This is a genomic window from Armatimonas rosea (assembly GCF_014202505.1).
In the GTDB taxonomy this organism is placed as follows: Bacteria; Armatimonadota; Armatimonadia; order Armatimonadales; family Armatimonadaceae; genus Armatimonas; species Armatimonas rosea.
In genome coordinates, this window is sequence record NZ_JACHGW010000002.1 from 1005413 (window position 1) to 1455535 (window position 450123).

421 protein-coding genes, 4 tRNA genes, 1 pseudogene and 1 riboswitch (2 of these 427 only partly in view) are annotated in these 450123 nt (G+C 62.3%); of the genes and pseudogenes, 241 read left to right on the forward strand and 185 right to left on the reverse strand.

What is annotated here, in order from left to right; all coding sequences use genetic code 11:
- The 10 genes from HNQ39_RS12575 to HNQ39_RS12620 form a co-directional block, all read left to right on the forward strand.
- Positions 1–1509 carry the end of a hypothetical protein gene (locus HNQ39_RS12575; RefSeq protein WP_184196253.1) on the forward strand. The gene continues 1857 nt to the left of window position 1, outside the view, so the window shows 1509 of its 3366 coding nt (coding positions 1858–3366); its start codon lies off the left edge, out of view; the stop codon is at positions 1507–1509.
- The gene (locus tag HNQ39_RS12580) at positions 1510–2148 is read left to right on the forward strand and encodes a hypothetical protein (protein WP_184196256.1); all 639 of its coding nucleotides are present in this window, start codon (positions 1510–1512) and stop codon (positions 2146–2148) included.
- 1051 nt (positions 2149–3199) lie between these two features.
- Complete coding sequence (locus tag HNQ39_RS12585) at positions 3200–3592, forward strand: hypothetical protein (protein WP_184196258.1); 393 nt, start codon at positions 3200–3202, stop codon at positions 3590–3592.
- Between the two features lie 209 nt (positions 3593–3801).
- Positions 3802–4845, forward strand: coding sequence for a DUF932 domain-containing protein (locus tag HNQ39_RS12590; protein ID WP_184196261.1), 1044 nt, complete (start codon positions 3802–3804; stop codon positions 4843–4845).
- Positions 4842–5228: a hypothetical protein gene (locus HNQ39_RS12595; RefSeq protein ID WP_184196264.1), complete on the forward strand. Its 387-nt coding sequence runs from the start codon at positions 4842–4844 to the stop codon at positions 5226–5228. The genes HNQ39_RS12590 and HNQ39_RS12595 overlap by 4 nt, the downstream gene beginning before the upstream one ends.
- Positions 5229–5322: 94 nt before the next feature.
- Entirely contained in the window at positions 5323–5691 is a 369-nt protein-coding gene (locus HNQ39_RS12600) for a hypothetical protein (RefSeq protein ID WP_184196267.1), read from the forward strand.
- A gap of 187 nt (positions 5692–5878) precedes the next feature.
- A complete protein-coding gene (locus tag HNQ39_RS12605; protein WP_184196270.1) occupies positions 5879–6172 on the forward strand; it encodes a type I restriction endonuclease subunit M in 294 nt (97 codons plus the stop codon).
- 1 nt (position 6173) lies between these two features.
- Positions 6174–6632, forward strand: coding sequence for a hypothetical protein (locus tag HNQ39_RS12610; protein ID WP_184196273.1), 459 nt, complete (start codon positions 6174–6176; stop codon positions 6630–6632).
- Positions 6629–7090 carry a hypothetical protein gene (locus HNQ39_RS12615; RefSeq protein ID WP_184196276.1) on the forward strand — a complete coding sequence of 154 codons (462 nt, stop codon included), beginning with the start codon at positions 6629–6631 and terminating at the stop codon, positions 7088–7090. Before HNQ39_RS12610 ends, HNQ39_RS12615 begins: the two co-directional genes overlap by 4 nt.
- Positions 7087–7644, forward strand: a complete 558-nt coding sequence (locus tag HNQ39_RS12620) for a hypothetical protein (protein WP_184196279.1) — start codon at positions 7087–7089, stop codon at positions 7642–7644. The genes HNQ39_RS12615 and HNQ39_RS12620 overlap by 4 nt, the downstream gene beginning before the upstream one ends.
- Before the next feature lie 193 nt (positions 7645–7837).
- Here HNQ39_RS12620 and HNQ39_RS12625 read toward each other — a convergent pair whose 3' ends face one another.
- The 7 genes from HNQ39_RS12625 to HNQ39_RS12655 form a co-directional block, all read right to left on the reverse strand.
- On the reverse strand, positions 7838–8230 hold the full coding sequence (locus HNQ39_RS12625) for a hypothetical protein (protein WP_184196282.1): 393 nt from the start codon (positions 8228–8230) through the stop codon (positions 7838–7840).
- Positions 8227–9120: a replication-relaxation family protein gene (locus tag HNQ39_RS12630; RefSeq protein WP_184196285.1), complete on the reverse strand. Its 894-nt coding sequence runs from the start codon at positions 9118–9120 to the stop codon at positions 8227–8229. Before HNQ39_RS12630 ends, HNQ39_RS12625 begins: the two co-directional genes overlap by 4 nt.
- A gap of 61 nt (positions 9121–9181) precedes the next feature.
- Positions 9182–10969 carry a type IV secretory system conjugative DNA transfer family protein gene (locus HNQ39_RS12635; protein ID WP_184196287.1) on the reverse strand — a complete coding sequence of 596 codons (1788 nt, stop codon included), beginning with the start codon at positions 10967–10969 and terminating at the stop codon, positions 9182–9184.
- A 629-nt stretch (positions 10970–11598) separates the two neighbouring features.
- A complete protein-coding gene (locus HNQ39_RS12640) occupies positions 11599–12369 on the reverse strand; it encodes a hypothetical protein (RefSeq protein WP_184196290.1) in 771 nt (256 codons plus the stop codon).
- Between the two features lie 37 nt (positions 12370–12406).
- Positions 12407–13744 (reverse strand): AAA family ATPase, encoded by a 1338-nt coding sequence (locus tag HNQ39_RS12645; RefSeq protein WP_184196293.1) that lies wholly within the window; start codon positions 13742–13744, stop codon positions 12407–12409.
- Positions 13745–13764: 20 nt separating this feature from the next.
- On the reverse strand, positions 13765–14175 hold the full coding sequence (locus HNQ39_RS12650) for a hypothetical protein (protein ID WP_184196296.1): 411 nt from the start codon (positions 14173–14175) through the stop codon (positions 13765–13767).
- Between the two features lie 12 nt (positions 14176–14187).
- A complete protein-coding gene (locus HNQ39_RS12655; RefSeq protein ID WP_184196299.1) occupies positions 14188–14661 on the reverse strand; it encodes a hypothetical protein in 474 nt (157 codons plus the stop codon).
- Between the two features lie 569 nt (positions 14662–15230).
- Between HNQ39_RS12655 and HNQ39_RS12660 the strand changes: the two genes are divergently transcribed.
- From HNQ39_RS12660 to HNQ39_RS12700, 9 genes are all read left to right on the forward strand, one after another.
- A complete protein-coding gene (locus tag HNQ39_RS12660) occupies positions 15231–17849 on the forward strand; it encodes an ATP-binding protein (RefSeq protein ID WP_184196302.1) in 2619 nt (872 codons plus the stop codon).
- Positions 17842–18777 carry a DUF4007 family protein gene (locus HNQ39_RS12665; protein ID WP_184196305.1) on the forward strand — a complete coding sequence of 312 codons (936 nt, stop codon included), beginning with the start codon at positions 17842–17844 and terminating at the stop codon, positions 18775–18777. Before HNQ39_RS12660 ends, HNQ39_RS12665 begins: the two co-directional genes overlap by 8 nt.
- Complete coding sequence (locus HNQ39_RS12670; RefSeq protein WP_184196307.1) at positions 18758–22081, forward strand: hypothetical protein; 3324 nt, start codon at positions 18758–18760, stop codon at positions 22079–22081. Before HNQ39_RS12665 ends, HNQ39_RS12670 begins: the two co-directional genes overlap by 20 nt.
- Complete coding sequence (locus tag HNQ39_RS12675) at positions 22078–22959, forward strand: phosphoadenosine phosphosulfate reductase domain-containing protein (RefSeq protein WP_184196309.1); 882 nt, start codon at positions 22078–22080, stop codon at positions 22957–22959. Before HNQ39_RS12670 ends, HNQ39_RS12675 begins: the two co-directional genes overlap by 4 nt.
- Before the next feature lie 10 nt (positions 22960–22969).
- A complete protein-coding gene (locus HNQ39_RS12680; protein ID WP_184196313.1) occupies positions 22970–23584 on the forward strand; it encodes a GIY-YIG nuclease family protein in 615 nt (204 codons plus the stop codon).
- Positions 23585–23594: 10 nt separating this feature from the next.
- On the forward strand, positions 23595–24884 hold the full coding sequence (locus tag HNQ39_RS12685) for a DNA sulfur modification protein DndB (protein ID WP_184196316.1): 1290 nt from the start codon (positions 23595–23597) through the stop codon (positions 24882–24884).
- A 14-nt stretch (positions 24885–24898) separates the two neighbouring features.
- Positions 24899–25735, forward strand: a complete 837-nt coding sequence (locus HNQ39_RS12690) for a hypothetical protein (RefSeq protein WP_184196320.1) — start codon at positions 24899–24901, stop codon at positions 25733–25735.
- Positions 25736–25743: 8 nt separating this feature from the next.
- Positions 25744–26751, forward strand: coding sequence for a hypothetical protein (locus tag HNQ39_RS12695; protein ID WP_184196323.1), 1008 nt, complete (start codon positions 25744–25746; stop codon positions 26749–26751).
- A 101-nt stretch (positions 26752–26852) separates the two neighbouring features.
- A complete protein-coding gene (locus tag HNQ39_RS12700) occupies positions 26853–28817 on the forward strand; it encodes a tetratricopeptide repeat protein (protein ID WP_281380243.1) in 1965 nt (654 codons plus the stop codon).
- An 82-nt stretch (positions 28818–28899) separates the two neighbouring features.
- Here the strand turns inward: HNQ39_RS12700 and HNQ39_RS12705 are convergent, their stop codons facing one another.
- From HNQ39_RS12705 to HNQ39_RS12715, 4 genes are all read right to left on the reverse strand, one after another.
- Positions 28900–29316, reverse strand: coding sequence for a hypothetical protein (locus HNQ39_RS12705; protein ID WP_184196328.1), 417 nt, complete (start codon positions 29314–29316; stop codon positions 28900–28902).
- Positions 29317–29565: 249 nt separating this feature from the next.
- Positions 29566–30804: a DNA sulfur modification protein DndB gene (locus HNQ39_RS12710; protein WP_184196331.1), complete on the reverse strand. Its 1239-nt coding sequence runs from the start codon at positions 30802–30804 to the stop codon at positions 29566–29568.
- Between the two features lie 1007 nt (positions 30805–31811).
- Positions 31812–31937: a hypothetical protein gene (locus tag HNQ39_RS30280; RefSeq protein WP_281380244.1), complete on the reverse strand. Its 126-nt coding sequence runs from the start codon at positions 31935–31937 to the stop codon at positions 31812–31814.
- Between the two features lie 28 nt (positions 31938–31965).
- Positions 31966–33144 (reverse strand): sialidase family protein, encoded by a 1179-nt coding sequence (locus HNQ39_RS12715; protein WP_184196334.1) that lies wholly within the window; start codon positions 33142–33144, stop codon positions 31966–31968.
- Between the two features lie 274 nt (positions 33145–33418).
- Between HNQ39_RS12715 and HNQ39_RS12720 the strand changes: the two genes are divergently transcribed.
- Genes HNQ39_RS12720 through HNQ39_RS12780 form a run of 13 tightly spaced genes read left to right on the forward strand, consistent with a single transcriptional unit; the run spans position 33419 to position 52139 of the window.
- Positions 33419–34456 (forward strand): LacI family DNA-binding transcriptional regulator, encoded by a 1038-nt coding sequence (locus tag HNQ39_RS12720; protein WP_184196338.1) that lies wholly within the window; start codon positions 33419–33421, stop codon positions 34454–34456.
- A 35-nt stretch (positions 34457–34491) separates the two neighbouring features.
- Complete coding sequence (locus HNQ39_RS29620; RefSeq protein ID WP_221289975.1) at positions 34492–35274, forward strand: prepilin-type N-terminal cleavage/methylation domain-containing protein; 783 nt, start codon at positions 34492–34494, stop codon at positions 35272–35274.
- A gap of 5 nt (positions 35275–35279) precedes the next feature.
- Positions 35280–36710 (forward strand): MGH1-like glycoside hydrolase domain-containing protein, encoded by a 1431-nt coding sequence (locus tag HNQ39_RS12730; protein ID WP_184196342.1) that lies wholly within the window; start codon positions 35280–35282, stop codon positions 36708–36710.
- Between the two features lie 46 nt (positions 36711–36756).
- On the forward strand, positions 36757–37596 hold the full coding sequence (locus HNQ39_RS12735) for a dihydrodipicolinate synthase family protein (RefSeq protein ID WP_184196345.1): 840 nt from the start codon (positions 36757–36759) through the stop codon (positions 37594–37596).
- A complete protein-coding gene (locus HNQ39_RS12740; RefSeq protein WP_184196348.1) occupies positions 37593–38555 on the forward strand; it encodes an exo-alpha-sialidase in 963 nt (320 codons plus the stop codon). The genes HNQ39_RS12735 and HNQ39_RS12740 overlap by 4 nt, the downstream gene beginning before the upstream one ends.
- Complete coding sequence (locus HNQ39_RS12745) at positions 38540–40435, forward strand: glycoside hydrolase family 127 protein (protein ID WP_184196351.1); 1896 nt, start codon at positions 38540–38542, stop codon at positions 40433–40435. Before HNQ39_RS12740 ends, HNQ39_RS12745 begins: the two co-directional genes overlap by 16 nt.
- 12 nt (positions 40436–40447) lie before the next feature.
- Entirely contained in the window at positions 40448–41863 is a 1416-nt protein-coding gene (locus HNQ39_RS12750) for a pectate lyase family protein (RefSeq protein WP_184196354.1), read from the forward strand.
- Positions 41832–42854 (forward strand): sialidase family protein, encoded by a 1023-nt coding sequence (locus HNQ39_RS12755; protein WP_184196357.1) that lies wholly within the window; start codon positions 41832–41834, stop codon positions 42852–42854. The genes HNQ39_RS12750 and HNQ39_RS12755 overlap by 32 nt, the downstream gene beginning before the upstream one ends.
- Positions 42851–45364: a family 78 glycoside hydrolase catalytic domain gene (locus tag HNQ39_RS12760; protein ID WP_184196360.1), complete on the forward strand. Its 2514-nt coding sequence runs from the start codon at positions 42851–42853 to the stop codon at positions 45362–45364. Before HNQ39_RS12755 ends, HNQ39_RS12760 begins: the two co-directional genes overlap by 4 nt.
- Entirely contained in the window at positions 45357–47870 is a 2514-nt protein-coding gene (locus HNQ39_RS12765) for a DUF6298 domain-containing protein (RefSeq protein ID WP_184196363.1), read from the forward strand. The genes HNQ39_RS12760 and HNQ39_RS12765 overlap by 8 nt, the downstream gene beginning before the upstream one ends.
- Positions 47871–47890: 20 nt before the next feature.
- Positions 47891–48652 carry a sugar phosphate isomerase/epimerase family protein gene (locus tag HNQ39_RS12770; RefSeq protein WP_184197743.1) on the forward strand — a complete coding sequence of 254 codons (762 nt, stop codon included), beginning with the start codon at positions 47891–47893 and terminating at the stop codon, positions 48650–48652.
- Positions 48652–50097 carry an apiosidase-like domain-containing protein gene (locus HNQ39_RS12775; RefSeq protein WP_184196366.1) on the forward strand — a complete coding sequence of 482 codons (1446 nt, stop codon included), beginning with the start codon at positions 48652–48654 and terminating at the stop codon, positions 50095–50097. Before HNQ39_RS12770 ends, HNQ39_RS12775 begins: the two co-directional genes overlap by 1 nt.
- On the forward strand, positions 50094–52139 hold the full coding sequence (locus HNQ39_RS12780) for a pectate lyase family protein (protein ID WP_184196369.1): 2046 nt from the start codon (positions 50094–50096) through the stop codon (positions 52137–52139). The genes HNQ39_RS12775 and HNQ39_RS12780 overlap by 4 nt, the downstream gene beginning before the upstream one ends.
- Here the strand turns inward: HNQ39_RS12780 and HNQ39_RS12785 are convergent.
- The 3 genes from HNQ39_RS12785 to HNQ39_RS12795 all read right to left on the reverse strand — a co-directional run bounded on the left by HNQ39_RS12785 (position 52122) and on the right by HNQ39_RS12795 (position 54505).
- A complete protein-coding gene (locus HNQ39_RS12785) occupies positions 52122–53585 on the reverse strand; it encodes a glycoside hydrolase family 130 protein (protein WP_184196372.1) in 1464 nt (487 codons plus the stop codon). The genes HNQ39_RS12780 and HNQ39_RS12785 overlap by 18 nt on opposite strands.
- Before the next feature lie 9 nt (positions 53586–53594).
- Entirely contained in the window at positions 53595–54122 is a 528-nt protein-coding gene (locus HNQ39_RS12790) for a hypothetical protein (RefSeq protein ID WP_184196375.1), read from the reverse strand.
- 128 nt (positions 54123–54250) lie between these two features.
- Entirely contained in the window at positions 54251–54505 is a 255-nt protein-coding gene (locus tag HNQ39_RS12795) for a hypothetical protein (protein ID WP_184196378.1), read from the reverse strand.
- 83 nt (positions 54506–54588) lie between these two features.
- On the opposite strand from HNQ39_RS12795, the gene HNQ39_RS12800 reads away from it, so the two are divergent.
- Positions 54589–55179: an ANTAR domain-containing response regulator gene (locus tag HNQ39_RS12800; RefSeq protein WP_184196381.1), complete on the forward strand. Its 591-nt coding sequence runs from the start codon at positions 54589–54591 to the stop codon at positions 55177–55179.
- 224 nt (positions 55180–55403) lie between these two features.
- Entirely contained in the window at positions 55404–56012 is a 609-nt protein-coding gene (locus HNQ39_RS12805) for an RNA polymerase sigma factor (protein ID WP_184196385.1), read from the forward strand.
- On the opposite strand, the gene HNQ39_RS12810 is transcribed toward HNQ39_RS12805, so the two are convergent.
- The 17 genes from HNQ39_RS12810 to HNQ39_RS12890 all read right to left on the reverse strand — a co-directional run bounded on the left by HNQ39_RS12810 (position 55999) and on the right by HNQ39_RS12890 (position 72128).
- Entirely contained in the window at positions 55999–56766 is a 768-nt protein-coding gene (locus tag HNQ39_RS12810; protein ID WP_184196389.1) for a YihY/virulence factor BrkB family protein, read from the reverse strand. The genes HNQ39_RS12805 and HNQ39_RS12810 overlap by 14 nt on opposite strands.
- A 31-nt stretch (positions 56767–56797) precedes the next feature.
- A complete protein-coding gene (locus HNQ39_RS12815) occupies positions 56798–57802 on the reverse strand; it encodes an NADP-dependent oxidoreductase (protein WP_184196391.1) in 1005 nt (334 codons plus the stop codon).
- 23 nt (positions 57803–57825) lie between these two features.
- Positions 57826–58482 carry a BON domain-containing protein gene (locus HNQ39_RS12820; protein WP_184196394.1) on the reverse strand — a complete coding sequence of 219 codons (657 nt, stop codon included), beginning with the start codon at positions 58480–58482 and terminating at the stop codon, positions 57826–57828.
- A 4-nt stretch (positions 58483–58486) separates the two neighbouring features.
- Positions 58487–59158, reverse strand: a complete 672-nt coding sequence (locus tag HNQ39_RS12825; RefSeq protein WP_184196397.1) for a hypothetical protein — start codon at positions 59156–59158, stop codon at positions 58487–58489.
- A gap of 13 nt (positions 59159–59171) precedes the next feature.
- Complete coding sequence (locus HNQ39_RS12830) at positions 59172–59924, reverse strand: DUF6920 family protein (protein ID WP_221289980.1); 753 nt, start codon at positions 59922–59924, stop codon at positions 59172–59174.
- A gap of 12 nt (positions 59925–59936) precedes the next feature.
- Complete coding sequence (locus HNQ39_RS12835) at positions 59937–60362, reverse strand: hypothetical protein (RefSeq protein ID WP_184196400.1); 426 nt, start codon at positions 60360–60362, stop codon at positions 59937–59939.
- A gap of 70 nt (positions 60363–60432) precedes the next feature.
- Positions 60433–62202 carry a PAS domain S-box protein gene (locus tag HNQ39_RS12840; RefSeq protein ID WP_184196403.1) on the reverse strand — a complete coding sequence of 590 codons (1770 nt, stop codon included), beginning with the start codon at positions 62200–62202 and terminating at the stop codon, positions 60433–60435.
- A gap of 72 nt (positions 62203–62274) precedes the next feature.
- Entirely contained in the window at positions 62275–64581 is a 2307-nt protein-coding gene (locus HNQ39_RS12845) for a glycosyltransferase (protein WP_184196406.1), read from the reverse strand.
- Complete coding sequence (locus HNQ39_RS12850; RefSeq protein ID WP_184196409.1) at positions 64578–65327, reverse strand: PEP-CTERM sorting domain-containing protein; 750 nt, start codon at positions 65325–65327, stop codon at positions 64578–64580. Before HNQ39_RS12850 ends, HNQ39_RS12845 begins: the two co-directional genes overlap by 4 nt.
- Before the next feature lie 23 nt (positions 65328–65350).
- Positions 65351–65731 (reverse strand): hypothetical protein, encoded by a 381-nt coding sequence (locus HNQ39_RS12855; RefSeq protein ID WP_184196413.1) that lies wholly within the window; start codon positions 65729–65731, stop codon positions 65351–65353.
- 61 nt (positions 65732–65792) lie between these two features.
- Positions 65793–66377, reverse strand: coding sequence for a PEP-CTERM sorting domain-containing protein (locus HNQ39_RS12860; RefSeq protein ID WP_184196416.1), 585 nt, complete (start codon positions 66375–66377; stop codon positions 65793–65795).
- 256 nt (positions 66378–66633) lie between these two features.
- On the reverse strand, positions 66634–67362 hold the full coding sequence (locus tag HNQ39_RS12865) for a fasciclin domain-containing protein (protein WP_184196419.1): 729 nt from the start codon (positions 67360–67362) through the stop codon (positions 66634–66636).
- Between the two features lie 5 nt (positions 67363–67367).
- Positions 67368–67613, reverse strand: coding sequence for a hypothetical protein (locus tag HNQ39_RS12870; RefSeq protein ID WP_184196422.1), 246 nt, complete (start codon positions 67611–67613; stop codon positions 67368–67370).
- The gene (locus HNQ39_RS29625) at positions 67604–68800 is read right to left on the reverse strand and encodes a PRC-barrel domain-containing protein (RefSeq protein WP_221289983.1); all 1197 of its coding nucleotides are present in this window, start codon (positions 68798–68800) and stop codon (positions 67604–67606) included. The genes HNQ39_RS12870 and HNQ39_RS29625 overlap by 10 nt, the downstream gene beginning before the upstream one ends.
- Before the next feature lie 112 nt (positions 68801–68912).
- On the reverse strand, positions 68913–70454 hold the full coding sequence (locus tag HNQ39_RS12880) for a hypothetical protein (RefSeq protein WP_184196425.1): 1542 nt from the start codon (positions 70452–70454) through the stop codon (positions 68913–68915).
- Positions 70451–71647: a FixH family protein gene (locus tag HNQ39_RS12885; RefSeq protein ID WP_184196428.1), complete on the reverse strand. Its 1197-nt coding sequence runs from the start codon at positions 71645–71647 to the stop codon at positions 70451–70453. The genes HNQ39_RS12880 and HNQ39_RS12885 overlap by 4 nt, the downstream gene beginning before the upstream one ends.
- Positions 71648–71711: 64 nt before the next feature.
- Complete coding sequence (locus HNQ39_RS12890) at positions 71712–72128, reverse strand: hypothetical protein (protein ID WP_184196431.1); 417 nt, start codon at positions 72126–72128, stop codon at positions 71712–71714.
- 78 nt (positions 72129–72206) lie between these two features.
- Between HNQ39_RS12890 and HNQ39_RS12895 the strand changes: the two genes are divergently transcribed.
- The 15 genes from HNQ39_RS12895 (at position 72207) to HNQ39_RS12965 (ending at position 92531) form a co-directional block, all read left to right on the forward strand.
- Complete coding sequence (locus HNQ39_RS12895; RefSeq protein WP_184196434.1) at positions 72207–72503, forward strand: metal-sensitive transcriptional regulator; 297 nt, start codon at positions 72207–72209, stop codon at positions 72501–72503.
- A gap of 18 nt (positions 72504–72521) precedes the next feature.
- Positions 72522–72731 carry a heavy-metal-associated domain-containing protein gene (locus HNQ39_RS12900; RefSeq protein WP_184196437.1) on the forward strand — a complete coding sequence of 70 codons (210 nt, stop codon included), beginning with the start codon at positions 72522–72524 and terminating at the stop codon, positions 72729–72731.
- A gap of 191 nt (positions 72732–72922) precedes the next feature.
- Positions 72923–75169 carry a heavy metal translocating P-type ATPase gene (locus HNQ39_RS12905; RefSeq protein WP_184196439.1) on the forward strand — a complete coding sequence of 749 codons (2247 nt, stop codon included), beginning with the start codon at positions 72923–72925 and terminating at the stop codon, positions 75167–75169.
- A gap of 30 nt (positions 75170–75199) precedes the next feature.
- Positions 75200–76504, forward strand: coding sequence for a four-carbon acid sugar kinase family protein (locus tag HNQ39_RS12910; protein ID WP_184196441.1), 1305 nt, complete (start codon positions 75200–75202; stop codon positions 76502–76504).
- Positions 76501–77934 (forward strand): alpha-L-fucosidase, encoded by a 1434-nt coding sequence (locus tag HNQ39_RS12915; protein ID WP_184196443.1) that lies wholly within the window; start codon positions 76501–76503, stop codon positions 77932–77934. The genes HNQ39_RS12910 and HNQ39_RS12915 overlap by 4 nt, the downstream gene beginning before the upstream one ends.
- Positions 77931–79244, forward strand: coding sequence for a sulfatase family protein (locus HNQ39_RS12920; RefSeq protein WP_184196445.1), 1314 nt, complete (start codon positions 77931–77933; stop codon positions 79242–79244). The genes HNQ39_RS12915 and HNQ39_RS12920 overlap by 4 nt, the downstream gene beginning before the upstream one ends.
- Before the next feature lie 17 nt (positions 79245–79261).
- Complete coding sequence (locus HNQ39_RS12925) at positions 79262–81577, forward strand: heparinase II/III domain-containing protein (RefSeq protein WP_184196447.1); 2316 nt, start codon at positions 79262–79264, stop codon at positions 81575–81577.
- A gap of 9 nt (positions 81578–81586) precedes the next feature.
- Positions 81587–83137, forward strand: a complete 1551-nt coding sequence (locus tag HNQ39_RS12930; protein ID WP_184196450.1) for an FAD-dependent oxidoreductase — start codon at positions 81587–81589, stop codon at positions 83135–83137.
- Positions 83134–84690, forward strand: coding sequence for an FAD-dependent oxidoreductase (locus HNQ39_RS12935; protein ID WP_184196452.1), 1557 nt, complete (start codon positions 83134–83136; stop codon positions 84688–84690). The genes HNQ39_RS12930 and HNQ39_RS12935 overlap by 4 nt, the downstream gene beginning before the upstream one ends.
- Entirely contained in the window at positions 84687–86222 is a 1536-nt protein-coding gene (locus HNQ39_RS12940; RefSeq protein WP_184196455.1) for a sulfatase family protein, read from the forward strand. Before HNQ39_RS12935 ends, HNQ39_RS12940 begins: the two co-directional genes overlap by 4 nt.
- A 197-nt stretch (positions 86223–86419) precedes the next feature.
- Positions 86420–87421 carry a sialate O-acetylesterase gene (locus HNQ39_RS12945; RefSeq protein ID WP_221289986.1) on the forward strand — a complete coding sequence of 334 codons (1002 nt, stop codon included), beginning with the start codon at positions 86420–86422 and terminating at the stop codon, positions 87419–87421.
- A complete protein-coding gene (locus tag HNQ39_RS12950; RefSeq protein ID WP_184196458.1) occupies positions 87418–88722 on the forward strand; it encodes a sulfatase-like hydrolase/transferase in 1305 nt (434 codons plus the stop codon). Before HNQ39_RS12945 ends, HNQ39_RS12950 begins: the two co-directional genes overlap by 4 nt.
- A 200-nt stretch (positions 88723–88922) precedes the next feature.
- Entirely contained in the window at positions 88923–89816 is an 894-nt protein-coding gene (locus HNQ39_RS12955; protein ID WP_184196461.1) for a dienelactone hydrolase family protein, read from the forward strand.
- Between the two features lie 15 nt (positions 89817–89831).
- Positions 89832–90539 carry a hypothetical protein gene (locus tag HNQ39_RS12960; RefSeq protein WP_184196463.1) on the forward strand — a complete coding sequence of 236 codons (708 nt, stop codon included), beginning with the start codon at positions 89832–89834 and terminating at the stop codon, positions 90537–90539.
- A gap of 48 nt (positions 90540–90587) precedes the next feature.
- Positions 90588–92531: a sulfatase-like hydrolase/transferase gene (locus HNQ39_RS12965; RefSeq protein WP_184196466.1), complete on the forward strand. Its 1944-nt coding sequence runs from the start codon at positions 90588–90590 to the stop codon at positions 92529–92531.
- On the opposite strand, the gene HNQ39_RS12970 is transcribed toward HNQ39_RS12965, so the two are convergent.
- The 4 genes from HNQ39_RS12970 to HNQ39_RS12985 form a co-directional block, all read right to left on the reverse strand.
- Positions 92515–95256 carry a bifunctional YncE family protein/alkaline phosphatase family protein gene (locus tag HNQ39_RS12970; protein WP_184196469.1) on the reverse strand — a complete coding sequence of 914 codons (2742 nt, stop codon included), beginning with the start codon at positions 95254–95256 and terminating at the stop codon, positions 92515–92517. The genes HNQ39_RS12965 and HNQ39_RS12970 overlap by 17 nt on opposite strands.
- Positions 95257–95305: 49 nt before the next feature.
- Complete coding sequence (locus HNQ39_RS12975; protein ID WP_184196472.1) at positions 95306–96619, reverse strand: DUF1552 domain-containing protein; 1314 nt, start codon at positions 96617–96619, stop codon at positions 95306–95308.
- Positions 96620–96801: 182 nt separating this feature from the next.
- Positions 96802–99372 carry a DUF1592 domain-containing protein gene (locus tag HNQ39_RS12980; RefSeq protein WP_184196475.1) on the reverse strand — a complete coding sequence of 857 codons (2571 nt, stop codon included), beginning with the start codon at positions 99370–99372 and terminating at the stop codon, positions 96802–96804.
- Positions 99373–99387: 15 nt separating this feature from the next.
- Positions 99388–99966, reverse strand: coding sequence for an ankyrin repeat domain-containing protein (locus HNQ39_RS12985; RefSeq protein WP_184196477.1), 579 nt, complete (start codon positions 99964–99966; stop codon positions 99388–99390).
- Positions 99967–100056: 90 nt separating this feature from the next.
- Here HNQ39_RS12985 and HNQ39_RS12990 point away from each other — a divergent pair, with 90 nt between their 5' ends.
- Positions 100057–100674 (forward strand): Uma2 family endonuclease, encoded by a 618-nt coding sequence (locus HNQ39_RS12990; RefSeq protein WP_184196479.1) that lies wholly within the window; start codon positions 100057–100059, stop codon positions 100672–100674.
- Here the strand turns inward: HNQ39_RS12990 and HNQ39_RS12995 are convergent.
- Entirely contained in the window at positions 100671–101108 is a 438-nt protein-coding gene (locus HNQ39_RS12995) for a type II toxin-antitoxin system VapC family toxin (RefSeq protein WP_184196481.1), read from the reverse strand. The two genes, HNQ39_RS12990 and HNQ39_RS12995, sit on opposite strands and share 4 nt — an antisense overlap.
- Positions 101105–101332 (reverse strand): hypothetical protein, encoded by a 228-nt coding sequence (locus HNQ39_RS13000; RefSeq protein WP_184196483.1) that lies wholly within the window; start codon positions 101330–101332, stop codon positions 101105–101107. The genes HNQ39_RS12995 and HNQ39_RS13000 overlap by 4 nt, the downstream gene beginning before the upstream one ends.
- A 149-nt stretch (positions 101333–101481) precedes the next feature.
- Between HNQ39_RS13000 and HNQ39_RS13005 the strand changes: the two genes are divergently transcribed.
- The 10 genes from HNQ39_RS13005 to HNQ39_RS13050 all read left to right on the forward strand — a co-directional run bounded on the left by HNQ39_RS13005 (position 101482) and on the right by HNQ39_RS13050 (position 114545).
- Entirely contained in the window at positions 101482–102180 is a 699-nt protein-coding gene (locus HNQ39_RS13005) for a DNA methyltransferase (RefSeq protein ID WP_184196485.1), read from the forward strand.
- Positions 102177–103805 (forward strand): Eco57I restriction-modification methylase domain-containing protein, encoded by a 1629-nt coding sequence (locus HNQ39_RS13010; RefSeq protein ID WP_184196487.1) that lies wholly within the window; start codon positions 102177–102179, stop codon positions 103803–103805. Before HNQ39_RS13005 ends, HNQ39_RS13010 begins: the two co-directional genes overlap by 4 nt.
- Positions 103798–106359, forward strand: coding sequence for a DEAD/DEAH box helicase family protein (locus HNQ39_RS13015; protein ID WP_184197754.1), 2562 nt, complete (start codon positions 103798–103800; stop codon positions 106357–106359). The genes HNQ39_RS13010 and HNQ39_RS13015 overlap by 8 nt, the downstream gene beginning before the upstream one ends.
- 313 nt (positions 106360–106672) lie before the next feature.
- Positions 106673–107380: a PQLLE family protein gene (locus HNQ39_RS13020; RefSeq protein WP_184196491.1), complete on the forward strand. Its 708-nt coding sequence runs from the start codon at positions 106673–106675 to the stop codon at positions 107378–107380.
- A 131-nt stretch (positions 107381–107511) separates the two neighbouring features.
- A complete protein-coding gene (gene ilvD, locus HNQ39_RS13025; RefSeq protein WP_184196494.1) occupies positions 107512–109185 on the forward strand; it encodes a dihydroxy-acid dehydratase in 1674 nt (557 codons plus the stop codon).
- A 40-nt stretch (positions 109186–109225) separates the two neighbouring features.
- Entirely contained in the window at positions 109226–109960 is a 735-nt protein-coding gene (locus HNQ39_RS13030; RefSeq protein WP_184196497.1) for a DUF4241 domain-containing protein, read from the forward strand.
- A complete protein-coding gene (locus tag HNQ39_RS13035) occupies positions 109944–110318 on the forward strand; it encodes a hypothetical protein (protein ID WP_184196500.1) in 375 nt (124 codons plus the stop codon). Before HNQ39_RS13030 ends, HNQ39_RS13035 begins: the two co-directional genes overlap by 17 nt.
- A 114-nt stretch (positions 110319–110432) precedes the next feature.
- Complete coding sequence (locus HNQ39_RS13040; RefSeq protein WP_184196503.1) at positions 110433–110999, forward strand: hypothetical protein; 567 nt, start codon at positions 110433–110435, stop codon at positions 110997–110999.
- Between the two features lie 31 nt (positions 111000–111030).
- Positions 111031–112863: a hypothetical protein gene (locus HNQ39_RS13045; RefSeq protein WP_184196506.1), complete on the forward strand. Its 1833-nt coding sequence runs from the start codon at positions 111031–111033 to the stop codon at positions 112861–112863.
- Complete coding sequence (locus tag HNQ39_RS13050) at positions 112860–114545, forward strand: hypothetical protein (RefSeq protein WP_184196509.1); 1686 nt, start codon at positions 112860–112862, stop codon at positions 114543–114545. Before HNQ39_RS13045 ends, HNQ39_RS13050 begins: the two co-directional genes overlap by 4 nt.
- Here the strand turns inward: HNQ39_RS13050 and HNQ39_RS13055 are convergent.
- On the reverse strand, positions 114542–115567 hold the full coding sequence (locus HNQ39_RS13055; protein WP_184196512.1) for a serine hydrolase domain-containing protein: 1026 nt from the start codon (positions 115565–115567) through the stop codon (positions 114542–114544). The two genes, HNQ39_RS13050 and HNQ39_RS13055, sit on opposite strands and share 4 nt — an antisense overlap.
- Positions 115568–115598: 31 nt before the next feature.
- Between HNQ39_RS13055 and HNQ39_RS13060 the strand changes: the two genes are divergently transcribed.
- Entirely contained in the window at positions 115599–116126 is a 528-nt protein-coding gene (locus HNQ39_RS13060) for a hypothetical protein (protein WP_184196515.1), read from the forward strand.
- Between the two features lie 83 nt (positions 116127–116209).
- Complete coding sequence (locus tag HNQ39_RS13065; protein ID WP_184196518.1) at positions 116210–117490, forward strand: GspE/PulE family protein; 1281 nt, start codon at positions 116210–116212, stop codon at positions 117488–117490.
- Positions 117491–117794: 304 nt separating this feature from the next.
- Here the strand turns inward: HNQ39_RS13065 and HNQ39_RS13070 are convergent, their stop codons facing one another.
- Together HNQ39_RS13070 and HNQ39_RS13075 are read right to left on the reverse strand one after the other, a co-directional pair.
- Positions 117795–120146, reverse strand: coding sequence for an ATPase, T2SS/T4P/T4SS family (locus HNQ39_RS13070; protein ID WP_184196521.1), 2352 nt, complete (start codon positions 120144–120146; stop codon positions 117795–117797).
- A gap of 82 nt (positions 120147–120228) precedes the next feature.
- Positions 120229–121497 (reverse strand): Gfo/Idh/MocA family protein, encoded by a 1269-nt coding sequence (locus HNQ39_RS13075; RefSeq protein WP_184196524.1) that lies wholly within the window; start codon positions 121495–121497, stop codon positions 120229–120231.
- Between the two features lie 226 nt (positions 121498–121723).
- Between HNQ39_RS13075 and HNQ39_RS13080 the strand changes: the two genes are divergently transcribed.
- From HNQ39_RS13080 to HNQ39_RS13095, 4 genes are all read left to right on the forward strand, one after another.
- A complete protein-coding gene (locus HNQ39_RS13080) occupies positions 121724–122218 on the forward strand; it encodes a nucleotidyl transferase AbiEii/AbiGii toxin family protein (RefSeq protein ID WP_184196527.1) in 495 nt (164 codons plus the stop codon).
- Positions 122219–122229: 11 nt separating this feature from the next.
- Complete coding sequence (locus tag HNQ39_RS13085) at positions 122230–122784, forward strand: DUF7822 domain-containing protein (protein WP_184196530.1); 555 nt, start codon at positions 122230–122232, stop codon at positions 122782–122784.
- A 112-nt stretch (positions 122785–122896) separates the two neighbouring features.
- The gene (rhaI, locus tag HNQ39_RS13090) at positions 122897–124081 is read left to right on the forward strand and encodes an L-rhamnose isomerase (RefSeq protein ID WP_184196534.1); all 1185 of its coding nucleotides are present in this window, start codon (positions 122897–122899) and stop codon (positions 124079–124081) included.
- 277 nt (positions 124082–124358) lie between these two features.
- The gene (locus HNQ39_RS13095) at positions 124359–124910 is read left to right on the forward strand and encodes a DUF2087 domain-containing protein (RefSeq protein WP_184196537.1); all 552 of its coding nucleotides are present in this window, start codon (positions 124359–124361) and stop codon (positions 124908–124910) included.
- On the opposite strand, the gene HNQ39_RS13100 is transcribed toward HNQ39_RS13095, so the two are convergent.
- From HNQ39_RS13100 to HNQ39_RS13130, 7 genes are all read right to left on the reverse strand, one after another.
- On the reverse strand, positions 124895–126748 hold the full coding sequence (locus HNQ39_RS13100) for an NHL repeat-containing protein (RefSeq protein ID WP_184196540.1): 1854 nt from the start codon (positions 126746–126748) through the stop codon (positions 124895–124897). The genes HNQ39_RS13095 and HNQ39_RS13100 overlap by 16 nt on opposite strands.
- A gap of 54 nt (positions 126749–126802) precedes the next feature.
- Complete coding sequence (locus tag HNQ39_RS13105; protein WP_184196543.1) at positions 126803–127750, reverse strand: hypothetical protein; 948 nt, start codon at positions 127748–127750, stop codon at positions 126803–126805.
- A gap of 89 nt (positions 127751–127839) precedes the next feature.
- The gene (locus tag HNQ39_RS13110; RefSeq protein WP_184196546.1) at positions 127840–129072 is read right to left on the reverse strand and encodes a DegT/DnrJ/EryC1/StrS family aminotransferase; all 1233 of its coding nucleotides are present in this window, start codon (positions 129070–129072) and stop codon (positions 127840–127842) included.
- A 92-nt stretch (positions 129073–129164) separates the two neighbouring features.
- A complete protein-coding gene (locus HNQ39_RS13115) occupies positions 129165–129947 on the reverse strand; it encodes a hypothetical protein (protein WP_184196549.1) in 783 nt (260 codons plus the stop codon).
- 2 nt (positions 129948–129949) lie between these two features.
- Positions 129950–131686: a polysaccharide deacetylase family protein gene (locus HNQ39_RS13120; protein ID WP_184196552.1), complete on the reverse strand. Its 1737-nt coding sequence runs from the start codon at positions 131684–131686 to the stop codon at positions 129950–129952.
- Positions 131687–131699: 13 nt separating this feature from the next.
- Positions 131700–132833, reverse strand: a complete 1134-nt coding sequence (locus HNQ39_RS13125) for a hypothetical protein (RefSeq protein WP_184196555.1) — start codon at positions 132831–132833, stop codon at positions 131700–131702.
- A 90-nt stretch (positions 132834–132923) separates the two neighbouring features.
- Complete coding sequence (locus HNQ39_RS13130; protein WP_184196557.1) at positions 132924–133910, reverse strand: hypothetical protein; 987 nt, start codon at positions 133908–133910, stop codon at positions 132924–132926.
- Positions 133911–133985: 75 nt separating this feature from the next.
- Here HNQ39_RS13130 and HNQ39_RS13135 point away from each other — a divergent pair, with 75 nt between their 5' ends.
- Positions 133986–136190 (forward strand): DUF4838 domain-containing protein, encoded by a 2205-nt coding sequence (locus HNQ39_RS13135; protein ID WP_184196560.1) that lies wholly within the window; start codon positions 133986–133988, stop codon positions 136188–136190.
- On the opposite strand, the gene HNQ39_RS13140 is transcribed toward HNQ39_RS13135, so the two are convergent.
- Positions 136180–137238, reverse strand: coding sequence for an FAD-binding protein (locus tag HNQ39_RS13140; RefSeq protein WP_184196563.1), 1059 nt, complete (start codon positions 137236–137238; stop codon positions 136180–136182). The two genes, HNQ39_RS13135 and HNQ39_RS13140, sit on opposite strands and share 11 nt — an antisense overlap.
- A 42-nt stretch (positions 137239–137280) precedes the next feature.
- On the opposite strand from HNQ39_RS13140, the gene HNQ39_RS13145 reads away from it, so the two are divergent.
- The 9 genes from HNQ39_RS13145 to HNQ39_RS13185 all read left to right on the forward strand — a co-directional run bounded on the left by HNQ39_RS13145 (position 137281) and on the right by HNQ39_RS13185 (position 146915).
- On the forward strand, positions 137281–138423 hold the full coding sequence (locus tag HNQ39_RS13145) for a hypothetical protein (RefSeq protein ID WP_184196566.1): 1143 nt from the start codon (positions 137281–137283) through the stop codon (positions 138421–138423).
- Positions 138420–139364 carry a 4-(cytidine 5'-diphospho)-2-C-methyl-D-erythritol kinase gene (locus HNQ39_RS13150; RefSeq protein WP_184196569.1) on the forward strand — a complete coding sequence of 315 codons (945 nt, stop codon included), beginning with the start codon at positions 138420–138422 and terminating at the stop codon, positions 139362–139364. The genes HNQ39_RS13145 and HNQ39_RS13150 overlap by 4 nt, the downstream gene beginning before the upstream one ends.
- A complete protein-coding gene (locus HNQ39_RS13155; protein WP_184196573.1) occupies positions 139361–140146 on the forward strand; it encodes an NTP transferase domain-containing protein in 786 nt (261 codons plus the stop codon). The genes HNQ39_RS13150 and HNQ39_RS13155 overlap by 4 nt, the downstream gene beginning before the upstream one ends.
- 178 nt (positions 140147–140324) lie before the next feature.
- Positions 140325–140825: an RNA polymerase sigma factor gene (locus tag HNQ39_RS13160; RefSeq protein WP_184196576.1), complete on the forward strand. Its 501-nt coding sequence runs from the start codon at positions 140325–140327 to the stop codon at positions 140823–140825.
- A gap of 22 nt (positions 140826–140847) precedes the next feature.
- Entirely contained in the window at positions 140848–142290 is a 1443-nt protein-coding gene (locus HNQ39_RS13165; RefSeq protein WP_184196579.1) for a hypothetical protein, read from the forward strand.
- 49 nt (positions 142291–142339) lie between these two features.
- Positions 142340–142861, forward strand: a complete 522-nt coding sequence (locus HNQ39_RS13170) for an RNA polymerase sigma factor (protein ID WP_184196582.1) — start codon at positions 142340–142342, stop codon at positions 142859–142861.
- The gene (locus HNQ39_RS13175; RefSeq protein ID WP_184196585.1) at positions 142858–144330 is read left to right on the forward strand and encodes an anti-sigma factor; all 1473 of its coding nucleotides are present in this window, start codon (positions 142858–142860) and stop codon (positions 144328–144330) included. Before HNQ39_RS13170 ends, HNQ39_RS13175 begins: the two co-directional genes overlap by 4 nt.
- Positions 144331–144371: 41 nt before the next feature.
- Positions 144372–145064, forward strand: a complete 693-nt coding sequence (locus HNQ39_RS13180) for a hypothetical protein (protein ID WP_184196587.1) — start codon at positions 144372–144374, stop codon at positions 145062–145064.
- Between the two features lie 168 nt (positions 145065–145232).
- Positions 145233–146915 carry a ribonuclease J gene (locus HNQ39_RS13185; RefSeq protein ID WP_184196590.1) on the forward strand — a complete coding sequence of 561 codons (1683 nt, stop codon included), beginning with the start codon at positions 145233–145235 and terminating at the stop codon, positions 146913–146915.
- A gap of 155 nt (positions 146916–147070) precedes the next feature.
- On the opposite strand, the gene HNQ39_RS13190 is transcribed toward HNQ39_RS13185, so the two are convergent.
- Complete coding sequence (locus HNQ39_RS13190; RefSeq protein ID WP_184196593.1) at positions 147071–147832, reverse strand: ribonuclease H-like domain-containing protein; 762 nt, start codon at positions 147830–147832, stop codon at positions 147071–147073.
- A gap of 91 nt (positions 147833–147923) precedes the next feature.
- Here HNQ39_RS13190 and HNQ39_RS13195 point away from each other — a divergent pair, with 91 nt between their 5' ends.
- The 3 genes from HNQ39_RS13195 (at position 147924) to HNQ39_RS13205 (ending at position 151300) form a co-directional block, all read left to right on the forward strand.
- Positions 147924–148970: a collagen-binding domain-containing protein gene (locus HNQ39_RS13195; RefSeq protein ID WP_184197757.1), complete on the forward strand. Its 1047-nt coding sequence runs from the start codon at positions 147924–147926 to the stop codon at positions 148968–148970.
- A gap of 169 nt (positions 148971–149139) precedes the next feature.
- Complete coding sequence (locus HNQ39_RS13200; RefSeq protein ID WP_184196596.1) at positions 149140–150051, forward strand: 1-phosphofructokinase family hexose kinase; 912 nt, start codon at positions 149140–149142, stop codon at positions 150049–150051.
- Between the two features lie 13 nt (positions 150052–150064).
- Complete coding sequence (locus HNQ39_RS13205) at positions 150065–151300, forward strand: adenylate/guanylate cyclase domain-containing protein (protein ID WP_184196600.1); 1236 nt, start codon at positions 150065–150067, stop codon at positions 151298–151300.
- A gap of 15 nt (positions 151301–151315) precedes the next feature.
- Here HNQ39_RS13205 and HNQ39_RS13210 read toward each other — a convergent pair whose 3' ends face one another.
- The 5 genes from HNQ39_RS13210 to HNQ39_RS13230 all read right to left on the reverse strand — a co-directional run bounded on the left by HNQ39_RS13210 (position 151316) and on the right by HNQ39_RS13230 (position 155600).
- A complete protein-coding gene (locus tag HNQ39_RS13210) occupies positions 151316–152431 on the reverse strand; it encodes a Gfo/Idh/MocA family protein (protein ID WP_184196603.1) in 1116 nt (371 codons plus the stop codon).
- A gap of 158 nt (positions 152432–152589) precedes the next feature.
- Positions 152590–154329, reverse strand: a complete 1740-nt coding sequence (locus HNQ39_RS13215) for an ABC transporter ATP-binding protein (RefSeq protein ID WP_184196606.1) — start codon at positions 154327–154329, stop codon at positions 152590–152592.
- Between the two features lie 154 nt (positions 154330–154483).
- Entirely contained in the window at positions 154484–154909 is a 426-nt protein-coding gene (locus HNQ39_RS13220) for a hypothetical protein (RefSeq protein ID WP_184196609.1), read from the reverse strand.
- Positions 154893–155384 carry a hypothetical protein gene (locus HNQ39_RS13225; RefSeq protein ID WP_184196612.1) on the reverse strand — a complete coding sequence of 164 codons (492 nt, stop codon included), beginning with the start codon at positions 155382–155384 and terminating at the stop codon, positions 154893–154895. The genes HNQ39_RS13220 and HNQ39_RS13225 overlap by 17 nt, the downstream gene beginning before the upstream one ends.
- A 54-nt stretch (positions 155385–155438) precedes the next feature.
- The gene (locus tag HNQ39_RS13230) at positions 155439–155600 is read right to left on the reverse strand and encodes a hypothetical protein (RefSeq protein ID WP_184196615.1); all 162 of its coding nucleotides are present in this window, start codon (positions 155598–155600) and stop codon (positions 155439–155441) included.
- Between the two features lie 279 nt (positions 155601–155879).
- Between HNQ39_RS13230 and HNQ39_RS13235 the strand changes: the two genes are divergently transcribed.
- Positions 155880–157148 carry a 1-acyl-sn-glycerol-3-phosphate acyltransferase gene (locus HNQ39_RS13235; RefSeq protein WP_184196618.1) on the forward strand — a complete coding sequence of 423 codons (1269 nt, stop codon included), beginning with the start codon at positions 155880–155882 and terminating at the stop codon, positions 157146–157148.
- Positions 157149–157526: 378 nt separating this feature from the next.
- Positions 157527–157904, forward strand: coding sequence for a hypothetical protein (locus HNQ39_RS13240; protein ID WP_184196621.1), 378 nt, complete (start codon positions 157527–157529; stop codon positions 157902–157904).
- A 113-nt stretch (positions 157905–158017) separates the two neighbouring features.
- On the opposite strand, the gene HNQ39_RS13245 is transcribed toward HNQ39_RS13240, so the two are convergent.
- On the reverse strand, positions 158018–158602 hold the full coding sequence (locus tag HNQ39_RS13245) for a Uma2 family endonuclease (protein WP_184196624.1): 585 nt from the start codon (positions 158600–158602) through the stop codon (positions 158018–158020).
- 218 nt (positions 158603–158820) lie between these two features.
- Between HNQ39_RS13245 and HNQ39_RS13250 the strand changes: the two genes are divergently transcribed.
- Genes HNQ39_RS13250 through HNQ39_RS13265 form a run of 4 tightly spaced genes read left to right on the forward strand, consistent with a single transcriptional unit; the run spans position 158821 to position 162617 of the window.
- Entirely contained in the window at positions 158821–159825 is a 1005-nt protein-coding gene (locus tag HNQ39_RS13250) for a thiamine pyrophosphate-dependent enzyme (protein WP_184196627.1), read from the forward strand.
- Entirely contained in the window at positions 159825–160841 is a 1017-nt protein-coding gene (locus HNQ39_RS13255; RefSeq protein WP_184196630.1) for an alpha-ketoacid dehydrogenase subunit beta, read from the forward strand. The genes HNQ39_RS13250 and HNQ39_RS13255 overlap by 1 nt, the downstream gene beginning before the upstream one ends.
- 1 nt (position 160842) lies before the next feature.
- A complete protein-coding gene (locus HNQ39_RS13260) occupies positions 160843–162222 on the forward strand; it encodes a dihydrolipoamide acetyltransferase family protein (RefSeq protein ID WP_184196633.1) in 1380 nt (459 codons plus the stop codon).
- Positions 162222–162617, forward strand: coding sequence for a hypothetical protein (locus tag HNQ39_RS13265; RefSeq protein ID WP_184196636.1), 396 nt, complete (start codon positions 162222–162224; stop codon positions 162615–162617). Before HNQ39_RS13260 ends, HNQ39_RS13265 begins: the two co-directional genes overlap by 1 nt.
- A gap of 167 nt (positions 162618–162784) precedes the next feature.
- On the opposite strand, the gene groL is transcribed toward HNQ39_RS13265, so the two are convergent.
- Both groL and HNQ39_RS13275 read right to left on the reverse strand, forming a co-directional pair.
- Positions 162785–164401 (reverse strand): chaperonin GroEL, encoded by a 1617-nt coding sequence (gene groL / locus HNQ39_RS13270; protein WP_184196639.1) that lies wholly within the window; start codon positions 164399–164401, stop codon positions 162785–162787.
- An 18-nt stretch (positions 164402–164419) separates the two neighbouring features.
- Positions 164420–164704, reverse strand: coding sequence for a co-chaperone GroES (locus tag HNQ39_RS13275; RefSeq protein WP_184196642.1), 285 nt, complete (start codon positions 164702–164704; stop codon positions 164420–164422).
- 240 nt (positions 164705–164944) lie between these two features.
- Here HNQ39_RS13275 and HNQ39_RS13280 point away from each other — a divergent pair, with 240 nt between their 5' ends.
- From HNQ39_RS13280 to HNQ39_RS13290, 3 genes are all read left to right on the forward strand, one after another.
- Positions 164945–167440 carry a zinc-dependent metalloprotease gene (locus HNQ39_RS13280; protein WP_184196645.1) on the forward strand — a complete coding sequence of 832 codons (2496 nt, stop codon included), beginning with the start codon at positions 164945–164947 and terminating at the stop codon, positions 167438–167440.
- Positions 167441–167636: 196 nt separating this feature from the next.
- A complete protein-coding gene (gene rdgB, locus HNQ39_RS13285) occupies positions 167637–168212 on the forward strand; it encodes an RdgB/HAM1 family non-canonical purine NTP pyrophosphatase (protein ID WP_184196648.1) in 576 nt (191 codons plus the stop codon).
- On the forward strand, positions 168196–168798 hold the full coding sequence (locus HNQ39_RS13290) for an N-acetylmuramoyl-L-alanine amidase (RefSeq protein WP_184196651.1): 603 nt from the start codon (positions 168196–168198) through the stop codon (positions 168796–168798). The genes rdgB and HNQ39_RS13290 overlap by 17 nt, the downstream gene beginning before the upstream one ends.
- 95 nt (positions 168799–168893) lie before the next feature.
- Here the strand turns inward: HNQ39_RS13290 and HNQ39_RS13295 are convergent, their stop codons facing one another.
- From HNQ39_RS13295 to HNQ39_RS13315, 5 genes are all read right to left on the reverse strand, one after another.
- A complete protein-coding gene (locus HNQ39_RS13295; RefSeq protein WP_184196654.1) occupies positions 168894–169751 on the reverse strand; it encodes a PEP-CTERM sorting domain-containing protein in 858 nt (285 codons plus the stop codon).
- Positions 169752–170098: 347 nt separating this feature from the next.
- On the reverse strand, positions 170099–171607 hold the full coding sequence (locus tag HNQ39_RS13300; protein ID WP_184196657.1) for a DUF4097 family beta strand repeat-containing protein: 1509 nt from the start codon (positions 171605–171607) through the stop codon (positions 170099–170101).
- A 19-nt stretch (positions 171608–171626) separates the two neighbouring features.
- Positions 171627–171998: a DUF2089 domain-containing protein gene (locus HNQ39_RS13305; RefSeq protein ID WP_184196660.1), complete on the reverse strand. Its 372-nt coding sequence runs from the start codon at positions 171996–171998 to the stop codon at positions 171627–171629.
- Between the two features lie 230 nt (positions 171999–172228).
- Positions 172229–173560, reverse strand: a complete 1332-nt coding sequence (locus HNQ39_RS13310; protein ID WP_184196663.1) for a M14 family zinc carboxypeptidase — start codon at positions 173558–173560, stop codon at positions 172229–172231.
- Positions 173561–173747: 187 nt separating this feature from the next.
- Positions 173748–174590 (reverse strand): DUF1559 family PulG-like putative transporter, encoded by an 843-nt coding sequence (locus HNQ39_RS13315; protein WP_184196666.1) that lies wholly within the window; start codon positions 174588–174590, stop codon positions 173748–173750.
- A 26-nt stretch (positions 174591–174616) separates the two neighbouring features.
- Positions 174617–174738: riboswitch (ZMP/ZTP riboswitch) on the reverse strand.
- A 396-nt stretch (positions 174739–175134) separates the two neighbouring features.
- On the opposite strand from HNQ39_RS13315, the gene HNQ39_RS13320 reads away from it, so the two are divergent.
- Positions 175135–175710 (forward strand): hypothetical protein, encoded by a 576-nt coding sequence (locus tag HNQ39_RS13320; protein WP_184196669.1) that lies wholly within the window; start codon positions 175135–175137, stop codon positions 175708–175710.
- A 62-nt stretch (positions 175711–175772) separates the two neighbouring features.
- On the opposite strand, the gene HNQ39_RS13325 is transcribed toward HNQ39_RS13320, so the two are convergent.
- From HNQ39_RS13325 to HNQ39_RS13345, 5 genes are all read right to left on the reverse strand, one after another.
- On the reverse strand, positions 175773–178214 hold the full coding sequence (locus tag HNQ39_RS13325) for a cytochrome c-type biogenesis CcmF C-terminal domain-containing protein (RefSeq protein WP_184196684.1): 2442 nt from the start codon (positions 178212–178214) through the stop codon (positions 175773–175775).
- A gap of 146 nt (positions 178215–178360) precedes the next feature.
- Positions 178361–178741, reverse strand: a complete 381-nt coding sequence (locus HNQ39_RS13330; protein ID WP_184196687.1) for a cytochrome c maturation protein CcmE domain-containing protein — start codon at positions 178739–178741, stop codon at positions 178361–178363.
- The gene (locus tag HNQ39_RS13335) at positions 178738–178869 is read right to left on the reverse strand and encodes a CcmD family protein (RefSeq protein WP_184196690.1); all 132 of its coding nucleotides are present in this window, start codon (positions 178867–178869) and stop codon (positions 178738–178740) included. The genes HNQ39_RS13330 and HNQ39_RS13335 overlap by 4 nt, the downstream gene beginning before the upstream one ends.
- 7 nt (positions 178870–178876) lie before the next feature.
- Positions 178877–179527 carry a cytochrome c biogenesis protein CcsA gene (gene ccsA, locus HNQ39_RS13340; protein WP_184196693.1) on the reverse strand — a complete coding sequence of 217 codons (651 nt, stop codon included), beginning with the start codon at positions 179525–179527 and terminating at the stop codon, positions 178877–178879.
- Positions 179528–179536: 9 nt separating this feature from the next.
- On the reverse strand, positions 179537–180223 hold the full coding sequence (locus tag HNQ39_RS13345) for a heme exporter protein CcmB (RefSeq protein ID WP_184196696.1): 687 nt from the start codon (positions 180221–180223) through the stop codon (positions 179537–179539).
- A 99-nt stretch (positions 180224–180322) separates the two neighbouring features.
- On the opposite strand from HNQ39_RS13345, the gene HNQ39_RS13350 reads away from it, so the two are divergent.
- Positions 180323–181159, forward strand: a complete 837-nt coding sequence (locus tag HNQ39_RS13350; protein ID WP_184196699.1) for an ABC transporter permease subunit — start codon at positions 180323–180325, stop codon at positions 181157–181159.
- Positions 181160–181169: 10 nt separating this feature from the next.
- Positions 181170–181655, forward strand: coding sequence for a hypothetical protein (locus HNQ39_RS13355; protein ID WP_184196702.1), 486 nt, complete (start codon positions 181170–181172; stop codon positions 181653–181655).
- Here the strand turns inward: HNQ39_RS13355 and HNQ39_RS13360 are convergent.
- The gene (locus HNQ39_RS13360) at positions 181652–182320 is read right to left on the reverse strand and encodes an ABC transporter ATP-binding protein (protein WP_184196705.1); all 669 of its coding nucleotides are present in this window, start codon (positions 182318–182320) and stop codon (positions 181652–181654) included. The genes HNQ39_RS13355 and HNQ39_RS13360 overlap by 4 nt on opposite strands.
- 3 nt (positions 182321–182323) lie before the next feature.
- Complete coding sequence (locus HNQ39_RS13365) at positions 182324–183487, reverse strand: ABC transporter permease (protein WP_184196708.1); 1164 nt, start codon at positions 183485–183487, stop codon at positions 182324–182326.
- 91 nt (positions 183488–183578) lie between these two features.
- Here HNQ39_RS13365 and HNQ39_RS13370 point away from each other — a divergent pair, with 91 nt between their 5' ends.
- Both HNQ39_RS13370 and HNQ39_RS13375 read left to right on the forward strand, forming a co-directional pair.
- The gene (locus tag HNQ39_RS13370) at positions 183579–184484 is read left to right on the forward strand and encodes a LolA family protein (protein ID WP_184196711.1); all 906 of its coding nucleotides are present in this window, start codon (positions 183579–183581) and stop codon (positions 184482–184484) included.
- A gap of 19 nt (positions 184485–184503) precedes the next feature.
- Positions 184504–185472, forward strand: coding sequence for a hypothetical protein (locus tag HNQ39_RS13375; RefSeq protein WP_184196715.1), 969 nt, complete (start codon positions 184504–184506; stop codon positions 185470–185472).
- A 14-nt stretch (positions 185473–185486) separates the two neighbouring features.
- Here the strand turns inward: HNQ39_RS13375 and HNQ39_RS13380 are convergent, their stop codons facing one another.
- Together HNQ39_RS13380 and HNQ39_RS13385 are read right to left on the reverse strand one after the other, a co-directional pair.
- Entirely contained in the window at positions 185487–187289 is a 1803-nt protein-coding gene (locus HNQ39_RS13380; protein ID WP_184196720.1) for a PQQ-binding-like beta-propeller repeat protein, read from the reverse strand.
- 9 nt (positions 187290–187298) lie between these two features.
- Positions 187299–188003: an Ig-like domain-containing protein gene (locus HNQ39_RS13385; RefSeq protein ID WP_184196725.1), complete on the reverse strand. Its 705-nt coding sequence runs from the start codon at positions 188001–188003 to the stop codon at positions 187299–187301.
- Between the two features lie 81 nt (positions 188004–188084).
- Between HNQ39_RS13385 and HNQ39_RS13390 the strand changes: the two genes are divergently transcribed.
- The 6 genes from HNQ39_RS13390 to HNQ39_RS13415 all read left to right on the forward strand — a co-directional run bounded on the left by HNQ39_RS13390 (position 188085) and on the right by HNQ39_RS13415 (position 194457).
- Positions 188085–189230: an exo-beta-N-acetylmuramidase NamZ family protein gene (locus HNQ39_RS13390; protein WP_221289991.1), complete on the forward strand. Its 1146-nt coding sequence runs from the start codon at positions 188085–188087 to the stop codon at positions 189228–189230.
- Positions 189231–189242: 12 nt separating this feature from the next.
- The gene (locus HNQ39_RS13395; RefSeq protein WP_184196728.1) at positions 189243–190499 is read left to right on the forward strand and encodes a hypothetical protein; all 1257 of its coding nucleotides are present in this window, start codon (positions 189243–189245) and stop codon (positions 190497–190499) included.
- 36 nt (positions 190500–190535) lie between these two features.
- Positions 190536–191498, forward strand: coding sequence for an NHL repeat-containing protein (locus HNQ39_RS13400; protein ID WP_184196731.1), 963 nt, complete (start codon positions 190536–190538; stop codon positions 191496–191498).
- 27 nt (positions 191499–191525) lie between these two features.
- Complete coding sequence (locus HNQ39_RS13405; RefSeq protein WP_184196734.1) at positions 191526–192119, forward strand: Uma2 family endonuclease; 594 nt, start codon at positions 191526–191528, stop codon at positions 192117–192119.
- A 610-nt stretch (positions 192120–192729) separates the two neighbouring features.
- Positions 192730–193323 (forward strand): alpha/beta fold hydrolase, encoded by a 594-nt coding sequence (locus HNQ39_RS13410; RefSeq protein WP_184196737.1) that lies wholly within the window; start codon positions 192730–192732, stop codon positions 193321–193323.
- A 48-nt stretch (positions 193324–193371) separates the two neighbouring features.
- Positions 193372–194457: a phosphotransferase enzyme family protein gene (locus HNQ39_RS13415; RefSeq protein WP_221289993.1), complete on the forward strand. Its 1086-nt coding sequence runs from the start codon at positions 193372–193374 to the stop codon at positions 194455–194457.
- A gap of 20 nt (positions 194458–194477) precedes the next feature.
- On the opposite strand, the gene HNQ39_RS13420 is transcribed toward HNQ39_RS13415, so the two are convergent.
- Positions 194478–197465, reverse strand: coding sequence for a VIT domain-containing protein (locus tag HNQ39_RS13420; RefSeq protein ID WP_184196740.1), 2988 nt, complete (start codon positions 197463–197465; stop codon positions 194478–194480).
- 72 nt (positions 197466–197537) lie between these two features.
- On the opposite strand from HNQ39_RS13420, the gene HNQ39_RS13425 reads away from it, so the two are divergent.
- Complete coding sequence (locus HNQ39_RS13425) at positions 197538–198065, forward strand: NUDIX hydrolase (RefSeq protein ID WP_184196743.1); 528 nt, start codon at positions 197538–197540, stop codon at positions 198063–198065.
- Positions 198066–198251 (forward strand): annotated as a pseudogene (locus tag HNQ39_RS29915) (RNA-binding S4 domain-containing protein); the annotation flags it as partial.
- A gap of 12 nt (positions 198252–198263) precedes the next feature.
- Here HNQ39_RS29915 and HNQ39_RS29920 read toward each other — a convergent pair.
- From HNQ39_RS29920 to HNQ39_RS13460, 7 genes are all read right to left on the reverse strand, one after another.
- On the reverse strand, positions 198264–198605 hold the full coding sequence (locus tag HNQ39_RS29920) for a hypothetical protein (protein ID WP_246385615.1): 342 nt from the start codon (positions 198603–198605) through the stop codon (positions 198264–198266).
- Positions 198606–198618: 13 nt separating this feature from the next.
- Positions 198619–199203 carry an HAD family hydrolase gene (locus HNQ39_RS13435; protein WP_184196749.1) on the reverse strand — a complete coding sequence of 195 codons (585 nt, stop codon included), beginning with the start codon at positions 199201–199203 and terminating at the stop codon, positions 198619–198621.
- 58 nt (positions 199204–199261) lie between these two features.
- On the reverse strand, positions 199262–199666 hold the full coding sequence (locus tag HNQ39_RS13440; protein WP_184196752.1) for a ComEA family DNA-binding protein: 405 nt from the start codon (positions 199664–199666) through the stop codon (positions 199262–199264).
- Positions 199667–199768: 102 nt separating this feature from the next.
- Entirely contained in the window at positions 199769–200950 is a 1182-nt protein-coding gene (locus HNQ39_RS13445; protein WP_184196755.1) for a protein kinase domain-containing protein, read from the reverse strand.
- Between the two features lie 25 nt (positions 200951–200975).
- A complete protein-coding gene (locus HNQ39_RS13450; RefSeq protein WP_343075968.1) occupies positions 200976–202643 on the reverse strand; it encodes an outer membrane protein assembly factor BamB family protein in 1668 nt (555 codons plus the stop codon).
- Positions 202644–202689: 46 nt separating this feature from the next.
- The gene (locus HNQ39_RS13455) at positions 202690–204936 is read right to left on the reverse strand and encodes a putative bifunctional diguanylate cyclase/phosphodiesterase (RefSeq protein ID WP_184196761.1); all 2247 of its coding nucleotides are present in this window, start codon (positions 204934–204936) and stop codon (positions 202690–202692) included.
- A gap of 49 nt (positions 204937–204985) precedes the next feature.
- The gene (locus tag HNQ39_RS13460; protein WP_184196764.1) at positions 204986–205651 is read right to left on the reverse strand and encodes a CE1 family esterase; all 666 of its coding nucleotides are present in this window, start codon (positions 205649–205651) and stop codon (positions 204986–204988) included.
- Between the two features lie 125 nt (positions 205652–205776).
- On the opposite strand from HNQ39_RS13460, the gene HNQ39_RS13465 reads away from it, so the two are divergent.
- Both HNQ39_RS13465 and HNQ39_RS13470 read left to right on the forward strand, forming a co-directional pair.
- Positions 205777–206244, forward strand: coding sequence for a hypothetical protein (locus HNQ39_RS13465; RefSeq protein ID WP_184196767.1), 468 nt, complete (start codon positions 205777–205779; stop codon positions 206242–206244).
- Positions 206241–206585 carry an ArsR/SmtB family transcription factor gene (locus HNQ39_RS13470; protein WP_184196770.1) on the forward strand — a complete coding sequence of 115 codons (345 nt, stop codon included), beginning with the start codon at positions 206241–206243 and terminating at the stop codon, positions 206583–206585. Before HNQ39_RS13465 ends, HNQ39_RS13470 begins: the two co-directional genes overlap by 4 nt.
- 9 nt (positions 206586–206594) lie before the next feature.
- Here HNQ39_RS13470 and HNQ39_RS13475 read toward each other — a convergent pair whose 3' ends face one another.
- Positions 206595–208736 (reverse strand): putative bifunctional diguanylate cyclase/phosphodiesterase, encoded by a 2142-nt coding sequence (locus HNQ39_RS13475; protein WP_184196772.1) that lies wholly within the window; start codon positions 208734–208736, stop codon positions 206595–206597.
- 36 nt (positions 208737–208772) lie between these two features.
- A complete protein-coding gene (locus tag HNQ39_RS13480) occupies positions 208773–210170 on the reverse strand; it encodes an arylsulfatase (RefSeq protein ID WP_184196775.1) in 1398 nt (465 codons plus the stop codon).
- A gap of 48 nt (positions 210171–210218) precedes the next feature.
- On the opposite strand from HNQ39_RS13480, the gene HNQ39_RS13485 reads away from it, so the two are divergent.
- Complete coding sequence (locus tag HNQ39_RS13485; protein ID WP_184196779.1) at positions 210219–210629, forward strand: hypothetical protein; 411 nt, start codon at positions 210219–210221, stop codon at positions 210627–210629.
- Between the two features lies 1 nt (position 210630).
- On the opposite strand, the gene HNQ39_RS13490 is transcribed toward HNQ39_RS13485, so the two are convergent.
- A complete protein-coding gene (locus tag HNQ39_RS13490; protein WP_184196782.1) occupies positions 210631–211341 on the reverse strand; it encodes a hypothetical protein in 711 nt (236 codons plus the stop codon).
- A complete protein-coding gene (locus HNQ39_RS13495; RefSeq protein ID WP_184196785.1) occupies positions 211342–212199 on the reverse strand; it encodes a hypothetical protein in 858 nt (285 codons plus the stop codon).
- 58 nt (positions 212200–212257) lie between these two features.
- On the opposite strand from HNQ39_RS13495, the gene HNQ39_RS13500 reads away from it, so the two are divergent.
- Positions 212258–213277 (forward strand): hypothetical protein, encoded by a 1020-nt coding sequence (locus HNQ39_RS13500; protein ID WP_184196788.1) that lies wholly within the window; start codon positions 212258–212260, stop codon positions 213275–213277.
- A 4-nt stretch (positions 213278–213281) separates the two neighbouring features.
- On the opposite strand, the gene HNQ39_RS13505 is transcribed toward HNQ39_RS13500, so the two are convergent.
- The 3 genes from HNQ39_RS13505 to HNQ39_RS13515 are packed head-to-tail and all read right to left on the reverse strand — an operon-like array spanning position 213282 to position 216479.
- The gene (locus tag HNQ39_RS13505) at positions 213282–213929 is read right to left on the reverse strand and encodes a DUF1294 domain-containing protein (protein WP_184196792.1); all 648 of its coding nucleotides are present in this window, start codon (positions 213927–213929) and stop codon (positions 213282–213284) included.
- Between the two features lie 2 nt (positions 213930–213931).
- Positions 213932–215164 (reverse strand): diguanylate cyclase, encoded by a 1233-nt coding sequence (locus HNQ39_RS13510; RefSeq protein ID WP_184196795.1) that lies wholly within the window; start codon positions 215162–215164, stop codon positions 213932–213934.
- Between the two features lie 40 nt (positions 215165–215204).
- Positions 215205–216479 carry a CNNM domain-containing protein gene (locus tag HNQ39_RS13515; protein WP_184196798.1) on the reverse strand — a complete coding sequence of 425 codons (1275 nt, stop codon included), beginning with the start codon at positions 216477–216479 and terminating at the stop codon, positions 215205–215207.
- A 98-nt stretch (positions 216480–216577) separates the two neighbouring features.
- Here HNQ39_RS13515 and HNQ39_RS13520 point away from each other — a divergent pair, with 98 nt between their 5' ends.
- From HNQ39_RS13520 to HNQ39_RS13545, 6 genes are all read left to right on the forward strand, one after another.
- Positions 216578–217570, forward strand: a complete 993-nt coding sequence (locus tag HNQ39_RS13520) for an ABC transporter substrate-binding protein (RefSeq protein WP_184196801.1) — start codon at positions 216578–216580, stop codon at positions 217568–217570.
- A gap of 2 nt (positions 217571–217572) precedes the next feature.
- Positions 217573–217866, forward strand: a complete 294-nt coding sequence (locus HNQ39_RS13525; RefSeq protein WP_184196804.1) for a carboxymuconolactone decarboxylase family protein — start codon at positions 217573–217575, stop codon at positions 217864–217866.
- Positions 217867–218187: a carboxymuconolactone decarboxylase family protein gene (locus HNQ39_RS13530; RefSeq protein ID WP_221289995.1), complete on the forward strand. Its 321-nt coding sequence runs from the start codon at positions 217867–217869 to the stop codon at positions 218185–218187.
- The gene (lacZ, locus tag HNQ39_RS13535; protein ID WP_184196807.1) at positions 218184–222023 is read left to right on the forward strand and encodes a beta-galactosidase, LacZ type; all 3840 of its coding nucleotides are present in this window, start codon (positions 218184–218186) and stop codon (positions 222021–222023) included. The genes HNQ39_RS13530 and lacZ overlap by 4 nt, the downstream gene beginning before the upstream one ends.
- A 71-nt stretch (positions 222024–222094) precedes the next feature.
- The gene (locus HNQ39_RS13540; RefSeq protein ID WP_184196810.1) at positions 222095–222883 is read left to right on the forward strand and encodes an SDR family NAD(P)-dependent oxidoreductase; all 789 of its coding nucleotides are present in this window, start codon (positions 222095–222097) and stop codon (positions 222881–222883) included.
- A gap of 2 nt (positions 222884–222885) precedes the next feature.
- A complete protein-coding gene (locus tag HNQ39_RS13545) occupies positions 222886–223812 on the forward strand; it encodes a hypothetical protein (protein WP_184196813.1) in 927 nt (308 codons plus the stop codon).
- A gap of 114 nt (positions 223813–223926) precedes the next feature.
- Here the strand turns inward: HNQ39_RS13545 and HNQ39_RS13550 are convergent.
- Positions 223927–223999 (reverse strand) — tRNA-Arg (locus HNQ39_RS13550).
- A gap of 180 nt (positions 224000–224179) precedes the next feature.
- On the opposite strand from HNQ39_RS13550, the gene greA reads away from it, so the two are divergent.
- On the forward strand, positions 224180–224671 hold the full coding sequence (greA, locus tag HNQ39_RS13555) for a transcription elongation factor GreA (RefSeq protein ID WP_184196816.1): 492 nt from the start codon (positions 224180–224182) through the stop codon (positions 224669–224671).
- 15 nt (positions 224672–224686) lie between these two features.
- On the opposite strand, the gene HNQ39_RS13560 is transcribed toward greA, so the two are convergent.
- The 5 genes from HNQ39_RS13560 to HNQ39_RS13580 all read right to left on the reverse strand — a co-directional run bounded on the left by HNQ39_RS13560 (position 224687) and on the right by HNQ39_RS13580 (position 229981).
- The gene (locus HNQ39_RS13560; protein ID WP_184196819.1) at positions 224687–226426 is read right to left on the reverse strand and encodes a M61 family metallopeptidase; all 1740 of its coding nucleotides are present in this window, start codon (positions 226424–226426) and stop codon (positions 224687–224689) included.
- Positions 226423–227283 carry a SigB/SigF/SigG family RNA polymerase sigma factor gene (locus HNQ39_RS13565; protein WP_184196821.1) on the reverse strand — a complete coding sequence of 287 codons (861 nt, stop codon included), beginning with the start codon at positions 227281–227283 and terminating at the stop codon, positions 226423–226425. The genes HNQ39_RS13560 and HNQ39_RS13565 overlap by 4 nt, the downstream gene beginning before the upstream one ends.
- An 88-nt stretch (positions 227284–227371) precedes the next feature.
- Positions 227372–228370 (reverse strand): NAD(P)/FAD-dependent oxidoreductase, encoded by a 999-nt coding sequence (locus HNQ39_RS13570; RefSeq protein ID WP_184196824.1) that lies wholly within the window; start codon positions 228368–228370, stop codon positions 227372–227374.
- 85 nt (positions 228371–228455) lie between these two features.
- Positions 228456–228830: a PEP-CTERM sorting domain-containing protein gene (locus HNQ39_RS13575; protein ID WP_184196827.1), complete on the reverse strand. Its 375-nt coding sequence runs from the start codon at positions 228828–228830 to the stop codon at positions 228456–228458.
- Between the two features lie 74 nt (positions 228831–228904).
- Entirely contained in the window at positions 228905–229981 is a 1077-nt protein-coding gene (locus tag HNQ39_RS13580; protein ID WP_184196830.1) for a peptidoglycan DD-metalloendopeptidase family protein, read from the reverse strand.
- Positions 229982–230021: 40 nt separating this feature from the next.
- Between HNQ39_RS13580 and HNQ39_RS13585 the strand changes: the two genes are divergently transcribed.
- Positions 230022–230516 (forward strand): hypothetical protein, encoded by a 495-nt coding sequence (locus tag HNQ39_RS13585; protein WP_184196833.1) that lies wholly within the window; start codon positions 230022–230024, stop codon positions 230514–230516.
- 97 nt (positions 230517–230613) lie between these two features.
- Here HNQ39_RS13585 and HNQ39_RS13590 read toward each other — a convergent pair whose 3' ends face one another.
- From HNQ39_RS13590 to ispF, 11 genes are all read right to left on the reverse strand, one after another.
- The gene (locus HNQ39_RS13590; RefSeq protein WP_184196836.1) at positions 230614–231381 is read right to left on the reverse strand and encodes a TatD family hydrolase; all 768 of its coding nucleotides are present in this window, start codon (positions 231379–231381) and stop codon (positions 230614–230616) included.
- 66 nt (positions 231382–231447) lie between these two features.
- Positions 231448–232449, reverse strand: coding sequence for a type 2 periplasmic-binding domain-containing protein (locus HNQ39_RS13595; protein WP_184196839.1), 1002 nt, complete (start codon positions 232447–232449; stop codon positions 231448–231450).
- Positions 232446–232958, reverse strand: coding sequence for a hypothetical protein (locus HNQ39_RS13600; RefSeq protein WP_184196842.1), 513 nt, complete (start codon positions 232956–232958; stop codon positions 232446–232448). Before HNQ39_RS13600 ends, HNQ39_RS13595 begins: the two co-directional genes overlap by 4 nt.
- Entirely contained in the window at positions 232951–234492 is a 1542-nt protein-coding gene (locus HNQ39_RS13605) for a VWA domain-containing protein (protein WP_184196844.1), read from the reverse strand. The genes HNQ39_RS13600 and HNQ39_RS13605 overlap by 8 nt, the downstream gene beginning before the upstream one ends.
- A 192-nt stretch (positions 234493–234684) precedes the next feature.
- Complete coding sequence (locus HNQ39_RS13610; RefSeq protein ID WP_184196847.1) at positions 234685–236142, reverse strand: M61 family metallopeptidase; 1458 nt, start codon at positions 236140–236142, stop codon at positions 234685–234687.
- Positions 236139–237155: a low-specificity L-threonine aldolase gene (gene ltaE / locus HNQ39_RS13615; protein WP_184196850.1), complete on the reverse strand. Its 1017-nt coding sequence runs from the start codon at positions 237153–237155 to the stop codon at positions 236139–236141. The genes HNQ39_RS13610 and ltaE overlap by 4 nt, the downstream gene beginning before the upstream one ends.
- Before the next feature lie 74 nt (positions 237156–237229).
- Positions 237230–237829, reverse strand: coding sequence for a hypothetical protein (locus tag HNQ39_RS13620; RefSeq protein ID WP_184196853.1), 600 nt, complete (start codon positions 237827–237829; stop codon positions 237230–237232).
- Positions 237830–239560, reverse strand: a complete 1731-nt coding sequence (locus tag HNQ39_RS13625; RefSeq protein WP_184196856.1) for an FAD-dependent oxidoreductase — start codon at positions 239558–239560, stop codon at positions 237830–237832. It lies immediately after the preceding gene.
- Between the two features lie 223 nt (positions 239561–239783).
- Entirely contained in the window at positions 239784–240818 is a 1035-nt protein-coding gene (locus HNQ39_RS13630; RefSeq protein WP_184196859.1) for an ATP-dependent 6-phosphofructokinase, read from the reverse strand.
- A gap of 55 nt (positions 240819–240873) precedes the next feature.
- Positions 240874–241422 carry a ribosome hibernation-promoting factor, HPF/YfiA family gene (hpf, locus tag HNQ39_RS13635; RefSeq protein WP_184196862.1) on the reverse strand — a complete coding sequence of 183 codons (549 nt, stop codon included), beginning with the start codon at positions 241420–241422 and terminating at the stop codon, positions 240874–240876.
- A 58-nt stretch (positions 241423–241480) separates the two neighbouring features.
- Complete coding sequence (gene ispF, locus HNQ39_RS13640; RefSeq protein WP_184196865.1) at positions 241481–241975, reverse strand: 2-C-methyl-D-erythritol 2,4-cyclodiphosphate synthase; 495 nt, start codon at positions 241973–241975, stop codon at positions 241481–241483.
- Between the two features lie 141 nt (positions 241976–242116).
- Here ispF and HNQ39_RS13645 point away from each other — a divergent pair, with 141 nt between their 5' ends.
- Genes HNQ39_RS13645 through HNQ39_RS13655 form a run of 3 tightly spaced genes read left to right on the forward strand, consistent with a single transcriptional unit; the run spans position 242117 to position 244201 of the window.
- Positions 242117–243139, forward strand: coding sequence for a LacI family DNA-binding transcriptional regulator (locus tag HNQ39_RS13645; RefSeq protein WP_184196868.1), 1023 nt, complete (start codon positions 242117–242119; stop codon positions 243137–243139).
- 26 nt (positions 243140–243165) lie between these two features.
- Positions 243166–243969: a DUF1559 family PulG-like putative transporter gene (locus HNQ39_RS13650; protein ID WP_184196871.1), complete on the forward strand. Its 804-nt coding sequence runs from the start codon at positions 243166–243168 to the stop codon at positions 243967–243969.
- Between the two features lies 1 nt (position 243970).
- A complete protein-coding gene (locus HNQ39_RS13655) occupies positions 243971–244201 on the forward strand; it encodes a hypothetical protein (RefSeq protein WP_184196874.1) in 231 nt (76 codons plus the stop codon).
- Between the two features lie 47 nt (positions 244202–244248).
- On the opposite strand, the gene HNQ39_RS13660 is transcribed toward HNQ39_RS13655, so the two are convergent.
- Complete coding sequence (locus HNQ39_RS13660; RefSeq protein WP_184196877.1) at positions 244249–245286, reverse strand: aldo/keto reductase; 1038 nt, start codon at positions 245284–245286, stop codon at positions 244249–244251.
- A 66-nt stretch (positions 245287–245352) separates the two neighbouring features.
- On the opposite strand from HNQ39_RS13660, the gene HNQ39_RS13665 reads away from it, so the two are divergent.
- Positions 245353–245712, forward strand: coding sequence for a hypothetical protein (locus HNQ39_RS13665; RefSeq protein ID WP_184196880.1), 360 nt, complete (start codon positions 245353–245355; stop codon positions 245710–245712).
- A gap of 7 nt (positions 245713–245719) precedes the next feature.
- Here HNQ39_RS13665 and HNQ39_RS13670 read toward each other — a convergent pair whose 3' ends face one another.
- The 5 genes from HNQ39_RS13670 to HNQ39_RS13690 all read right to left on the reverse strand — a co-directional run bounded on the left by HNQ39_RS13670 (position 245720) and on the right by HNQ39_RS13690 (position 249690).
- Entirely contained in the window at positions 245720–246460 is a 741-nt protein-coding gene (locus HNQ39_RS13670; RefSeq protein WP_184196883.1) for a ComEA family DNA-binding protein, read from the reverse strand.
- A gap of 69 nt (positions 246461–246529) precedes the next feature.
- Complete coding sequence (locus HNQ39_RS13675; RefSeq protein ID WP_184196886.1) at positions 246530–247432, reverse strand: aldose epimerase family protein; 903 nt, start codon at positions 247430–247432, stop codon at positions 246530–246532.
- On the reverse strand, positions 247429–248556 hold the full coding sequence (locus HNQ39_RS13680; RefSeq protein ID WP_184196889.1) for a mandelate racemase/muconate lactonizing enzyme family protein: 1128 nt from the start codon (positions 248554–248556) through the stop codon (positions 247429–247431). Before HNQ39_RS13680 ends, HNQ39_RS13675 begins: the two co-directional genes overlap by 4 nt.
- A 2-nt stretch (positions 248557–248558) precedes the next feature.
- Positions 248559–249203 (reverse strand): bifunctional 4-hydroxy-2-oxoglutarate aldolase/2-dehydro-3-deoxy-phosphogluconate aldolase, encoded by a 645-nt coding sequence (locus HNQ39_RS13685; RefSeq protein ID WP_184196892.1) that lies wholly within the window; start codon positions 249201–249203, stop codon positions 248559–248561.
- 34 nt (positions 249204–249237) lie between these two features.
- Complete coding sequence (locus HNQ39_RS13690) at positions 249238–249690, reverse strand: hypothetical protein (protein ID WP_184196895.1); 453 nt, start codon at positions 249688–249690, stop codon at positions 249238–249240.
- A 57-nt stretch (positions 249691–249747) separates the two neighbouring features.
- Here HNQ39_RS13690 and HNQ39_RS13695 point away from each other — a divergent pair, with 57 nt between their 5' ends.
- Positions 249748–250770: an SIS domain-containing protein gene (locus HNQ39_RS13695; RefSeq protein ID WP_184196898.1), complete on the forward strand. Its 1023-nt coding sequence runs from the start codon at positions 249748–249750 to the stop codon at positions 250768–250770.
- On the opposite strand, the gene HNQ39_RS13700 is transcribed toward HNQ39_RS13695, so the two are convergent.
- Positions 250760–251350: an HD domain-containing protein gene (locus HNQ39_RS13700; RefSeq protein WP_184196901.1), complete on the reverse strand. Its 591-nt coding sequence runs from the start codon at positions 251348–251350 to the stop codon at positions 250760–250762. The two genes, HNQ39_RS13695 and HNQ39_RS13700, sit on opposite strands and share 11 nt — an antisense overlap.
- A 226-nt stretch (positions 251351–251576) precedes the next feature.
- Here HNQ39_RS13700 and HNQ39_RS13705 point away from each other — a divergent pair, with 226 nt between their 5' ends.
- A complete protein-coding gene (locus HNQ39_RS13705) occupies positions 251577–252317 on the forward strand; it encodes a hypothetical protein (RefSeq protein ID WP_184196904.1) in 741 nt (246 codons plus the stop codon).
- Between the two features lie 30 nt (positions 252318–252347).
- The gene (locus HNQ39_RS13710; protein ID WP_184196907.1) at positions 252348–253169 is read left to right on the forward strand and encodes a hypothetical protein; all 822 of its coding nucleotides are present in this window, start codon (positions 252348–252350) and stop codon (positions 253167–253169) included.
- A 1-nt stretch (position 253170) separates the two neighbouring features.
- On the opposite strand, the gene HNQ39_RS13715 is transcribed toward HNQ39_RS13710, so the two are convergent.
- A complete protein-coding gene (locus HNQ39_RS13715; protein WP_184196910.1) occupies positions 253171–253794 on the reverse strand; it encodes a MarC family protein in 624 nt (207 codons plus the stop codon).
- A 205-nt stretch (positions 253795–253999) separates the two neighbouring features.
- Between HNQ39_RS13715 and HNQ39_RS13720 the strand changes: the two genes are divergently transcribed.
- Positions 254000–254404: a hypothetical protein gene (locus HNQ39_RS13720; RefSeq protein ID WP_184196913.1), complete on the forward strand. Its 405-nt coding sequence runs from the start codon at positions 254000–254002 to the stop codon at positions 254402–254404.
- 46 nt (positions 254405–254450) lie between these two features.
- The gene (locus HNQ39_RS13725) at positions 254451–255254 is read left to right on the forward strand and encodes a type II secretion system protein (RefSeq protein WP_184196916.1); all 804 of its coding nucleotides are present in this window, start codon (positions 254451–254453) and stop codon (positions 255252–255254) included.
- A gap of 61 nt (positions 255255–255315) precedes the next feature.
- On the opposite strand, the gene HNQ39_RS13730 is transcribed toward HNQ39_RS13725, so the two are convergent.
- The 4 genes from HNQ39_RS13730 to HNQ39_RS13745 all read right to left on the reverse strand — a co-directional run bounded on the left by HNQ39_RS13730 (position 255316) and on the right by HNQ39_RS13745 (position 259539).
- A complete protein-coding gene (locus tag HNQ39_RS13730; protein WP_184196919.1) occupies positions 255316–257064 on the reverse strand; it encodes a VanW family protein in 1749 nt (582 codons plus the stop codon).
- 8 nt (positions 257065–257072) lie between these two features.
- On the reverse strand, positions 257073–258050 hold the full coding sequence (locus tag HNQ39_RS29925; protein ID WP_184196922.1) for an FAD-dependent oxidoreductase: 978 nt from the start codon (positions 258048–258050) through the stop codon (positions 257073–257075).
- Positions 258051–258080: 30 nt separating this feature from the next.
- Positions 258081–258482, reverse strand: a complete 402-nt coding sequence (locus tag HNQ39_RS13740) for a hypothetical protein (RefSeq protein WP_184196925.1) — start codon at positions 258480–258482, stop codon at positions 258081–258083.
- A 109-nt stretch (positions 258483–258591) separates the two neighbouring features.
- On the reverse strand, positions 258592–259539 hold the full coding sequence (locus HNQ39_RS13745; RefSeq protein ID WP_184196928.1) for a TolB-like translocation protein: 948 nt from the start codon (positions 259537–259539) through the stop codon (positions 258592–258594).
- 78 nt (positions 259540–259617) lie between these two features.
- On the opposite strand from HNQ39_RS13745, the gene HNQ39_RS13750 reads away from it, so the two are divergent.
- Together HNQ39_RS13750 and HNQ39_RS13755 are read left to right on the forward strand one after the other, a co-directional pair.
- Positions 259618–259992 carry a hypothetical protein gene (locus HNQ39_RS13750; protein WP_184196931.1) on the forward strand — a complete coding sequence of 125 codons (375 nt, stop codon included), beginning with the start codon at positions 259618–259620 and terminating at the stop codon, positions 259990–259992.
- Positions 259989–261218, forward strand: coding sequence for a M20/M25/M40 family metallo-hydrolase (locus HNQ39_RS13755; RefSeq protein ID WP_184196934.1), 1230 nt, complete (start codon positions 259989–259991; stop codon positions 261216–261218). The genes HNQ39_RS13750 and HNQ39_RS13755 overlap by 4 nt, the downstream gene beginning before the upstream one ends.
- A 3-nt stretch (positions 261219–261221) precedes the next feature.
- Here HNQ39_RS13755 and HNQ39_RS13760 read toward each other — a convergent pair whose 3' ends face one another.
- The 3 genes from HNQ39_RS13760 to HNQ39_RS13770 are packed head-to-tail and all read right to left on the reverse strand — an operon-like array spanning position 261222 to position 263208.
- Positions 261222–261959, reverse strand: coding sequence for an SDR family NAD(P)-dependent oxidoreductase (locus HNQ39_RS13760; protein ID WP_184196937.1), 738 nt, complete (start codon positions 261957–261959; stop codon positions 261222–261224).
- Between the two features lie 3 nt (positions 261960–261962).
- Entirely contained in the window at positions 261963–262541 is a 579-nt protein-coding gene (locus HNQ39_RS13765; protein WP_184196940.1) for a sigma-70 family RNA polymerase sigma factor, read from the reverse strand.
- Between the two features lie 55 nt (positions 262542–262596).
- A complete protein-coding gene (locus HNQ39_RS13770; RefSeq protein WP_184196943.1) occupies positions 262597–263208 on the reverse strand; it encodes a TetR/AcrR family transcriptional regulator in 612 nt (203 codons plus the stop codon).
- Positions 263209–263402: 194 nt separating this feature from the next.
- On the opposite strand from HNQ39_RS13770, the gene HNQ39_RS13775 reads away from it, so the two are divergent.
- The 18 genes from HNQ39_RS13775 to HNQ39_RS13860 all read left to right on the forward strand — a co-directional run bounded on the left by HNQ39_RS13775 (position 263403) and on the right by HNQ39_RS13860 (position 278665).
- A complete protein-coding gene (locus HNQ39_RS13775) occupies positions 263403–263867 on the forward strand; it encodes a hypothetical protein (protein WP_184196946.1) in 465 nt (154 codons plus the stop codon).
- On the forward strand, positions 263864–264148 hold the full coding sequence (locus HNQ39_RS13780) for a hypothetical protein (protein ID WP_184196949.1): 285 nt from the start codon (positions 263864–263866) through the stop codon (positions 264146–264148). The genes HNQ39_RS13775 and HNQ39_RS13780 overlap by 4 nt, the downstream gene beginning before the upstream one ends.
- A complete protein-coding gene (locus HNQ39_RS13785; protein WP_184196952.1) occupies positions 264145–264966 on the forward strand; it encodes a DUF6754 domain-containing protein in 822 nt (273 codons plus the stop codon). The genes HNQ39_RS13780 and HNQ39_RS13785 overlap by 4 nt, the downstream gene beginning before the upstream one ends.
- Before the next feature lie 2 nt (positions 264967–264968).
- The gene (locus HNQ39_RS13790) at positions 264969–265949 is read left to right on the forward strand and encodes a hypothetical protein (RefSeq protein WP_184196955.1); all 981 of its coding nucleotides are present in this window, start codon (positions 264969–264971) and stop codon (positions 265947–265949) included.
- 1 nt (position 265950) lies between these two features.
- On the forward strand, positions 265951–266844 hold the full coding sequence (locus HNQ39_RS13795; protein ID WP_184196959.1) for a hypothetical protein: 894 nt from the start codon (positions 265951–265953) through the stop codon (positions 266842–266844).
- A gap of 3 nt (positions 266845–266847) precedes the next feature.
- Positions 266848–267525 (forward strand): hypothetical protein, encoded by a 678-nt coding sequence (locus tag HNQ39_RS13800; RefSeq protein WP_184196962.1) that lies wholly within the window; start codon positions 266848–266850, stop codon positions 267523–267525.
- Positions 267526–267672: 147 nt separating this feature from the next.
- The gene (locus HNQ39_RS13805; protein WP_184196965.1) at positions 267673–269139 is read left to right on the forward strand and encodes a family 10 glycosylhydrolase; all 1467 of its coding nucleotides are present in this window, start codon (positions 267673–267675) and stop codon (positions 269137–269139) included.
- 99 nt (positions 269140–269238) lie between these two features.
- On the forward strand, positions 269239–269865 hold the full coding sequence (locus HNQ39_RS13810) for a hypothetical protein (protein WP_184196968.1): 627 nt from the start codon (positions 269239–269241) through the stop codon (positions 269863–269865).
- Between the two features lie 4 nt (positions 269866–269869).
- Entirely contained in the window at positions 269870–270382 is a 513-nt protein-coding gene (gene ruvC / locus HNQ39_RS13815) for a crossover junction endodeoxyribonuclease RuvC (protein WP_184196971.1), read from the forward strand.
- Between the two features lie 26 nt (positions 270383–270408).
- Positions 270409–271143 (forward strand): hypothetical protein, encoded by a 735-nt coding sequence (locus tag HNQ39_RS13820; RefSeq protein WP_184196973.1) that lies wholly within the window; start codon positions 270409–270411, stop codon positions 271141–271143.
- A 63-nt stretch (positions 271144–271206) separates the two neighbouring features.
- Positions 271207–271710 (forward strand): protein-disulfide reductase DsbD N-terminal domain-containing protein, encoded by a 504-nt coding sequence (locus HNQ39_RS13825; RefSeq protein ID WP_184196976.1) that lies wholly within the window; start codon positions 271207–271209, stop codon positions 271708–271710.
- A 2-nt stretch (positions 271711–271712) separates the two neighbouring features.
- Positions 271713–273641, forward strand: a complete 1929-nt coding sequence (locus HNQ39_RS13830) for a protein-disulfide reductase DsbD family protein (RefSeq protein WP_184196979.1) — start codon at positions 271713–271715, stop codon at positions 273639–273641.
- 161 nt (positions 273642–273802) lie between these two features.
- Positions 273803–275644, forward strand: a complete 1842-nt coding sequence (locus tag HNQ39_RS13835; protein WP_221289997.1) for a prolyl oligopeptidase family serine peptidase — start codon at positions 273803–273805, stop codon at positions 275642–275644.
- A 45-nt stretch (positions 275645–275689) separates the two neighbouring features.
- Entirely contained in the window at positions 275690–276493 is an 804-nt protein-coding gene (locus HNQ39_RS13840; protein ID WP_184196982.1) for an NlpC/P60 family protein, read from the forward strand.
- A complete protein-coding gene (gene ygfZ / locus HNQ39_RS13845) occupies positions 276490–277392 on the forward strand; it encodes a CAF17-like 4Fe-4S cluster assembly/insertion protein YgfZ (protein WP_184196985.1) in 903 nt (300 codons plus the stop codon). Before HNQ39_RS13840 ends, ygfZ begins: the two co-directional genes overlap by 4 nt.
- Positions 277389–277871: a hypothetical protein gene (locus HNQ39_RS13850; protein WP_184196989.1), complete on the forward strand. Its 483-nt coding sequence runs from the start codon at positions 277389–277391 to the stop codon at positions 277869–277871. Before ygfZ ends, HNQ39_RS13850 begins: the two co-directional genes overlap by 4 nt.
- A 12-nt stretch (positions 277872–277883) precedes the next feature.
- On the forward strand, positions 277884–278297 hold the full coding sequence (locus tag HNQ39_RS13855; RefSeq protein ID WP_184196992.1) for a VOC family protein: 414 nt from the start codon (positions 277884–277886) through the stop codon (positions 278295–278297).
- A 170-nt stretch (positions 278298–278467) separates the two neighbouring features.
- Positions 278468–278665 carry a hypothetical protein gene (locus HNQ39_RS13860; RefSeq protein ID WP_184196995.1) on the forward strand — a complete coding sequence of 66 codons (198 nt, stop codon included), beginning with the start codon at positions 278468–278470 and terminating at the stop codon, positions 278663–278665.
- Positions 278666–278740: 75 nt separating this feature from the next.
- Here HNQ39_RS13860 and HNQ39_RS13865 read toward each other — a convergent pair whose 3' ends face one another.
- From HNQ39_RS13865 to HNQ39_RS13900, 8 genes are all read right to left on the reverse strand, one after another.
- Positions 278741–278962: a hypothetical protein gene (locus HNQ39_RS13865; RefSeq protein ID WP_184196998.1), complete on the reverse strand. Its 222-nt coding sequence runs from the start codon at positions 278960–278962 to the stop codon at positions 278741–278743.
- 53 nt (positions 278963–279015) lie between these two features.
- A complete protein-coding gene (locus HNQ39_RS13870; RefSeq protein ID WP_184197001.1) occupies positions 279016–279252 on the reverse strand; it encodes a hypothetical protein in 237 nt (78 codons plus the stop codon).
- 71 nt (positions 279253–279323) lie between these two features.
- The gene (locus HNQ39_RS13875; RefSeq protein WP_221289999.1) at positions 279324–280049 is read right to left on the reverse strand and encodes a VIT1/CCC1 transporter family protein; all 726 of its coding nucleotides are present in this window, start codon (positions 280047–280049) and stop codon (positions 279324–279326) included.
- Positions 280050–280054: 5 nt separating this feature from the next.
- Entirely contained in the window at positions 280055–282220 is a 2166-nt protein-coding gene (locus HNQ39_RS13880; protein ID WP_184197004.1) for a c-type cytochrome, read from the reverse strand.
- Entirely contained in the window at positions 282217–283191 is a 975-nt protein-coding gene (locus HNQ39_RS13885) for a WD40 repeat domain-containing protein (RefSeq protein WP_184197007.1), read from the reverse strand. Before HNQ39_RS13885 ends, HNQ39_RS13880 begins: the two co-directional genes overlap by 4 nt.
- Before the next feature lie 124 nt (positions 283192–283315).
- Entirely contained in the window at positions 283316–283723 is a 408-nt protein-coding gene (locus HNQ39_RS13890; protein ID WP_184197010.1) for an MOSC domain-containing protein, read from the reverse strand.
- Positions 283720–284169 (reverse strand): MOSC domain-containing protein, encoded by a 450-nt coding sequence (locus HNQ39_RS13895; RefSeq protein ID WP_184197013.1) that lies wholly within the window; start codon positions 284167–284169, stop codon positions 283720–283722. The genes HNQ39_RS13890 and HNQ39_RS13895 overlap by 4 nt, the downstream gene beginning before the upstream one ends.
- On the reverse strand, positions 284169–285494 hold the full coding sequence (locus HNQ39_RS13900) for a DUF1501 domain-containing protein (RefSeq protein WP_184197016.1): 1326 nt from the start codon (positions 285492–285494) through the stop codon (positions 284169–284171). Before HNQ39_RS13900 ends, HNQ39_RS13895 begins: the two co-directional genes overlap by 1 nt.
- A 69-nt stretch (positions 285495–285563) precedes the next feature.
- Here HNQ39_RS13900 and cysM point away from each other — a divergent pair, with 69 nt between their 5' ends.
- Positions 285564–286502 carry a cysteine synthase CysM gene (cysM, locus tag HNQ39_RS13905; RefSeq protein WP_184197019.1) on the forward strand — a complete coding sequence of 313 codons (939 nt, stop codon included), beginning with the start codon at positions 285564–285566 and terminating at the stop codon, positions 286500–286502.
- Positions 286499–286984: an OsmC family protein gene (locus HNQ39_RS13910; RefSeq protein ID WP_184197022.1), complete on the forward strand. Its 486-nt coding sequence runs from the start codon at positions 286499–286501 to the stop codon at positions 286982–286984. Before cysM ends, HNQ39_RS13910 begins: the two co-directional genes overlap by 4 nt.
- Here HNQ39_RS13910 and HNQ39_RS13915 read toward each other — a convergent pair.
- Complete coding sequence (locus tag HNQ39_RS13915; RefSeq protein ID WP_184197025.1) at positions 286966–288648, reverse strand: sensor domain-containing diguanylate cyclase; 1683 nt, start codon at positions 288646–288648, stop codon at positions 286966–286968. The two genes, HNQ39_RS13910 and HNQ39_RS13915, sit on opposite strands and share 19 nt — an antisense overlap.
- A gap of 90 nt (positions 288649–288738) precedes the next feature.
- Here HNQ39_RS13915 and HNQ39_RS13920 point away from each other — a divergent pair, with 90 nt between their 5' ends.
- Positions 288739–290307, forward strand: a complete 1569-nt coding sequence (locus HNQ39_RS13920; RefSeq protein WP_184197028.1) for a carboxyl transferase domain-containing protein — start codon at positions 288739–288741, stop codon at positions 290305–290307.
- On the opposite strand, the gene HNQ39_RS13925 is transcribed toward HNQ39_RS13920, so the two are convergent.
- On the reverse strand, positions 290297–291556 hold the full coding sequence (locus HNQ39_RS13925; protein WP_184197031.1) for an MFS transporter: 1260 nt from the start codon (positions 291554–291556) through the stop codon (positions 290297–290299). The genes HNQ39_RS13920 and HNQ39_RS13925 overlap by 11 nt on opposite strands.
- Positions 291557–291668: 112 nt before the next feature.
- Between HNQ39_RS13925 and hppD the strand changes: the two genes are divergently transcribed.
- A complete protein-coding gene (gene hppD, locus HNQ39_RS13930; protein WP_184197034.1) occupies positions 291669–292769 on the forward strand; it encodes a 4-hydroxyphenylpyruvate dioxygenase in 1101 nt (366 codons plus the stop codon).
- Here the strand turns inward: hppD and HNQ39_RS13935 are convergent.
- From HNQ39_RS13935 to recN, 3 genes are all read right to left on the reverse strand, one after another.
- Positions 292732–293127 carry a hypothetical protein gene (locus tag HNQ39_RS13935; RefSeq protein WP_184197037.1) on the reverse strand — a complete coding sequence of 132 codons (396 nt, stop codon included), beginning with the start codon at positions 293125–293127 and terminating at the stop codon, positions 292732–292734. The two genes, hppD and HNQ39_RS13935, sit on opposite strands and share 38 nt — an antisense overlap.
- Before the next feature lie 2 nt (positions 293128–293129).
- The gene (locus HNQ39_RS13940; protein ID WP_184197040.1) at positions 293130–293759 is read right to left on the reverse strand and encodes a type II secretion system protein GspG; all 630 of its coding nucleotides are present in this window, start codon (positions 293757–293759) and stop codon (positions 293130–293132) included.
- A 99-nt stretch (positions 293760–293858) separates the two neighbouring features.
- A complete protein-coding gene (gene recN, locus HNQ39_RS13945) occupies positions 293859–295517 on the reverse strand; it encodes a DNA repair protein RecN (RefSeq protein WP_184197043.1) in 1659 nt (552 codons plus the stop codon).
- A 74-nt stretch (positions 295518–295591) separates the two neighbouring features.
- Between recN and HNQ39_RS13950 the strand changes: the two genes are divergently transcribed.
- The 4 genes from HNQ39_RS13950 (at position 295592) to HNQ39_RS13965 (ending at position 301100) form a co-directional block, all read left to right on the forward strand.
- Positions 295592–296587, forward strand: coding sequence for a hypothetical protein (locus HNQ39_RS13950; protein WP_184197045.1), 996 nt, complete (start codon positions 295592–295594; stop codon positions 296585–296587).
- Positions 296588–296618: 31 nt separating this feature from the next.
- Positions 296619–298115 carry a hypothetical protein gene (locus tag HNQ39_RS13955; RefSeq protein WP_184197047.1) on the forward strand — a complete coding sequence of 499 codons (1497 nt, stop codon included), beginning with the start codon at positions 296619–296621 and terminating at the stop codon, positions 298113–298115.
- A gap of 76 nt (positions 298116–298191) precedes the next feature.
- Positions 298192–298545 (forward strand): 2Fe-2S iron-sulfur cluster-binding protein, encoded by a 354-nt coding sequence (locus HNQ39_RS13960; RefSeq protein ID WP_184197050.1) that lies wholly within the window; start codon positions 298192–298194, stop codon positions 298543–298545.
- A gap of 215 nt (positions 298546–298760) precedes the next feature.
- A complete protein-coding gene (locus HNQ39_RS13965) occupies positions 298761–301100 on the forward strand; it encodes an MFS transporter (protein ID WP_184197053.1) in 2340 nt (779 codons plus the stop codon).
- On the opposite strand, the gene HNQ39_RS13970 is transcribed toward HNQ39_RS13965, so the two are convergent.
- Positions 301081–301560 carry a glutathione peroxidase gene (locus HNQ39_RS13970; RefSeq protein WP_184197056.1) on the reverse strand — a complete coding sequence of 160 codons (480 nt, stop codon included), beginning with the start codon at positions 301558–301560 and terminating at the stop codon, positions 301081–301083. The two genes, HNQ39_RS13965 and HNQ39_RS13970, sit on opposite strands and share 20 nt — an antisense overlap.
- Positions 301561–301617: 57 nt before the next feature.
- Here HNQ39_RS13970 and HNQ39_RS13975 point away from each other — a divergent pair, with 57 nt between their 5' ends.
- Both HNQ39_RS13975 and HNQ39_RS13980 read left to right on the forward strand, forming a co-directional pair.
- A complete protein-coding gene (locus tag HNQ39_RS13975; protein WP_221290002.1) occupies positions 301618–302091 on the forward strand; it encodes a methylated-DNA--[protein]-cysteine S-methyltransferase in 474 nt (157 codons plus the stop codon).
- 6 nt (positions 302092–302097) lie between these two features.
- Entirely contained in the window at positions 302098–302475 is a 378-nt protein-coding gene (locus tag HNQ39_RS13980) for a hypothetical protein (protein WP_184197059.1), read from the forward strand.
- 190 nt (positions 302476–302665) lie between these two features.
- Here HNQ39_RS13980 and HNQ39_RS13985 read toward each other — a convergent pair whose 3' ends face one another.
- From HNQ39_RS13985 to HNQ39_RS13995, 3 genes are all read right to left on the reverse strand, one after another.
- A complete protein-coding gene (locus HNQ39_RS13985; protein ID WP_343075969.1) occupies positions 302666–304717 on the reverse strand; it encodes a sodium-translocating pyrophosphatase in 2052 nt (683 codons plus the stop codon).
- A 159-nt stretch (positions 304718–304876) separates the two neighbouring features.
- Positions 304877–305206, reverse strand: a complete 330-nt coding sequence (locus HNQ39_RS13990; protein WP_184197065.1) for a hypothetical protein — start codon at positions 305204–305206, stop codon at positions 304877–304879.
- Entirely contained in the window at positions 305203–305640 is a 438-nt protein-coding gene (locus HNQ39_RS13995) for a DUF1844 domain-containing protein (protein WP_184197068.1), read from the reverse strand. The genes HNQ39_RS13990 and HNQ39_RS13995 overlap by 4 nt, the downstream gene beginning before the upstream one ends.
- A 56-nt stretch (positions 305641–305696) precedes the next feature.
- Between HNQ39_RS13995 and HNQ39_RS14000 the strand changes: the two genes are divergently transcribed.
- From HNQ39_RS14000 to rplE, 22 genes are all read left to right on the forward strand, one after another.
- Complete coding sequence (locus tag HNQ39_RS14000) at positions 305697–306521, forward strand: MlaE family ABC transporter permease (protein WP_184197071.1); 825 nt, start codon at positions 305697–305699, stop codon at positions 306519–306521.
- 1 nt (position 306522) lies between these two features.
- Positions 306523–307311 carry an ABC transporter ATP-binding protein gene (locus tag HNQ39_RS14005; RefSeq protein WP_184197074.1) on the forward strand — a complete coding sequence of 263 codons (789 nt, stop codon included), beginning with the start codon at positions 306523–306525 and terminating at the stop codon, positions 307309–307311.
- A gap of 3 nt (positions 307312–307314) precedes the next feature.
- Entirely contained in the window at positions 307315–307719 is a 405-nt protein-coding gene (locus tag HNQ39_RS14010; protein ID WP_184197077.1) for an MlaD family protein, read from the forward strand.
- Positions 307712–309307: an MlaD family protein gene (locus HNQ39_RS14015; RefSeq protein ID WP_184197080.1), complete on the forward strand. Its 1596-nt coding sequence runs from the start codon at positions 307712–307714 to the stop codon at positions 309305–309307. Before HNQ39_RS14010 ends, HNQ39_RS14015 begins: the two co-directional genes overlap by 8 nt.
- Before the next feature lie 4 nt (positions 309308–309311).
- Entirely contained in the window at positions 309312–309758 is a 447-nt protein-coding gene (gene rplI, locus HNQ39_RS14020) for a 50S ribosomal protein L9 (RefSeq protein ID WP_184197083.1), read from the forward strand.
- A gap of 253 nt (positions 309759–310011) precedes the next feature.
- Positions 310012–312648, forward strand: coding sequence for a replicative DNA helicase (gene dnaB, locus HNQ39_RS14025; RefSeq protein ID WP_184197086.1), 2637 nt, complete (start codon positions 310012–310014; stop codon positions 312646–312648).
- 11 nt (positions 312649–312659) lie between these two features.
- The gene (gene purD / locus HNQ39_RS14030) at positions 312660–313925 is read left to right on the forward strand and encodes a phosphoribosylamine--glycine ligase (RefSeq protein ID WP_184197089.1); all 1266 of its coding nucleotides are present in this window, start codon (positions 312660–312662) and stop codon (positions 313923–313925) included.
- A 210-nt stretch (positions 313926–314135) separates the two neighbouring features.
- A complete protein-coding gene (gene tuf, locus HNQ39_RS14035) occupies positions 314136–315326 on the forward strand; it encodes an elongation factor Tu (protein ID WP_184197092.1) in 1191 nt (396 codons plus the stop codon).
- Positions 315327–315388: 62 nt separating this feature from the next.
- A complete protein-coding gene (rpsJ, locus tag HNQ39_RS14040) occupies positions 315389–315697 on the forward strand; it encodes a 30S ribosomal protein S10 (RefSeq protein WP_184197095.1) in 309 nt (102 codons plus the stop codon).
- A gap of 81 nt (positions 315698–315778) precedes the next feature.
- On the forward strand, positions 315779–316459 hold the full coding sequence (gene rplC, locus HNQ39_RS14045; RefSeq protein WP_184197099.1) for a 50S ribosomal protein L3: 681 nt from the start codon (positions 315779–315781) through the stop codon (positions 316457–316459).
- Positions 316460–316471: 12 nt separating this feature from the next.
- Positions 316472–317113, forward strand: coding sequence for a 50S ribosomal protein L4 (gene rplD / locus HNQ39_RS14050; protein ID WP_184197102.1), 642 nt, complete (start codon positions 316472–316474; stop codon positions 317111–317113).
- A 1-nt stretch (position 317114) separates the two neighbouring features.
- Positions 317115–317435, forward strand: coding sequence for a 50S ribosomal protein L23 (gene rplW, locus HNQ39_RS14055; protein WP_184197105.1), 321 nt, complete (start codon positions 317115–317117; stop codon positions 317433–317435).
- A gap of 3 nt (positions 317436–317438) precedes the next feature.
- Entirely contained in the window at positions 317439–318269 is an 831-nt protein-coding gene (gene rplB / locus HNQ39_RS14060; RefSeq protein ID WP_184197108.1) for a 50S ribosomal protein L2, read from the forward strand.
- 105 nt (positions 318270–318374) lie between these two features.
- Entirely contained in the window at positions 318375–318662 is a 288-nt protein-coding gene (rpsS, locus tag HNQ39_RS14065; protein WP_184197111.1) for a 30S ribosomal protein S19, read from the forward strand.
- A gap of 13 nt (positions 318663–318675) precedes the next feature.
- Positions 318676–319158 carry a 50S ribosomal protein L22 gene (rplV, locus tag HNQ39_RS14070; protein WP_184197114.1) on the forward strand — a complete coding sequence of 161 codons (483 nt, stop codon included), beginning with the start codon at positions 318676–318678 and terminating at the stop codon, positions 319156–319158.
- Positions 319159–319161: 3 nt separating this feature from the next.
- Positions 319162–320034, forward strand: a complete 873-nt coding sequence (gene rpsC / locus HNQ39_RS14075) for a 30S ribosomal protein S3 (RefSeq protein ID WP_184197117.1) — start codon at positions 319162–319164, stop codon at positions 320032–320034.
- 8 nt (positions 320035–320042) lie between these two features.
- Positions 320043–320504: a 50S ribosomal protein L16 gene (rplP, locus tag HNQ39_RS14080; RefSeq protein ID WP_184197120.1), complete on the forward strand. Its 462-nt coding sequence runs from the start codon at positions 320043–320045 to the stop codon at positions 320502–320504.
- The gene (gene rpmC / locus HNQ39_RS14085; RefSeq protein WP_184197123.1) at positions 320494–320709 is read left to right on the forward strand and encodes a 50S ribosomal protein L29; all 216 of its coding nucleotides are present in this window, start codon (positions 320494–320496) and stop codon (positions 320707–320709) included. The genes rplP and rpmC overlap by 11 nt, the downstream gene beginning before the upstream one ends.
- Positions 320709–320990 carry a 30S ribosomal protein S17 gene (rpsQ, locus tag HNQ39_RS14090; protein ID WP_184197128.1) on the forward strand — a complete coding sequence of 94 codons (282 nt, stop codon included), beginning with the start codon at positions 320709–320711 and terminating at the stop codon, positions 320988–320990. The genes rpmC and rpsQ overlap by 1 nt, the downstream gene beginning before the upstream one ends.
- A gap of 92 nt (positions 320991–321082) precedes the next feature.
- A complete protein-coding gene (gene rplN, locus HNQ39_RS14095) occupies positions 321083–321460 on the forward strand; it encodes a 50S ribosomal protein L14 (RefSeq protein WP_184197131.1) in 378 nt (125 codons plus the stop codon).
- Entirely contained in the window at positions 321460–321807 is a 348-nt protein-coding gene (gene rplX / locus HNQ39_RS14100; protein ID WP_184197133.1) for a 50S ribosomal protein L24, read from the forward strand. Before rplN ends, rplX begins: the two co-directional genes overlap by 1 nt.
- A gap of 84 nt (positions 321808–321891) precedes the next feature.
- Complete coding sequence (gene rplE, locus HNQ39_RS14105) at positions 321892–322494, forward strand: 50S ribosomal protein L5 (RefSeq protein WP_184197136.1); 603 nt, start codon at positions 321892–321894, stop codon at positions 322492–322494.
- Positions 322495–322562: 68 nt separating this feature from the next.
- Here the strand turns inward: rplE and HNQ39_RS14110 are convergent, their stop codons facing one another.
- Positions 322563–322919: a hypothetical protein gene (locus HNQ39_RS14110; RefSeq protein WP_184197139.1), complete on the reverse strand. Its 357-nt coding sequence runs from the start codon at positions 322917–322919 to the stop codon at positions 322563–322565.
- 22 nt (positions 322920–322941) lie between these two features.
- Positions 322942–323283 carry a hypothetical protein gene (locus HNQ39_RS14115; protein WP_184197142.1) on the reverse strand — a complete coding sequence of 114 codons (342 nt, stop codon included), beginning with the start codon at positions 323281–323283 and terminating at the stop codon, positions 322942–322944.
- A 698-nt stretch (positions 323284–323981) separates the two neighbouring features.
- Between HNQ39_RS14115 and HNQ39_RS14120 the strand changes: the two genes are divergently transcribed.
- Positions 323982–324848: a hypothetical protein gene (locus HNQ39_RS14120; RefSeq protein ID WP_184197145.1), complete on the forward strand. Its 867-nt coding sequence runs from the start codon at positions 323982–323984 to the stop codon at positions 324846–324848.
- A gap of 64 nt (positions 324849–324912) precedes the next feature.
- On the opposite strand, the gene HNQ39_RS14125 is transcribed toward HNQ39_RS14120, so the two are convergent.
- From HNQ39_RS14125 to HNQ39_RS14135, 3 genes are all read right to left on the reverse strand, one after another.
- The gene (locus HNQ39_RS14125) at positions 324913–326163 is read right to left on the reverse strand and encodes a Glu/Leu/Phe/Val family dehydrogenase (RefSeq protein ID WP_184197147.1); all 1251 of its coding nucleotides are present in this window, start codon (positions 326161–326163) and stop codon (positions 324913–324915) included.
- Between the two features lie 68 nt (positions 326164–326231).
- Positions 326232–327050, reverse strand: coding sequence for a prepilin-type N-terminal cleavage/methylation domain-containing protein (locus HNQ39_RS14130; protein ID WP_184197150.1), 819 nt, complete (start codon positions 327048–327050; stop codon positions 326232–326234).
- Positions 327051–327058: 8 nt separating this feature from the next.
- Positions 327059–328123 carry a GntR family transcriptional regulator gene (locus HNQ39_RS14135; protein ID WP_184197153.1) on the reverse strand — a complete coding sequence of 355 codons (1065 nt, stop codon included), beginning with the start codon at positions 328121–328123 and terminating at the stop codon, positions 327059–327061.
- Between the two features lie 93 nt (positions 328124–328216).
- Here HNQ39_RS14135 and pcrA point away from each other — a divergent pair, with 93 nt between their 5' ends.
- Complete coding sequence (gene pcrA, locus HNQ39_RS14140) at positions 328217–330466, forward strand: DNA helicase PcrA (protein ID WP_221290004.1); 2250 nt, start codon at positions 328217–328219, stop codon at positions 330464–330466.
- Positions 330467–330488: 22 nt separating this feature from the next.
- Here the strand turns inward: pcrA and HNQ39_RS29630 are convergent, their stop codons facing one another.
- Positions 330489–332144, reverse strand: coding sequence for a M20/M25/M40 family metallo-hydrolase (locus HNQ39_RS29630; protein ID WP_221290006.1), 1656 nt, complete (start codon positions 332142–332144; stop codon positions 330489–330491).
- A gap of 72 nt (positions 332145–332216) precedes the next feature.
- Between HNQ39_RS29630 and HNQ39_RS14150 the strand changes: the two genes are divergently transcribed.
- The 5 genes from HNQ39_RS14150 to HNQ39_RS14170 all read left to right on the forward strand — a co-directional run bounded on the left by HNQ39_RS14150 (position 332217) and on the right by HNQ39_RS14170 (position 337369).
- Entirely contained in the window at positions 332217–333002 is a 786-nt protein-coding gene (locus HNQ39_RS14150) for a phosphoglycolate/pyridoxal phosphate family phosphatase (RefSeq protein WP_184197159.1), read from the forward strand.
- A 205-nt stretch (positions 333003–333207) separates the two neighbouring features.
- Positions 333208–334716: a SulP family inorganic anion transporter gene (locus tag HNQ39_RS14155; RefSeq protein ID WP_184197162.1), complete on the forward strand. Its 1509-nt coding sequence runs from the start codon at positions 333208–333210 to the stop codon at positions 334714–334716.
- A 28-nt stretch (positions 334717–334744) separates the two neighbouring features.
- Complete coding sequence (locus tag HNQ39_RS14160; RefSeq protein ID WP_184197166.1) at positions 334745–335383, forward strand: carbonic anhydrase; 639 nt, start codon at positions 334745–334747, stop codon at positions 335381–335383.
- Between the two features lie 4 nt (positions 335384–335387).
- On the forward strand, positions 335388–336623 hold the full coding sequence (locus HNQ39_RS30580) for a histidine kinase (RefSeq protein ID WP_184197169.1): 1236 nt from the start codon (positions 335388–335390) through the stop codon (positions 336621–336623).
- Positions 336620–337369, forward strand: a complete 750-nt coding sequence (locus tag HNQ39_RS14170) for a LytR/AlgR family response regulator transcription factor (RefSeq protein WP_184197172.1) — start codon at positions 336620–336622, stop codon at positions 337367–337369. Before HNQ39_RS30580 ends, HNQ39_RS14170 begins: the two co-directional genes overlap by 4 nt.
- Here the strand turns inward: HNQ39_RS14170 and HNQ39_RS14175 are convergent.
- On the reverse strand, positions 337356–340118 hold the full coding sequence (locus HNQ39_RS14175; RefSeq protein ID WP_184197175.1) for an AfsR/SARP family transcriptional regulator: 2763 nt from the start codon (positions 340116–340118) through the stop codon (positions 337356–337358). The genes HNQ39_RS14170 and HNQ39_RS14175 overlap by 14 nt on opposite strands.
- Positions 340119–340157: 39 nt before the next feature.
- Between HNQ39_RS14175 and HNQ39_RS14180 the strand changes: the two genes are divergently transcribed.
- Positions 340158–341609, forward strand: coding sequence for a hypothetical protein (locus HNQ39_RS14180; protein ID WP_184197178.1), 1452 nt, complete (start codon positions 340158–340160; stop codon positions 341607–341609).
- Here the strand turns inward: HNQ39_RS14180 and HNQ39_RS14185 are convergent.
- Positions 341579–342658, reverse strand: coding sequence for an acyltransferase family protein (locus HNQ39_RS14185; protein ID WP_184197181.1), 1080 nt, complete (start codon positions 342656–342658; stop codon positions 341579–341581). The genes HNQ39_RS14180 and HNQ39_RS14185 overlap by 31 nt on opposite strands.
- Positions 342659–342750: 92 nt before the next feature.
- Between HNQ39_RS14185 and HNQ39_RS14190 the strand changes: the two genes are divergently transcribed.
- From HNQ39_RS14190 to HNQ39_RS14275, 18 genes are all read left to right on the forward strand, one after another.
- Positions 342751–342822 (forward strand) — tRNA-Thr (locus tag HNQ39_RS14190).
- 22 nt (positions 342823–342844) lie between these two features.
- A tRNA-Tyr gene (locus HNQ39_RS14195) sits at positions 342845–342925 on the forward strand.
- A gap of 76 nt (positions 342926–343001) precedes the next feature.
- Positions 343002–343811 carry a prephenate dehydrogenase gene (locus HNQ39_RS14200; protein WP_184197184.1) on the forward strand — a complete coding sequence of 270 codons (810 nt, stop codon included), beginning with the start codon at positions 343002–343004 and terminating at the stop codon, positions 343809–343811.
- Between the two features lie 119 nt (positions 343812–343930).
- A complete protein-coding gene (locus HNQ39_RS14205; protein ID WP_184197187.1) occupies positions 343931–345805 on the forward strand; it encodes a heme o synthase in 1875 nt (624 codons plus the stop codon).
- Between the two features lie 128 nt (positions 345806–345933).
- Positions 345934–346689: a cytochrome c3 family protein gene (locus HNQ39_RS14210; RefSeq protein WP_184197190.1), complete on the forward strand. Its 756-nt coding sequence runs from the start codon at positions 345934–345936 to the stop codon at positions 346687–346689.
- 8 nt (positions 346690–346697) lie between these two features.
- Complete coding sequence (locus tag HNQ39_RS14215; protein ID WP_184197193.1) at positions 346698–349910, forward strand: TAT-variant-translocated molybdopterin oxidoreductase; 3213 nt, start codon at positions 346698–346700, stop codon at positions 349908–349910.
- Entirely contained in the window at positions 349911–351338 is a 1428-nt protein-coding gene (gene nrfD, locus HNQ39_RS14220; protein ID WP_221290008.1) for an NrfD/PsrC family molybdoenzyme membrane anchor subunit, read from the forward strand.
- Positions 351338–351913, forward strand: a complete 576-nt coding sequence (locus HNQ39_RS14225) for a DUF3341 domain-containing protein (protein ID WP_184197196.1) — start codon at positions 351338–351340, stop codon at positions 351911–351913. Before nrfD ends, HNQ39_RS14225 begins: the two co-directional genes overlap by 1 nt.
- 8 nt (positions 351914–351921) lie before the next feature.
- Positions 351922–352944, forward strand: coding sequence for an OmpA family protein (locus tag HNQ39_RS14230; protein WP_184197199.1), 1023 nt, complete (start codon positions 351922–351924; stop codon positions 352942–352944).
- Positions 352944–354158 carry a hypothetical protein gene (locus tag HNQ39_RS14235; RefSeq protein WP_184197201.1) on the forward strand — a complete coding sequence of 405 codons (1215 nt, stop codon included), beginning with the start codon at positions 352944–352946 and terminating at the stop codon, positions 354156–354158. Before HNQ39_RS14230 ends, HNQ39_RS14235 begins: the two co-directional genes overlap by 1 nt.
- 2 nt (positions 354159–354160) lie before the next feature.
- Positions 354161–354640: a hypothetical protein gene (locus tag HNQ39_RS14240; RefSeq protein ID WP_184197205.1), complete on the forward strand. Its 480-nt coding sequence runs from the start codon at positions 354161–354163 to the stop codon at positions 354638–354640.
- Complete coding sequence (locus HNQ39_RS14245; RefSeq protein WP_184197208.1) at positions 354640–355542, forward strand: SCO family protein; 903 nt, start codon at positions 354640–354642, stop codon at positions 355540–355542. The genes HNQ39_RS14240 and HNQ39_RS14245 overlap by 1 nt, the downstream gene beginning before the upstream one ends.
- 21 nt (positions 355543–355563) lie before the next feature.
- On the forward strand, positions 355564–356622 hold the full coding sequence (gene coxB / locus HNQ39_RS14250) for a cytochrome c oxidase subunit II (protein WP_184197211.1): 1059 nt from the start codon (positions 355564–355566) through the stop codon (positions 356620–356622).
- A 101-nt stretch (positions 356623–356723) separates the two neighbouring features.
- Positions 356724–358370: a cytochrome c oxidase subunit I gene (locus tag HNQ39_RS14255; protein ID WP_425503566.1), complete on the forward strand. Its 1647-nt coding sequence runs from the start codon at positions 356724–356726 to the stop codon at positions 358368–358370.
- Positions 358367–359326 (forward strand): cytochrome c oxidase subunit 3, encoded by a 960-nt coding sequence (locus HNQ39_RS14260; RefSeq protein ID WP_184197218.1) that lies wholly within the window; start codon positions 358367–358369, stop codon positions 359324–359326. The genes HNQ39_RS14255 and HNQ39_RS14260 overlap by 4 nt, the downstream gene beginning before the upstream one ends.
- A 10-nt stretch (positions 359327–359336) precedes the next feature.
- Positions 359337–359732: a cytochrome C oxidase subunit IV family protein gene (locus HNQ39_RS14265; protein ID WP_184197221.1), complete on the forward strand. Its 396-nt coding sequence runs from the start codon at positions 359337–359339 to the stop codon at positions 359730–359732.
- 57 nt (positions 359733–359789) lie between these two features.
- On the forward strand, positions 359790–360542 hold the full coding sequence (locus HNQ39_RS14270) for a ThuA domain-containing protein (RefSeq protein WP_184197224.1): 753 nt from the start codon (positions 359790–359792) through the stop codon (positions 360540–360542).
- Positions 360539–361546, forward strand: coding sequence for a Gfo/Idh/MocA family oxidoreductase (locus tag HNQ39_RS14275; protein ID WP_184197227.1), 1008 nt, complete (start codon positions 360539–360541; stop codon positions 361544–361546). Before HNQ39_RS14270 ends, HNQ39_RS14275 begins: the two co-directional genes overlap by 4 nt.
- 74 nt (positions 361547–361620) lie before the next feature.
- Here HNQ39_RS14275 and HNQ39_RS14280 read toward each other — a convergent pair whose 3' ends face one another.
- Positions 361621–362148: a DUF1648 domain-containing protein gene (locus tag HNQ39_RS14280; protein WP_184197230.1), complete on the reverse strand. Its 528-nt coding sequence runs from the start codon at positions 362146–362148 to the stop codon at positions 361621–361623.
- Between the two features lie 74 nt (positions 362149–362222).
- Here HNQ39_RS14280 and smc point away from each other — a divergent pair, with 74 nt between their 5' ends.
- Together smc and HNQ39_RS14290 are read left to right on the forward strand one after the other, a co-directional pair.
- Entirely contained in the window at positions 362223–365828 is a 3606-nt protein-coding gene (gene smc / locus HNQ39_RS14285; protein ID WP_184197234.1) for a chromosome segregation protein SMC, read from the forward strand.
- Between the two features lie 4 nt (positions 365829–365832).
- The gene (locus HNQ39_RS14290; protein WP_184197237.1) at positions 365833–366288 is read left to right on the forward strand and encodes an NUDIX hydrolase; all 456 of its coding nucleotides are present in this window, start codon (positions 365833–365835) and stop codon (positions 366286–366288) included.
- A gap of 2 nt (positions 366289–366290) precedes the next feature.
- Here the strand turns inward: HNQ39_RS14290 and HNQ39_RS14295 are convergent, their stop codons facing one another.
- The gene (locus HNQ39_RS14295) at positions 366291–366659 is read right to left on the reverse strand and encodes a clan AA aspartic protease (RefSeq protein WP_281380252.1); all 369 of its coding nucleotides are present in this window, start codon (positions 366657–366659) and stop codon (positions 366291–366293) included.
- Positions 366656–366916 carry a hypothetical protein gene (locus HNQ39_RS14300; RefSeq protein ID WP_184197242.1) on the reverse strand — a complete coding sequence of 87 codons (261 nt, stop codon included), beginning with the start codon at positions 366914–366916 and terminating at the stop codon, positions 366656–366658. Before HNQ39_RS14300 ends, HNQ39_RS14295 begins: the two co-directional genes overlap by 4 nt.
- 42 nt (positions 366917–366958) lie before the next feature.
- Here HNQ39_RS14300 and HNQ39_RS14305 point away from each other — a divergent pair, with 42 nt between their 5' ends.
- Both HNQ39_RS14305 and HNQ39_RS14310 read left to right on the forward strand, forming a co-directional pair.
- On the forward strand, positions 366959–368278 hold the full coding sequence (locus tag HNQ39_RS14305; RefSeq protein ID WP_184197245.1) for a PQQ-binding-like beta-propeller repeat protein: 1320 nt from the start codon (positions 366959–366961) through the stop codon (positions 368276–368278).
- Between the two features lie 2 nt (positions 368279–368280).
- Positions 368281–369069 (forward strand): YaaA family protein, encoded by a 789-nt coding sequence (locus HNQ39_RS14310; protein WP_184197248.1) that lies wholly within the window; start codon positions 368281–368283, stop codon positions 369067–369069.
- A 26-nt stretch (positions 369070–369095) separates the two neighbouring features.
- Here the strand turns inward: HNQ39_RS14310 and HNQ39_RS14315 are convergent, their stop codons facing one another.
- The 5 genes from HNQ39_RS14315 to HNQ39_RS14335 all read right to left on the reverse strand — a co-directional run bounded on the left by HNQ39_RS14315 (position 369096) and on the right by HNQ39_RS14335 (position 372218).
- A complete protein-coding gene (locus HNQ39_RS14315) occupies positions 369096–369947 on the reverse strand; it encodes an SDR family oxidoreductase (protein WP_184197251.1) in 852 nt (283 codons plus the stop codon).
- 84 nt (positions 369948–370031) lie between these two features.
- Positions 370032–370472: an Rrf2 family transcriptional regulator gene (locus HNQ39_RS14320; protein WP_184197253.1), complete on the reverse strand. Its 441-nt coding sequence runs from the start codon at positions 370470–370472 to the stop codon at positions 370032–370034.
- 146 nt (positions 370473–370618) lie between these two features.
- Positions 370619–370692: transfer RNA gene (locus tag HNQ39_RS14325), tRNA-His, on the reverse strand.
- 33 nt (positions 370693–370725) lie between these two features.
- Positions 370726–371178, reverse strand: coding sequence for a VOC family protein (locus HNQ39_RS14330; RefSeq protein ID WP_184197256.1), 453 nt, complete (start codon positions 371176–371178; stop codon positions 370726–370728).
- Positions 371175–372218, reverse strand: coding sequence for an SGNH/GDSL hydrolase family protein (locus HNQ39_RS14335; protein ID WP_184197259.1), 1044 nt, complete (start codon positions 372216–372218; stop codon positions 371175–371177). The genes HNQ39_RS14330 and HNQ39_RS14335 overlap by 4 nt, the downstream gene beginning before the upstream one ends.
- Positions 372219–372281: 63 nt before the next feature.
- On the opposite strand from HNQ39_RS14335, the gene HNQ39_RS14340 reads away from it, so the two are divergent.
- From HNQ39_RS14340 to HNQ39_RS14350, 3 genes are all read left to right on the forward strand, one after another.
- Positions 372282–372545: a hypothetical protein gene (locus HNQ39_RS14340; protein ID WP_184197262.1), complete on the forward strand. Its 264-nt coding sequence runs from the start codon at positions 372282–372284 to the stop codon at positions 372543–372545.
- 161 nt (positions 372546–372706) lie between these two features.
- The gene (locus HNQ39_RS14345; RefSeq protein WP_184197265.1) at positions 372707–373099 is read left to right on the forward strand and encodes a YcxB family protein; all 393 of its coding nucleotides are present in this window, start codon (positions 372707–372709) and stop codon (positions 373097–373099) included.
- The gene (locus HNQ39_RS14350) at positions 373096–373704 is read left to right on the forward strand and encodes a YcxB family protein (protein WP_184197268.1); all 609 of its coding nucleotides are present in this window, start codon (positions 373096–373098) and stop codon (positions 373702–373704) included. The genes HNQ39_RS14345 and HNQ39_RS14350 overlap by 4 nt, the downstream gene beginning before the upstream one ends.
- Here the strand turns inward: HNQ39_RS14350 and HNQ39_RS30585 are convergent.
- On the reverse strand, positions 373643–375139 hold the full coding sequence (locus tag HNQ39_RS30585; RefSeq protein WP_184197271.1) for a PcfJ domain-containing protein: 1497 nt from the start codon (positions 375137–375139) through the stop codon (positions 373643–373645). The two genes, HNQ39_RS14350 and HNQ39_RS30585, sit on opposite strands and share 62 nt — an antisense overlap.
- A gap of 92 nt (positions 375140–375231) precedes the next feature.
- Here HNQ39_RS30585 and HNQ39_RS14360 point away from each other — a divergent pair, with 92 nt between their 5' ends.
- From HNQ39_RS14360 to HNQ39_RS14385, 6 genes are all read left to right on the forward strand, one after another.
- Positions 375232–377805: an ATP-binding protein gene (locus tag HNQ39_RS14360; RefSeq protein ID WP_184197274.1), complete on the forward strand. Its 2574-nt coding sequence runs from the start codon at positions 375232–375234 to the stop codon at positions 377803–377805.
- 81 nt (positions 377806–377886) lie between these two features.
- Positions 377887–378429 carry a hypothetical protein gene (locus HNQ39_RS14365; protein WP_184197277.1) on the forward strand — a complete coding sequence of 181 codons (543 nt, stop codon included), beginning with the start codon at positions 377887–377889 and terminating at the stop codon, positions 378427–378429.
- The gene (locus tag HNQ39_RS14370) at positions 378426–379118 is read left to right on the forward strand and encodes a hypothetical protein (protein WP_184197280.1); all 693 of its coding nucleotides are present in this window, start codon (positions 378426–378428) and stop codon (positions 379116–379118) included. The genes HNQ39_RS14365 and HNQ39_RS14370 overlap by 4 nt, the downstream gene beginning before the upstream one ends.
- A gap of 3 nt (positions 379119–379121) precedes the next feature.
- Positions 379122–380249, forward strand: a complete 1128-nt coding sequence (locus tag HNQ39_RS14375; RefSeq protein ID WP_184197283.1) for a hypothetical protein — start codon at positions 379122–379124, stop codon at positions 380247–380249.
- Between the two features lie 14 nt (positions 380250–380263).
- Complete coding sequence (locus HNQ39_RS14380; protein ID WP_184197286.1) at positions 380264–380935, forward strand: PEP-CTERM sorting domain-containing protein; 672 nt, start codon at positions 380264–380266, stop codon at positions 380933–380935.
- Position 380936: 1 nt separating this feature from the next.
- Positions 380937–381788, forward strand: a complete 852-nt coding sequence (locus tag HNQ39_RS14385; RefSeq protein WP_184197289.1) for a hypothetical protein — start codon at positions 380937–380939, stop codon at positions 381786–381788.
- Here the strand turns inward: HNQ39_RS14385 and HNQ39_RS14390 are convergent.
- Positions 381776–382354, reverse strand: coding sequence for a biotin transporter BioY (locus HNQ39_RS14390; protein ID WP_184197292.1), 579 nt, complete (start codon positions 382352–382354; stop codon positions 381776–381778). The two genes, HNQ39_RS14385 and HNQ39_RS14390, sit on opposite strands and share 13 nt — an antisense overlap.
- A gap of 235 nt (positions 382355–382589) precedes the next feature.
- Here HNQ39_RS14390 and HNQ39_RS14395 point away from each other — a divergent pair, with 235 nt between their 5' ends.
- From HNQ39_RS14395 to HNQ39_RS30815, 6 genes are all read left to right on the forward strand, one after another.
- Positions 382590–384314 (forward strand): YncE family protein, encoded by a 1725-nt coding sequence (locus tag HNQ39_RS14395; RefSeq protein WP_184197295.1) that lies wholly within the window; start codon positions 382590–382592, stop codon positions 384312–384314.
- A gap of 23 nt (positions 384315–384337) precedes the next feature.
- The gene (locus HNQ39_RS14400) at positions 384338–386041 is read left to right on the forward strand and encodes an NHL repeat-containing protein (protein WP_184197298.1); all 1704 of its coding nucleotides are present in this window, start codon (positions 384338–384340) and stop codon (positions 386039–386041) included.
- A gap of 94 nt (positions 386042–386135) precedes the next feature.
- Entirely contained in the window at positions 386136–387098 is a 963-nt protein-coding gene (gene nadA / locus HNQ39_RS14405) for a quinolinate synthase NadA (protein ID WP_425503567.1), read from the forward strand.
- A gap of 31 nt (positions 387099–387129) precedes the next feature.
- Complete coding sequence (locus HNQ39_RS14410; protein WP_184197301.1) at positions 387130–387882, forward strand: hypothetical protein; 753 nt, start codon at positions 387130–387132, stop codon at positions 387880–387882.
- A gap of 25 nt (positions 387883–387907) precedes the next feature.
- Positions 387908–388516 (forward strand): hypothetical protein, encoded by a 609-nt coding sequence (locus HNQ39_RS14415; RefSeq protein ID WP_184197304.1) that lies wholly within the window; start codon positions 387908–387910, stop codon positions 388514–388516.
- 157 nt (positions 388517–388673) lie between these two features.
- Positions 388674–389039 (forward strand): ankyrin repeat domain-containing protein, encoded by a 366-nt coding sequence (locus tag HNQ39_RS30815; protein ID WP_425503568.1) that lies wholly within the window; start codon positions 388674–388676, stop codon positions 389037–389039.
- Between the two features lie 16 nt (positions 389040–389055).
- Here the strand turns inward: HNQ39_RS30815 and HNQ39_RS14425 are convergent, their stop codons facing one another.
- A complete protein-coding gene (locus tag HNQ39_RS14425) occupies positions 389056–389724 on the reverse strand; it encodes a DUF1559 family PulG-like putative transporter (RefSeq protein ID WP_184197310.1) in 669 nt (222 codons plus the stop codon).
- A gap of 37 nt (positions 389725–389761) precedes the next feature.
- On the opposite strand from HNQ39_RS14425, the gene HNQ39_RS14430 reads away from it, so the two are divergent.
- From HNQ39_RS14430 to trpS, 4 genes are all read left to right on the forward strand, one after another.
- Positions 389762–391069 carry an alpha/beta fold hydrolase gene (locus HNQ39_RS14430; RefSeq protein WP_184197313.1) on the forward strand — a complete coding sequence of 436 codons (1308 nt, stop codon included), beginning with the start codon at positions 389762–389764 and terminating at the stop codon, positions 391067–391069.
- Between the two features lie 92 nt (positions 391070–391161).
- Entirely contained in the window at positions 391162–392487 is a 1326-nt protein-coding gene (gene lysA, locus HNQ39_RS14435; RefSeq protein WP_184197316.1) for a diaminopimelate decarboxylase, read from the forward strand.
- A 3-nt stretch (positions 392488–392490) separates the two neighbouring features.
- A complete protein-coding gene (locus HNQ39_RS14440; RefSeq protein WP_184197319.1) occupies positions 392491–393198 on the forward strand; it encodes a site-2 protease family protein in 708 nt (235 codons plus the stop codon).
- Between the two features lie 11 nt (positions 393199–393209).
- Positions 393210–394229: a tryptophan--tRNA ligase gene (gene trpS / locus HNQ39_RS14445; protein WP_184197322.1), complete on the forward strand. Its 1020-nt coding sequence runs from the start codon at positions 393210–393212 to the stop codon at positions 394227–394229.
- Here trpS and HNQ39_RS14450 read toward each other — a convergent pair.
- Positions 394226–396091, reverse strand: coding sequence for a hypothetical protein (locus tag HNQ39_RS14450; protein WP_184197325.1), 1866 nt, complete (start codon positions 396089–396091; stop codon positions 394226–394228). The two genes, trpS and HNQ39_RS14450, sit on opposite strands and share 4 nt — an antisense overlap.
- Before the next feature lie 25 nt (positions 396092–396116).
- On the opposite strand from HNQ39_RS14450, the gene HNQ39_RS14455 reads away from it, so the two are divergent.
- Positions 396117–397064, forward strand: a complete 948-nt coding sequence (locus HNQ39_RS14455) for an alpha/beta hydrolase family protein (protein ID WP_184197328.1) — start codon at positions 396117–396119, stop codon at positions 397062–397064.
- Between the two features lie 39 nt (positions 397065–397103).
- On the opposite strand, the gene HNQ39_RS14460 is transcribed toward HNQ39_RS14455, so the two are convergent.
- Positions 397104–397853, reverse strand: a complete 750-nt coding sequence (locus HNQ39_RS14460) for a peptidase associated/transthyretin-like domain-containing protein (RefSeq protein ID WP_184197331.1) — start codon at positions 397851–397853, stop codon at positions 397104–397106.
- Positions 397854–397956: 103 nt separating this feature from the next.
- Between HNQ39_RS14460 and HNQ39_RS14465 the strand changes: the two genes are divergently transcribed.
- Together HNQ39_RS14465 and HNQ39_RS14470 are read left to right on the forward strand one after the other, a co-directional pair.
- Positions 397957–398334, forward strand: a complete 378-nt coding sequence (locus HNQ39_RS14465; protein ID WP_184197334.1) for a DUF7009 family protein — start codon at positions 397957–397959, stop codon at positions 398332–398334.
- 109 nt (positions 398335–398443) lie between these two features.
- Positions 398444–400294, forward strand: a complete 1851-nt coding sequence (locus tag HNQ39_RS14470; protein ID WP_184197337.1) for a hypothetical protein — start codon at positions 398444–398446, stop codon at positions 400292–400294.
- Between the two features lie 15 nt (positions 400295–400309).
- Here HNQ39_RS14470 and HNQ39_RS14475 read toward each other — a convergent pair whose 3' ends face one another.
- From HNQ39_RS14475 to HNQ39_RS14495, 5 genes are all read right to left on the reverse strand, one after another.
- A complete protein-coding gene (locus HNQ39_RS14475) occupies positions 400310–401383 on the reverse strand; it encodes a WD40 repeat domain-containing protein (RefSeq protein WP_184197339.1) in 1074 nt (357 codons plus the stop codon).
- A complete protein-coding gene (locus tag HNQ39_RS14480) occupies positions 401380–402717 on the reverse strand; it encodes a DUF1501 domain-containing protein (protein ID WP_184197342.1) in 1338 nt (445 codons plus the stop codon). The genes HNQ39_RS14475 and HNQ39_RS14480 overlap by 4 nt, the downstream gene beginning before the upstream one ends.
- Positions 402718–402808: 91 nt before the next feature.
- A complete protein-coding gene (locus HNQ39_RS14485; protein WP_184197345.1) occupies positions 402809–404791 on the reverse strand; it encodes a DUF1553 domain-containing protein in 1983 nt (660 codons plus the stop codon).
- A gap of 23 nt (positions 404792–404814) precedes the next feature.
- Positions 404815–406638: a S9 family peptidase gene (locus HNQ39_RS14490; RefSeq protein ID WP_184197348.1), complete on the reverse strand. Its 1824-nt coding sequence runs from the start codon at positions 406636–406638 to the stop codon at positions 404815–404817.
- A 118-nt stretch (positions 406639–406756) separates the two neighbouring features.
- Complete coding sequence (locus HNQ39_RS14495; RefSeq protein ID WP_184197351.1) at positions 406757–407851, reverse strand: Gfo/Idh/MocA family protein; 1095 nt, start codon at positions 407849–407851, stop codon at positions 406757–406759.
- A 189-nt stretch (positions 407852–408040) separates the two neighbouring features.
- Here HNQ39_RS14495 and HNQ39_RS14500 point away from each other — a divergent pair, with 189 nt between their 5' ends.
- Positions 408041–408568 carry a TrmH family RNA methyltransferase gene (locus HNQ39_RS14500; protein ID WP_184197354.1) on the forward strand — a complete coding sequence of 176 codons (528 nt, stop codon included), beginning with the start codon at positions 408041–408043 and terminating at the stop codon, positions 408566–408568.
- On the opposite strand, the gene HNQ39_RS14505 is transcribed toward HNQ39_RS14500, so the two are convergent.
- The 4 genes from HNQ39_RS14505 to HNQ39_RS14520 all read right to left on the reverse strand — a co-directional run bounded on the left by HNQ39_RS14505 (position 408569) and on the right by HNQ39_RS14520 (position 413269).
- A complete protein-coding gene (locus tag HNQ39_RS14505; protein WP_184197356.1) occupies positions 408569–410434 on the reverse strand; it encodes an ankyrin repeat domain-containing protein in 1866 nt (621 codons plus the stop codon).
- Between the two features lie 280 nt (positions 410435–410714).
- Entirely contained in the window at positions 410715–411533 is an 819-nt protein-coding gene (locus HNQ39_RS14510) for a M55 family metallopeptidase (protein WP_184197359.1), read from the reverse strand.
- Positions 411534–411568: 35 nt separating this feature from the next.
- Positions 411569–411964 (reverse strand): ATP-binding protein, encoded by a 396-nt coding sequence (locus HNQ39_RS14515; protein WP_184197362.1) that lies wholly within the window; start codon positions 411962–411964, stop codon positions 411569–411571.
- Between the two features lie 6 nt (positions 411965–411970).
- The gene (locus HNQ39_RS14520) at positions 411971–413269 is read right to left on the reverse strand and encodes a dicarboxylate/amino acid:cation symporter (protein ID WP_184197365.1); all 1299 of its coding nucleotides are present in this window, start codon (positions 413267–413269) and stop codon (positions 411971–411973) included.
- Between the two features lie 74 nt (positions 413270–413343).
- Between HNQ39_RS14520 and uxaC the strand changes: the two genes are divergently transcribed.
- Complete coding sequence (gene uxaC, locus HNQ39_RS14525) at positions 413344–414750, forward strand: glucuronate isomerase (protein ID WP_184197368.1); 1407 nt, start codon at positions 413344–413346, stop codon at positions 414748–414750.
- Here uxaC and HNQ39_RS14530 read toward each other — a convergent pair.
- On the reverse strand, positions 414747–415988 hold the full coding sequence (locus HNQ39_RS14530; RefSeq protein WP_184197371.1) for an endonuclease/exonuclease/phosphatase family protein: 1242 nt from the start codon (positions 415986–415988) through the stop codon (positions 414747–414749). The two genes, uxaC and HNQ39_RS14530, sit on opposite strands and share 4 nt — an antisense overlap.
- Before the next feature lie 185 nt (positions 415989–416173).
- On the opposite strand from HNQ39_RS14530, the gene HNQ39_RS14535 reads away from it, so the two are divergent.
- Positions 416174–417004 (forward strand): PEP-CTERM sorting domain-containing protein, encoded by an 831-nt coding sequence (locus tag HNQ39_RS14535; protein WP_184197375.1) that lies wholly within the window; start codon positions 416174–416176, stop codon positions 417002–417004.
- Positions 417005–417061: 57 nt separating this feature from the next.
- On the opposite strand, the gene HNQ39_RS14540 is transcribed toward HNQ39_RS14535, so the two are convergent.
- A complete protein-coding gene (locus HNQ39_RS14540) occupies positions 417062–417769 on the reverse strand; it encodes a hypothetical protein (RefSeq protein ID WP_184197378.1) in 708 nt (235 codons plus the stop codon).
- 65 nt (positions 417770–417834) lie between these two features.
- On the opposite strand from HNQ39_RS14540, the gene hrcA reads away from it, so the two are divergent.
- Positions 417835–418884: a heat-inducible transcriptional repressor HrcA gene (gene hrcA, locus HNQ39_RS14545; protein ID WP_184197381.1), complete on the forward strand. Its 1050-nt coding sequence runs from the start codon at positions 417835–417837 to the stop codon at positions 418882–418884.
- Positions 418885–418892: 8 nt separating this feature from the next.
- Here hrcA and HNQ39_RS14550 read toward each other — a convergent pair whose 3' ends face one another.
- Genes HNQ39_RS14550 through HNQ39_RS14565 form a run of 4 tightly spaced genes read right to left on the reverse strand, consistent with a single transcriptional unit; the run spans position 418893 to position 421174 of the window.
- Complete coding sequence (locus HNQ39_RS14550) at positions 418893–419591, reverse strand: hypothetical protein (RefSeq protein WP_184197384.1); 699 nt, start codon at positions 419589–419591, stop codon at positions 418893–418895.
- A 2-nt stretch (positions 419592–419593) separates the two neighbouring features.
- Positions 419594–420391, reverse strand: coding sequence for a DUF2189 domain-containing protein (locus HNQ39_RS14555; protein WP_184197387.1), 798 nt, complete (start codon positions 420389–420391; stop codon positions 419594–419596).
- Positions 420392–420445: 54 nt separating this feature from the next.
- Positions 420446–420901 (reverse strand): universal stress protein, encoded by a 456-nt coding sequence (locus HNQ39_RS14560; protein WP_184197390.1) that lies wholly within the window; start codon positions 420899–420901, stop codon positions 420446–420448.
- Positions 420902–420937: 36 nt separating this feature from the next.
- Positions 420938–421174 (reverse strand): hypothetical protein, encoded by a 237-nt coding sequence (locus tag HNQ39_RS14565; RefSeq protein WP_184197393.1) that lies wholly within the window; start codon positions 421172–421174, stop codon positions 420938–420940.
- Between the two features lie 209 nt (positions 421175–421383).
- Here HNQ39_RS14565 and HNQ39_RS14570 point away from each other — a divergent pair, with 209 nt between their 5' ends.
- From HNQ39_RS14570 to HNQ39_RS14585, 4 genes are all read left to right on the forward strand, one after another.
- On the forward strand, positions 421384–422292 hold the full coding sequence (locus tag HNQ39_RS14570; protein ID WP_184197396.1) for a ribokinase: 909 nt from the start codon (positions 421384–421386) through the stop codon (positions 422290–422292).
- Positions 422285–423478 carry a GAF domain-containing sensor histidine kinase gene (locus tag HNQ39_RS14575; protein ID WP_184197399.1) on the forward strand — a complete coding sequence of 398 codons (1194 nt, stop codon included), beginning with the start codon at positions 422285–422287 and terminating at the stop codon, positions 423476–423478. Before HNQ39_RS14570 ends, HNQ39_RS14575 begins: the two co-directional genes overlap by 8 nt.
- Before the next feature lie 2 nt (positions 423479–423480).
- The gene (locus HNQ39_RS14580; protein ID WP_184197402.1) at positions 423481–424161 is read left to right on the forward strand and encodes a response regulator; all 681 of its coding nucleotides are present in this window, start codon (positions 423481–423483) and stop codon (positions 424159–424161) included.
- Between the two features lie 153 nt (positions 424162–424314).
- Positions 424315–425493 (forward strand): hypothetical protein, encoded by a 1179-nt coding sequence (locus tag HNQ39_RS14585; protein WP_184197405.1) that lies wholly within the window; start codon positions 424315–424317, stop codon positions 425491–425493.
- A 291-nt stretch (positions 425494–425784) separates the two neighbouring features.
- On the opposite strand, the gene HNQ39_RS14590 is transcribed toward HNQ39_RS14585, so the two are convergent.
- Positions 425785–427419: a formate--tetrahydrofolate ligase gene (locus tag HNQ39_RS14590; protein ID WP_184197408.1), complete on the reverse strand. Its 1635-nt coding sequence runs from the start codon at positions 427417–427419 to the stop codon at positions 425785–425787.
- 52 nt (positions 427420–427471) lie between these two features.
- On the opposite strand from HNQ39_RS14590, the gene HNQ39_RS14595 reads away from it, so the two are divergent.
- A complete protein-coding gene (locus tag HNQ39_RS14595) occupies positions 427472–428185 on the forward strand; it encodes a hypothetical protein (RefSeq protein WP_184197411.1) in 714 nt (237 codons plus the stop codon).
- Between the two features lie 21 nt (positions 428186–428206).
- The gene (locus HNQ39_RS14600; protein ID WP_184197413.1) at positions 428207–429634 is read left to right on the forward strand and encodes a serine hydrolase; all 1428 of its coding nucleotides are present in this window, start codon (positions 428207–428209) and stop codon (positions 429632–429634) included.
- Here the strand turns inward: HNQ39_RS14600 and HNQ39_RS14605 are convergent.
- The 4 genes from HNQ39_RS14605 to HNQ39_RS14620 form a co-directional block, all read right to left on the reverse strand.
- Positions 429607–430458 carry a hypothetical protein gene (locus HNQ39_RS14605; RefSeq protein WP_184197416.1) on the reverse strand — a complete coding sequence of 284 codons (852 nt, stop codon included), beginning with the start codon at positions 430456–430458 and terminating at the stop codon, positions 429607–429609. The genes HNQ39_RS14600 and HNQ39_RS14605 overlap by 28 nt on opposite strands.
- A gap of 174 nt (positions 430459–430632) precedes the next feature.
- Positions 430633–430872, reverse strand: a complete 240-nt coding sequence (locus HNQ39_RS14610; RefSeq protein ID WP_184197419.1) for a hypothetical protein — start codon at positions 430870–430872, stop codon at positions 430633–430635.
- A gap of 88 nt (positions 430873–430960) precedes the next feature.
- Positions 430961–432421: a DUF1501 domain-containing protein gene (locus HNQ39_RS14615; protein WP_184197422.1), complete on the reverse strand. Its 1461-nt coding sequence runs from the start codon at positions 432419–432421 to the stop codon at positions 430961–430963.
- Between the two features lie 190 nt (positions 432422–432611).
- Positions 432612–435524, reverse strand: a complete 2913-nt coding sequence (locus HNQ39_RS14620; RefSeq protein ID WP_184197425.1) for a DUF1549 domain-containing protein — start codon at positions 435522–435524, stop codon at positions 432612–432614.
- A gap of 57 nt (positions 435525–435581) precedes the next feature.
- On the opposite strand from HNQ39_RS14620, the gene HNQ39_RS14625 reads away from it, so the two are divergent.
- Complete coding sequence (locus HNQ39_RS14625) at positions 435582–436430, forward strand: helix-turn-helix domain-containing protein (protein WP_184197428.1); 849 nt, start codon at positions 435582–435584, stop codon at positions 436428–436430.
- Here HNQ39_RS14625 and HNQ39_RS14630 read toward each other — a convergent pair.
- Positions 436355–437221: an AraC family transcriptional regulator gene (locus HNQ39_RS14630; protein WP_184197430.1), complete on the reverse strand. Its 867-nt coding sequence runs from the start codon at positions 437219–437221 to the stop codon at positions 436355–436357. The genes HNQ39_RS14625 and HNQ39_RS14630 overlap by 76 nt on opposite strands.
- A gap of 51 nt (positions 437222–437272) precedes the next feature.
- Between HNQ39_RS14630 and HNQ39_RS14635 the strand changes: the two genes are divergently transcribed.
- On the forward strand, positions 437273–437953 hold the full coding sequence (locus HNQ39_RS14635) for a phytanoyl-CoA dioxygenase family protein (RefSeq protein WP_184197433.1): 681 nt from the start codon (positions 437273–437275) through the stop codon (positions 437951–437953).
- Between the two features lie 121 nt (positions 437954–438074).
- Here the strand turns inward: HNQ39_RS14635 and HNQ39_RS14640 are convergent, their stop codons facing one another.
- The 6 genes from HNQ39_RS14640 to HNQ39_RS14660 are packed head-to-tail and all read right to left on the reverse strand — an operon-like array spanning position 438075 to position 444860.
- Positions 438075–440819: a M14 family zinc carboxypeptidase gene (locus HNQ39_RS14640; RefSeq protein ID WP_184197435.1), complete on the reverse strand. Its 2745-nt coding sequence runs from the start codon at positions 440817–440819 to the stop codon at positions 438075–438077.
- 50 nt (positions 440820–440869) lie between these two features.
- Positions 440870–441997: a dienelactone hydrolase family protein gene (locus HNQ39_RS14645; protein WP_184197438.1), complete on the reverse strand. Its 1128-nt coding sequence runs from the start codon at positions 441995–441997 to the stop codon at positions 440870–440872.
- A gap of 18 nt (positions 441998–442015) precedes the next feature.
- Positions 442016–443341 carry an Ig-like domain-containing protein gene (locus HNQ39_RS14650; RefSeq protein WP_221290012.1) on the reverse strand — a complete coding sequence of 442 codons (1326 nt, stop codon included), beginning with the start codon at positions 443339–443341 and terminating at the stop codon, positions 442016–442018.
- A 28-nt stretch (positions 443342–443369) separates the two neighbouring features.
- Positions 443370–443504, reverse strand: a complete 135-nt coding sequence (locus HNQ39_RS30285) for a hypothetical protein (protein WP_281380256.1) — start codon at positions 443502–443504, stop codon at positions 443370–443372.
- Positions 443505–443518: 14 nt separating this feature from the next.
- Entirely contained in the window at positions 443519–444463 is a 945-nt protein-coding gene (locus HNQ39_RS14655) for an Ig-like domain-containing protein (RefSeq protein WP_184197441.1), read from the reverse strand.
- Between the two features lie 16 nt (positions 444464–444479).
- Entirely contained in the window at positions 444480–444860 is a 381-nt protein-coding gene (locus HNQ39_RS14660; protein ID WP_184197444.1) for an immunoglobulin domain-containing protein, read from the reverse strand.
- 132 nt (positions 444861–444992) lie between these two features.
- Between HNQ39_RS14660 and HNQ39_RS14665 the strand changes: the two genes are divergently transcribed.
- On the forward strand, positions 444993–445676 hold the full coding sequence (locus HNQ39_RS14665; protein WP_184197448.1) for a response regulator transcription factor: 684 nt from the start codon (positions 444993–444995) through the stop codon (positions 445674–445676).
- Positions 445673–447136: a sensor histidine kinase gene (locus HNQ39_RS14670; protein WP_184197451.1), complete on the forward strand. Its 1464-nt coding sequence runs from the start codon at positions 445673–445675 to the stop codon at positions 447134–447136. The genes HNQ39_RS14665 and HNQ39_RS14670 overlap by 4 nt, the downstream gene beginning before the upstream one ends.
- Here HNQ39_RS14670 and HNQ39_RS14675 read toward each other — a convergent pair.
- Entirely contained in the window at positions 447133–448197 is a 1065-nt protein-coding gene (locus tag HNQ39_RS14675) for a hypothetical protein (protein ID WP_184197454.1), read from the reverse strand. The two genes, HNQ39_RS14670 and HNQ39_RS14675, sit on opposite strands and share 4 nt — an antisense overlap.
- 431 nt (positions 448198–448628) lie before the next feature.
- Positions 448629–449525, reverse strand: coding sequence for a Spy/CpxP family protein refolding chaperone (locus HNQ39_RS14680; protein ID WP_184197457.1), 897 nt, complete (start codon positions 449523–449525; stop codon positions 448629–448631).
- 100 nt (positions 449526–449625) lie between these two features.
- On the opposite strand from HNQ39_RS14680, the gene HNQ39_RS14685 reads away from it, so the two are divergent.
- Positions 449626–450123 carry the 5' portion of a response regulator transcription factor gene (locus tag HNQ39_RS14685; protein ID WP_184197460.1) on the forward strand. Its footprint extends 198 nt past the window's final position, so 498 of the gene's 696 nt are visible here — the first part of the coding sequence; the start codon lies at positions 449626–449628; its stop codon lies beyond the right edge, outside the window.

Below are 450123 nucleotides of genomic sequence, written 5' to 3' on the forward strand. Positions count from 1 at the left end.
TCACGATCTTGGTACAAGTTAAATTTTGAAAAAACTGAGGAGTCACATGTCACAGATTATGATTCCCAAAAAGATATTCGGAAATTCATTACGATTGCAAGTATGTGGCGTGGAGTTCCTCTCTGCAATTATTCTAATGAAGCAAGATCAACAGTTTTTCAGCAGATAAATTTCGGTAATGCACCATTTCTCTTTAATAATAATTTTGATGGGATAATAAATAGAGGTATACCGTGGCTAGGCGAATTTACTAATATATTTTTGGATAAATATTCAATAGAAGTAATGGCTGTTGATAGTCCATGGATGCGATACTTGATTTATGGGACGAGTAATTCGGTTAAAGATACAAGTACTCCATTTATTCAAGATGTGGCTTATGGTGCAATAGCTGGTGATAATAATGATTATTTAGCACTAAGAGATTCATATGAATTATTTAACTCGATTCAATCACCGACTTGGTTTCCATATTTGGAAATGGAATACTTTAAAAGTGAGAAAAATGAGAAATATAATCTTAACGACGGGATTGTCCCATTATGGAGTGCTATAATCCCGGGTAAAACTTTTGTGGTTAATGAAAATCACAATAGTATTGTGAAAAATAAGATTGTTGCAACTAAAGCCCTGATCTGGTTGTCAGCTAATCCTGATGTTTCAGGTGTTAATTCAGATGACAAATTAAGTATGGGTAATATACTCAATGATGTTTGGAATAGGACTAGTAATCTGATGTCACGAAGTTCGACACTGTTCTCATGGGACTTTGATAAATTAGGTATGGCGCCTTCACGGCAAAATGATATTTATAAACAGATCAATGGTGTTGGGAGAATAAATCCTGTTGCTGTTCGAGAAATCAGGAGTGTTTCGGCGACTAACTTGAAACCTCGCAGTGCAGACATTGATTTTATTACGGCGACAAGAGCTGATTCGATAATTGAATTAAAATATATCGACAATATTTCTGGGGAACAAAAAAATCATCCTACGATCAAAATATATAAGGATGCAAAAGCCCATAAAACTACATTTGACGACTTGAAACCGAATACTCAGTATTTTGTGCGAGTCAAAGGGCAGATTTATAATGTTTCTAATGGTTCAATTATTCTGAAGAACTACTCAGATAATGATCCGTTCTTTTCAAATTATGGTTTCATGACCCCAAGAGAATCAGATTCGCAATTATCAATCTCTTGGGTTAGAGGATCAACAACTATAGTGAACTCAGATATTGCTTTCAAACTGCGATTTTTATGTTCTCTTGGAGAGATACGAGATTTAAACATTACAAACATTGAATATACGAATTCTAGTGTCGGTACAAAAGACATATCACCATCATCTAATATTGATATTAGCAATGGAAATTCTCAGTTCGTAAATGTCTCCGCGAGTACATTGTCATCATTTTCAAACTTATCGTGTAAAGTAAGATATCGTTATAGAAATGCAAACGGTGATCTCATAAATGCTTCGACTGCATGGTTAAAGGTGAAATAAATGAAACATAAGAACATTTTGCTTGCGATAATTATCATTATGTTTACTATAAAACAAGCTGGGGCTCAAAATTGGATATTGAACTTTGCAGATTCAGACACTGGATTGCCTATTGATACACTAAATGTTAGTGTCGGGAATTCTGTATCATTGTACGGAATTATTTATAATACCACTGGAACGAATACGTCAACTAATGGTATGGGAGATATTGCACTTCCTACAAGTCTAGAATTTGGCGGTTTTGGTTGGATACTAAATCCAGGCCAGTCAGATCTTGAGGCTGTTTTTTCACCTAACCCGCTGATCCCCGGTTTTCCTGTAGTTGAGGGCAGCTTGGACGGTATTACACCAGGAACATCAAATCTAATAAATTTCGGGACTTTCCAGGTTGCCAATTTCGAACCAGGCACTTATAGTCAATCTTTTGTTGCTAGTGCATATCCATATAATATTGAAGATTTTGTTGAATTTGGAGATATATTCGGCACATTGAAAATAAATATAACTCCTTACAGTACATCAAGTGCGCCAGAACCAAGCTGCATTATTTTATATATTATTGGTTTTATTTTATTAAATATTAAAATTTTAAAAACCAACCAATATTCTCGTCTTTCATCAGAAAATAATGAATAGAGAAACAAGCAATGATTACCAATGTTGACAATATGAAATCTGAAATAGGTGAATCGAGTCTTGATTTATATGCTTTTATGATTCTTACAAGCGATTTTGCAATTAAATAGATCGGGCCGGAGTAAACTAATAAATAAATGATGATTTTTACTATGCCTGCATTTGTAAAGGCGAAAAACGCTAACAAAGGGATGGTGTCATTCATAGTGGCAATGATGCTTTTATGATTATTATCATAAATCATTGTGATTTAATTGCAAATTTTAAAGATATTGAATCAGGTAGGTGATCGATCAGAGTTGTATGGCCTTAATAAATCATTTGGTAACAAGAAAAAGGTAAATGCCATTATAATGACAAGACTGAATTGGCTGCGGGTATATACTCCGGAGTTTGTTACGGTCGGATAATTATTTATTTTTGCGAATATGGAGTAATTCTCTGATAAGTTCTGAAAGACCTCCTGGTTGCTCTTTTCCCCACTCTATCAAGTCCTCATCTATCAACACAGTCACAGGCCGGACGTTTTGCAACCTTTTACTGGGGCCTGGTTTACGTTTAGTCGGTGGGGATGGTGGGGTCTGAGTCAGGGAGTTGAGCATTATTGGTGTACTTCTTCTTACACTACTAGAATGACAGATATTTCATCATTGTCAATTATATATTTAATACATGATAAATACTTGACAGTCATGTATGAATTGTGTAGGTTATGGTTGTTGGAGGGAAAGAAATCAACTCCAACAGCCAGATCATTAACAATTCGCCTATGACAGAATAGTCAAAACCGACCTACTTTATCAGCATAAGATCATTCTAATGGTCATTACAGCCTTCATTGCAGCATTCATTGCTTGGAGCATCACAAATGCGATGCCAGTACGCCGGAGGTTGGTCGCTGACATCACAGCGCCTAACAAAAAACGGAGACCCCGCCGCTAAGCTAGGGACACTCCGCTAATTGGACGGTAGCAGGTTCGCCTGCTGCCGTCTAGCCCTTCTGCAACTTCAACGCAGTCTCTCATTAATTTAGCTTCTTATTATGAAATCCATGCAATCAAGAGAGTCCGAAGAACTTACCCTTATCGAATTACCAGATCCTGTCTTTTTGGAAACAATAGATGAAAAAATGCTTCATTATGTACCAGATATGAACTCGTTTCCAGATGCTTGCTTCTCTCCTGGTGAGGTATATGTATCAGAACATCTTGTTCAATGTCTGAATAGCTGTAACCTTCCACTGCATTTTCTATTCGAACAGCATCTGTCCTGTATAGGAACCTTGATTAATGGTGATGCTCTTTTCGATCCAAACCAATATAAGCCCGAGCGTCATGATGGCAAGAGTATCTTGACACGACGATTCGTCATGTTGGACGAATTAGTAGATGTCTGGATGGTGACGAGTGCAGATCGCCAACGAACCAAGATGTTCATTCTCTAATCCTCCAAGCCAGCGTTTCTAAGTCCCAACCTAGCGTCCCTCCTGCACGTCCCGCAGGAGGGACGCTTTTTGCAGGCTCGTCTGCGGCCATCTATGCTACCCTTGCGCGGCGAGGTAATGGCCTGCCACATCACCAAACGGGCCGGACGCCGCGCACCCTGACCACTCCGGTCAGTACCTTAACAACCCCCTGAAAGGAACTCGTTTCCATGACTCTCACCCTAGATGGAGTCTGTGATCGCGTGAGCGCAGACGACACAGGAAAGCACGACCACCTCGTGTCAGTGCACGAACTCTCCCTGCAAAACGGCAGGCTTTACTTCCCAGGAGCAGACGACGACGGTTTCGGCTTCGCTCTCTCCCCTTGGGCGATGGGACAAGCCTGCACTCGCCTCGGCATGCCCGCCGCCTACTTTGCCAAGTGCCCTCCCGAGCTCCAAGATCGTCAGTTCAACTACTGGCGCTCCCTGGACGAAGAGGCGCGCAAGAAAGCAGGGGGCGATGGCGGAGACACTTGGACGATACGCGCCAAGAACGCCACCGTCCGCGGGGTGCTCTCGGCGCGCTACGAGAAGCTCGACAACCGCCAGCTCGTAAACGCCTTACAGCCCGCTCTGGCGGGCACGGAGTATCAGGTAAAGCTCTTCGATCTCTGTGACGAAGGCTTCCACCTGCGCGTCATCGACCCAAGGATGTCCAGACTGGCTTTACCCGGCGATCCCCTGGTTGTGGCGATCCATATCGCCAACAGCGAAGTAGGGCTTCGGGCGGTTACGATAGATGCCTGCATCTTCAGGCAAGTCTGTTCAAATGGGCTTCTCAGGAAGATGGCGGGAAAGAGCCTCTTGCGCCAGCGGCATATCCATGTCGCGCAGGAAGCGTTCGTCCCTTCGCTCCAGGAAGCCATTGGCCAAGCACGGCTCGTGGCGGCGGCGTTCATCGAGCAGATGATCCTCTCCACCAAGACGGTCGTACCAGACCCGGCAAGAGCCATTGAGATACTGGCCGATGCTTGGAAGCTCTCCAAGCAGACAGCCGAGTACATCAAGTTCGGTTTGCTGGGCGAGGCGCACCAGGAGAGCATGTATGGGCTACTGAATGCGGTGACCAACGCCGCGCAGAGGCTCCCTGTCGAGGGTCGTGTCGAGCTGGAGACACTGGCAAGCATCCTGATCGACACCAACGACACCCGGCGAGAAAGTGCCTCGCTACGGCAGCGCATTCTCACGCCACGGGCACTGGTGGGCGCATGAGTGGCAAGAAACAGCCTATCGTTCCGACGATGGACAAACGCATCTTGACGCTCTACCTACGCCTGCTGGCTCTCGCTGGTGAGCTGAGAAATCGTGCCTCGTTTGGCTGTGTGCACCTCTTTACGGAGGAGTACGTTGTCCAAGCACACGCTTCGTGGAGATTGGAGCTGAAGGTTCCCGAGTTGGACGACTACCATCGCCAGCCCGAGGGAGCCGACTACCTCCCGATCCCACCGAGCGCAGAAGAGGCACTGGAGCTCTTGGAGCGAATCGTCACGACTTGTCGCGGCGTTCGTGGCCTGGAGTCTCCAACCGTTCCAGCTGTGGCCGATCTCCTAGAGGCGGAACAGCTTCTACAGCGGCGACCACCCCAGCGGCGATAACTCCGCTCTCGTTTCCCCAAATCCCCGGGCCATGCTGCCCGGTGACGGGAAGTTCATGGCTCGGACCTTTTTCGTATTGAAAGGAACCAAACCCATGAACTTGGACGAGGCGAGGCAACTCGCCAACGTCAACGAGCGGGCGCAGCGACTCTTCGAGGACGGATACCGAATCCGCTCCCTCGACGGGAACCTGCACCTGATCCGTAAGCAGCACGGAGCCACGTACACCCTGGATCGAGCCGAAAAGAGCTGCACCTGTCCGTTCTTCACCAAGAACAGTGGGCGCTACTCCTGCAAGCATTTTCTGGGATTCAAGAAGCTCGTCCTGTCTCAGCGCTTCCACTTAGCAACTCTCAGCGCACGCTGGGAGGCTGAGGAGCAAGCGGCCACCATCGAGCAGGTGTTCCTGAGCGCTTCTCGCGTCCTGTCTGCCCGTCTGGAGGTACCACTTTGTCTCTCCTAACGATCTCCCGCTACAAAGGCGGGAGGCATTGGGCAGTCCGAGAAGCTGACACGGGCACCATCGTTGTCGTGGCGGTCTACCGAAAGGGCGCTGCCGAAGTCGTGCGACGGCTTACGGGACAAGTCCCAGAGCCAACCAAGCGCAAACGGCGCGAGACCTTCGTCTATGAAGCAAAGGGAGAAACCACATGAGCGTCTATCAGCGGCCCATCAAGTTCTCTCTGGGCAAGGTCTATGTCACCACTGCCGCAGTCGAGGCCCTGATCCGTAACGATGAGGAGCTGATGCACCTACTCAAGCGGCATCGAGAAGGCGACTACGGCGCGGAGATGTGCTACGACGACCGAGTCGTAAACGAGGAGTCTATCAAGCGCGGTGGACGTGTTCTCTCAAACTATACGCTCAAGGATAAGACAGTCATCTGGATCATCACAAGCGCAGGCTGGCAAGAGACGGTCGCAATGGTCAGGGAGGAGTACTGAGATGAACCTGGCCGACCCCACGGATGAGGCGGGAGTCATCTTCCTGAGCCTCACCGATCAGGTCTTCACCTTCACTGACGCGACCGGCACACAGTGGCACTGGAACGCGAGCGCAGGAATGCGGCTTGTGGAGCAGACCCCCCGGTCTCCACGAGAGTTCTGGCCGAGCGAGCACGGGATAGACCTGGCGCACCTTCGGGAGCGCTACGCCGATCTCGATGAAGAGCATGCAAAGACAGTCGATCTGTCCAAACCCATTCTCTTCATTCCCTTTAAGGGTGGCACTTCGGTGCTGATCGACGGATGGCACCGCCTGTACCGAGCGGTCTCTGAGGGAGTGGACTGGTTGCCTTGCTACGAGCTCACCCCACAAGAAGCCGAGCAGGTGCTCGTCATGAAGATTCCGCCACGCCCCAAGCTGGCACCGATGGAAACCAAGAAAGGACCGCGAAAGCCTTGAAACCAGTTACTTTGACTCCTCCTGGAGTCACTGACCGGGAGGCGCTTATCGCCTCCAAGATAGAGGAGTACGGAGCCTTTGGCGACGTGATCCTCAGGGAGGATCTCTTCGGCCATACCTACCTGTGGAACGTTGGGCACGCCGCCCATATCGTCACCACAAGCAAGAGGCCAGAGAGCCCACTCACTCTAGCGGACTACGGCATTACGGAGGAGCTTTGTCGGCAGTGGCGACCTGACATGGACGAGGAGCGGGCTATGAGCCTTGACCTCTCCGTACCGCAGATCATCGCAATGCTGGAAGATCGCACGGTGATCCTGTGCTGCTGGATGCGGCTTTTCAGAGCAGTCAGGGAGGGAGTCCTAGAGCTTCCCGCCTACTGGCTCAGTGCCGAGGATGCGGAAGGCTGTCTGGTCTTTCACCTTGCACCCGAACAATCGGAAGGAGAGGAACCGTGAAGAAGACACTGGATCAGCGCTTCGAGCTGGAAGACAGCAAGCAGCGTAAGGCCGACTGTCGGGTGCGGGTCTTCGTGCCTGTCCCTGACGAAGAAATGTCCGATGCGGTCGTTCTGGTGAGTTGGTCTCCCTCAGAGCCCGATTTCCCTACCGGCCCCTGGCTGGAGACCATCGTATCCGGTTTCCGTGGTGGCCTAGCCGACGTGCAGAGTGAGCTGGACTTCCTGCTCATAGAGCACTACGTAGGTCGCAAGTACCAGATGGGCAATGTCCTGATGGACTTCGATGAGGAGCTGGGACTGGTACTCTTCAAGAACACCGTTCCCAACTGCAACAGCCCCGCCACCAACTTACGGGTTGGCAAGAGGAAACCCAAGGCGGCAGACAATGCCCCTGCGGTACGCGAGCGTCGCCTGCTCCACTGGACTCCCCTTTGCCGCGAGGCAGTCGAGGACGTGGTGGGCGAGTCGTTGGATGCTCCAGAACCTCCAGCAATGCTCACCGATAGCTCGGGGGTCATCTACACAGTTCAGGAGAGGTTAGTAGCAGTATGACCAGAAAACGAAGCTAAAAAATAATCGAGAATCACGAGGTCACATAATCGAGGATCACAATGTCACAAACCCCGCAGGCAAACGCACTGCGGGGCTTTTTTGAGGAGGTTCGCTTGTAAGTGCTTGCAATCACCCGAGCCGCAGCCCCCATGACCACCCGAGCAAACACTAAGAACTGTGGTGTCTCTTTAGGCTACTTAGTTCCGCTGGGCTTATGAGCAGGGAGCTTCCACGGCTGCCTTGAGAGGCGCCATCCGTTTTGCTGCATTTCTTCAATCATTTTCCGCATAGACTCTTGCCCACGTTTCTGATCCTCTTTGCCCTGCTTGGAGTTGAGGTACCACTGATACTGTGGGGAGGCAAAATATGCTTTCGCAGCTCTCTCCTTACGTTCCACTTCCTGCTCCAGGTGCCTGATGCCGAAGAAGATAAACAGACAGAAAATCACAAATAGCCATCCCGCCACTTGCCAGCAGCCACAACCCGAAGAGGGCGCTGATCGTGGGGAGGTAGTACGTGGCGTGGGGGCAGCAGGTGGAAGAAAGCCGCTTGGCATATAGAACTCGTCATCATTTTGTTTGCTCATGGGAGAGATCCTTTCGTTATTGCGGGAGGTAGGAGTGGTACAAGTGCCGCCTGATTGGGCTGTTGCCAAAGAGGGGCACTCCAGACGCTGGGAGATAAATCGGAGGCAACCACGAGATAGAAGTGCTGGGCGATACCGCTCTCGCCGGTAATGTCCCCTATCTGCGCGGCTAGGGAGTCGCGGCGCACGGCATCAGGAACCGTCACAATGACACGGGTGCGAGTGGTACCCAGCACCGCCGGAATCAGGGAGGGGGTGGCAAAGAGGCCGTAGTAGCCCAATACCTTCTCCCGCCAGCGAGTCACCCCCCGCTCTGTTCCCCGATCCACTTCGACAAAGGCACTCAGCTTTCTCCCAGGGGCAAGGCTCCCCAACCCCACCTGAAACCAGGCGTCGGGATGTAGCTCACAGGCAGAGGTGCTCTGTGTCGCAGGGAGGGTCAGATATGCTTCTTTGGCCTCGTGCCACTGAGCAGGCTCGCTTTCCCAGATGCGGCGGCTCTGCTCCAGCCACACAAATACATCACGAATCGCCAGCTCATGGGCCAGATAGAACGAGTTGCGCGGACCGTACTTAGGCGACTGCCTCTCACGTTGCTCCTTGGAGATCAGCCCCCCTTCGAAAAGGAGATTGCGCCCATCCCGAGTGAGAACATAGAGATTTGGAGCCGAGCCAAAGAGCAAGGAGGAATCATTTATCGCCTCGCTGCCTGTCAGGGCAAGTCGTGAGACAGCGATCACGTCCAGTAGACCAGCGTCATAAAGGGCACGGGTGTGTCCACGAATCGCCTTCTCAGGGGCCGGAAGCAGGAGTGCCAGCTGCTTGGCGGTGAGAACCCTCTGCTCGGCCAGGTAGCGTAAGATCGCGAGTCGGCGCGGTGTGACCTGCACTCGCTGCCCCTGCTCCTGACACCGTTCAAAACGCTTTCGCCGTGGGCGCGGCGCTTCCTGTTTAGATGCTTCCATCATCGTCCTCCTGTGGTGTAGGAATAGGCTTCAGAACCGGCGTATCGCCTGGAGGGACGACTTCTGGTGGTGACGATTTTCGCCTCTGGCGCGCTGCTGGTCTCTCGTCGGTAGTGGGGGCATTTTCCGGCACGGGCACTTGCTCCTCCATGAGCTGTTTCCTGCGCTCTTCACGCTCCCGGTGATCTTGGGCGATTCGCTCCGGTGGCTGTCCGCCCGACTGGAGCACCGCGCGAAGATAGGCTTGAAATGGCTCGGAGTCGGTATCAGGCAAATCCGTGTCGAGGGTGCGGAGTAAATGGACATCCCCATCGAGGTAGGCCGCGATGCTTTGCTTGCCCATCCTTTGGAGCCGCCCCATCCAGAACTCATTTAAATCGCTGATGCTGCGCTGCTGAACCCGAGGAGTGCCCGGTTGGGGAAACTGAATCACAAGCCGCACCACATCCGATCCGCTGAAGTGAAAGTCTTTCCAAGGAGCGAGACCCTTGAGGTAGGTTCGGAGCGCGACATTTTGACCCGTGAGGGGGTCACGTGTGTAGAGTCGCAGTATCCCGTGTGCACCGACAATCCTCTCCAGCGCCAGCAAGAGTACATTGTCGTCCTGCCCACTAGTGCTGGTCTCGTAAAGATCGGCAAGGGCTACGCGGCGCTGAAAGTCTTCCCAGTCCTCGGAAGAGATTCTGAGCGGCTCACCCTCGTCATCCAAAACCTCTTGTGTCCAGCTAACTGGCTCTAGTTCGGCTTCGCCACGCCCCCGGCCTGTTGCGCAGTTCACTGTGATAGAGGCAGCACTGGGGGCACTTCCTGCTGAGAATGTTGAGGTCACCAGTCGTGCATCTTGAGGCCCGAGCCGGAAGAAAACTCGTGTGGATGCACTGCTCATCAAGCGGGTCTGAAGCTCGCTGGAGAGCTGGCTGAAGTTCTGGGTGGCGACCTGGAGCCGAAGCCGCTTGGAGCGAGCCAAGGTAACGATGGACTCCAGCACCGAGGTCGATAGAAAGGGGATCAGTTGACCCAATTCATCTATCGCGAGCACCACAGCACGAGCACCACCATCGGGTTTCTGGAGCATCGCCTGGTAGAGACTATTGACCAGCAGGCCGCCCAGGAAATGTGCCTCTTTGACCCCAAGCAGAACCTCATCCATGTGGACAACAACGATGCGTTGCTCCTGCCAGAGTAACGGCAACGAGAGCGAGTTGGACTGTGCACACAGCAGCGCCCGGAAGTAGCTGGAGTACGATAGGGTCTGGAGCTTGTTCTGAAGCGCGGCGAGGGTCAGGGTCTGGTCACTCTGAGAGAGCTGTCCAAAGCGGGCAAAGAACTCCCGAATCTGGCTGATAATGAAAGGGTCCGCTGCTTCCACGGGGGCGTGAACCAGTACGTCACGATAGCGCGAGTCCCCCAGGCAGTGCATCAGCTCTAGGAGCGACATGTTCCCATGTAAGAAGAGCAACAGGAGCAGGTTCTCAAGGAAGGGCCGCATTCGCGCTCCCAGTTCCCCAACCAGTCCTTCAAAGAGCGAACTGAACTGCTTGGCCGCCTGAATCGGATTGCGCCCAGGTTCAGCCAGGAACAGATTCCAGCCCGGTACACCGATGGACTCGAACTGTGGGGCAAGATAGGCAATCTTCTCGGGGGGTATCCCAAGTTCCAAGGCAAGTGCCATGACCTGATGGATCGTATCGGGCTTGGGGTCGAGCATCACCACAGAATCGCCTTGTTCCAGTTGCTGGCGCAGGAGCGAGAGGTACAGGCGAGACTTGCCCATACCCGACCCTCCCAGGATCAGAAGATGCCTGTCAGCTACACCCTCTCTGCCGCTGGTTATTCCGATCTTCTCATCCCCTTGCTGCTGCGCCACTAATGCTTCAGGGGGCAATAACTCGGGGTACTGCTGTCCAAGCCAGGCCCGAAAATAGGGAGTGCTCTTGTGGCGCACTAGTTTGTGGCTAGTAGTACGGATCACTGGGAGTTGCTCGGTCAGCCCTGTGAGTCGCGTTCCCAGATAGATTCTGGGAGGCATCGAATTATCTTTCATCAGTTGTCTCCTAAAGTGAACCGCGCCGTAGTGTGGAACTGGATCGCGCCGTCGTATGGAATCGCGCCACGCAACGCACCCCGCGCCCCTCGGCGCTAGCCGATAGGGTGAGTTCTTCTCTTTGTCGAGGAGAGGGGATCGAGGATGAGCAAGGTTTTCTTTCGGCAGAAAAAGAAACCAAGCTTGTCAGAGTGAGACGAACAGAGACTGAAAGAGAAGAACTGTCTCATGGGCTGCTCGTCCCCGCTCCATCGTCAAATGGGGCGATTTCTGGGCATAGACCCGGTCAGCCGATAAACCGGGTTCCTGCCCTGCTCGCAACCCTGGTTATTGTCGCTCCGTGCGTTTACAAAACTAGGCTACGTGCGTTTACGCATCGCCACGGCTTCGGTGAGAATCTCCTCGACCACCAACTTTGGGAAGCGCTCTTTGAGGCCCTCTTCCCAGTCTCGCCATGCCTGCTTCTGGCGCTCTTTGGGTAGAGTGTCAAACCGATCCACCGCCTTCTTTGCCAGCTTTTGAATCTGCTCCTCCGTGAGCGCATTGCTCATAGTGTTCTCAGGATGAGACTGTCCTTTGCTGGGAAAGCTCTGAGCAGATACGGGTGTGAAAGTATCTTCATCTGCCCATCCATTGGGTGCAGGCGTGGGAGCCGAAGCGGGAGGTGAACCCTGAATCTGCCGGGGAGCAGTACCCTCCAGCGGTCGTTTCAGCCGGGTCTGACGGATTCTTTCATGCTCCAGCAATCCCCGCTCAACCTCGCGCATCTGCTCGATGTAAGCCACCGCCTGGTCAGGAGGGAGACTGTAGACGGTCTGGCGGACCTGGGTTTCGTGCTGCCAGTCCAAGAACTCACAGCCCGCAATCAGGAGTTGCTTTTGCCCCTCGATCTTAACCAGCATCCTCTTCCACTCGTTTCGCTGGCACTCAATGGCGTGATTCATCTCGTCCAACTCTTGACGACGGAGTGCCATAAGCCGCTGATGCTCCGCTGCTTCTTTTCTTTGGTGCGCCTCGACCACCCGCTGATTTGCCTTGATCTGGCGCACCTCAAACTCAGACTGCTTCTCAACGCGCTTTGTCTCAAAGCCCATAAAGAACGTTTCCCAGAACCCCATATCCTCTGCCATAGCCTCTCTCCTCTCAGACTTCCGACCTATCCAACTTTCAGACTTCTTGCGTTCGAACGGCTTGCTGAAGTCGCTCGCGTGCCAGCTCGCTCGTCACCGGGACTCCCTTTTGTATAGCCGTGACAAAGGCCGCTTGGAGCCCACGTTCGATGTCGCGTGGGGTCATGCCCTCCGAGGCTTTCACCAAGGCTGGGATCGCTTTGCTTTCCGAGATCCATGCCCCGATGAGTGCGGCGCGGGCTTCAGGACCGGGACGCTGGAAGCTGTAGATTCGGGTGCAACGGCGCTGAACGGCAGGGTCAATCGCGTCGAGTCTATTAGTCGTCAGGATAATCAGGAAGCGGCCTTTGTCCTGTGTGGGAAGGGCATCCAGGCACTGAAGAATGGTGCTGGTTGCTGCTCGGTCTTCCTGATGGCTGGCGGACTCGCTTCGGCGCATGACGATGGCATCTGCTTCTTCCAGAATGAGTACCTTCAGACCATCGTCAGGGAGAGCAAGTAGTCCCTCAAAAGCGCGGCGCACTTCCTGAGAGAACGCCCCCACCAGACCGTTTCCTCGTGTCTCAGTTCCCACTGTCAGTACCGCCCCCGTAATCCCTCGCAGTCGGCAGTAGCTGTCCGCGATCACCCGTGAGAGAGCGGATTTACCTGTGCCTGGATCACCATTGAAGAGAAAGAGCGGAACGGTACTGGTGAAGGTGGCTTGCATCCCCGGTGGAAGACTCTGCTGGGTGCGCTCCGCCCACTGCTCCAGTTGCTGGTCGTAGAAGCAGGTCAAGTACCAGAGGACTTCCTGATGGATCGCCTCCATCCCGACCAGCCGACTGCCCAGGCTCGCCATTTCCTCAGAAGGTAGTGACTGAACCAGGGCATTGCTCGTGGAGTTCTTCTTCCCTCCATCCCCAAAAACTTTCCCACCGCCCGTGACCATTCGGGTTGAATGGGTCGTTAAGCGCGAGACCGTCGAGCGAGTAGGGGGTGGTTCCTGTCGCTTGGGGAGAAATCCTGAGTGCTCAAAGTGCGCAAGTCGAATTGGGAGTGTCCCCCGCTCCGATGGCATGGGAGGTTCTCCTGCCAACTCTACGGTGACTGCATAGAGTGGCGGGATACGGAAGGTAAACTGGGTTGCTTCAGGCTGCTCGGCGAGTAGCTTTGGCAGTCGCGCTATGATGGTTTCCTTGAGCTTCTCCTGCCAGGCCGCGTCTGCTTGGGCATCCTCAGTGAGAGTAACTTGTACCTGCCAGTGCGGTGGTAAGGGGACTGTCGCGGGTGGCTCCACACGAAGGCGCGAAGGCACCAGCATAGGTGTGGGTAATGTCGCTTTCTGCGGTTCGTCTCCAAACAGCAAGCTCTTAACAATTCGTTTTAAACTCATGATCAGGTGTCCTTTCTGTGCTAGACATCATTGATATTGAAGAGATCGTCGCTCACGTCCGGGGAGATTGGCGGTCTGTAGGGAGGCTGAGGCACTGCCACTTGTGGTGCTGTGTTGGCGGCGAGCGGGCGTACTGCCACAGGAATCTGGATATCACCACTATGCGTTCCCATGAGGGCTCGGGAGATGCTAATTTGCAAATCGAGCGCATCCTGGATGGGAGCCAGCCCTTCCTGTGCGAGTACCTGAAGTGTGGTCTGCGTCAGCTCTGCCATCTGTCCGGTCAGGTCTTCGCGGACACTGAACCCCTCGCTCTGTCCAGCAGGCACCGAGTAGAACTCCTCTAGGGTAATATGCCCCATCTGGGTCTTGCCATCTGCCTCCAAGACAATCAGGACAATGGACTGTTGCGATACAGAATCATTTGACATGATATTTTCTCCTTATCGATAGCGGGTGGCATAGTCAGAATCGTAGTCATCGTCGGCCAAAAGAATCCGATCCATCCCATAGCCCCCGCTACCGTAGCTTCCATAGGTGCTCCTCCTCAAGTTGGCTGGAACGGTCAAGGCAGAAGCACTGCCCCATTTCAGACGGCGGAACCACTCGTCACAGGTGCTCTTGGGAAGATTGGGGTTGCGCTTAATTACCAGCCTGAGCTGGACATCGGAGGGGAGACTGCTTGGCAACGGAGGACTGTCGGGGGAGGGGCCGCTGGAGCCGCGCCCCTCCTGGAGAATGACATAGGCGTACTCACGCACCAGAGTGTTTCCCCGGTAGAACTGGAGGTGGATCGAGGAGATGATGTCATTGAGTGCTAGAAGGGATAGGTCTACAATCGTGTCGTCTAGGTTGAACGACGGGTTGATGCTTCTCCCCCGAGCAAACTGAGCTATGGTCGCTATCTCCCGCCCCATGTTCGCTATGACTGAGCGGACGTCTGAGGCAGTAATATTGCGCACCGTGACCTGTGTAGCAGAAGGCATGCTGATGTTTCCTTTCAACAGTTACCGGAGCGGTTTCCCCGCTCCTTACCGGGGCCATTACCCCGGTGATTGTCCGTAGGATAGGGGGAGGGGTTTCAACGCTACCAGCAACCCGAGGAGGAAAAATTCAACGCTCACTCAAAATGGAGAGAACGATGCCGCAGAAAATTCGCCCAACTGAGTCAGAGAATGTTGACTCCTTCTCCTACGCCTTCTTGGGACAGCTGGAGTTCAAGCGTGGCGGTCAGGTGGTAGTGCCAAAACAGGCTAGGCCCCTCGATCTTGCCCGACTGGGTTACCTTGCCTGGATGGGGGGAAGGTGCTCCGTCAGCACCTTTGCCACAACATGCTTCCCTCTGGGATCGGGCGGAGCGCGGGATGTCAGTCCGTCTGGTCTGGTCAGCCGCTGGAAGAACCGTGTTTGCTCAGATCTCGGGCCGGTGGTGGCTCGTGAGGGGCAAGATTTGGTGTTTCCTGTCTCGCCGTCCAACTGTGACCTTATGGCACTGCGCTACATCAGCCTAAAAGAGCGCCCAACACGCCTGGAATTGGAGGCAGCACTCTCCCCGGTGAATGGGTCGCTGTTTGGCAAACTCGGCGATGGGCGCAACGACGACTCACCTTTTGTTGTCGAGCTAAGGACGAAGGTTGGTGAGTGGTATACCGACCTACTCGCCCGGCTTCTGACCGAATTTCTCCCTGTCGATCCTGAGGCAGTACGCCAGTTTCTCCTGCGTCGCCGGGACGAAGTGCAGGAGCCACAACCCGAGCTGAGTGCGGCACTGGCAGTGGCTCTGCTCTTTGTACAAGAGCGCCAGACAGCAGAAAACCTGCTGGTTGAGCGCCACCCAGCACAGATGAAAGCTCATGGGATAGAGGACTTCATCAAGGAGCAGCTCCCTAAACTGGAGCAGAACTGGATCGAGTCGCTGACACGGGCAGTCCAAACTAACCTTGCCACCCATGCCTATCTGAGAGCTCATAAGTCCCGCCAGCAACAGCGGCTCATTGGGCGTCAGGTTCCCCCAGTGGCTCGCCGTGTCTTGCAGGAGCGCGTGTTATGTCTGGTCGGGGCGGCAGGAGTGGGAAAAACTGCCCTGAGTCTCGAAGTCGCCTACGAGCTGCTCTCACACTTTAAAGGGGCCTTTTTCGCAACCCTCCGCACGCTTCATCAGATCGCAGAAATCTGGCAGGAGCTGGGAGAACAGCTCAAGCTCACCTGTCGAGACGATGGTAACTGGGAGGGAACAGTACGCACCTACTTGCGTGGCTCTACTACTCTCCTGGTTCTTGATAACTGTGAACAGATTCCTGGGATAGCAGCGATCATCCTCTCCCTCCAAGAGGAGTGCCCGCAACTCTCCCTGCTGGCGACTTCGCGGATTCCACTGGATGGAATTCAAGCACTTGTTGTCGAGCCACTCAGTGACACCGATACTGAAGCACTTCTCAAGCGCACTCTGCGGCGGCTCGTAGATCGGGGCGAGCTTCCTGAGAACTGGCAGGCACTGAAAGAACTCCACGGTGGGATTCCCCTGCTGATTGAAGCCGTCGCAGGTGCGCTCCAATACGCCAGCGTGGATCAGCTCTTGGACATTGGCCCTTGTCCTTTTGCAGCCATTGACGATGACACGGAAGCTCGTCGGCTTTGGTGGATGTATAGCTGCCTCAGCAAGCAGGAAAAGCAACTCTTTCGTTTTTTGGGCTTACCCGTTCTGAGCTTTGATGGGGAGCTGGTTCAAGTGCTACTTGGCGACGAGTATGATGGGTATCAGTCCATGCGGGTTCTGAAGCGGCTGTTAACTCGTCAGCTTGTACATTCGGAGCCTGAAGAACCGGATGGGGCGCGTTGGTACTACCTCCTCCCCCCGGTTCAGCGGCTGGCACAAGCCCTGCTCAAACAGGCCCCAGCAGAGATGGCACTTGGTGAGAAGCGCTGTGCTCACTACTACGAACGGCTAGCATATTCCCTTGAAGATCCCGAAGAAGGCACGGATTTTAAGCGTGAACAGCATCTCCGAACCCTGCGTCGGCTTGATCGCCTGTGGGACGACACCCGTCTGGCACTTGCCTGGTGGCAGAACTCTGGCCGGGAAGACAAGGACATAGCGGCTCAGGGAGTGGAGTTTGCTATAAATCTCACCACCTTCTGGGAGCAGCGCCAGCTCTGGCGCGAGGGGGAGTTGTGGCTGCGGAGAATGCGCAATGGTTTACAGGCACTACCGCCTGACGTCGAAGCTCGTCGCCTGACTGGACTGGGCAATATGCTCCTGCGCCTCGGTCAGCGCAAGGAATCGCGTGAGTGTAAAGAGCAAAGTCTTACCCTCTACCGAGAGCTGGAAGACCATGTTCAGATAGGGGTTTTGCTCTCAGACCTGGGCGCGGTCGCCTTTGAAGGAAGTGAGCTAGAGACGGCGCACCTCCATCTGACCGAGGCCGTCGAAGTGCTCCGCCGACACCGCTACGTAAGCATCCGTGCCGAGGTGGGCTATGCAAAGGCAATCAACAACTTGGGGATGACTTGGGGGCTGCTTCAGGGAGACTTTGATAAAGCCTGTGAGTACCTGCGCGAGAGCCTCCAGCTTAAGCACGATAGGCTGGCAACTGCCGGAAGCCTTGGGGAAACCCTGCTGAACCTGGCAGTGATGACTGGCCGTTTGGGTGAATTTGCAGAAGCGATGAGCTATCTGGATCAGGCAGAAACGCTCTTCATTGAGTCTGGGATGCAGTGGGCAGTAGCCTACGTGGTCTGTGGACGCGGCGATATCTGGTGTCGGACAGGAGCACTCGATCAGGCAGAGGCGGCCTTCCACCAAGCAGCGAAGAGCTTGTGGGAACTTAGGGACAAGAAATCGATTGCCTCGTGCGTCGAGGGCCTTGTACAAGTTGCGGCACATAAGAACGATTGGAGGTATGTTACTCGACTCTGGGCCGTGGCTGAGTGGCTACGGCAAAGGTACAAGTCTCCCCGTTTTCCGGTGGATCAGGTGGAATTCGAGCAGCTCTTAAGGCAGGCAGAGGATGCTTTTCAAGGAACCTTTTCCACAGACATGTCCTCAGACTCACTATCGGAAGTGGTGTTTGCTGGGTTGCCGGGTATACTTTTGGCTGATGTCTGATTTTCCCACCCCGGCAACCTTCTCAGGACACGAGACGTTTACTTTCCGTTACCCTTGGCTCAAAAAAGGCGTAGATGGTGTTAGGGCGGACTCGGCGATTTTTCAGCGTGATGAGGCAATTGTCAAGCTGGGAGTCGGGAAGAATATGGTGACCTCGATCCGGCACTGGTGCCTGGCGACGGGAATGATCCAGGAGAAAAAGCCTGACAAGGAGCGGCGGCGTATGCTGGAGCGTTCGGAGCTGGGAACCCGCCTTCTTTCTGATAATGGCTGGGATGCTTATCTAGAGCGTGAGGCTACCCTCTGGCTACTTCACTGGCAACTTGTGACGAATCCGAACCGAGCTACTACGTGGCATGGGGCATTTCATCTGTTTAACGAGCCGGAATTTACCCGTAAGAGTTTGGCGAATTTTCTGATGCGTTTGGCTGAGGAGAAGAACTGGGGGCGGGTGTCGCCGGGAACAGTGGAGAGCGATGTGGCGTGTTTCATCCGAACCTACGTGCCAGTGAAACGGGGCGTGACCTCGACCCAAGAAGACACGCTAGACTGCCCGCTGACAGAGCTGGCGCTGCTCCAGATGATTCCTGGCGACAAAGACGAAGACCATCGTTATCGGTTTCAGACACGCCCCAAGCGCGGCTTGTCGCCTGCGATCTTTGCCTACGCGCTGGCGAGCTTCTGGGAGCAGCACTACCCGAACCAGGGCACGTTGAGCCTGCGGGAGATTTTGCACGGCGCGGGAAGTCCTGGCCGGGCGTTCCGGCTCGACGAGCAGAGCGTCTTGAACTATCTTGATGCGCTATCTGAGGCGACGGGTGGGGCACTGGGATTTGAAGACACGGCGCTGATTCGTCAGGCGGTGCGAGTGCGGACGGTTCATCCGTTGGAGATTTTGGAGAGGTTCTATGTCAAAGCCGCTGTCTGAGTTAGTTGTTTTACGACGGCGGTTCTTGCGGTCAGTGAGTTTGGAGCGGGATGCACGAAGCCGCACGGGGCTAGATGGCTACATTCCAACCGCCACCGCGCTGACGGCTCGCGCTCGCATCGAGGCCGGGCTGGCCGACCCGTCGTCACGTGCCGTGAGTATCACAGGAGCCTACGGCACCGGAAAATCGGCGTTCGCGCTCTACCTAGTGCATCAGCTTTGTCTTGCGCCGCACGGAGAAAAGTCTGAAGGGTTATTACCGGTTCTGGTGACGGGCGGACGGGAACCGCTGATTCCGGCACTCTATCGTGCCTTGGAAGCCGCTGTGTCCGGTCAGCCTTCGCTGGAGGCCCCATCACTCACTGCGCGGGAACTGGCCGAGCAGTTTGGTAGTAAGGCAAAGGAAGCAAAAAAGCGAATTCCGGGTTGTCAGGGGCTTCTGGTGGTCGTGGACGAGCTCGGGAAGTTTCTGGAGTTCGCAGCAGATCACCCGAATGAGAGTGACCCATTGGCTTTGCAGGAGCTTGCCGAGCTTGCCACCCGCTCCGAAGTGCCGATTCTCGTTGTCACAGTTCTACATCAAGCGTTCGATGAGTACGCCCAGTCGCTCGGCACGGTTCGACGGGCAGAGTGGCAGAAGGTGCAGGGGCGCTTCCTTGATATTCCGTTCGGGGATGGTGCTGAAGAGACTGTCCGACTTATCGGGGAAGCCTTTGAAGGCGAGGTTCCGAAAGCCAAGCCTCGTGCGAAGCGCCAGGTGAAAGCGGCTCGTGCGCTCAATATCGTACCGCGCTCATTGGACACTGACGACGAGGCTACAGCCGTTTTCCTTGGGGCGAGTGCGCTTCACCCGCTTACCCTGCTGGCGCTCCCTCATGTCTTTAAGCGGTTTGGTCAGAGCGAGCGGACGCTCTTTTCTTTTCTCAACTCCGACGAGCCACAGGGGTTCGGCGCGTTTCTGCGAAATCATGGCCCCGAAGCGCAGTTCCGGCTCGATGCGGTCTACGACTACGTTTTCGCGACGCTGGCTTCTACTATTTACTCGATGCCAGGTTACAGTAAGCTCTGGAGTCAGATTCAGGAAGCTGTCTCTCGTTGCGAAGGACGCGGCGATCTCCTTGAAGCGCGAATCGTCAAGACAGTCGGGGTTCTGCATCTTCTGGGCGATTCAGCTAGGCTCCCCGCCTCTGCTGGTGTGATTGCTTTTGCCCTTGAGGAGATCGCTTCTGTTGACGAAGTGACGGCGGCGCTTGAGCGGCTGACTCGTGCCACCATCCTGACTTTCCGGGTGTTCAAGAATGCCTACCTGCCCTACGAAGGGAGCGATATTGATGTAGACGAGCGCTTGGGGGTCGCACGAGCGGCGCTCGGCAACATCGCTTCTCCCGCATCGGTCGTCGCCAAACGGATCGCGCTCTCTCCGGTGATCGCGCGGCGGCATTCCTATGTGTACGGAGTCCTTCGCTTCTTCGAGATGCAGCTCTGCACGCCCGAGGAGCTGTCGAAAGCAATTACGAAGGAACCTGCTCACGCTGACGGCAAGCTCGTGCTTTGCTTGGCGACTGAGAAAGCCCAGCAAGAGACTAGTGTTGCGCTGGCACAGTCTCTGACCACCGAGCGTCCGCATGTGGTCGTGGCGGCGTGCCTGGTCGGCGAGACGCTGAACGAGGCGGCCCTAGCGGTCGAGGCGCTGGCTTGGGTTCAGGACAATACACCGGAGCTGAGTCAGGATTCCATCGCGAAACGCGAAGTCGCCGAGCGCCACCGTGAGGCTATGCAGGCGCTTGAAGCGCACTGGGAAGGGCTGCTCACGCCTGAGTCGTCCACCGTTTTTGTGTGGGTGGGCGAGCCACGTACAGGCGACCTTCAGCCGCTGCTCTCGAATGCTTTTGATGCTGCGTTCCACCTCTCGCCGATCATTCGCAACGAGCTGCTCAACCGTCGTAATCTTTCGTCCACAGCAGCGGCGGCGCGGCGCAATCTGATCGAGGCAATGATTGTGCGGAGCGATCAGGAGAACCTTGGGATTACAGGCTTTCCTGCGGAGCGGATGATGTACGATACGCTCCTGAAAGCTACTGGGCTTCACGGCTTACACAGAGCGAGCGGTGAGTACGACTTTCTGACGACCAAGCCAACAGACCTAACTATCCGTCCGACGTTGAAGGCCATCGAAGACTATTTGCTCGGTGGTGATCTGACTCCGAAACCGGTGATAGGGCTTTACTCTCTTCTCCAGAAACGGCCTTACGGATTGACGGAGGGAGTTGCCCCGCTCCTTATGATTCTGGCGTTGCTTCGCTGGGAAGATGAGATCCTGCTCTACCGAGCGAGCGAGTTGATTCCTCAGTTTGATGCCCCCACAGCAGAATGGCTTCTACGTCGCCCTCAGGACTACACCGTTTTGGGAATTCGGATGAGCGGTGAACGTCAGGCAGTAGTCCAGCGCTTCGCCAGAACGCTTCTTCGGCCCAAAGAAGGTCATACCCTGGTGAACATCACCCGCCGTCTGTACGGGTGGTATCGTCGCCTGCCCCACTACACACGGGTGACATTGCGACTGAGTGCGAGAGCAAAAGCTTTGCGTGAGAACTTCAAGGAGGCGAAAAACCCCGAACAGCTCTTCTTTGTCGAGATGCCTCGAAGTCTCGGAGTACGACCTTTCACGGCGAGTTCCGATGATGAGAACGTCGAGACGTTTTTTGCAGCCTGGGGCGAGGTTAATACTGAAATCACGGGAGCCTATGATGCGTTGCTGAAGCGACTGGAAAAAAACCTTCTGGATGCGTTTGAGGAGTCCGAGGTAGACGATGTTCGTCAGCGGGCACGGGCACTGGAGGGGCGTGTTCTGGAGCGCCGACTGATTGGGTTCGTTACAAGGTTGTCGGAGCCGTCTTTGGAGGGAAACGCTTGGATTGAGTCGGTGGCTTCGGCGGTTGTGGAGCGCGACCCTGAACTTTGGGGAGACGATGAGGAGACGATCTTCTATCAGAATTTGCCGCAGCTTCTCTCCGGTTTCCATGATGCCGAGGACATGGCCTACTCGATGGATCAGGCACAGCGTGATGGTGACGATGAAGAGCGCGTCGCCTTACGAATCTCTGTGGCTGAAATGGGTAAAGTGGAGACTCCCGCCCGTGTGCTTTTGTTGACGCGCCACAAGTCTGGTGAGGCGGAACAAGCCGTCGCGCAGATTCGTGAGCAAGCAAAGGATGTTCTGAGTAAACTCCAGCCGAAGGTACGCGCCGCTGCGGTGGCGTATCTTATGCGTGAGCTACTACAGGAGACAGAGGTAAGCAAATGACGGAGGATGAGAATACAGTACACCTGCTTGGTATTTCCGGGGGCAAGGATAGCGCCGCTCTCGCGGTCTACATGCGGGATCGTGTGCCGCAGATGCAGTATTTCTTCTGCGATACAGGCGAGGAACTTCCAGAGACCTATGAATATCTGGCGATGCTCGAAACCTATCTTGGCAAGCCTATCAAGCGTCTGAACCCAGATAGACAGTTCAAACACTATTTGGCAATCTACTCTCCTGGTGGTGATCTTGATCCTGATACGGGACTTCCACCTGCACCTTATTTACCCTCACAGCGAATGCGTTGGTGTACTGCCCAACTCAAACTCAAGCCTTTTGAAAAATGGGTGGATGAGGAGTTTTCAGGGAAGCGTATCATGTCCTATGTAGCGATTCGTGCCGACGAGGACCGAGATGGCTATATCTCCCACAAAACCAATATCCAGGCGATCTACCCTTTCAAGGAAGCAGGGTTGGGTAAGGCCGATGTATACCAGATTCTTGAAGAGCGCGGTGTGGGCGTTCCACGTTACTATGAATGGCGGACACGAAGCGGGTGCTACTTCTGCTTTTTCCAGCGTAAGGCAGAGTGGATAGGTCTGAAAGAGCGTCACCCCGACCTTTTTGAGCGGGCCAAGCAATATGAGAAGGTGATTCGCGATCCCGAGACGGGCGAAGTAATCAAGCGTTACTCCTGGGCTCAGGGGGAGACCCTTGAAGAGATGGAGCAGCCTGAACGTATTATTGAGATCAAACAGAGGCATGAGAAGTATCTGGAAGAGGAAAAGCGCCGTAACAAATCTACGCGCCTTCTGGACATTTTTGAAGATGCCCTTGATGACGAAGACGATACACTGCCCTGCCAAATCTGCAACTTGTGACCTTCCATAAATGGCGATTACTTCCGACGAATTCAAACGAATCCTGATTAAGTTCCGGGACGAGGAGCCGCATTCTTTTTACTTTGAGCCGCGTTTGGATCGGTTGATGGATTCTGAGGAGTGTCAGGGGTTTTCTGCGGTGCTTCATGAGTCAGGGAGGCGGTGGGAAAGACGACCCGCCACAGCAACACTGGCGACTATGTTGCCCGACGAGCGCGGCATCTACATGTTTGTTTGGTGCCCTGCTCTTTCGCTTTTGTGTGATGAAGCCTCCGATTCCAAGACTCCCCGTGCCGAGCGCTTTCGCTATGTTCTCTACGTCGGAAAGGCTGGAGTCGAGGAAGGTAAAACTGACACGTTAAAAGAACGCTTCAAGAGCGGCTACGCAAGATACATAGGCAACGATCCAAGCCCACTTTGGACGGAGAAGGTTCCCGATGACCCGAAGCGTGATCAACTTCTCTCTCGTTATCTCTCACTTCGTCCGTTGGAATTTTGGTACATAATCTTGAAAGATATGAAGGAAATCCACACATTCGAGAAGAAACTGATCAAAACGCTGAACCCGCCACTCAACAAGCAGCATGGTCGGCGACTGAGAATCGGGAAACCCGAACCGGCATGACAAACGTAGAATGAGTAACAAGACCTTCATACCAGCTTTTCAGTGTAACGTCGGGGACTGGAAATACTACATCTGCACGATGAAATATGGCGAGGTCGCCCGCCAGGTCCAGTTTGCCTTCGAGCTGGGCAAGAATGATGAGCTCGGGCAGCTCATTCAGCGGGGCATCACCAGCCGAACCAAAGAGATCACGGACTACATTCTTACCTCAGAGCATCGCTTTCTGGGTGGCTTGGTCATTGCGGCCTGGGGCGGAGAACCGACCTATACACCACTCTCAATTGATGATCCAGACGGTTTTCTCAAAGGTCTCGACCGAGGTTTCGGCGTACTGACCTTCGACGGAACCCAGGCGTACTTTGTGCTCGACGGTCAACACCGCCTGAAAGCCATCAAGGACGCTTGCCGCAAGAACCCAGACATCGGGAAAGAGGACATCTGTGTTCTGATCGTCACGCACTACGACACGACGGATGGTCGGGTTCGGACGCGCCGCCTCTTCTCCAACATCAACCGTAACGCCAAGCAAACCGCTATCGCCGAGAACATCGCGCTTGACGAAGACGATGCGCTTGCGATCCTGACACGTCGCCTGCTGGAAGAGCATCTCTTTCTCAGCGAGCCCCGCCGCGTCCGGGTGATTCTCTCTACCACCGACGACGGGGAGGTCAAGCTCGCACCGGGTAGCGTACCTCAGTCCGACCCCAAGGCGCTCACTACCTTTACCGTGCTCTATGATCTGCTCAAGTCCCTGGCCTACGACCAGCCCAAAGAGATTCAGGATCGAGCACACCGCCCCGACGACGATCTTCTGGAAGCCGCCTACTCCGTTTTCGTACAGCGCTTGGACGATCTCTTCAAGCACTGCGGCGACATCCAGACGAAGCTAGAAGCAGCGACGAACGCGAAAGACATCCGCGCTCCACGCAACCAGGAAGCCAACGGCCACCCTTTCATGCGCCCTGTGGTACAGAAAGCCGTCGCTCGTGCCGTCTCAGAGATCGTCACCGAGGAGCTGCTCACTTGGCCCGAGGTCATGACGCGCTTAGAGGCTCTGGAATGGAGTATGGGTGCTGCTCCGTGGATCGCCGTCTTCAGTCCTGATAGCGGCAAGATGCTGACGGGCAAAGACAACACTGAACTGCTCGTGCGCCTGCTTAGGGTTCATCTCGCCCCCGAGTCCAAGAGCGACATTCAGCGTGCCCGAAAGAGCTACAAAGATATTCGCGGGGGTATGTACCCCATTTCTGAAGAAGACTTGACTAAGAACTTAGTTACGGGCGGCAAGCCCGAAATGTAATAGGAGAAGAGAAAATGAAGCAACCAAGTAAACCAATGCAATGGGCTAGAAGTGCTATCGAGAATAACCTTACTATTCTTACAATACTTGCAGTCATTATTGGTGTTGGGCTTCGTTACATTGCTGACCCTCATACATTCTCTAATAATAAAGAAATCATTAAAGAGATTGGTAATTTTATTTTAATTACTTTTGTTGTCGGGTTCATTTATGAAAATTTTGTAAACTATCGATACAAACACGAATTTATTCATGAAATAGAAAATATACTTAGTAACAAGTTCAATCTGCCGATCTCTAAGGTATATTTGCAACGGCCTGAGCTAAATGAAAAGGCCGAGCTGATGAAGCAGGCCACCAAAGAGATTATCGAATTTGGAACGGCACTTCGGACTTTTACAAGCTACATGAAATCAAACCTCAGCTTTCATACCTCCGACGGGCAGGCAGGGAGATACCGTGACTTGATCGAACAGCGTCTGTCCGAAGGGATAGTCATTCGATGCATGGTACTCTCCCCGGAGGTAGCAGCGGTGCTAGAGCCATATGAACCAGGGCTGAAGGCCAAGATAGAAGAGTCACTTACCTATCTCCTGGAGTTCCAAAAGAGTGTGGAAGGAAAAGGTACTTTTGAGGTGATCCAGTATCGTACTATTCCAAGATATGCAGCGATCTGTATTGATGGTGAGCAGAAAGGTAGCAAGATGTTGTTAAGTCCATATGTGCCTAACGTGGAGAATGCTAAGGTTCCAGCATACTTGATCGAAAAAACTAAAGAGGAAACATTGTTTCAAGTATATTGGATTAGTATTAAAAATATTATTAAAGATCAAAAAAAGGAAGTCTTATAATCATGGCGATGCTTGAAGGGCCTGAACATTCCTCTGTATCTGAGGGTGATGAGGTTTTTAAATGGATAACTGAGAATATTAACTTCTTGATAGTTACTGCTGCCGATGCCGAAGCAGAAGCATTGTGGCATCCATGGCCGAGTGCTGCTATAGAAGAGCTTCCAGGTTTTTCAAAGAATTTTTTTTCGGCAGAGCATGGGGTTTTACAACCGTCACTATCTGTTTTGGGTGATGAGAGTCCTAAAATTATATTATTAGATATCTCTGGACCTGATTTTTATGTTGGCAGTATAGGCAATGAATGTATGGTCGCACATACACATTTGACATCACAAGGTTCACAAGCACTAGGAGATACCCTGTCATCAGCAGTGGAGTTGTTTAAGAATTTAAAAATAGTTTATATGTCGGGTATGCTTGGAGGATTCCATTCTATTGAAGGTACTTGCATAGGTTCCACAATATTATCAGACAATATTTCGGGGAAATATGGACAAAAAATGGGAGATATTGTTATATGTGATTCAGTTTTTGTTCCAGAAAGCAAAAAACCTATAAAATTTACAAGTAACATTGGGAATAGAATTTTTCAGAAATATTCAACAAATTTTAAAAATGCAGTAAAAACTATAAATATTCATTGTGGCCCAATACTTTGTGTTCCTGAAGTTATAAGGGAGCATGAAGAGAGAGAACGGTTAAGAGAAAGATATGGGATCAATAAAGATAAGACACCATTGTCTTTAGGTTTTGAAATGGAAAGTAAAGCATTGCTTGATATTGAAAAGAATTACGCAGAACAACCACATTTGCCGCAAATATATACAATTTTAGCAAAAAGTATTAGTGATTGGGGAGTAGGAAAACCTGAAGAAGGAAATGAAGGCAGAAAAGAACATGAGAAAGAAAGAGCTTTTGCTTCTAGATCATCGATACTTTTTTTGATTTATCTTCTAAGTCAAAAAAATGCATTTAATTTCGTAAAAGATTTTAAAAAAAAAGTAACGATTTTGTAGCATCTAAATTCAGAGTTAATCATAGACAAAAATGGTCGTTTATAAATCGAGATAATTTCCTAGGAGAATTAGAAATAGCTCTAAAGCAAAATGATGTTGCATTGGTTGGTATGGGGGGTATTGGAAAGACGCAGATGGCTCTCAAACTTTGTGAGGCATCTGCATTGAACTATCCTTTGGGGATAATCTGGCTTCGTGCTGATACTGAAGATAATCTCATTATTGACTTAAATAAAGCTGCCCATATGGAAGCTGCACGTCCTTTTATTTCAGCATCTATCGTTGAAACAAAAGCATCAGCCCTAAGCTTCTGCGAAGCATTGTCGAAACGTGACGGATTTCTTATAGTTTTTGACAATGTTGATTCGTGGGAAACAATTGTCGAGTTCTACAATGTTCTTACTAGAGATAGGACAGACAATAAAGGGGGACGTTTTCTTATTACAACACGCCTACGCGACATGAATCCTGTAGGTTCGCGCGATCTGAAAAATATAAAAATCAAATATTTAGCAACGTTTAGTACAACATTGGGGGCTGAACTGATTTTCTTGCGCCGAGGACGGCCTGCTGAGAGTGAGGAGGAGCGTAGAGAAGCTGAGGAATTATCAAGACGATTGGGTGGTTTGCCTCTTGCGCTAGACCAGGCAGGGGCGTATCTGGCACTTCCGGACACTACGATAGATGAGTATCTAAACGAATATGAGAAGTCAGGTACCAACGGGGGAGCTAATTTACGGGATGAGCGGGCACCGGGGCATAATCCGCAGACCGACAATGAGAAATATCTAGAGCATGAGTCGGTTCGTCGGACGTATAAAATTGCTCTGGACTGGCTGAGGTTGGAGTCCGCGGACTCCGTGACACTACTCAATCTTTGTGCATTTCTTGCACCCGATAACATTCCTGAATTCCTATTTACGGATGATCGTAACAAGGAGTATTTTGGAAAGACTTATTTTAAGAGTGTCCGACATGCAGCGGTTCGTCTGTCTTTATTAGAACACGACGCAACTGAGAAAACACTTTCGATGCACCGCGTAGTGCAGGATGTAGCACGGGATTTGATTGGAGAAAAAGAAGAAAGCATGTGGATAGAACGCGTAGTAGATATTATTCGCGTGGCTTCTGACGATGAATGGCATGAAAATTGGTGGGAAAAACAGTTGCTTATTCCACACTGGGATTTTTGTACAAGGCATTCGATTCGAAATAATATATTTACATTATCTTCAATATGGATCATGTCTAATTTTTCATTAATGGAAGCATATTTAGAAAATGTAAATGATTCGAAGAATATTGCGAGGATTATAATGAATAAATATAAGCATGAAGATATTCATTCCATAGAATTATGGAACGTTTTGGGGATGATTTTTAGAATTAATGCAGATTTAGAGGAAAAGGAAGCATGTTTTAGGGAAGCTGAAGCATGTTTTAGGGAAGCTTTGAGAATCATGAATAAAAATCAATATGATAATAATTCTCTAAAAATCTCAATATATAATAATTTGGCTGGAATTCTGCGGAATAGACCGGATGTTTTAAAAAACGGCATCGTCTTGAAGCCTGAAGTTATAAAAGAATCAGCAGAATTATTTAATAGTGCTATCGAAATAGCAAGAATAGAGCATGGAGATGACAGCCCAAATTTAGCTGCACCATATAATAACATGGCAGGATTATACCGGATTCTAAAATCTTATGACGAATCAGAAAAATATTTTAAAAAATCAATACAAATATCCATCGAGAAAAATAAAAATCATATATTTGATTTCAATCTAGCTAGTTATTTTAAAAACATTGGATTTTTAATGAAAGAAATAAATAATATTAATGAATCTGAAGAATATTACGGAATTAGCTTATGGATATATCTTAATATTGATTCCATAAATCCAAATAATGCAAAAATTGCAAATAATCTTGAGGATTGGATTGAAATTCGTAAAAAATCTAAATTTAATATAAATTATATTTACGAATATCATCCTTATCGTGTAAAGATTGAGGATTTAATAAATTTAATCAAAAAGAGATATCCAAATATCAAAATATAATTCACCCAGCCAGATACCTGGCTGGGTGGAGATCGCCGTAATCCAATTAATGGGTTTTAAACCATTATAGATAATCTTATTGTTACCGTGGTATTGGAATTGGATAATTATCCTGACTCCACTGCCCACCAGAATTAGCTTTTCCATCACGCACCATTGTTTGTACTAACATTTGCGTCGCAGTTCTATCAGTTGTTACATCAAAATCTGCCCTCAGCGCTTTCATGCCTGCATCATATCTTCCTGAAAGAGGTTGAACCCCATCATATTTTTTAGAATCTTTATTACTATGATAGTAGCAGTGGCAGACGTGCGTTGGGTATTTTGTTGCATATTTCGAAGTTATATCAACACCATTTTCATATGTTCGGTAGTACACAGAATCAACCTGTCCGTATGTCCCAGCCTTATATCCCACGATTTGAATTCCTGTCCATGGAGTTTGAGCTTTAGCCACCGGACGATGAAGAAGTATGGTCGGCGCAGCAATCAAAGCCACGAGACCAAGAACACCTATTCCCACCCTGTGAGGTTGGGACAGGCGAGTTTGCAGAGATGTACGAGACAAGTTCATTTTGATTATCCTCCATGTAGAAGGACACTGAATTGAACTAAAAAGTTGCATGCGAAAAGAAATATTTTATGCTGATTTGTTTATTGATTGTTCTTTAATATCAATAAAATATTTTTAATATTAAAATATAATAATGAAATCTAACTAAAATTTTCAATTGGAAATATATTATAATTAAGGTTGATAACTGGCAAGTTCTCGTTCCAGCCAAACCTCTCCGCGCCGCATTGTGGCGAGTTGCCCTCCTGCTTGCTTGAGCATCAGCGCCGTGGCGACGGTCTTGTTTGGAGAGTTCACCATCCGGTTCAGCGACGGACTCCAGAGAATCTGGTACCATAACTCATCAGAGAGATTCATCGGAGCTTGAAAGACAGCAGCGACGGCGCCCTCAGTGGACAGCCCTTCGTTCTTCCGATAGCGGATCGTGCGGAAGATAATATCCAGACCCACGGGACGGAAGAGAAGATGCCCACCGTCCTTATTTCGATAGGGAGCCGACGCGATCTCGACTTCCTGAGCCTCAGCGAACGTGCGAAGCTCGGGACAATGCGCCTTGATCGCTTCCCATAGTTCTACCGCCCGCTCATAGAAAGAATCCAACTCCTCATCGTTCGGGCGTTGTCTCAGATACGCTGCCCAGCCGCGCGCACTCGTGGGCTTCAGATAGAAATCCAGCGCGTTGTAGAGGGTCTCAACAGTCGTCAAACTCCTGGTGTCAGACGTGGACAACGAGCGGGTTTTGGCGAGTGAAAGACGGTCTTTGAGAAGCGGGTACTCCTCCATCAACCGTCGAACCGTGACCGCAATCGCATCGTCTTCATCGAGCGCGATCTTCTCCATCGGGCTGACCGCTTTGGCATACTTGTTCAGGGTCGTGAACAGCCGCCTGGTGCGTTGTAGCCCCTCCTGTGTTGTCTTGTGGCCGACAAACAGCACTGATACTTCATCTGTTGTGAGGTCAGGTCGCTTTTCCAGAGCCTTCTTGATACCTGCCATGCGATGCTGGCCATCAATAGCAAAGAGTTTCTCCGTTCCCTCCAGGCGCAGATAGCCAACAATACCCTCGGTGTTCTCCCCAGGCCCCTCGGGAAATTCACGGTTGCCGCGCACATCGAGTTCGTACCACTCGGGCGAACCGCCGTACACCCCGATCACAAGTCCATTGAAAAACCGTTCATCGTTGTCTGGCTGGAGCAAATAGGCCGCGATTTTCGTAGCATGCCCTTCTTCAATTTCCCGCTGGATCAATTTAGAGAGTGTCTTGCTTTGGTGAGCTCCTGGAATCTCACTTACTCGGCTCACCCTGTCGCGCAGGTCTCCCAGACGCATACAGGCGATGTAGTACACTCGATCACCCATCTTAGCACGGAGCGCAGGCAGGGTAAGCGCGGACAATTTTTTTTCTTCAGGCATGTCTCAAAAGGCTCCTACGACTGGGCGGAGGGAGGCGGGAAACCGACTCGGACTATTACAAGGCGGAAGGAACGCTTCCATCAAGTCATCTTCCAGAGTGGTGATGTCGGCTTGCGGCGCTTCTGTGTAGCAGAACCACAGATGCGAGTTGTAAAGGTTCAGCAACCGGAAAATCCTGGGCCGTCCACTTTCGCGTCGTTCTGTACTTAGATACTCCCCGAAACGCCGCCGAAGATCGGATGCCTGCCCAACGTACATCAAGTAGCTACTAAACGGATGCCCAGCTACCCCAGAAACTAGAATCAGTGTGTAGACCCCGGAACGATCTGGGATACTTACCTGGTTCCCTGCCTCCAGGCGATATTCTTGCCATCGGCAAGGCACCCGATTCCGGTACGCCATCCATTGGCGGGGCCACATACGCATATCGTGAGTATGCTTCTTCAGCTCGTCCTGCTCTTCAATGACATCCTCTACAGCCATATCGTCACCATAGAATTCGCTAAAAGGAGGCGATCTCCTTCTCTCGCGACAAACGCATCCGTTACCCTAGCCCCGAGTCCGAACGTTATGCACTCGTCCCAACTTCGGGACGACCAAGCGCAGACTGGCTCCCTAGCCCCTGGTGCGACCAACAACACCAAAACCGCTGCCAACCAACCTTGAAAAATCGAAAAAATTAAGTACATCAATACACAGGTAGTAATTTTTGCATGATTATCGTGGTACCATCTGTTAGCATTTGTTATCCATGGCGGTTGCGACTCTTAATCAGCGGGTCATAGGTTCGAGTCCTATACAACCCATCCAAGAGCGGTTCTTATCAGTAACTGGTAAGAACCGCTCTTCGTTTTGGGGCCTGACACTATTGACAATTGTTGCCTAAGTGACGGTGACAGTAAATACACTGGCTCAGATTTCCGCCACGACACCGTTCCGCTCCGCTCGCTCTTGGCTTCATTGGTTCCCATAATGCCTCCAAGACGAGTTTGGCTTTGAGGGGGCGCTTACTCATGAGGTAGCTCGCGGCCGCCGACATAGCCTTTCCGTGCCTCCCTAAATCTAGAGACTGTCTCCTTTGCCGTATCGGGCAGGGGCTTCTGCCAGCCGAGCTTGAGCTCGATGACAGGCACGCGTCTGGCTTCCCAGTCACCACAACCTCTAGGATAAGGATCGTCTCTCAGACAGGGGCATGAGGAGGTTCTTGTCCACTTGTAGCCACTGGTCGATCTCGGTGAGGGTGAAGCGGGCCTGAAGGAGGTAGGGGGGCTTGCCCCGACCTCCGGGATGGTTGGGGTGCTTCGAGCCGGGCTGTACCTCCCAGTGACCATAGCTGATGGCGACAATACAGCCATTGGGGAGCACTTCGAGGCCGGTATAGCCGCAGTCGCCGATATTGGCGTTGGTGGAGTTGCCGAAGTTACGGTGGAGGCGGATGCGGCAGTAACCCTCCCGGCTCTGCACAAGATCGTCCCAGGTACCCACCCAGGCGACCCAGTCACCATGGCTGGGATTGGTGGGGTTGAGAGGGCTATAGTCGCGGAAACAGATGACAAGGCGGCCATCGGGGGCGTATCGCGCTGTATGTCGCTCACCGGTCAGGGAGCCGGGGAGCTCGACCGGGTCGGACCACGTCGAGCCACGATCACGGGAGAAGCTAATCATCGCGTTGGTCTTTTTGTTTTGCGGGCGGAAGAGAAGGGCCATGGACGCCCCATCGGGGGAGACCACGGCACCCGCCTCGCAGAGGCCAGCGGCACGTGCACGCAGGCGCCCTCCCTCACTAGCGAAGGGGATCGGTGTGAGCTGAGAGAAACGGCAGTCGAAGCCCCCTGGTGCTGTAGGATCGGCGACAAGCTCTAGCTCAACGGTAAAGTTGTCGAAGTTGAAGTCGTGGAAGATGCCGCGGAAGCGATCTCGCTGAGCGAGAGGCCAGAGCGAGGCGAGGGCGACAATCGCACCACGAGTGCCTTCCAGCCTCCATTGTTTGCGGGGCGACCAGCTATTCCCTTGGTCGTCACTCCACATCCACTCCAGAATCCCTTTCGCTACCTGGCAGGTGACGAGAAGAACGCGCTCACGGCCACCGGGCAGGGGGAGCTTGTAGAGCGTAGGAACCTCAGGGACGGTCGCTACGTCCACTTCGACGGGGCACCACGTGTTGCCTCCGTTGTGGCTACGGCTAAGAAGCAGCTTTCCCTGGCCGTGCCCATCCGGGTACGCGGTGAGGAGGGTCTTGCCATCTTGGAAAAGCACGGTGGTCGGCTGTCCGAGATACTGCCCCTCGCGTCGGGCGACGACGGAGAGCGTCCAAGGAGCGGCAACAGCGAGGTCGAGCATTGGAAGGGAGTAGTCGCGGCGTACGCGGCGCTCCGTTTGTTCTGTAGAGGACTGTCTGGCTCTCTTCATGGAATTAGGGACTTGATGGAGAGAGCGCACTCTCACATCTCCATCGCAACAGGCGTTATACCACCTCTCCCGGCGAGACGCAGAGCTTGGCGATGTCTTCGCTCACGACCGAACCAATCACCGCTAACTTGACAGCTACTTACGAGGGAGGTATATTCCAAGTCACGTTTGCATAAACGGTTTAGCAAGCCGTTCAGGGACAAAGATGCCTGTTTCACTACGCGAAGTTGCAGATCGTGCGGGGGTGGCCCGTGCGACGGTCTCCAGTGTCCTCAATGGCCGGGGCGATAAGGTTCGGATCTCCTCCGAGGCGCAGGCACGCATCCGACGTGCCGCCTCAGAGCTGGGTTACCGACCCAACCGGCTGGCGCAGGGGCTCGGGAAAGGCCGCACGAATATAGTCGGGCTGATGATCGCCGGGCTGCGCAATCCGTTTTTTCTGAGCCTGATGGAGGCCGCCGAGGAGCGGGCTTTCCGCACGGGCTTTGATGTCCTGCCCGACTCCGCCTTCAAGCTGCGCGCCTCCTACGAAGCCGAGGGCAAGCTCGGGGGCTGGCCGATGGATGGCATCCTGATCTGGGTCTCGCCCAACGAGCAGCTCTCGGACTTTTTAGGCACCCAGCGCGAGGAGCTTCCCGTGGTCTATCTAGGCTACCGACGGAGCGATGCGACTGACTTTGTGGCTATCGACCGCGAGGGCGGTGCCCGTCAGCTCATGGAGCACCTCTGGGAGCGTGGCTACCGGCGTGTCGCTTACTTAGCCCCCGGAGCCCACCTGCCCTCCAGCGACCCGCGCTTCTTGGCCTATCTCGATTTCTGCCAGCGTGCCCAGCAGGAGCCCGAGCGCCTTGGCAGCGAGCCCACCGATCCCATGTCGATCGTGACCCAGGCGTGGATGCGGGAGATGGGGCTCGACGCGGGGCTGGAGCTGGCGGCGCGCCGCCCCGAAGACCGCCCGGATGCCGTGGTCTGCCTCAATGACCTGGTGGCGATCGGTCTCTACAACGGCCTGCGGCGCGGTGGGCTGCGTGTGCCTGAGGACATTGCCGTGGCAGGCTTTGACGGCATCGACGAGGGGAGGTTCCTGGAGCGCCCACTGACCACGGTGGTGAGCCCCAGTGTGGCGCTCGTGGAGAGAGCCTTCGATGTCTTGACGGCCCGCCTCAGTGAAAAAGACAAGACCGTACTCCCGCCGCAACAGGTGACGCTGCCCAGTGAGCTGCGTCTTGGGGAGACCACATGACAGTGTTAGTTACTCGCTCTTAAGGAGGAGCTTTTATGAAGAAATCATCTCTATCCCAAGGGTTTACCCTTATCGAACTCTTAGTTGTGATCGCGATTATCGCCATCCTTGCGGCCATTCTCTTTCCCGTTTTTGCCCAGGCCCGTGAGAAAGCGCGACAGACGGCCTGCCTCTCGAACCAGAAGCAGCTCGGAGTCTCGTTCATGATGTATGTGCAGGACTACGACGAGACCTTTCCTCCGGCGGACTACAATGGCCCGGGGCGAGTGAACTGGTACTCCATGATCGAGCCGTATATTGTCGCGGGCATCAAGACGGGGAGTCCTAGTCCGGGTCAGAAGCTCTCCATCTACTTCTGTCCCAGTATCGATGCTTTTGGAAAAGAAGACCCGACCTGGTTCACCCGCTCCGGCAACGCCCGGCCGATCCCGCTACGTAGCTATGGACCCAACTCGAACCTGATGCCCGCTGGCCGTAGTGCGACAGCCGCCAACCCCGTCGTGGTCAATAGCCTCGCCTCGGTAGGCTCTCCAGGGAGCCTGATCATGCTCGCCCCCTGTGGAGGGAGCATCCCCGAGGTCAGTGGCCGCGATGAAGTCGCGTACGCGTCGCGCAGTATCCACGAGCAGGGCTACATGCTGGCACGGCGGCGGCACATGGGAGGCGAGGTCTACACCATGGCCGATGGACATGCCAAGTACTTCAAGGCCCCGGATGACTACACCAAAGAGAGCCTGACGGGCGCCTGCTGGAAGTCTCCGACGCAAGATCCTAAGTACGCACGTTGCACAGCTTGGTTCAACGCACTCGGCGACTAAATAAAATGGTTCTAGAGAGTGGGGCGTTTGCCCACCACATCGAGCGCTTTAATGCGATGGAGGACGAGTCCCTTGTGCAGCTTATCCCCAATGCAAGAGCCTGGGAGTGGCTGGTGGCAAGTGCCCCGCTCTTTGAGTGCCCGGATACCCAGCTCACCGAGACCTACTACTTCCGCTGGTGGAGCTTTCGCAAGCACCTCAAGCAGACCCCTCAAGGCCGAATCCTCACCGAGTTTCTCGCTCCGGTGCGCCATGCGGGCGCGTTCAACTCGATCTCCTGCGCTCTGGGGCACCATATCGCCGAGGGACGCTGGCTCCGCGAGACGGCACTCCTGGATGAGTATGTCGCGTTCTGGTTTCGGGGCAACGAGGGCAAGCCGCAGCCGCACTTTCATAAGTTCAGTGGCTGGGTCCCCGCCGCGCTGGAGGCCCGTGGGAATGTCACGGGGAGCCACGCGCTCTTTACCACCCTTCTGGAGGACATGATCGCGGACTTTCACGCCTGGGAGAAAGAGCGGCTCGCTCCCGAGGGGCTCTTCTGGCAACATGATGTCAAGGATGGCATGGAGGAGTCGATCAGCGGCTCACGCACGGTCCAGAACCTGCGCCCGACCATCAACGCCTACATGGTCGCCAGCGCCGCCGCTCTCGGACGAGTGGGCAAGCGCCCGGAGTTTATAGCAAGATCTCGCGAGCTTATTGCCAAGACCCAGGCACTCCTCTGGGACGAGAAGGCGCAGTTCTTTAAGGTCCGTCGCCCCGATGGCTCCCTCTCCGATGCACGCGAGGCAATTGGCTTCGTGCCCTGGCAGTTTGGGATCGCGGAGAGAAAGCACAGCGCCGCCTGGGCACAGCTCACCGACCCACAGGGCTTTGCCGCCCCGTTTGGCCTCACCACCGCGGAGCGCCGCCACCCCAAGTTCCGCACGCACGGCACGGGAAAGTGCGAGTGGGACGGTGCCCTCTGGCCCTTTGCGACCTCGCAGACCCTCACGGGGCTGGCAAGTGCCCTGCGTCGCTTCAACAACCTGCCGATTCCCCGCCGCGCTTGGTTCGATGCCTTCCTCACCTACGCACGCAGTCACCAGCGCGAGGGCAAGCCCTATATCGGGGAGTACCAGGACGAGACAACGGGAGTCTGGATCAAGGGCGAGGAGCGGAGCCGCTACTACAACCACTCGACCTTCGCCGATCTCCTCATCACCGGCTTGGTGGGGCTCACCCCCCGCGCCGACCAGAAAATCGAGGTCGATCCGCTCCTGCCCGAAGGCACCTGGCCCTGGTTCTGCCTGGATGGCGTGGGCTACCACGGACGCCTGCTCACCATTCTCTGGGACGCCACCGGGAGGCGCTACGGACGGGGGGCGGGCCTGCAAGTCCTCGCCGATGGCAAGAAACTCGGCCAGAGCAACCGGCTCAGAAAGCTAATCGTATGACTGCCACCGCATCGTATGACGGTCACCGCGCGGAGGTGTTTCCCGGATGAGTAAGTTTCTTACCGGTGTTGTTGTCCCCATGGTCACGCCCGTGACAGCGGAGGGGGCTGTGGATGTGCCCGCGGTCGGGCGGCTGGTGGAGCACCTGGTCACCGGCGGGGTCGATGGCATCTTTGTCCTCGGCACCACCGGCGAGGCACTCTCTGTCCCGCAGGCGGAGCGGGAGCGGCTGGTCGAGGCGACGGTGGCTGCCGCGCAGGGGCGTGTTCCCGTTGTCGCAGGGATCGCGTCCAACTGCTTTGCGGAGTCTTGCCAGGCCGCCCAGACCTACACTGCACTGGGAGTGGCCGCCGTGGTCGCGCACCTCCCGTTCTACTACCCCCTCACCGACGAGCAGAGCGAGCACTGGTTCCTCACCCTCGCCGACACCCTCACGGTCCCGCTGCTGCTCTACAATATCCCCCAGACCACGCACCAGAGTATTGCCTTAGCGAGCATCGAGCGGCTGCGCCAGCACCCAAGGATCATCGGTATCAAGGACTCGTCCCCCGACGAAGCACGGATCGCGGCGCTCTTGGAGGCAGTCGGCGGGCTCCCGGACTTCACCGTGCTGATCGGGGCGGGGCTACGCTATGCCCAGGGGCTACGGCTCGGTGCCGATGGGATCGTCCCCAGCACCGGCAACCTCGCCCCCGCGCTCTGCCATGCGCTCTGCACCGCCCCCGACACGGAGATCGAGCTCCTCCACCAAGAGCTCATGGCCTTGACGGCAACCTACCAGGCGGGAAAGACTCTCGGGGAGTCGCTGGCGGCGCTCAAGGCGCTTCTCACCCTGCGCGGGCTCTGTGGTCCTGAGCTGCTCTTGCCTCTGCGGAGGGCGAGATGATCGAGGTCGAGGTTCCTCCGCTGGACTTTACCCAGACCACCGGCGGCCTGCCCCTCTGGCCAGGCGCCACCTCCGCGACCGTGGTCTCGGCACCGGATTCGCTTGGCTGGACCTACCACCACCACCCGGATATTGCTTGCTGGAAGGGGCGGCTCTACGTGGCCTGGAACGCGTGCGAGCGCGACGAGGACACGTGGCCGTCGCGCGAGCTCTACAGCATGTCGCAGGATGGCAAGCGCTGGAGCGCGCCACAAGAGCTCTTCCCGCAGGGGATTTCGACACCGCTCCGCATGTACTTCTACCACTCTCCCGAGGGACGCTTCTTTGCCCTCGCGGGAAAGCGCGTGAGCCAGGAGCCAACCCGTGAGGCGACCAAAGGCCCGCTTGTCGCCCGCGAGCTCCACGCCGACCATACCCTCGGGCCGGTCTTCGACGGCGCGGAGCTTCAGGCAGACCCGCTGTTTCTCGCCCAGCAGGACTACGGTCGGCTGCTTCCCGAGGCGGGGGTCTTTGCAACCAGCAAGGCGCTGAGCTTTTTTCGGCGCGGCGACGGTGCCTGGGTCGCGGTGGGGAAGAAGCGCTGGGTTGCAATCTCGCACGACGATGGCGCGACATGGACGGAGCCTGCCTGCCCACCGACCCTGATCACCAACATGGGAAAGGTCTGGGGCCAGCGCCTGCCCGGTGGCCGCTTCCTGCTTGCCTACAACCCGCACGAGCACTATCGCTTTCCGCTCGCCCTGGTCACCAGCGACGATGGCGTCCACTTTGGGAAGATGCAGGTCGCACACACCGAGCTCCCCGCCCGCCGGTTTGAGGGGCTCCATAAGAGTATCGGGGCGAGCTACGCCCGTGGGCTCAGCCCCTGGTCCAGCGACGGCTCCCGGAGCGAGTCCTGCGCCTGGCTGGTCTATAGTATGCACAAAGAGGAGATCGTGGTGACATGCCTGCCTCTCTGAGCCATGCCACGCGCTGGACCGACGGCTTCTGGGCGGAGCGGGTCGCGACCTGCCGCCAGAGGACGATCCCTGCGCTCTGGAAGCGGATGGAGGGCACCGAGCCGACCCACTACCTCCAGAACTTTCGGATCGCCGCCGGGCTGGTGACGGGCGGTCCTGAGGTGCGCCACCGGGGCGCGCCCTTCAACGACGGCGACTTCTACAAGTTGCTGGAAGCATCGTGCGCGAGCCTCGCCCAGCACCCCGATCCCGCGCTTGAAGCCAAGGTCGAGGAGGCTGTCGTGCTGATCGGGAAGGCGCAGCGCCCCGATGGCTATATCCACACTCGCTCGCAGATCAAGCAGCAAGCCCCGTTCTTAGAGCCCACCGACTTTGAGCTCTACAACATGGGGCACCTGCTGAGCGCCGCCTGCACGCACCACACGGTCACGGGCCGCGAGAGCTTTCTCACAATTGCCCGCAAGACCGCCGATTTTCTGGAGCGTGCCTTCGCCGCCCCAACCCCACAGCTCGCCCGGTTTGGCATCTGCCCATCGCACTATCTCGGGCTCCTCCATCTCTACGACACCACCAAGGAGCCGCGCTACCTCGCCCTGGCCAAGCGCTTTGTGGACATGAAGGATATTGTGCCTGAGGTGGGGGCGGGCGACGACAACCAGGACCGCGTGCCCTTTCGCCAGCAGACCGAGGCGGTGGGGCATGCCGTCCGGGCGAACTACCTCTACGCCGGAGCCGCCGCGCTCTTTGCTCAGACGGGAGACCGGACGCTCTGGGCGGTGCTGGAGCGTGTCTGGGAGAGTGTCACCACTAAGAAGCTCTCGCTGACGGGCGGCTGTGGAGCGCTCTACGATGGGGCATCGCCGGATGGCTCGGAGGAGCAGAAGACCATCACACGGACGCACCAGGCCTACGGGCGCAGCTACCAGCTTCCCCACCAGACCGCCCACAACGAGACCTGCGCCAGTGTCGGCCTCGTGCTCTGGGCCTGGGAGATGTTCCAGTGCCAGCCCGAGGTGCGCTACATCGACACGCTGGAGCAGGCGCTCTACAACACCGTTCTGGCGGGCGTGAGCCTCGGCGGCGATGCGTTTTTCTACAACAACCCCCTCCGCGCCCTGAAGCAACAGCCCGCCCCGCTCCGCTGGCCCCGCACCCGCGCGGCGTTCTTTAGCTCGTTTTGCTGCCCGCCCAATGTCGCCCGGACGGTTGCGCAGGTGAGCCGCTTTGCCTACAGCCAAGCCGAAAATGCGCTCTGGGTGAACCTCTATGGGAGCAATACGCTGGAGGCGGAGGGCATCAAACTTGTCCAGGAGACGCGCTACCCTTGGGACGGCACGGTGACCCTGACAATCACCCAGTGCCCGGAGACGCTCAAGCTGCGGATTCCTGCCTGGGCGGACGGCGCGAGCTTGGCCGTCAATGGCAAGCGCGTGCGTGAGAAGTGCCTCCCGGGCACCTACGCCACGCTCACCCGCGCCTGGAAAACCGGCGACCGAGTGACCTTGACGCTCCCCCTGCCCGTGCAGCTCATCGAAGCCCATCCCCTGGTCGAGGAGGCGCGCAACCAGCTTGCCGTCCAGCGTGGCCCGCTCATCTACTGCCTGGAGTCCGCAGACCTGCCGCCTCGCTCGTCGCTGCTGGATATCGCACTGCCCGGCACCGTACAGCTCACCCCGCGCTTCGATCCCGCGCTCCTTGGGGGCGTTGTCGTGCTGGAGGGCCGCGCCTTGGTGCGGGTGTCCTCGCCCAAAAACACCGAGGCGCTCTACCGGGTCTATAAGCCCACACCTCCCCGCTCGATTGACCTACGACTGGTTCCCTACTTTGCCTGGGGAAACCGGGGAAACTCGGAGATGTCGGTCTGGCTTCCCCATGCGTGAAAGAGAAACCCTATGAAAAGACCTACCCCCCCCGCCCCCGTCCAACGGGGGAGCCTGCTCGTCACTGTCTTGGCGCTGGCCCTCTCGGCGCCCGCCCAGTCCCCGAAGCCCACGCTTGCCTTTCCGGGAGCCGAGGGAGCCGGCGCTCTCACCCCAGGTGGGCGGGGCGGGCGGGTGATCGAGGTCACGACCCTGGCCGACTCCGGGCCGGGGAGCCTGCGGGAGGCGCTTGCCGCGAGTGGGCGTCGCACCGTGGTCTTTCGTGTGGGAGGCACGATCGAGCTGAAGTCGCGTTTGTCCATCGACGAGCCCTATATCACGGTCGCGGGGCAGAGCGCCCCCGGCGATGGCATCTGCATCAAGGGCGAGACCACGGAGATTAATACCCACGATGTGATTATCCGCTACCTGCGGTTCCGCCGCGGCGAGCTCAAGCGCCGCGACGATGCCCTGGGCGGCTACCCGCAGGGCAATATCATCCTGGACCACCTCTCGACAAGCTGGGGGCTGGATGAGAATATCTCCCTCTACCGCTGGATCGAGAAGGGCCCGGACGGCAAAGACATCAAGCGCCCCACGACCAATGCGACCATCCAGTGGTGCATCTCCAGCGAGGCACTCGACCTCCACAACCACGCCTTTGGCGGGACACAGGGCGGCAAGAATGTCTCGATCCACCACAATCTCTTCGCGAGCAACACGGGGCGCAACCCGAGTATCGGCTACGGCGACCACGTGGACTTTCGCAACAATGTCCTCTTCAACTGGCAGCACCGCACGATCGACGGCGGCGATGCGACGTCGCACTTGAATATCGTCAACAACTACTTCAAGCCCGGCCCGGCCTGCGGCGACGGTGATATTCAGTTCCGTGTCTGCCGCCCCCAGCACCTGAACATGTTCGCCGAGGGGACGACCCTGGGCAAGTGGTATGTCGCGGGCAATGTGATGGAGGGCAACGACAAGGTGACGAAGAACAACTGGGATGGTGGCGTCCAGTTCGATGAGCCTGATATCAAGCGTCTTGGGAGCCTGGAGAAGGTGATCGAGCAGGTGCGCGGGAGTGCGCCCTGGGACTCCCCCAAGCTCACGGAGCAGAGCGCCGCAGAGGCGTACAAGCTCGTGCTGGAGGGAGTGGGGGCGACCCTCCCGAGGCGCGACTCCGTGGACAAGCGCATCATCGAGTCGGTGCGCACCGGAAAGACGACTGTGGGCAAGAACGGAATTCTCATCACGCCCGCCGATGCCGGCGGCTGGCCGAGCTACAAGGGCGGGAGCGCCCCCAAGGACAGCGACCACAACGGCCTCCCTGACACCTGGGAGAAGCGCTACAAGCTCAGCGACCCCAATGGCGATCCCGACGGCGACGGCTACACGAATCTCGAAGAGTATCTCAATGGAACCAACCCCCATCAAACAACCCCCTAGCCCCCGCCAGCCCCCTAGCCCCCGCCAGGCGGGGGAATTTATTAACGAGAACGCACCCTACCCGTCGTGCCATGCCTCGACAATCGCCGAGGTGGCTCCCGGCAAGCTCGTGGCGGCGTGGTTTGGTGGCACCAAGGAGCGCGACCCCGATGTCGGAATCTGGGTGGCGCGGCAAGAGAGCGGCGTCTGGCTTCCGGCCATCGAGGTCGCCAACGGGGTGCAGGCCGATGGCTCCCCACGCCTGCCCACCTGGAACCCCGTGCTTTTTGTCGCAGATCAGACACTCTGGCTCTTCTATAAAATCGGGCCGTCGCCGAGCACGTGGTGGGGAATGGTGACCCGGTCCCGCGATGGGGGCAAGCACTGGAGCAAGCCCGAGCGCCTCCCTGAGGGAATCTTAGGGCCGATCAAGAACAAGCCGGTCGTCCTCAAAGACGGGAGCTGGCTCGCTCCAAGTAGCACGGAGCCCGACGGCTGGAAGGTCCACTTTGAGCGCTCGACCGACAAGGGCAAGACCTGGACAAAGACGGAGCCGGTGGTGGGAAATGGCCTGGAGGCGATCCAGCCCAGTGTTCTGTCGCACAAAGACGGGCGGCTGCAAGCGGTCTGTCGGACGCGCAATGGTGTCCTGGCGAGCACCTGGTCCAAGGACCTGGGCAAGAGCTGGAGCCCGCTAGAGCGGCTCTCCCTACCCAACCCCAACTCCGGGACCGATGCCGTGACCCTCAAAGACGGACGCCACGTGCTGGTCTACAACCACTCCGCGCCGCCGCCGGAGCGCCCGACCAAGGGGGTGCGCTACCCGCTGGATGTGGCGGTCTCCACCGATGGCCTAAGCTGGAAGCGGGCTCTCACCCTGGAAACCGAGCCTTGTGACGCGGGCTACGCCTACCCCGCAGTGATCCAGACGCGTGATGGCAAGATCCACATCACCTACACCTGGGACCGTAAGAAGATCAAGCACGTGGTCTTGGAGCCACGCGAGCTATGATGCGCCCGATCGAGCTCCGCTGCGACGACTGGCCTGAGCCGCAGGCCCTCGGGATCGATAGCCCGCAGCCACGTCTCTCCTGGAAGCTGGAGGGCGCGGGCACGCAGAGCGCCTACCAAGTGCTAGTGGGCACCTCCCCGGAGCTCGCGGAGCTCTGGGACAGTGGCCGGGTGGCGTCTGCGGAGACTGTCTCAATCGACTACGCCGGCAAGCCCTTGGTATCGTCGCAGCGGGTCTTCTGGCGGGTGCGGGTCTGGGAGGGCACGGGGCAACCCGGTCCCTGGAGCCAGACCGCCGCGTTCACCATGGGGCTGCTGAGCCCGGCGGATCTTAAAGCGAGCTGGATTGTCGCGCCCGCCGCCACCGAGACACTGCTGCTACGCAAGGCATTCACGCTCCCCGGAGGGCTGAAGCGGGCGACGGTCCATGTGACAGGGCTGGGGCAGTTTGAGCTCCTGGTCAATGGGCAGAAGGTCGGCGAGAATCTTCTCTCGCCGGGCTGGACCAACTACAACAAGACGATTCTTTATGAGACCTTCGACCTGACGGAGAGGCTCAAAGCGGGCGAGAATGTCTTGGGAATGCGCCTAGGCAACGGCATGTACAATGTCGTGCGGCGCAACCGCTTTGTCAAGTTCACCGGGACCTTTGGGCCGCTCCGTGCGCTGCTCCACCTGCGCCTGGAGCACGTCGATGGCCGCGTGGAGTTTATCGGCACCGACCCAAGCTGGAGCTGGCATCCGGGCGGGACGACCTTCTCCAATATCTACGGGGGCGAGGACTTCGACTCCCGCAAGGAGCCCACAGGCTGGAGCGCACCCGGCTTTTCGGAGCGCGATTGGACACCGGCGGTCGTGCTGATTCGCCCGCCGGGAACCCTCCGCGGCCTGAGTGTCTCCGCACCCCCGCTTCAGGTGATCGAGACTCGCAAGCCCCTTACTAAGATACATCCCCCCGATGGCTCCACGGTCTACGATCTGGGGCAGAACGCATCGTGGGTGCCCAGGATTCGGGTGAGTGGCCCCGCCGGAAGCACGCTACGCCTCACGCCGTCGGAGGTTCTCGGCGACGATGGCAAGCCCAACCAGCGGACAATGGGCGGCGGCGACCGGGGCGGCACCTGGTGGCAGTACACAAAATCCACCGATGCGCCCGAGGAGTGGTGCCCACGATTTCACTATGTGGGGAGCCGATTTTTTCAGGCGGCGGGCACGGCGCAGCTGGAGAGCCTGGAGGGGCAGCTTGTCCATGCCAGCGCCGCGCCGGTGGGGCACTTTGCCTGCTCCAACCCGCTTCTCAACCGGATTCGCGAGCTCGTCCGCTGGGCGCAGCGCTCCAACATGGTCTCGGTTCTGACAGACTGCCCCCACCGCGAGAAGCTGGGCTGGCTGGAGCAGTACCACCTCAATGGCCCCGCGATCCGCTACGAGTTTGATGTCAGCCGACACTTTGTCAAGGGCATGAACGACATGGCCGATGCCCAGGATGCCAGCGGCCTGATCCCCAATATCGCCCCCGAGTTCACCAAGTTCGAGGGGACATTCCGTGCCGCCGCCGAGTGGGGGGCGGCCCTCTTGCTCGTCCCGCTCCAGCACTACCACTTCACCGGTGACCTGTCGCTGATCCGCAAGCACTACCCCGCGATGCAACGCTACCTTGCGTACCTGACAAGCCGTGCCAAGGACGATATCCTCGCCGAGGGGCTGGGGGACTGGTACGACCAGGGGCCAAAGAAGCCTGGTGTCGCGCAGAACACGCCGCCGCCCATAACGGCAACGGCGTTTTATAGCTACCTCTCGCGCACACTGAGCCAGTTTGCCCAGCTCCTCGACAAGCGCGAGGATGCCACGCTCTACGCCACCCAAGCCGAGCGGGTGCGCCTCGCCTGGGTCAAGAGCTTTGGGACGCACGCATCGCAGTGTGCCTACGCGCTGGGGTTCGCCCTGGAGCTTGCGGTGCGTTCGGAGCGGGAGAGGCTTCTTGCCGCACTGATCGCGGATCTAGAGCGCAACGGCTGGGCGACCACAGCGGGCGATGTGGGCTTTCGCTTTGTGCTTCGTGCGCTGGCCGATGCGGGGCGGAGCGATGTGGTCTACAAGCTACTCACCCAAGAGAGCAAGCCGGGCTATGCCTACCAGCTCCAGAAGGGCGCGACCGCGCTCACCGAGGCGTGGGACGCCAACACGGGGGCATCGCACAACCACTTCATGCTGGGCCAGGTGACCGAGTGGCTCTATCACGACCTCGCCGGAATCCAGCCCGACCCGGCCCGACCTGGCTTCCGCCACACCCTCCTCAAGCCCGCATCTCTCCTCGAGCTGGACTGGGTCGAGGCACGCTACGACTCCATTCGTGGCACTGTCGGCCTGCGCTGGGAGCGGAGCGGCCAGCGGCTTCGAGTGCGCGCGACGGTTCCCGCCAACACGACCGCGACTCTACTGCTGCCAGGCCGAGCCGCCGAGCCGCTTACCCCTGGCACCCACCAACGCGAGGTGATGCTCCATGCCTGAGCGCTTTGTTGACCTTGGCCCCGATGGCAAGCTGGTCTACGAGACCGACTCGCGGGGCAACCGGGTGCCGGATTTTTCGTATGCCGGCTACCAGGGCGGTGGGATCGCTCTGCCCAACCCGAAACCGACACAGACGCTTAAACCTGCTCCCGGCGACAGCACCGCACGAATCCAGGCCGCGCTCGACCGGGGTGGGGTGATCCTGCTCCTGCCAGGGCGCTACAAGATCAAGGGCCAGCTCCTCATCTGGCGCTCGGGGACGATCCTGCGCGGCACGGGGGCTCAGACAACTCTTGTCGCTACGGGAACTGGGCGGCGGACACTGATCGAGGTGCGAGGACACCCCCCCCTGGACTCCTCGTGGCCAATACACACGGTCACCGATGCCTATGTGCCCGTCAATGCCACGAAACTCACGCTCGATACCACCGTCGGCCTCTCAGTGGACAGCCAAATCAAGATCCGGCGGCCGAGCCCGAAAGCCTGGCTGGAGCGGATCGGGATGGCCTCGGTTCCCGGACGCCCCGCGCCGGGCTGGGCCGCCGACAAGATGAACGTGGTCTGGGAGCGGAGCATCGTCGCGATTGGCGGCAATACGCTTACCCTCGATGCCCCGCTCACCTGTGCCCTCGAACGGGAGCTTGGTGGCGCGGTAGTGCAGTTCACTCTGCCGCGGCGGGTCTCGGAGTGCGGGGTCGAGCACCTAATCTTGGAGTCGGAGTGGGATAAGGATAACCCGCACGACGAAGAGCACTCCTGGCAGGCAATCGCCCTAGAGTACGCCGAGGACTGCTGGGTAAAAAATAGTGTCGCGCGACATTTTGTCAGCTCCGCCGTGCGGGTGGGCGAGGAAAGCCGCCGGATCACGGTGCAGGACTGCGCCTGCCTTGCCCCTGTCTCGGAGGTCGCGGGCTACCGTCGCCATGCGTTCTACACCGCCGGTCAGCAGACGCTCTTTCTGCGCTGCCGGTCGGAAGACGCCCGGCATGATTTCTGTGTTGGCTGGCTTGCAGCAGGGCCGAATGCGTTTGTCCGTTGCCAGACAAAAAACTCCCACTCGTTCAGTGGCCCGATCGAGAGCTGGGCGACGGGAGTGCTCTTCGACAACCTTGAGATGGACGGTGGCGGGCTTGCCTTCGACAACCGCGAGCTCTGGGACAACGGGGTTGGGTGGGCGGCAGCGAACTGTCTCGCATGGCAGTGCACCGTCCCCCTCCTCACCGCTCGAACGCCGCCCGGAGCGCAGAACTGGGTGATCGGCTGCTGGGCACAGTTCGTCGGCGACGGTCTCTGGCGCGCTCCCAATGAGTTTGTCAAGCCCGAGAGTTTATACGAAGCCCAGCTCAAGGAGCGCCAACCCATTCCCGCCCCCCCTGACCCTCGCCCGCTATCCTCGGGCTGGGGGAGACCTTCTCCCCCGCAAGGTGGGGTTCGGGGCGAGCGACTCACCCTCGCCCACGGGCAGCTCTTGGTCGGGGGCAAGCCCCTTCAAGGCAAGCAGCGCGCGCTGACCTTCTGGCGGGGGCACCTCCAGCTGGGCCGCGCCGACGATGTCGGGCTGCACCTGACACGCTTCTCTCCCGGAAAGACCGAGCCGGTCGAGGCGCTGATCGAGGACATGCTGGCGAAAGACCAAGTGGCGCTGCGGCACAACTACGGCCTCTGGTACGACCGCCGCCGCGACGACCACGAGATGATCCGCCGGGTCGATGCCGAGGCCTTTGCACCCTTTCTGGAGCAGCCCTTTGCGCGAAGTGGCAAGGGAACAAGCTGGAATGGCCTCTCCCGCTACGACCTTGAAAAATACAACCCGTGGTACTTTGGGCGGCTCAAGGAGTTCGCCCGGCTCGCCGAGCAGAGCGGCCTGGTGCTGATCGCCAGCATGTACTTCCAGCACAATATCCTAGAGGCGGGGGCGCACTGGGCGGACTGCCCGTGGCGGCCCGTGAACAATATCAACAACACGGGCTTCCCCGAGCCGCCGCCCTACGCCGGCAAGAAGCGCATCTTCATGGCGAAGGCCTTCTACGACGAGACCCACCCGGTGCGTCGCCGGCTGCACCAGCGCTTCATCCGCCACCACCTGGACGTCTTGGCGGACTGTCCCAATGTCATCTTTCTGCTCTCCGAGGAGTTCTCCGGGCCGCTCCACTTCACGCAGTTCTGGCTGGAGACGATCGCGCAGTGGCGGCGGGAGACCAAGAAGCGCGTCTTGATTGGCCTGAGCGCCCCCAAAGATGTCCAGGATGCGATTCTGGCGAGCCCGAAGTACGCGGCGCAGGTGGATGTTATCGACTTCAAGTACTGGTGGCGTGCGGGCAGCAATCTCTTTGCCCCCAAAGGAGATCAGGACCTCGCCCCTCGCCAACACGAGCGCGAGTACAAGGGCAAGCGCCCCGACTCTGTCGATCTGGCGGCGATGGCGGCGGAGTACAAGAAGCGCTTCCCCGAGAAAGCGATTCTCTCCGACTTCGGCAATATCCAACTCCTTGGAGGCTCACATTGAGAATCGCGGTCTGTGACTGGATGATCCTCAAGCGCCAGAAGCTCGGGGCGTTTGGGCTCGCGCAAGAGCTCGGTGCCGATGGTGTCGAGGTGGACATGGGGCCGCTGGGGGATCGCCCGACTTTTGAGAACGCGCTCGCCCAGCCTGAGGTCCGTGAGCGGTTTCTGGCCGAGGCCAAGGCCCGCAAGCTGGAGATCTGCTCGCTGGCGATGAGCGGCTTCTATGCCCAGTCGTTTGCCGAGCGCCCCGGCGTGGTCGAGAAGATGGTGCCGGACTGCCTCGCCACCATGACCGCTCTGGGTGTCAAAGTAGCGTTCCTGCCCCTTGGGAAGCCCTGCGATCTGGTCGCACACCCCGAGCTGCGCCCCTTGGTGGTGGAGCGCTTGCGGATGGTCGGGAAGCTGGCGGAGAAGGCGGGCGTGGTGGTGGGAATCGAGACTGAGCTCGATGCCACTGGTGAGAAAAAGCTCCTCGATGAGCTCGGCTCACGCGCCATCCAGAGCTACTTCAACTTCTCCAACCCGCTCAAGAAAGGCCGAGATTTGCACCAAGAGCTGCGCCTACTGGGCCGCGAGCGCATCTGCCAGATCCACGCCACCGACGACGACGGCTACCTGCTGAGCGAGAACCCGCGCCTCGATATGCGGGCTGTCAAGGAGACGCTTGCCGAAATGCGCTGGGACGGCTGGCTGGTGGTCGAGCGCTCCCGGAGCGCACGCGATCCGCGCAATGTGAAGGCGAACTTCGGTGCCAACGTAAAGTATCTGAAAGGGATTTTTTGATGACAGAGCAGTGGGGGATTTCCGAGCTGGTTTTTACCAATCCAACAACGGTAGAGTTCAGCCAGGGCACGCAGAGATTGACGATCTGGAGCTTCTGGGACGGCGATGGGCGCGAGATCGTGCGTTTCATGCCACCCACTCAGGGCGTCTGGAGCTGGGTTGCCGACAATAACAATGAGTTTGGTGAGCTGATAGTCGGGCCACCGTCGCCGGGCAACCACGGGCCGGTGCGGGTTCACAACACCTTCCACTTCGCCTACGCCGATGGCACGCCGTATCGCCAAATGGGGACGACCTGCTATGTCTGGAACCACCAGAGTGCCGCGCTCCAGGCCCAGACGCTGGAGACCCTGGCAAACGCGCCCTTCAACAAGATCCGCTTCTGTGTCTTTCCCAAGCACTACATCTACAATGAAAACGAGCCCGAGCTCTACCCGTTTGAGAAATTAGGGGAGGCAAAATGGGACTTCACACGCTTCAACCCTGCGTTCTTTGCCAAGCTGGAGGAGCAGATTGTCGCGCTGGGCAAGCTAGGGATCGAGGCGGATGTGATCCTGCTGCACCCCTACGACGATGGCCGGTGGGGCTTTGATTGCATGCCTGCCGAGGCCGATGACCGGTACCTAAAGTACGTCACCACCCGGCTCGCGGCGTTTCGCAATGTCTGGTTCTCCCTCGCCAATGAGTACGATTTCATGAAGGAGAAGACCGAGGCGGACTGGGACCGGTTTATCGGCATCGTCAAGAAAAACGACCCCTACGACCACCTGACATCGATTCACAATGGCACCGTCCTCTGGAACCACACCGACCCGCGCCTTAGCCACGCCAGTATCCAGAACGGCTCAGCGGTCGAGGATGCCGGGCGTGCCGTGCTCTACCGCGATGTCTACCGCAAGCCGATTGTCTTCGATGAGGTGATCTACGAAGGCGATATCGAGCGCCGCTGGGGCCGCTTGACGGGAGAGGAGATGGTCAATCGCTTCTGGGAAGGAGCCGTGGCCGGCACGTATGTGGGGCACGGCGAGACGTTCTTGCACCACGATGACGTTCTCTGGTGGTCCAAGGGCGGTGTCCTGCACGGCAAGAGCCCCGCGCGGCTCGCGTTCCTGCGAGACGTCCTCCAGCACGCCCCCGAGCTAGAGCCGATCGACAAGTGGCACAACCAGCGCACCGGCGGCCAGCCCGGCCAGTTCTACCTGGTCTACCTCAGCAGCGCGGCCCCAAGCGAGTGGACCTTCGCACTCCCCAAACCGGGCTTAGAGGAGGGAGTAACCTTTACCGCCGAGGTGCTCGACACCTGGAACAGGACCATCACACCGGTTGCGGGGACATTCATGACCAAGAAGCTCGATAACTACACGTTTGTCGATGCCACCGACCGGAAAATCCCGCTCCCCGGCCTCCCCTGGCAAGCCATCCGTCTGCGGAGGGTAGCCGCATGATCCCGGACATGACCCCGCCCCCTGCGCTTCGGGTAGACCTGAACTCCGACGGTGCCCGCGGCGATGTTCGCACGCCGGGCTGGGAGAACTGGGCACCCAAAGCGGGCACCAGTGCCACCCAGACCTTTGGCAAGCTGACCGTTACCCTCCGCGCACAGGATGGATTTTCGGTCGGCTGGTGGAAGGCGGGCTACGACACGGGGGCGACACTCACCAGCGACGGGGTGATGGTCAAGGGAGCGGGAAAGCTGGAGCTGGCATTTTCCGGCCTGACTCCGGGCAAGCACACACTGGTGACCTACCACAACCGCCTGGAAAGCGAGCCCGCGGGCCAGCTTCGGCTCGGAGACCTGGCCGTGATCCCGACCGTTCGTACACTCGACGACCAGGACGCGGCGACGGGCTTTGTGACGCTTGTGGCGGATCGCGACGGTAAGGCGACGGTGACGCTCGAAGGGACAAACCTGATCCTCAATGGCTTCGCTCTCGATGCCGAGAACCCCCAGCGCCAGCCCAAGAAGCCGTTCCCCGTCAACGGCGACGAGCACGCCCCGGAGAACCCCACCCTGCGCTGGACACCCGCCGAGGGCGCGGTAAAGCAAACGCTCTTAGTAGGCACCAGCCCCACCAACCTCAAACCCGTCCGTGAGGACGCTCGGCAGCTTGCTGCCTCCAGCGAGCGGTTTTCAACCACTCGCTTCTGGCGCGTGGACACGACCTTTGCCGACGGGAAGACGGTCAAGGGACAGGTCTGGTCGTACAAAACCCGGCACCTGGCGTTCCCTGGTGCGGAGGGCTACGGGCGCTTTGCGATCGGGGGGCGCGGGGGAAGGGTCTACGAAGTTACCAACCTCGACGACTCGGGGCCGGGGAGCCTGCGTGAGGCGGTGGAGGCGAGCGGGCCGCGCACCGTGGTCTTCCGCACCGGAGGGACGATCACCCTCAAGAGCCGCCTGATTATCCGCAACCCGTACCTGACCGTCGCAGGGGAGACCGCGCCCGGCGATGGGATCTGCATCCGGGGCGCGAGCTTTGGCAACCTGGGAACCCACGACACGATCATCCGCTATGTCCGGGTGCGGGTCGGGGATGAGTCTGGGAAGACCTACGATGGCATGGGCTTTGCGGGCTCGGACCACTGCATCATCGACCACTGCTCGATTAGCTGGACCATCGACGAGTCCGTGAGCTCGCGGGGGGCACAGAATGTCACGCTCCAGCGCTGCCTGATCTCGGAGGCATTAAATATGTCTGTCCACGATCACTATGTCGGTACGGGGAAGGGCCACTCGTTTGCCGCCAGTATCTCGGGCAAGATCGGCAGCTTCCACCACAATCTCCTCACCCACTGTGCGGGGCGAAACTTTAGCCTCGCGGGTGGCCTGACACAAGGGGGGAAGTTCGCCGGCTATCTGGACATCCGCAACAACGTGGTCTACAACTGGCAGCACCGCACCAATGACGGGGGAGTGAAGGCGCTGAACCTCGTGAACAACTACTACTTGCCCGGCCCCGCGACCAAGGTCTTTCACCTGCTCAAGCCCGACAGCGGCAGCCCCACCGACCCGCAGCAGTACTTTGTCGCCGGCAACACCCTCGTGGGCTACCCTGATGCCAACACGGTCGCCATGCCCCCCGAGTGCCGCCTCTCCGCGCCCTTCTGCGACTCGTTTGTAACCACCCAGAGCGCCGAAGACGCCTTTGCCAATGTCTTGGCCGATGTGGGGTGTCGCCTCCCCCGCTACGACTCCGTCGATACCCGGGCCCTCAACGATGTCAAGAGCCGCAGCACGAGCTACAAAGGCAGCAAGACAGGCTTTCCGGGCATTATCGACTCCCAGAGCGATGTCGGTGGCTGGCCCACTCTTGCCGCCGGTGAGCCCCCCCAAGATACCGACCACGATGGCATCCCCGATAGATGGGAGCAAGCGCACAAGCTCAATCCGAGGCGTGCCAGTGATGCGTCCCAAGAGAGCGGGGACGGTTACTCCTGGCTGGAAAAGTACCTACACTCTTTGACAAAACTACTCCAGGGCACCTAGGATATCGTCTAAGGGCACGACTGCGAAGCTGCTAGCATAGTCCGACAGGGCGTAGGGCAGGATCAGGGTGTTGTTGTGGATCTGTCCGCCACAGCTGTAGACCACATTGGGGACATAGCCCTCACGCTCGTCGGGCTGGGGAGTGAGGAGCGGCTTGCGGAGCCGTCCTAGCACCTTGGAGGGATCGGCTCTGTCGAGCAAGATCGCACCGATGGCGTACTGGCGCATCGCGCCGACTCCGTGGGTAAGCACGAGCCAGCCCGCGTCGGTCTCCAAGGGCGAGCCGCAGTTGCCGAGCTGGACATACTCCCAGGGATAGGTTGGCTTCAGCAGGATCTCACGGGTGTACCAGAAGTGCAGGTTGTCGGAGTACATGAGGTAGATATTCTCATTGTCTTGGCGCGAGAGCATGGCATAGTGCCCACGGATCCGCCGAGGAAAGAGTGCCATTCCCTTGTTCTGGACCTCGGGGCCGTTGAGCGTGCTCATCTCAAAGGTTAGGAAGTCCTGGGTCTGGAGTAGCTGGGGCATCGCGACCTTGCCATCGTAGGCGGTGTAGGTGGCGTAGTAGCTTCTCTTGCCGCTCTCCTCGCAAAACTCCACAAAGCGTGCGTCTTCGATCCCGTTGATCTCGGTGGGGGAGGTTGGGAAGAGCACCCGCTCGGAGAGGGGTTGGTCGGGGGAGAAGGCGACCGTGTAGTTGGCGCGTGCCAGGGTGAGGAGGTAGCTGAGGGGGAGCCCGCTGCGCTGGCTGCGGTTCTGGCGCTCCACCAGCTGGACACTGGCCTTGAGCTCGTCTAGGGTAAAGTTCTCGTTGAGGGTCGCCATCAGTGCCGCCACGGCATCGTCGCGGTGGTCGAGCTCGTGGAGTTTTTGGGAGAAGAGCGCCCGGTCGTAGGGGGGGTAAGCGACCTGTACCGGGCTACTCACAAAGCGTGTGGGCTCATCGAGGGTGAGCGTGTTCTGGGCATCGACTACGCCGCTTCGGAAGGCGATTGAGGAGATATGCCCCTCTCCGGTAGCCCGCAGGCTCAGGACAAAGCGCCGTGAGCCCGCCGCGAGCCCGGTTTGGTCGGGGTGCCACACCAGCGACGGGTTGAAGAGGGCGGCACCTTCGAGCGCGTACTCCTGGGTGAAGTAGGCCCCGATCACCAGCTTTCGGGCCTGGCTGGTGGGCGTGTCGGTTAGGAGCAGCGCCTTGACCTGGTCGAAGCGCCGGAGCCAGAAGGCTTGGAGCTGGTGGTGTCGGTCTCCAAACCGAGTGAGGAGCTCCTGCAGCTCCGCCGCGATGTGCTCCTCGGAGAGGACACTGATTCGGGCGATGATCTGCAGGCTCCTCTGCTCCGTGGTGGGGCTGAAGCTGCGGAGTAAGACCCGCGCCGGGTCGGGCCTGATCACAGGCCCGGTGTGCCGCACACGGAGCGGGTGCTTCTCTGGTTCCGTCATCAGAGGCTCTTAGAAACGTCGGCCAATCGAGATCGCCGCCGCACTGGGATCGTCGCCGTGGACCTTGTTGATGATGTGGTAGGCCACCTCGGCGTAGAAGCCGTCGTTGAGCTCGTAGCCGCCAAAGAGCTTGCCGCCCACCTTGCTGTTCGAGTCGCCAATCTTGATGTTGTAGGAGCCGATCCCTGCCCCCACAAACGAGCGTGCCTTGCTGACAGGAGCGCGGCTCAGGTAGCGTGCGGAGAAGCCCAGCGCGGTCACGGAGTTATTGGTGCCCGCGTGGCGGTTCTGGGCGAAGTCGAAGTAGACTCCATAGATCATGGGCTTCTCCGCGGTGGACTTCCCGGCATCGTAGGAGAGGCTGAGCATCGGAAGGGTTGCGCCCATCGCCTGGCGGATGGTCGAGCCCATGGGATTATAGGTGCCAATCGCGATTCGGAAGGGCTTCTCGGCGGAGAGCATTACCTCTTGTGCTTGTGAGGTGGCAATTACCGAGGTTAAAGCCAGAAGAGTCATGGTGAAGTTCTTAATTTTCATAGTGAATCCTATGACACGCTCTCTGTTCAGGTTCCCTATTATTCTTGTCGAAAAAAAATACCCTCAGTGAGATGCTATTTCACCGAGGGGCAGTTTAGTTAGAAAGTATTTGCTGTGAGCTCCTTATCCTATATAGCCTTTTTTGGTTTTTCTGCAGAACCTTGTGCTCTCTCTCTTGTAGCATCAGAGGCGTAGTGAGACTTCTCGCGCGCCGCATTGGTGACATTGTACAGAAGGGATTTGGCATGCTCCGTAAAGATTTCTTCTTCTTGCTTTCGCGCGTCCTCGTGCTCATTGGCAAGACCATAGGCCGCAAGCTCAGGGTTGTCGGGCGTCTCACTTGCTTGTTTTGTGTTTGGCTTCTTGTGGGTGGTCTCGTTCATGTCCCTCGTATGTAGTGGCAGCTCGCGCGGTTCCCTGAAAGAGGGGGAACCCTCTCTCTATTCTGGGGATACTAGAGACACACATGAATGAGCCCGTGAAACTAAGAGCCCTCATCGTCGAGGATGAAGGCATGACTATCCTGCTGCTCCAGCGTGCGCTGAGTGCGGCGGGCTATGAGGTGGTCAAGGCTGTGGCGGATGGGGAGCAAGCGGTTCGTGCTGCCCACGAGCTCCAGCCGGACTTCCTGATGATGGACATCAACATGCCCCGGATGAACGGGATCGAGGCGGCGCGGCTCATCACCGACGAGCGTCCGGTGCCGATCATCATGCTGACGGCCTACAGCGATGAGACCCTGGTCAAAGAGGCCATTAGTGCAGGTGCCTGCGCCTACCTGGTCAAGCCCGTGGTGATCGAGCAGATCGCCCCCGCGGTCCGCACGGCCCTAGCCCGCTTTGAGGTTCTGGAGGAAGTCCAGCGTGAGAACACGGACCTACGTGACTCCCTGGAGACACGAAAATTAGTAGAGCGGGCCAAAGGTATTCTGAGCGAGCGTCTCGCCCTAAGCGAATCGGATGCTTTTCGCCGACTTCAGAAGATGTCGCGCGATAAATCCCAGACTTTAAAAAACACAGCACTTGAAATTGTGCGTGCTAACGAAATTTTTACTTGAAAAAATGATTCGAAACTATCCTTGACAAAGCACAAGAGGTGAGTGATACTGAGTTTACACGCACTTCGATCTGGAAAATCCAAATCAAAGTCAGATAGTTTCTAATAATTTGTGTGGCCATGATTGTCATGCAAGAGTTGAGGTCAAGATTGCCTCGTCTCGGGATGGTTTTCCGTCCTGACGATGCTGTCTTGATTTTTTCTTTTGTGCGGTGGAGAACAACCATGCAAGCAACACTAACCTCGCTGTCTACCCAATCGGTGGACGCGCTTCTTCTTCAGAGTCAGAACGGGTGCCTCTCGGCGCGCCATGAGCTGGTGGGGCGCTACCGCTCCGTGATCCAAGCGACCGCCTCTCGGATGTCGTCGAGCCGCGCCGATGCGGAGGATCTTGCTGCCGATATCTACCTGCATGTCTTTGGGGTGATCAACTCCTGTAGCAACACCCAGACCCTGCCGGGGTGGATCAAGCGTGTCGCCATCAACGAGGTCTACCAGAGCTGGCGTCGCAAGAAGCGCCAGCCGCAGCAGCTCTCGCTGGATAGTGTCCTGGAGAGCTGTGGGGAGGGGATTCTCCGTGGCGACGAGAGCGAGAACCCGGCGACTATCTTGATCGAGCGCACGGAAAAAATCGCGCTGAGTGAGCGTCTCGCCCGGGCGCTCCAGTCCCTGCCGGCCCACCAGCGCCTCCTGTGTGAGCTCTACTACGATCAGTCGCGCTCCTTTGAACAGATCTCCCACGAGACCGGCCTCGCCATGGGGACGATCAAGTCCCGCCTCTTCCGGGCACGGGCCAGCATGCACCGCAAGATGGGCGACCTTAGCCTGGCGTAGACGCCTCCTCGGGGGCTTGCCCGGCAGCGCTCAGGCAGGCCCCAACGAGGAGAACCGTCCCCGCAAAGTAGATCCAGAGCAGGAGCGCCATCACTGTCCCAATCGCCCCGTAGACCACGTTCAGCCGGACGACATTGTCCAGATAGAGCATGAAAAAGCGGTTCAAGAGCACCAAGAGCACGGTCGCGCTCAGGGCGGCTAGCCAGGCGGGAGCGAGCGCCACTCGATGGTTGGGGGCATGGCGATAGAACAGACCCAGGCTCAGAAATACCGCGGTACCGGGCAGCAGGCCGCGTCCCACCTGGGTGAGCACCGGCACCGCCACGCCCAGCAAGACGGCCGCGACCATTCCCCCCAGAAACAGCAGGCTCTTGAGCAGGAGCTTCCAGAGCGGGTAGGCCGGGGCTTCCCAGGCCCGGTTCGTGGCGGTGACCAGGGTCGTGAAGAACTGGAGCGCCCCCCAGATTAGCAGCGCGGTCGCCCAGAGACTTGCCTGTCCCCGCGCCTCGATCACGCCCGTCAGTGTCGCAAAGAGCGAGCGCTGGAGCTCACCGGTGATGGGGATGTAGTCCCTGAGATAGCCCAGCACCGCGGCTCCCGCCTGCTCCCGGTCGATAAACGCCGCCGCGACCGTCACAAACAGAACAATCAGCGGAAACAGCGAGAAAAACGCGTAGTACGTGAAGGCCGCCGCCGCCTGGGCACCGTCGATGCGAGAGAAGATCCCCAAAGCGCGGCGTATCGTCGCCGTCATGGCGCAAGCTGGGTGTCGTCGAAGGGAGCTGTCACGAGAGCGCGACAATCATCTTGCCGAGATTCTCTCCCGAGAAGAGCCCGATAAACGCCCCGACCGCCTTGTCAATTCCCTGCACGACCGTCTCTTTGTTCAGGAGCTTGCCCGAGCGCAGGTAGCTGCCGACCTCTTCCTCAAAGACGCCTTGCTTGCCGAGCCAGTCGCTGACAATCAGGCCCCGCATGGTGAGGCGCTTGGTGGTCATGAGAAAGAGATTGCTGGGGCCAGGGGCCGGGGCGGTGTTGTTGTAGCTGGAGATGCCTCCGCAGGCAACAATGCGCCCCCCAACCCGTAGCGCCGAGAGCGCCGCCTCCAGAGTTGTCCCGCCGATATTATCGAAGTAGACATCGATTCCGCTGGGGGCCTCCCGCTGGAGCTGATCGAGCACGGGCGCATCGTGGTAGTTGAAGGCGCTGGCAAAGCCGCACTCGGTCTTGAGGAACGCGACTTTCTCCGCCGAGCCTGCCGAGCCGATCACGCGAGCGCCCCGGAGCTGGGCGAGCTGCCCCGCGACACTGCCGACCGCCCCTGCCGCGCCGGAGATATAGACCACATCGCCCGCCTTGACCTCGACCAGGCTCAGCCCGGCCCAGGCGGTCATGCCGGTCATGCCCAGCGCACCGAGGTACACGGAGAGCGGCTGCACCGGATTCTCGACCTTGTGGAGCTCGTGGGCGACCGCCAGGAAGTACTCTCGCCAGCCGTAGCCCGAGGTGACGATATCGCCGGGGACGAGCGCGGCATCGCGGGACTCGATCACCTCACCGATCGCGCCACCACTGAGGGGCTTGTCGAGCTCGAAGGCGGGGACATAGGACTGCCCCTCGTTCATCCGGCCCCGCATGTAGGGATCGACCGACATAAAGAGGTTGCGGACAAGCACTTCACCGTCTTGGAGAGAGCCAAGCTCGGTCTGCTCCAAGGAGAAGTTGTCCGGAGTGGGGAGCCCCTGCGGGCGGGAGCGCAGGCGAATCTCGCGGCTGATAATGGGTTGCATGATCTCTCTTTTCCGAGCCTTCTCTAGTACGCGACAGCGATATTATCGACGACATTGTGGACACCGGCGGTGCCCCACGCAGAGCTGAGCGCCAGCTCATGGGCGGCCCAGCTCTGCACCGTGCCACGCAGGGTCACCTTGGCCCCGCTGACCTCCACGAAGATCTTGCTGGCATCGGAGACCGCACGACGCTTGAGCGCCGCCTCGATATCGGTCTTCACGGAGTCCACGGAGACGCTCTGCTTGATGCTGAGCTGGTCGCTGACCCCGGTGACTCCCATGAGGGAGCGCACGGCAGAGAGGGCGGCCTTACCCTGGTACTCCCACTCCAGCTCGCCGGTGAGGGTGATCCAGCCATTCTCAACCATGACCTTGACACTGTCCTTGGGGAGGTAGGTGGTCCACTCTAAGACATTGCCGGCGGAGCGGGCGATCTCGGTATCGCTGCGCTTGCTGGAGCCCGCGAGCTTGACATCCATCTCCACGGCGAGGGCCTTTACCCCAGAGACACGCTGGGCGGCGCGCTCGGCGTCCCACTTCTCCGTGTAGCTCCCGACATGGCCCGCGAGGGTCACGACGCCACCGGCAACCTCAACCCCGATGTGGGTCGCGTTCACCGACGGCTCCCAGTTGAGCTCCGCCATCACGTCCTGCTGTACCTGTAGATCTGTTTTCGTCATTGTTCTATCCAACCTCAACGCCCTGATGATCGCGTGTGCTTAGCGGTTCCCTGTTCCGGTAGAACTCCCGTGCTTCCTTGAGGAGTTGCCCCTCGGTGAGCGCCTCCAGGTCCACTGTCAAGGCACCGACGAGATGGGTAGCGGTCTCTTTGTGGTGGGTCTCTAGGTAGTCCATGAAGTGCCCCATCGCGCTACTGTGTCCCGTGCCACTGCCCAGCAGCAGGATCTCCTTTGCCCCCACCAGGAGCGGCGCAATCGTGGCGTAGAAAGCCGTGCTCTCGCGGGCCTCGGGGTGGGGAGGGTGGAGGCGCTGGGGGACACTTCCCTTTTCATCCGAGTGGAAGATACGCGCCTCGTGCTGGCTGATGACCACGAGGAGGCGCGAGGTGTTTTGACTCGCCAGGGCGCTGTTCTGCCCGATACCGACACTCTCCAGAAAGTGGCGCAGAGCTAGTGTCTGGGGGGGATCGGCGCAGTCTTTGTCCAGAGCGCGGTGGAAGATGCGGGGGACACCATTTACCGTGAAGGTAAGCTGGCCGTTGTTCTTGAACTTCACCGTGCCAATTGCCTCGACCAGCCCGATAATATCGTGCCACTTGAGGTCGCTAGGGACGGGGTTCTGGAAGATGCTCTCCAGCGTGTGTGAGTGCTTGTTGTCAAAAGGGGGTGTTTCCATGGTTTTCCAATCTCTACCGAAACCGTGCGCTCTCGATCGTCGCGCGAAAAAACTCGCCGTCGGTCTTGAAGCGAGGGGTGCCAAAGTGCCAGCCGACACGCACTTGGGTGGGGAGGGTGTAGCCGTCGAAGCTCTTTTCTTCTTCAAAGAGCCCGCCAAAGTTCTCGTAGGGGAACGCCATTCCATCGGGGTTGCCCCAGCGCAGGAGGGAGGCGCTCTGCGGGCGCCCGCTCTCGTCGACGGCCAGCCGGAGTGTCGAGGTCTCGTCGTGAAGTGTCCGACGGGCGTTGGGGTGGAGCTCATCGCTCTGGGACCAGATGACATCGGGCTGGCAGAGCACCGACGGTAGCCAGACCGACTCGACTTGTGCACGCCCGATAGCGGAGCGCGTGGTGTCGGGGCCGGTTGCCTGCATCACGGGGACCAGCCCCAGGAGCTTCCAGGACATCGCGCCTTGGCCGTTGATCAAGCTATCTGTGCCCCGAATCGGGAGGCCGTACTTGAAGACCGTCGCCCGCCAGATAAAGCCTTGGTGCCAGCGGATGACCTGCTCGGCACGGAACGAGAGCCAGCTCTGTAGCTTGATCGTCCCGTGCATCTTCAGGCGCACCGCCGAGGCCAGCGGGGTCTCGGGCGCAATGGCATGGCTCAGGTAGCGCTGCGCCGAGAGGGGGAGAGGAGCTAGCTGCTCTGGCTTGAAGACTCCCACAGGCAGCGAGGGGTCGGAGGAAGTGTCCCAGAGCTCCTCAAGCGAGAGTTTCTTCACGGCGCCTTGCCTTTAGTTGTCCCAGGTCAGCGTGAACTTGTACTGGTCGCCGCCGGAGCGGCGGTCGGCGATGCGAACCACACACGTGTAGCCATTGCTCCGGCTCGGTTGCTCCTCAATGGAGACCTTCCCCCGACCGAGCGACTGGTTGACCGTCATGTGGACACTCTTGCGGGGGATCGACGTGGAGAAGACCGCCTCGCCGCTGCCTTTTCGGCCATTGATCCGCTTGGTCCAGGTGCGGCCTTGCTGAAACGAGACATCCATGACCTGGTCGACGTGGCCGGACCAGGAGATCGAGCCTCGGTTCCGGTTGCGAAGGGAATCGGGCTGGCGCTGGTGCGCTGTCTCACGCTGGGCGAAGGCGGCGGGAGGTGCCATAAAGCTGGGCATGATACTGACGCCAAGCAGACAGAGAACGGTGGTAAGAGTTTTCATCGGTTTGTTTATCCTTGGTTTTCCAGATGAACAAAGCGCCGCAAGGTTCCCTGAAAGACAGGGGAACGGCCTACGAGAGCGCTTCCTCTTGGTCCGGTAGCGGAAACGTCAGGGTGATCTGGGCCCCGTTGTCGGGCTGGTTCTCGTAGGAGACCTCCCCGCGCAGGTCCCAGCGCCCCATGCTCTCGATCAGCTCTAGGCCCGTGTTGGCCGCGGCCCGAGGGTCGAAGCCGGCAGGGAACCCGGGGCCTTGGTCGCGGACAGTAAGCTGGGCCATGGGGCCGGGAAGCCGTGTGAGCGCCAGTGTGATCGCTCCCTGTCCGTGCTTGAGGGCATTGGAGACCAGCTCATTGACCAGGAGCGTAAACGAGCTCCCCTGCTTCAGGGAGGTCGTCATCTCCTCCGCAAACACATGGATGATCCGTCCCCCGGAGGTCGCCTGGAGCATAGGAACCAGGGTCTCTAGCGCTGCCTTGAGCGAGACCATGTCCCGCCCGGACCTGATCGGGGAATCGACACTCATCAGGTCATGGAGGGCGGCGAGGGTGCGGATGTGGTGCCCGATGCGCTTCAGCTCGCTGATGGGGACGGTCTCACCCGTGGCAGGAAGCTGGAGCTCCACCAGGGCGGAGAGCATCTGCAGGTTGTTCTTGATCCGGTGCTGCGCCTCGGCGACCGCGCGCTGGAGCCGGAGGTTGAGGTTCTCGATCTGCTCCTGCGCCACCTTACGCTCGGTGATGTCACGGATATTGCACTGGATCACCGGGTGCCCACTCTCCTCATAAAGATTGGCCACCACCTCGACCTCTTGCCGGCGGCCTCCCTGGCTGCGGAGCGGCAGGTCTTCGTAGCGCACCAGGTGGGTCTCCTTGAGCCTTCGCACCATCTCCTGGCTGGCTTCTTCGTCGCTGAGGAGCCCGATCTCAAAGAGCTCTTTTCCCACAAGCTGCTCGTGGGAATAGCCCAGTAGTGTCGTCATGTACGGGTTGGCATCCGTGATCTTGCGCGTCTCCGGGTCGAGCAGGAGGACCCCATCGTGGGCGGTCTCAAACAGGCGACGGTAGCGGATCTCGGAGATACGCAGGGCGGTGTCTGCCAGTCTCTCCTCGGTGATATCGCGCAGGGCTCCCATCACCCGGACCAGCCGGTCTCCCTCGAACTCGACCGCGGCACGGGTGCGAATCCAGCGCTCGGCACCGTCGCTGGTCCGCCGGATTCGGTACTCAAGGTCGTAGGTATGGCTCCCACGGGGATCGATGGCTCGCGCCCACTCCTGCTCGTAGCGCGGCAGATCGTCGGGGTGGAGCAAAGAGCGGAAGAGTGGTCTCGTGACCTCCACCTCGGGAGGCAGGCCAAAGATCGCCTTGGTTTGTGCTGTCCAGAGCTTTGCCTGCGAGACCTCATCCCAGCCCCAGGCCGCCAGGTTCGCCACATCGAGCGCGGCTTGCAGGGAGTGGCGACTGAGGCGCAGCTCGGTCTCGCGTTGTTTTTGCTCCGTGATATCGCGGATCGAGCTGAAGACAAGGGGGCCGAGCTCGGTAGCGAGAGAGCTGAGGCTGATCTCGACAGGGAACTCCGTGCCGTCTTTGCGCTGTCCCCAGAGCTCCTTCTCGCTACCCATCTGCCACTTGTGGAAGCGGGGGGGCATGAGTACCTCTTCGGGCTGACCTCGGAGCTCCTCGTGTGCGTAGCCGAATAGTGTCTCCGCTTGCGCGTTCGCCAAGACGATCTTACCGGAGGGATCGACCACTAACATGGCGTCGGGCGCTGCTTCCAGTAGGGCTTGAATAATCCCGTCGCTCTGCCGGAGTGTCTCTTCCGCTTTTCTGATTGTGCTCATGTTGCACGTCCTTGTTATCGAGGTCTTTGCACCCCTCGTCTACGATGCAACGAGTCTCCATTAGACCACGGATTAGTGACTTCTTCGGCTTGGTGTGCCATCGTGGGCAGGAAGGACATGGGGAATACAGTAGAGGAGCCGTGGCTCCGGTTGTGGGAGGAGGGTCTGTAACTCGACGAGAGCCTGGAGAAACGAGAGGGTGGACTCGGCGCCCTGGTTCTTGTTGTGTCGGTCGGGGTGCAGGCCATCGGCGCAGCCGCCCGTCGCCGGGTCGTAGAGGGCTTGCTGGAGCGTGTTGAGGCCGAGAAACCAGGCAAAGGCCCGACGGGCCTCCGGGAGCCAGCGTGGGTCGCCGGTGGCCTCAAAGGCGGTGCGGCAGGCGGAGATCATCCCACAGGCCTCGATGGGCTGCTGGTCGAAGAGAGCGGGGGTCTGGCCGCGCGGGTAGAAGCCCTCGGAGCCAATCGGGGAGAACCAGCCCTCGGGGGCACGCTGGACGGTCGTGAGCCACTCTAGGGCGGCGAGGCCGATCTGCACCATCTCGGGGTGCTGCATCCGGCGGCCCGAGACGATCAGCGCCTGCGGGAGGCGGGCATTGGCGTAGGTCAGGCTCTGCTCCAACCACGGCCACTCCGGCGAGCCGTTGTGCTGAAACTGCGCCAGGAGCCGCCGGGCGAGCGTGTCGCGGAGCCGCTGAGTCTCCGCACAAGGTCCCCGCTCTAGGGCTTCGTCCATCCCGAGCAGCGTGTAGGCCCAGGCGCGGGGGCTGGTGAAGACCTCGACCACGGGCAGGGCCGCATGAAAGAGATCGTGGGAGAGGGCTTGCCAGCCCGCGTTACGTGTCCGCCCGAGCATCGTCCCCAGCGCCCAGAGCGAGCGCCCGTGGCTGTCCTCCGAGCCCTGCGCCTCCAGCCAGTGCCGGTTGTAGGAGAGAAAGTTACGAAACCGCCCCGTCTCCGGGTTGAAGGCATGGTGGATAAAGGCGAGGTAGCGGGTCGTCAGCAAGGCATCGCTCTGCTCGCTCGCCTCCAGGTGCGCCATGAGCAATAGCGCCCGGACATTATCATCGACGCAGTAGCCCTCATCGGCGTTGGGGACATTGTAGCTGGCGTGCTGGATCAGCCCGGTATCGTCGCTCATGAGGCGCAGGTGGCTCAGGTTGAGCTCCGGGAGGAGAGGGGCAAGCGGGGAGGGGATCGGTCTTCTCTCGCTTCTCTCGACACGGGCACGCTCAAACGACACACGGTAGCGCTCGGCGACTGCGGGCCAGGTCATCTCCTCGCCCAGCTGGGCGGCGCGCTGCTGGAGTGCGGCAAGGCGCTCGGGCTCCCCAAGGAGCGCACAGACCTCGGTGGCAATGGCCGCCGGGTCGCGCCAGGGCACGAGGACACCGCGGCCGTCGGCGAGGAGCTCCTCGGCGTAGTAGTAGGGAGTCGAGATCACCGCCTTCCCGGAGCCCACGGCGTAGGCGAGGGTCCCCGACGTGATCTGCTCGGGCTTGAGGTAGGGGGTGATGTAGATATCGGCGGCGCGTAGGAGCTGGGTCAGGGTCTCCTGCGGCACGAAGTGGTTGTGGAACTGGACACTCTCCCGAACCCCGAGCCGCTCGGCTAGCGCCTCCAGGCTCTCGCGGTAGACCTCGCCGTGTTGCTTGAGGATATGCGGGTGGGTCGCCCCAAGGACCACATAGACCGTCTCCGGGAAGCGCTTGAGGATCTCGGGGAGCGCGGCGATCACGTTCTCAATCCCTTTGTCGGGGGAGAGCAGGCCGAAGGTGAGCAGAGCGTGCTTCCCGGTCAGGCCGAACTGTGCCTTGTAGTGCTCGGAGGAGACCGTGGGAACGGAGGGGATTCCGTGGTGGATGATGTCGATCTTGTCCGGGCTGACCCCATGGACTTCTTGGAGAAACTGTGCTCCCCGCTGGCTCATGACAACCAGGCGATCGGAGAGGCGCGTGAGCTCGGCCATGACGGTGCACTGCTCGGGGGTGGGGGTGCGTAGGATGGTATGGAGGGTGGTGACGATCGGGAGGCGGAGCGCGCGCAGGAGGGTGAGGATATGGCTGCCCGCCGAGCCGCCAAAGATGCCGTACTCGTGCTGGAGGCAGACAATATCCACGCTGCTGTTGTTCAGAAAGGCCGCCGCCCGGTGGTACGACTCCAGGGAGTCTGCCTGGACCTGCCAGCGCACCGAGGGAGGATAGTGGTAGCCCTCGCTCCGGTCGTTCATCGCGACCGTGAAGCAGTCGAGGGCGGGGTAGCGCTGGGCAATGGCCGCGGTGAGGTCGCCGGTGAAGGTCGCGATCCCACACTGGCGTGGCGTGTGGTTGCCGATAACCGCGACACGCTCCAGAGGCGCAAGAGGCAGCGGGAGCTTCACGGTCTTCGCCTTCCGACACCGAGCGCAAGAGCTCCCAAGGCAATCAGGGCAAGTGTCCCCGGCTCGGGAGCGGAGGCGGCGAGGGGGACAAGCGCTCCCTGGGCCGGTGTGAACGCGGAGATTCCCCCGCCCTGCACCGATGCACTGCCGCCGATGGAGAAGCCGGTTGCCTGGGTTCGGACCAGGAAGGTGTAGCTTGTCTCACCGCCCGTCACTCCCGTAAGAAAGGTCGCGTTGATGCCGTCCCCATTGACATTGGAGCGGCTGGCCGACGAGTACGAGCCGGTTGCCGTTGCGGGCGCGAAGAAGTCCTGGAGCGCTCCCCCTGCGGCTTCAGCCGGGAGCCCCGCCGCCCCGTCGATATCGTCGCTGGTCTGTGCGATCAGCAGTCCCGCAATATTCTTGAAGCTGGAGAGCGAGATCGCATCCAGCGCGACATTGGTGGTAGGGTCAAAGCGGAACTGGTAGGCGAAGTCCAGAAAGCCCGCCGGGCTCCGAAAGACCGCCGAGGTGACCGTCCCGGAGATCGTGTTGACGATATTTGTCCCAAAGATGGGAGAGCTGAGCTCCTGGATCAGAGAGCCGCCAAAAGGGGGAGCTCCCGCGCTGATAATCGGAACGGGGATTCCGGTGGTGGTTCCCGGGGGGAGGGCCACTTGTGCCTGTGCGCGCCGTGCGCTGGAGAGACCCAGTACCAGCGCGCTTGTGAGGAGAAGGGAGAAGCCAAGTGCTCGTTTCGCGATCATAGTTGTTTTTCATTTTCCTTGCACTAGGTGCAGGTCTGGCCCCAGGAGACAATGCGTATCTCGGGGGAGTTGAGACAGGCCTGCCGAATCTGGTGCAGGCACTCTGGGGCACCCGCAGTGCCGGTCAGGGTTAGGTCTTGCCCAAGACAAGGGGGATTGAGGACGACATGCTGGACAGGGAGCCCGACTAAAAAGCACCACAGCCGGATCAGGTAGGGGCTCTGGTTCCCGGAGCTATAGAGAGTGAGGACATTGCCGGTGCGAGCCAGGTCCCGTAGCAGGTGTCGCATTCCCAGGCGGAGCCGGGCGGGAAGGATCCAGTGTGCGACGGGTGAGGTGGGATCACAGGCCCGCTCGGTGAGGGGGGCGATGAGGATCTCTTCGAGGTGAATCAGAATGTTCATAGGTTGGTGCCTCACTGGGCCAGCCCTTGAGCTGGCCCAGAGTGGTTTGGGTTTTATGGTCTCACTGCTTGCGGCGGCGGAGCATCACGAAGGTTCCTCCCAGCATCAAGAAGGCTAGGGTGGCGGGCTCCGGTGCGGCGGTCGAGGTCAGGTTGGTGATCGAGCCCGTGATCGTGCTATTGCTCAGCGAGGTGGGCGTCCCCTGGCTGGAGGCTTGTGTCGCGTTCAGGTCAACCCGGTAGATCGAGCCGCCAAAGGAGAAGGTCGGGGCTCCGGTGGGGTTATACGTCACACGCGTGCCATCCTGTCCTAGGATCGTGATATCGGCATCGTAGCTGTACTCCGTTGAGAAGTTCAGGGGGCCGATGGCGACCGCTCCCGGGCTCACGGTGAAGTTCACGATGGTATTTAGCCCCGTGACGATGCCATTGCCCGATGCAGGTAGGTTATTGAACTGGAAGATATCTCCTGCTGTCGTAAACTGGATCGTCTTGGGCGTCCCAAAGACCGGGAGGGCAAAGGGAGCCGCTTGGAGGATTCCTTGGCCCGCTCCGCTTCCCACAACGGTCACGCCTGCTCCAAAGGCAGCAGCAATAGGGGTGGTCAGGTTGCCTGCGATTACTTGTGCGTGTGCAGACGTCGCCATTAAGAGGCTAGATACTGCAAAGGTACTCAGGAATGCGCGGCTCAGGTTTAAAGTACGGAAAAACATAGTTAAGGTGCTTTCAATGGATGACATTTCTGTCTTTGTTTTGATTTCTGGATTGCAGTTCGAGCTACAGTTCCCAAGTGAAAGTCCTATGCTGGTTTTGGTAGTATGGTTCCCTTTTAAAATAAATAAAGATGCATCACAGAAAAGTGATGCATCTTGTCGTCGTGAAATTCTGAAAGATTCTGCGGATTTATCTCTCCATGAACTTTTCTATAGGGTGAATCCAGCCGTTACTTGCAAAGATATCTGTCTGGACGATAGCGACGCCATCTATTTGAAGGATCCCCTCGGTATTTCTTAGGGTCAGTGTCTCCCCCGAGAGAGTCTCTAGCGCGGTGCCATCGGGGAGCGCACGGAGAGCGCTGATGGTAAATCGCCCCACGACGATGTGCTTCTTGAGGAGCTGCACCAGAGTGGCTTTGCTCGCGGGATCTCGTAGCTGGTTCTGTGCTGCCTCGCTGAGAGCACGAAGGGCCACGTCCGAGGGAGCGAAGAAGGTGTAGGCACCCTCCGCCCGGAGCGTACTCACCAGCTCCGCGCTGTCGATCAGCTTGACGATCTCACTGAAGTCTGCGGGGAGGTCTTTGAGCACATCGTAGATCGGCTTGGTGAGGGCCTGTGCGGCTCCCGAGGGAGGGGCCTTGGGATGGGGGGTGCGGATACTCTCGTAGAGCCCCAGCCCAAGAAGCCCGAGGGCGACCCCGGAGATCACATTGCGATTGGTGATGCCGTTGAAGCCTAGGAAGCCGCCACTGCTGTCGGTCGCGCCGCTCAGGTAGCCATCGGCGGGCTGGGACGCAGGGTAGAACGAGCCCGCCGAGCCAAGGGCGACCTGGCCACGCATCGGAATCTGGCTAGAGACAAGTGTGACAATCACCAAGGCCACACTCAGGCGGAGCCCGCGCTCTTTGTATTTCATTATGTTTAGTAGACTTTCCCGTTTTCGATATAGGCAATCACGCTAAAGTTAAGGGAGATTAAGATGGGCTTTTCCGCTTCGCTGACGGTGTAGGTTCCCCCAAGCACACTACCTCCCTTAAGATAGGTCTCCCAGTCCGCGTAGAACCGGCTGCCCTCTGCGGCGGTGAGGTGGTAGTTGTCGGCGGCGGCGCTTCCGGCAAAGCGGATACGCAGCGCGACGAGCGCCTCCTGCTGGTAGGTTATTTCCATTGCGTGCGCTCTATGGCCTCGGCGATTCGCGTGGTGTCTTGGGAGCCCTGGACATCGTGGGCGACCAGCAGGAGCTTGCCCGCCTTCAGGTGGGTTTCGTAGGCGATCACCCGATCGTGGGGGATGCCGATACTAAAGAGGGCTCCTCCCAGGGCACTGAGTCCCCCGGTCACCGCCACGCTCTCCAGCGCCCCGACAATCCACACCACAACAGGGCCCGCCGCGAGAATCGGGCCGACTCCAGGGAGCCGAAAGAACGCCGAGCCAGACAGCACGCTCCAGATGCCGCTCCAGAACGCTCCGGTCTTGCCCCTGGCCTTCGTGTGGTCCCCCGCGGTGTAGTAGCCAACCGTCTCGTCCTCGGTGTGCGGGTCTTGGCCAATCAGGGAGAGCTTGGTCATGTCGAAGCCCTGCCTCTGAAGATCATGGATCGCCGCGTCTGCCTCGGCGTGGGTGGCGTAGAGCGCGATAAACGAGCTCTTTGCGGTCTTCTCATTGGGTGCCTGGATCGGGCTTTTGTAGGCGTAGTAGGCCTGGAGCAGCTCCTCAAAGCTCGCCGTGATTGTCTGGCCGGTCTCCCACTCGGGGGCGTGTTTGAGGTGCTCACGGCTTGCCCCGACGCTCACGCTTCGGTCTGCCCAGCGGACGCTCTCGATCCACTGCGGGGGAACCAGGACCTTCTTACCGGGCCACCAGTCCTTGGTTGCCACGGCAAGGTAGGCCACCTTCCAGCTCACATCGTCTACCAGAAAGTCATCGACATGGCCCAGGCTCCCATCGGTGGCCAAGAGGCTGTAGCCGATTACCTCTCGGCTGCTGCGTAGGTGGGCAGCGGCATGATCCCGTGCGATATCGTCGCCCAGCGAGTGAGCGGGGGTGTTCTCTACCCAGTAATAGGGCAAGGCGTAGTAGTCGGAGTAGTTTGCCTCCCACTGGCGTGAGATCGGCGGGTCTGTTGCGACATCGGGGCTGTTCTTGACCTTATCCTGGGTCAGGTTGACCTTTAGAGTCTTTTCTTGCGCATCAATCGACAGGAAGAGAAGCGGGGAGATCAGTACCTTGCGCTTTGCAAGCCAGCTCCCCGTTTCTACGACCAGATAACGCGCGGACCACTGCTCATCGTCGAAGAGTAGCTCGTCTATCCTGCCGATCACCCCATCGAGGGCATGGACTGTCCATCCTTGCATCCTCTTTACTTCTCGTAACATTGTGTTATCTCCTGAGGAGTCCTATGCTCAGGCCTCGCTCAGGTTCCTCGTTTCACACGATGCGACGATTTTGTAAGGGGGAGGAGAGCGGCTACATCTTGCCGAAGCGCCAGCGGTAGAAGAGATTCACCGAGACTGGCGCACTGCCGTAGGCGGGCTTCAGGGCCGTGGGGTAGGCGTAGAGATCCACCGAGGCCCCGATCCCCTGCTGTCCTTGCTCGTCCTGCTTCAGGTTATGGACACCCCCCAGCGAGAGCTTCTGCACACGGTAGACCCCTGAGGGGACCCCCACGAGCTCGTCTTTTTGGGCGCTGTCTACCCGGGCAAAGTAGGTCTGTCGCCCGTGGGTGTAGGCGGCCTCGGCCAGGAGTGCGGTGGTCCTGTCGCCGTGCTTGAGGTTCTGCCCCAGCGCGAGCAGCGTGGCGAGGTTGTCGCCGTTTTCGAGAGCTCTATTGTGCATCAGCGAGACCGTCAGGCGGTGAACATCGACACCGGGCTCTAGCGCCTCGGGGGACTTCAGAAAGCCATACGATGCCTGGATGCTGATGTCCTTGGTGGGATTGTGCGTGAGGCGCCCGGAGTAGGAGTTGAGGCGGATCGGGTCGAGGTTGTAGCGATTCTCGCCCGGCTCACGGCCATTGAAGACCGAGCCTTCGAGCTTCCACTTGTCCGCAAGGGTCACGCCCGCGGTGGCCACGCCGAAGGTGATGTGGCTCCCATCGAGCCAGTGGTGGGAGATGGGGGCGACAGGGTTGTCCCAGGCCGAGGGGCGGTGCTGAAACGCGGCGGGTCCGAGGGCGGGCTCACCGACGGGAGCGAGGTAGAGGAAGCCGCGTGCACCTCCCCCAAGCGGCGCACTGTAGCTGGCACCGAGCTCCATGAATAGGTCGTGAGGGTGCTGGCGGTCTTGGAGCGGCTGGCCGTGCGCGGTCTCCCCAGTCTGGAAGAGATTCGGGTAGCCTCGCTGGCCGTTGGTGAGCGCATCGAGGGAGAACATTCCCCGCAGCCCAAGCACGCGGCCCGCTTCGTCGCGCTTCTGCCCCATGAGCATGTACTGGCTCGCGCCGTAGGTCTGCGACTCGCCTCGCGTGCCGCCCGCCGCGCTGAAGGCCCCGACCGCAAGCCCCATCTGCATCAAGCGCCAGCTCCCGCGCTCGCTCATCCGGCCGTACATCGGGCTGGACTCGGGGAGCCAGCTCGTGCCGGAGCCCTCGCGGCTCATGCTCCAGGGGCCGAGAGTGCCCGGCATCTCCAGCTCCATGAGCTGCTCAAAGAGCATGTCGGGTGTCAGGTTGTCATAGCGCCCGTTGCCCGCCTTGATGCCCTCCAGGCAGGTCTTGCAGACGCCTTTTTTCTCAAAGAGATTCGCCGCGCAGCCGCAGTTGCCTTCGAGAGCGCACTCCGCGCAGCCGCCCTTGATGCAGCAGGCAAAGCGCCCCTCCTCGGCGAGGATGCGCTTAGCGGCGAGGAGCCCCGCTTCGTAGCCCTTGAGGTCGCCTTTTTTCTTGGCATCCAGCGCCTGCTTCAAGATCGGAGTGGCCTTGCTGGGGCCCTTCTTTGCGCCCTTGGGCGGGTGCGCGAGGGCGGGTGCGACAAGGGCGAGGGCGAGGAGTAGGGTAAAGAGCGGTCTCACTTGGCACCGCCGATCTTCAGGACAAAGGGAATCGTGACGACCTTACCTGCGCGCTGGAACTGCCCCCAGGCCTTGTAGAGCCCCGGCTTGGGGAAGCGGGCGTTGAAGAGAACATTGCCCTTGCGCGACTGCGCAAGGCCGGCCTCGTCCTCGGCGGGGTGGCTATGGACCACGGTCTGGCCGTCCTGGTGGATGATCATCAGGTGCCCAAAGGCCCCCAGATACGGCTCCAGATCGGTGACGGGCTGACCCGAGCTGGCATCGGTGAGCAGGAAGGCAAGGCTGGTGCTGCGGCCCACGGGAATGGGGTTTGTCGCGCTGAAGCTTGCGGTGATGCCGTCCACGGTGTTTTTTGTCGCCGAGGGGACCAGCGCGACCGGCTTAGGAGCCGCACCGCTGACCTTGAGGCTCGTCCCCAGGATCTGCGAGCCCGCACCGCGCGGGGCCACATCGGCGTAGACTCGGTACTCGCCGCCGCTGGGAAAGACCTGGGAGATCGTGAAGGTGCCGTCGGGCTGGGCCTCGGGGTGCTCGTGGGCGAACCAGGAGAGGTCGCGGCTTGCCAGGAGCAGGTGGAAGACCTTGGTGTGGGCGATATCGAAGTCTTTTACCACCGCCTTGGTCTTGGTGTCTCGGATCGTGAAGCGCAGCTCCACCGGCTTGCCTGCCTCGGCGCTGCCGACACTCTTGAGCTCCACAAAGTACGGCTTGGGAGCGGGCTTCTTTCCCTGGCGCGCCTCGGCGTCCTGGACATCGACCAGGAAGCGCGCCGTGAGGGGCTTGCTCTCGCCGGGGATCGTGAGGCTCAGCGCGATCTGGTACTGCCCGCCGTGGGGGAAGTAGCACTCCAGGCCGTAGTCGCCGGGGACCCCTTCGGTGTGGATCTTGGGGCTCTGGGCGGGCATGCCGGCCATCTCGGGCATGGTGACGATGGCCTTGGCCTGTACCCGCGTGACCCCGGTGGCACCGGAGACGGGGTCGAGCTTGCTTGTATCTAGCAGGCGGAACTCGATATCGAGCTGCTCCCCGGCAAAGATTCCCTCTGCGGGGACACGCAGGGTAAGGCTGTACTTCCCCAGGGTTTTCTGGAGGCCAGCCGGTGCCGGGGCTACCTGCGCGAGAGTGGGGCGTGGCGCGCTGAGAAGGGCGACCAGAGCAAGGGTACCAAGGGCTAGACGGTGTGTGGTTAACATGATTTTCTCTTCCTAAACGAGTCAGCACGGGGGGGGGCGTGCAAGCGACGAAACGTGGCAAGGCTTAGGAAAAGACGGGAGGGGCGCGTAGGGCCGCAAAGGGCAGCGGCGGGCCGCGGGGAGCCGAGCGCTCCAGGGCGAGAGAGGCGCGGCAAATCGTCACCTGAGCGGGCGCGGAGAGTGACGGGGGCATGGTGCCCAGTACAAAAACGGGGCTCTGTGTCGCGGTCGTTGCCTCAGGCAGGTGCGGGGGGGCGGGGGCAGGCTGCAGCTTGCAGCAGCAGGGGGCGGAGATTGCCGCGCCCGGGGCTGTTGCCTTTTGGGCACAACAAGCGCGGCCCTCTGCCTTCTGGCGCGCCGCCCGCATGGGGCAAGCGCTCGTCTGCGACGAAACCTGGCAAGCGAGCACGAGCCGGGCCGGAGCCAGGAAGGTCGTCATCAAGGCGAAGACGAGAAGGAGTATCGTGTGCTTGCGAGACATGGTTCTCTCTTGGAGTATACCCCTGCTGGGTATTTTTTGCACTTGATTTTTATACCCGGTGGGGGTATATTGCCCTTTATGGAACCCCAGGGAGACGCTCGTCGTAAGCTTAAGCAGCGCCTAAACCGCATCGCCGGACAGGTGGCGGGGATTCAGCGCATGGTGGACGAGGACCGCTACTGCGTGGATATCCTCACCCAGATCGCTGCCGTCCGCTCCGCCCTGGATAGTGTCGGGGTTGAGCTCCTCACCGAGCATGTCAGCTCCTGTGTGATCGGGCACGGCACCGAGAGCGAGCACGAGTGCGCCAAGCCCATGACCCAAGAGCAGCTGGTCGAGGAAGTGAAGACAGTCCTTGGCCGGTTCCTGAAATAGAGAAAGAGAGAACAGAACATGAAGATAACGACCTTTACCGCCCCGGAGATCGAGTGCCAGGGCTGCGCCAGTGCCATCAAGAAGTCCGTGGGGGCTATCGCGGGAGTCAGCGAGGTCCAGGTGGACGTGGATGCCAAGCGTGTCACGATCCAGCACGAGGACGCCACTCCGGTGAGCGCGATCACCGCTGCCGTGGAAAAAGCCGGCTTCTCCGCCTTGGAGGCCTGAGAGCCGGGATAACGCTGAGGCCCGGACAACGAGTGTCCGGGCTTGAGAGGGCGACGGCTGCCTTCGCAGCCAACAAATACGAAACGCAGCCAACCACACTTACTGCTCGCGAAGGCGAGCGTCGCCCTCTTAAGCCCGAGGACTTGTTCCTCGGGCAAAACGTTCTACGAGCCCTCTGAGAAAGAAAGACAATGACTGCCAGCGCGGAAGAAACGGTAGACCTCGCCATCCAGGGGATGTCGTGCGCGGCCTGCGCTCGGCGGATCGAGCGGCAGCTCACGCGGGCGGAGGGGGTGCAGGAGGCACAGGTCAACTACGCCACGCACCGGGCGCGGGTGAGCTTCGATCCCACGGCGTCCTCGCTCCCGGCCCTGATCGGTATTGTCGTGGACACCGGCTATGGGGCGTCCCTGCTCCAGCGCCCCGAGGCTGCCCTTGAGGCGGAAGAGAAGGCGCGTGCCGAGGAGCTCAAAGACCTCACCCGCCGCTTTGCTGTCTCCGTGAGCCTCACGGTTCCGCTCCTGACCCTGGCGATGGCACATGGCAGGATCGCGTTTGCCGGGATGAATCTCGTGCAGCTACTCTTGGCGGCACCGGTGCTTGCCTACGGCGGAGCGCACTTTTTCCGTGGGGCCTGGAAGGCGCTCCGAAGCCGCAGCTCGGACATGAACTCGCTCGTCGCGCTGGGCTCGGGGGCGGCCTTTGGCTACTCCGTGCTGGCGACCCTCTTCCCCGCCGCGTTTCAGCCGTCGGGCCACGCCCACCATGCCGCCATGCCCGCGGTCTACTTTGAGGCGGCGGCGGCGATCATCACCTTCCTCCTCCTGGGCAGGCTCTTAGAGGCGCGCGCCAAGGGCAAGACCGGTGAGGCGATCAAGAAGCTACTGGGCCTCCAGCCCAAGACCGCCCGCGTGCTTCGTGAGGGCAACGAGCTGGAGATTCCCATCGAGGCCGTGGCCAAGGGAGAGCTCGTGCTCGTGCGACCCGGCGAGAAGATCCCTGTCGATGGCGTTGTCGAGGGAGGCGCGTCCTCGGTGGACGAGTCGATGCTAACGGGCGAGAGCCTGCCGGTTGCCAAAGCGCGAGGCGATGAGGTCTTTGGGGCGACCCTGAACACGACTGGCTCTCTCCAGGTGAGAGCGACCCATGTCGGGCTGGACACGGCCATCGCCCAGATCGTCAAGCTGGTGCAGGATGCCCAGGGCTCCCGTGCGCCTATCGCCCGCCTCGCCGATACTGTGAGTGGGTACTTCACCCCGGTTGTCTTGACGATCGCTGTGCTGACCTTTGTGCTCTGGTTCTGGCTCGCCCCCGCGGAGACGCGCCTCACCCTGGCCTTTGTCAATGCGGTCTCCGTCCTGGTGATCGCCTGCCCCTGCGCGCTTGGGCTCGCCACTCCCACCGCGATCCTGGTGGGCACGGGCAAGGGAGCGCAGCTAGGCATCTTGATCAAGGGCGGCGCGGCGCTGGAGCAGGCCCACAAGCTGACCACGGTTGTCTTGGACAAGACCGGCACGGTGACGGAGGGGAAGCCCGCTCTGACCAACCTGACTGCCTTTGCGCTGCCCGAAGACGATATCCTGCGGCTTATTGCGGCGGTCGAGGCCCTGAGCGAGCACCCGCTCGCGGCTGCAATCGTGGGTGCCGCTAAGGCGCGAGGCCTGACGATTCCCCCCGCGGAGGCATTTGAGGCCGTTCCAGGGCGGGGTGTCCGGGCGCAGGTCGAGGGCCAGGTGGTGCTGATCGGGAACCAGGCGTTTCTTGCGGAGCAGGGGATCGCCACGGATGCCACCCACACCGAGGCAGAGCGCCTCGCCACGGAGGGCAAGACCCCGATCTTTGTCGCTGTCTCGGGGACGCTCGCCGCGGTCTTGGCGGTTGCGGACCCGATCAAGCCGACCTCCCAGGACGCGATCGCCCGGCTGAAGCGGCTTGGGCTTGAGGTGGTCTTGCTGACCGGGGACAACAAAAAGACCGCGGAGGCGGTCGCCGCGCAGGTTGGGATCACCCGGGTGGTCGCCGAGGTGCTCCCCGAGGGGAAAGTGGCGGAGCTCAAGCGACTCCAAGGGATGGGACAGATCGTGGGAATGGTCGGGGATGGGATCAACGATGCCCCCGCGCTCGCCCAGGCCGATATCGGGATCGCTATCGGGACGGGGACAGATGTGGCGATCGAGGCGTCGGACATTACCCTGATCAAGGGAGACCTCCAGGGGGTGGTAAACGCGATCGCTCTGAGTAAGGCGACGATGACCACGATTAAGCAGAACCTCTTCTGGGCGTTTATCTACAACATGATCGGAATCCCGCTCGCCGCCGGGCTGCTCTACCCGTTCAACGGCTGGTTGCTCTCGCCGATCTTTGCCAGCGCCGCCATGAGCCTCTCGTCGGTCTCGGTGGTGGTCAATAGCCTGCGGCTGAAGAGCTTTAAAGCCTGAGTTTCGTGTACACTGTGTAGCCAAGAAGCCATGCGCCAGACGATCCTTCTCGACGATGACCCGACCGGCACGCAGACTGTCGCGGGGGTGACGGTGCTGACGGAGTGGTCGGTGGAAACCCTGGCACGGGAGCTAGAGCGGGGGAGTGCGGGCTTCTTTGTCCTGACCAACTCCCGCGCCCTGCCCACCGCCGCTGCCTACGCGCTCTACGAAGAGCTCGGGCACAATCTCAAAGCCGCGTCCGCACAGACCCAGACGCCCGTCCGCGTGCTCGCCCGCGGCGACTCGACACTGCGCGGCCACTTCCCCGCCGAGACCGATGCGCTTGACCAAGCGCTCGGGCCGCACGAGCTCACCCTGATTGTCCCCTATTTCGAGGAGGGGGAGCGGCGCACGCGCGATGATGTCCACTACGTGGGAGACACCCCCGCCGCCCAGACCCCCTTTGCTCAGGATGCGGTCTTTGGCTTTCGTAGCTCCAATCTACGCGAGTGGGTGGCAGAGAAGACCGCGGGCCGTGTCCCGGCAGGCTCGGTGGCCTCGCTCTCCCAGGCGACCCTGGAGATCGGAGCCACGGCCACGGCGGAGTTTCTTGCCGCCCTCTTGCCGCGCTCCTACTGCATCGTCAATGCAAACCAGCCCGCGCACGTCCACACGCTCGCCGAGGCGGTGGGCCTGCTGGAAGCCCGTGGCAAGCGTGTCCTCGCCCGCACCGCCGCCTCGTTTGGTGCCGCGTGCCTGGGCCAAGCGAGCGCACCGCTGGCCACGCTCTCAGAGCGCGACACCGGCCCCGGCGGGCTGATAATAGTCGGCTCCCACGTCCCTAAGACCACCGAGCAGCTTGCGTATCTGCAAGCGCATGCGAATTTCGAGGAGTATCACCTCTCCTCCCCTAAAGGCAAGGAGGGGGAGCCCGAGGACGGGGGAGAGAGAGTCGGTGACGAAGTGATGCGCCTGAGCGCCGCCCTTGCTGCGGGGCGTGATGTGCTGATCTACACTCCGCGCACCGTGGTCTCGGGCGATCTGGCGACCAGCGCGGCGTTCTCCCGGCGGCTTGTCGAGCTCGTGAAGAGCCTGACGGTGCGGCCGCGCTGGGTGCTGGCAAAGGGCGGGATCACCAGCTCGGATATCGCCACGCGGGCCCTGGGAGTGAAGCGCGCAGAGGTGGTCGGCCCGATTCTCCCTGGCGTCCCGCTCTGGCGCTTGGGCGACGAGAGCCGCTGGCCGGGGCTGCTCTACGTGGTCTTTCCCGGCAATGTCGGCGGCCCCGATGCCCTCTTCGCGGCGTATGAGCGCCTGCAGGGAGCCCCCCGCAAAGAAAGTCGAGAAACATGAGTACCCTACCGACGAAGACCTTTCAGCCGACCTTTGAGTCGCTCACCACGTTTCAGTGCCCCGAGTGGTTTCGGGACGCAAAGTTTGGAATCTGGGCACACTGGGGCCCCCAAGCGGTTCCGATGTTCGGCGACTGGTACGCCCGGCACCTGTACCACCAAGGTCATAAGCAGTACGAGCACCACCTAAAAACCTATGGTCACCCGTCGGTGTTTGGCTTCAAGGACATTATTCCCCTCTGGAGAGCCGAGCGCTTCGATCCCGAGCGGCTGATGGCACTCTACAAGGCCGCGGGGGCGCGCTACTTTGTGAGCATGGGAGTCCACCACGACAACTTCGATCTCTGGCGCTCGACCCACCAGCCCTGGAACGCAACCGCACAGGGGCCAAAGCGGGATATTGTCGGGGAGTGGCAGGCTGCGGCAAGGCGCCACGGGCTCAAGTTCGGGGTCTCCGAGCACCTTGGGGCGAGCTTTACGTGGTGGCAGGGGAGCCATGGGAGCGACAAGACCGGGCCGCTTGCCGGTGTCCCCTACGACGGAGCAGACCCGCAGTGGCAGGGGCTCTACCACCTTCCCGCGCAGCCGGGCGACACGACCTGGTACAGCACCGACCCACGCTGGGCCCGGCACTGGCTCGCCCGGATCACGGACCTGGTGGACCAGTACAAGCCCGACCTGCTCTACTCCGACGGCGCCCTGCCCTTTGGCGAGGTCGGTCGTACCCTGCTCGCGCATTTTTACAACACCGTCCCCGATGCCGTCTACAACCTCAAGGACTGGACCCACAACCCCGGCCACGGCGAGTACGTGGAGGGAATCGGGGTGCAGGATGTCGAGCGTGGAGGGCTCGCCGCCATCAAGCCTGCTCCCTGGCAGACCGACACATCGATTGGGGACTGGTTCTACAATACGGACTGGAAGGCCAACGACACGGGAACCATGTACCGCTCCGCCAAGTGGGTTCTCCACACCTTGATCGATGTGGTCAGTAAGAACGGCAACCTCCTCCTCAATGTCATCCAGCGCCCCGATGGCTCGCTCGATCCCGAGGTAGAGGCGCTTCTGGCCGAGCTGGCCGCCTGGATGGAGGTCAATGGCCAAGCGATCCATGAGACACGTCCCTGGAGAGTCTACGGCGAGGGCCAGACCCAGACCGAGCCGGGCCACTTTAAGGAGGACTTCGCCTTCACGGCCTCGGACATTCGCTTTACCCAGGCAAAAGACGGCTCCGTGCTCTACGCCCTGGCCTTGGGCTGGCCGGAGAGCAACACGCTTACCCTCAAATCCCTCAGCGGGCATCCTGTAGAGTACGTCGAGCTGCTGGGTTATCCCGGCTCGCTGGCGTTCCAGCAGACCGACCACGGCCTGCAAGTGACGCTTCCCAACGTCCCTCCAAGCCCGATTGCCTGTGTCTTGAAACTACGATGAACACCAAACCTAACTTCGTCTTCTTTCTCACCGACGACCAGCCCTACAATGGCCTGAGCTGCACTGGCAACACGGTCCTCAAGACCCCCCATATCGATCAGCTCGCGGCGGAGGGGGTGCTCTTTGAGAAGGCCTTTGTCACCACCGCGATCTGCTGCTGTAGCCGCGCGAGCCTCTACACCGGCCAGCACATGCGCCGCCATGGGGTGGAGGACTTCAAGACCCCGCTCACGGCCGCGCAGTGGCAGCAGACCTTCCCCGCGCTCCTGCGCCAAGCGGGCTACCGCACGGGCTTTCTAGGCAAGTTCGCCATTGGGGCACCGCAGCCCAATAGCGCCTTGGCTCTGCCCGCCGATCAGTTCGACCTCTGGTATGGCTTCCCTCAGATGATCGCTTTTAAACAAATGGTCGAGGGCAAGCCACGCTACTTGACCACCATCATGACTGAGAAAGCGGTCGCGTTTCTGAAAGAGACAAAATCAAAGCCCGAGCAGCCGTTCTGCCTGATTGTCGCGCTGAAGGAGCCGCACGGGCCGCTGGACTACTTCGACCCAGAGTACAAAGACCCCTACACCAACGCGACTATTCCGCCGCCAAAGAACCTGAGCAGGGAGTCGTTTGAGGCCCTCCCCGAGAAGGTCAAGAGCAGCCTGGGAGCAACTCCGGAGTGGTTTGAGAAGCCCGCGACCTTCCAGGCGGCGCTGCGCAAGACCTACGCCTACACCAGCCGCGCCGATGCCGCCGTGGGGGCGATCTGCCGGGCGCTCAAAGAGCAGGGGCTGGATCAGAACACGGTCGTGATCCACCTGTCAGACAATGGCACGATGGACGGTGCCCATGGCCTCGACGGCAAGTGGCTGATGTACGAGGAGTCGATCCATGTTCCGCTCATCATCCGCGACCCGCGCCTGCCACGGTCCACCCAAGGGCGGCGCTCGCAGATGGCCCTCAATATCGACCTGGCCCCGACAATTCTCGCGATGGCGGGCGTCCCGATCCCGAAAAGTATGCAGGGCCGCGACCTCCAGCCGATCCTACGCAACGCCAAGGCCAAGGGGCGCGACGACTGGTACTACGAGCATACCTACAACACCGACCCGCCGCGCAAGCCGATCCCCAAGAGCGAGGGAGTCCGCACCGAGCGCTGGAAGTACATCCGCTACACCGAGGAGCAACCCCCGCTGGAGCAGCTCTTCGATCTGCAGACCGACCCGCAGGAGGAACACGATCTTGCAAACGTCCCCGCGCATGCAAAAACGCTCAGCACCCTCCGCGCCCGCTGCGATAGCTACCGAAAGACCCTGCGATAATGAGTCATACTCCACCAATGCGTCCCCTGATCTGGGTAACGCCGGCAGACCGCGCTCCGATCCTGGACAAGATCGCGACCCAGCCCTGGGCCAAGGCGCTCTTTACCGCCCTACAAGCCGGGGTCAAGGACGATCTCGCCCAGCACCAGAGCGACCGAGATGCCTACCTGCGCGGCTTCCCGCTGGTGCCCAGCCCCGCCGGTCCTACCGCCCACCCGACCTTTGCCTACCAGGGAGCCAACGGTGCGCGCCCCAACCAGGCCACCCGACAGAAGCTGATGCACTTTGTGCAGGTGGGAATCGACTGTGGCGTGCTGTACTTCCTGACCGAGGACAAGTCCTACGCCGCCTGCGCCGCCGATATCCTGAATGTCTTCACCGAGGCCATGGTCCAGCTCAAGCCGTCGGAGGCCGTGGGCAATGGGGGCTATCTCTATCCCAGCGATCACTTGCTTGAGGCACGCATTCTTGGGGCGCAGATTCCGCTGGTCTACGACTTTGTGGCGAGCTACCTGCAAGCTGGGGCGACGGTCTACGACCTGGCGACCCGCCAGCCGCAGCGCTTCGACTTCGAGCACGCACAGACGGTCTTCCGGCGCTATGCACGGCTCGCTCTCGACCACGGGCTGATCGACTGCAACTGGCCGGTACTGGAGATGCCCAGCCTGGCGCACAATGTCCTCGCCCTCGATGACCCCGCCGAGCGGGCGCGCCTGCTTGCCTTTGTGACCCAGGAGAGCACGCGCCACCAAGACGCGCTCAAGAAGGTTGTGGGGCAGTTTGCGACGCCGGGGACGATCTGGCCGGAGTCGTTTCAGTACTCGGGCGGGGTCTCGACACTCGCGACCTACCTCGTGGCCCTGATGGAGCGCCAGGGACAGGCGGCGGTGCTCACGGCGAGCTACGCCAACATTCCGCTCTCGCTGGCGCGGATGCAAGAGCTGCGCTTTCCCAACGGGGAGTACATTCGCTTCGGGGACGGCCCCCGCAAGAGCGGTGCCCCCTACGACTCGTTTGAGATCGCCTATGCCCTCGGGCAGCGTGTGGGGGATGCCAAGCTCCAAGCACTCTTTGGGGGACTCCTCAACCTCGGTATCGAGAGCAAGGCCTACGACCGATCCAAGCCCGATGGCCACAGTGGGAGCGCCAATCCCTACTTCGCGCCCCTCCCGCTCCTCTGGTACGCCCCGACCATCACGGGCAAGCGCGAGGCTCTAACCCCCAAGACGACCGATACCCTTCCCTTTGTAGGAGCAGTTCTCCAGCGGAGTCTCTCGCCCGATAAGAGTCCCAAAAACGCCCTGATGGCCGTGGTGAGTGGGGGCTCCCATGTGCACGGGCACGCCTCGGGGATGGCGCTGGAGCTCTACGGCAAGGGGTATGTACTTGGGGCGAACGCGGGCAAGGGCGAGTACACCACCGACGAGCACGAGAACTACCGCCGCCTCTTTGCTGCCTACAACACGGTGATCGTCAATGGTGCCAGCCAGGGCTCCGGCGGCTGGGTGGGGCTGGGAACCCAGACCGTGCAGAGTGTCGGGCTGGAGTCCGTCCCCGGAGATACCCCGCTCTCGCCCTCGTACTCCTACTCCCTGACACGCTTCAGCGACGACAAGAGCCCCGGGGCGAAGGCGACCCAGGAGCGCCTCGTCGCGCTAGTGCGAACGTCGCCGACCACCGGCTACTACGTCGATATCTTCCGCTCCCGCGCCCTCCCCGATACCCCGGAGCAGTTCCACGACTATCTCTACCACAACCTAGGGGACGGGGTGGAGCTGACGGCGGAGCAGCCGGGGCTGGTGCTCTCCGATACCCCGGAGCGGTTCCGCCCGATTCCCGGCGCTGTCTGGAAGCAGAACGGGCGCTATCTCTGGCCGGGCTGGCATGTCTTTCAAAAGACCCAGGCATCGGGGACCTTTGCGGGCAGTGTCCAGGCACACTTCCACGCCAAGACACTCCCCGGGATGCGCCTCTTCCTCCCCGGCGCGCCCGGCCGTGAGTACGCCCGTGCCCTCGCTCCGTCTACCCACGAGGCACCTGCACCCTACGACAGTGCACCCACTCCCGTGCTCGTGGTCCGCCAGCGCGGCGAGGCATGGAGCCGCCCCTTCGCCGTGGTCTACGAGCCGGTCGAGGGACCAGAGGGCAAGGGAAGTATCGTCTCCGTGACGCCCCTCACCGACGAAAAAGGGCTGGCGGGGCTGATCGTGGTGAGCCAGCTCGCGGGCAAAACACTCACCCAGCATGTCCTGGTTCGCCCGTGCCGGATTCCCGCACTCGGGCTGGAGCAGAAGGGGCTGTTTGGCATTGTCACACGGCAAGAAGGGAAATAGGGTCAAGCGATGGTCTACGATGTGGTGGTCTACGGGGACTCTTGTGGCGCGGTGACAGCGGCGGTTGCCGCCAAGCGCGACGGTCGCTCGGTGGTCTTGGTCAATCCGACGGGCTTTCTCGGCGGTATGAGCGCCAGCGGCCTGGGAGCCACCGACTTTCTGGGCAAGCGTGCCACGTTTGGCGGGATCGCCTCGGAGTTCTACGACCTGGTGGCCGCGGCCTACGGGACGAGCTATGTCCGCAGCTTCGAGCCCCATGTCGGGCGGCAGGCCTTTGAGAAGCTGATTGCCGCTGCTGGGGTCGACGTGGTCTACAACGAGAGGCTGGATCGGCGGCCGGGCAAGGGGGTGAGGAAAAAAGGGCGGCGTATCGAGGCCATCACCACCCTGAGCGGCAAGACCTACCAAGGCAGGATGTTTATCGACGCAACCTATGTCGGCGACTTAATGGCCTCGGCAGGCGTGCGCTACACCGTCGGGCGTGAGCCCGAGAGCCAGTACGGCGAGGACATGGCGGGTGTCCGGCGCGGCGACACCAAGCCCCGAGTCCACTACACCCAGGGCGATAAGGACCACTTCACCCACGATGTCGATCCCTATGTCAAGCCCGGCGAGCCGAGCAGCGGACTCCTGCCCTATATCTCCGCAATCAAGGGGCTGGCTAACGGCCAAGGCGATAGGAAAATCCAGGCCTACAACTACCGAGTCTGCCTGACCACCGATCCCAAGCTCCATATTCCCATCGAGAGGCCCGCCGGCTACCGAGCCCTAGACCATGAGCTCCTGCTGCGTAACTTCGAGGCGGGGGACAGCCGCCTGCCTGCGCTGGTCGAAAAGCTCTCGGGGAGCGGCTCTAAGGTGGACTGGAACAATATGCACGCGGTCGGCTCCGACCTCCCCGGCGCGAACTGGGACTATCCTGAGGCGAGCTACGAGCGCCGCCAAGAGATCGAGCAAGAGCACCAGACCTACATCCGGGGCCTCCTCTGGACACTCGCGAACAGCCCACGCGTCCCCGAGGCGATCCGCAAGCAAGTTGCGGCCTATGGCCTCGCCAAAGACGAGTTCCCAGACAACGGGGGCTGGCCCTACATGATCTATATCCGCGAGGCACGGCGCATGGTCACGGACTACGTGATGACGCAGCACGACTGCGAAGGCAAGCGCACGGTCCCCGATCCGGTCGGGCTGGGCTCGTTTGGTATGGACTCCCATGTCGTGCAGCACTTTGTCACCGAGCGCGGGTTTGTGGTCAGCGATGGCGTGATCTGGCATGTCCCGCCGCGCCCCTATGGCATCTCGTACCGCTCGATCATCCCACGCAAGGGCGAGTGTGAGAACCTCTTCGCCCCGATCTGTGTCTCTGCATCCCATGTGGCACACGGTTCGATCCGCATGGAACCCGTCTTCATGACCCTCTCGCAGAGCGCCGCGATTGCCGCAGGGTTCGCCATCGACAGCAAGACCAGCGTCCAAGAGGTCGCCTATCCCGCGCTCCGTGTGCGTCTGGATGCCGCCCTGCAGATCGTGGACAATGCACAGGTACCAAAAGTAAAATGAAAACGGATACAGCAGACGTCGTTGTCTACGGCTCCACTCCCGGCGGGTTCTGCGCTGCCATTGCGGCCGCGCGCGAAGGAGCGTCGGTGATCTTGCTGGAGCCGACCCAGCATGTCGGGGGACTGAGCACCGGTGGGCTAAGTCACTGCGACTCCAACCAGATGCGGCGCGAGACCCTGCTGGGGCTTTTCGAGGAGTGGCACCGGCGCGTGGTCAAAGACTACACCGACCGTGGGCTGCCCGCGCCCTACAATCCGACGCTCAAAGATGCGGCCAAATGGACATTTGAGCCGCACGTGGCGCTGCGCGTGACGATGGCGATGCTCAAGGAGGCGGGCGTCACCGTGCTGACGGGGCGCTCTCTCAAGTCGGTGAAAAAAGACGGCACGCGTATCACGTCGCTGATCACCAAGAACGGCACTTTCTCAGCCAAGGTCTTTGTGGATGGCTCCTACGAAGGCGACCTCATGGCGGCGGTGGGCGTGGACTGGACCATCGGGCGGGAGGGCCGCGCGGAGTTTGGTGAGTCCTACGCGGGCAAGCAGTACCCCAAGGCGAAGATGAAGATCAGCGGCTTCGACGCTGCGGGAAAGCTCCTCCCCCTCGTCACGGCCAGCGACGCCGGCCCCGACGACGCGGGCGATAAGAACGTGATGACCTATAGTTTCCGGCTCTGCCTCACCCGCGATCCCGCCAATAAAGTGCCCCTGCCTGCGCCGACGCGCTACGACCCGGCGCGCTTCGAGCTCGCCCGCCGTGCTTTCCAAGCCGACGTTCGTCGCATTGGCCTGGATCTCTACCCCCTGCCCGGGGGGAAGCTCGACGGCAACAACTCGATCCACGGTCAGATTTCGCTCGGGCTCGTCGGTGGCTGCAACACCTGGCACAGCGCCGATGAGGCGGGCCGCGCGAAGATTTGGGAGGCGCATAAGCAATACACGCTTGAGCTCCTTCACTTTCTCCGCACTGACCCTGCTGTGCCAAAGAAAGTTCGCGATGACCTAGGTAGCCTTGGTCTTTGCAAAGATGAGTTTGCGGCGACCGACCACTTCCCACCGGCGCTCTACGTGCGGGAGTCGCGGCGAATGCGAGGGATGTACCTGCTTACCCAAAACGACATTCTTAGCTCCCCACAGAAAGACGACCCCATCGCCATCTCCTCATTCCCCATTGATTCGCACGACTGCCAGCGGATCGCCTTAAAAGACGGCAGCGTCGTCAATGAGGGCACGATCCTCCCCGTGCGTGTCCCCGGCACGGGGCTTGGCTATGCCTATCACGTGCCCTACCGTGCCGTGCTACCGCGGGCCGCTCAGTGCACCAACCTCCTCGTGCCAATCGCGCTCTCCAGCACGCATGTCGCCCTATCGTCGCTGCGGATTGAGGGGGCGTGGATGGCCATCGGTCAGGGCGCGGGTGTCGCGGCGGCGCTGTCGGCGAAACGAAACGTCGCCGTGCAGAACCTGCCGTATCCCGTCCTGAGAGAGCGCCTTCTCGCCCAAGGCCAAGTCCTCAAGCTGCCACCTCCTCCGCCAAAAACGACCACACCATGAAATACACTGCCTTTCTTTTGCTGGCTCTGCTGGCCGCACTGCCCGTCGCCGCGCAGCCGACAACAAAGCCCAATATCGTCTTTATCCTCGCCGATGACCTGGGCTACGGTGATGTGGGCTGCTACAACGCGGAGGCCAAAGTGGCGACACCGAACGTGGATCGGCTGGCACGCGAGGGGATGCGCTTCACCGATGCGCACGCGCCCTCGACGGTCTGCACGCCCAGCCGCTACAGCCTGCTCACGGGGCGGCTGGCCTTTCGCATTCCGTACCGAAGTGTCTTTGAGGGAGTGGGCGGGCCGTGTCTGATCAAAGAGGATCAGCTCACCCTGCCGCAGCTGCTCCGCAACCAGGGCTACACGACCGCGATGACCGGCAAGTGGCATGTCGGGCTGACGTTCTTCGACAAGGATGGCAAGCACATCACCAAGGGCGGGATCGACGGTGTCCGGCAGATCGACTACTCCCGCGCCATCCCGGACTCCCCGATCCACCGGGGCTTTGATAGCTTCTTTGGGACCGCCTGCTGCCCCGCCACCGACTACCTCTACGCCTTTATCGACGGCGACCGAATCCCGGTGCCACCGACGGGGATGCTCGATAAGTCCAAGCTCCCCAAGCACCCCTACGCCGATGACAACCGCATGGGGATGATCGCGCCGGGCTACGACCTGGAAGAAGTGGACACGGTCTTCCTCCAGAAGAGCCAGGCGTTTCTAGAGCAGCACCAGAAGAACAACCCGAAGAAGCCCTTCTTTCTCTTCCACTCCATGAACGCCGTCCACCTGCCGTCGTTTGCCGCCAAGCGCTTCCAAGGGAGCACGAAAGCCGGGCCACACGGGGACTTTATCCACGAAATGGACGAGGTGGTGGGGGAGCTGATGAAGACTCTGAAGCGGCTGGGGCTCGATAAGAACACCGTGGTGATGTTCTCCAGCGACAATGGCCCCGAGACCACCAGTGTTGCCCACATGCGCGCCGACTACGGCCACGACGGCGCACGGCCCTGGCGGGGGGTGAAGCGGGACCAGTGGGAGGGCGGCCACCGTGTCCCGTTTATCGTCCGCTGGCCCGGCAAGATCGCCCCAGGGAGCAAGAGCGAGCAGACCGTCTGTCTCACCGATGTGATGGCCACCTGCGCCGCGATCGTCGGCACGCCCCTCCCGGATAACTCGGCCCAAGACAGCTTCGACCTCCTGCCGCTCCTGCGCGGCGACAAGAGCGGGGGAGTGGTGCGTCCCTACACGCTGCACCAGACCATCAGCCTCGCGCTCGCCATACGCAAAGGTCCCTGGAAGTACCTGGATCACAAGGGCTCCGGCGGCAATAACTACGACAACCCGCAGCTAAAGCCCTACGCCCTCCCCGACACCGCCCCCGAGGCACCCGGCCAGCTCTACAACCTGGAGACCGATCCCGGCGAGACCACCAACCTCTACTACAAGTACCCGGAGCTCGTCAAGGAGCTGAAGGCCCTGCTGGAGAGTAGCAAGGCCCAGGGGCGCAGCACTGCAAAGAGAGCAAATCCATGAAAAATTGTCTTACGGTTGGCAATCATGTGAGCCCTGCACGGAAATCGTGCGGCTTTGGGGCACTTCGTGCCGCCTCCTCGTTCCTCGTCGGTACTCCCTATGGCTGTAGGGCTGGTCGCTGCAGGCGCGGCCGAAGGCCCCAAAGCCCCGAGGTTTACCATCGAGGGCATGGGGGCCTTGCGCTACTAGTAGTCCTGGTGCTCGCTCTGTGCCGGGTATGTGCCGCACAGCAAGCCGTCCCCGCGCTCCAAAAGCCCGTCAAGGTGTTTCTTCTGCTGGGGCAGTCCAACATGCTGGGCATGGGCGATGTCGGTCCGGAGACCACAAAGGGAACCCTAGAGTACGTGGTCAAGACAGAGAAAAAGTACCCGTACTTGCTGGATACCAAGGGGCAGTGGGCGGTACGCGACGATGTCCGCTACACGTTTGTGATGCAGAACCGAGGGAGCATGCAGCTCGTGCAAAACGACTGGCTCTCGGTGCGCGGGAGGGCAATCGGGCCGGAGCTAACACTGGGGCATGTCTTGGGGCAGGCACTCGACGAGCCCGTGCTGATCCTCAAGGCCTGTATCGGCAACCGAAGCCTGGGCTGGGACCTGCTCCCGCCCGGTAGCGAGCGCTTCACCTTCGAGGGCAAGACCTACGCCGGCTACAAAGACGACACGCCGTCGTGGGTAGAGGGACAGGAGAAAAAGCCGGTCGCCTGGTACGCCGGGAAGCAGTACGACGACGACACGGCCAATGCGAAGAAGGTCTTGAGTGAGCTAGGGAAGTACTACCCCGGTGCCCAAAAGTACGAGCTCGCAGGCTTTGTCTGGTGGCAGGGGCACAAGGACCAGAACGCCGCCCACGCCAGCCGCTACGAGCAAAACCTGGTGAACCTGATCAAGAGCCTGCGCAAGGACTTCAATGCCCCCAACGCTCCCTTCGTGCTGGCCGTGGGCTGCGGAAACCCTGGGCGCTCCGGCTTTGGACTCCAGATCGCGGAGGCCCAGCTGGCGATGAACGACCCCAAGAAACACCCCGAGTTTGCGGGGAACGTGTTCTGCGTGGAGTCTCGGGATTTCTGGAAGAGCAAGGAAGCCTCCCCGAACCCGAAACAGGACTACCACTACTTCCGCAACGCCGAGACCTACCTGGAAGTGGGTAATGCCCTCGGCGTAGCCATGGTCAAGCTCCTGCAAAGGACAAGTAAATGATCCCAGCTCCCCCGCCCACCACCCCCCCCAATATCGTCTTTGTCCTGATCGACGATATGGGCTATGCCGATCTTTCTTGCTACGGCAACCGGCTGGCCCGGACAGAGAACATCGACCGGCTTGCCCGCGAGGGGGTGCGCTTTACCCAGTTCTATGTCAGCGCCCCGATCTGCTCGCCCTCGCGCACGGGCCTCCTCACGGGGCAGTATCCGCAGCGCTGGCGCATCCACTCGTTTTTGGAGACACGCGCCGCCAACACAAAGCGCGGGATGGCGCAGTGGCTCGACACCAAAGCGCCTAGTGTCGCACGGGAGCTCCAAAAAGTGGGCTACGCGACCGGGCACTTCGGTAAGTGGCACATGGGCGGCCAGCGCGATGTGGGGGAGGCGCCGCTTATCACCGAGTACGGCTTTGACACCTCGCTGACCCAGTTCGAGGGCTTGGGCGACCGGATCTTGCCCCTGCTGGATGCCGACGATGGCACGCCGCCCAAGAGATACGCCCTGGGCAGTGACACGCTCGGGCGCGGGAGTATCACCTGGCTGGATCGCTCGAAGGTGACGGGCGCGTTTGCGAGCCGGGCACAGGCGTTTATGACGGAGGCACGGGCTAAGAACAAGCCGTTTTTTGTGAATCTCTGGCTCGACGATGTGCACTCGCCGTTCTTTCCACCCAAAGCGGTGCGCGGCGATGGGAGCAAGAAGGTGCTCTACAACGCGGTGGTGCAGGAGATGGACAGCCAGCTGGGCCCGCTCCTGGAGTATGTCCGCACGATCCCCAACACAATCGTGATTGTCGCCAGCGACAACGGCCCCGAGCCCGGGGCAGGCTCGGCGGGAGCGTTCCGTGGGCAAAAGGGCAACCTCTACGAAGGCGGAATCCGAGAGCCGCTGATTGTCTGGGGGCCGGGGCTGGTCCAGCCAGGAGTGGTCAATGAGAAGACCGTTGTCACATCGGTAGACATGTTTCCCTCGCTCTTAAAGCTGGCTGGCGTTGCCCAAGCCCACGATGGTGAGGAGCTGAGTGAGGCGCTTCTGGGCAAGAAACAGCCGCTTCGCCGCCGCCCGATCTTTTGGAAACGTCCCCCCGATCGGCCCGGCCCTAGTGCCCGCGAGCGCTTCCCCGATCTGGCGGTGCGCGAGGGCGACTGGAAGCTTTTGTGCATGGCCGATGGCTCCGCACCCCAGCTCTACGACCTCAAGACCGACCCTGGTGAGGCGAAGAATCTCGCGCGTGAGCAACCGGAGCGGGTGCGCCAGCTCACCGAGCTGCTCCTCGCCTGGAACAAAACCTTGCCGTAAAATCGCCTCGACGGTAAACGTCGGGCTTTGGGGCGTTCCGCCGCGCCTGCGGCGGAATTCCCCCCCACGGCCCCATTGTACCGACGAGGCACGAGGAGGCGGCCAAAGGCCCCAAAGCCTGGAGGTTTACCGTCCAAGGCACGGTTTGCGACAGGAAGAAAATTGGTATACTGGCCCCAAGAACGGAGCTGTCTGTCATTATGGAACGAAAAAACGCATCGGATTTTCCGCAAGAGCTGCTTGATCTCTTCGACCACTATGTCCACGGCGGAATCGACCGCCGGACCTTTCTCGAGCGAGCGCAGAAGTTCGCCACGGGCGCGGTCACCGCGACCATGCTCTGGGAGAGCCTGCGGCCCAACTACGCCTGGGCACAGCAGGTCCCCAAGGACGACAAGCGCATCAAGACGGAGACCGTCACCGTGCCCTCGCCCAAGGGCAACACCACTATCAAGGGCTACCTCGCCAAGCCCGCTAAGATCAAGGGGAAGCTGCCCGTGGTCCTGGTGATCCACGAGAACCGAGGGCTCAATCCCTATATCGAGGATGTCGCGCGGCGGCTGGCGACCGAGAACTTTATCGCCCTCGCCCCCGATGGCCTCACGTCGGTGGGGGGCTATCCCGGCGACGATGAAAAGGGCGGGGCGCTGTTTCGGACGGTAGACCGGGCCAAGATGGGCGAGGACTTTATCGCGGCGGCACGCTGGCTGAAGGCACTCCCCGAGAGCAACGGCAAGCTCGGCGCGGTGGGCTTCTGCTTCGGCGGTGGCGTCGTCAATATGCTGGCGGTGAAGCTGGGGACGGAGCTAGCCGCAGGTGTTCCGTTCTACGGCTCGCAGCCCAATGCCGAAGACGCGGCAAAGATAAAGTCGCCCCTCCTGATCCAAAACGGTGGGCTCGACAAGCGCATTGTCGATGGCTCGCCCGCCTTTGAGGCGATCCTCAAGGCGAATATGGTTCCCTTCACCGCGCATGTCTACGAGGGGGCCAACCACGGCTTCCACAACGACACGACGCCGCGCTACGACGAAGCCGCCGCTAAGCTCGCGTGGAAGCGCACCCTGGAGTTCTTCAACAAGTACACACGCGGCTAGTAAAGGAAATATATCTTGACCCGTCTGACTTCGCTTGGCATTACTGCCGCCCTCGTCACCTTGGTTGCTCTTCCGAACCACGCAAGCGCACAGACCGCCTACGACAACGGCTCCTATATCGGAGGAACAAACGCAGTCTCTATCTCTGGCCTCGCCACTGCGGATGACTTCACGGTAACTTCCACGATCACCTTCAACGCCATCCAATTCTATGCAGTGGATCTCAGCCCAGGGTTACTTCCGAGCTTCAGCGGGCAGCTCACCTGGTTTCTCTACTCCGGCAGTGCAGGCTCTCCCAGCCCCAATGCCATTCCCAGTACCAACATTATCGCACAGGGAACCGCCAGCAACTTCACCATTACCGATACGGGAGACATTGCTGCAGGTGACCCCAACCGAGAGATCGCCCAAGTCTACTTTAGAGTTCCCAAACAGATACTTAGCCCCGGAACCTATTGGCTCAGACTCAAGGAAGGAACCGCAGACTCAGTCTTCGATGGTACTCCAATATACTGGCGACAAACCGGCGGTGCGATCAAGGGGAACGGATTTCGGTCCGATGGTAATGAGGTCAACCCAACAACGTGGGATAGTGCTGGCACCAATACCACCAATGATCTCTCGTTTACACTCGGTATGGCACCGGAGCCAGGAACGCTGGCACTAGGCGCACTTGGCTTGCCCCTCGCACTGCTCGCCCTGCAACGGCGACGAAATGCATAAGGCCAAGATGTCTGTTGCAAGGCGTGGCAATAACGGAGGCAATGGCGCGTGAAGCCCAATGTCTTGCTGATCCTCGCCGACGATCTCGGCTGGTCCGATCTGGGCTGCTACGGGAGTGAGATCAAGACGCCAAACTTGGACTCGCTCGCGAAAGAGGGGCTACGGTTTACCCAGTTCTACAACTCGGCGCGCTGTAGCCCTAGCCGCGCGGCGATTCTCACGGGGCTTCACCCCCACCAGGCGGGCTTTCCCAATCTCAGCGGCGTGCTCGTGGAGCGCTGCGCCACTCTCCCCGAGGTACTCAAGCCCGCGGGCTACCAGAGCTACATGGTGGGCAAGTGGCACCTCAGCGAGAAGAGCAAGCCCACCGACCGGGGCTTCGACGAGTTCTACGGGATGCTGGGTGGCTACAACTCCTGCTGGCAAGAGGAGCCCTTCTTCACCCGCTGGCCCGCCGGACGAGCCAAGCGCCGCTACGCACCCGACCAGTTCTACGCCACCGATGTCTTTGGGGACTACGCGCTCGACTTCATCCAGCAGGGGCAAAAAAGCGGCAAGCCGTGGTTTCTCTACCTGGCCTTCAACGCGCCGCACTTTCCCCTCCACGCCCCGGAGAGCGAGATCGCCAAGTACGAGAAGCTCTACTTTGAGAAGGGCTGGGACCGCATTAGGGAGGAGCGGCTGGCGCGCCAGAAGACGCTCGGGCTGGTGCCGGGCAACCTCGCGCTGACCCCACGGAGTGTCGTGCCCGAGAACCGCTTCAACACGCAAACCGGCTGGGCGGATAGAGAGAACCCCGCCTGGGCGAGCCTGCCGGAGGACCGGCGGCGGGATCTGGCGCGGCGCATGGCGGTCTTTGCGGCGATGGTGGATCGGATGGACCAGAATATCGGGCGGGTGACTGCCGAGCTCAAGCGAAGTGGCCAGCTCGACAACACTGTGATCTTCTTTCTCTCGGACAACGGCGGCTGCGCGGAGTGGGACCCGTGGGGCTTCGACGAGAGCTCGGGGCCGAAGAATACGCTGCATTCGGGGGCTGATCTTAAGACCGTGGGAGGGCCAAAGAGCTACATCAGCTACGGGAGCGGCTGGGCCAATGTGAGCAACACGCCCTGGCGCCTCTACAAGCACTACAACCACGAGGGCGGGATTCGCACGCCGCTGATTGTCCACTGGCCGGCGGGAGTCAAGACCAAGCCCGGGGCGCTGACCACGCAGCCCGGCTACATCGCGGACTTTATGCCTACCCTCTTGGAGCTCTGTGGGGCGGCGTATCCGAGCGGAAAGCTCGCGCTGGAGGGCACTAGCCTCACTCCGGCCCTCTCGGGTAAGGCCCTGACACCGCGCACGATCTTTATCGAGCACGAGGGCAATAGGTCCGTGCGCGACGGTGACTGGAAGCTGGTGGGGCTGGCGGGGAAGCCCTGGGAGCTCTACAACCTCACGCTCGATCCAACCGAGAGGACGGACTTGGCGAGTCGGGAGCCCGCGCGGGTGGCGGCGCTCTCGCGCGCATGGGACGCCTGGGCGGAGCGCTGCAGGGTGGTCGAGAAGAAGCCTGCGGGGGACGCACTGCCGACGCCTCAGATCGCCAACCGGCCGCTGACGATCCAGTGCGACGTGCAGACCCAGAGCCGCAGTGGGGTGATTCTTGCCCAAGGCGGTCAGCAGTACGGCTACGCCCTCCACCTCCACGAGGGCAAGCTGGTCTTTAGCGTGCGGATCGCGCAGAAGCTAACAGCGATCGAGACGCGGGAAGCGCTCCCCGCAGGGAAGTGGGCTCTGGAGGCACGGCTGGCACCCGAGGGCACGATGACCCTCCTGGTCAATACCAAGGTGGTCGCGACCGGGAAGGCACCTGGGCTGATTCCTGTGCAGCCACAAGACGGGCTCAGTATCGGCCGCGACGATAAAACGGCGGTGGGGGACTACACGCCCCCGCACCCCCTGGACGGCACGGTCACTCAGGTTAAGATCAGCGCGCCTGGATAAGCGCATCGCGGCGGATCGACGGCTGGAGCCGGGCGGCTTTGTAGTTCGGGTCCTTGGGATCGATGGCTTTCTTGGGGTCGAAGAGGCGCTTGTCCACGGGAGTGTGGGTGTAGGGCGTGAAGTCTGGCGTGGTCGTGAAGCAGTCCGAGAAGTCGTTGGCGAGGGCATCGTGGAGGTTGAGCGGCGGGAGCCCATGGAGCTGGTAGAGCGTCCGGTGCATGCTCAGAATCGTCGTGTGCCGGTGCGAGACATAGCCGCGCTTGATCCACGGGCTGATCGCCAGGAGCACGCTGCGCTGGGCATCCACGTGATCGGGCTCGCCCCCGGAGTCGTCCTGGGTCACAAAGATCGCCATGTTCTTCCAGTAGGGCGTGTGCGAGAGGAACTCGACAATGCGGCCCAGCGCCAGGTCGTTGTCGGCCATCCACGATGCGCGGTAGGGGTAGCCCTTCTTCGGCTTGGGATCGTCGCCGTGGTCGTTGCAGATCGCGATATTGATAAAGCCGGGCATCGTTTTTTTCTTCTTGCCCGTGAGAAACAGCTTGGTGAAGTCTTTCTCGAACCAGTCCGCGCGGTACTGGTCCGGGATGTTCATGTTGAAGATCGGAAAGTCGAAGCAGGTGTTGTCAAAGAGCACCTTGGACATGGGGATATTGACCACTTCGCGCGCGCCCGTCGGCTCCTCGTCTTCGTCCTCGCCCACGCCGGCGAACTCAAAGCCCTCGCCGTAGTTGCGGAAGGGGACCTTAAAGCGCGCCAGGTGCTCCCACATCGAGCCCGCCTCGGGGTAGTCCTCGGGGGTGAGGGAGCCATTGGAGTCGAACGAGGCGTGTCGGCCTAGCGCGGGGGTAGCGAGCTTGGGCTCCCAGCCGAGGGTGTAGAGCATCTGGCAGAAGTTATTGGGCTCGACCCCCACCAGCCAGCGGTGCCCGACCCCCGAGCCCTCGGGCATCATGTAGAAGTTGTCGCTGACCGCAAACTGCCGCGCCAGCGCATTGTGGTTGGTCATCACCGCGACATCGTCGAGGGTAGGCTGCCCCGGCGCGCTGACTTTCTGGTGGTAGCCCCACTGCACCAGGCTCGGGTCGTGTTTTGCGCCCGGCACCCGGTCAAAGACCGCATCGTAGCTGTGGTTCTCCTTAGTAATAAAGACCACGTACTTAATCTGCTCGGACTTCTTCCCCGGCTGCGTGGGAAGCACGGGCGAGGCGAGCGTGGCGCGGTCGGCGCTAGAATCCACCATGCCGTTGTTGGCTAGAACGGACTGGGTCTGCGCGGCGAGCTGGCTATTGCTAGGCGTGGGGAGGGTCGTGAAGACGCCACGTAGCCCACGGTAGGGGCTCTTCGGGACGTTCGCCCCCGCGCTGGGGCCATTGCCAAAGCCACGGAAGCAGATGACGCAGAGCTGCTTGCCATCGGCGGAGACCCCGACACGGTACGGGTACCAGGCCGTAGGAATATGCCCGATGACCTTGCCGGACTTCGTGTCGAGCACCCCGATCGCATTGATCCCGCTCTCGGCGATATAGAGCCGGCTGCCATCGGGGGAGAGCGTCAGCCCCGACGGCTGCACGCCCCGGAGCTTGGCGGTCAGGGGCGAGGGCTGAATTTTGGTCCGTCGTGTGAGCTTGCCGGTTGCTAGGTCCAGCGTCTCGATGGAGTCGTTGTTGTCGTTGGAGATGTAGAGGATCTTGCCCCGCACCTCCAAGAAGTTCGGGGCGCTCCCCCCGATCGCCTTGCCATTGTCTGAGGTAGCTCCCACGACGAGGCCGGTCTTGACCTTGCGGATCACCTTGGGCCGCTCCGGGTTCTGGAGCTCGACCCCCCAGACCGAGAACGCCTCCAGCGCCTTGGGATCGCCCAGACCGGGGACACGCCGTCCCTCAAACTCGACCCCGTCGCGGGCCTCCTTGCTCGGGTAGGCAAAGGCGGGGCGGGTCAGGCCGAGCTTGTCGAACGCCTTGGTCTTGGGGGCGGGAATGGCTTGGTAGGCAAACTGCCCGATATTGGCGACATAGACCTGGCTCCCCGCCACCGCGAGCGCGTAGGGGTACCGCCCGACCGCAATCGAGCTGACCACTTTCCCGGTCTGGGTGGAGAGGGTCGCGAGCCGGAAGTTGGCCACATCGGCGCAGTAGAGCCACTTGCCATCGGCACTGAGCTTCAGGTCCATGACATAGCTATCCCGAAATGCCTTGCCCTTCACCGGCACGTTGAGCGAGAGATGCCGCAGAAACGCCCCGGTCGCGACCTCAAAGACCTGGACCCCGCTGGAGTCGCCGCCGCCCCAGTAGAGCTGCTTGCCATCTGGGGAGAACGCGACCGCTCCGGTGTTGTTGCGCCGCTTCTTCTCCTGGGGGTTCCCCGGCCGTGCCTTCAGCTCCGTGACGGTCGGTGTGCCGCTCTGCCAGCCCGCGAGCAGCTGTCCCACACCATCGCTCGCGACAAAGGCAGTCTGCCGATCCGGGCTCAGCACCAGCCCATGAGGCCAGGTCGCAACCGGTGTGTGCGTTCCCACAGGCTCCAGAAAGCGCCCGGTGGTCATGATCGTCCGCCCCTCCGGGTTGAACGTGGCGTAGCTCTCCACCGACGGTGCGTGCAGGTAGGGGCGGGGCGTGGCCTTGTTCTGCGACGGTGCCGGGGCGCTGGCAAGGAGCACGGCGCTGAGCAGGCCACCCGTGCGCGCAAGCGAGGGAAGTGAGGAAAGGAGGGGAAGGTAGGGCATAGAGACGATTATAGCGAGATTCTTGCCCTACCGTATTAAGTCTGTAGTTTTAGGTCAGCTCCAGCCCCCGGAAGGTGCCGGTGCTCGTGGCAAAGCGGTCCGTCTCCATGCCAAAGCGCTGGAGGGCGCTCACAAAGAGGTTGGGCAGGGGGTAGTTGCGCTCGCGGTCGAAGGCGAGGTGCTGGCCGTGCTTGAAGCCCCCGCCGGCAAAGAGCACGGGCAGGTTGGTGGTGACATGGGTGTTGGCATTTCCCAGGTTGCTGCCGTAGAGCACCATGGTCCGGTCGAGCAGGGTCTCGCTGCCTTCTTTACGCGCCTTGAGGTCGCCAAAGAGCTGGTGCAGGAGCTTCATGTGCTCCCGGTCGATCCGCTCTAGCTGGGTGAGCTTGGCCGCGCTCCTGCCGTGGTGCGAGAGGTTGTGGTAGCCGTCGCTGGTCGCCTCGCCCTCGACTTGGATCGCGGGGGAGTTGACACTGTCCAGGAGCAGGGTGATGGAGCGGGTGGAGTCGGTCTCAAAGGCGAGGCGTGCCATGTCGTACATCAGGCGCACCTTCTCCATGTACTCCCGCGAGTCCGTGGGGTCGAGAGGGGGCTTCTCGGCGACGACGGGCTTGGGCTTGGTCTCCCACTCCGCCGCAAGCAGGAGGCGCTTTTCCAGCTCGCGGACACCGGTGAGGTACTGGTCGAGCCGCTCCCGATCCCGCGCCCCGATCTCTTTCTGGAGGCCTTGGGTCTGCTCGGCGATACTGTCCATGATGCTCTGGCCGCGCGCCAGCCGCCGCTGCTGCTCGCGTAGCTCCTCGGGCGTGCCGCGCAGAAAGAGCCGCTTAAACACCACCGACGGTTTCTCTTCACAGGGAATCAGGACGCCGCCGCCGGTCCACGAGAGGCTACGGGAGCCCTGCGCGACATTGACACCGAGGGTCAGCGACGGAAACCTTGTCAGGTGCCCGATGCGCTCGGCGATGTACTGGTCGAGCGAGATGGTGTTGCGAAAGCCGCCGCTCCCCGGGTGCGGTGCCGCGGTGAGGAAGCAGTTGTCCGCTGGGTGGCCGCCATCCACATCCGGGTGCCAGACCCCCGAGAGCACGGTGAAGTCGTCGCGGAAGTCCCGCAGGTGCTCCAGATACGGCGAGAGGGTGTAGCCCCGCCCGGTCTGGCTGTGCTCCGGGAAGAACTTCTCGGGGAGGAGCCCGAGGTTGTTGCAGATGCCCAGAAACCGCCGCGGCGTGGCAGGGGCGGCGGCACGGGCAAAGGCAGGCTGCATTGCCTCCAGCAAGGGCAGGCCAAGCAAGATGCCGGTCCCGCGCAAGAGATGGCGCCGCGAGAGGGGGCGCTGGGTGGAGAAATGGACATTTTTCATGGCGTTATTTGTTTCCAGGACGGTGAACGTCCGGCATTCCTCGACGGTAAACGTCGGGCTCACCCAGAGGGTACCCGGGCCTTCGGCCGCCTCCTCGTTCCTCGTCGGTACAAGATTTATCCGAGCGGAGCGAGGCGGCGACTTGCTCGCCCCATAGCCCCACGTTCACCGTGCGGGCTCTTTTATTTATTTCGGAAAAGCTCACTTTCGACGATAGCGTAGATCAGGGATTTGACACCGTAGCCGGTGGGGGCGGCGCGGTCTAGGATCGCCTCGATCTTGGGACGGTCTCCGAAGCGCACGGGGGCTCCGGTGGCGTAGGTGACAAGCTGGCGCGCCAGGTTCCGGGCGAGCTGGCGCTCGTCCTTGAGGAGAAGCTTTTTCAGCTCGCGGACATCCTGGAAGCGGCGGCCATCGGGGAGGGCACCGGTGGCATCGACCGGCAGGGCGGCGTGAAACGTAAAGGGCTGGCCGTTCTTGCCGTAGCCCGGCAGCCGCTGGCCGTCCCCAAGGGCGCGGTAGCGCTCCCGCCACGCCCCACAGACATCGAAGCTCTCCAGCGCAAAGCCCGCCGGGTCGATCTTGGCGTGGCAGCCCTTGCAGGTGAGGTCGGTACGGTGCTTGTCGAGCTGCTGGCGGATGGTGGCCGCGCCGCGGATATCGGGCTCCACGGCGGGGACCGCCGCGGGCGGTGGGGGCACGGGCTGGCCGAGAATCCGCTCCATGATCCAGGCACCGCGCAGCACGGGCGAGGTGGTGGTGCCATTGGCGGTCACTTTAAGGACACTCGCCTGGGTGAGAAGGCCCCCGCGCACCGAGTCTGCTGGGAGCGGGACCTTCCGAAACGCGACTCCCTGGACGCCGGGGAGACCGTAGTGGCTCGCCAGCCGCGCGTTGACCGTCACAAAGTCCGAGGCGACCAGGTTGCGCGCGGGCAGGTTGCTCTGGAGCAGCTCGGTGAAGAAGCTCTGGGTCTCGTCGCGCGCCGACTCCACCAAGTAGTCGTCGAGGTAGTAGTCCGGGTAGAGGGTCTCATCCGGCGAGACAACCGCGACCTTGCGCAGGTCCAACCAGTAGTCTAGAAAGGCCTCGACAAAGCGCTGGGACTTGGGATCGGCTAGCAGGCGCGTGGCCTGGGCGCGGAGCACGGCGGGGTTCTTGAGCGCTCCCTGGTCGGCGAGGGCGCGGAGGGCCGGATCGGGGGCGCTATTGCCCAGGAAGTAGGCCAGGCGCGACGCGAGCGCGTGGCTATCGAGGGGGCCGGGGCGCTCCTCCAGGGTCACAAACGCGGGGGAGCAGAGGATCGCGGAGTAGGCCGTGAGCAGCGCCTCCGTGAAGCTCTCGTTGTCGTCGAGGGCGCGCAGAGCGAGCTTGAGGAACGGCTGGACATCGCTGTCGCGCACCGGGCGGCGGTAGGCCCGTGTCAGAAAACTGCGGATCAGGCGCGCGGCATCGGTGGTGGGATCGCGCGGGGTGACCGTAAACTTGCCTTTCCCGTCGCTCTGTGCGGGCAGGTCACCAAAGAGCCGCGGGTACCCTGGCTCCGCCTCCGGGAGGGGGCCTTCGACCTCTAGCCACTGGAACGCCACCCCCGGCTGGCCGTCTTTCTGGGCGAGCGGGTTGTGCCAGCCCGGCGGGCGTGAGCGGAAGAGGCGCACGGCATCGGGGCGGATGGTCTCGCCCTTGAGCAGGTAGACATCGAGCTCCCCCACGGTCGGCTCGATCCCCGCCTCGACCGTCCCCAGCTTGCGCAAGAGGCGCGGGGGCACCTCGGCGTAGAGGCTGATCGGCTCTCGGGTGCGCCCCCCGGAGAGATTGGTCCGGCTGGGCTCCCACCAGCGCTTCTCACTGGCCGGAGCGGCCCAGAACGTGTGGGCCGCGATCCGGAGCTTGTAGCGCCCGGCGGCGGGGGCGCGGAAGCGGTTGAAGGTGATCTCCAGCGGCTCGTAGGTGCTGGCGACCACGCCCATCGACTCCTGCTCGCGGCGCACGGGGTCTTTTTCTCCGACCGTCATGGGGGCCTTTGTCTCCAGAACGGGGAGGTCGGCCTGGTTGCCCATCAGAGGGAACGTGGCGCGCTCGGGGCTCCCATTGAACTGCGTGAAGAGGACATGCCCAGTAAAGCCCGACTGCTCCCGGGCGTAGTAGCGCTTGCGGGTGGGGGGCGGGGCAACCTGGTGGGCGAGCACCTCACGGAGGGCGTAGTCCGCAGCGGTGAGGTAGCGGCTCATCTGCACGTGCGAGACATCCAGACCTTCCCCCACTTTATTAAAGCGTGCCACCTCACCGTCCTCGGGGAGCATCTCCTTGATCTGAAGCCAGGGCGCACCGAGTAGATCCCGCAGGGTGTTCTCGTACTCGTAGCGGTTCATGCGCCGCCAGACCGCCCGCCCTTGCTGCCTCACGCGCCGGTCCTCCGCGGCAAGCATCGGTGCGGTGAGCTCCTTGAGAAACGCCGCCCGTGCGCTCGCGGTGGGCTGGGGCATTTCTTTGGGCGGCATCTCGCCGTCGCGCACCCGGTCATGGACCTTGACCCAGAGCCCAAACGCCTTGGGATCGTCGAAGTTTCTAGAGAGCGCGGTGAGATCGAGCTTGCCCGACGCGTTTTGGGCGTTGTGACACGCGAGACAGTTTGCCTTCAGAAAGTCCTCTCGCAGGGGAGGAGCCTTCGTCGGCCTTGGTTTCGTCTGTGGCTCCGCCGCCAGCGCCCCCAGCGCCAGGGTGAGCGTCGCGGCAATGACTACGCGTCTCATGGGCATTCCTCTTTGCTATTTTTTGAGAAAGGGAATGGGCTTAAGTTCCAGCTTTTTGATGGATTGTAGGTAGTCTAGCACCGCCTCGGAGTTCTTCCCGCCGACCTGGGCGTGCCAGTGGAGCGTGAAGCCGTGGGGGCCTTTGGTGTCGATCATCTTGGGCTGGAGCGTTAAGAACGCCTTGACGGTCTCTAGTTGCCCGAGCATGGTGGCGCAGAAGAGATCGGGGCGGGCGCCGCGCTCTAGCAAGAACTCGACAATGTCCCGGCGGCCCATGTGCGACGCTCCCCCGAGGCCGGTCTCCCAGTCCCCGCCGCCCCAGTCGATCGTGGCATTGAGGAGCGCGGGCTCTTTCTCAAGGAGCTTCTTGACCATATCGAGGTCCGAGTGGGCGTAGATGATGAAGTCCTGCGCGAGCTGGCGGTTGAGCTGCGGCTTCTTCCAGCCCGGCTTGAACTTGGGAGGGTCGTAGTCGCGCGTGAACGGGGCCTCAACGGGGCCGCCCTCCGGTGTGGTCTGGGCGGAGGCGTGGGAGGCAACAAAGAGCCCGGAGGCGAGGGTCGCCAGTTTTCGGCGTGAGATCGGCTGTGACATAGCCAATTATAGCGGATATGGCAGAGAGCTGCCCACCCTGCTCGTGGGCTCCGAGAGCGGCGCGGTAGAATAAAAACCGGAGCTTTCACTATGTCAACTACGATCTCACCACTCGAAGCCCCCCTTCCCCCGCTCCCTGTCGAGCAGGAGAGCCGCCGCGCGATCTGGACACGGGAGTCCGTTCGCCGCGCCGCCAGCCTGGGCTTCTTCGACCCAGAGCGCTACGAGCTGTTCGAGGGAGAGCTTATCGAAAAAATGAAGAACCTACCCCATACCCTTGTTCTGACCGCCCTCCTGGAATGGGTTGCCCAGTACTTTCCACGCCACTGGCAGAGCGAAGCGCCAATCGATGTTGCCGAGGGCGAAAACGAGACCAACGCACCGGAGCCCGACCTGACCATTGTCACTCGTCCGCTGAGAGGGCTTGGTCGCTTCCCAACTCCTGTGGATATTGCGCTGGTGATCGAGGTCGCCGACTCCACGCTGCGTCGCGATCTGGGCAGCAAGGCTCTGCGCTACGCCCGCGCGGGGATTCGGGAGTACTGGGTGGTGGATATCGAGGGGCGCAAGCTCCATGTCCACCGTGAGCCTAGCGGCGACACGTGGGGTAGTGTCGTGGTGCTAGAGGAGACACAGACCCTAGCTCCGCTTACCAACCCCGAAGCCATCCTCGCCTTGGGTGAGCTTTTTCCAACTCAGGCGGCTTAGTTACTAGCCTCTCTGCTCCAGTCTTCCACCGTGAGGCCAGGCACTTTCTCGAAATCCGAGAGATTGCACGTCAGGAGTGTTGCACCGTTCGCAAGAGCAATGGACGCAATCCGTAAATCCTGGGTGCCTATGCGAACTCCTGCCTGTCGTAAACGGGTGAATATCGATGCAGCATTCTCGGTGAATCCCCAGATGGCAAAGGCGGTGCAGAAGCGAAGGCTTTGTTGCATCTGACCGAATGCCCTGACTTCTGCTTCAGGCGATTTGGCGCGTGAAACAGCAGCCAGCCAGCCTTGAGCCTGCTCGGCATACGTGACGACGGTGATTCCATAGTCATCGGGAGCAAGCTGGCGAATGCGATTGCGTACTCGGATGCCTTCCTCACCTCCTCGTTGCCAGAGGCTCAGATGGTCGGTGTCTAGTAGGTAGATCATGCTGCTTTGTCACGGTACTCGCGGCGTTCACGCTCACGCTCCGCTGCGATGGTGTCTAGGACTTCTCGCGCATGGGGGCTATCGGCGAAGACTCCGAACATCTCTTCCAAAACCTCCGGGTTCGTTCTGCCCGTCACCCCGAGGCGTCTTTCGCTCGCCTCAGACAGCGCTGCGAGTTTCTTTTCCAGCGCCGTCACCCGCTCTTCTAAACTTCCGATTGCCATTGGTATCTTTGCTCCTCTTACGATTTTACCGCGCCCTACTTGCCGCTCTGAATGTGACGGTGTGATTCCTGCATTCCGAGTCGTTCACGCCGCACAACAAGAGGGTATAACAACTCGTACAGGGAATCCCTTCCTTTGTGCATCACCCTATGAGTCTTATCAAGTCTAAACAACGCGTCGCTGACCACGGGGAGGTCTTCACCCCAGAGTGGATGGTCGAGGCAATGCTTGATCTCGTCAAGCACCAAACGGAGATTATTAGCTCCACCTTTTTAGAGCCCGCCTGTGGAAGTGGTAATTTTCTCGTTCCTATCCTGAAGCGCAAGCTCGCCGCCGTTGATCGCGACTATAGGAAGTACCCCTTTAAGAGACAAAGGTTCGCTCTCGTTGCCGTTATGAGCATCTATGGGATCGAGATACAAGAAGATAACATCAGTGAGTGTCGGGCAAATTTGCTTTCCGTTTTGGCAGAACACCTTGACCTCAAGCCGTCGGATGATCTCTATCGGGCTGCCTCCTCTGTCCTCTCATTGAATATCGTCCACGGCGATGCGATGGAGATGCTCACCTGCGATAAGCGGCCTTTGACCTTCGCCGAGTGGGGCTATCTGGAAAAAGCAGCAAAGTATCAGCGCCAAGATTTTCTCCTCAAGGGACTGACCAAAAGGGCAGAAGTTCCTACCTCCAAAGAGGCTTTGGAGGCCAACACGGGGAATCTCTTCTCCGAAGAACCCGCGTTTGAAGACCGAGGCAAGAGCGAACCTTTTACACCGATCCGGCGCTATAAAAAGGCGTCCATGGAAGAAATCGCAGAGTGGATCAACAGTCCCCCGGAGCCAATTGAATGAACGATCAAGTCCCTTTCTCTTTTCGTGGTCGTAACCCGGATGTCCTGACCTGTATTGCAAACCTCTCTAATGATGAGGTCTTCACACCACCCGAGCTGGCGAGCCGGATGTTAGACACGCTCACCGACGCGTGGGCGGCTAATCACAACGGTGCGAATCTCTGGGCGGATAGCTCGGTGACGTTTCTAGACCCGTGTACGAAGTCGGGGGTGTTTCTACGAGAGATCGCGAGTCGGCTCACCAAGGGCTTGGCCGAGGAGATTCCCAACCTGGAAAAGCGGGTCGATCATATCCTCACCAAGCAGGTCTTCGGTATCGGTATCACCCAGCTCACGGCTCTGCTTGCCCGCCGAAGTCTGTACTGCTCCAAGTACGCGAAGAGCAAGCACTCCATCGTAAGGTCGTTCAAAGGCGATGATGGGAATATCTGGTTCGAGCGTACCGACCACACTTGGGTGGAAGGAAAGTGTAAATACTGCGGTGCAAGCCAGAAGACTCTGGACAGAGACGAAAGCCTGGAGACGCATGCCTACGCACTGATTCACACAGACGATATAAAGGCTCAAGTAGCCAAGATTTTCGGGGGGAAAATGCAATTCGATGTGGTTATCGGCAATCCGCCGTACCAGTTAGACGACGGAGGTTACGGCACTAGCGCCGCGCCCATCTATCAGCACTTTGTCGAGCAAGCAAAAGCGTTAGAGCCGAAGTACCTGTCGATGATTATTCCCGCTCGTTGGTTTGCCGGTGGTAAGGGGCTAGATGAGTTCCGCGAGGCAATGCTCTCCGATAATCGCATACGCTCCATCGACGACTATCTCAGTGCATCGGATGTTTTCCCCGGTGTGGGCCTGAAGGGCGGTGTTTGTTTCTTTCTTTGGGATAGGGAAAATCCAGGGGCGTGCCGTGTAGCCACTCATTTCAAAGACTGGCCGGTTTCAACCTCCACCCGCGCGCTTCTTGAAGAAGGTGCAGATATTTTTATCCGCTTCAATGAAGGTTTATCGATTCTAAAAAAGGTTATTGAGACGGAGGGTGGGCAAGTTCAATCGGTCTCTTTGCCTGAGGATAAACGCTTCGATCAACTCGTTAGCTCGCGAAAGCCTTTCGGATTAGATACAGTGTTTAAGGGCAAAGCTACCAAGCGTGCCGGTGATGTTCTTATTTATCAAAATGGTGGCACTGGCTATGTATCTAGGAGTTCTCTGTCTACAGGGACTCATTTGATAGATGTCTGGAAAATCTATATTGGACGTGCAGCGCCTGGAACTGGTAACAAAGATACTTATCCTCATAAAATTTTAAGTACTCCATTCATTGGCGAGCCAGGGACTATCTCTTCGGAAACCTATCTTTGCATTGGTCCATTTGATTCAAAGAATCATGCCGAAAGTGCTTTGTCCTATTTATCTTGTAGGTTAACACGACTTCTTATTCTTCTGCACAAGCCTTCTCAGGATGCTACGCGCAAGGTTTATACTTTTGTGCCAAGTCAGGATTGGACGAAGTCATGGACGGATGAAGATCTCTATGCGAAGTATGGTATCTCCGCTGAGGAAATTGAGTTCATTGAGAAGGTAGTGCGCCCGATGGATTTGAGCGGAGCTTCGGACGATGATGAGTAAGCATACTATCGAGGAAATCCTTGCTCCGAAGCCGGAGGTGAAGCCGCGTATCTATGCATACTCTATCAACGATGTGGCACACAAGGGGCTCCTTAAGGTTGGGCAGACGACACGCGATGTAAAGCAGCGGGTTGCAGAGCAGGTCAAGACTGCTGCGATCAAAAACGTCAAGATTGAGCTCGACGAGCTGGCGGTACGCGATGATGGCACGGTTTTTTCCGACCACCAGGTTCGGGTGGCGCTGGTCGCAAAAGGGTTTGAGAATACCGAGCTGGAGTGGATGCGCTGTACTGTCGCCGATGTGCAGACTGTTCTCACCGAGCTGCGAACAGGGAAGCAGCTCTCTGGGACACACCACGAAACCTTTCCTCTGCGGTGGGAGCAAGCCGAGGCGGTAAATAAGACACACGCTTACTTTCACTCCCTCTGGCGGGAAGACATGCACGCTGTCCCACGCTTCCTCTGGAACGCGAAGATGCGCTTTGGTAAGACCTTCACCACCTACCAGCTCGCCAAGAAGCTGGGCGCAAAGCGGGTACTCGTGGTCACGTTCAAGCCCGCCGTCGAAGATGCGTGGCAGACCGATCTGGAAAACCACACCGACTTTGAGGGCTGGCAGTACCTCTCCCGCTCATCAGGGAAAAATCCGACACAGATCGACAAGAAGAAGCCCGTTGTCTATTTTGGCTCTTTCCAGGACTTGCTTGGGCGCGACCTCTTCGGGAATATCAAAGCGAACAACGAGTGGCTACATGCGGTGAACTGGGACTTGGTGGTCTTTGACGAGTACCACTTCGGTGCATGGCGTCAGGGGGCCAAGGAGCTTTTCGAGGGAGAAGAGGAGGGGATCATTCGGGTGGAGACTCTCCTTGACGATACCAAGAAATTCCGGGAGCGTGTCGCCGATCTCCAAGAACCTCTAGAGAAAGAGTCCAACTTCCTGCCCATCACTAGCAAGGCATACCTCTACCTCTCTGGCACACCGTTTCGTGCACTGGCGAGTGGGGAGTTTATCGAGGAGCAAATCTTCAACTGGACCTACACCGATGAGCAACGCGCCAAGGAGCAGTTCGCACAAAATCATCCTGGCGACCGTAACCCCTACGGTGCCCTGCCACAGCTACGCCTGCTCACCTACCAGATGCCCGATGAGCTACTAGCGGTTGCCAGTGCCGGGGAGTTTGATGAGTTCGACCTAAACGCCTTCTTTGCCGCCACGGGTACGGGGACAAGTGCAGAGTTCAAGAACAAGGACGATGTGCAAAAGTGGCTCGACATCATCCGGGGGGCCTACGCGCCACAGATGCTCGAAAACCTCAAGACAGGGACACGCCCGCCGTTTCCCTACTCCGATATCCGCTTGCGTCCCTACCTTCAGCACTCGTTCTGGTTCCTCCCCAATGTTGCCTCCTGCCATGCGATGGCAAATCTCTTGGCCGAGAAACACAATACCTTCTGGCATGAGTATCGGGTGGTGGTCGCAGCGGGAACGTCCGCCGGTATGGGGCTGGACGCACTGATCCCTGTACGCAAGGCCATTGGCAACGGCTTTGATACCAAGACCATCACGCTTTCTTGTGGCAAGCTAACAACGGGTGTAACTGTGTCGCAATGGTCGTCGATTCTGATGCTCCGCAACCTCAAGTCGCCTGAGACCTATTTTCAAGCAGCCTTCCGTGTCCAGTCCCCCTGGTCGATCAAGAACCCCAACGGCGACAATCCCAATGAGGAAGAGATTCTCAAGCCTATCTGCTTTGTCTTTGACTTCGCGCCCACACGCGCTCTCCGCCAGCTCTCCGAGTACGGAATCAGCCTCTCTCCCAGTGAGCCCAACCCTGAGAACGCCGTCCGAGACTTGGTCTCGTTCCTGCCTGTGCTCGCCTACGATGGCGCGAACATGACCCAGATAGACGCAGGCGGTATCCTCGATATTGCCATGGCGGGAACCTCTGCAACACTCTTGGCGCGCAAGTGGCAGTCTGCTTTGCTAGTGAATGTAGACAACGACACACTTCGCCGTATCCTGGAGAACCCCGAGGCACTGGCTGCCGTGGAGAGCATAGAGGGCTGGCGCGCACTTGGCGACAATATCATCGAGACCATTATCAATAAGAGCGAGAAGGTCAAAGAACTAAAAGGCAAAGCGAAAGCTGGAAGCCTGACAGCCACCGAGAAGAAAGAGCTCACAGAAGAAGAAAAAGAGTACAAATCCAAGCGCAAGCTACTACAGGAAAAGTTGATAAAATTCGCCACCCGTATCCCTGCCTTCATGTACCTCACTGACTTTCGAGAGAATAACCTCCAAGACGTGATCACCAAGATCGAGCCCGAGCTCTTTCGTATCGTCACCGGTTTAACCGTCAAAGACTTTAATCTCCTCGTCAGTCTTCGCGTCTTCAATACCGAGCAGATGAACCAAGCCGTCTTCGCCTTCCGCCGTTACGAAGACGCCTCTTTGCGCTATACGGGAATCGAGAGCCATGAGGGGCTAACACACTACGGTCTATGGAACACTGTCATCGCCAGAGAATCCCCTGAAGACTACACTCCCTAATTCCCCTCGGACTCCCCCTTTCCCAGTGAGGAACGAACGTCCGCACCCAGAGGGTACCCGGGGGTTGGGGGAGAGGTTAAAAAGCAGCCGGGGGAGGCAAAAAATTCCCCCGAAACCTTTCCTCTTTCTTATCTATCCAAGATAACGCAGAGGCTTTGAGGGATCGTGCAAGGAGTTCCAAAGAGCGTGCAAAGTCGTTCCACGAGTGTGCACCGTCGCTCAACGAGGGTAACAAAACCATTCCAAGAGTGTGCAGAACCTTCCCAAGAGTATGCCCTGAGCCTCCGTAACAACGCAGTAGGAGAAAGAGAGTATGCCAGAGACGACAGAGAGTACGCCCAGTGCTCTAGCGACCACCCCCAAGCCGCGGAAGCTGACCCCGCGCACCATTGCAAGCAAGCTACGCCGTGCGGAGCTCCTGCTAGACGGCACCGAGAGCCACCCCGAGATCATCACCTTGGTAGAGCCCTTCGGCTACACCGCCACCAAGCGCGCCGAAGGGCGGGCGCTGCTCCAAGCCGCACAGACCCAGCTCGGGCTCAGTCAGCTCAGCCGTGCCGTGCAGAAGCAAAAGACGGAGGTGCTTGTCGAGACCGAGAAAGTGGCGCGTCGCGCCTACGCCGACCTGGCCGCAGCCGGGCGGGCGCTCTTTCCCGCAGGCTCGCACGGGCGCACCGCGCTGGGGCTGAGTGGTAACACCCCGCAGGGGCTCACTGCCTTTCTCCGCGCCGCCGATGCCCTCTTCGACGGTGCCACCAACGGCCCTGCGGATGTCAAAGCCGCCCTCGCGGCGCACGGCTACACCGAGGCCAAGCTCACCACCGAGCACGCCAAGATCACCGCGCTCAAGGCGGCCGATAGCGCACAAGAGGGGGCAAAAGGTGGAGCACAAGAGCTCACCCCCCAGCAGAACGATGCTCTCGCCGCGCTGGACAAGTGGGCCGCGACCTACCTCAAGTTCGCCCGAATCGCCCTACGCGACCGCCCCCAGCTCCTCGAAAAGCTCGACGTAAAAGCATAGCCCCAAAAAGCACCCCCTTCGCGAAGCCGGAGGGGGTAGCGAGCGGTGCGAGCTGGGGGAGGCAAGATGGCGGGGGCTAGGGGGCTGGCTGGCGCCACGCGATAGAATGAGCCCGGAGGATTTTTTACACCGTGCCTTTGAACTCGCGTAGTCGCATTATCACTGAGGGGGTGCAGCGCGCTCCCAACCGCTCCATGCTCCGTGCCGTCGGCTTTGGCGATGGGGACTTTCAGAAGCCCATTGTCGGGATCGCCAGCGCCCACTCGACCATCACGCCCTGCAACATGGGGATTCGCCCGCTCGCCGAGCGTGCCGAGGCGGCGATTCGTGAGGCGGGGGGAATGCCGCAGACCTTTGGGACAATCACGGTCAGCGACGGTATCTCGATGGGGACGGAGGGCATGAAGTACAGCCTTGTCAGCCGCGAGGTGATCGCCGATAGCATCGAGACCGCCGTGATGGCGCAGTCGATGGACGCGGTGCTGACCATCGGTGGCTGCGACAAGAACATGCCCGGTGCGATGATCGGGATTGCGCGGATGAATGTCCCGGCGATCTTTGTCTACGGCGGGACCATCAAGGCCGGGAAGTACCGGGGCCGCGATCTGAATATCGTCAGCGTCTTCGAGGCCGTAGGGTCGCACTCTGCCAGCAAGATGGACGATGAAGAGCTGCGGGGGATCGAGTGCAACGCGATCCCCGGTGCGGGCTCGTGCGGGGGGATGTACACCGCCAACACCATGAGTAGCGCGATTGAGGCGATGGGCATGAGCCTGCCGCACAGCTCGACCATGGCCGCGGTGGACCCCGAGAAGGCCGAGAGCGCCGCTGAGAGCGGTCGCGTCTTGGTGGAGGCCGTGAAGCAGCAGCTCCTCCCCCGCCAGATCATGACCCGCAAGGCGTTTGAGAACGCGATCGCGGTGGTCATGGCCACGGGCGGCTCGACCAACGCCGTCCTGCACCTGCTCGCCATCGCCCACGCCGCCGAGGTGCCACTGAGTATCGATGACTTTGAAGAGATTCGCAAGCGCGTCCCCGTGCTCTGCGACCTCAAGCCATCGGGCAAGTACCTGGCCAACGACTTCCACCATGTCGGCGGTGTCCCGCAGGTGATGAAGCTCCTCCTCAACGCGGGGCTCCTCCACGGCGACTGCCTCACGATCACCGGCCAGACCATCGCCGAGACCCTCGCCCATATCCCCGATGCCCCGCCCGCCGATCAAGATATTATTCATCCCATCGACAAGCCCATCTACGCCCAGGGGCACCTGGCGATCCTACGCGGGAACCTGGCCACCGAGGGCGCGGTCGCCAAGATCACGGGCGTGAAGTCCCCCAAGATCACCGGTCCGGCGCGAGTCTTTGAGAGCGAGGAGGAGACCCAGGCGGCGATCCTCGGCGGCAAGATCAACCCCGGCGATGTGCTGGTGATCCGCTACGAAGGCCCCAAGGGCGGCCCGGGCATGCGCGAGATGCTGGCCCCCACCGCCGCGATTATCGGTGCGGGCCTCGGGGACTCTGTCGGGCTCATCACCGACGGCCGCTTCTCCGGCGGCACCTACGGCCTGGTGGTCGGCCATGTCGCCCCGGAAGCCGCAGTCGGGGGGACGATTGCGCTGGTCGAGGAGGGCGATAGCATCACCATCGACGCCACCACGCTCACGCTCACGCTAAACGTCGACGACGCCACGCTCGAAACGCGCCGCGCCGCCTGGCAGCCGCCCGCCCCGCGCTACACCAGAGGCGTGCTGGCAAAATACGCCAAGCTCGTCTCCACCGCCAGCGTCGGCGCCGTCACGGACTAAGCGCCGACGGGTTAGCCGCCGATTGAAATCGGCGTCTGCAATGGCGTCGTCCCTCCGCCGCAAAGCCCGTGCCGGGCTGGGAGTTCTTGCTGAGTTGTACATTCCGGAACACCTTAAAACCTACCAACCGACGCGGCGATTTACGGTCGCCGTGTCGGAGGGAGGGGGCATCGAAACGTGGGAAGCCCAGATTCACGAAGAGAAGATCGGCGATCTCACTCTAGCTACAGGAAAGCTGATCGCTACTGATCCGGCGTATGGGAGGTTTCCGGAAGACATTACCCCGTTCACTCGCACGGTGCCACCTGGAACCTACTCTGTTGTGTTGGGGATGGTAGATGAGTACACATCGCGACATTATGCATCTAATGTCTATGCTCTGATCTGTTTCTCGGATAACCCAATCATCCACTGGGAGCTCGCTCTCTGCCCTGAGCAAAATGCTGATGAGTTGGAGGGGATGCAGTATTTTGGGTTTGGTGTGGACTCAGGTACAGGGTGCTTTCTGGATGAGGGGCTCAAATACTACCTGGCTCAAGAGGAAGTACAACGACTAATGGGCGACGTGATGACGGGAAACGGTGATATTACTCTGACAATGGAGAGGGGCGCTCGAATGGTTGTTTTTATTGCTGGGATGGGCGATGGATGCTATCCCTGCTACTGGGGGCTGGATACCCAAGACCAGCCCGTGTGCCTGCTTGCCGATTTTCAAATCCTACGCTCGCTGGAGGAGCTTCTTTCCATGGGGCAGGTTAGTGAGCCTCGCGTTTGAGCTCCACGATGCACGTCTCGCCTCGGTTCTGCTAGAGCCGGGGCGAGCCTGTCTCTGCTTCGATGCGCTCTACATTCATGGGGAGACCCACGGCTGGTACCAGAAAGCGGTTCTGGAACTGGGGCAGGGGAGCATCGCGGGAGCCCTCCCCGAAGAGATGGAAGACAGCTACTTGGTGACGGGAGAGCTAATCGTAGGCGCAGAGACATATCGCAATGTCGTTCCCTTGCCGCTGGAAACGGCGGAACGCGTCGAACTCACGCTGGAGTTTGCCCTTGGTGAGCGGCTGGTTCTGTCGTGCCGAGGGGCTAGCTTGCGCTTGCTTGGGGAACCAGGGGCACAGGAGCCGTTGCCTTAGAAGGTAGGCATTCTTGCTACTACTCTGAGGAATACCTCATACCCGGGGCAATGCCCGTAGTTTCACGCGGGAGAAATAACACACTTACTCCGACTATCTCTTGTGGTGATACCCATGAGAAAACTCGGAATCGGGCTGGCGGTGAGTACCTTGCTGGTGCTCTTTTGCTTGCCACACACGGGCTGGCTCCTGCGCGGCCTCTTCCGAGCGATTATCGCGGCGGCGCTCTGGCAGCCCATGCCGGCGGTGCGCATCGAGGGAGATATCGCCTCGTGGCCGCTCCTCGTGGTGGCGACCTGGGCGCTGGTGGCGCTTTTGGCGACGCTGCTCTGTGGGGGAGTGGCGGGGCTGGTGCTAGGAAATCCCGCGTACTGGAGCGACGGCAAGCCCCGCGCGCGGGTGCAGCTGAGCCTGCTGAGTATCCTGATCGGGGGGGCAGCTTGGTGGGGCGCGGGAGCGGCGCATCTGGTGGGGGCGCAGCGCCTGACCGGGGCGCTCTGTGGGATTGTCCTGCTCTTTCCCCTGGGAATCGCGATGCTGACCCTGGCCTTCCAAGGACGCCAGCGCGGCAAGGCAGCACCCGTGAGCATCCTCACCGGGCTGGCGACTCTCTCGCTTCCCACCGCCTTTGGCCTGTCGCTGCTCTGCGCGATCTTTCTGCTCCTGACCGCACGCCCGTAACCAACCCATGCCACTCTGCGTTTAGAGCGGCATGAGTGGTCTTGCCAAGAAGAGCCTGCTGGTGGTTGCCTTTGTCTTGACAGGGCTCCACTTCCATCCCCAGACTGCCTGGCTGATACGGACACAGTGGCGTGTCGTGTTTGCGGGTGCCGGAGAACGAGTCGGCACTGCGGCACTCGGAAACCTAGGGGCAAGCCTGGAGGAGCGGGACCAGACGGTCCTCACGCTCGCCCAGCAGCACCCGGAGAGCGTCCCCGTGGTTCTCGCAGCGGCGTTTATCCAAGACGATCCCAAAGTCGCGCAGAGGCTCTGTGCGGACCTGGCAAGGCGCTTCCCCCAAGAGCCCGCCGTCGCCGCAGGTGTCCTCCGCGCCTGGCTGACGCGAAACAACAGCGCGTTTCTGCCCCACCGCCCCCAAGACGAAGCCGTGCTCCAGCGCCGCTCTCCGCCGAGTGCCTGGCAGCGCCGACTTATTTCGTCGCCGCCACAGCCCCCAGCGGGCATGGTGACACCGTTTCTGGAGCAGGCCCGGCACGGCGAGGCAATCGACCCCGACAATGCGTTCTTTCCCGCCATGCGCGCCGTGGCCCTCTTTACCGCGCACCGGGACCAAGAGGCGCTTCAGGCCCTGCACCTCGCCGCGACAAAGCGACGCTGGGACGACTACCACACGGCGATGGTCCAGGGACGCCACGAGCTTCTGACCCTCCACTACGGCTCCCACCCCGCTCTTGGGGATTACTCGACAGAGCTGCTCTTCAACTTCCCTGACCTCGGTGCCCTCCGCCGTGCAAGCCGGCTGGCTCTGGTGCATGCGGTCCGCCGCGAGCTGCTGGGCGACTTGGAAGGAGGCTTCCAGATACGCCGGACGCTCCGCACGCTGGTGACCCGGCTTCGGGAGAGTGGGTGCCTCTTGCTTTCTCCCCGAACGTTCATGGAGCGGCCGGGAGGGCTCCCAGTGGCGGCCCTCGACGATGTGAAGGAAAGAGTCCGTGGGGCGGCACTCCGCTGTGTGTACCTGGACTACCTGCGCCACATCGGTCATCCTGAGGAGGCAACGGCGGTGGAGGGCGAGCAGACGGCGTTTCGCTTGGCACGACAGCAAGCGAACGAAGACGCGAGGAATCTCTACCTGCCTCTGGTAGGTCCCTTGCTCACCTGGGGCTGGAGCCTTGTGTTTTTAGTGGGGGCCTGTCACGTTCTGATCCTGGGGGCGATCGCCGCGCTCCTGCAGCGCACTGGGCGGATTCGCGCGAGCCTGCCCGCCCATCCGGGGGTGCGTGCCGCGCTCTGGCTGGTGCTCGGAGTGCTCCCGCTGGTCGCGATTGCCCTGGTGAGCGGCGCGCTCTTCCGCTCTTGGGCACTCTATCCCGCGGCTGGCCTGGGAATCTTTGCGCTCGCTCAGCTTGTCCGTACGACGCCACGTGGTCGGCGCTGGCGCAGTGCGGGCTGGCTCCTCGCCGCGCTGGCGGGGCTTGCTGCTCTGGCCACGCTGCTCTACCTGCCGCTATCGGGGGCGCTGGCACTGCGCTCGGCCGTGCTGGGCTCCGGGGAGGGCTGTGGCTGTGGCGAACCCGACGACGAGGTGGCGACAGACACAGTCTCTGAGCCGGAGGCATGGGTGGCAGGGAACAGTACGGCAATGACCGGGACGCTCTGCCTCCCTCTGGCGCTGGTGGCTGTTCTCCTGGTGGTGAGCCGCGTGCGGCGTGTGCCCGTCACGGTCGGGGTTGTGCGCGGCGTCGCACGGGGGAGCCTGCCTCTCTTTGTCGCCTTACTGATCCATCACGCACTGGCAACGGTGCTCTTGGTGTCGCAGGAAGCAACCCTCCGCGCGACCGCTCTGGAGTCCTCTCGTCGATGAAAAAGAACCCTCTCTCTCTGCTCTGTCTTACCCTGAGTGTCGCGATCCTGCTGACCCTCTCGCTCCATCCCAAGACCGGCTGGCTGGTGCGCCAGCAGGCACAGGCCGCTTTTGGCGGAAAAGGCCCCGCGCTGGTCAAGGCGCTGGACGGCCCCGCGGTCCCGCCAAAGCTCAGCCCCGCGGGGGAGCTAGCCCGGACGCTACGCGAGCTCTGCCGGGAAAAACTCACCCTGGAGCGCAAGGCGGAGGAGGTGTTCTATCAGGGGCACTCCGAGGCGGGTTTTCCGAAGACCTATCCCAAGGACCTCTCGCTCTACGATATTCTGGCACTCACGGAGGCCGGCGAGCAGTGCGATCCGGGCAATGCCTTCTTCCCGACGCTCCGTGCCGTGGCCTTGCTCGCTTTTCATAGCGACAGCCAGGCACTCGCCGCGCTCCACCAAGCTGCACAGTGCCCCCGCTGGGACGACTACACCAATGAGGAGGTTCTGGCGCGGCTGGCGCAGCTCGATCACGTGCAGGGCAGGCACTCCGCCCTCGCCGAGATGCAGGTTGAGCAGAGCCTGATTGCTCCACACTTTGGTCGCCTGAGGGCACTGGCACGGGTAGTCACGGTGTTGGCGGCGAAGAGAGAGCAAGCGGGCGCACTTACCGAGGGGCTCGCGCTACGGCATGACCTCAGAGCGCTGGGCGTCCTTCTTCGAGAGCAGCCGGGCTTGCCGCTGACAGCACACACCGGGATCACGCTAACCGCGATTGCGACGGCCCGCCCCGGCGGCGAGCTACCACGAAAGTACACCGGCTCGTCGGAAGAGACCAAGCAAGCCCGACGACGGGATACTCTGGCGGCACATACCAAGTACTGGGGAGCGGCGGAGGCGAGTGCGGTGGCACAGCTCTGGAAGCGCAATGAGGAAGCCAAGGCGCTTCATGGCACTTTCACCCTTGCCAGCGATAGCTTCTACGGCCTCGCCGCCGAGTGGCAAGTGGGGCTACGCGGGCTGGCGACCCTCTTGGCGACCTTGCTGATCGGGGCGTTTTGTGCCCTGGTCGCGCGTCTTCACCGTCAGAGAGCAGCCTGTCTCGGTATTCGTCTCGGGCTCTGGCTGATGCTGGGAATTGTCCCGCTGGCCGTCTGGCGCTCGGGGCTTTCCGAATCCGAGGTCTGGCTCTCGCTAGGGCTACTGCTCGCTCAAGGCGGCATTGGGCTCTTTACGCTCTGGCAGGCGTGGCGGACGATGGAGCGAGGACGGTACTTACTAGAGGTGGTCGTGATGGCGGCGACCGTGCTCGCGCTGGGCCAGCTGGTGTTGCTTGCGAGCGTCGCGATGTGGGGAGCGGAGGACACAATCAACACGTTCTACGACACCTACCTGCGCTGCTTCTCCGCGAGTGCGGCAGACCCACAGCCCTGGTGGCAGGCACTTGGGGACGAAGCATGCTCCCGTGCGTTCTTTGCCTTCCCCGCTCTCTACCCCCTTCTCTGCCTGGTTCCCGTCTTGGCGATTGTGAGCCGGGTCAAGCGTGTTCCGGTGGTCTTTGGCGTCCTGCGTGGCCTTGGGCGGTGCACCTTGCCGCTGGTGCTGGCGCTGACCCTGGCCTATGCCTGGCAGGTGGAGAGAACAGCGCATCGCGAGGCGCGGCTCACAGCGGAGCTTCGGGCATTCTATACGCGGCCTTAGAGCGTCCCGGCGAGAGCGTTCATAAACCGGCGGCGCAGGGGCAGGAACTCGGTCTTGCTGTTGTCGACATAGACCGCGTTGGTGAGCAGGACGATCACGCACCCGGACTCGGGATCGAGAACGAGTGCGGTGCCCGTGAAGCCCGAGTGCCCAACGGCGCGGTCAGACAGTAGGTCGCCGGTGGGGGTGAGGCCATTGGGCTTGCAGAAAAACGCGAGCGTGTGTCCGGGCGGTGTCGACTGGGGCAGCAGCCAGCGCTGGCGGGTGGGGGAGCCAAAGAGCCCGCCGTGGAGGATCGCCTCGCCGAAGCGCGCCACGGCCTCCGCGGTCCCAAAGAGCCCCGCGTTCCCCGAGACCGAGCGGCCCTCGGCGCAGATCGCGCGCGCATTGCCATCGTGGACAACGCCTGCCAGTGTCTCCCCGGAGCGTGGCCCCTCCTGGGAGATGGTCGGGGCGGAGCGGGCGGGGTCAGGGTGGTAGGTGAGCTGCTCACTGAGGCCCAGCGGCGCGAAGACGTGCTCGGCGGCGAAGCGATCTACGGTGGTGCCGGTGACAGTCTCCAATACTTGCGCCAGCAGGATGTAGTTGAGGCAGGAGTATTCGTAGTGGGTGCCGGGTGCGCCCCGGAGCGGGAGCTGGCTAATCGCACGCACGGCAGCGTCCAGCCCGAAGCCTTCGTCCTGGTAGCACGCGATCCAGGCAGGCAGGCCCGACGTGTGCGTGAGCAGGTGCCGGAGGGTGGCGTCCTTGAGGTGGCTCGCTGCGGGGATAAAGTCTGTGAGAGGTGTCGTGAGGGTGAGCTCGCCGTGCTCCACGAGGGTGCAGATGCTGGAGGCCATGGCGACCGGCTTGGTGATACTGGCGAGGTCGTAGAGGGTGGCGAGGGCGGTGGGCGCGCTACCGTCGGTCGTGCCGAGGGCCTCGTGCCAGAGGGTCTCGCCTCGCTGCCGCACGCAGACCACGGCTCCGGGCATCGCCTCCCGCTGGATTCCCCGCAATAGGACTGTACGCACTCTTTCCATGGTTCCTATTGTACGATACGATACCACTATTATGAGATTCAATAAGACCCAGTGGATCATCCTTGTCTCGGGGACCCTCTTTATCCTGGCCATGACCTACGGCAGTGGGATGCGGTCGCAGGTGAAGAAGCTCCAGAAGCTGACTGAGGAGTACAAGATCACCCGGCGGAACCTGCGCTCGTCGGAGCTGGCACGCAAGGCCGATATCGCGCTCCTCCACCAGCTAGAGGCCCGGCGCGAGCTGGACCTGGTGCTTCAGGCAATCGCCCAGCGCAACTTTGGGATCGCCAACGAGCTCCTCAAAAGTATCGTCGCCCACCTGAATACCGCCAAGCAGGCCGAGGCCGCCAACACCGCTGCCCTCGATGCCCTCATCCCCGTGCTCTCGTCGCTGGGCGAGACCCCCGATCCCACCAAGCTCACCGAGCTGGCCCACAGCATGGATGTCGAGCTGGAGAAGGTCTCCCCCAAGACCGACTACAAGAGCGAGGTGACCGTCCCGCCGCCCACCGGCAACGACGAAGTCGATCCCGCCTACGAGTTCGGCCAGCGCGGCTAGGCCTGTCCTGCCCAGAGGAACCTGGGCAGGAATTTTCTCCCCCCCCGGCGAACCTACTCACAGGAGAGTAGTGAAACATGAGTATGCCAGGATCTGGTCCGGGGGGCACCTCGCCCGCCATTCAAGGCCCCGCCGTTCAGATGGTCAATGCGATGGTCAACGATGCCGTTCGCCTCGGGGCCAGTGATATCCATATCGAGCCGCGCGCCAACTGTCTCGAGGTCCGCCTTCGTGTCGATGGCGTCCTGCAGACCTGGAAAGAGCTGCCCAAGGACCTCCAGGACCCGGTCGCCGTGCGTATCAAGGTTCTGGCCGATCTTGATATCAACGAGAAGCGATTGCCCCAAGACGGCCGTATCGCCATCACGATGCCGGGCAAGTCGTTCGACCTTCGTATCTCCAGCCTGCCGGTGCTCTACGGTGAGAAGATCGTGATGCGACTTCTGGACCGCTCGATGTCGGTGCGCCCGCTCCAGGGGCTGGACTTCTCGCCCCACAACCAGGAGACCTTTGAGGAGCTGATCCGCCAGCCGCTCGGGCTGGTGCTGGTAACCGGCCCAACGGGGTCGGGCAAGACCACTACCCTCTACTCCGCCCTCAATGTGCTGCGGAGCAAGGCGACCAATATCGTCACCTGCGAGGACCCGGTCGAGGTCAATATGGAGGGGATCAACCAGAGCGCGGTCAATGAGAAGGTGGGCCTGACCTTCGCCCGCCAGCTCCGCGCCATCCTGCGCCAGGACCCCGATATCATCCTGGTGGGGGAGATGCGCGACCAGGAGACCGCCGAGATCGCCTTCCGCGCCGCGATGACGGGCCACCTCGTGCTCTCGACCCTGCACTCCAACGATGCCCCGACCTCGGTGACTCGTCTGATCGATATGGGGGTCCCCCCGTTTCTGATCGCCTCCGGCTTGGTGGGCATGGCTGCCCAGCGCCTCGTGCGCCGGCTCTGTGTCCGCTGCCGCCGCCAAGCGCCGCCGACCCCGCGCCAGGCCGCACTCCTAGGAATCTCCGATGCCGACCCGATCTGGCAGCCCGCAGGTTGCTCCGAGTGCGAGGGCACGGGCTACAAGGGACGAATCGGGGTGCATGAGGTCGTGACGGTCGATGAGAAGTTCTCGCGCCTGATTATCGACAAGGCACCCAGCTCGATCCTACGCCGCGCCTCGATTGATGCGGGGATGGTGCCGATCCGTGAGGACGCGCTCAACAAGATCCGGGCGGGGCTGACCAGCGCGGAGGATGTGATGCGCCAGGTCTATCTCAAGGCCGACGACGACGAGGACAAGAACTGGCAGCCGCCGGGCCAGCCGGCACAGATCGCCGCCAGCCCGGTCGCGGCGCTCCCTGCCGCTAGTTAGCCATCTCCCCGCGCCTTAGAGCGCTTCCCCTCTTCCCCTAACCGCTCGTGCCTCGCGGGGAAGAGGGGTTTTGTGTTTATAATGGGGCATGAGCAAAAGGTCAGCTCCTCCGCGCTGAGATTCCGACCTGATTCTGCCTGGACGGTAAACGTCCGGCTGTAGGGCCTTCGGCCGCCTCCCCGTGCCTCGTCGGTACAAGTAGGCTTGTCGGTACAAGAGATTCCGAGCGAAGCGAGGCGGCGCGAAGCGCCCCATAGCCGGATGATTTCCATCCGGGCTTGCCCGACGTTTACCGTCCACGCGGCTACCCCGCAAAGACCTTCTTCTGGATATCGTCGAGGAGCGCCATCCCCGCGATCACTTTCCCGAGGCCGTCGCCGATCATGGGGATCATGCCGTTGCGGAGTGCCTCGTTCTGGATGATGGTGGTGGTGGCGCGCTTCATCACGAGGGTCTGGATGGGCTCGGACATGACCATGAGCTCGTGGATACCGATACGGCCCGACGTGCCACCGTTGCAGCGGGCGCAGCCCACGGCCTGACCGATTGCCTTCACGGGAAGGGGAGCGCCGTACATCAGGTTCAGGAGGTTCTGCTGCTCCGGGGTGGGCGGGGCCATCGTCCGGCAGTTGGGACAGAGGCGGCGCGCGAGGCGCTGGGCCTGCGCCCCGATCAGGCCCGAGGCGATCAGAAACGGCTCGACTCCCATGTCCATCAGGCGGGTGGGGGCACCGGCGGCCTGGTTACAGTGGAGCGTGGAGAGCACCAAGTGCCCGGTCATCGCGGCCTTGAAGGCGATCTCGGCCGTCTCGCCGTCGCGAATCTCCCCGACCAGCACCACATCGGGGTCCTGGCGCAGGATGGCGCGGAGCTGCGAGGCGAAGGTCAGGCCGGCCTTGGGGTTGACCATGCTCTGGCTGATCCGGTCCATCTCGTACTCCACCGGGTCCTCACAGGTCATGATATTGGTGGCGGAGTCCTTGACCGCATTGAGCGCCGCGTAGAGGGTCGTCGTCTTACCGGAGCCCGTTGGGCCGGTCACGAGAATGATGCCGTAGGGGCGCTTGATGAGATTATTGAACGCCTCCAGGTTGGGGCGGGAGAACTCCAGCTGCTCGATGGTCTTCTGGGTCGCGCCGCCGTCGAGCACACGAAGCACGACACGCTCGCCGTAGAGGTTGGGCAGGGTAGAGACACGGAACTGCACCGTGCGACCGTCGATGCTCAGGTTGATACGGCCGTCTTGGGGCAAGCGGCGCTCCGCGATATCGAGGTCACTGAGGATCTTGATGCGCGAGACCAGGGCGGCAAAGGAGTTCTTGGGCAGCACGTGCATCACGTGCAGGTGACCATCGATTCGGTACCGAACCTGGAAGTCCTTCTTGTAGGGCTCGATATGGACATCGGAGGCGCGCTTGCGGACCGCCTCGATCAGGATGGTGTTGACAAACTTGATGATCGGGGCATCGTTGGGATCATCCATTGTCGCGACATTGTCGTTGTCCTCCGCGAGGCGGCGCGCCTCCTCCGGCGAGAGCGTGGCATCGTCGCTGAGGACCGTCAGGGTCTCTTCCAGGGAGCGGGCGAGCTGGTTCTTCTCGTAGGAGCGGTTGCTGGTCTGGTAGGCCAGCTCGATGGCGCGCTTGAGGGCGGTGCTCTCCGCAAGGACAGCCTTGACGCGGCGCTTGGTGCGTGCCTGTACGAGATCAATGGCGGGCGTGTTCCAGGGGTTGGCGACCGCGGCGCGGATCGGGGGATCGGAGAGGTAGGAGTCCTCCTCCGACGGCTCCAAGGGGAGCACCAGGAGCGCGAGGGCCTGCTCGCGTGGGATATGGGCGATCCCGTCCTCGTAGATCGTCTCGCTCTCGACATTGACAAAGGTCATGTCGATCTGGCGGCTGTGGGCGGCGGTGATGTCCTGCTCATTGACCCAGCCCTTGCTCACCAGGATCGAGCCCAGGCGCTCCCGCGTGAGGCTCTGGATCTCCAGGGCCTGCGCGAGCTGGGAGGCCGTGAGGAGGCCACGGGCGATCAGGATCTCTCCCAGGCGCTCCTTGGCACCCAGGGTTCCGGTGGACGGCAGGGTCGCGGGGAGACCCGCACCGGACGCGGGGATGGAGCCATTACCGTGGCCGTTGCCATTGCTGGTGCGGGCAACCTCCGTGGCACCCATACGGGCCACGGCCAGCGACTCGGCGGGGGCGGTGGCGAAGTTGGGGGTCTTGTCGAGGATGGCCGGGGCGGGTGCGGGTGCAGGTTTGGGGTTTAGGATCTCTTGGAGAGCGTTGCGGATCTCCTCCGGCTCCAGCGGGTAGCGCACACAGACCAGCGCACCGGCCTCCGTGGCGCGGCTGCGGTTCTCGGGCGTGTCGCTGTCCATGGCCATGAGCACGGGCAGGCTCTCGATCCCGATATCGGGGTGACGGATACGGCGGCAGATATCGAGGCCATTGACCTTGGGCGCGTTCCAGCGGGTGATCAGGGCATCGTAGGGAGACTGGGTGCGGGTCTCGCTACGGGGATTGCTTCCCTGAGTAAGCTGCTCCCAGGCGGCCTCGCCATCACGGACAATGGTTGCCTGGTGGCCCTGGCGCTCCAGCGCCTCATGGAGGAGGAGGGCCGAGAGCGCGTCTTCTTCAACAGCTAGAATTTTCATGGAATACCCTCTCTATAGTCGGTGGGATATTCGCGATTCTTAACCTGTGAATTAGACTATTTCACCCAGTGCTATTGCGGGATTACGGATGGACCCAGGGTTTCCGGTAGGGACGGCTCAAGAGCTTGTTGGCGGCCTCGTCCCCGATAATACGCCCCTTGGTCGCGTCCCAGGTCAGTGTCCGCCCGGTCTGCTGTGCCAGGTTCGCCAGGATGCAGCTCGCGGTGGAGAGATGGCCTTCCTCGATATCGGCGACGGGATGCCCCCGGCTCTGGACCGCGCGTAGCCAGTCGGCCATGTGGTAGCGAATCGCGGGGGCGACATGCTTCTCGAGGTCCCGCTCGGTGGCGTCTTCGGGGAACTTGTCCAGCTCTAGCGTGACATCTTTGTGAATCGCCGGCCCACGGCTGGGGAGAAAGTCGTAGCCATTGACACTGGCCTTGAGCACGCCCTTCTCGCCGTAGAAAGTCGCCGACCACGGGTACTTGGGATCGGGCGCATCGCCCCAGCTCCTATGTTGCCAGAGCACTTGGGTCTCGCCAAAGTCGAAGCTCGCGGTCTGGGTGTCGGTGATATTGGCGACACTGGCCTTGTCCATGAAGATTCCGCCGCTCGACGACACGCTCCTCGGCCAGCCGAGCCCGAGCATCCAGCGGGTCATGTCCAGCATGTGGACGCACATATCCCCGACAATGCCGTTGCCGTACTCCATAAACGCACGCCAGCCGCGGGGATGCGCCACGGGATTGTAGGGCCGCAGCGGCGCGGGGCCGGTCCACATCTCCCAGTCGAGCGTCTCCGGCGGTGCCGTATTGGCCACGCGGCTAGAGCTGCGCATGTGGTAGTAGCAGCACGTCTCCACCAGCCCGATCTTGCCCAGCTTGCCCTCTCTTAAGATCTCCCGCGCCTCGACCAAGTGCGGCGTGCTGCGCCGCTGCGTCCCGATCTGTACGACACGCTTGTGCTTGCGTGCCGCCGCCAGCATCGCCTGCCCCTCCGCAATATCCACCGAGATCGGCTTCTGACAGTAGACATCCGCCCCCGCCTCCATCGCCGCAATCGCCTGGAGCGCGTGCCAGTGGTCGGGCGTGCCAATAATCACCAGCTCCGGCTTTGTCTCTTTAAGCAGCTCTCGATAGTCCGCAAAGGTCGCCGGGCGCTTCTTGGACACTTGCCGCGCCGCCACCAGCTCCGCTGCCTCTGCCAGCATCTTCTTATCGACATCGCACAGCGCCACGACCTCTGCGTTTGGGGCGACTTGAAGCAGGCGAAACAAATCACACTTGCCATACCACCCCGACCCAATCAGCGCGACACGCGGCTTGACATCCTGAAACTCTCGAAAACTCATGCAGGGATTCTACCCGCCCGGCACCCCGTGAGATACAATTTGTCCATGTTGCCCACGAAATCCGACTCCCAGGAGCAAGTGCTAGCCTGGCTTGCGGCGCACCCGTATGGCGAGCAGGACGAAAACGGGGTGGATCTTTCCCTGCTCCGGGAGAACCTGAAGCTCACGCCGGAGCAACGCTGGCTCAAGCATCAGCGTGCTCTACGAACCATTTTGGAGGTAAGACGTGCCGGAGAAAGAACCCGACTTCGCCGCACTGCTTCAGCGTCTTCATGAGGCAGGAGCGCGATTTGTTCTGATTGGCGGACTGGCGATGATGTCACACGGAAGCGCCCATGTTACCGTGGATATCGACGTAGCCTATGCGCGTGACTCGGAGAACTTTGTGGCTCTGGCCAATGTCATCCAGTCCATTCATGCCCGCCTGCGCGGTTTGCCCCCAGACATACCGTTCCCTCTGGATGCCCAAACCTTTCGAAATGCAATGAACCTGACCCTCGAAACCGACTTTGGCGATCTGGATTTACTCGCCATCCCAGAGGGGCTGGATTCTTATGAGGGGCTAGTCTCTCGTGCTGTGGAAATGGAAGTTTTTGGAGTTTCTGTTCATGTGGCATCGGTGGATGATCTGATTGCGATGAAGCGTGCGGCGAATCGTCCAAAAGATCAGGCGCATCTTTATGAGCTTCTTGCGCTCAAGGAACTTCTAGAGGAAGGATAGGGGAACTTTGAATGGCTAATCGTTGCTCGCTCTATGCTGTTGATTTTGCCCCCAGTGAAGGTACGAAAGCAAAGCCTCTACTTCTTGCGGAGCACGCCTACGATATTCCGCTTGCCTTCAAGCTACTGGTCTCAGCATCGCCACAAATCTCCCCTTCGCTTGATTGGCCCGATGAAGGTGAAGTTGCGATCTTAGGAGAACTAGCACAAGGGCGTGAGAGGCTTTTTGCGTTTCTTGACCAACTCACGAATCCGCTTGCTCAACCTCTGGTCGAAGAGACGAAGGCGTTTCTCACACACCCAGAGCGTCAGCTATCTCACATTCTGCTGGAGCCATTCGACATTTTTCAGATGACAGGGCCAGATTCTGTTACTGCTATCACCTGGCTTTTGGAGGAGATACAGCACTTGGACGAGCGGCTTCCCCACCAAATCGAAACCACGTTGGTGGCTTTGCAGATCCCAGCACCGAACTCCTCAAAGCGTCTCTGGCCCTGGCAAAAGCCGCCCAAGCCCCGCGATCCGCTTCAGCCGCTCTACGACCTTGGTCTCGGAAGCTGGGGATAAATTCGGGAGCCCGCACCCATAGGGTACCCGGGCTTTATGGCGGAACGCCATTGCGGACGCCGATTTCCAATCGGCGGCAGGAAAACGCTCCGCCGGCCACGAATCAACGGGCATGAGCCAAGAGCAAATCCGCGCCGCGCTGCGCGCCCTTCCTATCGAGCTGCCCTCCTGGGGCTTCGCCAATGCGGGCACCCGCTTCGGAGCCTTCCCGGAACCGGGAGTGGCCCGCGATATCTACGAGAAGATCGAGGACGCCGCGACCGTGCACCGCCTCACCGGGGTCTGCCCGACGGTTGCGGTGCACATTCCTTGGGACCTGCCTCCCGCCGGTAAGACCTGGGCCGATATCGCGGAGTTCGCCAAGAGCGAGGGAGTCGCGATTGGGGCGATCAACCCGAATCTCTTTCAAGATCACGACTACAAGCTCGGCTCGGTCTGTAACCCCGACCCGGCGATTCGCAAGAAAGCGGTCGCGCACCTGAAAGAGTGCGCGGAGATCATGAAGGTGACGGGGAGCAAGCTGCTGAGCATCTGGCTGGCCGATGGGACGAACTATCCGGGCCAGGACGATATCAAGTCCCGCCGCCAGCGCCTGATCGACTGCCTCGCCGAGGGCTACGCCGCGATGCCCGACGACGGCGAGATGCTGGTGGAGTACAAGCTCTTCGAGCCCGCGTTCTACCACACCGACCTTGCCGACTGGGGCACGAGCTTCACGGTCTGCCAGAAGCTGGGCGAGCGCGCAAAAGTGCTCGTGGACACGGGGCACCACGGCCACTACACCAATATCGAGTTCATTGTCGCCACGCTCATCGCCGAGGGGCGCCTCGGGGGCTTCCACTTCAACGACCGCCGCTACGCCGACGATGACCTGATTGTTGGGAGCGCCAACCCCTACGCGCTGTTCTGCATCTTCCATGAGCTGATCAACGGCAACGACGGCAAGACGGCGTTCCAGACGGCCTACATGCTGGACCAGAGCCATGTGGTGGAGAAGAAGATCGAGGCCATGGTGCTCTCGGTGCTCAATGTCCAGACCGCCTACGCCAAGGCGCTGCTTGTGGACCGCGCCGCCCTCGCCGAGATGCAGGTGGCCGGGGATGTCATGGGGGCCCACGCGATCCTGCGCGATGCCTACGAGACCGATGTCCGCCCGATCCTGGCCGCCACCCGCGAAGAAATAGGCCGCCCCGCCGACCCGCTCAAGGCCCTCGCCACCGACGCACTGGTTGCAGAGCGCCGCGCCCGCCGCCAAGTCGAGCCCGCACGGGCAAGCGGCGCTGGCCTCGGCGCGTAGCTAAACCACTCGTAACCTCTCCCCAACCCCTCTCCCGGCCGCTCATTCTTCGCTGGGAGAGGGGCTTTTTTATGTCTGCCTGATGGTTCGCGTGGACGGTGAACGTGGGGCAATCCTCGACGGTAAACGTCGGGCTATGGGGCCTTCGGCCGCCTCCTCGTTCCTCGTCGGTACAAGGTTATTCCGAGCGAAGCGAGGCGGCGACTTGCTCGCCCCATAGCCCCATGATTTCCATGAGGGATTATTTGATTTGACATATATCTAATTAAATGATTAGATGAGTGTCATTATGATCGAGACCATTGGAACACTAGCAGGGCAGCTGAAGCCGCTGGGGGAGCCGACCCGGCTGCGGCTCATGGGCTTGCTCCTGCGCGAGCCGCAGACGGGCGAGGAGCTGGCGGCGGTGCTGGGGCTGTCTGAGCCGACCATCACGCACCATATCGGCAAGCTCCGTGAGGCGGGGCTGGTGGAGACGCTAAATCGGGTGCACCAAGCCCGGCCCGAGGCGGTGGACGCGCTGGGCACCGGACTGGGGGAGCGGCTGAAGGCGCTGATGGAGGCGGAGGAGCCTGCGGATAAGTTCGCCAAGAAAGTGCTGGATGCGTTCTTTGAGAACGGGCGGCTCACGACGATCCCCGCGCGGCAGAAGAAGCAGCGGATCGTGCTGGAGCGGCTCGTGGCGGAGTTTGAGCCGGGTGTGCGCTACACCGAGGTAGAGCTCAGCGCCAAGCTCCGCCCCTTCCACGACGATGTCGCGACGCTCCGCCGCCTCTTTGTGGCGGAGCGACTCATGGCGCGGGAGAGCGGGGTCTACTGGAGGCTGTAGACATCGACACCGCAGGCGACAAAGACTCTCTTCTCCGGGCCGCCGTAGGCGATCGAGCCGACCTTGGCGGGGAGCTTGGCGAGCTCCCGGCTCTCTTTGGTGGTGAGCGAGTAGGAGAAGAGCGTGTTGCCGTCGGCGTAGAGGACCGTCCCCGGCTCGCCAAGAATGGGACGGCTGCTGAGCTTCTCAATCGCGGGGGCACCGAGCTCGCCCTTTTGGGGGTCGAAGACATAGAGCTTGTTGCGGTAGGCGCAGGCAGCGAGCTTGGTGTGGGAGTCGTAGAGGAGGCCGTAGACCGACGCCACATCGGGGAACTCGTGGGTCCAGAGTGCCTTCCCCTGTGCCAGGTCCCAGAGCCCGACCTTCACGGGGACGCCTTTCTGGGCGGAGAGCCCATTGGCCTCGGTGCTGGTGCCGATCAGCGCCTGCCCCACTCCGACGGGCGCAACCCCGCTGATCCCCTGCGGCCCCAGCGGGTTTTTCAGCACCTCGGACTTGCCGGTCTTGGGATCGGTGATACTGACAGCCCCGCCGTACTCGCCGTACTTGGCCAGCCAGCCCGCGTAGAGCCTGCCATCATCGCCGACCGTCACCCCGGCACTGGGGCGGATGTAGTCCGGCCCGACCCGGAAGATGGTCTTGGGGTTGACATGTTCTACCTGGTTCCACTTGGCATCGGGGTCGAAGCGGATCACCTCGCCGCCGACATAGGCCACGGCGTAGCAGATCCCATCGACGATGGCCGCATCGTAGACCTCCCCGCCCTGGTCGGAGATCGTGCGGGTATTGGTGAGCTTGCCGGTCTTGGTGTCGAGGTAGAAGAGGGTCTGGCCAAAGGTCGGGCCGCCCCAGAGCCGCCCGCGGTCATCGACCCGCAGAAAGTGTGTCGGGCGCGGCGCGGCGGGGCCGGGGATACGCTTCAACTCCAGCGTGCGCTTGCGCCCCCCGAGGGTGAAGTAGTCTTGGCCGCGCACCCCAAAGAACGTCCCCTTGTCGTTGCGCGCCAGCAGCCCGCCGGAGTTCTCGGTGAGGGTCAGGGCGAGCGTGGGCTTCTTCTCGCCCGCCACAAACCGCCAGACCTTCTGCCCTTGCCGCAGGATCAGGGTCTTGCTGTCGGTGAGGCGCGTGTCGACGTTCCAGGCACCGTCTTTGGGATCGGGCTCCGGGAACGGCAGCGGCGTCACCTCTGCCAAGTCCGGCATCCGAAACGCCTTCGCCCCGACCAAAAAGTACCCGTTCCATGCCACCCCGATACTCGCGCCTTGGAGCGCATCGGGGGCTTTGGTGAACGCCTTGGTCGCCGGGTCGAAGACTTGTGTCTCGGGCTTGCCAAAGCCAAACTGGCAGAAGAGCCGCCCATCGGGGAGCGCGGAGACATACCGCAGATAGAGGTTGCCGCTTGCCTTGGTCGGGGCCCCGAGGTCCTCCACCGCGCCGGTCTCGACAGTCAGCGCTCCCAGCTTGCCGCCCGGGTAGGTCCCGCCGTAGAGCCGCCCGTCTTTGCCGATTCCAAAGTTCCAGATATAGTCCTCACCGGGGAACTTGGCGGTCTTGACCCACTGCCGCTTGCTGACATCGAAGAGCATGAACATGCCGTCAAAATAGGTCCCGACCGCCAGCAGTGTCTCCGAGAGCTTCTCCAGCGCCCACGCCCCCGAGCCCGCCGGTGCCCGGTGTACCTCGGCCACATCGCGCTGGGCGTCGATCATAATAAGCTCCATGTTCGACGCCTCGTTCATGTTGGTGATGACAAACCACTCGCGGCCCTTGTCGTTGACAATCACCCCGGCGTGTACATTGCGTGCCTGGCACGGCTGTCCTAAAAGTATTGGTTTCATGGTTATTTGCCCCCTGACCCCCGCCCAGCGGGGGGACAATAAGGAAAGGGAATCCTAGAGAATTTGTGGTTGTGTGGGCGGTGCATCGGGCACCACCCAGAGTGCGTTGTCGTATCGAAAGCTGAGCTTCTTGCCACTTGGGAGCCAGTCGAGCTCCTCAAGCGGATAGGGTGAGGTGACGGTTCCCAGGCAGACGCGCTGGCTCCCGTCGAGGCGCATCGTATAGAGTGATTTCTGGCTTCGGTCTGTCGAAGAGGCCGTGAGAAGTGCTAGGCGCTGGTTCTGGGGAGTGTAGGTCACTACCTCCACTTCCTCCTCTTTCGGAAAAGGAATCTTGAACTCCCGCCGGGAGCGCTGGCCCTGCGTGAGCCGGAATTCGTAGCGCCACAGATCAATTTTGGAGTAGACACGCGACTCCCGAACTCCGACGATCAGATCGTCTTTTGGGTTCGCAATGAGGTGGCTTGCTCCAATGACTTGAATTTGCGAACCCCAGCCGCCCGTTGCCTCGCTTGGTTCGCCTAAGGGAATGACTTTTACTTTTGTCGAGCTTGCCAGCTTTCCCGTGACCGCATAGATTTGATTGTCGTCAAAGGCAAGAAATACCCAGGTTTTACTATCCGATAGCCACAGACGTTTTGAGCAAGGAATCAGAGTTTTGTTATTCGATTTGGGAACGAGCCAGAGACAGGGCGAGAAATCGTTCATGGAAAAAGCCCAGACATCGCGTGGGCTATTATCTGTACTATGCTCAAGCACCCATGTCTTATCAGGGGAGAGTGTTCCGCGATAGCGCTGGTTTGTAATGGCACGAGTCGTAATTTTCTCGGAGGGAAGCTCAATAGAAACAGTACGAAAGAGCGGACTTTTTCCAGTGCTTCCTCCGATAAATCTCCACTCTTGTGCCAGGAATTTTCGATCCGTGACCCATCCCAAGAGCACATAACGATCAAGCAGTTTCTGAGAGAGGGCACGAGTTGCATTCTTGAGCAAGCTATCCATAGTATTACTCCTGCACCATTCTACAGTTCCTCAGTTCCTCTTTAGCGGGCTCGGCCCGCTTCGCCGAAGGCGGTCCGAGGCGGGGACTTTCAGGCCCCGCCCTTCCCGTACCACGCCACGATCTTCTTAATCGCAAACGCCACCTCGTCGGCGTCGGTCTCGGTGTTGGCTTCGTTGACGGGGATCATGACACCGGTTTCGAGAATCTGCTCCGCGACCGGGCAGCGCTGCGCTTCCCAATCTACCGTGTCGCAGGCGTGGGGGGCGTGGGCGAAGGCGCTCTTGCCGGTGAAGATGGGGTAGCGGTAGATCGGGTCGCCGATATAGTGGGCTCCGGCGCGGACGCCCTCCGCCGCGAGCGCCTTGGTCAGACCATCGGCATCGGTGCCCAGCGCCTCGGGGACGACACGCAGGAGATAGAACCACCACGAGGGATCGACGCCGTGGGTGGCCTCCGGGAGCGTGATGCCGGGCGTGCCGATTAGCTTGGCGGTCAGTCGGTTGCACCACGCGCGGCGCTTCTCCACAATCCCATCCAGCTTGCGTAGCTGCGCCCGTGCGACCGCGCCCTGGAGCTCGGTCATGCGGTAGTTATTGGCGAGGAAGGTCGGCTGGCGCACGAGGGCATCGGGGCGGCGGTTGTAGCCCTTGTCGGTGGCGAGGCGGAGTTTTTCTGCCAGCGCGTCGTCGTCGGTGAGGACCAGGCCACCGTCGCCGCAGGAGATATGCTTGAACTCATTGAAGGAGAAGCACCCGACTGCCCCACGCGTCCCGACCGGGCAGCCCTTGTAGGTTGCGCCAAACGCCTGGGCGGCGTCCTCGATCAGCGCGAGCCCGTGTCGGTCGCAGAGGGCTTGGAGCGCATCAAGATCGCAGGTGTTGCCCCAGAGATGCACCGCGATAATCGCGCGGGTCTTGGGCGTGATACGCTCCGCCACCGAGTCGGGGTCGAGCGTGTAGCCATGGGGCGTCAGGTCGGCAAAGACCGGGATCGCGCCCTGAAACAGCACCGGGCTGATCGTCCCCATGTCCGTGATGGGCGAGACGATTACTTCGTCGCCGGGGGAGATGCCCAGCGCCATGAGCGCCGTGTGGATCGCCGCCGTGCCGCTGGTGCAGGTGACCGCGTGCTTGACGCCGTACTTTTCCGCGAACTCCGCCTCCAGCAGCTTGACCTTCTTGCCCTGCGCATAAAAGAGCGTGTTCTGTGCCAGCGCCTCCTGAAGCTCACGTAGCTCGTCGTCGCCGTAGCGCGGCTCGCCCACGCCATAGGGTGTCTGTTTGGCTCTCTCGCCACCGAAAAGTGCGGGTGTGTTGTTCATTTTAACCTCGTAACCTCTCCCCAACCCCTCTCCCGGTCGCTCGTTCCTCGCTGGGAAAGGGGCTTTTAAGAGGGAAAGTGAGTGCCCTCAGATTAGCCATGGGAAGCTTCCCGTTCGCGAACTAATTTTTGAAGGCGCTGTTGCCCGATTGGAGAGTCTGGCAAAAGGATCTTGATCAGTTCGTCTGCCAGCTCTGTGAGGTAGCTCGGCCAGGACTTCCAACGTCTTATGTAGCCCCCCACATATAGATCAAGAATGAAGTGATCTAGTGCTTCGGATTCACGAAGGAACTCGGGAAGCGAAAGGCCGTCGAGTATTTTAGTGAAGGGGTGGTTGTAAAGGATATAGAACGATGCGGCAAGGAGCTGGAGGGCTGGCTCACAAAGACCCCATTTCTTGATCGGTCGTTGAATATCCTCGAGTTCGATACAGCTATGCCCATTGTCTATGAACCAGATAAACTCGGCATAGTCGGCCATGTACTCTGGCTTTTTCATGACGAGCATCTCTATCGCGAATCGTCCTGCTTCATGCTCCTCATCGTGGTAGGGGTTCTCAGCAATATTAAATACCTCATTGGTTTGGTTGAATTGCGTGATGTTACGGACATACTCTGCCGTTTTCTCCCAGAGCTCGGGATGGTTTCCCACGGATGCAAAGAACTCAGGCTCGTCTAACTCTCCCCCCTCAGAATCAAGGGCCGTCAGGCGAAAGCCGTAGGCATCTTCATGCCGATCCGCGAGAACAACAATATCTTGAGTAATCTCGACAAGAGCATCAAGAACTTCACTCAGGCCATCGCGTGTTGTGAGTGGCTGTGATGCTGTGAGACGAATCTCGATAATGTCATCAAGCTGATAGTCAATGATTGCCACCGTTAGCTTTCCCCTTTCCCAGCGAGGAACGAGCGCCCGGGAGAGGGGGCAGGGGGAGAGGTTGAAAGGCGGAATTTAAATCCCCAGCGCTCCACGTCGCCGCTGGGGTCGAGCGTCAGAACCGTTGCGCCGGGCAAGGGCTCGGGGAGCTCTAGCTCCGTTGCGCTTACCCAAACGGCCTTGCGGCGGGCGCGCTCCCACTGGACTAGCTCTCTGCCGGTGCGCCAGACCATGCCGCGGCGCTTGCCCTCGGCGACCACGGCTTTTAGGGCATCCGCCACCCCCGGCTTGCGCATGTGGGCGGGGTGAAAGAGAAAGTGTGCGATCCCGTAGAAGCGCTCGGCGGCGTCTAAGAGGGGCGTTGCTGCCTCGGGGGGGGCGAAGATACAGAGGTCTTGGGTGGGCGTCGGGAGCTCCCAGACCGGGAGCACCGTGCCATCGGGGGCGACCGGGCGGTAGAGGTGGCAGGTGCCGAAGTTAAAGCCTACCTCACCGGTCTTGGACGTCCCCTTGGACTGGTCGAGCTGGATGCCGACCCGCTCTAGCCAGCCGTAGAACTCGGTATCGCCTTGCCAGCGCAGGTAGTGATTTTTATTAGTGACAGGGACTGCGCCAAACAGCGCCACGAGCCGCTCGTGCTGGCTACGGAACTCCTCCTCGCTCCAGGGGTGATCCAGGGCATCGTAGTGCGTGGCGAGCTCGTGCTCCTGGTCGGCGTCCTTGATCTTCTGCAGCAGCGCGTCGTCGTAGCCGGGCAGGATGACGCACCAGGTGCCAGGCGCGTCGGCCTCTTCCAATGCCGCCAAGAGTGCCTCAGCATCGAGCGGGTTGTTGCCGTCGGTGTCGTGCGAGAGATGTCCCTGGGCAATCGCGCCACAGGGGTGGTACCAGAGCAGGGAGAGCGCGACCTCTTGGAGGCTGGCGAGCGCGAATATATTCTGAAGCAGCAGCTCCACCCAGGCATCGGCGACCGGTGTGAGAAAGCCGCTCAGGCCAGGGACACCAGGAACGGGCTGCCGGTCAAAGTGCCAGTCGAGCACCTGGCCGTCGTCGGACTTGAGCACACCGTCGTGGGTGGGGCCGGTGCCATCGCTGCTGGGGATACCATCGCGGGTGATGGCGCGGCCCTGCTGGATATGGACCACCGAGCCCACCAGATCGGGCGCGATCAGGCGGCACTTGCCCCTGGCGAGAACTCCGGGGAGCTCGCTGGGCCGCCCGTGGGAGTCGGTGCAGGTGGCGAGGACAGTTGCATCGGTTGGGGAGACGGCGAGGCCGCCGAAGAAGTGCAGGCCTCCGCCTAACCTCTCCCCCAACCCCTCTCCCGCACCCAGAGGGTACCCGGGGGGCAGGGGGGAGAGGTTTTCCGAGAGGTTCTCTAGGTACCCCTCACCCAGGGAGCGCAGGCCGCTGGCCCAGAGGCTGTAGGTGGCGGGGAGGGGCTCGGCGCCGAGCAGGTCGCCGAGGCCGCAGAGACCCGCGAGCGAGAGCCACGCGCCGCCGTCCTCTACCCAGGCACGGACTGCCTCCGGGAGCTTTCCCTCCCCGACCGTGACGAGGATTCTTAGCTCGGGGAGACGGCTTTCTAGCTCCGTGTAGGGAATGGCGGCGTAGCAGAGGCCGACGTGACCAAGAATCTCGTGGACGTACTCCGGGTAGCGCACGGCGCGGGCGGCGTTGGGGTGAGGGGCAGGCAGGACACAGACCCCCAGCGGGATGGGAAGGGCAGGCGTTGGCATTCTGCCCTTAGATTCACCCTGACACCCCGCGTTCCTTCTCGCGCTTGCTGGCCTCCTCGCGGCGCTGGCGCTGGAGCTTGGCCTCGTACTGGGTCTGCTCAACAATGCTGCTCAAGGGAGGACCTTGCCGGGCGACCAGGTAGTTGGGCAGGTGCCGCACCGTCCCCAGAAACGATCCCGACGGCTTGCCGTACCAGGTGTCTTCCAGGGTACGGAGTCGGGTGAGCAGGGCCGTGGAGCTGGTGCGGTGGCTACGCAGGGTCTTGTAGGTCTCTTGCCAGAACCGCAGGAGCTGTGCCTCCCAGAGAGGGAGGAGGACCACACTGCTGGCTGGGGCCAGCCCGGAGCCTAGCGAGAGCTTCCCTTCCCGGAGTCTCTGGGCAACGGCGAGGGAGTGGACGATCTCACCGCGCAGGAAGAAGTCAGGCTTGGGGAGAGCGGCAAAGGACGTTAGGGTCTTGGTGGCCTCGGGGCTGGGACCGAAGCGCTCGACCAGCGCGAGGTAGCCCTCACTGGCGATGCTATGCGACTCGTGCGCCATAGTCGCGGCAAAGACACACGGGGTCTGTGCGACAAGGTTGCCGAGCTGGGCTGCACGCCGGATGTCGGCGAAGGCAGCGGCCGGGTCCGAGGCGAGGAGTGCTCGCGCGGTCAAGAGAGTGGCACCGGAGCGGAAGACCGTGAGGGTCTCTTGGTCCAGGCTGGTATTGGGGGCAAAGGTAAGCTCTAGCTCACAGTAGGGACGCTGGGTGGCGGTCTCTAGGTCGGCAAGGAGCCGCTGGTGCTTTACGAGGCCCTCCTGAAAGGTGGCTTTGTAGCGCTCTGCCTGGGGGGTATCTAGGTTCTTGGCGCTCTTCACAAGGCGCGTGGCCGCCTCCACCCAGTGGGGCGTGAAGACATTCTGGTGAACCATGAGGTTGCGCAGGATCGGTCCCGCGTTTTGGTCGGGGGCAGGGACCGGGGCGTGGGGGAGCTCCGCTTGGTTGAGGGGGAGCCCCTTCTGGCGGGCGAGCTGGTAGCTGGTGTGCCGGCGGTAGAGCCCGACCAGAAGGGTGAGGCTGCTGACGATAAAGGGAAGTGCCGCCAGTGCGCTCAGCGCGGCGATGCACCTCTTGCGGCCCGTAGGCGACGAAAAGAAAGGGAGCATGGTAGTAGTTGTCTTTCCTCCGTCGTGTATATACGCTACAGATCAAATAGACGTTCCCTATTTTATGAATTAGTTTTCGTGCATTAAATTTCAGTTAATAGGCGTGAGCAGGTAGGCCCCACTGGCGAGAATCTGCCCCTTGTCGTTGAGGGCAGTCGCATCGTATAGGGGGAGCTTGGTGCCGGTGGGGAGGCGGCTCTCCAGAACAACCAACTGTCCGTCTTGCCAGAGGCAGGCCCACCCGCGACCGTCTCGCCGTGTGTAGCCCACAATCGCACCATGGACGTTGATGGCACGTGCCACGCCCTCTTGCTCACCGAGGGGGTGCGGAGCCGTCTCGCGCCAGAGCATGGGGAGGCGCTTGGAGTTTGCACCCATGGGAGCCACCCAGCCCACGAGCTCATTGCGGTCGTTGAGCCCGAGCGCCGCACTGTTCTTCGCCTCGGGGGCGAGCCTCTTCCAGCGCCCCCGAAGGCATATCCAGGCTTGATGCTCCGTCTCACCCGACATCGGGTTCTGTGCAGGCCGACACGAAAAGCCGACGATTGTGCCCTCGCTATTAATTCCCGTGGGCTTGAAGCGGTGGCCTTTGGGCAGGGGAGGAGGCGCGAGGCGCTGGTGTTTCATGGAGTTGCCGGAAACTCTCCAGCGCGAGTCGGGTGTGCCGAGAACCTCGCGCCGGTTATTCAGCGCCAAGGCACTGCCGCTAGCCTTTTCCGCGAGGCGAAAGGGAACGGTGCAGGGAATCCTCCGCCGATCCCCGACCCACAGCACCGGAACCGAGTAGTTCTCCTCGTCGTCGGCTCCCAGACCCGTCCGCCGCTGCTCCTCCGCCCAGCCGACCACATCGCCGAGGTCGTTGATCGCCAGAGCGCGGCTATTGTCTCCAAAGCTCCGAAGCTCTTCCGGCTCCGTGCCGCTTGACCAGAAAAAGGCACGCCCACTGCCCAAGGCATCGGTATAGGAGGTGTAGCTGTCTCCCACGACGTGGCCTTGGTTATTGAGGCCATACCCCTGCACACGGTCGAACTCGGGCAGGGGAACAATCTTCTCAATCGTGTACCCAACGTCGCGCATAGCCAATTCTACCAGGCCCATTTATGCGCCCGTTCGATGAATGCCACCCCCCGATGATTCCGGTATCATAACCCCATGCAAAAGGCGATGACGCTGGCCCGGGGCGGTCGGGCTGAGTATGTGATCTTTCGTGAGGCGCAGGCCGCGCCCACCGAGCTCTACGCGGTCGAGGAACTGGTGCGCTGGCTCACGGCGGCGAGTGGCGCGACCTTTCGTGTACAGGTCGGGGGGAAGGTGCCGAGCAAGGCGCTAGTCGTGGCGAGCGATCCGCACTACGCCGACGAAGAGTTCGTGCACCAGCGCAAGGGCGAGCAGCTCTGGCTGACCGGCGGGCAGGGGCGGGGTGTGCTCTACGCGGTCTACAAGTTTCTTCAGGACGAGGTCGGGGTGCGCTGGTGGACGCCGTGGGCAACCGATGTCCCCAAGACGCCGACCCTCACCGTGGTGGGAAAGAGCAGGCGCGAGAAGCCCGCCTTTGAGAGCCGCAACCCGTTCTGGTACCCCGCCTTCAACCCCGACTGGGCCGCGCGAAATTTCTCGAATGCCCAGGACGCCCACCTCGACACCAGGCACGGCGGCGCGGTGACCTACTCAGGGCCGTCGTTTGTGCACACGTTCTACCCCTTTGTCTCCCCCGAGCAGCACTTTGCCACGCACCCCGAGTGGTTCAGCGAGGTGAACGGCAAGCGCACGGTGGACCGGGCGCAGCTCTGTACCACCAACCCAGAGCTGCGAGAGTTCCTGGTCGCCCAAGTCCGAGCGCAGCTCAAGCGGCAGCCTGAGGCGCGGATTCTCTCGATCTCCCAGAACGACTGGTATAAGCCCTGCACCTGCCCAAGCTGCAAGGCAATCGACGATGCCGAGGGCTCGTACGCGGGGACCATGCTGGCGCTGGTGAACTTTATCGCGGAGCGGCTGGAGAAGGAGTTTCCGCAGGTGGCCTTCGACACGCTGGCCTACCAGTACACCCGAAAAGCGCCCAAGACCCTCACGCCACGCCCCAATGTGATCGTTCGGCTCTGCTCGATTGAGTGCAACTTTCGCCAGCCACTGGAGAGCCCCGCCAACAAGTCCTTCGCCGACGATATCCGGGCGTGGAGCCAGAAGAGCCAGCGGCTCTATATCTGGGACTACACCACCAACTTCGGGCACTACGGTCTGCCGCACCCAAACTGGTACACGCTCGGTCCCAACGTGCGCTTTTTCCACCAGCACGGGGTTCGGGGGCTGTTCGAGCAGGGGGCCTACCAGAGCAACGGCGGCGAGCTGGCCGAGCTGCGGGCCTGGGTGCTGGCGCAGCTCCTGTGGAACCCGTACCAGGACGACAAAAAGCTGATCGCGGAGTTTGTGGAGGGCTACTACGGCAAGGCCGCTGCGCCGTCGATCCTGGCCTACCTAACCGAAATGTACGCTGAGGCGAGTGGCGTCAACCTGACCTGCTTCTCCGCGCCCAACGGCTCGCACCTGAGCTTGAAAAACCTGAGGCGCTGGGAGCAGCTCTGGCGCAACGCCGAGAACGACACGGCCCGCTCAGAGCCAGCGAAGCTCTGGCGGGTGAGGCAGGGCGGCAACGCCGTCCGCTACGCGATTCTTGTCTCCTGGGCACGGCTCAAGAAAGAGCACGCCCCAATGCGCAGCGGCTGGCCCTTCGGCGAGCGGGCGGAGCTCGCGCAGAAGTGGCTCGATGTGGCGACGAGCACCAAAGACGCCCCCCAGGGCTGGAGGCCGATGACCCATGTGAACGAGGGCGGCCTCACTCCCCAAGCCTTCGCCGAGCGTTTTCTCGCCACCGAGCGCCCCGACCCGACCCCGCTCCCCGCCGATCTGCCCAAGTTCGGCGAGACGATCAGCCTGCAAGAGGGGCTAGTCTCGCTGTTTGAGCGCGGCAATCTCTCGGACATCAAGCCCGATCCCTTGGCCTCCAATGGCAAGGCGGTCTGGATGCCCGGAATCCACCACGAGTGGGCCTACCAGCTCCGCCTCGAAGCCGCCTCAGAGCGCCTGTTTTCCGGGAAGTGGACCGCCTGGATTGTCGTGCGCGTGGAGACCGGCCCGAGCACGCTTCTCGATGAGGTCGCGGTCACCGCTGGGGTCTACGATGCGGGCGAGAGAGCCAGCAAGGCGGAGGTGCGGATCAAGGCCAGCCAGATAAAAAAGGGCTATGTAACCGTCAAGCTGGGCACGATCTCCCCCAACGCCGAGCAGTATGTCTGGGCCGCTCCTGCGGTCGAGGCACACATCGGTTCCGTCTGGATCGACCGCGTGCTCTTTACGCGCTGAGGATTGCCCCAGACAGCTCCCGGTAGCGGCGCTCGTCGCCGTGGACCGTGAAGGCGAGCTCGATAGCTGCACCGTGCGGGGTCGGGTGCGCGACTTCGAGGCTCAGGCTTGCGGTGCGGCCTTCGAGGGTGCTTTGGAGGCGCTCGTAGGTCGCGGTGAGGGTGGACCAGGAGCACTTGATTCGGACAAAATCCGCAAAGGTCTCGGGGTGCGCGTTGGCGCTCCACAGGTCGCTCTTCTGGCGGCTCTCCAGCCAGCGCTCACCGTCGTCGGGATCGCCCGCGACCCCGCCCAGCTGCTGGCACACCGCATAGGCGAGCTGAAAGTGCCCGGTCTGTACTAGCTCATCGCCCTCAAAGGCAAGCACCACGCGCATTCCCCCTTTCCCAGCGAGGGACGAGCGTCCGGGAGAGGGGGCAGGGGGAGAGGTTATCCGCCCTAGCGCCGGGCGGGCATCGCAGCGGTGGATCAGGCGCAGGGCATCGCAGGCATCGGTGAGGTCATCGAAGTCGAAGACCGCCCAGGCACGCGCCTCGGGCTGCGGGTGCATCTTGAGGGTCGCCGCGAGCGTGATTCCCCCGATGGTTTCCTGCGCCAGGACGCATTCTCGAAAGCTGCCGTAGCGTCCGGAGAAGAGCCCGTAGGCATCCGTGGCGATACACCCCCCGACAGTCGCCAGGTTCGCGCTCCCCAGCACTTGACCAAGCGTGTAGCCATGGCGCGCGAGCTGCTCCTCCATGCTACCGATCGTCACCCCCGCGCCTACGGTCACGGTCAGGTCGGCCTCGCTCCAGGTCAGCTCGGTCAGGCCCGCCGTGTCGAGAGCGATATCGACCGGGAGCTGCTCCTGTGTCCCGCTCCCACCCCCCACAGCACGAATCGTCTTGCCCTGGGCCTGCGCCCACGCCACCAAGGCCGCGGCTTCGTCCGTGCTGGCCGGCAACGCGACCGCATCGCAGAGAACTGGGCGGGTCTTGAGGTGTGGCGGGAACCAGGAGCGCGAGGCGCTCTGGCGGGAGTCGAGGTCGGTGAGAAGCTCAGGAGTCACACCCTGCGTTGTACCCGATTTCGGGGCGGTACAATAATCGACATGAAGCTCACACTCGCCGCTCTGGTGCTCGCCCTCACGGTTTCGCTGCCTGCTCTTGCTCAGGAGCTCCCCCTCAATCCTGCCAACAAAGACGCTATCAGTGAGCTCTCGACGGGGATGGAGCTGGAGACGCTGCCCGGTGGCTACCTGGTCGTGGCACCGTCGAAGACCATGCTGGGAGAGACCAAGACCGACCCCAGCTTTGGCCTGAAGCTCTCACGGCAGATCGCGGTCTATGCCCCTAGCCCCAGCGGAGGCTTGCAGCAGGTGGTGGCCGTCCGCCACGATGTGCCCGACCGTGAGTTCGCTCTCAAGGTCGCACGCTTGACGGCCCGTCTGCTCCGGCTCCATAAAGACCGCACGGGCAAGGACGTGTCCTATCCGGCGGGGGAGGAGGTCGCGCAGGTCTGGCTGACACGGACAAAGGCTCCCCATAATGCGACCGCCGCCGCCGAGACACGGGTCAACCATGTCTATCTATTTGAGATCAACGAGCCCCGGCCTGAGGTCGAGTGGGCACGGACGATCGCGCACGAGTGGGGGCACCTGACCCTCCTCACCGCACGCGGCTTCAAGGAGCCCGAGGGCGACTCCGCGGGCTACTTCGGCGAGCGGCTCTTTCTGAAGTGGCTCCGCGAGGACCTGCTCGCCCTCCCGCGCAAGTTCAATGACTTCTGTGAGCGCGACGGTCTCCAGCTCTACTACACCCGCCAGATCGCCCCGCTCATGGCTCGCTACAACGCCAGCGGCCCCGCCGACAAGCGCCTTGGGCAGCTCGATACCGCGGGGATGGACTACTACATCGGGATGGCACTGGACACCGACGAGGTCTTTGGCTCCAAGGTCTTTAGCTTCGCACTCTACCACTTAGAGGACATCACCCCGCAGGCGCTGGTCAATGCGGTCCGCAATGCGATCTTCCTGGAGACCGAGCTCAAGATAAAGCTCCCCGCCTGGGTGCCGCTCGCCCCGGATACGTACTCCGTGAGCGGCCCGGCAGGGAAGGTGCTGCTGGACGTGCGCCCGCTCGATCCCAGCAAGCCGACTCCCTTCAAGGTCCTCGCGCCCGGCTTTAAGCGCCTCAAGGCGGTCTCCGGGAACATTCCCAGTGTGGTCCTGCGCCGAGGGGCGCCCAAGAAATGAGCCTGCCCTACAAAGCGACTCTGGCCTCGCCGTGTAAGCTAAACCTGACCCTCGATGTTGGCCTGCCGCGCCCGGATGGCTTTCATGAGCTGGACTCGCTGGTGGTGCTCCTCTCGGCGGCCGACGAAGTGACGGTGACGGTAAAGCCCGGCCCACGCACGGTCAAGCTGATCGTCAAGGACCGCCGCCCAGACTCCGTGGCGAGCGAGCCCATGCCTAAGGGTGCGGAGAACCTGGCGCACAAGGCCGCGCAGCTCGCGCTGGACACGCTCGCGCCGGGCCAGGAGCTCCAGGTCTGGATCACGCTCGCCAAGCGTCTGCCTGCCCAAGCCGGCCTCGGGGCGGGCAGTAGCAACGCTGCCACGGTCCTCCAGGCAGTCGGGGCGGCGCTGGAAGCGTCGGCAGACGCGCTTCTCCCCCTCGCCGCGCAGCTCGGCTCCGATGTGGCGCTGTTTCTGGCCCCCCCCGCTCCCTCTGCCCCCCCCGCCCCCACAAGTGGGGGAGCCTATGTGGTGCGGATGCGAGGGCGTGGGGAGCGTGTTGAGCCCGTGGCGCTGGAGCTTCCCAAGCTCTACGGCGTGCTGACTCGCCCGGCAGTCGGTGTCCCGACCGGCCCCGCCTACGCCCTCCTCGATGCCCTCCCGAATCGCCTCCCCGGCACCGCCACCGAGGCACTTCTCACCAATACTGGCCTGGCTCCCCCACTTGTGGGGGCGGGGGGGGCGGCGCTGTCCAACGACTTCGAGGCCGCCGTGCTCCCCGCCTTCCCCGAGGTGGCCGCGCTCCATGCTGCCCTCACTGAGGCGGGAGCCGTGCGTGCGCTGCTCTGTGGCTCGGGCTCGTCGGTGTTTGGGCTGGCGCGGGACCGGGCGCACGCGCTGGAGCTGGTGAAGAAACTCGCCGGCCGCGTCGCGTGGCTGAAGCTGGTGGAGAGCCTATGAGCACCAAGAATATCGCCGCCCTCGTGCTGGCAGGGGGCGTGGTCAAAGAGAAGCACGCCGCGTCTTGGGAGCCGCAGCTTCCGCCAGGGATACGCAACCGGGCACTGCTGGAGCTGAACGGAAAGCCCATGTACCAGCACGTGGTCGAGACCCTGCAGGCCACGCCGGGGATCAGCCGAATCCTCCTCGCCGGCGACGTGCCGCTCCTTCCGGGCTGTGCTCCCGTCCCAGGGGGGGAGTCGATGGTGGACACGCTCCTGAATGGGGTCGCGGCCCTCAACGACACGGAGACGCGCTTCCTGGTCGCTACCGCCGATATTCCCTTTCTCACCCCGCAAGCCGTCGCGGACCTACTCGCCGATGCCCCCGAGAGCGCGGACTTTGTCTACTCGATCATCCCCGCCCAGGTCTGCTACGCCGCCTTCCCCGAGATGCGCCGCACGACCCTCAAATTGGCGGAGGGAGAGTTCACGGGCGGCAACCTCGTTATCCTCAACCCCGAGTTTTTGCGTACCAAAGAGGCGGTCGTGCGCCACGCCTACGCGCTCCGCAAGAATGTCCCCGGCCTGGCCGCGCTGCTGGGGCCCAGCACGATCCTGCGCCTGCTCGCCTCACGGGTTGCACCGTCGCTACTCACGCTTCCCCAGCTCGAAGCCGCGGTCAGCCGCCTGCTCGGTGGCGCGACGGCCCGAGCGATTGTCTCCCAGCACGCCGGGGTCGGGGCCGATGTGGATCACCCGGAAGATGTCCCCCTGGCGCGGAAATATCTGTCTGGGCAGTAGCCGGGGATGTGCCGGGGATTGGAAATCCCCGGCAGCAGGGCAAGAGCGTCCCGAGGACGCGGGAAAGGCTCGGCCTCTGCGCGTCCTCGGGACGCTCTCCAACTCGGAGACGGGTATTTTAATGCCCGTCTCCCCGGCTACGGAATAAAACGCGCTTGCTTCTGCACTAACACTTGCAATGAACACTCTACTGGCAGCCGCGGAATCTAAGCCTGATCCTGCGTTTGAGCGTGCGTGGGATCGTCACCGGGAGCGTGTCTTTCGCTTGGTGGTGCGCCTCGCAGGGAGCCGAGAGGTCGCCGACGATCTTACCCAAGAAGTAGCGGTGCAAGCGGCGCAGGCCTTCCCTAAATTTCGGGGGCAAGCGCAGGCCTTCACCCTCTTCTACAAGATCGCCGTGCGCTGCGTCCTCCGCTGGCGCCAGCAACGGCCCCTCGGAAACGACACGCTCCTTGAGACCGTCCCCGCCCCAAGCTGTGACCCGACCACGGCGCTCACGGTGCAGGCGGCTCTCCACGCCCTCCCCGACGACCAGCGCGCCGTGCTGGTACTGGCGGTCTACGAGCAGCTCTCCTACAAAGAGATCGCCGCTGTCTTAGAGATACCCCTGGGAACCGTCATGTCCCGCCTCGCACGGGCGCGCCAGCAGCTACGAAAGGAGCTCTCCGATGTCTTGTAAACAAACTAATTTTGAGACTCTCATGCGCCTCGCTGATGGTGAGCTGCGCGGTCTGAAAGCCCTCACCCTGCGCCGCCACGTCAAGCAGTGCCCAGAGTGCACCCAAACCCTTACCGAGCTAGGCCGCGTGGACACGCTCCTCAAGAGCACCGACCACTTTCCCCCAGAAACTCGGCAAAATGCACTCCCACTTCGTCCGATTGGGCTGGTGGGTAGTGCTGCACTGCTCGCTGGAGCCGCGCTCCTCTTCGCCATCCCCGGTGGCCCGCTCCGGCCCACCTCCTCGTTTGCCCAAGTCGAGGCTGCGATGGGCAGGATTCACACGGCCCACTGGACAAGCTCCATCACCTCCGTGACCTACCTAAATGGGAAAAAACAAGGCTACCATAGCGTCATGGACTGCTGGGTGGACTTGGACACGCACCGGCTTTCTTATCGCAAGATAAAGTCCGATCCCATCAACCCAAGCGATGGAATCCGAATGGACCAAGCCGATTTTTATGTCGATGAAAAGGCTCAATGGTCGGTAGATCATGGCTCTGTCGACACGTATGTGAGGATGGATCCTGTTTGGGCTCAAAGCAATAAAAGCCTGGTTGAGTACCTGCGTGAGTCGATTGTTCTTCCTCAAAGTGATCCGCAGCATGTGGAGGTCCTGACAGTTCAGGGGCAGAAACAGCAGTACACTTTTTCTGCTTGGAAACAGTCCGATGCACAGTGGCAGGGCCAGCGTGCGCTCAAGTACACACGGACAGTTACCTTTGGCGATGGAGCACAGACACGTCCGCAGCTCGTGACGATCTGGGTGGACCCTAAGACCATGCGGCTCCTGAGGCGGGATACGCGCCAGGAGCGGGACTCCAACCCACAGCTCGCGTATTCCTACAACACGACCTCGGAGAACTTCCGTTACAACGAGACGCCGCCGCCGGGGACCTTTGACCTGCCCATTCCCAAAGTCGGGCAGCGCTTTAGCTTGGGGAAGGCGATGGAAAACCCGCAGCTCCAGAGAGACAACGACCCTGCGGTTGCGGCACTGGCACGGCAGGTGATGGAGTGCTTTAGTCAGCGGGACGCCGACCGGCTGTTCGCGCTCTGGGACACGGAGGGCGTCCCCGAGGCAGAGTGGAGAGCCCGTCAAGACAACTGGCGCCGCAAGCTCGCCTCGCCCGCATTTGGTAAGAGCCTAGCCTACGAGTCCTCGGAGGCCTATGCCGTTCCGCTGCGCGAGTTTGTGCGCAAGAGCGAGGCCGAGCCCTTTCCGCCACAGCCTCTGCCCTGCAGGGATGTGACCATCAAGGGCTGGCTCACGATGGAGAAGGCTCCACACCCCTACCTGGTGTTTGCTTGGGCACGCTTTATCCAGCGTGAGGGGCAGTGGCGCATCCAAGACCTCCATGAGCTGGAGGAGACTTCAACCATCAAGAACGGAACGATTGTGATGCAGCGCCGCTACAAAAAATAGTTGGGTTGCGCCCGTCCAGAGGGGCCGTTTCTGCCACACACTAGGTGAGATGAACCTGTGGCGTGAGAAGCGGCTCCTTTTGGCGTTTCGGCGGCGTGATCCTAGCGCCTTCGACACGCTCTTTGCCCGCCACGCCGGAGCGGTGCTGGGATTCGCGCTGCGCCTGACACGGGGCTGCCACGCCGAGGCGGAGGAGCTGGTCTCCGAGACCTTTGTGGCCGCTTTTCAGAACGCCGAGCGCTTTCGGGGATCGTCGCGCCTGACCACCTATCTGCTGGGAATCACCCTCAACCGCTGGCGGGATCGTCGGAGAAAAGCATCGCTTCCGACCGTCCCCCTGCTCGACCACGACGGACCAATCCCTGAGACCAACTCTCTGCTGACGCTCGCCATCCATGAGGCCGCACGTGAGCTGGAGCTCCCTCAGCGGGAGGCGTTTCAGCTCGTGGTGGTGGAGGGCTTCACCCACAAAGAAGCGGCGCAGCTGCTGGAAATTCCCCTCGGAACCCTGAAGTGGCGTGTCGCTGAGGCCGTCCGCCATGTTCGTCTTGCCCTGGAGGAGCCGAAATGAACCACCCAAATGCCGCTGACTGGATCGGGCTGGTGCGGGGCGAGCACTCATGGCTCGTCACCGCCCGCCTGCGCCGTCACTTGAAACACTGCCCGCACTGTGCGGTGGAGCTAAAGGAGATCACCCATTTGTTAGCCACTGCCAAGCCCAAAGAGGCTATTGCCTCGAAATCCCTCGCCGACAAGACACGCGACGCCCTGCCCTTGCCCCCTGCTCAAGGAAGAAAACTACGCTCTCTGGGGCTTGTGGGGGGTGTCGCGCTGGTTGCCGGAGCGACGTTATTTTTCGTCATCCCCGGTAGCCCGCTCCGTCCCACGCCCTCATTTGCCCAAGTCGAGGCCGCGATGGAGAAGATTCAGACCGTGCACTGGACGGAGACCTTGACGGTAAAAGGGATGTGGGCATTTGGTCCGAAGGGGGGACATGTGGTGGGTGCAGATAAAGTCCACCCGACAAGCGTGTATGACTGCTGGGCGCAGCTGGAGCCATCACGGCTGGTACGACGGTTGGTTCCCAAGGGGATAGAAGATCTCTCTGACGAGCGAATGTTTATAGACTACGAGAAGGTCTGGGACTACCGTAAAACCAAGTACTCCCTGACCTACATGCTCATCCCGACCTCGCTTGCCCTAAAAGTCCCGCCCCGTAAGAACAATGTTATCGATCAAATCGTGCTCCCCACCGACGATCTCCAGCGCACAGAGACGGTCAACGGGGGGACAACCCCTCTAAAGGTGATCTACTCTCCCTGGAAGCAGGCCGAGGAGAGCCTTTCGGGAAGACGTGCCTTGAAGTTTACGCGCCAAGTGACAACCATACGGAAAAGCGACAAGCGCATCACAGCTGTCGTGGTTTGGGTAGACCCAGAGACCATGCGTGTCGTGCGCCGGGAAGAAACCTCCCCTTTCTTCCGCAAAGTTGCCGAGAGCTTCCACTACAACACCGCGCCTCCTGCGGGAGCACTAGAGCTTCCTTTGCCGCGAATAGGGGAGTCCTTTCGCTTCATTAACCTTGCAACGGAGCGGCGAAATAGCAAGGCAAATGCGGAGGCGGCGCGGGCGCTGATCCCTCAGGTTCTTGATGCCTACAGCAAGCGTGACACCGACCGGTTTCTGGCTCTCTGGGACTGGGACACGGTTGGAAAGCAAGACGCCACGAAGCTTCAAACGCAGTGGAGCAAGGCCGTCCAAGACCACACGCCCTATAAAACTTGGCGCTACGGTGCTCTGACCACGGGGTTTGCAGGGGGAATGCTCTACCAGCGCAAGAGCGAGAGCGAGCCCTTCCCACCGACGTACCCGGCGACGGATGCTGTCTTGGGGGCCTGGGTCACGACGGAAAAAAATGCCCACCCCACGCTGGCCGAGGCGGTTTTCTCTCTGACCAAGCGTAGCGGCCAGTGGAGGATCCAGAGCCTTCGCCTCTCCAAAGACCCCCTGCCGCCACTCTGGCTCAAGGGGAAGCACTAGGACGCGCAGGTTCTTGTACGGCCCATGGGGAAACTTACCCCATGACCGAGCGTGAGGAAGACATCGACGACTACCTAGACGCGCTCGTGCGCTGTGACAATGCCCCGCTACGTCAAGAGCTGCGGGAGAAGCTCATTGCCCTGGGAGCAGAGGCAGTGCCACGCCTGCTGGAGCTCTTGGCCTGGGAGCACCCTGTTATCTACGATATCCGTCTGATCCTGCTAGAGCAACCCAGCGGGGCCGTACTGGAGGTGGTTCTCGATCGCTTGGCGCGGCTGGAGCTGACCGGGCGGGAGCCAGCAGACCTCTTGATCCTCGCCCAAACGAAGCCGGAACTCGATTTTTTTCGGGCAGTGCTCACCAAGGTGGTGCAGAGCCCCTCTTACGACGATCTCCCGGCGCTTCTTCGCATCCTGGAAGGGGCATACAAGAGCAAGCTTGCCCAAGTCTATCTGGGGGCGGAGGCGAGGCTGGCGGCGCAGGGGGTACTGCGCCTAGCGGAGGCCGAGCCCCGCCCCGAGCTACGGGCGGCGCTCCCACTTCTTCGTTCCATAAATCACCGGTGGGCAGTCAGTCCTCTGGAGCTCGTTTCCGCGCGGCTTCGGCTGGTGCGGCTGTTGCGCAAGATAGACTCCTTGCCGATTCCGGCGGAGGCAGGGAAGGGGACAGAGAATCTGCCCCTCTCGGCGCAGAAGCCGTGCTCTACTGAGGACGCTGCGTGCCGTGGGGAGTGAGGGCGGAGAGGCCCAAGGGAGCCGTGGTCGCGCTGGTGGACAGCAGGTCGAGGAGGCGCAGTAATCGTTTCATAGTCGTTGAGTTCCCCGGCAATTTTCGGGGGCTGAGCGAAAATCTTTAGGGGCGGTATACTACAGGCAGTATTTTCTGACTTAAGGAGTCGCTTTTTGGAAACTCTGCCTCCCGGCAAGCTGCGTTTTATTCCCCTTGGTGGAATTGGTGAGATCGGTAAAAACCTCTACGTCTATCATGTTCTGGACCAGTTGCTGGTTGTGGACTGTGGCCTGAAGTTCCCCGATGAGAAGATGTTCGGGGTGGACCTAGTCCTACCCGATGTGCGCTGGCTGGTCGAAAACAAGGCCGCGATCCAGGGGATTGTCATCACCCACGGCCACGAAGACCACATTGGAGCGCTCTCGTTCGTGCTTCCTCAGCTCGGGAATGCCGTCCCTGTCTATGGTCCCGCGCTGGCACTGGGGCTGGCAAAGAACCGGCTGGGGGAGAAGAAGCTCCTCGATAAGGTCAAGCTGATCGAGTACGGCCCCGACGATGTGCTACAGTTGGGGCACTTCGTGGTCGAGCCGGTACGCGTCGCCCACTCGATCCCGGACTCGTTCGGGGTCGCGGTGCGCACCCACGCGGGAACCGTCTTGCACACCGGCGACTTCAAGCTCGACCAGACCCCGGTCGATGGCCTGCTCTTCGATATCCCCAAGCTCTCGCGGATTGCCGAAGAGGGGATCCTGGCGATTGTTTCGGACACCACCAATGTCGAGCGCAATGGCTACGTGCCGTCGGAGCGGATTGTCGGCCAGACCTTCGACCGCGTGATCTCCGAGGCACCAGGCCGCGTGATTATCGCCAGCTTCGCCAGCCAGATCCACCGGATGCAGATGGCCGTGGACTCCAGCAAGAAGAACGGGCGAAAAGTGGCCGCGGTCGGGCGCTCGATGGCCCAGAACATGGACATGGCCGCCGCGCTGGGGTATCTCTCCGTGCCGGAGGGGATCCGTGTCCGCGCCGACGATATCGCGACCCTGAAGCCCGATCAGATCACGATCCTCACCACCGGAAGCCAGGGCGAGCCGCTGGCCGGCCTCTCGCGCATGGCGGCGGGCGACCACCGGCAGGTGACGATCCAAAAAGGCGATACCGTGGTGTTGTCGTCGTCGCCGATCCCTGGCAACGAGTCGGCGGTTTGGCGTGTGGTCAACAAGCTCTTTGCGCTGGGGGCCAATGTGATCTACGATGCCCTCATGCCGGTCCATGTCAGCGGCCACGGCTACGCCGAGGAGCTGAAGCTGGTGCTCAATATCTGCAACCCGCAGTACGTGATTCCGGTCCACGGCGAGCGCCGCATGCTCTCCCTCTACGCCAAGTACGCTCAAGAGATGGGCTGGCTCCCTGAGGATGTCTTTGTGCTGGAGCTGGGCGATGTGCTGGAGCTGGACACGGCCAAGGGCGAGGTGGTGGACCGTGTGCCCTCGGGCGCGGTTCTGATCGACGGCGACACGGGCAAGGAGATCCACGAGCTGGTCCTCCGCGACCGTCAGTTCCTCGCCAACGACGGCTTCCTCAATGTCGTCGTGGTCTTGGACTCCGAGAGCGGCGAGCTGATCGGTGGACCCGAGTTTCTCTCCCGTGGCTGCTTCTACATGGACAGCGCCGACGAGCTCCTGGCCGAGGCCGCCGAGGTGGTGGAAAAGCTGCTCGAAGACGAAGACAAAGAAGAGGAAGCGCCCCGCGAGACCGAGGCACTCCAGGGCGATATCCGTGCGGTTCTCAAGAAGTTTATCGAGAAGCGCACCGGCCGCCGCCCCGTGATCCTTGTCTCCGTGATGCGGGTTTAAGAAGGCCCCGTTGAGATCGCCCCCGTTGGAGGGGGGCGTCAACAAGCCTCGTTCCTCGGCTGGAAAGGCCTTCGGCCATCAGAAAGCCTTATGGCCGAAGGCCTTTGCGGCGGAGCCTGCGACGCCCGTTGACGCCCCCCTCCCACGGGGGCGAGCTAACCGGTGGGGGCGGGAAACCCGGACTGCGCGACGAGCTTTGGGTAGGCCCACTCTAGGAGCAGCTTGAGGTTCTCGATATCGGCGCGGTTGTAGGCCAGCAGGCGCTCCAGCGCGGCTTTGTCGCGGCGGCGCTCCCAGAGCGCCCAGAGGTAGACCGCGTCCATCCCGCTCATCCCCTCGACCTCGTCCACGCGCTGAATCCCCAGGCGGTGCTCGATCGCCTTGAGGCCACCTGTCTGCCCGAGCCGGCGGAGCGCGGGGCAGAGGTCGATATGGAGCTGGTCGAGCGCGAGCTCCGGGAAGCGGCGGCGCAGAAACGGCAGGTCAAAGCCCGTGCCAAAGAAGGTCACGAGGAGCTTATAGTCCTTAATGTCGGTGACGAAATCCTCTAAATTCTGCCCCTTGACATAGAGCCGCGTCTCAAAGCCATCAAAGAGCCCGATCACGGTCACAGAGCTGGCGTCGTAGCCGCCATCGGTCTCGATATCGACATAGGCGATACTGTCTCCAAAGGCCTGAGCGCCCCGCCAGAGCGCCGACGACGGGAAGTTTTTCTGGAACCAGCGCGAGTCGCGGCGCTCTAGGGCGGCCTGCGATGCCTCCAGAACCGGGAACAATTGCTGCTTCTTGGCGTCGGAGAGGGGGAGTGTGGAGGGGGTGCTGAGCGCCGCTTCCCAGCTGAGAATCCCGGCGTCCCAGAGGCGCTGCTCACTGGTTTGCCCTAGACCCTGGGCATGGCAAAACGTTGCTTGTATCATCTCTTCATCGGCAAGAATACCTGATTTTTGGCACTGTCTTACTATAGGTCTGGTTCTTGCGCTACACTGGCTCCGAAGGAAACTTGAAATTATGCGGATCATACGGAACTCGACAGTTGCATTTTTAGCCGCCCTCACCGCGGTCTCGGCCCATGCCCAGACCGGTCTTGGTGCGGCGCAACCCTTTAACCTCTATGTCTTGGGCAATGCCTGGCAGCAGGGCGCGGACGCCGAGGGCGGTGTCGCGGTGGGGGGCAACCTCAATGTTGGCAACTGGGGCTTTACCACGGGCTGGAACGGCGGCGGCAAGCTCGTTGTCGGGGGCGACCTCAACAATCAGGGCCACAGTGTCCACCCCGATGGTGTCTTTGCCGGGGGGAACCTCAACTACGCCCAGACCCTGACATCGGTGGGCGGGGTCAAGGCCAATGGGAATGTCCATATTGAGGGGGGACAGCCGAGCAGCGTCAAGCACGGTGGAACCTTCTCCTACAACGGCACCGAGACCTTCCCGGTCAGCCAGGGCACCAGCGCCTCGCCGGTGGACTTTGCCAGCACCAATGCGTTCTTGCTCGCCCAGTCCGCCTACCTGGGCGGCCTGACCGGAACCAATATTCTCGATGTCTCGGGGACGGGTGGCTACCTGAACCTCGATGCCTCGGGCGGCGGTGTCCGTGTCTTCAACTTCTCCGAGAGCGCTTTTGAGAATAGCTGGTTCATCAACTTCAACAACGCCGCACCCGATACGACGATCCTGGTGAATGTTGCGGGAACCAATATCACCGCGCCCAATGGCAACTATCTCTACAACTTTGTGAGCTACCCCGACGGTCCGGGGATGGGCAATGTGATCTTCAACTTCCCCGATGCCACCCAGCTCCATGTCGATGCGATGGGCGGTTCGATCCTGGCACCGAAGGCGACCCTGGACTTCGACTACGGCGTGATCTACGGCACCACCATTGTCGGGCAGCTGGGAACCGCTAATGATCCATCGGTGGGGCAGTTCAACCAGAAAGACCGCTTCGGCAACGACCTCCGGTTCCGTGGGCGCCTCCCGCAGGTTCCCGAGCCGGGGACCCTGGCTCTGGCCGCGCTGGGCCTGGTCGGGCTCGCCGCACGCCGCCGCCGCAAGTAGGCTAAGCTTCCTTCACATACCCTCCGCCGGAGCATCCGGCGGAGGGTTTTGTTTTTGAACTTGCATCCCCCGCTCGCACTGCTCGCGACCCCTTCGGCACACCCAGAGGGTACCCGCCTCGTTCCGAGGGGCGAAGGGGTTTATGAGGCGTCTGTGGAATACTTGCCCCATGACCCTCTGCCTTGGCCTGACCCCGACCGTCCAGCGCACCCAGCGCTTCGCTAGCCTGACACTCGGCGAGGTCAACCGGGCGACTGAGACCCTCACGACCGCCTCAGGGAAGGCGGTGAATGTCGCGCGCGTGCTGGACACGCTGGGGGCTCGTGTCTGCCTGATCCAGCCCTTGGGCGGCGACTCGGGGCGCTATGTCCACAAGAGCCTGCCCTTTTCGCAAGAGATTGTCTGGGTGGAGGACGATGCCCCGACCCGCACTTGCTGCACGCTCCTGAGCGGTGCGCAGACCACCGAGCTGGTCGAGGAGGCCCCCTCGCTCTCAGAAGCCGACCTGGAGCGTCTCTTTGCCGCCGTGGTGCGGCAGCTTGTCGGCGAGCACCTGCTCATTCTTTCGGGCTCACTTCCCCCCGGCACCCCCCCCGACTTCTACGCCCGCCTCTGCGCGGTATCGTCGGTGCCCGTTGTGCTGGATGCCCAGAAAGAGCCGCTCCGCCTCGCGCTGGCCGAGCGGCCCTACCTGGTCAAGCCCAACCGTCAGGAGACCATCGCGGCGCTGGGACTCCCCCCCGACACATCGGCGCTGGCGTGTGCGCAGGCGCTCTGCGCAGCGGGGGCGCAGAACGCGCTGGTCTCGGAGGGCAAGGCGGGGGCGGTGCTCCTGACTCCCCAGCGTGCCTGGCGGATCGTCCCCCCGGAGCTAGCGCCTGTCAACCCCATCGGCTCGGGCGACTCGCTCCTGGCGGGGCTGGTCTTTAGCCACTTTGTCGGGCGGCAAACCTTAGTAGAAGGGGCCTGCTATGGCACGGCCTGTGCGGCTGCTAACTGTCTGACAGCGACATCGGGGGTGATCGAGCCGACAACTGCCAACCAACTGCGTCCCCAAGTTGTCTTAAAGCCGGTACAATAGACGAGATTTTCGTATGCCACAGCAACAGCAACTACAACCGGAACCACAGCGCACCAGCACCGAGCCCGCCCGCTACGACGAACAGACGCTTCGTCAGGCGATCCAGCTCGCCGACCGCCTCCAGGCCGAGCACAAGGAGCGCTACTCCGCGGAGGATATCGAGAAGATCGCCGCAGAGATCGGAGTGCAGCCCGAGTTTGTCCACAAGGCCCTCAACGAGATCGAGACCAAGCACGACGACAAGCAAAAGGTAGTGGTGGCCCCGCCGAAACCCATCACTCCGCCTGTGACACAGCAAGTGGGCCAGGTGGTCCAGCAGGCAAGCAAGACCGCGGGAGAGACCGCAAAAAATGTTATGGAGCGTGTCGAGAAGGGCACGATCCCCGAGCTCAAGAAGTGGGAGACCCAGTGGTGGTCGATCGGCTGGCTCCTGATCGCAGTTCCTCCGGCAATCTTTGAAGAGACACATGTCTTTCGTGGCTTGGCGGGGCTGGTCGCCACGCTGGGAACTTTTATCTACGTCGGTTTTGGCATCTTTTTGAGCAAAACTCTCAAGCGCAAGCAGAAAGAAGCGGAGGCACTCCATACCCAGCTGACACAGGGGAGTGTGGTTCCCCCCGTTCCAGCACCTCCGGGCGTTGTTCCACCGGTGCGCTACTCCGTGGAGGCCAGCGGGGTCTCGCGGGAGGAGCTCCTGGCGCAGATGGTGGAGATTCAGAAGCGGCTGGAAGGGGAGCGGGTTCGCAAGACCTTCCTGAGCCTCGATGTGGTCAGCTCCAGCGAGATGAAGCGCTCCGCCGACGACCTGATCGTGGAGTACTCGTTTAACCAGTTCCGCCGCTTTGTGGAGGAGATCGTGCTCGCGGAGGGGGGGCAGGTGCAGTCTACGGCCGGCGACGGGACCATGGCGATGTTCCCCTCCGATGCCGCTGCGGTGCGCGCCGCGCTCCGTCTGCAGAGCGAGCTGGCGAGCTTCAATGCCCAGCACAACCGTCTGTCACGGCCATTTCATATTCGCTGTGGCATCAACGCCGGCGAGGTGGCGATTCTCCCTGGACAGCCCATCGGCCACCTCCAGAGCGCCGTGATCGACCGCGCCGCCGCCCTCCAGAAATCCGCCCCCCCGGATGATATCGTCGTCTCCGGCGACCTCTCCGCGGAGGGGCTCGCCACCCTGGGCCGCTACGGCCGCCACGCCGACAGCCCCGAGGGCGGCGTGCGTGGCTTCTCCTGGCGCGCCGGGTTCTAGACCCTACCGAGCGCTCTAGAGCGGCTTTGCCGTGCTCACCGAGAGCGCCTGGACCTCATCGGCGGTCACTTCCCGCCCCAGCTTCTCGGAGAGGTAGATGCCCTCGGAGATGAGCATGGTGTTGAGGGCCAGGTCCATGGTCGGCAGGAGCGTGTCGTTGCCCAGGAGCACATTGACCCAGTGGCGCTGGCTGTTGTCCCGTGTGTCCGTATCGCCGTCTTCCGTGCGGAGCTTGCGCCGCCGGTAGGCCGCCGCGCCCATCGACGCGCCGCCGTCGATATCCAGGTCGCCGTGCGACGTGAAGTACCCAAAGGGCCGCAGGCGCGCGCCACCATCGCTGCCGAGGATGAACGAGCCCTCCAGCGTATCCAGGTGCATCGCCCAGGCTTCGAGGATGTCCAGCGCCATGCCGTTGGAGAAGTTCACGAGGCCCGTTCCCAGCTCCTCCACCGAGTAGCCCGAGAGCTCCTGGCGCTTGGGGTCCATGGCGAGCTTCTGAAAGGTCCGCCCCGAGATACGGGTGGGCGACGGGTTGCCCAGCAGCCAGAGTAGCTCGGAGATATGGTAGACCCCCATGTCGTAGAGGGCGCCGCCGCCGGAGTTCTCTTTCTGCACAAAGGTCGGTTTGCCGTAGCCATCGACATAGGGCCGTCCCCGCCGCCGGTGCCCGTTGGTGCGGGCGTAGTAGACCTCGCCCAGCGCGCCATCGTCGATCAGCTCCTTCACCGAGCGCACCTCGTTAGAGTAGATTCCCGCCAGCTGGATATGCAGCAGCTTCCCCGAAGCCTCCGCCGCCGCCTTCATCGCCACCGCATCGGCGTAGGCTCCCGCCATGGGCTTCTCGCAGTAGCAGTGCCGCCCCGATGCCAAGACCGCCTCGACCCCCGCCCGATGGAAGTTGTTGTGCAAGCACACATCCACCGCGTCTAGGTCGTCGCGCTTGAGCATCTCATGGGCGCTGTAGTAGACATTCGGAATCCCGAACGTGGCTGCGCTCTTGTCCGCCGCAGCCGGGAGAATATCCGCGCAGGCGACCACATTGGCCTCGGGGATCTCTTTGTAGGTTGCCAGGTGCTGCTGGGCGATCTGCCCACAGCCGATAATGCCGATCCGAACTTCTTTCTTGCTCATGGGGCTAGGTTCGGCGGCGAGGGAGAGGCTTCCTGCTGTGCGGGGATTGGAAATCCCCGGCACAGGGCTGGGAGCGTCCCGTGGACGCGCAGAGCGCAAGCGTCTCCCGCGTCCTCGGGACGCTCCCCAAACGCGTAGGCGGGTATTTTAATGCCCGACTATTGCCCGACGACACCGGCGAGCAGGGGACGGAACTGGGCTTCGTGGAGGCGCTGGTAGATTCCCCCCGAGGCCACGAGGTCCCCGTGACGGCCTTGCTCGGCGATCCCGGTCTCGTCCACCACGACGATTCGGTCGGCGTTTTGGATGGTCGCGAGGCGGTGGGCGATCACCAGGGTGGTGCGACCGACCGAGAGCTCGGCAAGCGATGCTTGAATGGCGCGCTCGGTCTCCGTGTCCAGCGCCGACGTGGCTTCGTCGAGGATGAGAATGGGGGGATTCTTGAGAAACATCCGCGCAATCGCGAGGCGCTGCTTCTGCCCACCCGAGAGCTTCACACCGCGCTCCCCGATCACCGTGTCCAGGCCATCGGGAAGCTGCGCGATCAGCTCGTCGAGCCGGGCACGCCGTGCCGCTTCATTGATCTCGTCGTCGGTAGCATCCAGACGCCCGTAGATAATATTCTCGCGGATCGTCCCCGCAAAGAGAAAGACATCTTGCTGGACGATCCCGATATTGCGCCGCAGCGATGCTAGGGTCAGCTCGCGGATATCGCTGCCATCTACCGTGATGCGGCCTGAGAGCGGCTCGTAGAAGCGCGGCACGAGCGAGCAGATCGTGGTCTTGCCCGCACCGCTGGGACCGACAAAGGCGACCGTCTCGCCGGGGTGGATCGTGAGGTTGATGTTATGGAGCACCTGCTTGTGTGCCTCGTAGCCAAAAGTCACGTCCTCAAAGCGAATCTCGCCCGTCAGGTGCTCGATGGTCTTCGCATTTGGCGCATCGGCGATATCGGGCGCGGTGTTTAGCAGTTCGGAGTAGCGCTTGAAGCCCGCGATTCCCTTGGGATAGGTCTCGAGCACCGCGTTGATCTTCTCCACAGGGCGGAAGAAGACATTGACCAGCAGCAGAAAGCCCATGAACCCGCCGACCGTCAGCTCGCCGTGCAGGACATAGAACGCTCCGGCGATCATCACAAAGAGCTGGACGATGCGCATGGTCATGTAGCTGAGCGACATGCTCTTGGACATCAAGCGGTAGGCATCGAGCTTGGTGTCTTTGTAGGCCTCGTTGTCTCGGGCGAAGAGCTTGCGCTCGTGGTCCTCGTTGGCAAAGGCCTGCACCACCCGCATCCCACCGACATTCTCTTCGATACGCGCATTAAAGTCCCCGACCCGCCCAAAGAGCGCCCGCATGTTGAGCGTCATCGCCCGCCCGTAGCGTGTCGAGACCCAGGTCATCGGCGGCACGACCAGCCCCGTGATCAGCGCCAGCTTCGGATTCAGCGTGACCATCAGCCCAAACGAGCCGAGAAACGTCATCACCGCGATAAACGCATCCTCGGGGCCGTGGTGCGCCACCTCGCCCACCTCTTCGAGGTCTTTGGTGATCCGTGCCACCAAGTGCCCGGTCTTCTGGTTGTCGAAGAAGCGAAACGAGAGCTTCTGCAAGTGGTCGAAGATGCGCCGTCGCATCTCGGTCTCGATGGAGATTCCTAGCACGTGCCCCCAGTAGTTCACCACATACTGAAGCCCCGTGTTTACCAAGTAGATCACCAGCAGCCCCACGGCGGCGCTGAGGATCAGCCCCCCGTTCGAGCTGGGCAGGAGCTTGTCCACAAAGTACTTCACGGCCAGGGGGAACGCCAGCTCCAGTAGCCCCGAGATCACGGCGCAGGAAAAATCAGTGAGAAACAGGCGGCGGTGGGGGCGGTAGTAGGAGAAAAACTCACGGAGCATTGCCTGGTTATACCCGGCATGCCAACTGCGTGCGGGGATTGGAAATCCCCGGCAGCAGGCCAAGAGTGTCCCGAGGACGCGGGAAATGCGTGTGCTCTGCGCGTCCTCGGGACGCTTTTTTCCGTAGGCGGGGTCTTCAGCCCCCGACACGCCGTTAAGAGACTCCCCGGATGGCGTAGTAGAGCACAACCCACCCGCTCTTTTGCTTCTCGACGAGGCATGTTCCAAATGTGCCTCCACGCCCATCCTTATGCCAGCCCGTCTCCACCTTCGCTTGGCTTACCGTGATCCAGCGCACGGTATTGGCGGAGAGAAGTATGCCCTCCTTTTCGGTTACCTTATCGACGACCTCGAACCTGCGTGGCTTGACAGCGGAGCGTGCCTTGACGGGCGGCTTGTTGTTGTGAAAGCGTGCCAGAAAGGTGGGGGAGGGATCGGCGTTGTCTACCGAGAGAAAGTAGACCTCAGGGAACCTGATACGGGTGATGAAGCGAAACTGTGCGGGCAGCTTTGCCATATGAAAGCGAAAAACCGCCTCACGGATGTTGTCTGCCTCTTGTGGGCTAAAGGCTTTTTGCAAGGAGAGCCTCCTGTAGGTGTTCAGCCAGAGCGAAGTCTTTTCGCCGTAGGAGTAGCTCCCACCCCCCCGACTTTGTGGGCTGGACTTGCATCTCACGAATGCCTTGGGTTTGAAACTGAGTGTAGAGCTGGCCTATCACATGGCGGCTACCAGATTCTTGGTAGAAGACGGCATGCTCATAGCGTGGACCAAGCTGGCGATTGATGCGCAGGACCACTTCCTCAAAGTCAGAGAGAGAGGGGATGCGCTCGATGAAAATATGGTGCTCATCCACGCGCCCCGCTTCTAGCTCCAGACAAGCCCCGACTGGCTCACAGACAAAGACATCGTAGCTCCCGTCGTTGCGCTCGTAGGCCACCAGCTCGACGAGCTGCTCACAAAGGGGGTGGCAATGGTTGCCGGTGTAGCAGTCCACGCTCGGCACATCGCGCTCGCCAAGCTCCTGGTGCAGGTCGCTGAGAATGTTTAGGTGCATATGGACTTCGCAAGCTTCTTCGCGACGCTGTTTGTCTCTCTGTCTCTGAAGGGGCTACCGTCTGGGGGGACGTAGCCCCCAGCTGAGTATGCTACCTGCCAGCCCCAGGACAAAACCGACCCAGCCAATGTTATAGGGGACGATGTTAAACCAGCTCAAGACGATGAGAACCGTGCCAATTGCCCAGAGATACCAGGCAAGTTTTTGTTTACTCATGAGAGTTGCTCCTCGCGCATTGTACTGCAAAAGTGGCCGGAGCCATGTGTTGCCGGAACCACCAGGGTTCCGGCTTAAGAGGGCGACGGCTGCCTTCGCAGCCAAGAGAGTTTAGTGGCTACGAAGGTCGCCGTCGCCCTCTTAAGCCCAGAGACTTGTTCTCAGGGCCTCAGCGCCCCGACTTTGCGATTTGTATCTCTCGGCTCCCCTACCCCCAAAATAAAGGGAAATTCCTTTTATCTCCCCCAATCTTGGGGGCTGGGGGGCCTATAATAACCCATGTCGTCTGATTCGTCTGAGATCATTGTCCCGGGGCGCGCGGATTTTATCGCGGCCAAGCCAACCCCCTCAGTGATCCGGGTGGCGCAGAGGTACAGCAACGCCATTGTGGGCGTGCTGGGCATCAGTGGTGTGGACTACGACCAAGACGAGCTGGAGCGGTTTCGGGAGCTTGCGGGGGAGCGGGTCTTGCTGACGCCCAACCACCCGACCAACACCGACCCCGCGCTGGTCTTCCATCTCTCCGCACAAGTGAGCCAGAGCTTTCGCTACCTGGCCTGCCGCGAGAGCTTCGACCACTGCCTGGGGCTCTGGGGGCATCTCATCAAGCGGATCGGGGCGCACTCGGTGATCCGGGGGACAGCAGACCGTGCGAGCTTCCGTGCGACCCGTGAGCTGCTCGCCAGCCCCGCCAGCAAGCTGGTGATCTTCCCCGAGGGCGAGGTCTACTCCCAGAACGACACGCTCTTGCCCTTCCACGATGGGGTCTTTCAGCTGGCGTTCTGGGCGCTGGAGGATGCGCGCAAGGACGACGAATCCGCGACGCTCTTTATCCAGCCCGTGGCGCTGAAGTACAAGTTCACCACCGACATGCGCCTGCCGATCCTCTTCTCGCTCAACCGGCTGGAGCACTTCACCGGCTCGCCGATCGCCCACACGGCCAGCACCTACGAGCGCCTGCGGGGAATAGGGTTTGCGATGCTGCGCTCGCTGGAGAGGGAGTACCGCCTGCCGTCGCCCAAGGAAAAAGACGAAGACTTAGAGTCGGACTTTACGCCGCGGCTGGAGGCCATTAAGGAGGCGATCTTGCAGCGGGTCGCCCTTGCCGTCGGCATCCCCGACCCACGCGGCGAGACCCTCCCCGAGCGCATGCGCACCCTGATCCACGCCATTGAGACGGTCACCCGCGACGAGCCCGATCCCGCCACCAAGACCCCCTACGACACCGAGCTACGCCGCCAGCAGCGCGAGCGCGCCCGGCCGCTCCTGCGTGATCTGGACCGCATCGCCAACTGGATCGCGGTCTACGATGGCTACGTAAGAGAGGACCCCACCCCCGAGCGCCTCTTCGATCTGCTCGTCCGCCTAGAGCGAGAGTGCTTTGGGCGCTCCTACCTCACCGGCCCCCGCCGCGCCCGCGTCCGCCTCCCCGAGCCCCTCAACCTCGGCGACCGCCTCGCCGCCTACAGAGCCGCCCGCCGCGCCGAGGTGCGTGCGGTCGCCAAAGAAGCCGAAAAACGCATCTTCACCGAGCTACGGAGCCGCTAGGTGCAGCGGCAAGGGCAGTTGACCCCGCAGCAACCAAACGTCACCCTGCGTCTCCTCTTTTCGGAGAAGGCCCTTGTCCAGCAGCTCTCGGCACAAGAGCCCGAAGCCTCTCTACGTCTCCTGAATGAGGTGCTTCAGCGATCCTTTGTGGTTCCTTGTCTGAAGGTCTTCTTTTCCTGTCTCGCTTGTTTGATGTTTTGGCCGCTCAGTCTGTACCTCCTTCCTAAGGGAACCGACGATTACTTTGTTTGGCAACATTTAGTATTACTTGCGTATTGCTTTTACTGCATTGTCATTTTGATAACAAGCACTGCAGGACTCATCAACGCAAAAAATCAGCGGCTTGAGTGGGTACTGCGTACGCTTCGCGAGAAGCACATGACGGCGCGCGCACCGTGGCCTCAGTCACTTCCGGTGCTTCTTGCCCTGGTGGGGCAAACAGGCTGGTTATACGAAAAAGACCTCCTGCACTGGTGGTGGGGTGAGGCCTATTCCCTTCTTCTCCGCTGGCTTCCTCGATTGGAACCTGGCGAGCTCAGCGCCCCGGAGTGCCGGACCTTGCGCAAGCTCCTGCGCCTCAACCCTCAGTACGAGGACTTGCAGGTGGCGATTCTCCTCGCGCTGGGAACGGCACGGGATGTAAAAGCGCGGCGTGTGGCGATAAAGCTCGTGCGAAGGAGCCCGCATGAGCGTGTGCGAGAGGCGGCGCGGGACTGTCTGCTGGAGCTTGGGATGGGGCGGGGAGCCGGGCATTGAAATACCCGTCTCCGAGCTTGGGGAGCGTCCCGAGGACGCGCAGAGCACACGTATTTTCTGCGTCCCCGGGACGCTCTTGGCCTTGTGCCGGGGATTTCTAATCCCCGCACAGATTAATCGGTAGGTTCTCGGAAGACAATGCGCTCATAGAGCTCGCTGAGGGGGATGCTGACGTGCAGTGCGGGAAGCTCAAGCGTCGTCTCTAGGCCGCGCAGCTCGGTGAGGAGCCAGGTATTGCTCTCTTGGCGCTCGTAGCGCTCGACGAGGGGCTCAGCTTGGGAAATTAAGACGTAGTATTTTAGCGACGCGAGACGGCGGTAGTGGGCGAACTTGGCACCGCGGTCATAGGCTTCCGTGCTGGGGGAGAGAACCTCAAAGAGCGCGATGGGATTGGTGATCGTGTCGAACTGGTCGTCTACAAAGATTGGCTCGTCGCAGATCACCAGGGCATCGGGGTAGGTGTAGAGGCGCGTATCAGGGACACTGAGGCGCAGGTCGTTGAGGTGTGTGGTGCAGGGGCGACCGCGCAGGCCGGTGTGGAGGGCTGCCCCAAGATTGGTGACAATGAGGGTGTGCTCAAAAGAAACTCCAGCCATGGCGTAGAGCTCGCCGTTGATCAGCTCGCTCCGGTGATCGGCGGCGCGTTCAAGGGCGAGATATTCTTCGGGCGTGAAGCGCGGAAGGGGAGCGACGGACATAGCGTGATTGTACCAAACGCCGTGCATGGAAATACCCGACTCCGCGCTGGGGGAGCGTCCCGAGGACGCGGGGAATGCCTTTGCGGGGGATTTCCCATCCCCACACGGATGGGGGGCGGAACTTTCACTATCGTTATAGGGTTATAGTACCGAATATCCGTGGGGTATAATGTGCCGGGCGGAGACTCCGCCCCCTGGCAAGGAGACTGTTTTACAAGATGGCAAAGGGCCAGAAGGCTGCGCTTGACGCGGCCAAGTACCGCCGTTTCTACGAGCAAATGGTGCATATCCGCGAGTTTGAAGAGGAGTGCCTGCGGGCGTTCCAGCGCGGAGGACATGGCATCGGAGGCTACCTGCACCTCTACTCCGGTGAGGAAGCGATTGCTGTAGGCATTATCGGCGCGCTCGACCTCTCGGCAGGAGACTGCCTTATTGGACACTACCGCGACCATGCCTACGCGCTGGCTGTCGGCTCCCCTCCCGGCCCGGTGATGGCGGAGATCTGTGGAAAGTACGACGGCTGCTCAAAAGGCAAGGGCGGCTCGATGCATATCTGCGATGCGGAGCGCGGCTTCTACGGCGGCTACGGAATCGTCGGAGGCAATGTCCCGATCGCACTGGGCCTCGGCTGGGCGCTCAAGTACCGCCAGCAAGCGGGCGTGGCGGTCTGCTTCTTTGGCGATGGTTCCATGAACCAGGGCGCGTTCCACGAGACCCTGAACATGGCGCAGCTCTACAAGGTCCCGGTGCTGTTTGTTCTGGAGAACAACGGCTACGCCATGGGCACCAGTATCGAGCGCTCCCACGCCAACACCGACCTGACCGACCGTGTCAGCAGCTACAACATGAACCGCAAGAAGATCGATGGGCAGAACATTGTCACGGTCTACGAAGAGGTCAGCAAGATTGTCGCGGACATGAAGGCCAACCCCGCGCCGTTCTTCCTGGAGTGCGATACCTACCGCTTCCACGGACACGGTGCCGCCGACGAGGCCAAGCAGACCGTGGTCTACCGCACCAAGGCAGAGATCGAGGCCGCCAAGGCCAACCGCGACCCGATTGCGATCGCGGCGGAGATTCTTCTGGAGGCCGGGGTGATCACCGACGACGATATCGTCCGCATTCATGAGGAGGCGGTTGTCGAGGCCAAGGCCGCGATGAAGTTCTCCGACGACTCCCCGGTGCCGCCCGCCGACGAGCTGCTGAAGGACGTGTACGCATAATGGCAAAACTACGCTACATAGACGCCCTCGCGCTCGCCCTGCGTGAGGAGATGCGCCGCGACCCGAACGTGTTTCTGGTCGGGGAAGAAGTGGGGCAGTACCAGGGAACCCTGGAGCTCTCCAAGGGCTTTCTCGAAGAGTTTGGCAAGACCCGCGTGGTCGATACCCCCATCTCCGAGGTCGGAATTATCGGCCTAGGGATCGGGGCGGCGATGGCGGGACTGCGCCCGGTCTGCGAGATGATGCGCATGGACTTTGCGACGCCCGCCTACGACCAGATTGTCCAGCACGCGGCCAAGATCCGCTACATGTTTGGCGGTCAGTTCCAGGTGCCCATGGTGATCCGTGGCCCCAGTGGTGTCGGGCTCCAGCTCTCGGCGCAGCACTCCCAGGCCATCGAAGTTCTCTTTGCGCATATTCCCGGCCTGAAAGTGGTGGTGCCTGCCACCCCCGCCGATGCCAAGGGCCTCCTGCTCACCGCCATTCGCGACAACAACCCCGTGATGGTCCTAGAGTCGCTGCGCATGTACTTCATGAAGCCCGATGACCTAGAGGCGATCCAGCCGGGTCTCTCGGAGGTCCCCGACGATCCTGACTTCTCCGTGCCGCTGGGGCAGGCCAATGTGCTGCGCGAGGGGAAAGATGTCACGATCGTGGCCTACTCCTGGATGGTGATCCAGGCGCTCAAGGCTGCCAATGAGCTGGCAAAAGAGGGCATCTCTGCCGAGGTGATCGACCTGCGTACCCTCCTGCCTCTGGACATGAACACGGTGCTGGCCTCGATCAAGAAGACCCACCGCGCCGTGGTCGTGCAGGAGCAGTGGCCGCTCTACGGCTGTGCGGCGGAGATCTCCGCCCAGATCGGGGAGCGCGCCTTCTACGACCTCGACTCGCCCGTGATGCGTGTGACCGGCGCGTTTGTGCCGATGCCCTACGCCAAGAACCTGGAGAACCTCGCCTTCCCCACGGAAGTCGATATCATTGCGGCGGCAAAACGCACCCTCGGAGGCAAGTAAGATGGCAGCGATCATCATGCCCAAGATGGGCGATGCAATGGAGGCGGGCGTCATTGTCCAGTTCCTCAAAAAAGTCGGCGACACGGTCGTAGCAGACGATGCGGTGTTCGAGATCGAGACCGATAAGTCCAATGTCGAGGTGCCCGCCGGAGAAGCAGGCGTTGTCCATGCGATCCTCGCCGCCCCCGGCTCCGAGGTCAAGGTCGGTGATCCGGTCGTGATTATCGGCCAGGGCGCACCACCCGCAAATGTCGCACCACCTCCCCCCGCCGCTGAGACGGCGACCGGGGTGCCCTCTGGGCCCGGCTCCGCGAAGGGGGAGGCCCCCGCACCTGCCCCCCTTCGCGAAGCCGGAGGGGGTGGCGAGCCCCAGCGAGCCGGGGGAGGTCCCATTGTCGTGGTAACGGACCCCGCCAAGCCCTATGGCGATAGCTTTGTCGGTGGCCTCCCTGAGGGGCTCGGTGGCTCGGCATCCGTGCTGAGCGACCCCATTGAGCTGGAAGTGGCCCCCCCCGCCCCCGATAACGGGGGAGCCAGTGAGCGGGTGAAGGCCTCTCCGCTGGCCCGTGCGATTGCGGCTGCCAAGGGTGTCAACCTGGCGAGCATCAGCGCGGCAGGGACGATCACCGCGGCGGATGTGGAAGCGGCGGCGAAGGGAGCCCCCTCCGCCCCCACGAGTGGGGGAGCCATTGCCGATGAGGTCGAGGTGCAGTCCTACAATGGGATGCGCAAGACCATCGCGCGGCGCCTCACGGAGAGCAAGCAGCAGATCCCGCACTTCTATGTCACGGTCGAGGTGGACATGGAAGCGCTCCTCTCCCTGCGCGAGCAGGTGAACGCAGCGGGCGGCGCGGTGAAGGTCTCGGTCAACGACTGTCTGCTCAAGGCGGTCTCCGTCGCGCTGCTGGCCGCGCCCAATGTCAACTCCAAGTTCGACGACAACAAGCGCCTGGTGAGCAAGAACCACCATATCGGCTTTGGAGTCGCGCTGGAGGATGGCTTGATTGTTCCCGTGGTGCGCAATGTCCAGGCCCTGAGCCTGCGCCAGGTCGCTGCGGCGAGCAAGCCGCTGATCGAGAAGGCACGCGCCGGAAAGCTCCAGCCCGCGGACTACACGGGCGGAACCTTCACGATCTCCAACCTGGGAGCGGTCGCCGAGGTCGAGAACTTCGCCGCGATCGTGAATCCGGGCGAGGCCGCGATCCTGGCTGTCTCCAGCACGCGGACGGTTGCAGCCGTGGTGAACGGGCAGCTCGTGCCGCGCAAGCGCATGAAGGTGACCCTCTCCGCCGACCACCGGGTGGTCGACGGTGCCGATGGCGCGGCGTTCCTCGGGGCGCTGAAGAAGGCCATCGAGAACCCGCTGGAGCTGCTCCTGTAATGCACAAGGCACTCACCAACAAGCCGGTCTTCGACTCCGAGAAGACCCTCTGGCGGATGCGGGAGTGGAAAACACTCCCCACTCCGCCGGGGATGGATCGTATCGTCGTGGAGTGGTGCGTGACGTACGGCCCGAAGGTCTTTATCTACCACCCGGTCAAGCGCATCCTGGGCTTCGACACCTGTGAGGGCTACGGTGATGGGACGTCGGACGAGCGCTGGGCGGACTTGCTGGAGTTTGAGTATGTCCCGCAGGTCGTGAAGGCGCTCGAAGGCGCGGGCTACCGCGTGCAGACCATCTGCGCCGACCAGCGCCCCGTCCAGGCGATGCGGCAGCGCCGCCGGGACACCGAAAAGCTCGCCGCCTCGCGCGGTGCGCACCACGGACACCACTAACCGGCTCGGCTAAAATATAAAACGCCTCGCGTCTTTTTGGAGACGCGGGGCGTTTTTGCGTTTATGGGGTTCGAGGTGGCTGCATACGCAAAGAAAACGCCCCGCACTCAAAAGAGCACGGGGCTTTCCTTACGGATTCCCCCATTCATGGGGGCTAGGGGGCTTCCCTAGTGATCGTGGTGGTGATCGCCGCCACCGGCTGCCGGGGGCTCGGGCTTCTCAGCGACGACCGACTCGGTGGTGAGGATCATGCTGGCGATAGACGCCGCATTGGCCAGGGCGGAGCGGCTGACCTTGACGGGGTCGATGACGCCGAAGCCGATCATGTCGCCGTACTCCTCGGTCAGGGCGTTGAAGCCATGGCCCTTGGTCAGGCCCTTCACCTTGTTGACCACGACAGAGCCTTCCAGCCCCGCGTTGGCCGCGATAGTGCGTAGCGGGGACTCCAGGGCCTTGCGGACAATGTCCACACCGACCTGCTCGTCCTTGTCATCCACCACGACGTTGTCCAGAGCGGCGATGACATTGATGAAGGCGACGCCTCCACCGGGGACGATGCCCTCCTCGACAGCCGCGCGGGTCGCGGAGAGAGCGTCCTCGTAGCGGTGCTTCTTCTCTTTGAGCTCGGTCTCGGTCGAAGCGCCGACCTGGATCACGGCGACGCCACCCGCCAGCTTTGCGAGGCGCTCCTGGAGCTTCTCTTTGTCGTAGCTGGAGTCGGAGAGGTCGATCTGCTTGCGGATCTGGTTGATACGGCCCTTGACCGCATCGGAGTCCCCGTTGCCCTCGACAATGGTGGTGTTGTCCTTGGTGATGACAACCTTCTTGGCCTGGCCAAGCATGTCCAGGGTCGCGCTCTCCAGCTTGATGCCCAGGTCCTCGGTGATGAACTTACCACCGGTGAGGATCGCCATGTCCTCCATCATTGCCTTGCGGCGGTCGCCAAAGCCAGGAGCCTTGACCGCGACCACGTTCAGGATGCCACGGATCTTATTGACCACCATGGTAGCCAGTGCATCGCCATCGAGGTCCTCGGCGACAATCACCAGCGGGCGGCGGGTCTGCATGACCTGCTCCAGCACGGGGACGAGGTCGGCGGCGGCGCTGATCTTCTTCTCGTAGAAGAGGATAAAGGCGTTGTCGAAGATGCCTTCCATGCGCTCGGTGTCGGTGACAAAGTAGGGGGAGATGTAGCCCTTGTCGAACTGCATACCCTCGACGACCTCAAGCGTGGTCTCGCGGCCCTTGGACTCCTCGACCGTAATGACGCCGTCCTTGCCGACCTTGTCCAGCGCGTCGGCGATAATCGCACCGATCTCTTTGTCGTTGTTGCCCGAGATCGCCGCAACCTGCGCGACCGCATCGCCATCGACCGGGATCGCGTTGGCCTTGAGCGCCTCGACCGCAACCTCAACCGCCTTGTCGATCCCCTTCTTCACGGAGAGGGGAGCGCCACCCGCGGCCACGTAGCGAAGGCCCTCGTTGACGATCGACTGCGCCAGAACGGTCGCGGTCGTCGTGCCGTCACCGGCGATATCGTTGGTCTTGCTGGCGACTTCCTTCACGAGCTGAGCGCCCATGTTCTCGAACTTGTCTTCCAGCTCGATCTCTTTGGCGACCGTCACGCCGTCCTTGGTGATTGTCGGGGAGCCCCACTTCTTCTCGATCACCACGTTGCGTCCACGCGGTCCCAGGGTCACCTTGACCGCATTGGCGACCGCATTGGCCCCACGCTCAAGCGCGCGGCGTGCCGCCTCATCAAAAAGCAGTTCCTTACTTGCCATAGTGTTTTCTTCCGTTTCTTACTTAATCGCGTAGATCTGATCCTCTGCGAGGATGATCACTGTCTCACCGTTCAGCTTGAACTCGGTGCCACCGTACTTGCTGTAGACAACCAGGTCGCCTACCTTGACGGTGAGCGCATGGCGCTCGCCATTGTCGAGTACGCGGCCGTTGCCTGCCGCAATCACAGTGCCTTCGGTCGGCTTGGTCTTTGCCGTGTCGGGGAGCAGGATTCCGCCCGCCGACTTGTCGTCGGACTCCGACGGCTTGACCACGACCTTATCGCCCAGGGGTCGAATTGTCATTGTTGTTCTTTCACTCCAAAATTAGCAGTCTTGGCTTCAGAGTGCCAACGGAAATTATACCCAGCGCTACAAAAAAGTCAAGAGATTTTCGGAACTTTCCGAACCGAAAACCCACCTGGGACAGGTCTGAAATTTAATGGGTGTATAATTTTTTAATCAATTGCGATTATAATAGGGCGGCGGTTCTGGGCCGCGCCGAACGTTACCTATCTTAATCCTCTCTCAGGAGCATGAACCATCGTGTCTAATCGTCTGTGTGCCGCCGCTGCGGCGCTCGCTCTGATTCTCCCCTCCGCCGTGCTGGCGCAGGACCGTCCTACACAGCCTCCCGCAGGCACACGCCCACAAGGAGGGCCACCTCCGGGAATGGGGGCACCCCCTAGCGCTCCTGGCAAGCCGAAGCCCTTCGCCGAGGTCATCACCAAGGAAGCCAAGTCGTCGCGGATGGGGCTCTTCCGCACCCACACGGTCGGGGACAAGTACTACTTCGAGATCCCCAAGGCCGCCCTGGGCAAGGAGATCATGTGGGTCACGACCATGGAGCGCTCCTCCAGCTTCTACGGCTTTGGCCAGACCGAGGTGCAGGACCGCGTGGTGCGCTTTGAGAAGCGCGACGACAAGATCCTGATGCGGGGAATCAGCTACAGCATGCGCGCCGACGACTCCCACGGCGATGTGAAGCGGGCGCTGGAGAAGGGCAATATCGAGCCCATTCTTGCGGTCTACACAGTCGCGGCCTACGGCGACGGCGAGTCGATGGTGATCGATGCCTCGCCGCTGATCTACTCGCCGCTGTTTGGGGGGGGCTTTGACCCCAGCCGGAGCTTCATCGAGAGCCTGAAGGCCTTCCCGCAGAATGTCCTGATCAAGGTCATGGGCACCCGTGCGGGCGGCGGCGCTCCCAGCCCCTTCCCCGGCCTGCCCATTGCCTCCTCGGGCGGCGGCGGCTCCGAGACCGTGGTGATCAACCACAATATCGTCCTGCTCCCCGAGAAGCCGATGATGCCCCGCCTCTTTGATAGCCGCGTCGGCTGGTTCTCGTCGAGCTACCAAGAGCTGGGTGGGCCTGCCAACAAGGTCAAGGATGTCACCCTGATCCACCGCTGGCGCCTGGAGAAGAAGGACCCGACCGCCAAGCTCTCCGAGCCGGTCAAGCCCATCACCTACTACCTCGGGAGCGAGATTCCCGCCAAGTGGAAGCCCTACATCAAGCGGGGGATTGAGTACTGGAACGCTCCGTTTGAGAAGGCGGGCTTCAAGAACGCCGTGGTCTGCCGGGACATTCCCACCAAGGAAGAGGACCCGGAGTTCGATGAGGAAGATATCCGCTACACCGTTGTCCACTGGCTGCCGTCGGGGGTGGAGAACGCCTACGGCCCGCACCTCTCGGACCCACGCACCGGGGAGATTCTTAACGGGAGCCCCAAGATCTTCCACAATGTCCTGAGCCTGGCGCAGAACTGGTACTTTGTGCAGGCCGGCCACTCCGATCCCCGCGCTCGCAAGATGCCCCTCCCCGATGACCTCACCGGCCAGCTCCTGGGCTATGTGGTCACCCACGAGGTCGGGCACACCCTGGGCTTCCCCCACAACATGAAGGCGAGCTCGTCGGTGCCGGTCAAGAACCTGCGCGACCCGAAGTGGACCTCCGAGTGGGGCACGACTCCCTCGATCATGGACTACGCCCGCAACAACTACGTGGCCCAGCCCGAGGATAAAGTGACCCAGCTCATGCCCAAGATCGGGGTCTACGATCACTTTGCGGTGGAGTGGGGCTACTCGGTCTTCCCCGGTGCCAAGACCCCCGAGGACGAAAAACCGTTCCTCAACGCGATTGCCAACCGTCAGCTCACCAACCCCATGCTGCGCTTTGGGAACCCGTCGGGCGACGATCCCGGGCGGCAGATGGAGGACCTCAGCGCCGATGGTGTTGAGGCGACCCGTCTTGGGATGAAGAACCTGGAGCGCATTCTCGGCTGGCTCCCCGCCGCGGTCGCCAAGCCCGGTGAGGACTTCTCCGAGCTGGACTCGATGTACAACGAGGTCCTGGGCCAGCGCTCGCTGGAGCTCGGGCATGTCCTGACGATCGTGGGCGGGGTCACCGAGACCGAGTACCATGTCGGCCAGAGCAGCAACCCCAACTACACGCCCATCCCCAAGGCGCGGCAGAAGGCGGCGGTTCAGCTCTTCAACGACCTGGTCTTCAAGACGAGCCCCCTGCTGGTTCGCCCTGAGATCACGGGCAAGACCAGCGCGACCGGAACCGTGGATCGGGTTCAGGGGGAGCAGCGGCGCTTTATCGGGGGGCTCCTCTCCGATAGCCGGCTGAACCGCCTGGTGGAGTTTGAGGTGACCGCTCCCACGACAGCCTACACCGTGAGCGAGCTCCTGACCGACATGACCAATGGGATCTTCAGTGAGTTTGGCTCGGCCAAGGGGACGCCGGACCTCTACCGCCGCAACGTCCAGCGTGTCTACCTCGATGCGCTGATCGCCAAGCTCGATCCACCTGCAGCGCCCACCCTGCCCGCTGGGCTTCCCCAGGGTGCGGGACGGCGCCGTGGGGCCAGCACCGGTCCGCTCTCGGGTGAGGCCAAGGTGCAGATCCGGGGCGCTCTAGCAGATATCCAGGCGCTCCTGACCTCGGCCAAGGGCCGCGCGACCGATCGGGCTGTCAAGCTCCACATCACCGACTCGCTGAAGGCGATCGATGAGGCTTTGAACCCGAAGAAGTAGCGGTGGTCCGGTTAGATCGCCCCGGTTGGAGCGGGGCGTCTATCTGTCCTCGTGCCTCGGACACAAAGGGCTGCACCCATCCCGATCCGCGTTAACGCGGGTATGGCCGGAGGCCTTCGTGTCGGAGCTTGCGACGACAGCAAGACGCCCCCGTTTATGGGGGCGATCCAACCGGGGGGACACGATAAAATAGCGCATGCAGATTATTCTTGCCACGCGCAATGCTCACAAGGTCGAGGAGATGCAGCAGCTTCTCCCCGACCTTGTGCTTTTACCCCTCCCCGACGATGCCCCCGATCCCGAAGAGACCGGGGCGACCTTTTTAGAGAACGCGCGCATCAAGGCGCTCTCGGCCGCGCAGCACACGGGGCTGCCCGCTCTCGCCGACGATAGCGGGATCTGTATCGATGCGCTGGACGGTGCGCCCGGTGTCCACTCCGCCCGCTGGGTGGCCGAAGAGAACTGGATTCCCACGGTCCTGGAGAAGCTCGCGGGCAAGGTGGACGACGAGCGGAGCGCACGCTATGTCTGTGTCCTGAGCCTGATGACCCCCGATGGGAGCATTGTCGCGGAGGCGGAGGGGACCTTTGAGGGGCGCATCGCCGATGGCCCCCGCGGGACCAATGGTTTTGGCTACGACCCGATCTTTCTGGTCCCGCCTGACTACGCACAGACAGTGGGGGAGATCAGCGCGGAGGAGAAACACGCCCGCAGCCACCGCGGGGTCGCGGCACGGGCACTGAAGGAGGCGCTCCGTGAAGATCTGCATTGATCCGGGCCATCCGTCGGAGGTGGGCGAGGGGACCCGCGGCAAGAAGCTCACTGAGATTCGTGCGGGCTGGCTGGTGGCAAAGCGGCTGGAGGCACTCCTGAAGGCAGCGGGCCACGACGTGACCCTAACCAAGTCCCGCGAGAAGGAGTTTGTCAAGAACCGAAAGCGTGCCGAGATCGCCAATGCGTTCCAGGCCGATCTGCATGTCCGCCTGCACTGCGACTCGGAGGGGGGGACGGGCTTCTGGACCTACTACCCCGACCGCCCGGGCACCGACTCCACCGGCAAGCGTGGGCCGTCGCCCGAGGTGATCGCCGCGTGCAAGCAGCTCGCCCCCAAGTTCCACGCCGCCCTCGCCGCCGGGCTCAAGGGCGCTCTTCGGGACAACGGCTGCCTCCCCGATATCCGCACGGCCGTGGGGAGCAAGCAGGGTGCGCTCACCGGCTCGATCTGGTCGCAGGTGCCGGTGGTCTTGGTGGAGATGTGTGTCCTGACCCACGCCAGCGACGAAGCCTTCCTCCTCTCCGACGCGGGCCAGGAGCGCATGGCAAAGGCACTGGCGGCGGGGGTTGCGGCGGCGCTGTGAACCCACCCTGGCCCTCCCTTGCTGCAAGGGAGGGTGGCTCGAAGTGAGGGACGAACGAAGAGCCGGGTGGGTTTGGGCCGGGGCTGATGACCCGCTTACTTGCGTCGGCGCCGCGCGACCAGCGCGACTAGGCCGAGGGCACCAAGGGCCAGGGTTCCGGGCTCGGGGACGCTCTGGCCGCCCACGACATCTTGGCCGCGGCGGTTGCCATTGGCATCGACCGTGTTGGCCACCTTAAAGAGCTGCGCCTGGTAGCCGCTGATATCCTTGCCGCTGTTGATCGTCTCCTTGGTGTAGGTCAGGTACTTGTTGGCGCTGTCGATCACCTCTTGGCGGTTCACCGAGCCGTCGGCGTAGCTGAGCTGGAAGTTAAAGAGCCCCTTGCTCAGGTCGAGGCCAAGGCCGGCTTTGTTGGAGTCGAAGTCATTGACAATCTCCCAGAACGCCACCTGGAGCCCGACTTGCTCACCTAGCGTGTTGGCGACCAGGTTATTGCTGGGATCGGCGGCGTTGCGGTTGCCGAAGTTGTGGTAGAGCAGGGCGAGCGAGTCGGCGGCCTTGGGGTCCGACGGGGTCTTGAAGGGCTGGGAGAAGTCCTTGGTGGTGGAGACCGTGCTGGTGGCGCCATTGACCAGCCAGGCGGTCGGCTCGACACAGAGCGTGTAGAACCAGTCGCTACGGCTCGTGTCAAAGACGGTCTGACCGGCCTTGCCGTACTGCGTCTTCATCAGGCCCGCGCCGCCCTTGACCGTCTCCATCTGCGTGCCGTTCCAGGTCTGAAACGTGATCCCGGACATCAGCCCGCCGCTGGTGGAGCCCATGTTGGCCGAGCCTTGGTTGACAAAGGTGCTCAGGTCAAAGAGCAGGGGGCCCTGGGACTGCGCAAAGGCGCTCGTGGCGATCAGGGCAGTGGTGCTGGCGAGCAGGGAGCGAAAAAGAGTGACGGTTTTCATGAGTTCTTCCTAGAGTGGTGTCTTGCTTTCCTACCCTGCAAGATTTAGGCCATTGAGTAAGTAGGATGCAAAAAACTTTAAATTTTTATTCGCCTAATGGAATTAGGCGTCTGCAGTAGCCTTCGGCTGCAAAGCCCGTTCCGGGCTGGGGAACCGACTCGGTAGCCCGGAACGGGCTTTGCGGCGGAACGCCATTGCAGACGCTGGTTTCTAACCGGCGGCGGAGCGATTCCTGAAAATGGCTCACTTCTAGAAGATTTTCGGTTGTTCTTAATGTACGAAGCACCGCCAGAATGACAGGTTTTCCTCTGTCGTCCTGGCGGTGCCTGGTGGGACTTGGGCGGGAACTAGCCCTCGCTCTGCTCGATCTTGAGGTCGCCGCTCACCGACGAGAGCACGATCATGGCACCGGTTCCCTCGCCAATCGACTCGCTGACAATGGCCATCCCGGAGCTGCGGAGCTCGCGCAGGGTGCCATCGGTGCCCCGGATCTTACCGCGGAGCTCGCCGCTACGGGTGCGGCCTTCGAGCACGGCGTTGGTCTTGTACGGCAGGGTGAGAACCATATCCCCACTCACCCCTGAGACCACGAGCTTGCCCTGGGTCAGAGCGCCCTTGGGTGCTAGGTTGAGGTTGCCCGAGACCGCGTTGAGGGTCGTCTCCTGGAAAGAGCACTCTAGGATCGTCGCGTCCCCGGAGACTGTCTGGAGGTTGAGGGTCGTGCCGGTCACGCCTTGGAGGTGGGCATCGCCCGAGACCACCGAGACCGAGACCGTGGGGATGAGCGCCTCGCTGAGCTGGATATCGCCACTCTGGCTCTCGGCCTTGAAGCTGGCACCATCGAGGCGGATGGCCTGGATATCTCCCGACGCGGTGTGTGCGCTGACGGCTCCGACCACTCCCTCGATCCCGATATCGCCCGATGTCGTCTCCGCCGCGACATCGCCGAAGATCTCGGCCAGGTGGATATCGCCGGACTGCGTGGCGGTGACCGCGGCGGCCTTGATGCCTCGCACGGAGAGATCGCCGGCGGGAGAGAGCAGGGAGACCTTAACCCCCTCGGCGGGCACGAATACCTTCAGGTTCAGCTCCACACGCCGCGCCTTGACCGTGCTCGTGACCGTGATGGCGCTGGTGCTGTCGGTGGTCTCGGTGGAGAGCTGGATCGCATCGGCGACGGCTTGCGCCTCTTCCGGGGTGGCGGCCCAGATGCGGAGCGTCCCGGCGGCCCGTGCCTCGGTGACATCGCTGCCCTGGACCGAGATGCTCCCCAGCGGGTTCTTGATCCGTAGGGTTGTCCCTGTGGCGACCGGGAGGGTGACCTCGTAGGCCTGCTCCAGGGTGGGGTCTCCCTGGAAGCCCTGCGCGATATCGGAGAGGTTGATGTCGATACTGCCGATAGACTCGGTCACTTGCTTGCCCAGCTTGCGTGCCTGCTTGGCGGCGTTGGAGGCGAAGCGTCCGGCATCGAAGTCACGAAACGCCCCGGCGATATTCTTGGCACCGGGCAGGCCCTTGAGCGCTTGGTTGAGAGCGCCGATCGGGTCGGGGGACTTCTTGGCCTCCTCGATCTGCTCCTCGGCGGCAGCGAGCTGCTGGTCCATCCCCGCTACTTTTTCACGAGCGGCGGCGATCTTTGCCCGGGCCTTTGCGAGGGTCTCGGTCTCAAAGTCGTCTGTCCCCCCCGCCCCCACAGGTGGAGGAGCTGTCTCGGGTAGGGGGGGCGCAGCGGGGGGCGAGACCGGGGCGGGCTCTTCGGGCTTTTCCATCGCCGCCAGCAGCTGCGAGGCTTCGTCGGCGGTGATCTTGCCTTCTTGCAAGAGCTGTAGGATCTTGAGGTTCTCTTCTTTGGACATGGTTTTCTTCTTTCTGGGGTTAGAGTTCTGCCAGGAGCTGTGCGGCATCGCTGGCGGTGAGGGTTCCCTCCTCCACCTGGCGCAGGATCGCGCGTCGGCGTGGGCTCTCGGGAGTGGGGGGTGTCGTCAGGGTTGCCTCCAGGGCACTGACGGTGGCATCGAGGCGTGCGCGGACGGTGGGGTAGGAGATGCCCAGCATCCGCTCGACATCCCGGATCACGCCGCGGCAGCGCACGAAGGTCTCGATAAAGCTCTGGTGCTCTGGCGAGAGGCGTGCCAGCGGTGGCGGGGGAAACTCTCCACACAGCCGCGTACGACACGCCGGACAGCTGAGCTCAGAGACACGCAGGGCTTCATCGCAGACGGGGCACTGCTGTGGACTTCGGTTCATGACTGCATTCTATCAATAAAATTAATAATGTCAAGAATGATATTGAGATTGTTAATTTTATATCACTGCCCCGGTGTTGTATCGCCCCCGTTGGAGGGGGGCGTCAACGAGCGCTTCGCGCTGGAAAGGCCTTCGGCCATAGGATTCTCTTATGGGCGAAGCCCTTCCCAGCCGAGGGACGAGGCTCGTTGACGCCCCGCTCTAACCGGGGCGATTCACAACGGGGGCGATTAGGGAGCGGCGATCTTCAAAGAAAAGCGATAGACACTGTGCCGGCGCTCGCTGTCCCAGAGGTGCAGGGTCAGCGACACGGTGGCACCTGGCTTGGCGCTGGTCATCACCTGGAGCGTGAAGGGGTTTTTAAGGGGGAAGCTGCGGTACTCACTGGGCACCACAATCGCAGGGTCTTGCGACGTTAGAACTGCGTAGGCGTAGCTCCGAGGGACGCTGAGGCGAGGTGGCGTCCAGCCGACCACGGCACCAGGCACGAGGGGCTTGTCTGACGTGCCTGACATCGTGCCCGGGCCCTCCAGCGTCAGCGTGCCGTGCTGCGCCAGGGGGAGCTCGCCCGCCGCCTCTAGCCAGAAGCGCCACGCCTCCTTGACATTGGTCTCGTACTCCTGGGCGATCTCACGCTCCGCCGGGTAGCGCCCCGCAACTCCCTTGGCCTTGCTGGGAATGCTAATCTCAAAGTTAAAGCCATAGATCCCGTAGCTGTAGTACGCGTGGGTGTAGGTCAACCCCGAGTTCCCGCCGCGCACTCCCGGCGCGGGCTCGCTCCCCGGCGACGACTTCGTAATGGAGTAGGGCGAGTCGCTCTGGCGCTGCTGCATTCCCTTGACGATCTTGAGATAGCGGGCATGGTCGGGGGCGATACTGTGGGCGGGAAAGAGAATCTCCCGCAGGGGACTGTGGATATCCATAAACGCCCGCAGGTTGGGATGGCTTGCAAAAAACGCATCCAGCGCCTGGTTCTCCGGCTCGGAGAGGGGAGCGAGCCCCTCAAAGATATCGGCACCGGGCCGCGCCGTGGAGTCGTTCCAGGTCGAGTCGATCTCACGCCCCCCGCCCCAGCGCACGGGGAAGTTACGGTTGAGGTCCACCCCAAACGTCCCATCGGGATTGGGAACACGGTTCTTGCGCCAGTCCTTGTGCCCCTCCTCCCAGAGCTTGCCATCGACATTGAACATCGGCACAAACCAAAGGCAGCGCCCGTTCTTCCAGCCCGCGGCCAGCTCTTCATCCAGAAAGCGCAGGGTGCAGTAGGCGGGCTGCTGCTCACGCGGATGAATCCCGGAGAGCCACATCACCTCGGGCTGCCCCGGCTTGCCAATGCGCACCAAGGGGATACTGCGCCCCTCGCGGGTCTTTCCGGGAAGGGTGGAGAGCTCGATCAGCTCGGGGTACTTCTGCTTCCACGCCGCGAGATGCTGCTCGATCTGGGCGAACGTGAGCAGGCGGTTGGACTGGCCTTCTCGCAGGGCGTCGCGACGGGGAGCGTCTTGAGCGAGGACGGGTGCGGTAAGCAGGAGGCAGGAAAGTGCTAGCAAGGAATGTTTCATGGTTTTGGAGGGCTCTGGAGTTTGGACAATTTAGTAGCCCGGACAACGTAGTCGCCCGGACAACGAGTGTCCGGGCTTGAGAGGGCGACGGCTGCCTTCGCAGCCAACCGAATCTGTTGGGCACGACGGTGCCCGTCGCCCTCTTAAGCCCGAGGACTCGTTCCTCGGGCTTTGGGGCCTTGTGACCCTACGGCTGGCAGCCCAGCTGTGGCAAGAGACACGGAGCGCACGAGGCGGCGGCGATCCCCGTTCCGGTGAGGACGGGAGTGCAGAGCGCCTGGTAGCGGTTATCGCCCACCGGGGGGTAGAAGTCCGCACTCAGCTTGCGTGCCTTAACATGCCCATCGGCCCAGATGACATTGGTCATGCCATTGTGCCGCCCACGGGGAGCGCCGTAGTCGTTTGCGCTGGCCATCAGGCTACTGCCCGAGTGGATCAGCAGGTACGGATAGCGGTTAGCGGTCGTGGTTCCCCCTACCGCGGTCGCGCTGGAGGTGCGCTTCTCCGGCCAGAGGTCCGAACTACCAAAGGCGGCGTTTTGCGCGGTCGAGGCTCCGTCCACAATCAGAACGGTCTCCGCTGGCCTCTCCATCGCCGGGAGCGAGCTGGTCGCCACGCCGGTTGCGGAGTTATTGCCGCCCAGGTAGTAGTTGTAGGCATAGGTCACCACAAAACCGGTGCCAATTCCACAGCCATTGGTGGCAGCGATCGTGCCTGCCGTGATCCCGGCGGTGCGAGGAGCCGTCGGGCACTGGAAGACCTGGGTACTCTTGATATAGGGCTGGATCATCGCCGGCCAGGAGCAGAGTGTGCCACTGGCAGACCCTCCCCACATCCCCATGAGCAGCATCTCGTCGTAGTCCTGCGTGTACATCAGCAGGCCCGTGGCGATCTGTTTCTGGTTGGAGAGGCAGGAGGCTGCGCGGGCTTTCTCGCGCGCCTGAGCGAAGACAGGAAAGAGGATGGCGGCCAGAATCGCGATAATGGCGATCACCACCAGGAGTTCAATGAGGGTAAAGGTACGACGCATGGGTCAACCTCCCAGAGTAAGCGTGCCCCGTGTGCCCAGGCGGACGGCAGGGCAAAAAATACTATCGGCGCTCCCTCGGGGATGTTCCCCGTGCAAGCTTGCTTTCTCGTGCAGACGACTTGCCTTTGCGCCAGTGACGCCGACGCTGGCATTATACCCGGCGAAGAGCCGGGGATTGAAATCCCCGCCTCCGATTTTTGGGAGCGTCCCGAGGACGCACGGAGCTTGTAGGTTTCGCGCGTCCCCGGGGACGCTCCCTCTTTTCTGCCGGGGATTTCAACCCCCGGCAAATCCCCAGCACCAAAAAGAATCGCTCGGGTAAGAGGCACGCCTGCCCTTACCCGAGCGATCCTTAGCTTGACGGTATCATCAGCGCCTTCCTCAAGAGTGGCTTCGCGGTCCGCCTTGGGGTTGGCTCTGGTCACAAGATTGTGATGACAAGAGTATAGGCAAAACGCGGTGGGCTCGCTGTGACCAGCGACACCGAAAAATCGTGATCTTAGTCACAGAAGGAAGCGGGGCCTGCGATGTCGAAAGGTCTGGTGTGAACGAAGGAGTTTTAGGAGAGCCGCGCGCCCAGGATATTCGCCTCTACCGGAAGGCGGCAATCGCTGTCGTCTCCACCTATCTGGGGCTGGACGAGGCCTTTGTCGAGGCGGTCTTACTGGATCAGATGGACGAGTACCTGGAGGCCCTCGCCGAGGTACGGGAGCGGCTGAAGGCGGAGCACTACGACGACTACCTCTCGCTCCTGGCCCGTGAGGTGATTGTCCGCTATGCTGCCACAGCGGCCGAGGGCCTCGCCGCCGATCCCGAGAGCCCGCTGGCACGCCGCCGGATCATGGGCGATACCGGCGGCTTTGGCTTCAACGACGATGTCAATGCGGTGGTTCGGCTCCATGAGATCTTTGAGCTACTAGAGTCGCCCTACGCGGAGAGCGAGGCGGAGGCGATCCTGGTGACCACCAAGCGCCAGATGTGCAACTACTACAACTCCGTCGCCTACCACCTGGTCCGCGGCCCGCTCCTCCCAGTCATTATCGAGGTCGCGGAGGAGTATGTCCACGACGACCAGCTCTCCGCCGCTCGTGTCCGTGAGCTCGTGATCGCCGCGCAGTAGCCGATAATAAAAAATTGCCCCCGCGCCGGAGCGTGGGGGCAAGTTTTATTTGGTGAGCTTGCCTATTCCTTGAGCCGTCGCCGGTAGGAGATAAAGCCGCCAATGGTGTAGAGCAGAGTCCCCAGCCAGACAAACCAGATCAGAGGCTTGGTGGAGAGCTCCACAAAGACCGCATCACCGGGATCGGGGGCGTTGAAGGTCTCGAAGCGCAGGGTCTGGTAGGTGGCAAACTCCTCCATGCGCCGCCCCTCCATAAACGAGGGCTCCTTCATCAGGGCTTGCTGGAACGCCGGAGTGCCCGGTGCACCCGCCTCTTTGGCCCGTGCGACTGCCGCCGCCGAGGCTGCCTGCTTCTCCTTGATCTCTTTCTCGACCGGAGCGGGCACCATGCGCAGGATCACCTTGCCGTACTTGCCACCCGGCCCTGGGATCTCCACGACCTCGGAGTAGGCACCGCCCGCCGACGGCTCATGCCGCACGGAGACCTTCACGGGAGTCTGCTTGCCCTGGTAGGTGACAATCACATTGGCGGTCATGCGTACCGCAGAGAGCTTGTTGAACTCGTCCTCGCTGTGCTTGGCAAGAACCTCCTTGGCTTTGTCGTCGAGGTCATAGCTCATGAGGGTAAACGTGTACTCCCCAAGAGTCTTGGTCTCGCCCTTTTTGAGGGAGAAGAGCCAGTTGGAGCTGGTGGCATCGGGCTGGTCCACGAACTCCTGGGCCTCACCACCTAGCGCGAGATAGACATCGCCCCAGAACTTATGGTGGATCGCGGGCGGGTTGGCCTGGGGGCTGTCCTTGCCCTCCCAGGGAACGTAGGTGTAGTGCGGCTCGGCGTCCCACTGCTTATTGCCATCGACCACTTTAATGCGGATGGCATTGTCGCGCTCAAACGGGTGCTGGGTGTAGCCTTCGTAGGTGAGCTTGTAGCCAAGCGCCTCGGTGGGCTGACCCTTGATGAGCAAGATGCCCTCCTTGTGCTTGGAGAACATCACCAGCCCCGCAAGGCCTGCCAGGAGCAAGCCAACCCCGGCGTGGGCAACATGGCCACCGATACTCAGCCGCCCCGCCGGCGACTTCAGCCGTGGCGCGATCAGAATGGCGTTGGCGATCAGGCAGAACAGCGATGCTGCAAAGAGCAGCACCATCGCGGGGTGGCGCAGCCCTAAGTACATCCCCGCTCCGGTAAAGCCCATCGCCAGGATAATCGCGGCCAAGTACGACGGGAAGAGGCGCTTGTAGGCGCTCTGGGCATCCCCGTTCTTCCAGGTAAGGTAGGGCGCGGCGGCCATGATCAGGAGCATCCCAATGGCCGGTGCGTAGAGCGCCTTGTTGTAGAACTCGGGCTCGGCGGCTTGGCCCTTGGCGCTCCAGAGCTTGGTGATCAGCGGGCCGGACATTCCCAGCGCCACAAAGAAGCCGATCAGCCCGATAATGATCCCGCCCGCCGCAAAGCCCGTCTCCCGGCTCAAGAACGCCGCCGCCGATTTTTCTTCGTCGCGCTTGGGAATGTCCCAGTTTCGCAGCAAGAGCAGCCCGAGCGGGATAAAGGTCCACATCAGGACCCCGATCAAGATCAGCCAGAAGCCATCGTTGCCCAGTGACGAGAACGAGTGGACGGAGAAGTCGGAGAGGACACCGGTTCGGGTGAGGAAGGTGCCGTAGAACATCGCGGCGAAGGGCAGGATGCCCAGGAAGAAGTTGGGCTTGCGCCAGGAGCCGTTCTTTTTCTGCAGGACCAGCCCGTGCAGGAGCGAGGTCAGCAGGAGCCAGGGGAACAGCGACGTGTTCTCGACCGGGTCCCAGGCCCAGAAGCCGCCCCAGCCCAGGGTCTCGTAGGCCCAGTAGCCGCCCAGCGAGAGCCCGAAGCCCAGGGTCGCAAAAGAGAAGAGGGTCCAGGGAAGCGCGGACTTGACCCAGCCGTCCCAGTCCCGGTGCAGCAGGCCATAGATCGCCCAGACCGACGGCAGCAGAGTCGAGGCAAAACCTAGGAAGAGAATGGGCGGATGGATCACCATCCAGTAGTTCTCCAGCGATGGGTTCAGGCCACGGCCATCGGCGGGGATGGGCAGCTTGCCCAGAGCGAAGGGGCACTTGACCAGCAAGATGCAGAGCAGGTAGACCTGCGCGATCCCGAAGATCGGCCAGGCCTTGGCGCTGTTCTTGCCGCCACGGTAGGCCAGCCAGAGCCCCAGCACCGCGGTCCAGAATGCCCAGAGGAGCATGGAGCCCTCTTGGCCACCCCAGAACGCGGCCATCAGGTACCAGGTCTTGGTACGCCGCGACGTGTACTCGGCGACATAGTGCACCTGAAACTGGTGGGTGGCAATCAGGTAGGCAAGGTAGGCACACGCCCCGACAACCCCGGTGGTCGCCAGGGCCACAAAGCGCTTCGCCCACTCACAGAGCCCGCTCCGCTCGCCCTTGCCACAGAGAACAAAGAGCACATTGGCGATCACGGTTGTCGCGAGGGCAAATCCAAGAAGTGTATATCCTATGGGCATAATTTTTTTCTCTGCCGCCGATTGAAATCGGCGTCTGCAATCGCCTTCGGCTGCAAAGCCCGTGCCGGGCTAGGGAGATTGGGAGCCCGGCACGGGCTTTGCGGCACGGAGTGCCACTGATGACGCCTCATTTTATGGGGCGACTTTTAATCCGCCTTGACTTCCTCTTCGTACTTGCTGGGGCACTTGACCAGGAGCTTGCGCGCCTCGAAGTACTCGCCGTTCCAGCTCCCGATCGCGGTGACTTGCGTGGCTTGGTCGAAGCTATTGGGCTTGGACTTCTTAAAGCGCACGGGAATGGTCTCGCCGGTCTTTTCTTCCTTGAGGGTGAAGCTCAGCACGCCGGTGTAGGTGATGGGCTGCGAGCGGTCCAGTGGCCCCATGATCTGGAAGACCCGGTCCTTGCTAGCCTTGGCCTCGGTGAAGGAGACATAGGGGGTGAGGTTGGTGACGAACTGCCCGGCGCCGTAGGCCAGCGCGGCAAAGATCAGCACGGTCGCTGCGGTGGTTCCTGCTTTGAGTTTCATTGTCGGTTCTCCAGACGTGCCAGCTGGGCGACCCGCTGCTCCAGGGCACTCGCCTTCTTATCGAGCATCCAGACAAAGGCAAAGACCCCCGCCCAGATCACGACCGCGACCAGTAGTAAGAAAGCCATGTTCATCTTAGTTGTAGTCTACCTCCTCAAGGGCCAGCCGCGCACGGTCGAGCCGTAGGGCGATATTCTGAATCCAGAACATCATCCCGAGCAGGGGGGGGAGGATTCCCAGGTAGATCGCCGTGCGGTAGCTCGAATCAAACTTGGTGTTGGTGGGATGCAGCGACATCAGGTACTTGGGGATGACATAGCCCAAGAGGGGAGTCATCACCGCCACAAAGAGCCCAAAGACCGCGCAGATCGCCCCGCGCTTCTCGATATCCTCGATACTGCTGCGGAGCACGAAGTAGGCGCAGTAGATCAGCATCAGCAGAAAGACACTGGTCTCGCGGGGGTCCCAGTTCCAGAAGCTTCCCCACTGCACATAGGCAAAGATCGAGCCGGTCGCCGTGGTCAGGGCGCAGAAGAGCAGCGCCAGCCCCGCCCCCGACGCCGACCGGGCATCGTCGATCAGCTCTCGCTTCTGGAGGTACTTCCAGCCGTGCCACGCCGACATCCACGACGCCGTGACGGCGACATAGGCGCAGGGCAGGTGCAGGGCGACAATGCGCGCCAGCTCCGGGTCGGCGAAGAACTTGGCCGCGGGGAGCTTGAGAAAGACATAGGCTAGCCCCGCGACCATCCAGAGTCCGATCCCGATTTTAAGCTCTTTTCTCATAGGTTATGGTTAGTCGTTCCAGATAAAATCAAACAGCCAGAGCGAGAGCAAGACTGCCGCCGCCGTGTAGAGCGAGAGCATGGCAAGATCCGCACCGGCAACCTGCCACGCCGAGCTCTTGACCCCCTCCAGCCCGATCCCCAGCGCCGCCTTGGTTCCATTGAGCCCCGCCTGAAACGCTGGCACCAGGAGCGGAAAGGCCAGCGCCGCGAGCAGGCCACCGCGGGCCGTGGTCTGTGCCACCAGCGCCGCCATTGTCGTAAACACCGCCGCGATGGCAAGAGTGCCCATTCCTAGGACGCAGCAGAGTATCCCAACGTTCACACTCGCCAGGTCCAGCTCCAGCAGCGAGAAGAGCACGGGCGCGGTGAGCAGGTTCAGGACCAATAAGAGTACCGCATTAAAGGCAAACTTTCCCAGCCAGACCGCGTTCGGGCTCGCATAGAGCCGTAGCGCCAGTGCGGTCCCGCGCTCTGCCTCCTGCACAAACGCCCGCCCTAGCCCGGTCGCGGCGGTGAAGAGCGCCAGCACCCAGACCAGCGCCCCCGGAGTCAGCCGGTCCAGCTTTGCCTGCTTGAGCCCCAGCCCAAGGAGCACCAGCGCGCCCACCACAAAGAGCCCCACCCCCGAGAGCGCGACCCGTGTGCGCCACTCGGTACGGACCTCTTTCAGGAAGACAGCACCTACTCCTAGCATGGGATGGTTTGTACCCTTTTTCACAAGTCTTGTCTATTGCCTCCCCTATGGTACACGATGGTTTATGAGAAGAGCGTGAGGATGGCGTAAAATAGCGCCATGGACTTTCTGGCGGCGATGCTAAGGCTCTGGGCGCCTCTGGGGCTGGCGGCACTGGGCGGGACCCTCTCCGAGCGTGTGGGGGTGATCGCGCTGGGGCTGGAGGCGATGCTCCTCGCCGGTGCCTACACCGCGGTGGCGGTCGCGGCAAAGACCGGTAGCGCGGCGCTAGGCGCTCTGGCCGGGGCACTGGCGGGCGCACTCGTGGGGCTGCTCCATGCCTGCCTGGTGCTCTTTGCCCGTGTCCCTGCCGTCCTCTCGGGAGTGGGGCTGAACCTGGGGCTGCTGGGCCTGACCACTTTCCTGCTCCGTGCCCACGGTGAGGTGGGGCTGAGCACCCAGGCACGCTTCCCCGCGGAGCTGGCGATTCCTCTGGCGCTGGCCCTAGTGCTCGCTCTGGCGTTTCTCCTGGGGCAGACACCGCTGGGGCTACGCCTCCGGGCGTGCGGCGAGAAGCCCGAGGCGGTGCGCGCCGCAGGCCTCAACCCCGATAGGCTTCGGCTGGGAGCGGTGAGCGGCGCGGGAGGGCTGGCGGGGCTCGGCGGGGTGCTACTGGCGCTGATGGGCCTTGGCGAGTTCACGGAGAACATGACCTCGGGGCGGGGCTATATCGCGCTGGCGGCGGTGATCCTTGGGCGTTGGAGCCCGCTGGGTGCCGCAGGAGCCGCCCTGCTCTTTACTGCGGGGGATGCTCTGGTGGGGACGCTCCAGAACGCAGGGCTCGCCAAGGCTCTCCCGCCCGACCTGCTCCAGCTCTTGCCCTATCTCGCCGCGCTGGTGGCTCTGGGGCTGGTGAAGGGGCGTGGCCAGGCACCTGCATCTCTCAGCACGACATAGATTTTTTGGCATGGAGTTTGCTAGCTGGTGGGGCATGATGCAGCTTTTTCATCGCCCTCAGCCCCGGGTCACGGTTGCCCAGCTGCTGAGCTGGGCGGAGGCACAGGTCGCGCGGGGCGTGCCACGACAAGCGATCTGCCAGGAGTGGCTCCAGCAACACCGCTGTGCGGGCACCCCCGATCTCAAGTCGATCTATGAGCAGGCGGAGCGGCAGCTCTTTGGCGAGATGGTGGCCCGCGACCTTCGGGGGAGCGAGCTAGAGAAGATGCGCCGCACCGACGAGGCCATCGCGGAGTATGAGGCGATTGTCGCGGACGGGTTTTTAGGAGCCCATCCCTACGAGCGGCTCCAGGCTCTCTACCTCGCACGGGGCGACTACGATAGCGCTCTCCGGGTGTCGCAGGCGCGGGTTCGAACCCTCTCTCTGATTCGTCCTCCCACACCGCCGTCCTGGGACGAGACCCCGCCCCTCCGTTTGGTTGCGATAAACGGCTAGTGCTCCGTGCTGAGGATGCCGTCGCGGAGCTGGATTAGCTGGTCGGCGCCGGTCAGCATCCCCGCGTCGTGTGTCACCACGATCACGGTTCCCTTGCTACGCCACGCCGCCAGCGCCTCGATCACGCGGTGGCCGTTGGTCTGGTCCAGCGCCGCCGTGGGCTCGTCGGCAAAGAGAATCTCCGGGTCGTTGATGAGGGCGCGCGCGACCGCTACCCGCTGACGCTCCCCCCCTGAGAGCTGGCCGGGGAGCTTACCCGCCATGCTGGCAAGCCCCAGGCTCTCCAAGAGCTCCTGGGCCTTCTGACGCGCCGCCGCATCGGGCTTGGGGGCCGCGACCACGATGTTCTCCAGCGCGGTGAGGTAGGTCAATAAAAATGGCTGCTGAAAGACAAAGCCGAAGCGGGTGCGGCGCAGGCGCATGAGCTCGGCATCGGGGAGCTGGGAGAGGGGAGTGCTGCCCAGGGTCACCGCGCCGCCCGTGGGACGCTTGAGCCCTGAGAGCAGATAGAGCAGGCTGGACTTGCCCGACCCCGATGGCCCCATGATGCCATAGAACTTCCCAGGCGGCAGGCTCAGGCTGACCTCGCGCAGGGCATAGGTCGTCCGTTCGCCGTCGCGGTAGGCCAGCGCGACTTTCTCGCAGGAGAGTGTCTCTCGGGTCATGTGCTAGCGCCTCTCGATAATCGTCACGGGGTCGAGCTTGAGCAGGCGGTACGCGATCGTCCCGACTGAGAAAAGCGTGATGCAGATCGGCACTGGGATCGTGTGGGCGTAGGCATCCAGGTCGAACGGGTTGAGAAAGAGCCCCCGCGCCCGGAACACGGACTCGCCCAGAAAGCGCATGGTCAGCGCCGTCAAGCCCGCCCCGACCAGCCAGCCGGCGATATTGAGCAGCGCCGTCTCCGCTAGCACCCGCCCGATGAGCGTCGCTCGGGAGTAGCCAATCGCTGCCAGCACCCCAAACTCGGAGAGGCGCTGGGTGAAGTAGATATTGGCCAGCATCCCGCTCATCAGCGTGATGGCAAAGATCACCGCCGCCGTGACCACGCCCATGATCATGTAGAGCGACTCCAGGCTCTCACGCACCTCGGTGATGAGGTTCTCCTTTGAGAGCACTTGTACGGAGCCAGGATCGAGCTTGCCCGCCGCCTTGTTCTTCACCGGCATCATCGCCCGGTTGAGCTCGTCGCGCTGGCCGACATCCTTCCAGGTGTAGAGTGTGCAGAGCGGGTTGAGCAAGAAGTAGCGGGAGCAGAAGCTCTTGCTGGTAAAGCCCACCCAGACCGGTCCTTTGAGGATCCCTACGAGCTTGACCGGGACGGGTGCGGCGGTCGCCATTCCCCCCTGCTCGGTGGGGCTAACGACGTTATCCCCGAGCTTGAGGTGCTTGTTCTCCACCATCGGCTCGGAGAGCACGGCCTCGGGCATGCCCTCGGCAGGGAGGCGTCCGGCGATCAGGCTCGTTCCCATGCGCTGCATCAGGTAGTCGCGGTCGTCGTCGGGCACCCCGAGTACCACAAAGGGCAGACGCCCCATGACGGTCTTGATATTGCAGAGAAAGAACGCCCCCTCCATGGTCCGCTCGACCCGAGGATCGGCCTCCACCAGCACCCGCTGCGCCTCCGGCACCTCCCGAAAGCGCTGCTGGGGCAGGACATAGGTGAAGTACTCCGTGTAGCGGTAGATCGTCCGCACGGTCAGGTCGATCGCATTGGCCAAGACCGTCACCCCCGCGATCAGAAAGACCGCCAAGACAATCACCAGGCCCATGGGGAGCGCACGGGACGCATTGCGGCGGAAGTAGACCAGCGGGGAGAGGGGAGAGTTCATGTTCGTGAAAAAGAGTACAAACCGATTGTACCGCTTTCTCAGAGAACGGGCCGAGGCAAGACCAAGTTCCCACAGATATAATCTTTAGGAGATGTCACCCGTTGGAAAACGTAGGGCAAGGGCCTGGGGCTGTGGCGTCAGCCTGACACTGTTTCTTGTCGCGATTGGCCTGCTCGCCCGCGAGGTCGTGCTGCGTGCCGCAACGACTCCGCCCCGCCAAAAGAGCCACGCCTTGCCACGCACCAAGCCTCAAGGAGTTTCAGAGTGGAATCCTGAGGCGGTTGAGCTCTTAGAAACGATGGCACATCAGCGGCAGCAAGCTAGATCTGTAGACATGACACTGGCATACTCATCGTATGTGGGAGGTAAACGGCGCGACAGCGCTGAGATGCGCCTCGTGTATGCACGCCCCAATCGGATGCGCTGGGAGTACAAGAGCAAATCTTCCTACCAGCTACAACTCTCCGACGGCTGGATGACCTGGTTTTTGTCTGGTCATGAGTACGACCAGTGGCTTAGTTTCCCGGATGGGCGTGGACTAAATCACTTTCCTCTCGCTGGGTTCTTTCCAACAAAACCTCTAGAGAATGAGGACTTGTGTGAGGTGGATCAGCTACACAAAGCCCTCAAAAAACATTCACTTCTCTCTCTTACCGCCCAGAGCTGCCCTGAGGGGACTCGGGTTTGTGCCAATGAGTACGATGTTTTCTATCGCTACTACTACTTCGACTCTCAAAAGCAGCTACGAGGAATACGGAAAAATACCTTGGCTTGGATGGATACCTATGTCGATGACCTAGGATTCTTTCACCTTGCCCACTGGGAGCTGGGATCAGAATTCTGGGAGATACGCGTGTGTCAGTGGGACATGCCTCTCCAACAGAATGTTTTTATTATCCAACTCCCCAACGACGCGAAACCAAGCCCCGAGACAGCCCGCTATCAGGCAGTTTTTACTGGTATGCTTGCTCTACGCCACGCAGTACTCCCAGAGTAGAGAAACAATGAAAACGCTCTTGATACGACAACGGAAGGCAAGGGCCTGGGGCTGTGGCGTCAGCCTGACGCTGTTTCTTATCTCGATTGGCCTGCTCGCCCGCGAGGTCGTGCTGCGTGCCGCGATAACCCCGCCCCGCCAAAAGAGCCACGCCTTGCCGCGCACCAAGCCCGCGGGAGTCGCCCACTGGGACGAGGCAGCCGCGGCGCTTTTGGAGCAGAACGAGCGCACGCTGCAAAACGCGCGAACCCTGGTAGCGCAGGTGGAGTACGTGCATAAAGAGGACACCCAGGTGACGGCACGTCGCACCAAGCAAATCATCTACGCCCGACCCAACCGCCTCCGCGACGAAGAGCTGGATCAAGGAAAGAAGCGTCCCCCACGGCTTGCAAACCGCAAGGTCTCCGATGGCTGGCTCTCCTGGTCGTTGCTGGGGGACACGTACTACGGTGGCTTTAGCTTCCCCGATGGCCGCGGGCAAAACGAAGAGCCTTTTGTGGGATTCTTCCCCACCGACGCCGGCGGCTGGGACCCGATCTCTTTCGCCGATGAGGTACGTGGCGGCGTGCTAGCGACGCGTCTGGAGCTCCTCACGCTTGAGCCCACTCCCCAGGGCCGTGTCGTGCGCTTTCGCTACAAGCCCAGCGTGGGGGCGCACTCCTGGGGCGCGGGGGGAGTAAATCTCTCCTCGTCCACCACCACGATCACCTTCCCGCAGAGCTCCGCCCTCCCAGCACAGGTCGAGGAGCAGTGGGTGGACTGGCGCGGGAGCTGGACGCGGCTTAACAACGTCCCTGTGCTCCTCTGGAACCTGCAGCTACACAGCACGAGCTACCATGTCCAGTCCGTCACGCTGGATGGCCCCGTGCCCACAGGCGCGTTTGTGATGACCTTCCCCCGTGGCGTAAAGCCCAGCGACGATACCGCACGTTTTGAAAAGCTCTTCCTCGGCTTTACAACTCTACGCAGCTGGACACTGGGCGAGTAATATCCCCGATTTGCTTACGAAATCGCACAGAAGTAGTAGTCGTAATTGACGGAGTGTGAGTAGATAGTGCCATCGGAATCAATGGCAGGGCGACCAAACATAGAACCACGAGAGCCATGTATACTTGCAGAATCAAATACCCAACGTATGGATCCATCTGGTGCGACGCAATGCATTCCTGTGTTGGAGCAAAGATAGGTGTTCTCATTAATATCGCAGACAGGCGAGGAGCGATATAAATTATCAAAGGGGGCAATTCCTGGACCTGATATATCCGTTGTCCAAATCGGTGCACCATTACTACCTATTTTTCGTAAATAGCCGAAAATAAGATTGTTTTGATTTGTGACAATAAACTCAGTTGATCGATCTCCATCACCATAATAGTATGTCCACTTCAATGCACCCGCAGGTGTAAAGGCTGCGAATAATCCATCAACACTCCAAACATAAACCGTATCGTCGATCCCAATGACGGGAGTATGTCGTGAGGTAATTTGTTTACTCCACCGCAGAACCCCATCAGGAGTAAAGGAATATAAACCGGTCTCATTAATCGGTGGTCCGAATGGATCACGGAAATAAGTTGTGACATAGATATTTCCTTTGCTGTCAATCGCAGGGCTTCCATAGCAAGAGCCCGTGATAGGTTGCTTCCACCGAAGAGTGCCATTTGGATTAATGGCAACTAAATATTTTTGAGATAAATTTGAAGAGCTAGCCATGTACAGGATGCCATTTTTATCGACATTGATACCCGCTCCTTCAAAACCTGATTCTGAGAATGTCCATTTTAGAGAGCCTGTCTCATCGATTGCATAAACCCAGCCATTGGGTAGATAGATAGTTCCATCGAGACCGCAGGCAGGACCGTACTGAAGCGATAGAATCTGCTTTTCCCAAGCGAGGTCTCCATTTTTTGTGAACGAGTAGACCCAGCCACTCCAGTCTGCTGTGAGAATATTCCCATTTTTCTGAATCACGGGTTCGGTATAGATTGCTGCACGCATTTTATACTTCCACTTTAGTTGTCCCTGATTGTTACTGCCGCCTCCCTGCCCCGAGTTAGAAGGCTTGCAGCGACTCTGAGGCCAGGAAGAGAGGGCGGGCTCCGTAGGGCTAGCGACAACCGAAAGTGGTACCGTTTGGGAAAGAGAAGACTCCGTTTCGAGAACGGTGATCTCTGTGGTGCCTAAGCTATTCCCTTTGACAACGGCAGTCGAGGAGCTGCCCGATACCGAGCAGACCGACGTTTGTGAGGATGACCAAGACCAAGAGCTTTGTGTGAGGACAATAGTGCCGGCTTGATCTCTTGGAATCGCGACAATGGTACGCTCTTGACCGACCCCCAAGTTTACGGGGTTTGGAGAGAGCTCAATGGTTTTTATCGTCGTTCCTAGAGTAAGGGAGTCTGAGGCGGTCTGGTTTTTTACGACATTGAGGTTTAGGGTACCGCTCGCTTGTGCAACGCCTGCTCCAGACGCACTGGGATAGGCAGTCGCGGTGACGGTGTAGGAGCCAACCTCGATACTGTCGAAGGTGACATCGGTCTGCGTTGTTCCTGCGGGCGGGCGGGCGACGGTTTTCTGCACGGTCTCGGGGCCGACCATCTTGACCGTGATGCTCTTGGCGGCGACTGGGATCAGGCGGGAGGCGGGCTTGGGCTCGGGCCAGAGAATGGTGAACGTGGCCGCCCCGCGGCTGGTGCTCGTGGGAGCACCTGTGGGGGTGGTGCCTGCGCCACAGCCCGCGGCAAGCGCACTGCCAAGCGAGCCCATGACAAAGACGCGACGTGAGAGAGAGCGATCGTCGGGCATTGGTTTTTCCTACTTGACGGTGATGCTGGCGTTGCCTTTATCGGGGAGGACGGTTAGGGTCATGGTGGCGGACTTCCCGGACTCGGTCTCGGTGCCGGTGATGGTCACGGTGCCGCGCTTGACTCCAGTGACGGTTGCGGGGTTGCCGGTGGCGGTGACGGTCGCAAGGGTGGGGTCGCTGCTTGTCCAGGTCCACGCGCCAGGATCGGTCAGCACCAGGCTCCCGGAAGCATCTTTGGCGCTGCCGGTCACGGCCTGGGTGTCGGTGGAGCTGATCGACGCCGTAGCCGGGCTGAGCGATACCTGGGTGATGGTCGTGCCCATCGTCAGGCTGGCGGTCGTGGTCTGGTTGAAGAAGATCGCCACCCCCACCGAGCCCGTCGCCTGCACGGTGCCGGTCCCATCACTGCTGGGGTAGGCAGTCGCGGTGACGTTGTAGCTACCACGAACCAGGCCGGTGAAGGTCACGACACTCTGGTTGACCCCTGTGGGCGGGCGGGGGACGAGGCGCTCCTGGGTATCGCTGCCCACCACAGTGAGCTTGATGCTCTGCGCGGCGGCGGGGATGAGGCGACTCGGCTCGGGCCAAGCGATCACAAAGCGTGCGCTCCCGGTCTCTACGACCGGGGAGCTCCCGCCACAGCCGGCTAAGACGATCAACGAGAGAGAGAGGGAGGTGAGAAGAGCGCGGCGAGAAACGGTGGCCTTGTGCATAGTGAGAGTCTCCGAAGAAGGTTGGGGGAATTATAGCTTAGTGTCGGTGCGGGCGGCAAGGGACCCAGGTAGAATGCTGCTATGGAAATTGCTTCTTCCCCGGTGCTGTGTGGGGTCGATGTGCTGGTGCGCGATAAGTTCGCTGCGCTGGGGCGTGGGCCCATCGGGCTGATCACCAACCACACGGGGCTCACGCAGGACGGCACAGCGACCGCCGATATCCTCGCGGAGTCGCCGGTGGTGGCACTCAAGGCGTTCTTTGGCCCCGAACACGGGATTCGCGGTGCGGTCGACGAGAAAGTCCCCGATAGCAAGGACCCCAAGACGGGCCTGCCGGTATTTTCTCTCTACGGCGAGCGCTACGAGCCCACGGCGGAGCAGCTGGCGGGGATCGAGACCCTGGTCTACGATATTCAAGATGTTGGGTGCCGCTTCTACACCTTTCTCTCCACCTTGGGGCACTGTCTTACGGCCGCGGCCAAGCACGGGAAGCGCTTTATCGTTCTCGACCGGCCCAATCCCATTGGCGGCGCGGCGATCGAGGGACCGATCGCGGATAAAGACCGGCTCGCCTTTGTCGCCTACCACCCGATTCCCGTGCGCCATGGGATGACCATGGGAGAGCTGGCACGGCTGATTGTCGCGGAGAAGGGCCTCAAGCTCGACCTGACAGTCGTGCCCTGCGAGGGCTGGCGGCGCGCGGACTGGTGGGATGCGACCGGACTGACCTGGACAAACCCCTCGCCCAACATGCGCTCGCTCACCCAGGCGACTCTCTATCCCGGGATCGGCCTGATCGAGTTCTCCAATGTCTCCGTGGGCCGGGGCACCGACACGCCCTTTGAGTGGATCGGCGCGCCCTACCTGGAGCCTCGCCGCCTTGCCGCGGAGCTCAATGCGAAGAACCTCCCCGGCATCCGCTTCATTCCCGTGCACTTCACGCCGAGGGCCAGCAAGTTTGTCGGCGAGCTCTGCGGCGGCGTGAGCTTCCTGGTGACCGACCGCCAGAAGCTGGCCCCGGTGCGCACCGGGGTGGAGCTAGCCCTGACACTGCGCCGACTCTATCCCAAGGAGTGGCAGGCCGAAAAAATGATGACGCTGCTGGTGAACCGGCAGGCCATGGACGGCGTGCTCGCCGGGGAGAGCTACACGACCCTGGCGCGACGCTGGAGCCCCGGCCTGCGCGAGTTCGCACGCCGCCGGCAACCGCACCTACTCTATCCCTAAAGGAGAACCCTCATGGCTTTACCTCTCTTCGTACCCGCCCTCGTCTGCGCGGCCACCGTACACGTCCAGAGCTTCTCGGGCGACTATACCGGCAAGCAAGACGGGGGCACGATCAAGCTGACCCTGAAGCAAGAAAGCGACGGAAGCGTCACCGGCACCTTCAACGACGGCTCCTCGATGGCGTCCTTGGCGGGCACGGTCGCCTCCGATGGCAAGAAGATCACGGGACAGTTCACCTACCAGGGCATCAATCTCCCCTTTGAGATTCGCCGCAAGGGAGCGGGGATCGAGTTTGTGATGAAGCTGGGCAACGAGGAAGAGGTGATGGGCCTCAGTCGAACGGGTGGCACCGTCCCGCCCGACGCCCCGGAGCCGACCAAGCCCAAGCCCGCCAAGCCCCCCGCGACCAAGCCCAGTGCGGTGCCGAAACCCAGTGCCGCTCCCACTCTTGCCGGAGCCTATGTCCATCCTGCGGGGCTAAAGATCGGTCTCCCGCAAGGCTGGAAGGTGCAGGCATACGGGCCGGTTCTCGCCTTGCTTCCCCCCGGAGCCACCAAGGCGGATGGGGACGAGCTCTACCTCTTGCTCGTGGGAGAGGCCAATGGCATCTCCAGCAAGACCGACCCGCGGCTGGGGCAGTTCCTGGAGCTCATCCTCAATGGCGCAGGCGGCGATGGGGGCCTTCTGCTGGGCAAGGGCGTGACCTTTCAGCGCACGGGCCAGGATGGCAACGGGCTGACCTTTCAAGGCGGCAATGGGCGTGGGGCGAGCCTCTATGCCCGCTGCCTTTTCTCGGAGCCCAAGGGACGGATCGCGGCGGTGCTTGCGCTGGGACTCAAGGCAAAGATCGCGCCCCGCGAGGCGGCTCTGCAGGGGGCTCTTGCGGCGGTGAGCGCCAGCACGCCCGAGCGGGACAGCCGGCTCCTGGGAAGCTGGAAGGGCACGACATCCACCAAGTCCCGCGATGCCCGCGATGCCGCAGGGCGGCAGCAAGCGTCGAGTGTCACCGATAGCAGCACCACCTACCAGCTCACCGGCGACGGCCGCTTTGTCGAGAGCCGCTGGTCGCGCACGATCGCGATCGGCCAAGGCGTCTCCCTCGACTCGGGCGATACAGTCGAGCGTACGCAGGGGCTCTGGGCGGCCAGCAACGGCAAGATCGCTTTTTGTGAGGACAATGGCCTCTACCTGCTGGGCTCCTACCAAGTCCAAGGGGGTGGGGTGGTGATCCAGATCGGGGATCGGGTGATTACCCTGAGCCACGGCTAAGAAGGATTCACCCCCCGACTGGTGAATCTAGTAGGCATGCAAAACATCAATCGACGGTATTTTTTAGCGGCACTCTTCGCCGCGGCAGTGACGCCCGCCTTTGCGCAGAAGCCGGTGACCCACAAGCTGATCGCTCAGGACAAGGGTCACATCGTTGTCCTCAATGAGAAGGGCGAGGTGGAGTGGGAAGTGGCGTGTGGCTTCAACTCCCACGATCTGTCCGTGCTGCCCAATGGCAACTTCTTGCTCCACATGGGCCCCGCGACCATTGTCGAGATGACCAAAGACAAGAAGGAAGTGTGGAAGTGGGAGAGCAAGCCGGTAGCGCCCTACACCGGGCGGGTGGAGATCCATGGCTACCAGCGCCTCAAGAACGGCCTGACCATGATCGCCGAGACCGGTAACAAGCGCATTATCGAGGTGGACAAGGACGGCAAGATTGTCAAGGAAGTGCCCCTGACGGTCGAGCGCCCGGACTCCCACCGCGATACCCGCCGCGTCCGCAAGCTCGACAACGGAAACTACCTGGTGGCGCACGAGGGTCTGGGCTGCGTGCGGGAGTACGACGACAAGGGCAAGATTGTCTGGGAGTACGTGATCGACCTCAACAACCAGCCGGCCACCGGCGGCCACGATGGGCACGGGACCAATGTCTTTAATGCGCTGCGCCTCAAGAACGGCAACACGCTGATCGGGGGGGGCAACAACAACCGTGTCTTTGAGGTGAACAAAGAGGGCAAGGTGGTCTGGAGCATCGAGCGCGACGAGCTCAAGCGCCCTGATGGCCGCCCGATCCACCTCTGCTGGGTGACCACGGTGCAGGTGCTCCCCAATGGCAATATCGCCTTTGGAAACACCCACTCTGGCCCCGAGAACCCGCAGATCATCGAGGTCACCCGCGATAAGAAAGTGGTCTGGATGCTCGATGACTGGAAGACCTTCGGCAACGATCTCTGCGCCTCGTGGTTCCTCGATGTCAAGGGAAAAGTCATCCGCTAGGCGATACAATCTCTTCAGGCAAGCTCGATGCAACCCATTGACTTAAATCCTGAACCCAAAGGCCCCTGGCGCTGGAGTGTCGCTCAGTTTGAGCGTGCTGTAGCGCTGGGGCTTTTTCCCGAAGAGACACGTCTGGAGCTCCTGGCAGGCGAACTCTACGAGAGGCCGATGGAAAACCCTCCCCATGCCTACACCATCGATACCCTCTACGATCTCCTGGCGCGTAGCCTAGACTTAAGCACCTGTTTCCTTCGCAACCAGCACGCTCTCCCTCTGAGTATTGACTCCGCTCCTATTCCCGATATCGCCGTGATCGCAGGTCGGCGCCTCGATTTTCTCCAAAGCCATCCCAGACCAGAGCAGGTGCTGCTCGTCGTTGACGTCTCGGATGCGACGCTTTCCCAGGACCGTCACGCCAAGGCCGAGCTCTACGCCGAGGCAGGAATACAGGAGTACTGGATTGTTAACCTGAGTCAGCGGCGTCTGGAAGTCTACCGCGACCCAAGTGGTAGCGAGTGGGGCACGAATCTCAAGCTCCCTGAGCAACAAAGCATCACGCCTCTGTGCACCCCGAGTGTCACGATTCCCATCGCATCCCTCCTTCCCCCAAGGTCCTCGTGAGACCGGGGCTGTCTCTGATTCTTAGTGGACTTGCCGGGACAGTCTGTGGTCTTGTCCCGCTGCCTCAGGTCATCTTCCCTATCTGTCTTAGTTTAGGTTTGCTCTCCGCATTTACTCTCAGGCGCCTCCCCGGTAGCGCACGTCTCGCTTGGGGAATCGGACTCTGTGGGGTTGCAAGCCTCGCAGCAACCGCAGTCAGCCGATCCTTTTTTCTGCTTTTCGCCTTCTGGTTTCTCTGGTTTATGCTATTTGTACTGCCCCTTGTTGGTATCCGCTGGCAAAGACTCTCCCTCATTCGGCGGCTGGGAATCTCTCTTGTCCTGCCTCCTCTTCTTTATCTAGGCACCGCATTCACTCTCTTCCATTTTTGGGGTGGACAGCCTGCGCCCGACACAGAAACACGCGACAGCCAGCAACGCGAACCCGCGGTTGGTCCCGCTGTCTCTTTTCTAACCTATGCCATTAGTCCACCACAGGGACCCTGTTGTGTACTCTCCTGTGACTACAACGGCAGTGAGTGGGTATGGAAGGTCTACCGCCCCCTCATAGATTATTGGTTTGCCGCACCGGGATGCCACTACTATGATCCCAATAAGCCCACCGCAAAACCATGAAGTCTCTGATTCTCCTCCCTGGCATGAATGGCAAGACCAGCCTCTACGCGCGGGTACGGCCTCACTTTCCCGAGCTGATCACCCCCGAGTGGATCGAGCCGGAGGTGAACGAGCCGCTGGTGGACTATGCCCGGCGCTTTGCGGAGACGCTACGCCCCCAGATCACCGAGCCGTGCATGCTGGGAGGCACCTCGTTTGGGGGGATGGTGGCCCATGAGCTGGCGGCTGCCTTGGGGCTGGGCTCTTGCCTGCTGATCTCCACCGTCCGCACCCCCGCCGAGCTTCCTCCCGACTGGCAGGCGCTGCGGCACCTCACCGTTGCAGGAGAGGAGGCGCTCTGGGGGCAGCCGCGCTTTAAGACCCGGTTTTTATGCTGGGCAGCCTGGGCGACCCTGACCTGGGAGCTGAGTGACGGGGCTGCGGCGGTAGAGACACGGCTCCTCCATGGCGACTTAGACCGCACTTTTCCCCTCGAGTGCGTCCAGCCGGACCAGGTTGTTGTCGGTGGGGGACATGTTCTGCCTATGACACACCCCGAGGCGGTCGTGGCATTTATTTCCCAGAGCCGCTTTCCGTCTCTAGAGGCGTGAATATGGTAAAATCGGCAAGAATTTCGCAATTATTAAAGGGCATTTATTTTGGAAGACAAGGCGGCACGTCAGTTTCCGGTTGCAAGTGAGATCGTCGAGATCCAGCAAGACACCACCGGCAACATCAATAAGACCTACCGGGTCACTCTCGCGGATGGAGAGCGCTTCATTCTGCAGCGGATCAACAAGGTCGTCTTTACCCAGCCCGAGCTCGTGATGCGCAACATCCGGCGCTTCTCGGAGCATGTCGCGCGCAAGCTTGCGGTGACTCCCTTGGACAAGGGCCGTCGCTGGGAGACCCCACAGGTGCTGGCCGCTCAAGACCAGCAGGACTTCTGGATCGACCCCGAGGGCGAGTACTGGCGGGCTCTGAGCTTCATTCCCCGCTCGCGCTCCTACAACACCGCCCAGAGCGAGACCCATGCCTACGAGGTGGGCTTTGGACTGGGGACCTTCCATAATCTGATCAGCGACCTCCCCGCCGAGCAGCTTGCCGATACCCTCCCCGGCTTTCATATCGCCCCCGGTTACTTAGCGCACTTCGACCGGATCGCCGCGAGTCATAGCACGGAGCTCACCGCCGAGGTTCGGCAAGGGCTGGCCTTTGTCGAGGCGCGGCGCGGGCTGGCGAGTGTTCTGGAGGATGCCAAGGCGGCGGGTAAGCTCCCGTTGCGCCCGATCCACGGTGACCCGAAGATCAACAACGTGATGATGGACACCACGACCGGGCAGGCCATTAGCATTATCGATCTGGACACGGTCAAGCCCGGCCTCGTGCACTACGATATCGGGGATGGGCTTCGCTCGGCGTGTAACCCACTGGGGGAAGAGACCAAGGACTTCGACGCCGTACGCTTCGAGCCCGAGCTTGCCAAGGCGATCCTGGGCGGCTATTTGGAGCAGGCCCGCCACTTCCTCACCCCCGCCGACTACGACCACCTCTTCGATGCGATCCGCCTGATCGCCTTTGAGCTGGGCCTGCGCTTCTTCACCGATCACCTGGCGGGGGATGTCTACTTCCTCGCGGACCACCGGGGCCACAACCTGGAGCGCGCCCTCGTGCAGTTTGCCCTCTGCAAGAGTATCGAGGACCAGGAAGCGACCCTTCGTAAGATCATCGCCGACACGCTGTAACCGCCGATTTCAACCGGCGGCTAATTCATCCGCACCTCCCCGATGGTGACGGTCTCCTTGTTCTGGGTGAGCCGTAGGGTGAGGTGCTGGCGGCGCTCGTTGGCGTGGCCGAAGTGGGTGATGACAGTCGCTTGGACAGTCGTCCCGCCCGTGAGGCGCTGCGCTTGGCTCCCAAAGTAGTTGGTCTGGATCTTGTAAACCCCGGGGACGGCGCGGCGGATCATGTAGTCCTCGGGGCCGTAGCCATTGGTAAAGTCGCGGGAGAGCTTGCCGCCGACCTGCGTGAGGGGATGGCTGTAGAAGCACTCTTCGCCTGTGGGCTCGATGACGTGCAGGTCCATGTCCGTGCTGTCCGAGTCCCAGGTCATGACGATCCGTACATCGCAGGCGAGGTTCTGGATCAGGCGCGGGTCGAAGCGGTGGCGTGTCTTGGGGTGCGCGGCGAGGATCGCATTGGCCTCGGTGAGGGCAATGACCTCGATCCCCTCGAAGCGGTCCCAGTGGCGCATGACGACCGTATACAGCAGCTCTAGCGCCCGCTCGATCTGCCCGAGATCGGCCAGAACCAGCGCGAGATCACGGTAGCTCTGGGGCTCCTCGCCCCGCAGGCGGAGCACTTTCTCAAAGAGGCTCGCCGCGAGCTGTTTCTCTCCCAGCTGCGCCAGCCGGTGTGCCAGAACCCGGAGCAGGGCCGCGTCCTCCAGCTGGAGGTCGGCCAGCGACGATAGCACGCGCAGGCCTTCATCGCGCCGCCCTAGCTGCAATAAGAGCTCGGCGCAGTCGAGATAGAAGGCCGGCGTGCTGGCGTAGGCCTCGCGCTCTTTGAGGTAGGCGGCGTAGGCCCCGCTTGGCCCCGCGGCCTTGAGGCTCTTGAGGTAGGGAGTATCGGGTGTCCATGCCTTGATCGTCACCCCCAGGCTCTTGGCGGGCTCTGGCTCCGGGAGAGCGGCCTTGGCAACGACACCACCAAAGGCCGGGCGCCCCCTGCCGCCACCAAAGCCACCGCCCATCATCCCTGGGGCTGCCGATGGCGCGCTCGCGGGAGCGGCACCACGGAGAAGGAGCTCACGGCGCTCGGGACGGCGCGTCTCGGACACGCGGGCCGCATCGGCCCGGCCCGTGCTCTCTGCGGGCGGAGCCCCTGTAGTGGGCCGCGGGGCCACTGCGGCGGCTCGGACCGTTAGGCCTTGGTCCTCACGGAGCTGCTTTTTCTCCTGAGCGAGCTTCGCGGTTCGGGGGAACTCCTTGCGCCACCAGCTCGTCCGCTCTTTCCACTGGGTGAGGACGCTCTGGAGCTGTTGCTCGTCCTTGGTGCGCTTGGTGGTTTTCTCTGTCTTCTCACGGCCCAGCCAGGCATCGTAGAGAACGGGGCGGGTGCGTGGCGGGGCGACATTGTGCTCGACATACTGCTCCAGGCTCTCCAGAACCAGGAGCGATGTCCCTGGCGTGACCAGGTTAAAGTCCGTTCCCAGAGCCAGGAGCGCCTCGTGGTTCTCGTCGGGGAGGAGCCCTAGGCGGGTCGCGCGCTGTGCGGCCCACTGCCGCGCGATCAGGCCATGGGCACTGGTGGCAGTGAGGGGAATCGCGACCGGGCGACGCTCCAGCACGGGGCCACCGGGGATGCCATAGAGCAGGGTCAGGCTGGCACCGCTCCCCGAGCGCAGGACGCGCCCGGTCACCGCTCCGTCTTGCCACTGCACATCGGCCACACCGTTGCTCTCGACCCCTAGGAGCGTGACCTGTGGGCGGCCCAGTGCGCTGGGATCGGTGCCATCACTGAGGGCACCGCCGGTCTGGGTACAGAAGTAGCGCAGCAGGCTCTGGTTGGCGCTATCGGAGGTTGCGACGGCGTAGACCGGCGTGCTGGGCGCGACCGTGGGCAGGCCATGGCCGAGGTTGGAAAACCCATCGGTGAACCAGAGCCAGTAGTCCTGGCGCGGGAGGTTCAGCGCACCCAGGGCAGTGCCACCGTCGAAGGGCTGGGCCTGGAGAAAGGCGAGCAGCTCCCGCGAGTCGCCGCGGGTAACTCGAAACGTCCGAGGGCGCTCCGCCCGCTCCCGCACCACCACGACCTCAACCGTCACGGACTTGTCGCGCAGGTGCTCACGGATCAGAGCAAGCTCCTTGCCGATATCTGCCTTGCGCCGGCTCAGGCTGGCGTCCCAGACAATCCCGATCCGGCGTGGCGCGACCCGCTCGATCTTGGCCTGTGGGGGCGTATCGGTGAGATAGAAAAAGGTCTCGGGCTGGGTACTGCTGGCACGTGTGAAGCTCTCGGTGACAACGGTTGGCTCGGTGCGCGGGGGGATGGTGACCGTGATATCCTGCTCCGCGCTATTCTCAAGAACCGCCTCCGTGGTCAGGCGGCTGTCGCTAGGAGCCAGAGTAAAGGGCCGCTTTCCCACCACGACACTGGCACTCGTGGCCCCGAGGACATCCACCGTGACCTTGCCCTCGGGGATTGCCGCACCAAAGCGCAGGGGGATCGTCCGCTTATCGGTGCTGTAGGTGATGCGGATGGTCCGGGTCCCGCCTGCGGGCAGGGGGTAGACCCGTGTGCGGAAGACATTGCCCTCCAGCTGCTCCAAGAGCCCCGGATCAACCCCCTTGCGAACCTCCTTTTCAAACACCACGCGTGCTTTCTCTTTCTCCACGGGTGTCGCGTCCACGAGCTCCCCTTGAACATCGAGCGCAAACCCCGAGACCGCGGCACCGTCGGGGAGCGGGAACGTCAGCTCACCCTCCAGCGTGCGCCGCGACGGGTTATGGAACACCAGGGTCTGGCTCACCTGGGTCAGGGGGCCAGCCACCGTGAGCTGCACATCCGCCCGCTCCAGCCGCACGGGGGCCGCTTGGTCCTCGTTGCTTACCTTGAGCTGCACAGGAGCGAGCCGCTGGCGAGGCTGGGTGCTCGTGTGGGTGCTCGCTGTGGGGGTGGCTCCTCGCAGAGTGTGGGTCGTGAGGGCAACGAGGCCACCCAGGGAAAGGACGAGTGCTGTTAGACGCATGATTTTTGTCTCCGGGCATTTGGTTCCGAGGGGGCAACAAAAGGTTCAAAATACGGTAGGATGGTCAGCATCATGAGTGAGTTTCTTCCCGCGTATCAGACCGTCCGGTTCTGCCCCCAATGTGGGGTTGCGGCAACCGCGGCGTCGGAGCGGTTTTTTGAGTGTGTTGCGTGTGGCTACCGGCTCTACTTTAACAATACGGTCGCAGTGGCTGTCTTGGCTGTCAATCCCAAGGGCGAGCTGCTCTTTATTCGTCGTGCGCGCGACCCGGGCAAGGGCAAGCTGGCGATGCCGGGGGGCTTTGTGGACGCCGGGGAGTCGGGCGAGGCGGCGGCGCGCCGTGAGGTCATGGAGGAGCTGGGGGTCTCGGTGGGCGACGTGCAGTTTCTCTGCTCCGCGCCCAATACCTACCCGTACCGTGGCATTGTCTACACGGTCTGCGACCTGTTTTTTGTGGCCTCCCTGCCCGAGCAAGAGTTCTCTCTCGCCCCGAAGGAAGTGGAGAGCGCGCTCTGGCTGGACCCCAAAACGGTGGACTTAGACGAGATTGCGTTTCCGTCGATGCGGGCCGCGCTGACTCTCTACCGGGGGGGCTTGTAGGTGGACGAAGGCTTTCCGGTTCGGGGGGAGTTTATCACACTGGGGCAGCTCCTGAAGGTGCTGGGGATTGCCATGACCGGTGGCGAGGCGAAGTTCCAGCTGGAGGACGGGGAGTACCTCGTCAACGACGAGCCCGAGACGCGGCGGGGGCGCAAGCTTCGGCCTGGTGATACGGTTACCTTCCCCGACGGTAGCTACCTACCGCTTACCCCACCAGCGGATGCCGAGGGCGGCGATGAGGCTTCCGGCGACACACATGACCAGCAAGGAGAGCAGCCGCCGGCCCAAGAGGTCAGCAAGCCGCCAGCCCGCCTCAAGCGCACGGGTTCCTACCGCGTTATCCGGCGCCGGCGTCGCTCCGGGTAGTGGCTTGGGCGTAGGCGGGGCGGGGGGCAGGGTCGGTGTCGGGGCCTCGAAGAGTGCCTTGGCCTGGAAGAAGACATAGCCTACGAGCGCGAGCCCGAGCAGGATCACGACCAGCGCGAGCAGGCGCGTGGCCAGTCGGCTCTCAGAGGGGGTAGTGGTGGTAGGTGACGCCATTGCTCCGGTGATTCTAGCCGATAAATCGCATGATGTCCACGGCACGCATCCCCGCACGTCGCGCCGCCTCGATTCCCGCGGGGCCGTCTTCGTAGACCACGCAGTCTTCGGGGGCAACGCCTAGGGTGCGGGCTGCCAGGAGCATCCCCTCGGGGTCGGGCTTGCCCTTGGCGACATCCCCGGAGCCGATCACGATCTGAAAGCGCTCCCGAACGCCTAGGATATCCAGGGTCTCCTCCACGAGCGAGCGCATTCCGCCCGAGACCACGGCCATCGGCACCACGCCCGAGAACCGCTCCAGCTCGGCTAGCACCGGCTCGATAGGGGTGAGCTGGGGGATGAGCTTCTGGTAGGTCATCTCCTTCTCGTGGGTGAGCTCGGCGAGGGCCAGAGTGACTTGGTGCTGCTGGGCAAGGCGCTCTAGGATCTCGTAGGCCGGGGCACCGGCCCAGGCGTAGAACTGCTCCTCGGTGAAGAGAGTGTGGTGTCCTGCACGGTCTAGGGTGGCACGCCACGCGCGGTAGTGGAGCGGCATCGTGTCCGCCAGGGTTCCGTCGCAGTCGAAGATCAGGCCGCCCGGCGTGAACGGGAGCGGCATGGAAATCAGATGATCCAGCACGCTCCCATCCTACCACGCGCACCGAGAAAAGCCGCGGCTAGTCCAGGGTTAAGTGGGGGCGAAGCTGGGCGAGCTTCTTCTCCCCGATTCCCTTGACCTCCAGCAGCTGGGAGAGCTCGGTGAACTTGCCCTGGCTGGTGCGGTACTCCACGATCCGTGCCGCCGTGGCCGGCCCGATCCCCGGGAGGCTCTCCAGCTCCTTGGCCGTGGCCTTGTTCAGAGAGACCGTCCCCTCAAAAGCCTTCTTGCCTTCGGTCTTCTTGGCCTCTGACTTCTTGCTGGGGGATTTCTTGGTCTCAGCAGGCTTGGCATCGTCACTCTTCTTGACGGTTGCGGGGACCAGCTTCGCGGGCATCTGGCTGGCAGGGGTCTTCTCTTGGGCAAAGCCACAGACGGTCAGGCTCAAGAGAGCAAGGGCGCACACAATATTCTTCGTAGACATTTTCAAGGGTTTCCTCTCACTTGCGGAGGTCTCTCCTCCGCTTCGCCCCTATAACGGGTGAGAACCCTGGAATCTGATAAAAATCGAAAAATATTTTTTTGGTTAGTAGCCGCGCCAGCTCCCGCCACCGCCGCCGACCATCACACGGACCTCGAAGCTGTGCTTCCACCAGCCCGTGCGCAGGTCCTCGGCGTTGGGGCCCGGGGCGTTCGACGAGAGATAGACCGCGCTGCGGTACTCTCCCCCGGCGAGGCGCGCGGCGGAGACCACGAAGCCGATCTTGATACTGGCACCGGGAGGAAGGACCAAGGGGAGGTTGGTGGGGCGAACATTGAGCCAGGCGTGCTGGGTGGCGACCATGCGGATCAGCAGGGTCGCATCGCCGTCGTTCTTGGCCTCGATGGAGAGCAGGCCCCCGCCGCCTTGGGGAACCAGCGGGCGATCCGGCTGGCTACAGACCAGCTTGGCGACTCCCTTGGTGGGCGTGGGAGTGTTCTGCTCCGTGATGGCCGGTGCGATCGTGCGGGGCAGGTCACCAAAGAGCGGAGCAGGTACCCCGGCACCGCCCGGAGTCTGGGAGGCGACCGTTGCCACGGCGGTGGCGGTGGGGCGTGAGACCGGGGCCGTGGCGAGCTTCTCCAGGCTAGAGAGCACCTCGCGCAGGGCGGCGATACTCTCACAGCGCAGGGTGATTCCCTCGATACGGCTACGGACAGTTGGGGTGGCGAAGGGGCCGGTGGTGGGCAGGAGCGCCGCAACGAGCTTGGCCATCGCCTGGATATCGTTCTCCACCGTGAGGGCTCCGTTGTAGACCGCGCGGTGGTGGGGAGCGGCGGGATCGGTCGCCCCAAAGTCCGTGAGCATCACCGAGCCATCGTCGGCGACCAGGATATTCTCGTAGGAGAGCCCACCGTGGGGGAGCTGGCGGCCGTGGGCGTACTCCAGCCCCTCGAGGACCGGCAGCAGGAGGCTCCGGAGCGTCTCGATATCGGGACGTCCCCCCTGAGCGGAGAGGCGCTGGCGCAGGTTCTTACCGCGTGCCACATCGCGCACCACGTAGATCTGGTTGTCGTCGAGGAGCCAGCGCCGGGTGTGGGCGATCGCGGGGTGGTCGAGGGTGAGGGCCTCGGTCAGGCGGGAGCGGTTTCCCGTGGTGGCGAGGCGCTTGAGCAAGACCGGGCGCTGCATGACGGGGTCGCGGGCGAGCCAGACCGTGCTCCCTGGTGTCGGGGTCTCCACGGTGCTGGGGCTCTCAAACATACTGAGAATGGTACTCTCTGCCATGATAAAACTTTAGCTCATTATACGGCTAGCCAAGCGACAGGCTGTAGAGGACACCGTTGGTGGAGGTGAGAAAAACTGCACCGTCGGCCAGCGCGGGCGCGGCGATAATCTGGGAGCCAATGGTCCCGGTCTCGTAGAGGCGCTCCATGGTTCGGCCCGGCGCAGCGCCGTAGACATCGCCATCCGTGACCCCAAAGAGAAGCGCACCGGCCAGGACCACCGGCGACGAGCGCACGGGGCGGCGGGTGGGGTAGCGGCGGACCGCGCGGCCGAGCGCAGCGCTCACCAGATGAATCCCATCCTCGCCCGGTAGGTAGAGCAAGCTACCGTCGCAGGCAGGAGTTCCCGCGAGTACGGCACTGGTGACCTCGACCTGCCAGAGCTCCTTGCCGGTCTGGAGCTCGTGGGCGAAGACCTTGCCGGTGTTGGTGGCGGAGTAGACCTTGCCTTCGTAGACCAGAGGGGCGGCCTGGAACTGTCCCAGCCCATTGGCACGCCAGAGCAGCTGGCCCGTCTCCAGGGCAAGACAGCTCAGCACCCCGCTGTCGTCGTGGACCAGTACCCGGCCATCGGCATAGGCAGGAGCGGTCATCACCGGCCCCTCAAGCGGAGTGAGGCTCACACCCGTCCCCTGCGCCAGGCCGATCTGGGCGAGGCCACCGCCGTTGGGAGTGACCAAGGGAACCAGGAGCGGGCCTTCGGGCGTGGAGGCAACGGGCGCACCGTAGACCTTGCCCTCCAGCGTGCGCTCCCACAGGCGGGTCCCACGGAGCGCATCGGCACAGATCAAGAGCCCCTCGACCGTCGCCGCGTAGAGCTGGCCCTCGTGGATCGTGACCCCACCGCGCTCGGGGTAGACCGGGTCCGCGAGGGGGTACGGGTCCCAGAGCGGGGCACCGGTGTCGCTCTGGAAGGCGTAGATATGGGCATCCCCCTCCGCGGTTGCGGCCGCCGCGGCGACCATCCCATAGGCGGCGGCGGGAGCGCTCCAGAAGAGGACATTCTCGGCGCGGCTAGGCGGCACCGACGGGTACGACCAGCGGCGGGTGAGCGCGACATTCGCCCCCTCGCGCACGGTGGTGAGCCCCAGGCTATTGAGGTCGCGAGAGCCCGTGTGGCCGGAGTCGCCGCCCAGCACGGGCCAGTCGGCGTTGCCACGGACAATATGCGACGAGTCCGCGATGCACTGCTGGGCACGCCAGGTATTGGGGGTGGAGCAGATCGGGCAGGGGCGCAGGCGCTCGAAACAGAACGGGCAGAAGGCGGGGATACTGGCCCCATCGCTCAGGTCTGCATCGAGGGTGCGCTCGCACGATGGGCAGATCGCCACGGGGAGCCGGACATAGACCATGGCGCTCATGGTCGGTAGCGGCGACGAGCCCGCGCCGCCGAGGCGCTGGCTCAGGAGGGTGATGGGGGCGGCGGGTGGGCCTCCTGCCTGGAGCTGCGTGCGTGCAGCGTCTACCCGCACGGTCACCGCAATCGCCTGCTTCTCGCCCGGCGCAAGTGCGGTCTCCTGAGGCGCGAGGCTAAGCCAGTCTGCCGTGCCGGAGAGCTTGACATAGAGCGCCGTCTGCGGATCACTATTCGTCAAGTGAAAACGTAGCGTCTTTGTGCCACCGGCAAGGTAGTCTGCGGGAGAGAGAACCAGGGTTCTCAGGTCTGCGGGAAAATCGGTTTCGTTGGAAGTCACTGCCAAATCCTGGGCATTTTAGCACATTTTTGTAGGTCGATCGCGCCTAGGCGGCACGGAGCCGGGGAAGCGCGGTTTTCTGAGCCAGAAAGCGGGTCAGCGCGGTGGCCGGAAGCGGCGGGGTAAAGAGGTATCCCTGGCCGTGGTCTGCACCTAAGGCACAGAGGCGCTGGTACTGGCTTTGTTGCTCAATGCCCTCCGCCGTGACCTCAAGCTGGAGGGCGCGGGCAAGGGCGATAATGGCGCGGACAATCTCTTCACTCTGGGCACGCGCCTTGAGATCGGTGCTGGTGAGGGCGCTGACAAAGCTCCGGTCCACCTTGAGGGCGTGCACGGGGAGGCGGCTGAGGTACGAGAGCGATGAGTACCCGGTGCCGAAGTCATCGAGGGCGAGGCGCACTCCCAGAGAGTCGAGCTCCTGGAGCTTGCTGAGGCAGGTGTCGGTGTCTTGGAGGAGGATGCTCTCGGTGAGCTCCAGGGTGAGCGCCGTGGCGGGGAGGCCGGTCTGCTCTAGGGTGCTGGTGACCATGCGAACAAACTCAGGGTCGTGGAACTGGCGCTCGGAGACATTGACATTGATGTGCAGGCGGCTCTGGGGGAGCTCCGCGCGCCACCGGGCCATGTCGCTACAGGCCTGACGAAGGAGCGCGGCCCCGAGGGGCAGGATCAAGCCGGTCTCCTCCGCGACAGGGATAAAGCGGGCAGGAGAGAGCGAGCAGCCGTCTTTGGTCTGCCAGCGGGCCAGGGCTTCAACCGCGACTACCTCGTGCGTCTCTAGGTGAAGAATGGGCTGGTAGTGGGGGACAATCTCGCCGGTCTGGATCGCCTGACGGAGGGCTCGCTCCAGCTCAAAGCGCTCCCGTGCCTCGTCGTCCATGTGCGGATCGAAGACGCAGTAGCTTGCCTTTCCCTGGCTCTTGGCATGGTGCATCGCGGTATTGGCATTGCGCAAGATATCCTGGGGGGTCCCGGAGCGGGAGTAGGCAATCCCAATGCTCACGGAGACGAGGACCGTGCTCTCAGCGAGGACGAGAGGCGTGCTGAGCTCGGCACAGATGCGCTGTGCGAGTGCAAGTGCCTCCTCAGGCTGGCTAGCGTAGGGCAGGAGAACGGTGAACTCATCTCCCCCAAGGCGCGCGATTAGCCCGCGCCCTGCGACACTCTGGCGCAGGCGCTCGGTGAGGGCGATTAGCACGGCATCGCCGACTTGGTGCCCAAAGTTATCGTTAATTAGCTTGAAGTTATCGGCATCGACAAATAAGAGCGCAAAGGTATGCCCCTGAAGCTGCCCTAGCGCGTCGAGGAGGTACCGTCGGTTGGCGAGGCCGGTGAGCGGGTCGTGGTTTGCCTGGAAGCTCAGCCGCGCCTCACTCTCCTTGCGCTCGGTGATATCGGTGTTGATCCCAACCGCGTACCAGTGATCGGGGCCAAGCCGCTTGAGCTCGACATCTTCCTGGAGCCAGCGCAGGCTCCCGTCCAGCGTGCGCAGGCGGAGCTCCTGGGTATAGCCGCTCTTGCCCGTGAGGAGTGCCTCGGTACTACTGCGATCGCTGGCAAGCCTGTCCTCCTGCTCGATTGCGCGGTAGAGCGCCTCGGTGTAGTCGATACCAGGCGCAACGGGGACACGGAGCCAGGAGCGGACATTCTCCTCCGCAAAGAGCTGGACATCCCAGGAGAAGTAGCTTCCACTGGCAAGCATCCCTTGGGCACGGGCCTCCTCCACCGCGAGGGGATCGCTCTCGGGGATGGGGCAGCGCTCGATCCAGGCGCGCCAGATGATGCAGCGGGCAGTGGTCAGAACCCGGTCCAGCGCCTCTTCTGCCACTTTGAGCGCGGTGATGTCCGTACATACCCCCGAGACGTGCCAGCGTCCCGGCCCGAGCGCTGTGACAGTGGCTGATTCCTGAATCCAGATGCGCCGACCATCCGCACAGACAAGGCGATAGCTCTGACAGTAGCTTGTGGCTCCCGTTCGGAGCACCTTTTTGCTGATCTCATCACAACTGACCCAGTCATCTTCATCACGAGCATTACAAAACGCCTCCTCGAAGCTCGTTCCCTCAGGCCAGGCCAGAGGGAGCCAGCGGTGGACCGCCTCTGGGAGATGCACGGTCAAGTCCCAGTCTAGGATGGTTTTCTCTTCCGTATCGAAGTACTGCGAGGGCACCAAATCGGAGGAGGCAACCTTGATCTCGGTGACCGTCGCCTCCCAGAGTAGGCAGTGGGACGTGCTCAAGACACGGGTAAGGTGCTCGTCACCAGCTGCGGGGGGATGAGGTGTCGTCTGGGCCATACTACTTTTTTATAGTATTGGCTCGTGAGGCAAGAATCTTAAATCGGTATCAGGCCCGGCGCTGTTTCTTGAAGAAACTGATGAGCTTCTCGGGCGCGATCGGGGGATAGGCATGGCCGTCGTCGTGGAGAACCACCTCGACCGGCGCTCTCTCTCCGTTGATGCGCTTGGCGGCATCGATGGCGGCTTGCTGGCTCTCCCACGTGACAATCGGGTCGTTCTTGCCCCCGATATGCATCAGGGGGCAGGGTTTTGCGCTCCGCACGAGCCGCTCACCCGCGCCCGCGACCACGCCTAGAGCGGCGAAGAGCTCGGGCCTCTGGCCCCAGAGGTAGTAGGTAAAGCCGCCGCCGTTGGAGTGCCCCGTGCAGTAGAGACGCTTCTCATCGACACGCCACTCGCGCTTGGCTGTCTCTAGCATCGCGTCGAAGAGCTCCAGGTCCCGATTGGCGATCAGACCACCACCGAACATCATCCAGCCCGGCTTGCCGCCGTCGGGGTCGCGCGGTGTCTTGGTGGGGAGACCGTTGGGGTAGACAAAGATCGCCTCGGGCCAGAGTGCCTGGAGGTTCCAGCGCTGGGCGCAGTACCCACCGTTGCCACCATGTCCATGAAACCCAAAGACAATCGGTGCCCCCTCGGTCTTGGGGGGAAGCACCACGACCGCGGTGCGCTTCACTCCCTTGATCGTCCACTCTTTTTGTCGCTCTCTCATGCCGCTAACGACGCAAACAACTGCGACGTTGTTCAGGAGAGCGCCTTGTAAAAAAATAGGCTGATTTTTATCAGATTCGGGGGGCTTCAGCCGTTATAGGGGCGACAACGAAGGGAGCTTGATCCATGAAGATTGCGATTGATTTTGAAGGAACCCTCACCCCGGAGTGTGGGGAGTTTGCCTGCGAGCCCCGCGGCGTGCTGGGCCGCTGGCTCTTTGATTTTTCCCTGCGACAGGGGGCACGTACGCTCCTGCGCGAGCTGGCTCAGAGCGGCCATACCCTCACCCTCTACACCCGCCTGCCGGTCTCTGCGTGGCGACTGCTGCTGTGGTGCTGGCTGGTCGGCTTGCCGGTGACCCATGTCATTGCCGGCCAGTGCCAACCCCCCGAGGCTCCGTGGCCGCCGTGGCAGGGGCAGGACCTCCTCCTCGACGACGAGCCACGGCGGGTAGCGCTTGCGCGGCAGAGAAGGGTTCGTGGGATCGTCGTCACCAACCGGGAAGCGGACTGGACCGCCCGCATCCGTGAGGTCAGCCAGCAGGAAGCCTCGCCAGCAGTCCGTGTTTATAGGAACGGGATACGCTCTGCATGAACAAGACAACCTCCCCGAAAACACTCCTGGACATGCCGACTCTGGAGACCCTGGCAACCTTTCTGCGGGTCTATGCCCACCCACTGCGGGTTCGTATCATCGACTATCTCGCGAGCTCCAAGCGTCCCCGCCACGTCTCGGAGATCATCCGGGCCACCGACGGAGCGCAGCAGGCCATCGTCAGCCAGCAGCTTCGTCTGCTACGGGAGAGCGATATCCTAACGTCCGAGCGCCGGGGAAGCTTTATCTACTACAGCCTGGCGCACGCGCGAGACCGAGAGCTCCTGCAGTACCTGCGGCACCTGGCGACTGAGCTCGACGGAGGGAGCGGTGCGCACTAGGTGGGGGGACTACGCCGCCTGAGCGACGGAGGGAAGGGCGTGCTCTTCCAGGTAGGCCTCGACATCGGTGTAGGAGAGAGGGCGCGCGAATAAGTAGCCTTGTCCAAAGGTCACCCCCAGGCTCTCCACGCGGCGGCGCTGCTCTTCGTCCTCAATCCCCTCCGCCGTGACCGAGAGCTCAAAGGTATAGGCAAGCCCCAGGATCGCGCGGATAATGGCGACATTCTGCGCCACTTTCTCTCGGCTGCTACTGGTGAGCCCCTGGATAAAGTGGGCATCGATCTTGAGCCCTTGGACGGGGAGCTGGCTCAGGTACGAAAGCGAGGAGTACCCCGTGCCGAAGTCGTCGAGGGTGAGCTGGATGCCCAGCTTCTCCAGAGCGCGGATCTTTTTCGCACAGCCTTCGGAGTCGCCCAGAAGGACACTCTCCGTGAGCTCTAGGCAGAGGGCGGGGGCGGGGAAGCCTGTCTCCCGCAGAACGCGGGTCACCTGGTCGACAAAATAGGGGAGCTGGAACTGCTTCTCGGAGATATTGACGTTCATCCGAATGGGTATCATGGGAAAGGCATCCCGGAGCTTGCGCCCCTGCTCACACGCCTGCTGGAGGATCATCGCCCCGAGCGGAATGATCAAGCCGGTCTCCTCTGCCAGAGGGATAAAGCTACTGGGCGGGATAAAGCTCCCGCTGGGAAGCTGCCAGCGTGCGAGGGCCTCAAACGAGTGGAGCTCTCCGGTGCGCAGGGAGACAATGGGCTGGAAGCTGAGGCTGATCTCCTGGTTCTGGATCGCACGGCGGAGCGCGCTCTCGATCTCAAAGCGACGCATCACGCGCTCGTCCATGCTGGTATCGAACTGCGCCCAGCGTCCCTTCCCTGTGTTCTTGGCGTGGTACATCGCGGTATCGGCCTTGCGGAGAAGCTCCTCTGCGTCTGGCAGGTCGGTGAGAGCCACCCCGATACTCCCCGAGAGGGTTAACATCCGCTCGCCCACAGCCAGCGGGGCCTCCAGCGATGTCAGCAGGCGTCGTGCCAGCAGATCGACCTGGTCGGTATCGCAGATCTCGGGCAGGAGCACGGTGAACTCATCGCCTCCGAGCCGCGCGAGGAGCCCGCTCTCAGGGACGACCTCCTGAAGGCGCTCCGCGAGCGCGACCAAGACCGAGTCCCCAAAGACATGACCGAGGCTATCGTTGATGTGCTTGAAGTTGTCCAGGTCGAGAAACAGTAGCGCTGCCTGACACTCTTTATGGGGGGTGAGCTGCGCGATCGTGTCCAGGAGGTGGCGGCGGTTGGCGAGCCCGGTGAGGGGATCGTGGTTTGCCTGGTGTGCCAGCTGAAGCTCGCTCTCCTTGCGCTGGGTGATGTCTGTGGCGATCCCCACCAAGTGCCAGGTATCGTCGGTGAGGCGCTCGACCGTCACGGTCTCGCTCAGCCAGACGACCGTCTTGTCGGGGAGGGAGAGAGAGAACTCCTGGGAGTAGTGGGAGAGGTTATCACGGATTGCCTCCATGGCAAGCTGATCGCCACGTCGCCGCTCGCTCTCACTGCGGGCAAAGTAGAGCGTGTCCTGAAACGCCTCGTTTTGGTTGTTGGGAAGCGGGAGCCAGCGTCGAACGGCATCCGGTGCGATCACCCGCAGGCTCCAGTGTAGGACAGTGTCCTTTTCCGGGCTGAGTCGGATGGCATCAGGGGCGATGGTTTCGTCCCAGGGCCACTCCCGCACGGTCGCTTGCCAGAGCAGGCAGCGGGCGTCTTCGATCGCGCGCTGTAGGAACTGCCGCTCTTGTGTGGAGGTGTCTAGGTGCTGGATATACCCGAGAAGGAGCCTATTCTGGGGGAAGCGTGAGACAAGGAGCGACTGCTTTCCCTGTGGACTGGCCCAGAGCTCCTCTTGATCTAGGAGGGGACGTCCCTCGGCGAGCGCCCGTGCATCGATCAGGGCACTCAGCTGATCCTGCTCCTCGCTGGAGCACTCCCGCGCGAGCTCGGCCTGCTCCAGGAGCTGGTGGTAGCTTTGATTTCCGTAGAGGGAACCCGTCTCGCTGTCACGGAGGTACACCGCGGTGCTTAGTTTGTCGAGGAGTATTCCTGCCGCATGGGGATGATGCTCGATAAGCTCCGCTGTACTTAGGCAGAGAGGTTCCTTGGCCATAGATAGCCTCAATTATGGTTTTTCCCTCTTCTCTCTTCAGGGCAGAAGAGCACTAACTCCCTGGCCTGCGACTAGTGCTCCCTTCTCCACAAAGCCCTCGGGGCGCCCGGTGAGGGTGGCGATCAGCCGCTCGCGCCAGGTGAGATCAGGGCCAAGATCGTGCAGCTCGTGGGGGTCTTGGACCAGGTCGAAGCGCTGCTCCCGGCCCGTCCCCGACCACCAGATATACTTCTCCCGCCCGTCGGTGAGGTAGTGGACACTCTGGCCGAAGCAGACATGCTCGCCATGGAGGTACTCCCGCACCCATGCTTGTTCGCCGCGTGCCACGGGCAGCAGGCTCTTGCCATCGAGGCCAGCGGGGACGGCGAGCCCGGCGGCATCGAGGAGAGTCGGCATGACATCGCGCAACTCCGCGACCGCGTCGGTGATCACGGTGCGGCTTGGGATGCCGGGGCCTTGGAGCAAGAAGGGAACGCGTGCACTGCCTTCGTAGGGGAGGACCTTGCGAAAGGCATGGTGGTCGCCCAGGAGCTCGCCGTGGTCGGAGACAAAGCAGATAATGGTGTTTTGGCGGAGCCCGTACTCGGCGAGGGTCTCTAGAAAGCGGTTGAGCAGGAGGTCGATGTGGGAGATATGCCCAAAGTAGCCCGCCCGCGCCCGCTGGAGCGCCCGCGGTGAGAGCTGGGCGACACTCGGATCGGCGCGCCAGCTATCGTCGAGCGGCCCCAGCACGTCTGCGGCCCACTCCCCAACCGGCGGTGCGGGCATGGGGTCGTGGAGATACTGGTCGAAGGCCCACTGCGGGGGATCGTAGGGCGGGTGGGGGCGGTGGAAGCCCAGGTAGAGAAAGAACGGCTTGCGCGTGTCGCGGCGGCGCAGAAACTCTTGCGCCTCGCTGACGATCCAGGTCGAGGGGTGTAGGGCTTCGTCCTTGTCCCAGGGCCGCGCCACCTGCGAGTTGCAGTTCACGCCGTTGTCGAAGTAGTCCGCCTTCGGGTCGCCGGTCTTCTCCCGGAGCCAGGGAAGGTAGTCATCGACCAGGCCGATATCGCGCGGCTTCTTACGGGCAAAGTGGAGGTAGCCGTCGTGGAGGAGGACGTTCTGAAAACCGATCTGGCTGCGCTCGGGGAAGACATGGAGCTTGCCGATCGCCTGGGTCTGGTAGCCGCCCTTGGTAAACTCCGAGGCGATGGTCACCGGAAAATCAAACGGGACACCGTCGCGGTAGCCCACCTTGCGCGTGCTGGTCTGGGAGAGGCCCGTGTAGAGGCTGGCGCGTGCGGGGATACAGCTCGGGGTGGCGGCGTAGGCGCGGGCAAAGCGTGTTCCTTCGGCGGCAAGCTGATCGAGGTGCGGGGTCATCGCAATCGGGTGCCCCTCGCAGCCCAGCGCATCGCCACGCCACTGGTCCACACAGATCAAGACAACATTCATCGTTACCGTTGAGTGTACCTACTCTCTTCTTCGTGTACAATCGTGGGCATGAAGAAGACGCTTGCAATGCTAGTGTTGGCTTTGATCGCGCTGCCCGTGCTGGGAAAGGACTTCTCGATCCACCAGGTGATGGGGAAGACGAGTAGCCAGGTGGATGCCGCGATTGGAAAGCCGCTGAGTATCGGGGAGGGCGGGGCGTTTCGGGAGTACGGCACCAAGCGCTCGGGCTGGTACGTGCGCTTTGCGGGGGGCAAGGCGACAATGGCGACCGTGACCTTTCGCACGGCGTTTCCGAATCCTGAGTCGGCCCTCGCGGCGATTGATATCAAGCCTGGCAAGCAAAAGCCTGCCAAGTCGATGCTCCTCTCTCGGCGTTGGGAGCGGCTAGAGGGCCTCAAGAGCGTGGTCGTGCGCAGCCTCGACGGCAAGCGCTGGGACACGATCGAGATCGAGAAGTAGCCTACGCCTTAAACTCCTTGGTCGCCTCTCGCACGGCCTCGCTGTTCGCGTTTTTATAGCGCCGTGCCAGCTCGCGGCCCTTCTCGTCGTTGGCCGAGGCCAGCACCAGTAAGAGCACCACGCGCTCCGCATCCGTGGTGCTAAAGGCGGTCAGCCAGCGCCGTAGCACCACACGCACCTCCTCGGGGAGTGCTTGCGCCTCGCTCTCGGTGAGGTAGGGCAGAGTCGCAAAGAGCCAGCGCCGTAGCGGGGGCGTGTCGCCGTAGGTCGTGCCGATTGTGCCAAGCAGACGAATCACCTCCACACAGTAGCGCGTCTCCCGCCGGCCCCAGAGCCGCTGGTTCAAGATCGCCGCCACGAGCCGCGTCCGCTTGGTCGGAGTGACCCCAGCGAAGAAGCTCATAATACTAAAGAAGAAGAAGAAGCTACCTGTGAGCACGCTAAAGAAAAAATCCCTTGGTTGATTCTCATGGACGGCTAAGACTAGGGTGACGAGTCCGAGCACGATCCAGCCAAGGGCCAATAGCTTGGGCTGCTTGTAGAAACGCCGACCTGGTGCAAGCTCCTCGATTGCCTGTCGGACAAGCTGGGGAACGAGTGTCTCGGTGGGAAAGGGCTCCGCGAGTGTGATGGCTTCGGAGTCGCGCTCCACGGACTTAAGGCGCTCGAAGAAGTGGCGCTGACCGGGGACTTCTTGCTGACCCTGGAACACCTAGCGTTCCTCCGTCGGGATGGGGAGATTGTGGGGGGACAGGGAGGGCTCGGCGGGGATGGGCAGGGTGGCGTTAGGGACGGCCTTGAGCACCCTTTCCAGTGCGGCATGGTAGCCACTCAGGTCGGTGTAGGTGGATTTTAGGTAGGGAAGGGCGAGCCGGTACTCCGGTGTCCGGTACTTCTCCGCCTGGCGGACGACACACTTCGCGGCCCCCACCTTGACGCCATAGGGGTTGTCACCGGAAACAAATGCCCCGGGGGCCGCCAGAATCTCGATCAGGAGCGTCAGGGGGACCTCGGGAGTACCCTTGAGTAAGACGGCAAGTGCACCGAGGAGGGAATCACGGAGCTGTTCTTCATACGAGGCGGTCTCTTGCCAGAGGTGGAAGATCGGCGCGACAGCGTCCCCCACACCTTGGTAGGCAAGTACGGCGGCGGCGCGGCGGGCGACAAAGGAGCGCTTCAGGGTAAGAGCGGCCAATAGTGCGGCCTTCGCGGCCTCGCCTTGCACGACCAAGCGCTGCGCGATGGCGTGGCGCAGGATGGCATCATGCGTTCCCAGGCGCAAGACTAGCGCACTTGGCTCGGTGGGGAGCATGTCGAGCTGGCGCTGCTGCTCCGCGAGGCTGCTATAGGGAAGTATGGTGAGATCCGTCGTGGGCAGGGCAAGCTCGTAGGCCCTGAGGAGCTGAAGAGCCTTCTTACGGACCACGACGTGGGGGTGTGCGAGGTTGACTAGCAAGGGCTCGATTGCCTCCCCGCCCAAGGCTTCCAGACGGTGTCGCGCAGGCACAGAGGTCTTGGCATCTCGACTACTGGCCAAGATAATCTGCTGAGCGATCTCTTCCGTGGTCATGGTTGCTTCTAGCCTACCCAAAAAGGCACAGGCGTCGCAATCCGGGTATCTTGTGGGCATGGCGATTGTGGCGTATGTTTCGGGGCACGGGCTGGGGCACTCGGCGCGGGAGGTGACGATCCTGAGGGACCTGCCGCCGGAGATTCCGCTCTACATCAAGACCGCCGCCCCCGAGTGGTTCTGGAATGCGGAGGTCAAGCGCCCCTTTACTCTGATCCCGGAGAGCTTCGATGTCGGCTGTCTCCAGACCGACTCCATGACGGTGGACATCGCCGCGACAAAAGCCGCCTGGAGCGAGAGGCAGCGCCGCAACGAGGCCCGCCGCAACGACGAGCGTGCGTGGCTTGAGTCTATCGGCGCACGGCTAGTCCTCACCGATGTGGCGTCGTTCCCACTGACTCTGGGGCTGCCGTCGGTGTGCGTGGCGAACTTCACTTGGGCCGATATCTACGCCGAGTACCCCGGCTTTGCGGCGATTGTGGCGCAGCTAGAGGCCGAGTACGCCCAAGCAACCCTGATGCTGGAGACTGGGCTTGCCCTTCCCATGCCCTACTTCCCCCGCCGCGAGTCGGTCGGGTTGGTGGCGCGGGTGGGGAAGCTGCAGGTTCTTGGGGCGGGGCGCTCCGCTCTGATCTACGCCGGGAGCTGGGGGATGCCCTTTCCCTGGGCGAGCCTGGAGCGCTCCACGGACTGGACCTTCTACACCCTCACGCCCCCGCCCGAGCCCTGGCCGCGAAACCTGGTCGTGCTCTCGCGCGAGGCGCTCCCCCACGAGGACCTCGTGGCCTCCGTGGACTGCGTGATCTCCAAGGCGGGCTACGGCCTTGTGGGGGAGTGCATGGCCGCCGGGACCCCGCTGCTCTACGGCCCCCGATCCGGCTTTGCGGAGTTTGCGGCACTGGACGCGGCACTGCTCGCCTGGGACGGTGGCCTGCGCTTGGAGAGTGAGGCGTTTCTGAGCGCGGCGTGGCCGCTGGAGCAAGTGCCTCCCAAAGGCAGTGTCACCCGCCTCCCCGCCCCCGGGGCCGTGCGCGTGGTCGAGCGTCTCGTGGCGCTCTGGCAAGCGGCCTCTGCGTAGGGCCTTAGCGGAGGGAGCGCACCTGCTGGTAAAAGTTCAGCTGCTGTCGTGGGGACAGGGACAAAAAGAAAGCGCTAAACAGGCCAAGGAGCAGCAGGTTGAGAGCAATGGAGAGCCCGAAGCTCACTTGGAACGTGCTCTTGCGGGTCTTGTGGCGGAGCCCCTGCTGGGCGACCAGCGCGCCCGGCCAGCCTCCTAGGGCACTGAGGAGGTGAAGCTGCTGCTCGGGGACGCGCCAGCGGCTTGCTTGCGCGGCTTTTTTATCGTGGTGGTACTGCCCAAAGAGCACCAGGCTCAGCACCCCATAGACTCCGGGGATCGCTAGGGGCAGGCGATAGGTGTTGCAGGCGAGCGACAGCAGAGCAAGAAAGAGCAGGCTAAACCCCAGGGCGGTAGCGGTCTGCGGTGTCCAGCGGAAGACACTCGGCTCTGCTTCGGTAGCCATAAACGTGACCCGCTTCGCCCGCAGTCGCCCCTGTTCGTCGGTCTCGACGGTCGCCCGGAGCATCTCATCGCCGACGGGCCGGCGGCCCTGGGGAAAGGCGGAGATATGCACAAAGACCTTGGGGTTGCCTTTTAGGGCGGGAAAGGGGACGATAAAGCCAAACCCGCGGGCATCGTCCCAGGAGGTGAGCTTGCCGATTAGCTCCATGCTTAAGGCTCCAGGGTGCTGTGGTGCACCACCTGGTTGCGGCCATGCTCCTTGGCAAAGTAGAGGGCATGGTCTGCGGCATCGACCAGGAGGCTCGGGGCGGTCATCTCGGGGGTGAGGGTCGCCACGCCGATACTGGCGGTGATAGCACGGTGGGGCCACTCGGAGCGCAGGATCAGAGCCCGCAGGCGGTTGCCGACGATCATCGCCTCGGCTGCATCGGTGTGGGGGAGGATGAGCGCAAACTCCTCACCACCGTAGCGTGCCACGGTGTCCGAGAGGCGCGCGGTCTGCGCGAGGGCGTTGGCCATCTGGCGGAGGATCACGTCGCCGGCGGGGTGCCCAAAGGTATCGTTGTAGCCCTTGAAGTGGTCAACATCCAAGATCACCAGAGAGAGAGGGATCTTATAGCGGTGGGCACGCTGCCACTCTTCGTCCATGCGCTTGTCAAAGGCGCGCCGGTTACTTAGCTTCGTGAGGCCGTCTTCTTCGGAGAGCTCACGCAGGCGCTCGTTCTCGCGCTGGAGGGTGCGAAGCCGCTGCACCGAGAAGCGCCGCTCGGCCCGGAGCAAGAGATAGGCCCCCAGCAACGCGAGCGTGAAGAGTGCGGCACGGACAATCGCCTCGGCTTGGAGGCGGCCACTCTCGTACTCAAAGGTGGTATCGCGGAACTTCCCCTCACGCAGGCTATCCCGCTGGACAAGCGCGATGTTGTCTTGGATGGCCCGGCCCGGCGTGTCTAGCTTCTCCAGATTGGTCAGGGCCTGGGTGACCGCGCCCGATTCGCGCAGCTGGACCGTACTCTCCAGCTTGGCTAAGTAGGGGAGGACCTTTGTGGGAAGCTCCGTGATGCGTTGCTGTTGCACCGCGTTGAGGCTCTGGGGAGCGCGTAGGTCCTGGAGGTTCTGCGTGAGCTGTGCATGAACGCGCCGAAAGGTGTTGGCATAGTTAAGGTGGCCGGTCCCGATAAAGGCGGCCTGGCTGGTCTCGGCGAGGCTGAGCTGCGTGGCGATCTCGCTGATCTGGCTCTGGAAGCGAAGCTCCCGCTGCTCTTGGCGAATCTGGTCGCTCCCTCGTAGGGTCAGGGCGGTCCCCACCACCACCGCGACTGCGGTCAGAGCGAGCAGGCCGAGCCAGCGTGCGTTGGTGGGCTGGCGCTCCTGGGGGGCAAGGTCGGGTGCCTCGTGAGGCGGGGGAGCTTCAAGAGTCGGCTGTGGCTGAGTCGCAGCGGCCATAACAGGATCATTCTACCTGTTATTTGTCGGGCTGGGGAGATTATTCTGCCGGGCTATAGACAACCCGGACCTTGCGCACGCGCCGCCCCGTGGTCTCCATCACCGTGAGCTGTGCCTCGCCGTAGGCCACCTGATCGCCCACCCGTGGGTTGCCATTGGTCTGGGTGAGCACCCAGCCACCCACGGTCTCCACCTCGGGCTCCTGCTCTGGGCCGGTGAGCTCCAGCAGGCGCTCCAGCTTCTCCAGCGGCATGCGCCCATCCACTTGGTAGGTGCCATCTGCCGTGGTCTCGATCTCCGGGCGGGTCGGGTCACGCTCGTCCATGATGTCCCCGACAATCTCTTCGAGGATATCTTCCAGGGTGACAATGCCCGCTGTACCGCCAAACTCGTCCACCACGACCGCCATGTGCTGGCGCTGGCGCTGGAGCTCGCGCAGGAGCTGGTCGATCGGCTTGGTCTCCGGCACACGGGGCAGGTCGATGACGATACTCAGTAGGTCTCCGCTCTGGAAGCGTAGCAGGTCCCGGATATGGATCATCCCGATGATATCGTCGGTGGAGCCCTCCTCACAGAGCGGGAAGCGCGTGTAGCCCGAGTTCTCGGCGACCTTGCGGTTCTCATTGAGCGTCCGGTCCGTAGAGAGGAAGACGATATCGGGGCGCGGGACCATGATCTCCTTGGCCTGTCGGTGCGCGAAGTCCAGTACCCGGTGGAGTAGCCCCACTTCTTCCTCACCGAGCTCACCGCCCTCGCCGCTCTGCTCGACAATCAGCCGAATCTCCGCCTCCGAGTGCGTCTCGTCGTCTTCGTGGCCGCTCTTGTAGCCAAAGGGGCGCAGGATCAGCGACGACAGCTTGCCCATGGCGGCGAGGGGGAGCCGGCAGATACGGTAGAAAAGGTCGAGTGGGACAATGGTCTTGAGCAGGATCTTCTCGGCGTCTTTGATGGCCATCGTGGTGGGCACCAGCTCGCCCAGCACGAACTCGATCAGGGTGACCAACAAAATGACGATCAAAGACGCAACCCAGACCGGAAGAGAGTGGAGTATGGGCTGGAGCAGCCCATGGATCGCTTCGTCCCCGACCTTGCCCAGCACCAGCGCACAGACCATCACCCCAAACTTGGTGGCGTGCAGGTAGTGGGAGACATGGCGCGAGGCCTCAAGCGCACGCTCGGCGCCAAACACTTTACGAGCCGCCAGCTCGTCCAGGCGGGTCGTGCGAACCTTGACCAGCGCCAGCTCTGCCGCCACAAAAAAAGCGGTTAAAAAGACAAGCAGGAGGGCCAGGAGCAGCTTTAATAAGTTATCCACGGATTTTAGACGGCCTTCATTATACCAGAGATGCATCTTCCCTGCCCTAGAGCGTTGAAACCGGCATTTAAGAAGGGCGAGCGGATACAATTTTAGCCATGACTCGCTCTCAATTTCTTGGACTGACCAGCGCACTCCTCCTCTCCGGCTGCACCCCGAAGGCTCCCCAGGGTGGGGGAGCACCGGGGCGGGAGACGCTTGAGGTAGGCTTCTTGCCCGTGACCTGCCACCTGACCTGCCCCGTGACCGACTTCGCCTCGCACACCACCACGACGGGAACGACGTTCGAGTCCCGGCGCTTTACGGACTGGCCGACGGTCTCCGATGCCCTCCGCACGGGGGCGCTCAAGGCGACTTTTATGATCGCGCCCATGGCCATGAAGCTCCGTGAGGATGGGGTTCCCTGCAAGATTGTCTATCTTGGGCACCGCGATGGCTCGACCGTCATGGTGCGCAAGGACGATCCCGCTAAGTCCCTGGCCGATCTCAAGGGCAAGACCATGGCGATCCCTAGCAAGTTCTCCAACCAGTACCTGGTGCTCCGCAAGCTCATGGAGGACCAGGGGCTCAAAGAGGACGACCTGAAGTTTGTGGAGATGCCCCCGCCGGACATGCCCACCGCGCTGGCCCAGAAGTCCATCGACTCGTACTTTGTGGGCGAGCCCCACGCCGCCAAGGCCGAGCTCGATGGCACGGGACGCGTCCTCTACCATGCCAAGGACATCTGGCCCCAGTTCATCTCTTGTGTCCTCGTGGTCCGCGACGACCTCGCGAAAGAGAAGCCGGAGGTGGTGAAAGACCTTGTCCGCGGAATCGCTCAGTCCGGGGAGTGGGCCGAGACTCACCGCGACGAGGCCGCGAAGGTGGCCGCGCCCAAGTTTAAGCAGAAGGAGCAGATCATCAAGTTTGTCCTCAACGACCCCGGTCGCGTGAGCTACCGCCAGCTCACCCCCAGCGACCCGGAGATGCAAAAAATTGTCGAGATGGCGGTCAAGGCCAAGATCCTCAAGGCCCCGCTCCCTCTCACCGACTTCCTCGACCGCTCCTTCATCCCCGAGAAGATCGAGGCCGTAAAGCTCGATGTGAAGTAGCCATGCCGTGGATTAAGACAGTCTCCCCCCAGGAGTCCGACGAGGTGCGCGAGGCGATGATGGCCCAGCGCCCGCTCTATCCCGCCGCCTACGCCGGGAGCCCCGAGAGCGCGACCCGGCTCCCACAAGCGGTCCTCGACGAGAGCATCGTGGCGTCGCACTCCCTCATCCCGGAGGCGCTGAAGCACGCTTTCTCCACCTTTGGGGTCCTGATGAACCCGGCGCTTCCCCTCTCGCGCCGGGAGCACGAGCTGATCGCGGCGACTGTCTCGTCGCTGAATGCGTGCTTCTACTGAGTGGAGTCTCACGCAGAGTTTCTGCGTGTCGAGACCCTAGATAGCGCACTCTCAGAGGCGATCAAGCGTGACTGGCGCACCGCCCCCGGCCTCTCCGCGCGCGAGCTCGCCATCCTGACCTATGTCGAGAAGCTCACCCGCCATGCCTATAAGATGGTCGCGGAGGACCTCGACGCGCTCCGGGACGTGGGGCTCGACGATACCGGAATCCTACAGGTGAATCTGATTGCATCGTGGTTCAACTACATCAACCGGGTCGCGGATGGGCTGGGTGTGGGCAAGGCAGAGCGGGCAGTGGGACATGCTACAATGACTCCATGATGCGTTCCGTCTTGGCGCTCCTGGCGCTGCTTCTGGTGGGTCAAGCCCACGCCCAGACCCTGGACTGGGAGAACCCCGCCGTGGTGGGGATCAACAAAGAGGCTCCCCGCGCGGAGATGGCAAGCTTCGACAGCGTGAAGGCCGCCGGAGGCGTCACCCGGGAGGCACCAGGAGCCTACGCCAAGCTCCTCAATGGAAACTGGAAGTTCCACTGGGTCGGAAAGCCCGACGACCGCCCGAAGAACTTTTTTCAGCCGGACTTCGACGACAAGAGCTGGGGGACGATCGCGGTGCCGTCGTGCTGGGAGCTCAAGGGCTTTGGCATCCCGATCTACACCAATATCACCTACCCCTTTGTCAAGAACCCGCCCTACATCGCGCACAACTACAACCCGGTTGGCTCCTACCGGACCGAGTTCACCGTGCCCGAGACCTGGGACGGCCGCGAGGTCTACCTTCGCTTTGGAGGGGTCTACAGCGCGTTCTATCTGTGGGTGAACGGGAAAAAAGTCGGGTTCTCCAAGGATAGCAAGGACCCGGCGGAGTTTGATGTCACCAAGTACCTCAAGCCCGGGAAGAACCTGCTCGCGGTGGAGGTCTACCGCTGGTGCGATGGCAGCTACCTGGAAGACCAGGACATGTTCCGCTACTCGGGGATCTTTCGGGATGTCTGGCTGCACTCGACCCCCAAGGTGCAGATTCGCGACTTTTTCTGCAAGCCGGAGCTCGACGCAAAGTACGAAGACGCTACCCTCAAGACCCGGGTCTGGGTGCGCAACCTCTCCGCGGAGCGCTCAGGGAGCCGCAAGCTGGAGATGAGCCTCTACGATAGCGGCGGGAAGCGAATCGGGCTGACCGAGGCGCTCCTCGATAGCTTCCCCCGTGGCCAGGAGCGTAGCGCCGAGGTGCGTCTCAAGGTGGAGAACCCCGCGAAGTGGACCGCCGAGACTCCCAATCTCTACACGGTCGTGCTGGCGCTCAAAGACGAAAACGGCGCGGTGCAAGAGGCGACCGCGACCCGCGTGGGCTTTCGGAAGATCGAGTGGAGGTCGGGGGTCTTTACGATCAATGGCCGACCGGTGAAGATCAAGGGCGTCAACCGCCATGAGCACGACCCAGACTCGGGGAGAACCGTGCCGCTGGCGCGCATGATCCAGGACATCCGCCTGATGAAGCGCTTCAATATCAACACTGTGCGTTGCGCCCACTACCCCAACGATCCCCGCTGGTACGATCTGTGTGACCGCTATGGGCTCTATGTGATCGACGAGGCCAATATCGAGAGCCATGGGATGGGCTACGGCAAGGAGAGCCTCGGGCACGATGTGGCCTGGCAGAAGGCGCACCTCGACCGCACCGAGCGCATGCTCCAGACCCATAAAAACCACCCGAGTATCGTCATGTGGTCCCTGGGCAACGAGGCCGGCCCCGGTGTGAACTTTGCCGCGACATCGAAGCTTGTCCACGCACTGGACCCGTCGCGCCCCGTGCACTACGAGCGCGATAACTCGGTCACCGATGTCGATAGTGTCATGTACCCAACAGTGGACTACATTGTCGCCGAGGGCAAGCGCAAGTCCGACAAGCCGTTCTTTGTCTGTGAGTACGCTCATGCGATGGGCAATGCCGTGGGCAACCTCGCGGAGTATGTCGCTGCCTTTGAGAGCTCCCCGCGCAACATGGGGGGCTGTATCTGGGACTGGGTGGACCAGGGGCTGACCAAGCGCGCGCCCGGTGGCGAGACCTACTATGCCTACGGCGGCGACTTCGACGACAAGCCCAACGACGGCAACTTCTGCTGCAATGGCCTTGTCCCGCCGGACCGCACCCCGACTCCCAAGCTCTACGAGGCCAAGAAGTGCTACCAGAATATCGCCATCACCGCGGAGGACCTTGCGGCGGGGCGGATTCAGGTGACCAATAAGTTTAGCTTCACCAACCTCAAAGAGTATGTCCCGCACTTCGTGGTGACGCAAGATGGCAAGTCGATCTCGGGGGGGGACCTTGCGCCGCTAAACTGTGCGCCGGGCGAGACCGTGAGCGTGACCCTGCCGCTGAAGAAGCCGAGCCTCAAGCCCGGAGCGGAGTACTTTGTGACGGTCTCGTTCCGCCTCAGCGCCCGCACCGACTGGGCAGAGGAGGACCACGAGATCGCCTGGGAGCAGCTGCGCCTTCCCTGGCAGGCACCACCCGCGCCATTTGTCTCGCTGGCTCCGCTGGACCCGAGCGGGCAGTGGGTGATCAACCTCCAGAAGTACGGCCCCGGCAGGATCGCCTTCACGCGCAACGGGGCCAACTTTGAGTTTGTCTTCAACCGCGACACGGGGATCCTGGAGAGGCTGACCCAGAACAAGAAGCTCGTGCTCTCCGGGCGAGGCCTGACCCTCAATGTCTACCGGGCCCTCACCGACAACGATAGCTGGCTGCGCAGGGACTTCTTTGAGTCCGGGCTCTCGAACCTGACCCCCACCGTGGAGTCGTTCTCCTACAAGAGCTCCGCCGATAGCGGCACGATGACCGTCACCGTGAAGTCCAAGTGGCTGGGCTTTAAGGGCAATGGGCTTGCGCTCTCCGCGCTCTACACCCTCCTGCGCGATGGCACGGTCTTGGTGGACTGGAAGCTCGATCCGATTGGGAATCTGCCGTCGCTGCCCCGCCTAGGCGCACGCTTCTCGGCACCGGCCAACTACGCCAACATGACCTGGCTGGGGCGTGGCCCCAGCGAGTCCTACCCGGACCGCAAGAGCGCGATGGATATCGGCCTCTGGAGCAAGTCGGTGAAGGACCAGTATGTCCCCTATGTCCGCCCGCAGGAGAACGGCAATAAAGAGGACTGCCGCTGGTCCGCGCTCCTGGACAAGGACAACACCGGTCTACTGATTGTCGCCGAGGACGAGCCCCTGGCGATGTCGGCGAGCAACTTCCTCCCCGAAGACCTCGACAACGCCCGCCACCGTCAGGGCGAGGAGAAGAAGTACAACAAGCTGGTGCCGCGCAACGAGGTCAACTTCTGTGTGGACTGGCTCCAGATGGGCCTGGGGGGCGCATCGTGCGGCCCCGGCCCGCTGGGCAAGTACCTCTGCAAGCTCGACAACACCGCCCAGCTACGCTTCTCCCTGCGGCCCTTCACTCCCAAGCTCGGGGACCTCGCCAGTGTCGCCCGCCGCCGCCTCCCGCTGACCGCCACGCCGCTGGTGACCCGTGGGGAGGACGGCAAGCTCGTGCTAAGCCACAAGCAGCCCGATGCGGTCGTCCGCTACAGCCTCAACGGTGCCCCCGAGCAGACCTATACCGGCCCGATCTTCTCGCCGGGCGCGACCACGATCACCGTGCGTGCGACGCTGGTCGGTCTTCCCGCCAGCGAGCCGGTGACCCTGAGCTTCCCCGAGATCGTGCCCGTCGCCCGCCTCAGCCGCACCGGCTGGCGTGTGAGCGCCGATAGTGTCGAGCCGGGTGAGGGTGAGGTAGGCAATGCCTTCGACGGTGACCCAGAGACCTTCTGGCACACCGAGTGGAGCCAGCGCGAGCCCGCCCCGCCGCACACGCTGACGGTCAACCTGGGGAGCGAGCAGGCACTCACGGGCATTGAGTATCTGCCGCGCCAGGGACAGGCCAATGGCCGCATCGCCCGCTACCGAGTCGAGGTGAGCCGCGATGGGCGGAGCTGGACCGTGGCTGCCTCGGGGAGCTTCCCTAGCACCACCAAGGCCCAGCGTGTCCTCTTCGCCACCCCGACCCGTGCGCAGTTCGTTCGTGTGGTTGCGCTCTCGGAAGTGGGTGGCCACAACTGGTCCGCGATCGCGGAGCTGAATGTACTAACAACCCCGGCCCCCTAGCCCCCACACGTGGGGAAACGAAAGGAAAGCCTCGCTGCCCCTACGCCGGGTGGGGGACGCGGGGGAGAAATATGGCAATTTTAGAATCGTTGTTTGGTTTAGAAGGTAAGGTCGCGCTGGTGACGGGCGCGAGTGGTGGCATTGGCTCGGCGATTGCGCGGGCGTACGCCGAGGCAGGAGCGACCGTGGTCCTCAACGGAACCCGCCGCGAGAAGCTGGAGGCGCTGGCGGAGGAGATCGGGCTCCCCGACAAGACCGTGATCATGCCCGCCGACCTCTCCACCCGCGAGGCCTGCCTGAGCCTGATCGCGCAGATCGAGAGCGAGCTGGGGCGGCTGGACATCCTGGTCAACAACGCCGGGATCAACCGCCGCAAGCCGGTCACGGACTTCACCGAGGACGACTACCGGACGATCCTCTCCGTGAACCTGGACGGGGTCTTCTTCCTCTCCCAGGCGGCCCACCCGCTGCTGAAGAAGAGCGGTGGTGGCAAGATCATCCAGATCGGCTCGATGACCAGCTATATCGGCCTGGGAAATGTGGCGGTCTATGGCATGACCAAGTCCGCGATCGGGCAGCTCTCCAAGACCCTGGCGGTGGAGTGGGCCAAGGACAATATCCAGGTCAACTGCCTCTGCCCCGGCTTTATTGTCACGCCCCTCACCGAGGCCGGGATGTTCTCAGACACCAAGAAGGTCAACTGGCTCCTGAGCCGCATCCCCGCGCACCGCCCCGGAACCCCCGCCGATCTGATCGGGACCGCCCTGCTCCTCGCCTCGCCCGCCTCGGCCTATATCACCGGGCAGCTGATCGCGATCGACGGTGGCTTCCTCGCTGGCGGGAGCTGGGACAACCCGTAGCCGTGCGGAAATCCGCAACACTCCCCGAGGGACCCGGCCTCGCGGCTGCCTTTCCCGGCGACCGCGGGATTGCCCGCCATCCCTCGGTGGTGCTCGCGGAGGACTTCGAAAACGCAACCCTGGCGTCGCTGGGTAAGACCTGGTCGGATATCTCCAACAAGGGCGGCAAGCCCCTGGTGCTGGAGACCGATCCCGGCACCAGGAGGCGTGTCCTCAAGATCACGGCGACCCTGGGGCAGGACAGTGGAGGACATCTCTTCACGCTCCTGCCTCAGGCCGCTGAGACTCTCTTTGCGCGCTTCTATGTCCGCTTCGAGCCCGATGCGGACTATATCCATCACTTTGTCTGGATGGGGGGCCACAACCCCGGCACGCGCTGGCCCAACCCCCAGGCGGGGAGCCGGCCCCAAGGCGACGACCGCGTGGCGGTGGGGATCGAGCCCTATGGGGATAGTGGCCGCTTCGCCGCACCCGGTGCGTGGAACTTCTATACCTACTGGCACGAGATGAAAAAGAGCGGCGATGGCAAGTTCTGGGGGGCAGCGATCGCGCCCGAGACCAAGCCGCTCCTGGTCCCCCGTGGGCGCTGGCAGTGTGTCGAGTTCATGATAAAGCTCAACTCTCGCCCGGAAAAGTCCGACGGTGCGCTGGCGCTCTGGCTCGACGGTAAGCTTGCGATGCATGTCGCCCCCGGTGTCCGGCGTGGTCCCTGGACCGGCCTTGGCTTCACCCTCCCCGAGACCGGCGGTGAGCCCTTTGAAGGCTTTCGCTGGCGGACGAGCAAGGACCTGCTCCTCAACTACTTCTGGCTGGAGCACTATGTCACGGAGGAGGCGCTACGCCGTAACAAGAGCCGCCTCAAGCCCACCAACGCGGTCTGGTTCGATGATATCGTCGTTGCCTCAGAGTACATCGGGCCGCGATCCTAGGCCGGCGCACGGTGCTGGGGAGTGGGAAAATAAACAAAAATAAACACTCGGAATTCTGTAACTTTTCCTGGCTAGGACTGTCTGAGGGGGGACAAGAGGGAGAGAAGGAGAAAATGGCCTCGGAGCGACTCGAACGCCCGACACTCGGTTCCGAAGACCGATGCTCTATCCGCTGAGCTACGAGGCCTGAAACTCCAGCTGGTTGGCTGGCCTGCCGATTATATCACGACACGGAAAAAAAATCTCACCCTAGTAGCAATTCGAGGGAACTTTCTTAAAGAGACTTCGTACTATTAGGGAAGAATTTAGCAGGGAGTCGCCACCTACTATTCTGGGGGAACCCAAGGGGGCACGCAAGATGCTGGTGATGGAAACTACACAAATACAAGAAGAAGAGATCGTCCTGACGGCACAGGGGCGACAGCGTATCGAAGAAGAGCTGGATCGTCTGGTTACCGTAGAGCGGCACGAGGTCGCAGCGCGTATCCGGGACGCTAAGGACTATGGAGAGCTCACCGAGAATGCGGAGTACGAGGCGGCCAAGAATGCCCAGGCATTTGTTGAGGGGCGAATCATCGACCTCAAGAGTATCCTGGTGCGGGCACGGGCGCTGCGCTACGAAGACATTCCCACGGACTATGTCGGGCTAGGGGGGATTGTCACGATCCAGGACAAGGACTTCGGCGATGACTGGACCGTCACCCTGGTCTCGTCGTTTGAGGCCGACCCGGACAACGACCTGCTCTCCGACGAGTCTCCGATTGGGAAGGCGCTGCTTCGAAAGCGGGTCGGGGACACCGTTGAGGTGAAGACCCCGGATGGGATCATCCGCTACGAGATCACCTCGATCACCAAGTAGCCCTCTCACAAGCCACTAAGGCCGCAGGCCGCTTATCCGAGCAAGGAGAGCGGCCTGCTGTGGTTTTGGGCGTGGCAGAGGGCGCAGTCGGTACGAGCGCGACTCCTCCTTCCCTAGCACCACATTGACGGTGTACTGCTCGCCGCCTCGCTGGTAGCGTAGCGTGAGGGAGTCGCCGGGGACCCGCTGCGCGAGGAGACCCCCTTGGAGATCGTCGAGGCCCAGCAAGAGATCCCCTGCACGGAGCCCCGCCTGCGCCGCCGGTCCCTGCGGCACCACGGACTTGAGACGAATCTGACCTGCCGCGGCTGCCTCCCAGGTGAGCCCCAGGGTCGCGGTCTCTGTCACGGACTCATCCACAAAGATTCCGCCCGCCTCCAGAGTCTCCTTGATGGGGAGCTCCTCCGTGGAGCGCAGGGCACGGTTGAAGAACGCAGAGAGGTCTGCCCCGGCGAGCCGCGCGGCCGTGCGCTCGATCTCACCGTCGCTGTAGCCCCGACCGGTCTTCTGGCACTGGGCGAGGAGCGCCTTGAGGACATCCTCCAGCCCCACACGGTTCTCTGTCCTGCGGCGCAGCTCGGTATCGAGCAGCAGTCCCACCACCAGGCCCTTGTTGTAGTAGGAGAGCCCCCCGTAGCCCTCGGACTCGTTCTCGCTCTCCCAGACCTTGAGCGAGGTCTCCTCCAAGGTCACCTGGTGGCGCGCCGGGTTGCACATGAGCTGGGTGAGCTGCTCGGCCTGGTAGCCCAGCCAGAAGCGCTGGGTCGCAAGCCCCGCCTCCACGACCACCCGTGGCGCGAAGTAGTCCGTGACCCCCTCGGCAAACCAGAGGTCTTTGACCCGCACGGGGCGCGTGTAGTCAAAGGGGCCCAGGGCTGCGGGACGAATCCGCTTGACGTTCCAGGCGTGGATAAACTCATGGGCCACAATGGCGAAGTTATCGCCATCGGGTCGGTCTAGGTTGGAGGGATCGATCCTAAGAACCGTGCAATTGAGGTGCTCCAGCCCGCCGGAGAAGCCTCCCTCGTTGGCAAAGTGAAAGAAAAAGCTGTAGCGCTCAAAGGGGGGACCGCCGAGGAGCTTGATACCTGCCTGAGCGATCTTAAAGACGCCGTCGGCCCAGCGGCGGTAACGCGCGGGTTCCCCTCCAACCATGACGACCGAGACGGGAACTCCCTCGATGGTCTGCTGGTAGCGGGTGAAGGTGCCTAGCTCGGCGGGCTGGTCGATGAGCGTATCGTAGTTGGGCGCAGTGAACTGGTGCGGCTGGCCTGGAACCGGGGTATTGGCACTGGCGACCTCCCAGCCCTCAGGAACCGTGTAGCGCACCGAGCAAGGGGTCTCTTTGCCCTCGACCACATAGGCGAGGGTCGCCGGTCCTGGGACAAAGCCATGCTTCTGGTCGAGGTAGGGCTCAAAGAACCCAAAGCCGGTGTCGCTTGCCTTGACATCGTAGGAAAACGTCACCGCTTTACTGCCCTTGACGGCGACTTGCCAGGTGCGGGCATCGAGCTGTTGGACGGTGAGTGGGCTCTGATTGGGGCCTTGGACGGCGAAGTGGCTGAGGTTGCGCTCGTTGCCGCGCAGGACATACCAGCCCGGTGTCCAAGCGGGGAGCTGAAAGGTGAGTGTCTGGGTGCCTTCTGTGAGCCCTTCGGCACGCAGGGAGACATGGAGGCGTCTCTCTTGGGTATCCGCTACCGTGACCGTGTAGGCGACATGCGCAGGGGGAGCGGGCAGGGCCGGAGCACTCATACCCGTCGCCGGGGACGTCTCCGTGGGGTGGGAGGGACGGGTTCCTCCGAGAGCAGGTCCTTGAGGTGGCGCAGCGCGCGCTGCTGGAGGCGTGAGACATGCATCTGGGAGATATTGAGCCGCTGGGCGATCTTGGCTTGGCTGAGCTCGTCGTAGAAGCGCAGAGAGATCACCTCACGCTCGCGGTCTCCAAGGGCATTGAGCGCCCCGCGCAGGTCGCCGTAGCGCTCGAACTCGTTCAGGAGCCGGTCGGGTTGCCCGACAATATCCTGCATTGAGGCACCTTCGGTGGGGGTGCCGGTCTCGAGGTAGGTGTCTAGGGAGAGGAGGTTGCCCACCTCCTGAGACTCCATGGCGAGCAGGATGTGCTCCTCAGAGACATCGAGGCGGATCGCCATCTCCTGTGGGGTAGGGGTTCGACCGAGCGCTAGGGTCAGCTCCGTGGCGACCCGGCGGATCGCCTGCTGGAGCTCCTGGAGCCAGCGTGGAATCTTGATCCCCACGGCCTTATCGCGGAAGTAGCGGCGGATCTCTCCCAGGATGGTCGGGGTGGCGTAGGTGGAGAAGCGCGTCCCTTGCGACGGATCGTAGCGGTCGAGGGCATTGATCAGCCCGATCGTCCCGACCTGGATCAAGTCCTCCAGGGGCTCGTCGCCGCCGGCAAAGCGGGCCGCAATCGAGCGAACCAGGCGCTGGTGCTGGAGGATGAGCGCATCGCGAAGCTCGGGGTTGCGGGTGATGGCGTACTCGTAGGAGAGGCGCTCCAGCTCCCCCGAGGAGATAAACTCTCGGAGCACGGGAGGCAAGGGACCGGCATACGACCGGGTTGGGTTATTGAGTACGCTGTGCATGGCCATCTAAACCGATTCTATCCTACACGAAAAAGTTTCCGTATTAAGAGATTTCACACTGCCAACTATTGCACACCTCGTCGGACTACGGGAATTAGTGCATCTCCGACGAGTGCCCGGGGAAGGCCTTGGACGCGGGGTCTAGGAAGGTCTTGGCGAAGTTGGCCGCGGTTCCTGCCTCCCCAACACCCGTGGCAATGAGCTTGAGCTTGCCGACATAGCTACAGATATCCCCCGCGGAGTAGACCCCGATAATATTGGTGCGCATCGTGCTGTCTACCTTGATGGTGTTTTTCTCCAGGGCGAGCCCCCACTCTTTGATGGGGCCAAGGTTGGTCAAGAAGCCCAGGTTGAGCAGGACCTCATCACACTCGACCCGCTCCTCTTCGCCCGTGCGGTTGTCGAAGATCGTCACCGCCTCCAGGTGCTCCTCCCCGTGCAGGGCCTTGAGCTCATAGAACGTACGCAGCTCGACACTCTCGAGATCCTGGACTTTTTGGATGGAGTCTTCGTGAGCTTTGAAGCGGTCGGAGCGGTGGATCTGGATACAGGACGCCGCGCTGGGGCCGAGTGCTAGGGACCAGTCAAAGGCCGAGTCGCCGCCCCCGACAATCACCAAGCGCTTACCCTTGAGCGAGGCCGGATCGGTGACAAAGTAGTGCACCCCGAGGCCCTCAAGGCGATCCAGATCAGGGATATCCATCTTACGGGGAAGAAACGCTCCCACACCCGCCGCCAGCAAGACCGTCTTGCTGTAGTGGACCGCACCCTTATCCGTGGTGAGCTGCAGGTAGCCCCCCGCCGCAGTATCGTCCCCGACCCGCTCCAGCCCCACGACCTTCTCACTCAGGCAGAGGGTCGGGTTGTACTGCAATGCCTGATCGGCAAACTGTGCGACCAGGTCCTTTGCCAGCACCTTGGGGAAGCCACCCACATCGTAGATATACTTCTCCGGGTAGAGTGCCGAGAGCTGGCCCCCAAGCTGTGGCATCGAGTCGATCAGCTTGGTGCGCATCTGCCGCAGGCCCGCGTAGAAGGCCCCGAAAAGCCCCGTCGGTCCGCCGCCAATAATCGTAAAGTCGTAGAGATCCATAGGTTAAACAGACGCAAAAAGCCGCGCATCCCACTCTCGGGTGCGCGGCTTTGCTGATCCGATTATATCACATCTCGCAATGTCGTTATTTTTTCCGTCGGCGAAGCCCCAAGCCTCCCAGCATAAACAGTCCTAAGGTTGCCGGCTCGGGGACCGACTGGGCGCGGGAGCGGTGGGTTGCTGGCGCACCGGACGAGGTTGTTGTGCTGGTGCTCGTGGTCAAGGTCGGGCTCATAAGCGGAGTGACCACGATGGGGTCTTTTTTATCTCCCCACTGGACCCTGTCTTTGGGGTCGGTGGGCGCGGGCGTGGCCTCCGTGAGCGTCGCCTCCGTGAGCGCAGGGAGTTTGATCTTCAGGGACTTAGCGCCATTGGTAAGGGTCTGGGCATGAGCAACCCCAAAGAGCCCTGTGGAAAGGAGGGTTAGACTGAGCAAGATTCGGAGAGTGATGCGTTTCATTAAAAACATCATGGATATCTATAGGCTTTACCCTTAGGGAGTGTGTAGATAAACACGTAGTTTTACCGTAAAAGCTAGAGCCCACCTCCAATGGGATTAATGGGAGTCCCGTTGCGGCGAACCTCAAAGTGCAGGTGTGGCCCGGTCGCCAGCCCAGTCGCCCCGACACGAGCGATCACCTTGCCTTGCTCCACGCTCAGTCCCTCGGTGACAAGCAAGGCCGAGCAGTGGGCGTAGAGGGTAGAGAGGCCGCCGCCATGGTCAACCACGACCACATTGCCGTAGCCCCGCATGGTTCCCGCATACGCCACGACTCCCGCCGCCGCCGCAACAATCGGGGTGCCGGTCTCCGCTCCAAAGTCCACGCCTGCATGGAGGCGATTGATCTTGAGGATGGGATGAAAGCGCATCCCGAACTGCGAGACAATGCGGCCCGCGACCGGCTGGACCAGCTTGCTGGCAAGGCCGCCCGGGAGCGGGGTTCCCTCAAGCGTCTTGAGCCGGAGCGCGATCTCCTGGGAGTCGGCGGCGAGCTGGGCGTACTCGCTCTCGATCTGGATACGCTTTGCCTGCGCCTCTAGGAGCACCCCACGGCGCTTCTGTACGAGCTGGGCCTCCTGGTCTTGCTGTGCCCCCAGGGCGAGCTCTTGCTGGTGGATCTCGGCGGCCTTTTCATCGACCAGCCCTTTCCACTTGAGCACTTGCTCACGCCCCGCCTTGATCTTGGCGATAAGAGTGGACTCGTACTTGACAATGGAGCGGACCAGCTGGGCGCGGCTGACAAGCTCGCCCATGGTGTGCGCTCCCAGCAGCACCGATGCATAGCGCACCGGCCCTTGGCGATAGTTGGCGGCCATGCGCTGCGCCAGGCTCCGCTGCGCCTCGGTGAGCGCGTCCTCCGAGGTCTGCAGCAGGGCGGCGACATGGCTTTGCTGGCTGCGTGTTCGGGCGAGGCGCTGCTTGACCTCGGTGAGCTGCGCCCGGGTGGTCTTGAGCTGGCCCTCGACCGTCGTCAGCTCGGTGGCGATCGCCTCCTCGGAGCGCTTGGCGAGGGCGAGCTGCTGCTGGGTCGCGAGGAGCTGCTGCTGGGCGGTCGTGAGCTTGCTCTTAAGCGCCGTCTTTTGCTGTTTCGTGGTGGGCGGCTTACGCATCGCACAATTGTACCGTGACCGACAAGGTAGAATGAGAGCAATGCACCGCGTCTCCCTCCTCGTTGTTCTGCTCGCTGCTCTGTCTCTGGCAGGCTGTTCCAAGCCCACGCGCCAAGGGACCGAGCCCCTCTCCTCACCCGCGGCGGGCTACGTCCGCCTGATCCCGGTAAAGGTCAAAGAGACACCCGACACGCTTCACTACCAGTGGAGCCTGCTGGGGGAGCGCAACTGGACCACCCCGAGTGTCTCGGGCGGAAAGGCTTCTCTTGCGGGAGTCTACAAGCTCAACGACCCGAAGACCTACGGTGGCTGCCCGACCTGGCTCTGCGATGTGACCTTTACCAAGCAGGCAACGGACTGGAAGTGGGAGCTTCGTCTCCACGGCTCCAACGGCAAGACCGCCACCGAGACCGGAACCGCCGCAGGCACCCCCGAGATCCTCGCTCCTAAAGACACCGACACGCGCCTCCCCGCCGACATCCCGCTTGCGCGCCTGGGGGAGAAGACCCTCACCCTCGACGCCCCGGCGTCGTGAACGACACGGCCCCCGCTTCGCTGCTGGCGCTCCGCGCCGTGATGTCGCTCCGCGACTTTGTGGCCAAAGGCCAGCAGCAACGCGGAACTTGTGTCGTTCACGACGCCAGCGAGAAGGCGCGGCGGGCGTTGGCGGTCGTGAGCGCGTCGAGGTCGGTGGGGGAGATACCCCGAAGCGCCGCGATCGTGTCGCGGATGTGGGTCAGGCGGCAGGGCTCGTTGGGGAACTTACCCCGGAACGGTTCGGGCGAGAGATAGGGCGCATCGGTCTCCAGCAGCAAGAGCTCTGCGGGGGTCGCCTTGACAATCTCCCGGAGCGCGTCGTTTTTCTTGTAGGTCACCGGCCCGTCCACCCCGAGGTACCAGCCGTGCTTCCAGCAGGTCTCCGCGTGGCGTAGCTCGCCGGCAAAGCAGTGGATAATCAGGGGGATATCGGCCGCCTCGTTTTCGAGAAGCGCCAGGCACTCATCGTAGGCATCCCGGCAGTGGATCACCACGGGCAGCTGGACCTCACGCGCGAGGGCGAGCTGGGCACGAAACGCGGCGTACTGGAGGTCGCGGGGCGAGAGATCGCGGTAGAAATCCAGCCCAATCTCCCCAATGGCCCGCACTCTTGGGTTTGTCGCCCAGCGACGTAGCCGCGCCGCAGTCGCCTCGCTCCAGCTCTTGGCGTCGTGGGGGTGCACCCCGACCACCGCCCAGATGCGCGTGTCTTTCTCCGCCAGCGCCACCGCTTTCGCGGACGAGGCTTCGTCGAAGCCGACCACGATAAAGTCGGTGACCCCCGCCTCGGTGGCGCGGCGCAGGACACCAGGTAGATCGCGCTCCAGGGTGTCGTTGTTGAAGTGAACATGTGTCTCAATCATTGGTTTTCGTTACTCTATCGCAGGCCTGCCCCAAAAAGAAAGGATCGGTCGGTTTTCAACCTGCGTCTAACGCAGAGCGTCGAGAAGAATCTGCAGGTGCTTGCTATCGGGGACGGGGACGACGCTCTCGATGGTGGCGGGGACGCCCTCCACGCCGCAGGCTTTGGGATCGTTGAGGGCACCGGTTGCGGAGCGGAAGCCGTGGCGCTCCCAGGCGAGCTTCTGAATCTCCGGGTCCTGGAGGGCGGCGATCAGCTTCTTGCCGTTCTCGGTGATCGCCAGGATTGGGTGGCTGCTCCAGACAGTCGGCTTGAGGTAGAGCACGCGGAGCTGGGCTCTCTGCGCGGCGTACTTCTCGGGCGAGGTGCGGGCAAAGTCGATCAGCTGGGCCTCGTAGCCGACAATGATCGGCTTATCCCCGATTCCCCGGCTGACATACTGCGCAAAGAGCGTGTCCGAGCTGCTCTCCTGAAACCCCTGCGCAGCGATCAGGGCCTTGACTCTGGGAGTGCTGTTCGTCCCGAGCAGGGTCTGTAAGAGGCCGGCGTAGAGGTTCCCCGACGACGACTTCACGGGGTCGGTGGTGTAGAGCACGACCTTTCCGTAGAGCTCGGGCAGCCCGAGGTCTTTCCAGCTCTTGCCTGCCTCGGCGGCGGCGATCAGCTTCGGGAAGTCGAGCTGCTGGCGCTCCAGGGTGTCGGCGACCTTGGCCCAGGTGTAGAGCACGAGCGGGGAGTTGAGGACGTTCTCACTGGCGACCAGCGGCTTGCCCGAGTCTTTGTAGAGGGCGAGAGCGACCGTCGAGGAGGGCCACAGGAAGTCCTTGCCGGTGGTACTGGGGTCGGTGACCATCTCGAGCGAGCCGCGCTTGTCGGTCTCCAGTACCAGCCCGTAGCGTGCTTTGAGGAGCTGAACAAAGGCGGGATCGGCGAGAAGTGCGCTCTTCTCTCCGCCAACAGAGCCCCGTAGTACGATTGTTTTTGTGTCGCTGCTTGGCTTCGTCCGTGTCAGGAGCGCGGCGACCCCTACAACAGTGAGCAATAAGATCAGTCCGATAAATTTTTTCATTGGTTCTTATTTTCGATTACGCGTTCGGGGACAAACTCGATCAGAGTCTGTCGGAGGGCGGCGAGCTCCGAGGCCAGCGCCCGGTCATCGTCACGGCGGTGGGCCTCGGCGAGGCGTAGGAGGCGGCTCTCGACCAGCTCTAGGAGGGTGATGAGCTCCGTTCGTGCTTGTCCGGTGGGGGGTGTGCCGTCTTGGTAGGGCAGGCAAGCCCGCTTGACATAGGCGAGGTGCTCCGCAACGGCGACCGTGAGCTCGGGCTCCTTGCGAAGCCGTTGTGCGAGGGTTGCGATCTGACGCAGACGCTCACCCTCGTCGCGGCCCGCCCAGCGGGTAGCGAGAGGCTCTAGCCAGGGTTTTTCGGTGGGGAGTGTCTTCGGCGCGAGGAGGAGGCGCACCCCCAGATACGCTCCGCCCGCCAGCGCGGCACTGACGAGCAGGGGCTGCTTGGACGCCAGGAGCAGGATCAGAAAGACCAGGACTGCGGCGGCACCCGCCTTGAGGTCAGCCATTGTAGCCCTTCGCTTCCCGGAACGCCGCGCTCAGGTTGCCACGTCCCTCAAAGGTCTTGCCCGATGTTGCTCCCGTCAGCGCATCTAGCTGCCCCGGCGATGCCTCGCCAAAGCGGATCGCAAAGACCGGGATATCGAGCTTTTGCTGCTGCACCTCGCTCAGGCTCGCCCCCGTGTTCGACTCGCCGTCGGTGAGCAGGATCACGGCGGGGAAGTAGTCCTCGTAGCCGGGCTGCTGGTGGATCCAGCGAAGCGCTTGGATGGTCGGGGAGTAGATGTCGGTCCCGCCGGTCGCCTCCAGCGCCTGGATCTTGGCGTTGAGGCTGGCCAGGGCGTCGGGCGCGTTGCCACGCACCTCCCAGAGCGCTTGCGGGGCACCGCTGAAGGGGATCACGACCGTGATATCGCGGGGAGACGCTTGGAGGAGGCTCCGGCGGGCAAGGTCTTGGTTGAGGAGGCCACGCATCGCGGACTTGAGCTGCTCCAGCCGCTCGCCGCGCATGCTCCCCGAGACATCGAGGCAGTAGACGGTCAGCGACGGCTTACGCAGCGTGGTCTGGTAGAGATCGAGCGCCTGGCGCACCACCTCGGCGCGGGGCAGGCGGAGCTGGGAGGGAAAGGCATCGCCGATGGGGCCGGTGCGGCGCCCGGTCGCGGCGAGCTCTTGCTGAATCTGGGGGGAGAGGAGCCAGCGCTGGAGCTTGTCGAAGGCTTGGCGCTTGCTGGCGGGCTGTCCGTGCTCCACATAGCCCAGCGGAGCATCTGCGATCGCGACCCCGTCCGAGGGGTAGATCACGGTGAGCCTCTCCCGGCCTTGCGCGGCGAGCTTGGCACTGGCCTCGGTCGCCATCACCTCGTAGTTGAACATCGCATCGTAGTCGTCGTAGCGGCTCACAAAGAGCTCCGTCAGCCAGCCCGAGCTCCCCGACGACCGATTGACACCGCCGAGCAGGGAGGCGACATTTTTCTGTACCGTGGGCTTTTGCAGGTCCGTCTCGCTCAGCACCTGGGGCTTTCCGGCAAAGGCGGAGAGAAAGGCGAGGTAGGCGGCGGCACCGCTGTTGCTCTGGGTGGCGGAGGTCATTAAAAAACGAAGGCGACCCGCCTGGGCCGCCTTACGTATTTCCTCGGTCGAGACCGTCTTCTTATCGTTCCAGCCCAACCTCTGGGCCACACTCTCTTTCACCGCAAGCCCCACAGGGGACCAGTAGATGCTCTGTGCGTCTTTGACGCGCCTCTGGGTATCTCCCAGGCTGGTCCAGAGCGACTGCGCGGGCCAGACCGCATCGGCGTCGCCCCCGCCGCTCTCCAGCTGCCGCATGATCTCGACCGAGCCCTTGTACTCCAGCTGGATCGTGACCTGGTTCTCGCGTGCAAAGCGCTGCACGAGTGGCTCTAGGCTCTTGTTCTCGCTGCCTGCCACAATCCGCAGGCTCTCTTGGGGGGCAGTAACTTGCTGGCACCCCGTCAGCAGGCCTCCTGTCATCAGAAGGATCACGAACGCGCTTCGTGTTGGTTTTGTTTCTCTTATCATTGCCCCTATTGTCGGTCATAACCAAGAGGTTTATGTTAAGAGGGAGTTATGCCGGGGATTGGAAATCCCCGGCACAGAGAAAAGAGCGTCCCGAGGACGCGGGGATCCGTAGCTTCTCCGCGTCCTCGGGACGCTCCCTAATCCGTAGGCGGGGATTTCAACCCCCGCCGTAACCCCCGCCGTATTTGACGGCTAGCGTTTCTTCGCCAGCCAGAGCTTGCGCAGGCGCAGCTGCTCCTCGGAGGGCGTGGCGACCGAGCGAATCTCGCCCCGCTCGGCAAGCTCTAGGCCGACATAGGAGAGGGCTTGCTCGACCGGAAGCTCGCCGGGGGAGAGGACCAGCTTGTCGTAGAGCGGGCCAAACGACTCGCCGCCGGCGACGATCAGTTGCTTGCGAATCTCGTCCTCCACAAAGCCCGGCTGGTTGTTGCGGCACTTTTTCCAGAGCGCGAACTCGACATCGTCGAGGCTCCGCTTTCCGTTGGTCTTTGCCAGGAGCTCCAGGTCCAGGCAGAGCCCCACCACGAAGCCATCGTCGTAGTAGCTCAGCCCGAAGCCATTGCTATTGCCGCGCCCGTTGTTGGTCTCGCCGACACGGGCGCTGGACTCGTTGGGGGAGACGGTGAGGCGGGCGGGGGAGCGGCGCTGGCGGCGGACATTGCTGGCGATCTCGTTGTAGAGCTCTTGCTCGGGTGTCCAGCCAAAGCGGCCCAGGAGCATCGTGGAGAAGTAGTCGGTCGTGCCCTCCAGCCACCAGAGGGCCCCGGTCTTGGGGAGCTGGGTGTAGTCGAAGGGGCCGAGCACCTGGCTGCGGACGCGCTTGACATTCCAGAGGTGGAAGAACTCATGAGCTAGCAGGCTCGCCGTGCGCCGGGAGAACCCCGAGCCGAGGCTGATCTCCGTGCTGCTCAGGTGCTCCAGCCCCGAGCCCCCCATGCCCGCGCTTCGGACCGTGAAGTGCCAGACATACTTTCCGTAGGGAGCGCCGCCCATGAACTCCGTCTCGATCTTGGAGACTGTCTCACAGGTCTCGCGCAGGAGCTTCTTGTCGATCTTGTCTGCCGCGGCACCGCGTAGGGCGATGATGTGCTGCTTACCCGCGACCTTGTAGGTCTCCTCGTAGTAGCTCCCCAGGGTCACGGGGTTATCGGCGAGGGTATCGTAGGAGTCAGTTTTGTAGCTGGGGCCGTTGCCGTCCAGCCCGACAGCCACCTTCCAGTCCTTGGGCGTCTCCAGGGTCAGCTTACAGCGCTCTTGGGTGCGCCCGACCACGTAGAGGTAGGTTGTGGGTCCGCTGTAGTGCCCGATGCCGTTTTGAAACTCCAGCGGCGCGGAGTAACGGAGCGTCACTTGCTTTGTCCCTGCGCTTGGGATCTTCCAGGTATGGTCATCGACCGCTGTCACCTCAAGGGGCTTGTTGTCTCTATCTGTTGCGACAAGATCCTTGACCCGTGCGCCGTTGTTCTGGAGCATGTAGTGCCCCGGCGACCAGTTCGGCATCTGCACCAGAGTCTCGGCGGCGCGCGTGGGAATGGTCACGGTGATGGCGAGCTGGCTGGTGTCGGGCTGGGGCTGGACCCTGTAGCCAATCTCGGCGTGGGCTTGGCTGGCTGCGGCGAGTACCAGCACGAGAGCGAGCGAGTTTTTCATGCAAAATAGTCCTTGATAGCGTTGATAAAGCGTGCGATTCCCTCGGCATCGACATCGAGGTGGGTGACAAAGCGGGACTCGGGGGTGATGAGCGCCAGCAGGCCGCGCTCATTGAGGAAAGCTTGGAGGGGGGCGCAGTGCTCGTCGGGGAAGCGGGCGAAGACCATGTTGGTGGCGTGGCCCAGCACGGTCACGTGGGGAGTGTCGGCGAGCCCCGCCGCGAGCCGCGCCGCGTTGGTGTGGTCGTCGGCGAGGCGCTCTATATGGTGCTCCAGCGCATAGAGCCCGGCAGCGGCGAGAAACCCCGACTGGCGCATCCCGCCGCCCAGCACTTTCCGCCAGCGGTAGGCTTTTTCAATCAGCGGCTTGGAGCCCACCAGCACCGAGCCCACGGGGGCACCGAGCCCCTTGGAGAGGCAGATCGAGACCGAGTCAAAGCCCTCACAAGCCTCCGCGAGCGTGCTGCCCTGCGCGACCACGGCATTGAAGACCCGTGCGCCGTCGAGGTGCGTCGCCAGTCCGCGGTGGTGCGCCAGCTCGGTCGCCGCTTGCAGGTAGCCACGGGGGAGCACTTGGCCGTTGAAGGTGTTCTCCAGCGCCAGGAGCCTTGTGCGGGCGAAGTGCGCGCCCAGACCTGGCCCATAGTGCTTGATCGCCGCAGCGAGCTTCTCCAGCGGGAGCGAGCCATCGGGCTCATTCTCAATCGGCTGGGGGACAATCGAGCCCAGCACCGCCGCGCCACCGCCCTCGTACTTGTAGGTATGGGCGAGCTGCCCGACAAGGTACTCATCGCCGCGCTCACAGTGCGCCATCAGGGCCGCGAGGTTGCTCTGGGTTCCGGTCGGCAGAAACAGCCCGGCTTCTTTTCCCGCGGAGAGCGCCAGCGCGTCTTGTAGCTCCAAGACGGTAGGATCGTCGCCCCATACATCGTCCCCGACCTCGGCACGGAGCATCGCCTCGCGCATCGCCGGGGTGGGGCGGGTTACCGTATCGCTTCGTAGATCAACTGTCATGGAGGGTTATTTCTGGAGCTGAAGGGCAATATCCTGGTTGAGTGTGTAAAGCTCTGCGACTCGTCACGATGTCATTAATCCGTGGCAGAGGCTCCAACCCACCATCCATTACCATCATTAGAAACTAGTGTCCAGAGAAATGCGCCCCACCACTCGTTGCCGGAATCGAAGTAGTTGGACCAGTCAGTAGACCATTTCCGAATGGTAAACTCGGAGAGGTCACTGAACAACCGTGTCAATGTTTGTGAACAAATCGTATTTGCTTCCTCAGCACTCTGGCAACGAATGCTGTAGGGAGGTTCCAGAAACGCATAGGTGTATTCGCGGATAAAGTCGTCTATGCTGACAAGCTCTGATGTTCCCTTGTTATTGTATTTGATGGAATAACGACTGTCTGGACCGAGTATGTTCGGATCAATTGGGTATGGAAAACTGCCTGGGTCAGTGAATATTTTGTGCCTCAGGTTGGTGAAATACTCCTCGTTTCGCTTGAAACGTTCCTCCATGCCTTGAAGGGCAACTTGCTTGTGTACGGTCTCGTCCTCTCTCGTGTTGGGAGGTGTTGCAAAGAGAAAACACTCGACAACGATCCCAACGCGATCCGCGAGATCTCTGAGATAGTCACCGTGGTGTCCGGTCCCGAATGAGTCTGTAAGGAGGGGGAAGGTGCTCATTCACGGGGCCAGGATTTCGTCCCAGCGGAGCATCACCCCCTGGGCCTTGAGGCGGGCTTGGAACTCGGCGAGGAGTGCGGGGGAGTCGTGGACGGCGCTGGGGTCGCGCAGGTTTTTCTCCAGACAGAAGGCGGCCAGGGAGCCGGCGATCTCTCCGGCGAGGAACTCCGTGGGGTGCATCCGCGCCGATGCGAGGGCGAGGCGGCTAGCACCGAAGTTCTTGGCGGCGGGGAGGATATTGGTCGGCCCCGATGCCGGGAGAAACGCTCCGAGCGGGAGATGGTAGGGGAGCGCGACGGAGAGCAAGGGGGGCTCGCCCTTGCTGGGGTGGATGTCCATGGCGTAGAGCGCGCAGCCGACCGTGTCGGGGAAGACCGTGCCCCACTTGGCGGCGGGATCGGGGGAGCGCAGGTGGTTCTGGGTGAGAGTCGTGCGGGCTTGCAGGCGGCGCGACTCGCGGATATAGGGGTGGATCGCCCAGCCGTCGGCGGGCACCTGCATTTCTGGGTAGCCGAGCTTGGTGGGGTCTTCGTCACGGGGGCACTCGGTCTGGAGCCAGTAGGCAAAGCCCTTGGCAAAGTTTAGGCCACGCTCTAAAATCCGCACTTGCTCGTCCACGGGCTTGTCGAGATAGCTCTCCTCGTGGAAGTCGTTGCCGCGCCAGTTGATAAGCGCGAGGTCCCCGACCGGTGAGGTCTTGCCCATGAAGCTCGATGCGGCGATCAGGCGGCGGTAGGTCCAGAAGGGCAAGTAGCCGCGGCCGTTTGCCTCGACTCGTCCCAGGACTTTATAGCGCACCGAGTAGGGCTCGGCCTTGTCGCGGTAGATGTAGTCGAGGGTGTACTCGCCCAAGGACTTGAAGTAGTCGTACTCGGCGGGTTTTTCGAGGATCGGGCCGGGGGCGGCTTGCCAGTCCATCAAGAAGCAGTAGGTGAAGCTCTGCACCCAGCTCGGGTTGGCGGTCTCGGGCGCGAGCGACTCTCCAAACTCGGCGAGAGATTCCTGGCCCAGGCGAAACGGGGAGCCCGCCAGCGCGAGCGCGGCACCGTCCTCGGTGGCATCGAGCAGGAACTGGCAGCCGACACGGGTGATCTTGCCCGTCTCCAGATCGGCGAGATCGGCGTAGTTGATGCGCTCCTGCCCGGAGTAGCGTGTCACGGAGCGGAGCTGGTGGCGCATGAGAATGCGGCGGATCGTGCCGGATTTTTCGTAGGGGGCGAGGCGGTCTCGGATCGCCTTCTCCCAGACCGTGGGCAGGCCGGAGACGCGGCTGACCCAGCAGTCGCCGATGTTCTTGCCCGCGCCGCGCTTGACACCGGGCTGGGCGTTGTAGTAGTCGCGGACAGCCTGGCGGAGGGCGCGGTAGGTCTTGGTGGAGGGGCCGGGCTCTTTCTCGACATGGCTGTTCTCATCGGGGACGGGCACGAGCTGGCTGGTGAGCTGCCCGCCCAGCATCCGGGTGGGCTCGACCAGCACCACCGAGAAGCCCCGCTTGGCGGCGGCCTCCGCGGCCGCGACTCCACCCAGTCCCCCCCCGACAACAAGCACCTCGCAGCTCAGGCTCACATCGGAGGGCGCGACCGCGACCGTGACCGCGCGTCGCTTCTCGATATCCAGGACGCGGGTGAGCTCAAAGGGAGCGGGAACCGTGGGGGCTTGGGCGTGGGCTTCAGGCATGGCTAGGCTCAGGAAGGCAAGGAGGGCGAGGGACGGGACGGCTGAGAGGCGCATGGAATTCTCTCGCTCCCCTTTGTATCGCTCCCATGAACGGGGGCGTCTCGCCCCCATGGAAGGGGGCGTCTTGCTGTCCTCGTGCCTCGGACACAAAGGGCGCTTCGCGCCCATGGGCGAAGCCCTTCGTGTCGGAGCCTGCGACGACAGCGAGACGCCCCCCTCCAACGGGGGCGATTAACCCTCCAACGGGGGCGATACAAACGGGGACGATCTAAACGAACTACTTAAAGGTCGTCTTCATCAGCTCGACAAGCTGCGGCGGGACAACCTTGAGCACGGAGGTGGCGCCGACAATATCGACTCCCTTGACCTCGGTGCCGACCAGTGCGGCCATCTGGCCGAACTGCTTGTCGCGCACCAGCTCGGCGGCCTTGATCCCGACACGCATGCCCAGCACACGGTCGAAGAGGGTGGGGGCACCTCCGCGGTGGACATGGCCGACCACGGCGTGGCGGCTCTCCCAGCCGGTCTTCTCGGTGATCGTGCTGGCGACAAACTCACCCACACTGCGGTCCGAAAGCTTGACATGGCCGAAGTCATCGACCGCCTTCTCCTCGCCGGAGAGCGCAGGGAGCTCGGTGCCCTCGGAGCAGACCACGAGGCCGTACTTCTTGCCACGAGCGCGGACCGCGTTGAGGTGGGCTACCATCGCATCGACATCGAGCGGCTCCTCAGGAAGGGTCACCCAGTCTGCGCCACCGGCCACACCGACATACCAGGCCACCCAGCCTGCGTGGCGGCCCATCACCTCGAGCACCATCACACGGCGGTGCGAGCGCGCGGTGTCGCGCAGGCGGTCGATGGCATCGAGGCCCACGGCAGCGGCGGTGTCGAACCCGAAGGTGAAGTCCGTGCCGGAGAGGTCGTTGTCCATGGTCTTGGGCACGCCGACTGTTGGGACCCCGTACTGGGAGTAGAGCTTCGCGGCAACCCCGAGCGTGTCCTCACCCCCCAGGGCGACGATGGCATCGAACTTGGCCTCTTTGATATTGCTTAGGACCGCTTCCAGGTCCTTCTCACCGCCCTTTTTGAAGGGGTTGGTGCGCGACGAGCCGAGCATGGTGCCGCCCTGGTAGATAATCTCCTCGACATCGCTGAGGCCCAAGGGGCGGTAGATTCCCTTGACTAGCCCGCGCCAGCCCTCTTCGATCCCGACAAACTCGAAACCGAAGTCCATGCCACGGTAGACCACGCCCCGGATCGCCGGGTTCAGGCCGGGACAGTCGCCCCCGCCCGTCAAAATTCCAACTTTCACAATCAAGCTCCCCGAAAAACGGCCCCGGAGAGTCTTCCGGGGCCGCTTCGTTTTGTTATCGTTCGGGCTCTAGGATACCGTAATTTCCATCGGCTCGTCTATAGAGGACGCTTACTTGATTTGTGTCCGCGTTCTCAAAGACAAAGAAATCGTGGGAGAGGAGCTCCATCTGGGCGACCGCCTCAAGCTCTGTGAGAGGTTTAATCGCAAATCGCTTGCGTCGCAGAACTTTACCTTCGTCGGTGTCCTCAGGCTCGTCGGTGTCGTCGCCCACAGCCATGCGACGGGGAGAGTCGTGGTCGTGGTGGGCGCCGCGGTGGTGCCACTTGTGACGCTCCTTGTACTTGGACATGCGGCGCTCGAGCTTGTCTACCACACGATCGATCGCGACATACATGTCCTCGGCGCGATCTTCTCCCCGGAGTAGGATTCCATCGCCTTCGAGCTGGACCTCCACACGGTGCTCTTTCCCCGAGATACTCTGGGTGACCGTCGCCGCATGGAGCGCTGCGAAGTGCTTGGAGAGCTTGTTGACTTTCTTGTCTGCGTAGGCCCGCAGAGCATCAGTAATGACGACTCCTTTGCCGCGTACCTGAACTTGCATAGTGAATAACCTCCACGAATAAGTTTCGGTTAAGAAGGCGAAAAATCCTCCTGGTAACTTAGTGAGACTCTGCACACAGCAGGGCGACCGCGTGGGCGCAGATCCCCTCGCGGCGGCCCACAAAGCCCAGGCCCTCGTTGGTGGTCGCCTTGATCCCGACCGCATCGACCGAGACCTCCAGAGCGGCTGCGATCACAGCCTTCATCTGGTCGGCGCGCGGCCCGATCTTGGGGGTCTCGGCGATTACCGTGATATCGACATTGCCCACTCTCCAGCCCCGCTCGGCCAAAAGCGCACGCACCTCGGTGACAAACTCGATACTGGGGCGGTCTTTGTGGCGCAGCTCCGACGGGGGGAAGTACGTGCCGATATCGCCTAGGCCCGCGGCTCCCAGTAGCGCATCGCAGAGGGCGTGGAGCAGGACATCGGCATCGGAGTGACCCGCGAGCCCGAGGGGGGAGTCGGGGAAGTGCACGCCCCCCAGCCAGAGCGGTCGTCCCGGAGCGAAGGGATGAATGTCGTAGCCATGGCCGATACGGAACAAAGGGGGCATCTTAGCGATCAGTATAGCATAGGACACCTGAGTGCAGGGGCACAACACTTGACAAGTGGGAATTGCCTGCGATAGAATCTGCGAAACATAGTTTTTCACCCGTTGTCGGGTTCGATTTCTTTGAGGAAACAAAGTTTTTTAATGGCACGGCGGCTACCTACAATTCGGGACGTGGCGGCGCAGGCGGGGGTCTCGGTCGGGACTGCTTCCAAAGCGCTCAACAACCAAGGACGGATCTCCACGGAGACACGCTCGGCGGTGCTGCGTGCTGCGGAGGAGCTGCGGTTTGCCCCCAATGCCTTGATTCGCTCGCTTCAGCGTGGGCGGACCGGGACCGTGGGCCTGCTGACCTGGCCGGTGCGGGAGACAGGAATTCTCAGTGTCGATCTAGCCCTGCTCACCGGGGTCTCCCATGGCCTTGCCGCAGTTCAGACCGATATGCTGCTCTACGCCCGCTGTCCCGGGCGGGAGCTGACAACCATTCTCCTCGATGGGCGGGTCGATGGCGCGATCCTGGTGCCCCATGAGCTCGATGAAGCGACCTTGGGCAGCCTCGCAAGTGCAGGGCTGCCGACGGTCGCTCTCTATCAGGCCGAGGTGCCGCAGGGAATGGGCTATGTGAAGGTGGACAATGGCTCTGGGATGCGGCAGGCAGTGGCACATCTGGTGGCGCGGGGACACAAGCGGATTGCCTACTACTCTCCCCTGAGCTCTGCCGACTTTCGGGAGCGCTGCGCGGGCTATAAAGAGGCCTGCCGGGAACTTGGTGCCAGCACGCGTGTTGAGCTCTGTGTGACCCCCGCAGACTACCATGCGCCTCTGCTTCCCACTTGGGAGAGCTGGTGTGCGCTCGACGAGCCGCCCACAGCGCTGATCGTGGGCAACGATGGTTTTGCGATGAAGTGGCTGGAGTTTCTGGAGACGCAGCAGGTCTCCGTGCCTCAGCAACTCTCGCTGGTTGGTTTTGACGATGCTCCTATTGCCAGCACAGGAGTAGGCCTGACGACAGTGCGACAGCCCGGTCTTCAGGTAGGAGAGCTGGCGGCGGCGTTTGTGGATCGCTTGATTCAGGGCGCGCCTGCTGACGAGTGCCGCCGGACCCTTCCGGTAGAGCTCGTGGTGCGTGGTACGACCGGTCCGCCCTCTTTGGAGGGGCGACGGTAACTTTATTTACCTTGAAAGGTACGAAAATGTCACAGAAAGACACTAAACGGAGCGCGTTTACGCTCATTGAACTTCTCGTTGTTATTGCAATCATTGCCATCCTTGCAGCGATCCTCTTCCCGGTCTTTGCCCAGGCACGTGAGAAGGCGCGCGCCATCTCCTGCCTCTCTAACATGAAGCAGCTGGGAACGTCGTTCATGATGTATGTCCAGGACTACGACGAGACCTTCCCCCTGGGTGTCCAGGAGGACTGGAACAATGGCTGGCCGACCGCCGTTCAGCCCTATGTCAAGAGCCTGGGGATCTTCCGCTGCCCCGACGACGGCGATCTTACCCAGGTGGACTGGACCGTGGGCTGGGCAGGCGTCCCGATCTCCTACGCCACCAATGGCTTCCAGCAGTGGAATGGCTCTACCTGGCAGGTCTTTGGCCTGATCGGTGTCTCTCAGGCCTGGATGGGGAGCGGGGCTGCTGGTCGTGGCATGGCGATCATGAACCGACCCGCCGACACGATCCTCCTGGCAGAGAAGCACAACCGTGAGGTGCGACGCAATGGTGGGACCGGAAATCTCTCGGGCTGGGGACCGGGCCACACGATCACCGGAGTGAACTGGTGGGACTGGGTTGGCCCTGGCCAGATGCCCGATGGTACCCGCTCCCTGACCGCTGCCTACCCCAATGGGCGCAATGGTGCCGTGAGCTTCAAGCACAACGAGCGCAGCAACTTTGTCTTTGCGGACGGCCATGCTAAGTCCATGGTGCCCTACACCACCAACCCGGACCCGGTAAACCGCCCTCTCGATAACATGTGGAATGCACAGCGAAACTAAGATGCCAAAGAACCTTTTTGTGATTGCAGCACTAGCCCTCATGGGCATGGCGCTCCTCGCGGGTTGTGGGGATAAGGGCGCGGATGCTCCCAAGACCCCGCAGGAGGTCAAGGACTTCAAGGGCGGGCCACCGCCCCCAGAGGCCCAGGCCAAGATTCGTGAGATGATGCAGAAGGGCGGCGGTCCCGGTGGGGCACCGCCACAGGCGGGTCAGCCACCCGCAGGGCGCTAAAAAACAAAAAACTCCGGGGGAGGCTGGCCTCCCCCGGAGTTTTTTTTCTACTTCAGTGCCTCTTCAATCGCTGCGATCTCATCGGCAGCGAACTTCGTCTTTTCCGCGGCTTTGACATTCTCCACAATCTGCTCCGGGCGGCTTGCCCCGATCAGTGCCGATGTCATCCGGGAGTCACGGAGCACCCAGGAGAGCGACATCTGTGCCAGGCTCTGGCCCCGGTCGGCGGCAATCGCATTGAGGCGGTTGAGCTTGGCGACCGTCTCCGGGGTGACTGCCGACTCTTGCAAGAAGCCCGAGGGCTGCTTGGCGCGGGAGTCGTCGGGGATCGTGCCGGTGAGGTACTTGTTGGTCAGGAGCCCCTGTGCGAGCGGGCAGAAGGCGATCAGGCCGATGCCGCGATCCCCGCAGACATCGGTCAGGCCGTTCTCAATCCAGCGGTTGAGCAGGGAGTAGCTCGGCTGGTGCAGGATGGGCTTGATGAACCCATTGGCCTCACAGACCGCCAAGGCCAGCTTGGTCTGCTCCGCAGAGTAGCTGGAGATCGCGGCATAGAGTGCCTTCCCCGAGCGCACAGCGGAGTCGAGTGCGCCCATGGTCTCCTCCAAGGGCGTGTTGGGGTCGGGGCGGTGGGAGTAGAAGATATCGACGTAGTCTAGCTGAAGGCGCTTGAGGCTGGCATCCAGGCTCGCGAGCAGGTACTTGCGGCTCCCCCACTCGCCGTAGGGGCCGGGCCACATCCGGTAGCCTGCCTTGGTCGAGATAATCAGCTCATCCCGGTAGCCGGCGAAGTCGTCCTTGAGAATCCGCCCGACCCGCGTCTCCGCAGCACCTGGGGAGGGGCCGTAGTTATTGGCGAGATCGAAGTGGGTGATGCCATTATCGAAGCTGGCAAAGAGCATCTGCCGTGCGTTCTCATGGAGCGAGGCTTCGTCGGTGTGGCGTGCCGCATCGGTGCCGGGGTCCCCAAAGTTGTGCCAGCAGCCAATCGAGATCGCCGGGAGGTGGAGCCCGGAGCGCCCACAGCGGCGGAACCAGCCGGCCGTGTTTTCGTAGCGGGAAGAAGAAGGAGTGTAGTTGGACATAGCAGGACTAGGTTCGGCAACGAGGGAGAACTTACCTGCCCAAAACCGTGCTATAATGCCTTTGCAATGAACCAGGCTGAGGAAAAATCTCCCCCAACCGCTCCTCCCGCTACGCCACCAAAGATGGTTGCCGTGCGTCGCCGTACCCGCCGCCGCCGCTCTGCGCCGCCCGTGCGCCGCAAGACACTGAGTGTTCTCTTGGTCTGCTTCGTCGTTGTCTTCATCCTGGCCGCGGTCCCCGAGCTGAGAAACGCCATCGCGAGCTACCTCCACCAGCTGTTCGGCGGGAAGCGCATGCCGGTTGAGGTCGTGGCTCTCCTGCTTGCGGGCTTGGTGCTGGTCTATCTCATCCCAGGAGTCGAGGACAAGGTCCTTGTCGCGGTTGGGCTACGCAAGCGCTCGCGGAGCCGCAATAGCCACCGCTAGTGCCTGGCTAGAGCGTGAGGAAGGGGCGCATCTTCTCCAGCTTCTTCTCACCAATTCCGCGCACTTCTTTAAGCTCCTCTAGCTCTTTGAACCCGCCGTTGCTCTGTCGGTAGTCCAGGATGCTCTGGGCCGTACTCGGGCCGACTCCGGGAAGCTTCTGAAGGTCCGCGAGAGTTGCGTTATTAAGCTTTACGAGGCCCTCTCCCGGCGTATGAAACTTGCCCGCGCTCCCGTGCGACGAGGGATGCGTTGCGGCGGGAGCGGAGACGGGGGGCGGTACGGGCTGGGCCTTTCCAAGCACGCGGCTGCCGATACCTGGAGGAGAACTGCTCACTTGGGGCTGCGCGACTGCCTGGCGGGTGGGCACATGGAGCTGGTCGGCGTCTTTTAGGTGGTCCGCGAGGTTGAGGGCCTCCTGCTGGGCGTTGCTCTGGAAGCCTCCGGCGCGCTGGATCGCATGGAAGAGCCGCTGGCCGGGGCGAAAGGTGTAGACGCCGGGACGCTTGACCGCGCCGCTGACATAGACCACAAGCTCCGTCGCCGCAGGTGTTGGGCGAGGCGTGCTGGGAGAGAGCGGAGGGGGCGCTGTAGGGGTTGGTCGTGCGCCGGCCTTGAGAACCGTGGGCTCCAGCGGCGTGGCGCGGGAGCGGTAGGCGGCACTTCCGAGACCAAAGAGCAGGAGAACCCCCACCGCGACGGCGAGACCAAAGCGTTCTCTATGGCTGAGAGAGGCAAGCGGGTTTTGCATATTCAAGAGTTCCTTTCTGTCGCTTCTAAAACGGTTGGGAACCCCGGAATCTGACAAAACCCGCAAGATTTATTTTTTGGTGACTCCCCAGGCCCCTGTAAAGCTCTCGCCGGGCTCAAGCCGTTTGAGGCCCCACTCGGGGTGGTTGAAGGCATCGCTGCCGCAGGTCATGGGCTCGATCGCCAGGGAGCGGCGGCGGTAGGGAGCGGGCATGTTCTCCCCGGTGTAGAGCACCACATAGTCAAAGGCCTCGTCCATCCAGACCGTCACCTCAGCGTCCGCGCTTGCCAGGGTCACGTTGGCGCGGCCTTGGGCATCGCGCTGGGGAGCGAGGAAGCAGTGGTTGAAGACCGTGGAGCCGATAGCGGTGGGAGTGCGATAGTCCAGGCCCGCCTCTGCCACCGAGAAGATCGTCCCTGTGGGAATGAACTGCTTCATCTCCAAGACCGAGTCAAACGGGAGCGTGAGCCGATCCCCATCGACGCGCTCGGAGCCAACCGTGAAGTAGGGATGGAAGCCCACCGCGACCGGAGCCGCGTCCATGCCCGTGTTGGTGACTACAAAGCGACAGGTCAGCCCCGTGTCATCGAGAGAGTAGGTGAGCTCCAGCCCCAGAGGAAAGGGGTAGCCGTGTGCGCCCAAGAAATCGAGGGTGAAGCGCACCAGGCTCTCGCTCTGCTCCGCCACCTCCCAGACCAGGGTTCGGACAAAGCCATGGATCGCGTTGGGGCCGTCTTTATCGGTCTGGGGGAGCTGGTGGTAGGTACCGTCCCAGGCATAGGTCCCCCCCGCGACTCGTCCGGGGAAGGGGATGAGCACATCGCCTTGTCCCCCTTGCTTCTGCTCCTTGCCCTGGTAGCCGGTCGCGACCGGCTGGCCGTCTTTTGTCACGCCCCGTAGCGAGGCTCCGTAGGCGGCAACCGCCGCTTCCCATACGCCGTGGCGCAGGATGAGTTCTTGATCGTCGTTCATAGTGTAAATTGCCCCAGCTGAAGGAGGTCCACGGTCACCCCGAGGCCGGGGGCTGTCGGGACAGTCGCCATGCCGTCTTCAAGCTCGATGCCCTGAGAGAATACCGCATGGAAGGGGTCTTCGAGTGTATCGGTCTCCAGTAGTGGGGGACGGAGCTCGACACGGCCGGGGTGGCGGATATCGGAGGCGAGAAAGTGTAGCGAGGCGGCGAGGTTGAGCGGGGTGCCCAGGGAGCGCGGCACGACATTGACCCCGTGTGCCGATGCCACCGTGCGGATCTTCTGTGCCTCGCTCAGGCCACCGCACCAGGCGGGGTTTACCTGGAAGGTGCCAATCGCCTGGGTGGCAAGAAGTGCCTCAAAGGCCCAGCGTGTCTGCTCGTAGCGCCCGGCCGAGAGCGGGAGCGTGGTCTGCGCGGCGAGGCGTGCCCAGGCGGTGACTGGCTCGGCGGCAAGCGGGTCGGCGAGGGCGGTGAAGCCCTGCTCGGCGAGGGCGCGGCAGATAATGGCGGCCTCGGGGACATCGTAGGAGCCGTGTGCCTCGGCGGCGAAGGGAATATCGGGGAGCTCCTTGCGCAGGGCACGGGCGAGCGCGGCATCGGCGGCGAGGCTACGGCCCACCTGCACCAGCAAGGCACGCGCCCCGCTCTCGACCGCACGGTGCGCCTCGGCGAGCATCCGGGGGATGCGCTCGCTCTCGGGGCCCTCGCGGAAGTAGAGCCCCGTGGCGTAGCAGGGAATGCGCTCGCGGGTGCGGCCCCCCAGAAGTGCGCTCACCGACTGCCCGAGGAGCTTGCCCTTGAGGTCCCAGAGCGCCATGTCGATCCCACTGAGCGCGCCGATCAAGACCCCCCGACGCCCAAAGGGGAGCGCGGCCTGCCAGAGCCGATCCCAGAGCGGGTCGGTGGCAAGCGGGTCCTGACCACGAAGCAGCGGCCCGAAAAACTCGGTCACGGCGGGTGCCAAGACTGCCGGTGGCCCCGCACACTCGCCCCAACCCTCCGTGCCATCGTCGGCGATGACGCACACCAAGAGCGCCTCACGGACAGCAACCCGGCCCCGCGCCCAGCCGTAGGGCTCGGTAAGAGGGGCACGCAGTCGAAAGGCTCTGACTTCCCGAACCATGTCTAGGCGCGCGCCTTGGCCACGGCGGCGACAAAGGCCTTGGCAGTCTCGGTGAGGGCGGCCCAGTCCTTGTTCTTGAGGACCTCTTTGCTCACCAGCGACGATCCCGCGGCCACAGCGGCGCAGCCGGCCTTGATAAACTCGCCCGCGGTGTTGAGATCGACACCGCCCGTGGGGATGATCTGGAGCTGGGGCAGGGGAGCCTTGAGCGCCTTGATGTAGCTGGGGCCGAGGCCGTCGGCGGGGAAGATCTTGATAAAGTCCGCGCCCGCTTCGTGGGCGGTGAGCGCCTCGGTGGGGGTGTAGGCCCCGCAGACAATCGGGACGTTGTAGCGGCGGCACATCTCGATAATCTCGACCTTCATCACAGGGGAGACGGCAAACTGCGCCCCGGCAAGGATCGCCATGCGGGTGGTCTCAGCATCCAGGACCGTCCCGACACCCATCAGGATCGCATCGCCTAGCTCTTTGCGCACCGCGGTGATGACCTGGAGGGCGTTGGGGGTGGTCATGGTCACCTCCATCGAGGTCACGCCTCCCGCCGCAAGGGCCTTGGCAACGTCCATTAGCTGCTCACTGGAGTCTGCGCGGATCACGGCCACGACGCCGGGGTTGAGCATTCGCTCGATAATCTGATACTTACTCATAGCGCTTTCTATGATAGCACAGCTTCGGGGACGTTTATGGTTTGGGGCGAGAGCGCAGGAAGCAGTAGACCGAAGACGAGGCACAGACCATCGCCAGTACCCAGCCCAGCTCGATCTTGACACCGTCACTGCCGTTGCCAAGACCCAGCCCGACCACGCTCGCAACCCAGACCAGCGCTAAGAACGACAGAGTCCCCTCGATGCTCCGAGGGACCGCGAAGTGCTGCGTGTGGTTGAGCAGGGGGAGCAGGTTGGCGACGAGGGCAAGGCTTAGGATAAACCAGAGCGGAGTGGTCACTCCCAAAAAGTGAACGGTGCCATTGAAGGCCGAGAGAGTCACCTCCCCTCCCCCGAACATCAGCGCCACACGGGCAAACCCACTGACCTCCGTGCCATCGAGCTTGAAGGTTACCCAGGGAAGGAAGAAGGCGAGGACACCCGCGATCAGTGCCACGAGGAGAACGGTATTTTTCTGCTTTGGATCCATGGTTTTCTCCCGAACAAGAATTAAGGCAGTGTATCCGACCGTGGGTACAATAGGCACATGTCAATTCTTCTCTCTGAGATCAATGAGCAGCCTGTTGCGATGGAGCGGGCGCTGGCGGGCGGTAAGGACGCCATTGCGGAGCTGGTGGCGCAGATCAAGAAGCGCGAGGTGCGGTATGTCATTCTCGCGGCTCGTGGGACCAGCGATAACGCGGCCACCTACGCAAAGTACTTGCTACAGCTTACGGTGGGGATTCCCTGCGGGCTCGCGGCACCGTCGGTGCATACCCTCTACGAGGCCGAGGTCAACTACAAAGACGCGCTGGTGATCGGGGTCTCGCAGTCCGGGGCGGGCGACGATATCAACGAGGTGATGGTGCAGGCCAAGAAGAGCGGCGCGCTCACCGCGGCGATCACCAACACGGAGGGCTCGCGGCTCTCGGAGATCGCGGAGCACGTGCTGTTCTGCAATGCGGGGCTTGAGCGGGCGGTGGCGGCCACCAAGACCTACACCACGACCCTGGCCCTCTTTGCCAAGCTCGCCGCGCGCTGGGCCGGCGACACGGCGCTGGCGGAGACCCTCTGGCGGGTCCCGGATGCCCTGCGTACCGAGCTTCATCGCCTCTCGGGGCGGGCGGAGACAGTCGCACACTCCCTCACCCACGCGGAGCGGATTCTTGCCGTGGCGCGCGGCCTGCACCTCTGCACCGCGATTGAGTCGTCGCTCAAGATCGCCGAGACCACCCACACCACCACCCAAGCGTTCTCGTCGGCGGACCTGCTCCACGGCCCGATCGCCAGTGTCCCCGCCAACACGCCCTGCCTGCTTTTGTTGCCTAATGGGAAGACCAAGCCCATGATGCTCGAAGTGGCGGCCAAGCTAGAAGGGCGAGGCGCGCGGGTGCTCACGGTCTCCACCGATGCCGATGCCGCGCTTCCCCTCACCGACACCGGCACCGAGCTTCTGGCCCCGCTGGTGGATATCCTGCCCGCCCAGCTCCTGGCCTACCACCTGACAGTCGCCCGTGGCCTCGATCCCGACAACCCGAGCGGCCTGACCAAGGTGACGGTCACTCGCTGATCCAGCCCTTCTCCACCGCCTCACGAATCCAGCCCTCTGCGACCTCCCAGAGGGCGGGAGCTCCCACCCCAATCGGTCGGTTGCGCTCCGTGACACGTGCGGCGCTCACCCCGTGCTCCACCCAGCTCCCGCCGCTGTTTTTGTAGTTGGGGAGCATCCCACATAGCCGGTCCACCGCAGCGGCAAACCGCGCCTCGGGGGTCTCTTGCGCCTCGAACTCGTCCCAGAGAGCGCGGTACTCGGCGGCCTGGTCGGGTGGCAGGAGCCCAAAGATGCGCTCCGCCGCCGCTTCTTCCCGCTCCCGCTTGTCGGCCATGGCGCTTGTGTCGTAGACAAAGCTATCGCCCGCATCGATCTCTACCAGGTCGTGGATCAGGGCGATCTTGAGGACACGGGGCAGGTCCAGCGGCACCGGCGCGTGCTCCGCAAGCGTGAGAGCCATCAGCGCGAAGTGCCAGGAGTGCTCGGCGGTGTTCTCCTTGCGCGGGTCGTGGATCAGGGAGGTGCGGCGCAAGATGGTCTTGAGCTGGTCGGCCTCCGTGAGGAAAGCGAGCTGCTGGGAAAGTCGTTGTGAAGTCATGGCCTTATCTAGCCAATATACCTTAATGTAAAAAATACGAGGAACCTGGTAATCCTGCGGGTCGAGTGGGCCACCGAGAATCCCAACAAATATACGAGATAGAAAAAAGACGGGGTTTTCTTCGTCGTAAATCAGGAACAACACTTAAGGGAAGCAGAGGGTAAGAATAAGGATGGGGATAGTTGCTCCACACCTGGTAGGGACACTCTCAGAGATAGAGCTGCCTGTGGCAAAACCAAATACGGCAGTGGCACCAGCCTCAGTATACGCGGTCGAGCCGGAGATCCCGATTCCGCCGCCGCTCTCTTGGACTGTCCCTAGCCCGACCCCAAGCGCGCTGGCGTCTGTCACGCCTGCGGGCACGGTCAGCCAGGCCAGCGCTGTCGTCCCTGCGCCGGTTCAGGCCGCGCTGGGGGTGGGGGGAAGCTGGGAGCTCGGTGCGCTGATGACCCCGGAGCCGGCGAGCAGCTCCGCCGCGGCGCCCCAGTTTACGGCGGAGCATGCGGTGGACTTTCTCTCCAACCTCCCCAACTGCCTCGATGAGCAGGAGCGCTGTGGCAAGGTCCAAGAGCTCTTCAAGGGGCTCACCCACGATGAGAGTGCCCTGGCGGCTGGGCTGGTGGAAGAAGCGGCGGAGCAGATCGTGACGATCCGGCAGAACCTGCGCGGGATCGAGGTTGAGTTCCAGAGGGAGCAGGCCGACGATGAGCTCTGTATTCAGGTGCTGGAGGAGCGCCTGGTGCGCCTGCGGCGGCAGGTGCGGGAGCGGCAAGAGGGGATGGTGACCCAGCGCCGCGAGCTCAAGACACGCCTCGATGAGATGATGGGCGTGATCGTTTTCTTTGACCGTTACCAGGGCTTCCTGCGCCAGCAGAAGCAAGCCCCCATGACCGAGACTCCTGCCTTTATGCGGGACGATACCGTGAAAAATCTACTCAAGCACAATGGACGTCTGGCGTTTGTCTGAGAATAGGGACGGGTGATCGACGGAAGCGATATGCCAAAGACCCCCGAATACCGAAGCCATAGTGAGCTAAAAGTGCTTGCTGCGCAGCTTGCAGCAGGCCGGCCCGCGCCCACGCCTTCGGGGGAGCCTACCCTACCCGTCCCACCGCCCTTTGGAGCTGAGCCCGGTGAGCCCGTCGATGGCACGGTCGTGGTGAGCGCCGCGCTCTCCCGCCCCTTGGTGCTCCCCAGCCAGACCCACGAGCCACGGCAAGAGCACCGCCCCGCCTCGCCCAGTGGCGTTGTCTCCTACCAGGACGCCCTCGCGGCGGTTTTTGCACAGGCGACGGAGGTACTCGACGACGAAGAAGAGATGCCGGCTGTGGCGGCCCCAAGTGCCCCGACGGTCGCGACACCCGAGGGCGTTGTCGCCTATCTGTCGTCGCTGCCGGGGCACCTCTCGCTGGAGTCGCGGTACGCCGCGATGGAGGAGGAGCTCGCCCGCTTCCCCAACAACGATCCCTCGGAGCTAGTGGGGGACGCCGCGGTCCAGCTGGTCGCGCTCCGGCGTGAGCTGCACAAGCACAACGCCGACCACAACGAGGCGATCCAAGCGACCCGCTGGCGTATCGAGCTTCTGGAGCAGGAGCTGGAGCGCATGCGCGAGCAGCTAGCCGAGCGCGAGAGAACGGGTGTCGAGCACCGGCGCGAGCTCCTCACCAAGGTCGATGAGATGACCGGCGTGATTGTCTTCTTCGACGGCTACCAGGCCTATCTCTTGCAGCGTGAGCAGGAGCGCGAGCAAGAGGGGCACGGCCCACAGTTCCTGGACAACGAGACCGCCCTGCGGCTCTTGGAGCGTCGGGCTGCCTAGCCTACGCCTCCCAGAGCGCCTTGACTCCCCCAATAATAAACTCCACCGCCACGGCCACCACGATCAGGCCCATGATGCGGTTGAGGATATTCATTCCCGTCTTTCCCAGTGCCTTGCCCATCGGTCCCGCCATGCGCAGACAGAGCCACGCGGTGAAGCAGACCACCGCGATCACCCCCGTGACCCAGAGGATATGGGGAAAGAACGGCCCCTTCTGTGCCAGCAAGATCACCGAGCCAATGGCACCTGGGCCGGCCAGCAAGGGCAGCGCCAGCGGGACAATCGCGATATCGTCCCTGTGCTCGGCCTCCTCCGCCTCCTCGGGGGTCTGGCGGGAGCGGCTGGGCTGGGCATTGATCATCTCTAGGCCCATGAAGAGAAAGAGAATCCCGCCGGCCACTTTGAAGCTTGCGAGGCTGATCCCAAAGAGCTCTAGGATGAGTTTGCCCACCAGAGCGCTGATGAAGAGGATCAGAAAGACCGCGACCGTCGCACGCCGCGCGGTGCGCTGGCGCTCCTTGGGGGCCTGGTGCTGGGTCAGCGTGAGAAAGACCGGCGCCGCCCCGATGGGCTCGACCACGACGACGAGCGCGACAATGGTCTTGAGGAGGGTGGTGGGGTCCATACCAGACGAAGTATACCGCGGTAGCCCTAAGAACAAGTCTTTGGGCTTGAGAAGGCGACGGGCACCTTCGTGCCCAATGAGTCTGATTGGCTGCGAAGGCAGCCGTCGCCCTTTGAAGCCCGGACACTCGTTGTCCGGGCGAACCATGTTGTCCGGGGGGCTGCGTTACCGCGGTACAATACGCAAGCGATGAGGTGTGTTTCCCATGAACCGTCGTAGGCTTGTTTTTCTCCTGCCCACGCTGCTGCTGACCGTCACTCTCGGGCAGCGGTGGCTTCAGTCGCGCCAAGAGGACGAGCACGCGGCTAGGGAGGCGCGGGAGCTGGTCCTAAAGCAGTTCCGTCAGGAGCTAGAGAGCGATGCCTACACCTCTGCCCAGAAGTTTGTTCGCTCGCATCTCCTCCCCGCCCAGATCGCCTCAACGGCGCAGATTCGGGAGCTCAACTTGCAGCACCTGAAGCCGCACCGCTACAAGGTTCGTGGTGAGGTCGAGTGGACACAAGCCGATGGCAAGCGTGTTCGTCGGCGCGTTGAGGCCGATCTTCAGCACGGCCCGATGGACAAGAACTGGTACTTGCTCGACACCGAGTTTTTACCGGTTGCGCCATAGAGAGTTGCTGTATAATGGCGCATCGTCTCGTTTGAGGAGTATTTAAATGACGTCTCGCAGAAATGCATTTACCCTTATAGAGCTCTTAGTGGTCATTGCCATCATTGCCATCCTTGCCGCTATTCTCTTCCCCGTCTTTGCCCAGGCGCGTGAGAAAGCTCGGCAAGCTGCGTGTCTGTCCAACGTGCGTCAGCTCTCCACCGCCGTGATGATGTACGTCCAAGACTACGACGAGCAGTACCCGATGACGGCTAACTACAACACGGGGGCCTTTACTCCGACGATCTGGCCCGAGATGATCCAGCCCTATGTCAAGAACGACGGCATCTTTAAGTGCCCCAGCGCGATCCAGCCCGGCTATCCCGCCGACTGGGCCAACCGTGGCTATGCGTCGATTGGCATGAACGCCCAGCTCGCCTACCGTGATCCCAGCACCAGCGCCAACGCCACCGAGGCCTTTACCAGCACGCTCGGGCTGGCCAGTGTCGATGAGCCCGCCCGCCTCGCACTCTTCACCGATACCCCCAACTCTCCCTTTGGTAGTGGCAGTATCGGGCGCTACCGTGGGCATAACTTCGACCCCTGTGTGCCCACTGCAAAGGTCAACGCGGTCGATATTCGCCTCAGCACCCCGCTGATCGGGGACAATGACCTCGTGGCGACCAACCCTGCCATGGCAGCCGGTGCTCTCAAGCCTGTCTATGCCCGCCACCAGCGCACAGGGCAGGGCCAGGGTCTTGCGATGGTGCTCCACGGCGATGGTCACGTCAAGGCCTACTCCGCTAATGGGATGCTCGCCCAAGACAAGGGCGCGAACCTGATCTGGCGCGTGCGCGGCGTGTGCCCGTAGATTAGTCTCGAGTGTCATCTCAAGGGGCAGGGCTTCTCCCAGAACCCACTGCCCCTTGCATCTAGCTCTCTGGAGACGCTAGGTAGACCTCTAGCCGTTTCTGAAGCTCCTCTGTGCTGTCGGGGGGAATCGAGGGAGTTGGGTTTAGTTCTCCAAGCCCGCACGCTGCTGAGGCAAGCACGGGCGCACCGGCGGCGAGGGCGTAGAGCAAGGGCCGGGGAGCATCTTCGGCGACCGCGGGCTGCACGACGCACCGGGCACCCTCCAGCCAGGTCGCCAGGGTCTCGGCGTGCTCGGTGTGGACTCCCGCCCAGAAGTCTGCTCCTTCGAGCGCGCTGCCCCGCAGGCGCACGGTGAGCTGGAGGGCGCGGGCAGCGTCGCGGACCGCGTAGGTACCCTTGCGTGCGGCGGTCGGGCCGGCGAAGGCGATCACGCGACGGGTGCTCGGCTGCCAGGGGGCTGCCACAGTCGGCAGGTTCCAGGGGAGCTTTTGGGCACGCTCGGGGAAGAGGGCGGCCAGTGCGGCGTGCGGGGTGATGACCTGCCGGGCGGCAGCGAGTGCGGCGCGCTCCGCCTCGACAAGCGCCTCAGGGGCACGGAAGTCGCCCAGCAAGCGTGCCTCGGGGCGGCGGGCGAGGGCGGCATCGAGGTTATGATGGAGCACCGCGAGCGGAGCGCGGGTGAGGAGCACATCGAAGGTGCGGCCCCCCAGCCAGCCGCCTTGCCAGAGAGCGGGCAGGAGGCTTTGTGAGACCACCAGATGCGTGGTGTCGTAGGGGAGCTGGCGGCCCAGTGCCTCGGCGAGGGCGGCGGCACCGGCGAGCTGTGCGGCGCGGCGCTGGGGCGGTGAGAGCTTCTTACGTGCCTCCAGTGCGCGCAAGAGTGTCTGGAGAGCTGCGGTGTGCACCGCGGAGAAGCCAGCGGTCTCCCAGGCATAGCGGCCCCGTGTGAGAGGCAAGAGTAGCACATCGTCGCGGCGCTTGGTGGCCGCGACCCAGTGGGCAAGCTCGGGCCAGCACTCCTCCAGCACAAAGGCGACCTTCTCGTCTGCCGCTGTCCGTGCCGCCTCTGCTGCGGGTGTGCTGTGCAGGTCGCAGTCCCCCATCCCGCATGAGTCGCAGCCGCGTGGGGTGGGCGTCAGGAGCTCGATCCGCTGGAACGTCCGGGGCGCATCGGCCCGTGGACGCTGGTCGCTCCAGAGGCGCACCATAAGTGTCTCTTCCGTGAGCCGTGCCTCGATCCGAAGGGGAACGGTGGGGGAGAAGCGCAGGTCCAGGTAGTTCCAGAAGACAGTCGCATCCTGCCCCAGCGCGGCGGCGGAGCCGGGAACGATCTGCGAGTGGGCGTGGCGCTCGAGAATCTCGCAGTGCGTGGTCAGCGCCAGCGCATAGAGGGCGTTGGAGAGCTGGCAGAGCCCACCGCCCACCGACGGAACCAGGCAGCCCTCCCGAAGCTCGCGGCCCGCCACAAACCCGCGCCGCGTGGTGGCCCGCCCGAGCTGGTGCCAGAACGAGAACACCGCCCCCGCCGGAACCACGACACCGTCTAGCGCACGGGCCGCAAGGCGCAAATTCTGTGCTTTTCCGAGCTGGAGCCGGCGCTCTGAGAGCACGAGGCTGGTCCAGAGCGGGGTCTGGGACTCGGCCAGGAGCAACGGAAGCGCTTGCTCTGTCTTGGAATGGCGGCGCGCGGGCGTTTTTAAGTCCTGTAGTGCGCGCTTGAGCTGTAGCCCACCCGCTTTTAGACGAAAGAGGGCACTGGCCGCGTGGGAGTGGCGTCTTAAGAGCGGAGGTTGGGGCGACTGCGCCATGGTTAGCGCTATTCTATCGCAAGTGCTAGCCTATGTCCTGAGAGATACGCACCCTCGACCCGCCCACCCTCGCACCAGTCGCCACATGCTCCGATCTGGCGAGCACCGTCCCAGAAGTAGGGCTGATCGAGCGCCGTGAGCGGCTTTGCGTAGCGCCAGCGGTGCGCCTGGCTCTGGGAGAGTGCGAGGGGGCCGAGAAGTGTCTCTAGCTCTGCAATCAGCGCCGCCTCGACCGTGGCCTGGCTCTCTTCCAGGTGCGCGGCGGTCCAAGCCGGGCCTGTGTGCGCGACCAGTGCGGGCGGTGCGCCTGGCCCGCGCTTGGTGTGGTCACGGGCGATCCAGGAGAAGACGGGGTGGTTGGTAAGCTCCAGGGCGGGCCAGTCCACGGCCAGGTCGGTCTCCAAGAGCGCCAGGAGCGCCCAGCAGGGCTCCAGAGTGGCCGTGGCGAGGAGGGTAGCGTCTTCGGGCGTCACGAGGTCGCTGGCGAGGGTGAGGAGCTGGACGGGGGGGACATTGAGAATGAGGGTCGTGCCGGCGAACTGACGCCCATCTTTTGCCTGCGCGACATAGCCGATATCTTCCCAGCTAATGCCCTGCACCTCCGCCTCCGTGATAACCGTCAGGCCCTCGGCGAGGTGCTTGGGAAGCGCACTGATTCCCTCGGGACAAGCATAGCGCGGGTGACCGTCGGGGCGGGGGTGGATCGTGCCGTCGCGCCACTCCGGGATCGAGCGGTACCACTCCTTGACCCAGCCCTCCGCGAGCCCTGCATCGACAATCGCTTGGAACTCCGGGGAGCGCGCGGTGAAGAACTGTGCCCCATGGTCCACACGCGCCGCGCCAAACCGCCGTGTCGCGGCCCGCCCGCCAACCCCACGCCCCTTGTCGAGCACCTGGACGGTCGCCCCGGCGGCTTGCACCTGTCGCGCAAACGCTAGCCCGGCTAGCCCCGCGCCAATCACGAGAAAATCTGTTGGTTCGTTCACGTTAAAGTTGTACCTGAGATTATGGATGGTTTAGCGCTCTTGGCGGCGTACGAGAGCCTGGACTTCTTCGAGAAGACTGAGCGCGGCGTTGCGCTCTAGGCGGATGCCAAAGCGCACCTCGCGGCCACCGACACGCAGACAAAGTGCACCGCGCTCCAGTGTCCAGGGAAGATCGGCCTGCTTGCCCTTGGGAAGGGGGGCTGCAAGCGCTAGGCTGGCAAGCTGGTCCCAGAAAAAATGCCACTGTCGCTTCCAAGGGCCAATGCGCCGGGTGAGCGTGAGGCCGTTGGACGTGCTTTCGATTGTCTCGGTGCCAAAAAGCTCCCAGAACAACAAGGGGACTATGCGCGAGGTGATGTACGGGTAGCCAAGCACTCGGCCAAGGGTGAGCGCCTGGTCATGGAGATGAGGCGGCCATGCGAAGAGTCCCAAGAGGCCATTTGCAAACCCTAGTAGGCAGAAGAGAAGGCCAAAGCACCAGAGAGTAATCCAGCCGCCGCGCCGTTTTCTCGCGAAGGTTTGGTGTAGAGGAGCCGGTGTGTTAGAGAGGTGCTGCTGTTGCATGGGGAATGGGGTTGTCAAAGAACTCAGAACCGACAATTTTGGTGAGCTTGGTGCCATCAGACTTGATGGTGTAGAGATCGTAGCGCCTGTTGCGGTGAAGCTCGGAGAGGAAGTAGATATCTTGACCGTCGTGGGTGATACGAGGGTCTAAGAGATAGGATTTTAGGTTGGTGAGCTTGACATCATCGGCCTTGCTACTGCCTGCACGGTAGATCTCAAAGTCATAGTCCTTTTGGTAGTCGTCGATATAGATAGTGCTGCCCGCCGTGCGCGGGGTGATTCCCCAAGCGCCCTCTTCACGGTAGAGCGTGACAGTGCCCTGGCTATCAAGGCGGTAGACACGCTCTGCCTTTGTGTAAGCGGAGAAGAAAACATCGCCTGTCGTGGCGCTGTAGCTTCCCGGATAGAGCTGGTAGTACAGGGAGTTGGTCAGCCGAGTGGCGTTGCCGCTCTGCACTTTGTAGAGATCCCACTGATCCCAGACATAGCCGCCCATGCTGTAGGGTCTGCGGCGATGGGCACGGTTGAAGTAGATTTCGGTGTTGTCCTTGCCGTAGAACGGGTGGTAGTCAAAGTAGGGGCCGTTGTCTAAAATCTTGGCAATCTTCCCACTGGCAAGCTCAATTTCGTAGATCGCCGACGATTTGTACCCCGCATCGGCCAGTGCAAAAGCAACTTTTTTGCCATCGGGGGAGAAGTGTGGCGTCAGCTCATTGCCACGGAGCGCAGTTAGCACAGTCGCTCTGCGTGTGGCGATATCCAAGAGGAATAAATCAGAGTCAGACTTGCCAAAGGCACAAAAGACAATTAATTTTTTATCCGGCGAGATATCAAAGGAGATCGTCCGATGGTCTTTGCGTGGATTGCCGATACACCCGGTCAGTCCTAATGTAAGCAACAAGAGCGGAAAGAGCCGAGTTTTCATGTTTGCATTCTACCTCTTCACCGAGGCGCTCTAGGAGTTCCGCTATAATAGAGGGGAATGGAAAGGAAGGTTGAGATAATGTCGGATTCCAAGCAGATCGAGCCTCAAGTCAATGGGGGACTGATCCTGGCACTGAGTATTTTAGGGCTACTCCTCTGTGGCCCACTGACCATCGTGAGCTGGCTCATGGCCAACGGAGCCCTACGCACCCTATGGAACTACCCTCACTCCGGCCAACGGGGGCTTGCACAGGCGGGGCAGGTCATCAGCATTATCGGGATGATTCTCTGGGTTCTGATTATCGGGGCGAAGGTGATTGCCCTCAACGAGAGGGGGCAACGTGCCAATCGCTCGTACGGGGCCAATATCACGATTGATGGTCGCCCGGCGAATCCAAACTCCTTGCGGGATCGGATCCTGATCGATTCTGTCTCGGGTGGGAGGGGCCGATGAGGTTGCAGCTTAGTGCACGTGTCTCAAAAGCGCACTTAGAGCGAACCGTGCGCTCGCTGGCCGAGATACCGACGCGGCATACGCTCTCCGGGGCCATGGGGGCGGATGCGGCGGCGGCGTGGCTGGAGCGGGAGCTGAGGGGCTACGGTGGGAACCTACAGGTGGCGCAGCAGCGCTGGGTGCAGGCGGCGGGGGGGCGCATGACGAAAGCCGTGGAGATTGGCAACGTCCTTGCAACCCTCCCCGGCACCGACTCCCCCGAGCGCGTGATTGTCGTCTCCGGCCACTACGACTCGCGCGTGACGGATGTGCTCGACGCGCGCTCGCCGGCACCGGGCGCCAACGACGATGCGTCGGGGGTCTCGGTCGTGCTGGAGTGTGCGCGGCTCATGGCGGGGATGCGCCCTCGCTGCACCGTGATCTTTGCGGCGGTGACCGGCGAGGAGCAGAGCCTGCTGGGCTCGGCGCAGCTGGCGAAGACCTTGAAGGAGCAGGGGAAGACCGTCGTGGCGATGGCGACCTACGATATCGTGGGGAACTCCGTGAGCCAGGAAGGCAAGCGCGACAACAAGCACATCCGGGTTTTCTCCACCTCTGACGAGCTAAATGAATTGCCCACTCAGGCCACGCGCCGTAAGGCGCTCGGCACCGACGGCGACTCGCCGGCGCGTACCCTCGCCCGTGCTATTGCGGACGCGGCGCGGCGGCAGGTGAAGGGAATCTCGGTCGCGCTCACCCTGCGCAACGACCGCTACGGGCGCGGCGGGGACCATAGCTCGTTTCTGGCCGCCGGCTTTCCCGCCGCCGTGCGCTTCACCGAGCCCGGGGAGGATTGGCGTCACCAGCACCAGGACCTGCGGACGGAGAACGGCGTGAAGCTTGGCGACCTCCCCGAGTTCGTGGACTTTGCCTACCTCAACCGAGTCACCCAAGTCGCCCTCGCCTGGCTCTCCGAGCTCGCGCTGGCACCGCCCGCCCCGGCGCGCGCCACGCTTAAGCAAGACCTCAGCAACGCCACGACGCTTACGTGGGCACCGGTCGAGGGCGCGGCGGGCTACGAGCTCCTCTGGCGTCGCACCACGGAGTTTGACTGGAGTGGGAGCAAGGCGATTGCTGGTGCCACAACGCAAGCCGCCCTGCCGCTCTCCAAGGACGACTACCTCTTCGCGGTGCGCGCAGTCGGTCCCAAGGGCGAGCGCGGTTTGCCAACCGTGGTGGGGCGCTAGCGCTTACCCGCTCAGGAGGCCCGCATCGACCGTGAGGACCTGCCCCGTCATGCTGGAGTTGCGGGCGAGCATCATAAAGGCATCCACCACATCGACCAAGTCGGTCGTTTTTTTGAGGAGCGCCTTCTGGCTGGTCGCGGCGAGCTGCTCGTCGGTGAAGCCCACGACCCAGCGGGTCAGGAGCAGGCCGGGGGCGACTGTATTGACCCGCACCTCGGGGGCCAGCGCGACCGCGAGGCACTTTGTCAGGTGGATCAGCGCGGCTTTGGAGGCAGCATAGGGAATGCTACTGCCCACCGGGGCGAGCCCGGCCACGGAGCTGGTGGAGAGGAACTGGCCACGGGTGGCGCGTAGGTGCGGCGCAGCGGCCTGCGCCAGGAAGAACGCCGCACGGGTATTGACCGCAAAGAGCTCGTCCCAGGCCGCTTCGTCGATTGCCTCAAGGTCGGAGAAGGCGGCAAAGCGCGTGGTTGCGGCGTTGTGGATCACCAGATCGAGCTGCCCAAAGGTGGCGACAGTCTCCTCCACAAGCACTCGGGCAGCGGCGGTCTGGGCGAGGTCGGCCTGGAAAGCGTGGGCGTCCGCGCCTTGCGCATGGAGCTCCGCGACGAGCGTCTCGGCGTCGGTCTGGGAGCGCGAGTAGGCAAGGGCGAGGCGCACGCCCTCACCGGCGAGGCGAAGCGCGAGCTCACGACCGAGGCCGGTCGCTCCGCCCGTCACCAGCGCGACTTTCCCCTGCATGGGCTAGTTCAGCACCATGCGGTTGGTAAGAGACGGGAGGGTCTCGGGGTGCCAGGCGGTGAGGGAGCGGCGGACACGCTCGCGGCCACGGGAGAGGCGGGAGCGGACCGTGCCCACGGGGATGTGCAGGCTCTCGGCGATCTCCTGGTAGGCCATGCCCTGGATATCGGCCATCGCGACCACACGGCGGTACTCCTCCGGGAGGGTGCGGACCGCCTGAAGCAGGGCGGCGCCTTCGAGCTGGGACAGTACCTGGCGCTCCGGGGAGACATGCGGCGCGGTCGGCTGCTCGATCGAGCTACCATCGGCGTTCTCCAGCGGCACCTGGCGCGGCTCGCGGGACTTCTTGCGGTACATGTTGTAGAACAGGTTCCGCATGATCGTGTGGAGCCACGCGCGGGGGCTGCCATCGGAGCGGTAGGTATCGAAGCGGTCGAAGGCACGGAGCAGGGTCTCCTGCACCAGGTCTTCCGCATCGGAGGCGCTACGGGTCAGCGCCATCGCGGGGGCGTAGAGCGACGCCTCATGGGGGAGAATCACCTTTTCAAAAATCTCTGCTTGTGCGTTTTTCGTGTTTGGCATTTTCGTGTTTCCTGATGACTGGATACGTCTTTTGGTCAGTGCGTTCCAAAAAAATCTAGCGTCGCCGAATCCCATGTAGGAGGAAGTCCAGCATCGCGTTTGCCTGGGTCTCCAGCCCCCGGCGGCACGACGGACTGGCGTGACAGGGGTTCAGGTAGGGCGGGAAGAAGGGGACCATGGCGAGCAGGAAGAGCGACGCGGCCTCGGTGGGCGTGCCGGGCAGGTCGAAGTCCCCCTCGGTGAGCACCTGGGTGAGGAGCTCCAGCTGCGCCTTGCGCTCGGGCTGGCCACACTCCATCAGGCGCGGCGAGAGCAGCTCATTGACCAGCTCCGTCCCGTGCACCGTCACCTGCGCGACATCGTGCACCGAGAGCACCGCAGCCAGCAGCATCCGCCGGAGCTTCTCCTCGGGCGAGGCCAGCGACTCGGTGATGGCGCGCATCTGGTCGGTGACATTGCGCTTGACCTCGCGGGCCAGGGTCAGCAGGAGCTCCTCTTTATTGTCAAAGTAGAGGTAGACCGTCCCCTTACCAATCCCCGCATCCGCCGCGATCTCGTCGATCGTGGTCTTCTTAAAGCCGTAGTGCAGAAAACGCTTGCGTGCTACCTCAAGGATGGCCCGCCGCGTCTCCTCGCCCCCTCCACAGTTGTTCTCTTTGATTGCCATGTGACTAAAATCGTATTCTGGTCATGAGTGTACCACCCCCTCTCTCGGTTTGTCAAGAGTATATGCGATAAAATTTTCGTGTTTTTTATGTCGTTGTCCCGCGAAGGGGCGTCGAGGGCGTACAGAAAGGCGTGACTGCATTGACGGAACCCGCTTCGAGCGGCTATACTCCCACCGACTTGGGAGAGGCTGTTGTGGAGATAAATGAGGGGGAGGAGGTGATCCTTGCCTGGCGCATCCACCGACTGCGGGACGAGCCGCAGAAGATCGGGCTGGTGGCGCTGGGCTATGGGATCGCCTTTGCGTTCTGGTGGCTGGCCTTTCCCTACCCCCTGGGGCTCTTCCTCCCCGTGGTTGCCCTTACCGGCGCGATGTCGGAGTACCTTCTGCCCGTGGACTACAAGCTCACCAACCAGAAGGCCTACTGCTCCTGCGGCCCCGCGATTAAGCTGGAACTGGCCTGGAGCGATATCCGCCGCGCCACGGTGGGCAAGGACGGTATCTACCTCTCTACCTTAAAGATTCCCTCCCGCCTCGACTCCTTCCGCGGGATTCGCCTGCGCTTCTCCAAAGACAACGAGAACGAGGCACTCCTGCGCGAGACCGTCAAGCGCTTGCTGCCGCGCGACGAGCCTAAAGATAAAGAGGAGACGCCATGAGCCTGGCGCAGTGGAACGAGCCCCTGCCGGAGGCGGAGCGCGAGGAGCTCTTAGAGAAGGTGGCCACGCAGGTGGCACGACGAGGGCTGAGTGTGCCCGCTATTATCGCCCTGGAGATGCACCGGCCCATGGCCTTTGTGCTCTCCCAGGGAATGATCGCACTCACCCCACTCTTTGGCCCGCTGGTCGGGCTAAACCGGATGCAGACCTTGGGACGCTTGCTGGCAGAGCCCGGCGGTGTCGAGGCACTCATCCGTCGCATTGAGGATAAAACCATATGAACCACGCAACTGGGCCTGCTTTTATCCTGCTGCTGGCAATGTCGGTTGTCATTGTCATGACCGTCGTCTCGGCGCAGCGGGGAAAACAGTACTTTATTCGGCGTATTCCCGGACTCTCGGCTATCGATGAAGCCGTGGGGCGCGCCGTGGAGATGGGACGAGGGATCCTGCTCTCCACCGGCCTCTCCGATGGGATCGATATCATCACGCTCCAGGCACTGGCCATCTGCGCCAATGTCGCGGCCTCGGCGGCGCGCTACGGCACGCGAGTCCAGATGCCGGTCTACAACTCCGCCATGCTGCCAATCGCCGAGGACACGATCTCCAATGCCTACAACCAGGCCGGCCGCGGCGATGCGTACTCCCCCGACGATGTGCGCTATCTCTCCAACCAGCAGTTCGCCTACGCGGCGGGTGTGGCCGGGATGATCCAGCGCGAGAAGTTCGCCGCGACCTTCCTCTTTGGGACGTTCTTCGCCGAGTCGCTGATCATGGCAGAGAACGCCAACATGGTCGGAGCGATCCAGGTGGCCGGGACGCCATCGACCACGCAGGTGCCCTTCTTTATCGCCGCCTGTGACTATGTCATTATCGGAGACGAGTACTACGCCGCGACTGCCTATCTCACGCGCCAGCCGACCCTGCTAGGCTCGATGGTGGGCCAAGACCGGGTGAAGATTGGGATCCTGGCGATGGTGGTGGTGGGCGCACTCTGCACGAGCTTTGTCAAGCCCCTCCAGCACCTCTTTGGTAACCTGCTCTCCGATCAAAATGTCCCCATTGGGAAGCTCTTGGACGCTCCCGAGGAAGGAGGCTAGCTATGGGAATGCTCTTTTTAGGACTGCTACTGGGGCTGGTAGCGCTCTTTATTCTCACCCTCGTGCCCAACCGGCTCCGCAAGCCCCTGATCGCAGCGGTCACCCTGCTCTCGGGCTGTTTCTACGCGGTGGAGTTCTTCCTGCCCACCGGCGCGGTCGTGGCCAACAACAAGCAAAAGGCCGAGCTCATCAAGAAGTTTGGCGAGCAGCCCTCCACCCCCGTGGCCGAGAGCGAGATCACGGTCAAGCTGGAGCCCGATGCCCTCAAGAAGCTTCAGGAGCTCCCGCCCTCCGATGCACGCCTCGTGCTCAAGCAGCTCCCCACTGATGCGCCCAAGCCGCTCACCGCAGACGATGTCGAGAAGCTGACGGCACAGGAGAACTTCCTGACCCCGCGGCTGCAGACCGCCTCGGATGTCTCCAATGTGCTACAGGCCTTCGCGATCGGGCTGGGGATCTGGTCCCTGGTCTCGGTGCACCTGCGCAATATCGCGATGAAGCGCTCCGGCTGGGGCAACTCCGCGACCCTGATCGCAGCGATTGTCCTCATGGCACTGGCCCATATCGGCAAGGAGTATGTCAAAGAGGGGCCCTTCAAGACCCTCGATGACCTGCTCTACAACGGGCTGATGAAGAACCTGGACGCCACCATGTTCTCCATTATCGCCTTCTACATTGTCTCCGCTGCCTACCGCGCCTTCCGTATCCGCTCCCTGGAGGCGACCATTCTCCTCGTGGCGGCGGCGCTGGTGATGCTGGGCAATGTCCCGATTGGCCAGGCGCTCACCAACTGGATCCCCAACGACAAGCTTAGTGTCCTAACCAACCTGCGCCTGGAGAATATCGGGCAGTGGATCCTCAAGAAGGCAAGCTCGCCCGCAACCCAGGCGATCGACTTTGGGCTGGGCGTCGGAGCGCTGGCCACCTCGCTGCGGCTCTGGCTCTCGCTGGAGCGTGGCTCGTACTTTGAGGAGGAGCTCTAAGATGAAACTGCTTAGTGACCTGCTGAAGAAGCTCAGTAACCTGGACCGCCGCTACCTCTACCTGATGCTGGCGATTGTTATCGCGATCCCACTCCTGGTGCCCGTGGTCTCCAAGCCGCTCCCCAAGCCCGCGATCACGAGCTTCACCAAGAGCTACTACGACGCAATCGAGGGAGTCGCCAACGATCCGGCGGCCAAGAACAAGATCGCCATTGTCGCCTGCAACTTCGCCGCAGGGACCCTGGCGGAGAACCTCTCCCAGTGCGAGGCGACCGTCCGCCACCTGATGATGCGCAAGGTCAAGTTCGCTATCTTTGGCTTCAGCGACCCGCAGGGCCGCGAGCTTGGCCAGCAAGTGGTTGATAAGCTCGCCAAGGAGTACGACTACCAGTACGGCCGTGACTATGTCAACTGGGGCTACCGGCCCGCAGGTGCCTCCGTGGCCCTGATCAAGTCCGCAGTCAACGACCTGCCAGGTGCCCTGGGCAAGGACACGCGTGGGACCAATGTCGCCGATGTCCCCTGCATGGCGGGGATCAAGGGGGTCAACGATGTCTCGCTGATCGTCGAGATCGCCTCCGCCTCGACCTACGGGGTCTGGATTCAGTTCTACCAGCGCGCGGGCAAGCAGCCCATTCCCACCCTCTACTGCCCGACCTCGGTCATGGCAACCGAGGCGATCCCAAAGCTGGACTCCGGCCAGCTCCAAGGAATGCTCGTGGGGCTCAAGGGCGCGAGCGAGTACGAGCTCCTGCTCAAGGCCGAGGGGTTTGCGTCGTCGGCATCGGCATCGCTCTCCCTCTCGCACCTGCTGATCCTGGTGCTGATCGTGCTGGGAAACCTGGGAATGTTTATGGAGCGCAAGCAGCGCGCACTGGCTGAGGGAGGACGCTAAACCATGAGTGATGGAATGCTCAAGTCGATTGTGGTGCTTCTGGGAGTGCTCACCACTCTGGGAATCTACTCAATCCTCTACAAAGAGAATAAGGTCTTCCGCTTCTTCGAGCACCTCTACCTGGGGCTGGCGGGCGGCTACGCGATCGCGGCCAACTGGAACGATGTGCTCAAGCCCACTTGGTGGGAGCCGATGACCACCGATCCAGGCAAGAACTGGTGGATGGCGGCGCTCCTGCCCGCCGGTGCCCTGTTCTACTTTATCTACTCCAAGAAGAACGGCTGGATGGCACGCCTGATCTTTGGGCTCTTTATCGGCTTCGCCGCCGGGCAGTCGTTCCAGAGCTTCGCGGGGGACTACTTCCCGCAGTTCAAGAATGTCGCCACCAAGCCGCTCTGGGTGGAGGCCGACAAGATCAAGCCCGACTATCCGGTCGGGGCCTACGCCACCGTGCTCAACAACTGGCTCGCACTGGCGATCCTAGGAGCCGTGATGGTCTACTTCTTCTTCTCGTTTGAGCAGAAGAACAAGACGGTCAATAAAGTCTCCAAGTTCGGGCGCTACGCCATGATGGTCGCCTTTGGCGCGATGTTTGGCAACACGATCATGGCCCGTATGGCGCTGCTGATCGGGCGCATCTACTTCCTGATCCACGCCCCCGAGTCCATGAGCGGGCACTAGCAGCCGGGGATTGTCCGGGGATTGAAAATCCCCGGCAGAAGAGAGGGAGCGTCCCGGGGACGCGCGGAGCCTATGGGGTTCTGCGTCCCCGGGACGCTCTTTTTCCTGAGGCGGGGATTTCCAATCCCCGCCGGGTAAACTCAACCCGTGAAGCGACGCGATTTTCTGACACTCTCGGCGGGCGCCGGGGCCGCACTGCTGGCAAGCGATGAGGAGGCACACGCCGAGGAGCTGGGGGCGCTGGAGAAGCCGCCGCCCATCCCGCGCGAGTTCCGAGGCCTCTGGGTTGCCAGCGTCACCAATATCGACTGGCCCAGCAAGCCCGGCCTGCCCCCCGAGGAGCAGCGTGCCGAGCTGATCGCCCTGCTGGATAGGGCACAACGCCTCAAGCTCAACGCGGTCCTACTCCAGGTGCGCCCCGCCTGCGATGCCCTCTACCGCTCCGAGAAAGAGCCCTGGAGCGAGTACCTCACCGGAGTCATGGGCCAGGATCCCGGCTGGGACCCCCTCGCGGAGGCCGTCAAAGAGGCCCACGACCGGGGAATCGAGCTCCATGCCTGGGTGAACCCCTTCCGCGCACGCCAGTCCGGGGCCAAGAGCCCCACCGCGGCCAACCATGTCTCGGTTAAGCACCCCGCCTGGGTCAAGGCCTACGGTACGCTCCAGTGGCTCGATCCGGGTGAGCCCGAGGCCAGTAAGCACTCGCTCGATGTCCTGATGGATATCGTCCGGCGCTACGATATCGACGGTCTCCATGTCGATGACTACTTCTACCCCTACAAGCTCTACACCGACGAAAAAAACAAGGTCGAGAAGCCCTTCCCCGACGAGCCGGCCTGGAAGCGCTATGTTCAGGGAGGCGGCAAGCTCTCGCGCTCGGACTGGCGGCGCAAGAATATCGACGACTTCATCCGCACGCTCTATGAGCAGATCAAGGCGGAGAAGCCCCACGTGAAGTTTGGGATCAGCCCCTTTGGCATCTGGCGCCCCGGCAACCCGCCCCAGATCACCGGCTACGACTCCTACGAGAACCTCTACGGCGACAGTCGCAAGTGGATGCAGGAGGGCTGGGCAGACTACTTCGCGCCTCAGCTCTACTGGAAGATCGACCAAGCCGGGCAGAGCTTTCCCATCCTGCTGATCTGGTGGTCGGAGCAGAACCCGCTCAAGCGCCACCTCTGGCCGGGGCTCTACACCAGCAAGTACCCGCCGCTGGAGATCGAGTACCAGATCAAGGTCGCGCGCGGGCTCTCGGGGACGCCCAGTGGCCACCTGCACTTCTCCGCCGTCGTGCTGAAAAAAGGCATGGAGTCCGATACCAACACGATGGCGGGCCGCCTCGCCACGGTGGTCTACCCCGAGCCTGCGCTCGTCCCCGCCTGCCCCTGGCTCAGCACCGTCCCGCCTCCCGCTCCCCGCAATGTCCGCATCAGTGGTGAGCGCATCACCTGGCAGCAGGTCGAGCGCGCCTTTGTCTACGCCGTCCAGTGGCGCACCGGCGACCGCTGGAGCACCGTCATCCTCCCCGGTGACCACGCCGCCCACGAGACCGGTGCACAGGTAGACCAAGCCGTCGTGACCGCCGTAGATCGGCTCGGGAATGCATCGGTATAGCCGCCGGGCAATCAACTGCCCGGCACAAGCTCTGTACGCCGCGTCCTCGGGACGCTCCCTCTCTGGAGGCGGGGATTTCCAACCCCCGACAGCACACCCATGACAGTACTCCTCCTTGGCCCCCCCGACCCCTACGACGATACCCCGCACGTGACGCCCCAGACGCTCGCGGAGGTGCTGCGCGCTACGCCGGAGCCGGTGAGCCTGATCGCGACCGGGGAGTTTGCCGCGCTCGCGGCGCTCTTGGAGGCCGACCCGGCGCTGATTCGCTCCAAGATTGCGCGCCTCTTTCTGGTGGGGGGGCGAGCGGAGGGCGTGCTGCCTATCGACCCGCGTCTCAAGGAGCGCTACCCCGAGCGCTTCGGCGGTGCGCCCGACCCGACTTTTGCGCGTCTCCTGACCTCGGGGGAGGGCGTGATCTGGCTCCCCGGCGATCTCTGCCTCTGGCGGCACTGGGACGAAGACAAGCAAGAGGCGACTCTCCTCTCCACTTTGCCTGCGCTCTGCCTCGCCCGGCACCCCGAGCCGATGCCCTGGCTGCGCCTCTTTCGCACGGTCCCGGCGCGGGTTGCCGTGGACAATACCGGGCGTGTCACGGAGCTGACGGTCAATGCGCCCAGCCCCAATCTCTATGTCGTGGTCGCCATCGACGGCGCGGCGCTCTCGCGTTTTCTCATCGCTGAGCTCCCCCGCCGGGCGGGGGCGGGGGGGCAGGTGGTATCCTGACCCTGTGACAATTCTGGGGATCGATCCGGGGACAGCCACCACAGGTTTTGGTGTCATTCGCTACGAAGAGGGGCGGCTGATCCCTGTGGATGTGGGGGTCTTGCTCACGACACCGGACATGGCGCTCCCCGACCGTCTCAAGTCCATCTACGACGATATCAACACGCTCTTGGACCGCTACACGCCCGAGCTAGTGGCCACCGAGAAGCTGTTTTTTGATAAGAATGTCACCAATGGGATCGCGGTGGGGGCGGCGCGCGGGGTGATCCTGCTCGCCTTTGCCCAGCGCGGGCTCTCCTGGATGGAGTACACCCCCATGCAGGTCAAGCAGTCGGTGACGGGCTACGGGGCGGCGGACAAGCTCCAGGTCCAGGCCATGGTGACACGCCTGCTCAACCTCGCCGAGGTGCCCAAGCCCGACGATGCCGCCGATGCGCTGGCGGTCGCGATCTGCCACGCCCACTCCCACAAGATCAGCGGTCTCGGGCGTACCCGGAGCCGGGACAATCGAAGGTAAGCATGCCGCCACGACTCAAACAATCCATGAAGACGTTTCGGGGGCTTGCTCTCCTGCCACTGACTCTGCTGACGAGCTGCGCAAAAGTTCCGCCCGTTACCGGGGATGTTCCTAAGCTCCTGCGGGTCACCTTTGCCCTGCGGGGTGAGGTGCAGACCAACGAGACAGGCCTGCCCTACTACTACTTTGTCACCATCAACCGCACCGATAACCCCACCGATAACGGCCCCGTGCCGGTTGTCAGTGTGCCCTGGGGCAATGGCTTCGCCGCCGCCAACTCCGCGACAGGGCAGGGGTTTGTGGGCTTTGTCGCCTTCAACTACCGCGGCCCGGGCTTCCAGGTCTTCTCCTGCGAGAGCAATGGCGTCCTCAACAACCCGGTGAATGGAATCTTCACGCCCTTGGGAGTGCCCTTTCAGAGCACCCCGGTCTCTCGTGGGAGCAAGGTACTCTCCTTCCAGGTCGATCTCAACACGCTCCCGAACAAGACCGCCCGCTACGTCCAGCTCAATATCATCGCCACCAACAACGTCCCCCAAGGCGCTGAGGATGCCCCCAAGCTCTGGGATGCGCTTGGTGATGGGAGCCAGACGGGCTCACTCAATCAGTTTATTACGCTCGACACTCTCCAGAACCAGCTCAAGCGCAACAGCGACGACCGCCGGGAGCCGACACAAAACGATGTTCGCGACCACGTGGCAGCATTGGTGGACGAGCCCAACCTCGATATTGTCGACTGGGAGATTGAGTACCGGAACTAGGCTGCGGTACAATAATTAGGACTGGTCTCATTTTAGGCGAGGGAACTTTCTACCGTCCCTGGCTTGTACAGTAACTACGAGGACTTTACGATCATGTGGATTCGCACCGCAGCCCTGGCTGCTCTGGTTTCGTCGCTGGCATCCGCCGCTCCCGCACAGGCCCCCAAGCTTCCTGGCTTCTTCGCCGCAGCCAAGGCGACAGTCGCTCCGGTCAGTGTCAAGGCGGGGGCGAAGGCCACCCTGACCGTCACCATCACCATGGCTCCTGGCTTTCATATCTACGACCCCAAGCCCGGCGATGAGTTTGCCATCCCCTCCGAGGTGACTCCCACCAAAGTAGCAGGAGTGACCTACGGCAAGGCGGTCTGGCCCGCCCCGACCCTGCACGAGAAGACCCGAATCCACGAGGGGACGATCACGGTCACGGTGCCCATCACGCTCGCCAAGACGGTCAAACCGGGTACTCTGAAGCTGGGAGCGGCGGTGAAGGCCCAGGGCTGCAACGCCACCGGCTGCCTCCCGCCAGAGACGGTTCAGCTCTCCGCGCCGCTGACGGTGAGTAAGTAGTCATGCGACGCCTCCTTGCCCTCTTTGTGCTCGCGGCGGTTGCGGTTGGCAGTGCCTTCGCAACCCCCACAAAGCCGACTCTCTTCGCCACTGTCGCGCCAAGCCCCGCGCGGGCCGGTGAGTTTATCACGGTCCTGGTGACGGCAAAGCTCGCGCCCAAGATGCACATCTACGCGCTCGATGCCAACCCCGATCTCTTCACCGCCACCGAGCTAAAAGTCGAGGGCAAGGGCCTGACCGCGCTGGGAAAACCCGGCGAGTCCAAGCCAGAGCCGTTCTATAGCGCGCCCGACAAGGCCACGGTTGGGGTACATGCCAACGAGGCCACGTTCTCCCAGAACCTCAGCCTTGCCAAAGACACGTCCGCAGGCAACCTCCCCCTCAAGGTAACGCTCCGGTACCAGGTCTGCGACGACACCGGCTGCCTCCCCCCGACCACGGAAGAGGTCAAGCTCGCTCCGCTAACGGTCGAGGCCGGCACCGCCCGCCCCGAGTTCAGCAAGCCCCCCTTCGCGAAGCCGGAGGGGGTGGCGAGCCCCAGCGAGCCGGGGGAGGCAAAAAGCAAGTCTCCCTCAGATGCAGCGCCGACAAACCTGCTGACCTTTATCCTCACAGCCTTTGGTGCAGGGCTCCTGGCGCTCATCACCCCCTGTGTCTTTCCCATGATCCCCGTGACCTTTGCCTACTTTACCAAGGTCGCAACCGCCAAAGACGATGACCCCACGGTGGTGAACAAGACCATCTTTCGGCTGGCCGTGCTCTATTGCCTGGGGATTGTCGTGAGCTTTGTGGTCTTTGGGCTGATCACGGCGCTGACGGTCGGGGCGGCGGGCGCGACCCGCTTTGCGGCCAATCCGATTGTCAATGTGGGCTTTGGGCTGATCTTTATCGGCTTTGGCCTCGCGCTCTTGGAGGTCTTTGAGCTCAAGCTGCCCAGCAGTGTCCAGCAGCTCACCGGTGCGGGCCGCAAGACCGGCGGTTATCTCGGCGTGTTTCTGCTGGGGCTGACTTTTGTGATCGCCAGCTTCACCTGCGCCGCTCCCTTTGTCGGGACGGTCATGGTGCTGGCGGCCAAGGGGGGCGAGCCCATGCTGGCCGTGCTGGGAATGGCGCTCTTTGCCACCGCACTGGCACTGCCTTTCTTCCTGCTGGCGCTCTTCCCGAGCCTGCTCAAGAAGCTCCCCAAGTCCGGCGACTGGCTCACCACGATCAAGGGTGTCATGGGCTTCTTGGAGCTCGCCGCCGCGGTGAAGTTCTTCTCCAACGCCGACCTGGTCTGGAACTGGAACCTGCTCACCGTGCCACTCTGCCTGGCGCTCTATGGCCTCGCGTTATTAGGCTGTGGACTCTGGCTGCTGGGCAAGCTCTATGTCGGCTTCAATACCCCACAGGACAAGCCAACTATCGCACGTCGGGTCTGGGCGGGGCTCTTTATCGCCGCTGCCCTGTACTGTGTCTACGGTGTCTCCGGCCGCCCGACCCACCCGCTTCTCTCTGGCTTCCTGCCCCCCGCCGACCACACCGGCTTTGGGGTACGCAAGGGCGAGAACGAGCTGGAGTGGGAGCGGGACTTTGAGAAGGCCAAGTCGCTGGCGAAGGCAAGTGGCAAGCGCGTGATTATCGACTTCACGGGCCATACCTGCACCAACTGCCGCGATGTCGAGACCCGTGTCTTTCCGGAAGTCGCGGTCAAGACAGAGCTGGAGAAGTACATCCGAGTCCGCCTCTACACCGACCGCGACGGTGGCAAGTACGCGACGCCTGAGGAGGGCAGCCGCAACGCCGATCTCGCGATGACCTACTTCGACGCGATTGTCAACCCGCTCTACGCCGTGGTCGATGCCGATGGCAAGCTGATCGCCAAGACCGACTACAACCTCGCCAAAGACCCCACCCGTATGGCCGAGTGGCTCAAGAACGGCCACAGCTAGGCAATCGTCCCACCCAAGGAACGAGTATGGCCGGAACCACCAGGGTTCCGGCTTAAGAGGGCGATCCACCCGCTTGCGGGTGGATCGCCCTCTCAAGCCCGGACACTCGTTGTCCGGGCTTCACATTGTCCGGGCTCCTACGTTTCCCGTATAATGCCTTTATGAGTAAGACGCTTTTCTCGTTTCTCGCCCAGCCGCCGACGATGCGCAATGGGATTCCGCTCCAGCCCGCAGGAAAGATCATCCCGCCGATTGGGATGACCCTCAGCCCCACCGATAAGACCGCCCTCACCGATGGAGTCGCGGCGCTGGGGGCCAAGACCGACGCGCTCAAGAAGCACCCGCTCTGGCCCGATGTGGAGATCTACCGAAAAGCAGTCGCCTGGAGCCTGGAGGCCAACACGATCTACAATGCCCGCGAGCTTCAGACCGCCAAGGAGCTCCTGACCGAAGGCACCGCCCGCGCCGATGCCCTTGCACGCGGCCAAGCCCCGTGGACCAAACAAACCGGGCTTGTGGTGCGCGCCTACACCAGCAAGCTCGATGGCTCCGTCCAACCCTACGGCCTCGTGATCCCCGACAGCGCCTTCGACGGTCAGAAGCACCGCCTCGACCTGTTCATGCACGGGCGCGGCGAGAACCTGACCGAGCTCTCGTTTCTAGAGCAGCGTCGCAAGAGCCCCGGTGAGTTCACCCCTCCCGGCGCGCTCGTGCTCCACCCGTACGGGCGCTTCTGCAACGCCAACCACCTCGCCGGAGAAGTGGATGTCTTTGAGGCGATCGCCCATGTGCAGAGCCAGTACAAGATCGACGAGGACCGCATTATCCTGCGTGGCTTCTCCATGGGTGGGGGCGCGACCTGGCACCTATCGGTCCACCACCCCGACTACTGGTGCGCCGCCGCGCCCGGCGCGGGCTTCGCCGACACGATCCGCTTCTCCAACCTGAAAGAGAGCGAGATTCCAGGCTGGCAGCGCAAGCTCCTGCGCCTCTACGACCCGGTGGACTGGGCGGTGAATCTGGCGCAGTGTCCGCTGGTGGTCTACTCAGGCGAGATCGACGGCCAGAAGCTGGCGGCCGATGACATGGAGGCGGCACTGAAGGCAGAGGGGCTGCCCATGACCCATATTATCGGGCCAAAGACGGGCCACTCCTACCATAAAGACAGCAAGCCGCTCATCAATGCGGAGCTGGATAAGTACGCCGCGCGGGGCCGCGACAAGAACCCCCAGAAGGTACGCCTGACCACCTGGAGCCTGCGCTACGCCAAGTCGAACTGGCTGCAGATTACGGGGCTGGCCAAGCACTGGGAGCGCGCCCGCGCCGAGGCCGAGCAGAGCGCCGATGGCAAGAGCGTGACGATCAAGACCAGCGGGGTGACCGCCCTCCAGCTGGCGCGGAGCTTCAAGAGTGTCAACCTGGATGGCCAGCAGCTCGCGGGGGCGGTTTTTTATAAGGACAAAGATGGGAAGACCTGGCGCGCTGGTGAGCCCCGTGGGAAAGAGCTTCGCAAGAAGCCTGGTCTGCAAGGCCCCATCGACGATGCCTTTATGAACCGCTTTGTCTTTGTGCGCCCGACCGGGATTCCCAAGACCCCTGAGCAAGGGGCGTGGGCGAAGAAGGCTATGGAGCAGGCAATCGACGACTGGAAGACCTTCTTCCGCGGCGAGGTCGTGGTGGTCGACGACGATAAGCTGACGGCAGAGCAGATCCGCAACGCCAACCTGGTGCTCTGGGGTGACCCGGCATCCAATAGCGTGATCGGGCGCATCTCGGCCAAGGTGCCCCTCGGCTGGACCCCGGAGACTGCACCCGTGGGAATCTACCCCAACCCGCTCAACCCGAGCCGCTACGTGGTCTACAACTCGGGCTTTACCTGGCACGACTACATGTCCGGCTCCAACGCCCACCACACCCCCAAGCTCCCCGACTGGGCGACCGTTCGGGTGGCGGATGGGAGCGTGGTCGCACAGGGCTTCTTCGACGAGAGCTGGAAGAAGTAGGGCCACTCCCTAACCCCCGTCGGTAGGGGGAGGTACAATAACCCTGTGAGAACACAACAAGTGGCGCAGCCGGTCTGTCATCTGTGGCAAGAGACCCGGCGGCGGGAGAACGACCGCGTCTCGCAGGTCCTACTGGGAAGCACGGTCAGCGTGCTGGAGACCTCCGATGATGGCGAGTGGGTGCGGGTCCAGGGCGACGATACCTACCGGGGCTGGGCGGAGACACGCTTCTTGGTGGATGAGGTGGCACCGGAGGCGACTGTCTCCGTGCCCTTCGCCGATGTCCGTGCCGAGGCGCGTGCCGATGCTCCCCTCGTGGCGCGGCTCTCGATTCTGAGCACGCTTACGGCGCACCCGCCCGTGGGGGACTGGTGCCCCGTCACCCTGCCCGGCGGCGCGTCGGGCTGGCTCCCCGTGGCGGCGCTGGCACCGCTACCCAAGAAATCCCCCGAGGTCTGGGCCACCGAGTTTCTCGGGACCCCCTATCTCTGGGGGGGATCGTCGGCGTTTGGCCTCGACTGCTCCGGGCTGGCGCAGCTCTGCTACCGGCTGGCGGGAATCACCCTGCGCCGGGATGCCGATATCCAGCGCGACGATCCCCGGTTTATTCCCGTGGCGCAGGACGCCCTCGAACCGGGGGACTTGGTCTTTTTTGGCAAGCCCGAGAAGATCACCCACGTGGGGCTGCACCTTGCAGGAAAGACGTTTATTCATGCCGCGGGGGGAGCCGGGACGATTCTTACCGAGTGGGGCGACACGCGCTACTCTCCCAGCTATGTCGATGCCCGGCGGCTCAACCCGCAGCGAGCGAGCGACCCCGTGATCCGTTTTGAGGCCGAGACCCGATGACCCTCCCCGAGTGCTTTTATCTCCCCCTGGAGCGCGACCTCCTGCGCCTGACCGGCCGCGACCGCCAGAGCTTCTTGCAGGGTATGGTCACCAACGAGATCGCCTCCCTGACCCCGGGACAGGGGTGCTACGCCTTCCATCTCACCAGCAAGGGCCAGATCCTCGCCGACTGCCGGGTCGCCTGCCTTGAGGACAGCCTGCTCATCGACACCGAGCCCGGCTGGGGTACGCCTCTGGCAGAGTCGCTAGACCACCACCTGGTCATGGAGCGCGTCAAGATTACGCCTCTGACCGGAATTCTCTCCACGTTTGTGGGAGGCGAGGAAGCCGAGGAGATTCTTCGTGGGCTACAGCTTCTCCCTGAGCCTGGTGAGGGGAGTAATGTCACGCAGAGCTTCGTCGGGCAGCAAGTCATTGTGGTGCGTACGCACTGGATTGCCGGTACGGGCTTTATGATCTATGCCAGTGCGGAGACAATGGCGATTGTGCACGATAGTGCAGGGGAGCTCTTAGACAGCGCGGTTTTTGAAGGGCTACGGATCGAGGCGGGGATTCCCAAGGGGCGCGTGGACTTCGATGAGAAGACCCTCGCGCCGGAGACTGGGCAGGCAAGCCGGGCGATTCACTACAAGAAGGGCTGCTATATCGGGCAGGAAGTGGTGGCACGCATCGATGCGCGGGGCCACACCAACCGCGGCTTTGTCCGGCTGACCCTCGACGCTCTTGTGGCACCAGGAACCAAGCTCTATACCGACGGTAAAGAGGTGGGCTGGCTGACGTCCGTGGCACCGGGACCGACCTTGGGGGAGCCGCGGGCTCTGGGGTACCTACGCAATGAGTTTGCCGCGCCTGGAACACAGGTTGCGGTGGGCGAGAGTGGCATGGGAGTCGTGGTATGAAACGTCCCGTTCTCTGGATAGCCGTAGCGGCAGTTCTGGTTCTGGGGGGGATTTTCTGGGCAGTCAATGCCTGGGAGTACCAGCAGATCGGCGAGAGCCATGTCCGGCGGCACCTCGTCCGCGGCGTCGTTGAGATCGAGCGTGGGGGGCGCTGGGAGGCACCGTTTGTGGTCGATCCGCGTGCGCCCCTGCTGACTCGGGAGGACCTCAAGCGCATCAAGCTCAGCAACCTCCAGTGGGGCGATGCCGGGCTCCTCTGTGCCACCGCGACCGTCTCTCCGGGAAAGCCCCTGAACGGCCGCCTTGTCTTTGTGGTCCAGATCCGCGAGACCAAGGACGGCGCACGCATCCGCGACCGTGGGATTCGTCAGACCATCGCTTGGCCGGGGGGCGCGACGGTTCCCTTTGTCTTGCCGACCGATCTGTTTAAACCCATCCGCAACCAGCAGACCCTGGTGCACCTAGAAACCATAGAATAGGAAGTTTTTGACATGCGTACCTCAACCAACACCCGCTTTAGCCAGTGTGGATTTCATCACATGGCACTCCGTGCCGTGAACTTTGACGCCTCTCTTGCCTTCTACACAGAGGGGCTTGGCTTTCCTGTTGCCCACTCCTGGGGGGAGGGGGAGAAGCGAATCGCTCTGCTCGACCTGGGGGATGGAAACTACCTGGAGCTCTTTGCCTGCCCAGAGGGAACTGAGATTGTGGGAGGAAACCAGTTTTTTCACCTCGCTCTGCGCTCCATAGATGTCGATTCTGATATAGAAAAAGTACGTTTATTGGGCTGTCCGATTACCATTGAGCCAAAAAGTGTGGAGGTTAATGGCAAGACTATTCGTGTTGGGTTCTTTCTTGGGCCTGAGGGAGAGACACTAGAGTTCTTTCAAAACGACGAGCTATAGGATAAACTGAGCTTAAAGGAAATCAACGAACAAGGATGCGTCAGAAACGTCGATCTAGTAGTAGTGATGCTATCTGGATCCTGATCTTAATTATAGTGGGGGCTCTATTTGCCTGCTTGCTGGTCTCTCCGTACCTGCGCTATCAGCTTGGGGGCAAGTGGTCTCTCCCTATGATTGGGATCGCTTTTCTGATCGTCCTCTATCTCCAGCCCCCGGTGGCACGGCGTGTTCACCAGTGGCGTGCGGACCAGCGTGATGAGGCGGAGAAGCGCTGGTGGCGCGAGCGTGACAAGCGTGAGCAGCAGGCACAGCTCCGCGCCGAAGCACTCCGGCTGGGTAAGATCCAGCGGGATAAGAAAAATAAGTAGCGCCAACACCTACGACAAAAAGAAACCGCAGGCGGGTAGCTCACCCGCCTGCGGTTTCTCGTTTTGTTTGACTTGTTAGTCGTCGATTCGCTGGCCTTCCAGAGTGAAGAGGAGAACGGGTCCCCAGAACGCCATTCCCCAGCCGGCGAAGGTCAGGAGCTGCTGCTCCACCGGATGGGCCGCGACAAAGTCTTGCTTACCGATGGTGAAGAGAAGCAGAATACCTGCGAGCATGCTGAGCCAGCCGGCAAGGGCACGCAGCTGCCAGGGAAGCTTTGTGAAAAATAGTTCAATCATTATGGTATGACTTTACCGGATTTCCTGGTGTTTTGCAACGGTTCGTCGTTGCTCTACATCTTGAAGTACTTTTCATCCTCAGCGATGGGGGGAATCTCAAACCCGTGGGTCGTGGCCCACTCGACGGTCTCTTGCCAGCGCTCCTGCCGATGGGCATCGTTGGTGATGGCAGGGAGCAGGTGGGGAGGCTCGGGAATCTCCTCGTCCGCGCGCTCACTCCACTCGCGATGTAGCTTCTCGTAGATGGAGGACCACTTCCACGGAAAGGGGCAGATAAATTGTTCGTCCATGACACATACCTCTGCTTGTATTGTAACAAACCTGGGGGAAAACATCGTGGTTTTCCTCAAATTTTTTTAAACTATCCAAAGGCCTTCGCGAGAGCGTAGGCGACTCCCGCGGCGAGGCCCCCAATTCCTGCTGTCTCTAGTGCACTTCTCCAGGGACTGGTGCCCGTGAAGCGGCCCTTGACATAGCCAAACACACACAGTGCGGCAAGGGTCACGAGGCACGAGAGGCGAAAGGCGGCGGCGTGCTCTTTCAGGAAGATGTAGGGCGCTAAGGGAATCAGGCCGCCCACAATATAGGAAACCCCGATTGTGACTGCGCTCTGGAGGGCACGCTTGGGGTCGGGCTCCTCGAGGCCCAGCTCGAAGCGCATCATGAACTGGACATAGGCCTCAGGATTGCGCTCCAGGGCGGCGATAATGGGGGTGATCTCCGCCTCAGTGAGGCCGTAGCCCTCGAAGACCTCACGGATCTCTGCGGCCTCTGCCTCGGGCTTGTGGACCACTTCCCAGGCCTCACGCTTTTTTTCGCTCTGGTAGTGCTCCGCCTCGCTACGGGCGGCCAGATAGCCCCCGAGCCCCATGGCAATCGAGCCCGCGGCGATCTCCGCCAGCCCCGCGGTGACCACGATATTGGTGCCCAGGATCGCGCCTGAGAGGCCTGCGGCGAGGGCAAAGGGGACAGTGAGCCCATCTGCCATCCCAATGACCACATCCCGCACACTCTCCGAGGACTGGAAGTGTGCCTCATGATGGTGGTCGTGGTGCGGGGGAGAGGTGTGGTGGAGATGGGTGTCCAAGCGTGCTAGCGTCCGATCTTGATTCCGCCCTCACGGGGTGCGGTGATGGTGATAGGGGCCGTGCTATCGGTGGGAGCATCGGCGTTGCGGCCACCGGTCGTGCCCACGAACACCAGCTTCAAGGGAGGGAGCTTAGGGTCGCGGGTCCCGAGGTACCGTGAGCCATCGGTTCCGCGCAGGGTAAAGCTGACCTCGTCCTTGTTGCCCGGAACATAGATCGCCCCCTGGTTGATGGTGATTCCGGGCGGGAGGCCCAGAGGAGAGATTACCACATCGCTGCGGCCATTGGTAGGGCGGGAGATCTTGATCGTGACGGTCGCGGTCTTGCCGGGGCCAAGATCGAGGCTCTCTACCCCCAGAACGGAGAGGCCAAAAGGAGGCTCCTCTCGGGCGACTCCGATAAAGGCGGCACTTCGCTCGATCGGGCGGACATTGTTGTTCTGGGTGCGGTAGAGCTCGATGGGGCGAGCCTGGCGCTTCAGTGTCTTGACATTCCCCTGGCTATCCGTGAGCTGGGTCGTCCCCTCTACGGTGATCGTCCCCCCACCCAGCGCCGCTTTATCGTCCACGGTGATCAGGATCAGCGCTTTGTCGTCGTCGGGCGGGATAACCCCCACCTCTGCCTTGACCCCCTCAGGGAGGCCCTTGAGGGTCAGGACAATGGGCTCCTGGAGCGCCTCACGCCGCGTGGCACGCACCAAGAGGGCGGCGCGGCGGCCCGGAGCGAGGTTGGCACCGTCTGGGGTGACAGTCAGGGAGAAGTCCGGGATGCCGGCCCCGATTGTCTCCCAGCAGTAGGCACCGGTGGTTGCGGCGGAATCGCGCACCTCGACCACGTACTCTCCCTCCTTGGGAAAGCAGCCCGGCATCCGCAGCTCGTCGTCGCCGTCCATCACCCGTGTCTGCACCACAGCGTCTTTTGCATCTTTGATGGTCACACGGGGCCGTAGGGGAGAGCCCAGGCGCTTGGTGTAGAGCTCGAGTCCCATACCTGGCTTGAGGGCCCGGACCCGGAAGCGGTCCACCTGGTTCTCACCCGTCAAGCGCCCCGAGAACATCGCGGGGAGGCTAACTGCGGTCGCAAGCTCGACGGCATCCACAGGACCACCACCGTCGGGCAAGTCGCGGACCAGAACGGGGGTGTCACCGAGCATGGTGGGGACCATGGTCACCCCCGCGGCATCGCGTGCGACCCGGGCCTCGACCGGAACATTGCCCATCAGGGCGGAGATATTGCTCCCCGGGCGCGCCACGAGGTTGGGTAGGGTCGTGTCCGTCGGGAGATTGCCCATGGCCAGGCGGTAGATCGAGGCGGGGTTTCCCTTCCAGAGCAGGTCGCGCACCAGGAGCGTGTACTCGCCGTCGGCGGGGCAGATCCACTCGACAATCGGGTCGATCTCCAGCTTGCCCAGGCTCTTGGTCAGCTCTTTTCCCTTGCTATCGTAGAGGTAGAGCACGGGGTTGAAGAACATGGGGCACTGCTCGTTGATCCGGTAGGCCTTGAGGTTAAACGTCAGCCCCTCGCCTTTTTTCGCGGAGAAGACAAAGCGATCCCGCTGTGCCGACTGGGTGAGAGCCCCGTTGATCACCGCGGGGAGGGTCACGTTCAGGCTCGCATTGGGGAGAGCGAGCTGCTCGGGGAGGCCGCTTACCTCAAATAAAAACGGGCTGGAGACTCCCTGCTCGGTGATGAGGCGCACCTCACGCAGGCCGGGAGGAGCATCGGCTGCGACTGTTAGCTTGGCGGTCACTTGCCCCGCACGCGCCCGTGCCTGGAGCCAGCTCACCACTTTATCGCGGTCGTCTTTCTTGATATCGGCACCACGCGCGGTGATCATCCGGTCCACGGTCGCGGCCCACTGCTCGGGGGACATGGTCCGGTTGTCGGGGGAGCGCGCCTCGTGGCAGGTGACACACTTGGCATTGAAGAGGGGACGGATCGTGTCATCGACCGCTGCCCCACTGCCCATGAGCTCCGCCTTGACACCGGCTGCCCCATTGACCACGACTCGCTTGGCTCCCGCGAGCCCACCGCCGCGGATGGCAATCTCGACGGTCTTTCCCGCCTGTGCTCCGGCGGGGTAGAGCGCGGCGATGCGTGGGTTCTGTGCCAGCGCCATCGGGGCGAGGGCGGCGGTGAGGGCAAGAATCAATCCTGAAGTGCGTTTCATTGCGGAGTTCCTGGTGTTCCTGGGGTTGCGGGTGCGGTCGGGGGGGGAGGGAACTCGCGCACCAGCTTATTTTGAGTCACATCGTAGAGGCGGACATAGCCATCGAGGGAGGCGGCGGCGACCAGCTGGCTATTGGGGGAGATCGCGAGGCTCCAGATGTCTGCGGTTGCCTCGGTGAACTCTTTCTCCATGCGGTTGCGCCCCAGGTTCCAGACCTTGACCTTCTTGTCCGCGCCACCGGAGGCGACCGTCTGGCCATTGGGGGCCACCGCGACCGCGTAGACACCGTCGGGGTGGGCACCGCCAAAGGTCTGGCCGACAAACCCCGTACGCGGGTCGGGCTCCTTGGGATCGCGCGCCTTGCCATCGCTGCGGACCCCAAAGACCCGGAGGGCACCATCGCCGCTCCCTACTAGAAAGCGCCCCGGTTGGGGGAGTGCGGCGACACACCAGACCACGCTACCACACTGGTCGAAGTTCACCACCACCCGCCGCTTGTCGGCGTCCCAGACCTTGAACATCTTGTCGGCACCGCCCGTGGCAAAGAGCGCACCACCGTCTTGCTGGCTCGCCCGCGCCGGTACCGTCACGGCTAAGCAACGCCCCACATGCTCGGAGAGGGTCCCGATTGTCTGGCCCGTCATGGCATCGGTCACACAGACCTTCTCATCGTTGGCGGCGGAGAGAATCTGCGCCCCCAGAAACGCCACGGACTCGACCGTGTCGTAGTGCGGCTTGAGGGACTTGATGACCTGGCCCGTGCTGGCATTCAGGAGCAAGACCACGCCGCTCAGACCTGGGACGCCCGTGCCTGCCGCGAGCACCGCCCCATCGGGGGAGAAGGCGAGGGAGCGAATCGCATCGGAGGAGACCACCCAGTCCGAGAGCTTGTTGCCGCTGGCGACGTCGTAGACCAGCACGCGCCGGTAGGTTCCCACCGCGAGGCGTGCTCCGTTCGGGGAGAAGGCCACGGCCCAGCACGGCGGGAGCTTCGTGGCGATCGGGAGGCCTCCCCCGGCTCGCTGGGGCTCGCCACCCCCTCCGGCTCCGCGAAGGGGGGGAGTTTTTTGGGGGGATTTTACCGGGCTTTTGCCTTTACTCGCCGGTTTCTTCTGTGATCGTGTCACCCACATGAATTTCGCCTTCCTCCAGCACCCTTGCTCGAATCCCCGCTTGATTGACCAGCCGCCGAGCAAGGCCGGGACGCTGGGTGTGCGCTTCTAGCTTTGCGCAGGGCTGGCAGAGCTCAGTGCCCTCACAGAGGACGCCGCCCACACGAAAGCGCTTGCCCACCAGCGGGTTGAGCGCCACTCCCGTCACCGTGATATTGCGCCGCGACTCGCCCGGAGCGAAGCCCTCGGTATCGACCACCTCCGCCTCGATCAGCGTGATGTTCTCGGTCTCGCGGTCTCCGGCAATGCCGCTGTCTTTGAGAAGCCGCGCCGATGTGACGGACTCCATCGGAGCCCAGGACGTTGCGGCGACATGTATGGTTCGTATCATAGCTCTTCTAACTGGAGAGAGTCTCCAAGCTCAATCAGCCCCCCCTCGATAATCTTGGCGCGGAGCCCCCCGCGTCCGACTAGTTGTTGCACCAGGCCGGCTCGATTGGTCAGACGCTCCAAGTGTACACAGGGTTCACAGAGGCGGATGCCTTCGCAGTGCGTGATGCCGATGCGGAAACGCTTGCCCACGAGCGCGTTGAGGCGAATTCCTTGGGTCGTGAGGTTGCGCCGAGACTCGCCAGGAGCCAGCTCCACCTCCGCGAGAACCTCCGACTCAATGAGGGTTAGTTCACGATCAAAGGGGCGCGGTGCGAAGGTTCCCTTCCCTTCTTCGTAGCGATCCCCCACGAGGCCAAATCCAGCGTGGAGGATTGCCGCGGGGACGGACTCCATTGGCCCGGCGGCGTGCCGGGCCAGGTGGATTGCCACGAGGGTGGCTGGCACTAGACCAGCTCGCCGATATGCCGACCGCCGCGGGAGAGGGTGATGCGGACGCCTTCCGGGGACGTGATGGACTGGGTGTAGTCGATCCCGAGGCACTGGTAGATGGTGGCGGCGAGGTCTTCCGGCTTGACCGGGCGCTCGGCAGGCTCGAAGCCCTTGGTGTCCGACGATCCCACGACCACGCCACCCTTGACACCGCCGCCCGCCACGAGCACGGAGAAGCAGCGCGCGTGGTGGTCACGGCCACCATCGCGGTTGACGATCGGGGTGCGGCCAAACTCGCTCATGACAATGACCATGGTCGTCTTGAGGAGGCCCCGCTGCTGGAGATCGTCGATAAAGGCCGCGACCCCCTTGTCAAATGTCGGCAAGAGGTTGCGCGAGAGGTTGTTGAAGGCGTTGTTGTGCGTGTCCCAGCCCCCCGACGAGACCGTCACGAAGCGCACGCCGCCCTCCACCAAGCGTCGCGCGAGCAAGAGGCTCTGCCCGAGCTGGGTTCGGCCGTAGGCATCGCGCACCTTGGCGGGCTCTTTGCTCACGTCAAACGACGCGCGTGCCTCGGCGGAGCTGAGCAGGCCGTAGGCGCGGTTGTAGAACGAGTTGACTGCCTTGGCGCGGTCGGAGCCCTTCTCAAAGCGGGAGAAAGCGGAGTCCACGGCCTCGCGCAGGGTCTTGCGACGGTCCATGCGCTCCAGGGTCATCCCACTGGGCAGGTCCAGGTCGCGCACCTTGAAGCCGCCGTTGCTGGGATCGCCGCCCGGAGCGAACGGGTCGAGCGCTGCACCGAGGAAGCCAGCACCGCCGTACTGAATCTGTCCGGGAACCGCGATGTAGGGGGGGAGAGCGGACTTGGGCGGGAGGAACTTGGCCGCCACCGAGCCGAAGCTGGGAACCCCAAAGCCGGGCAGGGGCTGGAAGCCGGTGAGCATGTAGTGCGTGCCGCGCTCGTGGGCCGCCTCGCCCGTGGTCATGGAGCGGATCAGGGAGAACTTATCGGCCTGCTGTGCCAGGAGCGGCAGGTGCTCCGAGATCTGCATGCCATCGGCCTTGGTGTTGATCGGGTTGAACTGCCCGCGAATCTCCGCGGGGGCATCGGGCTTGAGGTCGAAGGTATCGAGGTGGCTCGCGCCGCCCCCCAGCCAGATCACGACTGCGGACTGTGCGGTCGCGCCTTGCAGGCCCGCTGCCTGTGCCTCTTCTGCCTCAAAGAGGTCGGTCATGCTTAGCCCGAGAAGTGCCCCTGCCTTGAGGCCCGTGCTTAAAAAGTTTCGTCGAGAGAGTGCATTGTACTCCGTACAAGCGTTTGGGTCGGTTTCTTCCGTCATGGCGTCCTAAATTCCTCTACTCTGGTTCGATTGGTCATTGTAACATTAATCGGTAGGTACAATCAAGGTATGAAGCTTTCCACTCTCACCGACCGCATTGGCGCAACGCCTCTGGTCCTACTGCCCTCACCGAGCCCCGCTGTCCCCATTCTAGGGAAGATGGAGGGAAACAACCCTGGTGGGAGTGTCAAAGACCGGCCCGCCTGGTCGATGATCCGGCGCGCGGAGGAGCGGAGGGAGCTAAAACCCGGTATCACGCTGATCGAGCCGACCAGCGGCAACACGGGGATCGCGCTGGCGATGATCGCAGCGGCGCGAGGCTACAAGCTAGAGCTGGTCATGCCCGCCAACAGCACCGCGGAGCGTGTCCAGACCATGCGGGCCTTTGGGGCCAAGGTGGTTCTCACCCCCGCGGCGGGGGGGATGGAGGCGACCATTGACTTTGCGCACGCCCGGCTCGCGGCCAACCCGGGAACCTACCTCATGCTCAACCAGTTCGCCAACCCCGATAACTGGCGCGCCCACTACGAGACCACCGGCCCGGAGATCTGGCACGACACGGAGCACCAGATCACCCACTTTGTCTCGGCGATGGGGACCACGGGCACCATCATGGGAGTCTCGCGCTACCTCAAGGAGCAGAACCCCGAGGTTCAGATTGTCGGCTGCCAGCCCACTCCCGGCTCGCGGATTCCAGGGATTCGGCGCTGGGCTCCCGAGTACCTGCCCAAGATCTTTGAGCGGGAGCGGGTGGACCGGGTGATCGATATCGAGCAGGGTGTGGCGGAGTCCACGGCACGCACGCTCGCCGCGACCACGGGAACCTTCACGGGAGTTTCGGCGGCGGGGGCGCTCTGGGCGGCGCAGCAAGTGGCCGGCGAGCTGGCAAGCGAGGGAAAGAGCGGCCTGATCGTCACCATTCTCTGTGACCGCGGCGACCGGTATCTCTCGTCGGACCTGTTTGCCGATGGCCACCCCGAGCTGGGAGAGCTGGAGATTGTTGCATGAGTACCGTCAAGATCACGATCGAGCGGGTGGGGCCGTGCGCCTACGACGCCAAAGATGCGCTGGGCAATACGATGCGCCTCGCGGGCTCGGCGGAGCTGGAGCAGCAGATCCGCGAGCGCCTCCCCGATCCGACAGTCTTCCCGGAGACGCTTCCCGCGCGGGAGAACACCGGCCCCGGGTTTCGCCCGATGGCGCTGCTGCTGATCTCTCTGGCGGGCTGTAGCGCGCTGGATTTAGGGCTGATCCTGGCCCGGCAGCGCCAGGATGTCCGGGGGCTCTGGATCGAGGCGGAGGGGGAGCGCCCCGAGACAACTCCCGCACCCTACACCCAGATTACGCTGAAGTTTATCGCCGCAGGGCCGGTCGATCCCGCCGCACTGGAGCGGGCCGCTGAGCTCGCGGTGCGCCGCTACTGCTCGGTTGCGGATACGCTCAGGCCGGAGATCACAGTGTTGACCGAGGTTCAGCCTCCCGCACCGTAGTGCGCGACCGCCACGCTGTTGCGGTGTACCTTGGCCTGGTAGAGAGCGGAGTCGGTGAGGGCGATGAGCCCGCTCAGGCCCTCGGTAGTGTCGCCCGAGGGAGAGGAGGTGCCGCTCCACGTGGCGATTCCCAGGCTGGCGGTGATCGCTCGCTTGGGCCAGACCCGGCTCTCGATCTGGCTACGGACACGCTCTGCCCAGCGCTGGGCAGAGGCAGAGTCGGTGTGGGGGAGGACGATCATAAACTCTTCCCCTCCATAGCGAATCACGGTATCGTCCGTGCGAATCGTGGAACGTAGGAGGGTGCCTAGCTGTCGGAGAACCTGGTCGCCACAGACATGACCAAAGGTATCGTTGTAGGACTTGAAGTGATCCACATCCAGTAAGACGACAGAGAGAGCCTTGCCTTCCTTTTGCGCTCTCTCCCAGGCATCTGGCAGGCACTCTTCAAGCACGTAGCGGTTGAATACCCCGGTGAGGGCATCGACTGTAGCCTGCACCTCCAGCCGCGAGTTGGTGTGGTGAAGCGCCTCTTCCTGGGCGCGGTGTGTGGAGATATCGGTGCCAGTGACAACAAAGCGTTGGACTTCTTTTTCCCCGCCGAAAATGGGGACGGTTCGCATGAGGTGCCAGCGAAGTGCTCCGTCTTTACGACGAATCCTTAGCTCGCACTCGTAGGGCTCGGTACACTCGGCGAGGGAGTCAACAGCACACTCATAGATCGGAATATCGTCGGGGTGTACCAGCTGCCGCCAGTGAATCTCTGCGGTGGGAGTGGCGGGGTCGAGCCCGGTGAAGCTGAAAAAATGGCCGTTGTAGTAGTGTGCAAAACCATCGGCATCGACCAGGATCGCCAGGTGCGGCATGACATCGAGCACCTCCGTGAGGACCCGCTCGCGACGGAGCTGCTCTTGCTCGGTAGCCTTCCAGGCCGTGATGTCTTGTGAGGTGCCCACCAGATTGATAATGGCTCCTGTCTTATCCCGAACCGCTCGCCCGAGGCAGTGCACCCAGCGTTGCCTGCCATCGTCAAGGACCACGCGTAGGGAGAGATCATAGGGGATGCCCTCGACCATGGCACGCTGCACTGCCGCAGCCAAGAGCGGCTGGTCGTCGGGGTGGTGGCGGGCTAGATGCGCTGCGTAGTCCGGAGGTCCCGCGGCAGGGTCGAAGCCAAAGAGCCGAAAGGTCTGGTCAGACCAGGTGATCTTGCCGGTGGCGAGCTCAAACTCCCAGGAGCCGATCTGCGCGACACACTGGGCCTCAGCGAGGCGACGGTTCGCTTCCTGCGCCTCGTGTGCGAGCCGCCGCTGCTCGGTAATATCGTAGGCCTCACCGACCACACCCCGTACCGCGCCCGAGTCATCACGCAGGACATTGAGTGTCAGATCAATAAAGACATGTTTCCCATCACCACGGCGGACCTCTAGCTCTTGGTGGCGTGACTGCTTCTTGCTGACCACCTGCCGAAAGAGCCGTTTGATCGGCGTGCGCTCTTGCGGAAGCCAGATCGGGAGCTCCCAGAGAAGCGTGCCAATTGCTTGCGCAGGCGTGAGGCCACAGAATGCCAGCGCGGCGGTGTTGGCATCTAGAATATAGCCCTCCGGGGAGAGAAGACCGACAAGGTGGGACATCCCATCGACCATCGCACGGGCAGGGAGCATAGGATTGTGCGGGGGTAGAGACACTCTAAGAGAGTTATGCCCGGTTTCCCCGTAAAAATCACTAATTTCTTTCTCGGGTACAATCGTGCCATGGAGCTGCTCGACACCGCTGTTGACACCGCCGCGCCGACCTTTCGGCAGAACGCGGCACACTACGAAACCCTGATCGCGACCCTGCGCCAGAAGCAGGCGGCTGTCTGTGAGGGCGGCGGCCCGGAGACGGTCGCCAAGCACCGGAGCCGAGGCAAGAAGCTGGCGCGGGAGCGCATCACAGCCCTCCTCGATCCGGGTGCCCCGTTTCTGGAGCTCTCCACCCTCGCCGCCGATGGGCTCTACGGTGACCAGGCACCCGGCGCGGGGATTGTCACGGGGATTGGGACCATCCAGGGCCGCCCCTGCGCGATTGTCGCCAACGATGCGACTGTCAAGGGAGGAACCTACTTCCCGCTGACCGTCAAGAAACACCTGCGCCTCCAGGAGCTCGCGCTGGAGAACCGGCTTCCTTGCCTCTACTTGGTGGACTCCGGTGGTGCCTTTCTCCCGCTCCAGGCCGAGGTCTTCCCCGACAAAGAGCACTTTGGACGCATCTTCTACAACCAGGCCCAGATGAGCGCGGCGGGGATTCCCCAGCTCGCGGCGGTGCTGGGAAGCTGCACCGCGGGGGGAGCCTATGTCCCGGCCATGAGCGACCAGACCGTGATTGTCAAGGGCAATGGGACGATCTTTCTGGGCGGTCCGCCGCTGGTCAAGGCCGCCACTGGCGAGGAAGTCACCGCGGAGGCGCTGGGGGGCGGCGAGGTCCACACCCGGCTCTCCGGGGTCGCGGATTACTTAGCGGAGACCGAGGACGAGGCCCTGGCGCTGCTACGTGAGGCCGTGGCGCACCTGCCCTACACACCGGTCGCGCCGCCCTATGCCCCCGAGGAGCCGCTCTATCCCGCCGACGAGCTCTACGGCATCTTGCCCGCCGACCTGCGCCAGCCCTTTGAGATCCGCGAGGTGATCGCACGCCTCGTGGATGGCTCGCGCTTCCATGAGTTCAAGCCTAGCTACGGCCAGACACTGGTCTGCGGCTTTGCGCGCCTGGAGGGCTGGCCGGTGGGGATTGTCGCCAATAATGGGATTCTTTTCTCGGAGTCCGCGCTCAAGGGGGCCCACTTTATCGAGCTCTGCTGCCAGCGGGGGATTCCGCTGCTCTTTCTGCAGAACATCACGGGCTTCATGGTGGGGAGCCGCTACGAACACGAGGGGATCGCCAAGCACGGGGCAAAGCTGGTGATGGCCGTGAGCTGTGCCCGTGTCCCCAAGTTCACCGTGATTGTCGGGGGGAGCTTTGGGGCGGGCAACTACGGCATGTGTGGCCGTGCCTTCGGGCCGCGCCAGCTCTGGATGTGGCCGGGTGCCCGTATCTCGGTGATGGGCGGCCCCCAGGCCGCCGCGGTGCTCAAGACCGTCAAGGGCGAGGCGATGACCGCCGATGAAGAAGCGGCGACTATTACTACCTACGAGCGCGAGGGCAACCCCTACTACGCCACGGCGCGCCTGTGGGACGATGGCATCCTCGACCCCTGTGACACCCGACGCGCCCTCGGCCTCGGGCTGGCCGCCGCCTGCGCTCACCCTGCCGAACCCACGACCTTTGGAGTGTTTAGGATGTGAGCTTGCGGGGCTTGACCACAACGAGCGAGAGAATAAAACCAAGTGTGAGAATTCCCGCCGCGAGATAGAAGATAAAGTGATGGCCCGACCCCACGGTGTAGAGGGGTGAGGAGAGGATAGAGCCGAGCATCGCGCCGATCCCCTGCACCATGCGGACGGCTCCGATCATCCCCCCCCGCTCCTTTTCCGGGGCCATCTCCGCGACATAGGCCATGTAGGAGGGGAACGCGAGCACAAAGCCCACTCCCATCAGCGTCCCAAAGACAATGATCAGGTTCTGGTGTGCGCCAAAGAGCAGCCCCCAGAGGGCGACCGCACAGAGCGCGGTGCCGAGCTGGATCGCCTGGGTCTTGCCCCACCTATCCGCGAGCCTTCCCAGCGGTGCCGCCACAAGGCCGATCAAGACCGCCGGAGCAAGCAGCAGGTTCCCAAAGCTCTCCTCCGAGATCGAAAAGCGCTCCATGAAGTAGGGCTTGGCATAGGGCGCGATAAGGCCAATCGCCACAAAGATCAGGCAGATCAGGCCTAAGAGCCAAGGGATCTTCCGCAGAGCGTCGAGGAGCGCACTCTTGGACACCGGCGCGTGCTCCCCATCCGTAGGGGCAGCATGCGCCTCGCTCCGGCGTGGGGCGATAAAGTAGGAGAGCACCGATGTTGCGGCAAAGCACCCCGCGGCAAAGACAAACGACGGCACGTAGCGCCCCGGCTCCGATGCCGCAAAGCTCTTCCCAAAGGTCTCGTTGAGCCATCCCCCCACCTTGGGACCAATCGCGATCGTGGCCATGTAGGCCATGGTGATGAGGGTGTTGGCCTGTGCCTGTCGCTCGGGCGCGACCCGATCCGCCGCCGACGCATAGACATTGGGCCAGAGCATCGCCGCTCCCAGGCCGTCGAGGGCACGAAGCAGCAGGACGAGGGCGGTCACGCCTAGGATCGAGAGAGCACCCACCGGGGTATGGATCTGCGAGGTCGCCAGGCAGGTCAGGATGGAGAGACAGGTTCCCAAGACCATGAGCCGCCGCCGTCCCAGGCGGTCGGCGAGCGCTCCCATGGGCGAGTTGGCGAGCGCCTCAACGAGGTAGTAGGCCGCCAGCGCGATTCCTGGTAGGTTGGGGAGGTGTAGCCCGAACTTCAAGAACACAGGGAGCGAGGAGATATTGACGATCACGAACCCTAGCTCGGCCAGGGCTGAGACGGCACACAGAGCGAGGAGAAAGAGCCATTCGGGCGGCGGCGGCTTGCGGGTCATTGCCTCAATTGTACCGTGTGGGGCGGGGAGGGCTATAGGAAAATAGTCCTTGCCCTAAATGCAGACAGTCCTAATGATTTTAGGGTATGATGGAGACAATAGAGGTTCAAAGATGATTCAGGACATTCCCCTGCGGCGCATCCACCACGTGCGCTTTTTTGTCGGCAACGCGCGCCAGTCCGCGTATTTTTATCGCAATGCCTTTGGGTTTGAGATCGCGGCCTATAAAGGGCTGGAGACCGGCTCCCAGACCGAGGCGGGCTATGTGATGCGCCAGGGCAATATCACCCTGGTGCTGGAGTCGCCGCTACGTGCCGGGCACCCGGAGGCCGGCCGGCTCCAGCTCCACGGCGACGGGGTCCGCGATGTGGCGCTGGAGGTGGACGATGTGGCGCTCTCCTACCAGCTGGCGGTCGAGCGCGGCGCGGTGGGAGTCACACCGCCCACCACAATCACCGATGACCATGGCAGTGTGACCTTTGCCAGCATCAAGGCCTATGGCGACACGACCCATAGCTTTGTCAACCACGACCACTACACCGGAGTCTTCGCGCCCGGCTACGCTCCCCTCGATCCCGACCGCTACCGCAAGCCCGCAGTCGGCTGTGGGCTGGAGGCGATCGACCATATTGTCGGCAATGTGGAAGAGGGCAAGATGGACGAGTGGGTGGGCTTCTACGAGCGCATCCTGGGCTTCTCACAGCTGGTGCACTTCGATGAGAAAGATATCTCCACGGAGTACACGGCGCTGATGAGCAAGGTGGTTCAGGGCGGCAACGGGCGCATCAAGTTCCCGCTCAACGAGCCCGCCGAGGGGCGTAAGAAGAGCCAGATCGAGGAGTACCTGGAGTTCTACGGCGGCCCTGGCGTGCAGCATATCGCCATGGGCACCAAGAACATCCTCCAGACCGTCCGCCAGCTCCGCGCCAACGACGTAAACTTCCTCCGCGTCCCCCAGACCTACTACGATGCCCTCCCCGACCGTGTGGGGGAGATCGACGAGGACTTTAAAGAGATCGCCGAGCTGGGAATCTTAGTGGACCGCGACGACGAAGGCTATCTGCTTCAGATCTTCACCGCGCCGGTCGAGGACCGCCCAACCGTCTTCTTTGAGATCATCGAGCGCCACGGCTCTCGCAGCTTCGGGAAGGGGAACTTCAAAGCCCTCTTCGAGGCTATCGAGCGCGAGCAAGAGCGCCGCGGGACGCTGTAAACCGCCAAAAATAATAGGCTCCCATACCGCCGACGAGATACCATGTCATGTCCCACGGGTCCCCGATAAAGCGCGGGGAGAGCAGGGGGAGCCACAGCTCGAAGATCACGGTCCAGCCCGCCGTGGGCACGAGCACTTCCCCCAAGAGCGGCGGCGCATCGGTCTTGCGGAGCCCCGCTTTTCGGGAGAGCCACAGCAAGATCGGGAGCCAGAACGGCACGCAGATCAGGTCGTTGAAGTGCTCGTGCAAGAAGCCGCCGCTCGTCAGCGGCTTTCCCACAAACCGATTGAGAAAATACAGCACCAGACAGACCAGAAACAGCGGATCGCGCAGGTAGCCAAACGAGCGAGCTTGCATTGTCAGTGCCCCGTGGGAACGTCAAGTGCGGCCATTGCGACTGCGCCAAAGATAGTCACCGCAAAGAGCCCAAGGAGACCGCCGTAGTTCAGTACATGCCAGGTTTTAGTGCGCTTTGGAGCGTTTTCTTCTTCCTTGGAAAAGTAGGGGGTAAGAAACCAGAGCAGTCCGTTCAGGACGCACAGACCAAAGCATTTCTGGAGATAGTCATCTGTCCACGGGTTTTGAAACCCTTGAAGTATTTGTCTGATTGTGGGTTTGGGGAGGCGCTTTGTCTCTGAGGTAAAGTCCGCATCAACTCCCTCGCCGCCGAGCTTGCCATCTCGTCCCAGCGTGCGAAGAATTGCTTGCGAGCCGTGGCGCTCATAGACCAACGGTCGCTTCCAAGCATCCAGGTTTTCGTCTTTCGCTAGTGGCAAATCGGCAAGGGTATCCGGGAGCTTTCCGTGATCTTTCTGGTATTGCTCAATACGTCGCATCACCCTTACCATGGACACCTGCGTACTTCCGTTGTGGAAGGTATGTCCTGATAGGATCTTTGGAAGGCTTTGTAGCACCACAAGTGCGGTGACCAAAAACGCCACCAGACCCATCACAAACGCCATCAGGAAACGCTTTGTCTTGCTTCGCATATCCCAATAACGCTTCCCGCCCCACCCCGGTTACGGAACCCCCAAGGAGGCCCATTCATGGGTCTTGCCGCACCCGCGGGCCGCTTTAGCCGCCCGTCTCTATCCACCTGGTTGGAGCATCTCGCGGGCGTGGGCGAGCACGGTCTCGGAGCCGTTGCCGCCGAGCATGCGGGCCAGCTCTTGCACCCGCGCTTCGCCGTCGAGGGGGAGCACGCTGACCGTCGTGCGGCCTTTTTCGGTGCGTTTCTCGATAAAGAAGTGCGCATCGCCGCGCGCTGCTATCTGCGGTAGGTGCGTGATGCAGAGGGTCTGGGCGGCTTGGCTGAGCGTGTGGAGCTTCTGTGCCAGAGTCGTGGCCGTGCGCCCCCCGATCCCCGTGTCGATCTCGTCGAAGACTAGGGTCGGGGGAGCGACATGCTTGCTCATCACGGACTTAAGGGCCAGCATGACGCGCGAGAGCTCGCCGCCCGAGGCGATCTTTGCCAGGGGCTTGAGCGGCTCGCCGGGGTTGGGGGAGATCAGGAACTCGACCGCATCCGCGCCGCCGGGGCCGTGCTCGCGTGGCTCGACCGAGACCGCGAAGCGCGTGGCCGCCATCGCCAGGTCCTTGAGCTCGGTCTGGATTCCCTTGGCGAAGGGCTCGGTTGCCTTCTTGCGCGCCTTGGTCAGCGCGGCGGCATACCGCTCCACCTCCGCGAAGGTCGCTTTCTCCAGCGCCTCCAGCTCCGCGAGGCGCTCCTCGGCGTTTTCCAGAGTCGTGAGCTTCTGCCCGATCTCATCTCGGTAGGCTAAAATGGCGGGAATGTCCTCGCCGTACTTGCGCTTGAGGGTTTTGAGGGTATCGAGCCGGTCCTCGATCTGCGAGAGGCGCTCCGGGTTGAACTCGACCGAGTCCCGGTAGGCACGCACCTCGCGCATGGCATCGTCGGCGGCGTAGAGCGCGGTGTTGAGAATCTCTAAAAGAGAGCCCAGGCCATCGTCGAACTTCAGCGCCCGCTCGATCTCACGGACCGCTTGGGAGAGACCATCGAGTGCTCCGCCTTGCAGTGCCGCATAGGCCGCCGCCGATGCCCCGTGCAGGCGCTCGGCGCTCCCGAGGCGTAGCTTCTCGGCCTGTGCCTCTTCTTCCTCGCCGGCAACAAGCGCTGCGGCGTCGATCTCATCGCGCTGGTAGGAGTAGAGATCGAGGTTGCGGGCGCGCTCACGGGCCTCGCGCAGGAGGGCTTCACGCTCCGCACGGGCGGCGGCGTAGGCGTCCCAGGCCCCGCTCACCGCGTCCTTGAGCCTCTGGATCTCGCCGCCGCACCAGGCATCCAGCAGGTCCACATGGCGCTCCACCTGCATTAGGGACTGGTGCTCGTGCTGGCCGTGGATATCCACCAGCGCATCCCCAATCGCCTTGAGGGTCGCGACTGTCACCGGGCGGCCGTTGATCCGGGCGCTGCTCTTGCCGCTGGCGCTCAGCTCACGGGAGAGGATCAGCAGGCCGTCCTCGGTCTCGATTCCGGTGCTCTCCAGGGCGGGCGCGAGCCGGGGATCGCTGCTACTGACCGTGAAGACCGCCTCCACACGCGCCTTCTCCGCCCCGTGCCGCACTGAGTCGCTGCTCGTGCGCTCACCCAAGACCATGCCCAAGGCATCGAGCAGGATGGATTTTCCCGCCCCGGTCTCGCCCGTCAGCAGGTTCAGCCCCGCCCCAAAGCGAAGGCGCACCCGCTCGACCAGCGCAAAGTTCTCGACTGATAGTTCCGTAAGCATAGCGACGCGTGAGAATTATACCGCCAGAGACTCTCTGGCGTAGCCGAAAACCGGAAAGCGGCTATAATAGCCGCGTGAGTTTTGGCTGGCTGGAGGAGAGCGGGGCGGAGCGGGAGATCGCGGTCTCGACGCGGGCGCGGCTGGCGCGCAACCTGGCGGCCTTTCCCTTTCCCCACAAGGCGACCCCAACCGAGCGCAAGCGGGTGGCGCAGCTCGTGCGGGAGGCTGCTAAGATCGGGGACCTGACCCTGCTACACCCGGTGGAGCTCGCAAAGCTCACCGAGAGCCAGCGCCAGGAGCTCGTGGCCAACCAGCGCATCTCTCCCAAGCTTGCCGAGGGCACACCGGGGCAGTGGGCCCTGCTGGCCACTGATGGCGCGCTCTCGATTCTGGTCAATGAAGAGGACCACCTGCGCCTCCAAGCCCTCGCGTCGGGCTGCCAGCCCGAGCGTGTCTACCATCAAGTGAGCACGGTGGAGCGCCTCCTGGCACGCGGCCTCGACTTTGCCCACGACGAGCGCTTTGGGTTTCTGACGGCATCGCTGGCCAATGTGGGGACGGGAATGCGGCTCTCGGTGCTGCTCCACCTGCCCGCCCTGACCTGGCTCAATGAGCTGGAGCCCAAGCTCGCCGCGGTCTCTGCGCTCGGGGGGACGGTCCGGGGGCTTCATGGGGAGGGAACCCAGAGCACGGGGGCGCTCTACCAGGTCAGCCACGAGCGCACCTACCGCCCGGAGAGCGACCCGCTCAATCTGGTGCGCAGTGTTCAAGGGGCTGCCGAGGTGCTGATCGCCGCCGAGACCGATGCGCGCTCACGCCTCCCCCGGATAAAGCCCTGGACCCTCCAGCAGACCTGGGAGCGCACCACGGAGCGCATCAGCACCGCGGAGCAGCTGCCGAGCGAGGAGGCCCTGGAGCTTCTCTCGTATCGCCGCCTTGCCGGTCTGCTGGGCCTCACCGACCCGCTGGAGCCCACGGACTTTGCCGAGGCGCTTCTCTCCGTGGGGCAGGGCGAGTCGGTGCGACAGCAGCTCACCCGCGCCGCCCTCCTGCGAAACCTACGAGGGTGAACAATCTCAAGAAAGGCTACGTCTGCGACTTGTGCAAGCACTCTTATTTCTTCTCCTGATCGGGGCCGCTCAGGCAAAAAACACGCCCCCACAAAAGAATATCCCGCCGCCGCCGCCAACACTTCCTGCGGTGCCAAAGCTCCCCGCCAAGATTGCGTTTTCGAGTGAGCTGGCAGGCCGACGCGCCTATCTCGCCGCACGGGACACGGCCCACGCGACCAGCTTTCAGTGTGAGCTGAGCTCTATCGTGGACAGCCGAGGACGCGTCTCTGCGGGGCTGAGTGCGACAGAGACACTCTACTCCGCTCCAGGAAACAAGCTGGCCCTCACCTATGAGTACGGCATCCCAGGCCGGCGCTCGGTCCGAAAGGCGATCTCCGACGGTGAGTCTCTCCTGGCCGTGACCCTCGATGAGCGCAACAAGCAGACCACACGTGAGTTCTCCCGCCTCTACTTTGCCGAGGTGAAACCCATCAGCCGGACACTTCAGTACGCACGGCTCGACGCGCTGGGGACGAGCTGCGGGGCGCAGCTGGCCATTGAGCCCGAGCGGGCGATGCTGAGCCGCATCTGGCAAGACAGCGACGGGAGCGTGCTGGAGACGGATAGCCTGATTCCCCGCCCCGGTCGGCCCCAGCGGATCCGGCGCTATCGGTTCACGTCGAGCCACACGCTCGCCGCCGCCGAGGAGTGGGAGCTGCGCGAGGGGAGAACCACCTACCGCAAGGAGACCTACAAGCCCGCGCCCAAGAACGTCGCGCCCTTTGACCAGGCACTTCCGTCCAACTATATCGAGAAGGCCATCAAGGTCCAGGAGCGCCCACAGGAGCCGCCTCCCGTGCAGTCCGATCCCCAGGCCCTCGCCCTGCTTGAGAAGTGGGAGCGTGCCCACCAGCGCTTCTTTACCCTCCATGCGGCCGCGACTGTCACGACCCAGCTTGTCAAGCGCAGTGAGCTCTCCCGCGATCCCGGTCGCGGCGGTGGCTACAACGGCACCTACGACCTCTGGCTCCAGCGGCCCGGGAGCGCGTTGGTTACCGTGAAGGGGAAGGACGCCTTCCCGGTGAGCCAGATCCTCCGCGCCGACGGCACGCAGATTATCGTCGAGGACACCGACGGTAAGAAGCGCCCTTCGCCCCTGCGGGAGGGAGCCCGCCTGGAGACCAGCCTGCGCCAGGCCGCGCTCCGCAGTGCTCTGGAGCCGCTCCAGTGGCTCCTGGAAGGTCCCCCCGCGCTCACCGGCTACGAGGCCGTGCGCCTCCTGAGCCCCGTGACCCTCCCCGATGGCACCCAGGCCGATGTGATCGAGCTGGTACGCACCGTCCGCGGCACGGGGGGACGGGCTGACCGCCCGATGGTCTCCGCGACCTCGGAGCGTGTCTGGCTCAATAGAAACGGGATTCCGGTTGGCTTTGAGACCACCCGAAGGTCCGATATCGAGGGAGCCTTCGAGCGCGATCAGCCCCCGACCACGATCGTCAGTATCGTCCTGCGAGGAGTCTCCACCGACCGCGAGCCGCCGTTTTAGCGCGCTGCTCAGGGAGGAAATCGCGGCGTGTCTCTGGAACTAGAGAGCATTCCAATTGGAGAAACGAACCTAACTCATGCCCAAACTAACCGTTGAAGGCCACGGGACATTCGATGTTCCCGAAGGCAAGAAGCTTGTCCTTGCGATCGAAGACGCAGGAATCCCGATCCTGCACCGCTGTGGGGGAGTCCCCGCCTGCACCACCTGCCGCGTCCGAATCCTGGAGGGCGAGGTGTCCCCCATGTCCGACGAGGAAGAGTCCACCCTGGAAGACCCGGAGCTGATCGCGACCCACCGGCTCTCCTGCCAGATCCGTGTCCAGAACGACCTGACGGTCGCGGTCTGGGGCGAGGTGGGCAAGGAGGCACGCGGCGCGTTCTTCACCGACGGCAAGGTCTTCGACAGCGCCGGCGAGCGCCCCGCCGACTGAGCCGCTCGGAATCGCCCCGTTTAGACCGCCCCGGTTAGAGCGGGGCGTCTTGCTGTCCTCGTTCCTCGGACACAAAGGCCTTCGGCCATAATCCCGAGTTCACTCGGGATGGGCGGAGCCCTTCGTGTCGGAGCTTGCGACGACAGCAAGACGCCCCCCTCCAACGGGGGCGGTCTAAACCGGGGCGATTTTTTTATTGTGTATACTGAGCAGGTATGGCCGACGAACCTGAACCGATCTCGCGCATGGAAGCGCTCCGAGGTCTACGCATCTCCACACAAGAGGGGCTCTGGGCGACGGTCTTTGTGGTGCTCACGGGCGGCGCGTTCCAGATCGGGTTTGCACGCCACCTCGGGGCCAACGACTTTGTTTTAGGGCTGCTCGCTGGGCTCCCCGCCGCCGTAGGGCTCTTGCAGGTGCCGGCCTCTCTCTACATCGAGAAACGCGGCGAGCGGCGGCGCTTTGTGGCGTTCTCCGCGGGTGCCGGGCGGCTGGCGCTGGCGGCTCTCGCCCTGGTCGCACTGTTTCTCCCCGATCCGCTCCGGCTCGCGGCGTTTCTGCTCCTGCTGATTCTCTCCTCGGCGCTCCTGACGATCACCGTCCCGGCGTGGACCAGCTGGATGAGCGACCTCGTCCCCAACGATGCCCGTGGGCGCTACTTTGCGGGCCGCAACCGCCTCGCGAGTATCGTCGCGATGCTGGCGCCTCTACCCGCCGCGTGGCTCCTCGACAAGCTCAAGCCTGAGGCGGGGTTTCCGGTTCTCTTCGGTCTCGCCGCGATTCCGGCCGCCGTGTGTTTTCTGCTGATCCTGCGCCAGCCCGAGCCCCCGATGGTGCGCCAGCTCGAGAAGACCAACCCGTTCACGTCGCTCAAGGCTCCCTTCGCCGACCCGAGCTTCCGGCAGTTTCTGGCCTTTGCGGGGACGGTGGTCGTGGGGCAGGCGCTGGCGGGGCAGTTTTTCATGGCCTGGCAGGTCGATAAGGCGGGGCTGGAGCTGCCCTATCTCTCGGTGCAGGTTCTGGGCGCGGTGGCGTCGGGGGCGAGCCTGGCGACCATGCCGCTCTGGGGCTACCTTGCCGATAAGTACGGGGGGCGCCCGGTGCTGATGATCGGGAGCTGGCTGGTGCTGGTGGCACCGCTGCTCTGGTGCTTCACGAGCCACGGGGCAAACTGGCTCAACTACCCGCTGATTGTCGTGCTGAACGTGACCTCGGGGGCGGGCTGGGCCGCGGTGGGGCTGACCCAGTTCAATCTTTTGCTCTCGATGACCCCCGACGATAAACGCGGCACCTATGTGGCGGTCTACTCGGCGTTTACGGGAGTGGTGGGGGGGATCTCGCCCATTATCGGGGGGGCGCTGATGACCGCGCTCTCGCATCTGCCCCTGCCCGCGGGCCTCAATAACTACAAGGTGATGTTCCTGCTCACCGATATCGTCCGCGTGGCCGCGCTGATCTTGCTTCGCCAGCTTAAGATCGAGGACAGTAAGACGACCCGCTTCGTGCTGGGGCAGCTGGTCGGGACGGGGACCATGGGGGGCTTTCGACGCGCCCAGCGCCTCGCTCGCACCACGGATGCCGAGGCGCGCGAGGAGACCGTGCGGGAGCTTGGGGAGCGGAAGTCGTCGCTGGCGGTGGAGGAGCTGGTGGAGGCGCTGGGCGATGTCTCCCACGCGGTCCGTGCCACGGCGGCGCGGGCGCTGGGGGAGATCGGGGACACGCGTGCGGTTCCTGCGCTGGCCGCAAAGCTCCTTGACCCCGCCGCCGCGATTGGCGAGGAGGCCGCACACGCGCTGGGATTTCTGGGCGACCGCGCCGCTACCCCCGCGCTGGAGGCGGCGTCCCGTGGCCCCAATGCAACTGTCCGCGTGGCCGCCCTGCGCGCTCTGGGCCGCCTCGCCGACCCGGCCTCGGCCCCGACCCTGCTCGCCGCCCTCAACCCGGATCGCCCGACCCGCTGCGAGGCGGCCTGCGCGGCCTTAGCGGCGATTGGGGAGAACCTGCGCCCGGAAGACCGTACCGAGGCCGAGGAGCGCCTGCTCGCCCTGCTCGTCCCCGAGGTCGATCAGGGAATGCGCCTCGCCGCCGCCCGTGCGATTGAGAAGCTCGCCCCCGCCGTCCCGGAGCTGCTCTGGCTGCTAACCGTGAAGCTCACCGACGAAGCAGACCCGGCGGTGTTAGCGCGACTCTCCGTGGCGCTCTCGCGGCTGGTGCGCGCCCATGCGCCCAAGCCGGAGAGTCACTTTCCGTTTCTGCTAAAGATGGCGCGGCGCCTGGAGGGCAAGGGCCTCTCGTACTTGCAGGCACTCTATGCCGCCGCGGACACGATCCTGCCGCCGGGGACCCTCTACCCGCTGCTCTCGCTCAAGGGGATGGCACGCGACGAAGCCCTGCACAAGCTGGTCTCCGACCGTGCCCTGCTGGAAGTCTTTAGCCAAGGGGACTACCTGGGCCTGACCCAGCGCCTCCCCGAGCTCGCCCGCCACGACAACGATCCCCCCGCCGAGGAGGCACTCCTCGCCCTGCTAATGCTCGCTAAAGCGCCGCCTCAATAGCCGCGACCACCGTGGGATCGTCGGGCTTGGTCTTGGCCGAGAAGCGGGCGATAACCTTGCCGTCCTTGCCGACCAAGAACTTGCCGAAGTTCCACTCGATCTCGCCGCCGAGGGGAGCGGGCAGGCCGGTGAGGTAGGCGTAGAGCGGGTGGATGTCCTCGCCCTTGACACTGATCTTGCTGAACATGTCAAAGGTGACCCCGTAGGTGAGGGAGCAGAATTCTTTGATCTGGGCCTCGGTACCGGGCTCCTGCGCGCCGAAGTTGTTGGCGGGGAAGCCCAGAATCCGCAGCCCCTTGTCCTTGTACTGCTGGTGAAGCGCCTCAAGCTGGGCGTACTGGGGCGTCAGGCCGCACTTGCTGGCGACATTGACGATCAAGAGCACGTGCCCCGTGTAACTCTGGAGCGCGGTCTCGGTGCCGTCGATATTGGGAAGGGTGAAGTCGTAGAGAGAAGCCATGTTGATCCTTGTTGTATCCTTACGCCAAAGATACGACTCTTGCGCTACAATGGTTCCATGATCTACGCAGAGACCTTCGAGACCCGCTTTGGCGTCATGACCGTGGCCGTGGACGACGATGGGGCGGTGGTGTCGCTGGATTTTAGCGAGAGCGCGCCGGAGGGGAGCACCCTCGACCCTCTCAAGACCCGCCAGGCCAAGCGCCAGATTCAGGAGTTCTGCGACGGTGAGCGGACGGTCTTTGAGCTCCCGCTCGCCCCCGAGGGGACGGAGTTCCAGAAGCTGGTCTGGGCCGAGGTCGCCAAGATTCCCTACGGCCAGACCCGCACCTACGGCCAGATCGCCGCTGCCGTGGGCAACAAAGACGCCGCCCGCGCGGTCGGGGCCGCCAGCGGTGCCAACCCCATCCCCCTGATCGTCCCCTGCCACCGCGTGATTGCCGCCGACGGCGGCCTGGGCGGCTTCGCCTACGGCACGGGAGTCAAGTCCCGCCTCCTCGCCTTCGAGAGCGAACAGCCCAGCCTGTTCTAGACCACCATGCTCTACCGCTGCCGCAAGTGTGAACAGGTCGAGGCATTTGGCTGTCTGCCTGCCGTCTCCTGTGGCATGTATCTCATGGTGCTTCTGGGAATCTCCGTGGGATCCTTCTCTGTCGCGCTTCAGGTTGTCGCCCATGCCGCACGCCGCGTTGCCCATGCCGCACGCCGCGTTGCCCATAGCGCCACACCTCCGCACCTACCCTGGTGGGTAATGCCAGTCGGGTTTGTTATCGGGATTCCCCTTGTTGTGCTGGGAGCCTATCTCTGGGGACGGTTTTTAGAGCTGATGGAGTACCTATTCGTCGCCTTGCACCGTTGCCCAAACTGCAAAGCTCGCCGCTGGTCCTGGGGCTTTACCAGCGGATTTGGGCTCTAAAAACAAAACGCCCCGTGGCATCCCTTTTGACATCCCTCCCCCGGCCCCTCCCTTCGCTCTGTTTCCCGCTTCGCGGGGACGAAGGGAGGGGAGTCAGAGGGGTGGGTTGAGCTAGTCCCCCCCTCCCTTCCCCCCGACGAAGTCGGGTCTCAGGGGAAGGGAGGGGGCAGGGGGGAGGGATGCCGGAGTTCTACCGGTTGGCGATAAGCGGCGCGATCAGCAGGCTGACGACGCTCATGACCTTGATAAGAATCGAGACGCCCGGGCCGGAGGTGTCTTTGAAGGGGTCGCCGACCGTGTCGCCCACGACGGCGGCTTTGTGGGCATCGCCGCCTTTAGCGTGGCCTTCCATATCGCCCTTCTCAATGTGCTTCTTGGCGTTGTCCCACGCGCCGCCCGAGTTTGCCATGAAGAGGCTGAGGGTGGAGCCGACCGCTAGCGCACCAGCGAGCATGCCGGCGAGGGCGGTGGGGCCAAGGAAGAAGCCCGTGAGGATGGGGGCGAGGATGGCGACCAGACCCGGCTGGATCATCTCGATCAGCGCGGCCTTGGTGGCGATATCGACAATATGAGCGGGCTCCGGGTCGGCCTTACCTTCGAGGAGACCAGGAATCTCCTTGAACTGCCGGGCGATCTCCACGACAATCTTCCCGGCGGCGCGTCCCACCGCGAGCATGGTCGAGGCACCCACCCAGAAGGGGAGGATCGCGCCCAGAAGCACGCCGATCAGGACGGTCGCATCGGTGAGCTCAATGTGGAACGGCTTCCCACGGGCGTGGCTGATCTCCATCGAGTAGGCGGAGAAGAGTGCGACTACGGTGAGGGTGGCGGAGCCGATGGCAAAGCCCTTCCCAATCGCCGCGGTGGTGTTACCCACGGAGTCCAGCTCGTCGGTGATGTCGCGGACCTCTTTACCGAGGCCGCTCATCTCGCTGATGCCGCCCGCGTTATCGGAGATCGGGCCGTAGGCATCGACTGTCATTACGATCGCGGTGCCCGCCAGCATTCCTACGGCCGCCAGCGCGACTCCGTAGAGCCCCAGCTGGGCATTGGAGAGCCAGGCCACGGCGCAGAGGATCGCCATGGGGACGATCACCGACTCTTTACCGACCGCGAGGCCCTGGATGATATTGGTGGCCGCGCCGGTCTGCGACGACTCCGCGACACGGCGGATCGGCTTATGGGCGGTGTAGTACTCCGTCACCAGCCCGATCGCCGCGCCTCCAATCGCACCCGCCGCGAGACAGATGGTCACGGCCTGGGTCGCGCCTAAGAGGGGCATGAGGATCGCTGAGACAACGGTGAGCGCGATCGGGGGGATGATCAGACAGTTGCGCAGGACACTGGCGGGCTTGCTGTTGCGGAGCGCACGTGCCAAGAAGATTCCGAGCAGCGAGATCGCCAGCCCGACTCCGGAGAGGATCAGCGGGAGAGCACCACCCAGAGCGCGCTCAGCCTCTTCGGAGAGAGTGGGGGCGAGGCTCTTGAGGTGGCCCATGTCAGCGGTGGTGAGCGCAATGGCCACGGCCGAGACAATCGCAGCGACCATGGACTCGTAGATATCTGCGCCCATGCCGGCCACATCCCCCACGTTATCCCCAACATTATCGGCGACCACGCCCGGGTTGCGGGGATCGTCCTCGGGGATTCCCTCGATCACCTTGCCGGCGATATCGGCTCCCACATCCGCGGCCTTAGTGTAGATACCGCCACCGATACGGGCAAAGAGGGCGATACTACTGGCACCCACCGCGAAGGCATGGAGTGTCCCGTTCATCTGGTCGGTGCCATGGAGGAACCAATAGATCCCTGTCAGGCCGACCAGCCCGAGACCCGCGACCGCGAGGCCCATCACCGCACCGCCATCGAGCGCGATCAGGAGGGCATTGGGCTTGCTACCGCGGCGGGCCGCCTCGGCCGTGCGTACATTGGCGAGGGTGGCTGCTTGCATGCCGCAGTAGCCCGCCAGGAGGGAGAGAAACGCGCCCAAGACAAAGGCACCGCCCGCAAGCCAGCCGAGCGTGAACCCTAAGGCAAGAAAGACGACCGTGGTGTAGACCGCGAGGACCGTGTACTCACGCTTGAGAAACGCCATGGCACCCTCGCGAATGTACTTCGCGATGGTATTCATGGTCTCCGTGCCGCCTATGGGCTGGCGACGGACATTCCCATAGAAAAAAATTGCAAAAGCAAGCCCGATAGACCCAATCACAAGGGGGGATAGTATCCAGGGCGCGCTCAGTTGTCCTGCCAAAGGGCAGACCTCCTCTTCCGATTATCAAGGCTTAGATTGCTGCAAGTCTTGCGCCCGCGAACCCAGAAAAGCTCAGGGCGTCGAAAGGGGCACGGCAGCAAACGTCGGTGCCGAGAGAGAGTATACCCGACTTTGTGAAAAATTTCCCTAATTCGCCTGTGTGTTTTTCCATGCCACGATCGCGGCCTGGGTATCGAGGAGACGAACCATGAGCGCGCCGCTGTCCTGGGCGAGGAGGGACGCCAAAGACTCAGGCTGGTAGAGGCTCTCAAACTCTTTCTGGAGCACGCCCGAGAACACCTCCGCGATACGGGGGAACTCATCGTGCATCCAGGCCTTGAGGAGCGTGTACTGCGCCTCCATGAACGGCTTGGGATGGCCAAGCTGAGCCGCATCGCAGATCAGCTCGACCAAGTCACTAAAGCGTGCCTCGAAGGCATCGGGGGTAAGCGCAGTGGCCTCCCGGGTTAAGGTCATGGACGCTTGCTCTGCTCCACGAAGTTAAGACGAAGATCGCTCACCATGGCCTTGAGCGGCAGGCGCTCCTCGGGGGCGACATGGGGCTCTAGCTGCTCGGCGAGGAAGCCGACCGTGTTGATCGCCATCTGGGCCTGGGCGAGATCGCGCTCGATCTGGCCGGTCATCGGGTTGGCGACAAGCCCCATGCGGAGCCACGCAAGGTTGCGTAGCTCGCCCATGAAGAGGGCCAAGACCGAGCGGACATCGGGGAGCTCTGTGCTCTCTTCTTCGTCGCCCTCACCCTCGTCGTAGCCCAGAGGGGCCTCTTCAATCTCGGGTTCTGGAGCGGGTGCAGGGGCAGCGGGTGCGGGGGGCGGGGCGGGGGCGGTCTCCTCGGTGGTCAGACGTCGGCGGTCGCGGAAGGTGAATCCTTCTTCCTCTTCTTCGGGCATGGGGGATTGTAGCACGCGCGGCTCCCTCTCTGCAATGGGGTACACTGGACATCAGGATGAAGGCAGACGCAGCAGAGGTTTTTGAAGAGGTCGGGGAGACTACCACCAAGCTCCTCCAGCGGGTCTTCTACCGGTCTTTCGAGTACCAGGGCGAGCTCTTGACTCTCTTGGGACGAGCGGTTAAGGCGATCTGGAAAGAGGGAGTCCACCTCGGTGACTTTACGCGCCAGCTCACGAGCGTGGGCACGGAGTCGGTGCCGATTGTCTTGCTCACCGTGGGGTTCTCCGGGGCGGTTCTGGCGCTCTACACGGTCGGCTCCCTCACCAACCTCGGGATCGGGAACCTCCTGGGAGGCATTGTCGCGCTCTCCATTGTGCGTGAGACCGGCCCGCTGATCACCGCCGTGACCCTCATCGCCCGCGTGGGCTCCGGGATCACGGCCGAGATCGGGGCGATGAAGACCAGCGAGCAGGTCGATGCGCTCCGGGCCATGGGAATCTCCCCGGTTGCCTACTTAGTTGTCCCTCGCCTGCTGGCCTGCCTCATCATGGGGCCGGTGACCACGCTCTTTGGGGATGCGGCTGGGGTCTTTGGGGGCGGGGTGATCGCGGTAAACCAGGGCCAGACCGCCCGCCAGTACACCGACTCCTTCCGTCAGCTGCTCGAACCCAATGGCTCCGATATCTTCGAGGGGCTCCTCAAGGCGCTGGTCTTTGGGGCCATTATCGCCCTGATCGCCTGCCGTGAGGGGCTGGAGACCAAGGGGGGGGCCGCGGGTGTCGGGCGCTCGACCAACCGCGCCGTGGTCTTTACCATTATTCTTGTCTTCGCAGCCGACTTTGTGCTGACCTGGTTCTTCAAGGCAAAGTCGGTGATCTAAGATGGAGACAACCCCTGCCCCCCCTCGTATTCGGCTGAAGGACCTGTGCTACACGGTCGATGACCGGGAGATTCTCTCGGGGATCACGCTGGATATCGCGCCGGGGGAGATTCTCTGCGTCATGGGCCTCTCCGGAGCGGGCAAGTCCACGATCCTACGCTGCATCGCGGGGCTGGTCCCGGCAACGAGCGGCGAGCTACTTATAGATGGAGTCGATCTTGTCGGAAAGCAGGAGCGGGAGCTGCTTCCCATACGCGCCAAGATGGGGGTGGTCTTCCAGTACGCCGCTCTCTTCGACTCCATGAATGTCTACGCCAATATCGCCTTCGGGCTCCTGCGGGGACCGCGCTGTAGGGAGTTCAAGAAGACGCCGCGGGCGGAGATCACGCGCCGGGTCCAGGAGCTCCTCAAGGAAGTCGGGCTGCCGGGGATCGAGAAGCGCATGCCGCCAGAGCTCTCGGGAGGGATGCGCCGCCGTGTGGGGCTGGCGCGCGCCCTCGCTACCGAGCCGGAGATCGTCCTCTACGACGAGCCAACCAGCGGCCTTGACCCCGTGACCGCGGCGGCGATCGACGATCTGATCGTGCGGACGCGTAACACAAAAGGAGTCACGAGTGTCGTGGTCTCCCATGACATGCAGAGTATCTTCCGAATCGCGGATAAAATAGTGATGCTCTATGAAGGGAAGGCGCAGATCTACGGCACTCCCGACGATGTACGAAACAGCGACGATCCCATTGTCCAGCAGTTTATTCGTGGCGAGATCGACGGCCCGATAGAGATTGGATAGGTCATGAATCACAGGAATCAAAAAAATTATTTTCTCACGGGAGCTATCGTAGCCACCGTCGCTGTGGGAGGCTCGCTCGCCAAGAGCTGGCTCAACCGTATGCAAGTGGCTCGGAACTCCTACCCCGTGACCCTTGTCTTGAAGGATGCGCGAGGGCTTCGGGGAAGTGAGCCTATCGAGATAGCCGGTGTTCCCGTGGGACATGTCACACGAGTGCACCTCGCCTCCGACCTGCGCCGTGTGCTGGTGGAGGCGCGACTCTCCCGGGAGCTGAAGCTGAGCCAGGACTCGTCGGCGTGGGTGGAGGTTCCGCTTCTGGGGGGGAGCTCCACTGTGCACCTCGAGCCGGGGCACGCCACCGCGCTTCTTGCGCCGGGGGCACAGATCCAAGAGAGAGTCTATGAGTAGAGGCAATTTTGTCACGGGGGTTGTTGTCACCACAGGAATTGGGGGGCTGGTGTTCTGCTGGACCTGGCTCAACCGAACCTTCCAGGAGCGCAACACGGTCGACTTCCGTGTGGCCTTTGACGATGTCAAGGGGCTCAAGGGGATGGAGGAGGTGCGGGTCGCCGGCTTTCAAGTCGGGTCCGTCAAGAGCGTCCAGCTCGCCCCCGATGGCCGTAAGGCGATCACGCTGCTACGGATCAACCGCGATGTGAAGATTCCCGTGGACTCCAAGATCAGTGTCTCGTCTGGTCTGCTGGGCGGCGGTGCCGTGGTGACCATTGTCCCTGGCAACAAGAGCGACCTGATCACCGAGGAGACGACCAAACAGAGCCCTCTGGCCGGCGAGCCCGCCGCGGGTCTGGACTCGGCGCTGGCGGGGGTGAGCAAGTTCACCAACGACGATGCCCTCCGCGCTGATCTCATGGCGACCGCACACAACCTCCGGCTAATGAGCGAGAAGATCAATAAACTGGGGGCGATCGGGGCGCTCGACGATCCCAAGGGCGATCTGCAGGGGACGCTCCGTAACCTCCAGGCGACCTCGGCGCTGCTGCCGGGAACCATGAAACGCGTGGATACGGTGCTGGCCAACGCCGCCGATGTCGCGGCCTCGGCTAAGAGCATTGTTCCCTTGCTCGAAAAACAAGTGGTGGTTCTCTCCCGCGAGACCCAGACTCTGGTAAAGGACCTCGATACCGTGATGAAGTCCGGCGGACGGATCGCCGCCGAGACCGAGGGGCTGGCGCGTGAGGCCAAGCTGACGGTCGCCGATAGCCGGGAGAGCATCAAGGCACTGCTCCGCTCCGCCAACGATGCCGCCTCCGGTGCCGCCGGCCTCGCCGAGCAGCTGGCAGGACTGGTGGGGGATAAGAACCTCAAGGGAAATATCATCGCGGCGACTGGCAACCTCACCAAGGTCTCGGACAATTTGGTGGCGATCTCCCAGAAACTCGATGCCACCGCAGGCACGCTCTCCCAGACCGCCACCGACCCGGAGCTCTTGGGCAATATCAAGCTGACGGTCGCCAATGTGAAGGATGCTAGCGGCTCGATTAAAAATTTAATGGCCCGTGTGGAGACCTTGCGCCTGCCGGGTGAGAAAAAAATTAGTACCTCGCCCGCGCCAAATCGCCCTGTGGAGAGGGGCAAACAGCCAACCTGGTACGAGCCGGGCTTGACCGGAGACTTTCTGTACGATACAAAGGCGGAGCGTTTTCAGCTCGATACCAACTACGCACAGGTCTCAGGCGGTCAGCTCTTCCGAGTAGGAGTGGCCGATGCGACTGAGCGTAATCGGGTCAATGTGCAGCTCGGGCAGAAAAGCGGAGAGCTCTGGACGCGCTACGGCCTCTTTGGCAGCAAGCTGGGAGTTGGCTTCGACACGCAGGCAGGACCGCTACAATGGCGGCTCGACCTGCTCGATCCCAACCACTTTACTGCCAATACACGGCTCCGAGCGCGTCTAAATAACAACACTGCGCTGGTCTTTGGGCTAGATTCCGTCGGCAATGGGAATCGTCCATCGGTCGGCCTTCAGATAAGGAAGTAAAACTATGAACGTCATTTTACAAAAGGATGTGGTCAAGGTCGGGAAAGAGGGCGAGGTTGTCGCTGTCTCCGATGGCTACGCCCGCAACTACCTGTTCCCCCGTGGCCTTGCTGTCTCCGCTTCGGGTGGAGCGCTCAAGAACCTGGAGGCTCGCCATGCCGCTGAGGAGCGCAAGAGCGAGGCACAGCTGGCGCAGGCTCAGCAGGACCAGGCCGCACTTGAGGGCAAGACCGTCAAGATCGTGACCAAGGCCGGGGCCGGGGATCGTCTCTACGGCTCGATCACCTCGGGCGATATCGCCGCCGCGCTCAAGAGCGACCTTGGCGTCACCGTGGACAAGCGCCGCGTGCTCCTGCTGGACCCGATCCGCGCCGTGGGCACCTTCCATGTCGATGTCAAGCTCCACAAGGACATCACGGTTCCCGTTACCGTGGCGGTCGAAAAGGCGTAGCCGAGGCCGCGCAGACAAGCCAGGGCGCGGCACTAAGCCGCGCCCTTTTGTGTTTTATGTGCCATCTCCCCCGAGCCATCTCCCCGCGCCTTAGAGCGCGACCCTCTTCCCCCGTTGCTCCTTCGTCGCGGGAAGAGGGACAAGCCTACCAGGATAGGTCAGCCTCTCTTCCCAGCGAGGAACGAGCTATCAGGGGAAGAGAGGTGCCTGAGCCGTGCGAAGGCGGAGAGATGGCTCTCCCTGGAAGTTTCTTATGACCGGACGCGTCCCCCCCCAAAACATTGAAGCCGAGATGGCGGTCCTAGGCTCCATGCTCCTGGGCGACCGCAATGCCATCGAGCGGGTCACCGAGTTCCTGGACAAGCAAGACTTCTACCGGGAGGCACACGGGCGCATCTTCGAGGCCATGCTCTCGCTGGTCGATAAAGACGAGCCGGTGGATATCGTCACGCTCAAGGACGAGCTCACACGCCGAGGGACTCTGGAGCAGACCGGGGGCTACCTCTACCTGATGCAGCTCGCCGAGTACGTCCCCACCCCCGCCAATATCGTCTACTACGCCAAGATCGTCTCCGAGAAAGCCGTCCTGCGCCGCCTGATCGAGACCGCCTCCGAGATCGCGGGGATGGCCTACGGCGAGACCGACGAAGTAGACACACTCGTAGACCAGGCGGAGCGCGCGATCTTCAATGTCGCCCGCAAGCGCAAGACCGAGGGCTTCACCCCCCTGCGCCCCCTTCTGAGCGAGGTCTTCGAGCAGATCGATGTCGCCTACCACGATAAAGGCGTCGTTAGTGGCACCGACACCGGCTTCTACGACCTCAACTACATCACCAGCGGCCTCAAACGCGGAGATTTAATCATCGTCGCCGCGCGCCCCTCGATGGGGAAGTGTCTCACTGCACGAACCCTGGTTGATGATCCGCTAACCGGCGAGCGCCTCACCATTGAGGAAGCCGTTCGCCGAAAGATGCCGCGCATCGCAGGGGTCTCGGAGTGCGGGCGTATCCGGCCCACCGCCATCTCGGATTGGATTGACAGCGGAATCAAACCCGCCTTCCGTGTCACCACAAAAACGGGGCGCTTTGTCGAAGTCACAGGGCACCATCCGTTTCTGACTGTCAAGGGCTGGCAACCTCTTCATGATCTGGTGGTGGGAGATAGTATTGCTGTACCTCGACACCTGCCTGTCTTTGGTAGGGACAACAACCTTTCTTCGGATCGAATTCGTCTTCTCGCTTACTTGATTGCTGAAGGGGGATTGACCGATTCTTGCCCCGAATGGACGAATACTGATCCTGAGCTGATTGCAGATTTCAAAAAAATTATTGCCTCGGAGTTTTCAGAGTTAAGTGTGCGACAGGAGAAGATCACTTACATAGTCTCGCGATCCTTTGTTCCTGGAACACGGAAGAATCAACCGAATCCCTTAACTGATTGGCTCAGGGAACTGGGGCTCTGGGGGAAACTTGCTGAGGAGAAAAAATTTCCTGATTGCATCTGGGAACTCTCCAAGGAATCACTCGCCGATTTTCTGCGTGTATTGATGAGCTGTGATGGCACTATCTATCCCATGAGCGGTTTTGCTCGAATCGAGTTTGCGGTTGCCTCGGAGCCACTTGCTCGGGATGTACAGCATGCTCTTGTGCGCTTTGGTATCGTGGCAAAACTCTGGCAAAAAAATAAGCGTTGCTGGCGTGTCGAAGTGACTGATCCAGAATCCGTTGCTCGCTACCAAGCAGAGATTGGTTGGCTTGGAGAGAAGGCACAGCGTCAGTTCCGCTTGGAACGTGATACCGCTCGCCGTGGAAATCTGGGGCACCCCCCCAAGGAAGTCTGGGATTTTGTGCGTGTCGCGGCTCAACAGCAAAATCTCTCATTGACCGAACTTGCCCTGAGTACTGGGGAAATTACTGGGCGGGCGGGCTACAATCCTCATACCAATCGTGGCTTGCCTCGTCATCGGCTTTCTGCTTATGCCGAGATTCTTGATAATGATAACTTGCGTGCGATCGCAAGTCCCGAGCTTTATTGGGATGAAATTATCTCCATTGAATCGCTTGGTGAGCAGCAGGTTTATGATCTGACAGTGCCTGATGGGGCGAATTTTATCGCTCAAGACATTATTGTTCATAACACGGCTCTGACGATGAATATTGGGCAGAATGCGGCGGGCAAGGGAAGTGTGGTGGCGACCTTCTCGCTTGAGATGAGCAAGGAGTCGCTGGTGCAGCGCATGATGTGCTCCGAGGCAAAAGTCAATGCCCACAAGCTGCGTACGGGGTTTCTCCAGGACGAAGAGTGGTCGCGGCTCTCGGAGGCGGTGAATAGGCTCTGGGACGCGCCGATGTTTATCGACGACACCACGGACATGAGCTCGCTGGAGATGCGCGCGCGGTGCCGTCGCCTGAAGGCCGAGCAGGGCTCGCTGGACTTGGTGATTGTCGACTACCTCCAGCTCATGCGCGGCTCCAGCAAGAACTCCGAGAACCGCAACCAGGAGATCACCGAGATCGCCCGCGGCCTCAAGAGCCTCGCCCGCGAGCTAGATGTCCCCGTGATCGCGCTCTCCCAGCTCTCCCGCTCCGTGGAGCGCCGTGAGGACAAACGCCCCATGCTCTCTGACCTCAGGGAGAGCGGCGCCATCGAGGCGGAGGCCGATCTGGTTGCGTTTATCTACCGTCCCGCGTACTATGCGCGCAAGGATGCGGTCTCGCAGGAGGCGGAGGAGAAGGCGGAGCAAGAGGGCGGCGAGTACGAGGGAGAAGAGGCGGAGGTGATTATCGCCAAGCAGAGAAACGGCCCCACGGGGACCGTCAAGCTGGCGTTCTTGCCCAAGTTTGCCTGTTTTGCCAACCTGGCCCACAATACGGAAGGGCCAGATTTTTAGGGGGACGGAATTTGAAAATCTTAGTGATTGGTAGCGGTGGACGTGAGCACGCGATCTGCTGGAAGCTGGCGCAGAGCCCACAAGTGCGCAAGATCTACTGTGCGCCGGGCAATGCGGGGACCGCAGAGGTCGCGGAGAATGTCGCTATCGACGTGATGGACATCGAGGCGCTGCGTGTCTTTGTGGAGCACCAGAAGATCGACCTGACCATCGTCGGGCCGGAGAAGCCGCTGATCGCTGGGATTGTCGATGTCTTTGAGGCACGGGGCTTGCGTATCTTTGGTCCAAGCAAGGAGCCCGCGCAGCTAGAGGGGAGCAAGGTCTTCTCCAAGCGGCTGATGAAGGATGCCGGGGTGCCGACGGCGGACTTTGAGGTCTTTGACGATCCCCAGAGGGCGCGGGAGTACCTGGCGCAGGCGCGCTTCCCGATCGTCGTCAAGGCCGATGGCGAGGCGGCGGGCAAGGGGGTCGTCGTGGCTCAGGACTACGCCGAGGCCGAGACCGCGGTGCGTCAGATGATGGAGGAGCGTGTCTTTGGGGCGAGCGGGGAGCGTATCGTGATCGAGGAGTGCCTCTCCGGTCCTGAGGCCAGCGTGCTTGCCTTTGTCGATGGGGAGACCGTGCGCCCAATGATCGCCATCCAGGACCATAAGCGCATTGGGGAGGGCGACACGGGACCCAATACGGGGGGAATGGGAGCCTACGCGCCCGTGCGAGTCGCCCCGCAGAGTGTCGTAGACGAGGTCACCCGGCGCATTATCGAGCCGACCGTCGCCGCGATCCGGGCGACGGGGATTCCCTACCGAGGAGTACTCTACGCCGGGGTGATGCTCACCGAGAAGGGGCCGTACTGCATCGAGTTCAACTGCCGCTTTGGCGACCCCGAGGCGCAAGTGGCTCTGATGCTCCTGGAGAGCGATCTGGCGAGTATCTGCCAGGCGGTGGTGGATGTCGAGCTGGACAAGGTGCCGGTGGTCTTTAGCCAGCGTGCGGCGGTGACGGTTGTGATGGCCTCGGGAGGCTACCCAGGGCCGTACGAGACGGGCGTGCCGATGACGGGACTGGAGGCGGCACAGAAGCTGGACGCGCTGGCGATCTTCCACGCGGGCACCAAGCGCGACGAAGACGGCCAGCTGGTGACCAACGGCGGAAGGGTCCTTGCGGTCACGGCGACCGGGGAGACCTTTGCCGAGGCGAAAGAGCGAGCCTATGCGGGGGTGGGGCTCGTCCGTTTCGATGGTGCCTACTTCCGCCGGGATATCGGCTGGCAGGCGTAGTGGCACAAAAAATGTTCTTGCAGGTTTATTGCGAGGCATGATAAACTGTCCGGGCGCTTTCCCTAGGAGAGTGCTCGAAATTCTTCTGATTGGTTTGCCGTGACGGTCTGAGCGTTTGCCTCTTAAGGGAGGCCCTGCTCCCAGCGTCCTCCGGCCACCTTCACAATAAAATACGCTGCGTGCGGCTTGTGCACGACTTGAGGAAGTAGCATGGGAAAGGCAAAGTTTGAGCGATCGAAGCCTCACGTAAACGTGGGGACGATCGGACACGTGGATCATGGCAAGACCAGCCTGACAGCCGCGATTACGACGGTTCTAGCCAAGGCGGGTGGCGCAAAGGCGATGTCCTACGAGGCCATCGACGCTGCACCCGAAGAGAAAGAGCGCGGAATTACCATCAACACCGCGCACGTCGAGTACGAGACCGCGACCCGGCACTACGCCCACGTCGACTGCCCCGGACACGCCGACTACATCAAGAACATGATCACCGGTGCTGCCCAGATGGACGGCGCGATCCTGGTCTGCTCCGCTGCCGATGGCCCCATGCCCCAGACCCGTGAGCACATCCTGCTCGCCCGTCAGGTCGGTGTGCCCTCCATCGTGGTGTTTTTGAACAAGGCCGACATGGTCGATGATCCTGAGCTTCTTGAGCTGGTTGAGCTTGAGGTTCGTGATCTTCTCTCCAAGTACAGCTTCCCCGGCGACGACACCCCGATCGTGGTTGGCTCTGCGACCCAGGCGCTTGCCGGTGACCAGGGTGAGTACGGTGAGCCCTCGATCCTGCGCCTGATGGACGCGGTGGATGCCTACATCCCCACTCCTGAGCGTCCCAAGGACCTTCCGTTCCTGATGCCTGTCGAGGACGTCTTCACGATCACCGGTCGTGGTACGGTTGCGACGGGTCGTGTGGAGCGTGGTCAGCTCAAGGCGGGTGAGCCGCTTGAGATCGTGGGCCTTAAGGACACGACCAACACGGTTGCGACCTCTATGGAGATGTTCCGCAAGACGCTCGACTATGTCGAGGCGGGTGACAATGCGGGTGTTCTTCTTCGTGGTGTGGACCGCAACAAGATCGAGCGTGGTCAGGTTCTTGCCAAGCCGGGCTCCATCAAGCCGCACACGAAGTTCGAGGCCGAGGTCTATATCCTTGCGAAGGAGGAGGGTGGTCGTCACACCCCGTTCTTCACGGGTTACCGTCCTCAGTTCTACTTCCGTACGACGGACGTGACGGGTAACATGGACCTTCCTGAGGGTGTTGAGATGGTGATGCCCGGTGACAACGTCACGATCAAGGGCGAGCTGATCGCTCCTATCGCGATGGAAGAGGGTCTTCGCTTCGCGATCCGTGAGGGTGGCCGCACGGTTGGTGCGGGCGTCGTCTCCAAGATCATCGCCTAGTAGGTTTGAGCGGGAGGGAGTGTACTCTCTCCCGCTTTTTGTGTGTCTGAGAAATTAACTTTATGCGAAACGACAAGGTACGAATCCGCCTCCGAGCATTCGATCACCGTGTTCTCGATCAGTCTGCGGAAAAAATCGTAGACACCGCGCGCCGGACCGGTGCACGGATCGCGGGCCCGGTTCTTCTGCCGACGGAGAAGCGGATCTTTACGGTGCAGCGTAATGCCACCATCGACAAAGAGTCGATGGAGCACTTCGAGATGCGAACCCATAAGCGTCTCATCGACATTCTCAATCCTGGTCCGAAGACGATCGATGCGCTGATGCGCTTGGATCTGCCCTCGGGTGTGGATATCGAGATCAAACTCTAAAAAACTAAGCCGCGTCACGTAGCCTCAAAAAGTTTCCCCGCTTGCGGGGACGGAAGGGGTGGGTGCGCCGTGGAGGAAACTATGTCAGTGAAGGGCATTCTTGGCCGCAAGGTCGGGATGACACAGATTTTTGATGACGAGGGCAAGGTGGTGCCGGTGACGGTGATCGCTGTGGAGCCTAGTGTCATTTCTCAGGTGAAGACCGTTGACAACGATGGCTACAGCGCGGCTCAGATCGCGTTTGAAGAGTGTAATGTCAACCGTCTGAACCGCCCCGAGCAGGGCCACTTGGCCAGTGCCGGGGTGCAGCCGCGCCGCTACCTGAAGGAGTATGGAATTCAGGACGGTGCCAGCGTCGCGGTGGGAGACACCGTGAGCGCCGATACCCTCTTTACCGTCGGCGAGAAGGTCGTCGTGGTTGGTGTCAGCAAGGGTAAGGGATTTGCGGGCGTCGTGAAGCGCTTCCACTTCCATGGTGCTGATATGACCCACGGCTCGATGATCCACCGTAAGCCCCAGTCGGGTGGTGCGACAGACGCCGCGCGTACATTCAAGGGAACCCGCAAGCCGGGCCGCATGGGCAACGAGCAAGTGAGCCAGCAGGGCCTGCGCGTGGTTCGTATTGATGCAGAGAAGAACATCATTCTCGTGAAGGGTGCCGTCCCTGGTGCCAACGGTGGGCTGCTTTCCATTGAGAAGGCTCGCCGTGCAGAGAAGGTTCGCGTTCGCCAGGAGACACAGCGCTCCAGCAAGAAGAAGTAACGGAGAGTAATTATGCCTACGTTGGCGATAAAAACGAAAAACGGGAAGACGGCAGGAGATATCTCTCTCTCCGACCGCGTCTTTGGAGCGGAGCGCAATATCGCGCTGATGCACCAAGCCGTGGTTGCAGAGCTAGAGAACTGGCGTCAGGACACCCGCAATGCCCCCGGGCGGGGCGACATGCTGGGCGGTGGACGCAAGCCGTTCAAGCAAAAAGGAACCGGACGTGCGCGTCAGGGCTCTATCATCGCTCCGCACTGGACCGGTGGTGGCGCTGCGCATGGTCCGCACCCGCGTGACCTTGGCAACAAGATCAACAAGAAGATGAAGCGTGCCGCGATCTGGTCTGCGCTCTCTGCCAAGCTGGCCGATAGCGAGCTCGTGGTGGTGGATGGCTTTGGGCTCGACGGTAAAGTCAGCACCAAGACCGCTGCGTCCTTCCTGAAAGAAGTGACCGGTGGCGCGACCAAGTCCCTTGTTGTAATCGACGAGGCCGATGCGGTTACGGTCAAGAGCCTGCGTAATATCGAGGGCGTGACCATCCGTGTGGGCAAGCGCATCTCGACCCGCGACGTTGTCGACGGTGGTGTGGTGGTGATCACCAAGACCGCCGCCGAGCTGCTGAGTGGCTGGGCCGAGGAGAAGGAGGCGTAAGATGCCAGGAATCTATGAGATAATCGAGCGCCCGATCATCACAGAGAAGTCTCTGACGATGAACGGTGAGCGCAAGTACGCCTTCGCGGTGCATCCGGATGCCAACAAGTTCCAGATTCGCCAGGCGGTGGAGACGCTCTTCACCGACGGCGATGGCGACGGCAAGCTGACCGTCACCGCGGTCAATACCATGATTGTCAAGGGGAAGATCAAGCGCTACCGTGTCTTTGGACGCTCCAGCGTGAGCAAGACCCCGGGTTACAAGAAGGCGGTTGTGACGCTAGCCGAAGGGCAGAGCATCCAGCTGTTCGAGGGAGTGTAAACGATGGCAATTCGACGTTTTAAACCGATTACCCCTGGCCGTCGTTTCATGGCGATCTCCGACTACAGTGAGATCACCAAGAGCAAGCCGGAGAAGAGCCTGGTCGAGCCGCTGAAGAAGAAGGCGGGTCGCAACAACACGGGTAAGATGACGATCCGCAACCACGGTGGTGGTAACAAGCGGATGTACCGTATCATCGACTTCAAGCGCAACAAAGACGGTGTCGCCGCGACCGTTGCTGCGATCGAGTACGACCCGAACCGCACATCGCGTATTGCACTTCTGCAGTACGAAGATGGCACCAAGACCTACATCCTGGCTCCGGTCGGGATCACGGTGGGGGACGCTATCGCGAGCGGACCGACTGCGGACATCAAGCCCGGCAACGCGCTTCCGATCAGCAACATCCCCGTGGGTACCCTGATCCACAATATCGAGCTGCACCCCGGTAAGGGTGGCCAGATGGCCCGCTCTGCTGGTGCCTATGCGCAGCTGATGGCAAAAGAGGGCAAGTACGCTACCCTCCGCCTGCCCTCCAGCGAGATGCGTCGCGTGCTCCTGACCTGCCGTGCCACCATTGGCCAGGTAGGCAACCTCGAGCATGAGAACGAGTCGCTTGGTAAGGCCGGTAAGAACCGCTGGAAGGGCCGCAAGCCGCACGTTCGTGGTGTGACCATGAACCCGCGCGAGCACCCGCACGGTGGTGGTGAGGGCAAGAGCCCTGTTGGCCGCAAGAAGGGCCCTGTCTCCGCGACGGGCGTCCCGGCGATCGGTTTCAAGACCCGCCGCAACAAGTCGACGAACAAGTTTATCGTCAAGCGACGCACGAAATAGTAGCCGGGGGTTTTAACCCCTGGAGTGCGTCCGTGTTGGCCGGGGCGAAGCTCCGGCCACGCACCCGACAGGTGAGAGCCTGTGCCTGGGGCAGGAGTTTATTTTATGGGACGATCTTTGAAGAAGGGGCCCTTTGCGGACCCGAAACTTCTGGCAAAGGTAGACGCCTTAAACGATAGCGGAAAGAAGACCATCATCAAGACCTGGTCACGTCGCTCGACGATCTTTCCTTCGTTTATCGGCCATACCCTAGCCGTACACGATGGGCGCAAGCACGTGCCTGTCTTTATCACTGAGAACATGGTCGGGCACAAGCTCGGCGAGTTCGCGCACACCCGGCCTTTCAAGGGCCACGCGGGCGGTACGGGCCAGTCCAGCCGCATGAGAAAGTAAGGGAGGAAGCAAGATGGAATCACAAGCTACCGCCCGATTCGTGCGGATGGCACCTCGCAAGGTGCGCCTCGTGCTGGACTCTGTGCGTGGAAAGTACGCTCAGGAAGCACTCGATCAGCTCAAGTTTACGCCCAACCATGCGGCGGCAGAGATCGCCAAAGTGGTGACCTCGGCCTGCGCCAACGCGGTCAACAACTTTGAGATGAACCCGGACTATCTGAAGATTGTCCGCTGCTATGTCGACGTGGGACCGACCATGAAGCGGGTTAAGCCCCGTGCTCAGGGCCGCGCCTACCGGATCCTCAAGCGCACCAGCCACATCACCGTGGTGGTTGCTGAGGGTGAGGCTCCGCCACGCAAGACCGGTCGCAAGACCGAGAAGAAGCCGCCCCTGCGCGCCGCTCTGCCTACGCCTGTTGAGGCGGTCAAGGCCGAAGAGGTTGTTGCGCCGGTTGAGGCGACTGAGACTACCGAGACCACCGAGGCAGGGGAGTAAACCATGGGACAGAAAGTTAACCCGATTGGGTTCCGCATCGGTGTCATTCGGGATGCAGATTCCAAGTGGTACGCCGACAAGCAGTACGCCCAGTTCCTCAAAGAGGACTATGTTATTCGTAAGATGGTCAAGAAGCGCAAGGGCTTTGAGAACGCTGCAATCTCCAAGATCGAGATCGAGCGCCAGGCCAACCAGCTTCGTGTGACCCTGCACACCGCCAAGCCCGGTATCATTATCGGCCGTGGTGGTTCCGGTATCGACCTGCTCAAGGGCGATCTGGAGCAGATGACCGGCAAGACCGTGCATGTCAATGTCGCCGAGATTCGCCATCTTGAGACCAACGCGCAGCTAGTGGCCGAGTCCATCGCGCAGCAGATCGAGAAGCGTATCGGCTACAAGCGTGCCATGCGTCAGGCCGTGACCCGCGCCATGAAGCTTGGCGTTCTGGGAATCCGCGCTCAGGTCTCTGGGCGTCTGGGTGGTGCTGAGATGGCCCGCCGTGAGAAGGATCGCCAGGGCAAGGTGCCGCTTCATACCCTGCGTGCCGATATCGACTATGGCTTTGCCGAGGCGGTGACGGCCTACTCCACCATTGGGGTGAAGGTCTGGATCTATAAGGGAGATATCCTCCCGGGCGCACGTCGCCCTGTAGAGAACCCGACCGCGCCGCGTGGCGAGCGTGGACGTGATCGCGACGACGATCGCCGTGGTGGCCGTGGCGGCCGCGGTGGCCGTGGTGGCCGTGGCGGTGAGCGTGGCGGCGGTGGTGACCGTGGCCCGCGTGGTGGCGGCGGTGGCCGTGGCCCGCGTGGTGGTAACGAGAGTGGCGGCAGCTACACGGGTGGCGGTAGCTACTCGACGGCGACGGAGGAATAGACAAAACAATGTTAATGCCCAAGCGCGTCAAGTACCGACGCATGCACCGCGGCCATCGCCGTGGTAAAGCCAAGGGTGGCACGGAAGTGAGCTTTGGTGAGTTCGGTCTTCAGGCTCTGGAGTCCTGCTGGATGACAGCCAACCAGATCGAGGCCGCTCGCCGTGCGATGACCCGTAAGATCCGTCGTGGTGGTAAGATCTGGATTCGTATCTTCCCGGACAAGTCCTACACCAAGAAGCCCGCCGAGACCCGTATGGGATCTGGTAAGGGTGCGGTTGAGGGCTGGGTCTGTGTGGTGAAGCCAGGTCGTATGCTCTTTGAGATGGCCGGTGTGAGCGAGGAGCTCGCTCGTGAGGCCATGCGTCTGGCACAGTACAAGCTCCCGATCTCGACCCGCTTTGTGGTTCGTGAGAAGACGGCGAGCGCCGAGGGTGCTGAGGACGCGGAGGTAAACGAAGATGGCGAATAATCGTCAGGCTAAGCAGGAGCGCGAGGAGCTCTCCGGTCTGGATGCCGCAGGTCTGCGGGAGCAGCTGGATGCAGCCAAGAAGCAGCTCTGGGAGCTGCGCTTCACCAACGGGAAGCGCCAGCTGGAGAAGACGGCGGATCTGGGGAAGACCCGCAAGCGCATTGCCCGGATCAATATGTATCTGGCGCAGAAGGAGTCGAACTGATGGCCGAAGAGACAGTAACAGAAGCGACTAAGCGCGGCTATCGGAAGACCCGTCAGGGTGTGGTGACCAGCGATGCGATGGACAAGACCATTGTCGTGACCATCACCACCCTCAAGCCGCACCCGCTCTACGGACGAACGCTGCGCCGCTCGCGTGCGTTCAAGGCACATGATGAGACCAACGATGCCCACACGGGTGACACGGTCGAGATCATGGAGTGCCGTCCGATCTCGAAGGAGAAGTGCTGGCGTCTGGTTCGCGTTATCGAGCGCGCCAAGTAAGCACATTTCACGTCGCATACCGCGATAAGCGTCTGGATAGGGCGGAGAGTCCATGAGTCTCGGCCCTATCGCTACGCTAAGGAGAGTTTGATATGATTCAGCAGTACACCCGCCTGAAGGCTGCGGACAACTCGGGGGCGCGCACGCTTCTGTGTATCCGTGTTCTGAAAGGCTCGACCACCAAGGTCGGACATGTTGGGGACGTGATTGTCGCGGCCGTGAAGTCCGCCACCCCCAACTCCAACGTCAAGAAGGGCGATGTGGTCAAGGCGGTTATCGTCCGCACCAAGCAGCCCATCAAGCGCAACGATGGCTCGACCATCCGCTTCGATGAGAACGCAGCCGTCGTGCTCAACAACAACCTCGAGCCCCGCGGCACCCGTGTCTTTGGGCCGGTTGCTCGTGAGATGCGCGAGTCCAATATCTCTGGCGGGATGAAGATCGTCTCGCTGGCGCCGGAGGTGCTGTAATGCCAGGGAAAAAGAAAGCCTTTGAAGGCAAGCTCTTCATCAAGAAGGGCGATACCGTGATCGTGATCGCGGGCAAAGACAAGGGCCGCACCGGTGAGGTGACCCGTGCCTACCCCAAGACCGGTAAGGTCGTCGTGTCGGGCATCAATATCGTCACCAAGCACGAGAAGGCCCAGCCCACCGCGGCCAACCCCAATCCCCAGGGCGGCCGTATCGAGGTCGAGGCTCCGATCCTTGCCTGTAAAGTGGCGCTGATCAACAAAGAGGGCAAGCCGACCCGTATCCGTATCGAGGAGCGCGACGGCAAGAAGGTCCGTGTCGCGGTCAAGGGCGGCGACGTTATCTAACACTACCGGGGCGTGCTCGCCCCGGACAACCCCCCGGCGCTTGCCGGGAGCTGACTCGGTTGGAACCGAGAAAGGAAAACAACAATGGCTGGTTACAAGGCTCGTCTGCAAGAGCGCTACGAGAAAGAAATCATCACGGCCCTGATGAAGCAGTTCGGCTACAAGAACATCATGGAAGTGCCGCGCCTCGAGAAGATCGTCCTGAACATGGGCGTCGGTGAGGCCGGACGCACCGGTGGCGACCCGAAGCTGCTAGAGAACGCGATCAAGGACCTCTCTGCCATCACCGGACAGAAGCCTGCGATCTGCGTGGCCAAGAAGTCCGTCGCTAACTTCCGTCTGCGTGAAGGTGCCAAGATCGGCTGCAAGGTCACCCTGCGCGGTGCCCGCATGTGGGAGTTCCTCGACAAGCTTGTCAATGTCACCCTCCCCCGTGTCCGTGACTTTCAGGGTGTGAACCCCAACTCGTTCGATGGCCGTGGCAACTTCGCCATGGGCATGAAAGAGCAGCTGACCTTCCCGGAAATTAGCTACGATCAGATCGATAAGATTCGCGGTATGGACATCATCATGGTGACCACTGCGAAGAAGGATGAGGAGGCTCGTTACCTCCTTCACCAGCTGGGAATGCCATTCCGTTCTTCGGCGAACGCAGGACCAGGTGGTGCCACCAAGCTAGAGCTGTAGAGTGCTCTAGCTTCTCTAACCTACCTCGCCCCTCTGGACAGCCAGAGGGGCATTTCTTTTTTAGGACGCTAGCCCCGGAACGGCTTGTTGCTCTCTAGACGAAAGGTCGCGCGGGTGGCGAAGTGGTCAGTGTCCCCAACGGGGAAGACCACATCGGCGGCGCGCTCGATACGTCGGCGGCCTTCTTTGATCGTTTCAAGCTGGGTGAGTCCCTGCTGACGGCGCTGGCTGGCGGCCTCTTGCGCGGCGGCTTGTGTGGCGTTGTGTGCCTTCCAGCTCTCGAACGTGCTCGTCAGCTCCGCGACCCGTGCGGGGGAGATGCCGGGGAGGGTGTCGGTCTCTAGCTTTTGGAGAATCCCGGCGCTGTAGGTGGCAAGGCTGGCCCGGCTGAGGGTGATGCGCTCCCCGATGTAGTAGTGCCCCAAGTGGTTGTCAGCGCTGGGGGCATTACAGTCCGGCGTACTTGAGGCGCGCGGCGGTCTGAACACCCCGGATCAGGCGTCGGAGCTTGGACTCGGTGGCGCTCTCTTCACTCGTCGTAGTTTTCTTTTGCACCTTCTCGTCCACGGCGCCGGTGAAGAGCACCCGGCAGCTCGCAATGGTCTCGGCGAGGCGCTGTAGCTCCGCAGTCGTGATGCCGCCCTCGGCGAGTGCGGCGTTGTGCTGTGGGGCTTGGGCCGCTTGCAGTAGCTCCTCCGCAAGTTGCAACTCGGCGAGGAAGCGCTTGTCGATAGCACCGTAGGGCGTGGTCGTTTTCTTCTTCGTCGTGGTCTCTGTTGTCGTTTCCATAGGGTCTCCAGGGGGTTAACAATAGGTTGGTTCAGAGGGTTGCAAGCTCAGGTCGGTGATACAAATCTTCACGTCACTAGTACAAATCGCTACATCAGTCCTGTATTTATCCACGTCACTGGTACGAGTGGCGACATTACCTCCTTGCACATCGGTGTCAGCTCTCTGCTCCTTCAGGTTACTGTGTTGCATAGCTAGGTGAGCCCCACATTCCTTTGTGTCGTCACTTCCCTGTTCCAACCGTCTGCTTACTTGCTCTTCTCTAAGTATATCGTTAGTGTCTCCATACCGCAATATCTGGCTGGGAGATACGGCCCGACTACGCTTGATTCCCCTTTCTACCTATTTTCTTGATCTCAATCCCTCCAAGTGCTTGATCTGCTTCTGCCTTTTGCCTTGAAATAATGTCGAATATCAATAATAAACAGTAAGTATTAGTTATGTCATTTTTATGACATACTTAGTGCTATCTCTCAAGTGAAGAAGTGGCATTAATCACATGTCTATTGTGATACGCATCACACTAGGTAAAAGTACATCGTGTTATACTCTCGTTAAGAAGAACTAGGTGAGATGATTTGAGTCTCGCTCATTATCAATTGTTGACACATCGATCTCCTTACCATCGATCAGTCAATAACTATGAATGGACGAGATTCTAGTGCTGATTGTCAGTAGGGATGACAGGAGGAACTTAGATGGAAACAAATTTGGATCATTGCTTTAACAAAGAAATTGAAAAACGTGCTTATATTATGTATGTTAAGTCTGGTTTTAAGCAGGGAAACAGTGAGTATAACTGGGAAAGTGCGAAGCTAGAACTGGAAAAGGAAATAGAAATAGAAGCGTATCGGCTTTGGGAATATGAAGGCCGAAAGTCAGGTGGTGATGAATATTATTACAATATAGCATTGAGAAATATTTGTATTCCTGAATGCAAAAATGGTCAAGGTGATATTGAGAATATCGAGATTATTTTGCCGGTTAAGGCAAGTCTCGTTCCTGTGCGGGGAAACATTACGCAAGACGTACCTGAGGTCTCTTCGACTGAAGCAATGAATGGTTTTTCTAAATTATTGAGCGTATGGATTAAGCCTAAATATCATGAAATTGTACTGACTGCTGCAGGAAGTATGGGGCTCTTTAATCTTGCGAATCTGTTTCCAATCGTAGACGCAATCTCTGTTGGCGGTATATGGACAACAATGCTTTTTGCTATTTTTAAAAAATCTGGGCATAAAGTTGATTCGGCGGCGGTGACTAAACTTATTGCTATTTCACTTGCTGGCTGGGGGGCTTACTCACTAGGTAGTAAGATATTTACACTTGCGGCAGTGCCACTTCTGGCAGGTGCTGTACCTATGTTTGCAACCGTGTCCTTTTTGAATATAGTATTGAATGTTATATTCACTATACGTCTTGCAAGTTATATGATTGATCAATTGGAAAATAAAAATAATGAGATTGGGAAAATAGTTCTTGAGTCTGCGGTTCAACTGATTCCGGCCGTATTTAAGATGCCTAGTATTGAAGAAATTAAAGCTGTTATAGATTGTTTTAAATGATTAGAATGGGATAAATGGGAGCGGGGAGAGGTAAGCAAGGCTTCCCTCTCCCTTCTTTTGTGTGTTAGGGGAAGATACCCAGCGCGGTGATCGCCTCGGCGACTCGGCCTACCCCGACGATGTAGGCGGCGGTGCGGAAGTCGCAGTTGTGCTTCTTGGCGGCGGCGTTGACCTGGCCGAAGGCGCGCACCATGATCTGCTCCAGCTTGGCATTGACCTCGCTCTCGCTCCAGAAGAACGACTGGAGGCCCTGCACCCACTCGAAGTAGCTCACGGTGACCCCGCCCGCGTTGGCGAGGACATCGGGGACCACCACCACGCCCTTGTCGTTGAGGATCTTGTCGGCCTCGGGGGTTGTCGGGCCGTTGGCACCCTCGATAATGTAGCGCGCCTTGACCTTGTGGGCATTTTCCCCCGTGAGCTGGTTCTGGAGCGCGGCGGGGATGAGCAGGTCCACGGGGAGGTAGAGCAGCTCCTCTGGGGCGAGCGGCTCGGACTCGGGGAAGCCGACCACGGTGCCGGTCTTCTTTACCCAGTCCTCTAAGTTGAGGATATCCAGGCCGTTTTGGTTGAAGATCGCGCCTTGCACATCGGAGACCGCCTGGATCTTACAGCCGGAGCGGTAGAAGAGCTTGGCGGCGGCGGCCCCGACATTGCCAAAGCCCTGCACCGCGACTGTCGAATCGGGGAGCTGGTTACCACGGGAGAGCAGGGTCTCACGGGCGATGGTCACGACCCCGCGCCCCGTTGCCTCGATACGCCCCTCGGAGCCGCCGATGGCGATCGGCTTTCCCGTGACCACGGCGGGGACTGTCGTGCCCTTGAGCATGGAGTAGGTGTCCATGATCCAGGCCATGGTCTGTCCATTGGTGCCCATGTCCGGGGCGGGGATGTCCTTATCCGGCCCGAGGAGAATCGCGATCTCGGTGGTGTAGCGGCGGGTCAGGTCCTCAAGCTCGGCCAGATTCAGCTGGCGGGGATCGCAGGCGACACCGCCTTTTGCTCCGCCAAAGGGCAGGTTGACCACGGCGCACTTGATGGTCATCCAGAACGCCAGGGCCTTTACCTCGCTGATATCGGTCTCGGGGTGAAAGCGAATCCCGCCCTTGGCCGGGCCGCGGGTGAGGTTGTGGTGGACACGGTAGCCCGTGAACATCTTAATCGAGCCATCGCGCATCGAGACCGGGAAATGAACCGTCAGCTCACGCTTGGGAGATTTTAAAACTTCGTGGACATTGGGATCGAGGTTGATCCTCTCGGCGACTGCGGCAAGCTGCTGCTGCGCCATTGCAAAGCTATCTAGGTGTTCGCTCATAGGGTTTTATTATGGCACAAAAAACGCCCCCACCGATGCGCCATGGGTGGGGGCATTTATGAGCGAGGCTACTTCCAGAGCTTCCAGATCTCAGGCTGGAGCGCTGCGGTGGTCGCGATCGTGCTACAGCCCGTCCCGCTTCCCGGTGCCCCACAGACCGACTCCTGAACGGGGTAGACCTTGGTGAAGGGGAGCGCCTTCGCATGGCCATCGCAGAAGCTGACCGTCACCATCCCGTTGTGGCGTCCGTGCGGGCGCTCGTGGTTGGCGGGGACTAGGACCGCGCTGGAGCCGTACTCGGTCAGCGCAAATGGGGTCGTGGCGTGGTTGTAGTAGCCGCCAAAGGAGTTGTAGATCGAGAGGCCATTGGCACCATCGGGGACGACATCCATGAGCAGGGCGTGCTCCGCCGGGGCCTCCATCGACGCGAGCATGCTACCGGTCGCGAGAGCGCCGAGGTTCTCCCCGGGGGGTGGATAGGCCATGCCATAGCCCACGCGCCCCTCGAGCCAGAGCCGGAGCGCGGTTCCGGCGGCCTTGTTGTTCTGCTTGGCCTCCGGGCACTGGGAGTAGAGGTTGCTCTTGGAGTAGGGCTGGAGCAGCGCAAGATACCCGAGGGTGACATTGGTATTGGCCGTGCACGCCCCCTGCGCCGCCCAGGTGCTGGGGCACAGCCCGACTGTCTGGTAGGGCTGGAACTGCTCGTCGTAGTCCTGGACATACATCATCGACGAGAGCGCGATCTGCTTGACATTGCTGATACAGGTCGCCTGGCGTGCCTTGGCGCGTGCTTGGGCAAAGACCGGGAAGAGAATCGCAGCGAGGATCGCGATAATGGCAATGACGACAAGAAGCTCGATGAGGGTGAAGGCGTTTTTTTGTTTCATTTTGTTTTCTAGTTCCGAGTGGGAGGTGCTGCGGAGCCACGTGGGATGAGAGAGACAGAGAGAAGCTCTACATAGTGATCTTCGGCGCTATCTGCATTTCTCAAGAGGCGCTGGGCAGCCCGCTCTCCCATCTGAAAGAGTGGCTGACGAAGCGTGGTTAGAGGGGGGTAGACAAGCGCCGCGGAGACCGGATCGTCAAACCCAACGACCGAGACATCGGCGGGGACGCTATAGCCGGCCTCGCGTAGGGTGTTGAGGACATTGAGCGAGAGGTAGTAGCCTGCCGCAAAGATCGCCGTGGTCCCCTCACGGACTGAGGCTAGCAGGCCCGCTTTTTCATCGCAGGTCAGCTCCCAAGACGCCTGCGCCTCGTGCTGGGTGAGAGTGAGGCCGCGGCGCTTCGCTTCCTGGCTAAAACCCGCGACTCGGTCGCGGACATTGGCGGTCTCTGGCTCGGAGTAGAGCAGCGCGAGGCGCTCGTGCCCCAGCTCCGCGAGATAGGCGCAGGCTTGCTCCGCGGCGGCCTTGTTGTCGGAGTCGACCGTCGGCAGGGAGAGAGTGGGCCAGTGCGCTCCGATCAGTACGGTAGGAACCCCGCTCGCGAGCAGTGCCTCTAGCCCCGGCTGTGCCTCGGCGCGGGGGGCGATCACAAGGACACCATCGGCGTGGGGCAGAGGGCTTGTGCCAAAGGCCTCGGGGCTCAGGATCAGCTCGACCTGGGGGCCTAGCCCGGCGATAATACCACGGTAGAGGCTACCGTAGTAGTCCGAGCCCAGGACATTGGCGGCGCTGGCCCCAAAGCTCAAGACCACGCGCCGCAGGGGCGGTGCCGCTACAGGGGCAGTAACATAGGTCCCACGCCCCACGCTCCGTGTCACCCAGCCGTCGCGTGCCAGGGTCTGCACCGCGCGGTGGATGGTCAGCTTGGCGACCCCAAGATCCGCGGCAAGCTCCAGCTCTGAGGGAATCTTCTCGCCTACTTGCCAGTGCCCCGCGCGAATCTGCTCAAGGAGGCGATTATAGGCCTGCTGATGCCGTGGAGTGGGATCGTGGGGATCAATCGGGGATAGCATAGAGTTCGTGAGCAGTATATACCAATGTGGCGTGAAGTGCTAGAAGCAAACAAGAGTATTCCTGGGGGGCCACTTTGGCGTATAATAAGCGCCGTGATCGAAAACGACGACCCCCTGCTTGCGTCTCTCAACCCGGTACAGCGCTCCGCGGTACTCCACACCGAGGGCCCCCTTCTCATCTTTGCGGGGGCAGGCTCGGGCAAGACCCGCGTGCTGACCCACCGAATCGCCTATCTCATCCTGCACCAGGGAGTCCGGCCGCGCAATATCCTGGCCGTGACCTTTACCAACAAGGCCGCCAAGGAGATGCGCGAGCGCCTCGAAAAGCTCCTAGGTGAGGGGGTGACCAAGGAGATGTGGGTGGGGACCTTCCACTCCACCTGCGCCCGCTTGCTCCGCGAGAACGGCAGCAGTATCGGCCTAGAGCGGGACTTTGTGGTCTACGACGACGACGATCAGATGACGCTGATGAAGGAGTGTCTGCACCAGCTCAACCTCGACGACCGCCAGTACGCGCCCCGCGCGGTGCTCTCGCTGATCTCCCGTGCCAAGGAGAAGCTGGTCGCCCCCGAGGACTTCACCAAGCACTTCTCTGGGCACTTCGAGAACGTGGTCGCGCGGCTCTACACGCTCTACCAAGAGAAGCTGACCATGAACCGCGCCCTCGATTTCGACGATCTAATCGGGAAAGCCGTGCGCATGCTCCAGCAGCGCGAGGACGTTCGCGAGCGCTACCAGAGTAAGTTTCGCTATGTCTTAGTGGATGAGTACCAGGACGTTAACCATGCGCAATACAAATTAACGCAACTTCTCTCCGGTGGAAAGAACAATCTCTGTGTAGTGGGAGATGAGGATCAGGGAGTTTACGGGTGGCGAGGCGCAGATATTCAGATTATTTTGAACTTTGAGTCAGATTATCAAGACGCTCAAGTAATTAAGCTAGAACAAAATTACCGATCCACAAAAACAATCCTGGATACTGCCTACGATGTTATCTCCAAGAACCGGGGGCGAAAAGATAAGAAGCTCTGGACCGATAATGGCGATGGTGAGGCGATTCGGCTCCTTGAGGCGATCAACGAGCAAGAGGAGGCGGTCTATGTTGCGACCGTGATCCGCGAGGCGGTGGAGGCGGGGGAGCGCAGGCTCTCGGACTTTGCGATTCTCTACCGCACCAACGCCCAGAGCCGTATGCTGGAGGAGATCTTCATCAACCACCGGATTCCCTACACGATTATTGGGGGCGTCCGGTTCTACGAGCGCAAGGAGATCAAGGACCTGCTCGCCTACCTCAAGGTGATCCACAATCCCTTCGACTCCATCTCCCTCAAGCGCATCGTCAATGTCCCGGCGCGGGGGATCGGGGCGGGGACCTGGGCCAAGCTGGAGGAGCGGGCACTGGCGCTGAACTGCACGATCTGGGAGGCGCTCGCCGATATCAATGCGCTGGGGCTCAAGCCGAGTCTGAAGAAGGCGGTGGAGAGCTTTGTGGCGCTGCTCATGCACCTGCGGAGCGAGCGCGAGACCCTGCCGCTCACCAAGCTGGTCGAGCGCCTGATTGAGGAGACCGGCTTTGTGCGGGACCTAGAGCGGGAGAAGACCGTCGAGGCCCAGAGCCGCGTGGAGAACGTCCAGGAGCTCCTCTCGGTGACGCGCCAGTTTGAAGACAGCACCGAGGACCCGTCGCTGCGGGCGTTTCTAGAGCAGACCGCGCTGATCGCCGATGTGGACAAGCTCGGGGAGGGCGGTGTGGAGTGTGTGGTGCTGATGACCCTCCACTCGGCCAAGGGGCTAGAGTTTCCGGTGGTCTTTCTGATCGGGATGGAGGAGAGCATCTTCCCGCACTTCCGCTCGCTCCAGAGCGACTCCGCCATCGAGGAGGAGCGCCGCCTGGCCTATGTCGGGATCACCCGCGCCCAGCAGGAGCTCTATCTCACGTTTGCCACCCGCCGGACGATCTTTGGCAATGTTCAGTTCAATCCGCCGTCGCGCTTCTTGCGAGATATCGCCATCGAGCGCCTCGCGATCCCTCAGGGCGCGCGTCTCCCCACCTTCCTCAAGAGCAAGCAGCGGGACCTGGCGAGCGTTCCGACTCCCACAGCCTCGGCTTTGGCCCAGCCAACCTCTCCCCAAACCCCTCTCCCGGGCGTTCGTACCTCACTGGGAAAGGGGCTTTTGGATGCTCCCTTCCGGCCGGGGGAGAAGGTGCGTCATGCGGTCTTTGGGCAGGGCGTCGTGGTGGCGTGTACGGGAAGCGGCGACGAGGCCCAGGTCTCGGTCGCGTTTCCCAATGTGGGGATCAAGAAGCTCGTGGCAGGCTACGCTCGCTTGGAGAAAGTGTAGCCTGCCTGAGGTGTGAGGGGGCCTACTGCCCGGCGGGAGCAGCGGGCTTGCGCGGGAGCTTGTCGTCGCGCATGGCGGCGTTGTAGAGGAAGGCAGCAAGAACCGTCGCGGCCTGCTTCATGTCCTCGATCTGGACCCGATCAAAGGTATCCATGTTGGAGTGGTGGGTCCGGGCATCGTACTCGATCGTGTCCTGGATGAACTGGAAGCCGGGGAGCCCCGCGGAGTTGAACGAGAGGTGGTCGGTTCCGCCAGTGTTGCGTGCGGTCACCGTGGTCGCTCCGAGATCCGCAAAGGGCGTGAGCCACTGGGCGAAGAGCGGCATGATTGCGGTGTTGCCCTGGCAGTAGACCCCGCGAATCTTACCGGTGCCATTATCGAGGTTGAAGTAGCCGGAGAACTTGGCGTGCTCTGCGCCGGGAGCGGTGGCGGTGCCAAAGTGTGCCTTCACGTAGGCGGCGGAGCCAAAGATGCCCTGCTCCTCGCCGCTCCAGCAGCCCACCCGGATCGTCCGGCGCGGCTTGACCCCGATTGCCTTTAGGATGCGCACCGCCTCCATCGCCACGCTCACCCCACAGGCATTGTCGGTCGCGCCCGTGCCGGTGTGCCAGGAGTCGAGGTGGCCGCCGGCCATGACAATCTCATCGGCCTTGTCGGTGCCCTTCCACTCGCCGATCGTGTTGTAGGCCATGCTCTTGTCATCGCCGTTGAAGTGGACCTTGAGATCGAGCGCCACGCTGACGCTCTCACCGGCCTGTACCATCCGCACGATCCGGTTGTAGTGCTCCGCCCCGACCGCGATCTGGGGGATCATCAGCTTCTCTGCCGCCACCTGGTAGGCGTTCAGGCGTGGGGCGCGGGGAGCACCGGGCTGGCGTACCTCCTCGCGCTCACGGGCGGTGGGCACCTGGGGCACAGTCGCCTGCTCGACAAAGATCGTTCCGCCATCGCCCGAGCGTGCCTGGGAGAGAGTCGCCACCGCGCCCTCGGCCTTGCAGAAGGCCAGGATCTGCCCGACCATCTGTGCCTGGCGCATGCGTGCCTGGAAAGCGGCCCGCTGCTCGTCGGTCATGTCCGCACCAAGCCCGCCGCCACCACCGCCACCTTGTCGGGGACGTCCACTACCGGCCAGAGCTCCCGATGCCATCGCCGCGAGCTGCTCGTCGGTGTAGCGTGAGCCCTGCGGTGTGAAGTGTGCGGGAAGCTCCTTGATCGGGCTGACCAGGGCGATCTTGCCCTTGAGCTTGCCCTTGAACTTGGCGAGCGCCTCGGGGCTATCGGCATCGACAAAGACCACATCGGCGGTCCCTGACCAGCCCGTGGACCAGGCGCGCGGGGCGGCGATTAGGTTGAAGGCGGTCGGCCCCACGACACTGGCGGTGAACTTATCGCAGGTCCAGCCACGGCCAAAGGGGCCCCAAGGCTCCAGGCGGGCATCGAGACCCCACTCGATCATCTTATTCTTAGTCCACTCATTGGCGCGTAGTAGGCCGGGCGAGCCGGTCAGGCGGGGGCCAATCACATCGGTGAGATACGCGAGGTGCTGGGGAAGCTGGGAGCGCTTGAGGCCCTCCTCGCGAATCTTGGCCATGACAGCGGGATCGGGCGTGTCGGCCTGAAAGCGGGGCGCGGGTGCGACCAGAGCGGCAAGCGGAAGGAGAAGTAGTGAAAGAGGCATTGCTGTTTCCTTGAAAAGGGAGGGAGAAGATGGAGAAAATATACCAAAATCTGACACGCGGTACAATGCCCTGTGCCTTCTATCTATGTTTTTGATCTGGACGGTGTCCTCTGGCGCGGCGAGAGTGTCGTGCCCGGAGCACCGGAAGCCATCGCCCGGCTACGTGCCGCCGGTAAGCGTCTCTACTTTCTCACCAACAACTCCAGTCAGCCACGGCGGGTCTATGTCGAGAAGCTCACGCGCCTAGGGATGCCTGCCCAGGAGAGTGAGATCGCCACCAGCGCCTCGATCACCGCGGCCTATCTCCAGCAGCAGGGGGCGGCGGGAAAGTCGGTCTTTGCGGTGGGGGGACCGGGAATCCACGACGAGCTCGGGCGGGTTGGGATCGAGGTCGTGAGTGTCGCCGACCCGGAGGAGCGTGACCTGGCGTGTTCTTATGTCGTGGTGGGGCTGGACAAGGACTTCCGCTACGAGACCCTGCGCCGTGCCCAGCAGTGCCTCTTGCGTGGCGCGACCTTTATCGCCACCAACCGCGATGGCCAGTACCCGGTCGAGCAGGGGGTGATCCCCGGTGGGGGGAGCATTGTCGCCGCCATCGCCACAGCGGCGGAGCGCGAGCCGCTCACCATGGGCAAGCCCGAGCCGCTGGGGCTTCAGCTTCTCTTGCAGCTCGCCGGAGTCTCTCCCGACGATGCCGTGATGGTGGGGGACCGCCTCGACACCGATATTCTCTGTGGCAACCGCTGTGGGGTTCCTACGGCTCTGGTGCTGACGGGAGTGGGAACACGGGAGCAGGCTGCAGCCGCGCCTCCTGGGCTGGCTCCGACACGGGTAATCGCGACCCTTGCCGAGCTCTAGCCGGCTCCGAGGGGAGTGCCAGGAGTTGCTGGAGTTGCTCTAGCGCCCAGCGGCGTAGCTCTGTCTCGCTCATGACGCTAGAGTAGCCCGAGCCCGTTACGCCAGCGTTACAGCTATCTCGAGTTTGGGGCCGCTGAGCGGCGCTTTGGTGCAGCTGAGCAAATCTTAGGAGCATATTGACCCAGACACGAGTAAGAAGTACGTGATGGACTCTCAACAAACGGCGCGGCGCTCCTACTTTCATGCTGCCGATCTTCCTGCGTCCCTGGTGGTATTCCTGGTGGCGGTGCCCTTGGCGCTGGGTATTGCCAATGCCTCGGGGGCACCGATCGCCTCCGGACTCATCGGCTGCATCGTCGGAGGGATCGTCGCGGGCCTCGTGGGCGGCGCTCCTCTCCAGGTCAGCGGTCCTGCGGCGGGCCTGACGGTCTTGGTCTTTGGGCTGGTGCAGAAGTTCGGCTGGACCCAGATGTGCGCGATCTCGCTGGCAGCCGGGGTGATCCAGCTCTGCTTTGGGGCCCTACGGATCGCCCGTGCGTGCCTGCTGATCTCGCCCGCAGTGGTGCACGGGATGCTCGCCGGGATCGGGGTGACCATCGCACTGGCGCAGTTTCATGTCATGCTGGGAGGCAAGCCCCGACCTGCAGCGCTTCTGAACCTAAAAGCGATCCCCTACGAGGTGGGCCAGTTGCTCGCTCACCCTACAACTGCCGAAGTGCACGCCGCAGTTCTCGGGGTGGTGACCATTGCGATCTTGATTGTCTGGGGCTACCTGCCCGCAAGAGTCCGGCTGATCCCCGGTGCGCTGGTCTCCGTGCTGGTGGCGACCGTCCTGGGGAATCTCTTCTTCACGCAAGCCCCCCGCGTCGCCATCAAAGATGGCTCCCTCTTCCAGCTCCAGGTGCCACAGCTTCCGGCCGATCTGGGGGGATTCTTTGTGGCGGCTCTGACCATCGCGGTGGTCGCCAGTGTGGAGTCCCTGCTCTGTGCGGTGGCGACCGACAAGCTCCACAGTGGCCCCCGCGCCAATCTGGACCGGGAGCTGATCGGTCAGGGAGCGGCCAATGCACTCTCGGGACTACTGGGCGGGCTCCCCGTCACGGGCGTGATCGTGCGGAGCGCTGCCAATGTCACGGCGGGGGCAAAGACACAGGGCTCTGCGGTCCTGCACGGTCTCTGGATTGTTCTCTTCGTGCTGGTGGCGACCCCGCAGCTCAATAAGATCCCCCTTGCAGCGCTGGCGGGCCTGCTGATCCATGTGGGAGTGCGGCTGGTCAACCTCCACCATATCAAGGAGCTCCATCTCCACCGCGAGGTCGTTGTCTACCTGGTGACTGCTCTGGGGGTGGCGTTTGTCAACCTCCTGGCCGGAGTCGGGCTAGGAATGGGGCTGGCCCTCTTGCTCCTGTTGCGCCGCCTCGCCTACCTAAAGATCCAGGTAGAGAGCCGGAGCACGAGCTGGCATGTCGCGATTCAGGGGGCACTCAACTTCCTCTCCATGCCCCAGCTGACCGCGGAGCTCGCGAAGATCCCTAGTGGTGCCCGTGTGGATGTCGATCTCCAGGTGGAGTTTATGGACCATGCGGCCTTTGAGGCGCTACACAGCTGGCGACATACCCACGAGAAGAGCGGCGGGGTCGTGGATATCGACGAGAGACATGAGGCTTGGTATGGTGCTGCTAAGAGCGGCCAGCCCCGCGTGAAGCGCGATTAACGGAACGAAGGATATTCAGGGAGACAGAATGCAAAAGCTAATTGAGGGTGTCCACTACTTTCAGAATATTGGGTTTCGGCAGCAGAAAGAGCTCTTCGAGCGCCTCGCGGCGGGCCAGAGCCCTGAGGCGTGCTTTATCACCTGCTCCGACTCCCGTATCGACCCCACCTTGATCACCAATGCCAAGCCCGGACAGCTCTTTATCGTCCGCAATGCAGGCAATGTGATTCCTTGCTATGGCACGCAGAACAATGGGGAGCTTGCGGCCGTAGAGTTTGCGGTGGGGGTGCTGGGAGTCAAGGACATCATTGTCTGCGGCCACACGCACTGCGGTGCGATGAAGGGCGTGCTCCACCCCGAGTCTCTGAGTGCGCTGCCGACACTCAAGAGCTGGCTGAGCCACTGTGATGCCACCGCAGAGATCATCCGGGACCACTACGGCCATCTCTCAGGCGAGGAGCTCTACACCGCCACGGCGGAGGAGAATGTCCTGGTTCAGATGGAGCACCTGCGAACCCTGCCGGTGATCGCCAGTCGGGCATCGCGGGGGCTGATCAACCTGCACGGCTGGATGTACAAGTTCGAGACCGGTGAGGTCTTTGTCTATGACAGTGCGATTGGCCAGTTTGAGAAGATCGGCGAGGACAACGGTTTGGGGATAAAGTAGTGCTGTGAACCCCGAGACACTGGACGATTTTCTAAAGAGCACCTGTGTCATCGTGGTCTTTGCCTATCTCTTGACACGGCAGCGGCTTGAGGCAATCGGCTGGCTCGGTGCGATCTTTGGTGCGGTGGGGCTGGTAGAGCTCTGGCTCTCCCGCGAGCGCTCGCCCTACGATACCTACACGCTGATCATCACCTTTGCCGCCCTGCGTTTTGGGGTGCGGGTGGGGGCGATTGCAGCGCTGATCGTCGGGGTGGGGGCACCACTCTTTCTTCATGAGCAGGCGCTGATGCGCACCTGGCTGGCGCTGGGAATGAGCCTGGGGGCGGGGCTAGTGGTGCGGCGTACTCTCCCCGAGCGCCGCACGAGCCTCGCGTGCTTTCTCGCCATCACCCTGGCGGAGACGGGGGCGATTCTGGCGCGAAGCCTGCTCCACCGCCAGAGTGAGATCTTGTTTTCACCGTCGCTGGCCTTCTTAAAGATTGGTGCCAATGGCTTGGGGGCCTTACTCCTCCAGATGGTCTTTAGCGATGCCCAGGCCCGTCAGCGGGCGGAGGAGCTTCGTGTCGAGGTGGAACGCGGACGAACCCGCTTGGCGGAGGCGCAGCTGGCCGCACTCCAGGCACGGGTGCACCCGCACTTTCTCTTCAATGCCCTCACGTCGATTGCCGCGCTCTGTCGGCTGGCACCGTCCCAGGCGGAGAAGGCCATTATTCTTCTGGGGCAGCTCATGCGCCGTGCCCTAGAGAGCTCACCACGCAACCTCGTCCCCCTCGGCGAAGAGCTGGAGGCGGTCTCGGGCTACTTAGAGCTGGAGGCGCTCCGACTGGGCACCCGTCTGAGCATCGTCCGTACCCTCGACCCAAGCTGTCTGGGGGTGCTGGTTCCTCCGTTTGCGGTGCAGACACTGGTCGAGAACGCAATCTTGCATGGGATCAGCCCCGATGTCGAGCCTGCCGTACTCACGCTTGTCGTCCGGGCACAAAAAAAACGCGTGCTGGTCTCGATTGGGGATACCGGAGTGGGGATGGAGCCCGAGGTCCTCCTGCGGGCACGGAGCAGGGGACAGGCGAAGGAGAACGAGCACCCACATGGGATCCCTCTGGCCAGTGAGCGTCTTGTTCTGCTCTGGGGACGGGGAGCGCGCCTGCGGGTCTTTTCCCGGGCGGGACAGGGGACCTGGGTTGTCTTTGGAGTCCCCCGAGGAGAGAGGCAGGGAGAGAAGGGGGAAGTGAGGCAATGAGAGCACTCGTTGTCGATGACGAGCCGCTGGCACGTGCCTACCTCCGGCAGCTCCTGGAAGAGCAGGGGGTGACAGTCGTTGCGGAGGCCGAGAGCGCGACCCAGGCTCTCTTGCTCAACGAGGACCTCCAGCCCGAGCTTCTCTTCTTGGACATTCAGATGCCGGGCCTCACCGGGCTCCAGCTCGCCGCAGCGTTACGCCAGACCTCCCCAGGTGTCTTGCTGGTCTTTGTCACGGGCTACTCGGAGCACGCGGTGACCGCTTTTGAGCACGCTGCTCTGGACTACCTGGTCAAGCCCGTTGCTGCGGCGCGGCTCGCCCAGACCCTCGCCCGTGCCCAGGAGCAGCTCAGCCACGTCGGTCACCTAGAACGAGAGGATCCCCCGGAGGCGGAGCTTCCGCTGACACCCCTCAAGCGGCTCCCGATCCGTCAGGACTACTCGGTTCTCTTGCCCCGTGTGGAAGACATTCGCTATGCACTGGCCCAGGAGAAGCGTGTGGTGGTCCAGACGGCGGAGGGAGAGTACCGCACCTACTACACACTCAGTCAGCTAGAGCGTCTGCTCCCCGCTGAGCTATTTCTCCGTATCCATGATTCCTGTCTCGTGAACCTGGAGCGTGTCGAGGAGCTCCTCTACCTGGGGAACCATGCCTACGGGGTGCGGCTGACGGGGGGGCAGCAGCTCCCGGTTAGCCGCACGCGCTTCTCCCTACTCCAGAAGCGCCTAGGAATCACGCCACGCTAAGAGGCTGCAGGGTTGCTGTGAGTAGGGCAAAGAACTCCGCTCGCGTGAGTGCCTTCCCCGCTTCCCCGAGCTGCAGGAGGCGTGCAGGAGCAAGACACGCTTCTAGCTGCTGGCGGACCTTCTCACGATCCCGATGGGCAGCCTCGAAGAGATGGATCTGGTGCTGGTCGATAAGCTGCTGTGCGAAACTAAGGAGGGGGACGGCCTCCTCGGGCTGGTTGTTGCGGAGAAGAAGGCGCGCGGCTTCGTCCCCAAGCCGGCGGTCCATATCGTGGGCGTGGCAGGGCAAGAGCACCTCGGCCGCCTCCAAGAGAAACCGGGCCGCCTCCGCAATCGCACCGGACTCCATGCAGCAGGTCGCCACAAGGCTGAGGCTATCGCCGAGCATGAGGGGCTCACCTGTCTGCTGGCTCAAGGCGAGTGCCTGTCGGTGGCAGCGCTCCGACTCGGCACGCTCCCCCAGCTCGGTTGCGACCGCGCCGAGCCCATGCCAGCTATTGACGGCCCAGCGCACCTCCGGGAGGCCCTCACTGGCTGCCACTCCCGCAGTAAAGTGCTCTCGTGCCTCCAGGAGCTCTCCCAGGGCGTAGTGGGTGATCCCTAGGTTGGTGCGAAGCAGAACCTCGATCAGAGGGGGACGGGGAGGCACGAGGCTCTGGAGCGCCCCTCCGAGTGCTGTCTTTGCGGCGGCATAGTCCCCCTCCGCGACAGCGAGTGTCCCCAGGTTGCGCTGCGCCTCCCCCAGCGCGGCCTGGTCTCCCAGTAACTCGGCGACGGCGGCGCAGCGCTCGAAGTAGTGGCGCGCCTGGGGCATGTGGCCTTTATAGAAGTAGAGCGATGCCAGGCCGGAGAGAGCGAGCCGCATCGAGAGAGAGGGGGGATCGCCCGGGAAGTGCGTCAGTACCCGCTCCAGAAGGACGATCCCTGAGTCGAGCAGGCCTGCATGGAACCAGCGCCGGACACTCTGTGCCACCAAGCGCAGGGCATCGTCGGGGCTCTCTTCTTCGAGAAAGGCTAGGGCTGCCTCGCTATTCTCGCGCTCGGCGAGGGTCTCGGCGGTACTCTCTTGCTCGATCCCTAGGAGCCAATCGGCGTGGCGGCGACGAAGCCGTGGGGTGCTCTCGCCCAGGCACTCGGCGGCGAACTCACGGACACTCTCCAGCATCGAGAAACGGGGGACCTCGCCGGTAAGGTCCGCAAGGAGCAGGGAGTGCTCCCGCAGGCGACCGAGGGCAAAGCTGGTCACCGCCGCCTCGCAGACAAGCTCCGCAGCGGGGAGCGTAAATCCTCCTCGAAAGACCGAGAGCTCGGCAAAGAGGGCCGCGAGCTCATTGGGGAGAAGCTCCAGGCTCCAGCGAAGGGCGGCGCGCACCGAGAGGTGGCGTGCCTCGCGGTCGAGGCGGCGGCCCTCCAGCGCCAGCGCCGCCGTGAAGCGCTCCTGCATCTGCCGCGGCGTGAGCTGTCCCGCCCAGCTCGCCGCCAGCTCCAGGGCAAGAGGAACTCCTTCCAGCTGGCGGCAGAGGGTAGCCAGCGCCGAGGCATTGCGAGCGGTCAGCCCAAACTCCGGGAGTGCGGCGCGGGCACGGTCACAGAAGAGGGCAAGGGCTGCATTGCTCGCCAGCTGCTCCAGTGCCGCGGTGGGCGGGGGGAGCGGGAGGGCGGCGATGGGGAAGACATGCTCACCAGGCAGTCCCAGGCGAATGCGGGAGGTTACCAGAAACCGGGCAAAGGGGAGCTGTGCTAGGAGCACGGGAAGCTCCAAGGCGGCGTCATCGACCAGCTGCTCCAGGTTGTCCAGGATCACAAGTGTCGGCTGCGCCCCGAGCCGCTCTTGGATAGCATCGAGTGCGGCCCCCGTGCGGGGAAGCTCCAAGGCATCGCGCAGGCCCTCGCGTAGCCGCCCCGCATCCCGTGTCTCCGCCAGGGGGACAAACCAGACCCCCCCGACAAAGCGCTCCTGAAGGCTGCGCCCCGTCTCGATCGCAAGGCGTGTCTTGCCGGTCCCGCCCGGGCCGGTGAGGGTAACCACACGCAAGGTCGGGTCGGTGAGGAGCGTGGTCAGGCGCTCCCGCTCTCCCTCGCGCCCAAAGAACCGGGTAAGGGTAAGCGGAAGGTTGGTCGGGGGCAGGTTCCTGTCGGCCATCTCCCTGCCGCTGAGACGGCTTCCCTCTTCCCCTATTGCTCCTTCGTCGCGGGAAGAGGGACTGTCTGGAATGCCCCTCTTCCTAGCGAGGGACGAGCGATCCAGGGAAGAGGGGGAGCGCTCTAAGGCGCGGGGAGATGGCCCGGGAGAGATGGCACTCAAGGCCGCCTCCAGCCGCGCCTGCTCCTCTAATATCCACTCGTCGTAGTAGCCCGGGAGAAACGGGCCGGTGTAGAGGCGCTGCGCCTCGGGGAGGTCCTTGCGCTTGAGGGCGGCCTCGACAGCGGCGACATCGGTGGTGAGGGCCTCGGGGCGGAGCTTGATGTGGGTGCGGGTGGTGATGAGCACCGTGTCGGCGGGGGTGGGCGGCGGCTCTAGGGCCTTGCGGAGGGCGTTCAGCGCGACCCGCAGGCTGGCGCGGCCCTGCTCTAGCTCGCTCTCGGGCCAGAAGCGCTCGATCAGCTCCTCACGCCCGTGTTCGCGGTGGGGATGTAGCGCGAGCCAGGCCAGAAGCGCGACTGTCTTTTGCGTGCGGAGCCGTGTGATGGTCTCGCCGGGGCGCTCCAGTCGAAAGCCACCGAGCAGGAATAGTCGCCACATTGCCATTGAAAAGGGATTATATCGGATAGCGGCGAATCAGACTCCATGAACCTGGCCCGTGCGAGCTTGCTTGGCACCCTCTTGCTCTACTTTTTTCTCTCCTGGACCTACCTTGCTGGCACGCCCGTCCAAGAGTTCTACCTCCCCGACTCGGTGCCCCAGATGCAGCGGAGCGCTCCCGTGCTGGCGGGAATCGGCCCTGATGAAAAAGAGTACTTGATCTATGTCCGCTCGCTAGCAGAGCGCGGGGTCGCGCCGCGCCCCACCCTGGAGCAGCGCAAGAGCCCCGATGAGTTTGTCTGCTACCAGGCCCAGCACCCATCGCTGTTTTTCCTGCTCTCCGTTCCGCTCTGGAAGCTCTTTGCGGGACAAGGAGTGCTCTTCTGGACCCTCTGGCGGGGGCTCTGCGCGCTGCTTGGGGCAACTGCCATCGCGCTGGCGGCAAAGGCGGCTCGCCTTCTCTTCCCCGAGAGCAAGCTGGTCGCGCTGTGTGCCGCGCCGCTGATGGCCTTTGTGCCGATCTTTGGGCATCTTGTGGGCCATGTCTCCAACGAGCCGCTGGCGCTGGCGCTGGGGGCGTGGGCGTGGCTTCTCGCGGTGCGCTACTGCCGCGAGGCGCGGCTCCCCAGTGCTCAGCAGGCGCTCTACTTGGGCTTCTTGCTCGGCTCGGCGCTCCAGACCCGGCTGACCGCGGTGATCTGGTGTTTTGCGCTCGTGGTGCTGCTGGGAATGGTCTTCAAGAAAAGGGCACTCCGGCCTCTTGTTTTTGCGCTGGGCCTGGCGCTGGTGATGCAGGTTCCCTGGCTCGCCACCAACATGGGCAACTACGGCAAGCCGCTTGTCCGGCCCTTTGACAACCCGCTTCTAGCCAATGGCGCGACACTGGGCGAGTTCTTCGGGGCGGGGATTCGCCCCCCCGGCTCCCCGACCCAGTTCACACCCCTCATCACCGTGCTCTTCTGGGCCGCGACCGGCTGGACCCCGTTCTGGCTGATCGGGGGGCTGCTTCCGGGGAGCTTTGATGGCATGGTGCTCAACGCGGCGTACTTGCTTCTGTGCGATCTGGTGGTCGGGCTGACCCTTTTCTGGAACGCTTCCCAGGTGCGCCGCAAGCTCGCCCCGAGCGACCCCGTGGTGCGGGCAGCGCTCTGGGCGGCAGGGGGAGCGCTACTCTTTCTGATCGCCGTGGTCTTTCAGCAGATGCTCTTTGTGGACTGGAACGTCTTGCAGTCGGCGGGGCGCTACTTCACCGCCGCCGCGCCGCTCTTGGTACTCTTCCTTCTGACGGCGCTGGAGGCAATCACCCGAAAGCTGCCGGCAAGCGCCAAGCTGGCTGTCGGGGGAGTCGCCGCACTGGCGCTCTTTCTGGCGAGCCTGCACACGACTAGCCTCGTGCGCCAGTTCTACGCAGGCAACCCGACCCAGAAGAAGTGGCAGAAGATCGCCCCCGCTGGCTCCGGCCGCGCCTATATCGTCTCCGACACCGACGAAGGCTGACGCTTGCCAAGAAACGGCCGCTCCAGGAGCCGCCACGAGACCCAAGCCGCTCCGAGAACCAACGGTAGGCCCAGCCCGACAAGGGCAAGCGCTTGGAGCTCCTGCGACGCGGCAGGCAGGAGCGGCTTGACCACTTTCTTGGCGAGCATCTCCAGAACCGGGAAGTGGATCAGATAGACCGAGTAGGCGATCGTCCCACAGAACACCACCGGGCGCAGGGTCAGCAGTTTAGGCGGCTTGTGGTGCCAGAGCGCCAGACACGCCGCGGTCAAGGCACCCATCACGGGGTCGATTATCGGAAAGGCGCGGGCGAGATCGGCCTCCGCGTGCTCCATCGGGAAGATAAAGAGTAGACCCACTAGGAAGACCCCGGAGAGCAGCGCGAGCACCACGACCATAAGCCGCTTGTTTTCACCGTCCCAGCGCGAGGTGAGCCAGCCCGCGCAGACTCCCATCCCAAAGAGAAGGACATACCAGGGGCAGGTGTGCTCCAGCTCCGCGAGGCTCTTCCCCGAGAGCATCAAGGCACGTGTCAGGCCGTAGCCAATAACCGTGGTGGCGACCAGCACCAGCGCCGTGGCACGTGGCTTGTCAAGGAGCCAGAGAAGCACAGGAAAGAGAAAGTAGATCTTCCACTCCACCGCGACGCTCCAGAGCGGCTGGTTGAAGGCGACAATGGTCTCGGGGAAGACATCTTGCAGGAGCAGCCCATGGAGCACGAGCGCGCGCAGATCCAGCGGCCCTCCGTTCCAGAAGAGCGTGTGCGCCACCGACGCCACCAAGACGGCAAAGTAGGCGGGGAGGATGCGCTTGGCACGCTTGAGATAGAACTCACGGGCGGGACGGGCTTTTTCCGGGAGCGCCAGGCAGAACCCCGAGAGTACGATAAAGACATCGACCGCCAGATGCCCGTAGAGTAGGCTATCGGTCAGGTTGTTCTTAGCACGGATAGGGAAGGTCTGCGCGCACAGGAGAAAGGCGTGGTGCAGCACGACATAGAGTGCGGCGAGCCCGCGCAGGCCATCGAGGTGGGGAAAGTAAGCTCTCACAATTCTCTCAAGTATACGCGAAAAGTCCTTGCGGGGGTTAGGGAAGCGTGATAATATTCAACCCGCGTCGCCGTCTTGGCGGGGGCGAGCTTGCCGATGTAGCTCAGTGGTAGAGCGGCTGTTTTGTAAACAGCGGGTCGCGGGTTCGAGTCCTGTCGTCGGCTTCGGTTTGGGAATGGACAGCGTGGGTCGATGTCCGAGTGGTTAAAGGAGGCGGTCTGTAAAATCGTCGCGTGAGCTACGCAGGTTCGAATCCTGCTCGGCCCATCTAAAAAAATAAGGGCGCTGCACTATGCAGTGCCCTTATTTTTTTTGTGATTTCCTGCCAGAATGTAGAAAAGCTATGTTTCAGAAAATTGCTATTGTCGGAGTAGGGCTGCTCGGCGGCTCGATTGGGCTGGCGGCGCGGGAGCGCAAGCTAGCCAAAGAGGTTGTAGGGGTCGAGACCAACCCCCACACACGTGCGGAAGCGACGACGCGCCGGGCGGTGGAGAAGTGCACCGACATGTTGGGAATCGGGATCGCGGGGGCGGACTTGATTGTCTTGGCCTGCCCGGTCAATGCCATCCTCACCGAGCTGGCGCGCCTGGCTCCCTCTCTCTCCGAGAAGGCAGTCGTGACCGATGTGGGCTCCGTGAAAGGGGCGATCACCACCGCGGGGCGGGTTCTGAACGGCGCGTTTGTCCCGGGGCACCCGATGGCGGGTGGAGAGCGTGGCGGGATGGAGTTTGCCCGCGCCGATCTCTTTGAGGGGGCGAGCTGGGCACTGACCCCGGACTCCTCCACACGGCCCGAGGCGGTGGAGCGGGTCAAGAAGCTCGTGGAGGGCTTGGGGGCCAAGGCGGTGACGATGACCCCTGAGGAGCACGACACGACTGTCGCGGCCACGAGTCACCTGCCGCACCTCATCGCCTACGCGCTCTCGGCGACCGTGGGGGAGAGCCCCAAGCTGGAGGGAGCATCGCTCAAAGACGCGCTCCGAGTGGCCAGCAGCGACCCCGAGCTCTGGCGGGAGATCTGCCTGATGAACCGCAAGCCCCTGGGGGATGCGCTGGACCGCTGTATCGGCGAGCTAGATGCGATGCTGAAGGCGCTGGATGCGGGCGATGCGGCGGCGCTGGAGGCTCTGCTGCGCAAGGGCTGGCGTAGCTAGATTTTAGTTATAAGTGTTTCTGATTTATAAGCCCGGAAAAATTCGTGATTTTTTTCACGAACTCGGCTCTGTCAAAAGGGGGATGGCCCAAACCATGCGGTATTATATTCTTCGAAAGAATGGATACCAACCTAAGCCAGCCCCGAAAAAATGCTCCCTACGCGACGTATGCGTGGGGGGTTTTGCTGTTTAACCTCCTGGTTATCCTTGTGGGGACGGTTGTCCGGGCGACCGGGTCTGGGGCGGGCTGTGGTCAGCACTGGCCGACCTGTCAGGGGGTGGTGATTCCCGTTGCGCCCACCCTGCACACCATCATTGAGTACACCCACCGCGCGGTCTCCGGGCTCGATGGTTTCTTGGTGCTGGGGTTGCTGATCGGGGCGTTTCGGCTCTATCCCAAGGGGCACAGTGTGCGGCGTGCTGCTCCGGTAGCCGCCCTCTTGACCATCGCGGAGGCCTTGCTCGGGGCGGTCCTGGTCAAGCGGGGGTATGTCGCCAACGATGCATCGGTGGGGCGTGCCGTGGCGATGTCGGTCCATCTCTGCACGACATTTTTCTTACTGGCAGCGCTGGCCCTCACGGCTTGGTATGCTGCGGGCCGTGGGCGGGTTCGGCTCTTGTCCCAAGGCTCGGTGAGCGGGGCGCTGGCGCTGGCGTTTCTGGCGATGCTGGTACTGGGAATCTCGGGGGCGATCACGGCTCTGGGGGATACCCTCTTTCCGGCGAAGAGCCACGAGGACGTGATGCGGCTGGCGGAGCAGGCCAACGCGCCATTCTTGCTGAAGCTACGTATCTGGCACCCGTATATCGCCGGCTCGGTGGGGCTGTATCTGCTCCTGATCGCCGGGCTGGTCGCGCACCTGCGGCCGTCGTCGGACTCCCGGCGCTGGGGTGGGATGCTGGGCTGGCTCTTCCTGGCCGAGATCCTGATCGGCCTGACCAATGTCTGGCTCCGTGCCCCGGTTGCGATGCAGGTGATCCACCTGATGTTTGCCGACTTTGTCTGGGTGGCGCTGGTGCTGCTTGCCTACTCGGCCAGTGTGGATGGTGCCGTGCGGGTCGAGGACATCATCTTCTCTCCGGGCAAAGATGCTCCCGAGACGACGGTTGCTGCACGGGTGGACAACGCTCACCCGACCTGGCGTGACTACCGCGACCTTACCAAGCCCCGGGTGATCTCCCTGCTCCTCTTTACCACCCTGACTGCGGCCTTTGTCGCGGCGCACGGCTGGCCGGGCCTGAGCCTATTTGTCGTGCTCTTTGTGGGAGGGTACTGCTCCGCGGGGGCTGCCAATGCCTTCAACATGGTGATCGACCGGGATATCGATGCCAAGATGACCCGCACGGCCAAGCGCCCGACGGTCACCGCGACCATTCCGGCAGGCAAGGCGCTTGGCTTTGCACTCATCATGGCCTTTGTCTCCTTCACCACCCTCTGGTTGGGGGCGAACCTGCTGGCCGCGATGCTGAGCCTCTGCGGCCTCGTGTTCTATGTCGTGGTCTACACGCTCCTGCTCAAGCGCCGCACGGTGCAAAATATCGTCATTGGGGGCGCTGCGGGCTGCTTCCCGCCCCTCGTGGGCTGGGCCGCGGTAACAGGGGACCTGAAGGGCTCCCTGGCCTGGTACCTCTTTGCGATCATCTTTGTCTGGACCCCGGCGCACTTCTGGGCGCTCGCACTCTTGATCAAGGACCAGTACGCCGCGGTCGGGGTGCCCATGCTCCCCGCGGTCGTGGGGGATAAGAAGACAGTCACCCAGATCATCCTCTATGCGGTGATCACGGTGGGGGTCTCGCTCCTTCCTGTTGTCCAAGGCCTTGCGGGAGCGCTCTACGCGATTCCTGCCGTGGCTCTGGGCGCGATGCTGGTGCAGCAGAGCTGGAAGCTTCGTCGTGGGACGGACCGGCTCTCTGCCCTCAAGGCATATAAGTATTCTATGCTCTACCTCGCTCTGCTCTTCCTGGCGCTGGCGGTAGATGCCCGCTTTGGATGAGGTTAAGAAACGTAAAACTAATGGCTCGAAATGGTCTTGCTGAAATTCGTGAAATAGTGTACAAAGTGGCGGGCTTTTTATGCCTCGCAGTTATGCCGGCGACTCTGGCCGGTCGGGACTGAGTATCCATGCCAAATATCTTCGGACCTAGCAGCAATGTGATCGGTAAGACGGCCATCATGGGCCTTGCAGCGTCTCCGCTGGTCATCATGATCACCATATCGCAATTTACCCGCTCCGCCTACGTCACCAAGGTGGGGATCCCCTACGAGCAGCCGGTGCCCTTCTCGCACGAGCACCACGTCACCGAGCTCGGACTGGACTGTCGCTACTGTCACACGTCGGTGGAGAAATCCGCCAAGGCTGGCTACCCCGCCACCCACACCTGTATGTCTTGCCACTCACAGGTCTGGTCCAACAGCCCCCTGCTGGAGCCCGTGCGTGAGAGCTACGACAAGAACGTCCCGCTCAAGTGGATCACCCTCAACAAGGTGCCGGAGTTTGTCTACTTCAACCACTCGATCCATGTCAAGCGTGGGGTCAACTGTAACAACTGTCACGGCCCCGTGCAGGCAATGCAGATGGCCTACAAGAGCCGTCCTTTCCAGATGACCTGGTGTCTTGACTGCCACCGTCACCCGGAGAAGTATGTCAACAAGCCCGAGTTTGTCTTTGGCCTCTACGAGAAGATCCGCAAGACCAAGACCGGCACCAAGGGCGAGGGACATGAGACCATTGCAGGGCTGACGGAAGAAGAGCAGTCGTTGATGGTCGGGGACCAGTATGTACGCACGGGCAAGGAGCTTGAAGAAGGCAAGAAGCTCGTCAAGGAATACAACATTAAGGTGGAGCAGCTCTCGGACTGCGCCGTCTGCCATCACTAAAGAACACTATGAAGACCAAACAGTGGAAATCCTACGCCGAACTGGCGGAGACGCAAGAGTATGCGCAGTGGGTTGACGATGAGTTTCCCGGCCGCGCGACGCTGCTGGATCTGGATCGGCGCGACTTTCTAAAGCTCACCGGAGCGGGAATGGCGCTGGCAGGCCTCTCGGGCTGCCGCATCATGCCCCACGTGAAGTCGGTGCCCTATGTCCGCGCTCCCGAGCAGCAGGTTCCGGGCCAGTCGGTCTACTACGCCACCACCCTGGAGAGCCGCGGGCTCGGAATCGGGGTGCTGGTGCGCTCCTACGAAGGGCGGCCCGTCAAGATCGAGGGCAACCCCGAGCACCCATCCAGCCTAGGTGCAACCGATGCCTGGACCCAGTCCGAGCTCCTCAGCCTCTACGACCCGGAGCGGGCGCAGTCGGTTGTCGAGCGGGGCGAGATCCGCAACTGGGACCAGTTCTTCGCGACCGCGCGGCCTCTGCTCAAGAAAGAGGCTGGTAGCGGGGGGGCAGGGATTCGCCTGGTTACCTCGACCATCGTCAGCCCCACCTACGCGGCCCAGATCGGGAAGTTCCTCAGCAAGTACCCCAGCGCCAAGTGGATTCAGTGGGAGCCGCTCTCCCAGAGCAATGTCCGCCAAGGGACCCAGCTGGTCTTCGGTAAGCCCCTCAGCCCTGTCTACCACCTTGAGGCCGCCAAGACCGTCCTCTCTGTGGATGCAGACTTCCTGCTGACCCTGCCCGGTGCCGTGCGCTACGCCCGTGAGTTTGCCAACGGACGCCGTGTCCGTGAGGGCAGCACGGAGATGAACCGCCTCTACACGATCGAGAGCAGCTACTCCATCACCGGGGCATCGTCGGACCACCGTCTGGCACTCAAGCCCACCGATATCGAGCGCTTCGTGCGTGCCCTCTACGCCAAGGTCACCGGCGCGGGAGCTGCACCGCTTCCCGCAGGTGTCGATGAGGCCTTTATCAGCGCCCTTGCCGACGATCTCAAGGCAGGCGGTGTGGTGATTCCGGGCGATGAGCAGACCCCCGGGGTTCATGCGATCGCGCACGCTCTGAACGCAGCCATTGGGGCAATCGGTAAGGGAGTGACCTACCATGCGCCTATCGAGGCCAAGGTTCAGGACTCGCTTGTTGAGCTCAAGCAGCTCGCGAGCGATCTGGCTGAGGGCAAGGTGACCTTCCTACTGACCCTCGGTGGCAACCCTGTCTACGATGCGCCGGCGGAGCTGAAGCTGCGCGAGCTCTACCTCTCGGAGAAGTGTCCGCTTCGGGCGCACCTAGGGCGCTACGCCGACGAGACCGCGGAGGTCTCGCACTGGTTCCTCCCCGAGTCGCATGGCCTAGAGTCTTGGGGCGATCTGAAGGCGCACGATGGCACGATTGGCCTACAGCAGCCGCTGGTGGAGCCGCTCTACGAGACCAAGACTGCCTCCGAGGTCCTGACGCTTCTGGTAGACCAGCCCTTTGGGGGGATGGAGCTCCTGCGCCAGCACTATGCGTCGCTGAGTGAGAATGTCTGGCGTAAGGCGGTCCACGATGGGGTCATTGCCAACTCGGCGAGCCCTGCGGTGGCCGTGACCGCTGCCGCCAACCTGTTGGCAACCCTGCCCGAGCCGCCCGCCTCCGCAGAGCTTGAGGTCAACTTCCGCCCGGATCCGACGATCTGGGACGGGCGCTATGCAACCAATACCTGGCTCCAGGAGCTGCCCAAGCCCCTGACCACGATTGTCTGGGACAACGCCGCGCTGATCTCGCCCAAGACCGCCAAGAAGCTGGGGCTGATCTCCGACGAGCACCAGAACGATGCGGTCAATATCGCGCAGTACTCGGGCAAGAAGCTGATCGAGGTCTCCCTGGGCGAGGCGAAGATCAAGGTCGCGGCCTGGGTTCAGCCCGGCCAGCCCGACGATACCATCACGCTCTACCTGGGCTACGGCCGCACGCAGGGTGGGCCGATCTGCGAGAAGCAGGGCTTCAATGTCTACCCGCTTCGCACCAGCGCCAGCCTGAACCACGCCACGGGGGTTACGGTGAAGGCGACCAACGAGGACTACTCGCTGGCCTACACCCAACCGCACCACCTGATGCGCTCTGAGGTGGACAATGCCGCCGCCGAGGCTCTTCATATCAATGAGCACGAGAACCGCGATATTGTCCGCTCGGGAAGCCTGAAGCGCTTTATCGACACCAAGGGGCGCATGCACGAGGAGCACCACCCGGAGCCAGAGCGCGCCGGTGAGGCACCACATGAGGAGCATGGGGAGGAGCATACCGTTGACGCGGCGAGCCTACCGACCATCCCTGCCGATGATGCCTTTGGTCTTGGGCGAAACCACTGGAAGTACGTCGCCGAAGAGCCGACCGTCAAGACAGAGGTCAATAAAGAGGGGCTAATCTCCCTCTACCCGGAGTACTCACGTGCAGGCTTCAATGCCTGGGCGATGAGTATCGACCTGACCACCTGTATCGGCTGTAACGCCTGTACGATCGCTTGCCAGGCGGAGAACAACATCCCGGTAGTGGGCAAAGACCAGGTAGCGGCAGGGCGCGAGATGCACTGGATCCGTATCGACCACTACTTTGAGTCGCCGGACCTGGTCAATGTCGAGAGCCACTTCATGCCGATCCCGTGTATGCAGTGTGAGAAGGCGCCTTGTGAGCCGGTCTGTCCGGTCGCCGCGACCGTGCACAGCCATGAGGGCCTCAACCAGATGGTCTACAACCGCTGTGTGGGAACCCGCTACTGCTCCAACAACTGCCCTTACAAGGTGCGACGCTTCAACTTCCTGAAGTGGACCCAGGGTGCGGGAGGACCGACCACGCTGAACTTCTTTGAGAAGCCCGTGCTCAAGATGCTCCCCAACCCGGATGTGACGCTGCGCGGTCGTGGTGTGATGGAGAAGTGTACCTACTGTGTCCAGCGCATCAACGAGGTCCGAATCGAGGCCAAGAAAGAGAGCCGCGAGATTCAGGATGGCGAGATCATAACCGCCTGCCAGCAGGTCTGTCCGACCCAGGCGATTGTCTTTGGTGATATCAACAACCCCAAGAGCAAGGTAAGCCTGCTCAAGAAACAGCCGCACGACTACTCGCTCCTGGCCGAGCTCAATACCCGGCCCCGGACGACGTACCTGGCTAAGATCAAGAACCCCAACCCCGCGCTGGTGAAGCCGGGTGCTGAGAGCGCGGCGGAGGGAGGGCACTAGATGGCAACGGAACCGATGGGCGGCAAGCGCACGCAGCTCATCCCCGAAAACTTTATCGACAACGAGCACGACTACGAGTCTATTACAGACATCATCGCGCGAGTTGTACTGAACCCGCGGCCGCCGCTGATCTGGTTCATCATGACGGCAGGTGGCTTTGTGGGCCTCAATGTCATGCTGATGGCGGTCACCTGGCTGATCCTGCGGGGAACGGGTATCTGGGGAAACAACCAGCCGACCGGCTGGGCATGGGACATTATCAACTTTGTCTGGTGGATTGGTATCGGCCACGCCGGAACACTGATCTCCGCGATTCTGCTCCTGATGCGCCAGTCTTGGCGTAACTCGATCAACCGCTTTGCGGAGGCCATGACGATCTTCGCGGTGATGTGTGCGGGTCTCTATCCGCTGCTGCACACCGGTCGTCCTTGGTGTGACTACTGGCTCTTCCCGTATCCCAATGTCCTAGGGATGTGGCCACAGACCCGCTCACCCTTGGAGTGGGACGTCTTTGCCGTCTCTACCTACTTCACTATCTCGGTTCTCTTCTGGTTCCTGGGGCTCGTGCCCGACATTGCGACCCTGCGTGATCGCTCTCGGAGCACTTGGGCCAAGGTCCTCTACGGGGCGGCTGCGCTGGGCTGGCGGGGAAGTGCCAAGCACTGGTTCCGCTACGAGCAGGCGACTAATATCCTCGCAGGAATCTCCGCGCCGCTCGTTCTCTCGGTTCACACGATCGTCTCCTTCGACTTCGCCGTGGGGATTGTCCCGGGCTGGCACACGACCATCTTCCCGCCCTACTTTGTTGCGGGAGCTGTCTTTGCCGGATTTGCGATGGTGCTGACCTTTGGTCTGCCGCTACGCGCCCTGTATGGCCTCAAGGACTTTATCACCGAGAAGCACCTGGACTGGATGGCCAAGATCACCCTCGCGACCGGCCTAATTGTCTTCTACGGCTATGTCTTGGAGATGTTCTACGGCTGGTACTCGGGCAATGTCTACGAGCTCTCGCTGGTCAACCACCGAATCGCAGGGCCGTACGCGCCGTTCTACTGGGCGCTGATCTTCTGCAACGGGATCTGGCCGCAGGCGCTCTGGAGCCATAAGCTGCGCAAGAACGTTCCCTTCCTCTTTGTGACGAGCATCGTGATTGGAATCGGGATGTGGCTGGAGCGCTTCGTCATTATCCCCATGTCGCTCACCCGTGACTTCATCACAAGCTCCTGGGGCTACTACTCGCCGACCCTCTGGGACTGGCTACTCTTCCTGGGGACGATGGGCTTCTTTACCTTCTTGCTCTTTATGTTCATTAAGGTACTGCCCTTCATCAATATCTTTGAGATGCGTGATCTGTTGCATAAAAATCACCACACCTTCGGCCACACGGCTCATGAGCATGACGCAGCGCATGCGGAGGAGGCCCACTAATGGCAGGACACGGTCACGGCCACGATCATGGGCCGGTAGAGAACCCTATCTTTGGGATGGTGGCGGAGTTCGACTCGCCCGATGACCTGCTGGCAGCAGTCAAGCGGGCCACGGCAGCGGGCTACTCCAAGACCGATGCCTACGCCCCCTTTCCGATCCACGGACTGGCAGAGGCACTCCCCAACGGCACCGACGACCGCCTCCCTTGGCTGGCGTTCTTTGGGGGACTGACGGGCTGTATGCTTGGGTTTGGGCTGCAGTACTTCATCAATGTCATCGACTACCCGATGAACGTCGGGGGAAAGCCGCTCAACACCTGGCCTCAGTTCCTCCCGGTCACCTTTGAGTGCACGGTTCTCTGCACGGGCTTGACGACTTTTATCTCGCAGTGGGCGCTCAATGGCCTGCCGCGGTACCACCACCCTATCTTCAATGCGCCCAACTTTGACCGGGCAACTCAGGACCGGTTCTTCCTGTGCATTGAGACCAAAGATCCGAAGTACGAACCCAATGAGACGGCAGCGTTCCTGAATGGGCTGGGAGCCCTGAATGTTGCGGAGGTTGCGCGCCAGTGAGAACAACCATGCGATACGCGCTGGGCTTGACAGTCTTGGGGGGGAGCGCTCTGCTCTCCGGTTGCCACATCGATATGTGGGAGCAGCCCAAGATGAAGGCCTACTACGAGAGCGATTTCTACACCGACCGACAGGCCAGTCGCGCCGTGCCGGAGGGGACGATCGCTCGGGGACGGCTCCGCACCGACGATGCCTTTACGACGGGTAAAGAGGGGACGAAGTTTATCGCCCAGCTTCCCGCCGAGGCTGTCCAGAGCTTTGGTGGTCCCAAGGCGATGCTGGACCGGGGGCAAGAGCGCTACACGATCTACTGCTCGCCCTGCCACGGCACCACGGGCAATGGCAATGGCTTTATCGCCCAGCGTGGCCTTGGCTTCTGGCAGAAGCTTCCCGCGACCCTGCTCCAGCCCCGCCTGCAAAAAGTGGAGGATGGCTATCTCTACGATGTCCTGACCCACGGGAAGGGCGCGATGTACGGTTATGCCTCGCGGATTCAGGACTACAACGACCGCTGGGCCGTGGTTGCCTACGTTCGTGCCCTGCAGCTTGCCGGTGGGGGAGCCCTTCCTGAGGCCGTGGCTGAGGCACCTGCCAAGCCCGCTGAGAAAGCCCCTGCGACTCCTGCGCCGAAGGCTCCTACCGAGGAAGCGCTGATGCAGGAGCAGGCCGACCTTGACTCCGCAATGAGCAAGCTCTCGGGGGATGTTCTCTTTGACACCGCGAAAGCGACCCTAAAGCCTGAGGCCCAGACCTTCCTGGTCGCGGTCGCCGAGATTCTCAAGAAGAATGCGGGATCCAAGGTCGAGGTGGGCGGACACACCGACTCCAAGGGGAACGAGGCCAGCAATCAGGCCCTCTCCGAGCAGCGTGCCCGTGCGGTGCGTGATTTCCTGACAAGCAAGGGAGTGGCGGTGGGGATGCTCACGGCCAAGGGCTATGGCTCCAGCAAGCCGGTCGGGGACAACAACACCGACGAAGGCCGGGCAAAGAACCGACGCATTACCCTGGTGGTACAGGGAGGCGCAAAATAATGAGTGATCATCAAACAACAGAAGCCCCCTCGGCGCTTCCTACGCTCACACGGCTAAGCAATATTGCGGTCGGCCTTGCCGTGGCCGGGGCAGTTGGCCTTGGCATAGGGATGGCGACCGATGGCAGTGCAGGGCACAAGATCTTCTGGGGAGCCTACCACTACGGCTTCATCTTCTGGCTCACGCTGACCCTGGGCTGTGCGACTCTGACCTACCTGCACCACACGATCCGCTCCCAGTGGAGCCTCTCGATCCTCAAGGTGCTTGAGGCGGGCAACAAAAACCTTCCGCTCATCGGGGTGTTCTTTATCCCGATCGCGGTAGCGACCGTCGGGAGCCATGCGATCTTCCCCTGGGCAGATCCTGCGTTTCTGGCCAAGCTCCCCATTCAGAAGCAGCAGTGGCTCAACCCTATCGCTTGGGTGATCCGGGCCGTGATCTACTTTGTCTTCTGGATCTGGACCACCAGCCGCCTGAATGCTTCGTCGAAGGCACAGGATGTCAGCCGTGACGAGAGCCTGGCGGAGGCACGCCGAAGCTTTGCACCCCCGATGGGTGTCATCCATGTGATCTTGCTCACCTTTGCCTTCACCGACTGGCTGATGTCGCTCAACCCCATGTTCTTCTCCACTCTCTATGGGGCGTGGCACATGGCGACCGGAATCCTGATGGCGATCGCCTTTGGAACCTTCCTGACGCTGTTGATGCGCAAGAATCGGCCCTACGCGGCTGCGATAAACCCGGCGCTTACCAAAGACTTGGGCAACATGATGCTGGGCTTTACGATGGTCTTTGGGTACTTCACCCTGAGCCAGTTCCTGATCATCTGGTCGGGGAACCTGCCCGAGGAGATTATCTTCTTTGTCCAGCGCTTCGAGGGACCTCTGGTCTGGGTGGGCGCTGCCATCGTTGTCTTCCAGTTCTTCGGTCCGTTTCTGGCGCTGCTCTCGGGCAAGGCCAAGCGCACCCCTGAGCTTCTGATCAAGGTTGCGGGCTGGATCTTCTGCTTCCGAATGTTGGACGTCTGGTGGCAGGTGGTTCCCTTCTTCAAGGGGCCCTCACAGCTCTCCACGGTCTGGATCGATATTGCGGCCCTGCTGTTTGTGGGAGGTGTCTGGCTCTATTTCTTCTTCCGAACCCTGAAGCAGAACGAGCTCCTGCCACTCCATGACACACGTCTGCAGGATACCAAGCTTGCTCTGGAGGCACACTAACCATGCATGGCTCAAATGATATCAATGACGGAACCATCCCGGAGCTCGGCTACGATCACCGCGATGTTAACCTGAAGGCGATTGTCTTCTGGATGTCGATCTTCTCCGCCTTTGTCGTGGTCTCCATCCTGACGATTCAGTTCTTTGCCTATCCGTTCTTTACCCCGGACTGGAAGAAGCTGGAGAAGCAGGTTCCTGCCTTCGTGACGGCACCGCGCACGCCACCTTTCCCCCAGGTTCAGGCCGATCCTAAGCTCGATATGGAGGTCTTTAAGGCCTCTGAGGAGCGACAGCACGAGGCGATGAACAAGGCTAAAGAGGCACTTGCTGCGCGTGGTCTCGCCGGGATTACCACCAATACGGAGCATGCCGAAGGGAAGTCCTTCCCGGGCAGCGGCGACTATGCGGGGGTAGACCACAAGGCCAAGCCTACCGAGGCCGAGGGTGAGCACGAGGCAGAGCATGCCGGAGGCGAACACTAATGTTTCGTCGTGGTCTGCTCGCTCTGGTGATGGCACTGGGGGTGCTGGCACCCTCTGCCTTTGCACAGGGCCAGTCCCAGCAAGCACCGGCGGGCTCCCGTCCACGTTTTGACACGGGCATCAATGCTGCCCGAGATGTCGCCATCAACCAGAACCTGGATGCCGAGCTTCCGCTGGAGGCACAGTTTCACGACGAGCTGGGGCGGACGGTGGCACTCAAGGAGTACTTTGGTAAGAAGCCTGTCTGGATGGTCTTGCCGTTCTTTAAGTGTACCGGTACCTGTCCGATGATGGTGGATGGGATGATCTCGGTGATGCACGAGCCGAGCCTGGGCTACCAGATTGGCCGTGATTTTGAGATTGTGGTGATCTCGATCAACCCCCGAGAGACCCCCGAGATCGCGGCGGCCAAGAAGCAAGAGTACTTGAGTAAGCTAGGGCTAGCCGGGGCCGAGAAGTCGTTTCACTTTCTGACCGGTGACGAGAAAGACATCCGGGCGGTTGCCGATGCGCTAGGCTACAAGTATGTCTACGATGCGCGCACTGACCAGTATGCCCATGCTAGTGCGACCTTTGTTGCGACTCCCAAGGGCAAGATCTCGCGCTATCACTTTGGCGTGAGCTACTCACCGAAGGACGTGCGACTCTCGCTGACAGAAGCGGGTCAGGGACGGATTGGGAGTCTGGCGGAGAAGGTTTTGCTGTTTTGCTACCACTACGATCCGCAGCGCAATACCTACGGGCTCGCTGCGTTTCGCTTGACCCAGGTACTGGGCGTGGTGACAATTCTGGCACTTGGCTCGTTTATGATCATTAACTTCCGGCGCGAGGCCCGGGAACAACAGTTAACCCGAACTTCGGGAGGAGACGTCGTGAACAAGACGTCTGACAGAGAGGCTTGATTACCAATGGGTGAAATGCCTATGCGGGCTCCGGCAGCATCGGAGTTCGCAAATAATGTGGATGCGCTCTATTTTGCGCTTGTCGCGCTGACCGTCGTCTCGACAGTCCTCGTGCTGGCGTTGCTGATCTTCTTAGTAGCGCGGTACCAACGTGGAAACAATGTAGACCGCTCCAATCCTGTGGACCACCACACGGGCCTTGAGATGGCTTGGACCCTCCCTGCGCTCGTTCTGGGACTGGGGATCTTTGTCTGGTCCGCGAAGCTCTTTGGTGAGGTCTACCAGCCGCCAAAGAATGCCAAGGAGATCTTCATCATTGGCAAGCAGTGGATGTGGCACATGCAGCACGCCAATGGGATTCGGGAGAACAACGAGCTCCATATCCCGGTGGACGAGCCGGTCAAGTTCACCATGATCTCCCAGGATGTCATTCACGCCTTCTATGTCCCAGAGTTTCGCATGCAGCGCCAGGTGCAGCCCGGGGAGTACACCCAGATGTGGGTCAAGCCGACCCGTGTGGGCAAGTACCATATCTACTGCAACATGTACTGTGGCACGCAGCACTCCGAGATGGGGGGCTGGGTCTATGTCATGAGCCGCCCTGACTACGATAAGTGGGTTGCCAGTGGGGGAGTACGTGCGGTGAGCCCAGGGGGGATCGAGGCCAAGCGTGGGGCACTCTCCCTTGCACAGCAGGGCAAGGCTCTCTACGAGAAGTACCAGTGTGTTGGCTGTCATGGTGGCTCTAACTCAGACGCGACCCGCCGTGGTCCCTCCCTTGCGGGGATCTTTGGCAAGAGCCGCCAGCTTGTGGGAGGGAAGGTGGTTACCGCCGACGATGCCTACCTGCGAAATGCCATTCTCTACCCGAATGAGTTTGCGCTGGCAGGCTGGCCCCAGGGGATGCCTCCTTACAAGGGGGTTCTATCTGAAGCGGATGTCCTCGCGGTCAATGCCTATATTAAGACAATTGGAACGAAGGACGAGCCCGATGCGGGCCATCCGGCGCAGGAATCGATTCCTGCGGACACGGATAACCAGCAGTTCCGTTACATGTACGGAGGAGAACAGTACAAATGAGCGTGAGTACTTTGGATAGTCACGATGTCCCTGTGGCATCACACGGTCATGCCCGCGCCGCTCACGGAGAGAGTCCCTACGGAGTTGATAACGAAAACTACATCAACACCGACCACTCGATCAAGTCCTGGTTGCTGACAGTTGACCACAAGCGCATCGCGCTCTTGTATCTCTTCTCCGTCTCCGCCTTCTTCCTTCTGGGAGGGCTTGCAGCGGGCCTAGTGCGCTTTGAGCTCACCGCGCCCAAGGGACAGATCCTCTCCAGTGAGGCCTACAACCGAGTGTTCTCGGCCCACGGCATCATCATGGTGTTCCTGTTCCTGATCCCGGCGATCCCGGCGATCTTGGGGAACTTTGCGCTCCCGCTGATGATTGGTGCCCGTGACCTTGCCTTTCCGCGGCTAAACCTTATCTCCTGGTATGTCTACATGACCGGAGGGACGTTTATCCTGATCTCCCTTTTCTCTGGAGGAGTCGATACCGGGTGGACCTTCTACACGCCTTACTCTAGTATCTACGCGAATGGAAATGTCGCGCTGTGTCTGCTAGGCGTCTTCTTTGGAGGGTTCTCGTCGATCTTCACCGGGCTGAACTTTATCGTCACGGTCCACAAGATGCGCGCCGCGGGCATGACCTGGTTCCGTCTGCCGCTGTTTGTCTGGGCGATGTATGCAACGTCGGTGATCATCATGCTGGGGACGCCGGTTGTGGCGGTGACCCTTCTGATGGTTCTGGTGGAGCGCACCCTCGGGTTTGGCCTCTTCTCCCCGGAGCTGGGCGGCGACCCGGTGCTCTTCCAGCACATGTTCTGGTTCTACTCGCACCCCGCGGTCTACATCATGATGCTTCCCGCGCTGGGAATCACCAATGAGATCATCGCGGCCAACTGTAAGAAGCGCATCTTTGGCTACGAGTTTGTGGCGATGTCTTCCCTTGCGATTGCCGCCTTTGGCTTCGTGGTCTGGGGCCACCACATGTTCGCGACCGCTCAGTCGATGTACTCGAGCATGGTGTTCTCGATTATCTCGTTCCTCGTGGCGGTGCCCTCGGCGATCAAGGTCTTTAACTGGATCGCGACCATCTTCAAGGGGAGTGTCGAGCTCTCCAGCCACATGCTCTTTGCGCTGGGCTTTATCGGTCTCTTCGTGGTGGGTGGACTCACGGGCCTGTTCCTGTCGTCCCTTGCCACGGACGTCCACCTCACGGCAACGTACTTTGTGGTGGCACACTTCCACTATGTCATGGTGGGAGGAGCCCTGATGGGCTTCATGGGAGGGCTACACTACTGGTGGCCCAAGATCACGGGGCGCCTCTACCCCGAGTTCCCCGCAAAGCTCTCGGCGATTATCACCTTTGTTGGCTTCAACATGACCTTCTTCCCGCAGTTTATTGTGGGCTACCTGGGCATGCCCCGCCGCTATCACTTCTACGCTCCTGAGTATCAGATCTGGCACATTGCCTCGACAGCAGGCTCTACGGTGCTTGGTGTTGGGTTTGCCCTCCCTGTCTGCTACTTGCTGTGGTCGTGGTTCAAGGGCCCCAAGGCACTCGCGAACCCCTGGGGAGCTGTCGGGTTGGAGTGGACTATTCCCTCACCGCCTGTGACCCACAACTTCCTGGTAGCGCCCGTCGTCACCTGGGAGGCGTATGAGTACACGGGTGAGCATCCTGCACACGACGTTCTGGATCATGCTCATGACCACGATCACGAGACGGTCGCACCCGTTCGAGAGGAAACCCACGTATGAGTCTCCACGCTCTAGAGCCCGGCGCGGGTGCTGAGCACGCCCACGGTGCTGGTCAGCGCGTCTCGATGCAGTACGAGAACATCGACCAGCAAAACGAGAGCTACCTGGTTGGGATGTGGTCATTCCTGGTCACGGAGATCATGTTCTTTGGGGGGCTGTTCCTTGCCTACGCGCTCTACCGGGTGATGTACTTCAACACCTACCTGGAGGCGCATCAGTTCCTGCTCCAGTACGGCTGGTTCGGGATGCACAATGGCTTCCCTTGGCTGGGGACGATCAACACCACGGTCCTGCTGACCAGCTCACTCTTTATGGTGCTCGCGGTCTACAATGCTCAGATCGGGCAGCGGATCAAGACTATCCTTTGGCTGTTGACGGTGGTAGGTTGTGCATTTGGCTTTATGGTGGTCAAGTACTTCGAGTACACCAATAAGCTCCATGAAGGCCTCTATCCGGACCGGAACTTCAACTACGCACGCGCTCTCTACATCCTCAAGACCGAACATGCTGCCGGGCACGAGGGCCATGAGAATCCTCGGGCAAACGAGGCCTGGACAGCGATGAAGGCGGCGGAGAAGGCGGGGGCAAAGCTAACCGAAGAGGGGCTCGAGATCCCAGCGACTCAGACGGCGCAGGTCGCGGGGGGGATCAACCAGAGCCTCACCGAGGTTCCAAAGGACACAATCGCCTTCTCGGTCCCGGATGCTTCCTACAGTAAGTACCTCTCTGAGGCGAACCATGCTCGCCTGTTCATGAGTATCTACTTCTCCATGACCGGGCTACACGGAATCCACGTCTCCCTGGGAATCTTAATGATGGGCCTCTTGATTCTCTTCTATGGAATCAAGCATCCCTGTGTCGATGACTACATGCCGCTGGAAATGATTGGCTTGTACTGGCACTTTGTTGACATCGTGTGGATCTTCCTGTTCCCGCTGATGTACCTGATCTCGTAAAGGAAAGACGATGGCAGATATAACACACGGACACGATAGCCACGGTCATGGGCGGGTACACCCGGCGGTCGAGGTTATCGATCACCCAAAGCCGCTTCTCTACTGGCAGACCTATGCAGGACTCTTTGTGCTGCTCATTGTGACGGTCTTGCTCTACTACATCGACCTGAGCGCGGCGATGAAGTGGGTAGGGTGGAACTTTGTCGTGGCCATGATTGTGGCGAGCATCAAGGCCTACCTGGTCGTGCGCAACTTCATGAACGTCAAGGGAAGCACCAAGCTGACCTTCCTTTGGGCAGTGCTTGGCTTTGTCTGGCTGATGCTCATGGCGGGAATCTTTATCGACTACCGGAGCCGTCCCGTACAAGGTGGCTGGGAGCCCCAGTTCGCCGGTCGAATGCGCTAACTTGGTTTTGGAGCCCGGCACGAAGGTGCCGGGCTTTTTGTTTTGGAGAGAACGACAATGATTGTAACGGTTTGGGGGGAGAACCTCCACGAGCAACAGCATGAGGCGGTGCAAAAGGTCTATCCTAACGGTATGCACAACGCCATCGCCGAGGGGCTACGAGAGCTCCTTGGGGAAGCCGCTACGGTGCGTACCGCGACCCTGGATCAGCCGGAGCATGGCCTGACCGATGAGATCTTGGCTAGCACCGATGTCCTGACCTGGTGGGGGCACATGGGCCATGACAAGGTAGACGATGCCGTTGTCACTAAGGTCCACCAGCGCGTGCTGGAGGGGATGGGGCTGATTGTCCTGCACTCGGGGCACTTCTCCAAGATCTTCCGCAAGCTCATGGGAACTACCTGCGGGCTGATCTGGCGTGACGACGATGTTGAGCGTGTCTGGACCGTGCGTCCGGGGCACCCGATCACCGAGGGTCTTCCTCCCGTCTTCACGGTCCCGGATACCGAGATGTACGGCGAGTTCTTTGATATTCCCCAGCCCGACGAGCTAATCTTTATCTCCAGCTACGGCGGCGGCGAGGTCTTTCGCTCGGGGTGCTGCTGGAGTCGAGGGCGCGGCAAGGTCTTCTACTTCTCGCCTGGCCACGAGACCTACCCGATCTACTACCAGCCAGAGATTCGGCGCGTGATCGCCAATGCTTGTAAGTGGGCCGCACCGACCACCGAGCTGGGAATCCGTGTCTGTCCCCACGCCCCCAAGGGCTGGTTTGAGACCAACCCCAATCTCGGCTGGGAGAAAAAGTCGTGAGAAAGGCGCTCTTGGTCGGGGCGGGCGGGATGGGGCAGGCGTGGGCCAAGAACCTCGTCGCCCACGCCGATCAGGTCGCCTTTGCCGGCTGGGTGGATATCCGCGATGGTGCTGCCGCTGCCGCCGCGGAGAAGCACGCGCTCTCGGGGCTCTGGACGGGCACCGAGCTAGAGAAGGCCATCGCGGAGGTTCAGCCCGACTTTGTCGTGGATGTCACTATCCCGGAGGCCCACCACCATGTCACCCTCACCGCGCTGGCACACGGCATCCCGGTGATTGGCGAGAAGCCGATGGCGCACTCGATGGAGGCGGCACGGGCGATGGTGGCAGCGAGTGAGAGGGCGGGCAAGCTCTACATGGTGAGCCAGTCCCGCCGCTACGACAACCGCATCCGCGCCTACCGTCGGCTGATCGAGAAGACCTGCGGCCCGCTAGGAATCCTCAACGCCGACTTCTATATCGGGGCACACTTTGGGGGCTTCCGCGACGAGATGGACCATGTCTTGCTTCTGGACATGGCGATCCATACGTTTGATCAGGCACGCTATCTCTCCGGAGCCGATCCGGTGGCGGTCTATGCCGAGGAGTTCAATCCCGCTTGGTCCTGGTACAAAGGGGCGGCATCGGCGACCTGCCTCTTCGAGATGGCCAATGGCCTGCGCTTTACCTACCGCGGCTCCTGGTGCGCGGAGGGCCTGCACACCAGCTGGGAGTGCGAGTGGCGCGCCAGCGGAGCAACCGGGACAGCGCTCTGGGACGGCCACAGCACCGTAAAGGGCGCCAAAGTGACCGGCACCGAGGGCTTCCACTACGCCACGGAGCCCACCGACGAGCCCATTCTTGAGGAAGTTGCGGGCGGAATCGCGGGGAGCCTTGAGGACTTCCTACACGCGCTCGAAACCGGAGCCACCCCCATGGGCGAGTGCCACGACAATATCAAGAGCCTCGCGATGGTCTTCGCCGCGGTCGAGTCTGCCACCACCGGCAAGCGCGTCACGATCTAAACCAGCCCCCTGACCCTCGCACGCGGGGGAACCGTAAGGAATCGGAATCCTTGTATTTCCCCCAATCTTGGGGGTCAGGGGGCCTCGGGCAAGCGGCTCTCGCGGAGCATCTGGACGGTCCAGATGCCGGTGAAGAGCATAAAGCCGATAAAGTAGACAAAGAACAGCCCCCCGAGCTGATTGCCGCCGCTGAGGTTTGCCAGGAAGCAGCTGTGCATCACCGCCATCAGAAACGCACCGGTGGCGATCCCAAAGACCGACATCTGGTGCCCTAGGCGTGCAATTGTCTGCTCCCACCGCTCGGGGGCGAGCCAGTACTCTTTATTGGGCAGGTTGATCATGTCGTTGGGGGTCTTCTTCAAGATGGCGCCTATCCCGATCCACATCAGCGAGAAGATGCTCACCAGGGCCAAGTAGAAGATCATAAAGCTGGTCTTGCTCATCCAGCCATCTGCCTGTCCCGATGGCCCAAAGTGCGAGGCCATCTTCTCGGGGAGGGCGCTGTAGTAGTAGGCGCAGTGCGCGGCGGCCAGCGCAGGGAGTACCAGAAGGGTCTTCTGTGCCCAGCTCAGGGGGCGCTTCTCTTGTTGCTGTTGTTGCATGAAAGTTACCTCATCTAGCAGAAATGATACCTGAATCCGTTTTTTGTTGCGGTCGGTGGTAGAATGCAACGTTTATGCGGCTCAAGCGGCTCACCCTTCATGGCTTTAAGACCTTCGCGGACAAGACGGAGATTGAGTTTGTCCCCGGTGTGACCTGTATTGTCGGGCCAAATGGGTCGGGCAAGTCGAATCTGCTGGATGCTCTGGTCTGGTGCCTGGGGGAGCAAAAGGCGTCGAATCTCCGTGCCACCAATGCACGCGATGTCATCTTCGCGGGCTCGTCCAAGCGCAAGCCGATGGGGATGGCGGAGGTCACGCTGACGGTGGACAACGAGGACCGTTTCCTCCCGCTGGACTTCTCCGAGGTGACGGTCACGCGCCGCATCTACCGCAATGGCGATAGCGAGTTCTTGCTCAATAAAGTCGCCTGCCGCCTCAAAGATATCGCGGATTTGTTTACGGACACGGGGGTGGGCAGGGGAGCCTATGCCATTGTCAACCAGAGCGAGATCGACGGGATTCTCTCCGCCAAGCCCGAGGACCGGCGCGAGCTCTTTGAAGAGGCGGCGGGAATTAAGAAGTACCGGGTCAAGAAGCGCGAGGCGCAGCGCAAGCTGGAGAACACCGAGCTTAATCTGATCCGTGTCCGCGATATTTTAGGGGAGCTCAGCACCCAGGTCGAGCCGCTCCGGGAGCAGGCCGAGGTCGCGCTGCGGCATAGGGAGCTCACGGAGCGCCTACGCGCGGTCGAGGTGGGGCAGCTCGCGGCGGACTACAAGCGCTACAAGGACGAGCTCGCGGAGCTGGAGAAGACCGCGGAGGACGCGAAAAAAGAAGCCGAGGAGCTCGGGGTCGAGGTCGGGGAGCTGGAGGCGAGCGCGGCGGGGCTGGGGCTGCGCATCTCCGAGGCCGAGAGCCAGATGGATGCCGCTCGCATCCGTCAGCAGCTCACGATGACCCAGGTGGAGCGCCTGGAGAGCCGGATCGCGCTGGCCGAGGAGCGCAAGACCAGCGCACGGCGGACACTGGAGTCGCTGGCCACCGACCTGGAGACCCTGGACTCGGACAAGCTCCGTCTGGCAACCGAGGCGGAGACGCTCAAGACCGAGGCCAAGACCGCCGAGGCGGGGCTTGCGGAGAAGACCAAGGTCCTCGCGGAGCACGAGGGGGTGGCGCGCGAGGCAGAGAAGGCACTGGGCGAGCTCTCCCGGATGCTGGCGGGCCAAGAGGCCGACTACCTGGCGCTCGCCCGCAAGCTCGCCGCCCAGAAAGCCGAGCGCGATAGCCTGCGCGAGCGAATCGCACGGCGCAAAGAGGAGATTGTCGAGGCCGAGGCGCGCGCCGCAACCCGCCAGGCCGAGGTCGAGGCCGCCCGCGCCGAGGCGGAGAAGCTTGGAGAGGCGCTTCTTGCGGCAAAAGTCGCCCAAGACGACGCCCGGCGCCAGCTCACCGACGAGCGCGAGCCCGCCGCGAAGAAAGCGGCCGAGGAAGTGGCCGCGCTGGGGGAGCGCCGTGCTAACCACGAGAAGAAGCTCGCTGGGCAGGAGTCCCGCCTCCGCGTGCTCGAAGAGACCGAGGCGATGCAGGAGGGCTACTTCGCCGGAGTCCGCGCCGCCCTCAATGCAGCGTCGGAGGGGAAGCTCAAGGGCGAGTTCACGCTCTTTGCCGACGCCATCAAGGTGCCGGAGGAGCTGGAGACGGCGATCGAGGTCGCGCTAGGCGGCAGTCTCCAGGACATTGTCACCGACACGGAGGCAAATGCCAAGGCGGCGATCCGGCACCTCAACGAGACCCGCGGCGGACGGGCGACCTTTCTGCCGCTCGATGCGCTCCGTGACCAGCAGATTCCCCAGTCGCTTCGTGCGGCGGCGCGTAAGTTCTCCGGCGTCCGTGGCTCCGCCGCCGATCTCGTGGCCTACGACGACAAGCTCGGGGCGGCGGTCCGGGTCCACCTTGCGCGTGTCTTGGTCGTGGACGATATCGACACGGCGACCCAGGTCTCCCGGCAGATCGAGCGAGACTGGGCGCGCATTGTGACCCTCACCGGCGAGCTGGTCGTTCCCACGGGCGCGATCACCGGCGGGCGCACGGGGCGGCAGGGGCCCAACCTGCTCTCCCGAAAGCGTGAGATCGCGGAGCTGCATCTCGCCGTGGACGCGGGGCGGCTGGAGACGGACCGCCTGCGGGAGCGCGAGACCGCCGCGCGCGCCGCTGCTGACACGGCCCGTCAAGCGGTGCGTGAGGCCGAGCAAGCCGTCCAGCGTGCACGGGAGGCCGTGCTGGATGCCGAGCGCCGCGTCCAGAGCAAGAACAACGAGGCCGAGCGGCTCCAGAAAGAAGCGCTCCAGCTCCAGACCCGCGCGGGGCAGCTCGTCAACTCCGGCGAGGCCGATGCGAGCCGGGAAGCCACCCTCTCCGCCGCCATCGAGGACGCCGACCGCACGGATGAGTCTGCCGTGGCGACGCGTGAAGAGCTCTCCCGCCGCCAGGCCGCGCTCACGGTACGCCGCGACGAAGCCCGCGACCAGGCCCGCACGATCGCCACCGAAGCAGCAAGCCTGCGAGAGCGCGTCGTCGGACTTACCCGCGACTCCAAGCGCGCCGAAGAGGGGGCCCTGCGTGCGACCATCACCGCCGACGAGCGCCGGCGCCGCGCCGCTGAGGCCGAGAACGTGATCGCTGTCGAGGAGGCGGAGGCCGTTCAGCGTGCTGCCGAACGCGAGGTGGCCCGAAAATCCCTGGAAGAGGCCGGGGCGGAGGTCGAGAAGTGGCGCGAGCGTCGGCAAGCGCTGGTCAATGAGAACTTCCAGCTCACCGAGCGCATCCGCCTGGTGCAGCGGACTATTGGGTTTGCCACCGAGCGCGGACAGCAAGCCCGCCTGCGCGCCGCCCGTGTCGAGACCCAGGCCGAGGCAGTGGGACAGCGCCTCCAGGACGAGTACGACCTCCACCCAGACTCCGCCGTGGCTCTTACCGGCGGCGCGCCTGTGGAGAAAGATGTCGCGCAGGAGATCGGCCGCCTGCGCCGGGAGATTCGCGCCCTGGGAACCGTCAACCTGGGGGCCGTCGAGGAGTACGAGCGGGTCTCGGAGCGCTACCGGTTCCTCACGGAGCAAAAAGCCGACCTGGAGAGCGCCAAAGCGAAGCTGCTCTCGACCATCACGGAGATCGACGACTCGACGCGTGGAGTCTTCGCCGAGACCTTCGATAAGGTTAATGTTGCGTTTCAGAAGTTCTTCACCCGGCTCTTTGGCGGTGGCTCGACCGACCTGGTGATGACCGACCCAAGCGATGTGCTGGAGACCGGAATCGAGATTCTGGCGCAGCCGCCGGGCAAGAAGCGCCAGAACCTCTCGCTCCTCTCCGGCGGCGAGCGTGCGCTCACGGCCACCGCGCTGCTCTTCGCCTTCCTCGAAGTGCGCCCCGCCCCATTCTGTGTCCTCGATGAAGTCGATGCGCCGCTCGATGGTGCCAATGTTGAGAAGTTTGCGGACCTCGTGGCGGAGTTTGGCCAAGAGAGCCAGTTTATTCTCATCACGCACAATGCCACGACGATGGAGGCCGCCCCGCTCTGGTACGGTGTCACGATGCAAGAGCCCGGGGTCAGCCGCGGCATCTCCATGCGCGTCCCCGAGTCCACACCTACTCCATCCGAGCCTGCTGAAGCACCACTAGAGTAGAGCCATGGAACCACCCCGGCACATTGTCGCTGTCTCCGGCCTGGTCACCGATCCCCTGACGGAAAAAGTCCTGCTCATTCGTAGCCCCCGCCGTGGCTGGGAGTTTCCGGGCGGTCAAGTGGAAGAAGGGGAGAGCCTTACCGACGCACTGGTGCGCGAGGTTCAGGAAGAGACGGGCCTTACTGTCGATATCCGCGAGCTGGTCGGGGTCTACTCCAATACCCACTCGCATATCGTCATGTTTGGCTTTCTCTGTGAGTGGCTAGAAGGCGAGCCAACCACCAGCCCCGAGAGCTTGGAGGTCGCCTGGGTCGAGCGCGACAGAGCTCTGGAGCGTGTCACCAATCCCGCTATCTACGACCGGCTCCGCGACATGCTGGACTTTGACGGAACCGTCGTCTACCGGGCCTATGTGCGCACGCAAGAGACCTATTTGATTCAGGAGGAGCGGGAGCTGTGAACCTAGACAGTGATGGGAAGAACGGTCACCTGGCCACTCTCGAAGAAATCCACAGTGAGGCGATAGTCTGCCAAAAGCGCCGTACCAAGCAGAGGGCGCTCCCCTAGTCCAAGGATGGCGACATCTATTTGTTTGTTTTGCCAGAGTATAGTCGCACTGTGAACGGGCGTGGGAACGGCGTTACCATCGGCAAGAACCGAGTCTAGCTCTAGCTCAAATGGCAACTTAAGTTGTGCTATCGTCTCCAAAGGAAGCGCAAGTGCTCCCTCAAAGCCGGTGTCTACAACGAACTCCAAGCCAACTTGATGGCCACTAGGAAGAATCAGACGCACCGTAAGGCAGGCTTGCAGGTTTTGAACGGCTCCCCTCATGGGATCGTGGTCCGTGTCCGTGTACCTCCGACAGCATAGACAGCATTGTAACCGATACGCTCGGCCCAGATGCGTGCTGAGGCGTGACGAATGCGGAGCCGGCGGCTGGCTACCAGGAGATCGCTATCGATTTCATAGTCACCACTCTCGATATCAATGGCGACGATCTTTCCGAGGCTCTCCTGCGTCTCTACCAGAGAGCGAATGTGTTCTTGGTAAAGAGCTTTTCCACGCAAGGCAGTGTTGTCTGTGCTCATGGTTTGTTCTCCTTCCTGAGTATATCAAAGTATAATCTCTCCATGCATCAAGCCAAAGAAGCTGGGCTGGCATTTCATGCACCCCCCAAGCCGCTCGCCGCAAACGCGATCACCCACGACTGGCGGGACTTTCTTGGCCCCAGCCACAACGCGTTTGCCACCGAGTCGCCGCTGCGGGAGACCCCCACACTGGTCTGGGAGCGGATAAAGGGGGAGGGCTACGCGTCGCCGTGTGCGGTGGCGGGGAAGGTAGTTGTCTTTCACCGGGTGGGGGAGCAAGAGACCATCGAGTGCGTCGCGGCGGAGACCGGAAAGCGGCTCTGGAAGCTTGCCTACGCCGCGCCCTACTCCGACCGCTATGGCTTCAGTGCGGGGCCGCGCTGCCAGCCGATCAGTGACGGGAAGTTTGTCTACACCTACGGGGTCGTGGGGATGCTGACCTGCCTCTCGCTGGCGACCGGGCAGGTGGTCTGGAAGCACGATGTCGCCGCTGAGTTCAAGGTGCCCCAGAACTACTTCGGGGTCGGGGCGACGCCGCTTTTAGAGGGCAATCTTCTGATTGTCGTCGTGGGAAAAGACTCCGGGCCGAGCGTGGTTGCTTTCGACAAGACCACGGGCAAGCAGGTCTGGGCGGCGGGTAAGGGCTGGACCGCGGGCTACGCCTCGCCGGTGGCCGCGACGGTCCACGGGAAGCGCCGAATTTTCGCCTTTCTCGGTGGCGATAGCCAGCCGACCCAGGGGGGACTGCTGATGCTCGACGCCGCCACAGGGAAAGTCGAGGCTAGCTTTCCCTGGCGCTCGCGCCGCTACGAGTCCGTGAACGCCTCGACACCGGTGGTGCTCGGCAACCAGGTCTTTCTCTCGGAGTGCTACGGTATGGGCGGGACCCTGCTCGATATCTTGCCCGATGGCACGCTCAAGCCGCTCTGGACCAACAAGCGCTTTGGTACCCACTTCATGACCGCGATCCACAAGGACGGCTACCTCTACGGAATCGACGGCCACGGGCCACAGAACGCGCCGCTGGTCTGTGTGGAGCTTAAGACCGGCAAGGAGCTCTGGCGTGAGGAGCCCGAGTGGGAGGTTGCGGTGGGGGGGAAGACCCTGCGGCTCGCCCCGGCGCTGGCGTCGCTGATCGCCCTCAAGGACCGCTGCCTGATGCTGGGCGAGTACGGCCAGCTGGCCTGGCTGGACCTGAACCCCAAGGGCTACAAGGAGCTGGGCCGCACGACTCTCTTTGTGGCGCGGGAGTCGTGGGGGACACCGGCGCTGAGCCGCGGCCTGCTCTTTGTCTGTCAGAACGAGACCGGAGTGGATGGCTCAGCACGCCGCCTGCTCTGCTTCGACCTGAGAGGGAAGTAGCCATGCAGATCCTACTCCCGCCCTCAGAAGGCAAGACCAGCCCCGCCAAGGGCAAGCCGCTCGACGGGGATACCCTGCCTCTTCCATCCCTCCAGGAGCCCCGTCGCCAGGTTCTGGAGGCCCTGACCACGCTCTGCGCCGGCGACCCGGAGCTCGCGCGCACCACTCTAGGGCTGACACCGGGCCAGAGCGATGAGCTCCTGCGCAACCAGGGGCTCTGGACGGCTCCCACGGCTCCGGCCTGGCAGGTCTATACCGGAGTGCTCTACGGCCAGCTCGATGCGCCCTCCCTGACCGCTGCGCAGCGGCGCTGGCTCAGCGAGCGGGTCTTGATCGCCAGTGCGCTCTTTGGGTTTGTCGGGCTCTCCGAGCCGATCCCGGCGTACCGGCTCTCCGGGGACACGAGCCTGCCGGGTGTCGGAGCACTGGCGGGGTTCTGGCGCACGCACCTCGTCCCGCTTCTGGAAGCGACCTCGGGGCTCGTGATCGACCTGCGCTCGGGGACCTATGTCAAGCTCGCGCCCCTGACGCCGGCGCTGGCAGAGCGTACCGTGGCCGTCCGCGTGCTCCAGAAGATGCCCTCGGGGCCTCCGAAGCTCATCACGCACTTCAATAAAGCCACCAAGGGGCGGATCGTGCGTGAGCTTGCACTCCAGCGAAAGACCCTCCGAACCGCCTCGGAGCTTGCACAGCTCGTCACTGCCTTGGATGCCGATGTGACTGTGGTTGCCCCTGCGAAGAAAGGCCCCCTGCTCCTCGATATTGTCGTCGATAGCCCGTTTCACGGGTAGCCCTGCACGTCTGCCCACGCCGAGGGCTACATCGCCGACAGTGCCGCTGCCACGACCGCCGCGAGCGGTGTTGTGGGACGGCCCAGGAGGGCGGAGAGCTGGCGGCTCGTGTCAAAGAGCGCTCCGGTGGAGGCGGCGACATCGAAGTGCGCAAAGAGCTGCGCCAGCCCCTCGGGCAGGCCGACACTTACCAGGATGGCCGCGTAGTCTGCCTCGGGGAGGTTGGTGTAGGGGATGTCCTTGCCGGTCTGGCGGGAGAGCTCGGCGGCCAGCTCACTCAGGGTGTAGGCATTGTCTCCGGCCAGCTCGTAGGTCTTGCCCTCGTGCCCGGCGCTTGTCAGCACCACCGCAGCGGCCTCGGCGTAGTCGGTACGGGGGGCTGAGGAGATCTTCCCATCGCCCGCACTGCCCAGAAACGCGCCCCCTGCCAGGGCACCGGGGATCGAGGCGGTGTAGTTCTCGGTGTACCAGCCGTTACGCAGGATTGTGTAGGCAAGCCCGGATGCCTCTAGGGCCTGCTCGGTCGCGTGGTGCTCCACCGCCAGGCTGAGAGGGGAGCTGTCTGCATGAAGGACGCTGGTGTAGACAATCCGCTGGACACCGGCCTGCTTGGCCGCCGCGATCACATTCTGGTGCTGTGCCACGCGCTGTCCTATCTCACTGGAGGAGATCAGCAGGAGCGTCTCTACCCCGTGGAGCGCAGCCGCTAGGGTCTCGGGCTGGGCGTAGTCCGCCTCGCGCACGGCGACCCCTAGATCGGCGGCCTTGGCTGTGGAGCGAGCCAGGGCGATGAGCTGGTCGGTGGGGACCTTGGTCTTGAGGAGGTTGAGGACGAGGCGACCGAGCTGTCCGGTCGCGCCGGTGAGGGCGATACTCATGGTTGTTTCTCTTTCTGATTTGTAATGATTATAGTTACAAGTGGTGGCAAATAAAAAGCGCCCGAAGGCACTCTCTCTACCGGGTTATGCCGCGCGTTGCGCGGCGACGACTCTTAGCTGCGTGACAACCTGGGCCATGCTGGTCTGGGCGAGCCGCGTTTCCATGGCTTGCTGCGCCTCGGTGAAGACTCCCTCCAGGGTTTTCTGGATGTTGTTGCCCACCAGGCAAGCCGGGTGGGGCTTCTCATGGAGCGCAAACAGGTCCGCTTCCTCCACTGCGTGGACGGCGCGATAGACCTCCAGGAGCGTGATCTCGTGGAGCGGCTTGGCAAGCTGGGCCCCTGCAACCCCTTGTCGGGTGCGGACGAGCCCGGCTCGGCGTAGCATCCCGGTGACATTGCGGACGATCACCGCATTGACCCCGATGCTAGCCGCCATTAAGTCCGAGGTGGCCTCGACCTCAGGGTAGACCTCCATGAGGGCTAGGATATGGATTCCAATGGCAAACCGGCTGGCAATACGCATACTCTCGCTCGTTTCTTGTAATGATTATAGTTACAAGTTGGTGGTCTGTCAAGGCGATCTTTAAATTTTTCTCTTGTTGAAGTTTGTTTGGGGAAGGGGCACTTGCGGAAGCCCCCTCTCTGGGGCTCGTAAGTACTGTGTCGAAGGGCGGATGACCGGGATTGAACCGGCTACCTCCAGAGCCACAACCTGGCGCTCTAACCAAATGAGCTACACCCGCCACGAATGCAGGAAGGATTATACCGCGTCGTTGTTAGCTACGCAAGTGTGCACACAGCTCGACAATCACCCCGTCGGGGTCGTGGCAGTAGCAGAGGCGCTTCTGGATCCCCTCGACAATGCGAAAGGGGACGGTCACCGGCGGGGAGACAAAGACAGTCCCCGCACCCCGGAGCTTTTCGTACCAGGCATCGAGGTCGTCTACTTCCAGAGCAAAGTGGCGCAGGCCGGGCGTGTTGGGGAGGGAATTCGGCGCGAGCGCGGTGCCCTCCGGGGTGAGGTACTGCAAGAGCTCTAGGCGGCAGCCCCCGCCGTCGGGCATCACGAAGACACAGTGCGCCTTGGCCTGGGGGCAGCCGGTAACGTCCTCGATCCACTCTCCCTCCAGAAGAATGTCGAAGGTCTGGCGCATCCCGAGGAGCCCCACATAGAACGCCAGGGAGCGCGCCATGTCCCCGACCACGATATTGAGGTGGTTGACGGTCATCCTATAAGTTTTCGCAGCGCCTTGACAAAGACCTCGGCCTGGCGTGACATGCCCAGGTCGGTGGGGTGGACGCCATCGACGGTCGCCTCGCCGTCGGTGCCCCAAGCACCGCGCATGGGGAGGTAGTGAAGGTGCGGGAGCCCCTCCCGGGTGAGCTTCTCGACCGCCTCCCGGGTGAGCTTGCTCCGAGACGGCTCCTTCGGGTTGTCGAGGAAGGCATCGCCGGCACACAGAATCGGGGTGGTGGGGCGCTTCTCCCGCAGGCGGCGTACAAACGGCTCCAGGCGCTCGCGCACCAGCTCATCGCTCATGTTGCGCAGGCAGTCGAGCACAAACACTGACGCGTCGAGCTCCCCAAGCAGCTCCGCCAGTGCCAGCTCCATCTTCCCATTGCCCGAGAACCCCAGGTTGAGATGAGGGCGGTCCAGGGTTCGGGCCGCAATCGCCGTGAAGGCCATGCCGGGCCGCGACGCGCACCCGCCTTGGGTAATAGACGTCCCGTAGAAGACAATCGGCTTATGGGCACGCGGGGGCGCGGGAAGTGCCGCCGCCCCCGGGGCACAGCCAAGCTCCAGGCGTATCGTGCTATTGTAGAGGGGCAGGTAGAGACAGAACTCGCGCAGCCCGCCGCTCGCGCCGGCAAAGACCACCTGGTTGCCCACCTGCTGGCGCGGCTGCCCGACTCCGATAAAGCGCCACTTGTTGTCGCTGCCCCGGCCGTAGAGGTCCACGCCCGAGACCCCCGACGCCGGCATGTGTGGCATTGCCAGCTCCCCGCCCACCGACCAGCGGACGCCGATCTGGGGGCTGGCCGTCACGAACCGGTAGCACAGCCCCGCGCTGCTTCGTGAGAGGTTCCAGACCGCCGGGGGGACCGTCGCCTGGGCGCGCTCCGGCAGGCGGTCGAAGGGAGCGGCGGTCTGCGCCCAGCCCTTGCCCTCTACTTCGTCGCCGCGGACACTGCGCCACTCTAAACCCTGTTGCTCCATACACCCTGCCTCCAGAAACACCAGCCCCAGAAGAAAACTCCGTCGCTGCATTCGTACTGCCTCACTTCACCAAATCATCGGGAAAATCCTGGGAAATCTTGTATAGTGAGCAAAATGGACGACGAGGAAAAGCTGCCCCCCATCCCTACCAAGATTCGCTTCGACGCTCGCTACCGTGAGGCCCCCAAGGCGCGCAAGGACATCAGCCTGCGCCTCTTTGTGCTCCTGATCGTCCTGATCTCCGCGATGGGCTGGCAGGGGATTCGCAATATCGGGGTCTTTCTGGAGCTGATGCAGCAGCGCTACGCGCATCCGTCGCCCTCACCCACGCCTGAGATCGAGATTCGCTTCGAGCCGTCCACAGAGACCCGTAAGTGACGATCACTTATGCGCTGACGGAAGACGATCTGCACGCGTTCCATACGTACTTGAATAACGAATCGCCGGAGTACAAAGCGAGCCAGAGACGCAGTCGTCTTATTTTTGTTGCGCTCGGCTCTGCTGCCCTCTATATGTTTGTCTTTTTTGTGATACGGGTCATGGCACTTCCGTATCCCTACCTACCCCTTATGGTTGCATTGGGAAATGGGCTCTACTTCGCGCTGACAAAGAATGCCGTCAGTCCTAAAAAGATGCAGAGAGCGATCTCAGAGAGCGTGAAGAAGGGCGGCTTTCAAGAGTTCTTTCTCTCGCGTGATATTGTTCTGACGGAGGCTGGGCTACGGCAGGTCACGGACCAGGGTGTGCAGTCTTGGGACTGGGAGGAGCTTCGCGCGTTGCACCCGACTCCGAGTCATCTTTTCCTAGCCGCCCCTGCCGAGCAGTATGTCGTTATCCCACGGCGGGCGTTTGGCACCGAGCCGACGGAGGCAGCGTTTCTGGAGACCCTGACACGGCACTACGACAGAGCCCACTCGGGAGCGAGTCAGTGACCCTGGAGTACGAGCGGACGCCGGAGCACTGGACGGCGGCAAATATCGCCCTCTTTGAAAACTCCGAACGTGGGAAGAAGCGCCTGAGGGCGCTCCGTGGGGTTGTCGGGGGGCTCTGCTTGGTTGTCTCTATTCTGGTCTTCCTGGCAGTGGCGATCCTGGCGGAGCTGGCACTGCCGCTGCGCATCTTCGGGGTGGTTGCCTGTGCGGTCGTGACAGCGCTTGCCACGTACCATCTCACGCCGGTGATGGCGCGCAGTGAGATCAAGCAGGTGGTGCAGACCCTGGTGCGCCGAGGGAGACACGCCGAGTTTTTCGGGAAGAAGCGCGTGACCCTGGACGATGAGGGACTGCGTATCCGGGGCGAGACCGCTGAGGAGCTCCACTTCTGGAAGCGGGTGCGCGAGGTCCTCGTGACGGAGAGCTATATCCTGTTCCGAATCGGGGAGAACCAGCTCATGGAGCTACCGAAGTCTCTCTTTGCGACGCCCCAGCACCAGGCCGAGTTTCTTGCCGCGGTCGAGCGCTACCGGCAGGAGCAGGCTAGCCCGTCGCCTGAGCCGCAGCGGCAGGCGTGGTACCAGAGCAAGGATCAGGTGGGGTAGCCTTGGCCAGCGCGGGGAGCACGACACTCTGGTGCCAGAGAGCCACCACCCGCTGCTCGTCGGGCTCGGGCGGGCGGTTGTCGCTCCCGTGGACCTGAACCAGGACGCCATTGGTGGGGTTTACCTCGACAGTCACGCGGCGCTTCTCTTGGTAGCGCACGGAGAAGATCGCCGAGGTCCCTGAGTGGCAGCGCCTGCCGTAGCCACCGACACAGTGTCGAAGGGCCGCGCCTTCCTCGCCCAGCTGGGAGCTCTTCGTGAGCTCGGTGACACTCCAGCCGGTGACGTCTGCGGCCTCACCTGACCAGTCCCAGCCGTGGGAATCCCAGCGGTAGAGCTCTCCCCCGGAGCGCCAGGAGTAGCGATTGCGCTGGTAGAGGAGGCTCTGCTCACGCACGGCCTGGACACTGCGGCCGCTCCAGCGGAAGGGCTGCTCGCCGCGCGCCCGTGCCTCAGTGTGGCGATGACGGCCCCAGGCAAGGACCTGCGCAAGCTCCCCCTGGACGAGCTCTCCGCCCTGTGCCCCCAGCCAGCGAACCGTCTCTCGCCAGAAGTCCAGCTCACCGGGAGCCAGGTTGGGATCGGTAGGGTCGAGGAGGTAGGAGCGATCCAGACAAAGGCGGCGCAGGTCTGCCTCTGTGCCCCCGAGGCGCAGCACCTCGGCGCAGGCGCAGGCGAGCTCGGGAGCCATCAGGGAGGGAACCTGCGACAGAAAGTGCGGGAGCCTGCTGGGCAGGTTCCAGCCAAAAGTGGCGGCAGCGCTCTTGAGGGAGACACTGCGCCCTAGGAGAATCAACCAGCAGAGCCACTTGTAGTTCGGGAAGCGGATCGAGCGCCGCAGTGCTTGGCTCAGAAACGCAGGAACGGGGTACGGGGCAAAGAGATGCTCGGGGAGCGAGACCCCCGACTCCGGCTGCCAGGTAAGGGGCGAGCGGTACCAAAACAGAGCGAAGAGACAGAGCTCACGGGCGGACTTCGGGAGATACTGCTGAAGGCGCTCCTGGCTCTGCCGGTCCAGCGCCGCGCGAAGGGTCAGCACCAGCTCGGGATCGTCGCCCTTGTAGCGCGTCAGCCGCTCGACATGCGCGGCCAGGGAGGCGACCAGTGCCTCGGGCGATCCCTCCCACAGACGGGAGGGTGTGGCGTGGGGCGTCTCGGGGAAGAGCGTCCCCAAGGCCCGGAGAGGCACGTGGTCGTGGAGGACGGCGGAGCAGAGCTGGGTGTGCCAGTAGGGGAGCGTGTCGTCCTCCCCGATCTCGTCCTCGTACCAGTCGGAGGGCCAGTCCTCCCCGCCAGGATCTTCCTCGCTGATACCGGCACGCGTCAACAGCCCCGGGTCTTTCTCACGCAGGCGACGGTACCGGGCACGGAGGGCGTTGGGCGCGAGGGGGCGGTGCCAGTTCTGAATTCTTTTCCCAAATTTTGTCTGCTTCACGACACTGTATCCACAACCGCGAGGGTGTTGCTAAAAGTAGGAACGCGTGTAAAGGAGGAGTTTTCTCGCTCTATCCTGAAGTGGTACCCCGTATGTCGCAGTGGCGTCTTGAGCTTCTGGGGGGCTTGCGTGTGATCGGAGCCAGTGGCGAGACTATCACCCAGTTTGAGGCGCGTAAAACAGCGGCTCTTTTGGCCCTCCTTGCCCTGCGCCCGGAGCATGTCCACCCACGTGAGGAGCTCGTGGCAGCGCTCTGGCCCGATGCCGAGTGGGAGAGCGGCCGAAACCGGCTAAAGCAAGCGCTCTCGATGCTCCGCAAGCGGCTGGGGGCGGTCTTTGAGGCCAGCCACTTTGGGATTCGGCTCTTGCCTGGGACATTCGAGACCGATGTGGCCCAGTGGGAGGCTCTGGTGACGCAAGGTCGGCTCCGTGAGGCCAGCCTGCTCTGGCGAGGAGAGCTCCTTCCCGGCTTCTATGAAGAGGCACTGGTCTTGGAGCGCGAGCGGCTCAATGCGCTCCGGGAGGCCACCTGTCCCGATAGGGCGTCTGTGTGTGCCCGGCAAGTGCTACTCCCGCAGCCGCTCACACGCTTTCACGGGCGAGAGCCTGAGCTGGCGGCGCTTGCCGAGTGCTTTAAGACCGAGCGCTGGGTGACCATCACCGGGCCTGGGGGGATGGGCAAGACCCGACTTGCCCTGGAGGCTGCCCGTCGGCGGGAGCTCGACGACCTGTACTTTGTCTCGCTGATCGAGCTACGGGAGGCGAGCCAGCTTCCGGTCGCGCTCGCCAGGGCGGTACAGCTCCCTTTGAATCCAAACCAGGAGCCGCTGGAGACCGTGCTAGGGTTTCTTGGAGGGCACCCGCTCTTGCTCGTGCTAGACAATGCGGAGCACCTTGCGACAGAGAGCCTGGCCGTGCTGTGTCAGCAGCTCCTGGAGCGCTTGCCTCTCTTACGCCTGCTTGTTACGTCGCGCCAAGTGCTGGGGGGAGCCGGCGAGTGTCGCTTTCCTCTCGCTACCCTACCGATCCAGGAGGGCGCGGTGCCCCTCTTCTTGGACCGTGCACGACGTGTCCGGCCTGGCTTTGAGGAGAGCCCGGATATCGCGGCGCTCTGCGAGAGCCTGGAGGGGATGCCCCTTGCCATCGAGCTCTGTGCGGCGTGGGCGGGGGCTCTGAGCGCACGCCAGATGCGGCAGCGGCTGGAGCGGGGCGAGTTTGGTCCCTTGCTCACCGCGCACGATGCGAGCTTCCCCCAGCGCCACCGGAGTGTCGAGACGGCGTTTCTGAGCAGCTACGAGCGGCTGACGGCCCGTCAGCAAGGGCTCCTTCGTGGCCTGACGGTCTTTCGGGGGGGCTGGACCCTGGAGGCGGTGGAGGCTGTCTGCCCCACCGACAACACCCTGCGCGATCTGCTGGCGCTGACCGAGGCATCGCTGGTGCTCCCTGTGGGGGCTCGCTTCACGATGCTGGAGAGCCTGCGCCACTTTGCGAGCTTGCTGCTTACCACCGACGAGAGAGCGGGGCTCCTCGTGGCCCACCTGCGCTGGGGCAAGGCACTCGTCGCCGAGGCCACGGACGATCCCAAGGCGGAGGAGCAGGCACTTGCCCTCTTGGAGACAGAGCGTGAGAACCTGAGCGCTGCGATTCAAGAGGGCCTTGCAGATGGGCAAGCGGAGGACGCGGCTCTGCTGATTGTCGCGCTCTGCCCCTTTTTCTCGCTCCGCGCCTACGCCCAAGAGGCAGTGGGGCTCCTCAAGCAAGCGCTCGCCGCCCCGGAGCTCTCAGGGCACACGGAGGCCAGTCTCTGCATCCAGCTAGGAGCGCTTACCGTGGATAACCAAGCGTCTGCGGTTGCGGTGCAGTACCTGGAGCGAGCCTTGGCACTCCTGGCAACCCACCCTGAGCCGCACCTGGAGGCACAGGCACTCTGGCAGCGGGGCCGGCTTGCCTTTCTGAGGAAGGAGTTTGACCAGAGCAAGCGTGACCACGAGCAGGCACTGGCGCTGCGCCTTACCCTGCACGACACCGAGGGATATGCCCGCTCCTACGATGCCCTGGCCCAGCTCGCGACCCGGCGAGGGGATGCCGAAGAGACCCGTCGTCTGCTGGCGCTCGCCGACGATGCGGCACGGCGGGTGGGGCGCAGTAGCCTCCTGACCGATATTCTCTTCAATCGTGGGCGGCTCGCACTGGTTCTGGGAGACTTTGAGACGGCTCTCTTGGCATTTGAGGCCTGTGAAGAGCGGGGACGTCGGCTTGCCCTGCCCCGGCTCCTGGCGAAGGTCTGGAACAACCTGGGGGAGGCCGCGCGCGGGCTGGGCGATGAAGTTAGGGCGCGTCATGCCTATCTTGAGGCGGCACGGGCGTTCTGGGAGCTACGCGAGGGGGGAGCCGCCCACTTTCCCTTCTGGAACCTGGGTTGTCTCTACGGCGAGTGGGATCACTTTGACATTGGCCTGGTCACCCTGGCGGTTGCAAGTCGGCTCTGGGAGGAGCTTGGACGTCCCCTGGATGAGGGCGACCAGCAGACCATTGACCGGATGAAGGCACAGGCAACCGCCGCCTTTGGGCCTGAGCGCACCACCTACTACTGGACCGAGGGGCTCCAGCTCTCCCCGGATGAGGTCCTTCGACGGATCGAGCGACGCCAGCCGTCGAAGGCGTAAAATCCCACTCGCTACTTTTACGATTTTTTTACCGCCCCTCGCTAACCTGTGTCCATTCCGAATCACGGAGAGGATACGACAATGCGAAAGACTTCTTTACTCTTGATCTGCGCGGGGCTCTTGTTAAGTGGGGGAGCACCCAGCCGGGCGCAGACCACGCCCACCCCAGGGGGCTACACACAGGCCGATGTGCGCACACTGGACCAGCAGGTCGGGCGCTTCCCCCGCAAGGCCACGGCCAGCGTCCTCTGCACCAATGAGAATGTCTCGGAGCTCAAGGCCCTTCTGGTCAAGGCGAGCAGTCTTGCCTGGCAGCGCTCTCGTGACTCGGAGGCGAGCACCAAGCGCAGCCAGCTAGAAAAGCTCCTCAAAGAGCACGAGCTCACCCCTGCCCAAGCCACAAAAATTGCCGAGGCCGCCGTGGCCTACCGGAAGGCGCGTAGCACAAGCAATGCCCGCCGGAAGAGCACCGCAGAGAAAGCAGGCGAGGCCGCTGGCGAGGCGGTCGAGGCAGCGGTAGAGACCGTAAAAGCGGGCGCGGCAGCGGCCCAAGAGCTGGCAACGGCGGCGGCGCAGGTAGCGTTTGACTTCATGAAAGGCTTCGTCCAGGAGGTAAAGAAGTGAGGCAGTCTCCTCTGTTTCCCCTAATACTGATCGCCGCTCTCTCTCTGGGAGTGCAGCGACCGGTTCTGGCACAGCAAGGACTGAGCCTCCCTCTCCAGACCATCAAGGCAGGCAACCTAGACAACCTCCCCACCGATACCGCTGAGCTTTGGCAGCTCAGGGCAGAGCTAGAGAGCACACTGGGGCGAACTCGGCGAGGGATGCCTCTTAGCCAAGAGCGTGCGCTCAAGGCTCTGACTGCTGTCTGCTCCTACGGCTACGCGCTCAATCTCGCGGCCAGCGGTAAGCCCCGGAGCGAGTGGGGCGCGCTCCCCGGAGCCTTCCGTGAGGAGCTGGAGCGCACTCTGAAAAGTAAGGGCGTAACCTTGAGAGAGCAGGATCTGAAGGAGATTGAGACCCAGACACGTGAGCTTCTTTCCTTGCTTCAGCAGCTTATCGGAGGAAATCAAGGACGGCGAGGGCGAGCAAACAGCGCAAGCACCGCGCGCAAAAAGGATGACGAAAGCAAGGACATTAAAGAGTCCTCGGGGAGTGAGACGGGAGCAAGTGGGGGGAGTGGTGGTTCCACCAGCATCAAGCCCGGCTCGGGGAGCACGATCCCCAAAGGGCACGCCGCACCTGGCTTGAAGGCGCAGGTAAGCATCAAGATTCAGCAGCATGCTGTCGCTCTAGATCGGTTGATGAAGTAGACCATGAAAGCGCTCTTTATTTGTACCGCAGTGCTGGCGACACTCACCGCCACTGCTCATGCCCAGCTCCCCGATGGCTGGCTCTGGGACGATGGCTACACACTCTTTAGCGCGGTGAACAAACCGACAACCGCCAATGGGAAGCGCACCAGCCACTGGTTCCTCCAGGCTGCCCTCCGCTGCTTTGGAAGCGCCCCCGCCTATAGCACCTTCAAGGTCGTGGTGGAGAAGAATGGCAAGCCCGTGGCGACGGGCCAGAGGGAGGCGCAGCGTGTCGCAGGGAGCGAGCCCTTCCTGGTCGCACTGGCGCTGGAGACCGAGCAAGAGCTCCCCGGCCCAGGGCTCTACACGGTCAAGGTCTTCGTGATAGACGGCGACACCAAGAGAGAGCATCTCGCACGAACCCAGACCATTGAGGTCGGAGCGGTGCGCTTCGGGGACCAGACCGAACTGGTGGTCTCGCGCCACGGTGAGGTCCTCGATAGCATTCTCTACCTGCGCGGCTCCCGCTACCCGACCTACCACCAGCGGGGACGAGGCGCGGTGCAGTCTCAGCGCTCGGTCGAGCTGAGCTTCTGGCTCTCCCCAACGGTGGATAGTGCCTTTCACCAGGGCCGCTGCAAGCTGACCGTGGATGGCAAGACCGTCATGACCGAGCTCAATGGCATCCTCCAAGACCGAACGCCCGCCGAGGTTGTGCTGAACCAGCTCTGGCGCTATAGCACGTCGGAGTACCTGCGCTTCCAGCAGGTCTCCCTGCTCTTGCCCCTCGACTGGAGCCACACGCCCTCCCCGCAGAAGAGCCCGTTTGTGAATCTCAGCGACCATCCCGGCAAGTGGGAGGTGGAGTACAGTGTCGAGGGCAAGCTCGTTCGCACCTGGCGCTTCACGGTCAACTCCGATGGCACGATCGCGCCGCACCCGGAGCAGGGCGCGGGGCTAAGCCTGGCAAAGAATGCCTACTTTGTCGAGACCGTGATCCCCACAGGCGGCTCCGCTTTTGATGCACGCCTGGTTCCCACTGCCGCCGTGCGCGGCGGTTTCTACGGCCTCCCTTGGAAAACTGCCGAGGGCAAGGCACTTGCTCAGTCACTTCCCACCAAAGGCGCTGCTTGGCCGGGTGCTAAATGAAAGGAAATATCCCCATGAAACGACTTCTCACCGCGCTTCTTGCGCTCTCGCTCACGGCACTTGCCCACGCACAGACCTACGACGCCACCACGGACTTCTCGATCACCCAGGGCAACGCCAACGGCGTTTGGAGCTACGGCTTCTCCAGCACACTGGGCGGTGCGTTGACCCTCTTTGATGTCACCGATAGTTTTCCCTCATGGAAGCATAGCGTCGTGCAAAGCCTCGGTGCCCCCACCATTGGGCGCAACGATACCGGTGGTGTTGTCAATGGTATTCCCATGGGCTTCCTGGATCTCCATCCTGGCCCTATCGAATACACGGTTCTGCGATTTACTGCCCCCAGTACCGAAAGCTACAGCCTCTCGGCGCAGTGCTTTATCGGTGACTTCGGGGATACGGAGATGTTTGTAGTCCACAACAACAACACAAGCTCACCACTTTTCTTCGCTGCGACAACGGATACCAACCCGTTTTTTAGCACCAGTCTCGCCCTAACCGCAGGAGACACGGTGGACTTGGTTGTCGGGAAAAAGGCGGACTTCTTCTTTGATAGCACTCCCGCTGTTTTTACGCTGATCGGTTCGGCTGGTGCGTCTGCGCCGGAGCCGGGAACGATTGGGCTCTTTACCGTGGGGGGGCTTGTCTGGATCGTCCGCCGCCGTGCGCTTCAAAAAGGAAACTAAGATGACAACACGAATGAAAAAATCAGTCTCGCTCCTGCTGGCGACCACGGTTCTCTTGATCCCCGTTAAGCCCTCTCGCGCAGACACCCCCGCCGCGGTGGTCGGTGGGCTTGAGCTTGTGGTGGCGGGCGCAGCCGTGGTGGGAGCGGCCGCTGCGGTTATCCAAGCCGGGGTGGCACTCTTTGGCTCCGGGGGAGACAAGGGCGGCGATAAAGGTGGTGGCAAAGACGACTCCGGGACGACCACGACGACTACGACCACCACCACTACCGACGAAAACGGAAACACCACGACCACCACCACAACAACGACGACATCCAAGCTGACGACGGGGGGATTGACGCCGGGAAAGTGGTTTGCCTTCGAGGAGCTGCAGCGGCTCCCGAGCACGGCAGGGGACGTGGGAATGGCCTTTGACCGCATCGACAACCAGGCAGATGTCAAGCGGACTGCGGCCACGACCCGGAAAGTGACCTACACGATCGTGCGCCGAACCTTTGTGGAGATTAGCCGCACCGCCCGTGGCCCGAAGGCTCTCACGTTGCCTATCGCGCTCCGTCTGAAGCAGCTACGGTTGACTACCAAGGAGATCCCCGCCACCCAGGGACAGTCGTCGTTTGAGGTTCAGGTCAATGCGGAAGGGCGCTCGCTCTACCACTTCTCTGCGAGTGTCGCGCAAGGGCAGAAGCCGACGTTCACAAAAGACATTAAGTACTCTTCTACCAAAGAGGAGAACAGCGTCCTAGAGATCAACGACCTCAGTAAAGATATCTCGTTCACGCTTCCTCCGCGTAAGGCGAAGCTTCGGCTGGAGCTCGTGGTCACGACCCAAGGGGTGGGTCAGCGCGTCTGATTGCGGGTCAGCTGCCAGGCACCTGGCAGGAGCCCGGCGGCTAGGAGCGACTTGAGCACATCCCCCGGCAGGAAAGGCAACACGCCTTGCACCACTGCCGGGGTGATTCCCCCCACAAAGTGCGCCAGCCAGAGCGCGCCAAAGAGAAAGATGGTCAGGCTGGAGGCCAGCATTCCGAGTACGGTGGTGAGCGGCTTGCGGTCCCAGCCCCGCTCGGCGAGCAGGCCGGCGACAAAGGCGGCGAGGGGAAACGCGCAGAGGTAGCCGCCGGTCGGGCCGACCAGCTTCGCCAGCCCCGCCGCGCCGCCGGCAAAGAACGGTAGCCCGAGTGCGCCCTCCAGGACATAGAGCGCAACCGCCAGCGCCCCGCGGCGGCTCCCGAGGGCCATGCCCGTGAGCAAGACAGCGAAGGTCTGGCCGGTCAGGGGGACGGGCGTGAAGGGCAGGGGAATCGCCACTTGGGCACAGGCAGCGATCACGAGGGAAGCGGCAGGAACCAGGAGCCAGGAAGGAAGCGCGAGAGTCTCCGCAAGCGTGCGCGGAGCGGGGGCAAGGGTGAGGGACATACGGCAGGCAGTGTACCCGATGGGGGCTAGAGAGGCGAACGAATGCGAGGGGTTGAAAATTCCTCGCTGAACGCCTTCGGCGGAATGTCCTGCCGGACGAGGAGGTGTGGACTTACCCGCCCGTGAGGGCGTTCGGCAACGCCCAGAGGGCACCCGGCCCCTAGCGAGGGATTTTCAACCCCTCGCACGGTATTGCTTGTGTGCAGAGTGCACGCAGGTAGGCTAAAATTAGCCCATGCTTCTCTCTCGTCGTACCCTGCTGCTGGGAGGAGCAGCACTCTCTCTCGCCGGCTGTGGTGGCAGTGAGCCCCTTATCGACCTTGCCTCGTTGCCACGCGTTCGCCCCAAGGTGACCCTGCACTGGGCGCAGCAAGGGCGCGCGCTAAATGCCCCCAGCACGGCGAACTATGTCGATGTCACCGTGCGCTCGCTGCTCGCACCGGAGGAGATCGCCTCGCTCCTGATCTCACGGACGACGAACCTGGAGCACACGCTTACCTACGAGCTTCCCCTCGCCATTCCCGCCGGTCCCGTGGAGCTGACAGCGCGCTTCTTTGACCGGGCGTTTGAGGGAAGCGACGAGACCCACCGCACGCTGGTGGCGGTGGCGCAGGGGCAGGTGGAGCTCCGCAGCGAGAACCCCACCCTGCCCGATGTGGTGGTGGAGGGGAAGATCGCCCAGCTCAAGGTGCTGTTTCGCCCGACGCTGCTCACCAACGATATCCTCACGACAGGGTTTGAGGCGCGGGACAGCCAGGGGAACCTACTGGCGCTCCAGCCCCACCTGCCGGTCTATGAGATTGTCGAGGGGGCGGGAAGTGTGCTACGCGAGGAGGCGGCGGCCCCGATCTACCCGTACACGGTGGCGGCACTGGTGATTCGGGGGCTGGCTCCCGGAACGGGCCGCGTCCGGGTTCGCCTGGGCGACACCGTGAGTGCGCCCGTCGCGGTGAGCGTCGTGGCGTCTCTTTCCCTTGCCGAGGGGATCCGCTGTGGGTTTCTGGACCTGGCGGAGCTGGTCTGGGACGAGTCGCGGCAGCGCTTCTGGTGCGTGGACCGGGCGCTCACGGGGAGCAATACCCTGTACCGTTTTGACCCACTGACCTGGACCACCGATGTCTCGTTCACCCTCCCCGGTGGAGGGCTCCAGCGGATCGTCCTTACCCCGGATAACACATCGCTCTACGGCTACAGCGACGGCAGCCGGACGGTGGTTCGGATTCGCCTCTCCGATGGGGTGATCCAGGAGCGTATCCCCGTGAAGCTTCCCTACAGCTCCTTCAACCGCTTCCCGCATCTCTGTCCCCTGCCCGGAGCCTCCAACACGGTGCTGATCTCGGGAGCGCGGCTGGGGAGCTACTACAACGACGAAGCCTGGATCTACGACGGGGAGGTAGCGCGGCCCAACACGGTCCGCACGGTTCTCGCCGCCGCGGGGATGCCCCTGGGGCCCAATGAGGTCTATCTGGGGACAACCACGGTCCGCGATGATGGCAGCTATGCCTACTTTGCAGACCTGGGGGCCGGCACCCACGGCTGGCGGGTGGCGATCGGGCCGGAGGGGTTTGTGGTGGGAAGTCTTGAAGCGGTGACGGTTGGTCGTCCCTACCTCGGCCAGCTCCTCGCCCTCGATGGCATGGTCTACGACCTGGTCACAGGGGCACCCTTGACCACGACCAGCCTCGGCAGTGTGGTCCCGAGCACGCCGCTCCAGCGGCGCTACCTTGGGTTTCCCTACAACACGTCGGACTCGCTCTCCGTGGTGCGTGCCACCCCAACTTTTGAGCCCGCCACCTACGCGCTCCCCACCGGCCTGCCGTACCAGGCGAGCGGTGCAGGAGGGACATCCAACTGGCACTTCCCACCGCAGGGCTGGGGAGCGAAGGGGGTCGCGCTGCTGGCAAGCCCCGCGACGGGGGCGACGCTCCCGCTCTTGGTTATCCTGGATCAAGTCGGTTAAGTTCGTTAGGATAAAATTGTCACATGCCATTCTCACGTCGAACCTTACTGCTCGGTGGTACCGGGCTTGCACTGGCGGGCTGTGGTGGGGGCGGGGACATCCCTGCACCGGGGCTCCTCATCCGCCTGCGCCCCCGTGTCGCCATCCGCTGGGCGGCGCGTAGCCGTGCGCTCAGTGGGCCCGCCAGCGCTCGGCTCGCGGAGATCTCGGTGCGCTCGCTGGTCCTCACTGAGCTAACCGCCTCGTTCTCAGCCTTTCGGGACTACGGAACCGCGGCGGAGCACACCAAGATCTACGAGCTCACGACCGATATCCCCGTGGGTCGGGTGGAGCTCACCGTGCGCTTCTACGACTACCTCGACTCCGACAATGGCGCGACCCGGACTCTCGTGGCGGTGGCCCAGCAGCAGGTGGAGCTCACCGCGCCCGATGGCCTCCTCCCGGATGTGGTGGTTGAGGGCCTGGTGGCATCGGTGACCCTGGCCCCAGGGCAGGTCTTTCCGGTGGGGAGCTACAGCAACCTGGCGCTCTCGGCGCGGGACCGTGCGGGCAACCTCCTGGCGCTCAGCCCCGGCTCGGTGGCGGTGGAGATCCTGGAGGGAAGTGGCACCGTGACGACCCTTACCCCCGCCAGTGCGCTGAGCTTTGGCATCCTCTATGGAGTCGCGGAGGGGACGGCACGGGTGCGCGTGCGGGTCAACGACCAGCTCAGTGCGCCCGAGACTATCACGGTAAGCCGGGTGGTGCCTCTCGGCTCGGGGAGCTCGCTCACTGGCTTGAATACGTACCAATTGGTGTGGGATGCGCGGCGGCAGCGAATCTGGTTTGCCGACACCGCCACGTCGATCTCTAACACTCTCCAGAGCCTTGACCTTGCCACGCGCACGCTGAGCACGCCGTATGTGATCCAAGGGGGCGGGCTCTCGGACCTGGTTCTCACCCCCGATGGCAGCTCGGTCTATGCCTACGCCAGCGCGATCAACACGATCCTGCGGATCACCCTCAACGATGGCATTGTCCGTGAGCGGATTCTCCCGCCTGCCAATAGCCAGGGGAGCCGCCCGCTCTTTACGCCCCTCCCCGGTGCTCCGAATCGGGTCCTGGTCGGCTGGTTCAATGGGGACCCGGATGTCTGGGTCTACGACGGCGAGACGCCGCGGCCGATCTCTCTACGCGGGGTGCTCGCGACACCCGATACCTACATCACGCTCAATACCTTGTCCTGCAACGACGACGGAACAGTCGCCTTTATTGGGGGAGTCACTGATGGGCTCCGGGCAGAGATTGGGGCAGAGGGATTTGTGGGGAAGACTCAGAAAACCGCGAGTGGACGCTACAACCAGGGGCAGCTTGTCGATGGGTTTGGCCGGATCTACGAGGCCACAACCGGAAAGCTCCTCAGCTCTCTCACGCCAAGCTACGGATCCAATCCTCTGCTGAAGGTCCTGGTCAACCACGCGTATCTCACGGTGAGCGATTTCTACAATGGGACAAACAGCACGAAGCTATCGGTGATCACTCCCGAGACACTCACCGAGCAGACATCCCTGACACTCCCGAGGCTCCTCCCCAACTTCGCGGACTTCTCGACCCCCGTGAGTGTCAACGCCTCCGACATCCGCTCCGCGTGTAACTGGGGTGAGCATGGCCTTGCGCTCCTGCTGACCACCAACAATGGCTCAGGTCTGCTACGGCTCCTCCTCTACGACACGGTTCCCGGTCTCTAGGGCGAGGGGGGTACAATAGGCCATGAAGAACCTGACCCTGGTGCGGGACATGCACCAGTCCAACCCCTACGACCTGACCGCCCGCGCCGCTGCGATTGATCCGTCACTGGACCTCGTCGCCGAGATTCTCAAGCTCAAAAAAGAGAAAAACGCGGTGATCCTGGCGCACTACTACCAGGACTCCGAGCTCCAGGACCTCGCCGACTTCGTGGGGGACTCGCTCGCGCTGGCACAGGCCGCGGCCAAGACCCAGGCGGACTGCATTGTCTTCTGCGGTGTCCACTTCATGGCCGAGACCGCCAAGATCCTCAATCCCACCAAGCCCGTCTACCTCCCCGACCTCGATGCCGGCTGCTCGCTCGCCGACCGCTGCCCCGCCGATGTCTACGCCGAGTGGCTCAAGCAGTACCCCGGGCACTATGTGGTCAACTACATCAACTCCTCGGCCGCGGTCAAGGCCATGAGCGATCTGATTGTCACCAGCAGCAACGCCGTGGCGCTCGTGGACATGATCCCCAAAGACCAGCCGATTGTCTTTGGCCCGGATCGGCACTTGGGCAAGTGGGTCGAAAAACAAACCGGACGCGAGATGGTGCTCTGGCCGGGCTTCTGCATTGTCCATGAGCAGTTCAACGCCCGCCGCCTCGCCGCCTTGATGGCCGCCCACCCCGATGCCTGCGTGATCGCGCACCCCGAGTGCGAGGAGGCCGTGCTGGCGAAGGCGCACTTTATCGGCTCGACCCTGGCGCTGCTGAACTATGTCAAGACCCACCCCGAGCACAAGAAGTTCGTGGTCAACACCGAGGTTGGAATCCTCCACCAGATGGAAAAAGCCCGCCCCGATGCCGAGTTTGTCTGCGCCCCGCCCAACTCCGGCTGCACCTGTGCCACCTGCCCCTACATGCGCCTCAACACGCTGGAAAAACTCTACCTCTGCCTCAAAGACGGCCAGCCCGAGCTGCACATGGACGAGGACCTGCGCGTGAAATCCGAGGTTCCCCTACGCCGCATGCTAGAGTGGAGCGCCAAGATTCAGCCCGTCGCCCCAAATAAATAAGAGACCGCCGATGCTGAAATTCCATGAACACATGGTACTGGATCGCCACCCTGACGGGATCCATATTGCGCTGAGCGAGGGGCACAGCCGAGGTGGAATTTATCGGCTTGACTCTGGGGCGAAAGTCGCCGAGCTTGGTGAAGTGGAAGCCCTACGCTGGTTCGATAATGGAAATCAGTACCTGCTCGGGAAAGGCTGGGGAGATCGTACCTATGAACTCCACCAATGGCCTAGTGGGAACTTGACGGGTTCTGCAACACACCTGGCTGGCCTCGGCGAAGTGATAGCGGTCGTGATCTCACCGTCTGGCTGTGAGGCGGTGGGAGTCTGGCGCGACCAGACAGAGGCCGGCGTAGATTTTCTTCACTGGAGCAATGGGGGGCTACAAGAGCGTTCTGAGTTAAGTTATTATGGTTCGAACACGCTGGCGGAGTATCCCGTTTTCAGTTCAAATGGTTCTCATCTCGTTCTCTGTTTTTCGGGCACAATGGACAAACTTGCTTGGTGGAGCCATGACGAGGAAGACGACCCGTATGAGAGTATTTCTGAAGGGGGCACTTTTATCTGTGGCTTTATCATTATTGGGAACGTCCTCACTGGAAAGTATTGTGAACCTATTGAGATTGAAACGAAAATAGAGCCGGGATGGCAACCCGAGGAAGCAGTGATTGCAGAATGTGCCTTTGTTGGTGCCGCTATATTTTTGGATGCTTCAACCTTTGACGTGCCGCTTGGCAACGGAGAAGTGCGGCAGTTTTCGGTTGACGGCGACCTGCTACCATAAGGCCACTCAACATTAAGGAGAGACGATGCAACTTACACTGCCTACCACGGTTCGTGGTTTCCATGATTACTACAAGCTCACCGCCAGCCCGCGTGATCTGGCGGAGGCATTTGGGTTTGGCTTTGTCGCGGAGAACCTCTCCCTTTCGGAAGCGCCGGAAGACTTGCCGTGGCTTGGTTCCCTTCAGAGCAAGCTGACCTATGCGGTCTCGCATCTTGATTTTGAGAGCGAGATGATGCGGCGGGAGTTTCTGATCGCGCCGGTGCTTTTTGAGGTTGCTCAGTATCTGAATGCCAACCTGCGCTCCGAGTACGGGATTCGGGTGAGCGACCAGCTCAAGGGCTCGCTCGACTACTATCTGCGTGCCAATCAAAATATCTGTGTTGTCGAAGCAAAGCAGGGAGATCTGAGCCGAGGCTTCTCGCAGCTCTGTGCGGAGCTGATCGCGGTAGACCAGCAAGGGGACATGACCTCCAACGTGATCTATGGAGCGGTTTCCTTCGGCGATCTCTGGCGCTTTGGACGGCTGGATCGTGCAGAGAAGCGCATCACACAAGACCTAGAGATTCTAGGAGTTCCTCGTGACACCGAGAGGCTGACGCGAGTGCTGATTGCAATCTTGCGGGATAGTTAGGGGCACTCCTGTGCGTCTTCCGCCACCTATAGATTGGGAAGCAAGGCTCCTGAGTGCGCTCCAAGGAGAGGAAGCTTCTCCTGTGGATTACTGGCGTCGGGGTTGTGATCTGTCGGTGCTCAATCGGTGGGAACGGACGGAATGGCTGCGTCATGCCATGCGCCACAACGACGATGAAGCTTTTGACTACTTGCTGAGCCAAGGCTTTGCCAAGTATGCAAAATCGGGAGCAAGCTGCCTACTCTGGAGTGCCCTGATGCGTCCGGCATACATTCGCAAACTGGTGGCGCACGGCTGCGATCCAAACTGCACCGAGAAATCGGGAAGGCCCATCTTGCATCGAGCATTGGATGATGGTTATCCTGAAATTATAGGGGTGCTACTGGACTGCGGAGCCGATCCCAACCGAATGCACAAAAACTACCACCCACTTGATTGGGCAGACTCGTACTCAAGACCTTTACTCATGGCGGTAGGGGCCAAACCTGAGCTTGCTTTGGGACACTGGAGAGCGAGGATTTGAGGGGCTTGCTGGCTCCTCACTGTAGGTCGAAGAACTTATCGGTGGGGGTTTGGTTGGCGTAGAAGGCCTCGGGGCGCTGCCACTTGATGTGGCCGTCGGTCCACTGGATATTGACTCCCTTGCTGTGCACCGTGGCGGGGCGACCCCAGCAGGGGGTGGTCGGGTTGCTCGGGGGCAGCAGGTACTTGCCGTCGGGGCCGCAGAAGCTGGTGATGCTGGCTTGGGCATCGGTGAGCAGGACGGTCTCGGTGGGGGTGTTGATCTCCGCAAGCGCGACTCCGGCGGCGGTCTGGTAGTTGGAGAAGTCCAGCCTGATGCCCGTGAGGTAGACCGCGTTGTAGCCAAAGTGCGTGCTGGTCTTGCCGTTGGAGTCGGTCTTGGGGATGAGGCTGCTGGGGCAGAGGCTGATCTGGGCGTTCTTGGCGTAGGGGTCCAGAAGATCGTGCCAGTTCGAGTAAAACGGCGACGTGCTAGTCGGGTAGCCGATCAGGGGGAAGCGCTCGTCATAGTCCTGGACATACTGAAGCACCGCCAGCCCGAGCTGCCGCAGGTTACTCGCGCAGGAGGTCTGGCGCGCCTTCTCCCGAGCTTGGGCAAAGACCGGGAAGAGAATCGCTGCGAGAATCGCGATGATGGCGATCACAACCAGGAGCTCGATGAGGGTGAAACCGGAGCGGGGACGCATGCCCGGATTCTACCAGACTCGGTGCTACAATAGCCCCATGAGGCAACAAAAAGACCCCGTCGCGGCGCGCTACGAGACCGGCCAGCGCCTGCGTCAGTTCGAGCTACTCTGGGAGACGGCGACTCCTGAGCAGAAGCGCCAGGTCCTGCCGCTGGTCAATCAGGCCGTGATGGGCTTCTTTGCGGGCGGCCCCGCCGCCAGTGCGAAACCTCTGGACCTGGCATCGGCCCAGCTCTTCCGGAGTAGTGAGAGTTTTCGACCGCACCCGTGGGTTGCATCGCTGGCCGTCACCCCCTCAGTGCGGCTCCTAGACAGTGGAGCCAAGTTCGTCACTCTCACCCTCGCGTCGCTCTACGAGACCTCCGAGAAAGCTCCGGAAGCGGTCACGTTCACGGTTGGCCCGACGGGAGTCGTTTCAATACGATCATCGAGTGTAGTAGTGCAATCGCTCAAGGCACTCCCGCAGACCCTCACGTATCCTCTGGATAATTATCGTGGTGGCGAAGGCGAACCCTCCCTCAGTGTTGAGGTAGATGCTGGAGCCGACCCTCGCCGGAGTATTGGTAGCAGGTTGTTGAACCTGGCGCTCGTCAAAGATCTCGGTGTGCGACTGGCGGCACTGGAGAGTAGTAAAGAGCCGTCGGTGGTGCACCTGCGCGGGACCCTCAAAAAGCTTGCGGCGGGCGAGGCGCTGGAGACGGACTTTCCGGGGCTGAAGCTCCTGCGGGATGCCGAGGCGGCGGCGAAGAGTGCGCCGCTCTGGGGGAAGAAGCGCCCCGGGCAGTTCTGGCTGACGCTGGCCAAGGCCCCTGTGCGGCTGCTCGCCCCCAAGGCGGTAGCGTCCGGCAAGCCCCTGCCGCTGGTGATCGCGCTCCATGGGGCGGGCGGCTCGGAGAACATGTTCTTCGATACCTACGGCGCGGGCAAGCTCGTGCGGCTCTGTGAGGAGCGGGGCTGGCTCTTGCTGACCCTGCGAAACGGCGCGGGGCTGGGCCAGCTCCCCGAGCTTCTCGCCGAGCTCGGCACGCTCTACCCCTACGACCCCAAGCGTGTCTTTTTGACCGGGCACTCGATGGGGGCGGCGATGGCGGTGCAGGCGGCGCAGGCCAATCCCAAGCTCTTTGCCGCGGTTGCCGTGCTGGGCGGCGGTGGCGCGGTGCGCTCCGATCCCGGCACGCTCCCCCCGTTTCTGGTCGGGGCGGGCGAGGCGGACTTTGGCAAGCCCATGGCCCAGAGCCTCGCCAAGGCGCTCAAGATAGAGTGCAAGGTCTACCCCCACTGCGAGCACCTGACAGTGGTCCAAGACGCTCTGGGAGATGTTATCGCGTTCTTTGGCAAGCACTGACCGTGGTAGAATAAAAAAACGATGCGCGACGGTTGAACTAGCAACCGCCGCGCGTTTTTTCACATCTTAGGGATCAAGGAATCAGAATCGGTATGTTGCTGGGGACCCAGAAAATCAACGCGCAGGGGCACTTAGAGATCGGGGGGTGCGACACACTCGCGCTGGCCGCGGAGTTTGGCACGCCCCTCTATGTCATGGACGAGGCCCTGGTTCGGGAGAACTGCCGCCGCTTTACGCAGGTCTTCACCGACCGCTACCCGGGTGAGGTCGAGGTCTCGTTTGCGGGCAAGGCGTTTTTGACCATGGCGATGGTGCGCCTGGTGCAGCAAGAGGGCCTTGCGCTGGATGTTGCCTCGGGCGGCGAGCTCTACACCGCGCTCAAGGCGGGCTTCCCGGCGGAGAAGATCCTCTACCACGGCAACTTCAAGAGCGACGAAGAGCTCGCCATGGGAGTGGCTGCGGGGGTGGGGCGGTTTGTGGTGGACAACCCCTACGAGCTCAAGCGCCTCTCCGAGCTGGCGGCGGCGCAGGGCAAGACCCAGGCGATCTTGCTGCGTGTCACCCCGGGAATCGACCCCCACACCCACGCCAAGATCAGCACGGGCCAGGAAGACAGCAAGTTCGGGATCAGTGTGTCCTCCGGTCTGGCACTGGCGACTGTCCAAGAGGCGCTCTCCCTGCCCGGTATTGACTTCAAGGGAATTCACTGCCATATTGGGTCCCAGCTCCTCGACAGCCACACCCACGAAGACGCCGCCGAGATCATGGTGGGCTTTGTGGCCGCGATCCGCGAGGCGACCGGCTTTGTCTGCACCGACCTGGATATCGGAGGGGGGCTGGGGGTGCGCTACCTGCCTAGCCACAACCCGCCGAGCTATGAGGAGTTCGCCGACTCGGTGGTGAGCGCGGTGGTGGGGGCCCTGGAGAAGCACGCGCTTCCCTTCCCCCGCCTGATGCTGGAGCCGGGGCGTGCGCTGGTCGCGGAGGCGGGGACAACCCTCTACACGGTCGGGCCGATCAAGAAGATCGAGCTGGCCGAGCGCACCAAGACCTTTGTCTCCGTGGACGGCGGCCTCTCGGACAACCCACGCCCGGTGATGTACGATGCCCGCTACTCGGTCTTGGTGGCAGGGCGCGCCGCGCAGGCGACCGATACGACCGTGACGGTCTCCGGGAAGCACTGTGAGACCGACCTGCTCTTCCCCGAGCTCGCGCTGGGGGAGGTCCACTCCGGGGATATCCTCGCGGTGCAGACCACGGGTGCCTACAATCATGGTATGGCCAGTAACTACAACCGCTTCCGACGGCCCGCGGTGGTCTTTGTCCACGACGGACAGGCGGATGTGGTCTGGGAGCGGGAGAGCTACGACGACTTGCTGCGACAGGAGCGGCTCCCGCAGCGCTTTTTGGAGGAATAGACAATGAGAGAGTTTCTGCTGCACACCCTTCACTCAATGGGCATGGCCCAGCCTGCCCTTCCCTGGTGGTTCTGGCTGATGGTCCTGATCGGGATTATTAGCTCCACGACGGTCCATGAGTTCGGACATGCCTGGATGGCGACAAAGCTGGGCGACTCGGGGCCGCGTGAGCAAGGACGGCTGACACTCAATCCCTTTGCCCACTTCGATCCGCTTGGCTTTATCCTGATGTCGGTGACCACGCTCCTGGGGATGCCTCTGGGCTGGGGTAAGCCGGTCAAGACCGACCCCGATAAGTTCACCGTGGTCGGACGGCGCGCCGGAATGGCGTTGGTGGCGATCGCGGGGCCGGTGATGAACCTGGTCTTTGCCACCTTCCTCTCGGTCATTGTCCGCCTTGCCTTTGGGGGCTACCTGGGCGGCTTCCCGGACTGGGCGATCTATGTCTTTGTGGGCATGATGATCGCGACCATGCTCAATATCCTGGTCTTTGCGGAGAACCTGATCCCCGTGCACCCCATGGACGCGTCCCATGTGATCGCGGCGCTCCTGCCCGAGAACCTGAGCCGTGGCTACATCGCCTTTATGCAGAAGTACGGCTTCTTTGTTCTCTTGGGGCTCTCGTACTCCGGGGCGATTGGCTGGTTCCTCCTGCCAATTATCAAGTTCCTCTTCAACCTGCTGCTCCCCATGCTTCCGCCGGTGGACTAAATACGTACGAAATGCAAAAGAAACGACTGCTCTCAGGGATGCAGCCGACCGGGGGCGGTCGGCTGCATCTAGGTAACTACGAAGGGGCGCTTAAGCCTTGGACCAAGCTCCAAGACAGCTACGAGATGTTCTGCTTTGTCGCGGACTGGCACGCCTACACGACCCTCAATAGCGCCCCCCCCGATATCGCAGCCGCGAGCCGTGAGGTGGTCCTCGACTACCTCTCGGCAGGGCTCGACCCCGAGAAGTGTGCGATCTTCCGCCAGAGCCAGGTCCCCCAGCACGCCGAGCTCGCCGTGCTCCTCGGCATGCTCACGCCTGTCTCCTGGCTGGAGCGTGTCCCGACCTACAAAGAGAAGCGCGAGTTTGTCAGCGAGGGGGGTGGGGACTCGGGGCCGAGCTACGGGCTCCTGGGCTATCCCGTGCTCCAGACCGCCGATATCATTGTCTACCGCGCCCATGTCGTGCCGGTCGGCAAGGACCAAGCGCCCCACCTGGAGATCTCCCGCGAGATCGCGCGGCGCTTCAATCACCTGGTGGGCGAGGAGGTCTTCCCGATCCCCGATGCGCTGATCTCGGAGGCCACCGGCGTGCTACCCGGACTCGATGCCGACGAGAGCGGGCAACTGCGCAAGATGAGCAAGAGCTACGGCAACTGTATCTACCTGACCGACAAGCCCGACGAGGTCGTAACACGCCTCAAGACGGCCTTCACGACACCCACCAAGATCCGCAAGGACGATCCCGGGGTTCCCGAGGGCTGTGCGGTCTGTCAGCTCCGCAAGCTCTACGACCCGGAGGGCTTCCAGCCGCAGTGGGACGAGTGCCGCTCTGGGGCACGGGGCTGTGTGCAGAGCAAGCGCGAGACCGCCGAGGTGCTCAACGCCATGCTAGAGCCCATCCGTGAGCGCCGCGCCCTCTACGAGAGCGATCCCGCCGAGCTGGATCGTCTGCTCAAGCGCGGGGCGGAGAAGGCCGCAGCAGTCGCCGAGGAGACCCTCCAGCAGGTCCGCCGCGCTCTGCGGCTCTAGCGCAGGTTCCCGAGGCCCCGCCCGGCTCCGGGTCCGTTCTGGAGGCTCGCGGTGGGGCCGTAGAGGGGCTGCGGCGGCGCACCCACCAGAGCCTCCCCCAGCTCCATGAGCCCATTGGCCTGGATCAAGGGGCTCCGGATATCGCTCAAGGTCTTGACGGCGAGTCCGTGGGCCTTGAGCTTATTGAGCTCGGTCGCCATGCGCTGGAGTCGGCTCTGGAGCGCCAGCGTCTCAAAGGGGTAGCTGGCGTCAAACTGGTGCAGCTCCGCCTGGAGCGCTTCGTAGCCCGCGCGGTCCCCCAGCTGGTGGTGAAGCCCCGCCAGATAGACCTTCCCCTCCGTCCGAAGCGCCATGATCGTCACCTGGGGCAGCAACCCCTCGATCTGCGTGCGGAGCTGCCCCAGGCTCGTGCGGTCCTTCAGCTTGCGGGCAAGGTCCACCGCGAGCATGGCCTCCTGAAGCTGGTGGCTTACCTTGTGGATCTGGGGGAGCTGTGCCAGAGCCCGCTTCAGCGCTTCCGCTGCCTGGACAGGACTGTCTTTTTTGAGGGCCCACTCACACTTTTTCAGGGTCTGGTGGCACTGAAAAGCAGGCTCGGGGTAGAGGCCCAAGAGCCGGTCGATGAGATCGGGGCGCTCCAGTTTCCAGCAGAGATTAGCAACATGCGAGCTAAAGAGGAGCCTGTCCTTATCGGTTTTTAGCTCCGCAAAGAACTGCTCGATTAGCTTTTCCTGGTAGCGGCTATCGTCGAGGCCCATGATGCGCCCGAGGTTGCGCCCCAGAAACGTGCTACGCTCAAAGGTGCGGAGGGTCGGGGGGACGGGGGGAAGGCTCAGGTAGGGGCCCTGAGGGAGCTCCGCGTGCGCTTGTGCCTGGTAAGGACGGCTCGCCATCCGGGTGAGGGCCAGGGTCGCGAGGGCGGGGGCACCGCTCTGCTGGGCGAGTGTCGCCACCGCCGCGAGGTCGATATCGAGCTGGGGATCGGGAGTGAGTCGGCCCAGTGCCCCGGTGAGACGCTGCTCCAGAGCGGCCTTCAGGGGCGGTGTGACTCGGGCTTGCAGTGTCTTAAAGCGATCCCGCTGGAAGAGAATGGCGGAGGGCTGAATCGTTCCTCCCCACAGGAGGCAAGAGAGGGTTCGAAGCTGCTCTTGGGGCGGCTGGAGCTCCGTGCCCTTGAGGGCGGCCTCGGGCTTGCTGAGGTGGAACTGGAGCAGGATCGCGCTATGGAAGCGCTCGGTGCGCCCGCCCTCGGGGCCGCGCATCAGCGTGAAGTCAAGACGCGGCTGGAGCTCGCGGCGCAGTGCCTCCTGCGGTCCCTGATCGACTAGCGCGAGCAGCAGGCGAGGGTAGAGGAGAATATCGAGGTTCTTGAGGTTGCGCAGCTCGTTCTCTGTGAGGGTGGTGCGCTTGAGCGCGGCGGCGCTGGTGGGCAAGACACCCTGGTAGCGGTAGGCCGTCAAGAGGCCCCGGGCACGCTCCGGCTGCTTGAGCGCCAGGTACTGGTCGGCGAGGGCGGAGCGCTCGGTGCTCTGCTGCGTCGGCGTGGCAAGGGCCTTGTCGAGGAGCTGTGCGGCTCTGTCCAGGGCGCGCACTGCCTGCTCCGACTGCCCCAAGTGCTGGTAGAGCCCCGCAAGCCGCCGCCAGGCAAAGAGGGCCTCGTTGCCACAGAGATTTAGGCGACTCTCGGTCTCGCGAAAGAGGAAGGGAAGCTGCTCCGCGGAGCGCTCGGGCCAGGGGGGGAGGGGTGTTGGTGGCGGGAGAGGCATGCTCTGCCAGCCCTCCGAGCGACAACCTGCAAGGAGCAGCAGGCCGGTGAGGGCGAGAGGAAAGTAGCGGCGCTGGACATTCCTAAGCTCAGTCATGAGATATTTCGGATATACTTTCTCCATGCAGTATAGCCGCTTTCTTCCGCTTTTGGCACTCTGTCTGGTGATGCCCCACGCTGCAGCCCAGACCAGTAGCCTTGCTGGAATTGTCTACGATCCGGCGGCGGCGCTTCAGCCGCAGCTGACCCAGCGCAAAGATGCCCAGGGGAAGCCGCTCTCGCTCTACAACCTGAGCTTTTTGGGTGGGAGCGGTGCCCGTGTTCCCGCGCTGGTCTCGGTGCCCAATGTGCCGGCGAAGGGCAAGCGCCCGGCCGTGATCCTGCTGCATGGCCTCGGGGGCGATAAGAACCAGCTCCAGGCACTCGCGCTGCTCCTCAATGGCAAGGGCTATCTCACGGTGGCGATCGATGTGGCCGGCCACGGGGAGCGCCCCAAGGTCAATGGGAAGGGAGTGGGGGAGCAGGATCTGGCGGGGATGCGGACGATCGCGGCGCAGACGGTGCAGGACCTTCGGGCGACCGTGGACTACCTGGCCTCGCGCGACGATATCGACACCAAGCGGATTGGGTTTGTGGGGGTCTCGCTGGGCGGGGTCCTGGGCGCACGCTTCCTCGCCGACGAGCCACGTGTTGCGGCGGCGGCGCTCTGGGTGGCGGGCGGCGACTGGGGCACCCTGATCACCACCAGTGCCCATCCCTTCGCCAAGCGCTTCCGAGACACGGGCGAGACCGATGCCGCCAAGATTCGCCAAGCCCTCGCCGATGTCGACCCCGTGCCCGCGATCAGCCACGCCGCACCGCGCCCGCTGCTCTTTCTGAACGGTGCCACCGACGATGTCGTGCCGAAGGCCTGCAGCGAGGCGCTCTTTGCGGCGGCTAAAGACCCGAAGGAGCGCACTATCCTGCCCGGCGGCCACATCCCCAACCTCTTCGACATGGCCAGCCGCACGATTGCGTTTCTGGAGAAGAACCTCAACAAGCCGACAACACCTGGTCATCCCAATCCTTAATCGGGCAAGCCCGAGCAATAGTTGGGAGTGGGAACGTTCCTATTTCGCCGGCTGGGCGTTCCAGACTTTGATATCGTCGAACCAGCCGTCTTTTCCCCCGACTCCTAGCTCGATCTTGGACTTGGTGGCGTGGCCGATTCCCGGTGATTTCAGATAGCCCGCCGGCTTACCGTCGATCGTGACCCGCATCTCCTCCCCGACCGTCTCGACCACCAACGTGTACCACTTGCCGGCCTCCAGCTGGGCGGGGAAGCTCGCGCTGTGGGTTGCTTGGAGATTGCGGATCGCCTCTTTGTTGGCGACTGGGTCCTTACGCAGCTCGATCAGCGCATTGCTCTGGCTCCCGTCGCGCTCGTCCATTAGGGTCACTTTATTGAGCCGCACCTGGGCGCGGCACAGGTGGCCGTAGTGCGAGCCCGTGAACTTGCGGTCGTCGAACTCCACATCGATCATCGATGCGCCCTCAAAGCGAATCTTGCACTCCACCACGCTGTCTTTGGTGGGAAGCTCAAGCCCGTAGACCGCAGCATGGGCCGTGATCACCGACTTGCCATCGGCGGAGGGCATGTCTTTCTCGCGGGTCTGGGTGCCCTTGAGAGCGCCGTTTTCAAAGGCAAATGTATCCACGACCCGGTGCCAGCGCTTGTCGTGCTCGGGGCCTTGGAAGTTGTCGGAGAAGAGAAGCTCTTTCTTCTGCGCGAGCGTGCGCGTGGGGACGGTGGCAACATCCTGCGCGAGGGCAACGGAGCCCAGGATAAGGCAGGGGATAAGAAGCGGACGAATCGTCATGATCGGTTAAGACTCCTTGGGTTTGCGGTAGTATACGCGCTTCTCTTACCGAAGCGCAACGACAGCAGGAAGAGCGAGCGCGGGTGCCGAAACTGGGGGCATCATGAAAGTGCGCTGGATGGAGAGCTCCCTACGCCTGCGGATCACCCCGAGTGAGCTGGCGGCCCTGGAGCAAGGCGAGCCCACAACACTGGCGGCGACCTTTCCAGGCGGCTGGTCCGTGACCCTACAGCTCGGGGAGGGGAGTGGCCTGGAAGCGCCCGCGACAGGGACGGTCGTCCTGACGCTCTCGCCCGACTCCCTCGCGACGCTCCGCCAGCCCGAGACTGAGGGGGTCTACTTCACCAGCGCCAACCAGAGTTTTACCTACTTTGTCGAGAAAGACTTCCCCTGCCTCCACCCACGCCCCGAGCCGGTTCAGGAGCAGAGCGAGACCTTCCCGGCCCCCGACGGCTTCGCGGAGCGGCACCGGACCGCATGAACCGAAGGCACACACCGGGAGCTTCCGGCGGGGATCTCGCTGTGTAAAATAGAGAAACTGAAGCAAGCAAGCGCCACATGGTTCTTACTTGCGAGGGAGGTCTCTGATAATGTTGCGACGTGGCCTTGTGCCTTCTCAGCGGGAGGGGGCGGACAAGTACCTCTATTCTCGTCTTGGCCTGTTTGGTGGCCGGATGGTGCTCTACAGCGCTCTGGTCAACAGGCACACGCACTCCGTGACCTATGGTGATACCACCTGGGTGGCGACTCGCGATGGCATCAAGCGCGTGACCAAAGGGCAGCCGGTCGCGCTCTATCTTCCGGGCCGGGAGGTCCTCCAGGTAACCGCGAGCGCCGACGGGGCCGCCGCCGTGGTGCGTGCCGACGATGCTACCGTGGCGCTCTACGTCTACGAGAGCGCAAAAGACCGCTGGCGTCTCCTCGCCCAGCTTGCTTGTCCCAAGCCGGAGGAGCTCATCGGCTTGGCCCGGGGAGGGTGGACAGCAGTCCCCCCCCCTTTTGTGCTCCTTCTGACCGCAGAGCGCCTCTCTCTTGCCCCCATCCAAGTAAACGGCGGATTTCGCGGGAGCGAAAAATACACCCCCCCCGAGCTCTTCGTGGTCGAGCGTACTACCGGAGTCGTGCGTAGGCTTCCTCTGGACCTCCCCCCGCTAAACCTACTCCCCCGGAGCCTACTTCCCCTGGCAATGGTCAAGACGCCCCAGGGGCAGGTACGCTTTCTCAGCACAACAGGGGAGCTCTATACGGTCGCGGAGAAGGAAAGTAAGCTTGCCTTGGAGCGAGTTACGCCGTCTTCGGAGCGTGAGGGGGACGCCTACACCTACACGCACGCCTTGGGGACGGAGACAGGGGAGTTTTGGGCGATTCGCTTGGGGCAAGAGCGACAAGAGCGCGAGCTTCAGCGCTACGAGCTGGCCTTCTTCGATAGCCGCGGCACCCTTGCCTCCGTCGTCCCGATTCCCGCTCCGGTCTACCAAAAGGCGAACGAGGGTAGGGCGAGTCCACCGACTGTCGTGGCACGGGAGCCCGAGGGGACCGTTCTGGTGGTGCGCCCTCGCTACCAAAGCAATAGCCGAGCCCAGACGCGCTACTCTGGTGAGGCGCTGCGCTACTCCCTCAAGACACAGGCCTGGGTTCCGGTCGCGGACCAAGACCGCTACCAGCCCCACCACGAGAATGCCTGGAACCTCCCGCCCGTGCCGCTCACGGGGCCACCGGAGCCAACACCCGGCTCCGCAAACTTTTTCGAAGCCCGGCCGGCCTGGCATGTCCGTGGCGAGAGCCAGCTCTTTTCGAACTCCGGTGACAAGAGTATCGCCCTCCCCGAGCCACTCCGCAATGCGACGGTTCTCACCACCAATGACCGAGCGATCTGGGGGATAGGCGAGCGGGTGTCTGAGCCCAAAAAGATTGTCTATTTCTATGTCGAGCTGCCAAGCAAGGCCTGCACACTCTTTGACCCGCCTGTGTTCTTTCAAAACGACCTCCCCAAGTTCTGTCTTAGCTTTGGAGAGGTCTTGGGCTCGGGAATGCGTGGGGTCTTCCGGCTAGACCGGGCGACCAAGAGCTGGAGTGAGATTCCTATTGCGGGCCAAACGGCAAGTGCTCGTCCCCGGTTGGACGCCGATCCCAAGCTGCCCATCGTGCTTCTCTGGACACAGGAGTGGGGGCGTGCGAAAAGGCTGTACTACCGCAAAGGGGGTGCTTTTGTCCCCGTGGGCGAGCTGGGGGAGGTCAGCGCCTACTTGCTCACGGAAAAGCAGCTCCTCGTCGCGGCAGGGACAGCTCTGGTGGAGCTCCGGTGGAGAGACGGCATCTTTGTGGAGACCAAGCGCACGACACTCCCTTGGCCGGGGACGACTCAGCTCTTCTATGTCCCGACCGGGGCGCTCTGGGGTTGGGTGGAGGATACGCGCGCCTTTTGTCTCACGGTTCTCTGAGCGAGGCGGCTCTCTTCACGATGTGCACTCGAACAGCTTGATGTGCCCAAAGTCCGGGGAACGGCCCTCTTTGTTCTTCTTCTCTTGGCTCGTCGCTCCCGCAAGCGCGAGCAGCGCCCCGCCGTGCAGCCAGAGCGAGTCGGTGATGCGCATCTTGCTATCGACCCCTTGGACCAGGCTACCGGAGCCGGCGTCGAAGAGCCCCGCGTTCCACTTGCCCTGCGCGATCTTGCCTGCCATCACAAAGTGCTTCTGGTTAGGGTGAAAGCGTAGGGACTCCATCAGCCCCGCGCCCGCATCGGACGCCCGAATCTCGGCGACTTTTCGTGGGGGCGTCTCGCTCCAGGCGAAGCGCTGCCAGGTCTGCTTGCCATTGCCCGCCATCGGGTCCTCCATCGGACCCATGCCACAGGCGAGCAGCTCCTTGCTATCGGGGGTGAAGGCGAGGTCGAAGATACCGCCGATATAGTTCGGGCTCTTGATGATCCCCCAGCAGGTAAAGTCTGGCGTGGTCCAGGCCGCGAGCTGCTTGCCGCTCTCCAGGTCCCAGACCCGAATCTCCCCCATGAGGTTGGCGGCCGCCAGGTAGCGGTTGTTGGGGCTAAAGGCCACCGAGAGAACAGGAGGGACATGCGAGAGAGCCCAGCGCAGGGCTCCTGTCTCGGTATCGTAGACCTTGACACTGGGCTCGCGCTCGGCGGCGGGCTCGTACTTGTAGCCGCCCGCAAGATACTGCCCTGTGACACTCGCCACCAGCCGCTCATCGGGGGAGAGCCGTAGCTTCCACGACCAAAAACTGTGTGCCTTGACCGTGCGCAGCTCTTTGTTCTCGGTGGGGGAGAACCAGCGCAGGGTGCCGTCGTAGCCCGCCGAGAGCACCTGCTGGCTCTTGCTCAGGTAGCACACCCCGCTGGCGTAGCTCTCGTGCTTGCCGAGGCGCTGGGGGACACCCGACTCCACCGGCACCGCCCAGACACCGCCATCCAGGCAGGCCGCGAAGAGCTGCTTGCTATCGGGGGACGCCGCGACCGCGAGCACCGCGGTGGGGAGCTTCAGGTCTTTCAGGGGCTTGAGGGTGGGCTCGCTCATTTCAGGATCTCCCGAATCGGCTCGGCGCGGTCCTCGACACGGTAGAAGGTCGGGATATCGTCGGCCTCGTACTCCGCGTAGGGATCAAGGCCCAGCGCGGTAAAGATAGTCGCGAAGAGGTTTTTCTCGTTGTAGGGCTTCTCGGTCACATCGACTCCATCGGTATCGGTCGCGCCCACCACGACACCCCGCTTGATCCCCGCGCCGGCCATGGCCAGGCTCCAGGCATCGGGGTAGTGGTCGCGGCCACGGGCGGCGTTGAGCCAGGGGGTCCGGCCAAACTCGCCCATCACCACCACGAGGGTCTTGTCCAGCAGGCCACGCTCCTCTAGGTCGTTGATCAGGTGCGCGACAATCCGATCCGTCTCCGGGACCAGCATCTGGTAGATCTCGTGCTGGAAGACATGGCAGTCCCAGGGCATCCCATTGGCCACCATCACAAACGGAGCGCCGTTCTCCACCAGGTTGCGCGCCAGGAGCGTGTGGAGCCCGAAGGTCCCCGGCCCGTAGCGCTCGCGGTCCTTGGGATTGACTTTATCTAGGTCAAAGAGATCGGCGCAGCTCATCAGGCCCTTCACCCGGGAGAAGATCGCATTCTGGGAGCTGGCTGCTGCGCTGGTGCGCTCGTTCTCGTACTTCTTGGTCAGGAACCGACGGAGCGCCTCGCGCTGCTCAAAGTCTTGGGTGGTCGTGTCGGCGAGGCGGTTGACATCGGCGAGCTTGTACTGACCGCCCGCCCGCACCGGCCCGTACTGCGCGCCCAGCCAGCCCGCCCAGTTGCCCGCCTTGAACGACTCAAACTCATTGCCGCGGGGGTTGGGATCGAGAAAGACAAAGTTGGGGATGGGATTATCGAGGTGCCCGAGCTGCTGTGCCAGCACCGAGCCCAGGATCGGGCGCACAAAGGGCTCGCGCGGCGCGGCACCGCGGGTCAGAAGGTCGATGGCCTGGAAGTGCTCGTTGGGCTTTGTCTTCATCGAGCGCACGACAGCCAGCTTATCGGCGATCTTGGCGCAGCTGGGCATGAGCTCGCTGAACTGGACACCGGGAAGCTTGGTGGGAATCGCGCGGAACGGTCCGCCAAAGACACTGCCGGGCTTGGGGTCCCAGGTCTCAAACTGGCTGGGGGCACCACAGAGCCAGAGCAGGATGCAGTGCTTCTGCTGGCGCTTGGCCTCCGCCGCGAGCGCCGCGGGGGAGAAGAGCCCGGTCCAGCTGAGCGCCGATGCCGCGCCCGCGCCCACAAGTCCTTGGAGAAAGAGCCGCCGGTGGAGTGTGTGCTCCGGAGGCGTGCAGCTCCCCTCCTCTGCAATCGTTGTCTCGTCGTCGTTCATCTATTTTTTTGCCCCCTAACCCCCGTGCAACGGGGGGAATAGTAGGAATGTTCTGATCAGTCCCCCCGCCAGGCGGGGGTTAGGGGGGACATTAGTGGTTCACCTGGAACTCGGCACTGGTGAGCAGGGCCCACAAGAGATTCTGGACACCGCGCTCCGCCGAGGGCGTGGTGGTAAGCAGGGCCTTGCACTGCACCAGCTCGGTCGGGTCCGGGAGGCGGGCGAAGGCGAGCTGGAAGGCGGCGCGAACCCGGGCCTCGGGGGTGGGAAGCGCCGCGAGGGCCGCGGTGGCGTTGCCGGGGGCGGGCTTGAGCAGTCTATCGACCAGCGGCGAGTTGGTCAGAAAGAGCGCTTGCTGCAGTGATGGATTATAGGTGTCGGGCATGAGCTCGGGGAAGGCGGTGATAAAGCCGCTCTCTAGCTTCTCGGTCTCGGGGCTATCGGGCTTGGTTCCCGTGGCCACTTGGAGCGAGTGCAGGAGCTGCTCGGCGGAGAGGGGGCGCTCTAGGGCACGCGCAAACGACTCCGGTCGGGGTGGGGTCTTGCCCGCAACCTTGGTGTCGAGCTGGTAGGCACGGGTCAGGACAATGGTCGTGACAAGCCGCTTGATGTCGTAGCCGCTGCGCTCGAAGTCCTTGGCGAGCCAGTCGAGGAGCTCGGGGTGGCTGGCGCGGTGCTTGGAGTCGATTTGATCGACCGGCTGGACAAAGCCGCGGCCCATGAGCTTGGCCCATATCCGATTGACAAAGGCGCGTGCCAGCAGGGGATTGTCGTGGGTCACCGCCTCGGCGAGGGCCTCACGACGGGAGAACTTGGGCACTGCGGCGCGCCCCGGCGTGGGCGGAACGACGTAGAGCTCGGGCCTATCGACCTCTTTTTCATCGGTGGCGGGCACCCGCTCCGCGACAGACTTGCCATTCAGAAAGACCAGCGCCGCGGGCTGGGACTCTTTCTTGAGGTTGGCGAAGTTGATAAAGCCGCCAATCGCGCTCTCCGCGACCGCCTGGCCCATGCCGGTGTCAACATTCTTCCCGCGGTTGAAGGCCGCTACCAGGCCCCAGTAGTGCCGCTGCTCGATCTCCCAGGCCAGCGGGTGGTTGTGGCACTGGGCACACCCGATCTTCACCCCAAAGGCCACGGGGGCAACTGCCTCCGCGATCGACTGGAAGTTGTTGTTGCGGGCCGCCAAAAACCAGGTCGCGCCTCGGGCTGGTCCGTCGCTGGGACGCGCGATCAGGAGCTCACGCACCACCTGATCCCAAGGGCGGTTCCGCCGAAAGGTATCTTCCAGGTAGGTGTTCCACGCCCCGTTCTTACCCAAGCGGCGGCCCATCAGGAGCGTGTCAAAGACCTCGCGGAAGTGGCGCACGTAGTCGTCGGAGGCCAGGAGCTTGCTCACCAGCTGTGCGCGCTTGTCGCCGTGGTAGTCGCCCAGAAACTGCTTGAGCTCCGTGTCGCTGGGGATACGCCCCGCCAGATCCAGATAGACACGCCGGGCGAAAGCGGTATCGCTGGTAGGGCGGGCAGGCGTGATACGATCCGCTTTCCAGCTCGCCTGCAAGTACCAGTCGATGGTCGCGCTGGGGCTCTGGCCCGGTGGCGGAGTCCCCACCGACGGTAGCGAGCGCTGGTAGCTCTCCAGGTAGGCGGGCACCCAGGTGTTGTTCTTCGTGGTCGCCGCCGGGGTGGGGGGCAGGAGCGTGATCCAGGTCTTGAGGATCGTGATGGCATCGGCGCTGAGCTGCTTCTTCGGGTCGGGCGGCATGTGCGGCCCCGGCTGGGGCAGGACATACTGGACCAGGCGGCTCTGGTCGGGCTTTCCGGGAATCACGGCGGGGCCTTGGTCGCCGCCGCGCAGGATGGTCTGGAGCGAGCGCAGGTCCAGGCCGCCTTGCTGACGCACACCCGCGTGGCACTTGAGGCAAGACCTATCCAGCAGCGGCTCGACCTGGCGGTACCAGTACTCCTCCGGGTTCTTGGTCGGCTCCTGGCTCCGCGCAGGCGCAAGGCAGGACAGGAGCCCCAGAAGGCACAGAACAGCACGTCCGAGCGAGAGAGGAGAGAGAGTTGCCACGCTTCCCATATTAGCACACTGCCTCAGCAATTGGAGCGAAGAAACGCCAGAATATGCTCGGTAAAGCCAATCGACTGCTCGGTATTGCCCACACCGTGCCCGGCATCGAACCAGAGCACCTCGATCTGCTTGCCGAGCTCCTTGAGCTGCGCCTCGTAGACCTCCATCTGCCGACGGGGACAGCGGGTGTCGTTGAGGCCCTGAACCACCAGAACCGGGGCCTGGATCGCCGCGGCGTAGGTGTGCGGCGAGCTGCGCTCCCAGAGCGCTGGGTTCTGGTCGGGGGTGCTTTGGAAGCTGGCACGCATGATCCCTTGGAGCAAGGGCGACGAGTCTTCGTAGGTGAGGGCGTTGTTGGCGATGGCGACATGGGCCACGCCCGCTGCCCAGAGCTCGGGGCACTTTCCGAGAGCAAGCAGGGTCAGGTAGCCCCCGTAGGAGCCGCCCGTGATGACGACACGCTTCGGGTCGGCGATCCCCTCGCTAACCACAAAGGCGTGCGCGGCGATTATATCCTCCAGCTCCCAGTGCCCGACATCGCCCCAGATCTTCTGCAAGAACTCCCGCCCAAACGTCGTCGAGCCGCGGTAGTTGACCGAGAGAAAGGCGTAGCCGTTTTCCAGATAGGGAGCGCCCATGCCAAAGCTCTGGTTGGTGACTCCGTGTGGCCCGCCATGTACCTCGATCACGGTCGGAAATGGCCCCGCGCCCTCAGGGGTCGCCAGCCAGGCCTGCACGGGCACGCCATCCGACGACGGAAAGGTCACCGAGCGTACGGTTGTCCCTTGCGGTGCCTCGCCGCCCGAGAGGAGCACTCTCCCTGCACCGCTCGCCGAGAACGCCAGGAGCTGACGCGGCTGCTGTGCGCTGGAAAAGAGAACGCTCGCCACACCGTCGTTGCTCAGAGTCGCCCCCAGCCCTCCAAAGTACGTGATGGTCCCCGACGGGTGCTCCAGCCGTGTGAGCTTTCCTGCCTTCCAAACCCAGAGCTCGTGCGCGGCGTCCACGCTCCGGCACAGCAGGATACTCTTGGCGTCCGGCGACCAGCAGAGCGGCACGACCTCACCGGGAAGCTGTCCCTCGCCCAAGAGAAGCTCGGACTCGCCCAGGGCGACGTCCCAGAGCAGCGGGCGCTTCACCCCGGAGTCATCGCTGGTGCAGAGCAAGCGGTAGTCGCCGGGGATCGGGGAGAACGCCGTGGTCTCCAGGCTGGTCGGCCCCCAGCCCTTCCAGCGCGCGAGCTCCTCGCCCTGCGTGTCGAGTACGAGCAGGTCATACTGTTGCTTGCCGGTGCGCTCGTTGGTGCAGACCACACAGACCGCGCCATCCGCCGAGAGAATCGGGCCACGCAGGAGCGGCTTGCCTTCGTGTAAGATCTTCGGCGCACCCAGCGCTCCGTCCTTCGCAATCTCAACGGTGCACAGGTGGTAGCCGTCGCCGTCGACAAAGATAAACGCAATGCGGTTGCCCGAGGCGCTCATCGAGACAATCGGTAGCGGAAACGGGGTCAGCGACGAGGAGTACGGGGCAAAGTCGGGCGTGAGGCTCTCTAGCTCCCCGGTGCCATCGTAGCGGGCGCGGACATAGTGCCCCTTCTCGTTGCCCTTGGTGTCCTTGAAGAAGTAGAACCACTCGCCATCGGGGGAGAGCAATCCAAAGCCGCTTCCCACGCCCTCCGGCAACAAACGCCGCGTCTCCCCGGTCTGCGGGTTCCATGCCAGCGCTCCCCGCTGGCTATGAAACGCCACCCCACGCTCCGGCCGCTTCGCCGCGAGCTGCGGCCACGTCACCGACCCGGTGCGGGCGATCTGCTTCCAATTCTCCGTGGTTGTGCTTGCTGTGCTCATGGGGGGATTATACCTGGGGCGTTTATGCGCCCGAACCCAAAACGCCCGTCCAACCAAAACAAAACGCCCCACCAACCGCGAGGGCCAGTGGGGCGCAAAAAACGGAGCGAGGCGACGGTTAGATCGCGACTTCCTTGCCCTGCTCGGCAGAGGCGTAGATGCCGCTGAGCATCTTCTGCACCATCACACCGTGCTCGACCGGGCACTCGTTCTCGCGGCCGTCGCGGACCACCTCGATGAAGTGCTGGATCTTGTACTGCCACATGTCCCACTTGGGGTAGAACGCGGGGGTGGCGTTGATCATGTAGCCTTCCCAGTCCGTGTAGGTCTCCGACGTGCTCCAGATGACGCCGCCCTTCTCGCCCATGATCTGAATGTCAAAAACATCCTCCTTGATATGGTTGCAGAAGCTCGACTCCAGAGTCAGGATCGTCCCATTGTCGAAGCGGATCATACCGGCGGCCAGGTCCTCGACCGTGTAGGTCTCGTGGTCCCAGCCCGGCCACTGGCTCTTTACCTCGCTGGGCTTGTTGCCCATCCAGGTCCAGGTGTTGCCGGTCGCGGTGATCGGGGTGGGGTTGCCGATCAGGCTGTGCGCGGTATCGAGGATATGTACCCCGATATCGATCATCGGGCCACCGCCCTGCAGCTCCTTGCGGCCAAAGACACCCCAGTTCGGGATACCACGGCGGCGCAGGGCCTGGGCGCGGACATACATGATCTTGCCCAGGGCGCCGCTCTCGATCAGATCGCGGACATACTTGCTCTTGGGCTCGTAGCGGTGCTGGAAGCCCATGACAAACTTGACCCCATTGGCATGCACGGCATCGGCGATCGCCTGCGCCTCGGTCGGGTTCATCGCGATGGGCTTCTCGCAGAGGATGTCCTTGCCCGCATTGGCCGCCGCAATCGCCGCCTTGGCGTGCACCCCGTTGGGCGTACAGACGGAGATCGCGTCGATATCGTCCCCGACCGTCTTGAGCATCTCGTTAAAATCGGTGAAGAGGTGGTCGGTGGCGACCCCATGCTTGTTGTGCATGACATCCAGTGCCACCTGGCGGATATCCGCCCCCGCGACAATCGAGACACCCGGAATCTTGGTCATGTAGCCGATGTGGGTCTGCGCGATCCCACCACAGCCAATAAAGCCGACACGGAGGGGCTTGGCCTCAACCGTGCCGCCCTCGGAGATTGTTGTGATTTCTGTATCCATAGAAAGAACCTTCCGGGTAAAACCTTACGCCAGAGCCATGCCAGAATCCTGCCCGGGGATTGAAATCCCCGGTAGATTTTTTAAGAGCGTCCCGAGGACGCAGAAACTCCCTTGGTTTTCGCGTCCTCGGGACGCTCCCTGCCTTGTGCCGGGGATTTCCAATCCCCGGCGACGCGGTAAAATCCCCTCATGATCTCCGTCATTCTCCACGAGCCCGACATGCCCCAGAACACCGGCAATATCGTCCGGCTCTGTGCCAACGCGGGTGCGGCGCTGCACCTGATCGAGCCGCTGGGCTTTGCCTGGGACGACAAGCGCCTGCGCCGGGCACACCTGGATTATGAGGAGTTTGCTGAGGTCCAGCGTCACGCGGGCTGGGCAGCGTGCAAGGCGGCGCTGGCTGGGCAGCGTGTCTTTGCCATCGAGACCGGCGGAGCGGCCACTCCCTACGAGACGGAGTTTCAGCCCGGCGATGCGCTGCTCTTTGGCTCGGAGTCCCGCGGCCTCCCCGAGGAGATTCTCGCCGAGGTGACCGTGCTGACCCTGCCGATGATGCCCGGGAGCCGGAGCCTGAACCTCTCCAACGCGGTCGCTGTCACGGTCTACGAGGCGTGGCGGCAGCTGGGCTTTGCTGCCGCCACACCGCTTGGAACCCCGCCAAGGGAGCGCTCGTTTGCGTTCTTCAACGGGAATCCTGGGCAAGAGAGTCGCGGGTGACTACCGCCGGGCAGTCTTGACCTTCGGCGTGTCACTGACCTCCATCAGGGCGAGGGTTGCCCAGCCCGTCGCCGCAAACGAGACATACTGCGACTCCCCACCGGGGAAGCCACCGTCGAAGTAGTAGTTAAACGGCGCGACCGTCTTATTGACATACCAAGCCCCACTCTCGTCTTGGTGGCGCAGTAGGTAGTCCGTCGCCTTGCGCACCGCGGGATGGCTGAGCGGAGCTGCCCCGCCGACCCGCAGGCTGTAGAGCGCAAGCCCGGTGGTAAGAGGATCGCTCGGGGCACCCGGCTTCCCGCTCCAGCCACCATCGGCGTTCTGAAGCTTGGCGAGCTGGGCAACCTCGGTCTGGAGAACACGGGGCTCGGAGCCGGTCCAGCGCAGGCCAAGAAGGCGCGAGGAGCGATCTTCGACGGTCTTGGTGGGAGCGCTGACAAACCACGCCCGCGCCTTTTTCACGGTCTCGTCCCCCTTGTCTTTCTCCAGGAAGCGGCGCATTCCCAGCACTTGAAGCGCCGTCATGGTCTGGAAGCTCTCCTGCATCGGGCCGCGGTGCAGGATGAAGCTCCAGTTGCCTGTACTTTGCTGTTGCCGACGGACATACTCGGCCATCCCGCTCAGGCCAGGGTTGGCAGGTACCTGGTTGGCATCCAGCGCCCAGAAGGTGTAGGAAGCAGCAATCGGGAACTCCTCCATCTCCGAGGTGGGGACGATATGAAACTTGCTGGGATCGGTTAGGGCGAGCTGCATCAGCGGAGCCCCCTGCTGCCCCACCTCACCGATGCGGTCTAGGTTGCCCTTGATGATGCCACGGTCGACCGCAAAGCCACGGAGTGCGGCATTGCCCAAGACCGCCAGGCCCAATCCTTGGTGGTGGCACGACGAGCACTCTGAGCGAGAGAGAAAACGGGTCATGCCCGCCTCCATGGCCGTGAGACTCTTCTGGATCGCGGGGCGGGTTGCGGGTGTCGCGGCGAGCGGCTCCGGGCGCGCGCCTGCCGCCTTGAGCACCGCGGCCAGCGCGGTATGGCGGCGTGCCTGGGCCAGGCCGAGCGCGGTCTTGCCCGTGCTATCGCGGCCCGTGAGCCCCGCGCCTGCCTTGACAAGGCTCTGTGCAATCTTGGGATTTGCACTGTAGCGCGCCGCCAGATGGAGTGGGGTGGCTCCCGTTTTATCGAGCGCCTTGGCACTTGCCCCCGCCTTCAGGAGCACATCGACCGTCTCCGGGAAGCCATTCATAGCGGCGTAGTGCAGCGCGGTTCGTCCATGGCTGTCGGTCTGCTCGGTCTTGGCTCCGGCGGCGAGGAGGAGCTTGACATTGGCGGTCTTGCCCAGGCGTGCCCCGTAGATCAGCGCCGTGGCACCGTCGATATCCTGCTGGGCAAGCTCCGCGGTGTCTTGGGGGAGCTTGGTGAGGACGGGCGGAGTGGAGTAGGCCGCGGCGAGCATCAGCGTGGTGGCCTTGTCCGGGCGCTTGGCCTCTTTGGAGATTCCCTGGCGGAGCAGGTCCAGAGCCATGCCCTCGTGCCCGCCGAGGATCGCATTGACGAGAGCAGTGCCGTTGGCTCCGCCGCTGGTCGCGGCCCCTTGGCTGAGGAGGAGCTTGGCGACCTCCGGCTGGTTCATCACAGCCGCCCAGTCTAGGGGCTGGAACATAATCCAGTTGGGGCGGTTCACATCGGCCCCGTGCTCCAGGGCTGCTTTTGTGCCAGCCACATCCCCGAGCCGGATGGCGCGAAAGAGCTCTGCGGTGAGCTGAACGGCCTTAATATCGGGCGGCGGCGGCTGTGCGGCGGCGGGATGCACGAGAGCGAGAGCGGCGAGGGTAGCGCCGAGGAGAGGGGAGTGTTTCATTGTCATGGCTCCAATAGTCGGTTAAGATCGATTTTACGTCTCGAACCTTAATACCATTTTCCCCTAGGATCGCATAGGGAAACGTGTATAAAACTCCACATCCCTTCGGCATCCCTCCCCCGGCCCCTCCCTTCGCTCTGTTTCCCGCTTCGCGGGGACGAAGGGAGGGGAGACGAGGAACGAGTGGGGGTGGGTTTGGTAGATTCACCCCCTCCTTTCCCCCCAACGAAGTTGGGTTTCAGGGGAAGGGAGGGGGCCGGGGGGAGGGATGCCGGGAGGCCGGTGCTTACTTCTCTGCCTGCGGCCAGATCTGGTCCCACGCCGCCATCCAGTTCTCGGCGCGGCTGTAGACCTTCATGCCGTCTACCTCAACCCCCTTGCGGTTGCGGAACTGCCCGACCCGCTCCACTGTCTCCACCTCGACGGTGATCGTCGTGGGGGAGCCGACCGCGTAGACGCGGCCTTTCTTGACCCGAGAGAGCGCCTCGCGGGCACCGTCCTCGATCATCTGGCGGGCGCGTACGGGAGGGATCTGGCGGGCGGAGTAGCGGGAGAGGCCGCGCTTCACCGCCACATAGACCGGGTCGTCGCCCAGGATCTCGCGCCCCTCACGGCAGGTGGCTTCATCGCCCGTCACCAGCGCGACCGGGCAGCCGAAGTGCCCACAGAGCGCCGCATTGATCCCCAGCTCCCCGACTAAATCCTCGTTGAACCACAGGTTGCGCCAGGTGACAGTCGAGATCGTGTGGCACATGACCCCATCGGGGGTTCCGGCGCGCGCGTGCATCCCCACCATCAGCGCGGCATCGCAGCCCTGCTCCAGGAGCTCGGTGTAGCGGCTCCACGTGTGGTGCGCGACCCACTCACAGGCGGGGTGGAGCAGCTCGGGGACATAGGAGTTAAAGGTCCAGTCGCCGCCCGCACCGTGGCAGTCCACCGCGACAATCTCGGTCGCACCCGCAGCAACAGCCCCGCGCACCGCGGCATTGATCTCCTCGGTGTAGAGCCGTCGCCCCTCTTCGTACATCGGCGAGCCGCCCTCGACCTGCTTCCAGGTCACGATCCCGCTGACACCTTCCATATCCGACATGATGAGAACACGCATAGATTTTCTCCTGATTCGCTTTGTATCCCAAGTGGCTAGAGCGGCAAGCGCTTCTTGAGCCGCACGAGGGTCTCTCCTTCTGAGACAAAGTACTCCACCCCATCGGTGAGGGCCTCCATGAGCGCACGGCCACGCCCGCCCTCCGCATTGGCATCGGGCATGGCGGCGGGTGAGTCGGGGAGGGGGGCCTCGCCGGAGTTGCTGACCTCGACATAGAGAAAGGCATGGTCACGCAGGCAGCGTAGGGTGATCATCCCCCGCGCACCACTGTGCTCGACCGCGTTGTTGCACGCCTCGCCCACCGCGAGGCGGAGCGCCTCACGGTCGGGCTCCTTGATACGCTCTTTCCGCGCCACCGAGACAACCGCCTCCCGCGCAACGCTCACAAAAGCGTTGTCGGTGGGCAGGCGCAGGCGCAGAAGCTCGGTCATGGGGCGTTAGGAGAGCTGATTGGGTTCCAAGGGCTCGGTGGATTTTTGTCCGGCATCCAGCAGGATTGCCACGAGCATATCACTCATGACATTGACTCCCGAGCGGGCGCGGGCGATGATCCAGTCCACGGGAATCAGCAGGGGGAGCGCGACCGCGATGGTCTCGGCGGAGAGGCCAGCAGTGGAGAGGACGAGCGGCAGGACAATCAGGCCCGCCTCGGGGATTCCGGCGATCCCTGCGCCGGCCATGATTGATGCTAGCACGATCTGAAACTGTGCGCCCAGACCCAGATTATTGCCCAGCGCCTGCGCCAGAAAGAGCGCCGCCATCGCCTCGTAGAGCGTGATGCCATCGTTGTTGAGGTTGGTCCCCACGCAGGCCGCCAGGCGCGCCGATGCCGTGGAGACTCCCATCTTCTCCAGGCACTTGAGGGTAATGGGGACGCTCGCGAGGCTGGAGTTGGTCGAGAGGCCCGTGAGGATTGCATCGGCACCGTTGCCCAGGTAGACCTTGGGAGACTTCTTGCCCCAGAGCCAGGCAATCGTCGGGTAGTAGATGAGGCTATGGAGCGCCAGCCCCGAGAGCGCGACCAAAAGAAAGACCCAGAGCAGGGCAAAGACTCCCAGCCCCGATGCCCCGACCACCTTGGCGACTGTCCCGAAGACCGCGTAGGGGACGGTCTTAACGATCCACTCCAGCATGACGAGAAGCACCTGGTAGCACGCGGCGATAAAGCTCTCGACCGTCTGGATCGTCCGCTCGCCGTGGGCCTCTTGCTCGGCACGGACGCGGCGGATCGCGGCCCCCGTCAGCAGCGCCAGCAGCACCACGGAGATGAGGTTGTTGTAGACAAAGGGGCGCACCAGCGACGACGGGACGTAGTAGCTGACATTGGGGAGTAGCTCCAGGGTCGCGCCGGGTGCCTCTGGGTCCTCGACCTTCTTGAGCTCCGGGGCCTTGGCCTTGGTCTGGGCGATCAGGGTCTCCAGGTGCCCCTGCCAGAGCTTGCCCGGCTGAAAGACATTCAGGATGGTCAGCCCGATCACCATCGCCACCGTCACATTCACCAGGCAGATCAGCATCAGCCGCCCGAACTTCTTCGCCTCGATCCGGGTCTTGGTGAAGGCATCCAGGATCGCAAAGAACACCAGCGGCACCGCCAGCGCCCGGAGCGCCTTGATCGAGAGGGTCCCAATCGCCCCGAGCGTCTCGGTCAGCTCACACTTCCCCAAGACTGCCCCCAGCGCGATTCCCAGAGCCACCCCGATCAGCACCTGTAGCGCGAGCGGTATGCGATGTTTCATGCCCGCATCTTCGACAGGCAAGCGGAGGTTTCCTGCTAGGAGGATATCAACCGGTTTACGACGAAACCCCTGTCATGAACCTCCATCCTGATCGCTGTTTCTCGCCCGAGCCCGCTCGTCGTGGGGTGGCCCGGACCCTCTATGCCGCGGTGAAAGACCTGCCGCTGGTCTGCCCACACGGCCATGTCGATCCCGCGCTCTTCTCCAACCCGGACTACCGCTTCGGGAGCCCCGCCGAGCTGCTGCTCATCCCGGACCACTATGTCTTTCGCATGCTCTACTCGCAGGGAATCTCGCTGGAGGCGCAGGGCGTGCCGCGCCGCGACGGCGGCCCGACCGAGAGCGACCACCGCAAGATCTGGCAGGTCTTCTGCGAGCACTTCTATCTCTTTGCCGGGACCCCGAGTGGCCAGTGGCTGACCCAGGAGCTAGTCGAGGTCTTTGGGCTCACCGAGAAGCCCAGCCCGACAAATGCCCAGCGCCTCTACGACTCGATCGCGGCGCGGCTAGAGACCCCCGAGTTCCGCCCACGGGCGCTCTTCGAGCAGTTCAAGATCGAGGTCCTCTGCACCACCGATGCCGCCAGCGACCCGCTCACCCACCACCAGGCCATTCGGAGCTCGGGCTGGAGCGGGAAGATCCTGCCGACCTTCCGCCCCGATGCGGTCGTGAATCTGGATGCGCTGGGCTGGCGCGAGAGTATCACGGCGCTGGAGCAGGCAAGTGGCGTGAGCGTGACGACCTACGCGGCATTTCTGGAGGCGCTCCGCAACCGCCGGGCGTTCTTCAAGAGCCTCGGGGCCACGGCGACCGACCACGCCGCCGTGACCGCGGACACGACGCCCCTCTCCGATTCGGAGGCGAGCACGCTCTTTGATCGGGCGCTGGCAGGGCGCTCCGAGCCGGGGGATGCCGCACGCTTCACGGCGCACATGCTCTACACGCTGGCAGGGATGAGCGCCGACGATGGCCTGACGATGCAGCTGCATGTCGGGAGCCACCGCAACCACAATAAGACGGTCTTTGAGCGGTTTGGCGCGGACAAGGGGGCCGATATCCCGGTCGCGGGGGAGTTTACGCGCAATCTCTTGCCGCTTCTTAATGCCTTTGGCACCGACCCACGCCTCTCGCTGATCCTCTTTACGCTCGACGAGACCCTCTACTCCCGCGAGCTGGCCCCGCTGGCCGGGCACTACCCGGTGCTGCGCCTCGGGCCGCCTTGGTGGTTCTTCGACAGCCGCCTGGGGATGCGCCGCTTCCTGGAGGGCGTGGTCGAGACCGCCGGAGTCTGGAACCTGGCGGGCTTCAACGACGATACCCGGGCGTTTTGCTCGATTCCCGCCCGCCACGATGTCTGGCGGCGCGTGGTGGCCGACTGGCTCGCGGGGCTGGTCGTCGAGCACGTCATCGACGAAGCAGATGCCGCCGCGATGGCAACGGCGCTCTGCTACGACCTGGCAAAGACTGCCTACCGGCTCTAGGTACCGCGCTCTTGGGGGGACGGGCGTCGGCGGCGCACCAGCGCGCCCAGCCCCAAGACGGCGAGGGCGAGTGTCCCTGGCTCGGGGACGGTCAGGGCGGTGTAGTTGATGTCCAAAAAGACCGGCAGGTGCCCCCCGGAGAGCGCGGAGTTCTTGAGCGCGGTGGCGATCGCGGTGCCCACCATGCCGTTGTTGGTGGTCGTGAGCCCGGTCGCCCAGCTTGTGCCGTCGTTGCCCCAAGCCCGGTAGGAGTGGTTGGGGTCGTTCCAGGTCGTGGTGCTGTAGGCGAGCTGGGAGTTGCCCTTGTAGTCCGTACCCGTGCCATCCACGAGGCTAGGGGAGAGCAGGATCTGGTCGAAGCGGCTGTCCATGTTGCTCACCGGGTCCTGCGTGTGGACAAAGCGAAACGAGTTGTTGTTGATATCCCAGTTCCCCGGAGTCTTGATGGGGTCGAAGAACGCCCCCACCGACGAGCCATTGTAGCTACCTGAGGTCAGGGTCTGGTAGGCGGTCTCCGAGCTACTGGCGATATTAAAGTCCCCGGCCACAAGATAGTGGTAGCCGCTGGGGAGCCCACCGCCCGCAAGTGCCCCGTTGGTGTCGATCCCCTGGGCATTGCGGCGAATCCGGTCCGCCTCTAGCTGGCGTCGGGCTTCATTACTTGCGCCCGTGCTGGACTTCATGTGCACACTATAGGCACCAAACTTCTGGCTGGTATCGGCGTTGAGCTGGAAGTCGTAGCGGTAGGTATTGCGTGGCTGCTCGTTGTTGTTGACCACGGGAAAGTTCTGGGAGACATCGTTTACCGTGGTGGTGGTTAGGTACTGCACCTTGCTGGTTCGGTAGAAAAACGCACTCTCGCCCGCCAGACCCGTCCCATTGCCCGACGTGGCGACAAAGGGTGCAGCCGCCCAGTCCCCGGGGCTACCCGGAGCGCCATTGAGGACATTGGTCAGAAAGTCCGTGGTCGCGGCCTGGCTCATAAACTCCTGCCCGATAAAGACATCGGGGGCCATCGTGAGCCCATTGGCAGCATTGACCCCGTAGATCGCAGTTCGGAAGTCCGTGAGGCGACCCGTGGTGGTGGCACTGGTGTCGTAGGCGCTGACGTTCCACGTGACGACCCGAAGAGACTGCTGCGCGTGGGCGAGCGGTGGGCAGGCCAGCAGGAGAGTACCACCAAACACAAGCACGACAAGGCGCGAGCGGACGCTAAGGGGGAGGGGGAGACCAAGCATAGTTACGGGTATACCCGAAACACGGCCGATTCCTTGCGGGAGCCACCAGGATTAACGCAAATTTCATCTGCACGAGCACGCAAAACGACGAGGTATCAGGTAGAATTGCAGGCAGTGCTTAGGGGCCACCCTAGGCGCTCTTGCCCCGTTTCGCCGCGCTTTTACCCGATGTGGATGGAAAATAAATGACAATCACTCGCCTCGCCTCACTCTTCGCACTTGGACTTATCTCGGCTGCAGCTCATGCCCAGGTTCCTCTCTTCTCGGAGAACTTCGGAACCAATACCGACGGAACGACGATCACCACGAGCAACACCGCGTTTACCTACGCGCGTATCAGTACGGGGGCAACCCCCATCCTTGCCTTTAAGAACCCCTCAAGCTTTGGGACGGGGGCCTCGGCTCAGCTTCTGGCCACCACAGGAAGCTTGACGGGACTCGGAGTCACCTCGGGGACCTACACCGCCTTCGATGTGGCGACCCTAAGCTTCGACCTCCGGACTCCCACCGCCTTCTCGGCCGGGAGCTCCTTCTTCTTTGGGGCGGGCACCGGAGCGACCACGTTCACCAGTAACTCCACCTTCGCGTCTGCGGATCTGATGGCAGGATTCCAGATAACCACGGGGGGAATCCTCCAGAGCCGCGCAACCAGTGCCTGGGGCACGGTCTCCGGGGTAACCCTCACCAGTGCGACCAACTACTCGTTCTCCGTGGTGATGAACGGCTCCGCCAGTACGGTGAACTACGGCACCGGAGGGGCGGTGGCAGCTGCCCGAGCGCATATCTACCTCAACAATGTCTTGGTCGGAAATGTTCCGATCCAGGATAGTGCCAGTGTGACCGCGTTCCGTCTGTACGTGACTAGCCAGGCGGCGGCCAACGGGGGCTATGAGCTCGACAACGTCCAGCTCTTCGACTCCGCAGTGATGCCCTCTGCGGTGATTCCTGAGCCGGGGACGCTGGCTCTGGCCGCCTTGGGGCTGGCCGGCCTTGCGGTAAAACGCCGCCGCAAGTAGGACCCGATACAAAAAAAGCGCCCTCCGCAAGCCGGGCTTGCGGAGGGCGCTTTTGTGTTACTTGGGAGGAATCGCGCGGCCGGGAGCGCCGCCGCCTCCGCCAAAGAGCTGTCGGCGCTGGTCCGGGCTCATGTTCTGCATCATCTGGCCGAACTGCTGCATGAGCTTCATGCGGGCGGCGGGATCCATCGTCATAAAGCTCCCTAGCACTTGGGAGAAGTCGGTCTGGCCATTGGCTGCCCCAAGGCCATCGGCAGAGCGGTTGCGGCGGTTGTTGGGGTTGATGAGAACATAGACCGGCTTAAGCCCCAGCGTACTCACCACGGGAGCGGCCTTCTCCGGGGTGAGCTTCTGTCCCAGGATCTCCACCGAGGCCTGCTCACTGGCGGGGGGAGTACGCCCGAGCATCTTGGTTTGGGCATCCAGGAAGTCCGCGACATCATCGCCCTTGTAGAAGCGGGTGCTCACCGGGAGCATCGCCTTCTTCCAGATCGTCCCGGGGGGCAGGGACTTGGCGACCGCATCCAGCAGGCTCTCCAGGTTCTCGGGCGTGGCCGTAACACTCGGGTAGGCCGCTTGCGTTCCCGCCAGCGACGACTCCGCGATCACGGTGATTCCCGCGTTCTTGGTCAGGGCCTGGAGAACCGTCTCCAGGGGCCGCAGGCGTGGTGCGCGGGAGGCAGGGGCCGCGTTGTTGTCTTGAGCGTGTGCACCGACAACAGGGGCAGCCATCAGCAGTGACAGGGCAATCCAGGCATATCTCATAATGCCGCAATTATATCTTATTTTCGATTGACAATTCCCTCACACCTCGTTAAAATAGCGAGGCAATGGACCTCGATCTGCGTAAGCAGCGGATTCTCAATGCGGTTGTTCAGGACTATGTCCTCACGGCGGAACCTGTTGGCTCCCATCTGCTCGTCGAACGCTACGAGCTTGGGGTAAAGTCGGCCACGGTTCGCAATGAGCTGGCAGAGCTGAGTGAGCGTGGGTTTCTGCGCCAGCCCCATACCTCCGCCGGTCGCGTCCCCTCCGACCTTGGCTACCGCTTCTATGTCAATCGGCTGATGGTACTCTCCCCCCTGGCACGCCTAGAGCGCCTCCAGATCCAGCAGGCCCTGCGCTCCGCCGAGAGTGAGCTCGATGCGATCCTGCGCAAGACCTGTCAGCTCCTGACCCAGCTCACCCAGCTCCCTGCGGTGGCGACCTCGCCGGAGGCCCCCGATGAGACCTACCTACGCCAGGTCTTTCTCTCGTCGGCGGCGGCGGATAAGGCCCTCCTGGTCTTTCTTTTCTCCACGGGACGCACGGAGCACCGGCTCTTGGCCGAGGCACCTCTTAGCGCGACCGATGCCCTGATCCTTGCCAATGCCCTCACCGCCCACTTCTGTGACAAGCCCCTCACCGAGCTCCGTCGCACGGTACGAGAGACCGAGGCCGCGCCCAGTGAGCTTGCGGGACTGGGGCGGCTCTGGCAGCGGCTCGTGCGCGAGCTGGCACTGGTGATCCAGAGCGTGGCGGAGAATGTCCCGGTCTTTGTGGAGGGCTCGCAGAGCGTCCTGGCCCAGCCCGAGTTTCGCGATGTTGAGTGCCTGAGCCAGTTCTTTGTGATGCTCCAGGAGCGCGCCGCGATGCTGGAGCTCCTGCGCATGGAGGCCGCCGAGAAGGATGTCGAGGTGCGGATCGGCAAGGAGCTGGGCCGCCCCGAGCTCCAGTCGTTTGCCGTGGTATCGTCGCCGTATTTTGTCGGAACCCGCGAGCGGGGCAGTATCGGGGTGATCGGCCCCACCCGCATGGACTACGGGGTCGCGGTCACGCACGTGCGCTTCCTCGCCCAGGCGCTCTCCGGCCTCCTCACCAGCCTCGCCGCCACCGCGTAGCGGCCGCTCTAGCCCCGGTACTCGTAGGTGCGGTAGGGGAAGTAGCTCCGGTAGAGAAGCGCCTGGATCTGCGGCACCAGCGGGTAGATCACGATCACCCCCGCCAGCGTCAGGGGCCAGACCGGCGACGACATCGCCGAGCCCGCAAAACCCGTTAAGAAGTCCAGGAACATCGCGAAGAGAATCGCATTGATGAGCTCGGGCTGGAGGGTCTCCACACTCAGCTTCAGGGTCGCCTGCATCCCCAGCTTACGCTCGGCCAGGATCGGGGTGACCAGTAGAAACACGCCCTGGAGCACCAGCCCCGGAATGTAGAACATCCCATAGCCGAGCTGGGTAACCAAGGCCACTACAAACGACGTGACCAGTGTCACTCCAATACCTGCGGTTGGTTTGAACAGCCGCCCCAGCCGCAAGGGCTCCCCCGCAAGCTGGTCTAGTGCGAGCCGACAGAGCCCCACCTGAAAGAGATTGTTGCACCCCGAGATCAGCGCCAAGAGGCCCATGATAAAGAGGTAGTAGAGGGCAGGGCTCGTGCTCTCTGGCTCGGGGCGCTCGACCAGCCGAACGATCAGCAGCCAGAGCGCGGCCTGGATACCGCAGGCAATGCTCGCCGCGGCGATCCACTGCCACGGGTACTTGCGGTAGAGCGCCCAGGCATGGGTGGCCAGCCCGATATTGAGATGCGTCGACGGCGGAGGGTACATGGCTAGCCTCCCTCGCTCATATCTGCCACACCAAAGCGCTCGGGGTAGAACGCACGGTAGAGAAGCGACGAGCCAATCGAGAGGATGGGGATGGTAAAGAGGGCACCCACTAGGCAGGCGAGTCCTCCGAGCTGGGAGATTGCGGTCAAGATAGCCATGTAGGCCGTCACGATCCACAGCTCGGAGCGGACCTTGTTCGCGCTCTCTTTTAGCGCGTCCATCGGCGACTTGTTCTGGTCCAGCACCAGCGGCAGGGCGAGGGAGAAGAGGCCCATGAGGACGGCACCGGGGATCATGGAGACCAGGTTGGCAAAGGGGCCTAGGAACTGGAGCACCAGCCCACAGACAATCCCCACCGCAAGATGCACCAGCACCATCAGAACGTTCAGGCCAAAGACACTCCCAAACTTGGAGAAGCTGCCAAAGATATCCCCGACCTTGAGCTGGTGGCCGCGGAGCTGCTTGATCCCCATCATCTGGAGGCCCGCATGGGTCACGGTCCCGAGGATCGTCAGCCCCAGGATCATAAAGAGCATAGGTCCAACGAGCCCCACCAAGACAGAGGGATCGAGCTTGGAGTCGCCCCGGCGGAGCATCTGAAGAAAGATGGCCCCGAGTGAGGCGTAGAAGGGAGCGACCACCGCGATAATTGCGGCAAAGGCGACCGCTGCAGCACCTACCCAGGCACCGAGCTGCCTCTGCAAGAGCTGAAACGACTCCCCGACAAACTCAAACTGAGTGCGCTGCGGGGTGTAGCTGGGGGGCTGGGGGCTAGGGGTCTGTCCTTGACCAGAATACATGGGGCTGTTCTCCTATCTCAACAGCCCCAGTATAGCGTCTCGGCTTTTTTTGTGCTACTTGCCGCGGCTATCCACCACCACCACGGGCACAGGGAAGCCTTGCAGGAGCTTGTCGGCCTCCGACGGTGCGCAGGGCTCCTCGCGGTGGCCGAAGTGGCTCCCAATGACGGTGAGGTCGTAGTGGTTCTCCAGAACCTCGGCGTGGAGAGCCTGGGAGGCGTCCTCTGCGACCTGGATGCGGGTGCGGACATAGTAGCCGTAGTCGCGCAGGGACTTCCGGGCGACATCGAGCGCCTGCTCCGCGTGTTTCCAGCGTGCCTGGCGGATCGTGTCCATCTCGGGGGACGTGCCCTCGGTCGGGGGGACATGGGCCAGGAGGGTCATCTGCGCGCCGGTGAGAGGAACCATGAGGCGCGCCGCTTGTAGCACCACATTGAGCGATGTCGGGGTGCAGTCTACCGGCACGAGGATCTTGGTGTAGGCGATTCGAAAGAGAGGTTCTAGTTTCATTTTGAGGCTCCAGTAAAGGTCGTTGATGGCTTGATTTTAGGCCGGATCGGAGGGGAGAGAATCCGCAAAACGACGGATTCGGCGGCTGGCGACGATCTTCAGGGCGCAGGCAGGGCAGTAGTGCTTCCAGGCCTCTTGCTCCTGGACGAAGAGCCAGCGGGGCGGGGCGGCAGGACTAGGACGAACACCGCCGAGCAACACCGGAACCGGCACCGAGGCCTCACAGCCTATGCCGTCACAGTGCAAGCAGCGTCCATCCGCAGTCCGACTCATGCTGTCAGCATAACCGCTTCGACCGCTAAAACACCTCCTCGAAATGGCGGATTCTCTCTCCTCGGTTCCTTTTTCATGAATCGCTCCGCCGCCGGTTGGAAACCGGCGTCTGCCATGGCGGAGGGACGACGCCACTGATGACGCCCAATTCCATTGGGCGAACCAACGATTCGTGCAAAAGGCCCTCCTCGGTGCCGTAAAATGCCCACATGAATCCAAAGCCAATTCTTGTTGTCGTCGGGAGCTCCAATACGGACTTGGTCGTCTCGGTCACGCAGATTCCCGCGCCGGGGCAGACTGTCTTGGGCGGCGCGCTCCAGACCATCCCCGGAGGCAAGGGAGCCAACCAGGCAGTCGCGGCGGCGCGGCTGGGGGGCGGTGTCCGCTTTGTGGCGCGGCTCGGTGACGATGCCTACGGGGCTCTGGCGCGGGAGGGGTTTGCCCGCGAGGGGCTCGACACACGCTTTGTCTTTGCGACACCAGGAGTGGCATCGGGGGTGGCGCTGATCGCGGTCGATGAGAAGACGGGCGAGAATAGTATCGTGGTCGCGCCCGGGGCCAATGCCTGCCTGAGCGCCGACGACATCGCGCTCGCAGCGGCCCGCGCTGCCTTCGACGGTGCCGCTGCCGTGCTTGTCTCCCTGGAGATCCCCGATGACGCGGTCTTTGCGGCGGTGGAGGCCGGCCACGCGCGGGGCATCCCGGTGATTCTCAACCCCGCACCGGCGCGTCCCTTGCCCGCAGAGCTCCTGCAAAAAGTGACGATCCTCACGCCCAACCAGAGCGAGCTTACCCTGCTCGGAGGGAGCGAGGCGCTCTTACGTGCCGGGGTCGCGACCCTTGTCACCACGCTGGGCGCCGAGGGGGCGCGTCTGGAGCAGCTCGGAGAGGTGCCCCAGACCTTTGCGGCTCCCGCGGTGACCGCGGTCGATACGGTCGCGGCGGGGGACTGCTTCACCGGAGCGCTGGCGGTCGAGCTTGCCCAAGGTGCCTCCCTCCCCGATGCGATCCGCTTCGCCTGCGCCGCCGCCGCCCTCAAGGTCACCCGCCCCGGTGCCCAGCCCGGCCTGCCCTACCGTGCGGAGGTGGTGGCAAGGTACAATGCCCCCAATGCGTGAGGATCAGCTAGAGCGGCTCCAAGCTCAGGTGAGTGCGGTGGAACAGCTTCAAGGGGTCTCCGACCGTATCCACACGGAGATCCTTGCCAGCCAGACCGGCGAGGAGGCCCTGCGCCAGTTCGCCGAGTCTGCACGGCAGCTCATTGGTGCCCAGTACTGCGCCATTGGCGTGGCACGCGCCGATGGCGCAGTACTGGAGGAGTTCCTCACCGCTGGGCTCACCCACGAGCAGGAGCGCGCCATCGGTGCCAAGCCACACGGTGTCGGGGTGCTGGGGCTGCTCCTCCACCGTGAGACCCCCCTCCGGCTAGAGTCTCTCACCGCCCACCCGATGTCCGCGGGAATACCGGCCCACCACCCGCCGATGGAGAGCTTTCTCGGGGTGCCCATTCGCTACGAAACGACGGTTCTCGGGAGCATCTACCTCACGGAGAAGCCCGGTGGCTTCACCGAGGCGGACGAGCGGACGATCCTGGCGCTCTCGATGCACCTGGCGGTCGCCATCCGTAACTGGCAGCTGCTCAAGCGCCAGCGAGCGCTGGTAGCCGGGCTGATCACCGCGCAAGAAGAAGAGCGCCGCGCAGTCGCCTACGATCTTCACGATGGGCTTACCCAGTATGTCATGGCCGCGCACATGCACCTCTCGGCGTTTCAGCGGGTGCACGGGACCGCCGACGATGACCTGATGCTGGGGCTGAAGTACCTCAAGGACGCCGTGGTGGAGTCGCGGCGGCTGGTCAATGGGCTACGCTCCCTGGCACTCGATGACATGGGGCTGGCAGGAGCACTGGCGCAGCTGGTCCAAGAGGAGAAGAGCCGCGCGGGCTGGGCGGAGGCGGACTTTCTGCACAATGTCGAGGGCGAGCGCTTCGCCACCCCCGTGGTGACCGCGCTCTACCGGGTGGCACAGGAGGCGCTCACCAACGCCCGCAAGCACGCGGGGGCACGCCGGGTTCAGGTCGCCCTGCTCCGGGAGGACGAGACCCAGCTGACCCTGAGTGTCACCGACGATGGCCATGGGTTTGAGCCGGGGCGCTCCCACGCCGACGATAAACATATTGGGCTCCATGGGATGACCGAGCGGGTGCGCCTGCTGGAGGGGACGCTGCAGATCGAGAGCGCTCCCGGGCAAGGCACGCAGCTAACCGTGACCGTGCCCATTCCCTACCAAGAGGAAGAAGAGTGACGATGAGTGAGAGGTTTCGTGTCGTGCTGGTCGATGACCATGCCATTGTCCGAGGTGGTGTCAAGGCGATGCTCCGGGGGACGGAGTTCGAGGTCGTGGGCGAGGCGGCCTCCGGCGACGAAGGCATTGCGGTGGTGCAGGAGACCACGCCCGAGCTGGTCTTACTCGACATTCGTATGGCGGGCGGCGATGGCTTCAGCGCCCTCGTGGCGATTAAAGCTGCTCTGCCCAAGACTGTCGTGCTGATGCTCTCTACCTACGACAACCCGACCTACATGGCCCGCGCCGTCGCGGGGGGAGCAGCGGGCTACCTGCTCAAAGGAATCGACCATGAGACCCTCCTGGAGGCCATGCGCGCCGTCCTCCGCGGCGAGCAGCTCCTCTCCACCCAGGACCTGATCCGCTCGCTCCGCGTGGTCGGGGAGTCGGTGCAGGCTGCGGACTTGATCGAGCCGCTCACCCGCCGCGAGGAGGAGGTGCTCAAGCTGGTCGCCACTGGGCTCCCCAACCGGGAGATCGCGGGTGTGCTCTTTATCAGCGAAGGGACCGTCAAGACCCATGTCGAGCACATCATCGGCAAGCTCGGGGTCTCGGATCGGGTGCAGGCCGCGGTCTGGGCCGCCCGTCAGGGCCTGGTGAGCGAGGCCGATCTGCCCAAGCTCTCGACCCACCACCCCCGTTAGAGGGGGGGGGCTGGAGAGCGTCGCAGGCTCCGCTGTAAAGGGCGTGCCGCCCATCCCCCTTCGCGAAGCCGGAGGGGGTCGCGAGGCACGAGCGGGGGGAGGCAATACGCTGAGGGGGCAGGAAAACGCCCCCCTCTTGTCGAAGCACTAGGCATGCTCGCTGCGTTTCTCTGCCTTCTCCTGGCCGATCCCATCTCCTACCGCATCAGCCTCGCCGATGGCACTCGAACCACGGCGCGCTTGACCCTTCCCACCACCGCCGAGGGCGCGGTACAAGTGGACTCCGACGATACCCGCTCGGTGTTTCGGCCCTATGCGGTGAGCGGCGCGACCGCAAGTGTGGTAGGGAAGCTGACCCGCTGGGAGGCACTCCCCCTCAAGGGCGGCTGGCGGCTCCAGCGGCCCCAAGGAGGCGCGCTACCCCTCGATGCCCCTCTGCTCACCTTCCACGACCTGCGGCTCTTTCTGGGAAAGCGCATCGAGGAGCTAGGGAGCAAGCCCCTGCGCTTCTGGCAGCTGGGCTACGCCAGCGAGCGCCCCGGCCTCGATCGGGTGGAGCTCACGCCCGCGGGAACCGAGTCGATGGTCGTGGGGACCAAGCGGGTGCTCGCCCAGCGCTACCGCGCCAGCATCAAGCTCTGGCTGACCGGAAAGACCCAGCGGAGCACGCTCTACCTGGGGCCGTCCGGCGAGCTCCTCCGGGCCGACCCGCCCTTTGTGAGCGCACCGCTCCGGGCGGCCTCGCCCCTGACCAAGAGCGACGACGGCGTGCTGACCATGACCTATCGCGAGCCGGGCTACTCGCTCCGCGCGGAGCCCAAGGACGGTGGCTACACGATCCGGGCCATTGTCGATGGCCGCTCGCTCCCTGGAAGCGTGACAACCGATAGCAGCGGCAAGCCCCAGCGCATCGAGAATAGCTTCCCAGGAAAGCCGTTTGTGGGGCTGGTGGAGGCGCAGGAGCTGAGCTGGACCTTGGACGCTCCCCAGACCTCGCGGACGATCCTCCCCGACGACGACGCGCTCCCGCTCTTTCCGCCACAGCTCTTTGCCACGGCGCTCTGGGAGAAGGGCTTCCCGACCGTGGGCACCCAGCACGATGGCGTCCTGCTCCTGATGCACGATGGCCTCCCCGACGAGCTGACACTAGAGCGCCTCCCCGACCCGGCCGCGGGCCTGCACCGCTACCGCTTCACCGGCGATACCTTCAAGGCCGAGCTCATCACCGACGGCACGCGCCTACGCCTACTACGCCTCGCCGATGGCAGCCAGATTGTCGCCTCCGATGGTGAGTCGCTCCTGACAACCATCCCCGCACTCACCTGGCCGTAAGCTTTACGGGGTTTTTCGGCTAGTACCCACTCTGGCACGGCCCCTGCATCTGTCTCTCTTCGAAGAGATTTTTAGTTTGAGTTAGGTGGATTGAGAATAATAAAGCGGCCCGGGTAGGACAACCTACCCGGGCCGCGCCAATTTGGGCCGGGGGCTGGTCGGGGAATGAATGCCCCGGCAGAAGGTAAGGAGCGTCCCGAGGACGCGCAGAAACAAGCGCTCTCCGCGCCCACGGGGCGCTCCCTCCCCTGTGCCGGGGACTTTCAGCCCCCGGCAAATCCCCGGCCAGCCCTACATCACCCCGGAGATCTCACCGTCGTCGCTGAGGTGCATGTCCAGCGCGGCGGGGCGCTTGGGGAGGCCGGGCATGGTGAGGAGAGTCCCCGCGTAGGCCACCACAAACCCTGCTCCTGCCGAGAGCTTGGCATCTCGGATCGTCAGCGTGTGCCCCACGGGGGCCGCCAGCTTCGTGGGATCGTCCGAAAAAGAGTACTGGGTCTTGGCGATACAGACCGGCAGGTTGCCGTAGCCACGCTTGGTGAGGTAGGCCAGCCGGTTCTTGGCCGCGGGCAGGAACTCGACCCCATCGGCGCGGTAGATCTCTTTTGCGACCGTCTCGATCTTCTTGCGAAGCGGCAGGCTATCGGGGTAGAGCGGCGCAAAGCTCGCGGTCTCGGTCGCCAGGGTCTCGGTTACCAGCCGGGCCAGCACCTCGCCGCCCGCGCCACCGGCACCAAAGACATCCGAGAGCGCCACTTTCAGCCCATGTGCCTTGCAGAGTTTTTCGAGTGCCTCTTCCTCGCCAGGCGTGTCGGTGGGGAAGCGGTTGATGGCGATCACGACCGGGAGCCCGAACTTCTTGAGGTTCTCGGCGTGGCGTGCGAGATTAGAGAAGCCCGCCTCCAGCGCCACTAAGTTCTCGGCCTTGAGGCTATCGAGCGGGACGCCCCCGTGCATCTTGAGCGCGCGCAGGGTCGCCACGAGGACCACCATGTCGGGAGCGAGTCCGGCTTGCCGCATCTTGATATCGAGGAACTTCTCCGCCCCGAGATCGGCACCAAAGCCCGCCTCGGTCACACAGACCTCGCCCAGCGCCAGCGCGAGCCGGGTGGCGATCACGGAGTTGCAGCCATGGGCGATATTGGCAAAGGGGCCGCCATGGACAATCACGGGATTTCCCTCGATGGTCTGCACCAAGTTCGGCTTGAGCGCGTCCTTGAGTAGCACCGCCATCCCGCCCTCCGCCTGGATATCCGCCGCCGTCACCGGCTCATTGGTCTCGTCGGTGCCCACGACAATCCGTGCGAGGCGCTTCTTCAGGTCGGCGTAGCCCTCCGCCAGGCAGAGAGTCGCCATGACCTCGCTGGCTGCGGTGATCTCGACCCCGGTCTCACGCGGAACCCCCTCGCTCTTGCCGCCGAGGCCCGTGATGAGCTTGCGGAGCGCCCGGTCGTTCATGTCCAGGCAGCGCTGGAAGCTGACCGAGCGCGGGTCGAGGCGCTTGGGATTGCCCGCTAGCAGGTAGTTGTCGATCATCGCCGCCAGGAGGTTGTTGGCCGCCGTGATGGCATGCAAATCCCCCGTGAAGTGCAGGTTGATCTGGTCGCTGGGCTCGATCCGCGCCTTGCCTCCCCCGGTCGCGCCGCCCTTGACACCAAAGACCGGCCCCAGCGACGGCTCCCGCAGCGCCGCGACCGCCTTCACCCCGAGCTTGTTCAGGCCCATGGTCAGACCAATGGTCGTGGTGGTCTTGCCCTCGCCCGCGGGGGTGGGGGTGATCGCGGTCACCAGCACTAATTTTCCCTGCGGCCCACCCTTGCGCTTCTCTAAAACACTCAGCGGTAGCTTGGCGATCTGGCGGCCATAGGGCTCAAACTCATCGTCGGTGAGGCCCAGGCTGTGGGCGATCTCGGAAATAGGTTGCATGGAAAGAGTTTACCCGTTGCAACTTTCCTGTGCGCCACGCGACTGAAAGTGCATGAAAAACCGCTGGCCGTTGTTGATGTTGTTAGTGCTTGTCGGATGCAGGGGCGTCCCCACAAAAGTCTCCAAACCAAACCTGCGCCTGCTCCAGCAGGGCGATGCATGGAACTTCAAGGAAGTCCCCGAGCTAGACTGGCAGGAGACCTACCGCTATGAGATCGTCACGGCCTCTGCCCCGAATCCCCAGGGCGTGCGGAGCCTGGTGCTGCGGATTACCCACCGCTACTGGGGAGCGCTCCCGGGCTACCAGAAGGACTGGCAAACACGCTCCTGCGACTACTCCCTCCAGCAGAGCGCGACCGGCGCGATCCAGTGGGGGGACGCGGTGAGTGATGGGCGTGGCTACTTGGATGGTGTCATCACCAGCTTTCCCCTCATGGTTCCCTCGCCGCTTGTCGCGGGGCAGACCTTCGACTCGGGGGCAAAGAGCTGGGGAACGGGGAACGGGACGGAACGGCAGACGGCGCGGGTTGTGGGGCAGGAGCAGATCAGCACGCGGCTGGGGAACTTCAAGGCATGGCGCATCGACTCCGAGCGGACACTCACCAAAGACGATGGCAAGGTCACCCTGATCGAGCGCTGGACCGACTGGTACGATAGCGATAAGTGGCTCCTCAAGCGCACCTACCAGGCCGATGCGCCAGATGACAAGCTGGTACACACACTCAGCACCTTTGTGGGACAAGCGGGGCTCCAGCAGGTGAAGTAGCAGGGCAGGTACAATGCCCGCATGAACACGACCAAGATTGCCAAGATCGATGCCCTTGTCACCCGTGCCCTGCGCGTGACGGGCGCTCCGGGAGCCGCGGTTGCCGTGGTGACCCCCGAGGGGAGCTATGTCCAGGGCTACGGGATCAAGAAGCTCGGCAGCGACGATGCCATCGAGCCGACGACACTCTTTCCCATCGCCAGTGTGAGCAAGGCGTTCACGGCCACGGCCTGCGCGTGCTTGGTGGACGAGGGAAAGATGAGCTGGGACGATCCGGTGCGCAAGCACCTTCCTGGCTTTCGCCTGCTCGATCCCGCCGCCGATGCCAACGTGACGATCCGGGACCTGCTCTGCCACCGCACGGGCCTGCCGCGCCACGACTCGCTCTGGTACCGCACGAACCTCAAGCGCGAGGAGATCTTGGCCCGCATGGCGTTTCTCAAGCCGACTGCCACCTACCGGGGGCTCTACCAGTACAGCAACCTCTGCTTCTCCGCGGCGGGCGAGGCGGTCGCGGCGGCGGCGGGGATGCCCTTTGAGACCTTCCTCAAGACCCGCCTGCTCGAGCCACTCAGGATGCACTCAGTCACGTTTTCCGGGCCGGGGCTGGTCGCCACGGAGAACCATGCCTGGCCGCACCAGAAGAAGAAGGGGAAGGTGGTCGCGCTGGATGCGCCGCTGGACTTCTTCAATGTCGGGCCGGCGGGCTGCATCAACGCCAGTGTCGCGGAGCTAGAGGGCTGGCTGCGCTTCCAGCTCTCGGGCGGCGGCGACGGCACCCCGGTCAGTGCCAAGAGCCTCGCCGAGACCCACACGCCGCAGATGATCGTCCCCTTTGAGGACCTCACCCGCGAGCTCTACCCCGACCGGATGCACCAGACCTACACCCTCGGCTGGAGCCGCTACGACTGGCAGGGGCACCTCGTGCTCTCCCACGGCGGGGCCATCGACGGCTTCCGGAGCCACTTGGTGGTCTGCCCGCGTGAGGGAGTCGCCTTTGTGGTCTTGGTGAACATGGCCAGCTACCTCCCGGAGATCGTCCGCAACAGCCTGCTGGACCTGCTTCTGGGAGTGAAGAACGGCAAGAACTGGCACGCGGTCTTTACCACCCAGCTCAAGAAAGACACGGAGAAAGCCCGCGCCGACAAGAGAGCCAAGGCCGAGAAGCGCCACAAGAACACCAAGCCGTCGCTCCCGCTCGCAAGCTACACCGGCACCTACACCGACCCCGGCTACGGCACCGCCACCGTGCGCGAGGAGTCCGGCAAGCTCCACCTCACCTGGGAGGCATTCGACACCCCGCTGAAGCACTGGCACCACGACACGTTTGTCACCGAGACCGAGCAGCCCGGTTTTGCGGCGCTAGACATTGTCTTCACCCTCAAGGCCGACGGAAGTGTCGCGGGTCTAACCCTCTGGGATCAGCTCTTGACAAAGCGCGCAGCCTGAGCCAGCTCCCGGGCGAGCCTGGAATAAAGCCGCTCTGGGCAACGCGAGAGCGCGGCGCTGAGGCGGGCGTACTGGGCCGGGGTAGGCTTTGAGACCAGTCGGCGGCGGTCGGCAAGCCAGCGCTCTAGCTCGTGGGCGCACTCCTGGGGAGCGGCCTCCAGTAGCGCGGCGGGCACGCTCCAAAACGGCAGTGCCGCCAGCAAGCGCAGCAGGCGGCGCCGCTGTGGGGGCGCGGTAAGAGCCAGTGCCGCCTGGACCGTGGGCTCGTCGCTACTCAGTAGCACCCGGGCAAGCGCGGCGGCTACTTGGCGTGTGGGGCCGATGCCTGGATCGTTGAGGGCAGCGAGGAGCTGTGGCTTATAGCGCTCAGGATCCCGTCGCCCAAGAGCCTCCAGCACCGCCCGACGAATTATGGGTGTCGGATCGGTGAGGAAGGGCTCTAGAGTCTCTAGACCGCCGCCGCTCTCCGCCCAGCCCATAAGAGTAAGCGGCTCCGGGAAGCGTCCCTGGTAGTAGTCTGTGACACTCCGGTGCGCTCTTGCATAGAACTGCGCGGTCTGGCGGAGTGCAGTATAGCGGGAGAGCAGGAGGGTATCGAGTACCGGCGGTGCGCCCTCGGGGAAGCGCTCGACCAAGCCCAGAAGGAGTGTCTGCGCGATCTGGGCGGGGGGACGTGTGCTCTGCTGGAGTGTCCAGCGAACCAGCTGCTCCTCGGTCGCCTCGGCGCGTGCCTGACGCGCGGCCAGCCGCCGGAGCCAGTCCGTGTCGTTGAGCGATTCCTCAAGGAGGTGGAGGGCGAGTCCGCCTTTCCGATTCTTTATCACGAGCAGACGGACATAGCGACGTGCAAGGGGGGGCGCGTCAATTGACGCTTGTACCAGTGCTTCTTTCGCCTCAGGAGAGAGGAGTAGCTGGTGGACACGTGCGATAAAAGGAGCATGGTTGTCGCGGCCCAGGCGGCCCAGCCACTCAATCTCATCCAGCAGACAGGCAAGCCGCTAGGCGTACTCCGGGATGAGGCGTGCGATCAGGGCGCTTTGTGCCGCATGGCGGACCTGGGGTACCCAGTCGTTGGCCCGCTTCAGAAGGGGCCGTAGCTCCTCGCCCGTGGTCCGCTCGGCCAGCCAGCGCACCGCGGCGTGGCGCTCGTAGCCGTTGGGGGAGTCCGCTGCGAGGAGAAGGGTTTCTAGGTCAGGGGCAACCGTCGCCTTGGGATCGAGGAGCTGGAAGTGTCGCATGGTTACGCCTTTATAGCCGCAGGCGGGCCTGGCGATAAAAGCAAAGCGCCGCCCAGAAGATCTGGACGGCGCTGGGAAGGCAGAGACGCTACGCGATGATCTCTTTGATCGGGTCGGTGTGCTCTACCCCGACAAGCTTCTGATCGAGGCCGCCGTAGAAGTAGCTGAGCTTGTTGGGATCGAGGCCCATGAGCTGGAGCGCGGTGGCGTGGAGGCTCTTGACATGGAACGGGCTGTCCACGGCACGGCTGCCCAGCTCATCGGTGCTCCCGACACTCGTGCCGCCCTTGATCCCGCCGCCCGCCATCCACATCGTGAAGCCGTAGGCATTGTGGTCGCGGCCCGTGCCCGCCGCGTACTCCGCGACCGGCTGGCGGCCAAACTCCCCGCCCCAGATAATCAGGGTGGAATCGAGAAGTCCGCGCTGCTTGAGGTCCTGGATCAGCGCCGCGATCGGCTTGTCGGTGCGGCCGGCGTGGAGCGTGTGGTTGAACATCAGGTCCCCGTGGGCGTCCCAGTTGGCATCGTTGTGGCTACCGCCGGAGTAGACCTGGATAAAGCGCACGCCCTTCTCCACGAGGCGCCGGGTCAGGATCATCTTGCGCGCAAAGTCCGCCGTCTTGGGATCGTCGAGGCCGTAGAGCTTCTTGATGTGCTCGGGCTCGCTGTCCACATCGACGGCCTCCGGGGCGTTGGACTGCATCTTGTAGGCAAGCTCGTAGCTGGCGATTCGAGCCGCCAGGTTCGAGTTGTCCGCACGGGGCGTCAGGTGCTCGTGGTTGTACTCCTGGAGCGAGTCCAAGAGCTGGCGCTGGGCGTCCTTGGAGAGCTCCTCGGGGCGGGCCAAGTCGAGAATGGGGGTGCCCGCGGGGCGCAGGACGGTTCCCTGGTAGGTGGCGGGCATGTAGCCGCTGCTCCAGTTCTTCGCGCCAGAGATCGGGCCGCCGGACTGGTCGAGCATCACCACAAAGCCCGGCAGGTTCTCATTGACCGAGCCCAGCCCGTAGTTCACCCACGAGCCCAAGCACGGCGCCCCGGAGAGAATCTTGCCCGAGTTCATCTGGAGCATCGCCGAGCCGTGGATCGGGGAGTCGGCGGTCATGGAGTGGATGAAGGCCATGTCGTCCACGCAGCCACCGACATTAGGGAAGAGATCGGAGACAAACTTGCCGCACTGGCCGTACTGCTTGAACTTCCACTTGGGCTCGATCAGACGGCCCTGGTTGCGCTTACCGCCGCGCCCAAAGGTCTTCACCTCGATTGTCTGGCCGTCGCGGCCGTACATGGTCGGCTTGTAGTCAAACGTGTCGATATGGCTGGGGCCGCCGTACATGAACAGAAAGATCACGGACTTGGCCTTGGCCGGAAACATCGGTGGCTTGGGCGCGAGCGGGTTACCCAGCCCTTTTTTCGCCCCCTGGCCCCCGCTCGTGGCGGAGTCGAAGGCGAAGCCATCTTTGGCCAGCAGACCGGTTAGGGCGAGGCCTGTGAACTTGGCTCCGGCCTCCCAGAGGAACTCTCGTCGTGTGCGCTTGCAAAAATTTTCCATAGTCTTCTTTTCGCTTCTTAGATCGCTCCCGTTGTGATCGCTCCCATGAACGGGAGCGTCTTGCTGTCGTCGCCGGCTCCGACACGAAGGGCGCTAAGCGCCCATATGGCCGGAGGCCTTTGTGTCCGAGGCACGAGGACCGCAAGACGCCCCCCTCCCACGGGGGCGATCTGAACGGGGGCGATCATACTTAGTCCAGGTACATAAACTCATTCAGGTTGAGGGTGAGCAGACAGAACGTCGATTTCGCCTGCTCCGTTGACATCTTCTGGCTCTCAAAGGTCTTGATGAGCTTGAGGCCACGGGTTATCTCACTGGGGGTGGGAGGGCGCTGCGTGGCGAGGGTGAGGCCACGGGCGACAAACTGCTCCAGGTTGCCGTTGCTCTCTTTGTCTAGGCGCGCCGCGAGGACCTTGGCCTGGTCGTGGAAGAACTTGCCATTGAGGGTCGTGAGCGCCTGGGTGGGCTGGGTGCTGGAGAAGCGGCTCGGGGTCGTGCGGTCGGTCTCGGCCATGTCGAAGCTATCCATGAGCGGGAAGATCAGGGAGCGCTTGACAAAGATATAGATGCTACGCCGCGCCTTGTCCTCGGGCTTCATGCGGTCGGGGTACCAGTCCTTGCCCGGAACCGACTGACCATGGAGCACCTCGGCGGGGATATCGGGATAGACCGACGGCCCGTAGAGCTTGGGGTTGAGGTTGCCACAGACCGCCAGCACCGAGTCGCGGAGCTCCTCGGCGGTCAGGCGGCGCATGTCCATGCGCCAGAAGAGGTTGTTCTGCGGGTCGGCCTTGAGCGCCACGGGGTTGCTGCGCGAGCTCTGCTTGTAGGTGTTGCTGGTGAGAATCAGCTTGTGGAGCTTCTTGACCGACCAGCCGAGCTCGTGGGTGAAGCTGCTGGCGAGGTAGTCGAGGAGCTCGGGGTGGGTGGGGGAGTCGCCGCCGAGGCCGAAGTTGCTGGCGGAGCGGACGATCCCACGCCCAAAGTGCCCCTGCCAGACTCGGTTGGCCATGACACGCCCGGTGAGCTTGTTGTCCGGGCTGGCGATCCAGCTGGCGAGGGTCAGGCGGCGGCCCGAGCTGCTCTCACTGAGCTGTGCGGCGGGGATCGAGGGACGGCCCCCGCGGACGGGCTCCCCTGTGGACGGTGCGACAGAGATGCGCTCGCCGGGGAGCTTGGCATCGCCGCCACCCAGTATCTCCGGCCAGCCCGGCTCGACCTTATCGGCGGGGGCGGCGGCGGAGCCACGGAGCAGGACAAAGGTCTCCTGAGGCTGGTCCATCTCGGTCACGCAGAGGGCGCGGTCCACGGCGACGGGCTGGTTCTTCAGGTCCTCCAGCTGCTTCTTCAGGCGAGCGTACTCCGGGTTGGCAACCGCGACACTGGCCTGTCCCTCGGGGCCGTTGCTGGTGCTGGTCGAGAGCAAGCGCCGGGGGGCGCGTGGCCCCGGTCCGGCCCAAGAGACCGCAAGCCCGATCCCAAACTGGTTCTGGAAGTACTCCAGCCGGATCGGGACCCGGCCCGCCTCCAGCTGGACTGCCTTGCTCTGCTCGTTGCCCTGGCCATGAATCCCATCGTGCTTGATGAGCTCCTGCCCATTGACCACGAGGCGCGAGCCATCGTCGGAGTCTAGGAAGAACGTGTAGCGGCCGGCCTTGGGGACCACCAGCGTTCCCTCGAAGACAAAGCCAATGGCGCTATCGCGATCACGCAGGGTGATATCGAAGCGCTTGCTGGGCACGGGGCCGGTGCGCTCGGGCTTGAGCGTGTCGAAGCTCGGGAGCTTCTCAAACGTATCGCGGTAGTACTTGTAGGTCAGGTCGTCGAGGTCGCTCCCTGCGCTGGGATCGGCGCTCGGGGCGGCGTTTTCGAGTGCCTTGAGCTGGAGCTGGAGGGCATCCAGCTTTTGCTTTTTCTCGTCGACCCGCTTGAGGTAGTCCGCACGCTGGGCCTCGTTCTCAAAGATCGGCTTCTCGTCGGTGGGGCCGCCGTTGCGGAAGTGGTTGATCCCATTGAAGAAGCTGACCAGCTTGTAGTAGTCTTTCTGAAGAATGGGGTCGATCTTGTGGTTGTGGCAGCGGGCGCAGTCGAAGGTCAGCCCCATAAAGGTCTGCCCCACTGTCGTGACAATGTCATCGAGGCCGTCGTAGCGGGCTTGCTCACGGTCGGTGGGCTCGTCGTCCCAGATCCCCAGCCGATAAAAACCCGTGGCGAGAAGGCCGTCGTTGCCGCCATCGGGGAGCTCATCACCGGCGAGCTGCTCTTTCACAAAGCGATCGTAGGGCTTGTCGGCGTTGAAGCTCTTGATGACATAGTCACGGTAGCGCCAGGGCTGGGGCTTGGGGTTGTCGCGCTCGTAGGAGTTGGTCTCGGCGTAGCGCATCAGATCGAGCCACTGGCGGCCCCACTTCTCGCCATAGTGCGGCGATGCCAGCAGACGATCCACAAGCTTCTCATAGGCATCGGGGGCTTTGTCGGCCTCAAACGCCGCCACTTCCTCGGGGGTGGGCGGCAGGCCCGTGAGATCGTAGGTCACGCGCCGGATCAGCTCCCGCCGCGTCGCAGTCGGACTGGGCTTGAGGTTCTTGGCCTCCAGCTTGGCGAGCACAAAGGCATCGATGGGGTTGCGCACCCACGCGGCGCTCTTCACCGTGGGCGGTGCGACACGCTTTACCGGCTGGAAGGCCCAGTGGGTCTTGCCCATCGCAAAAAGTGCACTTCCCACGCCATTGGGAGCGGCGGCGCTGGCGGGCCAGAAGCCGCCCTGCTTGGTCCACTCCGCCACAACGGCAACTTCACCGGGGGAGAGAGGGGCGTTGTTGAGCGGCATGCGCGGCTTCCCGCCCTCGCCCTTCACACGCTGGAGAACCGCGGCGAGCTTGTCTGCGGGGATGGCTTTATCGAGCCGAAGCCCCGCCGAGGCCCCGGCCTCACCATGGCACCCCTCGCACTTCGCCAGGATCAGGGGGCGGACCTTGGACTCAAAAAACGCCGTCTGCTCTGCCGTGAGTGTCTTGGCCGGCTCCTGGCTCTTGCCGGTTGCCATCGCCGCCATGGCCGCTAGCCCAAGAGCTCCAACCGCTCCGAATAGTTGTCTTCGCATAGGTTCCTTAGCCTTTGTGATTCAGCGTATGGTACAACGGAAGTATACCCTACTGCCATGAGTGAAACGCAGGACAACCTTCGCCAAACGGCGGCCGAGCTGACCGATCTGGGCGTGATCGGAGAGCGTACCCGAGAGCGCATTACCCACCGACCCGCCGGGCCTGCGATGGTCTCGCGTGGCCTGCGTGTCGCCGGGCTCTCGGAGGCTTACTCTCCCTACAAGATGGTGCGCACCCGCTGGCAGCAAGGGCAGCTCCTGGTTAGCTACGGCGGCGAGGGCTTGGCGTGGGTCGGAGGGGAGTGGCTTCCTGTGCCGGCGGGGATGGCCTACCTCTCGCCGCCGGGGGTGCCCCATGCCTTTCAGCCACGCCACCCGGACTCGCCCTGGGAGTTTGCCTGGGTGATCTTCACGCCCGATGCCGAGCTTCCTTGGCCCGAGCACTCCAGCCTGGTGAGTGCCGACCCCGAGCCCCTGCGCGATGCGATCTTGGGGCTCTGGCGCGAGTCGCGGGCGGCGGCGGAGGCGGCGCACCTGGCGGTCTGGGCGGAGCTGACCCTGCTCCAAGCGCGCCGGCTCCTACGAGGCGGTGCCCGGCCCGAGCGCCTGCGAACCCTCTGGGACACCATCGAGACCAACCTCGCCCACCCTTGGACCGCCCCCGAGCTTGCCGCGCTCGCCTGCCTCTCTGAGGGACAGCTCCGCGTGGTCTGCCAGCAGGAGACGGGAAATAGCCCCTTGGAGCAGGTCACGCTCCTGCGGATGCGCCACGCGGGGGCGCTGCTCCTCTCGACCGAGGCGACCATTGAGCATGTCGCACGGGCCGTGGGCTACGCCAATCCCTTTGCCTTCTCCACCGCCTTCAAGCGTGTCTTAGGGGTCCCCCCGAGCCACTGGCGCAGGTAGAGTGGGTCGCGCTCCAAGGCCCTATGGAAGCTGGCGTAGCTCCCAAAACCGGCCTCTAGCGCCACCTCCAAGCGTGTCCGCGAGGGCGCAAGTGCCTGGAGCTCCAGGGCGAGGCGGACGCGCTCCTGCTGGCGGAACTCCAGGAGCGTGAGGCCGGTCTGCTCGCGGAAGTGGCGCGTGAGCACGGGAGCGGAGAGGCCACAGCGCTCGGCGAGCTCGGGGACACTCCACGGCTCCTGAGGGCGCTCGCGCAGGAGGCGCATGGCCGTGGCGACAGCAGGATGGACGAGAGCGGTGGGGCTCCCCGGGGCGCGCTGGAAGGCGCTCCAGGCCGCTGCCATGAGATAGCCCAGCCCCGCGTTGAAGGTGAGCGAGTCGCTCTCGGGGAGGGCGGTGAGCTCGGTGCAGAGGGCGACCAGACGCGCTTGGTCCGATGCGCTCAGGGGGCGGCAGAGCTCACGGGTGCTGGGGAGTGAGAGGGGGAGCCGGGCGAGGAGCGCGGGAGTCGCCACCACCACCCAGTGGGCATAGTCCGACGACTTCTCCACGAGGATGTGGTCCTGCGACGGCAAGAGCCAGATCAGGCTCCCCGGCGCGAGAGCGCTCACCCAGCTCTCGCCGGTCTGCCGCTCGGCCAGAACGTAGCGTGCGGTCCCCGAGAGCACGAGGTTGAACTCCGGCTCGCGGTGGCGGTGCATGGGGTGCTGACCGCGTCCGCCCTCCTTCACAAAGCCTTCGCGACCGTCGGGAAGGCGCAGCTTTTCCTCAAAACTCTCGATTTTTGCAAACATTATCGCTATTTTAGCAAAGACAGCCGGGAAAAGATCGTGGAAAATGAGAGCATGCTAACCGAAGAAGAGATCGAGCAGTACTTCCGTGAGGGCTATCTGCTCAAGAGAAACCTCGTCCCCCAGAGCGTTGTGGAGTCCGTCCGCGCCATCGGGGAGACCACCAAGACCGCCGACGGCGGCGGCTGGACCCCCAAGGTCTTCGACCGCGAGAACCCAAAGTCCGAGCCCGAGCTCCATGCGATCTTGCGCCATCCGAGTGTGGTGACTGCGGCAGGGCAGCTCTTGGGGACCCCGCCCTTGATCTACTACGGCATGCTCGCCATTGTCCCGGCACGCGGGGGCAATGGCCTGCCCTGGCACCAGGACAACATGTACTCCCATATCTACGGTGGGGCGCTCAATATCTTTGTGGCACTCTCGGAGATCACGCCGGAAATGGCGAATCTGTGGGTGGCACCCGGCTCGCACAAGCTCGGGACACAGGCGTCCAAGCGCAACGAGACCACGGCCAAGGGGCACCGTGAGGCGCTGGTCGAGCCGGAGAACTCGCTCCTCTTGCCCACGCTCTCTCCCGGCGATACCTGCATCTTCACCCGCGACACGCTCCACCGCTCACTGACCAACACGACCGACCAGAACCGCTACGCCTACGCCGCGCAGTTCTGCGCCACCAACGCCCGCTACACCGAGACCGGCAAGCGACCGCCCCTGTGTGTGGACCCGCTGGGATAACCTCTCCCCCTGCCCCCTCTCCCGGACGCTCGTTCCTCGCTGGGAAAGGGGAACCCGAGTCAGAACCCCCTTCCCCAAGGAGGAACGACTGCCCGGGGGAGGGGGCAGGGGGAGAGGTTTCCTACTCCTCCCCGTACGTGCGGCTGGGGCCGAAGAGGATGCCATTGAGCAGTAGACGGTTGAGGCCGGGCCAGAGGTTGCGGAAGGTCGGGTCGGAGAGGTAGAGCAGGACATGGCCTCCGCCCGTCGGCTCGTCGATCACGGCTGCGGTCTCGGCGAGCAGGCGCTCGGTGTTGCCTTCCCAGGCAAACCCCGACGCCAGGAGGTTGGCCTTGGGGAAGATGAGTGGGTTGCTCCCCTTGGTGGTCGGCTTGAGGAAGGTATCGCCGAGCAGGGGGAAGATCAGCTCGTCCTGGGCGTAGCCAAAGCCCAGGAAGTGCTCGCGGTTGAGGGTGGCCCGGAAGAGGGCGCCGGGGAGGGCAGTGGGGCGGCTCTCGCGCTCCTTGAGGCGGTCCTCGGGCTTCTTCTCTTTCTCTTTGTCGTCGGGCTTGGCATCGGCGGGAGGCGCCCCGACCACGGTGGCCGCTGTGAGGTTCATGTCTTTCTCGGTGAACCAGGTGCCGCCGCTGGCGAGGCCGATCAGTGCGCCGCCGCCCGAGACCCACTCGCGGAGTGCATCGGCACCGGCTTTCCCGAGGGCACCCGCGTAGCCGTAGCCCTCGGGGAAGATCACGGTATTGAACTTGGCCAGAGTCTCCCCGCGCAGGCTCCGCAGCCGGATCGGGGTGAAGCTGACTCCTAGCTCGCGCTCCAGAAAATGCCAGACACTGCCGTAGCCCGTCTGGCTGACCATGTCATCGGCGACCACCGCGATCCGGGGGCGCTTGAGGTTCTGGAGCGTGAAGGAGCCCAGCCCGACACTGGCTTCGTCGGTGTAGGCCGAGGTCAGGGGCACGACCGGGACACCCAGCTCGGTAGCGAGCGCTCGCAGGGCTTTGTGGACACTCTCGGGATTGCGCTCGGTGCGGACCACAAAGCTCCCGCGCTCCAAGACCACGCCGCCCGCCTTGCCCGGCTTTGTCAGCGCCCCCACCCGGTAGCCCTTGGCGAGCAAGCGGAGCGCAAGAACCGCGGCCCGCTCGCGGTCGTAGCGGATGAGATAGGCGGGAGGCGTGGGGGAGTCGGGGAGCGCGGTGGGCTTGGGAGGCGCGGCGAGAGCGCGGGTTGCGGGCGGCGCGCTGTCCTCGGTCCAGAACGCGGTCAGATCAAAGGCGAAGGGGAGCGACCAGGCGGTGATGTCGTAGAAGTCGTAGTCCTCCTTGGGTTCGGCATCGTTCTTCTTGAGGTTGCGCTGGCGCTTGGCGTTCTGCTCCTTGAGAAAGGCATCCCCGAGGGCCGTGTTGGGCTCCAGCAGGGTCTTGGCGAGGCGGCCCTGCGGCTGGGCAAGCTCGACCACGAGGCTCCCGGCGGGGAAGGTCTGCTTCTGGGTGGTGGGCTTGCCGTCGGGCGTCAGATAGGGGTGTGCCGTCTCCGAGACAAACGCGCTCGCCGCGACACCGACCTCGATCCCGGAGCGCTGGAGTCGCTGGGCGAGGGCATTGAGGCGATCCGGGTCTGTGCCGGGGACAATCACGATGCGCTTCATGGGCTCGGCGCTGGCGCGGGTGAGGGCGCTGCGGCGGTAGGCCACGTAGTCGGTGAGCAGGCGCTCGCGGTTCTTGGCCGCCGCCTCGATGGTCGCCAGGGCCGCCTCAAAGTGGTGCGCGATCCCGTCCCGGAGCGTGATCAGGGTGCCATCGTCGCGCTTGGCTGCCAGCCGCCCGCCCTCGTCGGTCTCGTAGGTCATCCCAATCGCCCCGGAGAGCGTGGTCCAGGAGTCTAAATAGCCGGGGTAGTAGAGGTCGAAGCGCTCGCGGGTGACATACTGCCAGCCGTACTTGTCGAAGGCCGCCGCGTTGGCGCGTCCAAACACCGAGGTCCAGTCCTCGATCCGTTTTGCGTCCGCCTCGCGGTTGACCGGGTCGGAGTTGGGCGGGAAGAAGTAGTTCTCGACCTGTCCGTGCTGGTCCACAAAGACCTGCGGCTTCCACGCCAGAAACGCCGCCGACTCCGCCTGGGTCTCGGGCTGGGACTGGGAGAGCTTGTCGCGGTTCATGTCGAAGCGGAAGTGGTTGTAGCGCCCGGAGATGCCCCACGGCTGGCGCTGCTCCAGCGTGTCGCCCTCCGGGATTCCGAGCGCCAGGGAGTTGTTGTAGACCACAAAGCGCTCGTGGCCGTCGGGGTTGAACACGGGGTTGATGAGCACCACGGCGCTTGCCAGTGCGCTCTTCACCTCGGTTGACTCCGATGCCGCCAGCGTGTAGAGGAGCCACATCGCGGACTCAAACGACGCCGACTCATCGCCATGAATACAGTGGTTGATCCAGACAAAGGTGGGTGCCGACCTCGCCGCTTTGTCTGCCTCAGCGCTGCTCTGGGTCCGGGGATCGGAGAGCTTGAGGTTGCTGGCACGGAGCGCATCGAGCTTGGCGAGGTTCTCCGCCGACGAGACCGCAAAGAGCCGCAGGGGCCGCCCCTCCACCGACACTCCAATCTCAAAGACCCGCACCCGGTCTTTAGCCGCCGCCGCCATCGCTAGGAGTGCCTTCTCTTGCTCCCGGTAGGTCGAGTGCGTGTCGCCCGCCTCGTAGCCCAGGAGCTGCGCGGGCGTCGGGACACTGCTTCGGTACGGCTTGCGTCCGTAGAAGTCGTAGCGGGCGTGGGGCAGGGCCGCGCCGGGGACAATCCGCTGCGCCTGGGCAACCAGCGGCGTGGCGAGGCTTAGGCCTAGCACGAAGAAAGAGAGGGGGAGAGATTTCAAGGACACGTCTGGGATTCCTTTACGGGCCCCGGCTTTCCGGCCACGGCGGCGATGCGCTATCGTACCCCAAGCTGGGCCGCGAGCCAGTCGAAGGCGGCGGCTTGCATGGGAAGATCGAACTTGTGCCCACCCGGATAGAACTGCCCGAGATAGCTCTCCGGCTTCCCCACCGATGCGTAGTGCCGCGCGATCTTGGTGTCGGCGGCGCGCATTCCCTCCAGCGTAAAGAGCGGATCGGCTTCGTCGTACTGGACCAGTAGCGGCGATGGTGCCCGGCACGCAACGAGATCAGGGTAGTCGCCGTGGGGCATCCAGGCAGGGGGGTAGAGGAGCCAGGTGTGGCTGACGATATTATGGTCTAGCAGGCCGGGGAAGGTGCTCATCATCCCGACCACCACCGCTGCGCGAATCTTAGGACAGGTCGCCTGGAGCAGCGCGGCCCGCAGGCCCCCGCCCGAGAGCCCGACACAGCCCAGCACCTTAGCATTCACATCGGGGCGCGAGGTGAGATAGCTCGCGGCGACCCTATCTTCGTAGCTGACCACGCCCGCGAGGCTAATCCCTAGAACCGTTGCGTACTTGGCGACCAGCTCCTCGTGGAAGCTGGCTGTGGTGTTGTAGAGCTGTGCGGGGCCCGCCTCGGGGGCCATTTTCTTGCCGCGCCCCTGATGGAGTGCGGTCATGGTCTCCAGTGGGAACTTGCGGCTCCCCCAGAGAAAGACATCGGGGACGAGCACCGCGAAGCCCTTGCGGGCGAGCTCGTTGGCGTAGGCGCGGCCGCCGTAGTACTGGCCGCGCGATGGTGCCACGGACTCCGGGACAGGCTCGGGGCCGTCGGCGATCTGCTCCTTGCCGTAGAGCTTGAAGCCCCCGTGGTGGTGGAGGGCAAGAACCCCAGGGAGCTTCTTGCCATCGCTGCCCGCCGGGCGTAGGTAGAACGCCTGGGTGCGCGGCCCGTAGCCCACCGACCAGGAGATCAGCTCACCCGAGACACCGTCGCGCTCCCAGCGCTGCTCGACGCGGACGTCTTGCGGGGCTTCGTCACCAGGCGCGAACGCCAGCGCCTCGCGCACTTTTTTCTGCGTGGTTTTGCCGGGCCTTGCCTCCGGCCAGAGCGGGCGGGAGCGCTGCGCCGCCCCCACCAGCTCGCTGTAGATCCCAAGGTCTTGGTAGCTCTGACTCATGGGCCTATTGTAGCGGGTTTAGGCGTTGACTCCAATCACCAGCTTGGCAGTGTAGCCCGCCGCAACACTCCCTGTGAGGGTCGCCATCTGGTAGGTCGTGCCGTCGCTGAAGACATTGTCCGCGGAGAAGCTGGTCACCGACGTGTTCTGTCCGTGGGCGGCGTAGAGCGACGAGGCGTAGACGGTCTGGGTGACATCCTGAGGGAAGGCGAACTGGGAGGTGGCCGTGACCGTGCTGCTGAGCGAGGTCAGGTAGACCTGGAAGTGGACATGGGTGATGCGTCCCGCGTACCAGCCGGGGTAGATCGTCTGGAAGGTCACTTTCCCGTTGGAGTCGGTCTGCTGGATGCCACGGCAGTAGGTCTCGCCCAGGTGGTTGCCGTTCTGTGTGGAGCTATACCCCGAGTACGTGCCGTCTTTGTCGCAGTGCCAGATGTAGATGTAGGCATTCTTAATAACGCCACAGCTCCCATTGACACTCACCAGGGTCAGCTCCACGGTGAGGGGAACCCCCGTCTTGGTCTCGGCGATACTGCTGCGGACCATGGCGGCGTTGCTGAGCACAGAGTAGAGCGGGTAGGGGCCGTCGGTCTCGGTGGGGATCAGATGGCAGCTCGCCACCGGGGCGCTCACGGTCGCGACCGTTGAGGCGCTCTTGCCCGACTCGGACTCGGTGACCGTGATGGTCGCGCTTCCAGCAGACACTCCCGTGACCAGCCCGGTCGCGTCTACCGTGGCGACCGCCGTATTCGACGACTGCCAGCTCACGGTGGAGGCAGCGGTGAGAACGGCGCTTCCACTGGCGTTGAGGGCTGTCATGGTGAGCTGGGTCGTGCTACCCGTGGTGAGAGCGGGGCTGGTCGGGCTGATGCTCAGCGCGCTAATGGTCGAGGCCATGGTGACACTGACCGTGGTATTCTGGTCGGCGACAATCGTGGCCGTGGTGGTGGCGGTCGCCTGGGCAACCCCGGTGCCGGTTGTGGTGGGGTAGGCCGTGGCCGTGACCGTGAGAGCTCCCGGCGGCAGGCTCGTGAAGCTGAGCGTGCTGGTATTGCCCGAGCTGGGTCGAGCGACTGTCTGGGTGGAGACGATCGTGCCGCTGAGGCTGAAGCTGACCGTGATGCTACTGGCCGCGACAGGGATCAAGCGCGAGACCGAGAGCTCTGGCCAGATAATCTCCAGAGTCGCACGGCCCGTTCCTGTAGGTGTCGCCACTGCGCCTGAGCCACCGCAGCCCGCGAGTAACCCCGAGGCGACGACCCCGGTGCCTGCGAGGAGCAGAACTGCCTCGCGGCGGGAGAGCTCAAGCTTTGTATCTGTTGATGAGAAGTGGTTGTGTTTCATGGTCTTATTTCCTTTCGTTTGAGAGTCTCTAGAGCTGGCTAGGACGCGAGGTTTGTGGGAGACGTGAGAACCAGACCAGCAGACAAGCGCCTAGGAACAGCGCCAGGTAGAGCCAGCCTGCGTAGGGGACGAGCGGGGCGATCCAGGTGAGAAGGGTAAGCATTGGGGGCCTCTCTTCTAGTTCACCAGCACGGTCGCACCGCCCGCCTGGACCGTGACAGTGGCGATGGCGGACTTGCTGGGATCGGCGACACTGGTGGCGATCACGTGGTAGGTCCCTGCCGTGCTCGGAGCCGTGTAGAGACCTGACGAGGAAATAGAGCCGCCTGTACTCTCCTGCACCGACCAGGTCACGCTCTGGTTGGTCGTGCCACTCACGCTCGCGCTGAAGCTCTGCGTCCCCCGGATCGAGATGGTCGCACTGCTGGGGGAGAGCGCGACACTCACCGGAGCGTTGACGGTTACGCCCACGCTCGCGGACTTGCCCGACTCGGTCTCCGTCACGGTGACGGTGGCACTGCCCGCTGCCACTCCCGTGACGACTCCTGTCGAGCTTACGGTCGCGACGGCAGGGTTTGACGACTCCCAGGAGAGCTTGGAGGCGCTGGTGAGCACGAGGCTCCCGCTGGCATCGAGGGCGGAGGCTGCGAGCGCCACAGTCTGGCCCGCCACCACACTCGGGCTGGTGGGAGTGAGACTCAGCGAGCTAATAGTCGAGGCCATGGTGATGCTCACCGCCGTGGTCTGCCCTGAGGCGATGGTCGCGGTGGTTGAGGCGGTCGCCTGCGCTACGCCCGTTCCATCGGTGTTGGGGTAGGCACTCGCCACCACCGTCAGGCTACCGAGCGGGAGTGTCTCAAAGCTTAGTGTGCTGCTACTGCCGTTTGCTGGCCGTGCGACCGTCTGGGTGTTGACCACGGTGGTGCCCTGAAGGAAGCTTATCGTGATGCTGTTAGCCGCCGTCGGAATGAGCCGCGTCGCCTCAGGCCAGGTGATCGAGAGCGTTGCCCGGCCCGTTGCGGCGGCGACCGTGGCCAGCGACGATGCCCCACCGCAACCGGTGAGAGTCGTCGCAACGCCTAGCAGAGGGAGGGTGCAGAGGAGAAGAGAGAGTCGTTTCATCTTACAAGAGCCTTTCTTAATCCACCGTGACCGAGCTGCCCCCAGTGGTTGGAGTGATGGTAAGCGTGATAGTGCTACTCGTCGCCGAGCCTGCGGAGTTGGAGGCCACGACATAGTAGCTGCCGGAGTCGCTGGTGCTGGTGGGGCTGATCGTCAGGCTGGCGCTCGTCGCTCCAGAGAGGGCCGTGTCGCCCTTGTACCACTGGTAGGTGGCGGTGCTATCCGACGCAGTTGCGGAGAGAGTGACACTCCCTCCTGCAATGGCGGTCTGTGAGCTGGACTGTAGCGTCACCGTGGGGACCGTGGTGCTGTCTCCGCCCCCTCCGCCGCAGCCGACCAGAGCGAGTGGTGCGGTCAGGGCAATAAGGCAGAGTGTGCTCAGAAACGCTTTCTTCATCTTGATTCGGTTCCTTTCGTCAGCCGGGATGGCTATGGAGAGGAGAATATCAAGCAGTTCTAAAATCCAGATAAATGCGCCAAACGGGTTTTCCTTTATGCCATTTTTAGCTTTCGGGGGTACAAGAGAGTCATGCGCGTTCTAGTTATAGAAGACGACCCCGCGATTGCGTCTATGCTGGTCGCAGGGCTCCAAGATGTCCCCTACACCGTGGATCATGCAAGCGATGGCGTCCGGGGGTTAGCGCTTTTGCAGGAGCAAGACTACCACCTGATCGTCCTGGATGTAATGCTCCCAGACATGAGCGGCTGGGAGGTCTGTGAGCGGCTCCGGCTCCGGCGCAACCGGACCCCCGTTCTGATGCTCAGTGCCCGCAACGCGGTCGATGACAAGATCCGGGGGCTCGATGCCGGGGCCGACGACTACCTGCCCAAGCCCTTTGAGTTTGGTGAGCTGCTCGCGCGGGTGCGGGCACTCCTGCGCCGGGATCGTATCCACCGCACGCGCACCATCCAGATCGCCGATCTACGGATCGACACTGCCCAGCGCCGGGTCACCCGTGGCGAGCAGGAGATCGGGCTAAGCCACCGGGAGTACGAGCTTCTGGAGGCGCTCGCCAGCCATGAGGGGGTGGTGCTCAGCCGGGAGCGCATCCAGGAGACGATCTGGCAGAACGAGGGAGCCACCTCCGCCACGGTCGATGTCTATATCGGCTTGCTCCGCAAGAAGATGGACACGGGGTTCGCTCATAAGCTCATCCAGACGGTTCATGGTGCGGGCTACACGCTCCGGGCACCGCATGAGGAGGCAGTATGAGAGGCTCACTGCGAACCCAGCTCACGCTCTGGAACAGTGTCTCCCTGGCGCTGTTGCTCACCGGGGTGGGGGTGTTGGTGCGCTACACCGTGCGCTCCGCCCTGATGACCTCGGTGAGCCGGGCGATGGAGCGGCAGGTGGGCAAGCTCCCCTTCGGCGAGGGAGAGCAAGGTCCTGGTGCCCCCCCTGAGGGCCCCGGTGATGGTGGCGGGGGCTTTGGAATGCAGGGGAAGCCCGCGCCTCGTGGTGAGGAGGATATCACGCTGACCCCGCGGCACTTCGATCTTCAGGGCAATGCTCTTGGGTTTCGGAGCATGCTTAGCCAGGAGTCGTTTGCGGTCGCAGCCCACGAGGGGCGTCGCGACACGCGACGGATCGTGCTTCAGGGGGAGCCTATCCAGATCCTCTCCGTGCCCATGCTCCACGCTGGACGCCTCACAGGAGTTGGCCAGGTTGGCTACCGCCTGACGGAGCTCGAGGAGGCGATTGCGACCCTGGACCGAACCCTGCTCTTGCTCTTGCCCGTGGGGCTGCTCTGTGCCTCTCTGGGGGGAATCCTCCTGACACAGCGGGTACTGCGGCGGATCCATGCGGTCTCGGTCGCGGCGCAGGAGATAACCGCTCAAGTGGGAGTCGAAGACCAGGCACTCGTCCGGCGACTTCCTGTACAGGGGAGCGATGAGTTCTCCGAGCTGGCGAGTGTCCTCAACACCCTCCTAGGGCGGCAAGAGGAGGCATGGGTGCAGCAGTACCGCGCCTTGGAGCAGCAGCGCCGCTTTACAGGAGATGCGAGCCACGAGCTGAAGTCTCCCCTCACGGTGATCAAGGGGACGACGAGCCGGGCTCTGGAGCGCACGGATGTCTTCACGCCGGAGCAGTACCAGCACTGTCTCCGGGAGATCGACCAAGCCGCCGATGCGATGGATCGCCTTGTCTCCGATCTTCTGCTCCTGGCACGCTCGGATAGCCAGCAGCTGGGACAACAGCGAATCGAGGTTCTGGCGAGCGAGATCCTGGAGCGTGCGCTTCGCCTCACGCCCGAGACCGCTCCCCCGGTGACCCTCCAGCTCCCCGATCCTCTGGTGACCCTCTGGGGAAATGAGTGGGAGCTGACCCGGCTCTTTACCAACCTGCTGAGCAATGCCCGTCGCTACACCTCTCCTGAGGGGAGTGTCGTGGTGACGGTCTCTGCGGAGGAGGCGTGGCAGGTGGTGCGGATCGCCGATACGGGAGTGGGGATCGCACCCGAGCACCTGCCACACCTAGGGGAGCGCTTCTACCGGGTGGATAGCTCGCGCAACCGAGGGCGCGGGGGGACGGGCCTAGGGCTCTCGATCTGCCGGAGCATTGTCGAGGCACACGGGGGGCAGCTGGTGCTCACAAGCGCACTGGGGGAGGGGACCGTGGTGACGGTCCTGCTCCCTCCTGCTCGGGAAGCAGGACCACCTCTTGCCCTCTAGCGCTTGCGGGTGGCGCTGGCGTACCAGGCGCTGTTGCTGTAGATCACGGCGTAGCTGGTGGCCTTGCCCAGCGCGAGGGCATTGATCGTGTACCCGCTGTCCTGGATACTCACCAGAGAGTTGTAGAGGGTCGCGGGGACACCGCTCACGTAGCACGTGTTGGTGTCGGCGACAATCCCCCACGAGTCGTTCATTCCCAGGGCGAGCTGTCGCACACTGGCGGTGCCCTTCAGGAGCGTGTTGAGCTGGTTGTAGAAGCCCACAGGGACACCGTCGGTGTAGAACGAGCGCACGTTTCCTCCCGTGACCACCGCCCAGCTACTGCTCGGCCCGATCGCAACCGCGGCAAAGCTCGCCCCGGCGGTCTGGAGGGTACTGAGCCGGTTGTAGAGGTTGGTGGGGATATTGGAGGCCGTGAAGCTGGTGTTGTTGTAGACCACCAGCCAGCTATCGCTCGGGCCAAGCACCACCGCATTAATGCTCGCACTGATCGCGGTCAGGCGGGTCAGCTCCGTGGTCAGGCTCGTGGGCACTCCATTGGTGCTCCAGAGCTTACCATTGTAGGCGATCGCCCAGGCATCGTCGGTGGCCCGTAGCGCGACACTGGTGAGGGTGCGCCCCTCTTGGTTGAGCGTGTAGAGGCGGTCCGTGAAGGTGGTGGTCGGCGTCGGGGTGGGCGTCGGGGTGGGAGTGGGCGTCGGAGTCGGAGTCGGGGTGGGGCTAGGAGTGGGTGTTGGTGTGGGGGTCGGGGTCGGGGGACGTGGCGTTGGTGTTGGTGTGGGGACGGGCGTTGGTGTCGGCACGGGGCTTGGGGTGGGAGTGGGAGTTGGTACCGGGGTCGGGGTGGGCACCGGCGTGGGCGTGCCCACGGGAGTCGCGGTGGGGGTTGGTGTCGCGGTCGGCACTGCTGTCGGTACGACCGTTGGGGTGGGAGTGGGGATCGTGGTGGTCCCACCGCCGCCGCAGCCATTGAGCGCGAGGTAGGCGGTCGCGGAGAAGGCTAGCAAGCCGAGCTGGCGGGCGGGGGTGAGCGTGGGGAGCAGGGTTTTGAGTGGACGCATGGAGTGTTCTCTTTTCTAACCAATCGAAATAGGGAGGAAGGAATCTGTATACGTTAAGTAGGCACACCGCGAGGGGGAGGTTCCTCGTATTAAGACCGCGCCGAGAGCGTCTGGCTTCAACGGGAAGGGCTTCCCATAGGCTATCCCTGCATCATGAAGGAACTGTTAGGTCACAAAAAACTACTCTGTTTGAAATCGTGTGATTGCCCTCGACGGTAAACCTCGGGGCTTTGGGGCCTTCGGCCGCGCCTGTGGCGACCAGCCCTACAGCCATAGCAAAAGTACCGACGAGGCACGAGGAGGCGGCACGAAGTGCCCTATAGCCGGACGATTTCCGTCCAGGCGACTTCGTCGCACAAAAGGCGACAAAAAGAAAAATCTCCTCCGTGCTGGGCACAGAGGAGATGGAGTCTCAGAAGGGAAGGGTGAGACTAGTTGCCGCCGCCGCCGCCCTGGCCGCCAAAGCCCCCGCCTTGGCCACCCTGACCACCGCCACGGCCTCCGCGTCCGCCGCCTTGGCCACCAAAACCACCCTGTCCGCCGGGGCCACCGGGACCACCGAAGCCGCCACCGGGTCCTCCGGGGCCACCCTGACCGCCACGGCCCATCATTGGCATCATGTAGCTTTGGGCGATTGTCTGCTGGTCGGCGCTGAGTACCTTGTCCGGCGTGCGCCCTTGAGCCAGCTTCGCTAGCTGGTCATCGGCGAGCTGGAGCTTGGTGGCTGCCTCGGGGCGGATTCCGGCGTCCTGCATCACCTTGAGCGCCTTGATCAGCGTGCTGAGGGCCACCCGCTGCGGATCGGTGAGGACCGCGCTGGTGTCGGTGGTCGCCTTGCGCTCGGCCTTCTGCATGTTGGCCTGCATCTCCTGCATCATCGCCTGGAAGTCGGGACGACCTCCGGCGGCGGGGTCCGCATTCGGGTCCTGTGCCTGACGGCGGGGCATCTGGGGACGCATAGCATCCTGCATATCGTCGCGGATCAGGGCGATCTTGCCGGCCTGGGCATCGGTCAGGTTGAGGTAGGTTGCCATCACCCGAAGCGGGATGGTTGCGGCGCTGACCTCGCGGTTCATGCCCATCATCCCACCGGGGCCACCCATCATGCCCCCCGGTCCGCCGCCAAAGCCGCCTTGTCCTCCAAAGCCACCCTGACCGCCTCCACGACCACCGCGTCCACCGCCCTGGCCGCCGAATCCTCCTTGACCGCCGGGGCCACCCTGGCCCCCGAAGCCTCCCTGACCGCCAAAGCCACCTTCTTGTGGGGGCTGTGCCAGTGCAGCGCCACCCACCATCAATGCAACAAACGTTAAAGCCAATCGGTTCATCTGTTTCGTTCTCCTGGGTAGCATCTTAGCGAGAAACCATGAAGCAATAATGAAGTGAAACTTCAGGATTACTTAACGGTTTGTGCCTACAATACAGGCAATGGCACGTTTACTACTAGTCGAAGATGAGGAGCTCCTCGGGGAGATGATCGTGGAGGGGCTGGAGGCTGCTCGCCACGAGGTCACCTGGTGTCGCAACGGTGCGGAGGGGTTTGAGCGGGCGTGTGAGGGCGGCTGGGCGGCGATCTTGCTGGACCTGATGCTACCAGGGCTCGATGGCTGGAGTATCTGCCGACGCCTGCGGGACCGCCGCGACCCCACTCCTATCCTCATGCTCACGGCGCGGGATGAGGTGGAGGAGAAGGTACGGGGGCTGGAGCTAGGAGCCGACGACTACCTCACCAAGCCCTTTGCCTTCCCCGAGCTCAAAGCCCGGATCGCGGCGCTCCTACGGCGGGAGCGGCTCCAGCGGCGCCGGACCCTGAGTGTGGCGGACCTGGTGATCGACACGGAGCTCCACGAGGTCACGCGCGGGGGCAAGCAGGTAAGCCTCACCCGGCGTGAGTTCGATCTTCTGGAGGCGCTGGCGGCACGTGTG

Bases quoted from the DNA above. Each gene is read 5' to 3' on its own strand.
- HNQ39_RS13695 (WP_184196898.1), top strand. From the start codon at position 249,748: ATGTCAATTCTTCTCTCTGAGATCAATGAGCAGCCTGTTGCGATGGAG.
- HNQ39_RS13345 (WP_184196696.1), bottom strand. From the start codon at position 180,223: ATGCTAGGAGTAGGTGCTGTCTTCCTGAAAGAGGTCCGTACCGAGTGG.
- HNQ39_RS14330 (WP_184197256.1), bottom strand. From the start codon at position 371,178: ATGACCGTCAACCACCTCAATATCGTGGTCGGGGACATGGCGCGCTCC.
- HNQ39_RS13165 (WP_184196579.1), top strand. From the start codon at position 140,848: ATGCGCCTCGCTGATGGTGAGCTGCGCGGTCTGAAAGCCCTCACCCTG.
- HNQ39_RS13305 (WP_184196660.1), bottom strand. From the start codon at position 171,998: ATGAACCGAAGTCCACAGCAGTGCCCCGTCTGCGATGAAGCCCTGCGT.
- HNQ39_RS13075 (WP_184196524.1), bottom strand. From the start codon at position 121,497: ATGAGTTTTCGAGAGTTTCAGGATGTCAAGCCGCGTGTCGCGCTGATT.
- HNQ39_RS13970 (WP_184197056.1), bottom strand. From the start codon at position 301,560: ATGGCTTCTCTCTACGACTTCACCCTTCCCAATATCGACGGCACCGAG.
- HNQ39_RS14320 (WP_184197253.1), bottom strand. From the start codon at position 370,472: ATGCGTATTGCCAGCCGGTTTGCCATTGGAATCCATATCCTAGCCCTC.
- ygfZ (WP_184196985.1), top strand. From the start codon at position 276,490: ATGACCCTCCCCGAGTGCTTTTATCTCCCCCTGGAGCGCGACCTCCTG.
- HNQ39_RS13565 (WP_184196821.1), bottom strand. From the start codon at position 227,283: ATGGCCATGCACAGCGTACTCAATAACCCAACCCGGTCGTATGCCGGT.
- HNQ39_RS14005 (WP_184197074.1), top strand. From the start codon at position 306,523: ATGGAGACAACCCCTGCCCCCCCTCGTATTCGGCTGAAGGACCTGTGC.
- hppD (WP_184197034.1), top strand. From the start codon at position 291,669: ATGATTCAGGACATTCCCCTGCGGCGCATCCACCACGTGCGCTTTTTT.
- ispF (WP_184196865.1), bottom strand. From the start codon at position 241,975: ATGCCCCCTTTGTTCCGTATCGGCCATGGCTACGACATTCATCCCTTC.
- HNQ39_RS13850 (WP_184196989.1), top strand. From the start codon at position 277,389: ATGAAACGTCCCGTTCTCTGGATAGCCGTAGCGGCAGTTCTGGTTCTG.
- HNQ39_RS14440 (WP_184197319.1), top strand. From the start codon at position 392,491: ATGAGAGAGTTTCTGCTGCACACCCTTCACTCAATGGGCATGGCCCAG.
- HNQ39_RS12795 (WP_184196378.1), bottom strand. From the start codon at position 54,505: ATGAACGAGACCACCCACAAGAAGCCAAACACAAAACAAGCAAGTGAG.
- HNQ39_RS14625 (WP_184197428.1), top strand. From the start codon at position 435,582: ATGAGTGAAACGCAGGACAACCTTCGCCAAACGGCGGCCGAGCTGACC.
- HNQ39_RS14475 (WP_184197339.1), bottom strand. From the start codon at position 401,383: ATGAGCGAGCCCACCCTCAAGCCCCTGAAAGACCTGAAGCTCCCCACC.
- HNQ39_RS12750 (WP_184196354.1), top strand. From the start codon at position 40,448: ATGAAAAGACCTACCCCCCCCGCCCCCGTCCAACGGGGGAGCCTGCTC.
- HNQ39_RS13990 (WP_184197065.1), bottom strand. From the start codon at position 305,206: ATGACCTTAACCCGGGAGGCCACTGCGCTTACCCCCGATGCCTTCGAG.
- trpS (WP_184197322.1), top strand. From the start codon at position 393,210: ATGCAAAAGAAACGACTGCTCTCAGGGATGCAGCCGACCGGGGGCGGT.
- HNQ39_RS12855 (WP_184196413.1), bottom strand. From the start codon at position 65,731: ATGAACATTCTGATTCACCTCGAAGAGATCCTCATCGCCCCCCTCACC.
- HNQ39_RS12870 (WP_184196422.1), bottom strand. From the start codon at position 67,613: ATGGAAATAACCTACCAGCAGGAGGCGCTCGTCGCGCTGCGTATCCGC.
- HNQ39_RS12780 (WP_184196369.1), top strand. From the start codon at position 50,094: ATGATCCCGGACATGACCCCGCCCCCTGCGCTTCGGGTAGACCTGAAC.
- dnaB (WP_184197086.1), top strand. From the start codon at position 310,012: ATGACCGGACGCGTCCCCCCCCAAAACATTGAAGCCGAGATGGCGGTC.
- HNQ39_RS13925 (WP_184197031.1), bottom strand. From the start codon at position 291,556: ATGACCCGCAAGCCGCCGCCGCCCGAATGGCTCTTTCTCCTCGCTCTG.
- HNQ39_RS13795 (WP_184196959.1), top strand. From the start codon at position 265,951: ATGAAACTGCTTAGTGACCTGCTGAAGAAGCTCAGTAACCTGGACCGC.
- HNQ39_RS13365 (WP_184196708.1), bottom strand. From the start codon at position 183,487: ATGAACTCTCCCCTCTCCCCGCTGGTCTACTTCCGCCGCAATGCGTCC.
- HNQ39_RS13420 (WP_184196740.1), bottom strand. From the start codon at position 197,465: ATGCGTCTAACAGCACTCGTCCTTTCCCTGGGTGGCCTCGTTGCCCTC.
- HNQ39_RS14560 (WP_184197390.1), bottom strand. From the start codon at position 420,901: ATGAAACTAGAACCTCTCTTTCGAATCGCCTACACCAAGATCCTCGTG.
- HNQ39_RS13260 (WP_184196633.1), top strand. From the start codon at position 160,843: ATGGCAGCGATCATCATGCCCAAGATGGGCGATGCAATGGAGGCGGGC.
- HNQ39_RS14490 (WP_184197348.1), bottom strand. From the start codon at position 406,638: ATGAGCACAGCAAGCACAACCACGGAGAATTGGAAGCAGATCGCCCGC.
- HNQ39_RS12735 (WP_184196345.1), top strand. From the start codon at position 36,757: ATGAGTAAGTTTCTTACCGGTGTTGTTGTCCCCATGGTCACGCCCGTG.
- ltaE (WP_184196850.1), bottom strand. From the start codon at position 237,155: ATGACAGTTGATCTACGAAGCGATACGGTAACCCGCCCCACCCCGGCG.
- HNQ39_RS13585 (WP_184196833.1), top strand. From the start codon at position 230,022: ATGCACCGCGTCTCCCTCCTCGTTGTTCTGCTCGCTGCTCTGTCTCTG.
- HNQ39_RS14270 (WP_184197224.1), top strand. From the start codon at position 359,790: ATGATTGTAACGGTTTGGGGGGAGAACCTCCACGAGCAACAGCATGAG.
- HNQ39_RS13470 (WP_184196770.1), top strand. From the start codon at position 206,241: ATGAACAAGACAACCTCCCCGAAAACACTCCTGGACATGCCGACTCTG.
- HNQ39_RS14310 (WP_184197248.1), top strand. From the start codon at position 368,281: ATGCAGATCCTACTCCCGCCCTCAGAAGGCAAGACCAGCCCCGCCAAG.
- HNQ39_RS14265 (WP_184197221.1), top strand. From the start codon at position 359,337: ATGGCAGATATAACACACGGACACGATAGCCACGGTCATGGGCGGGTA.
- HNQ39_RS12970 (WP_184196469.1), bottom strand. From the start codon at position 95,256: ATGCCCTACCTTCCCCTCCTTTCCTCACTTCCCTCGCTTGCGCGCACG.
- HNQ39_RS13995 (WP_184197068.1), bottom strand. From the start codon at position 305,640: ATGCCCGAAGAAGAGGAAGAAGGATTCACCTTCCGCGACCGCCGACGT.
- HNQ39_RS13010 (WP_184196487.1), top strand. From the start codon at position 102,177: ATGAACGATCAAGTCCCTTTCTCTTTTCGTGGTCGTAACCCGGATGTC.
- HNQ39_RS12955 (WP_184196461.1), top strand. From the start codon at position 88,923: ATGGAACGAAAAAACGCATCGGATTTTCCGCAAGAGCTGCTTGATCTC.
- HNQ39_RS13390 (WP_221289991.1), top strand. From the start codon at position 188,085: ATGGAAATTGCTTCTTCCCCGGTGCTGTGTGGGGTCGATGTGCTGGTG.
- HNQ39_RS13265 (WP_184196636.1), top strand. From the start codon at position 162,222: ATGCACAAGGCACTCACCAACAAGCCGGTCTTCGACTCCGAGAAGACC.
- HNQ39_RS12770 (WP_184197743.1), top strand. From the start codon at position 47,891: ATGATCCTCAAGCGCCAGAAGCTCGGGGCGTTTGGGCTCGCGCAAGAG.
- HNQ39_RS13665 (WP_184196880.1), top strand. From the start codon at position 245,353: ATGAACCAGGCTGAGGAAAAATCTCCCCCAACCGCTCCTCCCGCTACG.
- HNQ39_RS12980 (WP_184196475.1), bottom strand. From the start codon at position 99,372: ATGAGACGCGTAGTCATTGCCGCGACGCTCACCCTGGCGCTGGGGGCG.
- HNQ39_RS13100 (WP_184196540.1), bottom strand. From the start codon at position 126,748: ATGAAACCAATACTTTTAGGACAGCCGTGCCAGGCACGCAATGTACAC.
- HNQ39_RS13300 (WP_184196657.1), bottom strand. From the start codon at position 171,607: ATGTCCAAAGAAGAGAACCTCAAGATCCTACAGCTCTTGCAAGAAGGC.
- HNQ39_RS14175 (WP_184197175.1), bottom strand. From the start codon at position 340,118: ATGGCAATGTGGCGACTATTCCTGCTCGGTGGCTTTCGACTGGAGCGC.
- HNQ39_RS13455 (WP_184196761.1), bottom strand. From the start codon at position 204,936: ATGGCCCAGACGACACCTCATCCCCCCGCAGCTGGTGACGAGCACCTT.
- HNQ39_RS14470 (WP_184197337.1), top strand. From the start codon at position 398,444: ATGTTGCGACGTGGCCTTGTGCCTTCTCAGCGGGAGGGGGCGGACAAG.
- rplB (WP_184197108.1), top strand. From the start codon at position 317,439: ATGGCAATTCGACGTTTTAAACCGATTACCCCTGGCCGTCGTTTCATG.
- HNQ39_RS12820 (WP_184196394.1), bottom strand. From the start codon at position 58,482: ATGACGAAAACAGATCTACAGGTACAGCAGGACGTGATGGCGGAGCTC.
- HNQ39_RS13310 (WP_184196663.1), bottom strand. From the start codon at position 173,560: ATGAAACATTCCTTGCTAGCACTTTCCTGCCTCCTGCTTACCGCACCC.
- HNQ39_RS12765 (WP_184196363.1), top strand. From the start codon at position 45,357: ATGCCTGAGCGCTTTGTTGACCTTGGCCCCGATGGCAAGCTGGTCTAC.
- HNQ39_RS14580 (WP_184197402.1), top strand. From the start codon at position 423,481: ATGAGTGAGAGGTTTCGTGTCGTGCTGGTCGATGACCATGCCATTGTC.
- HNQ39_RS12950 (WP_184196458.1), top strand. From the start codon at position 87,418: ATGATCCCAGCTCCCCCGCCCACCACCCCCCCCAATATCGTCTTTGTC.
- HNQ39_RS14315 (WP_184197251.1), bottom strand. From the start codon at position 369,947: ATGAGTATCGCCCTCACCGGCGCGACCGGACAGCTCGGTCGCCTCGTC.
- HNQ39_RS14230 (WP_184197199.1), top strand. From the start codon at position 351,922: ATGCGATACGCGCTGGGCTTGACAGTCTTGGGGGGGAGCGCTCTGCTC.
- rplV (WP_184197114.1), top strand. From the start codon at position 318,676: ATGGAATCACAAGCTACCGCCCGATTCGTGCGGATGGCACCTCGCAAG.
- HNQ39_RS14360 (WP_184197274.1), top strand. From the start codon at position 375,232: ATGTCGCAGTGGCGTCTTGAGCTTCTGGGGGGCTTGCGTGTGATCGGA.
- HNQ39_RS12975 (WP_184196472.1), bottom strand. From the start codon at position 96,619: ATGAAAAATGTCCATTTCTCCACCCAGCGCCCCCTCTCGCGGCGCCAT.
- HNQ39_RS13475 (WP_184196772.1), bottom strand. From the start codon at position 208,736: ATGGCCAAGGAACCTCTCTGCCTAAGTACAGCGGAGCTTATCGAGCAT.
- HNQ39_RS13920 (WP_184197028.1), top strand. From the start codon at position 288,739: ATGGAGCTGCTCGACACCGCTGTTGACACCGCCGCGCCGACCTTTCGG.
- HNQ39_RS13870 (WP_184197001.1), bottom strand. From the start codon at position 279,252: ATGGACGAACAATTTATCTGCCCCTTTCCGTGGAAGTGGTCCTCCATC.
- HNQ39_RS13120 (WP_184196552.1), bottom strand. From the start codon at position 131,686: ATGCCAACGCCTGCCCTTCCCATCCCGCTGGGGGTCTGTGTCCTGCCT.
- HNQ39_RS13680 (WP_184196889.1), bottom strand. From the start codon at position 248,556: ATGGTTCGGGAAGTCAGAGCCTTTCGACTGCGTGCCCCTCTTACCGAG.
- HNQ39_RS13405 (WP_184196734.1), top strand. From the start codon at position 191,526: ATGCAACCCATTGACTTAAATCCTGAACCCAAAGGCCCCTGGCGCTGG.
- HNQ39_RS14610 (WP_184197419.1), bottom strand. From the start codon at position 430,872: ATGCGACACTTCCAGCTCCTCGATCCCAAGGCGACGGTTGCCCCTGAC.
- rplE (WP_184197136.1), top strand. From the start codon at position 321,892: ATGGCTGGTTACAAGGCTCGTCTGCAAGAGCGCTACGAGAAAGAAATC.
- HNQ39_RS14555 (WP_184197387.1), bottom strand. From the start codon at position 420,391: ATGTATTCTGGTCAAGGACAGACCCCTAGCCCCCAGCCCCCCAGCTAC.
- HNQ39_RS12800 (WP_184196381.1), top strand. From the start codon at position 54,589: ATGAATGAGCCCGTGAAACTAAGAGCCCTCATCGTCGAGGATGAAGGC.
- HNQ39_RS12650 (WP_184196296.1), bottom strand. From the start codon at position 14,175: ATGTCAAATGATTCTGTATCGCAACAGTCCATTGTCCTGATTGTCTTG.
- HNQ39_RS13765 (WP_184196940.1), bottom strand. From the start codon at position 262,541: ATGCCAAACACGAAAAACGCACAAGCAGAGATTTTTGAAAAGGTGATT.
- HNQ39_RS14235 (WP_184197201.1), top strand. From the start codon at position 352,944: ATGAGTGATCATCAAACAACAGAAGCCCCCTCGGCGCTTCCTACGCTC.
- HNQ39_RS12810 (WP_184196389.1), bottom strand. From the start codon at position 56,766: ATGACGGCGACGATACGCCGCGCTTTGGGGATCTTCTCTCGCATCGAC.
- HNQ39_RS13130 (WP_184196557.1), bottom strand. From the start codon at position 133,910: ATGCGCGACGTTGGGTACACGATTGAGAAGATTGTTCCCCTGCCCGAG.
- HNQ39_RS13785 (WP_184196952.1), top strand. From the start codon at position 264,145: ATGAACCACGCAACTGGGCCTGCTTTTATCCTGCTGCTGGCAATGTCG.
- HNQ39_RS13380 (WP_184196720.1), bottom strand. From the start codon at position 187,289: ATGCCCGACGATCGCTCTCTCTCACGTCGCGTCTTTGTCATGGGCTCG.
- HNQ39_RS12895 (WP_184196434.1), top strand. From the start codon at position 72,207: ATGGAACCCCAGGGAGACGCTCGTCGTAAGCTTAAGCAGCGCCTAAAC.
- HNQ39_RS14675 (WP_184197454.1), bottom strand. From the start codon at position 448,197: ATGCGTCCACTCAAAACCCTGCTCCCCACGCTCACCCCCGCCCGCCAG.
- HNQ39_RS14120 (WP_184197145.1), top strand. From the start codon at position 323,982: ATGGAAACAAATTTGGATCATTGCTTTAACAAAGAAATTGAAAAACGT.
- ccsA (WP_184196693.1), bottom strand. From the start codon at position 179,527: ATGAGAAAAGAGCTTAAAATCGGGATCGGACTCTGGATGGTCGCGGGG.
- greA (WP_184196816.1), top strand. From the start codon at position 224,180: ATGGAAACTACACAAATACAAGAAGAAGAGATCGTCCTGACGGCACAG.
- HNQ39_RS14465 (WP_184197334.1), top strand. From the start codon at position 397,957: ATGAAAGTGCGCTGGATGGAGAGCTCCCTACGCCTGCGGATCACCCCG.
- HNQ39_RS14410 (WP_184197301.1), top strand. From the start codon at position 387,130: ATGGTACTGGATCGCCACCCTGACGGGATCCATATTGCGCTGAGCGAG.
- HNQ39_RS12695 (WP_184196323.1), top strand. From the start codon at position 25,744: ATGCTTGAAGGGCCTGAACATTCCTCTGTATCTGAGGGTGATGAGGTT.
- HNQ39_RS13355 (WP_184196702.1), top strand. From the start codon at position 181,170: ATGGAGTTTGCTAGCTGGTGGGGCATGATGCAGCTTTTTCATCGCCCT.
- HNQ39_RS14635 (WP_184197433.1), top strand. From the start codon at position 437,273: ATGCTAACCGAAGAAGAGATCGAGCAGTACTTCCGTGAGGGCTATCTG.
- HNQ39_RS13215 (WP_184196606.1), bottom strand. From the start codon at position 154,329: ATGCTCCGTGAGTTTTTCTCCTACTACCGCCCCCACCGCCGCCTGTTT.
- HNQ39_RS13190 (WP_184196593.1), bottom strand. From the start codon at position 147,832: ATGATACAAGCAACGTTTTGCCATGCCCAGGGTCTAGGGCAAACCAGT.
- HNQ39_RS14620 (WP_184197425.1), bottom strand. From the start codon at position 435,524: ATGCGAAGACAACTATTCGGAGCGGTTGGAGCTCTTGGGCTAGCGGCC.
- HNQ39_RS13485 (WP_184196779.1), top strand. From the start codon at position 210,219: ATGAAGAAGACGCTTGCAATGCTAGTGTTGGCTTTGATCGCGCTGCCC.
- HNQ39_RS13575 (WP_184196827.1), bottom strand. From the start codon at position 228,830: ATGAAACGCATCACTCTCCGAATCTTGCTCAGTCTAACCCTCCTTTCC.
- HNQ39_RS14630 (WP_184197430.1), bottom strand. From the start codon at position 437,221: ATGTTTGCAAAAATCGAGAGTTTTGAGGAAAAGCTGCGCCTTCCCGAC.
- smc (WP_184197234.1), top strand. From the start codon at position 362,223: ATGCGGCTCAAGCGGCTCACCCTTCATGGCTTTAAGACCTTCGCGGAC.
- HNQ39_RS14400 (WP_184197298.1), top strand. From the start codon at position 384,338: ATGCCATTCTCACGTCGAACCTTACTGCTCGGTGGTACCGGGCTTGCA.
- HNQ39_RS14430 (WP_184197313.1), top strand. From the start codon at position 389,762: ATGAGGCAACAAAAAGACCCCGTCGCGGCGCGCTACGAGACCGGCCAG.
- HNQ39_RS13045 (WP_184196506.1), top strand. From the start codon at position 111,031: ATGAGTGGTCTTGCCAAGAAGAGCCTGCTGGTGGTTGCCTTTGTCTTG.
- recN (WP_184197043.1), bottom strand. From the start codon at position 295,517: ATGCTTACGGAACTATCAGTCGAGAACTTTGCGCTGGTCGAGCGGGTG.
- HNQ39_RS14645 (WP_184197438.1), bottom strand. From the start codon at position 441,997: ATGAGTCAGAGCTACCAAGACCTTGGGATCTACAGCGAGCTGGTGGGG.
- HNQ39_RS13595 (WP_184196839.1), bottom strand. From the start codon at position 232,449: ATGAAAAAATTTATCGGACTGATCTTATTGCTCACTGTTGTAGGGGTC.
- HNQ39_RS13730 (WP_184196919.1), bottom strand. From the start codon at position 257,064: ATGGCGCAGTCGCCCCAACCTCCGCTCTTAAGACGCCACTCCCACGCG.
- HNQ39_RS14575 (WP_184197399.1), top strand. From the start codon at position 422,285: ATGCGTGAGGATCAGCTAGAGCGGCTCCAAGCTCAGGTGAGTGCGGTG.
- HNQ39_RS13465 (WP_184196767.1), top strand. From the start codon at position 205,777: ATGAAGATTGCGATTGATTTTGAAGGAACCCTCACCCCGGAGTGTGGG.
- HNQ39_RS12815 (WP_184196391.1), bottom strand. From the start codon at position 57,802: ATGCAACCCATTATCAGCCGCGAGATTCGCCTGCGCTCCCGCCCGCAG.
- HNQ39_RS13315 (WP_184196666.1), bottom strand. From the start codon at position 174,590: ATGCGTCGTACCTTTACCCTCATTGAACTCCTGGTGGTGATCGCCATT.
- HNQ39_RS12635 (WP_184196287.1), bottom strand. From the start codon at position 10,969: ATGGGCAAGTCTCGCCTGTACCTCTCGCTCCTGCGCCAGCAACTGGAA.
- HNQ39_RS12660 (WP_184196302.1), top strand. From the start codon at position 15,231: ATGGCACTGCGCTACATCAGCCTAAAAGAGCGCCCAACACGCCTGGAA.
- rpmC (WP_184197123.1), top strand. From the start codon at position 320,494: ATGGCGAATAATCGTCAGGCTAAGCAGGAGCGCGAGGAGCTCTCCGGT.
- HNQ39_RS13240 (WP_184196621.1), top strand. From the start codon at position 157,527: ATGACGGCGCGCGCACCGTGGCCTCAGTCACTTCCGGTGCTTCTTGCC.
- nrfD (WP_221290008.1), top strand. From the start codon at position 349,911: ATGGCAACGGAACCGATGGGCGGCAAGCGCACGCAGCTCATCCCCGAA.
- HNQ39_RS13910 (WP_184197022.1), top strand. From the start codon at position 286,499: ATGAGTACCGTCAAGATCACGATCGAGCGGGTGGGGCCGTGCGCCTAC.
- HNQ39_RS14520 (WP_184197365.1), bottom strand. From the start codon at position 413,269: ATGAAACATCGCATACCGCTCGCGCTACAGGTGCTGATCGGGGTGGCT.
- HNQ39_RS13050 (WP_184196509.1), top strand. From the start codon at position 112,860: ATGAAAAAGAACCCTCTCTCTCTGCTCTGTCTTACCCTGAGTGTCGCG.
- HNQ39_RS13360 (WP_184196705.1), bottom strand. From the start codon at position 182,320: ATGACCCGAGAGACACTCTCCTGCGAGAAAGTCGCGCTGGCCTACCGC.
- HNQ39_RS14600 (WP_184197413.1), top strand. From the start codon at position 428,207: ATGAACACGACCAAGATTGCCAAGATCGATGCCCTTGTCACCCGTGCC.
- rdgB (WP_184196648.1), top strand. From the start codon at position 167,637: ATGCAGATTATTCTTGCCACGCGCAATGCTCACAAGGTCGAGGAGATG.
- HNQ39_RS14585 (WP_184197405.1), top strand. From the start codon at position 424,315: ATGCTCGCTGCGTTTCTCTGCCTTCTCCTGGCCGATCCCATCTCCTAC.
- rplX (WP_184197133.1), top strand. From the start codon at position 321,460: ATGCCAGGGAAAAAGAAAGCCTTTGAAGGCAAGCTCTTCATCAAGAAG.
- HNQ39_RS14535 (WP_184197375.1), top strand. From the start codon at position 416,174: ATGACAATCACTCGCCTCGCCTCACTCTTCGCACTTGGACTTATCTCG.
- HNQ39_RS12925 (WP_184196447.1), top strand. From the start codon at position 79,262: ATGCGTCCCCTGATCTGGGTAACGCCGGCAGACCGCGCTCCGATCCTG.
- HNQ39_RS12715 (WP_184196334.1), bottom strand. From the start codon at position 33,144: ATGCTCGACCTCGCTGTTGCCGCTCCTTGGACGCTCTCCGTCGTCGCC.
- HNQ39_RS13700 (WP_184196901.1), bottom strand. From the start codon at position 251,350: ATGACTTCACAACGACTTTCCCAGCAGCTCGCTTTCCTCACGGAGGCC.
- HNQ39_RS12625 (WP_184196282.1), bottom strand. From the start codon at position 8,230: ATGAGCAAACAAAATGATGACGAGTTCTATATGCCAAGCGGCTTTCTT.
- HNQ39_RS13135 (WP_184196560.1), top strand. From the start codon at position 133,986: ATGCAAAAGGCGATGACGCTGGCCCGGGGCGGTCGGGCTGAGTATGTG.
- HNQ39_RS14215 (WP_184197193.1), top strand. From the start codon at position 346,698: ATGAAGACCAAACAGTGGAAATCCTACGCCGAACTGGCGGAGACGCAA.
- HNQ39_RS29920 (WP_246385615.1), bottom strand. From the start codon at position 198,605: ATGGCGTCACCTACCACCACTACCCCCTCTGAGAGCCGACTGGCCACG.
- HNQ39_RS14015 (WP_184197080.1), top strand. From the start codon at position 307,712: ATGAGTAGAGGCAATTTTGTCACGGGGGTTGTTGTCACCACAGGAATT.
- HNQ39_RS12730 (WP_184196342.1), top strand. From the start codon at position 35,280: ATGGTTCTAGAGAGTGGGGCGTTTGCCCACCACATCGAGCGCTTTAAT.
- HNQ39_RS13760 (WP_184196937.1), bottom strand. From the start codon at position 261,959: ATGCAGGGGAAAGTCGCGCTGGTGACGGGCGGAGCGACCGGCCTCGGT.
- HNQ39_RS12690 (WP_184196320.1), top strand. From the start codon at position 24,899: ATGAAGCAACCAAGTAAACCAATGCAATGGGCTAGAAGTGCTATCGAG.
- rplC (WP_184197099.1), top strand. From the start codon at position 315,779: ATGTCAGTGAAGGGCATTCTTGGCCGCAAGGTCGGGATGACACAGATT.
- rplN (WP_184197131.1), top strand. From the start codon at position 321,083: ATGATTCAGCAGTACACCCGCCTGAAGGCTGCGGACAACTCGGGGGCG.
- HNQ39_RS14155 (WP_184197162.1), top strand. From the start codon at position 333,208: ATGGACTCTCAACAAACGGCGCGGCGCTCCTACTTTCATGCTGCCGAT.
- HNQ39_RS14650 (WP_221290012.1), bottom strand. From the start codon at position 443,341: ATGAAACACAACCACTTCTCATCAACAGATACAAAGCTTGAGCTCTCC.
- HNQ39_RS13625 (WP_184196856.1), bottom strand. From the start codon at position 239,560: ATGCGCCTCTCAGCCGTCCCGTCCCTCGCCCTCCTTGCCTTCCTGAGC.
- HNQ39_RS13580 (WP_184196830.1), bottom strand. From the start codon at position 229,981: ATGCGTAAGCCGCCCACCACGAAACAGCAAAAGACGGCGCTTAAGAGC.
- HNQ39_RS12860 (WP_184196416.1), bottom strand. From the start codon at position 66,377: ATGGCGACGTCTGCACACGCACAAGTAATCGCAGGCAACCTGACCACC.
- HNQ39_RS13755 (WP_184196934.1), top strand. From the start codon at position 259,989: ATGAGGTTGCAGCTTAGTGCACGTGTCTCAAAAGCGCACTTAGAGCGA.
- HNQ39_RS13915 (WP_184197025.1), bottom strand. From the start codon at position 288,648: ATGCTCCCTGCCCGTGCGATGGTCGATGGGATGTCCCACCTTGTCGGT.
- HNQ39_RS13245 (WP_184196624.1), bottom strand. From the start codon at position 158,602: ATGTCCGTCGCTCCCCTTCCGCGCTTCACGCCCGAAGAATATCTCGCC.
- HNQ39_RS12655 (WP_184196299.1), bottom strand. From the start codon at position 14,661: ATGGGGCGGGAGATAGCGACCATAGCTCAGTTTGCTCGGGGGAGAAGC.
- HNQ39_RS14655 (WP_184197441.1), bottom strand. From the start codon at position 444,463: ATGAAACGACTCTCTCTTCTCCTCTGCACCCTCCCTCTGCTAGGCGTT.
- HNQ39_RS14480 (WP_184197342.1), bottom strand. From the start codon at position 402,717: ATGAACGACGACGAGACAACGATTGCAGAGGAGGGGAGCTGCACGCCT.
- HNQ39_RS12885 (WP_184196428.1), bottom strand. From the start codon at position 71,647: ATGTTAACCACACACCGTCTAGCCCTTGGTACCCTTGCTCTGGTCGCC.
- HNQ39_RS12940 (WP_184196455.1), top strand. From the start codon at position 84,687: ATGAAATACACTGCCTTTCTTTTGCTGGCTCTGCTGGCCGCACTGCCC.
- HNQ39_RS13230 (WP_184196615.1), bottom strand. From the start codon at position 155,600: ATGAGTAAACAAAAACTTGCCTGGTATCTCTGGGCAATTGGCACGGTT.
- HNQ39_RS13655 (WP_184196874.1), top strand. From the start codon at position 243,971: ATGCCAAAGAACCTTTTTGTGATTGCAGCACTAGCCCTCATGGGCATG.
- HNQ39_RS13440 (WP_184196752.1), bottom strand. From the start codon at position 199,666: ATGTCTACGAAGAATATTGTGTGCGCCCTTGCTCTCTTGAGCCTGACC.
- HNQ39_RS14680 (WP_184197457.1), bottom strand. From the start codon at position 449,525: ATGAACCGATTGGCTTTAACGTTTGTTGCATTGATGGTGGGTGGCGCT.
- HNQ39_RS13250 (WP_184196627.1), top strand. From the start codon at position 158,821: ATGGCAAAGGGCCAGAAGGCTGCGCTTGACGCGGCCAAGTACCGCCGT.
- HNQ39_RS13275 (WP_184196642.1), bottom strand. From the start codon at position 164,704: ATGACAATTCGACCCCTGGGCGATAAGGTCGTGGTCAAGCCGTCGGAG.
- HNQ39_RS14415 (WP_184197304.1), top strand. From the start codon at position 387,908: ATGCAACTTACACTGCCTACCACGGTTCGTGGTTTCCATGATTACTAC.
- HNQ39_RS13195 (WP_184197757.1), top strand. From the start codon at position 147,924: ATGCGGATCATACGGAACTCGACAGTTGCATTTTTAGCCGCCCTCACC.
- HNQ39_RS12755 (WP_184196357.1), top strand. From the start codon at position 41,832: ATGGAACCAACCCCCATCAAACAACCCCCTAGCCCCCGCCAGCCCCCT.
- HNQ39_RS14335 (WP_184197259.1), bottom strand. From the start codon at position 372,218: ATGCAGCGACGGAGTTTTCTTCTGGGGCTGGTGTTTCTGGAGGCAGGG.
- HNQ39_RS13570 (WP_184196824.1), bottom strand. From the start codon at position 228,370: ATGGATCTCTACGACTTTACGATTATTGGCGGCGGACCGACGGGGCTT.
- HNQ39_RS13645 (WP_184196868.1), top strand. From the start codon at position 242,117: ATGGCACGGCGGCTACCTACAATTCGGGACGTGGCGGCGCAGGCGGGG.
- HNQ39_RS13720 (WP_184196913.1), top strand. From the start codon at position 254,000: ATGAACCGTCGTAGGCTTGTTTTTCTCCTGCCCACGCTGCTGCTGACC.
- HNQ39_RS13400 (WP_184196731.1), top strand. From the start codon at position 190,536: ATGCAAAACATCAATCGACGGTATTTTTTAGCGGCACTCTTCGCCGCG.
- HNQ39_RS13650 (WP_184196871.1), top strand. From the start codon at position 243,166: ATGTCACAGAAAGACACTAAACGGAGCGCGTTTACGCTCATTGAACTT.
- HNQ39_RS14590 (WP_184197408.1), bottom strand. From the start codon at position 427,419: ATGCAACCTATTTCCGAGATCGCCCACAGCCTGGGCCTCACCGACGAT.
- HNQ39_RS13255 (WP_184196630.1), top strand. From the start codon at position 159,825: ATGGCAAAACTACGCTACATAGACGCCCTCGCGCTCGCCCTGCGTGAG.
- HNQ39_RS29625 (WP_221289983.1), bottom strand. From the start codon at position 68,800: ATGCAAGGATGGACAGTCCATGCCCTCGATGGGGTGATCGGCAGGATA.
- HNQ39_RS13000 (WP_184196483.1), bottom strand. From the start codon at position 101,332: ATGGCAATCGGAAGTTTAGAAGAGCGGGTGACGGCGCTGGAAAAGAAA.
- HNQ39_RS13600 (WP_184196842.1), bottom strand. From the start codon at position 232,958: ATGGCTGACCTCAAGGCGGGTGCCGCCGCAGTCCTGGTCTTTCTGATC.
- HNQ39_RS13865 (WP_184196998.1), bottom strand. From the start codon at position 278,962: ATGATTGAACTATTTTTCACAAAGCTTCCCTGGCAGCTGCGTGCCCTT.
- HNQ39_RS13330 (WP_184196687.1), bottom strand. From the start codon at position 178,741: ATGAAACTCAAAGCAGGAACCACCGCAGCGACCGTGCTGATCTTTGCC.
- HNQ39_RS14130 (WP_184197150.1), bottom strand. From the start codon at position 327,050: ATGAAACAAAAAAACGCCTTCACCCTCATCGAGCTTCTTGTCGTCATT.
- HNQ39_RS13855 (WP_184196992.1), top strand. From the start codon at position 277,884: ATGCGTACCTCAACCAACACCCGCTTTAGCCAGTGTGGATTTCATCAC.
- tuf (WP_184197092.1), top strand. From the start codon at position 314,136: ATGGGAAAGGCAAAGTTTGAGCGATCGAAGCCTCACGTAAACGTGGGG.
- HNQ39_RS14505 (WP_184197356.1), bottom strand. From the start codon at position 410,434: ATGACAATGAAACACTCCCCTCTCCTCGGCGCTACCCTCGCCGCTCTC.
- hrcA (WP_184197381.1), top strand. From the start codon at position 417,835: ATGGACCTCGATCTGCGTAAGCAGCGGATTCTCAATGCGGTTGTTCAG.
- HNQ39_RS12745 (WP_184196351.1), top strand. From the start codon at position 38,540: ATGCCTGCCTCTCTGAGCCATGCCACGCGCTGGACCGACGGCTTCTGG.
- HNQ39_RS13965 (WP_184197053.1), top strand. From the start codon at position 298,761: ATGGCCGACGAACCTGAACCGATCTCGCGCATGGAAGCGCTCCGAGGT.
- HNQ39_RS12605 (WP_184196270.1), top strand. From the start codon at position 5,879: ATGAGCGTCTATCAGCGGCCCATCAAGTTCTCTCTGGGCAAGGTCTAT.
- HNQ39_RS12990 (WP_184196479.1), top strand. From the start codon at position 100,057: ATGTCAACTACGATCTCACCACTCGAAGCCCCCCTTCCCCCGCTCCCT.
- HNQ39_RS13820 (WP_184196973.1), top strand. From the start codon at position 270,409: ATGAAGACGTTTCGGGGGCTTGCTCTCCTGCCACTGACTCTGCTGACG.
- HNQ39_RS12915 (WP_184196443.1), top strand. From the start codon at position 76,501: ATGAGTACCCTACCGACGAAGACCTTTCAGCCGACCTTTGAGTCGCTC.
- HNQ39_RS12775 (WP_184196366.1), top strand. From the start codon at position 48,652: ATGACAGAGCAGTGGGGGATTTCCGAGCTGGTTTTTACCAATCCAACA.
- HNQ39_RS12995 (WP_184196481.1), bottom strand. From the start codon at position 101,108: ATGATCTACCTACTAGACACCGACCATCTGAGCCTCTGGCAACGAGGA.
- HNQ39_RS13525 (WP_184196804.1), top strand. From the start codon at position 217,573: ATGCCGTGGATTAAGACAGTCTCCCCCCAGGAGTCCGACGAGGTGCGC.
- HNQ39_RS14425 (WP_184197310.1), bottom strand. From the start codon at position 389,724: ATGCGTCCCCGCTCCGGTTTCACCCTCATCGAGCTCCTGGTTGTGATC.
- HNQ39_RS12825 (WP_184196397.1), bottom strand. From the start codon at position 59,158: ATGGAAACACCCCCTTTTGACAACAAGCACTCACACACGCTGGAGAGC.
- HNQ39_RS13335 (WP_184196690.1), bottom strand. From the start codon at position 178,869: ATGGCTTTCTTACTACTGGTCGCGGTCGTGATCTGGGCGGGGGTCTTT.
- HNQ39_RS30815 (WP_425503568.1), top strand. From the start codon at position 388,674: ATGCGCCACAACGACGATGAAGCTTTTGACTACTTGCTGAGCCAAGGC.
- HNQ39_RS13200 (WP_184196596.1), top strand. From the start codon at position 149,140: ATGACCCTCTGCCTTGGCCTGACCCCGACCGTCCAGCGCACCCAGCGC.
- HNQ39_RS13160 (WP_184196576.1), top strand. From the start codon at position 140,325: ATGAACACTCTACTGGCAGCCGCGGAATCTAAGCCTGATCCTGCGTTT.
- HNQ39_RS12785 (WP_184196372.1), bottom strand. From the start codon at position 53,585: ATGACGGAACCAGAGAAGCACCCGCTCCGTGTGCGGCACACCGGGCCT.
- HNQ39_RS13410 (WP_184196737.1), top strand. From the start codon at position 192,730: ATGAAGTCTCTGATTCTCCTCCCTGGCATGAATGGCAAGACCAGCCTC.
- HNQ39_RS14240 (WP_184197205.1), top strand. From the start codon at position 354,161: ATGCATGGCTCAAATGATATCAATGACGGAACCATCCCGGAGCTCGGC.
- HNQ39_RS12900 (WP_184196437.1), top strand. From the start codon at position 72,522: ATGAAGATAACGACCTTTACCGCCCCGGAGATCGAGTGCCAGGGCTGC.
- HNQ39_RS14375 (WP_184197283.1), top strand. From the start codon at position 379,122: ATGAAAGCGCTCTTTATTTGTACCGCAGTGCTGGCGACACTCACCGCC.
- HNQ39_RS13155 (WP_184196573.1), top strand. From the start codon at position 139,361: ATGAGCACCAAGAATATCGCCGCCCTCGTGCTGGCAGGGGGCGTGGTC.
- HNQ39_RS14385 (WP_184197289.1), top strand. From the start codon at position 380,937: ATGACAACACGAATGAAAAAATCAGTCTCGCTCCTGCTGGCGACCACG.
- HNQ39_RS13660 (WP_184196877.1), bottom strand. From the start codon at position 245,286: ATGTCCAACTACACTCCTTCTTCTTCCCGCTACGAAAACACGGCCGGC.
- HNQ39_RS14550 (WP_184197384.1), bottom strand. From the start codon at position 419,591: ATGTACCCTCCGCCGTCGACGCATCTCAATATCGGGCTGGCCACCCAT.
- HNQ39_RS12790 (WP_184196375.1), bottom strand. From the start codon at position 54,122: ATGAAAATTAAGAACTTCACCATGACTCTTCTGGCTTTAACCTCGGTA.
- groL (WP_184196639.1), bottom strand. From the start codon at position 164,401: ATGGCAAGTAAGGAACTGCTTTTTGATGAGGCGGCACGCCGCGCGCTT.
- HNQ39_RS13180 (WP_184196587.1), top strand. From the start codon at position 144,372: ATGACCGAGCGTGAGGAAGACATCGACGACTACCTAGACGCGCTCGTG.
- HNQ39_RS13860 (WP_184196995.1), top strand. From the start codon at position 278,468: ATGATTGGGATCGCTTTTCTGATCGTCCTCTATCTCCAGCCCCCGGTG.
- HNQ39_RS14125 (WP_184197147.1), bottom strand. From the start codon at position 326,163: ATGAGCGAACACCTAGATAGCTTTGCAATGGCGCAGCAGCAGCTTGCC.
- HNQ39_RS13030 (WP_184196497.1), top strand. From the start codon at position 109,226: ATGGCGTCGTCCCTCCGCCGCAAAGCCCGTGCCGGGCTGGGAGTTCTT.
- HNQ39_RS12840 (WP_184196403.1), bottom strand. From the start codon at position 62,202: ATGAGCACAATCAGAAAAGCGGAAGAGACACTCCGGCAGAGCGACGGG.
- rhaI (WP_184196534.1), top strand. From the start codon at position 122,897: ATGAGCCAAGAGCAAATCCGCGCCGCGCTGCGCGCCCTTCCTATCGAG.
- HNQ39_RS13935 (WP_184197037.1), bottom strand. From the start codon at position 293,127: ATGCAAGCTCGCTCGTTTGGCTACCTGCGCGATCCGCTGTTTCTGGTC.
- HNQ39_RS14670 (WP_184197451.1), top strand. From the start codon at position 445,673: ATGAGAGGCTCACTGCGAACCCAGCTCACGCTCTGGAACAGTGTCTCC.
- HNQ39_RS14000 (WP_184197071.1), top strand. From the start codon at position 305,697: ATGAAGGCAGACGCAGCAGAGGTTTTTGAAGAGGTCGGGGAGACTACC.
- HNQ39_RS14305 (WP_184197245.1), top strand. From the start codon at position 366,959: ATGCATCAAGCCAAAGAAGCTGGGCTGGCATTTCATGCACCCCCCAAG.
- HNQ39_RS13225 (WP_184196612.1), bottom strand. From the start codon at position 155,384: ATGCACCTAAACATTCTCAGCGACCTGCACCAGGAGCTTGGCGAGCGC.
- HNQ39_RS14565 (WP_184197393.1), bottom strand. From the start codon at position 421,174: ATGAGTCGGACTGCGGATGGACGCTGCTTGCACTGTGACGGCATAGGC.
- HNQ39_RS12935 (WP_184196452.1), top strand. From the start codon at position 83,134: ATGAAAACGGATACAGCAGACGTCGTTGTCTACGGCTCCACTCCCGGC.
- rpsJ (WP_184197095.1), top strand. From the start codon at position 315,389: ATGCGAAACGACAAGGTACGAATCCGCCTCCGAGCATTCGATCACCGT.
- HNQ39_RS14170 (WP_184197172.1), top strand. From the start codon at position 336,620: ATGAGAGCACTCGTTGTCGATGACGAGCCGCTGGCACGTGCCTACCTC.
- rplP (WP_184197120.1), top strand. From the start codon at position 320,043: ATGTTAATGCCCAAGCGCGTCAAGTACCGACGCATGCACCGCGGCCAT.
- HNQ39_RS13590 (WP_184196836.1), bottom strand. From the start codon at position 231,381: ATGATTGAGACACATGTTCACTTCAACAACGACACCCTGGAGCGCGAT.
- HNQ39_RS12595 (WP_184196264.1), top strand. From the start codon at position 4,842: ATGAGTGGCAAGAAACAGCCTATCGTTCCGACGATGGACAAACGCATC.
- HNQ39_RS14295 (WP_281380252.1), bottom strand. From the start codon at position 366,659: ATGAGGGGAGCCGTTCAAAACCTGCAAGCCTGCCTTACGGTGCGTCTG.
- HNQ39_RS13425 (WP_184196743.1), top strand. From the start codon at position 197,538: ATGAGTGAGTTTCTTCCCGCGTATCAGACCGTCCGGTTCTGCCCCCAA.
- HNQ39_RS14390 (WP_184197292.1), bottom strand. From the start codon at position 382,354: ATGTCCCTCACCCTTGCCCCCGCTCCGCGCACGCTTGCGGAGACTCTC.
- HNQ39_RS12680 (WP_184196313.1), top strand. From the start codon at position 22,970: ATGGCGATTACTTCCGACGAATTCAAACGAATCCTGATTAAGTTCCGG.
- HNQ39_RS14010 (WP_184197077.1), top strand. From the start codon at position 307,315: ATGAATCACAGGAATCAAAAAAATTATTTTCTCACGGGAGCTATCGTA.
- HNQ39_RS13745 (WP_184196928.1), bottom strand. From the start codon at position 259,539: ATGAAAACTCGGCTCTTTCCGCTCTTGTTGCTTACATTAGGACTGACC.
- HNQ39_RS13670 (WP_184196883.1), bottom strand. From the start codon at position 246,460: ATGCAAAACCCGCTTGCCTCTCTCAGCCATAGAGAACGCTTTGGTCTC.
- HNQ39_RS13445 (WP_184196755.1), bottom strand. From the start codon at position 200,950: ATGGCAGAGAGTACCATTCTCAGTATGTTTGAGAGCCCCAGCACCGTG.
- rplI (WP_184197083.1), top strand. From the start codon at position 309,312: ATGAACGTCATTTTACAAAAGGATGTGGTCAAGGTCGGGAAAGAGGGC.
- HNQ39_RS13210 (WP_184196603.1), bottom strand. From the start codon at position 152,431: ATGAGCAAGAAAGAAGTTCGGATCGGCATTATCGGCTGTGGGCAGATC.
- HNQ39_RS13005 (WP_184196485.1), top strand. From the start codon at position 101,482: ATGAGTCTTATCAAGTCTAAACAACGCGTCGCTGACCACGGGGAGGTC.
- HNQ39_RS29630 (WP_221290006.1), bottom strand. From the start codon at position 332,144: ATGCCTCTTTCACTACTTCTCCTTCCGCTTGCCGCTCTGGTCGCACCC.
- HNQ39_RS13810 (WP_184196968.1), top strand. From the start codon at position 269,239: ATGACAGTACTCCTCCTTGGCCCCCCCGACCCCTACGACGATACCCCG.
- HNQ39_RS14290 (WP_184197237.1), top strand. From the start codon at position 365,833: ATGGAACCACCCCGGCACATTGTCGCTGTCTCCGGCCTGGTCACCGAT.
- rpsS (WP_184197111.1), top strand. From the start codon at position 318,375: ATGGGACGATCTTTGAAGAAGGGGCCCTTTGCGGACCCGAAACTTCTG.
- HNQ39_RS12920 (WP_184196445.1), top strand. From the start codon at position 77,931: ATGAACACCAAACCTAACTTCGTCTTCTTTCTCACCGACGACCAGCCC.
- HNQ39_RS12590 (WP_184196261.1), top strand. From the start codon at position 3,802: ATGACTCTCACCCTAGATGGAGTCTGTGATCGCGTGAGCGCAGACGAC.
- rplW (WP_184197105.1), top strand. From the start codon at position 317,115: ATGCCAGGAATCTATGAGATAATCGAGCGCCCGATCATCACAGAGAAG.
- HNQ39_RS13145 (WP_184196566.1), top strand. From the start codon at position 137,281: ATGAAGCTCACACTCGCCGCTCTGGTGCTCGCCCTCACGGTTTCGCTG.
- HNQ39_RS13055 (WP_184196512.1), bottom strand. From the start codon at position 115,567: ATGGAAAGAGTGCGTACAGTCCTATTGCGGGGAATCCAGCGGGAGGCG.
- HNQ39_RS14665 (WP_184197448.1), top strand. From the start codon at position 444,993: ATGCGCGTTCTAGTTATAGAAGACGACCCCGCGATTGCGTCTATGCTG.
- uxaC (WP_184197368.1), top strand. From the start codon at position 413,344: ATGAACCTCCATCCTGATCGCTGTTTCTCGCCCGAGCCCGCTCGTCGT.
- HNQ39_RS13560 (WP_184196819.1), bottom strand. From the start codon at position 226,426: ATGAGTGCTCCGGCCCTGCCCGCTCCCCCTGCGCATGTCGCCTACACG.
- HNQ39_RS14245 (WP_184197208.1), top strand. From the start codon at position 354,640: ATGTTTCGTCGTGGTCTGCTCGCTCTGGTGATGGCACTGGGGGTGCTG.
- HNQ39_RS12685 (WP_184196316.1), top strand. From the start codon at position 23,595: ATGAGTAACAAGACCTTCATACCAGCTTTTCAGTGTAACGTCGGGGAC.
- HNQ39_RS12710 (WP_184196331.1), bottom strand. From the start codon at position 30,804: ATGCCTGAAGAAAAAAAATTGTCCGCGCTTACCCTGCCTGCGCTCCGT.
- HNQ39_RS14225 (WP_184197196.1), top strand. From the start codon at position 351,338: ATGGCAGGACACGGTCACGGCCACGATCATGGGCCGGTAGAGAACCCT.
- HNQ39_RS13960 (WP_184197050.1), top strand. From the start codon at position 298,192: ATGCCCAAACTAACCGTTGAAGGCCACGGGACATTCGATGTTCCCGAA.
- HNQ39_RS14540 (WP_184197378.1), bottom strand. From the start codon at position 417,769: ATGAGATATGCCTGGATTGCCCTGTCACTGCTGATGGCTGCCCCTGTT.
- HNQ39_RS13975 (WP_221290002.1), top strand. From the start codon at position 301,618: ATGATCTACGCAGAGACCTTCGAGACCCGCTTTGGCGTCATGACCGTG.
- HNQ39_RS13395 (WP_184196728.1), top strand. From the start codon at position 189,243: ATGGCTTTACCTCTCTTCGTACCCGCCCTCGTCTGCGCGGCCACCGTA.
- rpsC (WP_184197117.1), top strand. From the start codon at position 319,162: ATGGGACAGAAAGTTAACCCGATTGGGTTCCGCATCGGTGTCATTCGG.
- HNQ39_RS14340 (WP_184197262.1), top strand. From the start codon at position 372,282: ATGGACGACGAGGAAAAGCTGCCCCCCATCCCTACCAAGATTCGCTTC.
- HNQ39_RS13710 (WP_184196907.1), top strand. From the start codon at position 252,348: ATGCCAAAGACCCCCGAATACCGAAGCCATAGTGAGCTAAAAGTGCTT.
- HNQ39_RS13510 (WP_184196795.1), bottom strand. From the start codon at position 215,164: ATGGCCGCTGCGACTCAGCCACAGCCGACTCTTGAAGCTCCCCCGCCT.
- HNQ39_RS13790 (WP_184196955.1), top strand. From the start codon at position 264,969: ATGGGAATGCTCTTTTTAGGACTGCTACTGGGGCTGGTAGCGCTCTTT.
- HNQ39_RS14200 (WP_184197184.1), top strand. From the start codon at position 343,002: ATGTTTCAGAAAATTGCTATTGTCGGAGTAGGGCTGCTCGGCGGCTCG.
- HNQ39_RS13295 (WP_184196654.1), bottom strand. From the start codon at position 169,751: ATGAAAACCGTCACTCTTTTTCGCTCCCTGCTCGCCAGCACCACTGCC.
- HNQ39_RS13830 (WP_184196979.1), top strand. From the start codon at position 271,713: ATGCGACGCCTCCTTGCCCTCTTTGTGCTCGCGGCGGTTGCGGTTGGC.
- HNQ39_RS12905 (WP_184196439.1), top strand. From the start codon at position 72,923: ATGACTGCCAGCGCGGAAGAAACGGTAGACCTCGCCATCCAGGGGATG.
- HNQ39_RS14280 (WP_184197230.1), bottom strand. From the start codon at position 362,148: ATGCAACAACAGCAACAAGAGAAGCGCCCCCTGAGCTGGGCACAGAAG.
- HNQ39_RS13095 (WP_184196537.1), top strand. From the start codon at position 124,359: ATGAGTGTCATTATGATCGAGACCATTGGAACACTAGCAGGGCAGCTG.
- HNQ39_RS13500 (WP_184196788.1), top strand. From the start codon at position 212,258: ATGGCGATTGTGGCGTATGTTTCGGGGCACGGGCTGGGGCACTCGGCG.
- HNQ39_RS14380 (WP_184197286.1), top strand. From the start codon at position 380,264: ATGAAACGACTTCTCACCGCGCTTCTTGCGCTCTCGCTCACGGCACTT.
- HNQ39_RS12670 (WP_184196307.1), top strand. From the start codon at position 18,758: ATGTCAAAGCCGCTGTCTGAGTTAGTTGTTTTACGACGGCGGTTCTTG.
- HNQ39_RS30285 (WP_281380256.1), bottom strand. From the start codon at position 443,504: ATGCTTACCCTTCTCACCTGGATCGCCCCGCTCGTCCCCTACGCAGGC.
- HNQ39_RS14570 (WP_184197396.1), top strand. From the start codon at position 421,384: ATGAATCCAAAGCCAATTCTTGTTGTCGTCGGGAGCTCCAATACGGAC.
- HNQ39_RS13350 (WP_184196699.1), top strand. From the start codon at position 180,323: ATGGACTTTCTGGCGGCGATGCTAAGGCTCTGGGCGCCTCTGGGGCTG.
- HNQ39_RS12720 (WP_184196338.1), top strand. From the start codon at position 33,419: ATGCCTGTTTCACTACGCGAAGTTGCAGATCGTGCGGGGGTGGCCCGT.
- HNQ39_RS13020 (WP_184196491.1), top strand. From the start codon at position 106,673: ATGCCAGAGACGACAGAGAGTACGCCCAGTGCTCTAGCGACCACCCCC.
- HNQ39_RS13125 (WP_184196555.1), bottom strand. From the start codon at position 132,833: ATGCTCCCTTTCTTTTCGTCGCCTACGGGCCGCAAGAGGTGCATCGCC.
- HNQ39_RS13675 (WP_184196886.1), bottom strand. From the start codon at position 247,432: ATGAACGACGATCAAGAACTCATCCTGCGCCACGGCGTATGGGAAGCG.
- HNQ39_RS12675 (WP_184196309.1), top strand. From the start codon at position 22,078: ATGACGGAGGATGAGAATACAGTACACCTGCTTGGTATTTCCGGGGGC.
- HNQ39_RS13105 (WP_184196543.1), bottom strand. From the start codon at position 127,750: ATGGATAGCTTGCTCAAGAATGCAACTCGTGCCCTCTCTCAGAAACTG.
- HNQ39_RS14180 (WP_184197178.1), top strand. From the start codon at position 340,158: ATGAACCTGGCCCGTGCGAGCTTGCTTGGCACCCTCTTGCTCTACTTT.
- HNQ39_RS12850 (WP_184196409.1), bottom strand. From the start codon at position 65,327: ATGATCGCGAAACGAGCACTTGGCTTCTCCCTTCTCCTCACAAGCGCG.
- hpf (WP_184196862.1), bottom strand. From the start codon at position 241,422: ATGCAAGTTCAGGTACGCGGCAAAGGAGTCGTCATTACTGATGCTCTG.
- HNQ39_RS12640 (WP_184196290.1), bottom strand. From the start codon at position 12,369: ATGGCAGAGGATATGGGGTTCTGGGAAACGTTCTTTATGGGCTTTGAG.
- HNQ39_RS14450 (WP_184197325.1), bottom strand. From the start codon at position 396,091: ATGACTGAGCTTAGGAATGTCCAGCGCCGCTACTTTCCTCTCGCCCTC.
- HNQ39_RS13685 (WP_184196892.1), bottom strand. From the start codon at position 249,203: ATGAGTAAGTATCAGATTATCGAGCGAATGCTCAACCCCGGCGTCGTG.
- HNQ39_RS13370 (WP_184196711.1), top strand. From the start codon at position 183,579: ATGTCACCCGTTGGAAAACGTAGGGCAAGGGCCTGGGGCTGTGGCGTC.
- HNQ39_RS14300 (WP_184197242.1), bottom strand. From the start codon at position 366,916: ATGAGCACAGACAACACTGCCTTGCGTGGAAAAGCTCTTTACCAAGAA.
- HNQ39_RS12600 (WP_184196267.1), top strand. From the start codon at position 5,323: ATGAACTTGGACGAGGCGAGGCAACTCGCCAACGTCAACGAGCGGGCG.
- HNQ39_RS13750 (WP_184196931.1), top strand. From the start codon at position 259,618: ATGTCGGATTCCAAGCAGATCGAGCCTCAAGTCAATGGGGGACTGATC.
- HNQ39_RS12985 (WP_184196477.1), bottom strand. From the start codon at position 99,966: ATGTCACAGCCGATCTCACGCCGAAAACTGGCGACCCTCGCCTCCGGG.
- HNQ39_RS13900 (WP_184197016.1), bottom strand. From the start codon at position 285,494: ATGACGGAAGAAACCGACCCAAACGCTTGTACGGAGTACAATGCACTC.
- cysM (WP_184197019.1), top strand. From the start codon at position 285,564: ATGAAGCTTTCCACTCTCACCGACCGCATTGGCGCAACGCCTCTGGTC.
- rplD (WP_184197102.1), top strand. From the start codon at position 316,472: ATGCCTACGTTGGCGATAAAAACGAAAAACGGGAAGACGGCAGGAGAT.
- HNQ39_RS12890 (WP_184196431.1), bottom strand. From the start codon at position 72,128: ATGTCTCGCAAGCACACGATACTCCTTCTCGTCTTCGCCTTGATGACG.
- HNQ39_RS13770 (WP_184196943.1), bottom strand. From the start codon at position 263,208: ATGGCAATCAAAGAGAACAACTGTGGAGGGGGCGAGGAGACGCGGCGG.
- HNQ39_RS13325 (WP_184196684.1), bottom strand. From the start codon at position 178,214: ATGCCCATAGGATATACACTTCTTGGATTTGCCCTCGCGACAACCGTG.
- HNQ39_RS13690 (WP_184196895.1), bottom strand. From the start codon at position 249,690: ATGGATCCAAAGCAGAAAAATACCGTTCTCCTCGTGGCACTGATCGCG.
- HNQ39_RS13385 (WP_184196725.1), bottom strand. From the start codon at position 188,003: ATGCACAAGGCCACCGTTTCTCGCCGCGCTCTTCTCACCTCCCTCTCT.
- HNQ39_RS12585 (WP_184196258.1), top strand. From the start codon at position 3,200: ATGCAATCAAGAGAGTCCGAAGAACTTACCCTTATCGAATTACCAGAT.
- HNQ39_RS12740 (WP_184196348.1), top strand. From the start codon at position 37,593: ATGATCGAGGTCGAGGTTCCTCCGCTGGACTTTACCCAGACCACCGGC.
- coxB (WP_184197211.1), top strand. From the start codon at position 355,564: ATGCGGGCTCCGGCAGCATCGGAGTTCGCAAATAATGTGGATGCGCTC.
- lacZ (WP_184196807.1), top strand. From the start codon at position 218,184: ATGATGCGTTCCGTCTTGGCGCTCCTGGCGCTGCTTCTGGTGGGTCAA.
- lysA (WP_184197316.1), top strand. From the start codon at position 391,162: ATGTTGCTGGGGACCCAGAAAATCAACGCGCAGGGGCACTTAGAGATC.
- rpsQ (WP_184197128.1), top strand. From the start codon at position 320,709: ATGGCCGAAGAGACAGTAACAGAAGCGACTAAGCGCGGCTATCGGAAG.
- HNQ39_RS14510 (WP_184197359.1), bottom strand. From the start codon at position 411,533: ATGCGTGTTCTCATCATGTCGGATATGGAAGGTGTCAGCGGGATCGTG.
- HNQ39_RS13110 (WP_184196546.1), bottom strand. From the start codon at position 129,072: ATGAACAACACACCCGCACTTTTCGGTGGCGAGAGAGCCAAACAGACA.
- HNQ39_RS13715 (WP_184196910.1), bottom strand. From the start codon at position 253,794: ATGGACCCCACCACCCTCCTCAAGACCATTGTCGCGCTCGTCGTCGTG.
- HNQ39_RS13060 (WP_184196515.1), top strand. From the start codon at position 115,599: ATGAGATTCAATAAGACCCAGTGGATCATCCTTGTCTCGGGGACCCTC.
- HNQ39_RS13835 (WP_221289997.1), top strand. From the start codon at position 273,803: ATGAGTAAGACGCTTTTCTCGTTTCTCGCCCAGCCGCCGACGATGCGC.
- HNQ39_RS12645 (WP_184196293.1), bottom strand. From the start codon at position 13,744: ATGAGTTTAAAACGAATTGTTAAGAGCTTGCTGTTTGGAGACGAACCG.
- HNQ39_RS14530 (WP_184197371.1), bottom strand. From the start codon at position 415,988: ATGCTTGGTCTCCCCCTCCCCCTTAGCGTCCGCTCGCGCCTTGTCGTG.
- HNQ39_RS12665 (WP_184196305.1), top strand. From the start codon at position 17,842: ATGTCTGATTTTCCCACCCCGGCAACCTTCTCAGGACACGAGACGTTT.
- HNQ39_RS13495 (WP_184196785.1), bottom strand. From the start codon at position 212,199: ATGACCACGGAAGAGATCGCTCAGCAGATTATCTTGGCCAGTAGTCGA.
- HNQ39_RS13435 (WP_184196749.1), bottom strand. From the start codon at position 199,203: ATGCCGCTCCCGTTCACGCCGGGCGGCCTGATCTTCGACTGCGACGGA.
- HNQ39_RS12865 (WP_184196419.1), bottom strand. From the start codon at position 67,362: ATGAAATACAAAGAGCGCGGGCTCCGCCTGAGTGTGGCCTTGGTGATT.
- HNQ39_RS14660 (WP_184197444.1), bottom strand. From the start codon at position 444,860: ATGAAGAAAGCGTTTCTGAGCACACTCTGCCTTATTGCCCTGACCGCA.
- HNQ39_RS13070 (WP_184196521.1), bottom strand. From the start codon at position 120,146: ATGAAAATTCTAGCTGTTGAAGAAGACGCGCTCTCGGCCCTCCTCCTC.
- HNQ39_RS14595 (WP_184197411.1), top strand. From the start codon at position 427,472: ATGAAAAACCGCTGGCCGTTGTTGATGTTGTTAGTGCTTGTCGGATGC.
- HNQ39_RS14345 (WP_184197265.1), top strand. From the start codon at position 372,707: ATGGCACTTCCGTATCCCTACCTACCCCTTATGGTTGCATTGGGAAAT.
- HNQ39_RS14160 (WP_184197166.1), top strand. From the start codon at position 334,745: ATGCAAAAGCTAATTGAGGGTGTCCACTACTTTCAGAATATTGGGTTT.
- HNQ39_RS12930 (WP_184196450.1), top strand. From the start codon at position 81,587: ATGGTCTACGATGTGGTGGTCTACGGGGACTCTTGTGGCGCGGTGACA.
- HNQ39_RS14615 (WP_184197422.1), bottom strand. From the start codon at position 432,421: ATGGAAAATTTTTGCAAGCGCACACGACGAGAGTTCCTCTGGGAGGCC.
- HNQ39_RS13940 (WP_184197040.1), bottom strand. From the start codon at position 293,759: ATGCGAAGCAAGACAAAGCGTTTCCTGATGGCGTTTGTGATGGGTCTG.
- HNQ39_RS14460 (WP_184197331.1), bottom strand. From the start codon at position 397,853: ATGACGATTCGTCCGCTTCTTATCCCCTGCCTTATCCTGGGCTCCGTT.
- HNQ39_RS13205 (WP_184196600.1), top strand. From the start codon at position 150,065: ATGCCACAGCAACAGCAACTACAACCGGAACCACAGCGCACCAGCACC.
- HNQ39_RS14500 (WP_184197354.1), top strand. From the start codon at position 408,041: ATGATCTCCGTCATTCTCCACGAGCCCGACATGCCCCAGAACACCGGC.
- HNQ39_RS12805 (WP_184196385.1), top strand. From the start codon at position 55,404: ATGCAAGCAACACTAACCTCGCTGTCTACCCAATCGGTGGACGCGCTT.
- HNQ39_RS13040 (WP_184196503.1), top strand. From the start codon at position 110,433: ATGAGAAAACTCGGAATCGGGCTGGCGGTGAGTACCTTGCTGGTGCTC.
- HNQ39_RS13780 (WP_184196949.1), top strand. From the start codon at position 263,864: ATGAGCCTGGCGCAGTGGAACGAGCCCCTGCCGGAGGCGGAGCGCGAG.
- HNQ39_RS13620 (WP_184196853.1), bottom strand. From the start codon at position 237,829: ATGAGCACCTTCCCCCTCCTTACAGACTCATTCGGGACCGGACACCAC.
- HNQ39_RS13540 (WP_184196810.1), top strand. From the start codon at position 222,095: ATGGCAATTTTAGAATCGTTGTTTGGTTTAGAAGGTAAGGTCGCGCTG.
- HNQ39_RS14115 (WP_184197142.1), bottom strand. From the start codon at position 323,283: ATGGAAACGACAACAGAGACCACGACGAAGAAGAAAACGACCACGCCC.
- HNQ39_RS14365 (WP_184197277.1), top strand. From the start codon at position 377,887: ATGCGAAAGACTTCTTTACTCTTGATCTGCGCGGGGCTCTTGTTAAGT.
- HNQ39_RS14395 (WP_184197295.1), top strand. From the start codon at position 382,590: ATGCTTCTCTCTCGTCGTACCCTGCTGCTGGGAGGAGCAGCACTCTCT.
- HNQ39_RS13170 (WP_184196582.1), top strand. From the start codon at position 142,340: ATGAACCTGTGGCGTGAGAAGCGGCTCCTTTTGGCGTTTCGGCGGCGT.
- HNQ39_RS13605 (WP_184196844.1), bottom strand. From the start codon at position 234,492: ATGATAAGAGAAACAAAACCAACACGAAGCGCGTTCGTGATCCTTCTG.
- HNQ39_RS13505 (WP_184196792.1), bottom strand. From the start codon at position 213,929: ATGGAGCTAATCGGCAAGCTCACCTCCTGGGACGATGCCCGCGGGTTT.
- HNQ39_RS13085 (WP_184196530.1), top strand. From the start codon at position 122,230: ATGGCTAATCGTTGCTCGCTCTATGCTGTTGATTTTGCCCCCAGTGAA.
- HNQ39_RS13065 (WP_184196518.1), top strand. From the start codon at position 116,210: ATGCCAGGATCTGGTCCGGGGGGCACCTCGCCCGCCATTCAAGGCCCC.
- HNQ39_RS29620 (WP_221289975.1), top strand. From the start codon at position 34,492: ATGAAGAAATCATCTCTATCCCAAGGGTTTACCCTTATCGAACTCTTA.
- HNQ39_RS13880 (WP_184197004.1), bottom strand. From the start codon at position 282,220: ATGAAACGCACTTCAGGATTGATTCTTGCCCTCACCGCCGCCCTCGCC.
- HNQ39_RS13015 (WP_184197754.1), top strand. From the start codon at position 103,798: ATGAGTAAGCATACTATCGAGGAAATCCTTGCTCCGAAGCCGGAGGTG.
- HNQ39_RS14210 (WP_184197190.1), top strand. From the start codon at position 345,934: ATGCCAAATATCTTCGGACCTAGCAGCAATGTGATCGGTAAGACGGCC.
- HNQ39_RS13890 (WP_184197010.1), bottom strand. From the start codon at position 283,723: ATGATACGAACCATACATGTCGCCGCAACGTCCTGGGCTCCGATGGAG.
- HNQ39_RS12760 (WP_184196360.1), top strand. From the start codon at position 42,851: ATGATGCGCCCGATCGAGCTCCGCTGCGACGACTGGCCTGAGCCGCAG.
- HNQ39_RS14260 (WP_184197218.1), top strand. From the start codon at position 358,367: ATGAGTCTCCACGCTCTAGAGCCCGGCGCGGGTGCTGAGCACGCCCAC.
- HNQ39_RS14455 (WP_184197328.1), top strand. From the start codon at position 396,117: ATGCAGTATAGCCGCTTTCTTCCGCTTTTGGCACTCTGTCTGGTGATG.
- HNQ39_RS12835 (WP_184196400.1), bottom strand. From the start codon at position 60,362: ATGAAAACTCTTACCACCGTTCTCTGTCTGCTTGGCGTCAGTATCATG.
- HNQ39_RS12610 (WP_184196273.1), top strand. From the start codon at position 6,174: ATGAACCTGGCCGACCCCACGGATGAGGCGGGAGTCATCTTCCTGAGC.
- HNQ39_RS13800 (WP_184196962.1), top strand. From the start codon at position 266,848: ATGAGTGATGGAATGCTCAAGTCGATTGTGGTGCTTCTGGGAGTGCTC.
- HNQ39_RS13150 (WP_184196569.1), top strand. From the start codon at position 138,420: ATGAGCCTGCCCTACAAAGCGACTCTGGCCTCGCCGTGTAAGCTAAAC.
- HNQ39_RS13460 (WP_184196764.1), bottom strand. From the start codon at position 205,651: ATGAGAGAGCGACAAAAAGAGTGGACGATCAAGGGAGTGAAGCGCACC.
- HNQ39_RS13480 (WP_184196775.1), bottom strand. From the start codon at position 210,170: ATGAATGTTGTCTTGATCTGTGTGGACCAGTGGCGTGGCGATGCGCTG.
- HNQ39_RS12580 (WP_184196256.1), top strand. From the start codon at position 1,510: ATGAAACATAAGAACATTTTGCTTGCGATAATTATCATTATGTTTACT.
- HNQ39_RS14205 (WP_184197187.1), top strand. From the start codon at position 343,931: ATGGATACCAACCTAAGCCAGCCCCGAAAAAATGCTCCCTACGCGACG.
- HNQ39_RS13235 (WP_184196618.1), top strand. From the start codon at position 155,880: ATGTCGTCTGATTCGTCTGAGATCATTGTCCCGGGGCGCGCGGATTTT.
- HNQ39_RS14135 (WP_184197153.1), bottom strand. From the start codon at position 328,123: ATGCTATCCCCGATTGATCCCCACGATCCCACTCCACGGCATCAGCAG.
- HNQ39_RS13610 (WP_184196847.1), bottom strand. From the start codon at position 236,142: ATGAAAAACTCGCTCGCTCTCGTGCTGGTACTCGCCGCAGCCAGCCAA.
- HNQ39_RS13980 (WP_184197059.1), top strand. From the start codon at position 302,098: ATGCTCTACCGCTGCCGCAAGTGTGAACAGGTCGAGGCATTTGGCTGT.
- HNQ39_RS13520 (WP_184196801.1), top strand. From the start codon at position 216,578: ATGACTCGCTCTCAATTTCTTGGACTGACCAGCGCACTCCTCCTCTCC.
- HNQ39_RS13175 (WP_184196585.1), top strand. From the start codon at position 142,858: ATGAACCACCCAAATGCCGCTGACTGGATCGGGCTGGTGCGGGGCGAG.
- HNQ39_RS14515 (WP_184197362.1), bottom strand. From the start codon at position 411,964: ATGACCGAGCTTCTGCGCCTGCGCCTGCCCACCGACAACGCTTTTGTG.
- HNQ39_RS12910 (WP_184196441.1), top strand. From the start codon at position 75,200: ATGCGCCAGACGATCCTTCTCGACGATGACCCGACCGGCACGCAGACT.
- HNQ39_RS14495 (WP_184197351.1), bottom strand. From the start codon at position 407,851: ATGGATACAGAAATCACAACAATCTCCGAGGGCGGCACGGTTGAGGCC.
- HNQ39_RS13725 (WP_184196916.1), top strand. From the start codon at position 254,451: ATGACGTCTCGCAGAAATGCATTTACCCTTATAGAGCTCTTAGTGGTC.